General features: G+C 73.0%; 327 protein-coding genes and 2 riboswitches. Of the genes, 188 read left to right on the top strand and 139 right to left on the bottom strand.

Annotated elements, in window-relative coordinates:
• Nucleotides 1-2,986, bottom strand: a 2,986-nt coding sequence (locus tag ACSBPG_RS05955; protein ID WP_435536206.1) for a DUF4347 domain-containing protein, incomplete at its 3' end; no start/stop codon positions are given.
• A gap of 962 nt (nucleotides 2,987-3,948) precedes the next feature.
• Here ACSBPG_RS05955 and ACSBPG_RS05950 point away from each other — a divergent pair.
• The 3 genes from ACSBPG_RS05950 (at nucleotide 3,949) to ACSBPG_RS05940 (ending at nucleotide 7,366) form a co-directional block, all read left to right on the top strand.
• The gene (locus ACSBPG_RS05950) at nucleotides 3,949-4,848 is read left to right on the top strand and encodes an RNA polymerase factor sigma-32 (protein ID WP_435536205.1); all 900 of its coding nucleotides are present in this window, start codon (nucleotides 3,949-3,951) and stop codon (nucleotides 4,846-4,848) included.
• Between the two features lie 23 nt (nucleotides 4,849-4,871).
• Nucleotides 4,872-6,245 (top strand): GTPase HflX, encoded by a 1,374-nt coding sequence (gene hflX, locus ACSBPG_RS05945; RefSeq protein WP_435536204.1) that lies wholly within the window; start codon nucleotides 4,872-4,874, stop codon nucleotides 6,243-6,245.
• A gap of 200 nt (nucleotides 6,246-6,445) precedes the next feature.
• A complete protein-coding gene (locus ACSBPG_RS05940; protein ID WP_435536203.1) occupies nucleotides 6,446-7,366 on the top strand; it encodes a DUF389 domain-containing protein in 921 nt (306 codons plus the stop codon).
• 22 nt (nucleotides 7,367-7,388) lie between these two features.
• On the opposite strand, the gene ACSBPG_RS05935 is transcribed toward ACSBPG_RS05940, so the two are convergent.
• The 3 genes from ACSBPG_RS05935 to ACSBPG_RS05925 form a co-directional block, all read right to left on the bottom strand.
• The gene (locus ACSBPG_RS05935; protein WP_435536202.1) at nucleotides 7,389-8,750 is read right to left on the bottom strand and encodes a class-II fumarase/aspartase family protein; all 1,362 of its coding nucleotides are present in this window, start codon (nucleotides 8,748-8,750) and stop codon (nucleotides 7,389-7,391) included.
• 15 nt (nucleotides 8,751-8,765) lie between these two features.
• Nucleotides 8,766-9,758, bottom strand: a complete 993-nt coding sequence (locus ACSBPG_RS05930; protein ID WP_435536201.1) for a TAXI family TRAP transporter solute-binding subunit — start codon at nucleotides 9,756-9,758, stop codon at nucleotides 8,766-8,768.
• A gap of 65 nt (nucleotides 9,759-9,823) precedes the next feature.
• Nucleotides 9,824-11,929 carry a TRAP transporter permease gene (locus tag ACSBPG_RS05925; protein WP_435536200.1) on the bottom strand — a complete coding sequence of 702 codons (2,106 nt, stop codon included), beginning with the start codon at nucleotides 11,927-11,929 and terminating at the stop codon, nucleotides 9,824-9,826.
• A gap of 143 nt (nucleotides 11,930-12,072) precedes the next feature.
• Between ACSBPG_RS05925 and ACSBPG_RS05920 the strand changes: the two genes are divergently transcribed.
• The 7 genes from ACSBPG_RS05920 (at nucleotide 12,073) to ACSBPG_RS05890 (ending at nucleotide 21,495) form a co-directional block, all read left to right on the top strand.
• The gene (locus ACSBPG_RS05920) at nucleotides 12,073-12,852 is read left to right on the top strand and encodes a GntR family transcriptional regulator (protein WP_435536199.1); all 780 of its coding nucleotides are present in this window, start codon (nucleotides 12,073-12,075) and stop codon (nucleotides 12,850-12,852) included.
• A gap of 40 nt (nucleotides 12,853-12,892) precedes the next feature.
• Nucleotides 12,893-13,104: riboswitch (cobalamin riboswitch) on the top strand.
• A 120-nt stretch (nucleotides 13,105-13,224) separates the two neighbouring features.
• Nucleotides 13,225-16,878 (top strand): cobaltochelatase subunit CobN, encoded by a 3,654-nt coding sequence (gene cobN, locus ACSBPG_RS05915; RefSeq protein WP_435536198.1) that lies wholly within the window; start codon nucleotides 13,225-13,227, stop codon nucleotides 16,876-16,878.
• Between the two features lie 74 nt (nucleotides 16,879-16,952).
• A riboswitch (cobalamin riboswitch) is annotated at nucleotides 16,953-17,165 on the top strand.
• A 145-nt stretch (nucleotides 17,166-17,310) separates the two neighbouring features.
• A complete protein-coding gene (locus ACSBPG_RS05910) occupies nucleotides 17,311-17,529 on the top strand; it encodes a CbtB domain-containing protein (RefSeq protein ID WP_435536197.1) in 219 nt (72 codons plus the stop codon).
• A gap of 10 nt (nucleotides 17,530-17,539) precedes the next feature.
• Nucleotides 17,540-18,250 carry a CbtA family protein gene (locus tag ACSBPG_RS05905; RefSeq protein WP_435536196.1) on the top strand — a complete coding sequence of 237 codons (711 nt, stop codon included), beginning with the start codon at nucleotides 17,540-17,542 and terminating at the stop codon, nucleotides 18,248-18,250.
• Between the two features lie 215 nt (nucleotides 18,251-18,465).
• Complete coding sequence (locus ACSBPG_RS05900; RefSeq protein WP_435536195.1) at nucleotides 18,466-19,431, top strand: tripartite tricarboxylate transporter substrate binding protein; 966 nt, start codon at nucleotides 18,466-18,468, stop codon at nucleotides 19,429-19,431.
• Between the two features lie 79 nt (nucleotides 19,432-19,510).
• On the top strand, nucleotides 19,511-19,996 hold the full coding sequence (locus ACSBPG_RS05895) for a tripartite tricarboxylate transporter TctB family protein (protein WP_435536194.1): 486 nt from the start codon (nucleotides 19,511-19,513) through the stop codon (nucleotides 19,994-19,996).
• A complete protein-coding gene (locus tag ACSBPG_RS05890) occupies nucleotides 19,990-21,495 on the top strand; it encodes a tripartite tricarboxylate transporter permease (protein ID WP_435536193.1) in 1,506 nt (501 codons plus the stop codon). The genes ACSBPG_RS05895 and ACSBPG_RS05890 overlap by 7 nt, the downstream gene beginning before the upstream one ends.
• Before the next feature lie 109 nt (nucleotides 21,496-21,604).
• Here ACSBPG_RS05890 and ACSBPG_RS05885 read toward each other — a convergent pair whose 3' ends face one another.
• Nucleotides 21,605-22,438, bottom strand: coding sequence for an IclR family transcriptional regulator (locus tag ACSBPG_RS05885; RefSeq protein WP_435536192.1), 834 nt, complete (start codon nucleotides 22,436-22,438; stop codon nucleotides 21,605-21,607).
• A gap of 162 nt (nucleotides 22,439-22,600) precedes the next feature.
• Nucleotides 22,601-23,518, bottom strand: coding sequence for a dihydrodipicolinate synthase family protein (locus ACSBPG_RS05880; RefSeq protein ID WP_435536191.1), 918 nt, complete (start codon nucleotides 23,516-23,518; stop codon nucleotides 22,601-22,603).
• A gap of 198 nt (nucleotides 23,519-23,716) precedes the next feature.
• Between ACSBPG_RS05880 and ACSBPG_RS05875 the strand changes: the two genes are divergently transcribed.
• From ACSBPG_RS05875 to ACSBPG_RS05840, 8 genes are all read left to right on the top strand, one after another.
• Nucleotides 23,717-24,706: a tripartite tricarboxylate transporter substrate binding protein gene (locus ACSBPG_RS05875; RefSeq protein ID WP_435536190.1), complete on the top strand. Its 990-nt coding sequence runs from the start codon at nucleotides 23,717-23,719 to the stop codon at nucleotides 24,704-24,706.
• Nucleotides 24,703-25,743, top strand: a complete 1,041-nt coding sequence (locus ACSBPG_RS05870) for a dihydroxyacetone kinase subunit DhaK (RefSeq protein WP_435536189.1) — start codon at nucleotides 24,703-24,705, stop codon at nucleotides 25,741-25,743. Before ACSBPG_RS05875 ends, ACSBPG_RS05870 begins: the two co-directional genes overlap by 4 nt.
• A gap of 4 nt (nucleotides 25,744-25,747) precedes the next feature.
• Complete coding sequence (locus ACSBPG_RS05865; RefSeq protein WP_435536188.1) at nucleotides 25,748-26,362, top strand: DAK2 domain-containing protein; 615 nt, start codon at nucleotides 25,748-25,750, stop codon at nucleotides 26,360-26,362.
• A gap of 76 nt (nucleotides 26,363-26,438) precedes the next feature.
• Entirely contained in the window at nucleotides 26,439-28,019 is a 1,581-nt protein-coding gene (locus ACSBPG_RS05860) for an aldehyde dehydrogenase (NADP(+)) (protein WP_435536187.1), read from the top strand.
• 83 nt (nucleotides 28,020-28,102) lie between these two features.
• Complete coding sequence (locus ACSBPG_RS05855) at nucleotides 28,103-29,122, top strand: TRAP transporter substrate-binding protein (protein WP_435536186.1); 1,020 nt, start codon at nucleotides 28,103-28,105, stop codon at nucleotides 29,120-29,122.
• Nucleotides 29,123-29,187: 65 nt separating this feature from the next.
• Nucleotides 29,188-29,697: a TRAP transporter small permease gene (locus tag ACSBPG_RS05850; protein WP_435536185.1), complete on the top strand. Its 510-nt coding sequence runs from the start codon at nucleotides 29,188-29,190 to the stop codon at nucleotides 29,695-29,697.
• A complete protein-coding gene (locus ACSBPG_RS05845; protein ID WP_435536184.1) occupies nucleotides 29,697-30,986 on the top strand; it encodes a TRAP transporter large permease in 1,290 nt (429 codons plus the stop codon). The genes ACSBPG_RS05850 and ACSBPG_RS05845 overlap by 1 nt, the downstream gene beginning before the upstream one ends.
• Before the next feature lie 26 nt (nucleotides 30,987-31,012).
• Nucleotides 31,013-32,419: an FAD-binding oxidoreductase gene (locus ACSBPG_RS05840; RefSeq protein ID WP_435536183.1), complete on the top strand. Its 1,407-nt coding sequence runs from the start codon at nucleotides 31,013-31,015 to the stop codon at nucleotides 32,417-32,419.
• A gap of 113 nt (nucleotides 32,420-32,532) precedes the next feature.
• Here ACSBPG_RS05840 and ACSBPG_RS05835 read toward each other — a convergent pair whose 3' ends face one another.
• The 7 genes from ACSBPG_RS05835 to ACSBPG_RS05805 form a co-directional block, all read right to left on the bottom strand.
• The gene (locus ACSBPG_RS05835) at nucleotides 32,533-34,026 is read right to left on the bottom strand and encodes an NAD-dependent succinate-semialdehyde dehydrogenase (protein ID WP_435536182.1); all 1,494 of its coding nucleotides are present in this window, start codon (nucleotides 34,024-34,026) and stop codon (nucleotides 32,533-32,535) included.
• Nucleotides 34,023-35,282 (bottom strand): MFS transporter, encoded by a 1,260-nt coding sequence (locus ACSBPG_RS05830; protein WP_435536181.1) that lies wholly within the window; start codon nucleotides 35,280-35,282, stop codon nucleotides 34,023-34,025. Before ACSBPG_RS05830 ends, ACSBPG_RS05835 begins: the two co-directional genes overlap by 4 nt.
• A 97-nt stretch (nucleotides 35,283-35,379) precedes the next feature.
• Nucleotides 35,380-36,201 carry a CoA-transferase gene (locus ACSBPG_RS05825; RefSeq protein ID WP_435536180.1) on the bottom strand — a complete coding sequence of 274 codons (822 nt, stop codon included), beginning with the start codon at nucleotides 36,199-36,201 and terminating at the stop codon, nucleotides 35,380-35,382.
• Nucleotides 36,198-37,100, bottom strand: a complete 903-nt coding sequence (locus ACSBPG_RS05820) for a CoA transferase subunit A (RefSeq protein WP_435536179.1) — start codon at nucleotides 37,098-37,100, stop codon at nucleotides 36,198-36,200. The genes ACSBPG_RS05825 and ACSBPG_RS05820 overlap by 4 nt, the downstream gene beginning before the upstream one ends.
• A gap of 58 nt (nucleotides 37,101-37,158) precedes the next feature.
• Nucleotides 37,159-38,160 carry an ABC transporter permease gene (locus tag ACSBPG_RS05815; protein WP_435536178.1) on the bottom strand — a complete coding sequence of 334 codons (1,002 nt, stop codon included), beginning with the start codon at nucleotides 38,158-38,160 and terminating at the stop codon, nucleotides 37,159-37,161.
• 70 nt (nucleotides 38,161-38,230) lie between these two features.
• Complete coding sequence (locus tag ACSBPG_RS05810; RefSeq protein WP_435536177.1) at nucleotides 38,231-39,202, bottom strand: sugar ABC transporter substrate-binding protein; 972 nt, start codon at nucleotides 39,200-39,202, stop codon at nucleotides 38,231-38,233.
• 234 nt (nucleotides 39,203-39,436) lie between these two features.
• Complete coding sequence (locus ACSBPG_RS05805) at nucleotides 39,437-40,966, bottom strand: xylulokinase (RefSeq protein WP_435536176.1); 1,530 nt, start codon at nucleotides 40,964-40,966, stop codon at nucleotides 39,437-39,439.
• 219 nt (nucleotides 40,967-41,185) lie between these two features.
• On the opposite strand from ACSBPG_RS05805, the gene ACSBPG_RS05800 reads away from it, so the two are divergent.
• Complete coding sequence (locus ACSBPG_RS05800) at nucleotides 41,186-42,871, top strand: thiamine pyrophosphate-binding protein (RefSeq protein WP_435536175.1); 1,686 nt, start codon at nucleotides 41,186-41,188, stop codon at nucleotides 42,869-42,871.
• Nucleotides 42,872-42,931: 60 nt separating this feature from the next.
• On the opposite strand, the gene ACSBPG_RS05795 is transcribed toward ACSBPG_RS05800, so the two are convergent.
• On the bottom strand, nucleotides 42,932-43,987 hold the full coding sequence (locus ACSBPG_RS05795) for a LacI family DNA-binding transcriptional regulator (RefSeq protein ID WP_435536174.1): 1,056 nt from the start codon (nucleotides 43,985-43,987) through the stop codon (nucleotides 42,932-42,934).
• Between the two features lie 307 nt (nucleotides 43,988-44,294).
• Between ACSBPG_RS05795 and ACSBPG_RS05790 the strand changes: the two genes are divergently transcribed.
• From ACSBPG_RS05790 to ACSBPG_RS05765, 6 genes are all read left to right on the top strand, one after another.
• A complete protein-coding gene (locus ACSBPG_RS05790) occupies nucleotides 44,295-45,059 on the top strand; it encodes an ATP-binding cassette domain-containing protein (protein ID WP_435536173.1) in 765 nt (254 codons plus the stop codon).
• 62 nt (nucleotides 45,060-45,121) lie between these two features.
• Entirely contained in the window at nucleotides 45,122-46,054 is a 933-nt protein-coding gene (locus ACSBPG_RS05785) for a CoA transferase subunit A (protein WP_435536172.1), read from the top strand.
• Entirely contained in the window at nucleotides 46,047-46,826 is a 780-nt protein-coding gene (locus ACSBPG_RS05780; protein ID WP_435536171.1) for a CoA-transferase subunit beta, read from the top strand. The genes ACSBPG_RS05785 and ACSBPG_RS05780 overlap by 8 nt, the downstream gene beginning before the upstream one ends.
• Nucleotides 46,827-46,866: 40 nt before the next feature.
• On the top strand, nucleotides 46,867-47,772 hold the full coding sequence (locus ACSBPG_RS05775) for a CoA transferase subunit A (protein WP_435536170.1): 906 nt from the start codon (nucleotides 46,867-46,869) through the stop codon (nucleotides 47,770-47,772).
• Entirely contained in the window at nucleotides 47,769-48,578 is an 810-nt protein-coding gene (locus ACSBPG_RS05770; RefSeq protein ID WP_435536169.1) for a CoA-transferase subunit beta, read from the top strand. Before ACSBPG_RS05775 ends, ACSBPG_RS05770 begins: the two co-directional genes overlap by 4 nt.
• 60 nt (nucleotides 48,579-48,638) lie before the next feature.
• Complete coding sequence (locus ACSBPG_RS05765) at nucleotides 48,639-49,829, top strand: CaiB/BaiF CoA transferase family protein (protein ID WP_435536168.1); 1,191 nt, start codon at nucleotides 48,639-48,641, stop codon at nucleotides 49,827-49,829.
• Between the two features lie 63 nt (nucleotides 49,830-49,892).
• Here the strand turns inward: ACSBPG_RS05765 and ACSBPG_RS05760 are convergent, their stop codons facing one another.
• Nucleotides 49,893-51,836, bottom strand: coding sequence for a TRAP transporter permease (locus tag ACSBPG_RS05760; RefSeq protein WP_435536167.1), 1,944 nt, complete (start codon nucleotides 51,834-51,836; stop codon nucleotides 49,893-49,895).
• A gap of 25 nt (nucleotides 51,837-51,861) precedes the next feature.
• A complete protein-coding gene (locus tag ACSBPG_RS05755; RefSeq protein ID WP_435536208.1) occupies nucleotides 51,862-52,806 on the bottom strand; it encodes a TAXI family TRAP transporter solute-binding subunit in 945 nt (314 codons plus the stop codon).
• 252 nt (nucleotides 52,807-53,058) lie between these two features.
• Here ACSBPG_RS05755 and ACSBPG_RS05750 point away from each other — a divergent pair, with 252 nt between their 5' ends.
• Entirely contained in the window at nucleotides 53,059-54,054 is a 996-nt protein-coding gene (locus ACSBPG_RS05750) for a LysR family transcriptional regulator (protein WP_435536166.1), read from the top strand.
• On the opposite strand, the gene ACSBPG_RS05745 is transcribed toward ACSBPG_RS05750, so the two are convergent.
• Together ACSBPG_RS05745 and ACSBPG_RS05740 are read right to left on the bottom strand one after the other, a co-directional pair.
• The gene (locus ACSBPG_RS05745; protein WP_435536165.1) at nucleotides 54,015-55,757 is read right to left on the bottom strand and encodes a thiamine pyrophosphate-binding protein; all 1,743 of its coding nucleotides are present in this window, start codon (nucleotides 55,755-55,757) and stop codon (nucleotides 54,015-54,017) included. The two genes, ACSBPG_RS05750 and ACSBPG_RS05745, sit on opposite strands and share 40 nt — an antisense overlap.
• A 10-nt stretch (nucleotides 55,758-55,767) precedes the next feature.
• Complete coding sequence (locus tag ACSBPG_RS05740) at nucleotides 55,768-57,222, bottom strand: aldehyde dehydrogenase family protein (RefSeq protein WP_435536164.1); 1,455 nt, start codon at nucleotides 57,220-57,222, stop codon at nucleotides 55,768-55,770.
• Between the two features lie 283 nt (nucleotides 57,223-57,505).
• Between ACSBPG_RS05740 and ACSBPG_RS05735 the strand changes: the two genes are divergently transcribed.
• From ACSBPG_RS05735 to ACSBPG_RS05705, 7 genes are all read left to right on the top strand, one after another.
• Nucleotides 57,506-58,471 (top strand): TAXI family TRAP transporter solute-binding subunit, encoded by a 966-nt coding sequence (locus ACSBPG_RS05735; RefSeq protein WP_435536163.1) that lies wholly within the window; start codon nucleotides 57,506-57,508, stop codon nucleotides 58,469-58,471.
• A 46-nt stretch (nucleotides 58,472-58,517) separates the two neighbouring features.
• Nucleotides 58,518-60,458: a TRAP transporter permease gene (locus ACSBPG_RS05730; protein WP_435536162.1), complete on the top strand. Its 1,941-nt coding sequence runs from the start codon at nucleotides 58,518-58,520 to the stop codon at nucleotides 60,456-60,458.
• Entirely contained in the window at nucleotides 60,436-61,224 is a 789-nt protein-coding gene (locus ACSBPG_RS05725; RefSeq protein ID WP_435536161.1) for an IclR family transcriptional regulator, read from the top strand. Before ACSBPG_RS05730 ends, ACSBPG_RS05725 begins: the two co-directional genes overlap by 23 nt.
• A gap of 89 nt (nucleotides 61,225-61,313) precedes the next feature.
• Nucleotides 61,314-62,417, top strand: a complete 1,104-nt coding sequence (locus ACSBPG_RS05720; RefSeq protein ID WP_435536160.1) for a mandelate racemase/muconate lactonizing enzyme family protein — start codon at nucleotides 61,314-61,316, stop codon at nucleotides 62,415-62,417.
• Nucleotides 62,414-63,946 (top strand): acyl-CoA synthetase, encoded by a 1,533-nt coding sequence (locus tag ACSBPG_RS05715; protein ID WP_435536159.1) that lies wholly within the window; start codon nucleotides 62,414-62,416, stop codon nucleotides 63,944-63,946. Before ACSBPG_RS05720 ends, ACSBPG_RS05715 begins: the two co-directional genes overlap by 4 nt.
• Nucleotides 63,947-63,957: 11 nt before the next feature.
• A complete protein-coding gene (locus tag ACSBPG_RS05710; protein ID WP_435536158.1) occupies nucleotides 63,958-64,788 on the top strand; it encodes a p-hydroxycinnamoyl CoA hydratase/lyase in 831 nt (276 codons plus the stop codon).
• Complete coding sequence (locus ACSBPG_RS05705) at nucleotides 64,781-65,257, top strand: MaoC/PaaZ C-terminal domain-containing protein (RefSeq protein WP_435536157.1); 477 nt, start codon at nucleotides 64,781-64,783, stop codon at nucleotides 65,255-65,257. Before ACSBPG_RS05710 ends, ACSBPG_RS05705 begins: the two co-directional genes overlap by 8 nt.
• 46 nt (nucleotides 65,258-65,303) lie before the next feature.
• Here the strand turns inward: ACSBPG_RS05705 and ACSBPG_RS05700 are convergent, their stop codons facing one another.
• Complete coding sequence (locus ACSBPG_RS05700; protein ID WP_435536156.1) at nucleotides 65,304-66,005, bottom strand: GntR family transcriptional regulator; 702 nt, start codon at nucleotides 66,003-66,005, stop codon at nucleotides 65,304-65,306.
• A gap of 143 nt (nucleotides 66,006-66,148) precedes the next feature.
• Here ACSBPG_RS05700 and ACSBPG_RS05695 point away from each other — a divergent pair, with 143 nt between their 5' ends.
• The 6 genes from ACSBPG_RS05695 (at nucleotide 66,149) to ACSBPG_RS05670 (ending at nucleotide 72,586) form a co-directional block, all read left to right on the top strand.
• A complete protein-coding gene (locus tag ACSBPG_RS05695) occupies nucleotides 66,149-66,970 on the top strand; it encodes an ABC transporter permease (protein ID WP_435536155.1) in 822 nt (273 codons plus the stop codon).
• 53 nt (nucleotides 66,971-67,023) lie between these two features.
• Nucleotides 67,024-68,028: an ABC transporter substrate-binding protein gene (locus ACSBPG_RS05690; RefSeq protein WP_435536154.1), complete on the top strand. Its 1,005-nt coding sequence runs from the start codon at nucleotides 67,024-67,026 to the stop codon at nucleotides 68,026-68,028.
• Nucleotides 68,029-68,143: 115 nt separating this feature from the next.
• Entirely contained in the window at nucleotides 68,144-68,914 is a 771-nt protein-coding gene (locus ACSBPG_RS05685) for an ABC transporter ATP-binding protein (protein ID WP_435536153.1), read from the top strand.
• Between the two features lie 29 nt (nucleotides 68,915-68,943).
• Nucleotides 68,944-69,783 (top strand): alpha/beta hydrolase, encoded by an 840-nt coding sequence (locus ACSBPG_RS05680; RefSeq protein WP_435536152.1) that lies wholly within the window; start codon nucleotides 68,944-68,946, stop codon nucleotides 69,781-69,783.
• Nucleotides 69,780-70,754, top strand: coding sequence for an ornithine cyclodeaminase family protein (locus ACSBPG_RS05675; RefSeq protein WP_435536151.1), 975 nt, complete (start codon nucleotides 69,780-69,782; stop codon nucleotides 70,752-70,754). The genes ACSBPG_RS05680 and ACSBPG_RS05675 overlap by 4 nt, the downstream gene beginning before the upstream one ends.
• A 137-nt stretch (nucleotides 70,755-70,891) precedes the next feature.
• A complete protein-coding gene (locus ACSBPG_RS05670) occupies nucleotides 70,892-72,586 on the top strand; it encodes a methyl-accepting chemotaxis protein (RefSeq protein ID WP_435536150.1) in 1,695 nt (564 codons plus the stop codon).
• A 77-nt stretch (nucleotides 72,587-72,663) separates the two neighbouring features.
• Here the strand turns inward: ACSBPG_RS05670 and ACSBPG_RS05665 are convergent, their stop codons facing one another.
• Nucleotides 72,664-73,926: an MFS transporter gene (locus ACSBPG_RS05665; RefSeq protein ID WP_435536149.1), complete on the bottom strand. Its 1,263-nt coding sequence runs from the start codon at nucleotides 73,924-73,926 to the stop codon at nucleotides 72,664-72,666.
• Between the two features lie 227 nt (nucleotides 73,927-74,153).
• On the opposite strand from ACSBPG_RS05665, the gene cyoA reads away from it, so the two are divergent.
• The 7 genes from cyoA to ACSBPG_RS05630 all read left to right on the top strand — a co-directional run bounded on the left by cyoA (nucleotide 74,154) and on the right by ACSBPG_RS05630 (nucleotide 80,924).
• A complete protein-coding gene (gene cyoA, locus ACSBPG_RS05660; RefSeq protein WP_435536148.1) occupies nucleotides 74,154-75,188 on the top strand; it encodes a ubiquinol oxidase subunit II in 1,035 nt (344 codons plus the stop codon).
• Between the two features lie 23 nt (nucleotides 75,189-75,211).
• A complete protein-coding gene (cyoB, locus tag ACSBPG_RS05655) occupies nucleotides 75,212-77,206 on the top strand; it encodes a cytochrome o ubiquinol oxidase subunit I (protein ID WP_435536147.1) in 1,995 nt (664 codons plus the stop codon).
• A 4-nt stretch (nucleotides 77,207-77,210) separates the two neighbouring features.
• Nucleotides 77,211-77,894, top strand: coding sequence for a cytochrome o ubiquinol oxidase subunit III (gene cyoC, locus ACSBPG_RS05650; protein WP_435536146.1), 684 nt, complete (start codon nucleotides 77,211-77,213; stop codon nucleotides 77,892-77,894).
• Nucleotides 77,891-78,271: a cytochrome o ubiquinol oxidase subunit IV gene (cyoD, locus tag ACSBPG_RS05645; protein ID WP_435536145.1), complete on the top strand. Its 381-nt coding sequence runs from the start codon at nucleotides 77,891-77,893 to the stop codon at nucleotides 78,269-78,271. The genes cyoC and cyoD overlap by 4 nt, the downstream gene beginning before the upstream one ends.
• 5 nt (nucleotides 78,272-78,276) lie before the next feature.
• On the top strand, nucleotides 78,277-79,029 hold the full coding sequence (locus ACSBPG_RS05640; protein WP_435536144.1) for an SURF1 family protein: 753 nt from the start codon (nucleotides 78,277-78,279) through the stop codon (nucleotides 79,027-79,029).
• A gap of 85 nt (nucleotides 79,030-79,114) precedes the next feature.
• Nucleotides 79,115-80,401 (top strand): ATP-binding protein, encoded by a 1,287-nt coding sequence (locus tag ACSBPG_RS05635; RefSeq protein ID WP_435536143.1) that lies wholly within the window; start codon nucleotides 79,115-79,117, stop codon nucleotides 80,399-80,401.
• Nucleotides 80,391-80,924, top strand: a complete 534-nt coding sequence (locus tag ACSBPG_RS05630; RefSeq protein ID WP_435536142.1) for a response regulator transcription factor — start codon at nucleotides 80,391-80,393, stop codon at nucleotides 80,922-80,924. The genes ACSBPG_RS05635 and ACSBPG_RS05630 overlap by 11 nt, the downstream gene beginning before the upstream one ends.
• A 19-nt stretch (nucleotides 80,925-80,943) precedes the next feature.
• Here the strand turns inward: ACSBPG_RS05630 and ACSBPG_RS05625 are convergent, their stop codons facing one another.
• Both ACSBPG_RS05625 and ACSBPG_RS05620 read right to left on the bottom strand, forming a co-directional pair.
• Nucleotides 80,944-81,270, bottom strand: a complete 327-nt coding sequence (locus ACSBPG_RS05625; RefSeq protein ID WP_435536141.1) for an I78 family peptidase inhibitor — start codon at nucleotides 81,268-81,270, stop codon at nucleotides 80,944-80,946.
• Between the two features lie 103 nt (nucleotides 81,271-81,373).
• Nucleotides 81,374-82,084, bottom strand: coding sequence for a GntR family transcriptional regulator (locus ACSBPG_RS05620; RefSeq protein ID WP_435536140.1), 711 nt, complete (start codon nucleotides 82,082-82,084; stop codon nucleotides 81,374-81,376).
• A 210-nt stretch (nucleotides 82,085-82,294) separates the two neighbouring features.
• On the opposite strand from ACSBPG_RS05620, the gene ACSBPG_RS05615 reads away from it, so the two are divergent.
• The 10 genes from ACSBPG_RS05615 (at nucleotide 82,295) to ACSBPG_RS05570 (ending at nucleotide 93,403) form a co-directional block, all read left to right on the top strand.
• Complete coding sequence (locus tag ACSBPG_RS05615) at nucleotides 82,295-83,239, top strand: ABC transporter permease (RefSeq protein ID WP_435536139.1); 945 nt, start codon at nucleotides 82,295-82,297, stop codon at nucleotides 83,237-83,239.
• A gap of 2 nt (nucleotides 83,240-83,241) precedes the next feature.
• On the top strand, nucleotides 83,242-84,138 hold the full coding sequence (locus ACSBPG_RS05610; protein WP_435536138.1) for an ABC transporter permease: 897 nt from the start codon (nucleotides 83,242-83,244) through the stop codon (nucleotides 84,136-84,138).
• Nucleotides 84,139-84,140: 2 nt separating this feature from the next.
• On the top strand, nucleotides 84,141-85,106 hold the full coding sequence (locus ACSBPG_RS05605) for an ABC transporter ATP-binding protein (RefSeq protein ID WP_435536137.1): 966 nt from the start codon (nucleotides 84,141-84,143) through the stop codon (nucleotides 85,104-85,106).
• Complete coding sequence (locus ACSBPG_RS05600; protein WP_435536136.1) at nucleotides 85,103-86,119, top strand: ABC transporter ATP-binding protein; 1,017 nt, start codon at nucleotides 85,103-85,105, stop codon at nucleotides 86,117-86,119. The genes ACSBPG_RS05605 and ACSBPG_RS05600 overlap by 4 nt, the downstream gene beginning before the upstream one ends.
• A complete protein-coding gene (locus ACSBPG_RS05595) occupies nucleotides 86,116-87,675 on the top strand; it encodes an ABC transporter substrate-binding protein (RefSeq protein ID WP_435536135.1) in 1,560 nt (519 codons plus the stop codon). Before ACSBPG_RS05600 ends, ACSBPG_RS05595 begins: the two co-directional genes overlap by 4 nt.
• 85 nt (nucleotides 87,676-87,760) lie before the next feature.
• The gene (locus ACSBPG_RS05590) at nucleotides 87,761-89,071 is read left to right on the top strand and encodes an MFS transporter (protein WP_435536134.1); all 1,311 of its coding nucleotides are present in this window, start codon (nucleotides 87,761-87,763) and stop codon (nucleotides 89,069-89,071) included.
• 10 nt (nucleotides 89,072-89,081) lie between these two features.
• Entirely contained in the window at nucleotides 89,082-91,067 is a 1,986-nt protein-coding gene (locus tag ACSBPG_RS05585; RefSeq protein WP_435536133.1) for a CocE/NonD family hydrolase, read from the top strand.
• Between the two features lie 41 nt (nucleotides 91,068-91,108).
• Nucleotides 91,109-91,741: a DUF1989 domain-containing protein gene (locus ACSBPG_RS05580; RefSeq protein ID WP_435536132.1), complete on the top strand. Its 633-nt coding sequence runs from the start codon at nucleotides 91,109-91,111 to the stop codon at nucleotides 91,739-91,741.
• The gene (locus tag ACSBPG_RS05575) at nucleotides 91,738-92,526 is read left to right on the top strand and encodes a nitrilase-related carbon-nitrogen hydrolase (protein ID WP_435536131.1); all 789 of its coding nucleotides are present in this window, start codon (nucleotides 91,738-91,740) and stop codon (nucleotides 92,524-92,526) included. The genes ACSBPG_RS05580 and ACSBPG_RS05575 overlap by 4 nt, the downstream gene beginning before the upstream one ends.
• A 97-nt stretch (nucleotides 92,527-92,623) precedes the next feature.
• Nucleotides 92,624-93,403, top strand: a complete 780-nt coding sequence (locus ACSBPG_RS05570; RefSeq protein ID WP_435536130.1) for an enoyl-CoA hydratase/isomerase family protein — start codon at nucleotides 92,624-92,626, stop codon at nucleotides 93,401-93,403.
• On the opposite strand, the gene ACSBPG_RS05565 is transcribed toward ACSBPG_RS05570, so the two are convergent.
• Nucleotides 93,328-94,308 (bottom strand): LysR family transcriptional regulator, encoded by a 981-nt coding sequence (locus ACSBPG_RS05565; RefSeq protein WP_435536129.1) that lies wholly within the window; start codon nucleotides 94,306-94,308, stop codon nucleotides 93,328-93,330. The genes ACSBPG_RS05570 and ACSBPG_RS05565 overlap by 76 nt on opposite strands.
• Before the next feature lie 165 nt (nucleotides 94,309-94,473).
• Complete coding sequence (locus ACSBPG_RS05560) at nucleotides 94,474-94,626, bottom strand: hypothetical protein (protein ID WP_435536128.1); 153 nt, start codon at nucleotides 94,624-94,626, stop codon at nucleotides 94,474-94,476.
• A gap of 126 nt (nucleotides 94,627-94,752) precedes the next feature.
• On the opposite strand from ACSBPG_RS05560, the gene ACSBPG_RS05555 reads away from it, so the two are divergent.
• Nucleotides 94,753-95,136, top strand: coding sequence for a hypothetical protein (locus tag ACSBPG_RS05555; protein WP_435536127.1), 384 nt, complete (start codon nucleotides 94,753-94,755; stop codon nucleotides 95,134-95,136).
• A 16-nt stretch (nucleotides 95,137-95,152) separates the two neighbouring features.
• On the opposite strand, the gene ACSBPG_RS05550 is transcribed toward ACSBPG_RS05555, so the two are convergent.
• The 8 genes from ACSBPG_RS05550 to ACSBPG_RS05515 all read right to left on the bottom strand — a co-directional run bounded on the left by ACSBPG_RS05550 (nucleotide 95,153) and on the right by ACSBPG_RS05515 (nucleotide 102,003).
• Nucleotides 95,153-96,310, bottom strand: a complete 1,158-nt coding sequence (locus tag ACSBPG_RS05550) for a patatin-like phospholipase family protein (RefSeq protein ID WP_435536126.1) — start codon at nucleotides 96,308-96,310, stop codon at nucleotides 95,153-95,155.
• 15 nt (nucleotides 96,311-96,325) lie between these two features.
• Nucleotides 96,326-96,961: a hypothetical protein gene (locus tag ACSBPG_RS05545; protein WP_435536125.1), complete on the bottom strand. Its 636-nt coding sequence runs from the start codon at nucleotides 96,959-96,961 to the stop codon at nucleotides 96,326-96,328.
• A 110-nt stretch (nucleotides 96,962-97,071) separates the two neighbouring features.
• Nucleotides 97,072-97,311 (bottom strand): hypothetical protein, encoded by a 240-nt coding sequence (locus ACSBPG_RS05540; RefSeq protein ID WP_435536124.1) that lies wholly within the window; start codon nucleotides 97,309-97,311, stop codon nucleotides 97,072-97,074.
• A gap of 50 nt (nucleotides 97,312-97,361) precedes the next feature.
• Nucleotides 97,362-97,745, bottom strand: a complete 384-nt coding sequence (locus ACSBPG_RS05535) for an SDR family NAD(P)-dependent oxidoreductase (RefSeq protein ID WP_435536123.1) — start codon at nucleotides 97,743-97,745, stop codon at nucleotides 97,362-97,364.
• 107 nt (nucleotides 97,746-97,852) lie between these two features.
• Nucleotides 97,853-98,629 (bottom strand): succinate dehydrogenase iron-sulfur subunit, encoded by a 777-nt coding sequence (locus ACSBPG_RS05530; protein WP_435536122.1) that lies wholly within the window; start codon nucleotides 98,627-98,629, stop codon nucleotides 97,853-97,855.
• A 273-nt stretch (nucleotides 98,630-98,902) separates the two neighbouring features.
• A complete protein-coding gene (locus tag ACSBPG_RS05525; RefSeq protein WP_435536121.1) occupies nucleotides 98,903-99,292 on the bottom strand; it encodes a response regulator in 390 nt (129 codons plus the stop codon).
• Entirely contained in the window at nucleotides 99,289-100,857 is a 1,569-nt protein-coding gene (locus tag ACSBPG_RS05520) for a sensor histidine kinase (protein WP_435536120.1), read from the bottom strand. Before ACSBPG_RS05520 ends, ACSBPG_RS05525 begins: the two co-directional genes overlap by 4 nt.
• A gap of 291 nt (nucleotides 100,858-101,148) precedes the next feature.
• Nucleotides 101,149-102,003 carry a YihY/virulence factor BrkB family protein gene (locus ACSBPG_RS05515; RefSeq protein ID WP_435536119.1) on the bottom strand — a complete coding sequence of 285 codons (855 nt, stop codon included), beginning with the start codon at nucleotides 102,001-102,003 and terminating at the stop codon, nucleotides 101,149-101,151.
• A 204-nt stretch (nucleotides 102,004-102,207) separates the two neighbouring features.
• Here ACSBPG_RS05515 and ACSBPG_RS05510 point away from each other — a divergent pair, with 204 nt between their 5' ends.
• The 7 genes from ACSBPG_RS05510 to ACSBPG_RS05480 all read left to right on the top strand — a co-directional run bounded on the left by ACSBPG_RS05510 (nucleotide 102,208) and on the right by ACSBPG_RS05480 (nucleotide 109,205).
• Nucleotides 102,208-103,311 carry an ABC transporter substrate-binding protein gene (locus ACSBPG_RS05510; RefSeq protein ID WP_435536118.1) on the top strand — a complete coding sequence of 368 codons (1,104 nt, stop codon included), beginning with the start codon at nucleotides 102,208-102,210 and terminating at the stop codon, nucleotides 103,309-103,311.
• Nucleotides 103,312-103,455: 144 nt separating this feature from the next.
• A complete protein-coding gene (locus ACSBPG_RS05505) occupies nucleotides 103,456-104,535 on the top strand; it encodes an ABC transporter ATP-binding protein (RefSeq protein ID WP_435536117.1) in 1,080 nt (359 codons plus the stop codon).
• Entirely contained in the window at nucleotides 104,532-105,386 is an 855-nt protein-coding gene (locus tag ACSBPG_RS05500; protein WP_435536116.1) for an ABC transporter permease, read from the top strand. Before ACSBPG_RS05505 ends, ACSBPG_RS05500 begins: the two co-directional genes overlap by 4 nt.
• Nucleotides 105,386-106,183 (top strand): ABC transporter permease, encoded by a 798-nt coding sequence (locus tag ACSBPG_RS05495; RefSeq protein ID WP_435536115.1) that lies wholly within the window; start codon nucleotides 105,386-105,388, stop codon nucleotides 106,181-106,183. The genes ACSBPG_RS05500 and ACSBPG_RS05495 overlap by 1 nt, the downstream gene beginning before the upstream one ends.
• Nucleotides 106,184-106,209: 26 nt before the next feature.
• On the top strand, nucleotides 106,210-107,274 hold the full coding sequence (gene speB, locus ACSBPG_RS05490) for an agmatinase (protein ID WP_435536114.1): 1,065 nt from the start codon (nucleotides 106,210-106,212) through the stop codon (nucleotides 107,272-107,274).
• A complete protein-coding gene (locus tag ACSBPG_RS05485; protein ID WP_435536113.1) occupies nucleotides 107,271-108,074 on the top strand; it encodes a carbon-nitrogen hydrolase family protein in 804 nt (267 codons plus the stop codon). Before speB ends, ACSBPG_RS05485 begins: the two co-directional genes overlap by 4 nt.
• Nucleotides 108,075-108,149: 75 nt before the next feature.
• Nucleotides 108,150-109,205, top strand: coding sequence for a DUF808 domain-containing protein (locus ACSBPG_RS05480; RefSeq protein ID WP_435536112.1), 1,056 nt, complete (start codon nucleotides 108,150-108,152; stop codon nucleotides 109,203-109,205).
• Nucleotides 109,206-109,239: 34 nt separating this feature from the next.
• On the opposite strand, the gene ACSBPG_RS05475 is transcribed toward ACSBPG_RS05480, so the two are convergent.
• The gene (locus ACSBPG_RS05475; protein ID WP_435536111.1) at nucleotides 109,240-110,076 is read right to left on the bottom strand and encodes an FAS1-like dehydratase domain-containing protein; all 837 of its coding nucleotides are present in this window, start codon (nucleotides 110,074-110,076) and stop codon (nucleotides 109,240-109,242) included.
• A gap of 277 nt (nucleotides 110,077-110,353) precedes the next feature.
• Here ACSBPG_RS05475 and ACSBPG_RS05470 point away from each other — a divergent pair, with 277 nt between their 5' ends.
• Entirely contained in the window at nucleotides 110,354-111,349 is a 996-nt protein-coding gene (locus ACSBPG_RS05470) for an AAA family ATPase (RefSeq protein WP_435536110.1), read from the top strand.
• Nucleotides 111,339-112,190, top strand: a complete 852-nt coding sequence (locus ACSBPG_RS05465) for a ParB/RepB/Spo0J family partition protein (RefSeq protein WP_435536109.1) — start codon at nucleotides 111,339-111,341, stop codon at nucleotides 112,188-112,190. The genes ACSBPG_RS05470 and ACSBPG_RS05465 overlap by 11 nt, the downstream gene beginning before the upstream one ends.
• Before the next feature lie 107 nt (nucleotides 112,191-112,297).
• Here ACSBPG_RS05465 and ACSBPG_RS05460 read toward each other — a convergent pair whose 3' ends face one another.
• Complete coding sequence (locus ACSBPG_RS05460; protein ID WP_435536108.1) at nucleotides 112,298-113,053, bottom strand: sulfite exporter TauE/SafE family protein; 756 nt, start codon at nucleotides 113,051-113,053, stop codon at nucleotides 112,298-112,300.
• A gap of 211 nt (nucleotides 113,054-113,264) precedes the next feature.
• On the opposite strand from ACSBPG_RS05460, the gene ACSBPG_RS05455 reads away from it, so the two are divergent.
• The 6 genes from ACSBPG_RS05455 to ACSBPG_RS05430 all read left to right on the top strand — a co-directional run bounded on the left by ACSBPG_RS05455 (nucleotide 113,265) and on the right by ACSBPG_RS05430 (nucleotide 118,785).
• Nucleotides 113,265-113,954, top strand: a complete 690-nt coding sequence (locus tag ACSBPG_RS05455; protein ID WP_435536107.1) for a response regulator — start codon at nucleotides 113,265-113,267, stop codon at nucleotides 113,952-113,954.
• Nucleotides 113,955-114,097: 143 nt separating this feature from the next.
• Complete coding sequence (locus ACSBPG_RS05450) at nucleotides 114,098-115,240, top strand: ABC transporter substrate-binding protein (RefSeq protein WP_435536106.1); 1,143 nt, start codon at nucleotides 114,098-114,100, stop codon at nucleotides 115,238-115,240.
• Nucleotides 115,241-115,369: 129 nt separating this feature from the next.
• Nucleotides 115,370-116,245, top strand: a complete 876-nt coding sequence (locus ACSBPG_RS05445) for a branched-chain amino acid ABC transporter permease (RefSeq protein ID WP_435536105.1) — start codon at nucleotides 115,370-115,372, stop codon at nucleotides 116,243-116,245.
• Entirely contained in the window at nucleotides 116,242-117,258 is a 1,017-nt protein-coding gene (locus ACSBPG_RS05440; protein ID WP_435536104.1) for a branched-chain amino acid ABC transporter permease, read from the top strand. Before ACSBPG_RS05445 ends, ACSBPG_RS05440 begins: the two co-directional genes overlap by 4 nt.
• Nucleotides 117,258-118,001, top strand: coding sequence for an ABC transporter ATP-binding protein (locus ACSBPG_RS05435; protein ID WP_435536103.1), 744 nt, complete (start codon nucleotides 117,258-117,260; stop codon nucleotides 117,999-118,001). The genes ACSBPG_RS05440 and ACSBPG_RS05435 overlap by 1 nt, the downstream gene beginning before the upstream one ends.
• A gap of 25 nt (nucleotides 118,002-118,026) precedes the next feature.
• Nucleotides 118,027-118,785: an ABC transporter ATP-binding protein gene (locus tag ACSBPG_RS05430; RefSeq protein ID WP_435536102.1), complete on the top strand. Its 759-nt coding sequence runs from the start codon at nucleotides 118,027-118,029 to the stop codon at nucleotides 118,783-118,785.
• A gap of 12 nt (nucleotides 118,786-118,797) precedes the next feature.
• Here ACSBPG_RS05430 and ACSBPG_RS05425 read toward each other — a convergent pair whose 3' ends face one another.
• On the bottom strand, nucleotides 118,798-120,687 hold the full coding sequence (locus ACSBPG_RS05425; RefSeq protein ID WP_435536101.1) for a histidine kinase: 1,890 nt from the start codon (nucleotides 120,685-120,687) through the stop codon (nucleotides 118,798-118,800).
• Nucleotides 120,688-120,773: 86 nt separating this feature from the next.
• Here ACSBPG_RS05425 and ACSBPG_RS05420 point away from each other — a divergent pair, with 86 nt between their 5' ends.
• From ACSBPG_RS05420 to ACSBPG_RS05410, 3 genes are all read left to right on the top strand, one after another.
• Nucleotides 120,774-121,730 carry an AEC family transporter gene (locus tag ACSBPG_RS05420; RefSeq protein ID WP_435536100.1) on the top strand — a complete coding sequence of 319 codons (957 nt, stop codon included), beginning with the start codon at nucleotides 120,774-120,776 and terminating at the stop codon, nucleotides 121,728-121,730.
• 174 nt (nucleotides 121,731-121,904) lie between these two features.
• Complete coding sequence (locus tag ACSBPG_RS05415; protein WP_435536099.1) at nucleotides 121,905-122,822, top strand: dihydrodipicolinate synthase family protein; 918 nt, start codon at nucleotides 121,905-121,907, stop codon at nucleotides 122,820-122,822.
• Nucleotides 122,823-122,836: 14 nt separating this feature from the next.
• Nucleotides 122,837-124,417 carry an aldehyde dehydrogenase (NADP(+)) gene (locus ACSBPG_RS05410; RefSeq protein ID WP_435536098.1) on the top strand — a complete coding sequence of 527 codons (1,581 nt, stop codon included), beginning with the start codon at nucleotides 122,837-122,839 and terminating at the stop codon, nucleotides 124,415-124,417.
• Between the two features lie 279 nt (nucleotides 124,418-124,696).
• Here the strand turns inward: ACSBPG_RS05410 and ACSBPG_RS05405 are convergent, their stop codons facing one another.
• From ACSBPG_RS05405 to ACSBPG_RS05385, 5 genes are all read right to left on the bottom strand, one after another.
• A complete protein-coding gene (locus ACSBPG_RS05405; RefSeq protein ID WP_435536097.1) occupies nucleotides 124,697-124,951 on the bottom strand; it encodes a type II toxin-antitoxin system Phd/YefM family antitoxin in 255 nt (84 codons plus the stop codon).
• Nucleotides 124,952-125,073: 122 nt separating this feature from the next.
• Nucleotides 125,074-126,219: an ABC transporter substrate-binding protein gene (locus ACSBPG_RS05400; RefSeq protein WP_435536096.1), complete on the bottom strand. Its 1,146-nt coding sequence runs from the start codon at nucleotides 126,217-126,219 to the stop codon at nucleotides 125,074-125,076.
• 46 nt (nucleotides 126,220-126,265) lie between these two features.
• Nucleotides 126,266-127,243, bottom strand: coding sequence for an isopenicillin N synthase family dioxygenase (locus tag ACSBPG_RS05395; protein ID WP_435536095.1), 978 nt, complete (start codon nucleotides 127,241-127,243; stop codon nucleotides 126,266-126,268).
• Between the two features lie 24 nt (nucleotides 127,244-127,267).
• Nucleotides 127,268-128,023, bottom strand: a complete 756-nt coding sequence (locus ACSBPG_RS05390) for an SDR family NAD(P)-dependent oxidoreductase (protein WP_435536094.1) — start codon at nucleotides 128,021-128,023, stop codon at nucleotides 127,268-127,270.
• Nucleotides 128,024-128,168: 145 nt separating this feature from the next.
• Complete coding sequence (locus ACSBPG_RS05385) at nucleotides 128,169-129,440, bottom strand: amidohydrolase/deacetylase family metallohydrolase (protein ID WP_435536093.1); 1,272 nt, start codon at nucleotides 129,438-129,440, stop codon at nucleotides 128,169-128,171.
• A 535-nt stretch (nucleotides 129,441-129,975) separates the two neighbouring features.
• On the opposite strand from ACSBPG_RS05385, the gene ACSBPG_RS05380 reads away from it, so the two are divergent.
• From ACSBPG_RS05380 to ACSBPG_RS05325, 12 genes are all read left to right on the top strand, one after another.
• Nucleotides 129,976-130,848, top strand: a complete 873-nt coding sequence (locus ACSBPG_RS05380; RefSeq protein ID WP_435536092.1) for a branched-chain amino acid ABC transporter permease — start codon at nucleotides 129,976-129,978, stop codon at nucleotides 130,846-130,848.
• Complete coding sequence (locus tag ACSBPG_RS05375) at nucleotides 130,845-131,891, top strand: branched-chain amino acid ABC transporter permease (protein WP_435536091.1); 1,047 nt, start codon at nucleotides 130,845-130,847, stop codon at nucleotides 131,889-131,891. The genes ACSBPG_RS05380 and ACSBPG_RS05375 overlap by 4 nt, the downstream gene beginning before the upstream one ends.
• Nucleotides 131,888-132,712: an ABC transporter ATP-binding protein gene (locus ACSBPG_RS05370; protein WP_435536090.1), complete on the top strand. Its 825-nt coding sequence runs from the start codon at nucleotides 131,888-131,890 to the stop codon at nucleotides 132,710-132,712. The genes ACSBPG_RS05375 and ACSBPG_RS05370 overlap by 4 nt, the downstream gene beginning before the upstream one ends.
• Nucleotides 132,699-133,403: an ABC transporter ATP-binding protein gene (locus tag ACSBPG_RS05365; protein WP_435536089.1), complete on the top strand. Its 705-nt coding sequence runs from the start codon at nucleotides 132,699-132,701 to the stop codon at nucleotides 133,401-133,403. The genes ACSBPG_RS05370 and ACSBPG_RS05365 overlap by 14 nt, the downstream gene beginning before the upstream one ends.
• Before the next feature lie 16 nt (nucleotides 133,404-133,419).
• Nucleotides 133,420-135,789 (top strand): xanthine dehydrogenase family protein molybdopterin-binding subunit, encoded by a 2,370-nt coding sequence (locus tag ACSBPG_RS05360; protein WP_435536088.1) that lies wholly within the window; start codon nucleotides 133,420-133,422, stop codon nucleotides 135,787-135,789.
• Entirely contained in the window at nucleotides 135,786-136,601 is an 816-nt protein-coding gene (locus tag ACSBPG_RS05355) for an FAD binding domain-containing protein (RefSeq protein WP_435536087.1), read from the top strand. Before ACSBPG_RS05360 ends, ACSBPG_RS05355 begins: the two co-directional genes overlap by 4 nt.
• Entirely contained in the window at nucleotides 136,598-137,086 is a 489-nt protein-coding gene (locus ACSBPG_RS05350; RefSeq protein ID WP_435536086.1) for a (2Fe-2S)-binding protein, read from the top strand. Before ACSBPG_RS05355 ends, ACSBPG_RS05350 begins: the two co-directional genes overlap by 4 nt.
• Before the next feature lie 4 nt (nucleotides 137,087-137,090).
• Nucleotides 137,091-137,693: an SRPBCC family protein gene (locus ACSBPG_RS05345; RefSeq protein WP_435536085.1), complete on the top strand. Its 603-nt coding sequence runs from the start codon at nucleotides 137,091-137,093 to the stop codon at nucleotides 137,691-137,693.
• Between the two features lie 135 nt (nucleotides 137,694-137,828).
• Nucleotides 137,829-139,007 carry an amidase gene (locus ACSBPG_RS05340; RefSeq protein ID WP_435536084.1) on the top strand — a complete coding sequence of 393 codons (1,179 nt, stop codon included), beginning with the start codon at nucleotides 137,829-137,831 and terminating at the stop codon, nucleotides 139,005-139,007.
• Nucleotides 139,004-139,384: an oxalurate catabolism protein HpxZ gene (gene hpxZ / locus ACSBPG_RS05335; RefSeq protein WP_435536083.1), complete on the top strand. Its 381-nt coding sequence runs from the start codon at nucleotides 139,004-139,006 to the stop codon at nucleotides 139,382-139,384. Before ACSBPG_RS05340 ends, hpxZ begins: the two co-directional genes overlap by 4 nt.
• Nucleotides 139,385-139,401: 17 nt before the next feature.
• The gene (locus tag ACSBPG_RS05330; protein WP_435536082.1) at nucleotides 139,402-139,902 is read left to right on the top strand and encodes a MarR family winged helix-turn-helix transcriptional regulator; all 501 of its coding nucleotides are present in this window, start codon (nucleotides 139,402-139,404) and stop codon (nucleotides 139,900-139,902) included.
• A 217-nt stretch (nucleotides 139,903-140,119) separates the two neighbouring features.
• Nucleotides 140,120-141,304: a DUF1116 domain-containing protein gene (locus ACSBPG_RS05325; RefSeq protein WP_435536081.1), complete on the top strand. Its 1,185-nt coding sequence runs from the start codon at nucleotides 140,120-140,122 to the stop codon at nucleotides 141,302-141,304.
• On the opposite strand, the gene ACSBPG_RS05320 is transcribed toward ACSBPG_RS05325, so the two are convergent.
• The 4 genes from ACSBPG_RS05320 to dctP all read right to left on the bottom strand — a co-directional run bounded on the left by ACSBPG_RS05320 (nucleotide 141,285) and on the right by dctP (nucleotide 145,700).
• A complete protein-coding gene (locus tag ACSBPG_RS05320) occupies nucleotides 141,285-142,559 on the bottom strand; it encodes a hydroxymethylglutaryl-CoA reductase, degradative (RefSeq protein WP_435536080.1) in 1,275 nt (424 codons plus the stop codon). The genes ACSBPG_RS05325 and ACSBPG_RS05320 overlap by 20 nt on opposite strands.
• Before the next feature lie 73 nt (nucleotides 142,560-142,632).
• Nucleotides 142,633-143,946, bottom strand: coding sequence for a TRAP transporter large permease (locus ACSBPG_RS05315; protein WP_435536079.1), 1,314 nt, complete (start codon nucleotides 143,944-143,946; stop codon nucleotides 142,633-142,635).
• The gene (locus ACSBPG_RS05310; RefSeq protein WP_435536078.1) at nucleotides 143,943-144,503 is read right to left on the bottom strand and encodes a TRAP transporter small permease subunit; all 561 of its coding nucleotides are present in this window, start codon (nucleotides 144,501-144,503) and stop codon (nucleotides 143,943-143,945) included. Before ACSBPG_RS05310 ends, ACSBPG_RS05315 begins: the two co-directional genes overlap by 4 nt.
• 156 nt (nucleotides 144,504-144,659) lie before the next feature.
• Nucleotides 144,660-145,700, bottom strand: coding sequence for a TRAP transporter substrate-binding protein DctP (gene dctP, locus ACSBPG_RS05305; RefSeq protein WP_435536077.1), 1,041 nt, complete (start codon nucleotides 145,698-145,700; stop codon nucleotides 144,660-144,662).
• Nucleotides 145,701-145,879: 179 nt separating this feature from the next.
• Between dctP and ACSBPG_RS05300 the strand changes: the two genes are divergently transcribed.
• Nucleotides 145,880-147,265, top strand: coding sequence for a PLP-dependent aminotransferase family protein (locus tag ACSBPG_RS05300; protein ID WP_435536076.1), 1,386 nt, complete (start codon nucleotides 145,880-145,882; stop codon nucleotides 147,263-147,265).
• On the opposite strand, the gene ACSBPG_RS05295 is transcribed toward ACSBPG_RS05300, so the two are convergent.
• The gene (locus tag ACSBPG_RS05295) at nucleotides 147,225-148,370 is read right to left on the bottom strand and encodes a cysteine desulfurase family protein (protein ID WP_435536075.1); all 1,146 of its coding nucleotides are present in this window, start codon (nucleotides 148,368-148,370) and stop codon (nucleotides 147,225-147,227) included. The genes ACSBPG_RS05300 and ACSBPG_RS05295 overlap by 41 nt on opposite strands.
• A 2-nt stretch (nucleotides 148,371-148,372) precedes the next feature.
• Nucleotides 148,373-149,230 carry a sterol desaturase family protein gene (locus ACSBPG_RS05290; protein ID WP_435536074.1) on the bottom strand — a complete coding sequence of 286 codons (858 nt, stop codon included), beginning with the start codon at nucleotides 149,228-149,230 and terminating at the stop codon, nucleotides 148,373-148,375.
• Nucleotides 149,231-149,322: 92 nt separating this feature from the next.
• On the opposite strand from ACSBPG_RS05290, the gene ACSBPG_RS05285 reads away from it, so the two are divergent.
• Nucleotides 149,323-149,988 (top strand): ArsR/SmtB family transcription factor, encoded by a 666-nt coding sequence (locus ACSBPG_RS05285; protein WP_435536073.1) that lies wholly within the window; start codon nucleotides 149,323-149,325, stop codon nucleotides 149,986-149,988.
• Nucleotides 149,989-150,095: 107 nt separating this feature from the next.
• Here the strand turns inward: ACSBPG_RS05285 and ACSBPG_RS05280 are convergent, their stop codons facing one another.
• Nucleotides 150,096-150,803 carry a TetR/AcrR family transcriptional regulator gene (locus tag ACSBPG_RS05280; protein ID WP_435536072.1) on the bottom strand — a complete coding sequence of 236 codons (708 nt, stop codon included), beginning with the start codon at nucleotides 150,801-150,803 and terminating at the stop codon, nucleotides 150,096-150,098.
• A gap of 186 nt (nucleotides 150,804-150,989) precedes the next feature.
• Here ACSBPG_RS05280 and ACSBPG_RS05275 point away from each other — a divergent pair, with 186 nt between their 5' ends.
• From ACSBPG_RS05275 to ACSBPG_RS05135, 29 genes are all read left to right on the top strand, one after another.
• Nucleotides 150,990-152,012, top strand: coding sequence for a Bug family tripartite tricarboxylate transporter substrate binding protein (locus ACSBPG_RS05275; protein WP_435536071.1), 1,023 nt, complete (start codon nucleotides 150,990-150,992; stop codon nucleotides 152,010-152,012).
• A 29-nt stretch (nucleotides 152,013-152,041) separates the two neighbouring features.
• Nucleotides 152,042-152,557, top strand: coding sequence for a tripartite tricarboxylate transporter TctB family protein (locus ACSBPG_RS05270; protein ID WP_435536070.1), 516 nt, complete (start codon nucleotides 152,042-152,044; stop codon nucleotides 152,555-152,557).
• A 6-nt stretch (nucleotides 152,558-152,563) separates the two neighbouring features.
• Nucleotides 152,564-154,075 (top strand): tripartite tricarboxylate transporter permease, encoded by a 1,512-nt coding sequence (locus ACSBPG_RS05265; protein WP_435536069.1) that lies wholly within the window; start codon nucleotides 152,564-152,566, stop codon nucleotides 154,073-154,075.
• A gap of 7 nt (nucleotides 154,076-154,082) precedes the next feature.
• Nucleotides 154,083-154,928, top strand: a complete 846-nt coding sequence (locus ACSBPG_RS05260; RefSeq protein WP_435536068.1) for a sugar phosphate isomerase/epimerase family protein — start codon at nucleotides 154,083-154,085, stop codon at nucleotides 154,926-154,928.
• Nucleotides 154,925-156,433, top strand: a complete 1,509-nt coding sequence (locus tag ACSBPG_RS05255; protein WP_435536067.1) for an enolase C-terminal domain-like protein — start codon at nucleotides 154,925-154,927, stop codon at nucleotides 156,431-156,433. The genes ACSBPG_RS05260 and ACSBPG_RS05255 overlap by 4 nt, the downstream gene beginning before the upstream one ends.
• Before the next feature lie 106 nt (nucleotides 156,434-156,539).
• A complete protein-coding gene (locus ACSBPG_RS05250; protein ID WP_435536066.1) occupies nucleotides 156,540-157,691 on the top strand; it encodes a Gfo/Idh/MocA family protein in 1,152 nt (383 codons plus the stop codon).
• A gap of 17 nt (nucleotides 157,692-157,708) precedes the next feature.
• Entirely contained in the window at nucleotides 157,709-158,878 is a 1,170-nt protein-coding gene (locus tag ACSBPG_RS05245) for a dihydrodipicolinate synthase family protein (RefSeq protein ID WP_435536065.1), read from the top strand.
• Between the two features lie 10 nt (nucleotides 158,879-158,888).
• Entirely contained in the window at nucleotides 158,889-159,752 is an 864-nt protein-coding gene (locus tag ACSBPG_RS05240; RefSeq protein ID WP_435536064.1) for a sugar phosphate isomerase/epimerase family protein, read from the top strand.
• A gap of 105 nt (nucleotides 159,753-159,857) precedes the next feature.
• A complete protein-coding gene (locus ACSBPG_RS05235; protein WP_435536063.1) occupies nucleotides 159,858-160,922 on the top strand; it encodes a PDDEXK nuclease domain-containing protein in 1,065 nt (354 codons plus the stop codon).
• Nucleotides 160,919-161,758, top strand: coding sequence for an aldo/keto reductase (locus ACSBPG_RS05230; RefSeq protein ID WP_435536062.1), 840 nt, complete (start codon nucleotides 160,919-160,921; stop codon nucleotides 161,756-161,758). Before ACSBPG_RS05235 ends, ACSBPG_RS05230 begins: the two co-directional genes overlap by 4 nt.
• Nucleotides 161,759-161,840: 82 nt before the next feature.
• Nucleotides 161,841-162,095, top strand: coding sequence for a type II toxin-antitoxin system CcdA family antitoxin (locus ACSBPG_RS05225; protein WP_435536061.1), 255 nt, complete (start codon nucleotides 161,841-161,843; stop codon nucleotides 162,093-162,095).
• On the top strand, nucleotides 162,095-162,391 hold the full coding sequence (locus ACSBPG_RS05220; RefSeq protein ID WP_435536060.1) for a CcdB family protein: 297 nt from the start codon (nucleotides 162,095-162,097) through the stop codon (nucleotides 162,389-162,391). Before ACSBPG_RS05225 ends, ACSBPG_RS05220 begins: the two co-directional genes overlap by 1 nt.
• A 345-nt stretch (nucleotides 162,392-162,736) precedes the next feature.
• Entirely contained in the window at nucleotides 162,737-164,617 is a 1,881-nt protein-coding gene (locus ACSBPG_RS05215; RefSeq protein ID WP_435536059.1) for a TssA family type VI secretion system protein, read from the top strand.
• 92 nt (nucleotides 164,618-164,709) lie between these two features.
• Entirely contained in the window at nucleotides 164,710-165,201 is a 492-nt protein-coding gene (gene tssB / locus ACSBPG_RS05210) for a type VI secretion system contractile sheath small subunit (RefSeq protein ID WP_435536058.1), read from the top strand.
• 46 nt (nucleotides 165,202-165,247) lie between these two features.
• Nucleotides 165,248-166,732 carry a type VI secretion system contractile sheath large subunit gene (gene tssC, locus ACSBPG_RS05205; RefSeq protein ID WP_435536057.1) on the top strand — a complete coding sequence of 495 codons (1,485 nt, stop codon included), beginning with the start codon at nucleotides 165,248-165,250 and terminating at the stop codon, nucleotides 166,730-166,732.
• Between the two features lie 142 nt (nucleotides 166,733-166,874).
• On the top strand, nucleotides 166,875-168,689 hold the full coding sequence (locus tag ACSBPG_RS05200; RefSeq protein WP_435536056.1) for a type VI secretion system contractile sheath domain-containing protein: 1,815 nt from the start codon (nucleotides 166,875-166,877) through the stop codon (nucleotides 168,687-168,689).
• Nucleotides 168,690-168,703: 14 nt separating this feature from the next.
• Entirely contained in the window at nucleotides 168,704-169,111 is a 408-nt protein-coding gene (gene tssE / locus ACSBPG_RS05195) for a type VI secretion system baseplate subunit TssE (RefSeq protein ID WP_435536055.1), read from the top strand.
• Nucleotides 169,112-169,127: 16 nt separating this feature from the next.
• Nucleotides 169,128-170,867 (top strand): type VI secretion system baseplate subunit TssF, encoded by a 1,740-nt coding sequence (gene tssF, locus ACSBPG_RS05190; protein WP_435536054.1) that lies wholly within the window; start codon nucleotides 169,128-169,130, stop codon nucleotides 170,865-170,867.
• Nucleotides 170,831-171,883, top strand: a complete 1,053-nt coding sequence (gene tssG, locus ACSBPG_RS05185; RefSeq protein ID WP_435536053.1) for a type VI secretion system baseplate subunit TssG — start codon at nucleotides 170,831-170,833, stop codon at nucleotides 171,881-171,883. Before tssF ends, tssG begins: the two co-directional genes overlap by 37 nt.
• A gap of 26 nt (nucleotides 171,884-171,909) precedes the next feature.
• Nucleotides 171,910-174,603 carry a type VI secretion system ATPase TssH gene (tssH, locus tag ACSBPG_RS05180; RefSeq protein ID WP_435536052.1) on the top strand — a complete coding sequence of 898 codons (2,694 nt, stop codon included), beginning with the start codon at nucleotides 171,910-171,912 and terminating at the stop codon, nucleotides 174,601-174,603.
• A gap of 55 nt (nucleotides 174,604-174,658) precedes the next feature.
• The gene (locus ACSBPG_RS05175; RefSeq protein WP_435536051.1) at nucleotides 174,659-176,233 is read left to right on the top strand and encodes a sigma 54-interacting transcriptional regulator; all 1,575 of its coding nucleotides are present in this window, start codon (nucleotides 174,659-174,661) and stop codon (nucleotides 176,231-176,233) included.
• Between the two features lie 5 nt (nucleotides 176,234-176,238).
• The gene (locus ACSBPG_RS05170) at nucleotides 176,239-176,733 is read left to right on the top strand and encodes a hypothetical protein (RefSeq protein WP_435536050.1); all 495 of its coding nucleotides are present in this window, start codon (nucleotides 176,239-176,241) and stop codon (nucleotides 176,731-176,733) included.
• A 16-nt stretch (nucleotides 176,734-176,749) separates the two neighbouring features.
• Nucleotides 176,750-178,003, top strand: coding sequence for a DUF2169 family type VI secretion system accessory protein (locus ACSBPG_RS05165; RefSeq protein WP_435536049.1), 1,254 nt, complete (start codon nucleotides 176,750-176,752; stop codon nucleotides 178,001-178,003).
• 52 nt (nucleotides 178,004-178,055) lie between these two features.
• Entirely contained in the window at nucleotides 178,056-181,925 is a 3,870-nt protein-coding gene (tssI, locus tag ACSBPG_RS05160) for a type VI secretion system tip protein TssI/VgrG (protein WP_435536048.1), read from the top strand.
• Nucleotides 181,926-181,980: 55 nt separating this feature from the next.
• Complete coding sequence (locus ACSBPG_RS05155; RefSeq protein WP_435536047.1) at nucleotides 181,981-182,385, top strand: hypothetical protein; 405 nt, start codon at nucleotides 181,981-181,983, stop codon at nucleotides 182,383-182,385.
• Nucleotides 182,386-182,414: 29 nt separating this feature from the next.
• Nucleotides 182,415-182,696, top strand: coding sequence for a hypothetical protein (locus ACSBPG_RS05150; RefSeq protein WP_435536046.1), 282 nt, complete (start codon nucleotides 182,415-182,417; stop codon nucleotides 182,694-182,696).
• Nucleotides 182,697-182,727: 31 nt separating this feature from the next.
• Nucleotides 182,728-184,119: a DUF2169 family type VI secretion system accessory protein gene (locus ACSBPG_RS05145; RefSeq protein ID WP_435536045.1), complete on the top strand. Its 1,392-nt coding sequence runs from the start codon at nucleotides 182,728-182,730 to the stop codon at nucleotides 184,117-184,119.
• The gene (locus tag ACSBPG_RS05140) at nucleotides 184,116-185,030 is read left to right on the top strand and encodes a class I SAM-dependent methyltransferase (protein ID WP_435536044.1); all 915 of its coding nucleotides are present in this window, start codon (nucleotides 184,116-184,118) and stop codon (nucleotides 185,028-185,030) included. The genes ACSBPG_RS05145 and ACSBPG_RS05140 overlap by 4 nt, the downstream gene beginning before the upstream one ends.
• A 20-nt stretch (nucleotides 185,031-185,050) precedes the next feature.
• The gene (locus tag ACSBPG_RS05135) at nucleotides 185,051-185,830 is read left to right on the top strand and encodes a transglutaminase family protein (RefSeq protein WP_435536043.1); all 780 of its coding nucleotides are present in this window, start codon (nucleotides 185,051-185,053) and stop codon (nucleotides 185,828-185,830) included.
• A 17-nt stretch (nucleotides 185,831-185,847) separates the two neighbouring features.
• On the opposite strand, the gene ACSBPG_RS05130 is transcribed toward ACSBPG_RS05135, so the two are convergent.
• Nucleotides 185,848-186,054, bottom strand: coding sequence for a hypothetical protein (locus ACSBPG_RS05130; RefSeq protein WP_435536042.1), 207 nt, complete (start codon nucleotides 186,052-186,054; stop codon nucleotides 185,848-185,850).
• Nucleotides 186,055-186,395: 341 nt separating this feature from the next.
• Here ACSBPG_RS05130 and ACSBPG_RS05125 point away from each other — a divergent pair, with 341 nt between their 5' ends.
• The 13 genes from ACSBPG_RS05125 (at nucleotide 186,396) to ACSBPG_RS05065 (ending at nucleotide 200,743) form a co-directional block, all read left to right on the top strand.
• Nucleotides 186,396-187,133, top strand: a complete 738-nt coding sequence (locus ACSBPG_RS05125; protein WP_435536041.1) for a type VI secretion system-associated FHA domain protein — start codon at nucleotides 186,396-186,398, stop codon at nucleotides 187,131-187,133.
• Nucleotides 187,130-187,642: a type VI secretion system lipoprotein TssJ gene (gene tssJ / locus ACSBPG_RS05120; protein WP_435536040.1), complete on the top strand. Its 513-nt coding sequence runs from the start codon at nucleotides 187,130-187,132 to the stop codon at nucleotides 187,640-187,642. The genes ACSBPG_RS05125 and tssJ overlap by 4 nt, the downstream gene beginning before the upstream one ends.
• An 85-nt stretch (nucleotides 187,643-187,727) precedes the next feature.
• Complete coding sequence (gene tssK / locus ACSBPG_RS05115; RefSeq protein WP_435536039.1) at nucleotides 187,728-189,071, top strand: type VI secretion system baseplate subunit TssK; 1,344 nt, start codon at nucleotides 187,728-187,730, stop codon at nucleotides 189,069-189,071.
• A 22-nt stretch (nucleotides 189,072-189,093) separates the two neighbouring features.
• Entirely contained in the window at nucleotides 189,094-190,074 is a 981-nt protein-coding gene (gene icmH / locus ACSBPG_RS05110) for a type IVB secretion system protein IcmH/DotU (protein WP_435536038.1), read from the top strand.
• 42 nt (nucleotides 190,075-190,116) lie between these two features.
• On the top strand, nucleotides 190,117-193,773 hold the full coding sequence (tssM, locus tag ACSBPG_RS05105; RefSeq protein ID WP_435536037.1) for a type VI secretion system membrane subunit TssM: 3,657 nt from the start codon (nucleotides 190,117-190,119) through the stop codon (nucleotides 193,771-193,773).
• Nucleotides 193,774-193,784: 11 nt separating this feature from the next.
• Complete coding sequence (gene tagF, locus ACSBPG_RS05100) at nucleotides 193,785-194,567, top strand: type VI secretion system-associated protein TagF (protein ID WP_435536036.1); 783 nt, start codon at nucleotides 193,785-193,787, stop codon at nucleotides 194,565-194,567.
• The gene (locus tag ACSBPG_RS05095; protein WP_435536035.1) at nucleotides 194,551-196,245 is read left to right on the top strand and encodes a serine/threonine-protein kinase; all 1,695 of its coding nucleotides are present in this window, start codon (nucleotides 194,551-194,553) and stop codon (nucleotides 196,243-196,245) included. The genes tagF and ACSBPG_RS05095 overlap by 17 nt, the downstream gene beginning before the upstream one ends.
• Nucleotides 196,246-196,395: 150 nt before the next feature.
• Complete coding sequence (locus ACSBPG_RS05090; protein ID WP_435536034.1) at nucleotides 196,396-196,911, top strand: Hcp family type VI secretion system effector; 516 nt, start codon at nucleotides 196,396-196,398, stop codon at nucleotides 196,909-196,911.
• 135 nt (nucleotides 196,912-197,046) lie between these two features.
• Nucleotides 197,047-197,460: a tautomerase family protein gene (locus tag ACSBPG_RS05085; RefSeq protein WP_435536033.1), complete on the top strand. Its 414-nt coding sequence runs from the start codon at nucleotides 197,047-197,049 to the stop codon at nucleotides 197,458-197,460.
• 198 nt (nucleotides 197,461-197,658) lie between these two features.
• Nucleotides 197,659-198,444 carry a DeoR/GlpR family DNA-binding transcription regulator gene (locus ACSBPG_RS05080; RefSeq protein ID WP_435536032.1) on the top strand — a complete coding sequence of 262 codons (786 nt, stop codon included), beginning with the start codon at nucleotides 197,659-197,661 and terminating at the stop codon, nucleotides 198,442-198,444.
• 3 nt (nucleotides 198,445-198,447) lie between these two features.
• Entirely contained in the window at nucleotides 198,448-198,828 is a 381-nt protein-coding gene (locus tag ACSBPG_RS05075; protein WP_435536031.1) for a VOC family protein, read from the top strand.
• Complete coding sequence (locus tag ACSBPG_RS05070; RefSeq protein ID WP_435536030.1) at nucleotides 198,825-199,979, top strand: MFS transporter; 1,155 nt, start codon at nucleotides 198,825-198,827, stop codon at nucleotides 199,977-199,979. Before ACSBPG_RS05075 ends, ACSBPG_RS05070 begins: the two co-directional genes overlap by 4 nt.
• Nucleotides 199,980-200,155: 176 nt before the next feature.
• Nucleotides 200,156-200,743 (top strand): lysostaphin resistance A-like protein, encoded by a 588-nt coding sequence (locus tag ACSBPG_RS05065; RefSeq protein ID WP_435536029.1) that lies wholly within the window; start codon nucleotides 200,156-200,158, stop codon nucleotides 200,741-200,743.
• Between the two features lie 33 nt (nucleotides 200,744-200,776).
• Here ACSBPG_RS05065 and ACSBPG_RS05060 read toward each other — a convergent pair whose 3' ends face one another.
• The 13 genes from ACSBPG_RS05060 to ACSBPG_RS05000 form a co-directional block, all read right to left on the bottom strand.
• Nucleotides 200,777-202,726 carry an NAD-dependent epimerase/dehydratase family protein gene (locus ACSBPG_RS05060; RefSeq protein ID WP_435536028.1) on the bottom strand — a complete coding sequence of 650 codons (1,950 nt, stop codon included), beginning with the start codon at nucleotides 202,724-202,726 and terminating at the stop codon, nucleotides 200,777-200,779.
• A gap of 26 nt (nucleotides 202,727-202,752) precedes the next feature.
• Nucleotides 202,753-203,658, bottom strand: coding sequence for an SDR family oxidoreductase (locus ACSBPG_RS05055; RefSeq protein WP_435536027.1), 906 nt, complete (start codon nucleotides 203,656-203,658; stop codon nucleotides 202,753-202,755).
• Nucleotides 203,655-204,020, bottom strand: coding sequence for a nuclear transport factor 2 family protein (locus ACSBPG_RS05050; RefSeq protein ID WP_435536026.1), 366 nt, complete (start codon nucleotides 204,018-204,020; stop codon nucleotides 203,655-203,657). Before ACSBPG_RS05050 ends, ACSBPG_RS05055 begins: the two co-directional genes overlap by 4 nt.
• Before the next feature lie 62 nt (nucleotides 204,021-204,082).
• Nucleotides 204,083-204,844, bottom strand: coding sequence for a TfuA-like protein (locus tag ACSBPG_RS05045; protein WP_435536025.1), 762 nt, complete (start codon nucleotides 204,842-204,844; stop codon nucleotides 204,083-204,085).
• Complete coding sequence (locus tag ACSBPG_RS05040; RefSeq protein WP_435536024.1) at nucleotides 204,841-206,154, bottom strand: YcaO-like family protein; 1,314 nt, start codon at nucleotides 206,152-206,154, stop codon at nucleotides 204,841-204,843. Before ACSBPG_RS05040 ends, ACSBPG_RS05045 begins: the two co-directional genes overlap by 4 nt.
• 4 nt (nucleotides 206,155-206,158) lie before the next feature.
• Nucleotides 206,159-208,330, bottom strand: a complete 2,172-nt coding sequence (locus ACSBPG_RS05035) for an aminotransferase class III-fold pyridoxal phosphate-dependent enzyme (RefSeq protein WP_435536023.1) — start codon at nucleotides 208,328-208,330, stop codon at nucleotides 206,159-206,161.
• Nucleotides 208,327-209,322, bottom strand: a complete 996-nt coding sequence (locus tag ACSBPG_RS05030; protein WP_435536022.1) for a thiopeptide-type bacteriocin biosynthesis protein — start codon at nucleotides 209,320-209,322, stop codon at nucleotides 208,327-208,329. The genes ACSBPG_RS05035 and ACSBPG_RS05030 overlap by 4 nt, the downstream gene beginning before the upstream one ends.
• Nucleotides 209,319-212,036, bottom strand: coding sequence for a lantibiotic dehydratase (locus ACSBPG_RS05025; protein WP_435536021.1), 2,718 nt, complete (start codon nucleotides 212,034-212,036; stop codon nucleotides 209,319-209,321). Before ACSBPG_RS05025 ends, ACSBPG_RS05030 begins: the two co-directional genes overlap by 4 nt.
• Nucleotides 212,023-213,885, bottom strand: coding sequence for a RiPP maturation radical SAM C-methyltransferase (locus ACSBPG_RS05020; protein WP_435536020.1), 1,863 nt, complete (start codon nucleotides 213,883-213,885; stop codon nucleotides 212,023-212,025). The genes ACSBPG_RS05025 and ACSBPG_RS05020 overlap by 14 nt, the downstream gene beginning before the upstream one ends.
• Nucleotides 213,885-214,634 carry a DUF5825 family protein gene (locus ACSBPG_RS05015; protein ID WP_435536019.1) on the bottom strand — a complete coding sequence of 250 codons (750 nt, stop codon included), beginning with the start codon at nucleotides 214,632-214,634 and terminating at the stop codon, nucleotides 213,885-213,887. The genes ACSBPG_RS05020 and ACSBPG_RS05015 overlap by 1 nt, the downstream gene beginning before the upstream one ends.
• Nucleotides 214,631-216,562 carry a RiPP maturation radical SAM C-methyltransferase gene (locus ACSBPG_RS05010; RefSeq protein WP_435536018.1) on the bottom strand — a complete coding sequence of 644 codons (1,932 nt, stop codon included), beginning with the start codon at nucleotides 216,560-216,562 and terminating at the stop codon, nucleotides 214,631-214,633. The genes ACSBPG_RS05015 and ACSBPG_RS05010 overlap by 4 nt, the downstream gene beginning before the upstream one ends.
• 27 nt (nucleotides 216,563-216,589) lie before the next feature.
• Nucleotides 216,590-216,826 carry a hypothetical protein gene (locus ACSBPG_RS05005; RefSeq protein ID WP_435536017.1) on the bottom strand — a complete coding sequence of 79 codons (237 nt, stop codon included), beginning with the start codon at nucleotides 216,824-216,826 and terminating at the stop codon, nucleotides 216,590-216,592.
• A gap of 91 nt (nucleotides 216,827-216,917) precedes the next feature.
• Nucleotides 216,918-217,136, bottom strand: a complete 219-nt coding sequence (locus ACSBPG_RS05000) for a hypothetical protein (RefSeq protein ID WP_435536016.1) — start codon at nucleotides 217,134-217,136, stop codon at nucleotides 216,918-216,920.
• Nucleotides 217,137-217,469: 333 nt separating this feature from the next.
• Between ACSBPG_RS05000 and ACSBPG_RS04995 the strand changes: the two genes are divergently transcribed.
• Nucleotides 217,470-219,053 (top strand): S8 family serine peptidase, encoded by a 1,584-nt coding sequence (locus tag ACSBPG_RS04995; protein ID WP_435536015.1) that lies wholly within the window; start codon nucleotides 217,470-217,472, stop codon nucleotides 219,051-219,053.
• A 22-nt stretch (nucleotides 219,054-219,075) separates the two neighbouring features.
• Here ACSBPG_RS04995 and ACSBPG_RS04990 read toward each other — a convergent pair whose 3' ends face one another.
• The 8 genes from ACSBPG_RS04990 to ACSBPG_RS04955 all read right to left on the bottom strand — a co-directional run bounded on the left by ACSBPG_RS04990 (nucleotide 219,076) and on the right by ACSBPG_RS04955 (nucleotide 225,185).
• Nucleotides 219,076-219,297: a hypothetical protein gene (locus ACSBPG_RS04990; RefSeq protein WP_435536014.1), complete on the bottom strand. Its 222-nt coding sequence runs from the start codon at nucleotides 219,295-219,297 to the stop codon at nucleotides 219,076-219,078.
• 26 nt (nucleotides 219,298-219,323) lie between these two features.
• Complete coding sequence (locus ACSBPG_RS04985) at nucleotides 219,324-221,276, bottom strand: trypsin-like peptidase domain-containing protein (RefSeq protein ID WP_435536013.1); 1,953 nt, start codon at nucleotides 221,274-221,276, stop codon at nucleotides 219,324-219,326.
• A 285-nt stretch (nucleotides 221,277-221,561) separates the two neighbouring features.
• Complete coding sequence (locus ACSBPG_RS04980; RefSeq protein ID WP_435536012.1) at nucleotides 221,562-222,467, bottom strand: SDR family oxidoreductase; 906 nt, start codon at nucleotides 222,465-222,467, stop codon at nucleotides 221,562-221,564.
• A 12-nt stretch (nucleotides 222,468-222,479) separates the two neighbouring features.
• Complete coding sequence (locus tag ACSBPG_RS04975) at nucleotides 222,480-223,220, bottom strand: SDR family oxidoreductase (RefSeq protein WP_435536011.1); 741 nt, start codon at nucleotides 223,218-223,220, stop codon at nucleotides 222,480-222,482.
• A gap of 75 nt (nucleotides 223,221-223,295) precedes the next feature.
• Entirely contained in the window at nucleotides 223,296-223,520 is a 225-nt protein-coding gene (locus ACSBPG_RS04970) for a tautomerase family protein (RefSeq protein WP_435536010.1), read from the bottom strand.
• A gap of 34 nt (nucleotides 223,521-223,554) precedes the next feature.
• Nucleotides 223,555-224,139, bottom strand: coding sequence for an intradiol ring-cleavage dioxygenase (locus ACSBPG_RS04965; protein WP_435536009.1), 585 nt, complete (start codon nucleotides 224,137-224,139; stop codon nucleotides 223,555-223,557).
• Nucleotides 224,140-224,150: 11 nt separating this feature from the next.
• A complete protein-coding gene (locus ACSBPG_RS04960) occupies nucleotides 224,151-224,648 on the bottom strand; it encodes a DUF1097 domain-containing protein (RefSeq protein WP_435536008.1) in 498 nt (165 codons plus the stop codon).
• 33 nt (nucleotides 224,649-224,681) lie between these two features.
• Complete coding sequence (locus tag ACSBPG_RS04955; protein ID WP_435536007.1) at nucleotides 224,682-225,185, bottom strand: DoxX family protein; 504 nt, start codon at nucleotides 225,183-225,185, stop codon at nucleotides 224,682-224,684.
• Nucleotides 225,186-225,413: 228 nt separating this feature from the next.
• On the opposite strand from ACSBPG_RS04955, the gene ACSBPG_RS04950 reads away from it, so the two are divergent.
• Nucleotides 225,414-226,316 (top strand): LysR family transcriptional regulator, encoded by a 903-nt coding sequence (locus tag ACSBPG_RS04950; protein WP_435536006.1) that lies wholly within the window; start codon nucleotides 225,414-225,416, stop codon nucleotides 226,314-226,316.
• A gap of 143 nt (nucleotides 226,317-226,459) precedes the next feature.
• Here ACSBPG_RS04950 and ACSBPG_RS04945 read toward each other — a convergent pair whose 3' ends face one another.
• The 11 genes from ACSBPG_RS04945 to ACSBPG_RS04895 all read right to left on the bottom strand — a co-directional run bounded on the left by ACSBPG_RS04945 (nucleotide 226,460) and on the right by ACSBPG_RS04895 (nucleotide 239,069).
• Entirely contained in the window at nucleotides 226,460-227,632 is a 1,173-nt protein-coding gene (locus ACSBPG_RS04945; protein WP_435536005.1) for an SRPBCC domain-containing protein, read from the bottom strand.
• Nucleotides 227,629-229,317, bottom strand: a complete 1,689-nt coding sequence (locus ACSBPG_RS04940; RefSeq protein WP_435536004.1) for an MFS transporter — start codon at nucleotides 229,315-229,317, stop codon at nucleotides 227,629-227,631. The genes ACSBPG_RS04945 and ACSBPG_RS04940 overlap by 4 nt, the downstream gene beginning before the upstream one ends.
• Before the next feature lie 83 nt (nucleotides 229,318-229,400).
• Nucleotides 229,401-229,748 carry an ArsR/SmtB family transcription factor gene (locus ACSBPG_RS04935; RefSeq protein WP_435536003.1) on the bottom strand — a complete coding sequence of 116 codons (348 nt, stop codon included), beginning with the start codon at nucleotides 229,746-229,748 and terminating at the stop codon, nucleotides 229,401-229,403.
• A 429-nt stretch (nucleotides 229,749-230,177) separates the two neighbouring features.
• The gene (locus ACSBPG_RS04930) at nucleotides 230,178-231,164 is read right to left on the bottom strand and encodes an ABC transporter ATP-binding protein (protein ID WP_435536002.1); all 987 of its coding nucleotides are present in this window, start codon (nucleotides 231,162-231,164) and stop codon (nucleotides 230,178-230,180) included.
• Nucleotides 231,164-232,174, bottom strand: a complete 1,011-nt coding sequence (locus ACSBPG_RS04925) for an ABC transporter ATP-binding protein (RefSeq protein ID WP_435536001.1) — start codon at nucleotides 232,172-232,174, stop codon at nucleotides 231,164-231,166. The genes ACSBPG_RS04930 and ACSBPG_RS04925 overlap by 1 nt, the downstream gene beginning before the upstream one ends.
• A gap of 17 nt (nucleotides 232,175-232,191) precedes the next feature.
• Nucleotides 232,192-233,250 (bottom strand): D-TA family PLP-dependent enzyme, encoded by a 1,059-nt coding sequence (locus ACSBPG_RS04920; RefSeq protein WP_435536000.1) that lies wholly within the window; start codon nucleotides 233,248-233,250, stop codon nucleotides 232,192-232,194.
• A gap of 204 nt (nucleotides 233,251-233,454) precedes the next feature.
• Nucleotides 233,455-233,850 carry a RidA family protein gene (locus tag ACSBPG_RS04915; RefSeq protein ID WP_435535999.1) on the bottom strand — a complete coding sequence of 132 codons (396 nt, stop codon included), beginning with the start codon at nucleotides 233,848-233,850 and terminating at the stop codon, nucleotides 233,455-233,457.
• Nucleotides 233,847-235,463, bottom strand: a complete 1,617-nt coding sequence (locus tag ACSBPG_RS04910) for an N-acyl-D-amino-acid deacylase family protein (protein WP_435535998.1) — start codon at nucleotides 235,461-235,463, stop codon at nucleotides 233,847-233,849. Before ACSBPG_RS04910 ends, ACSBPG_RS04915 begins: the two co-directional genes overlap by 4 nt.
• Nucleotides 235,463-236,374 carry an ABC transporter permease gene (locus ACSBPG_RS04905; protein ID WP_435535997.1) on the bottom strand — a complete coding sequence of 304 codons (912 nt, stop codon included), beginning with the start codon at nucleotides 236,372-236,374 and terminating at the stop codon, nucleotides 235,463-235,465. The genes ACSBPG_RS04910 and ACSBPG_RS04905 overlap by 1 nt, the downstream gene beginning before the upstream one ends.
• 14 nt (nucleotides 236,375-236,388) lie before the next feature.
• Nucleotides 236,389-237,330 (bottom strand): ABC transporter permease, encoded by a 942-nt coding sequence (locus ACSBPG_RS04900; RefSeq protein WP_435535996.1) that lies wholly within the window; start codon nucleotides 237,328-237,330, stop codon nucleotides 236,389-236,391.
• 179 nt (nucleotides 237,331-237,509) lie between these two features.
• Nucleotides 237,510-239,069, bottom strand: coding sequence for an ABC transporter substrate-binding protein (locus ACSBPG_RS04895; protein WP_435535995.1), 1,560 nt, complete (start codon nucleotides 239,067-239,069; stop codon nucleotides 237,510-237,512).
• 149 nt (nucleotides 239,070-239,218) lie between these two features.
• On the opposite strand from ACSBPG_RS04895, the gene ACSBPG_RS04890 reads away from it, so the two are divergent.
• Complete coding sequence (locus ACSBPG_RS04890; protein WP_435535994.1) at nucleotides 239,219-239,974, top strand: IclR family transcriptional regulator; 756 nt, start codon at nucleotides 239,219-239,221, stop codon at nucleotides 239,972-239,974.
• 15 nt (nucleotides 239,975-239,989) lie between these two features.
• Here the strand turns inward: ACSBPG_RS04890 and ACSBPG_RS04885 are convergent, their stop codons facing one another.
• Complete coding sequence (locus ACSBPG_RS04885; protein ID WP_435535993.1) at nucleotides 239,990-240,586, bottom strand: TetR/AcrR family transcriptional regulator; 597 nt, start codon at nucleotides 240,584-240,586, stop codon at nucleotides 239,990-239,992.
• A gap of 114 nt (nucleotides 240,587-240,700) precedes the next feature.
• Between ACSBPG_RS04885 and ACSBPG_RS04880 the strand changes: the two genes are divergently transcribed.
• From ACSBPG_RS04880 to ACSBPG_RS04870, 3 genes are all read left to right on the top strand, one after another.
• Nucleotides 240,701-241,441: an SDR family oxidoreductase gene (locus ACSBPG_RS04880; protein ID WP_435535992.1), complete on the top strand. Its 741-nt coding sequence runs from the start codon at nucleotides 240,701-240,703 to the stop codon at nucleotides 241,439-241,441.
• 502 nt (nucleotides 241,442-241,943) lie between these two features.
• A complete protein-coding gene (locus ACSBPG_RS04875; protein WP_435535991.1) occupies nucleotides 241,944-243,023 on the top strand; it encodes an efflux RND transporter periplasmic adaptor subunit in 1,080 nt (359 codons plus the stop codon).
• A 3-nt stretch (nucleotides 243,024-243,026) separates the two neighbouring features.
• Nucleotides 243,027-246,092 (top strand): efflux RND transporter permease subunit, encoded by a 3,066-nt coding sequence (locus tag ACSBPG_RS04870; protein ID WP_435535990.1) that lies wholly within the window; start codon nucleotides 243,027-243,029, stop codon nucleotides 246,090-246,092.
• 438 nt (nucleotides 246,093-246,530) lie between these two features.
• Here ACSBPG_RS04870 and ACSBPG_RS04865 read toward each other — a convergent pair whose 3' ends face one another.
• From ACSBPG_RS04865 to ACSBPG_RS04845, 5 genes are all read right to left on the bottom strand, one after another.
• Entirely contained in the window at nucleotides 246,531-248,150 is a 1,620-nt protein-coding gene (locus ACSBPG_RS04865; protein ID WP_435535989.1) for an ABC-F family ATP-binding cassette domain-containing protein, read from the bottom strand.
• A 33-nt stretch (nucleotides 248,151-248,183) separates the two neighbouring features.
• Nucleotides 248,184-248,684 (bottom strand): GNAT family N-acetyltransferase, encoded by a 501-nt coding sequence (locus ACSBPG_RS04860; RefSeq protein ID WP_435536207.1) that lies wholly within the window; start codon nucleotides 248,682-248,684, stop codon nucleotides 248,184-248,186.
• A 68-nt stretch (nucleotides 248,685-248,752) separates the two neighbouring features.
• The gene (locus tag ACSBPG_RS04855; RefSeq protein WP_435535988.1) at nucleotides 248,753-249,271 is read right to left on the bottom strand and encodes a hypothetical protein; all 519 of its coding nucleotides are present in this window, start codon (nucleotides 249,269-249,271) and stop codon (nucleotides 248,753-248,755) included.
• A 29-nt stretch (nucleotides 249,272-249,300) separates the two neighbouring features.
• Entirely contained in the window at nucleotides 249,301-249,681 is a 381-nt protein-coding gene (locus ACSBPG_RS04850) for a helix-turn-helix domain-containing protein (RefSeq protein ID WP_435535987.1), read from the bottom strand.
• Nucleotides 249,678-249,929 carry a type II toxin-antitoxin system RelE family toxin gene (locus ACSBPG_RS04845; protein ID WP_435535986.1) on the bottom strand — a complete coding sequence of 84 codons (252 nt, stop codon included), beginning with the start codon at nucleotides 249,927-249,929 and terminating at the stop codon, nucleotides 249,678-249,680. Before ACSBPG_RS04845 ends, ACSBPG_RS04850 begins: the two co-directional genes overlap by 4 nt.
• A 393-nt stretch (nucleotides 249,930-250,322) precedes the next feature.
• On the opposite strand from ACSBPG_RS04845, the gene ACSBPG_RS04840 reads away from it, so the two are divergent.
• Complete coding sequence (locus tag ACSBPG_RS04840; RefSeq protein ID WP_435535985.1) at nucleotides 250,323-250,460, top strand: hypothetical protein; 138 nt, start codon at nucleotides 250,323-250,325, stop codon at nucleotides 250,458-250,460.
• A 250-nt stretch (nucleotides 250,461-250,710) separates the two neighbouring features.
• On the opposite strand, the gene vapC is transcribed toward ACSBPG_RS04840, so the two are convergent.
• On the bottom strand, nucleotides 250,711-251,118 hold the full coding sequence (vapC, locus tag ACSBPG_RS04835) for a tRNA(fMet)-specific endonuclease VapC (protein ID WP_435535984.1): 408 nt from the start codon (nucleotides 251,116-251,118) through the stop codon (nucleotides 250,711-250,713).
• Nucleotides 251,118-251,342 (bottom strand): type II toxin-antitoxin system VapB family antitoxin, encoded by a 225-nt coding sequence (vapB, locus tag ACSBPG_RS04830; protein ID WP_200775179.1) that lies wholly within the window; start codon nucleotides 251,340-251,342, stop codon nucleotides 251,118-251,120. Before vapB ends, vapC begins: the two co-directional genes overlap by 1 nt.
• Nucleotides 251,343-251,393: 51 nt before the next feature.
• Here vapB and ACSBPG_RS04825 point away from each other — a divergent pair, with 51 nt between their 5' ends.
• From ACSBPG_RS04825 to ACSBPG_RS04805, 5 genes are all read left to right on the top strand, one after another.
• A complete protein-coding gene (locus ACSBPG_RS04825) occupies nucleotides 251,394-251,600 on the top strand; it encodes a DUF1348 family protein (RefSeq protein ID WP_435535983.1) in 207 nt (68 codons plus the stop codon).
• A 122-nt stretch (nucleotides 251,601-251,722) separates the two neighbouring features.
• On the top strand, nucleotides 251,723-251,980 hold the full coding sequence (locus ACSBPG_RS04820; RefSeq protein ID WP_435535982.1) for a type II toxin-antitoxin system Phd/YefM family antitoxin: 258 nt from the start codon (nucleotides 251,723-251,725) through the stop codon (nucleotides 251,978-251,980).
• Entirely contained in the window at nucleotides 251,980-252,396 is a 417-nt protein-coding gene (locus ACSBPG_RS04815) for a type II toxin-antitoxin system VapC family toxin (protein WP_435535981.1), read from the top strand. The genes ACSBPG_RS04820 and ACSBPG_RS04815 overlap by 1 nt, the downstream gene beginning before the upstream one ends.
• A 341-nt stretch (nucleotides 252,397-252,737) precedes the next feature.
• Nucleotides 252,738-253,202, top strand: coding sequence for a DUF1348 family protein (locus ACSBPG_RS04810; RefSeq protein ID WP_435535980.1), 465 nt, complete (start codon nucleotides 252,738-252,740; stop codon nucleotides 253,200-253,202).
• Between the two features lie 6 nt (nucleotides 253,203-253,208).
• On the top strand, nucleotides 253,209-253,787 hold the full coding sequence (locus ACSBPG_RS04805) for a TetR/AcrR family transcriptional regulator (protein WP_435535979.1): 579 nt from the start codon (nucleotides 253,209-253,211) through the stop codon (nucleotides 253,785-253,787).
• A gap of 277 nt (nucleotides 253,788-254,064) precedes the next feature.
• Here the strand turns inward: ACSBPG_RS04805 and ACSBPG_RS04800 are convergent, their stop codons facing one another.
• The 8 genes from ACSBPG_RS04800 to ACSBPG_RS04765 form a co-directional block, all read right to left on the bottom strand.
• Nucleotides 254,065-254,934 carry an SMP-30/gluconolactonase/LRE family protein gene (locus ACSBPG_RS04800; protein ID WP_435535978.1) on the bottom strand — a complete coding sequence of 290 codons (870 nt, stop codon included), beginning with the start codon at nucleotides 254,932-254,934 and terminating at the stop codon, nucleotides 254,065-254,067.
• Entirely contained in the window at nucleotides 254,931-255,689 is a 759-nt protein-coding gene (locus ACSBPG_RS04795) for a FadR/GntR family transcriptional regulator (protein ID WP_435535977.1), read from the bottom strand. The genes ACSBPG_RS04800 and ACSBPG_RS04795 overlap by 4 nt, the downstream gene beginning before the upstream one ends.
• A gap of 28 nt (nucleotides 255,690-255,717) precedes the next feature.
• Nucleotides 255,718-256,695, bottom strand: coding sequence for a galactofuranose ABC transporter, permease protein YjfF (gene yjfF / locus ACSBPG_RS04790; protein ID WP_435535976.1), 978 nt, complete (start codon nucleotides 256,693-256,695; stop codon nucleotides 255,718-255,720).
• A gap of 3 nt (nucleotides 256,696-256,698) precedes the next feature.
• Nucleotides 256,699-257,706, bottom strand: coding sequence for an ABC transporter permease (locus ACSBPG_RS04785; protein WP_435535975.1), 1,008 nt, complete (start codon nucleotides 257,704-257,706; stop codon nucleotides 256,699-256,701).
• Nucleotides 257,706-259,229 (bottom strand): sugar ABC transporter ATP-binding protein, encoded by a 1,524-nt coding sequence (locus tag ACSBPG_RS04780; RefSeq protein ID WP_435535974.1) that lies wholly within the window; start codon nucleotides 259,227-259,229, stop codon nucleotides 257,706-257,708. The genes ACSBPG_RS04785 and ACSBPG_RS04780 overlap by 1 nt, the downstream gene beginning before the upstream one ends.
• 206 nt (nucleotides 259,230-259,435) lie before the next feature.
• Nucleotides 259,436-260,398 (bottom strand): galactofuranose ABC transporter, galactofuranose-binding protein YtfQ, encoded by a 963-nt coding sequence (gene ytfQ / locus ACSBPG_RS04775; protein ID WP_435535973.1) that lies wholly within the window; start codon nucleotides 260,396-260,398, stop codon nucleotides 259,436-259,438.
• Between the two features lie 187 nt (nucleotides 260,399-260,585).
• Nucleotides 260,586-261,314, bottom strand: a complete 729-nt coding sequence (locus tag ACSBPG_RS04770) for a hypothetical protein (protein ID WP_435535972.1) — start codon at nucleotides 261,312-261,314, stop codon at nucleotides 260,586-260,588.
• 124 nt (nucleotides 261,315-261,438) lie between these two features.
• Entirely contained in the window at nucleotides 261,439-262,410 is a 972-nt protein-coding gene (locus ACSBPG_RS04765; protein WP_435535971.1) for a ribokinase, read from the bottom strand.
• A gap of 91 nt (nucleotides 262,411-262,501) precedes the next feature.
• Between ACSBPG_RS04765 and ACSBPG_RS04760 the strand changes: the two genes are divergently transcribed.
• From ACSBPG_RS04760 to ACSBPG_RS04750, 3 genes are all read left to right on the top strand, one after another.
• Nucleotides 262,502-263,293 carry a GntR family transcriptional regulator gene (locus ACSBPG_RS04760; protein WP_435535970.1) on the top strand — a complete coding sequence of 264 codons (792 nt, stop codon included), beginning with the start codon at nucleotides 262,502-262,504 and terminating at the stop codon, nucleotides 263,291-263,293.
• A gap of 307 nt (nucleotides 263,294-263,600) precedes the next feature.
• Nucleotides 263,601-263,942 (top strand): hypothetical protein, encoded by a 342-nt coding sequence (locus tag ACSBPG_RS04755; RefSeq protein WP_435535969.1) that lies wholly within the window; start codon nucleotides 263,601-263,603, stop codon nucleotides 263,940-263,942.
• A gap of 72 nt (nucleotides 263,943-264,014) precedes the next feature.
• On the top strand, nucleotides 264,015-264,620 hold the full coding sequence (locus ACSBPG_RS04750) for a LysE family translocator (protein WP_435535968.1): 606 nt from the start codon (nucleotides 264,015-264,017) through the stop codon (nucleotides 264,618-264,620).
• Nucleotides 264,621-264,638: 18 nt separating this feature from the next.
• Here the strand turns inward: ACSBPG_RS04750 and ACSBPG_RS04745 are convergent, their stop codons facing one another.
• On the bottom strand, nucleotides 264,639-265,637 hold the full coding sequence (locus tag ACSBPG_RS04745; RefSeq protein ID WP_435535967.1) for a LysR family transcriptional regulator: 999 nt from the start codon (nucleotides 265,635-265,637) through the stop codon (nucleotides 264,639-264,641).
• A gap of 195 nt (nucleotides 265,638-265,832) precedes the next feature.
• Here ACSBPG_RS04745 and chvE point away from each other — a divergent pair, with 195 nt between their 5' ends.
• From chvE to ACSBPG_RS04705, 8 genes are all read left to right on the top strand, one after another.
• Complete coding sequence (gene chvE / locus ACSBPG_RS04740) at nucleotides 265,833-266,900, top strand: multiple monosaccharide ABC transporter substrate-binding protein (protein WP_435535966.1); 1,068 nt, start codon at nucleotides 265,833-265,835, stop codon at nucleotides 266,898-266,900.
• 68 nt (nucleotides 266,901-266,968) lie between these two features.
• Nucleotides 266,969-268,522 carry a multiple monosaccharide ABC transporter ATP-binding protein gene (gene mmsA, locus ACSBPG_RS04735; protein ID WP_435535965.1) on the top strand — a complete coding sequence of 518 codons (1,554 nt, stop codon included), beginning with the start codon at nucleotides 266,969-266,971 and terminating at the stop codon, nucleotides 268,520-268,522.
• Nucleotides 268,523-268,526: 4 nt separating this feature from the next.
• Nucleotides 268,527-269,729 (top strand): multiple monosaccharide ABC transporter permease, encoded by a 1,203-nt coding sequence (gene mmsB, locus ACSBPG_RS04730; protein WP_435535964.1) that lies wholly within the window; start codon nucleotides 268,527-268,529, stop codon nucleotides 269,727-269,729.
• 11 nt (nucleotides 269,730-269,740) lie between these two features.
• Entirely contained in the window at nucleotides 269,741-270,439 is a 699-nt protein-coding gene (locus ACSBPG_RS04725; protein WP_435535963.1) for a hypothetical protein, read from the top strand.
• Between the two features lie 13 nt (nucleotides 270,440-270,452).
• Entirely contained in the window at nucleotides 270,453-272,195 is a 1,743-nt protein-coding gene (gene araD / locus ACSBPG_RS04720) for an L-arabinonate dehydratase (RefSeq protein ID WP_435535962.1), read from the top strand.
• A gap of 15 nt (nucleotides 272,196-272,210) precedes the next feature.
• Nucleotides 272,211-273,158, top strand: coding sequence for a Gfo/Idh/MocA family protein (locus ACSBPG_RS04715; RefSeq protein ID WP_435535961.1), 948 nt, complete (start codon nucleotides 272,211-272,213; stop codon nucleotides 273,156-273,158).
• A gap of 726 nt (nucleotides 273,159-273,884) precedes the next feature.
• Nucleotides 273,885-277,559, top strand: coding sequence for a beta strand repeat-containing protein (locus tag ACSBPG_RS04710; protein WP_435535960.1), 3,675 nt, complete (start codon nucleotides 273,885-273,887; stop codon nucleotides 277,557-277,559).
• Nucleotides 277,560-277,819: 260 nt separating this feature from the next.
• Entirely contained in the window at nucleotides 277,820-287,914 is a 10,095-nt protein-coding gene (locus ACSBPG_RS04705; protein ID WP_435535959.1) for a Calx-beta domain-containing protein, read from the top strand.
• 11 nt (nucleotides 287,915-287,925) lie between these two features.
• Here ACSBPG_RS04705 and ACSBPG_RS04700 read toward each other — a convergent pair whose 3' ends face one another.
• Complete coding sequence (locus ACSBPG_RS04700) at nucleotides 287,926-290,316, bottom strand: ATP-binding protein (protein ID WP_435535958.1); 2,391 nt, start codon at nucleotides 290,314-290,316, stop codon at nucleotides 287,926-287,928.
• A 145-nt stretch (nucleotides 290,317-290,461) separates the two neighbouring features.
• Here ACSBPG_RS04700 and ACSBPG_RS04695 point away from each other — a divergent pair, with 145 nt between their 5' ends.
• Nucleotides 290,462-291,145, top strand: a complete 684-nt coding sequence (locus tag ACSBPG_RS04695; protein ID WP_435535957.1) for a response regulator transcription factor — start codon at nucleotides 290,462-290,464, stop codon at nucleotides 291,143-291,145.
• Between the two features lie 48 nt (nucleotides 291,146-291,193).
• On the opposite strand, the gene ACSBPG_RS04690 is transcribed toward ACSBPG_RS04695, so the two are convergent.
• The 16 genes from ACSBPG_RS04690 to ACSBPG_RS04615 form a co-directional block, all read right to left on the bottom strand.
• Nucleotides 291,194-292,108, bottom strand: a complete 915-nt coding sequence (locus ACSBPG_RS04690; RefSeq protein WP_435535956.1) for a dihydrodipicolinate synthase family protein — start codon at nucleotides 292,106-292,108, stop codon at nucleotides 291,194-291,196.
• Nucleotides 292,109-292,228: 120 nt separating this feature from the next.
• Nucleotides 292,229-292,861, bottom strand: a complete 633-nt coding sequence (locus tag ACSBPG_RS04685) for a response regulator transcription factor (protein WP_435535955.1) — start codon at nucleotides 292,859-292,861, stop codon at nucleotides 292,229-292,231.
• Nucleotides 292,858-293,409 carry a HupE/UreJ family protein gene (locus ACSBPG_RS04680; protein WP_435535954.1) on the bottom strand — a complete coding sequence of 184 codons (552 nt, stop codon included), beginning with the start codon at nucleotides 293,407-293,409 and terminating at the stop codon, nucleotides 292,858-292,860. The genes ACSBPG_RS04685 and ACSBPG_RS04680 overlap by 4 nt, the downstream gene beginning before the upstream one ends.
• A 31-nt stretch (nucleotides 293,410-293,440) precedes the next feature.
• On the bottom strand, nucleotides 293,441-294,496 hold the full coding sequence (hypE, locus tag ACSBPG_RS04675; protein ID WP_435535953.1) for a hydrogenase expression/formation protein HypE: 1,056 nt from the start codon (nucleotides 294,494-294,496) through the stop codon (nucleotides 293,441-293,443).
• The gene (hypD, locus tag ACSBPG_RS04670; RefSeq protein ID WP_435535952.1) at nucleotides 294,493-295,614 is read right to left on the bottom strand and encodes a hydrogenase formation protein HypD; all 1,122 of its coding nucleotides are present in this window, start codon (nucleotides 295,612-295,614) and stop codon (nucleotides 294,493-294,495) included. The genes hypE and hypD overlap by 4 nt, the downstream gene beginning before the upstream one ends.
• Complete coding sequence (gene hypC, locus ACSBPG_RS04665; RefSeq protein WP_435535951.1) at nucleotides 295,611-295,904, bottom strand: HypC/HybG/HupF family hydrogenase formation chaperone; 294 nt, start codon at nucleotides 295,902-295,904, stop codon at nucleotides 295,611-295,613. The genes hypD and hypC overlap by 4 nt, the downstream gene beginning before the upstream one ends.
• Before the next feature lie 215 nt (nucleotides 295,905-296,119).
• Nucleotides 296,120-297,613, bottom strand: coding sequence for a sigma-54-dependent transcriptional regulator (locus tag ACSBPG_RS04660; RefSeq protein WP_435535950.1), 1,494 nt, complete (start codon nucleotides 297,611-297,613; stop codon nucleotides 296,120-296,122).
• A gap of 70 nt (nucleotides 297,614-297,683) precedes the next feature.
• On the bottom strand, nucleotides 297,684-298,025 hold the full coding sequence (gene hypA, locus ACSBPG_RS04655; protein ID WP_435535949.1) for a hydrogenase maturation nickel metallochaperone HypA: 342 nt from the start codon (nucleotides 298,023-298,025) through the stop codon (nucleotides 297,684-297,686).
• Nucleotides 298,018-298,848, bottom strand: a complete 831-nt coding sequence (gene hybE / locus ACSBPG_RS04650; protein ID WP_435535948.1) for a [NiFe]-hydrogenase assembly chaperone HybE — start codon at nucleotides 298,846-298,848, stop codon at nucleotides 298,018-298,020. The genes hypA and hybE overlap by 8 nt, the downstream gene beginning before the upstream one ends.
• 10 nt (nucleotides 298,849-298,858) lie before the next feature.
• A complete protein-coding gene (locus tag ACSBPG_RS04645; RefSeq protein WP_435535947.1) occupies nucleotides 298,859-299,707 on the bottom strand; it encodes a hydrogenase expression/formation protein in 849 nt (282 codons plus the stop codon).
• An 8-nt stretch (nucleotides 299,708-299,715) separates the two neighbouring features.
• Nucleotides 299,716-300,084 (bottom strand): hydrogenase, encoded by a 369-nt coding sequence (locus ACSBPG_RS04640; RefSeq protein WP_435535946.1) that lies wholly within the window; start codon nucleotides 300,082-300,084, stop codon nucleotides 299,716-299,718.
• Nucleotide 300,085: 1 nt separating this feature from the next.
• Nucleotides 300,086-300,391, bottom strand: a complete 306-nt coding sequence (locus ACSBPG_RS04635; RefSeq protein WP_435535945.1) for a HypC/HybG/HupF family hydrogenase formation chaperone — start codon at nucleotides 300,389-300,391, stop codon at nucleotides 300,086-300,088.
• A gap of 8 nt (nucleotides 300,392-300,399) precedes the next feature.
• The gene (locus tag ACSBPG_RS04630; protein ID WP_435535944.1) at nucleotides 300,400-301,017 is read right to left on the bottom strand and encodes a HyaD/HybD family hydrogenase maturation endopeptidase; all 618 of its coding nucleotides are present in this window, start codon (nucleotides 301,015-301,017) and stop codon (nucleotides 300,400-300,402) included.
• 304 nt (nucleotides 301,018-301,321) lie between these two features.
• Nucleotides 301,322-302,116 (bottom strand): Ni/Fe-hydrogenase, b-type cytochrome subunit, encoded by a 795-nt coding sequence (cybH, locus tag ACSBPG_RS04625; RefSeq protein ID WP_435535943.1) that lies wholly within the window; start codon nucleotides 302,114-302,116, stop codon nucleotides 301,322-301,324.
• Nucleotides 302,117-302,140: 24 nt separating this feature from the next.
• Nucleotides 302,141-303,964 carry a nickel-dependent hydrogenase large subunit gene (locus tag ACSBPG_RS04620; protein WP_435535942.1) on the bottom strand — a complete coding sequence of 608 codons (1,824 nt, stop codon included), beginning with the start codon at nucleotides 303,962-303,964 and terminating at the stop codon, nucleotides 302,141-302,143.
• Nucleotides 303,964-305,037, bottom strand: coding sequence for a hydrogenase small subunit (locus ACSBPG_RS04615; RefSeq protein ID WP_435535941.1), 1,074 nt, complete (start codon nucleotides 305,035-305,037; stop codon nucleotides 303,964-303,966). The genes ACSBPG_RS04620 and ACSBPG_RS04615 overlap by 1 nt, the downstream gene beginning before the upstream one ends.
• 280 nt (nucleotides 305,038-305,317) lie before the next feature.
• Here ACSBPG_RS04615 and ACSBPG_RS04610 point away from each other — a divergent pair, with 280 nt between their 5' ends.
• Together ACSBPG_RS04610 and ACSBPG_RS04605 are read left to right on the top strand one after the other, a co-directional pair.
• Nucleotides 305,318-305,527, top strand: a complete 210-nt coding sequence (locus ACSBPG_RS04610) for an addiction module protein (RefSeq protein ID WP_435535940.1) — start codon at nucleotides 305,318-305,320, stop codon at nucleotides 305,525-305,527.
• Entirely contained in the window at nucleotides 305,527-305,817 is a 291-nt protein-coding gene (locus ACSBPG_RS04605; RefSeq protein ID WP_435535939.1) for a type II toxin-antitoxin system RelE/ParE family toxin, read from the top strand. The genes ACSBPG_RS04610 and ACSBPG_RS04605 overlap by 1 nt, the downstream gene beginning before the upstream one ends.
• Before the next feature lie 31 nt (nucleotides 305,818-305,848).
• On the opposite strand, the gene ACSBPG_RS04600 is transcribed toward ACSBPG_RS04605, so the two are convergent.
• Together ACSBPG_RS04600 and ACSBPG_RS04595 are read right to left on the bottom strand one after the other, a co-directional pair.
• Nucleotides 305,849-306,544: an RES family NAD+ phosphorylase gene (locus tag ACSBPG_RS04600; RefSeq protein WP_435535938.1), complete on the bottom strand. Its 696-nt coding sequence runs from the start codon at nucleotides 306,542-306,544 to the stop codon at nucleotides 305,849-305,851.
• Nucleotides 306,541-306,936, bottom strand: coding sequence for an MbcA/ParS/Xre antitoxin family protein (locus ACSBPG_RS04595; protein WP_435535937.1), 396 nt, complete (start codon nucleotides 306,934-306,936; stop codon nucleotides 306,541-306,543). The genes ACSBPG_RS04600 and ACSBPG_RS04595 overlap by 4 nt, the downstream gene beginning before the upstream one ends.
• 163 nt (nucleotides 306,937-307,099) lie before the next feature.
• Between ACSBPG_RS04595 and ACSBPG_RS04590 the strand changes: the two genes are divergently transcribed.
• Genes ACSBPG_RS04590 through ACSBPG_RS04580 form a run of 3 tightly spaced genes read left to right on the top strand, consistent with a single transcriptional unit; the run spans nucleotide 307,100 to nucleotide 310,992 of the window.
• Entirely contained in the window at nucleotides 307,100-308,494 is a 1,395-nt protein-coding gene (locus ACSBPG_RS04590; protein ID WP_435535936.1) for a sensor histidine kinase, read from the top strand.
• A complete protein-coding gene (locus ACSBPG_RS04585; protein WP_435535935.1) occupies nucleotides 308,491-309,501 on the top strand; it encodes a HupU protein in 1,011 nt (336 codons plus the stop codon). The genes ACSBPG_RS04590 and ACSBPG_RS04585 overlap by 4 nt, the downstream gene beginning before the upstream one ends.
• A 6-nt stretch (nucleotides 309,502-309,507) precedes the next feature.
• Nucleotides 309,508-310,992, top strand: coding sequence for a nickel-dependent hydrogenase large subunit (locus ACSBPG_RS04580; RefSeq protein ID WP_435535934.1), 1,485 nt, complete (start codon nucleotides 309,508-309,510; stop codon nucleotides 310,990-310,992).
• Between the two features lie 702 nt (nucleotides 310,993-311,694).
• Here ACSBPG_RS04580 and ACSBPG_RS04575 read toward each other — a convergent pair.
• From ACSBPG_RS04575 to ACSBPG_RS04550, 6 genes are all read right to left on the bottom strand, one after another.
• A complete protein-coding gene (locus ACSBPG_RS04575; protein ID WP_435535933.1) occupies nucleotides 311,695-312,189 on the bottom strand; it encodes an OsmC family protein in 495 nt (164 codons plus the stop codon).
• 27 nt (nucleotides 312,190-312,216) lie between these two features.
• Nucleotides 312,217-313,008: a crotonase/enoyl-CoA hydratase family protein gene (locus tag ACSBPG_RS04570; protein ID WP_435535932.1), complete on the bottom strand. Its 792-nt coding sequence runs from the start codon at nucleotides 313,006-313,008 to the stop codon at nucleotides 312,217-312,219.
• Between the two features lie 25 nt (nucleotides 313,009-313,033).
• Nucleotides 313,034-313,987 (bottom strand): transcriptional regulator GcvA, encoded by a 954-nt coding sequence (gene gcvA / locus ACSBPG_RS04565; protein ID WP_435535931.1) that lies wholly within the window; start codon nucleotides 313,985-313,987, stop codon nucleotides 313,034-313,036.
• Between the two features lie 8 nt (nucleotides 313,988-313,995).
• Entirely contained in the window at nucleotides 313,996-314,622 is a 627-nt protein-coding gene (locus ACSBPG_RS04560) for an FMN-binding negative transcriptional regulator (protein ID WP_435535930.1), read from the bottom strand.
• A gap of 92 nt (nucleotides 314,623-314,714) precedes the next feature.
• A complete protein-coding gene (locus tag ACSBPG_RS04555; protein WP_435535929.1) occupies nucleotides 314,715-315,176 on the bottom strand; it encodes a PaaI family thioesterase in 462 nt (153 codons plus the stop codon).
• Between the two features lie 114 nt (nucleotides 315,177-315,290).
• On the bottom strand, nucleotides 315,291-316,163 hold the full coding sequence (locus tag ACSBPG_RS04550) for a LysR family transcriptional regulator (protein WP_435535928.1): 873 nt from the start codon (nucleotides 316,161-316,163) through the stop codon (nucleotides 315,291-315,293).
• Between the two features lie 93 nt (nucleotides 316,164-316,256).
• On the opposite strand from ACSBPG_RS04550, the gene ACSBPG_RS04545 reads away from it, so the two are divergent.
• Nucleotides 316,257-317,012 carry an enoyl-CoA hydratase-related protein gene (locus ACSBPG_RS04545; protein ID WP_435535927.1) on the top strand — a complete coding sequence of 252 codons (756 nt, stop codon included), beginning with the start codon at nucleotides 316,257-316,259 and terminating at the stop codon, nucleotides 317,010-317,012.
• Nucleotides 317,013-317,015: 3 nt separating this feature from the next.
• Here ACSBPG_RS04545 and ACSBPG_RS04540 read toward each other — a convergent pair whose 3' ends face one another.
• The 7 genes from ACSBPG_RS04540 to ACSBPG_RS04510 all read right to left on the bottom strand — a co-directional run bounded on the left by ACSBPG_RS04540 (nucleotide 317,016) and on the right by ACSBPG_RS04510 (nucleotide 324,311).
• Nucleotides 317,016-317,720: an extensin-like domain-containing protein gene (locus ACSBPG_RS04540; RefSeq protein ID WP_435535926.1), complete on the bottom strand. Its 705-nt coding sequence runs from the start codon at nucleotides 317,718-317,720 to the stop codon at nucleotides 317,016-317,018.
• A 90-nt stretch (nucleotides 317,721-317,810) separates the two neighbouring features.
• Nucleotides 317,811-318,719: an alpha/beta fold hydrolase gene (locus tag ACSBPG_RS04535; RefSeq protein WP_435535925.1), complete on the bottom strand. Its 909-nt coding sequence runs from the start codon at nucleotides 318,717-318,719 to the stop codon at nucleotides 317,811-317,813.
• Nucleotides 318,712-319,149, bottom strand: a complete 438-nt coding sequence (locus tag ACSBPG_RS04530; protein WP_435535924.1) for a thioesterase family protein — start codon at nucleotides 319,147-319,149, stop codon at nucleotides 318,712-318,714. The genes ACSBPG_RS04535 and ACSBPG_RS04530 overlap by 8 nt, the downstream gene beginning before the upstream one ends.
• The gene (locus ACSBPG_RS04525) at nucleotides 319,146-319,901 is read right to left on the bottom strand and encodes a class I SAM-dependent methyltransferase (protein ID WP_435535923.1); all 756 of its coding nucleotides are present in this window, start codon (nucleotides 319,899-319,901) and stop codon (nucleotides 319,146-319,148) included. Before ACSBPG_RS04525 ends, ACSBPG_RS04530 begins: the two co-directional genes overlap by 4 nt.
• Nucleotides 319,891-320,385: a MarR family winged helix-turn-helix transcriptional regulator gene (locus tag ACSBPG_RS04520; protein ID WP_435535922.1), complete on the bottom strand. Its 495-nt coding sequence runs from the start codon at nucleotides 320,383-320,385 to the stop codon at nucleotides 319,891-319,893. The genes ACSBPG_RS04525 and ACSBPG_RS04520 overlap by 11 nt, the downstream gene beginning before the upstream one ends.
• Before the next feature lie 72 nt (nucleotides 320,386-320,457).
• Nucleotides 320,458-322,122: an alpha/beta hydrolase-fold protein gene (locus ACSBPG_RS04515; protein WP_435535921.1), complete on the bottom strand. Its 1,665-nt coding sequence runs from the start codon at nucleotides 322,120-322,122 to the stop codon at nucleotides 320,458-320,460.
• A 5-nt stretch (nucleotides 322,123-322,127) separates the two neighbouring features.
• Nucleotides 322,128-324,311, bottom strand: a complete 2,184-nt coding sequence (locus ACSBPG_RS04510) for a TonB-dependent siderophore receptor (protein ID WP_435535920.1) — start codon at nucleotides 324,309-324,311, stop codon at nucleotides 322,128-322,130.
• A 246-nt stretch (nucleotides 324,312-324,557) separates the two neighbouring features.
• Between ACSBPG_RS04510 and ACSBPG_RS04505 the strand changes: the two genes are divergently transcribed.
• Nucleotides 324,558-325,544 (top strand): helix-turn-helix transcriptional regulator, encoded by a 987-nt coding sequence (locus ACSBPG_RS04505; RefSeq protein WP_435535919.1) that lies wholly within the window; start codon nucleotides 324,558-324,560, stop codon nucleotides 325,542-325,544.
• A gap of 7 nt (nucleotides 325,545-325,551) precedes the next feature.
• On the opposite strand, the gene ACSBPG_RS04500 is transcribed toward ACSBPG_RS04505, so the two are convergent.
• The gene (locus ACSBPG_RS04500; protein WP_435535918.1) at nucleotides 325,552-326,958 is read right to left on the bottom strand and encodes a hypothetical protein; all 1,407 of its coding nucleotides are present in this window, start codon (nucleotides 326,956-326,958) and stop codon (nucleotides 325,552-325,554) included.
• Between the two features lie 393 nt (nucleotides 326,959-327,351).
• On the opposite strand from ACSBPG_RS04500, the gene ACSBPG_RS04495 reads away from it, so the two are divergent.
• Nucleotides 327,352-328,392, top strand: coding sequence for a cupin domain-containing protein (locus tag ACSBPG_RS04495; protein ID WP_435535917.1), 1,041 nt, complete (start codon nucleotides 327,352-327,354; stop codon nucleotides 328,390-328,392).
• 84 nt (nucleotides 328,393-328,476) lie between these two features.
• Nucleotides 328,477-329,682 carry a 3-hydroxybenzoate 6-monooxygenase gene (locus tag ACSBPG_RS04490; RefSeq protein WP_435535916.1) on the top strand — a complete coding sequence of 402 codons (1,206 nt, stop codon included), beginning with the start codon at nucleotides 328,477-328,479 and terminating at the stop codon, nucleotides 329,680-329,682.
• A gap of 81 nt (nucleotides 329,683-329,763) precedes the next feature.
• On the opposite strand, the gene ACSBPG_RS04485 is transcribed toward ACSBPG_RS04490, so the two are convergent.
• On the bottom strand, nucleotides 329,764-330,105 hold the full coding sequence (locus ACSBPG_RS04485; RefSeq protein WP_435535915.1) for a putative toxin-antitoxin system toxin component, PIN family: 342 nt from the start codon (nucleotides 330,103-330,105) through the stop codon (nucleotides 329,764-329,766).
• Between the two features lie 78 nt (nucleotides 330,106-330,183).
• Nucleotides 330,184-330,360, bottom strand: a complete 177-nt coding sequence (locus ACSBPG_RS04480) for a hypothetical protein (RefSeq protein WP_435535914.1) — start codon at nucleotides 330,358-330,360, stop codon at nucleotides 330,184-330,186.
• A gap of 242 nt (nucleotides 330,361-330,602) precedes the next feature.
• Between ACSBPG_RS04480 and ACSBPG_RS04475 the strand changes: the two genes are divergently transcribed.
• From ACSBPG_RS04475 to ACSBPG_RS04440, 8 genes are all read left to right on the top strand, one after another.
• Nucleotides 330,603-331,766 (top strand): ABC transporter substrate-binding protein, encoded by a 1,164-nt coding sequence (locus tag ACSBPG_RS04475; protein WP_435535913.1) that lies wholly within the window; start codon nucleotides 330,603-330,605, stop codon nucleotides 331,764-331,766.
• Between the two features lie 66 nt (nucleotides 331,767-331,832).
• A complete protein-coding gene (locus tag ACSBPG_RS04470) occupies nucleotides 331,833-332,870 on the top strand; it encodes a branched-chain amino acid ABC transporter permease (protein ID WP_435535912.1) in 1,038 nt (345 codons plus the stop codon).
• A complete protein-coding gene (locus ACSBPG_RS04465; protein WP_435535911.1) occupies nucleotides 332,867-334,654 on the top strand; it encodes a branched-chain amino acid ABC transporter ATP-binding protein/permease in 1,788 nt (595 codons plus the stop codon). Before ACSBPG_RS04470 ends, ACSBPG_RS04465 begins: the two co-directional genes overlap by 4 nt.
• Nucleotides 334,651-335,379: an ABC transporter ATP-binding protein gene (locus ACSBPG_RS04460; RefSeq protein WP_435535910.1), complete on the top strand. Its 729-nt coding sequence runs from the start codon at nucleotides 334,651-334,653 to the stop codon at nucleotides 335,377-335,379. The genes ACSBPG_RS04465 and ACSBPG_RS04460 overlap by 4 nt, the downstream gene beginning before the upstream one ends.
• Before the next feature lie 154 nt (nucleotides 335,380-335,533).
• The gene (locus ACSBPG_RS04455; protein ID WP_435535909.1) at nucleotides 335,534-336,346 is read left to right on the top strand and encodes a universal stress protein; all 813 of its coding nucleotides are present in this window, start codon (nucleotides 335,534-335,536) and stop codon (nucleotides 336,344-336,346) included.
• Between the two features lie 110 nt (nucleotides 336,347-336,456).
• Nucleotides 336,457-337,227: a crotonase/enoyl-CoA hydratase family protein gene (locus tag ACSBPG_RS04450; protein WP_435535908.1), complete on the top strand. Its 771-nt coding sequence runs from the start codon at nucleotides 336,457-336,459 to the stop codon at nucleotides 337,225-337,227.
• Between the two features lie 96 nt (nucleotides 337,228-337,323).
• Nucleotides 337,324-339,201, top strand: coding sequence for a feruloyl-CoA synthase (locus ACSBPG_RS04445; RefSeq protein ID WP_435535907.1), 1,878 nt, complete (start codon nucleotides 337,324-337,326; stop codon nucleotides 339,199-339,201).
• A gap of 68 nt (nucleotides 339,202-339,269) precedes the next feature.
• Entirely contained in the window at nucleotides 339,270-340,031 is a 762-nt protein-coding gene (locus tag ACSBPG_RS04440) for an SDR family NAD(P)-dependent oxidoreductase (protein ID WP_435535906.1), read from the top strand.
• On the opposite strand, the gene ACSBPG_RS04435 is transcribed toward ACSBPG_RS04440, so the two are convergent.
• Entirely contained in the window at nucleotides 339,978-340,571 is a 594-nt protein-coding gene (locus ACSBPG_RS04435; protein WP_435535905.1) for a MarR family winged helix-turn-helix transcriptional regulator, read from the bottom strand. The two genes, ACSBPG_RS04440 and ACSBPG_RS04435, sit on opposite strands and share 54 nt — an antisense overlap.
• Before the next feature lie 147 nt (nucleotides 340,572-340,718).
• On the opposite strand from ACSBPG_RS04435, the gene ACSBPG_RS04430 reads away from it, so the two are divergent.
• Complete coding sequence (locus ACSBPG_RS04430) at nucleotides 340,719-342,503, top strand: acyl-CoA dehydrogenase (protein ID WP_435535904.1); 1,785 nt, start codon at nucleotides 340,719-340,721, stop codon at nucleotides 342,501-342,503.
• Between the two features lie 5 nt (nucleotides 342,504-342,508).
• Nucleotides 342,509-343,378 carry an amidohydrolase family protein gene (locus tag ACSBPG_RS04425; RefSeq protein ID WP_435535903.1) on the top strand — a complete coding sequence of 290 codons (870 nt, stop codon included), beginning with the start codon at nucleotides 342,509-342,511 and terminating at the stop codon, nucleotides 343,376-343,378.
• 294 nt (nucleotides 343,379-343,672) lie between these two features.
• Here ACSBPG_RS04425 and ACSBPG_RS04420 read toward each other — a convergent pair whose 3' ends face one another.
• Nucleotides 343,673-344,671 carry a GntR family transcriptional regulator gene (locus ACSBPG_RS04420; RefSeq protein WP_435535902.1) on the bottom strand — a complete coding sequence of 333 codons (999 nt, stop codon included), beginning with the start codon at nucleotides 344,669-344,671 and terminating at the stop codon, nucleotides 343,673-343,675.
• A gap of 80 nt (nucleotides 344,672-344,751) precedes the next feature.
• The gene (locus ACSBPG_RS04415; protein WP_435535901.1) at nucleotides 344,752-345,453 is read right to left on the bottom strand and encodes an outer membrane protein; all 702 of its coding nucleotides are present in this window, start codon (nucleotides 345,451-345,453) and stop codon (nucleotides 344,752-344,754) included.
• Between the two features lie 296 nt (nucleotides 345,454-345,749).
• Here ACSBPG_RS04415 and ACSBPG_RS04410 point away from each other — a divergent pair, with 296 nt between their 5' ends.
• Entirely contained in the window at nucleotides 345,750-347,474 is a 1,725-nt protein-coding gene (locus ACSBPG_RS04410; RefSeq protein WP_435535900.1) for an alkaline phosphatase D family protein, read from the top strand.
• A 141-nt stretch (nucleotides 347,475-347,615) separates the two neighbouring features.
• Here the strand turns inward: ACSBPG_RS04410 and ACSBPG_RS04405 are convergent, their stop codons facing one another.
• Complete coding sequence (locus ACSBPG_RS04405) at nucleotides 347,616-349,661, bottom strand: PhoX family protein (RefSeq protein ID WP_435535899.1); 2,046 nt, start codon at nucleotides 349,659-349,661, stop codon at nucleotides 347,616-347,618.
• 257 nt (nucleotides 349,662-349,918) lie between these two features.
• Between ACSBPG_RS04405 and ACSBPG_RS04400 the strand changes: the two genes are divergently transcribed.
• The 13 genes from ACSBPG_RS04400 (at nucleotide 349,919) to ACSBPG_RS04340 (ending at nucleotide 361,453) form a co-directional block, all read left to right on the top strand.
• A complete protein-coding gene (locus tag ACSBPG_RS04400) occupies nucleotides 349,919-350,593 on the top strand; it encodes an outer membrane protein (protein ID WP_435535898.1) in 675 nt (224 codons plus the stop codon).
• Nucleotides 350,571-351,038 carry a type II secretion system major pseudopilin GspG gene (gene gspG, locus ACSBPG_RS04395; RefSeq protein ID WP_435535897.1) on the top strand — a complete coding sequence of 156 codons (468 nt, stop codon included), beginning with the start codon at nucleotides 350,571-350,573 and terminating at the stop codon, nucleotides 351,036-351,038. Before ACSBPG_RS04400 ends, gspG begins: the two co-directional genes overlap by 23 nt.
• Complete coding sequence (locus ACSBPG_RS04390; RefSeq protein WP_435535896.1) at nucleotides 351,022-351,441, top strand: type II secretion system protein; 420 nt, start codon at nucleotides 351,022-351,024, stop codon at nucleotides 351,439-351,441. Before gspG ends, ACSBPG_RS04390 begins: the two co-directional genes overlap by 17 nt.
• Nucleotides 351,431-351,826 (top strand): prepilin-type N-terminal cleavage/methylation domain-containing protein, encoded by a 396-nt coding sequence (locus tag ACSBPG_RS04385; protein ID WP_435535895.1) that lies wholly within the window; start codon nucleotides 351,431-351,433, stop codon nucleotides 351,824-351,826. The genes ACSBPG_RS04390 and ACSBPG_RS04385 overlap by 11 nt, the downstream gene beginning before the upstream one ends.
• A complete protein-coding gene (locus ACSBPG_RS04380; protein ID WP_435535894.1) occupies nucleotides 351,823-352,413 on the top strand; it encodes a prepilin-type N-terminal cleavage/methylation domain-containing protein in 591 nt (196 codons plus the stop codon). Before ACSBPG_RS04385 ends, ACSBPG_RS04380 begins: the two co-directional genes overlap by 4 nt.
• A 3-nt stretch (nucleotides 352,414-352,416) precedes the next feature.
• Nucleotides 352,417-353,394 (top strand): PilN domain-containing protein, encoded by a 978-nt coding sequence (locus ACSBPG_RS04375; RefSeq protein WP_435535893.1) that lies wholly within the window; start codon nucleotides 352,417-352,419, stop codon nucleotides 353,392-353,394.
• Nucleotides 353,391-354,005, top strand: a complete 615-nt coding sequence (gene gspM / locus ACSBPG_RS04370) for a type II secretion system protein GspM (protein ID WP_435535892.1) — start codon at nucleotides 353,391-353,393, stop codon at nucleotides 354,003-354,005. The genes ACSBPG_RS04375 and gspM overlap by 4 nt, the downstream gene beginning before the upstream one ends.
• A complete protein-coding gene (locus ACSBPG_RS04365; RefSeq protein WP_435535891.1) occupies nucleotides 354,002-354,589 on the top strand; it encodes a hypothetical protein in 588 nt (195 codons plus the stop codon). Before gspM ends, ACSBPG_RS04365 begins: the two co-directional genes overlap by 4 nt.
• An 82-nt stretch (nucleotides 354,590-354,671) precedes the next feature.
• Nucleotides 354,672-356,918, top strand: coding sequence for a type II secretion system secretin GspD (gene gspD, locus ACSBPG_RS04360; RefSeq protein WP_435535890.1), 2,247 nt, complete (start codon nucleotides 354,672-354,674; stop codon nucleotides 356,916-356,918).
• The gene (locus tag ACSBPG_RS04355; protein WP_435535889.1) at nucleotides 356,915-357,778 is read left to right on the top strand and encodes a hypothetical protein; all 864 of its coding nucleotides are present in this window, start codon (nucleotides 356,915-356,917) and stop codon (nucleotides 357,776-357,778) included. The genes gspD and ACSBPG_RS04355 overlap by 4 nt, the downstream gene beginning before the upstream one ends.
• Nucleotides 357,775-358,563, top strand: a complete 789-nt coding sequence (locus tag ACSBPG_RS04350) for a prepilin peptidase (protein WP_435535888.1) — start codon at nucleotides 357,775-357,777, stop codon at nucleotides 358,561-358,563. The genes ACSBPG_RS04355 and ACSBPG_RS04350 overlap by 4 nt, the downstream gene beginning before the upstream one ends.
• Complete coding sequence (locus tag ACSBPG_RS04345) at nucleotides 358,557-360,233, top strand: GspE/PulE family protein (RefSeq protein WP_435535887.1); 1,677 nt, start codon at nucleotides 358,557-358,559, stop codon at nucleotides 360,231-360,233. The genes ACSBPG_RS04350 and ACSBPG_RS04345 overlap by 7 nt, the downstream gene beginning before the upstream one ends.
• Nucleotides 360,233-361,453 carry a type II secretion system F family protein gene (locus ACSBPG_RS04340; RefSeq protein ID WP_435535886.1) on the top strand — a complete coding sequence of 407 codons (1,221 nt, stop codon included), beginning with the start codon at nucleotides 360,233-360,235 and terminating at the stop codon, nucleotides 361,451-361,453. The genes ACSBPG_RS04345 and ACSBPG_RS04340 overlap by 1 nt, the downstream gene beginning before the upstream one ends.
• A 6-nt stretch (nucleotides 361,454-361,459) precedes the next feature.
• On the opposite strand, the gene ACSBPG_RS04335 is transcribed toward ACSBPG_RS04340, so the two are convergent.
• From ACSBPG_RS04335 to ACSBPG_RS04325, 3 genes are read right to left on the bottom strand one after another with little or no spacing between them, the layout of a single operon-like run.
• Nucleotides 361,460-362,746 (bottom strand): TRAP transporter large permease, encoded by a 1,287-nt coding sequence (locus ACSBPG_RS04335; RefSeq protein WP_435535885.1) that lies wholly within the window; start codon nucleotides 362,744-362,746, stop codon nucleotides 361,460-361,462.
• A complete protein-coding gene (locus ACSBPG_RS04330) occupies nucleotides 362,740-363,204 on the bottom strand; it encodes a TRAP transporter small permease (RefSeq protein ID WP_435535884.1) in 465 nt (154 codons plus the stop codon). The genes ACSBPG_RS04335 and ACSBPG_RS04330 overlap by 7 nt, the downstream gene beginning before the upstream one ends.
• Before the next feature lie 42 nt (nucleotides 363,205-363,246).
• On the bottom strand, nucleotides 363,247-364,239 hold the full coding sequence (locus tag ACSBPG_RS04325; RefSeq protein WP_435535883.1) for a C4-dicarboxylate TRAP transporter substrate-binding protein: 993 nt from the start codon (nucleotides 364,237-364,239) through the stop codon (nucleotides 363,247-363,249).
• Nucleotides 364,240-364,358 lie beyond the last annotated feature (119 nt).

Below are 364,358 nucleotides of genomic sequence, written 5' to 3'. Positions count from 1 at the left end.
CGTCGTCGGCCCCCAGCACGATGTACTGCGCCGACCCGTCGCCCGTCACCACCTGGCTGCCCGCCCCGCCGGTCACCTGCACCGCGCCGACCACCGCGGCGAACGCCACGTCGTCCAGCTCGATCACCGTCCCCGACGGCAGGCCCGTGGCGTCGATCACCAGCGCCTCGCGGGCGCTGCCGCCGGTCGGCGTGCCGCCGGTGATGCGCAGGGTCCCGGCCACGGTGGCGGTGCCGTCGGCCACCGTCGGCACGATGGTGCGCACCACCAGCGCCGTGTCGGCCGGCAGCCCGGCGAGGAAGCCCTCGCCCACCCCGCTCATCGCCGCCTCGTCGCCGGCGTCCGCGGTGCGCGCCTGGATCGCCTGGATCAGGCCGGCCAGCGCGTCGGCCGGCGTCTGCGCCGCGGCCACCCCCTCCACCCGCAGGCCGACGCCGGTCGGCACGCTGGCCTGCAGCACCGTCTGCCCGGTGGTGGTGTCGCGCACCAGCGGGATGTCGGCCGCCGGGGTGGCGGCGTCCTCCTCCACGCGGCCGGCGGTGACGATCGGCACCTCGACGATGTCGATCACCGCACCGGTCGAGGTGGTGAGGCGCTGCTCCTGCACCGTCACGCCGTCCACCGTCGTGTTGGTGGTGGTCCGGTCGGTGACGGTCACCGGCGTCCCCAGCACCGGCGTCGTCACCGTCGTCGGCCCGCCGCCGCCCGGCGATGGCGGGGGCGGAGGCGAAGCCGTGGTGAAGTTCAGTTGCGTGCCGCCGTCGAGTCCGGCGTACCCGTTGTCGGCCATGTCGACGATGGCGCCGGAGTCGATCTCCAGATAATAGGCGGTGGCGTGGGCCAGGTCGGCGGTCGGGTCGACGGTGACCTGATTGCCGGAGACGGTGACGCGCCCGCTGGAGCCGACCGTGAAGGTCTCGACCACGGAATTGTCGGACACCCGCTTGAGCACGATGCTGCCGGTGCCGGCCTGCACGGATTCCGAGAAGGTCAGCACGATGTCGGCGGCGGTCGCCACGCCGGTGGCGTCGTCCGCGGGGGACGAGACGGACAGGGTCGGCGCGGTCGCGTCGATGGAATCGGCGGTCTGGCTGATGGGGGTGGTGTAAGCGACGTTGGCGTTGTTGGAGCTGTCGGACAGCACGAGGTCGACCGGGATGTCGGCGCCGGCCGCCACATCGGTGCCGCCGGCGGAGACCGTGAAGGTGGCGGTGTAGGTGGTGTCGGTGACCTTGGTGAGATTGCCCAGCGTGAAGCCCGCGATGGTGCCGGATTGCAGCGTGTAGGTGTCGCTGTCCGATGCGACGGTGATGGTGGCGGTGATCACGTCGCCGATCTTCGCCGCGCTGTCGGGGATCGTCACGCCGGTGATGGTCGGGGGCGACGTGTCGAGCGCCTGCGTGCGCGTGGACGTCGCGGTCTGCGTCGAGCTGCCGTTGCTGTCGTTGGCGGTGACCACGACGCGGACGTACTTCGTCTGGTCGGCCTGGGTGAGCGTGTAGCTGCTGGTGGTGGCGCCGCTGATCGCCACCTCGTTGCCGCCGACGGTGTCGTCGGCGCGGTACCACTGGTAGGTGTAGGTCAGCGTGTCGCCGTCGGCGTCGCTCCAGGTGCCGTTGGTTGCGCTCAGGGTGCTGCCGACGCCGGCCGTGCCGGTGATCGTCGGCGCCACGCTGTTGGCCGGCGCCGAGTTCGTGATCTGCGCGAACTGTGAGGACGCGGTCTGCGTGCCGCCGTTGCCGTCGTTGGCCGTGACCACCACGCGCAGGTATTGGTGGGCGTCGGCGGTGGTTAAGGTGTAGGTGGAAGCCGTGGCGCCGCTGATCAGGGTGGTGTCGGTTCCCGCGCTGTCGCTGGCGCGGTACCATCGGTAGGTGAAGGTGCGGCCGTCGCCGTCGGCGTCGCTCCAGGTGCCGTTGGTCGCGGTCAGCGCGTTGCCGACGGTCGCCGTGCCGCTGACCGACGGCACCACGCTGTTGACCGGCGCCGAATTGGTGATCGCCGTGTACGTCGAGGACGCGGTCTGCGTGCCGCCGTTGCCGTCGTCGGCGGTGACGACAACGCGCAGGAACTTGTGGGCGTCCGCGGTGGTCAGCGTGTAGGTGGAGGCCGTGGCGCCGCTGATCGCGGTTTCGCCGTTGCCCGTGCTGTCGCTGGCGCGATACCACTGATAGGTGTGGTCCAGCGAGTCGCCGTCTTCGTCGCTCCACGTGCCCTTGGTCGCGCTCAGCGCGTTGCCGACGGTCGCCGTGCCGGAGACGCTGGGCACCACGCTGTTGGTCGGTGCGGCCAGCAGATGGCCGAACCGACTCTCGGTTCCGGCTGCCAGCACGCCGGCCGACTCGACAACGCCCACCGTCGTTTCCAGCACCCAGTCGCCCCCCAGGATCGAGGCGCCCGTGGGATTGCTGGATGCCGCCACGTCCGCATCCGTCGCGGCGGCGAGGGCGATCACGAAGGCTTCACCGTCAACGCCGGCGGCCGTGTCGCAGGAGTAGATCAAAAGGTCGCCGCGATCGCTCAATGCTCCGCGAATGGCGCCGAGTTCCTGCTCGTACTGGCCGAGAGCCGCCGGATCAAGGCGTGCCGTGCCCAGTGCCAGGCGGCCCGACGATCCGTGGCTCAACACATGGACGGCGTCAACGCCGTCGTGCCGCGCGAGATACCCGGCGATCTGCGTCATCCCGTCGCCGGAGTCGGACAGCAGCACGACCTCGACACCGGGCCGGACACCCTCGACGAGGGCAGGCCACCCGGCGACCGCGGGATCGATGAAGGCGATCTCGAACCGGCCGTCGTTCGCCGCGGGGTCGGCGGCCCGCAGCGTGACCGGCCCGGGAAGCGTGGTCTGCGAGGCCGGGAGCGCCGCTTCCGCGGAGCCTGCGAGGTCAGGTGCGCGGCCGGAGGGAAAGGCGGCGTTCGCCCCGGCGGATTCATCTCCACCCCCGGCCAGCCTGTTGCGCCACTCCGCGAAGGGCCCCGCCATCGTCTACCCCGTTTGAGAGAGTCGTGCCTGCCGCAATAGCGAAGCGGACGGAATGGCCGCAAGCGCGGAATTGGGACTAATCTGTACTGTTTCATGTTTTGTTCCTATGGCCGCACGGAAGCGGCCTCATGGCGACGGCTCTGAACGGCTCCCTCGGCCGGGGATGCCGGCGATTTGTGTCCGAGCGAGGAACCACGCGGCGGCCAGGAGGCGCTCGGGATCGTCGGCGGGGGAAACGCGGCGAGGATCCGGCCGAACCGTGCGGCCGCGACGCCACTGGGTGGGACCACACCGCCGGCCTGGTGCTCGGGCACCCACAGCCCGATCGCCATCAGCAATCGAGCCGGATCCGAACGGCGTGTCGAGCGACGCCACCGGCGGTCCATGCAGGAAGCGCTTGCGGTTTGCCCGGGCCAGGGCACGGCCCTCGATGCTGCCACTGGACGCTCTCGTCCACGGCGCCGTTCACGGTCGCTTGACGAGCCTTGACCGCCTGCCCGATGGGATCATCGCCAATACACGGCTGCGGCGGGCTGCATGGGTCGCGGTGGGGCGAAACGTCTGGCCCGCTGCGTGCCGGTGGTCGGCGGCGCTCTTGAAACCGGGCGCCGGGGCCCCATATGGGACGTCATGACGTAGCACGACGTGTCCGATGACTCCCCCGATCGCCGGGGTCGAGCCGACCGGACCCCCCAGCCGGACGACCGAGCCCACCCCCGCCTCCCGACCGGAGGCGCGGCCACGGGCCTCGGGTCCGGCCCTTTCCATGTCTCGACATCATCGGATCGGCGGCCGCGCGGCTGTCCGTCCCGACCTCTGCCGGCCGTGCCGGCCGCCCGGACCCGGGCGCCGCCCGCGCCGCAGGGGAGCCCCTCCGCATCGCGCGCGATGCACGCCCGCCGGCCGCGTCGAAGGCCGGCCGACACGACCCGCAGACCAACGCACGGCAGGGAGGCCGGCCCATGAACACGCACACGATCGTCACCGAACCGCTGCAGCTTTACCTGCAGGAGGCCCGGCACTACGCCTACCTCACCGCCGAGCAGGAGCGCGACCTGGCGTCGCGCTGGTGCCGCGGGCAGGACGCGGCCGCGCTCGACGCGCTGGTCGGCGCCCACCTGCGCCTGGTCGTCAAGATGGCCAAGGGCTTCCAGGGCTACGGCCTGCCGCTCGCCGACCTGGTGGCCGAGGGCAACGTCGGCCTGATGCAGGCGGCGCAGAAGTTCGACCCGGACAAGGGATTCCGCTTCGCCACCTACGCCACCTGGTGGATCCGCGCGGCGATCCAGGAATACGTCCTGCACAACTGGTCGCTGGTGAAGATCGGCACCACGGCGGCGCAGAAGAAGCTGTTCTTCAGCCTGCGCCGGCTCAAGGCCCGCATGGAGGAGCTGGACGGCGGCGACCTGACGCCCGAGGCGGCGGCGTCGATCGCCACCGAGTTGGGCGTGCTGCCGGACGAGGTGGTGGAGATGAACCGCCGGCTCTCGGCCGACGCCTCGCTGAACGCGCCGGTCGGCGTGGAGGGCGACCACGAGCACCTGGACCTGCTGGCCGACGAGCGCGCCAGCCAGGAGAGCACCGTCGCCGACGCCGAGGAGCGCCGGCAGCGCCTCGACTTCCTCAAGCTCGGCCTCGACGCGCTGAACGACCGCGAACGGGCGATCCTCGTCGCCCGCCGGCTGACCGACCGGCCGCGGACGCTGGAGGAGCTGGGCGAACGCTTCCAGGTGTCGCGCGAGCGCATCCGGCAGATCGAGGTCCGCGCCTTCGAGAAGGTGCAGAAGGCGGTCATGGCCCGCGCCCGGGCCCAGCAGATCACCGCGGCGGCCGACACCGGCCGCGCCATGGCCCGCGCCTGACGCGCCGGCCCGGAAAGGAACACATGCACGACCACACATCCAACGACGCGCGAGCCCGCTCCAACGACGCGCGAGCCCGCGCGGGCAACGCCGCGCCGGTCCGCACGGGCCGCGCCCTCGTCCTCCACCCCGTCCTGCGCGGCGGCGCCGCCGCCCGCAGCCCGCAGGCCTCCCTCGACGAGGCCGTCGGCCTCGCCGCGGCGATCGAGCTGGAGGTGGCGCACGCCGCCGTCGTCAAGGTCGGCCAGCCGCGTCCCGCCACCCTGCTGGGCGGCGGGGCCGTGGCGACCTACGCCACCCTCCTGGAGGAGGCCCGCGCGGCGGGCACCGCCATCGACCTCGTCGTCGTCGACCACGCGCTGTCGCCGGTGCAGCAGCGCAACCTGGAAACCGCGTTCCGGGCCAAGGTGATCGACCGCACCGGCCTGATCCTGGAGATCTTCGGCGAGCGCGCCCGCACCCACGAGGGCAAGCTGCAGGTCGAGCTGGCGGCGCTGAGCTACCAGCGCTCCCGCCTGGTGCGGTCGTGGACCCACCTGGAGCGCCAGCGCGGCGGCTTCGGCTTCCTCGGCGGCCCCGGCGAATCGCAGCTCGAGATGGACCGCCGCCTGATCGGCGACCGCATCGTCAAGATCAGGAAGGAGCTGGAGGAGGTGCGGCGCACCCGCGGCCTGCACCGCACGGCGCGCGCCAAGGTGCCCTACCCCGTGGTGGCGCTGGTCGGCTACACCAACGCCGGCAAGTCGACCCTGTTCAACCGGATGGCCGGCGCCGACGTGGTCGCCAAGGACCTGCTGTTCGCCACCCTCGATCCGACCATGCGGGCGATCGCCCTGCCGACCGGCCGCAAGGTCATCCTGTCGGACACGGTGGGCTTCATCTCCGACCTGCCGACCCACCTGGTGGCCGCCTTCCGCGCCACCCTGGAGGAGGTGCAGGCGGCCGACGTGATCCTGCACGTGCGCGACGTCTCCCACCCCGACAGCGAGGCCCAGAAGGCCGACGTGGACGGCATCCTGCGCGGCCTCGGCATCGATCCGGAGCATGATCCGCGCGTCATCGAGGTCGCCAACAAGATCGACCGCCTGGACGCGGGGGAGCGTGCGGCCGCCCTCGCCCGCACCCGGGACGCGGGCGACGCCTGCGCCGTCTCGGCGGCGACGGGCGAGGGCCTGGACCGGCTGTTCGCCCTGCTCGACCGGCGGATGACGGCCGGCCGTACGGTGGTCGACCTGGACGTCGCCCACGGCGACGGCGCCACGCTCGCCTGGCTCTACGCCCACGGCGAGGTGGTCGGCCGGCGCGACGACGCGGAGCACGCCCACCTCCAGGTCGCCATCGAGCCGGCGCTGCTCGCCCGCCTGGGCGGCCGGCGCGGCGAGCGGGCGGCGGCCTGAGCGGGCGCTCCCGGCGGCGGACCGCGGCAGGACGGTCGGGGCGGCGCCGCGCCACGGGCGGGGTGAACCGTGCCGGCGCGGCGCGAGGCCACGGACGGGGCATGCCGGTCGTGCAGGGGTGGGAACCCGGGGCGGCCGCCGTGCGTCGTGGTGGATGACCGTCCATCCGCAGGGGAAGGCCGGGAGGGCAAGGAGGGACCATGGCGCGGATCATCCAAGCCGCCATGTCGGCGCAGCAGCGGGCGCGGTTCCTGGAGCGCCTGGAGGGAACCGCGGGAGTCGTCGGCGTGTCGGTCCTGCCCGGCGCCTCGCTCGCGCCGCCGGGGGACATCGTCACCGTCCAGGTCAGCAACGACGCCGCACGGGTCGTGCTGCAGCGGCTGGGCGAGCTGGGCGTGCTCGACGACGGATCGGCGGCGATCAGCGAGCCGACGGCGCTGCTCGCCCCGGCCGACCAGGAGCTCGTCGACCGCGAGAGCAACGAGGCCGTCTGGGAGGAGATCGCCGCGCTGTTCCGGCGGGACACCAACGTCGGCCCCAACTTCCTCATCCTGATGGCGGTCGCCGGAGCCGTCGCCGCGGTCGGCATCGTCGAGGGCACGATGCACATCGTCGTCGGCGCCATGCTTCTCGCCCCCGGGTTCGAGCCGATCCTGCGCGTCGTCTTCGGCGCCATGACCGGCGGACGGGGCACTGGCGCGGCCAGCGGCGTCCGCTCCACGCTGGCCGGATACGCCGCGCTGGCGGCGGGAGCGGCCGGCGGCGCGCTGGTCGTGCAGGCCCTCGGGCGCATGCCGCCCGGCCGCCTGGCCGACCTCGAGCTGGTCGCCTATTGGACCGGGGTCGGGTCCACCGGCCTGCTCGTCGCGACCCTCGCCGGCATCGCCGGCGCGGCCATCCTCACCTCCCGCCGCACGGTGTTCGCCGCCGGGGTGATGGTGGCCCTGGCGCTGGTGCCGGGAGCGGCGATCGGCGGCATGGGGCTGGCGCTGGGCGAACCCGCGACGGCGGCCGACGGCCTGCTGCGCTGGCTGGCCGACGCCGCCTGCGTCGTCGTGGCGGGCGGCGCAACCCTCGCCGTCAAGCGCCGGGTGACGCACGCCCGTCGCGTCGAGGACTGATGCGGAGCCAGCACCACTCTGCTCAGGAACCGGCCGCCGGGCGCGGGCGGTCGGCCAGCAGGCGGTCCACCATCTCCCGCGCCGCCCCCAGGTAGTTGGCGGGATCGGTCAGCCGCGCCAGCCGGTCCGCACCGAGCCGCTCCACGACCTCCGCATCCTCGGCCAGGACGGCGTGCAGGGTGCGCCTCCCGGCACGGGCCTTGCGGCAGGCCTCGTACACCAGGTCGTGGGCGCGGCCGCGGCCGAGCTGCGGGGCCAGCCCCATCATGACCGCCTCGGCGGCGATCAGCCCGTCGGTCAGGGCGAGGTTGGCCGCCATGCGGCGTTCGTCCACCTCCAGCCCCTCCAGCATCAGGCGGGCGTGGTGCAGGGCGGCGGCCGTCAGCGCGAAGCTCTCGGGCAGGGCGAGCGCCTCCGCCGGCCAGGGACCGGTCGCCCGCTCCAGGTCCTGGACCATCGCGTCGAGCATCAGGCCGGCGTGCTGGCGGACGATCCTGGCGACGCCGAGGATGACCTCGCAGGCGATCGGGTTGCGCTTCTGCGGCATGGTCGAACTGGCACCACGGCCGGGCAGGTAGGGCTCGAACACCTCGCCGGTCTCCGTTCCCATCAGCAGCATCACGTCGCAGGCGATCTTGCCCAGCGAGCCGGCGATCAGCGCCAGCACCTGGACCGTCTCGGCCGGCCCGTCGCGCACGACGTGCCAGGCGATCGCCGGCTCCCCCAGCCCCAGCTCCAGCATCAGCGCACGGTGGACGGCGACCCCGTCCGCCCCCAGCGACGCCAGCGTGCCGACCGCCCCGCCGAACTGCCCGACCAGCACGCGCGGCCGCAGCTCGGCCAGCCGGTCGGCGTGGCGGTCGAGCGCCGACAGCCACACCGCCGCCTTGTAGCCGAAGGTGACCGGCAGCGCCTGCTGGAGATGGCTGCGCCCGGCCATCGGCGTGTCGCGGTAGCGCCGGGCCAGCCCGGCCAGGGCGGCGCGGACCCGCTCGAGGTCGGCCTCGATCAGGTGCAGGGCGTCGCGCACCTGCAGGACGACGGCGGTGTCCATGACGTCCTGGGTGGTGGCGCCCCAGTGGAGGTAGTGCCCGGCCTCCCCGCACAGCGCCGACAGCTGGTGGACGAGGGGCAGGATCGGGTAGCCGACGACGCCGGTCTCGCGCGCCAGCTCCGTCCGGTCGAGGGCCTCGGGCCGGGCCCGTTCGGCGATGGCCGCCGCCGCCGCGGCCGGGATGACGCCCAGCCGCGCCTGGGCGCGGGCGAGCGCCACCTCGACCTCGACGAAGCGGGCGATCAGCGCGTCCTCGGAGAAGACCGAGCGCATGGCGTCGGTCCCGAACAGGCTTCGGAACAGGTGGGAATCGACGAGGCTGATGGCCATGGCGCGGCTGCCCGCTCAGCTCTTCATGTCGGGCGGCAGCAGGGCCGCGGGGATGTCGATCCCCTGCTCGCGGTAGTAGCGGACGGCACCCGGATGGAACCAGATGAACTTGTTGTGCGCGACGTTCTCCGGCAGCGTCTCCGCCGCCACGGCGTGGACCTGCAGGAGGCGGGGATGGTTGGCGTGGACCGCCTTCACCACCTCGTACACCAGGTCCTCGGGCAGGTCCTTGTGGGCGATGAAGAAGTTCCACATCGCCACGGTCGGCAGGGGCTTGGCCAGGGACTTGTAGGTGCCGGCCGGGATCTCGTAGGGGCTGAGATAGTCGCTGGTCGGCAGGATCTTGGCGATCTCCTCCGTGCCGAGGGAGAAGACGACGACGTCGTTCTGCGCCTCCAGCTCGACGAAGGTGGGGTGCGGCGCGCCGCCGGCGGTGACGATGGCGTCGAGGCGACCGTCGCCGAGCTGCGAGCCCTGGTCGCCGATGGGACCGCTGCGCTCGGTCACGTCGATGCCGACCGCCTCGAACCAGCGCGGCCAGTAGGTGCCGCCCGTCCCCGCCTTGGGGCCGACCCCGACCACCTTGCCGTCGAGGTCCTTCAGGCCGGCGATGCCCGAACGCGCCAGGGCGATCGCCTGGAACGGCGTCTGGTACATCGGGAACAGCGCGCGCACGTTGCGGTGCTCGACGCCGGGGTTCAGCTCGAGCTTGCCGTTCCAGGCCTCGTGGGCCGGCCCCATGGTCGTCATGCCGAAGTCGGTGCGGCGGGCGTCGACCAGCAGCATGTTCTGGTTCGGCCCCTGCGTCTGCTGGGTCGAGGTCGGCACCTGGACGACGTCGCTGATCAGCGAGGCGACGCCCTGGCCGTAGATCGCGAACGGCCCGCCGGGGGAGGCGGTGGCGATGGTCAGGGATTGCGGCCAGCCGTCGCGCCCCTCGGCCGCCGCGGCGCCGCCGGCCGCCAGGGCGGCCAGAACGGTGGAAAGGACCAGTCCTGCGTGTCGCATAGCGTCGTCTCCTCTGGTGTGTGTCGTGGTCGGGAAAGGCCCTGCCGGCCGGCCGCCGCCGGCGCTCAGCCCCGGGTCTGCACCGCCCGCGCCGGCCGCGTGGCGAGGCGCCACAGGACCATCAGGCCGGCGAGGCCGAAGCCCGCCGCGTCGGTGACGGCGCCGCCGTCGATGAGCAGGAAGGCGGCCGCCGCCAGCAGGACGCGCGGCAGCGGCCCGAGGACGCCGAACAGCCAGCCTTCGCTGGCGAAGGCCAGCAGCAGCACGCCCAAGGTGGCGGTCAGGCCGACCTGCAGGATGGCGAGGCCGTCGCCCCGGAACAGGATCTCGGGATGGTAGAAGAACAGGAACGGCACGATGAACGCCGCCAGCCCGTAGCGCACCGAGCGGAAGGCGGTCACCCACGGATTGCTCTGCGCCAGGGCCGCCGCGGCGAAGGAGGCGAGCGCCACCGGCGGGGTGATCGCGGAGATGACGGCGAAGTAGAAGATGAACATGTGCGCCGCCAGGGGGTCGACGCCGACACGCTGCAGCCCCGGTGCCACCACCGACGCGGCGATGGCGTAGGCGGCGGTCGTCGGCATCCCCATGCCGAGGACGAGGGCGATGACCATGGCGAAGGCGAGCGCCAGCAGCTGGCTGTCGCCGGCGACCGCCAGGATCAGGGCGGAGAAGCGTCCGCCCAGGCCGGTCAGCCCGAGCACGCCGACGATGATGCCGGCGCAGGCGCACACGGCGACGAGTTGGAAGGACTGCCGGGCCGTGCGGTCGAGCGCGTCGAGCACGTCGCCGGCCATCCCGCGCAGGGCCGGCCCGAGCGCCGCCGTGCCGGCCCGCGCCGCCGCCGCGCCGAGCAGCAGCGCCGCGCCGCCGCCGAGCGACAGCCCTGCCACCGCGTTGACCGGCAGGCCGGCGGCGCACAGGGCGGCGAGGAGGGCGAGCGGGGCCGCCAGGAGGTTCGGGTGCAGGTCCAGGCGCGACAGCAGCATCACCAGGACGGACGCGGCGATGCCCCAGGTGCCGGCCGCCACCACCGAGTAGCCGGCGACCAGCAGGACCAGGAGGACCGCCAGCGGGAACAGCAGCAGCGTCCGGCGCAGCAGCGGCCGCAACGCCGGCAGCTCGGCGCGCGGCAGGCCGCGGATGCCGTGGCGCAGCGCCTCCAGGTCGACATGGGCGAAGTTGGCGACGTAGAACAGCAGGCAGGGAAGGACCGCGGCGAGCGCGATGTCGGCGTAGGGGATGCCGGTGACCTCGGCCATGATGAAGGCGCCGGCCCCCATGATCGGCGGCGTGATCTGGCCGCCGGTCGACGAGGTGGCCTCGATCGCCGCGGCCGAGGCGCGGGGATAGCCGACCCGCCGCATCATCGGGATGGTGAAGGCGCCGCTGGCGACCACGTTGGCCACCGAACTGCCGCTGACGGTCCCGAACAGGACGCCGGAGACGACGGCCACCTTCGCCGGCCCGCCGCGCATCCAGCCGAACAGGGCGAAGGACAGGTCCATGAAGTAGGCGCCGGCCCCGGACAGCTGCAGGAACACCGCGAAGGCGACGAACAGCACGATGTACTGCGAGGACGCCGCCGTGGTGATGCCGAAGATCCCTTCCTGGCTGTAGATGAAGGAGAAGAAATGGCTGGCCTCGAAGCCCCTGTGATGGAGCACCCCGGGCATGACGGGGCCGGCGAAGGCGTAGGCGATGAAGACCGCCGCCAGGAGCGGCAGCACCAGCCCGGCGGTGCGCCGCGCGAACTCGATCGTCAGCAGGGTGCCGACGAAGCCGACCGCGAAGTCGGCCGGCGTGGTGATCACGCCGGTGCGCATGATCAGCGCGTCGAGCTCGACCGCGATGTAGGCGGTGCAGCCCAGCGCCGCCAGCGCCGCCAGCCCGTCCCGCGCCGGGATGCCGCGGCGGCGTTCGCCGCTCCAGGTGGCGTAGAGCAGGAAGGCGATGCCGGCGCCGGCGTTGACATGGACGGCCCGGAACAGCCATTCGTCGAGTGCTACGAAGTTCAGCACCACCAGGTGGAACACGGTGTAGGCGATGGCGCACCAGAACAGCCCGACCCGCTGCCAGACCGCGAGATCGCGCACGCGCGCACCGAAATCGAAACGGTCGGCGCTGTCGGCCGCCTCGTGCGCAGCGGTGTCGGAGTGGCTTCCGGACATCTCTTCCCTCCCGGTGGGCGGCTCCGGCCCCGGCGCCGCCAGTTGTCCGTACAACTTCACTTGTTCGGACAATTAGGGGGACGTATGATGGGCTTGTCAAGCATGTTTTCCATGGCGTGGACCGGCGATGGCGGGGTGTTGGGATGAAGACTCGGTATGCGGCGCTAGCCCAGGTGCTGGTTCAGGCCATCCGCTCCGGCCAGTGGCCGGTCGGCTCGCTGCTGCCCGGCGAGGTGGAGCTGGCGCAGCAGCACGGGGTCAGCCGGGCGACGGTGCGGGCGGCCCTCGACCATCTCGAGGAACTGGGCCTCGTGTCCCGCCACCGCGGTCTCGGCACCCGGGTGGAGGCGGTGCGCGCCGGCACCCATTTCCGGCAGACGGTGACCCCCATCGACGACATCATGCAGTTCGCCGGCGACGCGAGGCGCGCCGTCGAGCGGATCGAGGACGTGGTGGCCGACGAGGCGCTGGCGGCCCGCCTGGACGGGCGCCCCGGCCGTCATTGGCTGCACATCGCGCAGCGCCGCCTGGAGCCGGCGACCGACCTGGCGGTCTGCTGGACCGACGTGTACGTCGACAGCGCCTACGCCGACATCCGCCGGGTCGTCCGGCGCTATCCCGGGCTGGTCTGCGACCTGATCGAGGAGCGCTTCGGCGTCTGCGTCGAGGAGATCCGGCAGGAGATCCGGGCGGTCGGCGTGCCCGCCGCCGTCGCCGCCCATCTCGGCGTCGAGCCGGGGGCGCGGGGCCTGGAGCTGACCAGGCGCTACCTGGACCCGCAGGAGCGGGTGATCGAGATCGCCATCAGCGTGCTGCCGGCGGACCGTTTCACCTACACCGTGCGGCTGCGGCGCTCCCCGGGTCCCGGCGCGGCATCGCCCGCCGCAAGCGGCGGCGGCGGGGACGGCGATCCGCCGCCCTGAGGAGGGCGGCGCCGGCGCGCTTGCAATTCGCCGGGGGTGCGGCATAGATGGCGGCGATGGTGCCTGCGGACCGGCCGGTCCGGAGGAACAGGGAACGCGGTGAGGTCGGCCCGACCGAATCCGCGGCTGCCCCCGCAACTGTGAGCGGCGAGCCCCCCTCTCGACGACGCCACTGGCCGGAAGCGGCCGGGAAGGCCGGAGGGCGGGCGACGACCCGCGAGCCAGGAAACCTGCCATCGCCGATCGATCCAGCCCGCCGGGTGTGGCGGAGACAAGGAGCCCGCGATGCCGCCCGCCGCCGATCCGTCGGCCGTTCCCCCGGCCGTTCCCCCGGCCGTCCCGAACCCCCCCGCCAGCGCCGCCGGCTGAGCCATGCATCTGCTCGCCGCGCGCCAGGAGGACCTGGACGCCGGGCCGCAGGCCGTCGATCTCGGCCACGCGCCGGCGGACCTGGTGGTCCTCTCGTTCTCCGACAGCGACCTCGGCGCCCTGGCCGCGGCCTGGACCGCCGGGCGCGACCGGCTGCCCTCGCTGCGCCTCGCCAACCTGGGGGAGCTCGGCCATCCCCTGTCGGTCGACCTCTACGTCGACCGGGTGATCCGCGCGGCCCGGCTGGTGGTGCTGCGCCTGATGGGCGGCGCCGGCTACTGGCGCTACGGCCTGGAGGCGGTCGCCGCCGCCTGCCGCGAGGCCGGGGTGCCGCTGGCCGTGCTGCCCGGCGACGCCCGGCCCGACCCCGGCCTGGAGGGCTACGGCACCCTGCCCGCCGCCGAGTCCCGGCGCCTCCACCGCTACTTCGCCGAGGGCGGGCCGGCCAACATGGCCGGCCTGCTGGCCTGCGCCGCCACCCTGGCCGGCCGCCCGCTGGCCTTCGCGGAGCCGGCGCCGGTGCCGCGCTTCGGCGCCTACGACGGCTGGCGCGGCGCCGTCGACGCGGCGGCGCCGGCGGCGGCGCTGGTGTGCTACCGGGCCTATCTCCAGGCCGGCGACCTCGCCCCCCTGCACGCCCTGGCCGACGCGCTCGCCGCGCGCGGCCTGGCCCCCCGTCTCTTCCACGTGTCCAGCCTGAAGGAGCCGGACGCCGCCGCCTGGATGCGCCGCACCCTGCGGGCGCTGGCGCCGGCGGTGGTGGTGAACGCCACCGGCTTCTCGGCCCGGCTGCCGGAGCAGGACGGCTCGCCTCTCGACGCCGCCGGGGTGCCCGTCCTGCAGGTGGTGCTGTCCACCGGCGGCGAGGAGGCGTGGCGCGCCTCCTCCCGCGGCCTCGGCCCGGCCGACCTCGCCATGAACGTCGTGCTGCCGGAGATGGACGGCCGCATCCTCGCCGGCGCCGTCGCCTTCAAGGCCCCGCGGACCGCGGACCCGGCGCTGCAGTACGCCGAGATCGCCAGCCGCCCGGTGGCGGACCGCGTCGCCGCGGCGGCCGACCGCGCCGCCGCCTGGGTGCGCCTGGGACGGACGCCGCGCGCGGAACGGCGGGTGGCGCTGGTCCTCTCCGACTATCCCAGCGGCGGCCTGGGCGGCGGCGGTGTCGGCCGGGCGGTCGGCCTCGACACGCCGGAGAGCGTGCTCGCCATCCTCGGCGCGCTGGCGGGGGCGGGCTACGCCGTCGACGCCGTCCCGGCGGACGGCGCGTCGCTGATGCGCGCGCTCACCGGGGCGCCGCCCGCCGCGGCGCTGAGCCTCGTCGACTACCGGCGGCTGGCCCCGGCCGCGGTGCGGGCGCGCATCGCCGCCGCCTGGGGAGCGGAGGAGGCCGACCCGCTCGCCGCCGCCGGCGCCTTCCGCTTCCGGCTGGTGCGGTGCGGCGCCGCGCTGGTGGCGGTGCAGCCGAGCCGCGGCCACGGCCCGCTCACCACGGCCCAGCACCACGACCCGGCGACGCCGCCCAGCCACGCGTACCTCGCCTTCTACCTCTGGCTTCGCCACGGGGCGGAGGTCCACGCCCTCGTCCAGGTCGGCGCCCACGGCACGCTCGAATGGCTGCCCGGCAAGGCGGTCGCCCTGTCGGCCGAGTGCTGGCCGGAGATCGTCGGCGGCCCGCTGCCCTGCCTCTATCCCTTCATCGTCAACAACCCCGGCGAGGGGGTGCAGGCGCGCCGCCGCGGCGGCGCCGTCCTGATCGGCCACCTGACGCCGCCGCCCGTCCAGGCCGGGCTGTACGGCCCGCTGGCCGAGCTGGAGCAGGCGGTCGACGAGTACGCCCAGGCCGACGGGCTCGACCCGCGCCGCCTGGGGGTGCTGCGCGAGACCATCCTCGACCTCGCCTGGCGCTCCGGCGTCGCCGCCGACTGCCGCCTGCGGCCGGACGACGACGCCGACACGGTGCTCAGCCGGCTCGACGCCCATCTCTGCGACGTCAAGGAGATGCAGATCCGCGACGGCCTGCACGTGTTCGGCGCGACGCCGCCGGCGGCGGCGCGGGCCCGCCTGCTGGCCTCGGTCGCCCGCTTCCCGCGCCGGCGCGGCGAGGGCGGCGACGCCGCGCTGCCGCGGGCCCTGGCCGGCGACCTCGGCCTGCCGACGCAGACCCTGTTCACGGCCGATCCCGGCGCGCGCTGGGACGGCCCGCCGGTTCCCGGCGCGCGCAGCCGCACGGTCGGCGACGTGCGGGCCGCGCTCGACGGCATCGCCGCCGGGCTGGTCGCCGGCGCCCGCCCCTGCCCGCCGGACTGGACCGGCACGGCGGCCGTCCTCGCCGCCCTGGCCGGCGAGCTCGCCCCCGCCGTCGACGCCTGCGGCCCGGCCGAGATGGCGGCGCTGCTCGACGGGCTGGACGGCCGCTTCGTGCGGCCCGGCCCCGGCGGGTCGCCGGCGCGCGGGCGCGCCGACACCCTGCCGACCGGCCGCAACCTGTTCGCCCTCGACCCCCGCGCCGTGCCGACGCCGGCCGCCTGGACGCTGGGCTGGCAGGCGGCCGGCGCCCTGCTCGCCCGCCACCTGCAGGACCAGGGCGACTGGCCGCGGCGGCTGGTGGTGGACTGCTGGGGCACGCCCGCCCTGCGCACCGGCGGCGACGAGCTGGCGCAGGCGCTGGCGCTGCTGGGCGTGCGCCCGGTGTGGGAGGGCGGATCGGGCCGCGTCACCGGCTTCGAGACCATGCCGGCCGGGGTGCTGGGCCGCCCGCGGGTCGACGTCACCCTGCGCATCTCCGGCCTGTTCCGCGACGTCTTCCCGCAGCAGATCGCCCTGTTCGACCAGGCGGTCCGCGCCGTCGCCGCCCTCGACGAAGGGGACGACGTCAACCCGCTGGCCGCCGCGGCGCGGCGCGACGCGGCCGACCTCGCGACCGCCGGGCTGGACGCCGGCACGGCCCGGCGCCGGGCCACCGCGCGGGTCTTCGGCGCGCCGCCCGGCGGCTACGGCACCGCGCTGTCGGACATGGTCGCGCGGGGCGACTGGAGCGACCGCGCCTCCTTCGGCACGGCCTACCTGGAGGGCGGCTGCCACGCCTACGGTCCCGGGCTCGACGGCGTGGCCCTGCCGGGCCTGTTCCGCCGCCGGGTCGGCGCCGCCGACGCCCTCGTCCACCACCAGGACCAGCGCGAGAACGACGTGCTGTCGCAGGACGACTACTACCAGTTCGAGGGCGGCTTCGCGGCGGCGGCCGCGCTCGACGGCGCCGACCCCGCGCTCTACCACCTCGACAGCGCCGAGCCGGAGCGGGTCGCCGTGCGCACCCTGGGCGAGGAGATCGCCCGCACCCTGCGCGGCCGCGCCGCCAACCCGCGCTGGATCGCCGGCATGATGCGCCACGGCCACCGCGGCGCCGCCGAGATGGCGGTGACCGTGGACACCCTGTTCGCCTTCGCGGCGACGACGCGGGCGGTGCGCGACCACCATTTCGACCTGCTGCACGGCGCCTACGTCGCCGACCCCGCGGTGTGGCGCTTCCTCGCCGAGGCCAACCCGGCGGCCGCCCGCCACATCCTCGACCGGCTGGACGAGGCGCGGGAGCGCGGCCTGTGGCACCCGCGGCGCAACGCCGTCCCGGCGGAGCTGCGCGAACGGCGCGGGACGCTGTAGCCGGGCGCGGCGGCGGCCCGGCAGGCACCGGCAACGCCCCGTCCGTCGCGCGTTGACGCGCTCCGCGGCCACGCTTACAGTCGGCGGCGATGGTTCCCCGACGCCGTCTGGCCAGGGGATTAATAGGGAACACGGTGCGGCCCGAGCGCGAGGGGCCAAGTCCGTGGCTGCCCCCGCAACTGTGAGCGGTGAGCCTGTCGCCACATCACGACCACTGGGCAACCGGGAAGGTCGGCGACCGGCGGCGACCCGCGAGCCAGGAGACCTGCCATCGTTTGTTCGAACCGGCACGCAGGGCGGGGTGTCCCAACGGCGGTGATCGACAGGGCGCGCCGGCGGCACCGCGTCACGCGACGCACCGCGAGCCGGACGCCACCGATCCGCACGGGTTTCCCGTCTTCGTCCTGATCCATTCTGACGGAGGCGACTTCCATGCAGACCCAATCCATTCCCGGCACGGCACCGCACGCTTCGGCGGCCCACGCTTCGGCGACCCATGCTTCAGCGGCCGGGCGCGGCGCCCTCCTTCCCGCGGCGGCGGCGGCCGGTCTCGGGCTGCTCCTGCTGTGGGGCGTGGGGTTCTCGCACATCGACGCGGTCCACAACGCGGCCCACGACACGCGTCACGCCAACGCGTTCCCCTGCCATTGAGGAGCCGGTCATGAGCCAGTTCCGAAAGCTCTTCTTCGTGGCGCTGTGCGCCGGCGTCCTGTCCGGCCTGCTGGTCACGGCGGCCCACCAGGTCGGCGCGGTTCCCATCATCCTGGAAGCCGAAACCTTCGAAGCGGCGGCCGAGGCGGCCGGGCCCGCCGCCCACGAGCACGCCGCCGGGGCCCCCGCGCACGACCACGGCGGCGAGGCCTGGGAACCGGCGGACGGCGTCGAGCGGACGGCGTTCACCGGTCTGGCCAACGTCCTGACCGGCGTCGCCTTCGCCCTGCTCCTGGTGGCGGGCTATGCCGTCGCCGGCGGCGCCGTGACCTGGCGCAGCGGCGCGTTCTGGGGCCTCGCCGGCTTCGCCACCTTCACGCTCGCCCCGGGGCTCGGCCTGCCGCCCGAGGTGCCCGGCACCGCGGCCGCGCCGCTCCTCGACCGTCAGGTCTGGTGGTGCGCCACCGCCCTCCTGACCGGTGGCGGCCTGTGGCTGCTGGCCTTCGCCCGCCGCCCCCTGTGGGCGGCCGTCGCCGTGGCGGCGATCGTCCTGCCCCACCTGGTCGGCGCCCCGCAGCCGGCGGAGCATGCGACCGTGGCGCCGGCGGCGCTCGTCCACCGCTTCATCGTCACCGCGACCGTCACCAGCCTGCTGTTCTGGCTGTGCCTCGGCGTCTCCACCGGCGCCCTCTACCGCCGCTGGGTCCGACACCCGGCGTGATCCGCCGGCCGGCCGCCCGTCCGCGGGCGGCCGGCCTCGCGTCGTGCCCGATCCCCTCCGTTCGGCGTTCTGTACCACAATGCGGGATTGAATTGACTTGCTTCATGTCGGTAGAGCCGCCATTCGTGCGCCAAACGCGACCGCATCGTGGGATTGACATTTCGGCGCGCAGCCGATAGTCCAATGTCGGGAAAGCTGAAAAGGCGGAGGAAACCATGCCCATCCGATCGACGATCCTGGCCACCCTTGCGGGCCTGCTGCTGGCGCCGGCCGCGGCGGACGCGGCGTTCCCGGAGCGGCCGCTGACGATCATCGTCCCGGCCGCCGCCGGCGGCGGCGGCGACACCACGACGCGCATCCTCGCCCGCGAGGTGGAGAAGGCGTTCGGCCAGCCCGTCACCATCGTCAACCAGGGCCAGGGCGGCGGGGTGGTCGGCCTGACGTCCATCCGCCGCGCCGAGCCGGACGGCTACACGGTCGGCCTGCTGTTCCCCTACGCCGGCTACAAGGCGATGGGGCTGGCGGACTTCACCCGCCAGGACTTCACGCCGATCGCCAACTTCAACGGCGATTCCTCCGCCCTCCTGGTCGGTGCCGACTCGCCCTTCCGCGACCTCGCGTCGGCGCTCGACGCGGTCAAGGCGGATCCCGGCCGCTACAAGGTCCATTGCAGCGGCGGCTGCGGCAGCGTCTGGGACGTTCCGGTCGCCGGCATGATGCTCGACTACGGCATCGCCGTGGACAAGGTGGCGTGGATTCCCGGCCAGGGCGCGGCGACCGGGCTGACCGAGCTGGCGTCCGGCGGCGTCGACTTCCAGACCGCCTCGCTGCCGGAGGCGGCGGCGCTCATCAAGGCCGGGCGCGTGCGCCCGCTGGCGGTGCTCAGCCCGACGCCGGTGCCGGGATTCGAGGACGTGCCGACGACGACGGAGGCCATCGGCAGGACGATCGACGGCGGCACGTGGCGCGCCATCGGCGGCCCGGCCGGCCTGCCCGACGACGCCCGGGCGGCCTGGGAGGAGGCGATCCGCAAGGCGGTGGCCAGCGACGGCTTCCGCGAGGCGATGCGCAAGGCGAACTTCGGCGTGAAATGGCTGGACGGCGCACGGCTCGACGCGCTCATGCGCCAGCACGAGACGGACACCGACCGCGTCATGAAGGCGCTCGGCTACGGCAAGTGAGCCGGCCCGGACGCGCCTGCGCCACGGCAAAACCGCGTCGGCCGCCGCGCGCGGCCGATGCCCAGAACGAGTGCCCTTCATGAAAGTCCACGACGTCTTCGTCGGCCTTTTCTTCCTCGCGGCCGGCGCCTTCGTCGCCGCCTACGCCGCGACGCTGACGCCGCCGCGCCATCTCGCATACGGCCCCGGGTTCGTTCCGTCGCTGATCGGCACCGCCATGATGCTCGTCGGCGGCGGCATCGTCCTGACCGCGCTCAGGACGGTGCGCACGGCGCCGCTGTGGCAATGGCCGGACTGGGCGGCCAACCCGCGCGGGCGGTGGCGCTTCGCGGCGCTGCTCGCCGCCATCGCCGCCTACGTCCTGCTGGTCGACGCGCTGGGCTTCCTGCTGACGGCGACGCTGATCCTGCTCGCCCTGTTCGTCGTCGCCGGCATGCGGCCGCCGGCCGCCCTGGCGGTCGGCGTGGCGTCGGCCGCCGCGCTGACCGTCGTCTTCGCCTCGGTCCTCCACGTGCCCCTGCCGTGGGGGCCCCTCCAGAGCGTGTCGGGATGGCTGATATGGTGATCGTCCAGGACGTGATCGGCCGGCTGGCCGACCTCAACCTCTTCCTCGTCATCGCCGGGGCGGCGCTGTACGGCCTGGTGCTCGGCGCCATTCCGGGGCTGACCGCGCTGATGGCGTCGGCGCTGCTGGTGCCGATCGTCATCTTCATGGAGCCGATCCCGGCGGTGGCCTCGATCATCACCGCGTCGGCCATGGCGATCTTCGCCGGCGACATTCCCGGCGCCCTGATGCGGATGCCCGGCACCCCGGCGTCGGCGGCCTACACCGACGACGCCTACGGCCTCACCCGCTCCGGCGACGCGGCGCTCGCCCTGGGGGCGGGCCTGTTCGCGTCGGCCCTGGGCGGCCTGATCAGCGCCGCCGTCCTGGTGCTGGCCGCCCCCTGGCTGGCTGACATCGCGCTGTCCTTCAGCAGCGTGGAGTATTTCTGGCTGGCGGTGCTCGGCCTGAGCTGCGCCACCTTCGTCGCCGGCCCGTCGCTCCTCAAGGGGCTGGCGTCGCTGCTGCTCGGCCTGGCGTTCGCCATGGTCGGCATGGACCCGGTGTCGGGCGCGCCGCGCTTCACCTTCGGCATCACCAACCTGCTGGGCGGGCTCGGCCTCATCCCGGTGCTGATCGGCATGTTCGCGATCTCCGAGCTGCTGCGCGGCGCGCTGGCCGATCCCCACGCCGATCCGGCCCCCTCGACGATCGGGCCGATCACCCGCAGCACCGTCCCGCACCTGTGGCGGCACCGGCTGGGGGTGCTGCGGGGCAGCGGCATCGGCACGCTGGTCGGGGCGCTGCCCGGAGCGGGCTCCGACATCGCCGCCTGGATCTCCTACGCCATCGCGCGGCGCGCCTCGCGGAGCGGCCGCGCCGACGACCGCGACGGGGCCGTCGAGCGCATCGTCTCGGCCAGCGCGGCCAACAACGCCAGCCTGGGCGGCGCCTACATCCCCGCCACGGTGTTCGGCATTCCCGGCGACGCCATCACGGCGATCGTCATCAGCGTCATGTTCCTCAAGGGCATCGCCCCCGGGCCGACGCTGTTCCTCAACAACCCCGGCGTCATCTACACGGTGTTCGCGATCTTCTTCATCGCCAACATCCTGATGGTGCCGCTCGGCATCCTGAGCATCCGCGCCTTCGGGGTGATCCTGCGTCTGCCGGCCGCCTACGTCTCGCCGCTGATCCTGATGTTCTGCATCCTCGGCGCGTTCTCGGTGGAGAACACGCTGTTCGCCGTCGGCATCGTCGGGGCGGTCGGCGTCCTCGGCTACCTCATGGAGGCCAACGGCGTGCCGGTGGCGCCGGCCATTCTCGGCCTGATCCTCGGACCGCTGATCGAGCAGACCTTCATGACCACCATGCTGAAGTCGAACGGCGACCTCGCCATCTTCTTCGACCGCCCGGTCGGCGGCACCATCGGCGCGCTGACCATCCTGGCCTGGCTGGTCATCATGGGGCTGCGGCTCCTGCCGTCGCGGCGCCCGGACGGGGAGCCGGCGCTGCGCTGACCCCGGCGCCACGGACGAACGCCCCCGCCCGGCCGCGCCCGGGCGGGGGCGTTCCCGTGCCGGCGCGTCCGGCCGCCGCCGTCGGGGGATCTTGCCCGGGGAAGCTTGCTCAGGCGATCTTGCGGGCGTCGAGCGGCGCGTCGCCGTCGCCGCTCGGCGCCGCCGCGGCGTCCGCCGCGCCCGCCCTGAAGCCGAGGCGCTGGGAAATGGAATCGGCGTGGCTGACGATGATCGGGGCGATCTGCTCCAGCTGCGCGGCGCGCAGGCGCGTCGCCGGCCCGCTGACGGAGATCGCCGCGAAGACCTGGCCGCCGGTGTTGCGGATGGGGGCGGCGACGCAGTTGCGGTTGAGCTCGATCTCGCCGAAGTCGAGGGCGTAGCCGCGGGCGCGGGTGTCCGCGAGCTCCGTCTTGAGGCGCGCCGGATCGGTGATGGTGTTGCCGGTGAAGGCCGGCAGGCCGAGGCCGATCACCCGCTCGATCACCGCCTCGGGCTGGAAGGCGAGCGCCGCCTTGCCGACGCCGGTGCAGTGGCAGGCCGTCGTCTCCATGGTGATGGTGGCGTTGTTCTGGCCCGTCCGGCCGCCGGTCGTCTTCTCGACGAACACCATGCGCGAGCCGTCGAAGATGCAGAGATGGACCGCCTCGCGCGTCAGGCTCGCCAGCGCCTCCACGAAGGGCCGCGCCTCGCGCTGCAGATCCATGTTGGACAGCACGATCGAGCCGAGCTCGAACAGCTTCATGCCGAGGCGGTACTCGTCCCGCGAGCGGTCCTGTTCGAGGAAGCCGATCTCCTTGAGCGCCAGGATGAGGCGGTGCGCCGTGCTGCGCGGCAGCTTGGTGCGGCGCGCGATCTCGGTGACCGAAAGGCGGCGGTCGAGGATCGAAAAGCAGTCGAGCACGGCAAGCAGCTTGCCGGCGGATTTCACGTTCTTGGTCTGCAAGAGGCTGGTTCCTCTGTCCCGATCCGTCCGATCCTACCACCGTCGCTGCCCGCGGGTCACGGCTCCGCTCGCCTGCCGGGGAACGCCGCAAAAAAAGGCAGGCGGCAAGCACGCTTGCCGCCTGGAGGTTCGCCGGGGAGGACCGACCGCGACGAAGGTGGATCACGCCACCGCGGCGGAACGCTCGACGGTGGTGTCGTACTGCAGCACGCGGCGCAGCGCCGCGTCGATCGCCGCCTTGCGCGCCGCGTCGGGGGCCGGCATCGGCGCCCGCGGCAGGCCGCCGGGGCAGCCCTGCTGGCTCAGCGCGTGCTTGACGCAGGCCGGCAGGTTGTCGCCGTTGATGGTGTTCCAGAACGCCAGCAGCGCCTTGTGGATGGCGAGCGCGCGCGTGTGGTCGCCGGCCTGGACCGCGTTCCACAAGGCCACCGTGACGCCGGGGACCGCCGCCGGGTTGGCGGCGATGGTGCCGTGCGCGCCGAGCGCGAAGGACGGGTAGAGCAGCGCGTCGACCGCGGTGTAGACGGACTTGCCCGGAAGCTCGGCGTTCAGCAGATCGGCCATCAGCTTGAGGTCGCCGGCGCTCTGCTTGACGCCGACGACGCCGTCGATCCCCTTCATGATGCGGATCAGCAGCGGCGGCGGCAGGTAGTTCCAGGGCACCACGTTGTAGATGATGATCGGCGTCGTCGTGGCCGCCGCCAGTGCCTCGAAGTGGGCGTAGGTGGCGTCCTCGTCGGGCTTGAACACGTAGTGGACGGGCGTGACCTGCAGGGCGGCGACCGGCAGGTGCGCCATCGCCCGGGCCTTGGCGACCGCGTCGCGGGTGCTGTTGACGATGATGCCGGCCACCACCGGAACGGCGCCCTTCACCTCCTCGATGCACACGGCGACGAGACGGACGAGCTCCTCGGTGGACAGGGTGTGCCCCTCGCCGGTGCTGCCGCCCACGCAGAGGCCGTGAACCCCCTTGCTCAGCATGAAGCGGACTTCGGCGCGGTAGGCGGCCTCGTCGATCTCGCCGTCGGCGGTGAAGGGGGTGACGAGCGGGGGGATGATCCCGGTCGGGGCTGCGGACATGGGGTGCGATCTCCAGTTTTATCCCACAATGCGGGTTTCAATGTATCCCACAATGCGGGCTATATCCTGGCGGACGGCCGGTGTCAAGACGCTCAGTCCGCGGAAAATCCGCTTTACAGCTTTCCCGCTTTGTGGGACGGTCCGCTCGTTCATCCCGCAGTATGGGATTTCAAGCTCGAGAAGAAGGGGGAGGAGAAGATGAGCCGTTTGACCCAGCGTCCCCGCCGGGCGGCCCTGTGGGGCGTTGCCGTCCTGGCCCTCGCCGCCGGTGCGCCGGCGGCGGCCGAGGCGCAATGGCCGGAGCGGCCGGTGACGCTGATCGTCATCGCCGGCGCGGGCGGGGGCAGCGACTACACCATGCGGCTGCTGGCCCGCGAGCTCGAGGAGCGGACCGGCCAGCCCTTCAGCGTGGTCAACCAGGCCCAGGGCGGCGGCGTGGTCGGCATGACGACCTACGTCAACGCCAAGCCCGACGGCTACACGCTGGGCCAGCTCTCCCCCTTCGCCCAGTACCGGCTGCTCGGCCAGGCCGACTTCACGACCGCCAGCTACACGCCGGTCGGCCAGTTCAACGCCGACCCCGCGGCGGTCCACGTCGCCAAGGACGCCCCCTTCAAGAGCGTGTCGGAGATCGTCGCCGCCCTGAAGGCCGATCCCGCCAGCCTGAAGATCTCCTGCGGCGGCACCTGCAACGCGAGCTGGGACATCCCCTTCGTGTCGCTGCTGCTGGATCAGGGCGTCGACGTCTCGAAGATCAGCCTGATCCCGGCGGCGGGGTCGGCCGCCGGCCTGCAGGAGCTGGTGTCGGGCGGCGTCGACGTGGTGCTGTGCTCGCTGCCGGAGACGGACGCGCTGGCCGCCGCGGGGCGCGTGCGCAGCGTCGGCGTGATGAGCGGCGAGCGCCTGGAGCGCTACCCCGACGTGCCGACGGTGGCCGAGCAGGTCGGCAAGGCCTACGAGGGCGGCACCTGGCGCGCGGTGGCCGGACCGGCCGGCATGGACGCGGCGCTGGTCGCCACCATCGAGGCGGCGGTCAAGGCGGCCTACGAGAGCGAGCGCTTCCAGGCCGGCATGAAGGAGCGCGGCTTCGGCACGCAGTGGCGCGGCCATGACGAGCTCGTCGCCTTCATGAAGGAGCACGAGGCCATGACCGAGCGCGTCATCGACGCCATCGGCTACGGCAAGTGACCGGCGCCGTCCTCCACGCCCGCCAGGACGACAAGACGACCATGAAGAAGCTGATCAACGATCCCTCGCGCTACGTCGACGATTCGCTCGACGGGCTGTGCTCCGCCTTTCCGACCTTCGCCCGCGCCGGGCGCCAGGGCCGCGTCGTCGTGCGGCGCGCCGGCGCCGGGCCCGGCAAGGTCGGGGTGGTGACCGGCGGCGGCTTCGGCCACCTCCCCGTCTTCGCCGGCTACGTCGGTTCCGGCCTGCTGACCGCGTGCGCCGTCGGCGAGGTGTTCGCCGGGCCGCCGGCCGACGTCTGCGCCGACACCATCCGGGTCGCCGACGGCGGCGCCGGCGTGGTGTGCGTGCTCGGCAACTACGGCGGCGACCGCATGAGCTTCGGCCTCGCCTGCGACGAGGTCGAGTTCGACGGCGTCGCCACCCGGACGGTGATCGTCGCCGACGACGTGGCCAGCGCCCCCGCCGCCGAGGCGCACAAGCGGCGCGGCATCGCCGGCATGGTGTTCGCCTTCAAGGCGGCCGGCGCCATGGCGGAGTCCGGCGCGCCGCTGGACGAGGTGGCGCGGGTGGCCGAGGCCGCGGCGTCGCGCACCCGCTCGATCGGCGTGGCGCTGGGGGCTTGCCGCATCCCCGGCGCCGCCGCCCCCGGCTTCGCCCTCGGGCCGGACGAGATGGAGATCGGCATGGGCATCCACGGCGAGCCCGGCATCGACCGCCGCGCCCTGGAGCCGGCCGACGCGGTGACCGACGCCATGCTGGAGCACCTGCTGAACGACGCGCCGGCCGCCGCCGGGGGCCGCGTCGCCGTGCTGGTCAACAGCCTCGGGGCGACGCCGCTGGAGGAGCTGCTGATCGTCCATCGCCGCGTGCGGAGCCGCCTCGAGGGGGCCGGGCTGGCGATCGCGCGGAGCCACGTCGGGCACTACGTCACCTCGATGGAGATGGCGGGCTGCTCGATCTCGCTGCTGCACTGCGACGACGAGCTGGAGCGGCTGCTCGCCGCGCCGACCGACTGCCCGTTCTGGCGGAGCTGAGACGATGCTGACGAGTTCCACGCTCGCCCGGGCTCTCGCCGGCATGAACGCGCGCGCGGCCGAGGTCCGGGACCGTCTCAACGCGGCCGACTCCCGGCTCGGCGACGGCGACACCGGCATGACGGTGGCGCGGATCGTCGAGGCGATGCACGCCGCCGTCGCCGAACCGCCGGCGGACGTCGGCCTGGTGCTGGCGGCGTGCAGCCGCGCCTGCTCGCAGGCGAGCGGGTCGAGCCTGGCGTCGGTCGTCGCCATCGGGCTGATGGCCGCCGCCAAGGCGGCGCGCGGCCGGGAGGCGGTGGACCGCCCCGGGGTGGCGCAGCTTCTCCAGGCGGCGGTCGAGGCGATCGCCGCACGCTCCGGCGCTGCGCCGGGCGACAAGAGCGTGCTCGACTCCGTGGTGGCGGTGCAGGCCGCCCTGGCGTCGGAGGCCGGCGCCGGAGCGCCGCTGGCGGTGGCGGCCGCGGCGGCCGGGAGCGCCCTCGACGCCTTCCGGGACCGCGAATCCCGTCTCGGCCGGGCGCGCGTCTACGGCGCGAAGTCGGTCGGCCACGACGATCCCGGCATGCTCGCCGCCTGCCTCCTGCTGGCGGCGGCGCAGGAACCGCCGGAGGCGTGAGCGGCACACCCGGCCGCCCCCGTCCCCGCCCCAGCCTCACGTCCGCAGTTCCATCCGCAGTCCAAGGAGACCCGTTGTGTCCATCACCGGCGAGATGCTGATCGGGGCCGCGGCGGTGCGCGGCGGCGCGGGGGATTTCCGCGCCGTGAACCCGGCGACCGGGGAGGCGCTGGAGCCGGCCTTCGGCGGCGCCGGCGCGGGCGAGGTGGCGGGCGCCTGCGCGCTCGCCCAGGCCGCCTTCGACGCCTACCGGGAGACCGGCCTGGCGGCCCGCGCCGCCTTCCTGGAGGCGGTCGCCGAGGGCATCCTCGGCCTCGGCGACGCGCTGGTGGACCGGGCGGTGGCCGAGAGCGGCCTGCCGCGCCCCCGCATCGAGGGCGAGCGCGCCCGCACCGTCGGCCAGCTCCGCCTGTTCGCCCGCACCGTGCGCGAGGGGAGCTGGATCGGCGCCCGCATCGACCCGGCGCTGCCCGGCCGCACGCCGCTGCCGCGCCCCGACCTGCGCCTGCGCCACGTCGCCCTCGGCCCGGTCGCCGTGTTCGGCGCCAGCAACTTCCCGCTGGCCTTCTCGGTGGCCGGCGGCGACACCGCCTCGGCGCTGGCCGCCGGCTGCCCGGTGGTGGTCAAGGGCCACCCCGCCCACCCCGGCACGTCGGAGCTGGTCGGCCGCGCCGTGCGGGCGGCGGTGGCCGCCTGCGGCCTGCCCGAGGGGGTGTTCTCGCTGCTGCAGGGCGCCGGCACCGCGCTGGGCGCGGCGCTGGTCGCCGACCCGCGCATCAAGGCGGTGGGCTTCACCGGCTCGCGCCGCGGCGGCCTGGCGCTCATGCAGGTGGCGGCGGCGCGGCCCGAGCCGATCCCGGTCTACGCCGAGATGAGCAGCATCAACCCGATCTTCCTGCTGCCCGGCGCGCTGGCCGAACGGGCCGCCGACCTGGGCGCCGCCTTCGTCGCCTCGCTGACCCTGGGGGCCGGGCAGTTCTGCACCAACCCCGGCCTGGTGCTGGCGGTCGACGGGCCGGACCTGGAGCGCTTCCTTGAGGCCGCGGCGGCGGCGGTCGGCGGCGGTGTGGCGGCGACCATGCTGACGCCGGGCATCCACGCCGCCTACGACGAGGGCGTGCGGCGCCTCGCCGCCGACCCGCGGGTGCGCGAGGTGGCGCGCGGCCAGGCCTGCGCCGGGCCGCACCAGTGCCGGGCGGCGCTGTTCGCCACCGACGCCGCGGCGGTGCTGGCGGATGCGGCGCTGCAGGAGGAGGTGTTCGGCGCCTCCTCGCTGGTGATCCGCTGTGCCGACGTGGCGGCCATGGCGGAGGTGGCCGAGCGGCTGGAGGGCCAGCTCACGGCCACCGTTCACGCGGGCGGCGGCGACCTGGAGGCGGCACGCCGGCTGCTGCCGGTGCTCGAGCGCCGGGCCGGGCGGGTGCTGTTCAATGGCTGGCCGACGGGGGTGGAGGTGGGCGAGGCCATGGTGCACGGCGGCCCGTTCCCGGCGACCTCGGACGGCCGGACGACGTCGGTCGGCACCCTGGCGATCCACCGCTTCCTGCGCCCGGTCTGCTACCAGGACGTGCCCGCGGAGCTGCTGCCGGAGGCCCTGCGCGACGGCAACCCGCTCGGCCTGTGGCGCCGCGTCGACGGCGACCTCGGCCGGCACTGACGCGCCGGGCGGCCCCGGCGGACGAGAAATCCCAAACGAAGCGCCACGACCGGTGGCGCCGAACATCCCTCGGGAGGCAATCCATGAAGTCGTTTGTCGCAGGTGTCGTCCTTTCCCTCGCGCTCGCCGCCGCGCCGCCGGCCGAGGCGCAGGAGTACCGGGTCAAGTACTCGTTCGCCGATGTCGACCAGCCCGGCGAGAACGCTGCGGCGGCGCACGCGTACGTGTTCAAGGATGCGCTGGAACGGCTGAGCGGCGGGCGCATCGCCGTCGATCTCTTCCCCAACGGTCAGCTCGGCGATGCGAAGTCCATGGCGCAACAGATCCGCCGCGGCACGCTCGGCGTCGCCAGCTTCTCCTCCGGCGTGTTCGCCTCGCTCTACTACCCGAAGCTCGGCATCATCGACCTGCCGTTCCTGTACACGACCCGCGCCGACATGGTCGAGGCGCTGTCCACCAAGTCCCCCTACATCGCCTCGCTGGTCGACACGATCGCCGAGGAAACCGGTGTACGCATCCTTGGTTTCGAGCCGTACGGGTTCCGGAACTTCACTGCGGCGGCCCAGGCGATCCGCGAGCCGGCCGACCTGAAGGGTCTGAAGATGCGCACCCAGGAGATCGTGCCGCACCAGGAGATGATGCGGGCGCTGGGCGCCACGCCGACGCCGATCCCCTTCATGGAGCTCTACGCCGCGCTGCAGTCCGGCGTGGTCGACGGGCAGGAGAACCCGCTGGCGACGATCCTGCAGCAGAAATTCTACCAGGTTCAGAAGAACCTGACCCTGTCCGGCCACCTGATGACCATCGCCGCCATCTTCGTGAACGAAAAATGGTACCAGGGGCTGCCGGCCGACCTGAAGCAGGCGGTCCGCGCCGCGCACGCGGAGGCGTCGCTCGCCTATGCCGGTGTCGGCGCGGTCCAGGACGTGCTCGCCCTGAAGACGCTGAAGGACGAGGGCATGGCGGTGTACGCACCGACGCCGCAGCAGCTCGATGCCTTCCGCAAGGCCACCACCGCCTCCGTGCGCGCCTGGGCGGAGAAGGAATACGGCAAGGAGTTCGTCGACGGCTTCTTCGCCCACGTCGCCGACGTCTCGCACTGACCGCCACGCAGGAAGCCGGGCGCCGGCGCACTCGCGTCGGCGCCGCGGCCGGGAGAAGTACCGAGATGACGAGGTTGAATTCGCTGTATCGGGTTGCCGACCGCATCGTGTTCTGGACCACGGCGGTGCTGACCGGCGGTGTGCTCCTGTCGATGTCCGTCCTGGTCGTCTGGATGGTGGTGGCGCGCTATGCCCTCGACGCCCCGATCTTCTGGGGCGAGGAGACCGCGCGGCTCATGATGTTCTTCCTGGTGTTGATCGGCGGCGCGCTGGCGCTTCGCCTCGATCATCACCCGCGCCTGACGTTGTTCGCCGACATGCTGCCGCGCGCCGCGCGGCAGGCCCTGCGGTTCGCCGTGGACGTGCTGGTGTTCGGCACGCTGGTCGTGCTGCTCGTCCATGGCGCGGCGCTGGCCTTCGACGAGGCGATCATGCGTACACCCTCGCTGCGCATCTCCTACTTCTGGATCTATCTGGCCTATCCCCTGGGCGCCGTCCTGGCGCTGTTCCAGGTGGTGGGACGCCGCGCCGGCGCCGAACTGCCGGCCGGCTTCGACCACGAGGGCGACGCGTGATGTCCGCCCCCCTCGCCATCCTGCTCGTCAGTTTCGCCGCCATGATGCTCGCCGGCATGCCGCTGTCCTTCGCGATGCTGGCCAGCACCGTCGTCTATTTCGTTGTCGACGGCCAGCCGCTGTACCTCGTCGTCCAGCAGTTCTTCATCGGCATCGACAGCTTCACCCTGCTCGCCATCCCCTTCTTCATGCTGGCCGGCGACCTGATGGTGGTGTCCGGCACGGCGGAGAAGATGCTGGCCTTCTCCAACGTCGTCGTCGGCCGCTTCCGCGGCGGCGTGGGCTACGTCACCATCGTCTCCAGCATGCTGTTCGGCGGCTGTTCGGGCTCGGCGATCTCGGAGATCGCCGGACTCGGGCGGATGCAGGTGCGCATGATGGAGGGCGGCGGCTTCTCCCGGCCGTTCAGCACCGCGCTGGCGGTGGCCGCCTCCATCAAGGGGGCGATCATCCCGCCCAGCATTCCCATGGTGCTGGTCGGCGCCATCACCGGCACCTCGATCGGCGGTCTGCTCGTCGGCGGCGCGGTCCCGGGGGTGTTGGTGGCCATCGCCATGGCCGTCGTCATCTTCCTGACCGCGCGGCGCATGGAGCCGGCCCGCCGGGAGCCGCTCGGCCTGCGCGCGCTGGCGCGCATCATGATGGAGTCGGTGCCGTTTCTCGCCATGCCCTTCATCATTCTCGGCGGCATCCTGTCCGGCGTCTTCACGCCGACCGAGGCCTCCGCCGCCGCGGTCGGCTACGGAATCGTGCTCCTGCTGGTCAGCCGACGCGGCCGGCTCGACCTGGGCATGCTCGCCCGTCTGCTGATCCGCAGCGGGACGCTGGCGGCGGCGGTGCTTCTGCTGTCGGGCGCCTCCAGCGTCTTCTCCTGGGTGCTGGCGGCCGAGAAGGTTCCCGACCTCGTCGCCGCGGCGATCTTCGGCATCACCGACAACCGCTACGTCATCCTGCTCATCATCAACGTCTTCCTGCTGGCCTGGGGGCTGGTCATGGACATGCTTCCGGCGATCTTCATCATCGTGCCGATGCTGATGCCGCTGGTGGTGAAGCTCGGTGTCGACCCCATCCATTTCGGCGTGGTGGTGGTCTTCAATCTGGTGATCGGCCTGATCACGCCGCCCTACGGCGCCGCGCTGTTCACCGGCTCCATCGTCACCGGCGTGCCGCTGGAGCGCATCGTGCGCAGCATGGGGCCCTTCATGCTGGCCGCGGTCGCCGTGCTGCTGATCATCACCTACATTCCGGCAACCGTGCTTACCCTGCCACGGCTGTTCGGCCTCCACTGACCCCGCCGGTACGAGCGAGCCCCCCGATGCCCCAGTCCCACCAGTCATCCCGCCCCTCCGCCCTCGCCCCCGAGACGGCGCGCCGCCTGCACGACATCGTCGGCGGCCGGGTCTCGACCAAGCCGGCGGACCTTATCGTGCACGGCCAGGGCGAGTGCTACCACCCGTCGCGGCCGCCCGACGTCGTCTGCTTCCCGGAGACCACCGCCGAGGTGGCGGCGGTGGTCCGGCTGGCGCGCGAGACGAACACGCCGGTCGTCCCTTTCGGTGCCGGAACGTCGCTCGAGGGTCACACCGCCGCCCTGCGCGGCGGCATCTGCATCGATCTCGGCCGCATGAACGCGGTTCTCGAGGTCCGGCCCGAGGACATGGACGCGACCGTGCAGGCGGGCGTGACGCGCAAGCAGTTGAACAGCTACGTCCGCGACACCGGTCTGTTCTTTCCCGTCGACCCCGGGGCCGACGCCACCATCGGTGGCATGGCGGCGACGCGAGCCTCGGGAACGAACGCGGTGCGCTACGGCACCATGCGCGAGAACGTCCTGGCGCTGACCGTGGTGCTGCCGGACGGATCGGTGGTGAAGACCGCGAACCGCGCCCGCAAGTCGGCGGCCGGCTATGACCTGACGCGCCTGTTCGTCGGCTCCGAAGGGACCCTGGGCGTCATCACCGAGGTGACGCTGCGCCTGCACGGCGTGCCGGAGGCGGTGACGGCGGCGGTCTGCTCCTTTCCCGACGCCGCAAGCGCGGTGACGACGGCCATCCAAGTCATCCAGACGGGCATTCCCGTCGCCCGTGTGGAATTCGTCGACGAGGTCGGCATGGCCGCCGTGAACCGTTTCGCCGGTCTCGACTACCCGCCCTCCCCCGCCCTGTTCTTCGAGTTCCACGGCTCCGACGAAGGCGTCAAGGAACAGGCCCGGCGCACCGGCGAGGTGGCGCTGGAGAACGGCGGGTCCGCCTTCTCCTGGGCGACCAGCACCGAGGACCGGAACCGGCTCTGGCAGGCGCGGCACGACTTCCACTACGCCCTGATGGCGCTGCGCCCCGGCGGCAAGATCTGGGGCACCGACGTGTGCGTTCCCATATCGAGGCTGGTCGAGTGCATCGACCTGGCCAAGCGCGATGCGGCGCAGGCGCCGTTCCCGGCGGCCGCGTTGGGCCACGTCGGTGATGGCAACTTCCACATGGGCTACGTCATCGACCCCGACGACGCAGACGAGCGCCGCCTCGCCGAGGATCTCTCGACCCGGCTCGGGCTGCACGCCATCGCGCTCGGCGGAACCTGCACCGGCGAACACGGCGTCGGCTACGGCAAGGTCAAGTTCATGGTCCCCGAATTCGGCGAGGAGGCGGTGGCCCTGATGCGGACGCTCAAGGCGGCGATCGACCCGGCCGGACTGTTCAATCCGGGCAAGATCCTGCCGTCCTGACCGGCCATGGCCCCGCGGGTCACGGTCTCCGTGTCCGACGGCACGACCCGCGGGGAGAAGACGTGGAGCGCCGAACGAGCCCGGTATGCGGCTCCAGAGGGTGGGCCGCGCGGTCAGGGAGTGACGTCGGCCGCGGCCATGCAGACGTACTTCAGCTCGAGGTAGTCGTCGGCGCCGTACCGGGAGCCTTCGCGCCCGAGGCCCGACTGCTTGATGCCGCCGAACGGGGCGACCTCGGTGGAGATCAGGCCGGTGTTGACGCCGACCATCCCGAACTCCAGGGCCTCGGCCACCGCCCACACCTTGTCGAGGTCGCGCGCGTAGAAGTAGGCGGCGAGGCCGTACTCCGTGGCGTTGGCCATGGCGACGACCTCGTCGACCCGGTCGAAGCGCAGCAGCGGCGCCACGGGACCGAAGATCTCCTCGCGGGCCACCGCCATGTCCATGGTGACGCCGGTCAGCACGGTGGGCTCGACGAACAGCCCGCCCCGCCGGTGGGCGCCGCCGCCGACCGCCACCCGGGCGCCGCGGGCGCGGGCGTCGGCGACGTGGCCCAGCACCTTGGCGACCGCCCGCTCGTCGATCAGCGGGCCGACCACGGTGCCCTCGTCGAAGCCGTCGCCCACCGTCAGCCCCGCCACCCGCTCCGCCAGCCTGGCGGCGAAGGCGTCGTGGATGCCGGACTGCACGTAGATCCGGTTGGCGCAGACGCAGGTCTGGCCGGCGTTGCGGTACTTCGAGACGATGGCGCCCTCCACCGCGGCGTCGAGGTCGGCGTCGTCGAAGACGATGAAGGGGGCGTTGCCGCCGAGCTCCAGGCCGAGCTTCATCACCCGGTCGGCGGCCTGCCGCATCAGCCGGCGCCCGACCGGCGTCGAGCCGGTGAAGGTCAGCTTGCGGACCTTGGGGTTGCGGCACACCTCCTCGCCGAAGCCCTGGGCGTCGCGGGTCGGGACGACGCTCAGCAGCCCCGCCGGCAGGCCGGCCCGCTCGGCGAGGACGGCCAGGGCGAGCGCCGACAGGGGCGTCTCCGCCGCCGGCTTGGCCACGACGGCGCAGCCGGTCGCCAGCGCCGGCGCCAGCTTGCGCGCCAGCATCGAGTTGGGGAAGTTCCACGGCGTGATGGCGGCGACGACGCCGACCGGCTGCTTCAGCACGATCAGGCGGTGGCCGCGCCGGTCGCCGGGAACGACGTCGCCGTAGATGCGCTTGGCCTCCTCCGCGTACCACTCCACGTAGGACGCGCCGTAGAGGATCTCCCCCCGGGCCTCGGCCAGCGGCTTGCCCATCTCGGCCGTCAGGATGGCGGCGAGGTCGTCGCGGTGGGCGACCATCAGGTCGTGCCAGCGCCGCAGCACGGCGCCGCGCTCCTTGCCCGTGCGCGCCGCCCACGCCTTCTGCGCGGCGTGCGCGGCGTCGACGGCGGCCCTGGTCTCGTCGGCGCCCATGTCGGGCAGGACGGCGAGGGCGGCGCCGGTCGACGGGTTCGTCACGGCAAAGGCGTCGCCGCCGCCGGCGCGGGCGCGCCAGGCGCCGCCGACGAAGCCGGCCTCGCGCACCAGGGTCCTGTCCGTCAGCCGGGACAGCAGCGTGTCGCACACGGTCATGGGCACTCCTTTGGGGTGTGGGCGCCGGCGCCGGCCACCGCCGCCGGCCGGCCGCATCGGGCGTCCCGCCGGGGCCGCGTCCGGCAGGCCTGCGCGACGATCGACGCCGCCGCGACGCCGACGATGCCGGTGAAACCCAGCAGGGCGGTGAACAGGCCGAGGGCGTCGGCGGCCGCGCCGAACGCCATCACCGGCAGCAGGTTCGCGAGATAGCCGAAGAGGTAGAAGAGCGACATGGCGGTCGCCCGCCGGTCGTCGGGCGCGGCGGCGCTGGCGATCCCGGCGGCCCCGACGAAGGTGATGCCGTAGGCGAAGCCGGCGGCCAGGGTGGCGGCGCAGAACAGCGCCGTGGCGCCCAGCCCGGCGGCGGCCGTGACGACGGCCAGCGCGGCCGCCAGGACCGTCGCGCCGAGCGCCAGGGCGCGGCGGGACTCCCAGGCGCGCGCCCAGATCTGGCTGACGCCGCCCAGCAACTGGAAGGCGGCGACGGTGAGGCCGGGCGCGGCGGCGCCCTGCATGCCGAGGACCTGGTGCGCGATCGTCGTCCCCAGCGCCATGAACACGGCGCCGACGCACCAGGACAGCAACAGGCCGGCCGCCGCCAGCCGGAACCCCGGCAGGAGGAGGATCGCCGTCCGCCGGCCCGGCGCCGCCGCCGGCGGCGCCGCGGCGCGGCACGGCGGCGGCCAGCGCATTCCGGCGATGGCGGCGGCACCGGCGACCGCGGCGGCGGCGATGACGGCGAAGGGGACGGCCGGCGGCCAGGCGCCGGCCTGCAGCGCGACGACGCTGAGCACCGGCCCGAAGGTGCAGCCGGCGGTGAGCGCCACCGCGCCGATCACCGCCGCCCGCCGTTCGTCGTGCGCCGGATCGAGCTCGGCCAGCGCGGCGTTCGCCGCCCCGGTGAGGGTCCCGGTGCCGATCCCGGCGAGCAGCCGGCCGCACAGCAGCCAGGCCACGCCGTCGGCGGCGGCGAACACCAGCGCGCCGACGGCGACGACGAGGAGGCCGGGAACGATCACCCGGCGCCGGTCGCCGATGCGGTCGGAGAGGCGCCCGAGCACCAGCAGGGCGCCGAGCGTCCCCAGCGAATAGACGGCGAACACCGCCGTCAGGGTCAGGGCGTCGATCCCCCAGGCGTCGCGGTACAGGGGATAGAGCGGCGACGGCGCCGTGCTGTTGAGCAGGGCCGTGGCGATGGCGAGCGCGACCAGGATGCGGGCGCCGCCGTGGCGCGCGCCCTCGGTGTGGCTCATTCGGCTGTCTCTCGGGCGGGGGCGTGCGGCGTCCGCCCTCGCCCACGCGCGCGGGGCGGGGAGGATCGCGGCGGGGGCGGAGCGCGCGGCGTCGGGCCTAACGGTCGCGCGGCAGGAGGATGCGGCGGGGGTCGACCTGCTCGCGCAGGATGCGCAGCTCGCCGTCGGTCGGCAGCGGCGTCTCGGGCACGCCGGCGAGATCCCCCAGGTCGAAGCCGGTGGCGTCCTGCAGCGCCCGGCGCGACACCCCGGGATGGATCGAGCGGACCGTCATCGCGCCCGAGGCGCGGTCGAAGCCGAAGATGCACTTGGGGGTGACGACCAGCGCCGGGCCGCCGGCCTCGATGCCGAGCGCCCGCCGGCCCTCGCGGCCGCCGGGATAGCCGACGCCGGACACGAAGTCGACCTTCTCCACGAAGTTGCGGCGTTCGTGGTGCGGCATCATCACGTACTCGCGCCCGAACAGCGTCATGTGCTCGGGCTGCAGGATCGGCCCGACCAGCCGCACCTTGGGGCGGTCGTGGGGGCCGACGCAGACGCTGTTGATGTTGCCCACCCGGTCGACCTGGACGGCGCTGCTGAAGCCGAAGTCGATGTCGCCGCGCTTGAGGGCCCATTGGCCGGGATAGTTCACCATCTGCGACTCGCACGGCAGGTCGCGCAGGACGGCGTCGTGCTCGGAGTCCGGCAGGGCGTCGAGGGCGCCGAGGTCGGGGTTGTGGTAGCAGCCGGCGAGCAGGATCGTCAGGCCGGGCGCGTGCGTCCGCTTGGCCAGCTCCATCGCCGCCAGCGGGACCCCGGTCCCGAACACCGCGGCCATCGGACCGGTGAGCAGCCCGGTGAAGCCGACCTCGTCGTCCTGGAAGTCGCGCGCCAGCGCGACGGCGAGGATCTCGTAGAGTGTTGCCTGCGTGTTCATGCCAGGGAGTCCATGTCCTGCAGCCGAGCCAGCCGCTCGGAGCCGATGAGGTCGAGGTAGGCGAACAGGTCGGCGGGCCCGAAGACGTAGCGGTCGAGGTAGGCGGCGAAGCCGTCCTCCGAGGCCGAGGCCGCGACGTAGGCGGCGACGTGCTCGTCGTCGGCGAAGTAGCGGCCGAGGACCGGCGTGGGATGGGCGCCCCACGGCGCCTCGACCACCGCCGTGGTGCGGTAGGACGGGATCTCCACCAGCCGCGCGTGCCGCCGGATGAAGGACTTCGGCACGATCTTCTCGACCGTCACGATCACCGTGTCGCAGGACCGGGCGAGCAGGACGTCGCCGCTCTGCGGCAGCAGGCGGCGGGCGGGGACGACGACGTTGCCCTGCTCGTCGGCGGCGACGGCGTGGATCACCACGACGTCGGGGTCGGCGGCCGGCAGCGCCTGCATCGGGCGCCCGGTGATCGGGCAGGGGAAGGCGCGGATGTCCTTGTTGTGGGTGAGGACGTCGTTTCCGCCGAGGAAGCCGACGGGCCAGAAGGCGAGCCCCTCCTGGTTGGCGCGGAAGCGGTCCCAGCTCGCCATCTCGGGATAGTCGACGACCTCGAGGCGGCCGCCCTCGACCATCCGGCGGAAGTTGCGCGCCAGGCCGTGCTTCTCGAAGCCGACGTACGAGGTCTCGACCCGCGCCAGGCATCCCGCCCCGGCGAGCAGGTCGATGTCGTAGGCGTTGGCGGTGCCGACGATGGTCAGGCCGCGGCGGCGCTGGCGGACCAGTTCGCGCACGAACGCCATCGGCTTCTGGTAGACGGCGAACCCGCCGAGCGCGACGCGGGCGCCTTCGGGGACGAGGCGGGCCGCCGCCTCCAGGGAAACGACCTTCGATTTCAGTTGCGTCACGGTAGGGCTCCGACGTGCTGCAGGGAAGACGGGGCGCCGGCGGGCGGAGGCCGCCCGCTCAGGCGGAGCCCCAGGGCCGGCGGTTGCGCAGCATGCTCCACCAGACGGCGACGATGATCACGATGCCCTGGGCGATGAGGAAGATCACCGGGTCGATGCCGTTCAGCACCATGCCGTTGCGCAGCACCGCGACGAAGAACACGCCGAGCACCGTGCCGACGATGCGGCCGACGCCGCCGTTCAGGCTGGTGCCGCCGACGATCACCGCGGCGATCACGTCCAGCTCCATCAGCTCGCCGACGGTGGGGCTGCCGGCGTTGAGACGGCCGACCAGCATCACCCCGCCGACGGCGGCGAGCATCTGCACGACCACCAGGACCGTGACGCGCAGCGCGCTGACCCGCACGCCGTAGCGCGCGGCGGTCAGGGCGTTGCCGCCGAGGGCGTAGAGGTGCCGGCCGAAGCGCATCTGCGACAGCACCAGCCAGCCCCCGGCGATCGTCGCCGCCATGATCCAGATCGGCACCGGCAGGCCGGCGATCTCGCCGTACCAGACGTACTCCAGCGAGGTCGGCAGCGGCCCGATGGTCAGGCCGTCGCTGATGAAGAAGGCGGTGCCGCGCAGCGCCGACAGGAGGCCGAGCGTGGTGATGAACGAGGGAATGGCCCAGAACACCCGCAGCAGCCCGGTGACGCAGCCGACGCCGGCGGCGGCCGCGACGACGATCAGGAAGGCGACCCCCATCGGCAGGCCGGTCTGCACCACCAGCAGGGCGAACAGCGTTCCGGACAGGCCGACCGTGGCGCCGACCGAGAGGTCGATCTCGCCGGCGATGATCACCATGGTCATGCCGACGGCGATGATCGCGACGACCGAGGTCTGCTGGAGCAGGGTGACGAAGTTTTCGGGCGTCAGGAAGTTGGGCGCCGTCAGCCCGAACAGGACGATGAGCGCGACGAGGGCCAGCCCCACGCCGATTTCCGCCCGCCAGGTGCTGAGATCCGCTTTCCAGCGGCCGGTGCCGACCGCGGCCGCGTTGTGCTGAATGGTTCCGTCCATGATCTTGCGTCCAGGGGTTGGGGAGCGGGGCGGCCGGCGGCCGGTGACGGCCGGCCGCCCGCGGCGACCGTCAGTGGGCGAGCGACTTGACGAGCTCCAGATACTCGTTGACGCCGGCGGGGTCGCGCTTGGTGTACAGGCGGACCGGCACGGTGACGTTGCGCGGCTGCGGCTCGCCGCGCAGGCTCTTGACGGCGGTTTCGACGGCGGTGAAGCCGATCCGGTAGGGCTGCTGGTCGGACACCGCCTGGAGGTTGCTGGCGGGGTCGAGCAGCATCTCGGCGAGCTCCTGGCTCATGTCGATGCCGTACAGCTTGGCCGCCGCGTTGGAGCGCCGCGCCGCGGCGGCGGCGCCGGCCAGCGAGCCCGAGTTCGACGCCCAGATCACCTGGGTCGCCGGGTCGCGCTGCAGGATGTTCTCGAAGGCGTTGGCCCCCTGCTCCGGCGTCGCCGCCGCCACCTCGGCGACGACCTTGAAGTCGCTGCCCTCGATGCCGGAGAGCAGGCCGGAGCGGCGGGCCTGCATGTTGGGGTTGGTCGGCGGCAGGGTGATCAGCCCGATGGTCGCGGCGCCGGACAGCTCCTTGTCGACGTGGCTCCTGATCTCCCGTCCGACGGTCGCGGCGAGCTCGTGGCTGTCCACGCCGATGGTGTGGCTGGCGATGCCGTCGTCGGCCAGCGGCGCGTCGTAGTCGACGATCATCGTGCCGCGCTCCTTGGCGCGGCGGGCCGCCGCCACCGAGGCCTGCCGGTCCAGCGGCGGCATGACGATGACGTCGACGCCGCGGGTCACGAAGTCCTCGACGACCTGGCCTTCCGTCGCGAGCTGGCGGCGGTTGAGGCCGACCTGGAGATCGGCCCCGTACTTCTCGGCCGCGTCCTGCATGCCGCGCTCGATCTGCTGCCAGAACTGCGAATCGCGGGCGTAGATGATGCCGCCGACGGAAACGCGGTCGTCGGCGTGCGCCGCCCCCACGGCGGCGGTGGCGCCCATCGCCAGGGCGATCAGGGAAACGGTGATGGTCTTCCAACGCACGTTCATGCTTTCCTCCCCTTGTCGTGCTGAGCCGTGCCACGTCCTCCGGGGTGCCGGGACGGCCGTCCCCCGGCCGTGGCGGAGCCGATCGCCGGCCGGCCGCGGCCGGTGGAGCGCGGCGAGGGCGCCGAGGCGATTCGTCCTGAAGCGATTCGTCCTGAAGCGATTCGTCCTGAAACGATTTCCGAAAACGTTTCTGCAGTTACCCTCGCACAGCGCCGGCATCCCGTCAATGTTCGATCATGCACCAATCCGTCGGAGCATCGGTGTGCCCGGAGCCGGCGCGCCGCCGGCGGCCTCGGCCGGCGGCGGCGGGTGTCCGACGCTGCGGGCGTGCTGCCGCCGCAGCTCGGCGTAGAGCCCGGCGAGCTCGGGGTCCGGCTCGATCCGGCGGGCGATGCGCACCATGCCGTCGGTGGCCGCGGCGAGGTCGGGATAGAGGCCGACGCCGACGGCGGCCAGCACCGCGGCGCCCAGGGACGACGCCTCGACCACCTCGGGGATGACGATCGGCCGGTCCAGCACGGCGGCGCGGACCGCCATCCACAGCGCGTTGCGCGTGCCGCCGCCGACCCCCCGCACCTCGTCGATGGCCAGGCCGCGGCCGGCCAGCGCGTCGAAGACGTCGGCCACGGCGTAGGCGCAGCCCTCCAGGGTCGCCCGGAACAGGTGCGCCGGGCCGTGCTCGAAGCCGAGCCCGGCGACGCTGGCGCGCTCCCCGGCGTTCCAGCGCGGCGTCCGCGTGCCGGCGAAGGCGGGCGAGACGGTCACCCCGGCGGCGCCGGGCGGGACGCCGCGGGCCGCCTCGGTCAGGCGCTCGACGTCGCCGCCGAGCAGCGCCGCCACGTGGGCCACGGCGCCGCCGGTCGCCGCCATCGGCCCGCCCACCATCCACGCGGTGCCGACGGGAAAGCGGTTGAGGACGAGCCGCCCCGCCGCGTCGGGCACCGGCACGGGGGTGTAGGCGAAGACCACGTCGGTGGTGCCGATGACGTCGATGGCGCGGCCCCGCCGGACCGAGCCGCCGCCGATCCCGGCGACGGTGCCGTCGGGGGCGCCGACCACCACCGGCGTCCCGTCGAGCAGGCCGGTCCGCGCGGCGGCCGCGGCGGTCACCGTGCCGGCGATCTGTTCGGCGCCGCGGACCGGCGGGAACAGGCCGGGCCGCAGGCCGAGGCCGGCGATCAGGTCGTCGCGCCAGGTGCCGGCCACCACGTCGAAGGCCAGGGTGTAGGAGGCGCTGCTCGGGTCGGTCACCGCCTCGCCGGTGAGGTGGAACACCAGCCAGTCCTTGACGGACAGGGCGTGGGCCGCGCGGGCCAGCGGCTGCGGCTGGTGGCGGGCGAACCACAGCAGCTTCGGCACCGTCAGCTCGGGATCGCTGCGCCGGCCCGTCGCCGCGTGGATCGCGTCGGCGCCGAGGCGGGCGCGGAGATCCTCGGCCTCGGCGACGGCGCGACGGTCCTGCCAGGTGACGATCGGGGCGAGCGCCCTGCCCTCGCCGTCGCACAGGACGGTGCCGAGGGCGGCGGTGACGCCGACCGCGGCGACGCGCGCGGCGGCGGCGGGGTCGGCGGCGAGGACGTCGCCCAGGACGGCGAGCGTCGACCGCAGCAGGGCCTCCGGATCGCATTCGCACAGCGCGCCTTGGACGGTCGACGCCACCGGCCGCGACGCCTGCCGGCGGCACCGCCCGTCGGCGTCGAACAGGCCGGCGCGGACGCTGCTGCTGCCCGCGTCGATCGCCAGGAGAAGGTCTCGGACCGGCATCGCGTCACGCCTCCCCGGCGAAGGGGGACGGCCGCCGCGCGCCGCGGGCGCCGAGCCGCTTGGAAGGGATACCCATCATGGAAGCAGGCCATTGTTCTGCATCGGGAATGTCAGAAGAACACAAAAAACGATTTCCGAAAACGTTTTTATCGGGTAAGCCTGTTTGCGACGGCGCGGCCCCACCGGCGGGCCGCCGCAGACGCCCAGGAGGGAATTGCCATGACAGTCACGCCCACGCCGCAGGCCGCAAGCCGAACCCTGAAGAGCGCCCAGGCGCTGGTGGAATGCCTCAAGCTCGAAGGCGTGGAGTTCATATTCGGCGTCCCCGGCGGACAGACGCTGGCGATCATGGACGCCCTGTACGACGAGCCCGGCATCCGCTTCATCACCACCCGCGACGAGCGCGCCGCCGCCCACATGGCCGACGCCTATGGCCGCCTGACCGGCCGGCCCGGCGTCTGCCTGGCGACCACCGGCCCGGGCGCCACCAACCTGATCACCGCGGTCGGCGGCGCGCACCGCGACTCCAGCCCGGTCATCGTCATCACCTGCAACAACCGCCGCCGCCACATCGGCCAGGACGACAACCAGGACGCCGATCACATCAGCCTGTTCCGCCAGTTCACCAAGCTGAGCCGCTTCGTGCCGGACAGCGAAGGAATTCCCCAGGCGGTGCGCGAGGCGTTCCGCGTCGCCACCACCGGCAATCCCGGCCCGGTGCTGCTGGACTTCGCCCGCGACGCGGTGGAGGGCGGCGAGGTCGCCTTCGAGAGCATCCCGCCGGAGCGCTACCGCTTCACCGACTGTCCGCAGGCCCCCGCGGCGGCGATCGCCGCCGCCGTCGAGCGGCTGAAGGCGGCGCGCAAGCCGGTGATCTGGGCCGGCCGCGGCGTCGTCATCGCCGGGGCCACCGCGGCGGTGCTGGCCGCCGCCGAGGCGCTCGGCGCGCCGATCGTCACCACCTTCAACGGCATCTCCGCCGTGCCGGGCTCCCACGACCTCGTCTTCGGGCCGCGCAGCCGCTTCGGCACCAAGGTCTCCAAGGAGCTGCTCGCCGGCGCCGACTGCGTGCTGGCGGTGGGCAACAGCTTCAACGCCGCCTCGACCTCGCGCTGGACCTTCCCGCTGACGCGCAACATCGTCCACGTCGACCTCGACCCGACCGTCATCGGCCGCAACTATCCGGTCGCCGTCGGCGTCGTCGGCGACGCGGCCGACGCCATGGCGCGGATCGCCGCGGCGCTGCGGGACGAGCCGCGCGACCCGGCGCGGGCCGACTGGCTGGCCGGCGCCAAGGCGCTGCGCGCCGGCTGGGCCGCCGAGGTGTTCGCCGAGTCCATGGGGGCGAGCACGCCGATCAAGCCGCAATGGGTCATGAAGGTGCTGGGCGAGGCGATCGACGAGAACACCGTCACGGTCGCCGACGCCGGCAACCCGGGCGTGTGGACCCACCTCCTGCCGATCCGCACGCCCGGCTCCTACATGAAGCCGGTCGGCTTCGGCAACATGGCGTTCGGCCTGCCGGCGGCCATCGCCGCCAAGCTGGCGGCGCCCGGCAAGGACGTGGTCGCCGTCGTCGGCGACGGCTCGCTCGGCATGTGCCTCGGCGAGATCGAGACGGCGGTGCGCGAGAAGGCGCCGCTGACGCTGGTCGTCATGAACGACCTCGCCTACGGCAACATCAAGCAGGAGGAGCTGCACTTCCACGGGCAGCGCTACATCGGCGTCGACTTCGGCGACGTCGACTACGCCGGGCTGGCGAAGTGCATGGGCGGCGACGGCGTCAAGGTGACCGATCCGGCGCGGCTCGCCGAGGCGATCGCCGCCGGCAAGCGCTCGGACCGGCTGTTCCTGATCGACGTGCGCATCGACGGGTCGGAGAACGTCTGGAAGGACCCGATCTGACGGCGGCCGGCGCCGGCCGGGGCGGCCCGACCCGTCCCGGCCGGCGGGCCGGCACCCCGGTCAGGAGCGGGCCCTGGCGGCCTCGCGCTTGGTCGTCTCGCGCTTGGTCGTCTCGCGCTTGGCCGTCTCGGGCTTGGTTGGCGGGGCGGTGGTCCCGCGCACGACCAGGCGGGTCGGGAAGATCTGCTCGCGCGGCGGCAGCCCGGGCTCGCGGATGCGCTCGATCAGCAGGTCGGCGGCGGCGGCGCCCATGGCGCGCTTCTGGAGATGGACCGTCGTCAGGTTGATGGCCCGGAAGCCGGCCAGGGCGATGTCGTCGAGCCCGACCACCGAGAGCTGCCCCGGCACCGCCAGGCCGGATTCCAGCGCCGCCTCGATCAGGCCGAGGGCGTTGATGTCGCTGCTGCCGAGCACCGCCGTCGGCGGCCGGCGCAGGCGCAGGAAATGGCGGCCGGCGCTGATGCCGCTCTCGAAGCCGTAGTCGCCGCGGTACACCAGGTCGTCGTCGACCTTCAGCCGCAGGCCGGCGGCTTCGGCCAGGAAGGTCTCCAGCCGCTCGCGGGCCGAGCTGGAATCGGCGGGGCCGCGCACGAAGCCGATGCGCCGGTGCCCCAGGGCGTGCAGGTGGTGGATCGCCTCGCTCAGCCCGGTCACGTTGTCCGACCCGACATAGTCCTCCGGCACCTCGGGGTTGCGCCGCTGCACCAGCACGTACGGCGTGCCCGAGGCGAGCAGCGCGCGCACCGCCGGCGACGCGACGTGCTGGGAGATCATCACCATGCCGTCGACCTGGCGGTCGAGGAGCGTGCGCATGTGCCAGAGCTGCTTCTCCTCGTCGCCGTCGGTGTTGCACAGCAGCAGCGTGCACTTCTCGCGCACCGCCACGTCCTCCACGCCGCGCACGAAGTCCGGCGAGGACGGGTTGGCGACGTCGGCGACCAGCACGCCGATGGTGAAGCTGCGCTGCATGCGCAGCGCGCGCGCCACCGCCGACGCCCGGTAGCCGAGCCGTTCCGTCGCCTGCTGCACCAGCGCCCGCGTCTCCTCGCTCACGTGCTGCTTGCCCGCGAGGGCGTTCGACACCGTGGACAGGGCGAGCCCGGTCTCCCGCGCCACATCGCGTATCGTGACACGCCTGCGTTCGGCCATGTGCGTTCCTTCAGAAGTACGGGTTGCTGACTGTGCGGGCTCTGCAATGCAGGCGCTCGGACAATTCGGCATTGACATGCCGCGGGAGCCATGGCTAGCCTGCCAAACAAGAAACGTTTTTGGGAAATCGTTTTTTTGGCCGTCGTCCCGCACCCCGCCCGGCCGGGCCCGGGCGCGGACCCAACGCTGCATGGAGGAGACGCTTGCCCCAACCGCTCCGCTCCCGACCCGTCGCGCGCCGCGCCACGCGTCCGTCCCGCGAGGAGGCCCTGGCATGACCTCCCACGTCCTGCTCGAGGCCAAGGGCATCCGCAAGAGCTACGGCGCGGTCCAGGCCCTGCGCGGCATCGACCTCAAGATCCGCCGCGGCGAGACGATCGCCCTGGTCGGCGACAACGGCGCCGGCAAGAGCACGCTCGTCAAGATCCTCTCCGGCGCCGTGCAACCGACCAAGGGCGACATCGCCTTCGACGGCCGCCAGGTCCGCATGAGCTCGACCGACGTCGCCCGTTCGCTGGGGATCGAGACGGTCTACCAGGACCTCGGCCTGTGCAACAACATGAACGTCGCCGAGAACATCTTCCTCGGCCGCGAAAGGCGCCGCCGTCTCGGCTTCCTCAACCTGCTGGACAAGCGGGCGATGCGGCGCGAGGCCGAGGCGGCCCTGAAGGGCCTCTCCATCAACGCGCCGCACCCCGACGCCAACGTCGCCGGCCTGAGCGGCGGCCAGCGCCAGGCGGTCGCCCTGGCGCGGACCAAGCTGTGGCACAGCTCGCTGGTCCTGCTCGACGAGCCGACCGCCGCGCTCGGCGTGCAGGAGACCAAGCGCGCCATGGACGCCGTGCGCAAGCTCCAGGACGAGGGGGTCGCCATCGTCCTGATCACGCACAGCATGCCCATGGTGATGGAGATGAGCCAGCGCGTCGTCGTGCTGCGGCACGGCCACAAGGTGGGCGACGTGCCGACCGCGTCGCTGTGCGGCGACGACGTCGTGGCGCTGATCACCGGCGCCCGCCAGAACCGCATCGAGGCCGCCTGAGGCCGCCCGGGCCGCCCGGGCGCTCTCCGCCCCCTCCGCAACCGTTCATCGCCGGTGTCGCCATGCCACTGCACTCCAAGCTCGTTCCGCTGGACGAGGCGGTCAGCGCCGTCGCCGACGGCGCCTCTCTCACCGGGGGAGGCTTCGCCCACTCCCACCAGCCGCTCGCCTTCACCCGCGCCCTGATCCGGGCCGGCCGCCGCGACCTGTCGCTGATGGGCGTGGCGGAGTGCTGGGTCGCCGAGTTCCTGGCCGCCGCCGGCATGCTGCGGCGGGCCCACTTCTCGAACTTCATGTTCGAGGGCTTCGGCCGCTGCCGCCGCTTCTCCGAGGGCGTCGAATCCGGCGCGATCGCGGTCGAGGACCACAGCCACTTCGGCATGGTCATGCGCCTGATGGCGGGCGGCCTGGCCCTGCCCTTCATGCCGCTGTCCGCGATGAGCGGGACCGACATCCTGGCGCAGCCCGGCTTCGAGCCGCCGGAGGCCAAGGCGGCCCGGCTGGCCTCGCCGTTCGGCAACGGCACCGCCACCGTCGTCTCGCCGCTGCGCCCCGACGTCGCCGTCATCCACGCCGCCCGGGCCGACCGCCTCGGCAACGTCCAGCTCTTCGGCACCAGCTCGGTCGTCGAGGAGCAGGCGCGCGCCGCCCGCACCGTCATCGTCACGGTCGAGGAGATCGTCGACACCGACGTCATCCGCCGCCAGCCCGAGCTGACCCTGCTGCCCGGGCTGATGGTCGACATGGTCGTGCACCTGCCCTACGGCGCCCACCCCACCGGCGTCTACGGCTACTACGACCACGACGCGCCGCATCTGGCCGACTACTACGCCGCCTCCCGCACCGCCGAGGACGCCGCGCGCTGGCTGGACCGCTGGGTGCACGGCCTGCCCGACCACTTCGCCTATCTCGACGCGGTCGGCGCGTCCCGCCTGCTGAAGCTGCGGGTGGACCCGGCCCTCGGCTATCTCCGCACGGAGTCCGTCCATGCCTGACATCAGCCGCGATGAGTACATGGCGGTCGCCGCGTCGCTGGAGATCGGCGACGGCGAGACCGCCTTCATCGGCACCGGGCTGCCGATGGTGGCCGCCTATCTGGCCAAGGCGACCCACGCCCCCCGGGTGAACCTCGTCTTCGAGTCCGGGATCATCGATCCCCGGCCGGTCGAGCTGGCGACCGGCGTCGGCGACTACCGCCTGGTCCACGGCTCGACCAAGGTGGCCGGCACCTTCTACGCCCTGAGCCTGCTGCAGCAGGGCAAGGTCGACATCGGCTTCCTCGGCACCGCCGAGATCGACCCCTACGGCAACCTCAACTCCACGGTGATCGGCCCGTACCGCTCCCCCAGCGTCCGCCTGCCGGGCAGCGGCGGCGCCAACGACATCGCCAGCATGGCCCGCCGCTTCGTGGTGATCTGCCGGCTCGGCCGCCGCCGCTTCGTCGAGCGGCTCAATTACCTGACGACGCCCGGCTTCCTCACCGGCCCCGGGGCGCGCGAGGCGGCGGGGCTGCCGGGGGCCGGCCCGGTGCGGGTCATCACCGACCTCGGCATCCTCGGCTTCGATCCCGACACCAAGCGCATGCGCATCGAACAGCTCTTCCCCGGCGTCGCCGTCGACGACGTCCGCCGCGAGGTCGCCTTCGAGATCGGCGTGTCCGAGCGGCTTGGCGAGGCGCCCGTGCCGAGCGCGGAGCAGCTCCGTCTGCTGCGGACCGCCATCGACCCCGACGGCGTCTACGTCGGCCGGGCGGCCCCGCAACTCTGACCCCCCGCCCGGTCCGCCGGGCGAAACGGAAGACAGGATCATGGCTCAGGGAAAGTCCAAGGTCGCGTCCATCGAACAGGCGGTGGCCCTCATCCGCGACGGCGACGTCGTCGCCATCGGCGGGCACACCGCCCGCCGCCATCCCATGGCGCTGGTGCGCGAGATTGTCCGCCAGGGCCGCAGGCGGCTCCACGTTGTCGGCTGGAACAACGGCATCGACATGGACATGCTGATCGGCGCCGGCTGCGTCGCCACGGCGGAGACCTCCTACATCGGCATCGGCAGCCTCGGCCTGGCGTTGAACTACCGCCGGGCGGCCGAGGCCGGCGGCATCCGCGTCATCGAGCATTCCGAAACCACCGCCATGGACCGCTTCCGGGCGACCGCCATCGGCGTCCCCTACATCCCGACCAAGACCGGCATCGGCACGGACCTGCCGCGGACCAACCCGCACCTCAAGCCGATCACCGACGTCTTCACCGGCGAGCCCTGGCTCGCCGTCGAGGCGATCCGGCCGGACGTCGCCATCATCCACGCCCACGCGGCCGACGCCGCCGGCAACGTCCAGCTCGACGCCGAGCGCTGGCACGACACCTCGCCGGACGTGATGATCGCCAAGTCGGCGCGCACGGTCATCGTCTCGGTCGAGCAGATCGTCAGCGAGGAGACGGTGCGCAGCCGGCCCATCGACACCATCCTGCCGCGGGTCGACGTGACCTGCGTCGTCGAGGCGCCCTACGGCGCGCATCCCTGCTGCTGCGACGCGCGCTACGACTACGACCTCGAGCATCTGCGCGCCTACCACGAGGCCTCCGCCACCGCCGAAGGCTTCCAGGCCTGGCTCGACACCTACGTCCACGCCCCGGCGGACAACTGGGCCTATCTCGACACGATCGGCATGGCGTCGCTGATGGGCATCAGCATGAAGAGGACGGCCCGCCCATGACCACCCCCTCCCACACCCTCGCCGAGCTCCTCACGGTCTGCGTCGCCCGCGAGCTCGAGGACGGCGGCCACGGCTTCATCGGCCTCGGCACCGGCGGGCGCGCCTTCACCCTGGCGGTCGGCGTCCCCTCCGTCGGGGCGGAGCTCGCCCGCCGCCTGCGCGGCATCGACTTCGTCACCCAGTACGGCGTCGCCTTCGAGCCCGACCTGACGCGGACGCCGCGGAACTTCGCCGATCCCTACCTGCTCGCCTGGCCGAGCAAGGCGCACGTCCGGGTCGAGGAGTGCCTGGAGTTCTTCCGGCGCGGCAAGATGACGGTCGGCTTCACCTCGGGCGCGCAGATCGACCCCCGCGGCAACCTCAACACCGTCTGCATCGGTGCCCACGACCGGCCGAAGGTCCGCCTCGTCGGCCCCATCGCCCAGAGCGACCACTGCACCTACGCCCGCTACACCTTCGTCATGATGGTGCAGGAGAAGCGCAGCTTCGTGGAGCGCCTCGACTTCCGCTCGGCGCTCGGCCACGGCGACGCCCCGGGCGACCGCCGGCGCCTGGGCGTTCCCGGCGGCGGCCCGCGCAAGGTGTTCACCGACCGCGCGGTGTGGGGCTTCGACGCCGACGGCTTCATGCAGGTCGAGAGCCTGCATCCCGGCGTCACCCGCGCGGCGCTGGAGGAGACGGTCGGCTTTCCCGTGCGCTACGCCGACGGCCTGACCGAGACGCCGCCGCCGAGCGCCGAGGAGCTGCGCCTGATCCGCGAGGAGATCGACCCCGAGGGCCTGTTCCTCGAGGCGCGGATCGCGTAACACTGGCGCCGCCGGGCCCCCGCCGCCGCGGGGGCCCGGGCCGCAGCAGAGGAGACCCGAGTGGCCGGTGCTTTGAATGGTCTGAAAGTCCTCGATCTCTCCCGCTTCATCGCCGGCCCCCACTGCAGCATGGTCCTGGGCGATCTCGGCGCCGACGTCGTCAAGGTCGAACGGCCCGGCCGCGGCGACGACACGCGGATACTCCCCCCGGAGGTCGGCGGCGAGACCCTCTACTACATGGTCTTCAACCGCAACAAGCGCGGCATCACGCTCAACCTGCGCGACCCGCGCGGCCAGGCGCTGCTGCGCGACCTCGCCGCGCGGGCGGACGTCCTCGTCGAGAACTTCCGGCCGGGCACCATGGAGCGCATGGGCTGCGGCTGGGAGGACCTGCGCGCGCGCAACCCGCGCCTGATCATGGCGCGCATCTCCGGCTACGGCCAGACCGGCGCGAAGGCGCAGGAGCCGTGCTTCGACGTCATCGCCCAGGCGGCGTCGGGCCTGATGGAGATCACCGGCGCGGCCGACGGGCCGCCGACCATGGCCGGCACCTACGTCGTCGACTACACCACGGCGCTCTACGCGGCGATCGGCATCATGGCCGCCGTGGAGCGGCGCCACCACACCGGCGAGGGCCAGATGCTGGACATCAGCCTCATCGGCAGCGCCACCTCCCTGCTGATGACGGCGATCCCCGAGCAGGCGCTGTTCGGCCGCGCCATGACGCGCATGGGGAACCGCGACCGCTACGCGGCCCCCGCCGGCACCTTCCGCACGCGCGACGGCGCCTGGGTCCACCTGATCGGCGGCAACAGCAACCACTTCCCGCGGCTCGTCCGGATGCTGGAGCGGCCCGACCTGCTGAGCGACCCGCGCTTCGCCACCGGCGCCGACCGCATGCGCCACGCCGACGCCCTGGAGGGCATCGTCGCCGCCTGGGTGGCCCGGCACGCCGCCGACGAGGTCCTCGCCGCGGCCCGGCGCGCCGAGGTCCCGGCCACCCGGGTCGCCACCGTCGCCGACGTCGCCGCCGACCCCGACCTGCGCGCGCAGGGTCACATCGTCGAGGTCGAGCACCCCACGGCCGGGCGGGTCCCCATGCAGGGCATCCCCGTCCGCCTGTCCGAATCGCCCGCCGCCGTCGAGCGGCCGCCGCCCCGGCTCGGCGAACACACCAGCGAGATCCTCGGGGAATGGCTCGGCCTGTCGGCCGCCGAGGTCGACGGGCTGCGGCGCGCCGACGTCCTGTGACCCCGGCGCGCCCGCCCTCCCCGCGGCACGGCCGCGAGGGCGGCGGGCGGCCGCGCCGTCCGGCTACCGGTCGCTGCCGGCCGAGCGCAGGGGCCCGAGGTCCGCGGCCCGCCCGGCCGGCGGGGCCTCGCGGCGGCGCGACCGCCGGAGCTGGACGGCGACGAGGACGGCCAGCAGCGCCAGCCCGGCCACGTCGCTCCAGATGGCGCCCTCGAAGAGACCGGCGGGGATGAGCGAGAGGATGCCGCCGCCGGCGGCGGCGGCGCGCATCGCCGGGCCGATCGGGCCCATGAGGAAGCCGACGGCGCCGGCGGTGGTCATGTAGATGCCGGCCACCGCGGTGACCAGCGCCCAGGCGACCTGCAGCGCGTCGCCCTGGAGGATCAGCGAGGGCGCGAACAAGAAGAGGAACGGCACGACGTACGCCGGCCAGCACAGCTTCATGGCCTCGACGCTGGTGGCGATCGGACCGGTCCCGGCGATGTTCGCCGCCGCGAAGGAGGCGAGCGCCACCGGCGGCGTGACCATCGACAGCAGCCCGAAGTAGAAGACGAAGAGGTGGGCGGCGACCACCGGTATGCCGACCTCGACCAGCGCCGGGGCCACCAGCGTGGCGAGCAGGATGTAGACCCCGACCGTCGGCATCCCCATCCCCAGCACGATCGAGATCAGCGCGGTGATGACCGCCAGCACGATTGCGCTGTTGCCGCTGGCGTTGATGATGTGGAGCGTCAGGTTGAAGGCGAGCCCGGAGATGTTGAGCACGCCGATGATGATGCCGGCCGCCGCGCAGACCACCAGCAGGTCGAGGGAGGCGCGGCCCGCCCCGCCGATCACCGGCCAGAGGTCGGCGAGCCGCAGGCGCCGCCCCTTGTAGCGGAAGAGGAAGCTGCCGGCCAGCAGCACCAGCACCGACAGGATCGCCGAGCGCTCCGGGCGCATGTTCATGGCGAACAGCGTGTAGAACAGGACGACGAAGGGGATCACGAAGTGCCAGCCGGCGCGCAGCGCCGCCCCGGCGCGCGGGATCTCGGCCGCCGCCAGGGGGCGGATGCCGCGCTTGCCGGCCGACAGGTCGACGTTGATGAAGATCGCGAGATAGTAGAGGAAGGCCGACGGCAGCGCCGCGAGCATGACGTCGACGTAGTCGATGCCGATCATGTCGGCCATGATGAAGGCGGCCGCCCCCATCACCGGCGGCACGAGCTGGCCGCCGGTCGAGGCGACCGCCTCGACCGCGCCGGCGTAGGCCGGCGGGAAGCCGGCGCGCTTCATCATCGGGATGGTCACCACGCCGGTGCCGACGACGTTGCCGACGGCGCTGCCCGAGATCGAGCCGAACAGCGCCGAAGCGGCGACCGCCACCTTCGCCGGCCCGCCGCGGAACCGGCCCATGCCGGCGAGCGCCAGGTCGTTGAAGAAGTCGGCCGCCCCGCAGGTCGCCAGGAGCTGGCCGAACAGCAGGTACGGCACGACGATCACCACGGCGACCTTCAGCGCCGTGCCGAGCATGCCGTTGGCGTCGATGGCGAGATAGACCACCAGCTCCTCGGGCGTGGTCAGCCGGCTGCCGAGCTCGCCGGGGATGAGATGGCCGAGCAGGCCGTAGGCCAGGAAGACCAGGACGACGGCGAGGATGCCGAGGCCGGCGGCGGGGCGCAGGTTCAGCATCAGCGCCCCGAAGAGCACGGCGGAGAGCGCCACCAGCCAGCCCGGCAGGAAGGGCGCCTCCATGGAGATGGCGACGTACGCCGCCGCGACGTAGGCGCCGACCGCCAGGGTCAGCGCCGCCGCCGCCAGCGCCGCCGCGCGCCGCCACGCCGCGGCGGTGCGCGCCATCGCCAGGAACCCGGCCGCCAGGGCGAGCGACAGGCCGGCGACGAGCAACTGGGCGTCGTACACCGACAGCCCGAGGTAGCGCGGCAGGTCGGCCGCATAGGCGGCCGACAGCAGCACGATCAACACCCCGGCCAGACTTTCGAGCCGGCCGATCACACGGTCCGTCATCCGATCCCCCAACCCGACCGTCGCGTCACTTCGTCAGCCCGATGGACCGGTAGTAGTCCACGGCACCGGGGTGGTAGGTCAGCCCCTCGAACCGCGGCGCCATCCGCTCCGGCGTGAAGTCGGCGAACGTCTTGACGATGCCCCGCACCTTCTCGGGGTGGTCGTGCAGCAGGGTCACGACCCGCTTGACCAGGTCGTCCGGCACGTGCGCCCCGGCCGTCAGCACGTAGTCGTAGCCCATCATCGGCGTCGGCCCCTCGATCCCCGGTGCCGCCCCGGGCTGCACCACCTCGACGTAGGAGGTGGGGACGAACTTCTTCATGGCGGCGTCGGCCTCGGGGGTGTTGGGAACGGCCAGCCAGCGGATGCCGACGGCGGCGTCGGCCTCGCGCGTCTTGCCGCCCTGCAGGGCGAAGAAGGCGACGTCGGCGTTGCCGGCGATGAAGTCGTCGACCCCGTTCGGCACCGACGGCACGTTGACCGGCTGCATGTCCTCGATCGTCAGCCCGCCGGCGGCGAGCAGCCCATCGACCTGGAAGCGCAGGGTCGGCTGGGCGGTGTAGCCGTAGGTGACGGTCAGGCCCTTGATGTCCGACACGGTCTTGTAGGGCGAAGCCTTGCGCACCATCAGCCCGTAGGCCGAGGAGCTGAGCGAGGCGACGGCGCGCAGGTTCTTCAGCGCCCGGCCCTCGAACGGCTCCTGCCCCAGCACGGCGGCCGAGAAGTCCGGGCTCGGCACGAGCTGCAGGTCGAGCCGCCCGGCGTTGATCAGCGGCATCGACTGGCCCGAGCCGCCGTAGGACTGCACCCGCACGTCGAGGCCCAGCTCGTCGGACAGGAACTTGGCCAATCCGGCGTTCACGGCGTAGTTCTGCGACCCCTGGGTGCCGGCGCCGATGCCGACCGACTGGGCGGCGGCGCCCGACGTGGCCGCGAGGACGGCCATGCAGGCCGCGGCGAGGGTTCTCATGATCACGACGCTCTCCTCCCATGCTTGGTTGCGCGCGCGGTCCGTCCGGCGCGTCCGGCCCGTCGCGGGCCGATGCCGCCATCCGGCGGATGGCCGGCGTTGCCGAAGGGCGGGAACGCCGCCGTGGCGGCCATCGTCGATCGCCCCCGCCGCGCCGGCCCCGCCCGTTCCGTTCTGCGGAAAGGGTAAATTGTCTAATTCCAGATTATCCAATATATAAACTGCATGCACCTATAGCCTGGACCCTATGACATGCGCTCCGTCGTCTCGCAGATCTCCATCCACAAGCTCGAGGTGTTCTGCCTCGCCGCCGAGCTGAACAGCCTGTCGCGCGCGGCCGAGCGGCTGGGCATCGCCCAGCCGGTCGTCTCGGCGCACATCAAGGCGCTGTCCGACAAGCTCGGCGCGCCGCTCACCGCCCGCAACGGACGGCGCATCACGCTGACCGAGGAGGGCCGGCGGGTCTACCGCTGGGCGCGCGAGATGGTGAGCCGCACCCGCGAGCTCGAACGCGAGATGGCGGAGAGCCAGCGCGGCGTCGTCGGCAAGGCGACGGTCGGCGCGTCGATGACGATCGGCTCCTACGTCCTGCCCGGGCCGATCAGCGCCTTCCGGCGCCGCGTCCCGAAGGGCGAGATCTCGGTGCGGATCACCTCGCCGATGCTGGCGACCGAGGCGATCCACGCCGGCGACTGCGACTTCGCCTTCACCATCCTCGATCCCCGCCACGAGACGGCGGGGCTGGTGGTCGAGCCGGTCGTCGACGAGCGGCTCATCCTCGTCGCCGCCGACCCCGGGCCGGCGGGGAACGGCAGCCTCGACCGCGAGGGGTTCGCCGCCCTGCCCTTCGTCACCGCCCAGACCGGCACGCCGCGGCGGGAGATCGAGGAGGCCGCCCTGGCCCGCTTCGGCGTCCGGCGGAGCCGCATCGAGATGGAGTTCGGCCACGCCGAGGCCATCAAGCAGGCGGTCCGCGCGGGCGCCGGCGTCGCCTTCCTGTTCCGCTCCTCGGTGCGGGACGAGCTGGCCGCGGGAGCGCTGACGGAGATCGCGACGCCGGGCATCGAGCTGCTGGTGCCGGTCTACCAGGTGCGCCGGCGGGGCAAGAAGCTGTCGCGCTTCCAGGTCGCCCTGATGCGGCACCTCGCCCAGGCGCTGCGCGATCAGGCCCCCGCCGATCAGGCCCCCACCGATCAGGCCCCCACCGATCAGGCCTTGCGCAGCGCCGCGGCCATCGAGGGGGCGTAGCCCTTCGCCGTCTCCACCTCCAGCACCGCGGTGCCGCCGCCGGCGACGACGTCGCGCGCCTGCGCCAGCGCCTCGCGCAGGGCGGCGGCGCCGCTGAGCAGCCCGGGGCTCCAGGCGCCGAAGCCGCGGGCGACGGCGCTGACGTCGACCGGCGGCCGGTCGATGGCGATGCCGACGGTCTTGTTCTCGGGCGGCCGGCCGCGGTGCCGGGCGACCGTCTCCTGGTGGACCTCGTCGTTGTAGAACGAGCGGTTGTTGAGGACGACGACCAGCAGCGGCACCCCGGCGGCGACGCCGGTCCACAGCGCCGACGCGTTCATCAGGAAGTCGCCGTCGCCGAGCACGGCGAGCGGCAGGAGGCCGGAGCCGGCGTCGCGCAGCGCCAGCGCCGCGCCGACCGCCATGCCGCAGCCCGAACCGATGCCGCCGCCGCCGTCGTAGCCGAGCGCGCCCAGGGGGTGGGTCGACGGCCAGTCGGCGCCGGTCCAGCTCAGCGGCGCGCGGATGAGGCAGGTGGCGGCGGGGTCGATGGCGCGGCGGACGACCGCCGCGACGTCCTGCGGCGAGAGCGCGGCGCCCTCCGCCACCTCGGCCGGCGGCGCCGGGTCCGGCACCGCCGCGGCGGGCCCGGCGCCCAGCGCCTCGGCCAGCGCGGCGACGACGGCGTCGGGTTCGTTGAGGAACGCCACGTCCGCCGGATAGGGGGCGCCGCCGTCCTTCGACCAGCCGCGGTGGGCGTGGCTGTCGAGCGAGGCGGAGACGATCCGCGCCGGCACCGGGCCGGCGTCGAACACCGAGCGCAGGGTGCCGCCGAAGTCGAGCCAGTCGAAGTTCAGGATGACGTCCGCCGCGGCGATCGCCGCCTTGGCCTCGGCGTCGGGGAAGTAGCCGGCGCGTCCGGCGGTGGCGGGATGGGCGGTCGGGAAGGTGGCGCCGGTCTTGAAGTCGGTGATCACCCTGGCGCCCAGGCGCTCGACCAGGGCGACGCGGCGCGCCCAGTCGGCGGGGTCGCGCGACATCCGCCCCATCAGGGCGACGACGGAGCGGGCGCCGTCGAGCAGGCGCACCGCCCGCGCCACCAACTCGGCCGAGGGCGCCGGGGAGGGCGGCGCGCCGCGGCGCGCGATGTCCGGGTCGGGCAGCGCCGTCGCCAGCCGCTCCTCCTGCAGGGCCGCGTCGATGTTGACGTAGACCGGTCCGCGCGGCGCCGTGCCGGCGATCGCCGCACCCTGGATCAGGGCGTCGCGGGCGGCGGCGACGCTACCCGGCTGGTCGTCCCACTTGACGAAGTCCCGCACCAGGGCGCCCTGGTCCTGGGCGGTGTGGATCCACTCGATCCACGGCCGCCGCCGCGCCGCGTCGAGCGGCCCGGTGGCGCCGACGACGACCATCGGCACGCGGTCGCAGAAGGCGTTGAAGATGCCCATCGAGCCGTGCATCAGCCCGACGTTGGAATGGAGGGCGACCGCCATCGGCCGGCCGGTGACCTTGGCCCAGCCGTGGGCGATCGCCACCGCGGCCTCCTCATGGATGCACAGCAGGATCTCCGGGTCGCCGCCGGTGAGGTTCACCAGGCTGTCGTGGAGCCCGCGGTAGCTGGCGCCGGGATTGAGCGCGATGTAGCGCAGCCCGAGGTCGCGGAGCGTTTCGGCGACGACGTCCGAGCCCCATTCGGCGGGGGCGTTGTGCGGGGTCTGGTTCATCGTTCGTCCGTCACAGCATGATGTTGATGGTCTTGGCTTCGGTGTAGCTGTAGAGCTCCTCGCGGCCCTCCTCGCGGCCGACCCCGCTCGACCCCATGCCGCCGAACGGCACGCCGAGGAAGTGCTGGCTGGAGCCGTTCACCCAGAGATGGCCGGAGCGCACCCGGCGCGCCATGCGCAGCGCCTGGGTGATGTCGTTCGTCCAGATCGCCCCGGTCAGGCCGTACTCGGTGGAGTTCGCCATGGCGACCGCCTCCTCGACGTCGCGCCAGCGGCCGACCGCGAGCACCGGGCCGAACACCTCCTGCTGCCACAGGCGCAGGTTCGGCGTGACGTCGGCGTAGACCGTCGGGGCGACCCAGTAGCCGCGCTGGAACGCCGCGCCCTCGGGCCGGCCGCCGCCCAGCATGCGCCGCGCGCCGTCGGCGTCGGCGTTGGCGCAGTGGGCGAGGATGCGGTTCATGTGGGCCTCGGAGTTGACCGGGCCGACGTCGGTGTCCTCGCTCAGCGGGTCGCCCAGCCGGAGCGCCGCCACCCGCTCGACCAGCGCCTTCAGCACGCGGTCGTGGATGTCCTCGTGCAGCAGCAGGCGCGACAGCGACCCGCAGGACTGGCCCTGCCAGGAGAAGTTCATCCCCTGCACCGCCGCCGCGGCGACCCGGTCGGGGTCGCAGTCGGGGAAGACGATCATCGGGTTCTTGCCGCCGAGCTCCAGGGTGACGTGCTTGACCGCCACCTCGGCCGCCGCCCGCTGGATCGCCCGGCCGGTGACCGGCGAGCCGATGAAGGCGATGCGCTTGATGCGGGGATGGCGGACGATGGCGTCGCCGGCCCCGGGGCCGTCGCCGGTGACGATGTTGAAGACGCCCGGCGGCAGCGCGTCGCGGGCGATCTCGGCCAGGATCATCGACGACAGCGGCGAGGTCTCCGGCGGCTTCACGATCACCGCGTTGCCGGCGGCCAGCGCCGCGGCGGTGCGGGCGACCGCGAACATGACGGGGTGGTTGAAGGGGGCGATGCGGGCGACCACGCCGTAGGGCTCGTGCACGGTCAGGTGCAGGTGGTCCCGGGTCGCCGGGATCGTCTCGCCGCGCAGGTCGGGGGCGAGCCCGGCGTAGTAGCGCAGCGATTCCACCGCGGTCGGCACGTCGATGACGCGCATCGGCCGGATCGTGTTGCCGGTGTCGGTCACCTCGACCCGCAGGATCTCGTCGGCGCGGGCGGCGACGGCGTCGGCGAAGCGGTTCATCGCCGCCGCCCGCTGCATCGGCGTCAGCGCCGCCCACTCCGGCCAGGCGGCCTCGGCGGCGGCGACGGCGCGGTCGACGTCGGCGGCGGTGCCCGCCGGCACCCGGCCGATCGGCTCGCCGGTCGCCGGGTTGACGGAAACCGACCATTCGCCGCCGAGGCTCTCCACCAGTTCGCCGCCGATGAGCATCCGTTCGGCTTCGGTGACCCGTTCCATGTCTCGCTCCTCCCGTTGGTCGGTCAGCACCGGGATGGCCCGTCGCGGTACCCATCGTCAAATATATAAATCCGCATCACGGATAGCTCGTGCGCTATGAAGTCCGTCCCGCCCCGCGCCCGCCGGCCGTCCCACAACCCATCACGTATGTGATGCATCGTGTGTCCAACAATCGATCGCTGGACCCGGACGGGCCCTTTCAACGACCCTGTCGCGGTCGGCCTTCGGGCCCCGGCGCCGTCCGTCGGCCGCCGGCGCCCGCGCGGTGGATAGGGAGGAGACCATGAAAAGAACGCTGTGCGCGCTCGCGCTCGCCGCCTGTCTCGGCGCCGCCCCGGCGGCCCCGGCGGCGGCGGCGGTCCGGCAGATCACCATCGGCACCAACCCCGCCGGCACCATCGCCAACGTCGTCGGCGCGGGCGTCGCCAAGCTGCTGCAGGAGAAGCTCGGCATCCGCTCGGCGGTGGAGCCGCACGGCGGAACCTCCTCCTACCTGCCGCTGCTCGACTCCGGCGAGCTGACGCTCGGCGTCTTCATCGGCGTCGACCTCGGCCTCGCCGCCCGGGGCGAAGCGCCCTACTCCGCCCCGGCGCGGAACATCCGGCCGGTCGCGCGGATGATGCGCCTCGACTACGGCTACGTCGCGCGCACGGATTCCGGCCTGACCTCGGTCGCCGACCTGAAGGGCAAGCGGGTGGTCGTCGGCATCAAGTCGAACATCGTGCTGGAGAAGGTGAACGAGGCGGCCCTGGCGACGGCCGGGCTGACGCGGGCCGACGTCCAGACCGTCAGCGCCGGCGGGCTGGAACAGGGCCTCGCCGACGTCGTGGAGGGCCGGGCCGACGCCTCCGCCCTGGCGCTCGGCATCCCCATCCTGCGCGAGGCCCACGCATCGGTGCCGGGCGGCATGACGGTGCTGGCGCTCGGCGAGCGGGCGACCGACGCGGTCGTCGACGCCATCGCCGCCGGCGCGCGGATCGGCCGCACCGTGCCCTCGCCGACCAACGTCGGCGTCGGCGCGCCGATGCCGTCCATGGCCCTGGAGCTGTACCTGGTCGCCGGCCCCACCGTCGACGAGGAGACCGGCTACCGGATCGCCCGGACCATCCACGAGAACTGGGACAGGCTGCAGGCGGAGGTGCCGGCCCTGAAGCGGTTCGCCCGGGAGGACCTGGCGACCAAGACCTCGCCCGTGCCCTACGCCGACGGCGCGGCGCGGTTCTACGCCGAAGTCGGCGCCGGCCAGTAGCCGCGCCCGTCTGGACAGGCCGCCACGGCCCCGGGGACCGATCCCGATGACCACCGCCACCCTTCTCTACCGCCTCACCACCGGCCTGCTGCCGCTCGTCGGGCTGGCCTTCGTCTTCTCGGTGCCGAACCGGATCGGCTGGCCGGTGGTTATGGAGGAGTATCTCGGCGCCATGCTCGGCCTGGCCACCTGCGCCGTGCTGCTGCGCCACCCCGTGCGCGCCAAGGCCGGGTGGGCCGACGTCGCCCTCGGCCTGGCGTCGCTCGCCCTGTGGCTCTACATGGCGGCGCGCTACGAGGACTGGATCGTCGACGCCGCCAACCGGCCGTTCTCGAAATGGGGCGCCGCGGCGGCGGCGATCGCCCTGCTGCTGTGGGCGACCTGGCGGAGCTGCGGCAGGTCCATCGCCATCCTCTTCGCCGGCTTCATCCTCTACGGCGTCTTCGGCCATCTCATCCCGGGCCCGCTGCAGGCCTTCCACCAGCCGCCGGAGAAGCTCGCCATCTATCTCTTCGCGGATTCCAACGGCATCCCGGGCTCGGTGCTGCGCGTCATCTGCACGGTGGTGCTGGTCTTCGTGATCTTCGGCCAGCTCCTCGACAGCTCGGGCGCGTCGAAGGCGCTGACCGACCTCTCCATGTCCCTGCTCGGCGGGCGCCGCGGCGGGCCGGCGAAGGTGGCGATCCTCGCCTCGGCCGCGTTCGGCTCGATCAACGGCACCACCGTCGGCAACATCATCTCCACCGGCGTGGTGACGATCCCGCTGATGAAGCGCAACGGCTTCCGGCCCGAGCAGGCGGGCGCCATCGAGGCGGTGGCCTCCAACGGCGGGCAGCTGGCGCCGCCCATCATGGGCACCACGGCGTTCCTGATCGCCGACTTCCTGCAGATCGACTACGCCGCCGTGGTGGTGGCGGCGCTCATCCCGGCGATCCTCTACTTCCTCGGGCTCTACCTGCAGGTGGACGCCATCGCGCTGCGGCGCGGGCTGCACGGGCTGAAGCGGTCGGAGCTGCCGGCGCTCGGCCCGGTGGCGCGCGCCGGCTGGATCCATCTCGTGCCCATCGCGCTGCTGGTGTGGCTGATGATCGGCCGCGGCTACCAGCCGACGACCGCCGGGATCTACGCCTCGCTGGCCCTCCTCGCCCTGACCCTGGCCCGCGTCCGCCGCGCGCCCGGCCTGCGGCAGATCGCCGACGCCCTGTCGGGCAGCGGCGAGAGCCTGCTCACCCTGGTCGTCATCGGCGGCGGGGCCGGCATCGCCATCGGCGTGCTGACCCTGTCGGGCCTCGGCTTCCAGCTCGCCGCCGCGCTCGCCGCGCTGACGCAGGAGGCCGGGCTGTTCGCCACCCTGGTGGTGACGGCGGTGGTGTGCATCATCCTCGGCATGGGGATGCCGACCTCGGCGGTCTACATCGTGCTGTCGATCATCCTGGCGCCGTCGATCGTCGAGGCCGGCGTCGATCCCCTGGCCGCCCACCTCTTCCTGTTCTACTTCGGCATGCTGTCGATGGTGACGCCGCCGGTGGCGGTCGCCAGCTACGTCGCCGCCTCGATGGCGCAGGCGTCGATGTGGGCGACCAGCGTGACCGCGTTGCGCCTGTCGGCGGTCGGCTTCTTCGTGCCCTTCCTGTGGGTCTTCAACCCGGCGCTCATCGCGCACGGCACCTGGGGCGAGATCGCCCTGGCGGTCGCCTCGGTCACCGCCGGGACGCTGCTGATCGCGCTGGCCCTGTCGAAGCTGGGCACGACGGCGGCGGGGCACCTGGCGGCCGGCCTGCCGCTCGGCCTGGCCGGCCTCGGCGTCGGCACGGCGACCCTCTGGCTGGGGCCCGACGCCCCGTCGGCCGGCGTCGTCGCCCTCGCCGGCTTCGCCCTGGCGTGGTACATCCGGGGCCTGATGCTCAGGCGCCACGGCGCCGCGCCGGGCCTCGCCACCGACCGCCGACCGGGAGAGCGGACCGATGCCCGCCATTCCGCCCTATGAGGCCCGCTCCGGGATCAAGTCCGCCGAGCGGGCGCTGCGGGTCTTCGAGGTCTTCTACGAGCGGCGCTGCCCGCTGAAGGTGACCGAGATCGCCCGCGCGCTGGAGATGCCGCAGTCCTCGACGTCGCTGCTGCTGAAGGCGCTGGCCGACCAGGGCTACCTGATCTACCACGCCGAGACGCGCCGCTACTTCCCCTCGGTCCGCCTGTCGATGATCAGCGGCTGGATCGCCGACACCCGGTTCCCCGACTCCGGCGTCTACCGGCAGATGCTGGAGCTGTCGGAGCGCTTCGGGCAGACCGTGGCGCTGTGCGTGCGCAAGGACCTCTGTTACGAGACCCTGTCGGTCGTCCCGGCGCGGACCGACCTGCGCTACGAGATGAAGCCGCGCGAGCTGCGGCCGCTGTCGCGCACGACCATCGGCCACCTCCTGCTGTCGGCCCACGACGACGGCTATGTCGGGCGCCTGCTGCGGCGGACCAACAGCCTGGAAACCGACCGCGGCCGGCAGGTGGTGGTCGAGGAGGCGCTGGCGTCGATCCGCCACTGGCGGGCGACGGGCCTGGCCCGTTCCGAGAGCCACGCCGTCGAGGGGGTGAGCGTGCTGGCGGTGCTGCTGCCGCAGCCGCGGGTCGAGGAGAACCTCGCCCTGGCGCTGGTCGGGCCGATCGAGCAGCTGCGCCGCGTCGCCGACGACGCGGCGGCGGCGCTCCTGGCGGCGCGCGACCGCCTCTGCCCGGCCGCCGCCACGCAATCACGTATGTGATGGATGGGCGCGGCCGGCGACGGCCGCGAGCCAACCCCGGCCGAGGCGGGTAGGATGCGGACGACACGGCTGAGGGATGCCAACGGACCATGGAACGGCCGATCGGACGAACCGGTGCTGCGGTGCGCGAGGTCGCGCTTCACCGCTACGCGCTCCCCTACCGCCGCCCGGTGCGCTGGCAGGGCGGCGTCGAGGACCACGCGGAATTCCTGCTGCTGCGCCTGACCGACGAGGACGGCCGCGAGGGGGTGGCCGAGGTCGTCGCCAAGCCGACCTGGAACGGCTTCGACGGCGCGACCATGGCGCTCGCGTTCGAGCGGCTCGTCCTGCCGACCCTGTCCCTCGCCGCCGGGGAGCGCGCCGCCGCGCTGTCGCGGCTGGTCGAGATGCACGCCCCGAAGGCGCTGCTCGAGAACGCCCTGGCCGACCTGGCGTCGGCCGGCACGCGCCCGCCGGTGCCGGTGTCGCTGACGCTGACCCGCGCCAGCCCGGCGGCCATGGCGGCGGAGGCCGCCGAGCGGGTGGGCCGGCACGGCTTCACGGTGCTGAAGGTCAAGGGCGGCCAGGGAACCGAGACCGACATGACGGCGGTCGAGGCGGTGCGCCGGGCCGCCGGGGGCGAGGTCGCGGTCTACGTCGACGTGAACGGCGTCCTGCCCTACGACGAGGCGGCCGACTACCTGCGCGCGATGGCCGGGCTCGGCGTCCTCGCCGTGGAGGATCCCTACAACCTGAAGCCCGATCCCCGGCTGACGGCGCTCCAGGCCGGCGCCGACCTCCCCGTCATCGCCGACTTCGCGCTGGACGGGGTCTCCGCGGCCGCCGCCTTCCTCGCCCTCGGCGTGCGCGGGCTGAGCGTCAAGGTCTCGCGCTTCGGCATGCGCAAGGCGCTCGAGATTGGCCGGCTGGCCGCCCGGGCGGGGGCGCTGACGGTGGCCGGCCTGTTCGGCGAGAGCCAGGCCGGCGCGGTCCACGTCCTCGACCTCCACGCCGCCCTGCCGGCGGACCGGATCGGCCTGCCGGCCGAGGCGACCGCCTTCCTGCTGATGGCCGAGCACGTCCTGAAGGAGCCGCTCGCCCTGGCGGACGGGCGGCTGACCGTGCCGCCCGGCAACCTCGCGGCGATGATCGACTGGACGCGCGCGGCGCGCTTCGCGGTGGCGCCGGCGCAGCGCTGGACGGTCCCGGCATGACGACGCTCGCCGAGATCCACGCCCGCGGCGCCCGCTGCTTCCCGGACCATCCGGCCCTCGTCTGGGACGGCGGCGCGCTGACGTTCCGGGCGCTCCACCGGCGCCTATCCGGGCTGGCCGGCCGCCTGCTGGCGGGCGGCGCGGCGCCCGGCGACCGGGTGGCGGTGCTGGCGAAGAACGGCCCGGTGCAGGTCACCGCCTTCGGCGCCTGCGAGGCGTCCGGCCTGGTCGGCGTCGCCGTCAACTGGCGCCTCGCCCCGCCGGAGGTCGCCCACGTCCTCGCCGACAGCGGCGCCTCCTGCCTCGTCTTCGAGCCGGAGTTCGCGGCGACCGTCGCGGCGGTCCGCCACCGCCTGCCCGGCGGCCTGCGCCTGATCTGCCCGGCCGGCGGCCCCGACTGGGCCGAGCCGCTGGAGCCGCTCCTCGAACCGGCGCCGCCGCCGCCGCCGCCCGCCCCCGCGGACCTCGCCTACCTGATCTACACCTCCGGGACCACCGGCCGGCCCAAGGGGGTGATGCTCGACCACGCCAGCCAGGTGGCGCTCGCCGAGGAGGTGGTGACGGCCGGCGGCGTGCGCCAGGACGACAGCGTCCTGCTGGCGATGCCGCTCTTCCACATCGGCGCCAAGTCGAAGCAGCTCGGCTACGCGCTGGCGGGGGCGACCTGCCACCTGCTCCGCCAGTTCGATCCCCGCCAGGCGCTGGACCTGATCGCCGCGCGCCGGATCACCGGCACCCATCTCGCCCCGATCATGGTGCAGATGATGCTCGACGAGCAGGCGGCGCGGCCGGTGGACCTGTCCTCGCTGCGGGCCGTCTACTACGCCTCGGCGCCCATGCCGGTGCCGGTCCTGCGGCGCGCCCTCGCCGCCTTCGGCCCGGTGCTCGTCCAGTTCTACGGCATGACCGAGACCGGCGTGTCGACCGTGCTGCAGGCCCACCAGCACGTGCTCGATGGACCGCCGCACCGGGTGGCCCGGCTGGCGTCGGCGGGGCAGCCGACGTTCCGCTCGCGCGTCCGCATCGTCGGCGCCGACGGCCGCGACGCGCCGCCGGGAACGCCCGGCGAGGTCTGGCTGTCCGGCCCGACGACGATGCGCGGCTACTGGCGGCGGCCCGAGGCGACGGCGGAGACGCTGGTCGACGGCTGGGTGCGTTCGGGCGACGTCGGGCGCCTCGACGACGAGCAGTTCCTGACCATCGTCGACCGCATGAAGGACGTGATCATCAGCGGCGGCGAGAACGTCTATCCGCGCGAGGTGGAGGAGGCGCTGCTCGCCCATCCCGCGGTGGACCAGGCGGCGGTCGTCGGCGCGCCCGACCCGCGCTGGGGCGAGGCGGTCGTCGCCTTCGTCGTGCCGCGCCCGGGCGGTGCGGCCGAGGAGGAGCTGATCGCGTTCTGCCGCACGCGCATCGCCAGCTACAAGAAGCCGCGGCGCGTCCGCATGGTCGCCGAGCTGCCGCGGCTGGCCAACGGCAAGGTGGACAAGACGGCGCTCCGGGCCTCGCTCCGGCCCGCCGCCGATTGACGGAGAACGACATGACCGAGACCTACGAGACGCTGCTGGTGGACATCGCCGGCAAGGTGGCGACCGTCACCTTCAACCGGCCCGAGAAGCGCAACGCGATGAGCCCGCAGCTCCACGCCGACGCCGTCGCCGTTCTCGAACGGCTGCGCTGGGATCCGGAGGTGAACGTCGTCGTGTTCACCGGCGCCGGCAGCGCGTTCTGCGCCGGCATGGACCTCAAGCAGTACTTCATCGAGACCAGGGACGACGCCACCGCCTTCGAGCGCGTCTACCGCGACGCCGTGGAATGGCGCGGCCGCACCCTGCGCTACTATCCCAAGGTCACCATCGCCATGGTCAACGGCGACTGCTTCGGCGGCGCCTTCTCGATCGTCGAGGGCTGCGACCTCGCCTTCGCCGCCGACGAGGCGCGGTTCGGCCTGTCGGAGATCAACTTCAAGCTCTTCCCCGGCGGCTCCGTCTCGAAGACGCTGGCGAACCTGCTGAGCCCGCGCGACGCCCTGTTCTACGCGCTGACCGGCCGTCCCTTCGACGGCCGCGAGGCGGCGCGCATCGGCTTCGTCAACGCCGCGGTGCCGGCGGCGGAGCTGACCGCCCACGTGATGGGCATCGCCGCGGAGATCGCCGCCAAGGACCCGGCGGCGGCGCGGGCGACCAAGGACGGCTTCCGCCTCGCCCTGGAGATGAGCTGGGAAGCGTCGATGGACTACTGCCTGGCCAAGCAGGACCAGCTGACCCACCGCCAGAAGGGCGGCTGGCAGGACCAGGGGATCGGCGACTTCCTCGGCAAGCAGTACAAGCCGGGTCTCGGCGGCCACGAGCGGATCGGCGGGAATGGCTGAGGCCGGCCTCCCGAGCTTCGCCGCGCTGGCGCCCGGCCGGCGCTTCGAGAGCCCGGCCCGCACGGTGACCGAGACCGACCTGGCGATGAGCGCCATGCTCTCCGGCGACTGGTCGGCGATCCACGCCGACGCGCCGTTCGCCGCCGGCACGCCGGCCGGCCGCACCGTGCTGCACGGGTCCTTCGGGGTGATGCTGGCCCTGGGGTTCGCGGCCCGGGTGCTGCGCCTGCGCGAACCGGTGCTGGCGCTCCTCGGGCTGAAGGAGTGGCGCTTCGCGGCGCCGCTCGTCCCCGGCGACACCGTGCGCCTGGAGGTCGAGGTCGTGTCGACCCGGGTGACCGGGTCGGGCGACCGCGGCGTCCTCGAATCCCGGCTGACGCTGCGCCGCCAGGACGGCGCCGTCGTGCAGGAGGGGCTGCATGCGCTGCTGCTCGGGCTCGCCGCGGCGCCGGCTCCGCCGCCGGGGTGAGCGCCGGGCGCGGCGGCGGTGCCGGGGGCGGCGCGCTCCGGCCGCGTCAGGGGGCGCGGCGCCGTCCGTGCGGCGGGGCCGCCTTCGCCAGGGACAGCATGGTCACCCGCGCCGCGTTGGCGATGTGCTCGTCGTAGGCCTGGCGCGTCCGCACGGCGTCGCGGGCGCACAGCGCCTCGTAGATGGCGCGGATCTCCCGGATGGTGTTGGGGAGGCGGCCGGGCTCGGCCAGGGACACGCCGCGCAGCAGCTGGATGCGGTTGTGCATCGCCTTGAGGATCTGCGCCATCGTCGGGTTGCCGCAGCCGGCGATCAGCACGTCGTAGAACGTCGTCTTCGCCGCCTGGATGCGCGACGGCACCCCTTCGTCGGCCGCCGCCTCGAAGGCGTCCATGGCGTCGGCCAGCTCCCGCCACTGGGCCTCGCTCGCGTGGGTGACGAACTCGGCCGCCGCCAGGCTCTCCAGCGCCCCGCGCACCTGGTAGATCTGCCGGACGTCCTCGGCCGAGAGGGTCACGACCTCCAGGCCGCGCTGCGGGACGTTGCGCACCAGCCCCTCGGCCTCCAATTGACGCAACGCCTCGCGCAGGATCGGCCGGCTCACCTGCAGCGCCTCGCACAGCTCGCGCTCGACCAGACGTTCTCCCGGGGAATAGCGCCCGTCGCCGATCGCGGCGCGCAGCAGGTCGATCACCTGCTGGCGCAGCGGCGCCGCGACCCGGACGATGCTCAATGATGGACTTGGCATAAAATTTCCCAATCTGTCAGACAGTATGATGAGCTGCTTGCATCAGCATACCACTTCCGTTTAGGCTGTACACCAACGGCCGCCGGAGAACCCGGCCACGCCATCCGGCCGATCATCCATCATCTCGCACACAGGAGGCAGGCGTGCAGCGGAGTGCACAGGCGAGCACGTTGTCGAAGAGCACCGAAAGTCCGGCCTCCGAGCCCGGCCCCGGCCGGCAGAAGCGGCGCGAACGGCTTCTCCAGGTCGGCACGCTCGTCGTCCTGCTCGCCGTCTGGGAATTCGCCGCGCGCGACGCCAACAAGCTGCTCGTCGCGCTGCCCAGCGACATCGCCGTGGCCACCTGGGAGCTGCTGCTCAGCGGCGAGCTGGTGTGGGCCACCGTCGACAGCATGTCGACCTTCGTCCTCGGCTTCGCGATCGCATCGGTCCTGGGGATCGTCATCGGCTTCGCCATGGGCACGAACCGGACGCTCGAGGTGATCCTCGATCCCTACATCAACGCCCTCTACGCCATGCCCCTGGTCGCCCTGATCCCGATCCTCATGCTGTGGGTCGGCATCGGCTTCCTGGCCAAGATCACGATCATCGTCCTGTTCGCCGTGTTCCCCGTCATCATCAACACGGTCACCGGCGTCAAGAACGTCGACCAGCACTACCTGGACATCGGCAAGGCCTTCATGGCCTCGCGGGCGATGGTGTACCGCAAGATCATCGCCCCCTACGCCCTGCCCTTCGTGGCGAGCGGCCTGCGCATCGCGCTCGGCCGCGGCATCATCGCCATGATCGTCGCCGAGTTCCTCACCTCCATCTCCGGGCTGGGCGGCCTCATCATCAACTACACCAACGCCTTCGAGACGGCCAAGGCGTTCGCGCCCGTCCTGGTCGTCGCCCTGCTCGCCAACGCCCTCACCCTGCTCGTCCAGAAGGTCGAGGAGCGGTTCGGCGGCTGGCGCCGCCGTTGAGCGGCCCCGCACCGGTCACACCCATCACGACGTCACTAGAAGGAAGAGGGATCATGAACATGGTTTCCCGGTCGCTCAAGGCTGTCCTGCTGGCGGGCGCCTTTACCGCCGCCCTGAGCTCCGCCGCGCTCGCCGCCGACGCGCTGAAGATCGGCATGCCGGCCAAGATGTTCCTGAACCTGGTCGAGTTCGTCGCCCAGGACAAAGGCTTCTACGAGAAGAACGGGCTGTCGGTCGAGCTGGTGCACATCGCCGACAGCTCGATCCCCGTGCGCTCGCTGATCGCCGGCGAGCTTGACCTCAGCCAGGCCGGCATGTCGGAGTCCCTGGCGGCGATCGACAAGGGCGCCGAGCTGAAGACGATCGGCGGCGTCCACACCGGCCTGCACTACGCGTTCTACGTGAACGCCGGATCCGGCATCAAGGGCGTCACCGACCTGCCGGGCAAGAAGGTCGGCATCTCCTCGCCGGGGTCGCTGCCCCACGTCGTGATCACCGCGCTGATGCGGCAGGCCGGCATGAGCGAGGACCAGATCAAGTCGGTGCAGTGGGTCTCCCTCAAGGGATCGTCGGCCCGCATCAACGGCATCCTGTCCGGCACCATCGACGCCACCGTGTCGGGCTACGACCCCAAGGCGGCGCACGACGAGAACGCCGAGATCCTGTTCGTCGTCTCCAAGAAGCTGCCCGACTACGTGATGACGCCGTGGGACGTCCGCAGCGAGACCATCGCCGACAAGCGCGACGTCCTCAAGCGCTTCGTCAAGGCCGAGCTGGAGGCGACGCGCTGGATCTTCGACAACGAGAAGGACGCGCTCGACGTCGCGAAGAAGCACTTCTCCTACAACGACGACCAGCTGACCGAGTTCTACGAGTTCTACAAGGAAGGCGGCATCTGGAACCCGAACGGTCTGGTGACCGCGGAGCAGGCCAAGTACATGCAGGAGCTGAACGTCGAAGGCAAGCTGCAGAAGGCCGTGCACCCGGCGGACCAGGTGCTCGACACGAGCATCGTCCAGGACGTCCTGGCCGAGATCGGTCAGTACAAGCAGCCGTAACCTCGTCGGGGCCGGCCCGTGCGGCCGGCCCGCCCGCCAAGCCGGGTTTCCCGACGCCGCCCGCCCGCCGGCCGGCTCGGAGACCCTGCGACCCTGCCCAGGTGGATGCCGTTCCATGCCAAAGCTCTCCGTGCGCGACCTCACCAAGCGTTTCCCGGTGTCCGACGGGCCGTCCATGCTGGCGCTCGACGGCGTCGACCTGGACGTCGAGGAGGGCGAGTTCGTCGCCTTCGTGGGGCCGAGCGGATGCGGCAAGACCACGTTGCTGCGCATCATCCAGGGCCTGGAGACGGCGACCAGCGGGCAGATCCTGATCGACGGCACGCCGGTGCGCGGGCCGGGCCACGACCGCGGCTTCGTGTTCCAGCAGTACGGCCTGCTCCCCTGGCTCACCGCCACCCAGAACATCGGCTTCGCCCTCGAGGCGAAGGGGGTGCCGGCGCGCCGGCACGGCGAGATCGCCGAACGGGTGCTGGGCACCGTCGGGCTGGCGGGGTTCGGCGACCGCTACCCGCACCAGCTCTCGGGCGGCATGCAGCAGCGGGTCGGGATCGCGCGCTCGCTGGCGATCGAGCCGGACATCATGCTGCTGGACGAGCCGTTCGGCGCGCTCGACGCGCTGACCCGCGAGATCCTGCAGAACGAGATGCTCGCGCTGACCGAGCGCATGGGCAAGACGATCCTGTTCGTCACCCACAGCGTCGACGAGGCGGTCTGCCTGGCCGACCGGGTGGTGGTCATGTCGCCGCGCCCCGGGCGCATCCGCGAGATCGTGCCCATCGACATCCCGCGGCCGCGCGCCAGCCTCGGCGAGGATCTGCGCGACACGCCGGAGTACTCGGCCAAGCGCCACCTCTTGTGGAACCAGTTGATGGAACTGGTCTGATCCCTTTCCCAGAACGATGGAGGCCCGTCGTGTCAGTCGTCCGTGACGATCACGAGTGGCAGTACAACCCGCGCGAGTCCGTGCCCGACTTCGCGCGCTACGCCGAGCGCGCCGGCGAGCTGAGCCGCGCCGCCCGGGAGCGTCGCGCCGGGCGCTACGACATCGCCTACGGCGACACCGGGCTCTCGACCCTGGACGTGTTCCCCGCCGCCGCCGCCGACTCCCCCGTCCACGTGTTCCTCCACGGCGGCTACTGGCGGGGCCGGGACAAGGCCGACTACAGCTACGTCGCCGACGCGCTGGTGCCGCGCGGCGTCACGACCGTCGTCATGAACTACGACCTGTGTCCCGGCGCCGCGCTGCCGGACATCGTCGCGCGGACGCGGGGCGGGCTGCGCTGGGTGCAGCGGCACGCGGCGGAGCTGGGCGGGGACCCCGGGCGGGTGACCGCGTCGGGCCATTCCGCCGGCGCCCATCTGCTCGCCATGGCCTTGGCGGCGGAGGCCGGAGCGTCGCCGGCGCCGATCCGCGGCGCCGTCCTGATCAGCGGCATCTACGAGCTGGAGCCGGTGCTGGGGATCACCGTCAACGACGAGATCCGGCTGCGCCCGGAGATGGTGGACGGGCTGAGCCCGATGCGGCACCCGCCGGACCCCGCCGTCCCGCTGGAGGTCGTCGTCGGCGCCGCCGAGACGCCGGCCTGGGTCGGGCAGTCGCGCGACTTCGCGGCGCTCTGCCGGTCGCGGGGGACGGCCTGCGGCTATCACGAGATCGCCGGGCACGACCATTTCTCCATCATGACGCTGATGGAGACGCCCGACGGGCCGCTGTCGCGGCTGGTCCTGGCGCTGGCGGGTGCCGCCGCATGATCGTCATCGACGAGGCGGCCGCCCGCCGCCTGGTGTCGCCGCGCGACGCGATCGACGCCATGGATCTCGCCCTGCGCGAGGTCGCCCAGGACCGCGCCAGCAACTACCCGGTGGTCCGCGAGCGTCTGCTGCCCGGCCCCGACGTCTACGGCATCAAGTCGGGCGCCGATCTCGCCATCGGCCTGCTGGGGCTCAAGATCGGCGGCTACTGGACGGGCAACCGCCGGCGCGGCCTCGCCAACCATCAGTCGACCACGGTGCTGACCGACCCGGAGACCGGCTGCCCCTCGGCGCTGGTCAGCTCCAACTACCTGACCGGCGTGCGCACGGCCGCCGCCTGCGCCATCGGCATCCGCGAACTGGCCCGTCCGGACGCCCGGGTGCTGGCGGTCGTCGGCACCGGCGGACAGGCGCGCTTCCACGTCGACGCGGCGCTGCTCGTGCGCGACTTCGACCGCGTCCTGGTGGCGAACCGCGACCGCGAGCGCGCCCTGGCGTTCGCCCGCCAGTTCGACGGCGCGGCGGCGATCGAGGTCGTCGGCGTCGAGGAGGCGGCCCGCCGCGCCGACGCGCTGATCACCTTGACGACGGCGCGGCAGCCGGTCGTCCGCGCCGCCTGGGTGCGCCCGGGCACGCACGTCTGCGCCATGGGCGCCGACACCGCCGGCAAGCAGGAACTCGAGGCGGAGCTGATGCTGAGCGCCTCGGTCTGGGTCGACGACTGGACCCAGGCCTCCACCATCGGCGAGTGCCAGCACGCGGCCAAGCGGGGACTGACCCGCGAGCGCATCCGCGGCACCCTGTGCGACGTGCTCGACGGCAAGGCGGCCGGCCGCACCGGCGACGACGAGATCACCGTGTTCGATTCCACCGGGATGGCGATCCAGGACCTCGCCATCGCCGCCTGGGCGGTCCGGGCGGCCGAATCCGCCGGGGACGGCGCCGCCCACCGTGTCGACCTCGCGCGTTAGCGCGGGATCGCTCCGGGTGGAATCGCCTGGAGCGATCCCGCTCGAAATTTGAATGTCTGGAGCGGGATTCACGCTTTCGGCCGGATCGGCCGAAAGCGGTCTCGCTCTTGGGCGCGGCAATCCGGTCGGAGGCTTCCATGCAACTGAAGAATGTGCGCATCGCCGGGAAGATCCTCGGCATCGTCATGATCCTCGGCGCCGTGTCGGTGCTGATCGCCCTGGTGGGCGGCTACGGCCTGTCGATGCTCGGGGCCGAGCTGGGGCGGGTCGAGCACGCCGGCCGGGAATCGGCCCAGGGCGCGCGGCTCAACCGCTATCTGGTCGAGCTGAGCCGCGCCGAGTACCAGCTGGGCGCCGACCCGACCGAGGTGGAGACCATCGCCGCGGTGATCGCCACCCGCACGGCGGAGATCCGCGAGCACCTGGACCGCGCCCGGGACAGCGCCGACGGCGACCAGCGGGCGATGCTGGAGGAGATCGAGCGGGGCTACGGCGCCTACGCCCAGTTCGTCGACAAGACCGTCGAAGCGGCCAAGCAGCACGCCGACCGCGGCGCCACCCTCGCCCGGCGCTCGGTGCTGACCAACGTCGCCGGCAGCCAGGAGCTGGTGGAGACGCTGATCGCGGCGGTCCAGCGGTACAACGAGTACACGATGGACAAGACGGCGCGGATCTCCGCTGAGGCCTCGGCCGCGGGAACCCGGCTGACGTGGCTGACCGGGGGCGTGGCCCTGCTCGGCATCCTCGCCAGCGTGGCGATCGGGCGCACGTTGTCCGCCCGCGGGATCGTCACCCCGATCGCCCAGACGGTGGCCTGCCTGCGCCGTCTCGCCGACGGCGACCTGTCGGTGGACATCGCCGGCGCCGACCGCAGGGACGAGGTCGGCGACATCGCGCGGGCCATGGCGGTGTTCAAGGAGAGCGCCCTCGACCGCCGGCGCATCCAGGCCGAGCAGGAGGCCGACGCGCAGCGCCGGCTGGCCCGCGCCGAGACGGTCGGCGCGGTGGTCCGCCGCTTCAACCACGAGGTCGGCGAGGCGCTGCGCGCCATGGGCACCGCCTCGGCGGCGCTTGAGGAGACCGCCCATTCCCTCTCCACCTCGGCCGAGCACGCGTCGGGACAGGTCGCCGTCGTCGACGGCGCCGTGGAGCGGACCGCCGCGAACGTGCAGACGGTCGCCTCGGCGACCGAGGAGCTGACCTCGACCGTCCGGGAGGTGTCGCGGCAGATCAACGAGGCGCGCGACTGCGCCGACGAGGCGTCGCGCCAGGCCGAGCGGGCACAGGGCGAGGTCCGGGTGCTGACCGAGGCCGGCCAGCGGATCGACGAGGTGGTCGACCTCATCGCCTCCATCGCCAGCCAGACCAACCTGCTCGCCCTGAACGCGACGATCGAGGCGGCGCGGGCCGGCGAGGCCGGCAAGGGCTTCGCCGTGGTGGCGTCCGAGGTCAAGCAGCTCGCCACCCAGACCGCCCGGGCGACCGACGAGATCCGCGGCCAGGTCGGCGCCATGCAGGAGACGATCGGCGGGGCGGTCACCGCCATCCAGTCGATCGCGACGGTGAACCACCGCCTGAACGAGATGGCGGCCATGGTGGCCGCCGCCGTCGAGCAGCAGGGGGCGGCCACCGCCGAGATCGGCCGCAGCGCCGGCCAGGCCGCGCAGGACACGGCCGACGTGACCGGCAGCATTCCCGGCCTCCGCGACGCCGCCCGGTCGACGTCCACGGGGTCCGCCCAGGTCCTGCAGTCGGCGCGGCAGGTGGCGGAGCGGACCCAGGCCCTGAAGGACAGCATCGACGCCTTCGTCGCCGACGTGCAGGCGGCGTAGGCGCGCCGTTCCGGCGCCCGGGCGGTGCGGCCGCCCGGGCCTTGCCGTCGCGCCCCCGCGGCCGCCGAGGGGGATGCCTACGCCAGCCGCTTGTTGAGCAGCAGGGCGACCAGGGTGCCGAGCGCGCCCGACAGGAGGTAGCCGCCCGACGAGACCAGCCCCAGGTTGCTCGACAGGACCAGCGCCACCAGCGGCGCGAAGCCGGCGCCGAACAGCCAGGCGAGGTCGGAGGTCAGGGCCGAGCCGGTGTAGCGGTGGCGCCGCGAGAAGCTGGAGGCGACGGCGCCCGACGACTGGCCGAAGGACAGGCCCAGCAGCACGAAGCCGAGGATCATGAAGACCGCCTCGCCGACCGGGCCGGCGTCGAGCAGCTCGGGCGCGAAGCCGCTGAACACGGCGATCGCCGCGGCCGAGCCGGCGAGCAGGGTGCGCCGGCCGATGCGGTCGGCGATCAGGCCGGACGCCACGATCGCGGCGATGCCGAAGACGGCGGCGACCGCCTCGATCACCAGGAAGGACACCGGGTCCTCCGGGGTGAACAGGAAGATCCACGACAGCGGGAACACCGTCACCATGTGGAACAGCGCGAAGCTGGCCAGGGGCGCGAAGGCGCCCACCACGATCTTCATGCCGTCGGCGCGCAGCGTCTCGACCACCGGCGCCGGCTGCAGCTCGCGGCTCTCGAACAGCCGGGTGAACTCCGGCGTCACGACGATGCGCAGCCGGGCGAACAGGGCGACGACGTTGATGGCGAAGGCCACGAAGAACGGATAGCGCCAGCCCCAGCCGAAGAAGTCCTCCGCCGGCAGGTTGCCGGCGAAGTAGGCGAACAGGCCGCTCGCCATGATCAGGCCGATAGGGGCGCCGAGCTGCGGGATCATCGCGTACCAGCCGCGCCGGTGCTCGGGCGCGTTGAGCGCCAGCAGCGAGGCCAGCCCGTCCCAGGTGCCGCCCAGCGCCAGCCCCTGGCCGATGCGGAACAGCGCCAGCAGCCAGGCCGAGGTGGCGCCGATCCGCTCGTGCCCCGGCAGGAAGGCCAGCGCCACCGTCGACGTCCCCAGGAGGAACAGGGCGATGGTCAGCTTGGCGCCGCGCCCGTGGGCGCGGTCGATCGCCATGAAGAGCACGCTGCCGATCGGCCGCGCCACGAAGGCCAGGGCGAAGATGGCGAAGGACCACAGGGTCCCGGTCAGCGGGTCGGCGTAGGGGAACACCAGCTTCGGGAAGACGATCACCGAAGCGATGGCGTAGACGAAGAAGTCGAAGAATTCGGAAGTCCGGCCGATGATGACGCCGATGGCGATCTCGCCCGGGTTGACCCCGTGATGGCGAGCGTTCACCAGCCTCGCGTCGCGTTCGGCCGCCGCAGTCGATAGCCCCATGATCTCCGCACCGGTTGGGCAGTTTCCGTGTCGAGCGAGCGCCGACGCCGCGGGCAGCCGCGCCGGCCGCCCCACATGTGTCGCGCACACGCCGCCGGCGGCATTGGACAAATTGTCCAATGTCCTCGCCGCGGTGCGGTGACTAGCTCTTGGCGCAAAGCAATCCCCCGCTGACAGGTCCTGCCTTGAGCCGTTATCGCGTCCTTGCCGTGCTGCCCCTGATGGCGGCGCTGAGTGGCTGCAACCTCGTCGTCCTGAACCCCTCCGGCGATGTGGCGAGCCAGCAGGCCGACCTCGTGGTCATCTCCACCCTGCTGATGCTGCTCATCATCGTGCCGGTCATGGCGCTCACCGTGCTGTTCGCATGGCGCTACCGGAAGTCCAATACCACGGCCCGCTACGAGCCGGACTGGGACCATTCGACGCAGCTCGAGCTGGTCATCTGGGCGGCACCCCTGCTCATCATCATCTGCCTCGGCGCGCTGACGTGGATGGCGACCCACCTCCTCGACCCCTACCGGCCGATCGACCGCATCGCCGCCGACCGCCCGGTGCCCGCCGGCACCCGCGCGCTCGACGTGCAGGTGGTGGCGCTCGACTGGAAGTGGCTGTTCATCTACCCCGAGTACGGCATCGCCTCGGTCAACGAGATGGCGGCGCCGGTCGACCGGCCGCTCCGCTTCAGCATCACCGCGTCGACGATGATGAACTCCTTCTACGTCCCGGCGCTGGCCGGCCAGATCTACGCCATGGCCGGCATGGAGACCAAGCTGCACGCCGTCATCAACGCGCCCGGCACCTACAAGGGCTTCTCCGCCAACTACAGCGGCGCCGGCTTCTCGCACATGCGCTTCGACTTCCACGGCCTCGACGACGCCGGCTTCGACCGCTGGGTCGCCTCCGTCAAGGCGGACGGCGGCGCGCTCGACCGCGCCACCTACCGGCAGCTCGAGCGGCCCAGCGAGAACGATCCGGTGCGCCACTACGCCAGCGTCGACCCCGACCTCTTCAAGGCCGTCGTCGCCATGTGCGTCGACCCGGCCAAGCCCTGCGCCGACGCCATGCACGGCGGCGGCACCCACCATGAGGCCGGGCACGGGGCCGGGCACGAGCCGGCGCCGGCGCGCGCCGCCGAGCCGGCGCCCCACGCCCACCCCGCCTTCACGCCGACCGGCGCGCCGACGGCCCTTCCGGCCGGCCCCCGGCCGTCCAACTCCTGATCCGGCAAACCGGCATGCTTGATATGTCCTCCCCCTCCTCGCTGGTCTTCGGGCGCCTGAGCCTGGAGTCCCTCCCCCTCCACGAGCCCATCGTCGTCGCGACCTTCGTCGCCGTGGCGCTGGGCGGCGCCGCGCTGGTCGGGGCGCTGACCTATTTCCGCCTGTGGGGCTATCTCTGGCGCGAGTGGTTCACCACCGTCGACCACAAGCGCATCGGCATCATGTACATGGTGCTGGGGCTCGTCATGCTGCTGCGCGGCTTCGCCGACGCCATCATGATGCGCCTGCAGCAGGCCATGGCGTTCGGCGGCAGCGAGGGCTACCTCAACGCCCATCACTACGACCAGATCTTCACCGCCCACGGCGTGATCATGATCTTCTTCGTGGCGATGCCGCTGGTCACCGGGCTGATGAACTACGTCGTGCCGCTGCAGATCGGCGCGCGCGACGTCTCCTTCCCCTTCCTCAACAACTTCAGCTTCTGGATGACCGCCGGCGGCGCCGTGCTGGTCATGATGTCGCTGTTCGTCGGCGAGTTCGCGCGCACCGGCTGGCTCGCCTACCCGCCGCTGTCGGGCATCCTCGGCAGCCCCGACGTCGGCGTCGACTACTACGTCTGGGCCCTGCAGATCGCCGGCGTCGGCACCCTGCTGTCGGGCATCAACCTGGTGTGCACCATCGTCAAGATGCGCGCCCCCGGCATGACCATGATGAAGATGCCGGTCTTCACCTGGACGTCGCTGTGCACCAACGTGCTGATCGTCGCCGCCTTCCCGGTGCTGACGGCGGTGCTGGCGCTGCTCTCCCTCGACCGCTACGTCGGGACCAACTTCTTCACGAACGAACTCGGGGGCAACCCGATGATGTACGTGAACCTGATCTGGATCTGGGGCCACCCCGAGGTCTACATCCTGATCCTGCCGGCCTTCGGCATCTTCTCGGAGGTGACCTCGACCTTCTCCGGCAAGCGCCTGTTCGGCTACACCTCGATGGTCTACGCCACGGTGGTGATCACCATCCTGTCCTACCTGGTGTGGCTGCACCACTTCTTCACCATGGGCTCGGGCGCCAGCGTGAACTCGTTCTTCGGGATCACGACGATGATCATCTCGATCCCGACCGGGGCGAAGATCTTCAACTGGCTGTTCACCATGTACCGCGGCCGCATCCGCTTCGAGCTGCCGATGATGTGGACGGTCGCCTTCATGCTGACCTTCGTCATCGGCGGCATGACGGGCGTGCTGCTGGCGGTGCCGCCGGCCGACTTCGTCCTGCACAACAGCCTGTTCCTGATCGCCCACTTCCACAACGTCATCATCGGCGGCGTGCTGTTCGGCCTGTTCGCCGGCATCAGCTACTGGTTCCCCAAGGCCTTCGGCTTCCGCCTCGACCCGTTCTGGGGCAAGCTGTCCTTCTGGTTCTGGGTGGTCGGCTTCTACGTCGCCTTCATGCCGCTCTACGTGCTGGGGCTGATGGGCGTGACCCGCCGGCTGCGGGTGTTCGACGACCCGTCGCTGCAGGTGTGGTTCGTCGTCGCCGCGGCGGGCGCCGTCCTGATCCTGCTGGGCATCGCCGCCTTCCTCGTGCAGATCTACGTCAGCGTGCGCGACCGCGCGGCGCTGCGCGAGACGACGGGCGACCCGTGGGACGGCCGCACCCTGGAATGGGCGACCTCGTCGCCGCCGCCGGCCTACAACTTCGCCTTCACGCCGGTGGTCCACGACAACGACGCGTGGTGGGACATGAAGGCGCGCGGCTACACGCGGCCGCTCGGCGGCTTCCGGGCCATCCACATGCCCAGCAACACCGGGGCCGGCGTGGTGCTGGCGGGGCTGAGCGTCGTGCTGGGCTTCGCGCTGATCTGGCACATCTGGTGGCTGGCCGCGGCGAGCTTCGTCGGCCTGCTGGCCACCGCGATCGGCCACACCTTCAACTACCACCGCGACGTCCACATCCCCGCCGACGAGGTGGTGCGGACCGAGAACGAGCGGACCCTCCTGCTCTCCGGACAGGTGTAAGACCATGACGACGACCATGAACGCCGCGGCCGCCACGGCCGCACGGGCCCCGGCGGCCGCGCGGGCGGCGGACGGCCCCGTCTTCTACGAGGTGCCCGTCTTCTACGAGGTGGACGAGCACGCCCATCCCGAAGGGGCGAGCACCCTGCTCGGGTTCTGGATCTACCTGATGAGCGACTGCCTCATCTTCGCGGTCCTGTTCGCCACCTACGGGGTGCTCGGCGCCAGCTACGCCGGCGGCCCGACCCCGCGGGAGCTGTTCGACCTGCCCCTGGTGGCGCTGAACACCGCCATGCTGCTGTTCTCCTCCATCACCTACGGCTTCGCCATGCTGGCGATGGAGCGCGGGCGGGTGGCGCCGACGCAGGCCTGGCTCGCCGTCACCGCACTGTTCGGCCTGGCCTTCCTCGGCATCGAGCTGTACGAGTTCGCCCACCTCGTCCACGAGGGGGCGACGCCCCAGCGCAGCGCCTTCCTGTCGTCCTTCTTCACCCTGGTCGGCACCCACGGCCTGCACGTGACCTTCGGCCTGGTGTGGCTGGGCACCCTGATGGTGCAGGTGGCCCGCCGCGGCCTGATCGAGGCCAACCGGCGGCGGCTGATGTGCCTCAGCATGTTCTGGCACTTCCTCGACGTCGTCTGGATCGGCGTCTTCACCTTCGTCTATCTCATGGGAATGCTGCGATGACCTCCCACGCGCACGCCGGCGCCGACGGCCACGGCGACGGGCACGCCCACGGCACGCTGGGCAGCTATCTCACCGGCTTCGGCCTGTCGGTGGTGCTGACGGCGATCCCCTTCTGGCTGGTGATGAGCGGGGCGCTCGACCCGGCCCGGACGGCGGTCGCCATCCTCGGGTTGGGGGCGGTGCAGATCATCGTCCACATGGTCTATTTCCTGCACATGAACAGCCGCTCCGAGGGCGGCTGGACGATGCTGGCGCTGATCTTCACCCTGATCCTCGTCGTCATCACCCTGGCCGGCTCGCTGTGGGTGATGCACCACCTCAACACCAACATGATGCCCGGCATGATGGCGCCCCCCGTCGCCAGCCCGGGGCCGTGACGGCGGTGGCCGTCGACGGCCGCGGACCCGGCGCCGGCCGGCCGCTGCGCACGCTGGTCCTGTGGGGCCTGCTGGCGCTGGCCGCCGCCGCCGGCTTCGGTGCGCTCGGCGTCTGGCAGCTGCAGCGGCGGGCGTGGAAGCACGACCTGATCGCCCGGGTCGAGGAGCGGGTCGGCGCCGCCCCCGTCCCGGCGCCCGGGCCGGCCGCCTGGCCCGCCGTCGACGCGGCGCGCGACGAGTACCGCCGGGTGCGGACGGCCGGGCGCTTCCGGCACGAGGACGAGACCCTGGTGCGGGCGGTCACCGACCTCGGCGGCGGCTTCTGGGTGCTCACCCCGTTCCGCACGGACCGGGGTTTCACGGTGCTGGTCAACCGCGGCTTCGTGCCGCCGGAGCGGCGCGATCCGGCGAGCCGGGCGGCCGGCCAGATCGCCGGCGAGACCACGGTCACCGGCCTCCTGCGCGTGAGCGAGCCGGGCGGCGGCTTCCTGCGCGCCAACGATCCCGCCGCCGGCCGCTGGTACTCCCGCGACGTGGCGGCGATCGCCGCGGCGCGCGGGCTGGGCGAGGTCGCCCCCTACTTCATCGACGCCGACGCCACGGCCAACCCCGGTGGCCTGCCGGCCGGCGGGCTGACCGTCGTCGCCTTCTCGGACCATCATCTGGTCTACGCGCTGACCTGGTTCGCCCTCGCCCTGCTGCCGGCCGTCGGTGTCGCCGCCGCCCTGCGCGGCGACCGCCGGCGCCGGCAGGGCTGACCCGCGCCCGCGCGGTCAGGGCTGCCAACCCGCCCTCCCCCGCCTATATCACTGCGGAAACGGACGGAAGATCCCGGCGAACGGCATGACGATCTCGGTCGACGACACCACCGACAAGAAGAATCTCCACCTGCTCGTCCAGCTCCGTTGGCTCGCCGTCCTCGGGCAGGTACTGACGATACTGATCGTCCATTTCCAGTTCGACATCGCGTTGCCGCTGCCGGCGATGGGAGCGGTCATCCTGTTCCTGGTAGGCCTGAATCTCGTCAGCCTGGTGCAGCTGCGGCGGGCGACGGCGGTCCCCCGCGGCCAGCTCTTCCTGGAGCTGCTGATGGACGTGGCCGCCCTGACCGCCCAGCTCTATCTCAGCGGCGGCGCCTCCAACCCCTTCGTCTCGCTCTACCTGCTCCAGGTCACGCTCGGCGCCGTGCTGCTCGACGTGTGGGCGACCTGGGCGCTGGTCTTCGTGGCGGCGCTGTGCTTCACCTGGCTCACCGGCTCCTACCGCCCGCTGGCGCTGCCGCCGGGCCACGAGCACGACCTGCTGACCCTGCACGTGCAGGGGATGTTCGTCTGCTTCGTCCTGACGGCGACCCTGCTGGTCCCCTTCATCACCCGGATCAACGGCAACCTGCGCGCCCGCGACGCCCGCCTGGCCGACCTGCGCCAGCGCTCGGTGGAGGAGAACCACATCGTCCGCATGGGCCTCCTGGCGTCGGGCGCCGCCCACGAGCTGGGGACGCCGCTCGCCACCCTGTCGGTCATCCTCGGCGACTGGCGGCGCATGCCGGCGCTGCGGGCCGACCCCGACCTGGCCGAGGAGATCGAGGAGATGCAGAGCCAGATCGACCGCTGCAAGGCGATCGTCTCCGGCGTCCTGATGTCGGCCGGCGCGGCCCGCGGCGAGGGAACGGTGCGCACGACGGCGGGCGCCTTCCTCGACGAGGTGGTGGCGGAATGGCGCGCCGGCCGGTCGCCGGCCCGGTTCGACTACGCCAACCGCGTCGGGCCGGACACGCCGATCGTCTCCGACCTCGCCCTCCGGCAGGTCATCGTCAACGTGCTCGACAACGCGCTGGAGGCCTCGCCGGACTGGGTCGGCATCGCCGCCGAGCGGCGCGACGACCGGCTGGTGGTGACGGTGGAGGACGCCGGCCCCGGCTTCGCCGACGCCATGCTGGCCGAGTTCGGCAAGCCCTACCGCTCGACCAAGGCGCGGCCGGGCAGCGGCCTCGGCCTGTTCCTGGTGGTCAACGTCGTGCGCACGCTGGGCGGCACGGTCGCCGCCGCCAACCGCGACGCGGGCGGCGCCGCGGTGACCCTGACCCTGCCGCTGGCGGCCCTCACCCCGGGAGGCGGCGATGGAGGCTAGGCGCCCGCTGCTGATCGTCGAGGACGACGCCTCCTTCGCCAAGGCGCTGGGGCGCTCCTTCAAGCGCCGCGGCTACGAGGTGCATTGGTGCCAGGGGGCGGACGACCTGCGCGCGCTGCTGGAGACCGTCCGCCCGGGCTACGCCGTCGTCGACCTGAAGCTCGCCGGCGGCTCCGGCCTGGAATGCGTCAAGCTCCTGCACGACCAGGACCCGGACATGAAGATCGTCGTGCTGACCGGCTTCGCCAGCATCGCCACCGCCGTCGAGGCCATCAAGCTCGGCGCCTGCCACTATCTGCCCAAGCCCGCCAACACCGACGACATCGAGACCGCGTTCGAGCGCACCGAGGGCGACGCCTCCATCGCCGTGGCCGGGCGGCCGACCTCGCTCAAGACCCTGGAGTGGGAGCGCATCCACGAGACGCTGGTGGACACCAACTTCAACATCTCCGAGACGGCGCGCCGCCTCGGCATGCACCGGCGCACCCTGGCGCGCAAGCTGGAGAAGCGGCGCGTGACGTGAGCGGCGCCGCTCCCGGCGCTCACTTGCACGCCTTCTCCTCGATGCGGCCGCCGTCGTCGACCCGCACCGTCAGGCGCTGCGGGTTGAAGTCCATGGTGACCGCCTCCCCCGGGCGGACCACCCGGTCGACCAGCGGGCAGTGCCGGGGGGCGAGCGGCGCGCCGGCGTCCGGCAGGGCCGCCAGCCGGTCGGCGCAGGACGGCCGGTCGGCCGCCGCCGCCGCCGGCGCTTCGCACCGCACCGCGGCGGGCCGGTCCGGCGGCGACGCGCAGGCGGCGGCGGCAAGCGACAGCAGGATGGCGGGAATCGTCGGGCGCCGTCGGCGGGGGCTGCGGGGCCGGTTCATCGGGTGGTTTCCTCCATTGGCCGCGCGGCCGGCCTCCGCCGGCCGCGGGCGCCATCCTACACCGGCACGCTCCCGCGCGGTCCGCACGATCGTCCCTGCCCCGTCACAGCAGCAGCGGGAGGCGGCGGTTGGCGTCGAACACGGACGCCAGCAGCACCCGGCGCGTCCCTTCGATGTGGTCGACCATGGCGTCGCCGGCGGCCGCCGCTTCGCCCCGTCTCATCGCCTCGACGATGTCGCGGTGGGTGGCGTAGGCCTCCGTCCGCGGCTGCGGCGCCTGCGCCTCGATGTGGAAGAAGCGTTCCATCTCCTTGAGCAGCTGGGCGAGGGTGCGGTGCAGGCGCTCGTTCCGTGACGCGAGGGCGATGCCCTCGTGGAAGGCGTCGTTGACGTCGCGGGCGCGTTCGGCGTCGGCGTGGTAGCGCTCGTACGGAATCGCCGCGGCCAGTTCCGCGAGCCGGTCCAGCTCCTCCGGGTCGGCCCGCGCCACCGCCAGCTCGGTGGCTCCCCGCTCGAGGATCACCCGCAGGTCGAAGATGTCGTTGATGTGCGAGACCTTGATCGGTTCGACGACGTAGCCGCGCCGCGGGTACGCCTTCACGAGGCCGTCGAACTGCAGCCGCATCAAGGCCTCCCGCACCGGCGTCTTGCTCATGGCGAGGCGGGCGGCGACGTCCATCTCGGTGAAGGCGTCGCCCGGCTTGAGGGTCCAGGAGACGATGTCCCTGCGGATGATGGCGTAGGCCCGATCCGCCAGGGACCCCCTGGCGCGGTGCCCCGGGTCCTCCGGGACGCTGGTGGTCGGTCTGATCATTCCTGTCTTCTCTCCCATACCGGCTTTTTTGTCGCCCGCCGCCGGAGGCCGTCGCCGGGCGAATGATGGTGCGCCGCAAAAAAACGGCTTGCGCACCGTAGTGCATCCAGTGATATCTTTCGTAGAATATCACGGCCGGGCCGGCTTGTCGCGGATGACGCGGCGGGCTCGCGGCGGACCTCCTGGGGTGCGGCAAGGCGGAGGAGTGGCGTGACCGGATACGTTCTGAGGCAGATGGCCCTGTCGGTCGGCGTGCTGCTGACGGCCCTGCTGATCCTGTTCTGTCTCATCTACCTCGTGCCCGGCGACCCGGCGACGATCGCGCTGGGGCCGCGCGCCAGCGAGGAGCAGAAGGAGGTCTTCCGCCAGGCGATGGGGCTCGACCGCTCGATCGCCGTGCAGGCGTTCCACTTCCTGGCCAATCTGGCGCGGGGCGATCTCGGGACCGACCTGCTGACCCGCCAGCCCGTCCTGGTGCTGGTGGCCGCCTCGCTGCCCAAGACGGTGACGCTGGCGCTCGCCGGGCTCGGCTGGGCGGTGCTGTGCGGCGTGCCGCTGGGCACCGTGTCGGCGCTCCGGCCCAACGGCTGGATCGACGGGCTGATCGGCGTCTTCTCCACCGCCGTCATCGCGCTGCCGTCCTTCCTGCTGGCGATCTACGCGCTCATCCTCTTCGCCGTGACGCTGGGCTGGTTTCCCGCCATGGGGGCCGGGGAGTCCGGCGACCTCGGCGACCAGCTTCTCCATCTCGCGCTGCCGGCCTTCGCCGTCGGCATCGGCTGGGTCGGCTACATCGCCCGCCTCGTGCGCGCCTCGCTTCTGGAGACGCTGCACGAGAACCATGTCCGGACCTACCGGGCCTTCGGGGTGTCCGACGCCCGGATCGCCCTGCGCTTCGGCCTGCCGATCGCCATGATCCCGGTGGTCGCGGTGATCGGCGTCGGCCTCGGCAACCTGCTGTCGGGGGCGGTGCTGGTCGAGGTGGTGTTCTCGCGGCCCGGCCTCGGCTCGCTGGCGTACGACGCGGTGACCTCCCGCAACTTCCCGGTGCTGCTCGGCACGGTCGTCGTGACGACGCTGCTCTACGTCGTCGCCAACCTGGCGACCGACGTCCTCGCCGCCTTCCTCGACCCGCGCATCCGCAAGGAGGCCTGACGATGGCGCTCGCCCAGGAGACGTCGCCGCCGCTGGCGTGGCGGGTGCGCGGCAGCGCCGCCCTGGCCGCCGGCCGGCGCCGCCTGTCCGCCAGGCCGGTGGGCGCCGCCGCGCTGCTGGTCGTCGTCGCCCTCGTCCTGTGCGCCGTCCTCGCGCCCTGGATCGCGCCCTACGATCCCGTCCGGATCGCCCCGCGCGCCCGCTTCCAGGGCCCATCGTGGGAGCACTGGCTGGGCACCGACCAGCTCGGCCGCGACGTCCTCTCCCGGGTGATCTTCGGCACCGGCATCGCCCTCAAGGTGGCGCTGACCGGAACCCTGGCGGCGCTCGGGCTGGGCGCCGCGCTGGGCATCCTGGCCGGGCTCGGCGGGCGCTGGCTCGACGGCCTGCTGGTCCTGCTGTGCGACGCCATGCGGGCGCTGCCGATGATCCTCTTCGCGCTGGCGATCGTCGCCGTCTACGGCCCCAGCCTCGCCACGCTGGTCGCCGTCATCTCCTTCGCCATGGCGCCCGGCTATTTCCGCATCGTCCGCAACCAGGTGCTGGTGCTGCGCCGCATGGACTTCGTGACGGCGGCCCAGGTCATGGGCGCCTCGTCCCTGCGGATCGCCGTCACCCATCTCGTGCCCAACCTTCTGGGTCCGATCGTCGTGCTGATCGCCATGGACATCCCGGCGGTGATCGGCATCGAGTCCGGGCTGTCCTTCCTCGGCCAGGGAATCCAGCCGCCGGAGCCGAGCTGGGGCACGATGCTCAGCGACGGCTACAGCTTCCTGCGCCAGGCCCCGCACATCGCCGTCGCGGCGGGGGTGCCGGTGGTCGTCTCCACCGTCGCCTTCACCTTCCTCGGCGAGGCGTTGCGCGACGTCCTCGATCCCAAGAGCGCGGGGCGGCGCTGACCATGGACGCCATCGTCGACATCCGCGGCTTCTCGATCACCTACGCCGGGGACGCGGCCCCGGTGCCGGCCGTGCGGGACGTCACCCTGTCGCTCGGCCGCGGCCGCATCCTCGGCCTGGTGGGCGAGAGCGGCTCGGGCAAGTCGAGCATGGTCGGCGCCATGCTGGCGCTGCTGCCGCGCTCGGCGCGGATCGGCGGGACGATCCTCATCGACGGGAAGGACCTCTACCGCATGGGCGAGCGGGAGCGGCGCAGCCTGCGGGGCCGCGACGTCGCCACGGTGTCGCAGGACCCGTTCACCGCGCTCAACCCGGTGACGACGATCGGCACCCAGCTCGTCGAGTTCCAGCACCGGCTCGACGGCCTGTCGCGGGCCGACAAGCGGGCGCGGGCGGCCGACATGCTGCGCCGCGTCGGCGTGTCCGATCCCGAGGCGCGGCTCGGCCAGTACCCGCACCAGCTCTCCGGCGGCCTGCGCCAGCGCGTGGCGATCGCCGCGGCGCTGCTCGTCCGCCCCAAGCTGCTGATCGCCGACGAGCCGACCACCGCGCTGGACGCCACCACCGAGGCCGAGGTCATCGAGATCATCCGCGAGATGCGCGGCCTCGTCGAAGGCTCGATCGTCTTCGTCACCCACGACATGGGAGTCGTGCGCCGGCTGTGCGACGACGTCGCCGTCCTGTACGCCGGCGAGCTGGTCGAGAGCGGGCCGGTCGCCGCGGTGCTGGACCGGCCGCGGCATCCCTACACGCGGGCGCTGCTCGCCTGCGACCCGGCGCGGATCGCCACCCCGTCGCGCCACCTGCCGACGATTCCCGGGACCGTTCCCAGCCCGACCGCGCTGCCGCCGGGCTGCGTCTTCTCCACCCGCTGCGCCGAGGCGGGCGAGCGCTGCCGGCGGGACAGGCCGCCGCCGCACCTCGTCGACGGCTCCCGCGTGTCCTGCCACCTGGTGACCGGCCCATGATCCCGCTGCTCGAGGTGAACGATCTGGTCGTGCGCTATCCCGCCGGGTCGCTGGTCGACGCGCTGCGGGGCGAACCGCGGGAGGTCGTCGTCCTCGACCGGGTCAGCCTGTCGGTCGGCGAGGGCGAGACGCTGGGGCTCGTCGGCGAGAGCGGCAGCGGCAAGACGACGCTGGGCCGGGCGATCGGCGGCCTGACGCCGATCGCCGCCGGCTCGGTCGCCGTCGCCGGCGCCGTCGTCACCGGCCGCAAGGACGCCGCCTGGCGGGAGATCCGCCGCAACATCGGCTTCATGTTCCAGGACCCGGTGGCGGCGCTCGACCCGCGGATGCGGCTCGCCGCCTCCATCACCGAGCCCCTGGCGATCCAGGGCGTCGGCGGCGCGGAACGGCGCCGGCGCGCCGTCGAGCTGCTGGTCGAGGTCGGTCTGTCGCCGGACTTCGCCGAACGCTTTCCCCACCAGGTCTCCGGCGGCCAGGCCCGCCGCGTCACCGTCGCCCGGGCGCTGGCGCTCCGGCCCAAACTGGTGATCGCCGACGAGCCCACGGCCGGGCTGGACCTGTCGGTCCAGGGCGAACTGCTCAACCTGCTGGCCGCCATCCAGGCGGCGGCGTCGGTCAGCTTCCTCTTCATCACCCACAATCTGGCGGTCGCCCGCCACGTCACCGACCGCGTCGCCGTGATGTATCTCGGGCGGATCGTCGAGAGCGCGCGCACGGCCGACCTGTTCGCCCGCCCCGCCCACCCCTACACCCGCGCGCTCCTGGGCGCCCACGGCGGCTCCGGCGGCGGGCCGCCGCTGCGCGGCGAGGTGCCGAGCCTGCGGCGCCGCCCCCGGGGGTGCGAGTTCCACACCCGCTGCCCGGTCGCCCGGGAGCTCTGCCGGCGCGAGGCGCCCGCGGAGCGGCCGCTCGGCGGGCAGCACCAGGTGCGATGCCATTTCCCGCTGGACCGAGCCGGTCCCGGCGATGAGCCCGCGGCGCCCACCCCCACAACCGCATGGAGCCCCTCATGATTTCGCCCCTCCTCCATCGCCGGCAGATGCTGAAGGCGCTGAGCGCCGCCACCCTCGGCGCGGCCGGTCCGAGCCTGCTCGGCGGCCGCGCCGCCTTCGCCGTCGAGGGCCGGACGCTGAAGATCCGCAACGACGGCGACATCCGCAACCTCGACCCGGCGACGCGCGGCGGCTGGTACGACGAGACCGTGATGTTCGCGATCTTCTCCGGCCTCGTCCGGTACAAGGCGGGCGACGAGTGGGGCTGGCAGCCCGACGCGGCGGAGAGCATCGATGCCGCGGACCCGCTCGCCATTCCCTTCCGGCTGCGGCCCGGGATGACCTGGTCGAACGGCTTCGGCGCGGTGACGGCCGAGGACGTCAAGTACTCCTACGAGCGCTTCGCCGATCCCAAGGTCAACGCGGTGTACGCCTCGGACTGGGCGGCGCTCGACGGCGTCGAGGTGACCGGGCCGCAGTCGGGCATCATCCACCTGAAGAAGCCGTTCGCGCCGCTGTTCACAAGCACCCTGCCGCACGCGTCGGGCCTGATCGTCTGCAAGGCCGCGGTCGAGAAGAACGGCGGGACCATCGGCACCGATCCGCTGGCCACCTCCGGCCCCTACCGGCTGTCCCGGTGGCAGCCGGCGGAGCGCATCACCCTGACGCGCAACCCGGACTGGAGCGGGCCGCAGCCCTACTTCGACGAGATCCAGCTCTACCCGGTCGCCGACAGGACGGCGGCGGAGACGGCCTTCGACGCGGGCGACCTCGACGTCACGCAGATCGCCATCAGCTCTATCGAGCAGCGCCAGGGCGGCAAGGCGGACCTGACGGTGAAGCCGGCGCTGGCCTACACCTGGATGGGCATGAACATCGAGAACCCGAAGCTGGCCGACGTCCGCGTCCGCCGCGCCATCCAGCGGGCGATCAACGTGCCCGAGGTGATCGACGCGACCTTCGGCGGGGCCGTGCAGCCGGCCCACGGCATCATCCCCCCGCCCCTGCTGGGGGCGCGCGACGCGCTTCTCTACCCCTACGACGCCGGGGCGGCGAAGGCCCTGCTCGCCGAGGCCGGGGTCGACGGGCTGCGCCTCAAGCTGGAGTTCGGCACCGACGCCGACCTGCTGGTCGCCGCCCAGGTCATCCAGGTGCAGCTCGCCCAGGTCGGCATCACCCTGGACGTGCGGCAGATGGACGACGCCACGCTGACCGCCCAGCAGCAGGACAAGGAGGGCGGCACCTGGAAGGAGATCGAGCTCTTCTTCATCACCTTCACCACCGCCCCCGACCCGAGCTGGGTCACCGAATGGTTCAAGTGCGACCAGGTCGGCGTCTGGAACTTCCAGCGGACCTGCGACGCCGCCTGGGACGAGGCGAACGCCAAGGCGGCGGAGGAGGCCGATCCCGCCAAGCGTGCCGCCATGTACGTCGATCTCCAGAACGAGCTGGAGGAGACCGGCGCCTATGTCTTCCTCTACCACGGCGTCAACGCCTGGCTGTCGCCCAAGGGCCTGAAGGGGGCGTGGACCCCGGACGGCCAGTGGGCGCTCCTCAGGGAGTTCGCGGCGGCATGATCCCCCGTCCGAACCCGGGGGCGCTCCCGGGTTTGCCCCGGCGTCCTGGCCGTGGCGGACGCCGCCCGGCCCCGGGGGCCGGCCGATGACCGTGGCGACCCCGGAGCCGGCGCCCGCGCGGTGGCGGCAACGCGCCGCGCGCGCCTTGCGCAATCCGCTCTACCGCCGCTACTTCCTGGCCCAGACGCCGCTGGTGGTGGGGTCCTGGATCCATTCGCTGGCCATCGGCTGGCTGATGTGGCGGCTCAGCGCCTCGCCCTGGCTGCTCGGCCTGCTGGCGCTGTGCGACCTCGGCCCGACCTTCGTTCTGGGGCCGGTGGCCGGCACCGTGTGCGACCGCATGGACCGCCGCCGCCTGCTGGTGGTGACCCAGACGGCCTTCGTCGTGCTGGTCGCGGTGCTCGCCGGGCTGACCCTCTCCGGCCGGGTGACGGTGGCGGTCGTGCTCGGCATGACCCTGGCGATCGGCGTGGTGACGGCCTTCGACAGCCCGGCGCGCCAGGCTTTCGTCGCCGAGCTGGTCGGGCTGGACGACCTGCGCAACGCCATCGCCCTCAACTCCATGCTGTTCAACGCCGCCCGGCTGGTCGGTCCGGCGGTGGGCGGGGCGATCGTCGCGACGTTCGGCGAGGGCTGGTGCTTCGTCCTGAAGGCGCTGGCCTATCTCCCGATGCTGCGCGTCCTGGCGACCTTGCGCGGCGTTCCCCTCGAGGCGCGGGCGCCGGGCGGCGGGTTCCTCACGGAGATGCGCAGGGGGCTCGCCTTCGTGCGCGGCGACGCCGCCGCCACGCGCATCCTGTTCCTGGTCGGGGTGTGCAGCTTCACCAGCGTGCCCTACTTCTCCTTCCTGCCGGCGCTGACCAACCAGATGCTGCATGCCGACGCCGGCGTCGCCGGCATGCTGATGAGCATCACCGGCGTCGGCGCCGTCGCCGCCGCCGTCGCGCTGACGCTCTTCGACAATCTGGCGGTGCTGCGCCTCTACCCCGTGTGGTCGAGCCTGCTGCTCGGCCTGGTGCAGGTCGGCATCGGCGCCTCGGACGACCTCGCGCTCACCGCGGTCCTGGCGCTGCCCATGGGCTTCGCCATCCTGTCGCAGAACCTCGCCTCCAACACCCTGCTCCAGCATTTCGCCCCGCCGGCGTTCCGCGGCCGCGTCATGGCGATGTACTCGATGATGATGCTCGGCACCGTGCCCCTGGGCTCCGTCGTCGTCGGCGCGCTCGGCGACTGGCTCGGCATGCCCTTCACCTTCATCGCCGGCGGCCTGCTGTGCGCCGCCTCGGCGCTCGCCGTGCGCAGCCTGCCGGCCCATCCCGAATCCGTTCCCGCCACATCCGACCGTCCCAAACCGGCGCGGCCCGCCGTCCCCGGCCTCCCGCCGCAAGAAACCTGAAGGAGCGAAGATGGAGAACAGCCACCTCGGCGACCGGCCGGCCCCCTTCCGGCAGATCACCATTCCGATGTCCGACGGCGTCGTCCTGACGGGGCGCCTGTGGCTGCCCGAGACGCCGGCCGCCGCCAAGGTGCCGGTCGTCCTGGAGTGGATCCCCTACCGCCAGTCGGACAACACGGCGGTCGGCGACTCCATGGTCCACGGCTACTTCGCCATGAACGGGATCGCCTCGGTCCGCGTCGACCTGCGCGGCAGCGGCAATTCCGAGGGGCTGCTGCACGACGAATACCTCCGGCAGGAGCAGGACGACGCCTGCGAGGTCATCGCCTGGCTGGCCGGGCAGGACTGGTGCAACGGCAAGGTCGGCATCATCGGCATCTCGTGGGGCGGTTTCGCCGGCCTGCAGATCGCCGCCCGCCGCCCGCCCGCCCTCAAGGCCATCGTCACCTGCTGCTCCACCGACGACCGCTACAGCGACGACGTCCACTTCATGGGCGGTGGCCTGCTGATCGACGGCATGCAGTGGGGCTCCGGCCTGTTCGCCCAGCTTGGCCGGCCGGCCGATCCCGCCCACGTCGGCGAGCGGTGGCGCGACCTCTGGATGAACCGTCTGGAGCACCTGGAGCCGCCGCTGCGGCGCTGGTTCGCGCACATGGAGCGCGACGCGTTCTGGAAGCACGGCTCGGTCTGCGAGAACTACGGCGACATCGAATGCGCGGTCTACGCGGTGACGGGCTGGACCGACGGCTATTCGGACCCGGTGCTGCGGCTGATGGAGAACCTGAAGGGGCCGCGCAAGGGGCTGATCGGGCCGTGGACCCACATGTATCCCAACTGGGGCGTGCCCGGGCCGAAGATCGGCTTCCTCGAGGAGTGCATGCGCTGGTGGCGCCACTGGCTGCTGGACGAGGAGACCGGCATCATGGACGAGCCGATGCTGCGCCTGTGGGTCGGCCGGGACCTCAAGCCGCACCCGCGCCATCCCGCGATCGACGGGCGCTGGATCGCCGTTCCCGGCTGGCCGTGCGAGGGTCCGGCGGCGGCGTTCCATCTCGACGACCGCGCGCTCACGCCGACGTCGCCGGCCGCGGCGGCGCCGGTGCGCGTCGACACGCCGCAGCATCTCGGCGCCTTCGCCGGCGAATGGTGCCCGCTCGACGGCGGCGGCGACGGTCCGGAGTTCCAGGGCGACAACCGACAGGACGACGGCCTGTCCGTCTGCTTCGACACCGCGGTGCTCGACCGCCCCGTCGAGGTGGTGGGCATCCCCCGGCTGGCGCTCGACCTCGCCATGGACGGCGAGACGGCGACGGTGATCGTGCGCCTGAACGAGGTGGCGGCCGACGGCACCTCGGCCCGCGTCACCTTCGCGGTCCGGCGCATCCGCCGCCCCGCCGGCGTCGCCGCCGGGGAGCGCTTCTCCGCCGAGATCCCGCTGAAGGGCGTGGCCTACGCGTTCGCCGCGGGCAGCCGCATCCGCCTGGCGCTGTCGACCACCTACTGGCCGTTCGTCTGGCCGGAGCATGGCCGCGGCGCCATCACCCTCCATCCCGACGCCGCCGTGTTCCGCCTGCCGGGCATGCCGGCCGAGGCGGTCCACAGCCTCCCTCCGTTCGGCCCTCCGGTGTCGGCGCCGCCCATCCCCTGCGAGACGGTCGACCCCGGCGACGTGGTCCGCACCGTCGCCTGGGACGCCACGACGGGGCGGTCCGAACTGACGTCGCGGACGCGGCGCCCGACGGTCCGGCTCGGCGACCTCACCCTGGGTGGGCACGGCGGGCACGGCTACTCGATCCTGCCCGCGGACCCGACCTCCGCCCGCGCCCATTTCGAGAGCGTGCAGCGCTACGAACGCCCGGGGTGGGCGGTCCGCCTGGAAAGCCGCAGCGACGTCTTCTGGGAGGACGGCAAGCTGGTGCTCGAAGCGGCCTACGACGCCTTCGAGGACGACCGGCCGGTCTTCTCCCGGCGCTGGCGCGACCGCTTCGACTACTGAGCCGCCACTGAGCCGCCGTCCGGCCGGCGGGAAGGAGGACCATGCCCGAGACCGTGATCCCGGTGCCGGCACGCGGCGCGCGTGCCGTTCCCCTGAAGGCGGGGGACCGCGTCGCCGTCGTCAACGTCCACGGCGGCCAGGTGGTGGACACCTGGGCGTTCCCCCGGCCGGCCGTCGGCGGGTGCGAGTACCTGTCGATGGAGCACACGCGCGTCCATCACCACCGCCTGATGTTCCGCCCGGGCGACGTGCTGGTCACCAACCGCCTGCGGCCGATCCTGCGCTTCGTGGAGGACCGGTCGCCCGGCGTCCACGACACCCTGTGCCCGGCCTGCTGCGCGGAGAGCTATCGCCTCTACTACGGGTTCGACGGCCACCACGCCAACTGCTCCGACAATCTGCGCGCCGTCCTGACGGCGGCGGGGCACATCCTGCCGGACGGCGTCGTCCCCACGCCGTGGAACCTCTTCATGCACACGGTCGTCGAAGGCGACCGCGAGCTCAGGGACCATCCCGGCGGGGCGGCCCCCGGCGACTTCGTGGCGCTGGTCGCCGAGACGGACTGCCTGTTCGCCGTGTCGGCCTGCCCGCAGGACCTCATCGTCATCAACGGCGCCGACGGGCGGCCGCGCGGCGTCGAACTGCGCGTGTCCCCGGCGGGCGGCCCGTCGTGACCCCGGGCCGTCTCGACGTCCGGGTCGCCCAGCCCGACGGGCCGCCGGCCGGCCACGATGCGGCGCTGGACATGGTCGCCCGCACCCTGCGCGCGGCTGCCGGGGCCGATCTGCTGGTGCTGCCGGAACTCGCCCTGTGCGGGTACGGCGACGCGGAGCGGGTGCGCCGTCTGGCGGTCGGCCGGGACTCCGACGTCGTCGGCCGGCTGCGCTCGCTGGCCGCCGCCGCCGGCACGGGGCTGGTCGCCGGCTTCGCCGAACGGGACGGCGCGACGCTCTACAACGCCGCCGTCGCCATCGCCGGGGACGGCGCGCTCGCCGGGGTCTACCGCAAGCTCAACCTGTGGGGCGACCACGAGCGGGCGCTGTTCGCGCCGGGCGCCCCGTCGCCGGTCCTGCCGTGGAACGGCTTCGCCCTCGGCTTCCTGATCTGCCACGACCTCGACGGGCCGGAGACGGCGCGCGACCTGGTGCGTCGGGGGGCCGACACGCTGTTGGCGCTGAGCGCCACCAACGACGGCTACGCCGTGATCCCCGACGCGCTGGTCCGTGCGCGGGCGTACGAGAACGTGAGCTACCTCGTGTACGCCGACGCCGCCGGCCGCGACGGCGACTTCGTCTTCCGCGGCCACAGCCGCATCGTCGCCCCCGACGGCACGGTGCTGGCGGCGCTCGACGGGACGCGCCCGGCTCTCGCCGGAGCCCGCTTGACGGCGGCGGCGCTGGCCGGGTGGCGCCGCCGCCACCCCTACCTCCGCACCGCGGGGGCGGCGGCCGCCTCCTGAAACCCCTGACCAAGGCCATGGCCTTGGTCAGGGGCGCCCTTTGCGGCATGCTGGCGGTCCGGCGCCGGTGCCGGCACAGGGAGGGAGCCCGCAAGGCATGGACGACGAGATCCTCTACGCGGTGCAGGACGGCATCGCCCGCCTCACCCTGAACCGCCCGCAGGCGCGCAACGCCCTGACGTTCGGCATGTACGAGCGCCTGGCGGAGCTCTGCGCGGCGATCGACGCCGACGATTCGGTCAAGGTGCTGGTGATCACCGGCGCCGGCGACAAGGCGTTCGCCGCCGGCACCGACATCGCCCAGTTCCGCGCCTTCGCCACGGCCGACGACGCGCTGGCCTACGAGGCGCGCATCGACCGCGTGCTGGGCGCGCTGGAGCGCTGCCGCGCCCCCACCGTGGCCGCCGTCGCCGGCGCCTGCACCGGCGGCGGCGCCGGCATCACGGCGGCCTGCGACCTGCGCATCGCCACCGCCGATGCCCGCTTCGGCTTCCCCATCGCCCGCACGCTCGGCAACTGCCTGTCGCTCGCCAACCACGCCCGCCTCGCCGCGCTGATCGGCCCGGCGCGGGTCAAGGAGATGATCTTCACCGCCCGCCTGCTCGACGCCGCCGAGGCGCAGGCGGCCGGCCTAGTGTCCGAGGTGGTGGCCGACCACGCCGCCCTGACGGCGCGGGCCGACGAGCTCGCCCGCACCATCGCCGGGCACGCGCCGCTCACCCTGCGGACCACCAAGGAGGCGCTGCGCCGCCTGCGCGACGAGGGGCCGGGCGCCGACGACCGCGACCTGATCGTCGCCTGCTACACCAGCGACGACTTCCGCGAGGGGGTCGACGCCTTCCTCGCCAAGCGTCCGCCGGTCTGGCGCGGCCGGTGACCGGCGGGGCGCGGCGGCACCTCCTCCCCCAGCAGGGTCAGGAAGAGCTGGACCGCCGGGTTGTCGGCGCGGCCCGGATCGTCGACCGCCTGGAACGGGGCGCGGTAGGACAGCAGCGACGGGCGCAGCGCCCGCAGCCGCCCCTCGGCGACGTAGGGGGCGGCGTAGTGGTCGGGCAGGTAGCCGATGTAGGCGCCGGACAGGATCAGGCGCGCCGCACTCTCCATGTCGCTGACCGTGGCGTGCGGCGTGGCGATGGCGAAGATCTTCAGGTCGCGCGACCCCCAGTAGCTGCGGGCGACCAGGCGGTGGCGGCGCACGTCGTCGATCTCCACCGCCGCCTCGTCCGCCGCGAACAGCGGGTGGCCGCGCCCGCAGTAGAAGTGGTTCGTCTCGTCGTAGAGGTCGCGGTAGGAAAGCCCCGGGACGATGCGCGGGAAGCTGCCGATGGCGATCTGCAGCTGGCCGCCGATGACGTCGCGCAGCAGCTCGTTGGGCGGGCGCACGTTGACCACCAGGCGCACCTCCGGTGCCGCCTCGGCGAAGCGGGCGAACACCCGCTCCAGCGGCGCCCGGGGATCGCTGATGGTGTTGTCGACCAGGCCGACGGCGAGCGTGCCCGTCAGGCGGTCGCGCAGGCCGCGGACGTGCGAGGCGAAGCGGTCGAGCGTGTCGAAGACGCGCCGCAGCTCGTCGTAGACCGCCTGCCCCTCGGGCGTCAGCCGGAAACCGGCGCGGCCGCGCCGGCACAGCCGCACGCCGAGCCGCGTCTCCAGCTCGGCGAAGTGGGTGGAGATGGTGGAGAGCGACAGGTTCAGCTCGCCCTGGGCCGCGGTGAAGCCGCCGGAATCGACGACCGTCATGAACAGGCGCAGCAATCTCAGATCGACCGCGTCGATGGACATGCCGCGCCCCTCCCTCACGTCGACCGGGACAGGGGGCAGGCTACGGCACTTCGTCGCTGTTCCGCAACGGCGCGGCGGAGCGGTTCACGCCTCGCCTCAAAGGGGAGTTGCAGCGGACGGGGCGGGTCTCGGCGCTTCCGGGGACCCGCCGTGGAAGGCGCGCGCTTAGCGTGCCGGCGGTTGGCCCCGCTTCGGGATGGGTGCATCGGGCACGGCCGGGATGATCGTGGCGAACGCGGCGGCCCCCGCGTGGGTGAAGATCACCGTCGGCTCGGCGACCGCCTTGGCGTCGCCAATCGTCTTGTCCCTCGTCTCCATGGGTACTCCATCGGTTTGGCTTCTACATGGATGGCAACAGCCCGCCGTGAGGTTTGTTGCAGGAGGAGGGACCGCCGAAGTCGCGGAATCCCTTGCATCACGCCATGAAACAGGAACATGCCTCCCATGACGAAGCGCCACCCTCGCGCCGGGGTTCTCGTCGCGCTGACGACCACGTTGGTGGCCGGCGCATGCAGCGGTCTTCAGCCGCCGGCAAGGGCGACGCCTGATCCGGGAGCCACCGCCGCCTTGAACCGGCTCGCCCCGCACCGCTGCACCGGGACGACCGCCTCGACCCTGGCCGGCGCGCGGATCCCCACGGCACGGGTCCAGTCGATCAACTACGTCGCGCACCTTGATGGATACAGCGAGCGCGTTCTCGGCTACTCCGCCTGGGTCCGCCTCACCGACCAGCCGGGATTCGTCGTCGTGTCCCTGGATGCGAATTGCGCGCCGCGGCAGATCTACACGCGGGGAGGCGCCCACGTGCCGTCCCTGGCCCAATGGTGACGGCGCGAAGCATCGCTCAGCCGGAAGCGGTCGCGTGATCCGCGCTGCCGGCACCGCCGTCCCGGCATTGCGTCATTTCCGGCCCGTCGCCCATGCCGGCGGCGTGGACGATGAATTCACCGGACCCGGCCCGGCGAGTCCCCAACGTCCCGAGGCTGTGCGCCATCTCAGCGCGGCCGGCGTGCCAGCGCTCGGCCAGCACAGGGCGGGAAAAATCGAAAGCCCGCATCTCGACGTCGTGAGCAACGGGCCGGTGGCTCAGCAGGAGCAGCGTGATGCCGCCGTCGGCCCCCGTCGCCGCGTCCGCCATCGCGGCGACCACCTCGGCGTCCGCCCGGCGCGCGGCCGGCAGCCGCTCAGCCAGTGTCCGCAGATGCCGGCGCAGCGCGTGGGTGCGACGCAGCGCGTCGACCGCCGCCCAGGTCTGGGCGGTGAGCAGCAGTTCGAGCTGCCGATCCGTCGCCTGCCCGACCGTTCGCGGACGCTCGCCGCGCCGACAGAACAGGTCGATGGCGATGCACAGGCGATCCTCCTCGGACCGGTCCTCCAAGGCCGCCGCGATCGGCAGGTTTGCGCCCATGCCGCCGTCGCACAGCAGCCGCCCTCCGATCCCGACCGGCGGGAAGAACGGTGGAAAGCTGCTGCTCGCCACCAGGTGATCCGCCCCGATCGGCGCCTCGCGCGTGTCGAAGCGCACCTCCTCGCCGGTCATCAGGTCCACGGCCACGACCGTCAGATGTGGATCGCCGGCGTTCAGGCGCCCGAAATCGATCACCCGCTCCAGGGTGGCGCGCAGGGGGGTCAGATCGTACAGGCTGGCGTCCCCAGGCATGCCGGGCAGCATCGACAGGGCGCCGGGAAGGCGCGGCCGGAAGATGGTCGGGCTGCCGAACAGGATGGAGTGAAACACACGGGCCCGGTCGTCACCCCAGACGGAGGCCCCCATGGCCCAGGGCGGGTCGTGGCGTGCGGCCTCGTCCCAGAAGCGACGCAGATTCTCGACGCGTCGCTCCGGCGGATTGCCGGCGATGATGGCCGCGTTCACAGCGCCGGCGGAGGCCGCGACGATGCGGTGCGGCTCAACGCCGGCACTGGAGAGAGCTTCATACGCGCCGGCCTGATAGGCGCCGAGGGCGTTTCCGCCGGACAGCACGAGGATGGTCTTTTCCACCATGGCGACGTTCCCGCTTCATGTCATGGCATCGCGCTCGCCGGGGCCGCGCGACGCCTGATCGGCGACGCCCCGTACGACCCGGGAGGTCGCCTCGACCTGGCTGGGCACCATGGCCAGCCAGCCGCGCAGAGCCATGTCCGTCTGCTCCGCGATCATGTGCGTCTGGACGACCATGGCCTCCTGGGGCGAGCGGCACAGGGCGGGCCGTTCCATGGCGGCGATCTGGCGCCGGATCATCCGCCGCATGAGGGCGTGCCAGTCCCGGGTCGTGGTGCACGCGCCCTCCGTGGGGATGCCGCTGGCGTCCAGCAGGGCATCGGCGTTCGACATCGCGCGGCGGAGCAGGCGCCGGGCGTCCTGCCGGTCGGGCTGCGGGATCCCGGCGGTGCCGGCAACCAGATCCGGCGCTGCCGCCTGCCCAAGGTCGGGAGAATCCCCCGGTTCGTCGGCCGATCCGGCGTTGCTCCGCACGGCGAGCGCGGCCAGGGCTGCCGCCGCCCCGCCGGCCACCAGCATCTTGCCCAGGTTCCGCTGAAGGAATCCGCCCTGCTCGCCCGGCGCCTCGCCGTCTGGCAGAGATGGCCGTTGCGGTGCCGTTCGATCGGACGGCGGCGGGCCCACCGGCTCGGACGTGTGGTTGTTGTTCTCCATCGGCACCTCCTCTTCCGTCAGGCGCCGCCGGACCGGGCGGCGCGGCCAGCCGCAAGCGCCGCGGCGCCCATGGACGGCAAGCCCATGGCCACGCTTTCGCCGCCACGCCGTCAGGCACGGCTCTGCTCCATGCGCAGGCGCAACCGGCTCCACGCCATCAGTCCCAGCGGCAGACCGATCAGCACCACCATCGCGAGCGGCACGCCGCCATTGCTGGGTCCCGTGCGCCAGTTGCCGCGCACCCGCAGCTCGTCGTGCATCGGCGCGAACGCCGCACCCGTGGTTTCCGGACTGGGCTCGTCGGCGAGAAAGCCGTTATGGAGAGCCCGTCCGTTCATCCGCGTCATCAAGGATGGCGCCATCCGTTTCGCAAGCGCGCCGACCCTTCCGGCACCGCCGATCACGATGCCGCCTTGGCGCCGTGGACGTAACCGAAGAGATTGGTCTCGATCACGCGGTGCCAGACCGTGGTGGGAAGGTCCTCGAGGCGTCCGAAGACGCCGATCCCGGCGTTGTTGAACCACACGTCGATGCGGCCGAACCGGGCCAGCGCGCTGCGCGCCAGCCGTTCGGCCGCGTGCTCGTCCGTCACATCGGTCGGCACGGCCACGGCCACGCCGCCGAGGTCCCGGCATTCCCGTTCGACCTCGTGCAGCATGTCCGTCCGCCATGCCGCCAGCACGACGAACGCGCCGCGCCGGGCGGGCGCGTGCGCCGTCGCGCGGCCGATGCCGCTGGATGCCCCCGTGACGACGCCGACCATGCTCTCGAAGGAGCGGCTCATGATGGTCTCCCGCTTTCGTGCTGCACTGCAACAGCAGCGGGCCGCTGCGCGCGTCACGCGTCGCAAGCGGTACGTCCGACGGCCAGCAGGCGGGAGTCCGCGCGCGATCAGCGCCGCCTGAGCATGAGCTTCTTGATCTCGGCAATGGCCTTGGCCGGGTTGAGGCCCTTGGGGCATGCCTTGGTGCAGTTCATGATGGTGTGGCAGCGGTAGAGGCGGAACGGGTCCTCGAGATTGTCGAGGCGCTCGCCGGTCATCTCGTCGCGGCTGTCGACGATCCAGCGGTAGGCCCACAGGAGGACGGCCGGGCTCAGGAAACGGTCGCTGTTCCACCAGTAGCTGGGGCACGCGGTCGAGCAGCAGAAGCACAGGATGCACTCGTAGAGGCCGTTCAGCTTGGCGCGGTCTTCCGGCGACTGCAGGCGTTCGCGGCTCGGCGCGGGGCTCTGGGTTTGCAGCCATGGCTTGATCGAGGCATGCTGCGCCAGAACGTGGGTCAGGTCGGGCACGAGGTCCTTGATCACGGGCATGTGCGGCAGGGGGTAGATCCTGACGTCGCCCTTCACGTCTTCGATGGCCTTCAGGCAGGCGACCGTGTTCGTGCCATCGATGTTCATCGCGCAACTGCCGCAGATGCCCTCGCGGCAGCTGCGCCGGAAGGTCAGGGTGCTGTCGATCTCGTTCTTGATGTGGATGAGCGCGTCCAGGACCATGGGGCCGAACTTGGATGTGTCGACGACGTAGGTGTCCAGCCTCGGATTCTGCCGGTCGTCCGGATTCCAGCGATAGATGCGGAAGGCTCGCGGCCTCCGCGCTCCGGACGCCGCATCGATCCGCCGTCCTTCGCTGATGCGCGAGTGTGTCGGAAGCCTGAACTGCACCATACGGTCTCGTTTCCCTTCCCAGGCGAGCACCCGCCGGCAGGCCCGCGACGACATCGGCAACCGCCGATGGGCAAGGCGAGTCCCGGAACGCCGAAGCCATACGCCGGAAGGGGCGCATGGCCCGGGAACGCAAAAGGGGCTGCCGTCTCCGCCAGCCCCTACATAAACCGGCTGAACGTGAAAGGCCGCCAATGGGCGGCCCTTCTTGCTTTCGCCGATCGAGGCGTTGGCCGATTGCGAGCGGCTCCGGGCCAGCCGCCAACGACGCTGGGTTCAGGGATCAACGGACCTGCTGAAGAGCGCCTTGTCGATCTCGGCCTTCAGGTCATTGGGCATGATGGGTTTGAACAGGACCCCCGCGGGGTGATCCTGGTGGATGCGCTTCACGGTTTCGGGGTCCCGCGACCCGGTGATGAAGATGATGGACGGGCCGAGTGTCTGACGGATTTCGAGCGCAGCGTCCACGCCGTCGGCCTGCCCCTTCAGCCGGACGTCCATCAGCACCAGGGAAGGGCGGTGCATCCGCGCCAGTTCCACGGCCTTCGCCGCGGTGGCGGCGGTTCCGCAGACCCGAAGGCCCATTTCTCGGAGGGTGAGGGTCAAGGCGAGAGCGATCAACTGCTCGTCATCGACGATCAAGACGCAGATGTGCTCATCCGTCATGGCGCGATTTCGGGTGGCGGCATCCGAATTTCGATCTTGGTTCCGCCAATGTTCGACACGGCTATCTCCCCTTCCAATTGGACAACCAGGGCCTCCACAATGCTCAGATCCAACCCGTCATTCGTCCCCAGGGTTCCACCACTTGCTTCGTACCCGTTGCCGTTGTCGGATACGGACAGCAGCAGAGTGTCGTCCGCGCATCGCCGAAGATGAACCAGCACCGCGCCGCCACGGCCTTCGGGAAAGGCGTGCCTCAAGGCGTTCAACACCAGTTCCGTCACGAGCAGGCCGAGTGGAATGGCGAAGTCGAGGTTGACCGTCAGGGCGTCGGCTTCCGCGGAGATGCTGATGGTGCGCCGCTCGTTGCCGCTCGAAGCCATCAGGTTGCGCCCGAGTTCTGCGAGGAAGGAGCGGACATCGAAGGTCGCCAAATCGTCCGACGTCATCAACTGCTGGTGGACGAGGCCAAGAGCGTTGATGCGGCGACGCAGATCGTTCAAGACATCGTTGGGAGGGGGGCCGCTCAGGCCGGACGCCTCAATGGCGATTATGCTGTCAATGACTTGAAGGTTGTTCTTGACCCGGTGGTAGACCTCGCGCAGCAGAAGGCTCCGCTCGTCGAGCGCCTTCCGCAGCCGCTGGTTCGACGTTTCGAGGTCGGCCGTGCGGTCGGCGACGCGGCGTTCGAGGGTCTCGTTGGCCTCGCGCAGCGAGCGGTGAAGCCTGGCGAACTGGCCGAGGAAGAACACCAGCAGCAGGATGGCGGAGATGAAGCCGCTGACCCGGCTCAGATCCCACCCGACGGTGTATCGCGCACCGCCCGCGATCGCGAGCGCGTTGAAGGCGGCGAAGGCGACCAGGGCGACGCCGAGCCAGCCGAACAGGACGTTGCGGCCGCGCGTGACCAGCCAGAGCAGCAGGAAGGCGGCCGTCGAGAGCGCGATGGATGTCCATGACACGGCGTGTGCCCAAGCAGCGAAGACATTGCCCTGGAGTTCCGGCGGCAACCAGCCCTGTCCTGTCATTGCGACCAGCGCAAGCAGGACCACCAACGCCAGCACGGCCGCCATGGCGGCGCCGATGACGCCGCCGGTGCGCTCGGGGGCGATCCTCCATTCGCCGCGGCAGGCCTCGGCGAGGATGGCGGCGAGGACGAGGAGCGGAAACCCGAGGATCCAGACGACGAACAGCCATCCGACCGATTGGGGGGTGCCGATCAGCGGGCGGTCAGGAATCCACGCCCCGGGGAAGCTGAGCACGTGCAGGAGCGCCATCGCCGCGCTGTAGAAGTAGGCGGCGGCCAGCAGGAGCAGCGATGCGGAGCGGACGGCGCGGAACTGGACGAGCAGCAGGTAGCCAGTGCAGAGGTCCGCGATCAGCACGCCGGCGCCGAAGGTGGTGGTGACGGCCGGGATGACCGGACCGGGCTTGGCCGCGAACGGAAGAACCGCGAGCGTCGCGAGGACGTAGGCGACGCACAGGGCGCCAATGGTCCGCCTTGTCGTCGGCGTCGCGCTCTCGCTGATGAAGGTGCCGAGTTGTTCGCGTCCCGAACTCGCCTCCATCTCCGCCCCCTGCAAGCTGCTGGCGAAGATAACGGCTGGGTTATGACTCCGTTTCGGCCTCCCGGCGCAACAATCTCTCGACAGCCTCGCACAGGGCGTCGCCGAGGCCGAGGCGCGCTACTATGCTCAAACCGAGGACGTCGCCATGGCGGCGTGACTCAAGCAAAATCGCCTCCGGCAAACCCGGTGCGGTTCAATGCGGACATATCCCCGTTCGCGCGCTTTCTGCGGCGTGTCCCAGGCAGAAGCACCCGGGGTGGCGGCGAGCCTGCCCGCGCCGAGCGGCCGCCGTCACCGCGCCGAACGGCTGCCGGCGTGTTCGGAATAGGCGCGCGTGATCTCCGCCCCGAACAGGAAGATCGTGCTGGAGTAATAGACCCAGATCAGGATCAGCACGAAGGAACCGGCCGCCCCGTACGCCGACGCGATGCCGCTGGTCCCGAGATAGAGCCCGATGAGCAGCTTGCCGACAAGGAAGAGCAGCGCGGTCACCGCCGCTCCCAGCCAGATGTCGAGCCAGGAAATGCGCGCATTCGGCAGGATGCGGTAGATCAGCGCGAACATCAGCGTGAACGCGATCCAGGACGACAGGCTGTCCAGACCCCACGCCAAGGTGGCAAGCGCGGACACCTGCCCTTTGATCCAGGTGCCGAAGGCCGACAGGGCGGCGCTCACGAAGAGCGAGGCGATGAGAAGGAAGCCGAAGGCGGCGACGAGCGCCAGCCCCTTCAGGCGGACCCTCACGATCCAGGACAGGGTCGACTCCTGCGACGGCGCCACCTCCCAGATCCGGTCGAGCGCCGCCTGCAACTCGGCCAGCACCGTGGTGGCGCCGACGAGAAGCGTCACGATGCTCAGACCGCCGGCCAGGAGGCCGGCCTGCGTGGTCCCGGCGCTTGCGACGAGGCCCTGGATGGCGCGCGCCACCTCCGGATCGACCATTTCGGAAAGCTGGCCGTAGAGGGCGCCCTGCGCCGCCTCGTCGCCGAACACCGCGCCGGCGGTGGCGGTCACCAGGACGACCAGAGGCGTCAGCGAGAACACGGTGTAGAAGGCGATCGAGGCGCCCATGCTCATGGCGTTGTGCGCGACCCATCCCTGAACGGCGCCGACGAGCACCTGTCGTATCGTCCCGATCACGTCCATCCTCCCGTTCCGCATCCGCCGCGGTCCCGCTGGCAGCGACAGCAGCTCCAACAGACGGAAGCGGGCCGGAGATGCCCCAGCGACAGCGGTTCCGGACGCCGGCCCGATCACTTCGACGGGGATCCAAGTGAGCTACGGCACATCGTCATTTTTCCGCGACGGTTGTCGGGCGCTCAATGACACGAACGCAAGGGGGGCGGGACCATGACGACCAAGGGAACGGGACGTTTCGGACGGATCGGCCGGCGCACGCTGCTGGCCGGCGCGGGCACGCTGGCGGCGGCCGCCGCCCTCGGCCGTCCCGCCGTCGTGCGGGCCGGTGACAAGACGCTGAAGGTCGGCGTTTACGGCGGCTACTTCAAGGAATCCTTCGACAAGCACATCTTCCCGGAGTTCACCAGGGCCTCCGGCATCACCGTGGAGGGCATCGCCGAGCCGACCGGCGAGGCCTGGCTGGTGCAGCTCGAGCAGGCGGCGCGCGCCGGCCAGGCGCCGGCCGACGTCTCCATGATGTCGCAGACCACCATGCTGAAGGGCATGACCACCGACCTGTGGGCGCCGCTCGACCCCAAGCGGCTGCCCAACGCCGACAAGGTCGCCGCCCACCTGCGCAACACCTATCCCGACGGCCGCCTCGCCGGGGTCGGCGCGGTGTCCTGGTACGTCACCCTGGTCTCCAACACCCAGGCCTACCCGACGGCGCCGGACTCCTGGGCCGTCCTGTGGGACCCCGCCAACAAGGACCGGCTCGGCCTGCTGGCGCTGGTCAGCAACTCCTTCCTCCTGGAGGTCACGGCGGCCACCTTCTTCGGCGGCACCGGCCACCTCGACAGCGAGGCCGGCCAGCTCGACTGCTTCGCGAAGCTGACCGAGCTGAAGGACAACGTCCGCCTCTGGTACCGCGACGAGGCGCAGTTCGAGGCGGCGCTGAAGTCGGGCGAGATCCCCATGGGCCAGTACTATCACGACGTCACCGGCCTGGCGGCGGCCGACGGCCACCCCGTGCGCTCGACCTTCCCCAAGGAGGGCGGCATCAACGACAGCGGCAGCTGGGCGGTGTCGCGGGCGTCCAAGGCGCTCGACCTCGCCCACGTCTTCATCGACTACATGGCGCAGCCGTCGGTGCAGGCGCTGCTGTCGCGCAAGGTCGGCACCGCGCCGACGGTGCCGCGCGCCCTGACCGACCTGAGCGACGCCGAGTTCGCCGCGGTGTCCTCCGACATCCCGCCGATCGTCCCGCGCTACGACCTCTACCAGAGCAAGTCCGACTGGCTGAACCAGAAATGGACGGAGATGATCGTGGGGTGACGGGGATGGTCGCGGCGGACCCCCACCCTCCCCTCCCCCACTGACGCGGGGGAGGGTCTTTCTCCTCCCCCCGCGTCAGTGGGGGGAGGCCGGGAGGGGGGACCGACGCGACGCCCCCCTCCCCTCCCCGCACGAGAGGTCTTCATGTCGGCGCTCGTCCTCGATGGGCTGACCAAGCGGTTCGGGTCGGTGGTGGCGGTGCACGGGGCCACCCTGCGCATCCCGCACGGCACCTTCGTCTGCCTGCTCGGCCCCTCGGGCTGCGGCAAGACCACGCTGCTGCGCATGATCGCCGGGCTGGAGGAGCCGTCGGGCGGCCGCCTGCTGCTCGACGGGCGCGACATCACCGGCGAGCCGGCGCACCGCCGCGACTTCGGCATGGTGTTCCAGTCGCTGGCCCTGTTCCCCCACCTCAGCGCCGGCGACAACGTCGCCTACCCCTTGCGCATCCGCGGCGTCGCCGCCGCCGAGGCGCGGGGGCGCGTGGCGGGCCTGCTGGAGCTGGTGCGCCTGCCCGGCCTCGCCGACCGGCCGGTGGCGAAGCTGTCGGGCGGCCAGCGCCAGCGCGTCGCCATCGCCCGGGCGCTCGCCCTGTCGCCGCGGCTGTTCCTGCTGGACGAGCCGCTGTCGGCGCTGGACGCCAAGCTGCGCGAGGCCATGCAGATCGAGCTGAAGCAGCTCCAGCAGCGCCTCGGCGTCACCACCATCGTCGTCACCCACGACCAGCGCGAGGCGATGACCATGGCCGACCTGGTGGTGGTCATGTCGCACGGCCGCATCCACCAGGCGGCGGCCCCCGTCGAGGTCTACCGCCGCCCGGCCGACGCCTTCGTCGCCGACTTCATCGGCATGACCAACCTGCTGCGCGGCACGGTCGACGGCGCCGGCACCCTGGCGGTGCCGGGCGGCCGCCTCCAGCTGTCCGGGCTGCCGCCGGCCGGCGAGGTGCTGCTGTCGGTGCGCCCGGAGGAGGTGGCGGTGCGCGGCGACGGCGACGGGCCGAACCGGCTGGCCGGCCGGCTGAGCTTCGTGCGCGACCTCGGCGCCCAGGTCGAGCTGCGGGTCGAGGCTGGCGGGCAGGAGCTGGTCGCCGTGGTGCGGCCGCAGGACCGCCCGGCCGTCGCCCCCGGGGCGCCGCTGTGGCTGGAGCTGCCGGCCCCGGCCTGCGTCGTGCTGCCGCCGGCGGCCGGCGCCGCGGCGCCGGCGGCGGAGGCGGCGGCATGATCCGCCGCGCCCCCCGCACGCTCGCCGAGCACGCGCCGATCCTGTTCCCGGCGCTGATGCTGCTGGTCTTCTTCGTCGTGCCGTTCGGGCTGATGGTCGGCGTCAGCGTGGCCCGGCGCATCCAGGGCGGCTTCTACGAGCCGGACCTGGTGTTCGCCAACTACGAGCGCTTCCTCTCCGCCTTCTTCGGCGGCGTGCTGGGCTTCTCGCTGCTGCTGGCCGGGCTGGTCGCCGTCCTGGCGCTGGCGCTGGCCTTCCCCTTCACCCACCGTCTGGTGCGCCTGCCGCGCCGGGCGCAGGTGCGCTGGCTGGTCTTCCTCCTGTCGATCCTGTCGCTGTCGGAGGTGATCATCGGCTTCGCCTGGTCGACCCTGCTGTCGCGCACGGCGGGGGTCACCAACCTGCTGGCCGCCCTCGGGCTGATGGCGGCGCCCACCGCCCTGGCGCCGGGCTTCGGCGCGCTGCTGGCCGGCCTCACCTACCAGGCCTTTCCCTACGCGGTGCTGGTGCTCTACCCGGCGCTGGCCCGCTTCGATCCCGGCCTGGTGGAGGCGGCGCGCACGCTCGGCGCCTCGCCGCCCAGGGCCTTCTTCACGGTGGTGGTGCCGGCCCTGCGCAACACCATCGTCTCGACCGGCATCATGGTGTTCGTCTTCGCGCTCGGCTCCTACCTGCTGCCGCAGCTCCTCGGCCGGCCGCAGCACTGGACCCTGTCGGTGCTGATCACCGACCAGGCGGTCTACCAGTCGAACATGCCCTTCGCCGCCGCCATGGCGGTGTTCCTGGTGCTGGTGTGCCTGGCCCTGGTCGGCCTCGCCCTCTACGCCGGCCGGCGCGCGGAGGCGGGATGATGGCGCGGCTGCCCGGACGCCTGATGGCGGCGCTGGTGGCGCTGGTGCTGGCCTCGCCCCTGCTGGTGGTCGCCGGCGTCTCGGTCAACGCCCGGAAGTCGCTCGACTTCCCGCCGCACGGCCTGTCGCTCGCCTGGTACGGCGCGGTGTTCACCGACGCCGGCTGGCGCGGCGCGCTGGTCAACAGCCTGGCGCTGGCCACCCTGTCGGCGGCGCTGGCGGTGCTGGTCGCCTTCCCGCTGGCCTGGTTCCTGTGGCGCTGGCGCGCCCCCTGGGCGCGCGCCGTCGAGGTGCTGGGGCTCGCCCCGTTCATCCTGCCGCCGGTGATCACGGCGCTGGGATTCCTCAGCTTCTGGGCGACGCTGGGGGTCTACGGCCAGCCCTGGACGGCGGTGGTGAGCCACGCCGTGTTCTTCGTGACCCTGCCCCTGGTCACCCTGTCGCTCGGCTTCGCCGCCATCGACCGCAGCCACGTCGAGGCGGCGGCGACCATGGGGGCCGACGACCGCACGGTGCTGCGCACCGTCGTGCTGCCGATGGTGGCGCCCTACGTCGTCTCCGGCTTCGCCTTCGCCTTCGTCCTGTCCCTCAACGAGTACATCGTCGCCTACATGACCGTGGGGTTCACCATGGAGACCCTGCCCATCAAGATCTTCAACGCGCTGCGCTACGGCTACACGCCGACCATGGCGGCGGTGGCGGTGCTGTTCGTGGCGCTGACCGGCGTGGTGTTCGGCCTGATCGCCCGCTTCGGCGACCTGCCGCGCCTGCTCGGCGCGTGGACCCGTCACGACTGACCCCCTTCCTATCCCGAGTGCCCGCCATGATCGATCCCGAGACGCTCGCCCGCCTGCGCGCCCGCTACGGCGAGGCGGCCGGCAACGCCTTCCACGACCCGGAGTTCGCCCGCATCGCCGCCCTGCAGTTCACCGACGGCGACCGCCGCACCTGGCCGTTCGCCGGTGTCGCCACCCTGCTTGACGCGCCGTTCCGGCCCGACGCCCCGGAGCGGCCGGACTTCGGCGGGCTCGACGTGGCGCTGGTGGGCGTGCCCATGGACCTCGGCGTCACCAACCGCGCCGGCGCCCGCCTGGGCCCGCGCGCGGTGCGCGCGGTGGAGCGCATCGGCCCCTACGAGCACGCCCTGCGCATGGTGCCGTCGGCCGGGCTGGCGGTCGCCGACGTCGGCGACGTGCCGATGGACAGCCGCTTCGACCTGGCGGCCTGCCACGCCGGCATCGCCGCCTTCTTCCACCGCGTCATGGACGCCGGCGTGGTGCCGCTGGCGGTGGGCGGCGACCATTCCATCAGCCAGTCGATCCTCAAGGCGGTGGGGCGCGCAGGGCCGGTCGGGATGATCCATCTCGACGCCCATTGCGACACCTCGGGCCCCTACGAGGGGGCGAAGTTCCACCATGGCGGCCCGTTCCGCCAGGCGGTGCTCGACGGCGTGCTGGACCCCACCCGCACCGTCCAGATCGGCATCCGCGGCGCCGCCGAGTACCTCTGGGAGTTCTCCTACGAGAGCGGCATGACGGTGATCCACGCCGAGGAGGTGCCGGAGATGGGCGTCGCCGCGGTGGTCGAGCGCGCCCGCGCCGTGGTCGGCGACGGGCCGGTCTACGTCTCGTTCGACGTCGACTGCCTCGACCCCGCCTTCGCGCCGGGCACCGGCACGCCGGAGGTGGGCGGCCTGACCAGCCGCGAGGCGCTGGCCATCCTGCGCGGCCTGGTCGGCGTCGACGTCGTCGGCGGCGACGTGGTGGAGGTGGCGCCGCAGTACGACCCCACCACCAACACCGCCCAGGCCGGCGCCCAGATGCTGTTCGAGCTGCTCTGCCTGGCCGCCCACGCGCTCGCCCGGCGCAAGGCGGCGACCCGGCCGTGAGCGCCCCGCGCGTCGCCCTGTGGCAGACCGCCGACGGCGGCCTCGACCGGCTGGAGCGCGCGGCGGCGGCCGCCGCCCGCCGGGGCGCCGGGCTGCTGGTGGCGCCGGAGATGGCGCTGACCGGCTACGCCATCGGCGCCGACGCGGTGCGGCGCCTGGCCGAGCCGCGCGACGGGCCGGCGGCGGCGCGCGCCGCCGCCATCGCCCGGCGCAGCGGCGTGGCGCTGCTCTACGGCTACCCGGAGCGGGGCGCGGACGGGGCGGTGTACAACGCCGTGCGGCTGGTCGACGCCGACGGCACGGCGCGCCTCGACCACCGCAAGACCCACCTCTACGGCGATCTCGACCGCGCCGCCTTCGCGCCCGGCGACCGGCTCGCCCCGGTGGTCGCGGTGGCCGGCCTGCGGGTCGGCGTGCTGATCTGCTACGAGGTGGAGTTCCCGGAACTGGCCCGCCGCCTCGCCCGCGACGGCGCCGAGCTGATCGCCGTGCCGACCGCGCTGATGGCGCCCTACGACGTCGTCGCCCGCACCGTCGTGCCGGCGCGCGCCTGGGAGAACCAGCTCTTCGTCGCCTACGCCAACCGCTGCGGCGGCGAGGGAACGCTCACCTACTGCGGGCTCAGCGCCGTCGTCGGCCCCGACGCGCGCGACCGCGCCCGGGCCGACCGCGGCGAGGAACTGCTGGTCGCCGCCGTCGACCGCGCCGCCATCGCCGCCGGCCGGCGGGACAGCCCCTACCTCGCCGACCTGCGGCCCGAGGTGGCGGCGCCGGACGGCCCGCCCGATCGCCGGGCTTGAACGGGGCCGTGGGAACGCCCTATGGATGCGGGTGTTCTCGCGTCGCATGACGCCTGGCCTGGTGGAGCCCGCCCCGTGAGCACCGGATTGATCGCCCTGATCGATGACGTCGTCGGCCTGGCGAAGGTCGCCGCCGCATCCCTCGACGACACCGCCGGGCAGGCGGCGCGGGCCGGCGCCAAGGCCGCCGGCGTGGTCGTCGACGACACCGCGGTGGCGCCGCGCTACGTCGTCGGCTTCGCGGCGGAGCGCGAGCTGCCGATCGTCGGCCGGATCGCCGTCGGCTCGCTCAAGAACAAGCTGCTGTACCTGCTGCCGGCGGCCCTGCTGCTGAGCGCCTTCGCCCCCTGGGCCATCGCGCCGCTGCTCATGCTGGGCGGCGCCTTCCTGTGCTACGAGGGGGCGGAGAAGGTCTACGAGGCGCTGTGGCCGCACGCCGGCCATCACGGCACCGGCGGCGTCGTCCCGCCGGCGGCGGCCGGCGCCCGCCAGCTCGAGGAGGAGAAGGTCAGCGGGGCCATCCAGACCGACCTGATCCTCTCCGCCGAGATCATGGCGATCACCCTGTCGACCGTCGCCGAGGAGACCGCGTCGGTGTGGAGCCAGGCGCTGATCCTCGCGGTGGTCGGGGTCGGCATCACCGTCGGCGTCTACGGGGCGGTGGCGCTGATCGTCAAGGCGGACGACGCCGGCCTGTCGCTCGCCGGCAACGACCGCCCCGCCTCCACCCTGCTCGGCCTGCGCCGGCGCGGCGACGGCGAGCCCAGTGCCGCCGAACCCGGTGCCGCCGACCGGGTTCTGCGCCCGCTGACCCGCGGGCTCGGCCGCGGCCTGGTCCGCGGCATGCCCTATTTCCTCAAGGCGCTCGGCGCCGTCGGCACCGCCGCCATGCTGTGGGTGGGCGGCGGCATCATCGTCCACGGGCTCGAAGGCTACGGGATGACCGCCATCGGCCACGCCATCCACGCCGCCGCCGCGGCCGCCGGACACGCCGTGCCGGGCGTCGCCGCGGCGGTCGAATGGCTGGTCGGCGCGGCCGGGTCCGGCCTGTTCGGGCTGGCCGTCGGCGCGCTGCTGATCCCGCTGGTCCACCGCGTCGTCCAGCCGCTGCTGGCCCGCCGCAAGGGCTGAGCGGCCGCCGCCGGGCGCCCCGCCGGGGCGCCGTTCAGGCGGCCTCCAACTCGGCCGTCATGGCGACCTGCCCCGCGTGGTCGAGCGCCCACAGGGCGGCGCCGCCGGTGCTCGGGGCGCCGCACAGCGTGAAGGGGTGGACGTCGAACAGCGGCCGGCGGGCGCGGAAGCGGAACGCCGTGACCCGGGTCCCCGGGTTCTCCCGCAGGAACAGGTCGACCAGCAGGGTCGCCGTCAGCGGCCCGTGCACCACCAGCCCGGGATAGCCCTCCACCGACTCGCAGTAGGCGCGGTCGTAGTGGATGCGGTGGCCGTTGAAGGTGAGGGCCGAGAAGCGGAACAGCAGCACCGGGTCCGGCGTCACCGGGCGCCGCCACGCCGCCGCCGGCGCCGGATCGGCGGGCGGCGGCGTCTCGCCCGGCCGCGGCGCCTCGCGGTAGACGATGTCGTGCGCCTCGCGCACCGCCAGGCCCGCCTCGGTGAAGATCTCGTGCAGCACGGTCACGAACACCATGGCGCCCGACCGGCCGCTCTTGGGCTCGACGCTGGCGATGGTGGAGCGGCGGCGCAGCGCCTCGCCGGCGCGGATCGGCGCGGCGAAGTCGAGCCGCCCGCCCGCCCACATGCGGCGCGGCAGCGGCACCGGCGGCAGGAAGCCGCCGCGGTGGGGGTGGCCGTCGGCGGCGATCTCGCCCTGCGCCGCCCGCGGCAGGAAATAGAGCCAGTGGCCGAGCGGCGGCACCTCGCCGGCCCGCCAGGGCGGATCGCGGTGGTCGAGGGTGGCGGCCAGCCCGGCCAGCGGGGCGGCGGTGGCGACGTCGAGGTGCTCCTCCGCGCGGCCGATCCAGTCCTTCAGCGTGTCGAGGCTCATCGGGCGGTCTCCTGGGGTGAACGCGTGCGCGGGACCCATCCTATGCGGCTTTGCCCGGTCGGTCACGGTCGCCCCGCCCTCCCCCGCTCCCCGTCCGCGGCTGTGCGAATTCTCACACCCCGCCCTGCCCTCGTGGCGCCACGGCTGCAGCGCCGCCGCTGTAGCGCCAACGCCACACCCGCCGCCGCGCCACCGGTGCGGCGCCGTCAACTCGTTGACCGGAGTTTCGTCAACTCCTACAGTCGGCGGCGACGGTCGGGCCGGGGAGGATGGGCGGATGCGCGGCGAGACGATGAAGGCGTTCCGGGAGCGCCGCGGCCTGAACCAGGCGGCCTTCGCGGCGTGGCTCAACGAACGGCTGCAGCGGCGCTACGACAACCGCCGCGTCAGCCGCTGGGAGAGCGGCGCCGAGGCGATCCCGCAGCCGGTGCAGGCGCTGCTGCGCCAGGAGGCCAAGGGCGTGGAGCTCGGCGGCGGGCCGGCGCTCACCGTCGCCATCGCCAACCAGAAGGGCGGGGTGGGGAAGACGGTGACGGCCGTCAACCTGGCGACCCTGCTGGCGCGGCGCGCCTCGGTGCTGCTGGTCGACCTGGACCCGCAGGCCAACGCCACCCTGCACGTCGGCGTCAACGCCATGGACCTGCAGGACCGTCGCCGCACCCTGACCAACGTCATCCGCGGCGAGGTGGCGCTGACCGACGTCGTCCTCACCCTCGACAGCGGCCTGCAGATCGTGCCCTCCAGCATCAGCCTGAGCGAGGTCGAGGCGGAGCTGATGTCGGAGCCGCTGGGGGCGCTCACTATGCGCGAGCTGCTGGCCGACGCCCAGAAGCTGTTCGACTACATCATCGTCGACACCGCCCCCAACCTCGGCATGCTGACGGTCAACGGCATCTCGGCGGCCGACTGCGTGGCGATCCCCTGCCAGCCGGAGATGCCGGCGATCATCGGCATCGAGTATCTGCTGCGCACCATCAACAAGGTGCAGCGCCGCACCAACGCCACCCTCTCGGTGCTCGGCATCCTGCCCAGCATGTACAGCGCCCGCCTCACCAGCGACCGCGCCATGCTGGAGGCCATGCAGAGCCGCTACGACTCGTTCCGCATCTTCGACCCGATCCCGCGCTCGACGACCTTCTCCCAGGCCAACGCCGCGGCCCTGCCGACGGTGCTGGCCGCCGCCGAGTTCCCCGGGCGCGAGGTCTACGACGCCGTCGTCGAGGCCATCGTCGCCGAGCGCGCCAAGCGCCTGGAGGCCGTCCATGCCGCCTAAGATCAAGCCCAACACCGCCTTCCTCAAGACCGTCGGCGACAGCGTCGATCCCCTCTTCCGGGCCTCGCGCAACGGCCCGCAGATCGTCGAGGCCGACGTCGAGCGGATCGTCGCCAACCCCGACCAGCCGCGCCGCCACTTCGACGAGGCGGAGCTGCGGGCGCTGGCCGACTCCATCGACCGCCACGGCCTGCAGCAGCCGGTCGGCCTGAAGCAGCTCGAGCCGGGGCGCTGGCAACTCGTCTACGGCGAGCGCCGCCTGCGCGCCGTCCGCCTGCTCGGCCGGCGGACCATCTTCGGCACCGTGGTGACCACCGGCGACGCCGACGAGATCGCGCTCATCGAGAACCTGCACCGCGCCGACCTCTCGCCGGTCGAGGAGGCGGCGGCCTTCCGCGGGCTGATGGAGCGGCACGGCTATTCGCAAGGGGCGCTCGCCGCCATCGTCGGCCGCGACCGCGCCGACGTGAACCGCACGCTCAAGCTGCTCGACCTCCCCGAGGCGATCCGCAGCGCCCTGCCCGAGGTCCGGCCGGCGCCGGCGCGCTACCGCCTCTACCGGCTGGCCGCCGAGAAGGACCCGGCGCGCCAGGCGGCCCTGTGGGAGGCGATCCGCCGCGAGGCCCTGCCCGCCCCCGACGGGTCCGGCGCGCCGTCGCCGCGCCGGCCGCGCGGCGGCGCCGCGGCGGCGCTCGACGCCCTGCTGCGCACCGCCCGCACCGTGGCCAAGGACCCGGCGGCGCTGGCGGCGCTGCGCGGCCAGGCCGTGTCGACGGCCGACCGCGACCGCCTGCGCCGCCTGCGCGCCGCCATCGACGCGGTGCTCGGCGACGAGGCCTGACCGGGCGCGGACGCGGCGCCTGTGCGAATTCTCACAGTCCGGGCGCGGCGCGCCGGACCCGCCGGGGGCGGGGCAGGGTGGGGGCAGCGGTGCGTCGGGGGCGGCGCCTACAGGGCCGCCGCGCCGTCCCACAGCAGCTTGAGGCCGAGCCCGATCAGCAGCAGATAGACGACGATGTAGAAGGCCTTACCGTCGACCCGGCGGACGAGGTGCACCCCGGCCCGGGTCGAGACGACCGCCAGCGGCATGAGGACGGCGGCGGTCAGCAGGGTGTCCGCCGTGAACTGCCCGAGGGCGGCGTAGGCCGGCACCTTGATCCAGTTGACCAGGGCGAAGAAGACGACGCTGGTGCCGATGAAGACGTCGCGCGGCAGGCGCTGCGGCATGACGTAGACCTGGAAGGGCGGGCCGCCGGCGTGGGCGATCATGCTGGTGAAGCCGGCGACGGCGCCCCAGAACCAGCCGGCCGCCGTCCCCGCGGCCGCCGGCGCCACCGGCGCCGAGCCGGCCTCCAGCAGCAGCCGCTGCGCACCGAAGACGACGGCGATCACGCCGAGCGCCAGCTCGACCGCCGAGCCCGGCACCCGCGCCGCCAGCCCGTAGCCGGCGAGGATGCCGAGCGCCGCCGAGGGCACGAGGATCGCCATGTTGCGGCGGTCCCAGGTGCGCCGGTAGGACCACACCGCCACGGCGTCCTGCACCAGCAGGATCGGCAGCATGATGGCGGCGGCGCGCACGGGGTCGACGGCGAGCGCCATGAGGGGCAGGGCCAGCGCGCCGAGACCGGAAAAGCCGCCCTTGGACAGCCCGACCAGGATCACCGCCGGCACCGCCGCCAGATAGAACAGGGGATCGTCGATCATCGGCCCGTCACCGCCCCGCCGCCCGCCGTCCGCCGTCCGCCATCCGCCGTCGCATCGCCGTCCGCTCCCGCACAATTCCCGTCGGGGGAAGGGACGCCAACCCGCCGGCGTGCGCAAGGGATTTGGGCGCGCTCATGGCCGGCATGCCGAAACCCTTGATCCCGACGGCCGCGGCCACGACACTCGGCGTCCGTCCGCCGCCGGAGCCGCCATGGCACTGACCGACCCGACCGAGCCCGCCGCGGGTGACCGCATCCGCATCGTCATCGCCGAGGACCAGCAGCTGATCCGCCGGGCCTTCGCCAGCCTGCTGTCGCTGGAGCCCGACCTCGAGATCGTCGGGCTGGCGGCCGACGGCGCCGAGGCGGTGGACCTGTGCCGGCGCCACCGCCCCGACGTCGTGCTGATGGACATCCAGATGCCGCGCCTCGGCGGCATCGCCGCCATGACGCAGATCCTCGGCGAGTTTCCCGCCACCCGCATCGTCGTGCTGACCACCTTCGACACCGACGACCTGCTGTTCGGCGCCATCTCCGCGGGGGCCGCCGCCTATCTCCTGAAGGACGCGTCCGAGGACGACATCCTCGACACCATCCGCGGCGTCATGCGCGGCGAGGCGCGGATCTCCCCGCCGGTCACCCGCAAGCTGTTCGAGGCGCTGCGCCGCTCCCGCCCGGCCGAGCCGCCGGAGCCGGACCGCCTGCCCGAGCTCACCGAGCGCGAGAACGCCATCCTCGACCTCGTCGCCCGCGGCCAGAGCAACAAGCAGATCGCGGGATCGCTGTGCCTGGCCGAGGGGACGGTGAAGAACTACGTCAGCCGCATCATGGAGAAGCTCGGCGTGCAGTCCCGCACCGAACTGGCGGTGAAGGCGGTGCGCGCGCCGCGGCACGGTCGCTGACCCGGATCGTCCACGGGCGTGACTTTCGTCACGCGGCGATGTGACCCTTGTCAGCTTTTGCGGCGTCGGCGGCATGACGATACTCCGCGGTCGAGATGAGGGCGAACGCCCCGCCTCGCTCTGGACAGGGAGGGAACACAGAGATGAAGAGCAAGACGATCGCGGCCGGCCTCGCGCTGGCGGCGGCGCTCGTGGCCGGCCCGGCGCTGGCCGCCGACCCGGTGAAGCTGGTCGACGTGATCGAGCTGTCGGGCCCCGGCGCCCCCGCCGGCACCAACTGGAAAAACGGGACCGAGCTGGCCGTCGCGGAGATCAACGCCAAGGGCGGCATTCTCGGCCGCCCGATCGAGCTGGTCCACTACGACAGCCAGACCAACCCCGGCAGCACGCGCGCCGCGGTGCAGCGGGCGATCGACGAGGAGGCCTACGTCATCCTCGGGCCGATCTTCTCCGGGCCGATCGGCGCATCGATGCAGATCTCGCAGCGCGCCGAGGTGCCGCAGATCGTCGGCGGCGAGGCCGCCGCCTTCACCCGCCAGGGCAACCCCTACATCTTCCGCACCTCGCTCAACCAGGCCGACGCCATGCCCAAGCTGGCCAACTACCTGCGCGACGAGATCAAGGCGAAGTCGGTGGCGATCGTCTGGATCAACAACGACTTCGGCAAGGGCGGGCGGGATTCCATGATCCCCGAGCTGCAGAAGCGCGGCATCCAGATCGCCGCCGACATCGCCACGGAGTCCGGGCAGGCCGATTTCGCGGCCGACGCCATCAAGGTCAAGAACGCCGGCGCCGACGCCGTCTTCGTCTACCTGAACGAGGAGGAGAGCGCGCGCTTCCTGCGCGCCGCCCGCCAGCAGGGCATCGACAAGCCGATCATCGGCGAGACGACCCTGCTCGGCGCCAAGGTGGTCGAGCTGGCCGGCGAGGCGGCCAACGGCGTGAAGGGCCATGTCGGGCTGCTCGTCGACGAGCGCAACCCGCGCCTGGCGGAGTTCGGCAAGAAGTACCGCGAGCGCTACGGCTTCGAATCCGACCACAACGGCATCAAGGGCTACACCGCCGTCTACACCGTCAAGACGATCACCGAGCGCGTCGGCACGTTCGACCGCCAGGCCTTCGCCGAGGCGCTGCACGGCGCCCGCATCGACGTCGCGCAGGAGCCCAACATCCTGCTCGACACCAAGTGGACCGACACCGGCGACGTCGACCGGGAGAGCTTCCTGGTGGAGATCGTCGGCGGCAAGCCGGTGGTCAAGGCGACGCTGCCGATGATCAACCCGTGATCGGCCGCTCGTTGACCCGGCGGTAGGGCCCCGACCGGGGGCCTGCCACACTCCGGGCCGGCCGTCGATCGGGCGGGGCCGGCCCTTCTTCTCCCCGTCGCGGGCGCACGCCCGCCCGGAAAGGCCGACATGGACCAGTTCCTGCAGCTCGTCGTCGCCGGCCTGGCGACCGGCGCCATCTACGCGCTGGCCGCCATCGGCTTCACGCTGGTCTGGCAGACCTCGCAGACCATCAATTTCGCCCAGGGCGAGTTCGTCATGCTGCCCGCCATCCTGGTGTTGGCCGGGGCGCACGCGGGGCTGCCCTTCTGGGCGGCGGTGGTCGTCGGGTCGCTCGCGTTCGTGCTGCTGTTCGGCTTCGGCTTCAAGCGCTTCCTGGTCCAGCCGATGCAGCGCTTCGGCGTGCTGCCGCTCGCCATGGCGACCATGGCGCTGGCCGTGCTGATGAAGGAATCGGCCAAGAACGGCTTCTCCGCCGAGGCCCAGCCCTTCCCCTCCCTGGTGCCCGAGGGCACCCTGTCGCTGCTGGGGGCCGCCGTCTCGACCCGCGACGTCGCCATCGTCGTGGTGGCGGTGGCGGTGATCGCCGGCCTGCAGGCCTTCATCACCCGCACCCGCACCGGGCGCACCATGCAGGCCACCGCGCAGAACCCGACGGTGGCGCGCATCCTCGGCGTGCCGGTGGAGCGCATGATCCTGCTGACCTTCCTCATCAACGCCGTGCTGGCGCTGATCGCCTCCTACCTCATCTCGCCGGTCTACCTCGCCAAGTTCTCCAACGGCGAGACCATCGGGCTGGCCGCCTTCATCGCCGCCATCGTCGGCGGCTTCAACCAGATCCGCGGGGCGCTGGCCGGCGGCTTCCTGATCGGCCTGGTCGACAACCTGGCCGCCGCCTACGTCTCCAGCGCCTACCGCACCGCGGTGCCGCTGGTGGTGCTGGTCGCCGTCATCCTGGTCAAGCCCGAAGGGCTGCTCGGCCGCAAGGAGGAGCGCACGGTATGAGCCCGATCTCGCTCGCCCGGCGCGCCGACGCCACGGTGCTGGCGATCCTCGTCGCCGCCCCGATCCTGTGGTTCGCGCCGGCGGGGCTGAAGAGCTACGGCCTCTACGTGGCGTCGCTGTGGCTGGTGATGTCGGTCGCCGCCATGGGCCTCAACCTGACCCTGGGGTACGCCGGCCTGACCTCGCTGGCCCAGGGCGCCTTCCTCGGGATCGGCGCCTACACGAGCGCGCTCCTGACCGCGAAGGCGGGCTGGCCGCTGCCCGCCGCCTTCGCGGCGGCGGGCGGGCTGACGTTCCTGGTCGGCCTGGTGCTGGGCTTCCCGGCGCTGCGGGTCAAGCACCACTATCTGGCCTTCGTGACCCTGGCCTTCGCGACCCTGGTCTACCTCGTGGCCCGCAACGAGGAATGGCTGACGGGCGGCGTCTACGGCTTGGCCAACATCCCGCGCCCGGTGCTGTTCGGCGCCGATCTCCGCGGCGGCTTGGCGTTCTACCGCCTGGTCCTGGCGGTGACGGTGGCGCTGGCGCTCGCCATGTGGTGGCTGCTGCGCTCGCCTTGGGGGCGCGCCTTCCAGGCGATCCGCGAGAACCCGGTGCGGGCGGCCAGCCTCGGCGTCGACATCCGCGCCTACACGCTGCTGGCCTTCGCCATCGGTTCCGCCTACGGCGGCGCCGCCGGGGCGCTCTACGCGCCGCTGGTCGAGTTCATCGACCCCAGCCCCTTCGCCCTGTCGGCCTCCTTCGTGCTGGTGCTGACCGTGGTCGCCGGCGGCGCCGGCTCCTTCTTCGGGCCGTTCGTCGGCGCCTTCTTCTCCTACATGCTGCCGGAGCTGCTGCGGGCCACCGGCGGCTGGTACCTGATCATCTACGCCGCGGTGGTGCTGGGCCTCCTCATGGTCAGCCCGACCGGCCTGCTCGGGCTGGTGGAGCGCTGGTTCGACCACCGCTCGCAAGGCCGCGCCGCCGCCGCCCGCGCCGCCGCCCGCCCCGTCCTCCGGCAGGAATCCCCGTGATGGCCCGCGTTCTCGAGGTCGACGGCCTGAAGAAGCACTTCGGCGGCGTGACGGCGGTGGACGGCGTCTCGTTCCACGTCGAGGAGGGCGAGGTGCTGGGCCTGATCGGCCCCAACGGCTGCGGCAAGTCCACCCTGTTCAACTGCATCCTCGGCCAGTTGAGCCCGGACGAGGGCGAGGTGCGCCTGGACGGCCGGGTCATCACCGGCCTCGACCCGTCGCGGCTCAACCGGCTGGGGGTGTCGCGCACCTTCCAGCTGCTGCAGGTCTTTCCCAACCTGTCGGTGCGCGAGAACCTGATCCTGGCGGGGCAGGAGCACAAGGCAACGATGATGCGCCGCCTGTTCGGCCGGCGCGACGCCGGCCTCGGCGACGAGGCGGAGCGGATGATCGCCTTCTTCAAGCTGGAGCACCTCGCCGACCAGAAGGCGGGCGGCCTGTCCTATGGCCAGCAGAAGCTGCTGGACGCCGCCATGGCCTTCATGGCCGGTCCCCGGCTGGTGCTGCTGGACGAGCCGGCCGGCGGGGTGAACCTGACCATGCTCGCCACCCTCAAGGAGCGGCTGGAGGCGATCAACCGCGAGCTCGGCGCCACCTTCGTCGTCATCGAGCACAACATGGACTTCGTGATGAGCCTGTGCTCGCGCGTCGTCGTCATGGCCGAAGGCCGGGTGCTGGCCGAGGGCACGCCCGACGCGGTGCGCGCCGATCCGGCGGTGATCGACGCCTATCTCGGCCATTGAGGAGGGCCCTCCGCTGAACGACCAGATGAACGACCGGATGAATGGCCAGCCCATCCTGACCCTCGACGGCGTCGTCGCCGGCTACGGCAAGATGACGATCCTCAACGGCACCAGCTTCGCCGTGCCGCGCGGCTCCATCACCACGGTGATCGGTCCCAACGGGGCCGGCAAGTCGACCGTGTTCAAGACCGTCTTCGGCCTCCTGCCGGCGCGCCGCGGCACCGTCACCCTGGACGGCCGCGACATCACCAACCGCACCCCGCGCGCGCTGCTGGAGGCCGGCATCTGCTATGTCCCGCAGGGCCGCAACATCTTTCCCGAGCTGTCGGTGCGCCACAACGTCGAGCTCGGGGCGGTCGCCGCCGGGCGCCGCATCACCGACGTCCCCGCCCGCATCGAGGCGGCGCTGGACCGCTTCCCCGCCCTGCGCGACAAGGCCGACCGCCAGGCCTCGACCCTGTCGGGCGGCCAGCAGAAGCAGCTGGAGATCGTCCGCGGTCTGCTGCTCGACCCGACGCTGATCCTGATCGACGAGCCCTCGATCGGCCTGTCGCCGATGATGGTGGAGGAGACCTTCCGTCTCCTGCGCGAGCAGCGCGACCGCGGCGTCACCGTGCTGATGATCGAGCAGAACGCCCGTTCGGCCCTCGCCGTGTCGGACTACGGGCTGGTGCTGGAGCTGGGGCAGACGCGGATGTTCGACACCGCCCCGGCGATCCTCGCCGATCCCCGGGTCGGCCACCTGTTCCTCGGCGGCAGCCTGGAGGAGGGCGCCGCGGCGTGACCGCCGGCCGGCTCAGCCGGACCCGGGGGAGGGCGCCTGCGCCACGGCGACGCGGACGGTGACGCGGGTGCCCTGGCCGGGCGCGCTGGCGATGGTCAGCCGGGCGCCGATCAGCTCCGCCTGCTCGCGCAGGCCGACCAGGCCGAAATGGTCGGGCCGGCCGGCGTCGGGGTCGAAGCCGGCGCCGTCGTCGCGCACCGCGGCGTGCAGCACCAGCGCCCCGCAGCCGCTCCGCTCCACGCCGGCCTCGACGGCGATGCGCGTGGCGTCGGCGTGGCGGACGGCGTTGCGCAGCGCCTCCTCGACCATGCGGTAGACGGTCTCGGCGGGCTGGCCGGACAGGCCCTGCGCGGGCTCGTCCACCGCCAAGGTGATCCGCGCCGGCGAGCGGTCCTGGGCGTCGTCCGCCAGCCGGCGCAGGGCCGGCCCGAAGCCGTCGTCGCGCACCGGGGTGTAGCGGAGCTGCGCCACCGCGTTGCGGGCGTGGGCGAGGCCGTCGCGCGCCGCCTCCTCGGCCCGGTCGATCTCCTCGGGCAGGCGCGCCGGATCGACGCCCGCCAGCCGGCGGATCAGGCGGATCTGCGTCAGCAGCGCCAGCAGCGTGTGGGCCACCGTGTCGTGCAGGTCGCGCGAGATGCGCAGCCGCTCCCGGACGATGGCGGCGAGCTGGGCCTCGCGGCCCAGCCGCTCGATCTCGCGGGTGCGCTCGGCGACGCGGGCGTCCAGGGCCTCGTTCACCGCGGAGAGCGTGGCGTTGGCGCGCTGCAAGGTGCCGACCAGCGAGGCGATGGAGCGGCCGATCCGTCCCGCCTCGTCGGCCCCGCTCGGCGCCTCGAACACGGTGCTGCGGCCGCTGCGCAGATCGTCGGCGGCTTCGGCCATGGCGGCGAGGCGGCGCATGATGCGGCTGGTGATCCAGGCGCCGGCGAGGGCCGCGACGAGTCCGCCCAGCGCGATGGCGACGAAGATCGAGGCCGAGGCGCGGTCCGCCGTGCGGAAGGCGGTCGCCACCGGCTCGCGCACCATGACGCTCCATCCCAGGCCGGGAAACGCGCCGAAGCCGCCGGAGCGGGCGATGCCGCTCAACATGCCGTCGCCGACGCTGTGGGCGGTGCCGAAGGGGTAGTGGGCGAGGTCGATGCGCGCGCCGCGCGGTGTGCGCGGCGAGCCGAACAGCACCGTGCCGTCGATGCCCAGCAGCAGCACCTCGGCGCCGGGCCGGCCCTTCATGGTGGCCAGCGCGCCGCGCTGCAAGGCCTCGATCCACGACCAGCCCAGGGTCACCGCGAGCACGCCGCGGATGGTGCCGGCCCGGTCGAGGATCGGCGCGGAGAGGTCGACGAAACGCCGCGGCTCGCCGTTGCTGAGGGGCGGCAGCAGGCGGTCGAGCAGCAGCTCGCGGTGGACGTCGCCGACGTAGGGCCCGAGGAAGGCGCCGGTGAACCACGGCCGCAGGCCGACGGCGTGGCCGACCAGGATGCCGTCGGTGCCGGCGGTCACCCGGCCGTAGAGGTCGATGATGCCCGCCCATTCGATGTCGCCCAGCGCCGCCTTGAGGTCCTGCAGCGCCCGCTCGGCGTCGGGGCCGGCGAGACCCCCGTCTTGCCCGCCGTCTTGCCCGCCGTCCCGGCCGCCGATCAGGGCGGCCGAGGCCGCCACCCATTCCCGGCGGCCGGCCAGGTTGGTGTCGATGGTGTCGATCAGGCGTTGGGCGTGCGCGGCGTAGAGCAGGCCGATCTCGCGCTCCAGCGCCTGGCGGGCGTCGCGCATCGTCCAGGACCCGACGGCCAGGGCGACGGCCAGGGACACCAGCGCGGTCGACCAGCCGACCGCGGCGGCCAGCCGGCGCCGCGGGTCGACCGCGGAGCCCAGCCGGGCGAGCGCCGCGGTGACCTTCGTCATTCCCCGCCCATGCCGTTCCTCACTACCGGCGGCCGCGGCCATGGGGCACGCTCGCCGCCGCCGGCACCGCACCCAGTGGACCCCCCATGCTCGACATCCTCACGATCACCGGCCCGATCTTCCTCCTCATCGCGGCCGGCTACGGCGCCGTCCGCCTGGGGGCGCTGAGCAAGCCCGACGTGCGGGTGCTCGGCAAGCTGGTGGTCGGCTTCGCCCTGCCGGCGCTGCTGTTCCGCTCGCTGTCCCAGCGGCCGCTGGCGGAGATCATGAACACCGGCTACCTGCTTGTCTACGCCGTCAGCTGCCTCACCGTGATGGCGCTGGGCGTCGCCGTCGCCCGCTTCGGCAAGGGGCGCAGCCTGCAGGCCAGCGCCCTCTACGGCATGGGCATGTCCTTCCCCAACAGCGGCTTCGTCGGCTATCCCGTCCTCCTGCAGGTGCTGGGGCCGCCCGCCGCCGTCGTCCTGGCCCTGAACATGCTGGTGGAGAACGTCATCCTGCTGCCCCTGACCATCGCCCTGGCGGAGGGCGGGCGGCAGGGCGGGGGATCGGCCGCCGCGGTCCTCCGGAGCTCGGCCGGACGGCTGCTGCGCAACCCGATGATCCTGGCGATCGCCGCGGGCTGCGCCGTGTCGGCGCTCGGCGTCGTGCCGCCGGCGCCGGTCGCCCGCGCGGTCGACATGCTGGCCTCGGCGTCGGGAGCGGTGTCGCTGTTCGCCATCGGCGGCGCCCTGGTCGGGCTGGAGGTGCGCGGCCTCGCCGGCGAGATCGCCCAGATCGCCGCGGGCAAGCTCCTGCTGCATCCGCTGGTGACGGTGCTCGCCCTGGCGCTGCTGCCGCCCCTGGAACCGGCCCTCCAGGTCGCCCTGATCGTCGGCACCGGCGTGCCGATGCTCAGCATCTATCCCATCCTCGGCCAGGCCTACGGGCGGGAGGGGGCGTGCGCCGCCGCCCTGATGGCGACCACCGCGGCGTCGTTCGTCACCTTGAACGCCCTTCTGCTGGCGATGGACGCCGGCGGCCTGCTGGCCGGAGCTCCATAAGCGGCTCTGCCTGGCCTGCGCCAACGCCACTCCGCTTCGGGCAAGATACCAATTCCGTTATGATCGTGTGCCGAACAAGCATTGGACGCCCGCCTCCGCCGTGACCTAGGGTGACGCGCAAAGACCGGCGCCGGGACGAACCCGCGCCGCGCCGAAAGGGCAGGGGAGGAGCCGATGCCGCGTCCGTACCGGGGGGTGTTTCCCGTCGTCCCGACGATCTTCACCGAGAGCGGGGCGCTGGATTTCGAGGGCCAGCGCCGGGCCGTCGACTTCATGATCGACGCCGGCTCCGACGGGCTGTGCATCCTCGCCAACTTCTCCGAGCAGTTCGTCCTGACCGACGAGGAGCGCACCCGGCTGATGGAGGCCATCCTCGGCCACGTCGCCGGCCGCGTGCCGGTGATCGTCACGACGACGCACTTCAGCACCCGGGCCTGCGCCGAGCGCAGCCGCCAGGCGCAGGACGCCGGCGCCGCCATGGTGATGATCATGCCGCCCTACCACGGCGCGACGATCCGCGTGTCCGAGAAGGGCATCGAGGAGTTCTTCCGCACCGTCTCCGACGCCATCGACATCCCGATCATGATCCAGGACGCACCGGTCAGCGGCACCACCTTGCCGGCGCCGTTCCTGGCGCGGCTCGCCCGCGAGGTCGCCAACGTCGCCTACTTCAAGGTCGAGGTGCCGGGGGCGGCCGCCAAGCTGCGCGAGCTGATCGCGCTCGGCGGCGACGCCGTCGAAGGGCCGTGGGACGGCGAGGAGGGGATCACGCTGCTGGCCGATCTCGACGCCGGCGCCACCGGCGCCATGACCGGCGGCGGCTTCCCCGACGGCATCCGCCGGATCGTCGATCCCCACCGCGAGGGGCGGCGCGAGGAGGCGGTGGAGGCCTACGGCCGCTGGCTTCCCCTCATCAATTACGAGAACCGCCAGTGCGGGCTGAGCGCCGCCAAGGCGCTGATGAAGGAGGGCGGGGTGATCGCCTCCGACGCGGTGCGCCACCCCCTGGCGCCGCTCCACCCGCAGGTCCGCGCCGGCCTGCTCGACGCGGCGCGGCGCCTCGACCCGCTGGTGCTGCGCTGGGCGCGGTGACGCAGGAGGACACGATGGCCATCACCGGCGAGATGCTGATCGGGGCCGCGGCGGTGCGCGGCGGCGCGGGGGATTTCCGCGCCGTGAACCCGGCGACCGGGGAGGCGCTGGAGCCGGCCTTCGGCGGCGCCGGCGCGGGCGAGGTGGCGGGCGCCTGCGCGCTCGCCCAGGCCGCCTTCGACGCCTACCGGGAGACCGGCCTGGCGGCCCGCGCCGCCTTCCTGGAGGCGGTCGCCGAGGGCATCCTCGGCCTCGGCGACGCGCTGGTGGACCGGGCGGTGGCCGAGAGCGGCCTGCCGCGCCCCCGCATCGAGGGCGAGCGCGCCCGCACCGTCGGCCAGCTCCGCCTGTTCGCCCGCACCGTGCGCGAGGGGAGCTGGATCGGCGCCCGCATCGACCCGGCGCTGCCCGGCCGCACGCCGCTGCCGCGCCCCGACCTGCGCCTGCGCCACGTCGCCCTCGGCCCGGTCGCCGTGTTCGGCGCCAGCAACTTCCCGCTGGCCTTCTCGGTGGCCGGCGGCGACACCGCCTCGGCGCTGGCCGCCGGCTGCCCGGTGGTGGTCAAGGGCCACCCCGCCCACCCCGGCACGTCGGAGCTGGTCGGCCGCGCCGTGCGGGCGGCGGTGGCCGCCTGCGGCCTGCCCGAGGGGGTGTTCTCGCTGCTGCAGGGCGCCGGCACCGCGCTGGGCGCGGCGCTGGTCGCCGACCCGCGCATCAAGGCGGTGGGCTTCACCGGCTCGCGCCGCGGCGGCCTGGCGCTCATGCAGGTGGCGGCGGCGCGGCCCGAGCCGATCCCGGTCTACGCCGAGATGAGCAGCATCAACCCGATCTTCCTGCTGCCCGGCGCGCTGGCCGAACGGGCCGCCGACCTGGGCGCCGCCTTCGTCGCCTCGCTGACCCTGGGGGCCGGGCAGTTCTGCACCAACCCCGGCCTGGTGCTGGCGGTCGACGGGCCGGACCTGGAGCGCTTCCTTGAGGCCGCGGCGGCGGCGGTCGGCGGCGGTGTGGCGGCGACCATGCTGACGCCGGGCATCCACGCCGCCTACGACGAGGGCGTGCGGCGCCTCGCCGCCGACCCGCGGGTGCGCGAGGTGGCGCGCGGCCAGGCCTGCGCCGGGCCGCACCAGTGCCGGGCGGCGCTGTTCGCCACCGACGCCGCGGCGGTGCTGGCGGATGCGGCGCTGCAGGAGGAGGTGTTCGGCGCCTCCTCGCTGGTGATCCGCTGTGCCGACGTGGCGGCCATGGCGGAGGTGGCCGAGCGGCTGGAGGGCCAGCTCACGGCCACCGTTCACGCGGGCGGCGGCGACCTGGAGGCGGCACGCCGGCTGCTGCCGGTGCTCGAGCGCCGGGCCGGGCGGGTGCTGTTCAATGGCTGGCCGACGGGGGTGGAGGTGGGCGAGGCCATGGTGCACGGCGGCCCGTTCCCGGCGACCTCGGACGGCCGGACGACGTCGGTCGGCACCCTGGCGATCCACCGCTTCCTGCGCCCGGTCTGCTACCAGGACGTGCCCGCGGAGCTGCTGCCGGAGGCCCTGCGCGACGGCAACCCGCTCGGCCTGTGGCGCCGCGTCGACGGCGACCTCGGCCGGCACTGACGCGCCGGGCGGCTCCGACCGCCGAGCACTACCCTGCGCGGAACGCCCACGGATTGATCGTGGACACTCCCGTCGCGTCGACGTCCCGCAGGTTGGGGGGCACCACTGTGAGCCGGTGGACGAGGGCCTTCCGTTGCACGCCGATGTCGAGTTCCAACGCCGTAATGACGGAGAGGCGAAGCTCGGCGCTGGACACCGAGTCCGCCCACGCCACCACCGCCGGGTTCGCCAGCCGGCGTCGGCGCAGTTCCGAAAGGACGTTCGTGTCCAGCAGAGATATCAGCGTTCGTCGAACGCAGCCGGATGCACCGTCAACCCGAGTGGCGGCGGGTCGAAGTCCAGGTCTTCCGTGTCCGGATCGTCCAAGGCGTCGGCAATGCTGATGTCGCCCCCTGCCATCCGCCGGAAGTCCTCGTAGCGCAGCAATACATGGGTCGGGCGGCCGCGGTCGGTGACGATGACCGGCCCGTGCTCCGCAGCCTGCTTGGCCGCCGCCAGGTTCTGGTGGAACTCGCGGCTCGGGATCGTCTGCACGTTGCCCTCCTGTGATGACGCAACGTTGCAACAACCGACGCGGCGGTGCCATGGCACCGTCGCGCCGTCCAGGACGACCCCGAGGGCCGAAGCGGCGCCACCCGCTCCGGCCCCCGCACCGGTCAGGGCATCGACACCTTGCCGTCCTTCAGGTGGACGACGTAGACGTTGGGCTCGTTCTGGCCGCTCTCCTTGCCCTCCGGGCCGTCCTTGACGAAGGCGACGTCGCCGTTGACGCCCTTCACCTTGGTCTTCCACAGGGCGTCGCGGATCGCCTCCGGCTCGGCCTTGCCGGCGAGGCGGATCGCCTCCACCGCCGTCAGCACGGCGTCGTAGCCGCGGAAGCCCTCGGTCAGGCCGGCGAACTCGTAGCCCTTCGTCTTCCACGCCTCGACGAAGCCCTTGGCGACCTCGGGGTTGGCCGCCTTCTCCGGGAACCAGGGCGGGAAGAACAGCAGGTGGTAGCTGCCGTTGCCGGGGGCGCCGGGCTGCATCAGCTCGCCGGGGAAGGAGCCGCCGGTGGAGAGGATGCGGGCGCTCACACCCTGCTCGGCCGCCTGCTTCACCGCCAGCGTGATCTGCTCGACACCGGAGGTGACGATGATGGTGTCGCCGCCGGACTGCTTGATGTTGGTGAGCTGGGCCGACAGGTCGGTGGCCTCCGGCGCCATCGTCTCGACCACGCCGACCTTGATGCCCTTGGCTTCCAGCTCCTCGCGGAAGGCCTTCGCCGCACCCAGGCCGAAGTCGTTGTTGACCGACAGGAAGTCGACCTTCTTGATGGGCGGGTCGAAGTGGTCGAGGATCTTCGTGAAGGCCTTCGCCTCCATGGTCGAGGTCGGCGCGATGCGGAAGATCCAGGGGTTGCCCTGCGTCGTGATCTTGCCCGACGACGAGGTCTCGACGACCATCGGCACCCCGTACTCCATCAGCTTGGGCATGACGGCCAGGGTGAAGGTGGAGCTCCAGGCGCCGATCAGCACCGGCACCTTGTCGCGCAGGATCAGCTTCTCGGCGGTGGTGACCGCCTCCTTGGGGTTGCTCTTGTTGTCCTCGATGACGAGCTCGATCTTCTTGCCGAGCACGCCGCCCTGGGCGTTGATCACCCCTTCGGCGATGCGCGCGCCGTCGGTGACGTAGTTGCCCGACGCCGCGACCGCGCCGGTCAGCGGCTCGGTCACGCCGATCTTGATGGTCTCCTGGGCCAGTGCCGTCCCCGCAAAGAGCGCGGTCAGCAGCGCCGTCGTCGCAACGGTCTTTCCGATCATCCGAAGTCTCCTTTGCCCCCTGTTGGTCTGGTTTCCGGGACGCCCGTCACGCGGCGGAGACGCGCGTCTGCCGGTATTTGAGGTCGCGGTAGTCGCCCGAGCGCACCGGCGGGTGCTTGGCGCCGCCCGGCGGGGCGACGCACTCCACCAGGGCGTCGTAGTTGGGGTGGTGGAAGAAGGCGATGGACATGCGCTCGGCCGCCGCCGCCTCGGCCGGCGGGTTCACCACCCGGTGGGTGTTGGAGACCCAGCGGTCGTTGGTCCACCGCATGAGGAGGTCGCCGATGTTGATCACGAAGGTCCCGGGATCCGTCTCGACGTCCACCCACGCGCCGCCGCGGGTCAGCACCTGCAGCCCGCCCGGCACGTTCTCCCCGTTGAGGATGGTCAGGAGCCCGTAATCGGTGTGGGCCCCCGCCCGCAACTGCCCGGGTGCGGGCGGGACCGCCTGCGCCGGGTAGAAGTTGATCCGCATCGCCGTGATGTGGCGGTCGATCTTGTCGTCGAAGAAACGCTCGTCGATCCCCAGCGCCAGCGCCGTCAGGCGCATCATGAAGCCGGTCAGGCGCTCCATCTCGACGTAGTAGCGCTCGGCCGCCGCGGCGAAGCCGGCCGGCCGCTCCGGCCACAGGTTGGGGATGAAGTAGCGCTGCCCCTCGGCCGAGCCGTAGTAGGGCTCGTCCGGCCAGCGCTCGCGGCCGAAATGATAGTATTCCTTGAGGTCCGGCGGCGTGTCGGCGCCGTTGCCCGCCGCCAGCGCCTCGATGCCGAGCGCCCGGTAGCCGCGCGGCGTGCCGGCCACGGGATGGACGGCGCGCCGCTTCTCCTCCAGCGGCAGGTGGAAGAAGTCGTAGGCCGCGCTGCGCAGGTCGTCCATGACGGCGGTGGGCACGCCGTGGCCGGCGATGGTGAAGAAGCCGATCTCGGTGCAGGTCCGGTCGATCGCGCGGGCGACGCGCAACCGGTCTTCCAGGCCGCCGGACAGGGCCGGCGCGATGTCGATGACGGGGATGCCAGGGGTCATGCCGCCTCCGTTGGTGTGCGGGCGCTAGTGGAAATAGGCGCCGCCGTCGACCACCAGCGTCTGGCCGGTGATGAAGGCGGAGTCGGGGCCGGCGAAGAAGCAGGCCGCCCCCACGAGGTCGGCGGGCAGCATGTCGCGGGCGAGCACGCGGGTGCGCAGCGACGGTTCCTTGACGCCCTGGACGAGGACGGGGTTGCCCTGCACGCCGTCGCTGAGCGTGAAGCCCGGGGCGACGCTGTTGACGAGGATGCCGTGGCGGCCGAGCTCGGTCGCCAGCGCGCGGGTCAGCGACACCACCGCCCCCTTGCTGGCGACGTAGTGGGCCATGAAGGGGTTGCCCTTGAAGGCCACCCCCGAGGAGATGTTGATCACCCGCCCGCCGCCGCGCCGGCGCATCGGCTCCAGCGCCGCGCGGCAGCACAGGAAGGGGCCCAGGGTGTTGACCTCCATGACCCGGCGCCATTCCGCCGGGTCGATCTCCTCGAAGGGCTTGGGCGTCAGCGCGGAGTAGATGCCGGCGTTGTTGACCAGGATGTCGAGGCCGCCGAACGCCGCCTCGGCCTTGGCCGCCATGGCGGCGGTGTCGGCCTCGGACGACACGTCGGCGGCGACGCCGACCGCCTCGTGCCCGTGCCCGCACAGCCGGGCCGCCGCGTCGTCGGCGCCGGCGCGGTCGGCGACGACGATGCGCGCACCGCGTTCCGCCAGCCCGCGGGCGATGGCGAAGCCGATCCCCTGCGCCCCGCCGGTGACCACGGCGACCTTGTCGGTGAGTTGCATGCGTTTGGCCTCGTGCCAAAGAGGGCGGCGGGTTTGCCCCCACCCCGACCCTCCCCCGCTTCGCAGGGGAGGGAGTTTGGTTGGCCCTCCCCTGCGGAGCGGGGGAGGGAGGGAACCCGCGGCAGCGCCGCGGGGAGGGTGGGGGCTACGCCGCCGCCGGGATGGGGGCGGGGAGGAGGGGGCTGTCGACCTCCTCCAGTGCGCCGGCGCGCAGGGAGAAGAGCGGCACGACCATGGTGTCGGCCACCACCGTCTCGCCGCTGTTGTCGCTGAGCTGCCAGCGTCCGGGCTTGAGGTCGAGCACGGCGACGTCGGCCGCCATGCCCGGCGTCAGCGCGCCGATCTCGTCGCTCATGCCCAGCATTTGGGCGGGGTTGCTGGTGACCGTCTTCAGCACCTCCGGCAGCGGCACGCCCAAGGTCAGCAGCTCGGTCATGGCGTGGGTCAGGCTGAAGGGGGCGACGCCGAAGAAGGGGTTGGCGGCGCGGTCGGCGTCGGCGCCGGCGGCCGGCACCTTGACGTTGTAGCCGTGCAGGTCGGCGCCGAGCGTGTAGGGCAGGATGCCGGCGGCCAGCGTGCGCCGCGCCATCTCGAAGCTGAAGTGGGAGCCGTGGCCGACGTCGACCTTGAGGCCGAGCGCCAGCGCCTCGTGGATGATCGGGTGCACCTCGCCGGTGCGGGTGGAGATGAAGCCGCCGGGGTGGCGGGTGAAGGGGTGGGCCAGGATGTCGCCGGGCTCCAGGATCGGGATCAGCTCCTCGACCAGCAGGTCGGGATCGACCGAGGGGACGCCCTCGGCGTCCGGCCACAGCCGGCCGAGGTGGACGTAGAGCGGCACGCCGATGCCGCTGGCGATCCTCTTCGCCAGCTTCATCACCTCCAGGCCCCAGCGCGAGGCGCCGCCCATCTCGCAATGGGCCTTGATGCCCTTGACGATGTCGCGGTTGGCGAGGCCGACGCGGATGGTCGCCTCGACGTCGACGCAGTCCGGCCGGTAGAGCTGCGGGTAGTAGTGCCCCTCCAGCCCGCCGACCAGATAGGCCGACAGGAAGCAGAGCGTGCGCGAGCGGGCGGGCTCGGCGACGAAGCGGCGGAAGGCGGGCAGGGTCATCAGGCTGGGGCCGCCCTGGTCGACCAGGGTGGCGACGCCGGAGCGCACGCCCACCATGTCGGGGTTCAGCCCGAAGCGGCCGGTGACGTTCTCGAAGACGTGGGCGTGGGTGTCGATGAGGCCGGGCACGACGAGCTTGCCCGACACGTCGGACACGCGCGCCGCCGCCTCGGCCGGCAGCCGCGGCGCCACCGCGGCGATGCGCCCGTTCGCCACGGCGAGGTCGCCGACCATGTCGACGCCGTTGGCGGGATCGATGATCCGCCCGCCGCGGAGGAGGAGGTCGAAGCTGTGCTGCGCGGACATGGGCTTCCCTTGCTGCGCGGTGATGGAGATCTGCCCCGGGGCATCGCAAGCGGCGTGCCATGTTCCTCAGTGCGCTGAAGACCGCGGCGGCGGGGACGGGGCTCGCGCCGGGCCGCTGGCCAGGCCGCAATGTGCATGGTTTCTCAACGGGTTGATCGTATCGCGACGGCGGGCTGGACGGGCCTCCCCATGCCTCCCATGCCGCGCCCGTCGCGGCGCCGACTCCTCAGTGTGCTGACGAACGGCGATTCCTTGGGCATCGCCTGCACACATCCGCACCGCCCGGATTCGCGCGGGAATCACGCCGTAAATTGATGTGGATCAATGAAAAACGCCGGATTGACCCCAACCCGGTTCGGGATACCCGAGTGGTTTGGTTGCCTATTTCGTCAGCACGCTGAGAAGATCGGTCGAGGCCGGTCGGCACGGGAATCCAGCAAATCCGCACTCCGGCCGGCTTGGCACAACCGTTGCGTAGGGTGGGCGGAGACCGGCGGCGTGGTCGCCGCAACCACCTCCAGGGAGACGCGCAGACATGGCGGAATTCCTCCAGCATTGCGCCAACGCCATGATCCTCGGCGGGACGTACGCGCTGCTGGGCATCGGCTTGACCTTGATCTTCGGCATCATGCGCGTGGTCAACTTCACCCACGGCGAGCTCTACACCTTCGGCGCCTACATGATCTTCATGCTGACGGCGCTGCTCGGCCTCGACTTCTTCGCCTCGCTGGTGCTGGCGGCGGTGCTCGGCGTGGCGCTGGGTGCGGTGATCGAGCGGGTGCTGCTGCGGCCGCTGAAGGGGGCCGACATCGACACCACCATGCTGGTGATGATCGGCGCCGGCATCGCCATGCAGGCGAGCGAGCAGCTCGCCTGGGGCGGCGTCGCCAAGTCGGTGCCCAACCCCTTCCCCAGCGACCCCATCCTGCTGGGACTGATCTCGCTGAGCCCGATCCGCCTGTTCGTGCTGGGCGTGGCGGTGCTGCTGCTGATCGGCTTCTACGGCCTGATCAACCGCACCCGTCTCGGCGTCGCCATGCGCGCCACCTTCCAGGACCCCGACACGGCGGCGCTGATGGGCGTCAACAACGGCTGGATGTACACCCTCACCTTCGCGCTGGGCTCCGGCCTCGCCGCGGTGGCGGGCGCGCTGCTCGGGCCGATCTTCCTGGTGCAGCCGACGATGGGCGACCTGGTGTCGCTGAAGGCCTTCGCCATCGTCATCCTCGGCGGTCTCGGCAACATCGTCGGCGCCAGCATCGGCGGCTTCGTCCTGGCCTTCGCCGAGGAGTTCGGCGCCGGCTACGTGTCGTCGGGCTACCGCGACGCCATGGGCTTCCTGCTGATCATCGCCGTCCTCCTGATCCGCCCGCAGGGCCTCTTCGCCGCACGGGAGCGCATCGGATGAGCAAGCACCTCCTGCCCTGGGGCTTCGTCGCGGCGATGGCGACCCTGCCCCTGTGGATGACCGACCTCTACATCCTCTACATCCTCACCTCGACCGGCATCTTCATCATCGGGGCGATGAGCCTCAACCTGCTGCTGGGCTACACCGGCCAGCTCAGCCTCGGCCACATCGCCTTCTTCGGCATCGGCGCCTACACCAGCGCGCTCCTGTCGCTGGGCTTCGACCTCGACCTCGGCGGAGCGGCGCCGTTCGTGCTGGCGCCGCAGCCGGTGTGGGTGGCGTTCGCCGGCGGCGTCGCCGTGGCGGCGCTGTGCGGCGGCCTGATCGGCAAGCTCGCCTTCCGGGTGCGCGGCGCCTACTTCGTCATCGTCACCATCAGCTTCGCGCAGGTCATGCGCATGGTGGCGCTGAACTGGGTCGACCTGACCGAAGGCCCGATGGCGCTCACCTCCATTCCGCCGCTGTCGGTCTGGCTGCCCGGCGAGGGCGTGGTGGCGCTCTACTCGAAGGTGCCGAACTACTACGTCGTCCTGGCGGTCGGGGTGCTGTGCTTCCTCGTCGTGCAGCGCCTCGTCCGCTCCCGCGTCGGGCGGGCCATGGTGGCGCTGCGCGAGAACGAGTCGCTGGCCCGCTCCGTCGGCATCGACGTCACCCGCTACCTCGTGGTGGCGACGGTGATCGCCGCCGGCATGGCGGGGGCGGCGGGCTGCCTCTACGCCCACTACGTCCGCATCGTCGACCCCGACGTCTTCCTCTTCATCTACACCGTGACGATGGTGATCATGGTGATCACCGGCGGCAAGGGCACGCTCGCCGGCCCGGTCGTCGGCGGCCTGCTGTTCGGCGCCCTGCCCGAGGTGCTGCGCGAGGTGGCGCAGCCCGAGGTGCAGTGGATCGTCTACGGCGTCGCCATGATCGTCGTCGTCTTCTTCCTGCCGCAGGGGATCGTCCCCGCCGTCACCGGCCTGTTCGCCCGCCTGCGCCGCCGCCCGGCCGCCACCGTGCGCGCGGCGCTGCGCCTCGGCAAGGAGACCTCGGCATGACCGCCGCCCCCGCCGTCCTCGACACGGCCGCCCCGGCGACGGCGCCGAACGCGCTCGAGGTGCGCGACGTCGCCGTGCACTTCAGCGGCCTGATCGCCATCGCCCGCATGAGCTTCCAGGTGCCGGAAGGCAAGATCGTCAGCCTGATCGGCCCCAATGGGGCGGGCAAGACGACCGCCTTCAACGTCATCACCGGCTTCCTCAAGCCGACCGGCGGCTCGGTGCTGTTCCACGGCACCGACCTCACCCGCCTGCCGCCCGAGCGCATCGCCGCGCTCGGCGTCGTGCGCACCTTCCAGCGCACCAGCATCTTCGCCGGCTGCACCGTCTTCGAGAACGTGCTGACCGGCCTGCACCGCCGCGGCCGCACCGAGACCTGGGCGGCGCTGCTGCGCCTGCCGCGGGTGCGGGCGGAGGAGGCGCGCCTGCGCGACGCGGTGGCGGAGATCCTCGACTTCGTCGGCCTGTCGCAGCGCGCCGGCGATCCCGCCGGCGGCCTCTCCTACGGCGAGCAGCGGCTGCTCGGCATCGCCATCGCGCTGGCCGCCGACCCGCGCCTCCTGCTGCTGGACGAGCCGGCGGCCGGCCTCAACCCGTCGGAGACGGAAGCCTTCATGGGCGTCGTCCAGCGCATCCGCCGGCGCGGCGTCACCGTGCTGCTGGTGGAGCACGACATGCGCATGGTGATGACGATCTCCGACCTGGTGGTGGTGCTGAACCACGGCCGCATCATCGCCGAGGGGCCGCCCGACGCCATCCGCAACGACCCGGAGGTGATCCGCGCCTATCTCGGCCAGGGGGTGAAGCATGCTCAGGCTTGACGGCATCACCGTGTGCTACGGCCAGATCCCGGCGCTGCGGCGGGTCTCGCTGGAGGTCGAGGAGGGCGAGCTGGTCACCCTGATCGGCGCCAACGGTGCCGGCAAGACCACCACGTTGCGCGCCATCAGCGGCCTGCTGCCGCTGGCGTCGGGGCGCATCACCTTCGACGGGCGGGAGATCGGCAACGCGGCACCGCGCACCGTGCTGGCGCTGGGCGTCGCCCACTGCCCGGAGGGGCGGCGCGTCTTCCCCCAGCTCAGCGTGCGCGAGAACCTGGAGATGGGGGCGTACCTGCGCCGCGACCGCGCCGGCATCGCCGCCGACATGGAGCGCATGTTCGAGCGCTTCCCCCGCCTGAAGGAGCGCATCGACCAGGCCGCCGGCACCATGTCGGGCGGCGAGCAGCAGATGCTGGCGATCGCCCGGGCGCTGATGTCGCGCCCCAAGCTGGTGCTGTTCGACGAGCCGTCGCTCGGCTTGGCGCCCAACCTGGTGGAGCAGACCTTCGCCATCATCCGCGACATCCGCGCCGAGGGGACGACGGTGCTGATGGTCGAGCAGAACGCCTACGCCGCCCTCGACATGTGCGACCGCGCCTACCTGCTGGAGGGCGGCGAGGTGATGGAGCACGGCAGCGGCCAGGCCATGCTCGCCAACGACCACATCCAGAAAGCCTATCTCGGCGGCTGAGGGGAGAGCCAACGCCATGGACACCACAACCACCGCCGGCTCCAGGGTCGGCTCCGGGGTCGGCGCCCCGGTCCGCCGCAAGGAGGACGAGCGCCTGCTGCGCGGCCGCGGCCGCTTCGTCGGCGACGTGGCGCTGCCGGGGATGCTGGAGCTGGCCTTCGTGCGCAGCCCGGTCGCCCACGCCCGGCTCGGCGCCGTCGAGGTGCCGGAGGAGCACCGGCACGCCGTCTTCACCTGGGCTGACTTCGCGGCCGCCGGCGTCAAGCCGATCCGCGCCGCCTCGGGCCTGCCCGGCTTCAAGGTGTCGGACCAGCCGCCGCTGGCCGACGGCAAGGTGCGCTTCGTCGGCGAGCCCGTCGCCGTCTGCGTCGCCGCCAGCCGCGCCGAGGCCGAGGACATCGCGGCCGCCGTCTTCGTCGAGTACGAGGAGCTGCCGGTCAATTCCGAGATGCTGCAGGCCGTCAAGCCCGGCGCGCCCCGGGTGCACGAGCACTGGGCCGACAACGTCTTCCTGGAGACCAACGTCGGCGGCCCGTTCGCCGAGATCGCCGCGACGGCACCGGTCAAGGTCTCGCGCACCATCCGCACGGCGCGCCAGTGCATGGTGCCGATGGAGGGCAAGGGCGTCGTGGCGAGCTGGGACCGCCACACCGAGCAGCTCGTCCTCACCACCTCGACGCAGATGCCGCACATCGTGCGCGCCGGCCTGTCGGAGTGCCTGGGCCTCGACCAGGGGCTGATCCGGGTGATCGCCCCCGACGTCGGCGGCGGCTTCGGCTGGAAGGGCCTGCTGCAGCCCGAGGAGGTGGTGGCCGCCTGGCTCGCCATGCGGCTCGACCGACCGATCCGCTGGACCGAGGACCGGCGCGAGCATCTGGTGGCCGCCGCCAACGCGCGCGAGCACCATTACGAGATCACCGCCTACGCCGACGGCAAGGGGCGCCTGCTGGGGCTGGAGGCCGACGCCTGGGTCGACGCCGGCGCCTACTCCGTCTATCCCTTCACCGCCTGCCTGGAGGCGGCGCAGATCGGCTCCATCCTGCCCGGCCCCTACGACTTCAAGCATTACCGCTGCCGCACCCGCTCGGTCGCCACCAACAAGCCGCCGCTGGTGCCCTTCCGCGGCGTGGCGCGCACCGGCGTCTGCTTCGCCATGGAGCAGATGATCGACGCCATCGCCAACGCGGTCGGGCGCGAGCCCTGGGAGGTGCGCCTGGAGAACCTGGTGCGGCCCGAGCAGATGCCCTTCGACAACGTGACGAAGAAGCATTTCGACAGCGGCGACTATCCCGAATCCGTGCGCCAGGCGGTCGCCGCCATCGGCCTGGAGGCGGTGCGGGCGCGCCAGATCCGCGGCGAGGCGGACGGGCGGCGCATCGGCGTCGGCTTCGCCACCTACTGCGAGCAGTCGGCCCACGGCACCGCCGTCTACCATGGCTGGGGCATTCCCATGGTGCCGGGGCACGAGCAGGTGCAGGCCCGCATCACCCCCGACGGCGGGCTGGAGCTGCGCACCGGCGTGCAGTCGCACGGCCAGAGCATGGAGACGACCTTCGCGCAGGTGGCGCACGAGGTGCTCGGCATCCCGCTCGACAAGATCAAGCTGGTGCACGGCGACACGGCGCTTACCCCCTATTCCACCGGCACCTGGGGCTCGCGCAGCATGGTGATGGCGGGGGGCGCCGTCGCCACCGCCTGCCGCCAGCTCGCCGAGCGGGTGCGGCGCATCGGCGCCCACCTCCTGCAGGTCAAGCCCGACGACACCGCGCTCGCCGGCGGTGCGGTCTGCGCCGGTCCCGCCAGCGTCACCATCCGCGAGGTGGCGCACACCTGGTACCGCGCCCCCCAGCTCCTCCCCGCCGACGTCGACCGCGGCGGGCTGGAGGTCACCGCGGGCTACAAGCCCAAGAGCGACCACGGCACCTTCTCCTACGCCACCCACGCCGCCGTCGTCGCGGTCGACCCCGAGCTCGGCACCATCGAGATCCTCGACTACGTCGTCGTCGAGGACGCCGGGACCATGGTCAACCCGATGGTCGTCGAGGGCCAGATCTACGGCGGCGTCGCCCAGGGCATCGGCACCGCGCTCTACGAGCAGATGCGCTACGACGCCGAGGGCCAGCCGCTCGCCTCGACCTTCATGGACTATCTGGTCCCCGGCTTCACCGAGGTCCCGCACGTGAGGATCGTCCACATGCACACCCCCTCGCCCTACACCGAGTTCGGCGTGAAGGGCATCGGCGAGGGCGGCGCCATCGCCCCGCCGGCGGCCCTCTGCAACGCCGTCAACGACGCCCTGGCGCCGCTCGGCGTCACCGTCACCGACGTGCCGATGACGCCCGAGGTGATCCTGACGGCGCTGGCCGGCGCCGGGGGGCGGGCATGAAGGCGGCCGACTTCGACTACGCCGCCCCCGACACGCTCGACGGCGTGCTGGCGCTGCTGGCCCGCGACGACCTGACGGTGCGGCCGGTGGCCGGCTCGCAGTCGCTGGGGCCGATGCTGAACCTGCGCCTCGCCCAGCCCGACCTGCTGGTGGACATCACCCGGGTGCCCGAGCTGGCGACCATCGCCGCCGAGGGCGACACCCTGGCGGTCGGCGCCTGCGTCACCCACGCGCGGCTGGAGGACGGCGACTACCCCGACCTCACCCGCGGCGTGCTGCCCCGGGTGGCGGCCGGCATCGCCTACCGCGCCGTGCGCACCCGCGGCACCATCGGCGGCAGCCTCGCCCACGCCGACCCCGCCGCCGACTGGGTGGCGGTGCTGACCGCGCTGGGCGCCGACGTGGTGGTGGCGGGCCCGCGCGGGCGCCGCACCGTGGCGATGGCGGACTTCATCGTCGGCGTCTTCGAGACCGACCTCGGGGCCGGCGAGCTGCTGGTGCAGGTCCGCGTTCCCGCACTCTCGGAGCGGGCGCGCTGGGGCTACTACAAGGTCTGCCGCAAGACGGGGGAGTTCTCCCACGCCACCGGTGCCGTGCTGCTGGACCCCGGGCGCGGGGTGGCGCGCTGCGTCGTCGCCGCGGCGTCGGGCAAGCCCATCGTCATCGACGACCCGGCCGTCGTCGCCGACCCCGACCGGCTCGACGCCGCGGCGGCGGCGCGGCTGGCCGACGGCCCGATCGGCGGCAACCCGGCCGACATCCGCTCCCACCTCGTCGCGCTGCGGCGCGCCGTCGCACAGGTCTCGCCATGAGCGCTCACGCCCGCACCATCTCCCTCACCGTCAACGGCAAGCCGGTGACGGCGGAGGTCGCCCCGCGCACCCACCTCGCCGACTTCCTGCGCGAACGCCAGCTCCTCACCGGCACGCACCTGGGGTGCGAGCACGGGGTGTGCGGCGCCTGCACCATCCTGATCGACGGGCAGCCCGCGCGCTCCTGCATCACCTACGCCGTCGCCTGCGAGGGGCGCAGCGTGACCACGGTGGAGGGCCTCGACGACGACCCCGTGGCGGCGCAGCTGCGCGACGCCTTCTCGACCGAGCACGGGCTGCAGTGCGGCTTCTGTACGCCCGGCATGCTGGTGGCGGCGCGCGACGTCGTGCTGCGCCGGCCCGACGCCGACGACGCGGACGTCCGCGTGGCGATGAGCGGCAACCTGTGCCGCTGCACCGGCTATGTCGGCATCGTCAACGCCATCCGCCGCGTCCTCGACGACCGCAAGGCCATTTCGGACTAAGGACATGCCCCAGATCACCCAGAGCTTCACCGTCGCCTTCCCGCGCGCCCGCGTCTGGCCGCTGCTCGGCGACGTCGCCCAGGTCGTCCCCTGCATGCCCGGCGCCTCGCTGACGGCCCCGGTCGAGGACGGCGCCTTCGCCGGGCAGATGCGGGTCAAGCTCGGCCCGATCGCCGCCGCCTTCGCCGGCCAGGGCACCCTGACCCTGGACGAGGCCGGCCACAGCGGCACCATCCAGGGCCAGGGCACCGACGCCAAAAGCAACTCCCGCGCCAAGGGCACGGTGACCTTCACCGTCGCCGAGGCCGAGGAGGGCCGGGCGACCCGGGTCGACCTCGCCGTCGACTTCACCCTGAGCGGCATGCTGGCCCAGTTCAGCCGCGGCGCCATCGTCCAGGAGATCGCCCAGCGCCTGACCGCCGAGTTCGCCCGGAACCTGGAGGCCACCCTGGCCGCGGTGACGCCGGACGCGACGCCGGACGCGACGCCGGCGGCCGCGGCCGCACCCGTGCGAGAATTGAACGGCGGCGCGCTGCTGTGGGCTATGCTGCGCGACTGGATCAAGGGCCTGCTGGCCGGCGCCAGGCGGCGGGCGCCGCTTGGCTGAGGACGTGGCTGCGTCGGTCCCCCACCCAACCCTCCCCCACTGCGCGGGGGAGGGCTTGATTCCTCCCCCCGCGCAGTGGGGGGAGGTCAGGAGGGGGGATGGGGCGAGCACGCTTCGCGGATGGAAAGGACGGGAATGGACGAGGATCGACTGGGTGCGTTCTGCGGGCACGGCCGCGTCGCCATCGCGGGGGCCGCGGACGGGCCGCTCGCCGGGCTGACGTTCGCCGCCAAGGACCTGTTCGACGTGGCCGGCGTGCCGACCGGCGCCGGCAACCCCGACTGGCTGCGCACCCATGACGCGCCGACCCGCACCGCCCCGGCGGTGCAGGCGCTGCTCGACGCCGGCGCCCGGCTGGTCGGCAAGACCCACACCGACGAGCTGGCGTGGAGCCTGAACGGCGAGAACGCCCATTACGGCACGCCGGTCAATCCCCGCGCCCCCGGGCGCATCCCCGGCGGCTCCTCCAGCGGCTCGGCCTCGGCGGTCGCCGGCGGGGCGGCGGACACCGCGCTCGGCACCGACACCGGCGGCTCGGTGCGGCTGCCGGCCAGCTACTGCGGCCTCTACGGGCTGCGGCCGACCCATGGGCGCATCGCGCTGGACGGCGTGGTGCCGCTCGCCCGCAGCCTCGACACGGTGGGCTGGTTCGCCCGCGACGCCGCCACCCTGGCCCGCGTCGGCGCCGTGCTGCTGCCGGGAGAGGCCGGCCCGGCGCCCGTGCGCCTGCTGGTCGCCGAGGACGCCTTCGCCGCCGCCGGCATCCCGGTCGGGGCGGCGCTCGCCCCGGCGGTGGCGCGGGTGGCGGCGCTGTTCGGGCGGTCGGCGCCGGTGACCCTGGCCCCCGACGGGCTCGACGCCTGGCGTCCCATCTTCCAGACCCTGCAGGCGGCCGAGGCCTGGGCGGCGCACGGCGCCTGGATCGAGGCCGTGCGGCCCGCCTTCGGCCCCGGCGTGCGCGACCGCTTCGCCGCCGCCGCCCGGCTCGACCCGGCGGCGGTCGCCCCGGCGGCGACGGCCCGCGCCGAGGTGCGCGCCCGTCTCGACGACCTGTTGGCCGGCGACGCCGTCGTCCTGCTGCCCACCGCGGCGGGCCCGGCGCCGCTGTGCGGGGCGAGCGGCCCGGCCCTCGACGCCGTCCGCAACCGGGCCCTGTCCCTGCTCTGCCCGGCCGGGCTGGCCGGGCTGCCGCAGATCGCGATGCCCGCCGGGCTCGTCGACGGCTGCCCCGTCGGCCTGTCGCTGATCGCCCCGCGCGGCGCCGACCGCGCCCTGCTCGACCTCGCCCTTCGCCTCGGAGACCTGACCGCATGAGCCTGGAGATCGATCGCCCCGACGTGCTGGAGGAGGTCGCCGCGGCCTTCGCGCGTTACGAGGAGGCGCTGGTCGGCAATGACGTCGCCGTCCTCGACGAGCTGTTCTGGAACGACCCGCGCACCCTGCGCTACGGCGCCGGAGAGAACCTCTACGGCTACGACGCCATCGCCGCCTTCCGCAAGGCGCGGCCGGCGGCCGGGCTGGACCGCACCCTGCGCAACACGGTGATCACCACCTTCGGGACCGATGTCGCGACGGCCTGCACCGAGTTCGTGCGGCCGGGCAGCGACCGGGTCGGGCGGCAGACGCAGACCTGGGTGCGCCGGCCCGAGGGCTGGCGTATCGTGGCCGCCCACGTCTCGCTGATGGGTTGAAGGTGGCCGCGCATCCGATGACCAGTCTTTCCCTGGAGCCGGCGCCCGAGGACGGAGTCGACCGCTCCCTCGCCCAGCGCCCTGGTTTCCTCATCCGCCGCCTGCACCAGATCCACACCGCCATGTTCGTGGAGGAGTGCGCCGAGTTCAACGTGACGCCGGTGCAGTACAGCGTGCTGACGGTGCTGGGCTCGCACGGCGAGCTCGACCAGGCGACCCTGGCGACCCTGGTGGGGATCGACCGCACCACCACGACCGGCGTGCTGGCGCGCCTGGCCGAGCGCGGCGTGGTCGAGCGGCGGCCCAGCCCCGACGACCGGCGCATGCGCCTGGCGGCGCTCACCGCCGACGGGCGCAAGCTGCTCCGCCGCATGGACAAGAAGGCGCAGCTCGCGCACGACCGCACCATCGCCGCCCTGCCGCGGGAGGAGCGCGCCCTCTTCATGCGCTGCCTCGCCCACCTGGTGGAGGCCAACAACAGCTACGGCCGCACGCCCCTGGTGCTGCCGGGGGTGTGAGGACGCAGCAGCACACCTCCCCCGGCCCCGCCGCGGGAGGGAGGGGCCCAGCCGGAGGCTGGGAGGGTGGGGGCTCGGTCGTCCGGACCGAGCCGGCGCCCCCGCCTGTGCACCGATTGACGTTCGGCGTTCCTGCCGGACCTTGCCCCCACCCGGCGCCTGTGGCGCCACCCTCCCCCGGCGGTGCCGGGGGAGGGTTGCTTGCAAGGAGTCCCCGATGACCGACGACGCCACCCTCGTTGCCGCGCGCCGGATGGCGGCGGTGCGGCCGCGCTGGAGCGCGGTCGAGACCGCCGGCGCGCGGCTCGGCCTCGACGCCGCCACCCTGCTGCACGCCGGGCCGCCCTTCGCGAGCCCGGCCGAGGTCTGCCCGCCGATCCTCAACGCCGCCGCCGCGGCGCTGATCTTCGAGGGGCTGGCGGCGGACGCCGACACGGCCCGCGTCCTGGTGCGCGATGGCAGGGTGGCGCTGCGCCCGGCGCAGGATTTCGGCGTGGTGACGCCGCTGGCCGCCGTGGTGTCGCGCTCCACCTGGCTGCAGGTGGTGGAGGACGGCGGCATCTCCGCCTGCGCGCCGCTCAACGAGGGGGGCGGGCCGGCGCTGCGCTTCGGCCTCGTCAACGCCGACGTGGTCGAGCGGCTGCGCCTGCTGCGCGACGTCGTCGGGCCGGGGCTGCGCGATGCCCTGGCCGATCCCGTCGACCTCGTCGCCATCGCCGCCGCGGCGCTGGGGGAGGGCGACGACCTGCACGGCTGCACCACCGCCTCCTCGCGCCGGCTGGCCGGCCTGCTGGCGCCGCGCCTCGGTGCCGGCGGGGCGGCCGCCTTCCTGGAGGGGGCGGGGCAGTTCTTCCTCAATCTCTGGATGGCGGCCTGCAAGGCGATGATGCTGGCCGGCGACGGCGTGCCCGGGGCGGCGCTCGTCACCGCCGCCGGCGGCAACGGCGTGGCCATGGGCGTCCGCCTGTCCGGCACGCCCGACGGCGTGTGGTTCGCCGCCCCGGCGGAGCCGCCCACCGGCGGCCCGGACGTCGGGCCCTCGCGGCGGCGCCTGCCGGCGATCGGCGACAGCGCCGTGGTCGACGCCGTCGGCTTCGGCGCCTTCGCCCTCGACGCCGCCCCCGACTTCGCCCGCGATTTGCGGCCGGCCCTGGAGGCGCTGCCGGCCGACCTGGCCGACCGGCTGCTGGCCGTCGAGCACCCGGCGTTCGGCCGCCGGATCGGGCTCGACGCGCGCGCGGTGGTGCGCAGCCGGCTGACGCCGCCGGTCTGCCTCGGCGCGGTCGACGCGGCGGGGGAGGCGGGCATCGTCGGGCGCGGCATCGCCCGCCACCCGCTCGCCGCCCACGCCGCCGCGGTGGCCGCCCTGGACGGTGCGGCGGTCAGCCCCGCAGGCGCTTGAGCTCGGCCTCGGCGACGTCCATGCGCACGGTGCCGCGCTCGACCATGACGCGGGCGACGGCATCGATCTCCTCGCCGACGGCGCCCGCCATCATGGCGATGTTCTGGGCGTGCAGCGCCATGTGGCCCTTCTGGATGCCGGTGGTGGCCAGCGCCTTGAGGGCGGAGAAGTTCTGCGCCAGCCCGACCGCGGCGATGATGCGGGCGAGCCGGTCGGCCGAGGTGGCGCCGAGGATCTTCAGGCAGGCCCGCGCCGTCGGGTGCAGCTTGGTGGCGCCGCCGATCAGGCCGACCGCCATCGGCACCTCGATGGTGCCGGCGAGGTGGCCCTCGGCCGTCACCTCCCAGCGGGTCAGGCTGGAATAGCGGCCGTCCTTGGCGGCGTAGGCGTGGGCGCCGGCCTCCACCGCGCGGGTGTCGTTGCCGGTCGCCAGCACCACGGCCGAGATGCCGTTCATGATGCCCTTGTTGTGGGTCGCCGCCCGGTAGGGGTCGGCCTCGGCGAACTGGTAGGCGCTGACGATGCCGTCGCGCACCGCGGCGCCGCCGATCGCCTCGCAGGTCCAGGTGGCGCGGGCGCGGGCCAGCCGGCGGTCGGCGTAGTTGGAGAGGATGCGCAGATAGACCCGGCCGCCGGTCCAGCGGGCGATGTGCGGGGCGAGCGCCTCGGCCATCGAGTTGACGGCGTTGGCGCCCATGGCGTCGCGGGTGTCGACGATGAGGTGCGTCACCACCATCGGCCCGCCGAGGGAATCGACGATCCGCACCTCCAGGTCGCGGAAGCCGCCGCCGAGGCGCACCAGCACGGGGTCGCAGGCGTCGCACAGCTCCTTGATCTCGTCCTTGCGCTCGAGGATGGCGATGCGGGCGTGGAAGGGATCGCCGACCCCGACGAGCTGGACCTGGGCGATCATCAGCGAGCCCGACATGGAGGTGGTGAAGCCGCCGCTGTCGTAGCACTGGCGCGCCGCGTTGCAGACCGCGGCGACCACCGAGGATTCCTCGGTCGCCATGGGGATCAGCGCGTCCTCGCCATCGATCCGCATGTTGGTGGCGATACCGACCGGCACGTTCATGGTGCCGATCACGTTCTCGATGAGGTGGTCGGCCAGGTGCGGGTCGAGGTTGCCCATGTCGGCGAGGTGGTCGACGGTCTCCGCGTCGAGGCCGGCGAACGCGGCGACGAAGTCGAGGCGCTCGCGCGGGCTCTTCTTGTGGAAGCCGGAGACGCGGGAAGTCTTTGCCTGCGTGGTCACAGTCGTAGCTCCGATGCCGGGAAGATGCGGCGTGAGCCGCTTTTGGGAAGGGGAGGGGGCCGGCCCCCGGTCGTCAGCCGCCGACCATCAGCCGGGGCAGCCAGGTCACCAGGCCGGGGAAGGCGGCGCAGATCAGCAGGCCGAGCACCTGCAGCACGAAGAAGGGGATGATGCCGCGGTAGACGACGTCCATGCCGAGGTGCGGTGGCAGCGGCCCCTTGATGTAGAAGAGCGTGTAGCCGAAGGGCGGGCTGATGTAGCCCATCTGGATCGTCAGCGCGAACAGCACGCCGAACCACACCTCGTCGAAGCCGAGGAAGCGGACGATCGGCAGGAACACCGGCACGGTCAGCAGGATGATGCCGATCTCGTCGAGCACGGTGCCGAGGAACACCAGCACCGCCATCATCACCGCCAGGATCAGGTAGGGGTGCACGTCGAGGCCGCGGATGAAGCCCATCAGCGTGTCGGCGCCGCCCAGCCCCGTGAAGATCGCCACGTAGGCCTTGGCGCCGATGGTGATCCACAGGATCATCGCCGTCGCCTTCAGGGTCTCCACCGACGACGCGGTCAGCGCGTCGACGGTGAGGCGCCGGCGCAGGGCCGCCGACACGGCGGCGCCGAGCACGCCGACCGCCGCCGCCTCGGTCGGCGTGGCGACGCCGAAGAAGATCGCGCCGAGGATCATCAGGATCAGCAGCGCCGGCAGCACCAGCGCGCGCAGGCTGCGCAGCTTGACCGCCAGCGGCACCCGCTCCGCCGAGCCCGGCGGCACCATGCCCGGCCGCAGGTAGGACACGGCGACGATGTAGGCGATGTAGAGGACCGCCAGCAGCACGCCGGGGACGATGCCGGCGATCAGCATCTTGCCGATGGAGATCTGCGCCGTCACCGCGTAGACGATGGTCAGCACCGAGGGCGGGATGAGGATGCCGAGCGTGCCCGAGGCGCAGATCGTGCCGGTGGCGAGCCGCGGGTCGTAGCCGCGCCGCAGCATCTCCGGCAGGGCCAGCACGCCCATGGCGGTGACCGCGGCCCCCACCACGCCGGTCATCGCCGCCATGACGACGCAGATGACCACCGTGCCGATGGCGAGCCCGCCGCGCACCCGGCCGAACCACAGCTCCATGGCCTGGTACAGCTCCTCGATGACGCCGGAGCGCTGCAGGATGCTGGCCATCAGGATGTAGAGGGGAATCCCGAGCAGCGCTTCCGAGCGCATGGTGTCGAAGATCTGCAGCACCAGGATGACGACGGCGTCGGCGTTCCACAGGGCGACCGTGAACAGCAGCGACAGCCCGCCCAGCACGAAGGCGATGGGCAGCCCGCTCAGCATGAACAGGGTCAGGCCGCCGAACATGGTCAGCAGGATGGCGGTGGAGCTCATGCCGCACCTCCGATCCCGGCGTCGGCGGTCTCGGCCGCCAGCGGGTCGTGGACGATCGCCGCGGGGTCGCGGAAGAGGACGCGCAGGAATTCGGCCGAGCTCTGCGCCGCCAGCAGCACCACCGCCGCCGGGACGGCGAACTTGACCGGCCAGATCGGCGGGTTCCAGGCGGAGAAGGAGGTCTCGCCGAACTCCCAGGACTGCACGGCCAGCGGCCAGGAATAGTAGAGGAGGATGGCGCAGAACAGGATGATCACGGGGTGGTTCGCCAGTTCGAACAGGCGGTCCCAGCGCGGCGGCATGGCGCGGCGCACCAGGTCCAGGTTGACGTGGCCGTGCAGGTGCAGCAGGTACGGACCGCCCAGCAGGAAGTACGGCCCGAACAGCAGGGTCGCCAGTTCCATGCCCCAGGTCGTCGGCGCGTCGAACAGGTAACGGCTCACCACCTCGTACAGCATGACGGGGACGATGACCGCCATGAGCGCCGCGGCGAGGCGGAAGAGCAGCCGGTTGAAGGCGGTGACGGCCTGCACGTACAGGCGGATGGCGGTCGGCATGGGCGCGCACTCGGATGGCGGGGAAACACGGCCCTCTCCCGCCCCGGGAGAGGGAGGGGACCCGCGGCGTCAGCCGCGGGGAGGGCGAGGGCCTTCGTCGCCGGCACCCTCGCCCTTCCCACGCAAAGCGCGGGAAGGGCGAGGGACGACGAACGATCAGCCGAGCAGGCCGAGGCGCTTCATGAAGGCGACCTGGCCGTCGAGGATCTTGGTGGCGAGCGCGTCGCCCTTGGTGGCGGTCTTCCACGCCTCCTGCGCCAGGGTGCGGCCCTTCAGCATCTCCGCCGGATCGAGCGACGTGACCTCGACGCCCTTGGCCTTGAAGGCTTCGATGGCCTTGCCGTCGGCGACCAGGATGTGCTGGCGCAGCGCCGCCGAGATCTCGCGGGCGGCGACGGCCAGCGCGGCCTTGAACTCCTCGGGCAGCTTCTCGTAGGCGCCGCGGTTGGCGACGTAGCTGGTGGCGGTGGTCGGCTGGTGGGGGCCGGGCTGGACGATGTATTTCGCCACCTCGGCCAGGCCCGCCTCGAAGTTGGCGGTGAGGTCGCCGCGGTCGGCGAAGTCGATCAGTCCCTTGTCGAGGGCCGAGTACACCTCGGCGGTGGGCAGCGGCGTGACCGACACGCCGAGTGCCGCCATGACGGTGGAGGCGAGGCCGACGAAGCGGCCCTTCTTGCCGCTCATGTCGGCGATGGTGCGGATCGGGAACTTGGCGTGGATCGGCTCGGGGCCGTAGACGGTGGGGGCGATGTAGAACAGGCCGGCCGGCGCGTACGCCTGGCGGGCCTGGTCGAGGCCGCCCAGCTCGTAGAACCACGCCTCGTACTGGTCGGACTCGGGGAAGCCGAAGGGGACGGTGCTGGTGAAGGCCAGCGCCGGGATCTTGCCGGCCTCGTAGCCGTCGAAGGTCTTCATCATCTGGAAGGCGCCGCCGCGCACCGCGTCGAAGGCCTGGGCGGCCGGGACGATCTGGCCGGCTGAGAACAGCTCGATCTTGAAGCGGCCACCGGTCAGCTCGCCGACCCGCTTGACGAAGCGCTCCTCGAAGCTCTGCGGGGTGGTGCCGCCGTCCCACAGGGACTGCATGCGCCAGGTGACGCCGTCCTGGGCGATGGCGGGGGCGGCGAGGCCGGACGCGGCGCCGACGGCGCCGAGGCCGGCGGCCTTGAGGGCGGTGCGGCGGTTGATGGTGGACATGGCGATCTCCCTCCAGTCGATTGTCCGCGTCCCCGTCGGGGTGGCGGTTGGGTCGTTGTCGGCCCAATAATCCGTGTTATAAAGGGACAGTGCAAGTGACAGTTCGCCGGATTATCCGCCATACTGTCCCAGTAAAATAACTGGGACAATCAGCCTGGACCGTGCCAAGGGGGCGCACCGTGACGCGTGTGGGCGGCATCGTCGACAAGATCGTCGGCCTGATCGAGGGGGGATTGCTGAAACCGGGGGAGCGGCTGCTGTCGGTGCGCGCCGGCGCCCAGGAGTACGGCGTCTCCAAGAACACCATGGCCGAGGCGTACGACCGTCTGGTGGCGCTCGGTCATCTCGAGGCCAAGCAGGGGTCTGGCTACTACGTCGCCCGGCTGCGCCGTCCGTCGGTCGAGCGGCCGTCCTCCCACGTGGCGGAGGCGGTGGACCTGGTGTCGCTGCTGCGCGAGCAGCTCGTGCAGAGCTACGCCGTACGGATCGGCGACGGGCGGCCGCCGCCGTCGTGGATGGAGCGCTTCGAGATCGGCGGCCACGGCCGGCTGGCCAAGGCCGTCCACGGCGCCGACGGCGGCCACGGCTACGGCAATCCCTGGGGCTACCTCCCCTTGCGCGAGCGCATCGCTCTGGCGCTCGGCGAGCGCTCGATCAAGGCGGCCCCCGACCAGATCCTGCTGACCCACGGCGCCAACCATGCCCTCGACCTGGTGGCGCGGCAGATCCTCGAGCCCGGCGACACCGTGCTGGTCGACAGCCCCGGCTACTATCCGCTGTTCGGCAAGCTGAAGCTCGCCAAGGTGAACATCGTCGGCGTGCGCCGCCTCGCCGACGGCCCCGACCTCGACGAGCTGGCGGCCAAGGCGGCGGCCCACAAGCCCAAGGTGTTCTTCACCCAGCCGCTGGCCCACAACCCGACGGGCGGGATGATCACCCCGGCGGTGGCGCACCGCGTGCTGCAGATCGCCGAGCAGGCCGACCTCCACATCGTCGAGGACGACCCCTTCGCCGACATCCTGCCGGCGGCCGCACCGCGCCTGGCCGCCCTCGACCAGCTCGACCGGGTGATCTACGTCGGCACCTTCTCCAAGACCCTGTCGGCCAGCGTGCGGGTCGGCTACGTCGCCGGCAAGCACCCGCTGATCGGCATGCTCTGCGACCTCAAGATGCTGACCGTCGTCAGCACCTCCGACTACGTCGAGCGGATCGTCTACGGCGTCATCGCCAGCGGCCAGTACCTGCGCTCCCTGCGCCGTCTCAAGGGCCGCATCGAGGCGGCGACGGAGGAGGCGCTGGCGAGCCTCGAAGCGATCGGCATCCCCATCCTGGCGCCGCCCAACGGCGGGCTCTACGTCTGGGGGCTGCTGCCGGCCGGGATGGACGAGCTCGCCCTGACCCGGGCGGCCGCGGCCGAGGGCATCTTCCTCGCCCCCGGCTCGGTGTTCGCGGCGGAGCGGACGGAGCAGCCGCCGGCGCTGCGGATCAACGTCGCCTACGCCGCCGACCCGCGCTTCGTCGCCTTCATGACGGGCTGCCTGCAGCGCCGTGGATGCTCGCCGTGAGCCGCTGCACCACACGGTCGATCTCGTCCGGCGTGGTCCCCCGGCCCAGGCTGAACCGCACGGCGCCCTTGCCGATCTCCGGGTCGACGCCCATGGCCCGCAGCACCGGCGACAGGGTGACGCTGCCGGCGTGGCAGGCCGAGCCGGTGGAGGCGGCCACGCCGTCCAGGCGGGCGAGGAGGTCGGCGCCGACCCAGCCGACGAACGAGACGTTGAGCGTGTTCGGCAGCCGGTGCTCGGGATGGCCGTTGAGGACGACCCGGTCGCCGAAGCGCGCCCGCAGCGCCGCCCAGAAGCGGTCGCGCAGCGCCCGCACGGCGTCAGCCGCCGGCAGGTCGCGGGCGAGCGCGCAGGCCGCGCCGAGGCCGGCGGCCAGCAGCGCGCTCTCGGTGCCCGCCCGGCGTCCCCGCTCGTGCCCGGCGCCGTGGACGAGCGGCTCCAGCTCCACGCCGCGACGCACGTACAGGGCGCCGACGCCCTTGGGCGCGCAGAGCTTGTGCCCGGCCACCGTCAGCAGGTCGACGCCGAGCTCGGCGACGCGGGTCGGGATCTTGCCGACGGACTGGGCGGCGTCGGTGTGCAGCAGGACGCCGCGCGCCCGCGCGACCTGGGCGATGTCGGCGACGGGCTGGACCGTGCCGACCTCGTTGTTGGCGTGCATGACGCTGACCAGGATGGTGCGCGGCGTGATCGCCGCGGCGACCGCCGCGGGATCGACGCGGCCGGTGCCGTCGACCGGCAGGACCGTCACCCGGGCGCCGAGCGTCTCCAGGAAGCGCAGCGGTGTCAGGACGGCCGGGTGCTCGACGGCCGTCGTGACGATGTGGTCGCCGCGGTCCCGCCGGGCGAAGAAGACGCCCTTGAGGGCGAGGTTGTTGGCCTCGCTGCCGCCGCTGGTGAAGACCACCTCGTCGTCGGCGCAGCCGAGCAGGCCGGCCACCTGGCCGCGGGCGCGATCCAGGGCGGCCTTCGCCGGGGAGCCGGCCCAGTGGGGGCTCGACGGGTTGCCGAAGGCGTCCTCGATCAGCGGGCGCATCGCCGCCGCCACCCGCGGGTCCACCGGCGTGCTGGCGTTGTGGTCGAGATAGATCGTGTCGGCGGGCATGGTCACTCCGGGGTCCGGGCGTGCGGCGCCGGCCCGGCCGCGCCGTGCCGGTCTTCGTCGCCGTGGAACGGCTGCAGCAGCATGCGGTCGAGCCGGAGGTCGCCGGCCGTGCGGAACCGCTCGATGCCGATCGTCATGCCGTCGTGCCCGGCGGCGGGCTGGTCCCGGTAGGTCCCGAACAGCCGGTCCCACCAGGGAAGGTTGAAGCCGTAGTTGCTGTTGGTTTCGGCGACCACCACCGAATGATGCACGCGGTGCATGTCCGGCGTCACGAGGACCCGGCGCAGCGCGCGGTCCGCCGAGGGCGGAAGCCGCAGGTTCGCATGGTTGAACATCGCCGTGGCGTTGAGCAGCACCTCGAAGGCCAGCACCGCCACCGCGGGCGCCCCGAGCGCCGTTACGACGGCCGCTTTGATGACCATCGACAGCACGATCTCGGCGGGATGGAAGCGCAGACCGGTGGTCACGTCGATGTCGAGGTCGGCGTGGTGCATGCGGTGCAGCCGCCACAGCACCGGCACCGCGTGGAACAGGACGTGTTGCAGATAGATGGCGAGGTCGAGCAGCAGGACCGACACGGGCACGGCGATCCAGACCGGTGCGGCGACGGCGTTCAGCAGCCCCCAGCCCCGTTGCTCGGCCAGCAGCGCCATGCCGACGGCCGCCGTCGGGAAGAGGATGCGCACCACCACCGTGTCGATCACGACGATGCCCAGGTTGCCGGGCCAGCGCCGGCGGCGGCCATAGGTCGGCACGCGCCGGGGCGCGACGGCTTCCCACAGCGCCACGACGGCGAACACGCCGAGGAAGGCGCCGAGGCGGATCGCCGCCGGTCCGTTCGCCAGAAGGGTGTCGCCCATGGCCGTCGCCCCTCGGATGTTCCTTGACCGGCCCGGCCGGACGCGTGACAATCAATCAATTCGTTGAATGATGTAACGAGATCCCCGACGTCATGTCAAGCGAGAGCCCGAAGCGCAGGCTGTGCGCCGCGTTCGCCGCCGTCGCCCGGGCCGTCGGCCACGAGCACCGGCTGGACCTGCTGGAGCACCTCGGGCAGGGCGAGCGGAGCGTCGAGGCGCTGGCCGAACGGGTCGGCCTGTCGGTGGCCAACGCGTCGCAGCATCTCCAGCATCTGCGCCGGGCCGGGCTGGTGGCGTCGCGGCGCGACGGCAGATACGTCCTGTACCGGCTGGCCGACGACCTCGTCGTGGACCTGCTGGCCGCGGTGCGGCGCGTGGCGGAACGCACCGTCGCCGAGGTGGACCGGCTGCGGTCGGGCTATTTCCGCCACCGCGACGCCCTCGAGCCCGTCAGCCGGGCCGCCCTCCTCGAGCGGATGCGCGACGGTCTGGTGACGGTGCTGGACGTCCGCCCCGAAGACGAATTCTCGCAGGGGCATCTGCCCGGGGCCGTGAACATCCCGCTGGGCGATCTCGAGCGGCGGCTCGCCGACCTGCCGCCGGACCAAGAGGTGGTCGCCTATTGCCGCGGCCCCTACTGCGTGCTGTCCTTCGAGGCGGTCGCCGAGCTCCGCCGGCGGGGCTACCGCGTGCGCCGCCTCGAGGACGGCTATCCCGAATGGAAGGCCGCCGGCCTGCCCGTCGAAACCCCCGCCTGAGCACCGGCTCCGGTCGCGCGGTGCGGCCATCCCGGACCGGCCTGCGGACCCTGTGATCTGGCGGGATTTCCGAGCCCGCCCATGGGGGCGGAGGTCGGAACACCTGCTCAGGGCCGGGGTGCCGGGCGCAGATAGTCCATGATCAGCCCGACCACGTGGGCGCGCCGCTCGGCCAGCGCGTCCGGCGCTTCCAGGGCGTGGCCGGTGACCAGCGACAGGGTGTGGATGTTCGAGAAGTAGAAGTAGCTGAGGCCGACGATGGAGATCCACAGCTGGGTCGGGTCGACGTCGGTGCGGAACGCCCCCTCCGCCGCGCCGCGCCGCAGGATGTCGGAGATCATGCCGAACAGCGGCGAGTGCATGGCCTGCACCGCGTCCGAGCGGGCGAGGTAGCGCGCGCCCAGCATGTTCTCGGTGTTGAGGAGCTGGATGAAGGAGCGGTCCTCGACGAAGCTGTCGAAGGTGAAGGCGACCAGCCGCTGCATCGCCGCGTCGGGGCTGAGGCGGCCCAGGTCGAGCTGGCGCTCGGCCGAGCGGGCGCGGTCGTAGGCCATCTCCAGGACCGCGACGTAGAGCCCCTCCTTGTCGCCGAAGTAGTGGTAGATCATCCGCTTGTTGGCTTGCGCCGTCTCGGCGATGACGTCGATGCGGGCCCCCTCGAAGCCCTTCGTCGCGAACTCCCGGTGCGCCGCCTCGAGGATGCGCGCCCGCGTGCCCTCGGCCGAGCGGCGGTGGCGCGCCGGCCGGGGCGCCGCCGGAGCGTCCGCCTTCTCCACCGGGGGCGGGGTCGTCGCTGCTGCTCGCGTCGCGCGCATGTCGGTCGCCTTTCCTCGTTCCGGTCCCTCTATGGCGGGGACGCCGCCCGACCGCAAGCCCGCGATCGCCATGCCTGCAGAACTAACCAGTTATTTACTTATTGACGCCGGGTCAAGGCCGCGGGCATGATGCGCGGGCAAAACAATTCGGCCGCCCACCGGATTCGGCCGAGGGAGGATAAGGACATGCTGAAACGATCCCTGCTCGCCGTCGGCGCCGTCCTCGGGTTCGGCGCCCTGTCGCTGGCGTCCGGCGCGTCCCCGGCGCGGGCCGCGGACTGGAAGCCGGAAAAGCCGGTCACCATCGTTGTTCCCTGGGGGGCCGGCGGCTCGACCGACCAGATCGTCCGCCTCGTCGCCGCCGAGCTGGAGAAGGAGCTGGGCCAGACCTTCGTGGTGGTGAACCAGCCCGGCGCCCAGGGCGCCATCGGCACCAAGTCCGTGCTCGACGCGCCGCGCGACGGCTACACCTGGGCGTCGGGTGCGGCCAAGGACGTCGGCACCTACGGCGTCAGCGGCCTGGTCGACACCAAGCTGGCGGACTGGCATCCGTTCCTGGCCGTGGTCAACACCTCGGTCCTCAGCGTCAACGCCGACACGCCGTACAAGACCGCCAAGGACCTGGTCGAGGCGATGAAGGCCAAGCCCGGCAAGATCACGGTGGCGACGGCCGGCATCAACTCCTCGGGCGGGGCCGCGGTGGCGGCGCTCAGCAACGCCCTCGACGTCGAGGTCAAGCAGGTCACCTACGACGGCGGCAACCCGGCGACCATCGCCACCGCCGGCGGCGAGACCGTCGCCACGACCCAGCTCGCCGCCGACCAGGCGGAGATGATCCGCGCCGGCAAGATCCGGCCGCTGGCGGTGCTCGGCGGGCGGGCGCTGACCATGGACGGCGTCGGCGAGATCCCGTCGATCACCACGTTCTTCCCCAGCTACCCCGTGGCCGACGACTATTTCGGCGTCTTCATCCCCAAGGGCGTGCCGCAGGAGGTGGTCGACACGGTCGAGCGGATCTGGGCGCAGACCATCACCAACTCCGAGAAGCTGCGCACGTACGGTGCGCAGAAGGGGGCGATCCCGGCCGTGGTGATGGGCGAGGAGGCCTACAAGGCGGCCATGCCGTCGATCCAGAAGATGGCCTACGGCATGGTCGAGCGCGGCCAGGCCAAGGCCGACCCGGCGACCTACGGCATCCCCAAGCCGTGACCGGCTGACCAGCGTCGGGAGGCGCCGCCATGGCGACGATGACACCGGCCCGCGCCGACCGCATCACCGGCGTGGTCCTGACCGGCCTCGGCCTCGCCGTGACGGTGGGCGCCCTGCTCATGGACCGGCTGCCCGAACGCGGCATCGACCCCTGGACCGCGCCGGGGGTGGTGCCGGGGGCGCTGGGGGCGGTGCTGACCCTGCTTGGCCTGGTCCTCGCCCTGCGGCCGGCGCATGGGGCGGCATCCACCGCGGCGCCGGCCGCCGCCCGGCCCGAGGACGAGGAGGAGCGGCGGGGCCGCCGGCTGATGCCGCTGGGGCTCGCCCTCTGCCTCCTCTACGCGGTCGGGCTGGTGGGGCATCTGCCCTTCTGGCTGGCGACGGCCCTGTTCGTCTTCACCTTCACCGCCGTGCTGGAGCGCGACCCGGCCGACCCGACGGCGGCGCGGGTGCGCAAGCTGGCCGCCGCCGCCGTGCTGGCGGTGGCGACCGGCGTCGGCGTCCATGTCCTGTTCCAGGATCTCTTCCTCGTCCGCATGCCGTGAGGCCCCGTGTTCGAGAACCTCGTCCCCCTGGGCAACGCCTTCGTCTCCCTGGCCACGCCGGCGAGCGTGGTCAACGTGGCGCTGGCGACCCTGTTCGGCATCGTCATCGGCGCGCTGCCCGGCCTCACCGCCACCATGGGCATCGCGCTCCTGACCACCTTGACCTACACGCTGGACGCCGACCAGGCGATCCTGGTGCTGATCGGCTGCTACGTCGGCTCCATCTACGGCGGCAGCCGCACCGCCATCCTGCTCAACATCCCCGGCACCCCGGCCAACGCGGCGACGACCCTGGACGGCTTTCCGCTGGCCCGCTCGGGGCGCGGCGGCGAGGCCATGGGGATGGCGACCATGTCCTCGGTGATCGGCACGCTCCTGGGCGTGCTGGCGCTGGCGGTGGTGGCGCCGGTCCTCGCCGAGTTCGCGCTCGGCTTCGGCTCCTACGAGTATTTCTGGCTGGCCATCTTCGGCATCGTCATCGCCGGCAAGATGACCGCCTTCGACGACCCGCTGAAGGGCTGGATCGCCGGCGTCCTCGGCCTGCTGGTCGCCATGGTCGGCCAGGACGGCATCCACGCCCACGCCCGCTTCACCTTCGGCAGCACCGAGCTGGCCGGCGGCATCGCCCTCATCCCGGCGCTGGTCGGCGCCTTCGGCTTCGCCGAGGTGCTGTCGGTGCTGCGCGAGCGCCGCGCCGAGCTGGCGACCAGCACGGTGGGCCGCGTCCTGCCGAGCCTGAGCAAGCTGTGGAGCTACCGGCGCACCATCGCCCGCTCCGGCGTGATCGGCACCGGTGTCGGCATCATCCCCGGCGTCGGCGAGGACATCGGCGCCTGGGTCTCCTACGCCGCGGCGCGGCGCAAGAGCGCCGAGAAGGCGCAGTTCGGCAAGGGCGCCCTGGAAGGGCTGGTGGCGGCGGAGACCGGCAACAACGCCGCCATCCCCGGCGCGCTGATCCCGGCGCTCACCCTGGCGGTGCCGGGCTCGGCGCCGGCCGCGGTGCTGCTGGCGGCGATGTTCCTGCACGGCATCCGGCCGGGGCCGACCATCATGATCGAGCAGCCGGAGTTCGTGTACGGCGTGGTGTGGATGGTGGTGTTCGCCACCGTCGCCATGGGCGTCTTCGGGCTGCTGCTGACCCGGCCGCTCCTGCTGGTCCTGCGCATCCCGCGCGAGCGGCTGATGCCGGTGGTGTTCACGCTCTGCGTGATCGGCCCCTACGCCATCACCCAGCGCCTCTTCGACGTGTGGGTGATGCTGGCCTTCGGGGTGATCGGCTACGTCATGCGCCGCATGGACTATCCCATGGCGCCGCTGGTCCTGGGCATCATCCTCGGCGACCTGCTGGACAAGAACCTGCGCCGGGCGCTGACGCTGGCCGACGGCGACCTCACGCCCTTCCTGACCCGGCCGGTGTCCATGGTGCTGTGGGTGACGACGCTCGCCATGCTGCTGATCGGCCTGGCGCCGGTACGGCGCGGGGCGAGCCGGCTCGCCAGCCTGGCCTTCGGCCGCTGAGGGGCGCATGAGGATCAACCTGTGCAACGAGGTGCTGCGGCACCTGCCGTTCGAGGCCCAGGCGGCGCGGGCGGCCGAGCTCGGCTACGACGGGCTGGAGGTCGCCCCCTTCACGCTCGGGCCGGAGCCGCACCGGCTGCCGCCGGCGGAGCGGCAGCGGCTGCGCCGCACGGTGGAGGCGGCGGGCCTGTCGGTGGTCGGCCTGCACTGGCTGCTGGTGACGCCGGAAGGCCTGTCCATCACCGACCCGGATCCGGAGTTGCGCCGGCGCACCGCGGCGGTGCTGGAGGGGCTGGTCGATCTCTGTGCCGACCTCGGCGGGCGGGTGATGGTGCACGGCTCGCCCGGGCAGCGCCGCCTGCCGCCGGGCGAGGACCCGGCGGCGGCGCGGCGGCGGGCCTGCGACCTGCTGGCCGGCGTGGCCGAGCGGGCGGGGCGCCTCGGCGTCACCTACTGCCTGGAGCCGCTGGGCCGCCACGAGGACGGCTTCGCCAACACGGTGGCCGAGGCGGCGGCGCTGGTCGAGGCGACCGGGGTGCCGGCGCTGCGCACCATGATCGACACCAGCGCCGCCGGCCTGAGCGAGGACGAGCCGCCCGACGCCCTGGTGCGGCGCTGGGTGCCGCGCGGCGTCGTCGGTCACGTCCAGCTCAACGACCGCAACCGCCGCGGCCCCGGCGAGGGGGCCGACCGCTTCGCCCCGGTGCTGCGGGCCCTGCGCGCCGTCGGCTACGCCGGCGAGATCAGCGTCGAGCCCTTCGTCTACCGCCCCGACGGCGAGGCGGTGGCGGCGCGCGCCATCGGCTATCTGCGCGGCATCCTCGACGCCCTGGAGACGGAGACGGCCCGATGACGGAAAGCCGTACGAGCGCCCCGCGATTCCGCATCACCGCCATCGCCCTGTACGAACGGCCGGTGCGCCTGCGCATCCCCTTCCGCTTCGGCGTGGCGACCCTGACCGAGACGGCCCAGGCCTTCGTGCGCCTGCGCGTCCGCCTGGAGGACGGGCGCGAGGCGGAGGGCATGGCGGCCGAGCTGATGGTGCCGAAATGGTTCGACAAGGACCCGGCGCTCAGCAGCGCCGACACCGTCGACCAGCTCCGCCACGCGCTGTGGCGGGCGCGCGAGGCGTACGGCGACGGCGAGCCGCGCACCGCCTTCGGGCACGCCCTGGCGCACCGCCTCGCCTTGCCCGGCGTGCCGCCGCTGGCCGCCGGCTTCGGCCCGGCGCTGCTCGACAAGGCGGCGCTCGACGCCCTCGGCCGGGCGCTCGGCCTGTCCTTCGCCGAGCTGGTGCGCGGCAACCGGGTCGGGCTCACCGCCGAGGCGGCGCCGGACCTCGCCGGCTTCGACCTCGCCCGCTTCCTGGCCGGCCTGGAGCCGGCCGCCGCCATCGCCGCCCGCCACACCGTCGGCCTGGTCGACCCCGTCACCGCCGACGAGATCGCCGCCGACCAGGCGGTCGCCGACGGGCTGCCGCACAGCCTCGACCAGGTGGTCGCCGCCTACGGGCACCGGCACTTCAAGATCAAGGTGGCCGGCGACGTCGCCGCCGACCTGGACCGCCTGCGCCGCATCGCCGCCGTGCTCGACACCATCGCCGAGCCGATCCTCGTCACCCTCGACGGCAACGAGCAGTACGCCACGGCCGACGGCATCCTCGACTTGTGGCGGCGGGTCGGCGAGGACCCGCGGCTCGCCCGCTTCGCCGCGGCCACCGCCTTCGTCGAGCAGCCCGTCGCCCGTGCCCGCACCTTCGACGAGCCGGTGCACGCCCTGGCGGCGCATCTCCCCGTCATCATCGACGAGGCCGACGGCACCCTGGACGCGTTTCCGCTGGCCCGCCGGCTCGGCTATTCGGGGGTCTCCAGCAAGGCCTGCAAGGGGCTCTACAAGTCGCTGCTCAACGCGGCGCGCTGCGCCCGCTGGAACGCCGGGGAGGGGGGGCGCTTCTTCCTGTCGGCCGAGGACCTGACGACCCAGGCCGGGCTCGGCGTGCAGCAGGACCTGGCGCTGGTCGGCCTGCTCGGCCTCGCCCACGTCGAGCGCAACGGCCACCATTACGTGGACGGCTTCGGCACCGCGCCCGAGGCCGAGGCGCAGGCCTTCCTCGACGCGCACCCCGACCTCTACCGCCGCCAGGGCGGCCGCGTCCGCCTGCGCATCGACGGCGGGCGGATCGCCCTCGGCTCGCTCTGGGGACCGGGCTTCGCCGCCGGCGCCCATCCCACGGTGGAGGCGCTGCGGGACATGGCGTTCGTCCCTCTCCCAGGGCGGGAGAGGGACGGGGCCCACGCGGAGCGTGGGAAGGGTGCGGGCTCCGCCGGCGGGCGACACCCTCACCCTCCCCACGGCTGACGCCGCGGGTCCCCTCCCTCTCCCGGGGCGGGAGAGGGCTGTTGACGACGACTGAACACTTCATGTAACTAACAAGTTACTTACTTAGAAATCGGAGGGTGGAACCATGGCTCAGCGTCGACTCGGGATCATCATGCACGGCGTCACCGGGCGCATGGGCATGAACCAGCACCTCATCCGCTCGATCCTGGCGATCCGCGCCCAGGGCGGGGTGACGCTCTCCGACGGGTCGCGGGTCGTGCCCGATCCGATCCTGGTGGGGCGCAACGCCGAGAAGGTGCGCGAGCTGGCGCAACACCATGGGGTGGAGCGCTGGAGCGACGACCTGGAGGCGGCGCTCGCCAACCCCGACGACACGATCTTCTTCGACGCCGGGACCACCCAGATGCGCCCGACCTTGCTGGAGATGGCGATCCGCGCGGGCAAGCACGTCTACTGCGAGAAGCCGATCGCCACCAATCTGGAGGCGGCGATGCGCATCGTCCGCCTCGCCCGGGAGGCCGGGGTGAAGAACGGCACGGTACAGGACAAGCTGTTCCTGCCCGGCCTGCAGAAGCTGCGCATGCTGCGCGACAGCGGCTTCTTCGGCCGCATGCTGTCGGTGCGCGGCGAGTTCGGCTACTGGGTGTTCGAGGGCGACTGGCAGGCGGCGCAGCGGCCGTCCTGGAACTACCGCGGCGAGGACGGCGGCGGCATCATCCTCGACATGATCTGCCACTGGCGCTACGTGCTCGACAACGTCTTCGCCCCGGTCAAGAGCCTGTCCTGCCTCGGTGCCACCCACATACCGCAGCGCTGGGACGAGCAGGGCCGGCGCTATGAGGCGACCGCCGACGACGCCGCCTACGCCACTTTCGAACTGGAGGGCGGGGTGATCGCCCAGGTCAATTCCTCCTGGGCCACCCGGGTCTACCGTGACGACCTCGTCACCTTCCACGTCGACGGCACCCTCGGCTCGGCGGTGGCCGGCCTGACCGACTGCGTGATCCAGCCGCGCCAGGGCACGCCGCGCCCGGTGTGGAACCCGGACGTGAAGCAGACCATCGACTTCTACGAGACCTGGCAGCCGGTGCCCGACAACCAGGTCTTCGACAACGGCTTCAAGGTGCAGTGGGAGATGTTCATCCGCCACGTGGTGGAGGACGCCCCCTACGCCCACGGCCTGATCGAGGGCGCCAAGGGCGTCCAGCTCGTCGAATGCGCGCTGGAGAGCTGGCGCGAGCGGCGCTGGGTCGACGTCCCGGCGCTGACCGCCTGACCCGGAGGGTGTGCCCCATGGAACCGACGATCCTCCTGCCGCGCGCCGACCGCACCCTGGAGACCTACCGGCTGGCGCCGGCGCGGGGCTTTCCCGCGCGCGCCGGCGGTCCGCTCAACCGGGTGGCCTTCGCCGCCGCCCACACCGTCGCCGACCCGCTGGCCGAGGTCGACCCCTGGCTGACCCCCGCCATCGACTGGGACCGCACCATCGCGTTCCGCGAGCACCTGTGGGACCTCGGCTTCGGCGTCGCCGAGGCGATGGACACCGCCCAGCGCGGCATGGGGCTGGACTGGGCCGCCTCGCTCGAGCTGATCCGCCGCTCGCTGGCGGCGGCCAAGCCGCGCGGCGGCGTCGTCGCCAGCGGCGCCGGCACCGACCACCTGGCGCCCGAGGACGCGCGCACGGTCGACGACGTCATCCGCGCCTACGAGGAGCAGGTCGGCGCGGTCGAGGCGCTGGGCGGGCGCATCATCCTGATGGCGTCGCGCGCGCTGGCCCGCGTCGCCAGGGGGCCGGACGACTATGTCCGGGTCTATTCCCGCATCCTCTCCCAGGTGCGCGAGCCGGTGATCCTCCACTGGCTCGGCGACATGTTCGACCCGGCGCTGGCCGGCTACTGGGGCACCGCCGACCTCGACGCGGCGATGGACGTGGCGGTGTCGGTCATCAACGACTTCGCGGCCAAGGTGGACGGGGTGAAGGTCTCCCTCCTCGACAAGGAGAAGGAGATCGTCATGCGCCGGCGCCTGGCGCCCGGCGTGCGCATGTACACCGGCGACGACTTCAACTACGCCGAGCTGATCGCCGGCGACGGGGCGCACCATTCCGACGCCCTGCTCGGCATCTTCGACGCTATCGCCCCGGCCGCCGCCGCGGCGCTGGCCGACCTGGCGGCGGGCCGGGCGGACTCCTTCCACGCCATCCTCGCCCCGACGGTGCCGCTGTCGCGCCACATCTTCAAAGCACCCACCCGCTTCTACAAGACGGGGGTGGTGTTCATGGCCTACCTCAACGGCCACCAGGACCACTTCACCATGATCGGTGGCCAGGAGAGCGCGCGCTCGACCCTGCACCTGGCCGAGCTGTTCCGGCTGGCCGACGCCGCCGGCCTGCTGCGCGACCCGGCGATGGCGGCGGCCCGCATGCGCGCCGTGCTCGCCGTGCGCGGCGTCGACGCGGGCTGAGGGGGCGGCGATGCGCGACTTCGCGGGCGACCACCGCTGGCTCTCCGTCAACACCGCCACCGTGCGCCGGCAGGGCGACTTCGTGCGCATCGCCGAGGCCTGCGCGCGCCACGGCATCCGCGCCGTCTCCCCGTGGCGCGACCAGATCGCGGCGGTCGGGCTGGAAAGCGCGGTGCGGGCGGTCCGCGACAGCGGCCTGGCGCTGTCGGGCTACTGCCGCGGCGGCATGTTCCCGGCCGATCCCGGCCGCCGCGCCGAGGTGCGCGACGACAACCGCCGCGCGGTCGACGAGGCGGCGGCTCTGGGGGCTCCCTGCCTGGTGCTGGTGGTCGGCGGCCTGCCGCAGTTCTCGCGGCCGGGCAGCGTGCCGTCGAAGGACCTGGCCGGCGCGCAGGCCCAGGTGGCCGACGGCATCGCCGAACTGCTGGCGTACGCCCGCGAGGTCGGCATGCCGCTGGCGATCGAGCCGCTGCACCCGATGTACGCCGCCGACCGGGCCTGCGTGAACACCCTGCGCCATGCCCTCGACCTCTGCGACCGGCTCGACCCGGAGGGCGGCGGCGCGCTGGGCGTGGCGGTGGACGTCTACCACGTGTGGTGGGACGCCGAGTTGGAGGCGCAGATCCGCCGCGCCGGCGCGCGGCGCCTGCTCGCCTTCCACGTCTGCGACTGGCTGGTGCCGACCGCCGACCTGCTGAACGACCGCGGCATGATGGGCGACGGCGTGATCGACCTGCCGCGCATCCGCGGCTGGGTCGAGGAGGCCGGCTTCGCCGGCTTCTCCGAGGTCGAGATCTTCTCCGAGCGCTGGTGGTCGCGCCCCATGGACGAGGTGCTGGCGACCTGCATCGAGCGCCACCGCTGCGCGGTGTAGGGGCCGCGTGCCACAGGATGCCGCGGGAACGGGCGGCTGACCTTGGCTTGCCCATGCGTTGTGCTTCGGATAGCTTGGCCGCCGACCGAAGCAGGGCGAGCGTTCATGGTGCAGCACCGTCCCGCTCCCGCGGGTTACGCGGAGTGGCTGTCCGACCTGAAGGACCGCATCCGGCAGACGCAGCAGCGGGCGGCGCTTGCGGCCAATGCGGAACTGATCCTGCTGTACTGGCGCATCGGTTCGGACATCCTGAACCGGCAGCGGGAGCAGGGCTGGGGTGCCAGGATCGTCGACCGACTCGCCGCCGACTTGCGTGCGGAGTTCCCGGACCAGAAGGGATTTTCGCCGCGGAATCTGCGGTACATGCGGGATTTTGCGGCGGCCTGGACGGACCCCGGAATCTTGCAACAGGTTGTTGCCAGATTGCCCTGGGGGCATAACGTCCGGCTTCTGGAGGCGGTCCGCCAACCGGACCGGCGGCTCTGGTACGCGCGCGCCGCACTCGAAAATGGCTGGAGCCGCTCCGTACTTGCCCTGCAAATCGAAACTGGGTTGCATGCGCGCCAGGGTGCCGCGGTCACCAACTTCAGCCAAACCCTCCCCGCCGGAGAGTCTGATCTGGCGCGCCAGTTGGTCAAGGATCCCTATGTCTTTGACTTCCTGACGCTCACCCCTCGGGCGCATGAGCGACAGCTGGAAGCCGCTCTCGTTGAGCACCTCAAGACATTCCTGATCGAGCTTGGGATCGGCTTCGCCTTCGTCGGCAGCCAGTACCCCCTCGAGGTCGGTGGACAAGACTACTGTCTGGACTTGCTCTTCTTCCATCTCAAGCTGCGTCGCTATGTCGTCATCGACTTGAAGATGGACGAGTTCGCGCCGGAGTATGCCGGCAAGATGCAGTTCTATCTGACGGCGCTGGACGATCTGAAGCGGGAACCGTACATGGAGCCGAGCATCGGGCTGATCCTGTGCAAGTCCCGCAATCGTGTCGTTGTCGAATACGCATTGCGCGACATCGCCAAGCCGATTGGCGTGTCTTCGTACACCGTGCGTGTCACCGAGACCCTGCCATCGGATCTCGCGGGAGAACTGCCGACCGCGGAGCAGTTCGAGCGCATCCTTCACACGAATGCAGACGAGACGACGACCCGAGGAGGAGACGCTCAATGACAGAGGCGACGATCCGGCTGCCCGGTGGCGACGAGGTTCCGGTGCTCGGCCAGGGCACCTGGTTCATGGGCGAGGACGCGCGCAGCCGCGCCGGCGAGGTGGCGGCGCTGCGCCTCGGCCTCGATCTCGGCATGACCCTCATCGACACCGCCGAGATGTACGGCGACGGCGGTGCCGAGGAGGTGGTGGGCGAGGCGATCGCCGGGCGGCGCGACGCGGTGTTCCTGGTCTCCAAGGTGCTGCCGCAGAACGCCACCCGCCGCGGCACGATCGCCGCCTGCGAGCGCAGCCTGCGCCGGCTCGGCACCGACCGCATCGATCTCTACCTGCTGCACTGGCGCGGCCGCCCGCCCTTCGCCGAGACGATCGAGGCCTTCGAGACCCTGATGCGCGACGGCAAGATCCGCCGCTGGGGCGTCAGCAACCTCGACCCCGACGACATGGCGGAGCTCGTCGGGCTGCCCGGCGGCACCGCGGTGCAGACCGACCAGGTGCTCTACAACCTGACCCGCCGCGGCATCGAGCACGACCTGCTGCCCTGGTGCCGCCGGCGCGGCGTTCCCGTGATGGCCTACTCGCCGATCGAGCAGGGCCGGCTGCTGGGCGAACCGGCCCTGCGCCGGGTGGCGCAGCGCCACGGCGTCACCCCGGCCCAGGTGGCCCTGGCCTGGACCCTGCGCGACGGCGGGGTCATCGCCGTCCCCAAGGCGGCGACGCCGGCGCACGTCCGCGACAACCGCGCCGCCCTCGACCTGCGTCTCGACGGGCAAGACCTTGCCGAGCTGGACCGCGCCTTTCCGCCGCCCGACGGGCCGCAGCCGCTGGAGATGCTGTAGGCGTTGAGCCCCACGCCGAGCCCGACCCTTGACCGGCCCATGGTTGTGCGCATACTCAATGCGCATGGCCATGGAGAGTTCGATGCCTATCCCGCGCTCCGCGTTCGACGCCTCCGCCCCGAAACGGGCCACCAACGTCAGCCTCAACAGCGACCTGCTGGAGCAGGCGAAGGCCCTCGGCATCAACGTGTCGCGTGCGTGTGAGCGCGGTCTGGCGGACCAGATCGCCGAATTGCGCGACAAGCGCTGGCTGGAGGAGAACCGCGAAGCCCTGGAATCGTCCAACACCTATGTCGAGGCGTACGGACTTCCTCTGGCCAAGCATCGTCCCTATTGATGGCGCGCTTCGACGTTCACCGCCGCCTTGACGGTCCTGGCTACCTGCTCGACCTGCAGGCCAACATCCTGCGCGATCTCAACACCCGCATCGTCGCGCCGTTGCTGCCGCCGGACGCGGCGCCACGGCCCGCTGTCCGGCTCAATCCCGTCTTCACCATCGAGGGCCGGCCGCACGTCATGGTCACCCAGTTTGCCGGTGCGGTTCGGGTCTCGGAACTCGGCCCCTGCGTCGGCAGCCTCCTTTCGGAGGACACCGCCATCGTTGCGGCCCTGGATCTGCTGACCGGGGCCTGACGCGCGGTTCTGGGACCGCGTCGTCCCGGCGTCGCGAACCCCTTCGCCTCCGCGCTGCGGCGGACGAAGCGCCACGACCATCTTCCATTGCGGTGACAAGACTTTTCACACCAAGCGCCGGCACGGCTTTAACGTTTATTCAATGCCTGCGGTTTCGCCTTATGTCGGCCACCTCGCCGCTGCAGCGGTTACAATCTTGAAACCCCTCCCCAACCGTATGACGAAAAGAAAATGTTCGTCTAATTACACGAGTTTAATACCACGAGTGGGTTGCCGACTACCCTGTTGTGCGGTAATTTGCTCTCATATGAATAACCCGCACGGGCTAGAAGGCGAATTCCGGTCATGGACAGCCTCGAAAGGACGATGACCGTCGGCCGGACGCCGATCTCCCCGGAGGCGCCGGCCGGCGCCGACGCCAAGTACGAGCCGGGCTACGACCTCATCGTCGACGAGGTCAAGAAGATGGAGCAGGACGGGCCCGGCGCCGTCGACTGGGCGCTCGTGGTCGACGGCGGCTCCGACGTGCTGGCCAACCGCTCCAAGGACCTGCTGATCGCGGCGTACGTCGCGTACGGCCTGTACCGCCGCTCCGGCCTCGACGGGCTGGAATCCGGGCTGACCGTCGTGCGCGACATCGTCGCCACCTTCTGGGACGGCTTCTTCCCGCTGCCCCGGCGCATGCGCGGCCGCGTCGCGGCGCTGGAGTGGCTGTGCGAGAAGCTCGGCCCCGACATCGCCGTCCGCCTCGGTCCGGCGGCCGCGCAGGAGATGCGCTCGCCCCTGGTCGCCCGCTTCGGCGAGGGCGGCTCGGCGATCTTCGACCGCCTCGTCGACGAGGCCGCCGCGGCGCCGCCGTTGTCCGCCGGCGAGGCCGCCGCCGCCCGCCGCTGCCTGGAGCTGCTGCAGGAGGTCGCCACCCTGTGGGGGGAACGCGCCCCGCCCGACGGCCAGCCGTCGGTCCGCATGCTGCGCGCTCCGCTGGCCGCCTTCGACGCCGCAGCCGCCGAGGAGGAGCGCAAGGCCAAGGCCGCGGCGGAGCGTGCCGCCCGCGAGGCCGCCGCCAAGACGGCCGCCGAGAGCGCCCCGCCGCCGGCCGCCGCTCCCGCCGCTCCCCTTGCCGCTCCCCCTGCCGGGCCACCCCCCGCGGCGGCGCCCCAGGCCGTGGCCGCCAGCCCGGCTCCGGTCCCGGCTCCGGCGGCGGCCCCGGCTGCAATGGTGGCGGTGCCCGCGGTCGCCCCGGTGGCGGTGGCCGCCGGCGCGTCGGGCGAGCAGATCGACAGCGCGCTCGGCACCGTCGCCGGCAGCCTCAAGGCGCTCGCCAAGGTGCTGCTGGAGCAGCGCCTGTCGGACCCGCGCCCCTACCAGATGCTGCGCTTCGCGAGCTGGATCGTGCTGACCCAGCCGCCGCCCAGCCAGGGCGGCAAGACCCCGCTGATGAGCCCGCCGGCCGACCGCATCAAGCAGCTCCAGGACATGGTGCAGGCCGGCAATCCCCGCGACGCCGTCCCGGAGATCGAGAAGAGCTTCGGCAACGCGCTGTTCTGGCTGGATGCCCACCGCCTGACGGCGACGGCGCTGGCGGCGCTCGGGCCCGAGTTCGCGGCGGCGCGGGGCGCCGTGGTCGGCTCGCTGGGCGACCTGCTGCGCCGCTTCCCCACGCTGCCGGAGCTCAGCTTCGCCAACGGCGTCCCCTTCGCCGACCCGATGACCCGGAGCTGGATCCAGAGCGAGGTGCTGGCCGGCGGCGGCGGTGCCGGGGGCGGCGCCGAGCGGCCGGAATGGGAGGCGGCGCTCGCCGAGGCGCGCACGCTGGCGGCCGGCGGCAAGACGGCCGACGCCGCGGCGCTGCTGGCCGACGGCCGCCGCCGGGCCGACGGCGAGCGGGCGCGCTGCCACTGGGACCTGGCGCAGGCCCTGTTCTGCATCGAGCTCGGCCGCCACGCCGTCGCCACCGCCATCCTGGAGCATCTCGACGACGCCATCGACGCCCACGACCTCGAGCGCTGGGAGCCGCAGATGGTGGTCGACGCGGCCAGGCACCTGCTGGCCTGCTACGCCAAGACCGGCCCGGCCGCCGCGGCACCCGTCAACCCGAACCTGCCGCCCCCGCCGGCGGCGGCGCCGCGGCCCGAGGACGTGGCGCGGCGCGCCCGCGTCGCCAAGCTCACCGCGCGACTGGCGCGCCTCGACGTGGCGGAGGCCCTGTCGATTGCCGCCGCCTGACCCCGTTCCGCTCCGCCCCCATCCGGGCGGCGCCGTGATCCCTTTCCGTCCATCCGGCCCGTGCCGCCAACCACCAGGGAGTCCCCTCGGCCATGTCCAGTGAAAGCTCGGTCGCTCCGAAGGAGCGCGTCAACATCCGCTACCGCCCGGCCACCGGCGACGCCAAGGAGGAGGTCGAGCTGCCGCTCAAGCTGCTGATGCTGGGCGACTACACGCTGCGGCCGGACGACACCCCGCTGGAGGAGCGCCAGCGCATCAACGTCGACAAGGACAACTTCACCGACGTCATGCGCAGCCAGAACCTGGCGGTGACGACCTCGGTCAAGAACACGCTGGCCGGCGACGACAGCAACCTCTCGGTCTCGCTCAAGTTCGAGTCCCTGAAGGACTTCGAGCCGGAGCAGGTGGCCGAGCAGGTGCCCGAGCTGAAGACGCTCCTGGAGCTGCGCGAGGCGCTCAACGCGCTGCGCGGCCCGCTCGGCAACGTCCCCGCCTTCCGCAAGAAGATCGAGGCGCTGCTCGGCGACGAGGCGGCCCGCAGCAAGCTCCTCGACGAGCTGAAGCTGGCCACCGAGCCGAAATAACACGCGCCGCGCGCGGCCACCGAAGATACAGGACAGGGAAACGGTTATGTCCGACACCGAAGCGCTGCAGGCCGGCAATGCCGCCACCGCCGTCGAGGAAACCTCGCTGCTGGACGACATCCTGGCGGAGACCAAGCTCGCCCCGAAGGACGACGCCTACGGCGTCGCCAAGCGCGGCATCGAGGCCTTCCTGGGCGAGCTGCTGAAGAGCCCGAACAAGGGCGAGAAGGTCCACAAGGACCTGGTCGACGTGATGATCGCCGAGCTGGACAAGAAGATCGGCGACCAGCTCGACCAGATCCTCCACGACGAGCAGGTGCAGAAGCTGGAGTCCGCCTGGCGCGGCCTCAAGCTGGTGGTGGACCGCACCGACTTCCGCCAGAACATCAAGGTCGAGCTGCTCAACGTCTCGAAGGAGTCCCTGCTGGAGGACTTCGAGGACGCGCCCGAGGTGGTGAAGTCCGGCCTCTACCGGCACGTCTACACCGACGAGTTCGGCCAGTTCGGCGGCCAGCCCTTCGCCGCCATGATCGGCAACTACGACTTCGGCCCCGGCGCCCAGGACGTCAAGCTGCTGCAGTACGTGGCCAGCGTCGGCGCCATGAGTCACGCGCCCTTCATCGGCGCCACCGCGCCGGAGATGTTCGGCTGCAAGAGCTACGAGGAGCTGCCGCAGCTCAAGGACCTGTCCTCCATCTTCGACGGCCCGCAGTACGCCAAGTGGAAGTCCTTCCGCGAGTCCGACGACAGCCGCTACGTCGGCCTGACGGCGCCGCGCTTCCTGCTGCGCCTCCCCTACGGGGAGAAGTCGAACCCGGTCAAGTCCTTCAACTACAATGAAACCGTCGTCGGCAAGCACCAGTCCTACCTGTGGGGCAACACGGCCTTCGCCTTCGCCAGCAAGCTGACCGACAGCTTCGCCAAGTACCGCTGGTGCCCGAACGTCATCGGCCCGCAGTCGGGCGGCGCGGTGGAGGACCTGCCGCTCTACCAGTACGAGTCCATGGGGCAGATCGAGACCAAGTGCCCGACCGAGGTGATGGTCTCCGACCGCCGCGAGTACGAGATGGCCGAGCAGGGCTTCATCGCGCTGACCATGCGCAAGGGCTCCGACAACGCCGCCTTCTTCTCCGCCAACTCGGTGCAGAAGCCGAAGTTCTTCGGCAACTCGGCCGAGGGCAAGGAGGCCGAGCTGAACTACAAGCTCGGCACGCAGCTGCCCTACATGTTCATCATCAACCGCCTGGCCCACTACATCAAGGTCCTGCAGCGCGAGAACATCGGCAGCTGGAAGTCGGCGCCGGAGCTCCAGACCGAGCTGAACAACTGGATCAAGCAGTACGTCTCGGACCAGGAGAACCCGTCGGCCGACGTGCGCAGCCGGCGCCCGCTGCGCCAGGCCCTCATCGAGGTGTCCGACGTCGAGGGCGAGCCCGGCTGGTACCGCGTGAACATGGCCGTGCGTCCGCACTTCAAGTACATGGGCGCCGACTTCACGCTGACCCTGAAGGGCAAGCTCGACAAGGCGTGATCCCGCGGTCCGGCCGCCGAGGTTTCGGCGGCGTCCGGACCGGTCGCTCCGGGACGGCCGGCGGTGCCCCCGCGCCGGCCGTCCCGCACCCCTCCGTCGCGCCCGCGCCGCGCCGGCCGCCTTCCAGTGCAGGACCACCACCATGGCAGAGAACACCAGCGCCGGCAGCATCGGCCTGTCCTTCGGCCTGCGGCGCGACGACGCTTCCGACGCCGCGCCCGAGCTGCGGCCGGGGGTGGCCGGCAAGCCGACGCGGCTGGTCGCCCTGGCGGACTTCGGCGCGGGCCGTCCGTCCGAGGCCGCGCTCCCCGTCGACAAGGAGGGCTTCGCCGCCGCCTTCGCGACCCTCGACGTCCGCCTCACCCTGGCGGTGCCGGACCGCCTGTCCGGCGCGGCCGGCGGGGTGACGGTGGTCGAGGCGCCGGTGCGCGAGCTCGCCGATTTCCGCGCCGACCGCATCGCCGTCCGGGTGCCGGAGATCGCCGCCGCCGTCGCCCTGCGCGATGCCCTGACGGCGCTGTGCGGCGGCACCGGCACGCCCGCCGCGGTGGACGCGGCGGCCGGGGCGGTGGCCGGGCTCGCCGCCCTGGCGCCGGCGGTCGCCGCCTGGCGCGCCGCCGGGGCCGCACCGCCGGCGGCGTCCGCCGCGGCACCGTCGCCGGCCGCCCCGCCCCGGGGCGGCGACGCCCCGCCGGGCGGCGACGACCTGGATTCCCTGCTTTCCATGGTCGACACGCCGGCCGCGGCGCCCGTGCCGCAGCAGGCGCGCGCGGCGCTCGACGCCCTGGTGGGCGGGCTGGTGGGCGGCGGGCGCGCCGGCGCCGTGCCCGACGCCGCGCCGGCCCTCGCCCGCGTCGAGGCGGCGTTGGAGGAGCAGGTCGCCGCCGTCGCCGCCCTGCCGCGGCTGGCCGAGGTGGAGGCGGCGTGGCGCGGCCTGAAGCTGCTGGTGGACCGCGCCGACGCGCGCGCCGGGGTGCGCGTCGCCGTCGCCTCGGCGCCCAGGGAGGAGGTGGTCGACGCCTTCCGCCGCGTCGTCCGCCGGCCGGAGGAGAGCGGGCTGGTCGAGCCGCCGCTGACCCTGGCGGTTCTCGCCTACGAGTTCGACGGCTCGACCGCCGACCTCGACCGGCTGCAGGCGATCGCCGACGACGCCGACGCCATCCAGACCCCGGTCGTCGTCGGCGTCGGGCCGGCGCTGTTCGGCCTGTCCTCCATGGCCGATCTGGCGAGCCTGCGCGATCCCTTCTCGCGCCTCGACGGCAACGACCGCTGGAACGCCCTGCGCGCGCACGACGGCGCGCGCTGGCTGGTCGCCGCCCTCAACCGCATCCGCGTGCCGGCGCGCAGCCGCGACCGTCTGCCCGACCGTCTCGGCAGCCCGGCCTGGGCGCTGGCCGTGCTGGTCGCCCGCAGCGCCGCCGCCACCGGCTGGCCGACCGAGATCGCCGGCCCGCGGCACGCGCTCGAGGACCTTCCCGTCGGGCCGTCGGCCGGTGGCGGCGGCGTGGTGAGCGGCCTGGAGGTCCCGCTGTCGATCGCCCAGGCCGAGGGTTTCGCCGAGGCGGGTGTGCTGGCGCTGGCCGGCGGCCTCAACGAGGACCGGGCCGTCGTGGTCCGGGCGCCCACCGTGCACCGGCCGGTCCACGTCACGGGTGGGGACGCGGCGGAGGCGCGCATGCTGAGCAGCCTGCCCTACCAGCTTCTCGCCGCGGAGGTCGCCAAGTGGCTGTCCGGCCGGCTCGGCGAGGCGCTGGCCGGCGACGACGACACGGCGCGCGAGGAGCGGCTGGGCCGATTGCTCGCCCGACTGGTCGCCGACAGCGGGCCGGGGGCGGGCGTCGCCGCGCGGATCGTCGACGATCCCGACGCGCCCGGCGCCAAGCTGGCCCACATCGTCGTGCGCACCGGCGCCGCCGTGCTCGGCGGCCAGCGGCTCACCTTCGACGTGCCGGCCTGAGGGGGGAGGCGGCGATGGCGCGCGAATACGGGCTGCTGGAGCGGCTCGCCCGTCCCGAGCTGGCGGGGCGGCAGAGCCTGAAGACCGACGCCGGGGCGCTGACGGCGTCGGTGATGGAGAACCTGCGCAACCTGCTCAACACCCGGCGCGGCAGCTCGGCGATGCTGCCGGACTACGGCATGCCCGACTTCAACGACCTGGCGCTGCAGTTCCCCGACGCCATCGACGTCATCGCCCGCGAGCTCAAGGCGACGATCCGCGCCTACGAGCCGCGCCTGAAGAACCCCAAGATCAGCCACCTGCCGGACCCCGACAACCCGCTGGCGCTGTGCTACCGCATCGCCGCCGAGCTGACCGAGGACGGCCAGACCATGACCTTCGAGACCGTCCTCGGCGACGACGGCTTCGTGCGGCTGCGGTGAACGGGGGCGGCCGGCGATGACCTTCAACCGCTACTTCCAGGACGAGCTGTTCTACCTGCGCAGCCTCGGCGCGGAGTTCGCCCGGGAGAACCCCAACCTGGCGCCGTTCCTGGCGCGCGAGAGCAACGACCCCGACGTCGAGCGGCTGCTGGAGGGCTTCGCCTTCCTGTCCGGCCGGCTGCGCCAGAAGCTCGACGACGAGCTGCCGGAGGTCGCCCACTCCTTCGTCGACATGCTGTGGCCGCACCACCTGCGCCCGGTGCCGGCCATGTCGATCGTCCAGTTCACCCCGGTGCCCGGCGCCGTCTCGGGGGGCGAGACGATCGCCCGCGGCACCTATCTCGACGCCGCCCCCATCGACGGCACCGCCTGCCGCTTCCGCACCGTCTACCCCGTGCGGCTGATGCCGCTGTCGGTGGGCGAGCTGTCGATCTCCAGCACGGCGACGGCGTCGGAGCTGCACCTGCGCCTCGACCTGATGGAGGGGATGACCTGGGCGGCCGCCGGCGCCGACCGGCTGCGCCTCTACATCGACGCCGAGCGCGACCCGCTGATCGGCCGCACCCTCTACCTCTGGCTCAACCGGCAGGTGGCCGGGCTTCAGGCCGAGGTCGGCGGCACCACGGTCGCTCTGCCGCGCGGCCGGGTGGAGCCGGTGGGGCTCGCCGCCGACGACCTGCTGCTGCCGCAGGGCGCCACCTCGTTCCCCGGCTTCTCCCTGCTGCAGGACTATTTCGCCTTCCCCGGCAAGCTGATGTTCGTCGAGCTGGCGGGGCTGGAGCCGCTGGCCCGGGCGGGCGGGCGGTCGGCGGTGCTGCGGATCCGCTTCAACCGGCCGATGCCGGCGGAGGTGCGCACCCACCGCGGCCTGCTCGCCCCCAACTGCACGCCGGTGGTCAACCTGTTCGCCCGCGACGCCGACCCCATCCGCCTGGACGACACCAAGGTGGAGCACCGCCTGCGCGTCTCCGGCGCCGACCCGCGCCACTACGAGGTGTTCTCCATCGACCGGGTCGAGGGGCTGGCGCGCGGGCGCGGCGAGCGCATCCCCTATCCCGCCTTCGAGAGCCTGGCCGCCCACGCCGGCGGGCGCACCTACCACCGCCGCCGGCTGCGCGCCTCGACCACCGACCGCCAGGTCGACACCTGGATCAGCTTCGTCGATTCCGGCGACCGGCCGGCGACGCCGGACGCCGAGGTGGTGGCGGTCGCCGTCACCTGCTCCAACGGCGCGCTCGGCGCGCTGGTGCCGGTCGGCGGCATCAGCCGGCCGACCAGCAGCGCGCCGACCTACGCCACCTTCCGCAACATCGCACCCTGCACCCAGAGCTATCCGCCGCCGGTGGAGCGGGGCCTGCTGTGGCGGCTGATCTCGGCGGTGTCGCTCAACCACCTGTCGCTGACCCGCATCGACGCCCTGCGCGCGGTGCTGGCGATCCACGACCGGCCGGCGATCTTCGACGCCCGCGCCCGCGACCGCCAGGAGCTGATGCTGGGCGGCATCCAGGCGGTGACGGCGGAGCCGCGCCACTGGCTGGTGCGCGGCATCCCGGTCCGCCTCGTCGACGTCACCCTGACGGTGGCCGAGAGCCGCTTCGGCGGGCTCGGCGAGGTCTTCCTGTTCGGCTCGGTCTACGACCGCTTCCTCACCGAGTACGCCAGCATCAACGCCATGCACCGCCTGACGGTGCGGGCCGTCGAGAGCAACACGGAGTTCCAATGGACGCCGACGTCCGGACAGCACCCGATGCTCTGACGGCCGCGGCGGCGCCCGCCGCCCTGGCCGAGGAGCCCGAGCGCTTCGCCTTCTTCCAGGCGGTGCGCCTGCTGGAGCGCGCCCTGCCCGCGGCGGCGCCGGTCGGCGGGCTGGGTCCGGCCGAGGAGGAGGGCGTGCGCTTCCGCGCCGCCGCCACCCTGGGCTTTCCCACCGCCGACGTGCTGGCGCTGGAGGCGGGCCGCCACGCCGGCGGCGACGACCCGCTGTGGCGCATGACGGTCAGCTTCCTCGGCCTCTACGGGCCGGCGTCGCCGCTGCCGCCGCACTACACCGAGAACCTGCTGCGCGGCGGCGAGGACGAGGCGCAGAACGTCCTCGACTTCCTCGACCTCTTCAACCACCGCTTCGTCGCGCTGTTCTACCGCGCCTGGCTGAAGTACCGCCACGCCCTGCGCTACGAGCCGGGGGCGACCGACGAGCCGTCGCGCCAGCTCCTGGCGCTCGCCGGCCTGGGCGATCCGGCGGTGCGCGCCGACGACGGCCTGGACTGGCCGCGGCTGCTGCCGCTGGTCGGGCTGCTGGCGCTGCGGCGGCGCTCCGCCGCCACCGCCGAGCGCATCCTCGCCGCCTATTTCGAGGGCGTGCCGGTGCGCATCGAGCAGTGGGTGCCGCGGCGCGCCCCGGTGCTGCGCGAGCAGCAGGCCTGCCTCGGCCGGCACGCCTGCACGCTCGGCGCCGACACGGTCGCCGGGCGCAGCGTGCGCGATCTCTGCGGCCGCTTCCGCGTGGTGCTGGGGCCGCTCGACCGCGCCACCTTCGACTCCTTCCTGCCGGGCACGCCGCGCCACGGCGCGCTGTGCCGCCTGATCCGCCTCGTCGCCGACGACCACCTCACCGCCGACGTCGCCCTGGTGCTCGACCGCGGGGAGGCGCCGGAGGCGCGCCTCGGCAGCCGCGTCAACGGGCGGCTCGGCCTCGGCACCTGGCTCGGCCCGCCCGGCGCCGACCCGACCGTCGTCGTCTCCGGCGACGACGCCCCGCCCCGATCCCACTGAAGACCCAGCGCACCAGCGAGGATGGCATGATCAACGTCGAACTGAAGCCGCTTCTCGGCCGTCTCAACCGTCCGTCCAAGCAGGCGCTGGAAGGGGCCGCCGGGGCGTGCGTGTCGCGCGGTCATTACGAGGTGACCATCGAGCACATGCTCGCCCGCCTGGTCGAGGACCCCCAGGGCGACGTCGCCCTGATCCTGCGCCACTTCGGCGCCGACCCCGCGCGCTTCCAGCGCAGCGTCGAGGCGGGCCTGGAGCGGCTGAAGGCCGGCAACGGCGGCAAGCCGGTGTTCTCGCCGCTGCTGGTGGAGTGGTTCGCCGACGCCTGGCTGCTCGCCTCCATCGAGCTGCGCCTGGCCGAGCTGCGTTCGGGCGTGCTGCTGCTGGCGCTGCTCGCCAACCCGCGCTACGGCAGCGGCCCGCACATGGACGAGCTGGCGGGGATCGCGCCGGCCGACCTGAAGAAGGCCTTCTTCGACGCCACCGCCGGCTCGCGCGAGGAGACGGTGGTGATGACCGGGGAGCGCCAGGGCCCGGCCGCCGGCGCCGCGGCGGCCGGGCCGGCGGCGGATTCCGCGCTCGCCCGCTTCACCATCAACTTCACCGAGCGCGCCCGCAAGGGCGAGATCGACCCGGTGTTCTGCCGCGACGCCGAGATCCGCCAGATCGTCGACATCCTCGGCCGGCGCCGCAAGAACAACCCGATCGCCGTCGGCGAGCCCGGCGTCGGCAAGACCGCGGTGGTCGAGGGGCTGGCCCTCAAGATCGTCGAGGGCGACGTGCCCGACTTCCTCAAGGGGGTCGAGCTGCTCAGCCTCGACATGGGCCTGCTGCAGGCCGGCGCCGGCGTGAAGGGCGAGTTCGAGAACCGCCTGAAGGGGGTGATCGACGAGATCAAGGGCTCGCCCAAGCCGCTCGTCATCTTCATCGACGAGGCGCACACCCTGATCGGCGCCGGCGGCCAGGCCGGCGGCAGCGACGCCGCCAACCTGCTGAAGCCGGCGCTGGCGCGCGGCGAGCTGCGCACGGTCGCCGCCACCACCTGGTCGGAGTACAAGAAGTACTTCGAGAAGGACCCGGCGCTGGCCCGGCGCTTCCAGCTCGTCAAGCTGGACGAGCCGTCGCCCGACCAGGCCGTCACCATCATCCGCGGCCTGCGCGACAGCTTCGAGAAGGCGCACGGCGTGCTGATCCGCGACGACGCCGTGGTGGCGGCGGCGCGCCTGGCGGCCCGCTACATCACCGGCCGCCAGCTTCCCGACAAGGCGGTCGACGTGCTCGACACCGCGGCGGCGCGGGTCAAGCTGGCGCTCAGCAACAAGCCCGCCCCCATCGACGACCGCGAGCGCCGCATCCGCGAGCTCCGCCGCGAGCTCGACGCCATCGCCCGCGACGTGGCGGCCGGCACCGCCGTGGAGGATCTGGCGACCCGCAGCGCCGAGCTGGAGGGCAACATCGCCGGCCTGGAGCGGGAGCTGGCCGACCTCAATGTCCGCTGGGAGAACGAGAAGGCGGCCGTCGCCCGCATCCTCGAGCTGCGCCGCAAGCTCGGTCTCGACGTCGCGGCCAAGAAGGCCGCCGCCGGACCGGCCGCCGCCGAACCGGCCGCCGAGGCGGCGGCGGAGGACACGCCGGAGGCGCTGCAGGCGGCGCTCAATGAGGCCAAGGCGGAGCTGGCGCGGGTGCAGGACCGCCACGGCCTGATCGACTACGAGGTGACGCCGGTCGCCGTCTCCAAGGTGATCGCCGACTGGACCGGCATCCCGGTCGGCAGCATGGTCAAGGACGAGGCCCAGACCGTCCTCGGCTTCAAGGACCACATGCTGGCCAACGTCAAGGGCCAGGACCACGCCATCGAGGTGATCGACCAGGGGCTGCGCGCCGCCAAGGCCGGCCTCAACACCCCGACGGCGCCGATGGGCGTGTTCCTGCTGGTCGGCCCGTCCGGCGTCGGCAAGACCGAGACGGCGACCCGGGTGGCCGAGCTGATGTTCGGCGGCGAGCGCTTCATGGTCACCGTCAACATGTCGGAGTTCCAGGAGAAGGCCTCGGTCAGCCGCCTCATCGGTTCGGCGCCGGGCTACGTCGGCTACGGCGAGGGCGGCCAGCTCACCGAGGCGGTGCGCCAGCGGCCCTATTCGGTGGTCCTGCTCGACGAGTGCGAGAAGGCCGACCTGGAGGTGATGAACCTCTTCTACCAGGTCTTCGACAAGGGCACCCTCAACGACGGCGAAGGCCGCGAGATCGACTTCAAGAACACCATCATGTTCCTGACCTCGAACCTGGCGACCGAGGCGATCACCGAGCTCGGCCTGCGCGAGCCGCGCCCCACCGCCGACGAGATCGCCGAGGCGGTGCGGCCGATCCTGTCGCGCCACTTCAAGCCGGCGCTGCTCGCCCGCATGTCGATCGTCCCCTACTTCCCGCTGCGCGGCGCGGCGCTGGGCGGCATCGTCCGCCTGAAGCTCGACAAGCTGGGCAAGCGGCTGGCCTCGGCGCACCGCATCGCCTTCAGCTACTCCGGCGCGGTGGTCCAGCAGGTCGTCGACCGCTGCACCGAGGTCGAGACGGGGGCCCGCAACATCGACTTCATCATCAACCGCACGCTGCTGCCGCAGGTGTCGACGGCGCTGCTGGAGCGCCTGTCGGAGGAGCGGCTGCCCTCGGCCCTGGAGCTGGAGCTCGACGCCTCCGGCGGCTTCCAGTTCGTCTTCCGTGACTGAGGCCGCGGGCGGGGCCGAGACGGCGGGACGGCGCGTCATGAACGGGACGGGGACGATGGCGACGTTGAATGCCCTTCTGGAGGTGGGTTCGACCTTGTCGCAGGAGCAGAGCCTGCCGGAGCTGCTCCACCGCGTCGTCGGCACCTTGTGCCGGCTGACCGACGGGGCGGCCGGCATCGTCTACCTGCTCGACCGCATGAAGCAGCACCTCGTGCCCAAGGCCGCCGTCGTCGACGGCGAGCCGCACACCACCGTGCCCTTCGCCCCGATCCCGCTCTACCTCGGCGACCAGCGCAACGACGCCCAGGTCGCCGCCCACACGGTGTTCCTCGGCCGGGCGGTGACCCTGGGCGACGTCTCGGCCTACACCGGCTTCCGCCTCGAGCCGATCCCGCTGCTCGGCCGGCTGGCGGGGGAGCGGGGGGTGCCGCTGCTGGCGGTGCCGCTGCTCGGCCGGCAGGGCCAGTCGGTCGGCGCCATGGTGCTGTTCGGCGAGCCGGGCGGCGCCGGCGCCTTCGGCGAGGAGCGCCAGCTCCTCGCCCGGGCGCTGGCCGGGCAGGCGGCGCTCGCCGTCGACAACGCCCAGCTCCTGGCCGACAAGCAGAGCCTGGTCAGCGCGCTGAGCCGCTCCAACGAGGAGCTGGAGCAGGAGAACCGCCGGCTGCGCCGCGTCGCCGAGCGCAGCGTCAGCATCCGCACCCTGATCGCCGCCAGCCCGCAGATGCGCGAGGTGATGGCGCTGGTCGACCGCCTGCGCGACGCCGACGTCACCGTGCTGATCCAGGGCGAGACCGGCACCGGCAAGGAGGTGGTGGCCAACGCGCTGCACCGCTCCGGCCACCGCCACGACCGGCCGTTCATCGTGCAGAACTGCGCGGCGATGCCCGAACACCTCTTGGAGAGCGAGTTCTTCGGCCACAAGCGCGGCGCCTTCACCGGCGCCACCGAGAACAAGGTCGGCCTGTTCGAGGCGGCCAACGGCGGCACCCTGTTCCTCGACGAGATCGGCGACATGCCGCTGGGCCTGCAGTCGAAGATCCTGCGCGTCCTGCAGGAGCGCGAGGTGCGCCCGCTCGGCTCGCTGGAGAGCCGCCGGATCGACGTGCGGGTGATCGCCGCCACCAACTGCGACCTGCGCGGCATGATCGGCGACGGCCGCTTCCGCGAGGACCTCTACTACCGGCTCTCCGTCTTCCCGATCCGCATCCCGCCGCTGCGCGAACGGCCCGAGGACGTGCCGGACCTGCTGTTCCACTTCCTCAAGGTGTTCTCCGGGCGCTACCAGAAGAGCGTCGCCGGCTTCGCGCCGCCGGCCTACGAGGCGCTGCTGCGCTACCGCTTCCCCGGCAACGTCCGCGAGCTCTGCAACATCGTCGAGCGCGCCGTGCTGCTGGCCGATCCCACCGGCATGATCGGTCCGGCGCACCTGCCGGCCGACCTGCTGGACGGGGTGGCGCCGGTGCTGCCCGTGGCGGCCGGCCAGTCCTTGAAGGAGCAGGTGCAGCGCTACGAGGCGGCGCTGATCGCCCAGCGCCTCAACGAGCTGGGAGGCAACCAGAGCCGCACCGCCCGCGAGCTCGGCATCTCGCGCCGGGCGCTGATCGACAAAGTCTCCCGCTACAACCTGTGACCGCCATGACCGTCCGCACGCCGCATCCCGCCACGGCCGACGTCCTGAACCGGCTGATCGACCAGCAGCCGGCCTACACGCGGCTGCACAAGGAGAAGAAGATCACCTTCGCCGACGGCTCGCAGATCGACCTGCTGATCGCCGCCGACCGCACCGCGCTGGCCGAGATGCTGGGCCGGATGGCGGGCCGGCTGTGCGCCGGCGGGCTGGAGGCCAACACGCCGGACAATCTGGCGCAGCGGCTCTCCCGCCTCGACCGCGGGGCGACCCAGCTGCTCGGCACCACGCCGGTGGAGCGCCTCGCCCTCTTCGTGCTGACGGGCTGGACCATGGCGGAGATCGTGCTGACCGAGGTGCGCGCCGGCGACGCCCGCATGGCCGACTTCTTCGAGCGCACGTGCCGCGCCCTGACGGGGCTGGTGCGCGACGTGCTGCCCGGCGGCAAGCCCGTGTGGTTCGCCGCCTATCTGCCGAACCTGGCCCGGGCGACGGCCGGCTGACGGGGAGACCACGGACATGCAGACCTTCAACGAGACCCGTTTCGCCGTCGCCACCCTGCCGGCGTCGATCCGCGCCCCCGACGACGCCGTGGCGGTGATCGTCAAGGCGTCCGTCGGCCTGGTGCCGGAGGGCGCGGCGCGGCCGCTGCCGGCCGCCCTGCAGGGCGCGCCCGGCCCCGATGCGCCCTATCCCGACGGCGCCGCCAAGAGTCTGCGCTATCCCTCGGACCTGGTGCCGTTCAAGCCGCGCGCCGACGTGATCGTCGTCGGCCAGTGCTGGGCGCCGGCGGGGCGGACCGTCACGGCGGCGCCGGTCGCCGTGACGGTGGGGGGGCGCAGCAAGCGCCTCGCCGTGTTCGGCGACCGCGAGTGGGTGCTGGGCGACGACGGCCGGCTCGCCCTGTCACCGCCGGCCCCCTTCGAGCGGATGCCGATCCGCTGGGAGACCGCGTTCGGCGGCCCCGACTATCTGCGCAACCCCTTCGGCAAGGGCCGCGCCGAGGAGATGGACGCCGAGGGCCGGCTGCGCTTCCCGCTGCCCAACGTCGAGGATCCGGACAACCTGATCGGCCATCCCGACGCCGAGCCGGTGCCGGTGGGCTTCGCGGCGCTGCCCGCCACCTCCCTGTTCCGCGCCCAGAAGCAGGGGACGCGCGACAAGGCCTGGGCGCGCCGCCGCGCGCCGCTGCCGCCGGCCGACTTCGACTGGTCCTTCCACAACGCCGCCCCCGACGACCAGCAGATCGACGGCTACCTGCGCGGCGACGAGGTCCTGGTGTTCGAGGGCATGCACCCGGTGCTCCGGCCCTACCGCACCCAGCTCCCCGGCCTGGCGGTCCGCTGCTTCGCCGACGCGAACGAGCGGGGCGACGGCCTGACCGCGCTGTCCATGGCGCTCGACACCCTGTGGGTCGACGTCGACGCCGAGGAGGCGGTGCTGGTGTGGCGCGGCCTGGCGCCGCCGCAGGTGGCCGAGGGCGGCCTGCTGGTGACCGCCGGGCCACTGGCCGGGCCGGCGCCGACGCTGGCCGAGGCGGCCGAACGGATGCGCACCCTGCGGGCCGCGGACGGTGTCCTGATGCCGGGCCTCGACGCCGTCGCCGAGGCGGCGCTGGCCAGGGCCAGGGCGGCGCTGCCGGCGCTCGGCCTCGACCCGGCCGCCGCCGCCGCGCTGGCCCGGACGAGCGATCCCGCGGCCTTCGCCGAGGCTCTCGCGGGGGCGGTGAACGCCAAGCTCAACCCCGACGGCGTCACGCCGCCCAGACGGTGACGATGATGCGTTCCGGCCCCCTCCCCCTTGCGACGATTGAAGGTTTGGCGCGATGACCTACCAGATCGATTTCGACTTCTTCGTCGAGGGCCTGCCCAGGAACACCTTCCGCGTGACACGGCTCGACGGCGTCGAGGCGATCTCGCGGCCCTACCGCTTCGACCTGGAGCTGGTCAGCGCCGACCCCGACATCGACTTCGACGCCGTGCTCAGCCAGCCGGCGACGCTGGTGCTGCGCCGCTACGGGGACGAGCGCACGATCACTGGCGTGGTCGCCGACTTCGTCGACGGGCCGGCGCGGCCCAACGCCTCCTACGTCTACCGGGCGGCGCTGGTGCCGCGGCTGTGGCTGCTGTCGCTGTCGCGGACCAACCAGATCTACGGCGGCGGCGAGCCGATCGCCTTTCCCGACATCGCCTTCGCCAAGATCGCCGGCGCCGCCGACGTCGGCCTCGGCGCCGACTACATGGAATCGGCGCTGTACGCGGACTACCCCGCGCGCGACCACGTGGCGCAGTACGAGGAGAGCGACCTCGACTTCGTGTCGCGCCTCTTGGAGCACGTCGGCATCTTCTACGTCTTCCGCCAGGACGCGGGACGGGAGACCATGGTGGTCGGCGATTCCAACCTGTCCTTCCCGCCGCTCAGCCCCGACGCGGTGCTGTCCTTCCGCCCCGACGGCGGCCTGTCGGCGGGCGACGGCACGGCCGTGGTCCGCTTCGAGCGCGTGGTGCGGCGCATGCCGCGCACGGTCCTGCTCAAGGACTACAACTACCGCATGCCGCACGTGCCGCTGCTGGCCGAAGCGGAGGTCGACCCCCGGGGCGTCGGCCGGGTGACCGAGTACAACGACCATTTCCGCACGCCCGAGGAGGGCGACTTCCTCGCCCGCATCCGCGCCCAGGAGCTGCTGGCGCGCAAGGTCCTGTTCCACGGCGACGGCTTCGACATCTTCCTCACCGCCGGCTACGGCTTCCGCCTGGCCGACCATTTCCGCGACCGCTTCAACCGGACCTATCTGGTGACCGAGGTGCGCCACACCGGCGCCGCCCCGGCCGAGGCGGAAGGGACGGCGGGCGGCGGCGTGGCGCCGTGGACCGGCTACCGCAACAGCTTCACCTGCATGCCCGCCGACGTCGTCTTCCGGCCGGAGCGGCTGACCCCGCGCCCGCGCATCACCGGCATCATGCACTCGCACGTCGACGGCCAGGGCGGCGGCGAGCGCGCCGAGATCGACGAGGAGGGCCGCTACAAGGTCCAGGTGCCGTTCGACGTCTCCGGCCTCGGGCCGTTCCAGGGCTCGCAGTTCATGCGCATGGCGCAGCCCTACGCCGGCCGGCAGCAGGGCATGCACTTCCCGCTGCGCAAGGACGCCGAGGTGGTGTGGTCGTGCATCGACGGCAACCCCGACCGGCCGATCATCCTCGGCGCCGTGCCCAACGCCCTGTCCCGCAGCCCGGTGACGGCGCGCAACCACACCTCCAACCTGGTCCACACCGCCAGCGGCATCCGCATGGAGATGTTCGACGGCCCCGGCGCCGCTGACGACGCGGCCGACGACGGTGCCGGTCCGGGTCTCGGCGCCCAGCGCCCCATGCAGGGGCCGGCGGCCGGTGCCGGGTGGCGCGCCGTGGTCGACGAGCTGCGGGCGTCCCTGCCGGCGCAACGTCCGCTCTTCGGCACTGAAGAGGAGGGCGACGACGGCGAGGACGACGAGGACGACGGCGGGTCGGACGAGGACGAGCGCGCGCCCAGCTATCACATCTACGTCCCCGACGAGGGCGACGGCACCGCCGACTACCTGCGCATGGGCACGGTGGAGGCGGACGAGGACGTCCCGGCTCCCTACACGGCGGTCGAGCAGACCATCGCCACCTACATGGCGGCGTCGGTGGCCTCCTACCTCGGCATCATCGACATGTCGGAGTCCAAGGAAGGCAAGGAGATCACGGAGTCCACGGGGTGGGTCGAATACACCTCCGACACCCGGATGCGCCGCACCGACGGCTACAGCATCGACAGCGTGGAGAAGGCTTTCGTCGTCAACGCCGACACCGTGTACCTCCAGGCCCGCGGCGATGCCGAATCGCCCGGTTCGGGCGACGCCGTCATCAAGACCAAGGGGAACCTGTACACGGTCGTCGACGGGCAGGAGGTCGTCAAGATCATCCCCAACGACGACCATTCCACCTATTTCGAGATGTGCTGGTCGGACAGCGACGGCAACAGCTACGTCGCCGAGTACAACAACGGCACGAGCATCGACCTGAAGGTCGGCACCGTCGTCGACGTGGCCCAGGCGCTGAGCGTCGGCGTCTTCGAGGGCACGAAGATGGAGACCAACGCGTCCGGCACCATCGAGCTGAACGCCGGCTTCCAGTCCGGCCACTTCTACGGCGATGCCACCGAGTTCACCTTCGGCACCAAGTTCGAGGCCACCTTCGGCCCGTCGATCGAGATCGCCGGCGACAAGTTCACCCTCTACGAGGGGGGGCAGGCGCACATCAACACGCCGCTGGGCAAGGCCATCACCTACTCCGCCATGGTGCTGCACGCCGCGGCCTTCGCCTGCTACGTCACCATCCAGTACAAGGCCTGCGCCAACCTCGAGGACGAGGAGGCGATCCAGAAGCGGATCGGCCCGCTGCTGGGACACCTCGACGAGAATGCCAAGACCCAGTTCGAGACGGGCCTGGACGACGAGCACAAGAGCTTCGAATCCATGATGGAGCTCCTCGATCCCATGTCGACGTCCATCAGCATCGCCGAAGCCGTGTTCGCCATCGTCGCACCGATCGCCATCATGGCCGCTGCCACCAGCGGCGTCGGCTCCGGTCACATGACGTTCGGTGCGTCGGCGCCGCCCACCAACGCGGCGGAGGAGGAGGCCGAGAAGGCTGCCAAGAGCGCCGAGGAGGCGGAGAAGGCGGCCAAGGAAGCGGAAACCGCGAACGTCGCGGCCCGCCGCGCCAAGAACGCCGAGGAGGCCGGCGAGGAGGCGGAGAAGGCGGCCAAGGCCTCCGAGAACGCGGAGAAGGCGGCCAAGGAGGCGGAAGAGCACGCCGGGGAGGCGGAGAAGGCGGCCAAGGAGGCCGAGAACGCCAAGAAGGCCGCCGGCGACGCGAAGAAGCTCGGCGAGGACGCCGAAAAGGCGGAGAAGACGGCCAAAGAAGCGGAAGCGGCATCCAAGGACGCCGAGGAGGCCGCCACCAAGGCGAAGAGCGAGGCCGAAGACGCAGCCACGAAGGCCGAGGATGCCGGAAGGGAGGCCGAAGCCGCCGGCGACAAGGCGCGCAGTACCGCCAAGGACGCCGAGAAAGCCGGCAAGGAGGCGGAGGCCGCCACGAAGGATGCCGAGGAGGCCGCTGAAAAGGCGAAGGCCGCGCGCAAGGCGGCGGACGAGGGCAAGGGAACCGTCGAGGACGCCGAAAAGGCGGAACGGGAAGCGCAACAAGCCGAAGAGAGAGCCCAGCAGGCGAGAAGCAACGCCGAAGAGGCCGAGAAGAAGGCTCAGCAGGCGGAGGGCGACGCCGTCAAGGCCGGCGAAAAGGCCAACCAGGCCGACAAGGACGCCGCGGAGGCCGCGGAGAAGGCTGACGCGGCGAAGCAGGACGCCAAGGACGCCAAGGACACGGCGGATCAGGCGCGCCAGGAGGCCGACGAGGCCAAGGGCAAGGCGGACGACGCGAAGAAGGCGGAGGACGAGGCCAACAAGAGCCGCAAGGCCGCCGACGATGCCAAGAAGAACGCCAAGCACGCCAAGAAATCCGCCGAGGAATCCAAGGAGTCCGCCGACGATGCCAAGACCTGGCACGGCAGAAGCTGGTCGTCGGGCGCGGGAGCGGTCGGTGGGCACATCATCGCCGGGGGAACCGCGATCGCCACCGGCACGAAGAACGTAGACCGACTGATCGAAAGCTGAGCGGCTGGGGCAAGCGGCACGGACAGGGAGCCCGGGAGGCTCCAAGGAGCAGACGATGGAACCGATCAAGATTTTCTGTGGGCCGGAGACCTTCATCCTCCTCACCGAGGAGGGGATCACCATGGTGGCGCCCGTCATCGAGATCACCGCCCCCGAGGTCAACAGCGTGGGAAGCTGGACCCACGAGGGCGACAAGATCATCAACGGCGACCACCAGGTGAACGGCGAGCACGGCACCGCCGGCAACAAGACCATCGCCGGTGCGGAGGAGAGCGCCAACTCCACCACCGGCGCCAGCGAGGCCGGCGACAGCACCCAGGGCGCCAGCCAGTCCGGCGACAGCGCCTCGGGCGCCACCGAGACGGTGAACGAGACCGCCGCCGCGGTGGAGAACGCCGCCGGGGCCGGCGGCGTCGACGCGCGCGCCGCCAACGCCTCGGTCGATTGCCCGACCGTCTGACCCGCCCGCTGCTTCAAAGGACCACGCCGATGCCGAAAGTCGTCGATCACGAGGCGATCAAGCGCAAGCTCCTCGCCGTCAAGGAATACCACCGCTGGGTCGCCGGCAAGCGCCAGGCCGTGCTGCAGAACAAGTTCGGCGACCAGTGGCAGGACAAGGAGTTCGCCGGCCAGAAGCAGCACCAGGAGTTCCTCGACGCCGCCAAGGCGCAGGGCAAGACCCGCTTCGCCGGCGGCCGCGAGGAGATGATCAAGCAGCTCCTGCAGGCGGCGGCCAAGCAGGGGGCGGGCCACCTCGTCGGCAAGAAGTGACGGGGCTGCGGAGCGACATGCGAGACCGGCGATGAAGGTGTTCAACGAGACCCCGTTCCGCCACGCCTGGGCGCGCGGCACGGTCAGTTCCCCCAACGACGTCCTGACCCTGATCGTCAAGGGCACGTTCCGCGCCCGCCACAACCGGCGCGCCCTGCCGCTGGAGCGGCGCGACCAGGAGCACCCGCGCCTGCGCCGGCCCTACCACGACGGCGCCCACACCAGCAGCCACTACCCCGGCGACTTCGCCACCTTCAAGCCGGTCGGCGAGTCCATGGCCGTCGGCAGCTGCCACGCCCCCGACGGCATTCCCGTGCCGCGGGTCGACGTCGCCTTCACCATCGGCAACCACCGCAAGGTGCTGGCGGTGTTCGGCGACCGCTACTGGATCGAAGGCGAGGACGGCCGCTTCACCATGACCGAGCCGGAACCCTTCACCCGCATGCCCTTGCGCTACGAGAACGCCTTCGGCGGCGTCGACTACATCCACAACCCGCTCGGCAAGGGCCGCTACAACGTCTGGGACCTCTACCCCGACGGCCGCATCCCCGTGCCGAATGTGGAAGATCCCGAGCGCCTGATCCGCGACATCGAGGACGAGCCGCCCGTCGTCGGCTTCGCCCCCTTGAGCGAATGGTCGCCGCTGCGCCAGGAGAAGATGGGCGCCATGGGGGTCGACTGGATGCGCCGCGAGCGGCCGCGCAAGCCCGTCGACTTCGACTGGACCTCCTACAACGCGGCCCCCGAGGACCAGCAGGCCATGGGCTTCTACCGTGGCGACGAGGTGCTGACCTTCGAGAACATGCACCCCGACTTCAACCCGTTCCGGGTGCGCCTGGCCGAGGTGCGGGTGCGGCTCTTCGTGAACCGGCTGGAACCCGACGGCTCGCTGACGTTCTTCGAGCCGCCGATGAACCTCGACACGGTTTGGGTCGACGTCGACGCGGAGAAGCTGGTCCAGGTGTGGCGTGGCGTGGCGCGGGTGAGCTCCTTCGAGTACCGCAAGGAGCTGCCCCACGTCCTCATCGTGCAGGAGGATCTGGACGAGGAGCCGCTGCCGCTGGAGCACTACCGCGCCGTCATGGAGCGGCATGTCCATCCGCCCGAGACGGCGCAGGCCAGGGCGGTGCGCCAGCGGCTCGAGGGGGCCATGGCGCAGGCCAAGGAGATGATCGCCGGCCTCGGCCTGTCGGAGGGGGACCTGGCCGAGCTGCGGCGCATCGACGAGCCCACCCGCTTCCTCGACGCCATGGTCACCCACATCTACAAGAACATCGGCCTGCCCTATCCGCCGCCGGCGGACTGGGAGCTGCCGGCCGACCCGCGCGACCGCAGCGCCTGGAAGGACGAGACGAAGGAGAAGATCCTCAAGGCCCTGGAGGAAAGCTGGCGCCAGCGCAAGGGCGGGGAGGGCGGGTCGTGATCGCCGCCCGCCTGCCGGGTCTCAGCTTCAGCGCCCTCTTCATCTGCGGCGCGGTGGCGCTGGCGGCGCGCCATCCCGCCTACGCCGAGGTCTTCGCCGACCCCTTCGCCGAGCGCATTTTCCGCGCCGTGACCGTGAAGCCGGACAGCGTGCTGGGCGGCGCCGAGGACCCGGCCGTCGTCGCGGCGTGGTTCGCCCGGCACGAGGCGGTCTGCCCCGGCATGGCCAGCCACGTGGTCTACCGCAAGCGCTGGATCACCGACCGGGTGCGCGCCTTCCTGGAGGACGGCGGCCGGCGGGTGGTGGTGCTGGGGGCCGGCCTCGACACGCTGGCGCTGCGCCTGTCGGGGGACTACCCCGAGGCGCTGTTCGTCGAGATCGACCAGCCCTTGAGCCAGGGGCTGAAGCGCGGCCTCGCCGCCAACCTGGTGGGGCGGCGGCCCAACCTGCGCTTCATCGGCGGCGACCTGTCGCCGGCCCGGGCCGGGGAGTGGCTGGCCAAGGCCGTGCCGCCGACGCCGGCGCGCACCATCGTGGTGGCCGAGGGCGTGGCCGAGTACCTGCCGCCGGCCGCCGCCGACGCCCTGTTCGGCTACATGCGCCGGCTCTGCGCGCCCGACGGGCGCTGCCTCTTCACCTTCGTCTCGTCCAAGGTGACGCTGCCGTCGCTGAAGGTGGACCGCCTGCCCGACAACGTGCACAGCGATCCCTACCGTTTCCGCCTCGACCCCGACGGGCTCGACCGCTACCTGGCGCGCCGCGCGCTGCGCCGGGTCGCCCTGCTCGACCCGGCGACGGCGCGGCGCGCCTACCTTCCCGCCGTCGGCCTGCCCGAGGGGGAGGACCCGCCGATGCACCCGCTGGAATCCCTCCACCTCGTCGAGGCCGCCAGTGCCCTGCCCGTCGCATGACCGCCGGCCGCGGGCTGCGCGTGACCCACACCACCGTCTACACCTTCGACCGGCCGGTGGCGGCCTGCGGGGTGCGGGCGCTGCTGCGGCCGCGCGACGGCGGCGGCCAGCGCCTCGCCTTCGCCCAGGTCCTGACGGTTCCGCCGCCGGCCCGGCGCACCGCCCACCGCGACCGTTTCGGCAACGCGGTCGACCGGCTGCGCGTCGAGGGGCGCTTCCGCCGGCTGCAGGTCACCGGCACCAGCCTGGTCCGCCTGGCGGCGGGCGATCCGCCGCCGCCGGAGCCGCCGCACCCCGCGCTGGCCGCGGCCCCGCCGGCCTCACCGGCGCTGGCGTCCTGGGTGGCGCGCCTGCTGCCGCAGGCGGCCCCCGACCGGGCGGCGGTGGCGGCCTTCGCGGAGCGGCTCGGCGACGCGCTGACCTACGATCCCGCGGCGACCGACCTGGCCACCCCCCTGGAGACGGTGCTGGAGCGCCGGCGCGGCGTCTGCCTCGATTTCGCCCGCCTGGCGGTGGCCTGCCTGCGCGCCCGCGGCGTGGCGGCGCGCCTCGTCACCGGCTACGCGCTGCCGGCCGGCGGCGGCGCGGCGGCGTTCCACGCCTGGTTCGGCGCCTGGTTTCCCGGCTGCGGCTGGGTGGACTTCGACCCGACCCTGCGGCGCGATCCCGCCGGGCGCACGGTCACCCTGGCCTGGGGCGCCGGCTACGCGGCCATCCAGCCGGTGGCCGGCATCGTCGCCGGCCCGGCCCGGCCGCGCCTGTCGGTGGCGATCACGCTGACGCCGGAGCCGGCGTCATGAGCGGGGTGCTGCCGCCGTCAGCAGCACTTGCCGCCGGGCGCGCAGCAGGGGGCCTCGGCGGCCGCCGGCTCCGCCGCCTCGCCGGAGAAGGGCAGGGAGGGCGGCGGCTGGTAGACCACCCAGGTCTGCTCGATCTGCTTCTGGCGCAGGGTGGTCTGCACCTGCTCCAGCAGGGTGCGCAGCTCGGGGATCGACATGCGGTCGAGCAGCGTGGAGAAGTCCATGGCGGGGCCCTCGGCTCAGGCAGGGTCGGCGATGCCGCCGAGCGTGCCACAGGCGCGCACCGGCGGCAATGGAGCGCCGGGAGGTCGCCACGGTCATCGCATTTGGCTTCATTAGCCCCAGGGGGGAGAGGGAATCAAACGCGACCCCCGACGCCAATCCTCGCAAGACATGCCCCGTACGCGCCCGCTCGAACGCAGTCGAACGCGGCGCCGCCGACAGGCCAGCGGCCTGGTTTCCGCTTGGCCGGACAGACGCGTACGGCCGGCAGCATCGTAAACGAACCATTAAAACCTACCGTGTATTGGTAAACGTCCGCGGGACGGGGGAGCGGTCGAGGTTCATGAAGCTTCATCTATCGATCACGAGCTACCAGCGCGCCCTGCTCGGCGGCAACGCGACCAAGGTCTTCGGGCCGCAGGGCGGGACGATCGGCCGCGCCGTCGAGAACGACTGGGTGCTCGACGACACCACGCGCACCCTGTCGGGCCGCCACGCCGTCATCGCCTTCGAGGCCGGGCGGTTCCGCATCACCGACACCAGCACCAACGGCGTCTTCCTCAACGACGCCGACGAGCCGCTCGGCCGCGGCGCCTCGGCGCCGCTGAACAACGGCGACACGCTGCAGCTCGGCGACTACGCGCTCGCCGTCAAGGTGGACTACGAGGCGGCGGCGGACGCCGCCGGCATCCTGCCGCCGGTCAACCCGGCCGAGCTGCTCGGCCGGCCGGCGCCGGCGGCGCCGACCCTGATCCTGCCGGACGAATGGGATCCGGCGTCGCTGCTGGAGACGCCGCGGGCGCCCCTGGCGGCACCCCCGCCGCCCGCGTCGCCCCCGCCGGTGGCGCCGCCGGCCGCCGGCCCGGCCGTGGCGGTGCCGCGCGACCATCCCCTCGACCCGGTGCTGGCGCGCTTCTCGCCGGCGGCCCTGCGGCGGCGCTGGGGCACCGACGATCCGGCGGTCCTGTGGAATCGGTATGCGGCGAGCTACCTCGAACTGGTCAGGGAAGCGCGCTCGGTCTACAACGGCTCGCCGGGCCCGGGAGCCGGCTCTGACACCGCGGAGGATGTGGTCGCATGAAGACGCGAACCCTTGGGACGGCGGTGCGGGCCGCCGCGTTGGCCGGTGCGCTCGGCGCCGCGGCCGGGCTGGGGGCGTGCAGCAGCACGCCGGACCCCACCGCGGTCTCGATCTCGGTCACCGCCAGCGACCAGATCAACCCGAACTCGGCGGGCACGCCGTCGCCGGTGGTGGTGCGGATCTACGAGCTGTCGCAGCCCGACGTGTTCAAGACCGCCGATTTCTTCGACATCTACGACAATGACCAGCAGAGCCTGAAGGGCACCATGCTCGGCCGCACGGAGGTCGAGCTGCTGCCGGGCAAGACCAACAAGGTCGACCACGAGGTCAGCCCGACCACCCGCTACCTCGGCGTGCTGGCCGCCTTCCGCGAGCTGGACGGGGCGACCTGGCGGGCGCTGACCAACGTCGTGCCGGAGGCGACCAACCAGTACGTCGTCACCGTCGGCACGTCGTCGGTCAACATCCAGAACGGCGGCACCGGCGGCTGGCTCGACGGGCTGTTCTGACGTGGTCTGACATGGTCCGACGCGGGCGGGGCCGGGCCTCGCGCGGGGGGCCCGGAGAGGACGGGGTTGCAGGGGAGAGGGCGCCGTGGGACTCGATCGCAAGGTGGTGTGGCAGGAAGGGATCTTCCTGCGCCCGCAGCACTTCCAGCAGAACGAGCGGTACACCGAGTGGCTGGTGGAGGCGCGCGCCGGGGCGCTGCGACCCTACGCCTGGGGGATCGCCGACCTCGCCCTCGACCGCGCCGCCCTCAAGCTCGGCACGGTCGCCGTGGCGCGGGCGCGCCTGGTGCTGCCCGACGGCACGCCGGTCAGCGTCGAGGCGGGCGGGGGCGGGCCGGCGCCGCGGCGGATCCCCGCCGGGACGGCCGACCAGACCGTCTATCTCTGCCTGCCGTTGCGGCGCCCGGGCGCGGTGGACGCGGTGCTCGACGGCGCGCCGGCGGTGCCCTCGGGCGCACGCTTCGCGGCGCGCGCGCTGGAGGTCGGCGACTCCTCCGGCAGCACCGCCGATGCGGCGGTCATCGAGGTGGCCGAGCCGCGGCTGACCCTGCGCCTGGAGCGGGAGTCGCGCGACGACCACGTCGGCATCGGCATCGCCCGCATCCGCACGGTGACGCCGGCCGGCGAGGTGGCGCTCGACGAGCGCTACCTGCCGCCGGCGCTGGACTGTGCGGCCGACCCCGGACTCGCCGGCATCCCGAAGGAGCTGAGCGGCCTGCTGCGCAGCCGCGCCGCCTCGCTGGCCGGCCAGCTTCACCAGCCCGGCGCCGGCGGCCTGTCGGAGCTGAACGACTTCCTGATGCTGCAGGCGGTCAACCGGGCCAACGCCCTGTTCGCCCATCTGGCGACCCTGCCCGGCCTGCACCCCGAGGAGCTCTACCGCGCCATGGTGGCGCTGGCCGGGGAGCTGGCGACCTTCGTCGGCCAGGAGCGCCTCGCCCCCGACTTCCCGACCTACCGCCACGACGACCTCGCCGGCACCTTCCGGCCGGTGCTCGACACCTTGCGCCGCCAGCTCAGCGCCGTGCTGCAGCAGACCGCCATCCCGCTGCCGCTGCAGGAGGGCAAGTACGGCATCCACGTCTCGGCTCTGGCCGACCGCACGGTGCTGAAGAACCACCAGCTCATCCTGGCGGTGGCGGCCAACGTGCCGCCGGAGACGGTGCGCTCCGGCTTCCCGCTGCAGGTCAAGATCGGGCCGGTGGAGAACATCCGCGATCTGGTGAACCTGCAGCTTCCCGGCATCGCCCTGGCGCCGCTGCCGGTCGCCCCGCGGGAGCTGCCGTTCCACGCGGGCTTCACCTACTTCGAGCTCGATCGCGCGAGCGAGCTTTGGCAGAACCTGTTCGCCTCCGGCGGCTTCGCCTTCCACGTCGGCAGCCAGTTCCCCGGGCTGCGGATGGAGTTCTGGGCGATCAAGGCGACATGAGCGGCGGCTGGGAGACGGAACCATGAGCGGATCGCTGTTCAACCCGGACGGGATCGACGACCCGACCATCCCGCGCCTGCCGCGGCGGCGCGTCGACGCGGCCGGCCCGGTGGTGCCGAAGGTCGGCCCGGCCGTCGCCGGCCCGGCCGTGCCGCCGCCCGCCTTCCAGCCCCTCGACGACGCGGCGATCGCCGGCCGCGCCGCCCGGCCGGCCGCCCCGACGGTCAGCCCGGCGGCCGCGGCCGGCGCCCAGGGCACCGCCGCCCAGGGCTCGCGCCTGATGCGGGCGAGCCCGCTCGACGCGACGGGCTCCGGCAACCGGCTGCTGGGGCTCGCCGCCGCGCTGCTCGACCTGCTGGTCAGCCTGCAGCACGCGGCCGCGCCGCCCGACGTCGAGGCGCTGCAGCGCGCCGCCGAGGCGGCGATCCGCACCTTCGAGGAGCGCGCGCTCGCCGCCAAGCTGCCGATCGAGCAGGTGTCGGCGGCCCGCTACGCGCTGTGCTGCGCCATCGACGAGGCGGTGCTGCGCACGCCCTGGGGCGGCACCAGCGTGTGGAGCGCGCGCAGCCTGCTGCTGATCTTCCAGAACGAGACCTGGGGCGGCGAGCGCTTCTTCCAGATCCTCGACCTGCTGCGCAAGCAGCCGGAGAAGAACGCCGACGCCCTGGAGCTGTTCGCCATCCTTTTGGCGCTCGGCTTCGAGGGGCGCTACGGCGTCGTCAAGGACGGCGCCTACGGGCTGGACTCCCTGCGCCACGACCTCTACCGCACCCTGCGCCCGTTGCGCGGCGATTCCCGGGAGGAGCTGTCGCGGCGCTGGCGGCCGGTGGCGGTGCGCCGGCGCGTCGCCACCTACGTGCCGCTGTGGATGACGGCCGCCTTCACGGCGGTGGTGCTGGTCATCGCCTTCATGGGATTCAGCTGGCACCTCGACACCGAGAAGGAGCGGATCATGGAGCAGATCCTCGCCCTCGGCCGCACCTCCGCCGCCTCGGTCCGCTGACCGCCCGCCCCGCCGCCCGGACCGGAGCCGAACACCGCCGCCATGACACGCAAACGCTGGATACTCGAAGGGCTGCTCGTCGCGCTGATCGCCGCCGCGATCTGGCTGGCCGGCCCGATGCTGCGCTGGGACGAGTCGCACCCGCTGGTCGCCCCCGCCGTGCGCCAGGCGCTGGTCGGCGCGGTGGTCGGACTGTGGGTCGCCACCCTGGCGGTGCGCCGGCTGATGCGCTCGATCAAGGCGCGGCGCGCCAACCGGCGCATGCTCAACGAGCTCGCCCGCAACGAGGAGCTGCTGTCGCTGGCCTCGATCGGCTCCAACGAGGAGGTGTCGGAGCTGGCCGAGCGCTTCACCCAGGCGCTGGCCCTGCTCAGCTCGCGCGCCGGCGGGCGGCGCATGTCCGTCTACGAGATGCCGTGGTACGTGGTGATCGGCCCGCCCGGCACCGGCAAGTCGACCCTGGTCCGCAACTCCGGCCTGCGCTTCCCGCTGGCCAAGGAGATGGGCGTGGTGGCGCTGGAGGGCGTCGGCGGCACCCGCAACTGCGACTGGTGGTTCACCGACGGCGCGGTGCTGCTCGACACCGCCGGGCGCTACACCACGCACGAGAGCAACGAGAGCCTCGACCGCGCCGCCTGGGGCGGCTTCCTCGACCTGCTCAAGCAGCACCGGCCGCGCCGGCCCATCAACGGCGTGGTCGTCGCCCTGTCGCTCGCCGACCTGCTGACGCAGACGCCGGAGCAGCGCGCCTTCCACGGCCGCACCGTGCGGGCGCGCATCAACGAGCTGACCCAGCGCTTCGGCATCGCCATCCCGGTCTACGTCATGTTCACCAAGGCGGACATGATCGCCGGCTTCACCGAGTTCTTCGACGACATGCCGCAGGCCGAGCGCGAGCAGGTGTTCGGCACCACCTTCCCGCTGCAGACCGAGGGCAGCGGCACCGCCCTGCTGCTCGACGCGCGCGAGCAGTTCGACGCCCTGGTGCAGCGCCTCAACGCCTCGCTGCTGCGCCGCCTCGACGAGGAGCGCGACCCGGCGCGCCGCGCGCTGATCTTCTCGTTCCCGCAGACCTTCGCCCTGCTGCGCGAGCCGCTGATCGACACGCTGTCGGAGATCGCCCGTCCCAGCCGCTACGACGCCGCCTGCATCCTGCGCGGCGTCTACTTCAACAGCGCCACCCAGGAAGGCACGCCGATCGACGGCATCGCCCGCCTGTCCGGCCCCAGCTTCGGGCTGAACCGCACCCTGCCGGCGGCGGCCGGCGAGCCGCGCACCTTCTTCATCAAGCGGCTGCTGAGCGACGTGGTGTTCCGCGAGGCCGACCTCGCCACCGTCGACCAGAAGCTCGAGCGCAACCTGATGCTGCGCCAGTGGGGCGGGGTGGCGGCCGGTGTGGCCTGCGTGCTGGCGGCGGCGTCCCTGTGGTCGGTGAGCTACGCCACCAACCGCGCCGACCTCGACACCATCGAGGCGGAGGTCGGCCAGTTCAACGCGGCGATGCCGCCGCCGACCGAGCGGGCGGCGGGGGCGCTGGCGCCGGCGCTGCAGGCGCTGGACCGCGCGGACGACGTCTACGGGACGGACTACAGCATCGTCCCGCTGCTCTCCAGCTTCGGCCTCTACCGCGGCCTCAGCGTGGCGCCGGCCTTCGACGACGCGCGCCTGCGGCTGCTGCAGAGCCAACTCCTGCCGCGCATCACCGAACGCATCGGCAACCAGGTGGCGGAGAGCGGCGGCAACCTCGACCGGCTGAAGCAGGCCCTCGAGATCTACCTGATGCTCGGCTCGCCCGACAAGCTGGACCCCGACCGCCTGCGCGGCTGGATCGTCAGCGACTGGGAACAGACGTACGGCTACGACCCGCAGCGGCTCGCCACCCTGACCAAGGCGCTGGACGACCTGCTGGCGAACGCGCCGATGCCGCCGCAGCGCATCGACCCGGGCCTGGTCGCCCGCGCCCGCGGCGCGCTCAACCGCATCACCGTGCCGGAGCAGATCTACGCCCAGCTGAAGGCGGAGGCCGCCAACGCGGCGCTGCCGCCCTTCGACCTGATCGCCTCGCTGGGCCAGGGGGGCCAGCACAGCTTCTGGCCGCTGCACGGCAGCGCCGACCGGCTGACCATCCCCGGCCTCTACACGCGGCGTGGCCTGACCCAGTTCTTCGCCCCCCGCCTGCCGGCGCTGATGGGCATCCTGTCGGAGGACGAGTGGGTGCTCGGCCAGTCCGCCGCCGCCAACCCCGAGCAGCTCAAGGAGGTGACCCAGCAGGTCGTGACCCTCTACGTGCGCGACTACATCGCCCACTGGGAGGGCATGACCAAGGCGCTGGACGTCGCCGTCTTCGACGATTTCGAGACGGCGGCCGACCTGCTCGGCACCTTCGGCGGCAGCGCCTCGCCGCTGGTGACGGTCCTGCAGGCGATCAACGAGAACACCGACCTGGACTCGCCGTTCGCCGTGCCGGCCGCCGCGACCGCCACGGCGGCGGCCGGCGGCGCCGGCGCGTCGTCCGGCGCGGCTGCGGCGCCGGCGCCGGGCGGCGCCTCGGGCGCGCTCGGCCGGCTGGTCGGCGCGGCCGCCTCGGCCGCCGCCAAGGCGGAGCCGCAGCTCCTGCCGGAATGGCCGGGCACCGCCATCCGTCGGCATTTCGCCACGCTCAACACGCTGACCGCCGCCTCGGCCAGTGCCTCGCCGCCGGTCAACGGCATGGTGGCCGACATCGGCGCCGTCTATGGCCTGGTGGTGCAGATCCAGTCGTCGAGCAGCCCGAGCACCGCCGCCCTGCAGTACGTCACCCGCCAGGTCGGCAACGACGACGCGCTGGCCGCGCCGACGGGGCTGGGGGCCGCGCGGCCGGTCACCCTGGTGCGCTCGCTCGGCAGCGACCCCATCGCCTCCCTGCGCAAGACGGCGGCGCTGGCGCCGCAGCCGGTGCGGATGTGGCTCGACAACCTCGCCTCGAACACCTGGGAGGTGATGATGCGCGAGGCGTTGAGCGAGGTCGACACGCTCTACGGCCAGACCGTGCGGGCGTCGTGCCAGCAGACCATCGCCGGCCGCTATCCCTTCATGCGGACAGCCAGCGACGAGGTGACGCCGGAGGATTTCGGCGCCTTCTTCAAGCCGGGCGGCACCATCGACTCCTTCTTCGGCCAGGTGCTGGCGCCGTTCGTCAACACCAAGACCTCGCCCTGGACGGTGGCGCGGGCGGGCGGCCAGAACCTCGCCATCGACCCCGGCGCGCTGCGCGCCTTCCAGAGCGCGGCGCAGATCCGCGACCTCTATTTCCGCATGGGGCAGGCGACGCCCGGCGTCGAGTTCTCCCTGAATCCGGTGTTCCTCGACGCCGAGGTGACGGAGTTCACGCTGGAATACGGCAACACCCGCATCGTCAACCGGCACGACCCGCAGCGCAGCCGCAAGCTGGCGTGGCCGGCGACCGACGGGAGCAACTCCGTGAAGATCAGCTTCGTCACCGCCGACGGGCGGCGGGTGTCGCAGGCTACCGAGGGACGCTGGGCATGGTTCCGCATGCTCGACGGCCACGCGGTGACGCCGGCGCCCAGCGGCAACCGCTTCCGCATCGCCTTCCAGATCGACGGGCTGAAGGCGGTCTACGACATGACGGCGGCGAGCGCCGTCAACCCCTTCCTGTTCGACGGGCTGCGCGGCTTCGCCTGCCCGAACGCCCTGTGAGCGGCGGTCCGGTGAATGGCGGCCCCGCCAGCGCGGACCCCGTCGGCGCGGGGTTGGCGGACGAGGGCACGGCACCGCTCGGCCTGTGCGGCAAGCTGCCCGACCAGGGCGACTTCGTGCGCTACGGCCTGGACGGCGCGTTCTGCCGGCCGTGGGAGGCGTGGGTCGCCCGCTGGCTCGGCGCCGCGCGCGACGCGCGCGGCGAGCGGTTCGACGACCTCTGGCTGATGGCGCCGTCCTGGCGCTTCGCCGTGGCGGCCGGCGTCGCCGGCCCGGCGGCCATGGCCGGCGTCCTGGTCGCCAGCCGCGACCGGATCGGCCGGCCCTTCCCGCTGACCGTCGCCGCTCCGCTGTCCGCGGGAGCCGACCTGTCGGCGGTGCCCGCGGCGTGGGAGGGGCGTCTCGCCGCCGCCGAGGCGCTGGCCGCGGCGGCGCTCGCCGGCAAGCTGGCGAGCGATGCGCTGGTCGAGGCGGTGGCGGCGCTGGCCGCGCCGCCGCTGCCCGCGCCGCCGGCGGCGGCGGGGACGGCCGACGGGCTGCTGCGCCTCGACCTCGCGCCCGACGCACCGGTGGCGTCGGGCTACGGCGCCGCCCTGGCCATGGCCTTCGGCCGCCCCAGCCTGTGGTGGCGGGCGGGAGCCCTGGCGGCGCCGCCGGTTCTCGCCGTCGCCGCGGCGCTGCCGGCGCCGGATGCGGCGGCCGGCCTGTTCGTGCCGGCGCCCGGCGGGGCGGCGGTGCCGGACGGACCTGCCGCCGCCCCCGTGGTCCCGGACGCCGATGACGAGCCCGGTTGACCTGCACGCGCCGTCGGCCGCGCTCGCCGCCTTTCTCGCCGGCGGCACGCCGGCCGAGGCGCTGTGCGACGGGCTCGGCCGCTGGCTCGCCGCCGATGCGGCGCGGGCGGCGCCCTACCGCGGCTGGCTCGCCCGCCAGCGCGCCGCCGGGCGGCTGCCGCCGGCGCTCTACGCGCGCCTCGCGGCGCTCGCCGGCGACGCCGGGCCGGACCCCGTCGCCCGGGGCGCTCCGCCGCGGCTGCGGCCGGGGCTGCTGCTGGCCGAGCGCTGGGTGATCGAGGGGCTGCTCGCCGAGGGCGGCATCGCCGCGGTCTACGCCGCCCTCGACCTGACGCGGCCGCGCCGGGCCGAGGACGCGGTGGTCGCCCTGAAGGTGGTGCACCGCGGCGGCCGGGAGGAGGCGGCCCACCTGCTGGAGCACGAGGCCGGCGTCGTCCGCCGGCTGCGCCAGCGCGGCCTCGCCGGCAAGGCGGTGACCGCCATCGCCGGCGTGTCCTATCATGACGGCCTGCCCTTCCTGGTGATGGAACGCCTCAAGGGGGAGACCCTGCAGGCCCGCCTGCGGCGGCTCGCCGACGGCGTGCAGCCGCGGGATCCCGTGACCGGCGGGCTGCCGCTCGCCGAGGCCGCGGCGATCGTCGGCCGGGTCGCCGCGACCCTCGCCTTCGCCCACCGCGAGCGGATCGTCCACGGCGACGTCAAGCCGGCCAACGTCTTCCTCGGCCGCGATGGGGCGGTGACCCTGCTCGATTTCGGCGCGGCCCGCGACCATGGCGAGGACGGGCCGCTGTCGGGCGTCACCCAGGCCTACGCCAGCCCCCGGGTGCTCGCCGGCGCGGCGCCGGAGGCGGCCGACGACGTCTTCGCCCTGGCGGTCCTCGCCTGCGAGGTGCTGGCCGGCCGCCACCCCTTCGGCCGGCGCGACGCCGCCACGGCGCAGGCCGAGGGTCTCCGTCCGCCGTCGCTGCCCGGTCTGACGCGGCGGCAACGGGCGGTGCTGGCCCGCGCCCTCGCGCTCGGCGACGACGCACGCCGGCCCGACGCCGCCGCCCTGGCCCAGGCCTTCGCCCGGCGCCGGCCGGGGCGCGCCGCGGCGGCGGCGCTGCTGGCCGCCGGGCTGCTGGGGCTGGCGGCGTGGGGGTGGACCGGCTGGGCCGGCGTCACGCCGGACGCCGCCGCGGTCGCCGCCTGGAGCCGCTCCCTGCCCGAGCCGCTCGGCGGGCCACTGCGCGGATTCCTGCACGGTTCCCTGGAGGAGGCCACCGCCGCGGCCGTCGAGGAGGCCGTCGGCGGCGATGGCGGTCCCGATCTCGCGCGGGTCGGCGCCCTGGCGCAGCGGTTCGCCGACCTCTACCCGCAGTCGCCGCTGCCCGAGCGCTGGCGCCGGCAGGCCGCCGAGCGGGCCTTCCGGCAGCTCGTGCGCGACGCCACCGGCCCGGCGGCCGACGCCGTCGCCGTCGGCCACGCCCTGGAACGGCTGGATGGCTTCGTCGGCGGCGGCGCGGATTCCGCCCAGCGGCTCGCCAACGCCGTGGCGCTGGAGCTCGGCGCCGGCACCGATCCCGACCGGAAGGCGCGGCTGCGCGCGGTGGCGGCGGAGCTGTTTCCCGACGATCCGCGCTTCTCGCTGCCCCCTGTGCAGGAACCTGCACAGCCACCCCGACCGGGTGCCCCCTGAGGCGTGCGGATTGCTGCACAGCTTTCCCGCGGACCACCCCCCGCCAAGCATCGGAACGGCGCAATCGCCCGCTTTCCAAGCTCTGGCACGGTCATTGCTAAGTATGAGGCGGGCAGACACCCTTCACATCGGCAGAGAGGAGAGACTTCCATGGCTCTGAACGCTTATCTAGCCATCACCGGCGCCAAGCAGGGCAACATCACCAAGGGCGCCTCGACGGCCGACAGCATCGGCAATAGTTATCAGGAGGGACACGAAGACCAGTCGATGATCTTCGCGTTCAACACCAACATGACGGTGCCGCGCGACCCGCAGAGCGGCCAGCCGACCGGCGCGCGCGTGCACGAGCCGGTGCGCATCACCAAGCAGGTCGACAAGGCGTCGCCGCTGCTGTGCCAGGCGCTGGCCTCCGGCGAGACCCTGAGCGACATCACGCTGGAGGTGTTCCGCACCTCGGCGACCGGCCAGATCGAGAAGTTCTACACCGTGAAGTGGACCGACGCGATCCTGGTGCGCCACTCCTACGCCACCGAGCTGACCCTCAACGCCGAGACCAGCGCGCTCCCCAACCTGGAGGTGATCGAGTTCACCTACCGCAAGGTCGAGTGGACCCACGAGAAGGCCGGCACCTCGGGCTCCGACGACTGGCGCTCGCCGGCGAAGTGATGCCGGAGCTCCGGCGGGGCCGCCGCGCCGGCCCCGCCCGACGCTTCGGCAATGCTGAAGTGTAAGTGCAGAACTATTCGATTTTTCCGCATCGGCAATGTTGGCATCGTGGGTCATCCATCCACGGAGGACGCCATGCCGATCATCACCGTCTCGCTGACCGCCACCGCCGACCCGGCCCTGTCCGCGCGCATCGCCGAGACCGTCACCGGGTTGACGCAGCGCCACCTGCGCAAGGACCCCGCCGTCACCGCGGTGGCCATCCATTACCTCGACCCCGCCCACTGGTTCGCCGGCGGCCGGTCGCTCGCCGAGCAGGGGACGGCCACCGTCTGGCTCGACATCAAGGTGGTGGACGGGACCAACACCAAGACCGAGCTGGCCGACTATCTCGCCGCCGTCTTCGCCGCCTTCGACCGTCTCCTCGGCGGCATCCATCCCGAAAGCTACGTCCTCGTCCACGAGGTGCCGGCCGCGGCCTACGGCTACGGCGGCAAGACGCAGGAGTTCCGTTTCGTCAGCGGGCGGATGGAGCGCAACGCGGCGTGATCCACCTTGCCCTCCCCGCTTTGCGGTGGAGGGCAAGGCTTCCGCCCTTGCCGTCGGCGGACCGGAGATCCGCCCGTCACGCCAGCGCCTCCCGGAACCTGACGATGCCGGCCAAGCTTCCGGTGGGTGGCCGGCCACGGCACGATCCGTCTTGACGGCGCCGTCGTGGCTGTGCACGATCATGCGCGGAGGTGCATGATGATGCCTGTTCTTGCCGCCGACCGCCAGGCGCAGATCCTCGACCGGCTGAAGCGCGACGGACGGGTGCGCGCCGCCGAGCTGGCCGACGCCTTCGCCACGTCGGAGGACACGATCCGCCGCGACCTGCGCGACCTCGCGGCGCGCGGGCTGTGCCGGCGGGTGTACGGCGGCGCGCTGGCGACGTCCCCCGCCGGCATCCCGGCCCGCGACCGCGCCGGGCAGGCTCCGGGCCGCAAGAGCGCCCTGGGCGCCGCGCTGGCGGGGCTGGTGCGGCGCAACCAGCTCCTGTTCATCGACGCTGGCACGACCAACCTGGCCGCCGCCGCCCATCTGCCCGAAGGGCTGGGGCTGACGGTGGCGACCCACGATCCCGCCATCGCCGCCGCCCTGTCCGGGCGCGGGGACGTCGACCTCCTGCTGGTGGGCGGGCGGGTCGACCCGCACGTCGGCGCCGCGCTGGGCGCCGGCGCCGCCCGCGAGATCGCCGCCATGAGCCCGGACCTCCTGCTGCTCGGCGCCTGCGCCCTCGACGCCGGCGCCGGGCTCGCCGCGTTCCATTCGGAGGACGCCGCGATCAAGCGTCTGCTGGTGGAGCGCGCCGGCGCGGTGGCCGTCGCCGTCCTCAACGAGAAGCTGGGAACGGCGGCCCCCTTCACCGTCTGCGCCGCCGACCGGCTGGCCGACGTCGTCGTCGAGGCCGACGCGCCGGCGGCGGCGGCCGCGGCGCTCGCCGCCGCCGGACCGCGCCTCCACCGCGCTTCCCCCGCCAACGACCGGAGTTGACCGATGCGCCTGGCCCACGTCGCGCTGTGGACGCGCGACCTCGACAACTCGGCCCGCTTCTGGGCCGACCATTTCGGCGCCGAGATCGGCGCGCCGTACCGCAGCGCACGCCGCGAGGGGTTCGTGTCGCGCTTCGTCCGGCTGCCGGGCGGGGCGGCCATCGAGCTGATGACCGGCCCCTGGGTGGAGGAGCCGGACGCGGCCGAGCGGTCCGGCTGGGCCCACGTGGCGGTGGCGGTCGGCTCGGCGCCGGCGGTGGACGCGCTGGCGGCGCGGCTCGCCGCCGCCGGGCTGCTGGTGTCGCCGCCGCGCACCACGGGGGACGGCTTCTACGAGGCGGTCGCCCAGGCGCCGGACGGCGCGCTCGTCGAGATCACGGCATGAGCGGGAGCGCCGCCGCCGCTCCGGCGGCGCCCCGCCGCCCCTGGCCGGCCCGCCTCGCCACCACCGTCGTCTTCCTGATCAACGGCCTCGGCATCGGCGCCTGGGCGGCGGCGCTGCCGCGGTTCAAGGGGCAGCTCGGCCTCGGCGACGGCGACCTCGGCCTGGTCCTGGTGAGCTTCGCGGCGGGCGCCGTCGTCGCCATGCCGGCCGCCGGGATCGCGGGATCGCGCCTGCGCACGGGACCGGTGACGGGAGCCTGCGCGCTGGCCTTCGCCGCGCTGCTGGCGGTGCCGGCCTTCGCGCCGTCGCTGGCGTCGCTGTGCCTGGCCGCCGCCCTGGTCGGGCTGGCGAACGGCGCGGTGGACGTCCTGATGAACGCCCACGCCAGCGGCATCGAGCGCCGCTGGGGCCGCCCGATCATGTCGTCGTTCCACGCCGCCTTCAGCGCCGGCGGCGCCGTCGGCGCGCTGGCCGGCGGCTGGATCGGGGCGGTGCGGGCGGACGCCGGGCTGTGGGGGCCGGCCGTCGCCGGCGTGCTCCTCGTCCTCCTCGCGGGCCGCGCGCTGGGCCCCGGCGACCGGGCGGCGGGCGGCGCCCCGCTGGCGGTGCCCGGCCGGCCGCTCATGGCCCTGGCGGCGCTCGCCTTCCTGTGCATGATGATCGAGGGGGCGGTGGCCGACTGGAGCGGGGCCTATCTCGCCGGGGCCGGCGTGACGCCGGGGCTGGTCGCCGCCGGCTACGCCGCCTTCTCCCTGTGCATGCTCGCCGGGCGCCTCGTCGGCGACCGGGCGGTGGAGCGGCTGGGCGCCCGCCGGACGGTGCGGGGCGGCGGCGCGCTGGCCGCCGCCGGGCTGGCCCTCGCCGTCCTGGCGCCGGGCCTGGCGAGCGGGATCGTCGGCTTCGGCCTGGTCGGCATCGGCCTCGCCAACGTGGTGCCGGCCGTCTTCAGCCTGGCCGCCCGCGCCGCGGCGTCGGCGCCGGCCGGCGTCGCGGCCGCCGCGACGGCCGGCTATGCCGGCTTTCTCAGCGGCCCGGCGATCCTCGGCGGCGTCGCCGCCCTGGGCACCCTGCGCTGGTCCATCGCCCTGCTGGCGCTGGCCGCCCTCGCCCTCGCCCTGCTGGCGCCGCGGACGGCGCCGGCACCGCGCTGAGCGGACCGCGCGAAACGCCTTCCCCGGGGCGACCGGCGGGCTTTCGCACGCCGCGCCCCGGAGCCCGCCGGTCCGGCTGCTCGCGTTCCGTGACGGCGCGGCGTCGGGCGGTGTAGGATCGCCCGGGTGTCCCCGCGCGGATTCCCGTTCCGTCCCCCCTCCTTCCGGTTGCCCGGATGACCCGATCCAGTCCAGAGACGGCGGTGCCGATCCGCTTGAGCCGCGTCCAGGTGGTCGCCCTCTCCACGGCGGCGGCCGTGCTGTTCCTCGCGTTGACGGCCGGCGCGATGTACGCGGGCTGGGCGCCGCCCGCCGGCGACCTGCTGGCCGGGCCGCCGCTGGCGATCCAGGTGCTGGTCGGCGGCGGCGGCGGGCTCGTCCTCGGCGCGCTCGCCGGCGAGGCGTGCCTGCGCCTCGGCGCGCTGGAAGGGCTGCGCCGCTTCGTCCGGCAGATCCTCGCCGACACGCGGCCGCGCGCCGTGGACGCCGTGTACGTCTCGGTGGCGGCGGGGGTCAGCGAGGAGGCGCTGTTCCGCTTCGTGCTGCAGTCGCTGCTGGGGCTGCCGGGGGCGGCGCTGGTCTTCGCCCTGGTCCACGTCGGCTGGCCGAACAGCCGGGCCAAGCTGGCCTTCACCGCCTTCGTCTTCGCCATGGGCCTCCTGCTGGGGCTGCTGTACGCCTGGGTCGGCCTGGTCGCCGCGATCGCCGCCCACATCGTCTACGACGTCGTGGTCATGCTCCGGCTGATGGCGCGGCTGCGCTGATCCCGCTCTAAATTCAAATGTTTAGAGCAAGATTCACGCTTTTGGCCGGGTCGGCCAAAAGCGATCTTGCTGTAGGCCGTGCCGCTCCGCCTCGTCGATGCCCCGGCGCCACAGCGCGAGCGCCCGATCCGCCCCCAGGCCGAGGCCGCGGGCCAGCCGGTCGAGCCGTTCGGCGAGCGGCCGGTCGTCGGCCGCCGCCTCGACGACGGCGGCGAGCGCGCGGGGCAGCTCGAGCGCGCCGCCGCCGGGCGGCAGGGCGACGTAGCGGCCGTTGACGCGGAACAGGACGGGCGCGCCCGGCGCGGCGTTCCCGCCGTGCCGGGCCGGGGCGCACAGCAGGGGGCGGTCGGGGAAGGAGGGTTCCAGGACGACCGGCCCGCCGGGGCCGGCCAGGCCGGCCGTCAGCGCCACCCGGGTCCAGTCGAACACCGCGTCCCAGCGGGTCGCGGCGCCGGCGGTGCCGGCCAGGAAGATGCGCGCCGCGGCGCCCGCCCGCGGCCAACGTACGGCCCCCGCGTCCTCCCAGGCCCGCGTCCACGCCGCCCAGGTGCCGGCGTCGGCCGGCGTGGCGCGGAGCAGGAGCAGGCGTTCGCCGTCGGCCGGCTCCGGCAGGGGCCGCGGCGCCGCCGCGCAGGCGAGGAGGGCGACCCGCAGCGGCGCGTTGCCGTGGCCGTAGCCGCGGGCGCGGAGGGCTTGGTGGCGGCTGTAGAGGAGCGCGCCGCCGGCCCGCTCCGCGTCCGCTTCGAGGACGGCCTCGCAGGACGGCGGGTCGCCGGCAGCGGGCGGCGCCGGGGCGGCCGGCAGGCCGAGGCGGGCGGCGACGCTGTCCGCGACGAGGATGCGGGTGCCCGGCGCCCACCGGTAGCCCGGCGGCGCCGCGCCGTCGGCGGCGCCCTGGCGCCCGCCGGGCCGCAGGGCTTCCAGGAGGGTGTCGGGGTGCTCCGGCCGCGGCGGCGCCGTGCCGCCGCCGAAGGCGTCGCGCTCCATCGCCGCGGCGAGGATCTCGTGGGTGCCGGCGAGACGGCTCTGGGTGGTCCCGCGCCCCGGCCAAGACGGCCGCGTCCCCGGCGGCGCGTCGAGGCGGGCGAGGGCGCGGGGCAGCGCCTCGGCGTACGGCGTCGGCGAGAACCCGAGGGCGGCGCGGGCGCGGGCGCAGTCGAGCCATGCCGGCGTCCCCGGCGCGTACGGGAAGGCGAAGGGGCCGAGGCCGGCCGCGGCGAGTTCCTCCCGGTCGAGCCAGCGCACCCGTGCCGGCCGGCCACACAGCCGGGCGATCGCCGCGACGTGGCGCTCCAGGGTGACGTCCTCGCTCTGGGCCAGGTTGTAGGGGCCGGGCGGGACCTCCGGGCGCAGGGCGGCGACCAGGCACGCCACCAGGTCGCCGACCCAGAGGGCGCTCAGCCGGTCGGTCGGCGCCGCCGGAATCCGCACCGTCCGGCCCTCCAGGATGCGGCGCGCCACGAAGAATTCGCGGGACACCGGATCGTCCGGCCCCATCAGCGGTGCCACCCGCAGGGCCACCGGCGACAGCACGCCGTTCTCCGCCCGCCACAGCACCCGCTCGCACGCCGCCTTGGCGCCGCCGTAGTCGTGGCCGTCGTCCTCGCGCAGGAGCCCGCCCGCCTCGTCGACGCGTACGGTCGGCGCGCCGCGGTAGACGGCGGCCGTTCCGAGGTGGACGAGACGGCAGGGGCGCTCGCGCAGCAGCCCGGCCAGGAGCTCGGTGTCCCCGCCGCGGTAGGCGACCAGGTCGATCACGCCGGCGAACGGGCCCCGCGCCAGGGCGCGGCGCAGGTCGCCGGCGGCCCGGCGGTCGCCGCGCACCCCGCCGCGGCCGGCGCCGCGGTCGAAGACGACCGGCTGCCACCCGGCGGCGCGCAGCGCCGGGCACAGGCGCCGGCCGATGTAGCCCATGCCGCCGATGACGAGGACGCGGCCGCCGGCCCGCGTCATGGGACGGGACGCGCCGCTAGGGCGCGTCATGGGACGGGACGCGCCGCCGGGGCGCGTCATGGGACGAGGCGCGCCGCCAGGGCGCGGACATGGTCGTCGGGCGTGCGCAGGCGCAGGCCGAACCGGGCGGCGAAGCCGTCGCGCCCGATGCCGGCCGCGGCGTCGCCGACGGCCGCGTAGTAGTCGGCGTCCGGATCGGGGAGTGCTGCGAGGAACGCCTCCGCCTTGTCGCGGCGCAGGACGTTCTGCTCCGCCAGGATCGCGAACAGCGTGCGGTAGGAGACCGGGTGATGGTCGCAGGCGAAGGGCCGCCCGACGGCCTCGGCGAAGGTGCCGACCACGTCGGCCATGCTGCGCGGGACGGGCGCCACCACGTCGAACCGCCGGTTCCACGGCCGGTCGGCCGCGAGCAGGGTGGCCGCCGCGGCGCCGATGTCGGCGACGGAGGTCCAGTGGATCGGCGTGTGCGGCGCGGTCACGCTGACGATGCGTCCGGTGCGCAACGCCTCGGCCGTGACGTAGCGGTCGAGCGTCTCGACGAAGTAGCCGACCCGGGCGATCGTGTGGCCGATGCCGGCGGCGCGGATGAGGGCTTCGATGGCGCCCTTGGTGGCGCAGTGCGGGATCGGCGTGTCGGCGTAGACGACGCTCTGGAACAGGAGGTGGCGCACGCCGGCGGCGGCCGCGGCGGCGACGAACGCCCGCCCGGCGGCGATCTCCTCGTCGAAGCCGGCGGCCGGGGTGGTGACCAGGAAGGCCCGGTCGACGCCCGCGAAGGCGGGCGCCAGCGTGTCCGGACGCAGCATGTCGCCGCCGGCCACGGCGATGCCCTGCGCCCGCAGGGCGGCCGCCGCGGCGCCGTCGGGGCGGCGGGTGAGGGCGCGGACCGGCAGCCCCCGCCGGTGGAGGGCGACGGCCACGCCGCCGCCGCACTGGCCGGTGGCGCCGCTGACCAGGATCACGGGGCCGCCTCGGCCACCGCCGAGGTGTGCGTCGACACGATCCGCCACCCGGCGGGCCGGCGCACGAAGACGTCGGTGAAGCGGTAGCGGCGGACCGCCCGGCCGCCGGGATGGTCGACGCTCAGCCGGGTGAGGCCGACGGCGACCGCGGTGTCGCCGAAGCGGCGCAGCGACACGTCCTCCACCGTGACGGTCATGGCCGTCCCGGCGGGGATCGCCCGCATCGCCTCCAGCACGGCGTCACGGCGGTGGGCCGCCCCTTGCGGGTCGACGTGGACGAGCGACGGGTCCATCAGCCCGGCGAGCGTCGCCGTGTCGTTGCCGGCGAGCCCGTCCATCCACCGCCGCAGGACCGCCGCCACCTCGGCGTCGGCCGGGTGGTCGGCAGGGGGATCAGCGGTGGGATCAGCGGTCGGATCAGCGGTCAGATCGGCGGGCCGCTCGGTGCGGCGCTGCGCATCGGGTCGGAGCGTGGCGGATTCGGGGGGCATCGGTCACCTCGCGTTGCCTCTGGGGTGGCGGCGCCGCACGCCAGGGTCCGGAGCAGGCGGATCGCGTCGTCGCGCTTCAGGTCGCAGTCGCCGGACAGTAGGAAGTCCGACAGCCGCCGGTGCGCGGCCGCCGGCAGCCAGCGCCGCGCCCCGTCCAGCAGCGTCTCGTAGCGCCGCTCGGGGAAGTGCAGGCGGCGGGCCAGGCGCATCAGGCGCCGCCGCCCGGGCCCGTCGACGAGCCCGGCCCGCTCCGCCTCGGCCAGGGCGGCGCGGATGTTGACCAGCGGGACCGACAGCGCCCGGAGGTCGACGGGCGAGTAGGTCATGGCGACCTCGTCGTCGGCGTCGATGACGCCGCGGGCGTACCACTCGTACACCGTGCCGACGCCGACCATGCCGAAGCGGTCGAGCTCGGCCGCCCGCAACGCGCCCATGCTGCTGGCGCCGAAGACGGCTACGCCGGCCCGCAGCGCCGCCAGCACCTCCTTCGGCGACACCGACAGGCTCTGGAAGAAGCGCCCGTCGATGATGGCGACGGCGTCCGGCGGAGACTCGAGCAGGGCGGCGACGTCGCCGCGCCCGACCGGCGGGCGGATCTCGGCGCCGGGCAGCAGGTCGGCGACCCTGTCCCGCGCCAGGCTGGGGCCGACGAACACGACGGTCCGGCTGACGGTCCGGCTGACGGTCCGGCTCATGGCGCGGCCTCCGCGCGGCCGTCGGCCAGGACGCCGCCGGCGGCGCGCCACGCCCTGGCCGCCCGCCAGCCGAAGACGCCGTGGTCGGCCGCCCAGGATTCCGTGCCGGCCGCCAGCACCCGCACCACGGGCATGCCGACGTCCGGCCGCGTCAGGTCGACCATGACGATCCGCTCGACCCCCGCCCCGGCGAGCCGCCCGAGCAGCAGCCGGATGTCGTCGGCGACGTCGGTGTGGACGTGGCTCGGCACGTCGGCGAAGGCGATGCGGCGGCCGGACCGCGCCACGTACCAGTTGGACCGGTCGAGGCGCTCCTTGCGTCGGGCGTGGTGGGCGAAGGCGCCGCCGTCCTCGTCGGGCTGCGCGATGTCCTCGCGCACGCCCTGGATGTCGACGGCGCGGCACTGGGCGACCTCGGTCAGCGCGCGGCGCGCCGCGACCAGCGCGTCGGGGTGGGCGCCCAGCCCGAAATGCGCGAAGGCGTGGCCGGTCGGCGCGTCCTCCGAGACCGTGGCGAAGAACACCGGCACGCCGAGGTCGGAGGTGATGTCGCGCAGCACCACCGCCAGGCCGGCCCGCCGGAAGGCCCGCACCAGCCGGCGCAGCTCGGCCGGCAGGGTCGGCGGATCGACCTCGGGATAGCGGTCGAGATCGTCGGCCGCGCCGCCGCCGGCCCCCGCCGCCCGCGGCAGCAGGCGCGCCAGCAGCTCGGCGAGGCTCCAGGCGTCGCGTTCCACCAGCTCGCACAGCGCGTGGCAGACCGCCTCGGCCACCGTGTTGCCGGCTCCCAGCCCGTTGGTGGAGCCGTAGGTGTAGCAGGGCTGGCCGAACGCCGGGTCGTAGAGGCAGGCCACCGCCTGGGCCGGCACCAGGCAGGGCGCCCCGTCGAGCAGGTCCATCCCCTCCGCCCACGCCAGCGCGGTGTCGTCGCCGTAGTCCGGGTGGAGCCGCATGACGAGCGCCGACGGGTGCAGCACCCGCCGCGCCCGCGCCAGCGCGGCGTAGGAGCCGTGCACCAGCGCCAGCTCCGGCCGCAGCGCGCACAGCCGCTCCAGCGCCTCCATCAGGGCGCCGACCTTGGCGTCGGTCCGGGTCAGGCCCTTGCCGTTGTAGACGGACAGCACGTCGTCGGTGTCGGGCATGACGGCGCCGTAGACCGGCACGCCGATGCGGTCGAGCCCGGTGAGATCGGCCAGGCGCGTCACGCCGAGCCGGCGCATCACCGGGGCGATCCGGCGCAGGGTGACGGCCGGCGCCACCACCCGGTGGGCGCCGGTGCCGGCGTGCTTGGGGGAGGCGGGAAACAGCATGGCGTCAGTCCAGCGGCCAGTGGTGCGCGCCGCCGCCCTCACCGCTGGCGCCCTCACCGCTGCCGCCGTCGCCGATCCCGGCGAGGCTGCGGGCGAGTGCGGCGGCGATGCGGTCGAGCTCGCCGTCGGTGACCGTCAGCGCGGGAAAGAAGGAGAGCCCGTCGGCGAACCCGTAGGCGAGCACGCCGGCGTCGCGCATGCGGGCGTGCAGCGGGCCCGGCGGGGCGGCGGCCGGGTCGGTCTCCACCGCCCACATCAGGCCGAGGCCGCGCACGTCGACCACCCGCCGCCCGTCCCGCAGCGCCGCCAGCGCTGCGCCGAACCGCCGCCCCCTGGCCTCGGCGCGCTCCACCAGCCCCTCGCGATCGATGACGTCGATGCTGGCGAGCGCCGCGGCGCAGGCCACCGGGTGCCCGGCGGCGCTCGATCCGTGGTCGATGCCGCGTCCGGCGCGCAGCAGCGGCCGCGCCACGGCGTCGCTGAACAGGACGGCGCCGAGCGGCTGGTGGCCCGCGGTGATCCCCTTGGCCAGCAGCAGGATGTCCGGCCGCAGCCCGCTGTGCTCGCAGGCGAACCACCGGCCGGTGCGGCCGAAGCCGGTGGCGACCTCGTCCACCACCAGGAGGACGCCGTGCCGCCGGCACAGGCGGGCCGCCCCGCGCAGGAAGCGGTCGGGCAGGGCGATCACCCCCGCCGACCCGAGCACCGGTTCCAGCACCAGCGCCGCCACGCCGTCGCCGCGCGCGCTGAGGACGGCGGCGAGCGCGTCCAGCGCGCGCGCCGCCGGATCGCCGGCCGCCGCGCCGCCGCGCGGCGGTGGCACGGGCGTGGGCAGCGGCGTGAGGGCGCCGACGCCGGGCCCATAGGGTTCGGCGGGCATCAGCCCGCTCATCCCCATGCCGCCGAAGCAGGACCCGTGGTAGGAGCGGTCGAGGTACAGGATCTCGCGCCGCCGCGCGCCGGCGGCGTCGAAGTGCAGGCGGGCGAGCTTGATGGAAAGGTCGGCGGCCTCCGATCCCGTCGCCGTGAAGAAGACGTGCGCCAGGTCGCCGGGCGTCAGGTCGAGGAGGCGGCGGCCGAGCGCCAGGGCCGGCTCGTGGCTGACCATGCCGAACAGGCCGCCCGCCGGCAGCCGCCGCACCTGCGCCGCCATGGCCTCGGCGATGGCGGGGTGGCCGAGGCCGCAGTGCGCGCTCCACACGCCGCCGGCGGCGTCGATGAAGGTCCGCCCGCGCGTGTCGCGCACCGTGCGGCCCTCGCCGTCGCTCAGCACGACCAGCGCCGGGGCGGCCGCCGGCGGCGTGAAGGGGTGCCAGACCGGCACGGTGGTGCGGCGCCGCGGCTCGCACAGGTAGAGGGCGCGGCCGGCGGTGACGCGGGCGACCGTCTGCGGCTGGCGGCGCCGTTCGACCACCGCGAATCCGGCCTCGGCGAGCAGCCGGTCGAGCTCGCAGCCGTCGAGGCGGGCGAAGGTGGAGGCGCCGAGATGGCGGCTCGGCCGGCGGCCGGGCACGAAGAACTGGCAGTCGAAATTCCACCACCAGTGCCGGCGGTCCTCGGTGAACTTCGCGCCGTAGACCGTGAGCACGGTGGAATCGCCGAGCGGCAGCTCGACGACGTCGAGCGCGCCGTCCAGCGCCGCCACCTCGGCGTCGCCGAGGTCGAGGAAGTCGAAGGCCAGGGCGCCGGTCTCGGCGAGGTGGCGGCGGGCCCGCCCGAAGAAGGCGAGGCGGTCCTCGGCGGTCGGCAGGAAGGTGAAGGCGGAGCAGAGGATCAGGTCGAAGTGCCCGTCGAGGTCGAAGGAGGCGGCGTCGCCCTCCACCAGCCGCACCCGGGCCGCCGCCTCGGGCGGCAGCGCGGCGGCGTGGCGCTCCATGCGTCCCAGCATGTCGGCCGAGCGATCGAGGCCGACCACCTCGGCGCCGCGTTCGGCCAGCCGCAGGCCGACCCGCCCGGTGCCGCAGCCGACGTCGAGCACCCGCCGGCCGTAGGCGGCGGCCAGCGCCGCGTACTCGTCGAGGTCGCCCGCGTAGCCGTGGGTGACGACGTCGTAATAGGCGGCGAGGAAGCCGTCGTAGATGCTGTCGTGGCAGGTCACCTCGGCGTCGCTGGCGGCGATGCGGGCGAACGGGCCCCAGAAGCGCGGCGGGGCGGTGGTCGCATGGGGTCCACTCATGGCGCGGGCACTCCCTCGTGGGCGGCGCTCAGCAGGGCGGCGAGGTAGAGCTCCTCGCCGAGCGACAGGCCGAGCCGGTTGGCCAGCATGTGCAGGTGCCGCAGCAGGACGTCCTCCGGCGTTGCCCCGAGGCGCCCGTCCGCGTGCAGCGCCGTCAGCCGGGCCGCCGCGCCGCGCAGGGCGGCGATCCACGGGCTGCCGGCCCAGGCGCCGCGCACCAGCCCCGCCGCCTGGCGCAGCGTGTCCCGCGCCGGGTCGCGGCGCGCCCCGACGGGCGGCAGGCCCATCGCCGCGAAGGGGGCCGGCCCGAGGAACCGGTCCGCCTCGGCGGCCCAGCGGGCCGCCATGCGGGCCGACCCGATCCCCGGCGCGGCGCAGCCCAGCAGGGACGCCGCCAGCAGCAGCGCCGCCACGTCGAGCCGCGCCGCCGGCGCCTCCAGCCAGCGCGGGATCGCCGCCAGGGCGAGCCGGCTCGCCGTCTCGAACAGCCCGTGGGTCAGCGCGCGCGTCGCCGGGCCGCCGTACTCCTCCGACTCCCAGCGGTAGGGGCGCGTCTGCACGCACGGGGCGGAGACGTACGGCTCCGCCGCCTCGTCCTCGACGCCGGCCGCCGCGGCACGGGCGGCGATCGCCGCGGCCTGCGCGCGGTAGGCGTCGGCGTCCGCCGCCGCGGCGCCGGCGGGGCGGCGCAGGAACGCTTCCAGCGCGGCGCGCGCCCGGCGCTCGACGGCTGCGCGTTCCGCTCCGGCGGCGGGCCGGATGCGCAGCCGGACGTGCGGCCCGCCGTTCCAGTAACGGACGAAGAAGGCGCCGTCCGCCGCACCGGAGGCCGACAGCCGGGCGAGCAGCGGCCCCACCGCCTCCACCAGCAGGCGGTCGGCGTCGCCGCCGTGGAAGACGTGCAGGGACAGCCAGCGGCCGTCGTGGTCGTCGTGGTCGTCGCCGTCGTCGGCCGCGGCGGCGGTGGACGGGGCCGGCGGAAACGCCGTCATGGTGCGCCTCCCCAATAGGCTTCCAGCAGGACCTCGCTGGCGTGCCGTCCGCCGTCGCGCGCCAGGATCATCTCCTGCGGACCCGGCGCCATGGCGGTGACGGTGACGGGATGGTGCGACTGCGCCAGGAAGCGCTGGAGCAGCCGGCACGCGGTCGGATCGTCGAAGTCCACGTAGAAGGGCTTGTAGCGCCGCTTCAAGTTGGCGAGGCTGCCGAGCCCGGCGACCATGTCGCGGACCGACAGCGGCGTCACGAACACCCGGCGCGGCAGGTCGAGGCGGCGCGCCCAGCGGCGGATCGCCAGGAAGGCGTCGAGCGGCGGCCGCCGCCCGGCGACCGGCGGGAAGTCGGGGCCGGGCGGGATGCGCCAAGTCTCGCGCATCAGCACGAGGTCGCCGAGCCGCAGGGCCGGGAAGCGGCGCGCCCGCTCGCCGGCCGGCCCGGCACGGCTCTCCAGCAGGTCGACGAGGGTGAACTCGGGGATCACCCCGGGACCGAAGGTGGCGAGGATGCGGTAGAGCGACGGCGTCAGGTGCGGCGCCATCGGCCCGCTGCGCAGGAGCAGGACGCGCCGGCCGGTCGCGTCGTTGCGCAGGGTCGCACCGCCCGTTTCCGGATCGGCCGCCACCGACAGCGCCCGCCACGGCACGGCGGCGCCGTCGGGCGGCGCCACGGCCTCGCCCGGATAGACCAGCACCGACGCGGTCAGCGGCTCGGCCACCTGGACCGTCTCGCCGAACACCGCGGCGATCTGCACCAGCTCGGCGTCGGGGCACAGCGCCGCCAGCGCCCGCCCGGCCTGCCGGCGCAGCCGCGCGGTGTCGCCATCGAACAGCCGGCCGTCCAGGAACCGTCCGAAATAGGTGCCGTAGCCGGAGACGATCTGGTTCACCACCAGCCGGGCCGTCCCGCCGGCCCCGTTCGGGCGGGCGGCGCCGTCCGGCCGCAGGATCTGGCCGAAGCAGCCGATCCCCGGCGGGGCCGGGCACGACCAGTGCGCCATGCCCTGCGCCGCCGCCCGCTCGAACAGGGCCGGCGGGACCGTCACCGATCCGTCCGCCGCCGGCGCCAGGCCGAGCAGCGCGTCGACCAGCGCGGTCCGCGCCGCGACCACCGCCGCGCCCGCGTCGTCGGACGTCGCCGGCGCGCCCGCCCGCAGCGGGTCCCAGGGCACCGCCCGCATCCGCTCCAGGTGCGGGCGGTAGGCGTCGGCGTAGAAGGCGTGGAGGAACCGGGTCAGCGGCACCGGCGGCGCGGCGGCGCCGTAGCGTTCGCGGTGGAACGCGTCGACCAGCCGCCGCAGCGCGAGCCGGCCGTCGAACAGCGTCATCGCCCCGGCCAGCAGCGACAGCGCGTCGCGGCACCCGGCCAGCGCCGGCCGCGACAGCGCGAACGCGCCGGCGACGCCGACATCGTGGCGCACCGCGTGGAGCGGCCCGTCGGCGCCGGCGCAGGCTGCCGCGCCGGCCGCCGCCAGGGCGTGGTCGACGGCGGTCGTCACCGCCGCCAGGGTCGGCGCCGCATCCTCGGGCCGGCGGGCGGCGGCGAGCGCGCGGCAGCCGGCCTCGGCCTCCGCCGCCGCCGTGGCGAGGGCGCCGCCGGCCTTGCCCGCCGCGGCCAGGGCGCCGGCCAGCGCCGACAGGGCGTCCGGCCGGTCGGCGCCGACCGCCAGATGCGGCCCGAGCAGGCCGGTCGCCCGCAGCCGCCCGACGTACGCCAGCGCGTCGCCGGCCGGGACGCGGCCGCCGAGGGCGTCGGCCAGGGCCCGGGCGAGCTCCGCCGCGGCGAGCGGGCCGCGGTCCGCCAGCACGGCCATGACCGCCGCCACCGCCGGGCCGGAGGGGAGCCAGGAGAAGGCCTCGTCGACGAACGGGACGGCCCCGTCGGCCCCGTCTGATGCGTCGATGCGGTGGACGAAGAGGACGGTCTCGCCGTCGTCGTGCGCCGTCGCGTTGACGGCCAGGGGCAGGTCGGCGGCGGCGAGGGCTGCCGCACGCACCCGCTGGGCGATGCGCGCGGCGACCGACACCACGCCGTTGCCGGTGACGGTGCCGCCGCCGTCGAACCCCGCCCAGCCGTCGCCGAACGGCACCGCGGCCGTGCCGGTGAAGGTGCTGAACGGGCTCGTCTTGGTGGCCATGCGGTAGAGGTAGGCGGTGGCCGTGTCCTCGATGCGCCGCACCCGGCGCGTCCGCGTGCCCCCGTCGCCGAGCGCCTCGTCGAGATCGGCGTGCAGGGCGGGGTTGGTGAACAGCAGCCCGAGGCGGAAGTCGGCGCGCCGGAACAGCGCGCGCAGCCGGCGCGCGCTCGCCGCCTCGTGCCCGCTCCAGGCGCGCCCGAGCTCCGCGGCCAGCGCGTCGCGCCGGGCGAGTGCCGCCCGCCAGCGTTCCAGGGCGTCGGCCAGGGTCGGATCGGTGCGGAGATCGCCATCACCATCGCCGTCGCCGGTCACGGGGCGGTCGTTGAACACGGCGCGCTTGAGGCGGAGCAGCGCGTGGCGCCGGCGGTCGTCCGCAAGGCCGCCGATCCGGCGGTGCAGGCGCTCGCACAGCGGCGCGCGGGCGTCGGCCAGGGCCGCTTCCGCGGCGTCGAGGGCCGCCGCCGTCCGCGCCAGGGCGGGCGCGGCCAGGCCGTCCAGGGCGTCGAAGCGGCCCATGGCGACCCGCAGCAGGGCGCAGCCCAGGTCGGCCGGTCGGCGCTCAGGGCGCGGCATGGAGGGGCAGGCTCAGGTGACGGTCGGCGTCGTCGCGGTGGAGGATCCGCATGGCGGCGAGCCGGTCGAGGAAGGCGTCGATCTCCGCGGCGGCGGCCCGTCCGGCGAACGCGTGGTGGATCTCCCGGCGCGGGCGGGCGGCGTCGCAGAAGAGGAAGATGGCGGCCTGCAGGCCGGTCAGCGTCACCTCGATCCCGTCGCCGCCGCGCCGGTCGGCGATCACCACGGCGTCGGGGCCGCCGGTGCAGGTCAGCAGGTCGGGGCGGTGGGCGTCGCGCCAGGCGCCGACGGCGGCGATGAAGCGCTCGCGCGCCGCCGCCAGCGCCTGGTCGGCGTGCTGCGGGTGGTCGTAGTCGAAGAAGCAGGCGAGCGCGCCGAGGTCGGCGGCGGCGGTGGGGAACATGGCGTGATAGAGCGGCTGCGGGCGGATGTTGGCGATGCCGAACGCCGCCGGGTCGCGCCAGTAGACGCTGAAGCGCTGGAGCACCATCGGCCCGACCTCGGCCGCCATGGGCGGCGGCAGATGGTGCAGCGAGGGCAGCAGCGCGGTCATGCGCTCGTAGTGCTCGGCCCGCTCGCCGGGGATGGAATGGATGATGTTCCAGACCGCGTGGATGCGGTGCTCGGCCAAATAGCGCAGCGTCTGGATCTGCCGGATGGCGCTGACGCCCTTGGCCATCAGGCGCAGGATGTCGTCGTCGAAGCTCTCGATCCCGACCTGCACGGCGACCACGCCGGCCTCGGCCAGGATGCGGGCGTGGCGGCGCGTCAGGTTCGACTTGATCTCGTAGAACAGCGAGACGTCCGGCCCGCCGGCGCGCCGCAGCCGCGCCAACTCCGGCAGCAGCGTGTCGTAGTAGCGGTGGTCGAGGATGTTGTCGCTCATGTAGTAGTCGGCGAAGCCGTAGCGGCGGGCGGCCGACAGCATTTCCCGCAGTGCGCGCTCCGGCGACTTGCGCCGGTAGGCCATGGCCGGGATGCCGCAGAAGCGGCAGGCGTTCTTCTCGCCGTACCAGCACCCGCGCGACTGCTCGAGGTAGATGCGCGGCCGCACGCCGCGGTCGAGCAGGGGGGCCACGGCGGCGAAATACTCCCCGTAATCCGGCTCCGGGGTCGCGTCGAGGTCGGGCGTCAACGCCGGGGCGGCGCCGTCGACCCCGTCCGCCGTGCGGAACAGCAGCCCCGGCACGCCGGCCCGGCGGACCGCCTGCGGCCCCAGGCGGATGGCGCGCACCACGTCGGCGATGGTGCGGTCGGCCTCGCCGTCGACGACGTAGTCGAGTTCCGGGAACGCCCGCAGCATTTCCCGCCCCATCGGCCCTTCGCAGGACGCGCCGCCGAAGAGGATGGCGACGTCCGGCCGCACCGCCTTGATGCGCCGGGCGAGCGCCAGCGACGACAGCGTCTGCTGGAAGGTCAGCGAGAAGCCGACGATGTCGTAGCGCTGCCACGGCACGGTGTCGATCAGCCGGGCGAGGAAGCGGTCGGCCGCGTCGATCAGTCGCTCCCAGCCGTCCGTCCGGGTGCCGTCCGGCCCGCCCGGGGCGACCGCCTCGGCCAGCCGCGCGGCCGCCGCCGACCGGCCGGAGCCGAAATAGAGCGGCGAGAACACCAGCTCGCTCGCCTGGTCCACCGACAGCCGGTCGTAGACCGGGACGTCGCACAGGGGCCCGGCCGCGTGCAGGTTCGCGTGGAGCGTGTCGCAGGGCAGGCCGGCGCCGTCGAGCACCGCCTTGAGGAGCCCGAGCGCCATGCTCGGCAGGTTGAGGTTCGCCCAGGGCATCTGCACCAGCAGCACCCGGCGTCCCGGCGGCCCGCCGTCGCGGGCCTCTGCCGCGGCGTGGGCCATCACCCGCCCCCCGGCAGCTTGCGGTGCAGCGGCAGGGCGACGCAGCGGCCGTCCGGCGCGCGGTGGACGAGGTCGAGCCCGGCCAGCCGATCGAGGAAGCGGCCGAGCGCCGCCGGCTCGACGACGCCGGCGACGGCGCGCTCGACCTCCGCGGCCGTGCGCACCTCGTCGATGCAGCGGTAGATGCGCGCCTGGACGTCCGTCAGGGTGACGGTCCGCTCGCCGCCGCCGTGCCGCCGGTCGCGGATGCGGACGAAGCCCGGCCCGCCCGCATGGGTGAGGGTGGGCGGGGCGGCCGCCGGCGGCGCGCCCGGCGGGCGGTCCGGCGGCGGCAGGTGCGCGACGCGCAGGGGGTGCGCCCGGAGATCCGGGCCGGCGCTCCAGGCGACGCGGATGCGCTGCTCGGCGAGCCGGCGGACCGTCGCCAGGCGCTCCAGGTCGCGCCCGTCGCCGGGGTCGCCCGCCAGCGCCGCCGCGGCCACGCCGGCGCGCCGCAGGAGGGCCGCCTCGGCCGCACCCAGCGTGTCGCGGACGCCGACGCCGAGCGTCAGGTCGTACCCCTCGGCGGCGACCGTGTCGGCGAGGGGACCCAGCAGGCGGGCGCAGTCGCCGGCGTCGAGCGGCGGTCCGGTCAGGACGGCGGCGCACGTGCGCGCCGCCCGGCAGGCGCCGAGCACGGCGTCGCGCAGGGCCGGCCCCTCGGTCGCGGGGCCGTAGTCACACCACGCGGTGGCGGCCGGGGCGCTCATGCGTCGGTCCCCGCCGCGCCGAGGAAGCGTTCGCGCCGGTCCTTGAGCAGCGGCAGCGCCAGCAGGCGGCCGCGCCGGTCGCCGACGACGAGACCGCGCCCGCGCAGCTCGTCCAGGGTGCGCCGCACCGCCGCGGCGCCCGCGCGGTCCGCGAAGCCGGCGACGAGGCGGTCCTCGCCGACGACGGAGCCGCAGGCGGCGAGCAGGTCGGCGGCGAGACCGTCCAGCACGATCCGGTCCGGCGCGGCGCCGGCCGTGCCGCGCCGCCGCCCGTCGGGCAGCCAGACGCGGGCGTCGTGCACCTCGAGGAAGCCGGGTCCGCGCCGCTGGACCAGCGCGTCGGGAACGTGGCTGGCCCGCCAGGTGTCGAGCGCGTCCTCGACCGCGGCGTAGGCGGCGCGGAGCGCGTCGGTCTCCAGCGCGCGGCGGTCGTACTCGAAGAAGAACGCCAGCCGGTCCAGCGCGATGCCCGCGCGCGGGAAGATCTCGGCGTAGTACGGCTGCGGACGGATGCCGTCCAGGCCGAACCGCCCGGGGTCCTCGAAATACACGCTGTAGCGCTGGAGCAGCATCTGCACCGGCGCCGTGGCCGGCGGCGGCAGATGGTGCATGGCCCGCATGAGGTCGACCATCTCCTCGTAGTCCTCCGGCGCGTCGCCGGGGTTCATGATGATCAGGTTCCACACCGCCTCGATGTCGAACTCGGCCAGGAACTTGAGCGTCTGCACCTGCTGCAGGCCGGTGGCGCCCTTGTCCATGCGCCCCAGGATGGCGTCGCCGAAGCTCTCGATGCCGGGCTGGACCTGCACGACGCCGGCGTCGCGCAGCTTGGCGACCTTCTTGCGGGTGACGTTGGCCTTCAGCTCGAAGAAGAAGGTGAGGTCGTAGCCCTCCTCCTCGCGCAGCCGCTTCAGGCGCGGCAGCAGCGTGTCGTAGTAGCGGTTGTCGAGGATGTTGTCGGCGGTGAGGAAGGCGGTGCGGGCGTGCCGGCCGGCCAGCGTCACCAGCTCCTCCTCGATGCGGGTGGGCGACTTGCTGCGGAAGCGCATGGCGAGATCGGCGATGCCGCAGAAGGTGCAGTGGTGCTTCTCGCCCCACCAGCAGCCGCGGGAGTTCTCGACGTAGAGCCAGGGCTCGACATGCCGCAGGCCCAGGCGCTCGACCTGGTCGAAGTAGGGGCCGTAGTCGGGGACCGGCAGCTCGTCGAGGCGGCCGAAGGGCTCGGCGGCGCCGGTGCTCTCGGGGAGCCCGTCGGGGCCGCGCCGGAGGACGCCGGGAGGAAGCGGCGCCGCGTCCGACCGGATCGCCCGGACGAGCGGCCCGATGACCGCGTCGCCGTCGCCGGTGACGACGTAGTCGATCTCGGGAAAGCTGCGCAGGAGCTCGGGGCCCATCGGCTCGCCGCAGGACGGGCCGCCGAACACGACGGCCGTACCGGGCCGCACCGCCTTGATCCGCCGCGCCAGCGCCAGCGCCGCGAGGTTCTGCTGGAACATCAGCGAGAAGCCGACGACGTCGTAGGCGGACCAGTCGACGGCGGCCATCGCGTCGTCCAGGAACCGCGCGACGTGGTCGAGCAGGTCCGGCCACAGCGACGGACGGTCGCGCGCCGTGCCGTACAGCAGGTGGCCCACCCGGTGGCGCAGCAGGTTCGCCGCCGCCCCACGGTCGGTGTCGAAGTAGAAGGGGCTGAACGCCATCTCGGCGTGGGGCGTGCGGGCGAAGTCCTGCTCGAACAGCGGGTCGCCGCCGATCTCCTTCGACAGCAGCAGGTTGGCGTAGAACACGTCGCACGGGATGCCCTGCGACAGCAGGATGCTGCGCAGCAGGGCCACCGACAGCCCCGGGAACTCCGGGGCCGCCCAGGGCGGCAGGATCAGCAGCACCCGCGGGCCGGACGCCCCGGCGTCAGATGGGGGAAAGGCCATCGCACGTCCCCGCCTCGCCGCCGCCGCTCAGCGCTTCGACGCCGGCGGCGTGCCTCCCGCGCTCGCTGCCTTCTGCTGCGCCGCCGCCGCGTCGGCCAGCGCGCCGAGGTCCGGCACCTGGGGCGCCTGGGGAACCTGGCCCAGCATGGTGAGCGCCTGCAGGCCGTTCTGCCCCGACGGCGGGGCCATGGCCGAGACCGACTGCACCAGCCCGAAGACCTGGTTGATCAGGGACAGCGTCTGCGTGATGCCGTTTCCAAGCATAGCACTCTCCTGGATGTGCGGACTCCGGTGAGGATGGAGGGAGCCGCGCCGGCGGTGCGCCGCCGGCGCGATCCGGACCAGGGCACCCCGATCAGGTGGCCCAGGTCAGGGTGATGATCGTGACGATGCTCGCCTGCGCCTGCTCCGGGGCGATGCCCCCGACGTCCTCGCGGCCGATGTTGAGAGAGTTGACCTTCAGGTTCAGGAGTTCCTGATCGTCGTCGCCGTGACGCGTGACCTTGCCCTCGATGTGGTTGGAGCCCTTGGAGGTGAACTGAACGCTGGTGGGAGTCGAAGCGGAATCGGCCATGATTGCCTCCTGTGATTAGGTTTGGTCACCATATGCCATGTAACAATAAACGATATTCAAACAAACAATGGAGAGTCAATTGATTTGATGGTAAACGCCGCACAAATACAAACGTATTCACGGACATACATATTCCAATATGCAATGCATTCTCTTGTATGATCCGCCAGACTTGACGATGAATTCTTTATATTGACTCGAGGACTGCCCGGCGCAGAATGTCCCTTCCCTTGCGCGCTCCAAGCCGACGCCGCTCCGGGGGCCGGAGAGGCGCCGGCCCGTCCGCCGGCCCGTCCCCTTGCGCTCCACCCCCGCCACCGAAGGAGACCGCCGATGCCCACCGGGTCGACCCCGCCGAGAGCGAACGAGGCGCCGCGCCGCTGGATCGTGTCGCACCGCCTGGCCCATCACCCGACCCTGGCCGCCCGGCGGTCCGCCCGCGCCCGCTTCGACGAGGCCGTCGCGTCCGTGCTGACGCCGACCCTCGACCTGCTGGGGGACAACGGCGGCGAAGCCCGGCTCGACCGCCGCGTGCTGGTCTGCGTCGGGGATGCGGAGGACATCGACGCGGCCGTGAAGCGCCTGCCGCCCGACGCGGTCGCCGAGCCCGAGCGCAAGCGCGTCCTGGCGGTGGCCGATCCCCCGCCGGTGGCCGCGCTGAAGGCGCAGGCGGCGTCGTCGCCGGAGCTGGGCACGGGGAGCGTCCTGTCGCTCACCTTCGTCTGCGACGGAACCCCGCTCCTCGGCGCCGGCGTCACCGTCTATTTCGTGCGGCTCGTCGACGGCAAGCCGCCGGCCGGCGGGGCCGGCCCCTCCCAGGTCAGGCCGGCCGCGGCGGTGACGGACGCGCACGGCACGATCGCCATCCCGTTCGATGCGGCGGCGTGGTTCGCCGGCATGGCCGCGGTGGTTCCCGCCGGTCGCGCCTGGCAGATGGTGCTGCAGAACCCGGCGAACGGCGCCACCTGCGCCATCCCGGCCCTGCCGGAGACGGGGCCGCTGGGGTGGTGGCACCGGGCCGCCGGCGTGTCCGCGTTCGACGCCGCCGCCGGGCGGGGCGTGCGGATCGGCGTCGTCGACTCCGGCGTCGGCCCGCACCCGTACCTGTCCCACGTCACCGGCATCGGCGCCTTCATCGACGGCGGCTGGGACCGGCAGCCCGAGGCGACGCGGGACGTCACCGTGCACGGCACGCACGTCTGCGGCATCATCGGCGCCCGGCCGCCGGGCGGCTCCGGGGCGTTCGGCGGCTTCGCCCCCGGCGCGGCGATCGCCGTGGCCCGCGTCTTTCCGCCCGGCGGCGACGCCAACCAGGGCGACATCGCCAACGCGATCGACGTTCTCTCGACCGCGCACCGGGCCGATCTGATCAACATGAGCGTGGCCGGCGAGGCGTCGCAGATCGAGGCCGACGCCGTCACGGCCGCCTTCGGCCGGGGAACGCTGTGCGTCTGCGCCGCGGGGAACGATTACGGCCAGCCCGTGAGCTGTCCCGCGGCCTATCCCGACGCGGTCGCGATCACGGCGCTCGGGCGGGTGGACGCCTATCCCGAGGGCAGCGCCGCCATCGCCAGCCAGCCCGCGCAGCGCGCCCTGTTCGGCGCCGGCGGCCTGTACCTCGCGGCCTTCAGCAACGTCGGTCCGCAGGTCGCGGCGACGGCCGGCGGCAACGGCATCGTCTCGACGGTGCCGGCCCGCTTCGGCGAGCGCGCACCCTACGCGGACCTGAGCGGCACGTCGATGGCGGCGCCGGCGACCGTCGGGGCGCTCGCCGTGCTGCTGGCCCGGGATGCCGCCTACCGGTCGCTGCCGCGCACGGCGGACCGGGCGCAGCACGCCCGCGACACGCTGGCCCGCCACGCGGCCAGCGTGGATCTGGCGGCGCAGTACCAGGGCGCCGGCGTCTGCCAGGCGTGAGGTCTGCCAGGCGTGAGGCGCCTCAGGGCAGGCGGCGCGGCATCACCTCCTCGACGGTGAAGCCGTCGCCCAGCCCGCGCACGGCGGCGCGCACCCGATCCTCGGGCCCCTCGACCTGGACGCGCTGCGGCATGGCGCCCCGCACGGTGACGCCGGGCTGCCCGGCCAGCCGCTCCTGCCAGCCCTCGGGCGGCGTCGCCCCGGGGCGCGCCGAGACCACGAACCTCTTCGTCCGACCGGTCATCGCATCCTCGCTTCGCGCGCCCCGCGTCAGGGCTTGAGCGTCGTCAGCGCCTCGGCCAGGCCCGCGGGCAGCGGGGCCACGGATTCGCGTTCGCTGTCCGCCAGGCTGAGGCGCACGAGCACCGGCCGGTGGTCGGAGATCTGCTTGACGTAGTCGAGGTCCTTGCGGTCCCGCGCCACCACGAAACAGTCCTGCGCGCCGAAGCGCCGGGCCAGGTTCGGCGACAGGAAGATGTGGTCGATCAGCGACTTGGGACCCTTGATGTAGGAGAAGGCCCCGGCCTCCTCGTCGGCGGCGCCGAGCGGCGTCATGCCGGCGTCGGTGAGCGCCTTGAAGTCGCCCGAGGCCAGCTCGTCGTTGACGTCGCCGCCGATGATCCAGTCGCGGTCGGTGCCGTTCTTGACCATCTCGTTGACGGCCGCGGCGAGGATCCGGGAGGCCATCTGCCGGCGCAGGCTGCCCTCGTCCTTCGCCTTGAGGTGCAGCGGCACCAGGAAGAAGTCGAAGGGCGCCTCCTGGCCCGTCGCACGGGCCGTGCCGCGCCCCTTCGCCGCGAACCGGAACAGGCCGGGGTAACGGTCGAACACCTTGCCGTGCACGGCCTCCAGACGCAGGCCGTCGAACTGCTCGCTGCGCACCCCGAACCAGGCGGCGATCGTCCCGGGCCATTCGGCCGGCAGCCGCTCGATCGTCTCGGTGTTCCACAGGACGGTCGTCGACTGTTTGCGGCGCGGTGCCTCGGGCTCGGAAAAGGCACAGTCGAAGCTGTAGCCCCAGCGCTCCTTCATGTGCGCCACCAGCGCCCGGGCGGCCTCCGGCGACGATTCGGAGAGGGCCCAGATGTCGAGGTTCAGGTCGGCGATGACCTCGGCCACGGCGCCGAGCTTCTCCACGTAGCGGTCGGTGAGCCACTCGACGTTCCAGAAGCCGACGTCGACGTCCTTCGACTCGCCGCGGTAGTCCGTGACCACCCGCTCCGCCCCGCCGTACCCCGACGCCTCGCGGCTGCGGCCGAGGCTGCCGAAGTAGCCGGTCGCCGAATCGACGCCCCCGAACAGCTGGAGCGCGTGCCGGGCGTGCCCGTCGGCATCGCCGGCGAGGCGGCTTTCCAGGTCGAGCGCGATGGCGGCGAGACGGATGCCCTCGTTCAGCGTCCGCGGGATCTCCGGCGCGTCGAGCGGGTTCAGCCGGCCGGTGTTCTCCTCCGCCGCATGGTGCAGCGCGAGCAGGGTCCATTCGTTGGTGAACACGGCGCCGCCGGAACTGCCCCGCTCGGTGTCGGTGGTGTAATGGATCACCTGCTCGTGCACCGCGGCGACGCGGTTGTCCTGCAGCGACACGGACTTGGGCCGCCCGGCGGGGTGATGGATGATGTTGGCGCAGTCGCCGGGCCGCGCCAGGAAGGAGCCGCGCGACAGCGGAATGTGGCCGTAGAGGTCCCGCGCCGCCTCGTCCATGTCGACCCAGACGAAGGTGTAGTCCAGGCCCTTCCTGCCCGGCTCGAACTGGTAGGGGCTGGTGATGAACAGCCGGGCCGGATCGAGGCGGAAGCTGCGCGTCGGCATCGCCTTGCCGTGGGCGTCGGCCTGGAAGTCGAAGATGCACCGCGCGCTTTGCGCGACGTCGCGGGAGTTCACGACGTGATGGTTGGTCAGCAGGACGTTGGGGCCGACCAGGAAGCCGGTGCCCGACCAGGCGCCGAACGAGCCGTCGTGCGCCGTGCCGGATGCCTCGATCTTGCAGATCGCGCTGCCGGCGGCGCTCCCCTTCAAGAGGAAGTTGAAGGGGAGCTGGTTGTCGACGTCGATGATCGCCTCGAGCCCGGCGCGCGCACGGCGCGCCTCCCGGAACGCGTCGGTGAGCCGGGCGGAATCGGCGGTGGCTATGCCCGGCTGATCGGCGAAATGCGCGGTCCCTGCGGCCACCCCGCGGATGAATCCGACCGTCCCGTCGCGCGCGTCACCCTCGGCAATCGACATGATGCACCTCCCGGAATCTCGCCGCAGGGAAGAGGAGCAACGCCATGCCGCCGTCCGCGGACCCCGTCGGCCCAATGGCGGGCTGAGGCGATTGCATGGAGGAAAAGCATTACGGGAGACAACGTCAATTCGTCCACGCAAATTTTGTGACGGCTTTGTTGACGCCGACGCGATGCAAGTCTCGGGGCGCGCCGCTCTGCATATCAAAGTATTCAGCCGCGGGCCGGCGGCTCTCCCGACGGGCGGCGCGGCCGACGGCGAGCGCGTGCCGGGGCCGGCCGCCCCTCACCGCGTGGCGTGATCGGCCGGCCGCATCAGATCCGCGAAGCCGATGCGGTGCAGGAACTGCTCGCGCACGCGATCGATGACCGCGAACGCGACGGCGGCGCCGTCGCTGGCGGGGTCGACGACGACCCGGAAGGGCCGCCTGCCGAACGGCGCGTCGACGATCCTCACGACCGCCTCGGCGACGATCTCCGGTTCCGCGTCGTCCGGCACGGTCGAGGCGAGGGCCTGCGACATCCGCTCGGCGAAGCCTTGCGGAAGGCCAGCCTCGTAGCGGGCCGCACGCGCCGTATCGGACGGCGCGCCGGCGTGGGCGAAATGGTTCGTTCCCTTCGTGAAGGCGCCGGGGACGACGATCGACGTCTCGATGCCGAAGGGAGCGAGCTCCCGGGCGTAGCACACCGCCAGCGCGTCCATGCCGGCCTTGGCCGCGAAGTACGGCCCGAGCATCGGCGGTATCCCGCCGGCGACGCTGCTGCTGCCGATCCAGACGACCAGGCCGCGCCCGGCGTCGCGCATGTGCGGCAGCGCGGCACGGTTCACGCGCTGTGCGCCGAGCACGTTGACGTCGTAGAGATGGGCGAGGTCCGCGGCCGTGAAGGCTTCGCTCGGCCCCCAGACCATGTGCCCGGCGTTGTGGATGAGCACGTCGAGCCGCCCGTGCCCGGTGATGATCGCGTCCACCGCGGCGGCCACCGACTCGTCCGACTGGACGTCGAGCTCGAGCGTGCGAAGATCGACCTTGTGCTCCTGGGCGTAGGCGGCGACCGCGGCAACCTGTCCGGCGTTCCTGCCGCCCAGCCCGCGCATCGAGGCGTAGACGGTGTGACCGGACGCGGCCAGCGCGTTGGCCATCAGGCGGCCGAAGCCGCTCGATGCGCCGGTGACGAGTACGACCTGCTTCATGATTCCGCCTCCTCAGACCACGCCGCCGTTCGCGCGCACGGTCTGGCCGTTGATCCAGCCGCCGTCCGGGCCGACGAGGAGGGAGACGACGCGGGCGATGTCGTCGACCCCGCCCAGGCGGCCGAGCGGGATCGTCTGCGTGATGCGGTCGAGCGTCGCCCGGTCCTTGCCGCCGAGGAAAAGCTCGGTCGCCACCGGGCCGGGCGCCACCGCGTTGACCGTGATCCCCCGCGGTCCGAGCTCCTTGGCGAGGACGTGCGTCAGGGCTTCGACCGCCGCCTTGGTGGCCGCGTAGACGCCGTAGGTCGGCTGATAGAGACCAACGACGCTCGACGAGAAGTTCACGATGCGCCCGCCGTCGCGCAGACGCTTCGCGGCCTCGCGCATGCCGTTGAAGGTGCCCTTGAGGTTGACCGCGATGGTCCGGTCGAACGCCGCGTCGTCCGTCTGCGCCACCGGCGCCAGCGTCATGATGCCGGCGTTGTTCACCAGCACGTCGACGCCGCCGTAGGCCGTTTGCGCGGCATCGAACAGCCGCGTGACGGCCAGCGGGTCGCTGACGTCGGCCTGCACGGACATGGCCCGGCCGCCGGCTTTCCCGATCCCGTCGACGAGTTCGGCCGCGGCGTCGGCGCTGCCGGCGTAGTTGACGACGACCCTGAAGCCGTCGCCGGCCAGGCGCCGGGCGATGGCGGCGCCGATGCCGCGCGGCGCTCCGGTGACGATCGCGACCTTGTCGCTTGAGTTGGTCATGATGGTTGCTCCTGTGTGGTGCCGCGCCGTCGCGACGACGGCGCGGGGTTGCCGGGCGCGTTCAAGGGCGGCCGGTCAGTCCGGGGCCTGCCTCTGCATGGCCTGCATCTTGGCGATGGTGAGGGTCTCGTCGGCGCGACCCCACCCGCCGTCGACGACCTCGTCGACGAGCACCATGGTGTAGGGGCGGACGCCCTCGCCGAAGTACTCGACGAACATCGCCGTCGTCCGGTGGATGATCTCTTCCTTCTGCTCGGCGTTGAGGGCGCCTTCCGGGACTTTGAAGTTGGCGAACGGCATGGTCTTTGCTCCTTCTGGGTGATGGCTTGGGCGGTCAGACGATGAAATCGAAGCGCGCGAACCGGCCGTCGCCGGCATCGCCGACGGCCATCAGCAGGGCCTCGTCGAAGAGCCGGTCGCGCGCGTTCCGCGGCTCGCCGGGAAAGAACAGCTGTGTCGTCACGACCCTCCCGCCGGGGCGCTGGACCCTGAAATGGAAGTGGCGCGTGCGACCCGGGTACAGCGCCGGCACGACCGTGTTGAACCACCAGCGCCCGTGCCCGTCGGCGAACTGGTGGCCCCGCAGGCGGAAGCCGTCCCGGTCGTAGACGCCGTTCTCGTCGGCGTGCCAGATTTCCACGAGGCTCCCCGGCAGGGGTCGGCAGCGGGTGTCGGCGACGAGACCGGCGACGGTGATGCGCTCGCCTCCCGGCGCTTGCGGGAACAGGTCGCGCCTCAAGGGCGCGTTCGGCTTGAAGAACGGACCGGCCTCCCGCTCGAGGGTCGGGCCGTCCTGGTCGCCGCAGGCGCGGGTCGGCGGCAGGACCGGGGCCTCCTGTCCGAAGGCGGCGGCCCCCGGCACCGGGACGAGCGGTGCCGCGAGGAACGCCGAGAGAAGCGTGCGTCTGGTCGTGTCCATCGCGGCCTCCCTCACACCGGGTGGGTGGCCGCCGGCGCCGACAGCCGCGTCTGCAGGCGGTGCGCGAACCAGCCGGCGCCGCTGCCGAGGGCGGCCGCGAAGGCGAGCGTCAGCAGCGCCGACACCGACACCGGCTGGTGCGCCGCGAACCAGGCGACGAGGCCGAGGAAGAAGCCGAGCAGATTGTTGAAGACCGGCAGGAAGCGCAGCGACAGCACCACGAGAGCCACACCGAACACGACCGCGGCCAGCTCGATCACGCCGGGCGGACCGCCGAGCGACCCGAGGACGGACGCGGCGGCGAGCCCGAGCCCGAGCCCGATGACCACGCAACCGAAGTTGACGAGACCGTTCCTCAGATCGAGGCCGCGGGTGAAGTAGGCGATCCAGCCGACGAACATCGCCCAGATCGGCAGCTCGAAGAGGACGGCCGCGCTGGCGGCGCTCGCCGTGACGACCGCCTCGGCGACGGTCACCGTCAGATTTCCGGGTTCGAAGGCCTTTCTCATCGGTTCTCTCCATCCTCGAATGGCTGGGACGACTCAGAGTTCGCGGCCGATGCGCCGATCGACCGAGAAGGCGCCGCCGCCCCGGACGGCGATCAGCAGCGCCACGAAACCCAGCATCAGCGGGTACTCGATGCCGCGATCGATCCACGGGTAGGTCGGCGCCAGCGCCACGCTGATGGCGGCCATCTGCACGGCCAGCATCGGCGCGAAGAGCCGCGTGACCAGGCCGACGGCCACCGCGAGGCCGCCGAACGTCTCGAGCAGGGCGACGAACATGGCGAGCTGCGGCGCGAACGGGAGGTTCAGGACGTTGGTGATCAGGTTGATCGATCCGGCCATCGGGTCGGCCATCGACCCGTGCGCGCGTCCCAGGAGCTTCGGGACGCCATGGGTGACGATCGTCAGGCCGAAGGCCGCCCGGAGCAGGGCGTAGGCGAGCGGTTCGGTGCGCCCGTAGAATGGCGCCAGCGCCGGGAACAGGAGAGGCGTCCCGCCGTCGGGAATGGGCGTGGCGCTCCTTGCAGCGTGATCCGACATCTGAGGCTCCTTCCGTTGCCGTTCTGGTGAGGAAGGTAGCCATTTCGCTTTCCGGCGGTAGAAGGCCGATTTCAACATCACCGTTTCAAAAATCATAACGATCTGCTAGAGCAAGATCGCGTTTGGCCGATCCGGCCAAACGCGTGAATCTTGCTCTAGCCATTTGAATTCAGAGCGGGATCACTCCAGGTGATTCCACCTGGAGTGATCCCGCTCTAGGGAACGGCCATGGACCGCATCGACGTCATGCGCCTGTTCGTCCGGATCGTGGAGCGCGGGAGCTTCGCCCAGGCCGCGCGGGACCTGCAGGTGCCGCGCCCCACCGCGACCCACGCGATCCAGCGCCTGGAGGCGGACCTCGGCGTGCGTCTGCTGGAACGGACCACCCGGACCGTCCGGCCGACGCTCGACGGCGCGCTCTACCACGAGCGCTGCATCCGGCTGCTGGCGGACCTGGACGAGGTGGAGAACGTGTTCCGGAACGCCGAGCCCCGGGGGCCGCTCCGGGTCGACATGCAGGGGACCATCGCGCGCTTCTTCGTCCTGCCGGCGCTGCCCGGCTTCGGCGCGCGCTATCCCGGGATCGCGCTCACCCTGAGCGAGGGCGACCGCATGGTCGACCTCATCACGGAGGGCGTCGATTGCGTCGTCCGCGCCGGCGACCTCACGGACTCATCTTTGATCGGCCGCCGGATCGCGGTGTTCGAACAGGTCACCCTCGCCAGCCCCGCCTATCTCGAACGCCACGGCGTCCCGTCGGCGCCGGACGGGCTCGACGGTCACCGCATGGTGGCCTACGCCGCCTCGGCGACCGGCCAGCCCTATCCGCTGGAGTTCGCGAGGGACGGGCGCGTGTGGGAGGTCCCGCTGCCCTACGACGTCGTCGTCCGCGGGGCGGAAATCTACACCGCCTCGGGCGCCGCCGGGCTGGGGCTGATCCAGGTCCCGCGCTACCGGGTCGAGCACCAGATCGCGGCGGGGGACCTGGTGCCGGTGCTGGAGGCCTTCCCGCCGCCGCCGATGCCGGTGTCCGTGCTCTATCCCCAGAGCCGCCATCTGTCGGCGCGTCTCAGGGTCTTCATCGACTGGCTGTCCGACCTGTTCCGCTCCGACCAGACGCACCGCCGGTGACGCCGCGCCCGCCCACCGGCCGTGCTCCGTGGCCGGTGCCGCCTCTCGCCGGGGGGAGACCGTCACGACCAGCAGCGGGGCCGCCTTCCCTTCCGGAGCTGGATCCCGCCTGCGGGACCGCCGGACCATACCGGGCCGGGTCCTTACACATCCCCGTTCTTCAGGCGCTCCAGATACTCCTCCCGTGTCATCGGCTGCGCTCCGGACGCGTCGAGCCGGGCGCGGTCCCGGTCAGGGATCGCGTCGCGGACGAAGTCGAGGTTCTTCCACGGCGCCATCTCCGGCGGCCATCCCGCCGCCGGCACGAAGCGCGAGGTGGCGATCCGACGGTACCGGTGAACGTAGCGCGGGCAGTTGATGAAGGCCTCCATCACCTTGACGACGACCAGCAGCTCGGCGCCGGGGAACGGCTGCAGGGCGGCATCGTCGCGCACGAGCGTCGCCGTGCCGTGGATGCGCAGGCGATGGGGGGTCTCGAAGTCGATGAAGAGCAGGCCGACCTTCGGGTTGGCCGAGACGTTGCCGGCCGACAGGTACATGCCGTTTCCGTCGTAGCTCGGCAGGAGCAGCGTCCGGTCGTCGGCCACGCGCACGAAGCCCGGCGCGCCGCCCTTGTAGGAACAGGTGGGGAAGCCGCGGTGGTCGACGGTGGTCAGGAACGCCATGTCGCACGCCTCGATGAACGTCCGGTGATCGTCGCCGAGCGTGGACGCGACCGCGACCTTCCGCAGCCGGTTGGCGAGGCGGCGGGTGTCGAAGCGGTCCTGCAGCGCCCGATGGCGCTCGCCGTAGATGTCGGCCATTGCCCCGAAGGGCACGCGGAAGGCCGGGTCCGCCGGGTCCGGGTCCGCCGCCCACGCCAGGCGATCGAGGCAGATCGACCAGACCGTGCGATACAGTTCGGCCGCCTCGGTGCTGGTGAGTTCGGTGTGCGTGAGCGTGAGTTCGCAGGCGTCCTCGCCAAGCGGCCGCAGGTCGATCCGCACCTTCGAGGTCGGGCCGCCGAGGTCGGCGACGGCGCCGTCGTAGTTCCAGGTGGCGACGATCCGTTTGGCGTGCGCGATGTCCAGATACCGCCCCGAGATCTCGTAGGGCGTGCCGTCCGGGTCGATCCCGTCGAGCCGGTAGGCACCGCCGGGCCGGATGTCGACGGTGGCCGACCGCACGGCCCCGGCCCCGGGCGTCAGCCAGCGGGCCAGCCACTTCGGGTCGGTGCACGCCTCGAAGGCCAGCGCCACCGACGCGTCGAGCCGGCGGACCAGCGCGATCGACACCGTCGGATCGCCACGGCGCGGGGATCGGTCCTGCGGGCTCACGAGACGGACTCCAGGGAGCGGCCGCGCGTTTCCGGCAGGAACAGCGAGCCGATCACGAACGAGACGATGAGGACCGACGCCGCGTACCAGACGCCGGCGTACAGGTTTCCGGTCGCCGTGAAGGCGGCGAACGAGATGGTCGGCAGGAAGCCGCCGAACCAGCCGCCGATGTTGTAGGGGAGGGAGAAGGCGGTGCTGCGGATGCGGGTCGGGAACATCTCGATCAGCCAGGCCGCCAGCGGCGCCACGGCGAGCGCCACGAAGAGATTGAGGAGGGCGAGCAGCCCGATCAGCGCCGCAACATTGGTCTTTCCCGGATCGGCGCGGGCGGGATAGCCGCCGGCCGCCAACGCGGCGGCGATCTCCCTGTCGAAGGCGCGCGCGCGCTCGGCGAAGGCAGCCTTCTCCATGTCCCGTCCGTCGAACGCGGTGAGGCTCGTGGCGCCGATCTCGACCCGCGCGGGCGTGCCGGCCGGGGCGTCGCGGTCCGTGTAGGGGATGCCGAGCTTGGCGACGGCGCGCCGCGCGACGTCGCAGGAGGTGCGGAATTCGGCAAGACCGATCGGGTCGAACTGGCCGCTGCACCCGGCCGGATCGACGAGGACGGTGACCGGGCGCTCGGCGACGGCCCGTTCGAGGTCGGGATGAGCGAAGTGGGTGACCGCCTGGAACACCGGGTAGGCCGCGATCGCCGTGCCGAGGAAGCCGGCGAGGACGACCGGCTTGCGGCCGATGCGGTCGGAGAGCCAGCCGGCCAGGACGATGAAGGCGATGAAGAAGACGCTGTAGCCGAGGATGGTGTAATGGAGCAGGAAGGGATCGATCTTCAGGTTCAGCATCAGCAGATAGATCGGGTAGGCACCCGTGGCGGTGGCGACGGACTGACCGGCGATGGCGCCGAAGAGGGCGAGGATCGAGATCCGCAGATAGCGCCAGCGGCCGAACGCCTCCCGGACCGGCGCCGAGGACCCTTTCCCGGCGCGCTTCATCCTGAGGAACAGGGGTGATTCCTGCAGCCGCACCCGGATGTAGATCGAGATCGCCATCAGCACGGCGGAGAGCAGGAAGGGAATGCGCCACCCCCAGTCCTCGAACGCCTCCTTGCCGAGGGCGAACTCGCACGCGAGCACGACGAGGATCGCCAGCACGAGGCCGCCGGCCAGCGTCGTCGCGACGGCGCTGGTGGCGAGGCCCCGCCGCTCCGCCGGCACGTGCTCGGCGATGTACGTCACGGCGCCGCCGAACTCCCCGCCGAAGGCGAGGCCCTGGACGATGCGCAGCGCCATCAGCAGGAGCGGCGAGGCGATGCCGATCGTCGCATAGTTGGGGAGCAGACCGATGATCACCGTCGAGACGCCCATGATCACGATGGTGAGCAGGAAGGTGTACTTGCGGCCGACGAGGTCGCCGAGGCGGCCGAAGACGAGGCCGCCGAAGGGCCGCACCAGGTAGCTGACGGCGGCCGACAGCAGGGTGAAGATGTAGGCGTAGGCCGGGTCGAGGCCGGAGAAGAACTGTGCGGCGACGATCGCCGCCAGCGGCCCGTAGAGCACGAGGTCGTAGGCCTCGAAGATCGCACCGAGCGACGAGGCGACCACCACCCGGCGCATCCGCCCACGCTCGACCGTCACCGGGGCCGCCTCCGCCGCCTCCGTTCCCATGGCCGGTTCGATCCGGTCATCCATCGCAGCATCGTGTGTCACGCGTCTGCTCCCTGTTCGATTCCGGTGTTTCCGAACCCGGCGCTGCCGCGACCGGGGGCCGGCGGTCACGGCTTCCTGGTCTCCTCCTTCATCTCCTTGAGCACCTCTTCCAGGGTGTCGAGGCCCACGGTCCAGAAACGTTCGTAGGCGGCGAGCCAGAGGCTGGCCGTCTTCAGCGCCTCGGCGTCGAGCCGGCAGACGTGGTTCCGGCCGCGCACGTCGCGAACGACGATGCCCGCCCGTTCCAGCGTCTTGATGTGCTTGGAAACCGCCACGAAGGACATCGGGAACGCGGGGACCATCTCGCCGATGCTGAGTTCGCGCCGGGCCAGCATGCCGATGATCGCCCGGCGGGTCGGGTCGGCCAGCGCATGGAACACGGCGTCGAGCCGGTCATCGGGATATTTAACCATGTCGTTTAATATCGCGGCGACGGGGACGCATTGTCAATAGGGCTGATTGTTTGCCGCATGAGCGGGGCCGTGGCGGAGCGGTCGCACACCGGCTCCGCCCGGGCCGCCGCCGTCTGCCGAACTCAGCTCCACCCGCTGAACACCGGCCCGCCCGGTGGAACCGGGGAAGGGAATGACCGCCCCGGCCCCGGCCCTATGTGTGATATCGTCGAGCGGAATGGCTGACACACCTCCTGCCCCCACCCTCCCCACGGCTCCGCCGCGGGTCCCCTCCCTCCCCCGCTTCGCAGGGGAGGGCCTGTCTCCCTCCCCTGCGAAGCGGGGGAGGGTCGGGGTGGGGGTACTCGTGTGTCAGGGTTTCGGCTCGGGGGTGTGAATCCGCCAGCCCTTCCTGGAGAGGGCGAACCCAGGCGATGCCCCCGCCCGGCGTCAGCCGACGTCGTCGCGGATGCAGGACACCAGGTGCCCCGGCGCCACCTTGCGCGGCTGGCGGGCGGCCGGCTCGGCGCAGGCGGGCAGGGCGAAGCGGCAGCGGGTGCGGAAGACGCAGCCGGACGGCGGGTTCATCGGGCTCGGCACGTCGCCCTCCAGCAGGATGCGCTCGCGCCGCGCGTCGGGGTCCGGTTCGGGGGCGGCGGAGAGCAGGGCGAGCGTGTAGGGATGGCGCGGGTCGGCGTAGAGCCGCTCGGCCGGCGCCAGCTCCATGATCCGGCCGAGATACATCACCGCCACCCGGTCGCTGACGTAGCGCACCACCGCCAGGTCGTGGGCGATGAACAGGACCGCCAGGCCGAGTTCCCGCTGCAGGTCGCGCAGCAGGTTGACGACCTGGGCCTGCACCGACACGTCGAGGGCGGACACCGGCTCGTCGGCGACGATGAAGTCGGGCTCCACCGCGAGCGCGCGGGCGATGCCGATGCGCTGGCGCTGGCCGCCGGAGAACTCGTGCGGGAAGCGGTCCATCGCGTCGGCGCCGAGGCCGACCTTCTCCAGCAGCGCGGCCACCCGGTCGCGGCGGTCGGCGCGGCCGCCGATGCCGTGGATGACCAGCGCCTCGCCGACGATGGCGCCGACCCGCTGGCGCGGGTCGAGGCTGGCGTAGGGGTCCTGGAAGACGATCTGCATGCGCCGGCGCTGGGCGCGCATCTCCGCCTTCGACAGGGCCGTCACCTCGACCCCGTCGAAGCGGACCGAGCCGGACGTCGGCTCGATCAGGCGCAGCAGCGAGCGGCCGACCGTCGTCTTGCCCGATCCGGACTCGCCGACCAGCCCCAGCACCTCGCCGCGGCCGACGTCGAAGGACACGTCGTCGATCGCCTTGACCCAGCCGACCGGGCGCTGCAGCAACCCGCCCTTGACCGGGAAGTGCTTCACCAGGTTGCGGACCGCCAGCAGCGGGGCATGGGTCGCGCTCATCACAGGTCCCTCCAGCGGCGGCAGCGCACACCGTGGCCGTCGGCGACCGGCTCCAGGTCCGGCTCGGCCGCGGTGCAGGCGGGTTCGGCGAAGGCGCAGCGCGGCGCGAAGCTGCAGCCGGACGGCCGGGAGAAGGGGCTGGGCACGCTGCCGGGGATCGACTCCAGCCGGGTGCCGTCGCGCGCCTGGCCGAGGCGCGGCATCGAGGCCAGCAGGCCGCGGGTGTAGGGATGGCGCGGCGCCTTGAACAGCGAGCGCACGTCGGCCTCCTCGACGACCCGGCCGGCGTAGAGCACGGCGACGCGGTGGGCGATCTCCGCCACCACGCCCAAATTATGGGTGATGAACAGGATCGAGGTGCCGGTGTCGGCCTGGAGTTGGCGCATCAGGTCGAGGATCTGCGCCTGGATGGTGACGTCGAGCGCGGTCGTCGGCTCGTCGGCGATCAGCAGGGTGGGGCGGCAGGCCAGGGCGATGGCGATCATCACCCGCTGGCGCATGCCCCCCGACATCTGGTGCGGGTACTCGTCGAGGCGGCGCGCGGCGGCCGGGATGCCGACCTTCTCCAGCATGGCGAGGGCACCCTCGCGGGCGGCCCGGCGGTCGAGGCCGCGGTGGCGGCGCAGCACCTCGGCGATCTGCTCGCCGACGGTGTAGACCGGGTTCAGCGAGGTCATCGGCTCCTGGAAGATCATGCCGATCTCGTTGCCGCGGACGTGGCGCATCGCGCGCTCGCCCGCCCGCACCAGGTCGCGCACCGTGCCCTCGCGGTCGCGGAACAGGATGGCGCCGCCGGCGATGCGTCCGGCCGGGGCGGAGATGAGCCGCATCACCGACAGGCTGGTGACCGACTTGCCGCTGCCGGACTCGCCCACCACCGCCAGGGTCTCGCCGCGGCCGACCCGGAACGAGACGCCCTCGACCGCCCGCGCCACCCCGTCGTCGGTGGCGAAGTGGGTGTGCAGGTCGCGCACCTCCAGGGTGAGCGCCGGGTCCAACGCCGGCTCCATGGCGGCCATCGCTCCGCTCACCGGGTGCAGCCGCGCGCCGCCACCGGCCAGGTGTCGACCACCGTGCCGGCGCGGCTCACCACCACCGCGTCGTGCAGGTTGCTGACGACGCAGACATGGTTGGGCAGGATGCGGATGCGCTCGCCGATCGCCGGTTTGCGGTCGCAGGCGGAAAGGTCGACCACGCCGTGCTCTTCGTTGAGGCGGGTGATCACGGCGTCGGGGTATTCCAGGATGCGGCCGTAGCCGTCGCCGACCGACGGGGCGACGCGGTCGCTGGAGAGCGTCTTGGAGCCGCTGTCGATCACCGCCCGCGTCCCGGTCGGCCGGCTGACGACGGTGGCGTGGACGTGCAGCGCGCACTCCTCCGGCGAGGCGACGCCGACGCCGACGGTGGCGCGGTCGTGGTAGATGTAGGTGCCGACCCGCAGCTCGGTGGCGCCGGGCACCAGATGGGTGTCCCAGCAGCCGGGGGTGCCGCCCACCGACACGGTCTCCACCGGGATGCCGGCGGCGGCGAACAGCGGCCGCGCCGCCTCCAGGAAGGGGGCGGTGAGGGGGCCGCGGGGATAGGTCATGAAGCCGCGGAAGGCCAGCGGACCGTTGCCGTGGGCGCGCCGCGCCAGCTCCAGCGCCTCGTCCGGCGACTGCACGCCGCAGCGCCCGTCGCCGCTGTCGAACTCCACCAGCACGCCGATCTCGACCCCGGCGAGGCGCGCCGCCTGGGCCACCGTGTCGAGCGCCACCGGGTTGTCGAGCGCCACCGACAGCCGGGTCTTGCCGGCGAGGTCCGCCAGCGGCGCCACCTTGGTGGCGCCGACCACGGGGTAGGTCAGCAGGATGTCGTCGCAGCCGGCCTCGGCCATCACCAGCGCCTCGCCGATCTTCTGGCAGGTGATGCCGCAGGCCCCCAGCTCGATCTGCCGCCGGGCGAACTGCGGCAGCTTGTGGGTCTTGATGTGCGGCCGCAGCTTCAGGCCGTGGCGGTCGCAATAGGCCTGCATCTTCGCCAGGTTGTGCTCGACCCGGTCGAGGTCGATGACGGGGACCGGGGTGTCCAGCTCGTCGACGCGCATGGTGGTCTTCCTCTTCAACGGATCGGGCGATGGTTTCCCTCTCCCGCCCCGGGAGCGGGAAGGGGCCCATGCGCAGCATGGGAAGGGTGAGGGTCCACCCCTCGCCGAACCCCTCACCCTCCCCGCGGCGTCGCCGCGGGTCCCCTCCCTCTCCCGGGACGGGAGAGGGAAAAGGGGGCGGGGCATCGGCGACAGGTTACCCCGTCACGCCGCGGGCAGCACGGCGATGCAGTCGATCTCCACCTGGATGTTGTTCAGCAGGCAGCCGATCGTCGTGCGGGCCGGCGGCAGGTTCGGGAAGAACTCGGCGTAGATCCGGTTGTACTCCTGGAAGCGGCCGAGGTCGGTCAGGTAGGTGTTGACCTTCACCACCTGGGAGAGGTCGCTGCCCGCCGCCTTCAGGATGATCTCCAGGTTGCGCAGGGTCTGGCGGACCTCGCCGGCGAAGTCGGCCGGCATCTCGCCCGTCACGGGGTGGTGCGGGCCCTGCCCGGACACGAACACGAAGCCGTTGGCGACGATGGCGTGGCTGTACTGGCCGGCCGGCTTGACGGCGTTCTCGGCGAAGATCGCCGTGCGGTTGGACATGGTGTCTCTCATGGGTCGGTGGTTCCGTTGCGGGTCAGCACGCGCCCGGGGCGCGCGCCGGTCGGGGCCCCGGCGCGCAGCACGAAGGCGCCGGAGACGAGGACGTCGGTGATGCCGCGGGGCGGCAGCGTCGGCTGCTCGAAGGTGGCGCCGTCGGCGACGTCGTCGCCGAACAGCACGAGGTCGGCGACCATGCCCGGCCGCACCAGGCCGCGGTCGGCGAGGCCGAAGCGCTGCGCCGGCACGGCGGTCATGTGGCGCACCGCCTCCTCCAGGCCGGGGCCGCCGGGGGCCCGCGCCATGGCGAGGTAGCGGGGGAAGCTGCCGTAGGCCCGGGGGTGCGGCCGCCCGCCCTCGCGCGGCAGCCCGTCGGAGCCCAGCATGTGCAGCCGGTGCCCCAGCACCGTCCGGAGGTCGCCCTCGTCGAGCTGGAACATCACCACGTTGGTGCGGCCGCGGTCGGCGGCGACCAGCCAGGCCAGGGTGGCGAAGGGCGCCTCGCCGCGCCCGGCGGCGATCTCGGCGAGCGAGCGGCCCTCGGCGGCGGCCAGCGACGGATCGGCGACGCCGCCGATGCGCACGTTCTCCCAGCCGATCAGCCGCACCTTGGATTCCCAGCCGGGGTCGGCCGGGGCCTCGCCGTCCTCGACGGCGCGCCGCAGCGCCTCCCGCCCCGCGGGGTCGGCGAGGCGGGCCAGCAGCGCCTCGCTGCCGCCGGCCTGCGCCGACGGCGGGAGCAGCTGCAGGATGGTCGAGGACCCCGCGGGATAGGGATACATGTCGATGCCGACGTCGATGCCGTCGCGCCGCGCCGTCTCCAGCCGTTCGAGCGTGCGCGGCAGGCTGCCCCAGTAGGGCCGTCCCGCCGCCTGCAGGTGGGAGAGCAGCCCGCTCGGGCCGCCCGCCTTGAGGAGGTCGAGGAACTCCTCCACCGACGCCGCCAGGCCGCCCTCGTAGGAGCGGACGTGGGCCGCCAGCAGGGCGCCGTGCTCGGCCACCACCTCGGCGAGCCGCACCAGCTCGGCCCGGTCGGCCCAGGCGCTGGGCGGGTAGACGAGGCCGAGCGACAGGCCGTGCGCGCCCTGGCGGAGCTGCCGGGCCAGCAGGTCGGCCATCGCCTCGCGCTCGGCCGGCGTGGCGGCGCGGCGCTCCCAGCCCAGCACCGCCAGGCGCAGCCCGGCGTGGCCGACCAGGGAGACCAGGTTGATGGCGGCGCCGTCGGCGGCCGCCTTGTAGGCGCGGAAGTCGGCGAACACCTCGTCGTCGGCGACGGCGCCGAGCAGCGCGGCGAAATGGTCGCGCAACGGCGCGGCCGCGCGGCCGGCGTGGGGGTAGAGCGCGAAGGAGCAGTTGCCGACCACCACCGTGGTGACGCCCTGGGCGACCTTCTCCGGCCGTCCGCGCTGGCGCAGGAACACCAGGTCGTCGTGGGCGTGGGCGTCGATGAAGCCGGGGGCGAGGTAGCGCCCGGCCGCCTCCACCACCTCGGCGCCGGGCGGCGCCTCCAGGCGGGGGGCGACGGCGGCGATGCGGCCCCGGGCGACGGCGACGTCGGCGCGGAACCAGGGCGCGCCGGTGCCGTCGACGACGCGCGCGCCACGGATCAGGACGGGAGCGGCGGACATCAGGTCACCTTCTGCAGGCGGGGATCGAGGGCGTCGCGCAGGCCGTCGCCGACGACCTGGAGCGACAGCACGGTCAGCACGATGGCGATGCCGGGGGCCAGCATCAGCCAGTCGGCCTGGCGGAAATACTGCTGGGCGCCGGCGATCATGTTGCCCCAGGTGGGGGTGGTCGGCGGCACGCCGACGCCGAGGAAGGACAGCGCCGCCTCGGTCAGGATGGCGTAGGCGAAGATGAAGGTGGCCTGGACGATGATCGGCGACAGCAGGTTGGGCAGCACGTGCACCAGGACGATGCGCGGCGTGGTGGCGCCGAGCGCCGTCGCCGCCTCGACGAAGGGCAGCTCGCGCAGCACCAGCACGGCGGCGCGCACGACGCGGGCGACGCGCGGGGTGTAGACGATGCCGAGCGCCAGCACGACGTTGAACAGCGACGGCCCGAGCGCCGCCATGAAGGCGATCGCCAGCAGGATGTCGGGGAAGGCCATCAGCGCGTCGGTGAAGCGCATGAACAGCCCGTCGAGCCGGCGCACGTAGCCGCCGAGCAGGCCGATGGCGGTGCCCAGCAGCGTCGCCACCACCACCACCAGGCCGCCGACCAGCAGCGACAGGCGCGCCCCCAGCAGGATGCGGGACAGCACGTCGCGGCCGAACTCGTCGGACCCGAACCAGTGGGCGGCGCCGGGCGCCTGCAGGCGGTTCAGGATGTCCATCGCCATGGGGTCGTAGGGCGAGAGCCAGGGCGCCAGCAGCGCGCAGGCGACGATCGCCGCCAGCAGCCCGGCGGCCACCAGCACCAGGCGGCGGCGGAACAGCCGGCGCAGCAGCAGCGCCAGCGGCGAGCGGCCGCGCCGGCGCGCGGCGGCGGGCGGATCGCGGCGGGCCTCGTCGCCCATGGCCGGCAGGCTTGCCATCGCGGCGCCCTCCTTCAGTAGCGGATGCGCGGGTCGACCGCGGCGTAGAGCAGGTCGACGGCGAGGTTGATGAGGACGTAGATGCCGGACACCACCAGCAGCGCCCCCTGGATCACCGGGTAGTCGCGGCGCAGCACGGCGGAGACCACGAGGTTGCCGACCCCGGGCAGGCCGAACACCGTCTCGGTGACGATGGCGCCGGCGATCATCACGGCGGTGGTCAGGCCGATCACCGTCAGGATCGGGATCATGGCGTTGCGCAGGGCGTGCTTCAGCACCACCGTGCCCGGCGGCAGCCCCTTGGCGCGGGCGGTGCGGACGTAGTCGTCGCCCAGCACCTCCAGCATGCTGGTGCGGGTGAAGCGCAGGATGAGGGCGGAGTTGGGGATGCCCAGCGCCACCGCCGGCAGCACGAGATGGCGCAGCCGCTCGGCCAGCGAGGCGTCGGGCGGCCCGTAGCCCGACACCGGGAACCACGGCACGTCGACCGCCAGGTACTTCATCAGGGTGAGGCCGATCCAGAAGCTGGGCACGCTGGCCGCCAGCATGGCCAGGCCGACCGCCACCTGGTCCACCGCGCGGCCGCGCATGACGGCCGAGACGATGCCGATGGGCACGCCGATCAGCACGGCGATGCCGACCGCCATGACGGTGAGGAAGGAGGTCAGCTCGGCCCGCTCCGCCAGCGCCTGGGCGACCGGCCGGTCGAGGAAGATCGACTGGCCGAGGTCGAGGGTGACGATCTGCTTGAGATAGAGGACGAACTGCACCGCCAGCGGCTCGTCGAGGCCGAGCCGGGAGCGCAGCGCCGCGATGTCCTCCGGCGTCGCCGCGTTGCCGAGCATCACCGCGGCGGGATCGCCCGGCACGACGCGGGCGATGACGAACACCACGGCGGCGACGATCAGCATGACGGCCAGCATGCCGCCCAACCGGCGGACGACGTAGACGAGCATGGCGGATGGTCCTCGGATCAGATGGCCGATCGGCGGCACGGCGGCGGCGCGTGGTCGGGCCGGTCCCCCCTCCTGACCTCCCCCCACTTCGCGGGGGGAGGAACGAAGCCCTCCCCCGTCGAAGATGGGGGAGGGTTTGGGTGGGGGGCCGCCGCAACCACGTCCCGCCGGCCCCTATCCTACTTCGCCAGCTCGGCGTTCCAGAAGAACGGCCAGGGCATCGGCGTGTAGTTCTTCAGCGACTTGCTCGCGGCCGCCAGGTTGTAGAAGTCGCCGACCTTGATGGTGGGGACCTGCTCGTAGAACAGGGCCTGCAGGTCGGCCCAGCGGTCGTGCCGCTTGGCCGGGTCCATCTCGGTGTTGAAGGCGGCCAGCGCCTTCTGCTTCTCCGGCGTGTCCCACCAGCCGGGGTAGCTGGGGTTGACGAAGGTGATCAGCGACGGTTCCGGCACGAAGGTGTGGTAGGTGAAGAAGGCGTCCCACGCCTTCTCGTCGCCGCGCTTCTGGATCAAGGTCGCCCAGTCCAGCACCTGCAGGTCGACGTTGAAGCCCGCCTGCTGCAGCTGGGCCTGGGCCACCAGGCTCATCTTGTAGAGGAAGTCGTACTGGGTGGAGGTGAGGATGCGGATCGGCTCGCCGTTGTAGCCGGCCTTCTTCAGCATGTCCGCCGCCTTCTGCGGGTCGTGCTGGTTGTAGGCCTTGGCGCTGGCGGCGTCGTGGAAGGCGGTGCCGGGGGCGTAGATCGAGCCCTCCAGCGCGAAGAACGAGGGGTCGCCGAAGGCCGCCAGCATCATCTGCTGCGGCGCCAGCGCCGTCAGGACCGCCTGGCGCACCGCCTGGTTCTTGGTGGCGCCGGTCTTGGAGTTCATGATCATCAGCGGGAAGCCGAACGGCTTCACCATGATCGGCTGGACGTTCTCGCCCTGCTTCAGGCGGCTCAGCATCTCGGTGGGCAGGCTGTCGGCGAACTGGTACTGGCCGGCCATCGTGCCCTCGACCCGGGTCGTCCCGTTGGGCACCGGCACGAAGCGCACCTCGGATATCTTGGCCTCGCGGTGGCCGCCGTAGCCGTTGGCCGGGCCGGCCGGCGAGGTGTAGCCGTCGAAGCGGACCAGACGGATGTACTGGTCGGGCTTGTGCTCCAGCAGCTTGTAGGGACCGCTGCCGACCAGCGCCTTCAGCGGGTTGGCGCCGTCGATCACCTCCTCCGGCACGATGGCGGCGGCGCCGTTGTTCATCGCCAGGAGCGAGGTCAGCGGCGCGAACGGCTCCTTCAGGGTGATGACCACGGTGGCGTCGTCCTTGGCGGCGATCGATTCCACCATCGCCGCGGTGGTCTTGCCGCGCGGCGACACCTTGGTCCAGCGCTCCAGCGAGGCGACCACGTCGGCCGCCGTCATGGCGCTGCCGTCGTGGAAGGTGACGCCGGGGCGCAGCGGGATCGTGTAGACGCGGCCGTCCGGCGACAGGGTGGGCGCCGCCGCGGCCAGCAGCGGCGTCAGCTTCCACTCCGCGTCGAAGGTGTAGAGCGTCTCGAACATGTGCTGGGTGATGATGCTCACCAGGTCGGAGGTCACGCCGACCGGATCGAGGGTGGGCGGCTCGCCGATGGTGGCCACCGTGACGACGGAGGCCGCTGCGCCGGCCGGCGCCGTCTGCGCCAGGGCGGGCGAGAGTCCGAGGCCCAGCGCCGCCCCGGCGGCGGCGATGGAGAACGCGCGTCTGCTGATCGGGTTCATGATGTCCCCCTGTTCTGTGGGTCCGTCCGGTGCCATCGTATGTGTCCGAAATATCGGACGCGTTTCTTGTATCTCGGACATGTGAACGGTATACTGGACAAACGGTCGCGGCAAGGCGAAAAGAGCGGGCGCAGCCGAGGGGGAAAGCGTTGGGAATCGAGCAAGCCACCGGACGGGCGCGCGGCATCGACCGCGTCATCGCCATTCTCGACTATCTGCACCAGAGGCGCGGGCCCGTGCGCATCGGCGACATCGCCCGCGACACCGGCACGCCGCGCTCGACCATCTACGAGATCGTCAACCGGCTGGTGGAGGCGCACTGGCTGGAGCCGCGCGACGGCGACGGCACCGTGTTCTTCGGCCCGGCCATGCATTTCTACGGCAGCGCCTATCTCGAGGGCGGCGACCGCATCCGCAGCGCCCGCGCCGAGGTGAAGCGGCTGGTCGAGCACACCGGCGAGACGGCGCAGTACTGCGCGCTCGAGGGCGACAAGTACACGGTGGTGCTGAACGAGCCGGGCCGGCGCACCTTCCGCATCAGCTCCGACGTCGGCATCAAGGTGCCGATCCCGTGGACGGCCTCGGGGCGCCTGCTGGTCGACCACCTGACCCTGGAGGAGGTGCTGGCCTTCATCCCGGCCGAGGACTTCGTGCTGCCCGACGGCCGCCGCACCGTGCCGGAGGCGTTCGTGGCCGAGGTCGCCCGCGCCCGCGAGAACGGCTACGCCTGCACGACCGGCCTGGTCGACCGCTTCACCACCTGCCTCGCGGCGCCGGTGCGGGACGCCGCCGGCCTGTGTGTCGCGACGATCTGCCTGGTGATCCCCGCCGACACCGACGAGGGCCTGCTGGCCGGCATGATCGAGGCCCTGTGCGCCAGCGGCCGGCGGCTGTCGCTCGCCTGAGCGGCCGGCGCGCGCTCAGGCCGCCGGCCAGGCGGCCATGGCGGTGCGCGCCACCGCCTCCAGGGCGGGCCGGTCCGCGCCGTCGCGCGCCTGGATCGACATGCCCTGCTGGACGCTGACGTAGAACCGGGCGAGCGCCGCGACGTCGGTGCCGCCGGGCAGCTCGCCGTCGGCGACCCCGCGTCGCAGCCGCGCCTCCAGCCGTGCCAGCCCGTCGGCGCGGGCGGCGGCGACCGCCCGGCCGAGCGGCTCGCACCCCTCCGACCCCGCCGCCGACAGCGCCATCATGCAGCCGCCGGGCCGGCCCGGGGTCGCCGGGAGGTTGGCCGCCGACGCCATGAGGAAGCCCTCGATCGCCGCGCGCGCCGTCGCCCCGGCGTCGACCGGACCCCAGATCAACGGCCCGGCGGTCTCCGCGTAGCGCCGCAGCGCCTCCGCGTAGAGCGCCTCCTTGCTGCCGAAGGCCGCGTAGAGGCTGGGCGACCCGATCCCCATCGCCCCGCACAGCTCGGCGATCGAGGTGGCCGTGTAGCCCTTGCGCCAGAACAGCCGCATGGCCGCGGCCAGGGCCGCGTCGCGATCGAAGCTCCGGGGACGCCCGCGCACGCTCATTCCCTCTTTCTGTAATGCCCTCTTTTTATAATGATCGACATATAAATCGGTTGACAGCCCTCCGCAACCCGTCTACTGATTTCTGTGTCGATCATTATAGAATTGGAGGGGACGATGACGGATCTGGTCGGGCGGCGTGCGCTGGTCACGGGCGGCAGCCGGGGCATCGGGGCGGCGATCGCGCGCTCGCTGGCGGGCGCCGGCGCCGACGTCGCCATCACCTACGAACGCTCGGCGGAGCGGGCGGCCGAGGTGGTGCGCGACGTCGAGGCGCTGGGGCGGCGCGCCGTCGCCATCGCCGCCGACAGCGCGGACGCCGCGGCGGTCCAGCGCTCGGTGGAGGAGGCCGCGGCGGCGCTCGGCGGCCTCGACATCCTCGTCAACAACGCCGGGATCGCGCGCGGCGGCGCGCTGCAGGCGATGAGCCTGGAGGACATCGACGCGGTGCTGGCGGTGAACGTCCGGTCGGTCGTCCTCGCCACCCGGGCCGCCCTCGCCCACCTCGGCCGGGGCGGCCGCATCATCACCATCGGCAGCTGCCTGGCCGAGCGGGTGCCGATGCCGGGGATCTCGGTCTACGCCATGAGCAAGTCGGCCCTGATCGCCTTCACCAAGGGGCTCGCCCGCGACGTCGGACCCGCCGGCATCACCGCCAACATCGTCCACCCCGGCCCGACCGACACCGACATGAACCCGGCGGACGGCCCCCGGGCCGACGGGCAGCGCGGGCTGCTCGCCACCGGCCAGTACGGCACCGCCGCGGACGTCGCGGCGATGGTGACCTTCCTCGCCGGTCCCGGCAGCGGCCAGATCACCGGCGCGGGCTTCGCCGTCGACGGCGGGGCCAACGCCTGACCCACGGCGCACCCCGCCCGCCCTGGCCCGGAGGGGTTCGCGGAGTCACACATCTCCTTGAGGGCGAGCCGGTTTGACCCTCCCCCGGCAGGGCCGGGGGAGGGAAAGCACGCGGCCGAAATGGGTGCATACTCGACTCCGCCGGAGAGAGAGTGGCCGCGAAGAGGCCGGGCCGGGGAGGGCGGGGGCATCGGTGTGCCGACGGATCGGCCCGCCCGTCCGCGCCGCTCGTCCTCGCGACCGGCCACGCCGTCGTGGCCGTCCTCCCCGCGGTTACACTCTGTTACAGCGCCGGGCCTTTTCAGGGTGCGCCGCAAAACCTATACTCGTCTGCGGTCCGCGGACGGCAGGGATCAGGCCGTCGTCCGCGGGGACCATGCAATCCAGGCATTCCAAGAGATCGACACGGAGATCCTCGGTCGGCCGGTACGGGACGAGTGGTGCGGGCCGGCCGGATCGTGTCGTCACGGCTTCGCACCAGAGGCAGGGGACAGGCGAACGCATGAGGCGCACGCACTTCATCGGGCTGCTGCTGGCCGGCGGGCTCGCGCTCGGCGGCATCGGACATTGGCAGTTCGGCATCGGCCATGCCCAGCCGAAGCCCGCCGCGGCCCCGGCCGCCGCGCCCCGCCCGGCGGCGGTGGAGACGGCGCCGGTGCGGGTCGACACGGTGACGGTCCGCATCGACGCCATCGGCACCCTGCAGTCGCAGGAGTCCGTGGTGCTGTCGCCGGAGATCGACGGCGTCGTCGCCGACATCCTGTTCGACGAGGGCACGGCGGTGGAGGCCGGGGTGCCGCTGGTGCGGCTCGACGACGCCATCCTCAAGGCCGAGCTCGACCAGGCCAAGGCGGAGCTGACGCTCGCCCAGGCCAACTTCGAGCGCGCCGACACCCTGCTGCGCCAGAGCTCCGGCACACGGCGGGCGCTGGACGAGGCGATCGCCGCCCAGCAGTCGGCCCGGGCGCGCGTCAGGCTGGCCGAGACCCAGCTGGACAAGACGGTGATCCGCGCCCCCTTCTCCGGCGTGCTCGGCCTGCGCCCGGTCAGCCGCGGCGAATACGTCTCCCAGGGCGAGGCACTGATCGGGCTGCAGACGGTCGACCCGCTGCGCGTGGAGTTCCGCGTGCCGGAGACCTTCCTCACCAGCGTCAAGGTCGGGCTGCCGGTCGGGATCACCGCCGACGCCCTGCCCGGGCGCAGCTTCGAGGGGCGGATCACCGCCATCGACCCCCAGGTCGACGTCAACGGCCGGGCGCTGCGCATCCGCGCCGAGGTGCCCAACCCCGAGCGCGTCCTGCGCTCCGGCCTGTTCGTGCGGGTCGGCGTCACCGCCGCCAGCCGCGCCGACGCCCTGCTGGTGCCCGAGGGCGCCATCCTGCCGGAGGGGGACCTGCGCCTCGTCTACCGCATCGTCGACGGCAAGGCGCGGCGCACCACCGTCGTGCTGGGCGAGCGCAAGGCCGGCGAGGTCGAGGTGCTGAAGGGCCTGTCGGCCGGCGACGAGGTGGTCACCGCCGGGCAGCAGCGGCTGCGCGACGGCACGACGGTCGTGGTGGTGAACCCGCGCGAAGGCACCTGAGCCATGGGCATTTCCGAGATCTGCGTCCGGCGGCCCGTCTTCGCGACGGTGCTCAGCCTGGTCCTGCTGCTGCTCGGCGTCGTCAGCTACCAGCGGCTGACGGTGCGCGAATACCCCAACATCGACGAGCCCGTCGTCTCCATCGTCACCAACTATCCCGGCGCCAGCGCCGAGATCATCGAGACCCAGGTGACCCAGGTGCTGGAAGGCTCGATCGCCGGGATCGAGGGCATCGACACGCTGACCTCGGTCAGCCGCCCGGAATCGAGCCGCATCACGGTGACCTTCCGCCGCACCGTCGATCCCGACGTGGCGGCCAGCGACGTGCGCGACCGCGCCAGCCGCGTGCGCGGCCGCCTGCCCGACGAGATCGAGGAGCCGATCATCTCCAAGGTCGAGGCCGACGCCCAGCCGATCATCTACCTGCCCTTCGTCAGCGACCGCCTGTCGGCCCTGGAGATCACCGACTATCTCGACCGCTTCGTCGTCGACCGCTTCAAGAACCTGCCCGGCGTCGCCGACGTGCAGATCATGGGCGAGCGGCGCTACGCCATGCGCATCTGGGTCGACCGCGCCCGGCTCGCCGCCTACGGCCTGACCATCCAGGAGGTCGAGGACGCGCTGCGCGGCCAGAACGTGGAGATCCCGTCGGGCCGCATCGAGAGCCAGGACCGCGAGTTCACCGTGCTGTCGCGCACCGGCCTGACCACGCCGGCCGAGTTCGAGGACGTCGTGGTGCGCCAGGCCGACGGCATCCTGGTGCGCCTGCGCGACATTGCCTCGGTCGAGCTGGGCGCCGCCGACGAGCGGCGCGACAGCCGGTCCGACGGCAAGAACGCCATCTCCATCGGCATCATCAAGCAGGCCACGGCCAACCCGCTGGACGTCTCCAACGCCGTGCGCGAGATCCTGCCGCACCTCCTCCAGGACCTGCCGGAGGGCATGAGCGGCCGCGTCTCCTATGATTCCTCGGTCTTCATCGACCGCTCCATCGAGGCGGTGTTCCACACCATCCTGGAAGCGGTCGTGCTGGTCGTCGTCGTCGTGCTGTTCTTCCTGCGCACGCTGCGCGCCACCGTCATCCCGGTGGTGACGATCCCGGTGTCGCTGGTCACCACCTTCGCCATCATGTACGCGGTCGGCTTCTCCATCAACACGCTGACCCTGCTGGCCATGGTGCTGGCGATCGGCCTGGTGGTCGACGACGCCATCGTCGTGCTGGAGAACGTGCACCGGCACATCGAGGAGGGCAAGAAGCCGACGCTGGCCGCCATCGTCGGCACGCGCGAGATCGGCTTCGCCGTCGTCGCCATGACGATGACGCTCGCCGCCGTCTACGCGCCGGTGGCCTTCGCGCCGGGCCGCGTCGGCCGCCTGTTCCTGGAGTTCGCGCTGACCCTGGCGGGGGCGGTGATCGTCTCCGGCTTCGTCGCCCTGACCCTGACGCCGATGATGTGCTCGCGCATGCTGAAGGCGCACGAGAGCCACGGCCGTGTCTACCGCGCGCTGGAGCGCCTGTTCGAGGGCATGGCGGCGGCCTACCGGACGGTGCTGCGCGCCAGCCTGCGGGTGCGGCCGCTGATCGTGCTGTTGGCGATCGGCGTCGCCGGCGCCAGCGCCGTGCTCTTCACCAGCCTGAAGTCGGAGCTGGCGCCGGTGGAGGACCGCGGCCTGCTGCGGGTGAGCGGCACCGCCCCGGAGGGGGCGACCATCGACTACACCGCGCGCTACGCCCGCCAGGTGGAGCGCATCCTCACCGGCGTGCCGGAGGTGGAGAGCTACATCGTCATCGCCGGCTTCCCCGAGGTGACGCGCATGATCGCCATCGCCCAGCTCGAGGACTGGGCGGAACGCGACCGCAAGCAGCAGCAGATCGGCGCCGCCATCCAGCCGCAGCTCGGGCGCATCGCCGGCATGTCGGCCTTTCCCATCAACCAGGCGTCGTTCGGCCAGCGCGGCAACAGCCGGCCCATCGAGTTCGTGATCCAGACCTCGGGCACCTACGCCGACCTGCAGGGCTACGTCGACCGGATGATGGAGCGCATCCGCGCCTATCCCGGGCTGGTGGACGCCGACAGCGACCTCAAGCTCTCCAAGCCGCAGATCGAGGTGGCGATGAACCGCGACAAGGTGGCGGATTCCGGCATCCAGGTCGCGGTCGTCGGCCGCACCCTGGAGACCCTGCTGGGCGGCCGCCAGGTCACCCGCTTCGAGCGCGACGGCGAGCAGTACGACACGATCATCCGCCTGGCCGAGCAGGACCGCAGCACGCCGCGCGACCTCAGCCGCATCTACGTGCGCGGCGCCCAGGGGGAGATGGTGCAGCTCTCCAACCTCGTCACCGTCGAGGAGACGGTGGCGCCCAAGGAGCTGAACCGCTTCAACCAGCTGCGCTCCGCCACCATCGAGGCGAACCTGGCGCCCGGCGTCTCCCAGGGCGAGGCGCTGGCCTTCCTGGAGCGCACCGCGGCCGAGGTGCTGCCCCAGGGCACCCAGACCGACTACGCCGGCCAGAGCCGCGAGTTCCGCGAGGCGGGATCGAGCCTGGTCTTCGTCTTCGTGCTGGCGCTGGGCTTCATCTACCTGGTGCTGGCCGCCCAGTTCGAGAGCTTCGTCGACCCGCTGGTCATCATCCTGACCGTGCCGCTGTCGATGACGGGGGCCCTGCTGGCGCTCTACCTCACCGGCGGGACCTTGAACGTCTACAGCCAGATCGGCCTGATCACCCTGGTCGGGCTGATCACCAAGCACGGCATCCTGATCGTCGAGTTCGCCAACCAGCTGCAGGAGCAGGGCCGGTCCAAAATGGAGGCGGTGATGGAATCGGCGGTGCTGCGGCTGCGCCCGATCCTGATGACCACCGGCGCCATGGTGCTGGGTGCGGTGCCGCTGGCGCTCGCCACCGGCGCCGGGGCGGAGAGCCGCCAGCAGATCGGCTGGGTGATCGTCGGCGGCATGTCGCTGGGCACCGTGCTGACCCTGTTCGTCGTGCCGACCATGTACACGCTGCTGACCGCCAACCGCACCGCCCACGCCCCCGACGGCGCCGCCCCCGCCCCGGCGGAGTGACGGCGGGGTCTCCCTCTCCCGCCCCGGGAGAGGGAAGGGGCCCATGCCCAGCATGGGAAGGGTGAGGGTCCGCCCCTCGCCCAACCCCTCACCCTCCCCGCGGCTGGCGCCGCGGGTCCCCTCCCTCACCCGGGGCGGGCTAGAAGATTCACACGTCTTCCGACGCCGGGCGACCGACCCTCCCTCGGCCCCGCCGGGGGAGGGTGGCGTCCGAAGGACGCCGGGTGGGGGCTCGGTTTCGCAGCAGGGCCGAACCCCTGGCTGTGCAAAACGGGGGCGCCGGCTCGTCCCGCGAGACCCAGCCCCCACCCTCCCAGCCTCCGGCCGGGCCCCTCCCTCCCCCGGCGGGGCCGAGGGAGGGGTGTTCTGCGGTGCCGCATCAGATGTGTGAATACGTTAGCCCGGGGCGGGAGAGGGCGAGGGGAGCGCCGCCCCCGCTCAGCTCCGCAGGCCGGGCGCCTCGTGGCCGGTGCGGGCGACGTACTCGGTGTAGCCGCCGCCGTACTGGTGGATGCCGTCCGGTGTCAGCTCCAGCACCCGGTTCGACAGGGCCGCCAGGAAGTGCCGGTCGTGCGACACGAACAGCATGGTGCCCTCGTAGGCGCCGAGCGCCTTGATCAGCATCTGCTTGGTGTCGAGGTCGAGGTGGTTGGTCGGCTCGTCGAGCACCAGGAAGTTCGGCGGGTTGAACAGCATCTTCGCCATGACGAGCCGGGCCTTCTCGCCGCCCGACAGGACGCGGCACCGCTTCTCCACGTCGTCGCCGGAAAAGCCGAAGCAGCCGGCCAGCGCCCGCAGCGACCCCTGGCCGGCCAGCGGGAAGGCCGCCTCCAGCGACTCGAACACCGTGGCGTCGCCGTCCAGCAGCTCCATCGCGTGCTGGGAGAAATAGCCCATGCGGACGCTGCCGCCGACGGCGACGCTGCCGGCGTCCGGCTCGGTGGCGCCCGCCACCAGCTTCAGCAGGGTCGACTTGCCGGCGCCGTTGACGCCCATGACGCACCAGCGTTCCCTGCGGCGGATGGTGAAGTCGAACCCCTCGTAGATGGCGCGGCCGCCGTAGCCCTTGCGCACGTTCTTGAGGACCGCGACGTCCTCGCCCGAGCGGGGGGCCGGCGGGAAGTCGAACACCACGGTCTGGCGGCGGCGCGGCGGCTCGACCCGCTCGATCTTGTCGAGCTTCTTGACGCGGCTCTGCACCTGGCTGGCGTGCGAGGCGCGGGCCTTGAAGCGCTCGATGAACTTCAGCTCCTTCGCCAGCATGGCCTGCTGGCGTTCGAACTGGGCCTGCTGCTGCTGCTCGTTCAGCGCTCGCTGCTGCTCGTAGAAGGCGTAGTCGCCGGAGTAGCTGGTCAGCGAGCCGCCGTCGATCTCGATGATCTTGGTGACGATCCGGTTCATGAACTCGCGGTCGTGCGAGGTCATCAGCAGGGCGCCGTCGTAGCCCTTGAGGAACGACTCCAGCCAGATCAGGCTTTCGATGTCGAGATGGTTGCTCGGCTCGTCCAGCAGCATGGCGTCGGGCCGCATCAGCAGGATGCGGGCGAGCGCCACGCGCATCTTCCAGCCGCCCGACAGGTTGCCGACGTCGGCGTCCATCATCTCCTGGCTGAAGCTGAGGCCGGCCAGCACCTCGCGCGCCCGCCCCTCCAGCTCGTAGCCGCCCAGCTCCTCGAAGCGGGCCTGCACCTCGCCGTAGCGCTCGATGACCGCGTCCATGTCGGGGTGGTCGGGATCGGCCATGGCCGCTTCGAGGCCGGCCAGCTCGGCCGCCACGGCGCTGACCGGCCCGGCCCCGTCCATCACCTCGGCGACGGCGCTGCGGCCGGACATCTCGCCGACGTCCTGGTTGAAATAGCCGATGGTGACCTGCTTCTCGATCGCCACCTGGCCGGTGTCCGGCAGCTCCTCGCCGGTGATCATGCGGAACAGCGTCGTCTTGCCGGCGCCGTTGGGGCCGACGAGGCCGACCTTCTCGCCCCGGTTCAGGGCGGCGGACGCCTCGAGGAAGAGGATGCGGTGACCGGTGTGCTTGCTGATGCTGTCGAAGCGGATCATGGGCGGCAGGGGGTCCGTGACGTGGGCGGCCCCTTATGCCACAGGATGGGCGGCACGGAAGAGCGCTGATCGAGCGGGCGCGAAAGTGTCTCTGCGGCGTGGTGGGGGTGTGCGGTGGGACGAAAGGCGCCCGGAAGGGGCCTCCACAATTTTGGCTCCTTTTCTGGATGGACATGTGCTGGAGCGAGAGGATGCCTCATGCTTCGGAGTTCGGCCCGCTGGAATTGCGTAGCCGCTCCCAGGCGTCATGGGTAGCGCCCTCGCGTCAGCTGGGGTCGAGCCTTGCCTCACAAGCCAACATGCTTTGCTGTCCGGTGTGAGCTCCAATGAGGGGACACAGGGCTGTTCAAAGTGTCGGTCAGCACGGTCGTAAATATGCGTGGCCACTTGGCGGCGACGGTAATCAGGGTGCACCTCTATCCCTGTCGCAAACGGACTGCGCTCGCCGATCGTGAACGAGGCCCAGCCGACCTCGACACCGTCGTAAAACGCGACGAACGTGGCCACTGTCTCGGTGTTAAATCCTCGGCGCATTACCCTGATCGTCGCTTCTCGACTGCCGTATTTCTCACCTTCCATCTTCAGTCCTCCGAATATGGACTTTAGCAGCGGATGTTCAGTGTCTCACAGGCGCAGTCCGCAGCGACGCGATGGAAATACAGGATATTGAAGCCACTCACACTCCAGTTACCACGGCCAAGGCTTGGCGTATCACGGTAGTCTGCCAAATCCTGTGGGCTCAGGGTCCGAACGCGAGCGAAATCAAAGAGAACGAGAGCAGATGGCCCATCATGCTGCATGAGCTTGACGCACTCGTCAGTGTTCGCTGACCGCGTCAACTTACCCCGTGTTCCCTGCTCTGGCTGGACAGCGACCTCGACAGCCGTACGTCCTATCAGGAAATCGACCCGTCCATCGCCATGTTGAGCAAAGGCATGCCGCACCCAATATTCGGGAACCAGTTTATCGCCATAGGCCCCGAGCAGATAAAAGCGGATAAGGGGGAGGAGATCGCGCTCGTTCCACGTGTGGCATTTGTAAGTTAGGCAAAAATCTGGATTGCAAAGATTGCGAAAAAGATACTCGAAATCGCCTCTAATATCACGCAACGCTTCGCTCATAGGCCTTCGCTCCTTTTCTGGATGTTCGCTTACTGGCGCGCCAGCAGGTCCAGCGGGACCTTGAGCGCCTCGGCGATGCGTGCCATGGCATCGAAGCTGCCCGGCTTCTTGCCGTTCTCGATCTCGGACAGGTAGGACGGGGCGACGCCGGCCGCTTCCGCCAGGCCGCGCGCCGTGACGCCACGGTGCTCGCGAAACACGGTGACCGGATGGTCGCCGTCGAGGATACGCTCCGCGACCTCGAACGGATAGATCTCGGTCTCACCGCCCGACAGGCGGGCCTTCACCGCCTCGATGTCGGCCAGGTCCTGCGCGTCGGCCACCAGCTCGGCGAGGGCCTCGAAGTCGGCCCGGCTCAGCGTGACGCTGTCCGGCGTCTCGGCGATCGGCGTGATGGGCAGCGCGTTCATCGGTAGACCTCCTTGCGGTTCCCAACCTTCAGCACGGTGATCACCAGGGCGCCGCCGTCAATCTCATACACGGCCCGCCAGTCGCCGTGGCGGATGCGGCCCCGCCCGCCGCCGAAGGCTTTCGCCCAAGGATGTGGATCGTACGGGGCGGTGGCGAACGCCCTCAGCTTGGCCCGCAGCCCCGCCGCATCATCCTTCGGCATGCGGAGCAGCGCTTTCAACGCCGAGGCTTCGATCACCAGTTCCATGCACCCATAATCGCCGGTAGCGAATGGCCGATCAAGAGGAGATTCGCCATTGGCGAATCAGAGACGTGATGTCGGGGACGACTTATGTCATGGAGCCCGCAACGGCGTCCTTGCTGGACATTCAGAACGGCCGAGGCGGCTCTCACACCACCAATCCCACGATGACAGCCGCGCCACCGGGGGACGCCAGGGCACATAGATCTCGCCGTACCGCCGATCGCCCCAGCGGCGTTTCCAATTGATCGCCGGCTATCGGAACGGGATCCTCATGGTCCGGCTCGCGTTCTCTTACGGCGTTTTCGAGGTTCCGCCGAGCGCATCGGCCAGGCGCTCCAGAGACGCGGCCGTCCGCGGGTATGTGTATTTATAGCTGTTCACAGGATACGTTCTGCCATGGGCGGTAATGGCCGGGAAGGCATTGGCCGGAACCTTCAGTTCCGCCTCTCTACCACGCTCAACGACAAACTCGATGCCGTCGCTAACGATCTGGTGCCCGTGCGCATCCAGCCGCTTCCCGACCTCGTTGCTTGAGGCTCTTGACCACGCATGGTGACCTTAATCGTGTCGTGGTCGATCGCTTCAGCGAAGATAAGGCAGAACCACGGATAGAGGTTATGGTCCGCACCGCGATCACGGAGGCCCCGATCATCGACGATGAAGAGGTTGCTCCGGTCGATGTTCCTGATGCGCCGATCGGCAAAATGCCCATAGACGTCAAGCAGAGCCCTTTACAGTGTCCTTGTCGTTTCAATCGACATGGCGGCAATGCTCCTTTTCTGGATTATGCGCCGCTGAGCCAGTCTTCCGACCGCAAGCCATCCACACGTCGGAATTCACCCAGGCTGCCGGTAACGACGATCAGGCCCCGGCTGCGGGCGTGCCCGGCGATCATCAGGTCGTAAGGGTCGAAGACAGCTCCACGTCGCTCCAGATCGGCGCGGATTTCGCCGTAGTGCCCCGCCGCATCCTCGTCGAACCGCAGCACCTCCAACCGGCCCACCAGGCGCTCGACCTCCCGGCGCTGCTCCGCCGGCCGCGCCGATTTGGCAACGCCATGCAGCAGCTCGGCCAAGGTGACGGTGGAGATGCAGAGCGCGCCCGCTTCCGCGTTGAATCGCCCGCGCAGGCGGGGAGGCCGGTCACGCAGCACGCGGATGCACAGGTTGGTGTCCAGCATGTAGCGCAGCATCACAGCGCCTCGCGTTCCTGCATGGCCGGTTGATCACGGTCCGGAAAGGCGATGCCGGGGGAGTCGAAGAAATCGTCCCAGGCACGGTCGGCGGGGACGATGACGCGCCGGTCGCCCTCGCGGACGATCAGCACTTCACGGACGTCTCCGGGGAAGGCGACATCCTTCGGCAGGCGGACCGCCTGGGTCCGGTTGGACTGGAACAGGGTCGTGCGAACCGCCATCACACCCTCGCATTCTTCAGGATATCCTGAACGTATATCCCAGGGCTGTATATGTCAACGGTATATCCGTGGTGGCATGTTGAGGTCACCGCCGAGACCGCCGCCCAGAAGGCGCGGCTGGCCGAGGATGGCTGGAACAGCCGCGATCCCGGGCGGGTGGTGCTGGCCTGCACCCGAGGACAGCCGCTGGCGGAACCGCGCCGAGGTCGACCGGGCGCGCCGCGATCGTCGCCGTCCTGCGGAGCCGGTGGGGACTGACCTCGCCATTGCCGGTGGACCGTCTGCCCACCCCGCTTTGTAGGATTGTGCCTACATTCCGTGTGGCGAGCCTTGCTTTGATGTAGTATTGTAGGATCATCATAAAGGCTGGAGGGCAGATCATGCGCCGAACGATGTCCAGCAGAGAGTTCAACCAGAACCCAAGCGAGGCGAAGCGAGCGGCCGAGGATGGCCCGGTCATCGTCACCGATCGCGGCGAGCCGGCCTTCGTGCTTCTGCGTTACGACACCTATCGGCGCTTGTCGGGCGAACAGGGTGGCTCCATCGTCGAACTGCTGCGCCAGGACGACGCCGGGGCCGATTTCGACTTCGAGCCGCCGCGGCTCGGCGACGTCGCCCGGCCGGCGGTGCTGGACTGATGTTCCTGCTCGACACCACCGCCGTTTCCGAACTGCGGCGGCCGGCGCGGGCCAATCCCGGCCTTCTCGCCTGGGCGGGCGGCGTCGCACCGGCCGACCTGTTCATCTCCGCCATCACCCTGGTCGAGATCGAGCTGGGTGCGGGGCAGGTCGGCCGTAGGGACGTGGCGCACGGGGCGGTGCTGCGCACCTGGATCGACACCCAGGTGATGCCGGCCTTCAGGGGCCGTATCCTGCCGGTGGATGCGGAGGTGGCGCAGCGCTGCGCGGCGCTTCACGTCCCTCACCCTCGGCCACAGGGCGACAGCCTGATCGCGGCCACCGCGCTGGTTCATCGCTTGACCGTCGTGACCCGCACCGTGCGTGATTTCGAGCCGATGGGCGTTCCGGTGTTCAACCCCTGGAGCCGCGGCTGACACCCTCCAGCCTTTCCCGAAAGCGCCCGATTGTTTGGCGCTGTTTATACCGGCGAGCCGAAGCAGCAACACACCGGTGCCCCCACCCTAACCCTCCCCCGCTTCGCAGGGGAGGGAACTCCGCCGTCTTTCCCCGAAGCCCTCCCCTGCGCAGCGGGGGAGGGAGGGGGCCCGCGGCGAAGTCGTGGGGAGGGTGAGGGCAAGAGGTGTATCAGCCTTTCCGCTCGGCGGATTTGCACGGTCTTTGCCAGCCCTTGGCGCAAACCATTCCCTTGCGCGCCGCGCCCCTCTCCTGTACCGTTCGGTAAAGTCGCAACCATCCGGTACAGAGGAGCCCCGTCATGTCCCGTCCCCCGTTTCCCCCCTTCACCGCCGAGACCGCCGCGCAGAAGGCGCGGCTGGCCGAGGACGCCTGGAACAGCCGCGATCCCGAGCGGGTGGCGCTGGCCTACACCGAGGACAGCCGCTGGCGGAACCGCGCCGAGTTCGTCACCGGGCGGGCCGCGATCGTCGCCTTCCTGCAGCGCAAGTGGGCGCGCGAGCTGGACTACCGGCTGATCAAGGAGGTGTGGACCCACGCCGGCAACCGCATCGCCGTACGCTTCGCCTACGAGTGGCACGACGACAGCGGCCACTGGTTCCGCTCCTACGGCAACGAGAACTGGGAGTTCGACGAGGCCGGCCTGATGCGGCTGCGCCACGCCTCCATCAACGACCTGCCGATCGCCGAGTCCGAGCGCAAGTTCCACTGGCCGCTGGGCCGCCGCCCCGACGACCACCCCGGGCTCAGCGACCTCGGGCTCTAGGGCGCCATGCCGAGGATCGTCGCCGAGCGCGCGGACACCCTGCCGGCGCTCGCCGAGGTGTTCCGCGAGCACGGCTTCGAGGGGGCCAGCCTGTCGCTGCTGTCCAAGGCGACGGGCCTCGGCAAGGGCAGCCTCTACCACTTCTTCCCCGGCGGGAAGGAGGAGATGGCGGCCGCCGTGCTGGCCGAGATCGACGGCTGGTTCGAAGCCCACATGTTCCAGCCGCTGCGCGCGGCGGAGGACGTGGAGCGGGCGGTCGGGGAGATGGTCGGGACGACCGTCCGCTACTTCCGCTCGGGCCGGCGCGTCTGCCTCGTCGGGGCGTTGGCGCTCGGCGACTCGCGCGACCGCTTCGCCGCCGCCGTCAGCGGCTACTTCGCGCGCTGGGTCGAGGCGCTGGCCGGGGCGCTGGAGCGGGGCGGGCGGTCGCCGGCCGAGGCGGCGGCGCTCGCCGAGGAGACGGTCGCCGGCATCCAGGGCGCCATCGTGCTGGCGCGCGCCCTCGACCGGCCCGAGGTGTTCGAGCGCACGGTCGGGGCGCTGCGCGACCGGCTGCTGGCGCCGGCCGGGCGGCGGGAGGGCTGACGCGGGGCGGGCCGAGGGGGGCGGGGGCGGGTTCGCACATTTCCTTGGGTGATCCGACCTGACCCTCCCTCGGCTCCGCCGGGGGAGGGTGGCGCCGCAGGCGCCGGGTGGGGGCAGGGTTCCGCAAGACTACCTCAGGCCCACTTTGCAACACGGACGCGCTGGCGCCACCGTAATCACCTTGCCCCCACCCTCCCGCTCCGCGGGCCCCTCCCTCCCCCGGCGGGGCCGGGGGAGGGGAGAGGGCATCCATATCCTATGCGGTGCGGATCGCCCCTCACGCCGGGCGGAAGCGCGGCTCCGGCAGGCCGGGGACGTCGACCTCGGCGGCGAAGACGCCGCCGGCGTCGGGCTCGGCGCGGCGGCGGTCGGCGTCCAGGCCCTCCCAGGCGGTGGTGACGTAGAGGGTGCGCAGGTCCGGGCCGCCCAGCGCCGGGCAGGTCGGCTGCGAGACGGGCAGGGACAGCGAGCGCTCCTCGCTGCCGTCGGGGCGGTAGCGGGCGACCCGGCCGCCGCCCCACAGGGCGCACCACACATGGTCCTCGGCGTCGACCACGGCGCCGTCGGGGAATTCGCCGCGCCCGGACAGGTCGACGAACACCTCCGGCTCGCCGGCCGGGCGGCCGGTGGCGGGGTCGAGCGGCCAGCGCAGGATGCGGCCCGTCGGCGTGTCGGCGACGTAGCCGGTGCGGCCGTCGCCGGAGAAGCAGCAGGCGTTGGGGATCGACAGGCCGGCGCGCAGGCGCTCGACCGTGGCGCCGTCGTAGCGGTAGAGGGCGCCGAGCCCGCGCTCGCAGCGCCGCCCCATGGTGCCGACCCAGAAGGCGCCGCGGCGGTCGACCCGGCCGTCGTTGGAACGGGTGCGCGGGTTCTCGGCCTCCAGCGGCGGGCCGGGCACGGCGGTGCCGTCCTCCAGGTCGAACTCCAGGAAGCCGGTGGCGGTGGCGGCGATCACCCGGCGGCGGTCGATCCAGCCCAGCGCCGACACCGGCTCGGCGAAGCGCCACTGGCGCCGGTCGCCGCCGTCGCCGGCCATGGCGTGCAGTGTGCGGCCGGCGATGTCGACGAACAGCAGCTCGCCGCGCTCCGGGTGCCACAGCGCGCCCTCGCCCAGCTCGCAGGCGCAGTCGGCCACCAGCCTCATCATCGTCCCTCCCCCCCGTCGCTGTCGTCGGCGAGCGCGCCCGCCACCCGGTCGGCGCCGGAGCGGATGACCTGGCGCATGGCGGCGCGCGCGCCGTCCTCGTCGCCCGCCGCGATGGCGGCGGCGATGCGCCGGTGCTCCTCGGCCGAGGCCGCCAGCTTGGCCGGGTCGTCGGCCGGCGAGGAGATGCGGAAGGCGGCCGCCAGCGCCGCCTCGATCAGCGCGCTGATCGAGCGCATGAAGGGGTTGCCCGAGGCGCGCGCCACCACGAGGTGGAACTCCAGGTCGTGGTGGGCGAAGCTCGCCGCGGTGTTGGAGCGCGCCGCCATGCGCTCGGCCAGGCGGTGCAGCTCGGCGACGTCGTCGGCGCCGCGGCGGCGGGCGGCCAGCGCGGCGGCTTCCGGCTCCAGGGCCAGGCGGACCTCGGCCAGGCTGGCGAGGAAGCGGCGGTCGATGCCGCTCTGGATGTGCCAGGCCAGGGTGTCCGGGTCGAACAGGTTCCAGTGGGAGCGCTCCAGCACCCGCGTGCCGATGCGCGCCTTGGCCTGGATCAGCCCCTTGGCGGCCAGGGTCTTCATCGCCTCGCGCAGCACCGTGCGCGACACGCCGAAGCGGGCCAGCAGCACGGCGTCGCTGGGCAGTACGCTGCCGGCCGGGAAATGGCCGCCGATGATCTGCTGGCCGAGCTCGCGCACCACGTGGGCGTGGTGGGTGCGCGCCGCCGTCCGGCCCAGCGAGGCGATGGCGAAGGGGGTCATGTCAGGTCGCGCTCCCGGCGCTCGGTCATCACGTCGCGCCTCCGGCGCTCAGGCGGCGGGCCGACAGCCAGACCAGGCCCCGCTGCTGGACGATGAACGCGAAGAGCAGGGCGCCGATGACGATCTTGGTCCACCAGCTCGAGAGGGTTCCGTCGAAGACGATATAGGTCTGGATCAGCCCCTGCATCAACACGCCGATGAAGGTGCCGGCGACGAAGCCGGCGCCGCCGCTCAGCAGGGTGCCGCCGATCACCACGGCGGCGATGGCGTCGAGCTCCACCCCGACCGCCGCCAGGGGGTAGCCGGCCGAGGTGTAGAGCGAGAAGACGATGCCGGCGAGGCCGGCGGTGAAGCCCGACAGGGCGTAGACCGCGATCGTCGTGGCGCCGACCGGCACCCCCATCAGCTCGGCCGAGGCGCGGTTGCCGCCCAGCGCGTAGACGTTGGCGCCGAAGCGCGTGCGGTGGGCCAGCACGATGCCGGCCAAGGTCACCAGGATCATCGCCCCGGCGATCAGGGTGAACCGCCCGCCGCCGGGCAGGCGCCAATAGAGCTGGTGCAGGGTGTCGTAGAAGGGATGGGCGACCGGCAGCGAGTCGGTGGTGATGACGAAGGCGACGCCGCGGGCGAGGAACATGCCGGCCAGGGTGACGATGAAGGGCGGCATCTCCAGATGGTGGATCATCGCCCCCATGACCGCCCCGGCGGCGGTGGCGACGGCGAGCGCCAGGGCGAAGGCGGCCAGCGGGTGGATGCCCCATTGGCCGATGGCGACCGCCAGGAAGACGCCGGTGAAGGCGATCACCGAGCCGACCGACAGGTCGATGCCGCCGGACAGGATGACGAACGTCATGCCGACCGCGACGATGCCGAGGAAGGCGTTGTCGGTGAGCAGGTTGGCGACCACCCGGGTCGACAGCATGGCGGGGAACTGCAGGACGCAGAGCGCGTAGGCGAGGACGAAGATCGCCAGGGTGGCGAGCAGCGGCAAGGTGCGGGCGTTCATCGCTCAGCGCCTCCGGGCGCGCCAGCGGGCGGCCGCCGCCGTGGCGGCGCGGCCGGCCTGCGGCGACTGCAGGACGAGGATGGCGGCGACGATCGCCGCCTTGAGGATCAGGTTGAACTCCGGCTTGAAGCCGGAGATCAGGATGCCGGTGTTCATCGCCTGGATGATCAGGGCGCCGACGATCGACATGAGGATCGAGAAGCGGCCGCCGAACAGCGAGGTGCCGCCCAGCACCACCGCCAGGATGGCGTCCAGCTCCAGCCACAGGCCGGCGTTGTTGGCGTCGGCGCCGCGGATGTCGGCGGTGACGATCACCCCGGCCAGCGCCGCGCAGACGCCCGAGGCGACGTAGACGGCGACCAGCACGAGGCGGGCGTCGAGCCCGGCCTGCACGCTGGCGCGGCGGTTGACGCCGATCGCCTCGATGAAGACGCCCAGCGCCGTCCGGCGCACCAGCAGCACCGCGGCCGCCGTCAGGGCGGCGGCGATCACCACCGGCATGGGCAGGCCGGCGACGGCGCCCGAGCCGATGAAGGCCATGCCGTCGTCGACGAAGGTGACGATGGCCCCCTCGGTGACGAGCTGGGCGATGCCGCGGCCGGTCACCATCAGGATCAGCGTGGCGACGATCGGCTGGATGTCGAGGATGGCGACCAGCAGCCCGTTCCACAGGCCGCACGCCAGCCCGGCGCCGAGCGCGCCGGCCAGCGCCAGGGCCAGCGGCTGGCCGTCGGCGACCAGGGTCGCCGCCACCGCGCCGGCGACCGCCATCACCGCGCCGACCGACAGGTCGACGCCGCCCGACGCGATCACCAGGGTCATGCCGACGGCGAGGATCGCCACCGGGGCGCCGCGGTTCAGCACGTCGATCAGGCTGCCGTAGAGCCGGCCGTCGGCCACCGTGACGTCGAAGAATCCGGGGAAGGCCAGCCAGCTCGCCAGCAGGATGAGGGCGAGGGTGGCGACCTGCGGCAGGGCGCCGGTCCAGGCGCGCGACACGGTTCCGGGCATCACGCGGCCTCCGTTCCCGCGGCGTCGCCGCCGGCGATCATGCGCATGATCGCCGTCGTGCTGAGCGCGCCGCCCGGCAGTTCGCCGACGTGGCGGCGGTCGCGCAGCACGACGACGCGGCTGGAGTAGGCGACGAGCTCGTCGAACTCCGACGAGATCACCACCAGCGCCATGCCGGCGTCGCACAGCCGGTTGATCAGGCGGATGATCTCGGCGTGGGCGCCGACGTCGATGCCGCGGGTCGGCTCGTCGAGGATCAGCAGGCGCGGCTCGGTCGCCAGCCAGCGCGCCAGGATCACCTTCTGCTGGTTGCCGCCGGACAGCAGCTTGACCGGCTTCTCGATGTCGCCGGTGCGGATGTCGAGGGCGGCGACGAAGCGCTCGGCCAGCGCCGCCTGCTCGGCCCGCGGCAGCGGCCGCAGCCAGCCGCGCCGGGCCTGCAGCGCCAGCATGATGTTCTCGCGCACCGACAGGTCGCCGACGATGCCGTCGGTCTTGCGGTCCTCCGGGCAGAAGCCGAAGCCCAGCGCCACGGCGCGCCGCGGCGAGCCGATGCGGACCGTCCGCCCGTCGACCCGCGCGGTGCCGCGGTCGGGCGTGTCGAGGCCGAACAGCAGGCGCGCCGTCTCGGTGCGGCCGGAGCCGAGCAGGCCGGCGACGCCGATCACCTCGCCCGGCCGGATGGCGAGGTCGAAGGGCGCCACCGAGCGGCGCCGGCCGTAGCCTTCGAAGGCGATGGCGGGGGCGGCGCCGTCGCGCGGCGGCCGGCCGGCGCCGTGCTCGGCCGCCTCCAGCTCGCGGCCCAGCATCATCCGCACCACGGCCATGGGGTCGGTGTCGGCGACGGCCACCGTGTCGATGCGGCGGCCGTTGCGCAGCACGGTGACGCGGTCGGCCAGGGCGAAGACCTGGTCGAGGAAATGGGTGATGAAGACGATGCCGAGCCCGCGCGCCTTGAGGCGGCGGACCACCGCGAACAGGGTCTCCACCTCGGCGTGGTCGAGGCTGGCGGTGGGCTCGTCGAGGATCAGCACCTTGCCCGAGAGGTCGACGGCGCGGGCGATGGCGACGATCTGCTGGACCGCCACGGAGAAGCGGCCGAGCAGGGCCGAGACGTCGAGGTCGAGGCCGTAGCCGGCCAGCATCGCCCGCGCCCGCCGCTCCATGGCGCGGCGGTCGACCAGGCCGAAGCGGCGTGGCTGGCGGCCGAGGAAGATGTTCTCCGCCACCGACAGGTTGGGCAGCAGGTTGACCTCCTGGTAGACGGTGCCGATGCCCAGATCCTGCGCCTCGCCGGTGCCCTGCGGGGCGATCGCCGCGCCCTCCAGGTGGACGGTGCCGGCGTCGCTCCGGTGGACGCCGGTCAGCACCTTGATCAGGGTCGACTTGCCGGCCCCGTTCTCGCCGAGCAGCGCGTGCACCTCGCCGGCGCGCAGGGTGAAGTCGACGCCCTCCAGCGCCGTCTGGCCGAGGAAGCTCTTGGCGACGCCGGTCGCCTCGAGGAGGGGAGGGGAATGGGCCATGGCGGTTCCGTGGGGACGACCCTCCCCCGCCGCCGGCGGGGGAGGGTGGCCGCGACGCGGCCGGGTGGGGGCAAGGTGTTGCAAGAGCGCGGGCGTTCAGAGCGGGGAACGGGGGCGATCCCCGCCGGGACCCAGCCCCCACCCTTCCCATGCTGCGCATGGGCCCCTTCCCTCCCCCGCCGGGGGCGGGGGAGGGAGACGTCCGCTCAATACCCCATGCCCTTCTTCGCCTCGTAGACCTTCGCCGGGTCGTCGGCCTGGGTGTAGAGGCGCGATTCCGTCTGGATCCACTTCGGCGGCTCCTTGCCCGTCTCCTTGTAGGCGAGGATCGCGTCGAAGGCCGGGCCGGCCATGTTGGGGGTCAGCTCGACGGTGGCGTTGGCCTCGCCGTCGGCCATCGCCTTGAAGATGTCGGGCACCGCGTCGATCGACACCACCAGGATGTCCTTGCCGGGCTTCAGGCCGGCCTCCTTGATCGCCTGGATGGCGCCGACCGCCATGTCGTCGTTGTGGGCGTAGAGGGCGCAGATGCCGCGGCCGCCGTCCTCCGCCTTGAGGAAGCTCTCCATCACCTCCTTGCCCTTGGTGCGGGTGAAGTCGCCGGTCTGGCTGCGGGCGATGGTGATGTTGGGATGCTTGGCGACCACCTCGTCGAAGCCCTTCTTGCGGTTGATCGCCGGGCTGGAGCCGACGGTCCCCTGCAGCTCGACGACGCGGCACGGCTTGTCGCCGACCGTCTTGGCCAGCCATTCGCCGGCCACCCGGCCCTCGTGCACGGTGTCGGAGGTGACGGCGGTGAGGTACAGGCCCTTGTCGGCGTCGACGGTGCGGTCGAGCAGCACCACCGGGATCTCCGCCTCCTTGGCCTCCTGCAGCACCGTGTCCCAGCCGGTGGCGACCACCGGGGCGAGGAAGATGGCGTCGACCCCCTGGGCGACGAAGGAGCGGATCGCCTTGATCTGGTTCTCCTGCTTCTGCTGGGCGTCGGCGATCTTCAGGGTGATGCCGCGCTTCTCCGCCTCCGTCTTGGTGACCGAGGTCTCGGCGCTGCGCCAGCCCGATTCCGAGCCGATCTGCGAGAATCCGACCGTCAGGTCGGCCGCCTGGGCGGCCGAGACGACACAGACGCACGCCACCGCCAGCGGCGCCAGGCGCTTCATCGGGAACATCCGGTTTCCTCCCTCATGTTGGCCTAATGTTGGCCTCGCGTTGGGTGTGCCTCGGGGGCGCATGCGGGGCGCCGGGCCCGCTCCGGGCGGCTTTTTGTCGGCCGAGGTGGAAAAAGCATATTGTATGACTTTTTGAAACGCAAGACGGCAAACAGTCGGTGTTGGCAACGATGCGCGCGCGGGTCCCTCAGGGCGTGCGCAGCCCGTGACGGACGCTGAGCAGGGCGTGGACGAGCTCGGCCTGGCGGCCGGTCGCCGTCTTCTCGAAGACGTGCCGGAGATGGGTGCCGGCGGTGTTGCGGGAGACGCCCAGGCGGCGGGCGCACGCCGCCAGCCCGCCGCCGCCGATCAGCGCGACGGCGAGGGCGGCCTCGGCGGCGGTGAGGCGGAACTGACGCCGCAGTTGCGTCGCCGAGGGCGGCCCGAAGGTCGCGGGGTCGGCGACGAGCACCGCCGCCGCCGGGCCGGCGGACCGCTCCGCGGGCCCGCTCCCGGCGAGGCCGAGGCCGAGGACGGCGACGGCGAGCGGCGGGCCGCCCTCGGCCGTCGCCACGGGAAAGAACCGGTCGTCCGCCCCGGCGCCCGGCGCGCAGGCGGCGATGGCGTCCTTCAGCACCGCGCTGTCGCACGGCCGCGCGGCGTGCAGGACGCCGCCCTGCAGGCGCAGGCCCCGTTCCGCGGCGATCAGCTCGTCGGCCGCACGGTTGAGGAAGAGCACGCGCGCCGCGGCGTCGACCAGCACGATGCCCTGCTGCAGGCGGTCGAGCAGGGCGCCGAACGCCTCCGCCGGCAGGCCCGCCTCTCCGGTCGGGACAGGGGCCGGGACTGGGGCCGGGACGGGTGCCGCCGCCGCCGACCCGCGGGCGTGCCGCGGCGGCGGGCCGTGCCGCTCGTCCGCGGCGTTCCGACCAGGCATGGCGCTCTCCTCCGTGCCGCAGAAGGGAACGCCCAGCATAGGCGCGCCCGGAGCCTTGCGCCAGTCCAAAACAGATCCAATACCCATCCGATACCGCGCGGCCGCGGTCCCGCCGGCGGCGCTTTCAGGGGACGCCGGCGAGGAAGCCCTCCAGCTCCGCCCGGGTCGGCAGGGCGTCGAACACGCCGAGCCGCCGGGTGGTCAGCGCGCCGCAGGCGGCGGCCCGGCGCAGGCAGTCGGCCCACGGCCGCCCCTCGGCGAGGCCGACGGCCAGCCCGCTCGTGAAGGCGTCTCCCGCGCCGAGCGTGTCGAGCGTCGTCACCGGGAAGGCCGGCTGGTGGATGCGCGTGCCGTCGCGCCGGCACGCCACCGCCCCCTGCCGCCCCAGCGTGACGACGACCGTCTCCGGGCCGCGGCGCAGCAGCGCCCCGGCAACGGCCGCGGCTTCCTCCGGTCCGGCCCCCTCCGGTCCGGCCTCCTCCGGCCCGGCGGCATCGGCGATGCCGAGCAGCGCGGCGAGGTGCGCGGCCTCGACCCGGTTGAGCACCAGGATCGAGGTGTGCTCGAGGATGCCCGGGCCGAGCGGCCGCAGCGGCGACGGGTTGAGGAGCGTCGGCCGCCCGGCCGCCCGCGCCTGCGCGAAGGCTTCGGCGACCGGCGCGTCGGCGATCTCGAACTGCGCCAGCACCAGCGCGCTGCGCCGCAGGTTCGCCGCGGCCGCCCGCACGTCCGCCGCGGCGAGCGCCCCGTTGGCGCCGGGAAAGACGGCCAGGCAGTTCTCCCCGTCGGCGTCGATGAAGCCGATGCCGCTGCCCGTCGCCGTCGGGTAGCGCCGCAGGACGGCGGCGGGCAGGCCGCACCGGGCGACCGTCTCCTCGGCGATGCGCCCGAACGCGTCGCCGCCGATGGGCAGAAGCCCGTCCACCCCGGCGCCCAGGCGGTGCGCGCCCAGCATCAGGTTGAACCCCTTGCCCCCGGCCTCCAACGTAAAGGATTGAGCGCACAGGGATTCCCCTGGCCGGGGGAAGCGTGGTACCTTCGCCGAGCAGGCGGTGACGAAGCTTCCCAGGACGAACAGGGGAGCGGTCGACTCCATCCGGACCTCCACCATGTGAACCCCTATGGCACCGAGGCAGCGCCCTGTCGGAGAACGCGACGCGAGCGGCGGTCCCCCGTCGTCGGCCGGCGTGCCGTCGTCGTCGGCCGGCGTGCCGCCGTCGGGCGGCGGCTGGCCGTCGCTGCCGTCGCGCATCCACCTGCGGAACGACACGGCCAAGCCGCTCTACCAGCAGCTCGAGGAGCAGCTCCACGCGCTGATCCACAGCGGCACCCTGCCGGCCGGGACGACGCTGCCGGCGGAACGCCAGCTGGCGGAAAGCCTGGGCGTGAGCCGCGCCACGGTGCAGCGCGCCTATCATCGGCTGCGCCATCGCAAGCTGCTCAGCGCCCACGGCCGGCTGGGGTTCATCGTCCAGGGCGAGGGGCCGCGCCTGCACTCGGGCATGGACCGTCTGAAGGGGTTCACCGAGGAGATGCGCGAGCTGGGCCGGGTGCCGTCGGCCGACGTGCTGGAGAAGAGCGTCGTCCAGGACCGCTCGATCGCCTCGATCTTCGGGTTGCCGTCGACCGCCAGGCTCCTCAAGCTCGTCCGGGTGCGCCGCGGCGACGGCGTCCCGATGTCGCGGGAGACCGCCTGGTACCATCTCGACGCGGCGCCGGGCCTGGCGGACGCCGACCTGTCGCGGTCGGTCTACGCCTGCCTCGACGAGCGCTGCGGCGTCGCCCTCACCCACTGCGCGCAGACCGTCGAGGCGACGGCCCCCACGCCGGAGGAGTGCGCCATCTTCGGGTTCGCCGAACCGGTGCCCTGCCTGCTGATCAAGCGCCGCAGTTACGCCGCCGACCGCGGGATGATCGAGTACGTCGAGGGGCTGTTCCGCGGCGACATGTACACCTACCACCTCACGCTGAGCGTCTAGCCGCCGCCCGCGGCTCCCGCCGCCGCCGCCGCCGCCGCAGCGCCGCGCCGCCGGCGCCGCGGCGGGCGTCTTGGCGGCCGTACGAACCGGGACCCCCACCATGTCGACCGCAGCGCCCCCCGAACCGACGATCGGGGCAACGCTAAGCCGGCAATCGGCGGCGGGCCGCTGCGCAAAGGGGGGAGCGCCATCTCAGAAGGGGGTGCATCACGCGATCGCGCGATGCGCCGGGCCGGTTGCGATGGGCAGCTTTCGGCATCTTTTTGGAATGCCGCGGTGACGCGGCGGTGCCGGGAGGGAGATCGCGATGCGCACGCATGGGATGGAAAGAGAGGCCTGCCGGTCCGTCGCGGCCGCCGTCGTGGTCGCCGTCGGGGCCGCCGTCATGGCCCTGCTGGTCGCCGCGCCCGGCACCGTGGCCGCCGGCGAGGAGGCAGCCCCGCCGGCGCGGGCCGCGGCGTCGGGGCCGGCGGTGCGGCTCGGCGCGGCGACCGGGGATCCCGAGCGCGACACGGTGGCGCTGGCCGTCCGCCCGGCGCCCGCGGCGCCCCGGCCCGCCGACGCCGTTCGCGTCGGCCAGGGCCTGCGGCCGGACGGCACCGAGATCGGGCTGAACGAGGTGCCGCGCCCCTGGCTGATCCGCCAGTAGCCGCCGGGCGGGATCGGGACGGGCGGGACCGGGAAGGGCCGCCGGGAAGGACGGACGGTGCGGGCGGCCGACATGGACGACGTGTTCGCGGGCATGGTCCTGGGGTTGATGGTCGCCGCCCCGGTCGGGCCGACGGGAACGATGTGCATCCAGCGCGCGCTGGAGGGCGGCTTCCGCAGCGGCTTCGCGGCCGGGCTCGGGGCGGCCACCGTGCACGCCGCCTATGCGGCGCTGGCGGCCCTCGGCACCGTGCTGCTCGGTGCGCTGGCCCCGCCCCATTCCCGCGCCGTGGGCCTGGTCGCGGCGGCCCTTCTGCTCCTGTCCGGCTGCCGGACGCTGCGGCGCGGCGGGGTGCGGGCGGCGCCGGCGATGGCGCGGACGGCCCTGCTCGGCTGCTACTCCGCCGCCGCCGTCCTGACCCTGTGCAACCCGGTGACGGCGTCGCTCTTCGCGACGATGGTGCCGGCCCTGACCATGGACCCCGCCGCCCCGCGCGGCGCGGCGCCGCTGGCCGTCGGCATCTTCATCGGCTCGGCCCTGTGGTGGCTGGCCCTGAGCGCCGGCGTCAGCGTCGCGCGCCGGCGCTTCTCGGCGGCCGGGGTGCGCCGCATCAACGGCCTATGCGGCCTCTCGATGATCGGTTTCGCCCTGCTCCTGATCGGCCGGCAGGTGGGGTGACGGTCCCGGCCGGGCGCGTCACGGCGTCGCCGCGACGCGGTTCGCCGCGTCCGCCGTCCGGCGGCCTTGCGCGTCGAGCTGGCGCGACACCAGGTCGTGCAGGACCCGGGCGGCCGGGGTCAGCCGGCGGCCGGCGGCGAGCAGGAGGGCGTAGGGCTCGACCTCCAGGGACTCGCGCAGGCTCAGCGCCTGGATCGGGCTGCCCGGCGCCGCGAAGGAGCCGAAGAAGGCGGCGACCGAGCTGGCCATGGGCGCCACCGCGTTGGTCTGGTTGACCATCACCAGGGTCAGCAGGATCGACGAGGTGTTGAGCAGCTTGCGCGGCAGCGGGATGCCGGCGGCCACCAGCCGGGCCTCGATCGTCGTGCGCAGCAGCGTGCCCTCGAGCGGCAGCACCCAGTCGTAGTCCACGGTCTGCGCCAGCTCCAGCGGGCCGCGGCGCAGCAGCGGATGGCCGGTGCGCACGACCAGGCTGACCGGCTCCGGGGCCAGCACGCGTTCGCTGTAGAGGGCGGGGTCGTCGTGGCGCGGCCGCCGGGCGAGCGCGAAGTCGAGGGTGCCGTCGAGCAGCTTCGCCGTCAGCACGTCGCTGGTCGCCACCTCCATGTTGACGGCGATGCCGGGATGGGCGACGCGCGCCGTGCGGATCGCCGGCAGCATGTGCTCGACCGCCGGGCCGGTCACCGCGCCGATGTTGACGGTGCCGCCGTCGCCGGCGGCGATCTCCGCCAGCTCCCGCTCGGCCTGGCCGATCTCGTCCATCATGCGGCGGATGCGCTGGGCGAAGGCCTGGCCGCAGGCGGTGAGCGCGATGCCCCGGCTGGTGCGCTCGTAGAGCTTGACGCCGACGATCCGCTCGGCCTCGGCGGCCAGCCGCGACGCCGCCGGCTGGGAGATGCCGAGCGCCTCGGCGGCGGCGCTCATCTGCCCGGTCTGGGCCAGCGCCGCCAGCAGCCGCAGATGGCTGATCTTCAGGCCGCGGCGCAGGAAGCGGCTGTCGGCACCCGTCTCGTCCACCCCGATCCTCCCCCGGCGGTCGCCGCCGCCGCGTCATGATATAACATTCCGTGCATAGGAAGTTCAGATCTACTGATTTGACAGGCATAAGGCGCCGGGCCGATCCTGTCCAGCGAGCAAGGCACCGGGACCGGCGCCCGATGCATGCGGACGAGCCGCCGGACCAACGGCGCCAATTCCGATGGGGAGGATCACGTGAACATCGCCAAGACCGCCCTGGCCGCCCTGGCCATGGCCTCCATCCTCGTGTCCGGCGCGGCCGGCGCCGCGGACAAGGGGTACGTCGGCATCGCCATGCCGACCAAGTCGTCGGCCCGCTGGATCTCCGACGGCGAGAACATGGTCAAGTACTTCCAGGACGCCGGCTACGCCACCGACCTGCAGTACGCCGAGGACGACATCCCCAACCAGTTGGCGCAGATCGAGAACATGATCGTCAAGGGGGCCAACGTCCTGGTGATCGCCGCCATCGACGGCACCACCCTGTCGCAGGCGCTGCAGACGGCGGCCGACGCCGGCATCAAGGTGATCGCCTACGACCGCCTGATCCGCGACAGCGCCAACGTCGACTACTACGCCACCTTCGATAATTTCCAGGTCGGCGTGCAGCAGGCGGAGTCGCTGATGAAGGGCCTGCGCGGGCGCGGCCCCGGCCCCTACAACGTCGAGCTCTTCGGCGGCTCGCCCGACGACAACAACGCCTACTTCTTCTACAACGGCGCCCTGTCGGTGCTGCAGCCCCTCGTCGACAAGGGCGAGGTGGTCATCCCCTCGGGCCAGATGGGGATGGACAAGGTCGGCACGCTGCGCTGGGACGGCTCGGTCGCCCAGGCGCGCATGGACAACCTGCTGAGCGCCTACTACGGCGGCGGGCGCAAGCTGCACGGGGTGCTGTCGCCCTACGACGGCCTGTCCATCGGCATCCTGTCGTCGGTGAAGGGGGTCGGCTACGGCTCGGGCGACCTGGCGATGCCGATCATCACCGGCCAGGACGCCGAGGTCCCGTCGGTCAAGTCGATCCTCGCCGGCGAGCAGTACTCGACCATCTTCAAGGACACCCGCGAGCTCGCCAAGGTCACCGTCGGCATGGTCGACGCCCTGCTCAAGGGCGGCACGCCGGAGATCAACGACACCAAGACCTACGACAACGGCGTCAAGGTCGTGCCCTCCTACCTGCTGAAGCCGGTCCCGGTCGACGCCGCCAACTGGGAGAAGGTGCTGGTCGGCAGCGGCTACTACACCAAGGACCAGATCCAGAACTGAGGCGGGGTGCGCCGTGCCTCCCCCTCCCGTGCCGGGAGGGGGAGGCGGTCACCAGCCGGAGCCAAACCATGCAGCCCCTGCTCGAAATGCGCGGGATCACCAAGACGTTCCCCGGCGTGACGGCGCTCGCCGACGTCGCGCTGCGGGTCGATCCCGGGGAGATCCATGCGGTGGTCGGCGAGAACGGCGCCGGCAAGTCGACGCTGATGAAGATCCTCAGCGGCGTCTATCCCCACGGCTCCTACGACGGCACCATCGTCTTCGACGGCGCCGAGCGGCGCCTGCGCTCGATCCGCGAGTCGGAGCGGCTGGGGATCATCATCATCCACCAGGAGCTGGCGCTGATCCCGCTGCTCTCCATCGCCGAGAACATCTTCCTCGGCAACGAGCGCGCCACCGCCGGGATCATCGACTGGCACGAGACGCACACCCGCACCCGCGCCCTGCTGGAGCGGGTCGGCCTGCGGGAATCGCCGCGCACCCCGGCCGGCCGGCTCAGCACCGGCAAGCAGCAGCTCGTCGAGATCGCCAAGGCGCTGTCCAAGGAGGTGCGCCTGCTGATCCTCGACGAGCCGACCTCCAGCCTCAACGAGACCGACAGCGACGCGCTGCTGGAGCTGCTGCTGCAGCTCAAGGCGCGCGGCATCGCCGCGATCCTGATCTCCCACAAGCTGAACGAGGTGGCGCGGGTCGCCGACCGCATCACCGTGCTGCGCGACGGAACCGCCGTGCGCACGCTGGACTGCCGTGGCCGCGCCATCGCCGAGGCCGAGATCGTCCGCGACATGGTGGGCCGGCCGCTGACCGACCGTTTCCCGCCGCGCGCCGCGACGGTGGGCGAGCCGGTGCTGGAGGTCCGCGGCTGGACCGTCCGCCACCCCACGCAGGCGGACCGCCTGGCGGTCGACGGCGTCGACCTGACGGTGCGCCGCGGCGAGGTGGTCGGCATCGCCGGGCTGATGGGGGCCGGGCGGACCGAGCTGGCGATGAGCCTGTTCGGGCGCAGCTACGGCCGCTGGGCGGCGGGGGAGATGCGGATCGCCGGCCGGCCGGTCGACGCGCACAGCCCGCGCGCCGCCATCGACGCCGGGCTCTGCTACGTCACCGAGGACCGCAAGCACTATGGGCTGCTGCTGGACGAGACGGTGCGCCGCAACATCCCGCTGTCCAACCTGCAGGGCATCGCCCGCGGCCTGGTGGTGGACGACCACAAGGAGCTGGCGGTGGCCAACGGCTTCCGCCGGCGCATGGCGATCAAGACGCCGAGCGTCGAGCAGAAGGCCGGCAACCTGTCGGGCGGCAACCAGCAGAAGGTGGTGCTGTCGCGCGCCCTGTTCGCCGATCCCCAGGTGCTCATGCTCGACGAGCCGACGCGCGGCATCGACGTCGGCGCCAAGTACGAGATCTACCGGATCGTCAACGACCTCGCCGCCGCCGGCACCGGCGTCCTGATGATCTCATCGGAGATGCCGGAGCTGCTCGGCATGTGCGACCGCATCTACGTCATGAACGAGGGGCGCTTCGTCGGCGAGCTGCCGGCGGCCGAGGCGACGCAGGAGCGGATCATGCACATGATCATCGGCCGCAACGACATTCCACGCAACGGGCAACGGAACGGGTGATCCCATGGCCTCGGTTCAGGACAGCCGCCTGCCGGCGCGCTCGGGTGCCGCCTCCTACGTCGGCTTCATCCACGGGCACCTGCGCGAATACAGCATCCTGATCGCGCTGCTGGCGATCATGGCGTTCTTCCAGGTGGTGACCGACGGCATCCTCCTGAAGCCGATCAACCTCACCAACCTGGTGCTGCAGAACAGCTACATCGTCATCATGGCGCTCGGCATGCTGCTGGTCGTCGTGTCCGGCCACATCGACCTCTCCGTCGGCTCGGTGATGGGCTTCGTCGGTGCGCTGGCGGCGGTGCTGATGGTGCAGTTCGGGCTGCACTTCATCGTCGCCGGGGCGCTCTGCCTGCTGACCGGCTGCGCCATCGGCGCCGCCCAGGGCTACTGGGTCGCCTATTTCCGCATCCCCTCCTTCATCGTCACGCTCGCCGGCATGCTGGTGTTCAAGGGCCTGTCGCTGGCGCTGCTGCAGGGCCAGTCCGTGGGGCCGTTCCCGGAGGCGTTCCGGCTGCTCAGCTCCGGCTTCGTCCCCGACCTGTTCGGCATGGCCGGGTTCAACCTGCTCTGCCTGCTGGTCGGCGGCGCGCTGGCGGCGGCGATGGTGGTGATGGCGCTGCGCGACCGGGGGCGGGCGCGCCGGCACGGCGCCGCCGACGAGCCGCTGGCGGTCTTCGCGCTCAAGCACGGGCTGATCGCCGCCGCCATCGTCTATCTCGCCTGGCTGATGGCGGCCTTCAAGGGCCTGCCCAACGTGCTGATCGTCATGGCGCTGCTGATCGCCGTCTACAGCTTCGTCACCAGCCGCACCACGGTCGGCCGGCGCGTCTACGCCATCGGCGGCAACGAGAAGGCGGCGCGGCTGTCCGGCATCGACACCCGGCGGCTGGTCTTCCTCACCTTCGTCAACATGGGCTTCCTGGCGGCGCTGGCCGGGCTGGTGTTCGCCGCCCGCCTCAACACCGCCACCCCCAAGGCCGGCCTCGGCTTCGAGCTCGACGTGATCGCCGCGGTGTTCATCGGCGGCGCCTCGATGAGCGGCGGCGTCGGCACCATCATGGGGGCGGTGGTCGGCGCCTTCATCATGGGCGTCACCAACAACGGCATGTCGATCCTCGGCATCGGCATCGACTGGCAGCAGCTCATCAAGGGGCTGGTGCTGCTGGCCGCCGTCATCTTCGACGTCACCAGCAAGAACCGCGACTGAGGGCCGCCGCCATGCTGGTGTCGCAGATCCGCCACCGCGACGGCCGCACCCGGGTCGTCGTGCGCGACGGGCCCGAGGCCTACCTCGTGCGCAGTGTCGACGGCGTCGGCGCGCTGGCCCTGGCCGCCGCGGCGGCCGGGGAGACGCTGGCGCAGCGGGCCGGCGCGCTGGGCTTCGACGAGGCGGTCGACCTGCGCGAGGCGTTCGACCAGGGACGCGTGCTGGCGCCGCTGCGGCCGGTCGGACCGGCACCCGCGGCGGCGGTCGGCCTCCGGCCGGCGCTCGCCGGCCTGCGCGCGGTGGCGGCCGACGGAACGCCGGTGCCGATCGGCTGCGCCCTGGCCTTCGTGGCACCCGGCGACGCCGCGGCGCCCTGCGCCGTCGGCCCGGAAGTGCTGGCCGGCGGCCCGCCGGCCGGGCTCAGTGGCGCGGTGCGCCTCCTGCGGGGCGGCCGTGCGCTCTGGGAGCGGCCGTTCCGGCCGGACGCGGCGGACCGGCCCCGTGCCGCGGCCGACCGCCACCGTCTCCGGCCCGGCGACCTGCTCGTCCATCTGCTGGCGCTGGAGAAGGCGGCGCCGGCCGGCGGCGCGGACGCCGCGCCGGGGGATCTCTTCGAGTTCGAGGCGCCGGAGTTCGGCCTGCCGCTGCGCTGCCCGCCGGTCGGCGAGCCGCGGCGGGACGGCATGGCCGTCGCGGCCGGCGCGCTGTGAGGGAACGCCCATCATGAGCTTCACGAAGGCGGCGTGGCCGCGGCGGCTGCGGTCCGCGGAATGGTTCGGCGGCACCAGCCGCGACAACATCTATCATCGCTCCTGGATGAAGAACCAGGGCCTGCCGGCCGACCTGTTCGACGGCCGTCCGGTGATCGGCATCTGCAACACCTGGTCGGAGCTGACGCCGTGCAACGCCCACCTGCGCGACCTGGCCGAGCGGGTCAAGCGGGGCGTCTGGGAGGCCGGCGGGCTGCCCCTGGAGTTTCCGGTGTTCTCCACCGGCGAGAGCTCGCTGCGGCCCACCGCCATGATGTTCCGCAACCTCTGCGCCATGGACGTGGAGGAGGCGCTGCGCGGCAACCCGGTCGACGGCGTGGTGCTGCTGGTCGGCTGCGACAAGACCACGCCGGCCCTGCTGATGGGGGCGTGCAGCGTCGACCTGCCGGCCATCGTCGTCAGCGGCGGGCCGATGCTGAACGGCAAGTGGCGCGGCACCGACGTCGGCTCCGGCACGGCCCTGTGGCGGATGAGCGAGATGGTGAAGGCCGGCGAGATCACCAACGCCGACTTCCTGGAGGCGGAGCAGGCGATGTCCCGCTCGCCCGGCAGCTGCAACACCATGGGCACGGCGTCGAGCATGGCCTCGATGGCCGAGGCCTTGGGGATGACCCTGTCGGGCAACGCGGCGATCCCGGCGGTCGACAGCCGCCGGCGCATGCTGGCCCAGCTCTCCGGCCGGCGCATCGTCGACATGGTCAGGGACGATCTCAAGCCCTCCGACATCCTCACCGCCGCGGCCTTCGCCAACGCCATCCGCACCAACGGCGCGGTCGGCGGCTCCACCAACGCGGTGATCCACCTGCTCGCCGTCGCCGGGCGGGTCGGGGTGGAGCTGACCCTGGACGACTGGGACCGTCTCGGCCGCGACGTGCCGACCATCGTCGACCTGATGCCGTCCGGGCGGTTCCTGATGGAGGAGTTCTTCTACGCCGGCGGCCTGCCGGTGGTCCTCCGCGCGCTGCTCGACGCCGGGCTGGTCGACGGCGGCGCGCTCACCGTGTCGGGCCGCACGCTGGCCGAGGAGGTCGCCGGCGCCCGCAACTGGAACGCGGAGGTGATCCGCCCGCTCGACCGGCCGCTGACGCCCCAGGGCGGCATCGCCGTGCTGCGCGGCAACCTCGCCCCCAACGGCGCCGTGATCAAGCCCTCGGCCGCCTCGCCGGCGCTGATGCGCCACCGCGGGCGGGCGGTGGTGTTCGAGGACATCGACGACTACAAGGCGCGCATCGCCGACCCCGCCCTCGACATCGACGAGAGCTGCGTCATGGTGCTGAAGAACTGCGGGCCCCGGGGCTATCCCGGCATGGCCGAGGTCGGCAACATGGGGCTGCCGCCCAAGGTTCTGAAGAAGGGCATCACCGACATGGTGCGCATCTCCGACGCGCGGATGTCCGGCACCGCCTACGGCACCGTCGTGCTGCACACGGCGCCCGAGGCGGCGGTGGGCGGGCCGCTGGCGATCGTGCGCAGCGGCGACGCGATCGAGCTCGACGTGCCGGCCCGGCGCCTGCACCTGGACGTGCCCGACGCGGAGATCGCCGCCCGCCTGGCCGCCTGGCGCCCGCCCGCGCCGCCGCCGGGGGGCGGCTACGCCGGACTGTTCCACGCCCACGTCGAGGGCGCCGACACCGGCGCCGACTTCGACTTCCTCAAAGGCTGCCGCGGCCGCGCGGTCGGCCGCGATTCCCACTGAAGGACCGCGCGCGCCATGGTCTCGACACCGCACCGGATCGCCATCGTCGGCGTCGGCAAGATCGCCCGCGACCAGCACCGGCCGAGCATTGCCGGCAACCCCGCCTTCGCGCTGGCGGCGACGGTCAGCCGCCACGGCCGGCTGGACGGCGTCCCCGCCCACACCGAGCTGGACGCGTTGCTGCGCGACCGCCCGGACATCACCGCGGTGGCGCTCTGCACCCCGCCCCAGGTGCGCCACGCCCTGGCCGCCCGGGCCATCGCCGCCGGGCGCCACGTCCTGCTGGAGAAGCCGCCCGGCGCTACCCTGGGTGAGGTGGAGGACCTGGCGTGCCGTGCCGCCGCCGCCGGGGTCACCCTGTTCGCCACCTGGCATTCGCGCTTCGCCGCCGCGGTGCCGCAGGCGGCGGCGTGGCTGGCGGGCCGGACGGTGCGGCGGATCGCCGTAACCTGGAAGGAGGACGTGCGGCGCTGGCACCCCGGGCAGGACTGGATCTGGCGGGCCGGCGGGCTCGGCGTGTTCGATCCCGGCATCAACGCCCTGTCGATCCTCACCGCGATCGTGCCGTTCCCGCTCCATCTCGCCGGGGCGGTCCTGGAGTTCCCGGAGAACTGCGAGACGCCGATCGCGGCGCGGCTGGACTTCGCGGCCGGCGCGACCGCGGTGACCGCCGATTTCGACTGGCGCCAGGAGGGGCCGCCGACCTGGGAGATCCGGGCCGAGGCGGCGGACGGCGAGCTGCTGCTGTCGGGCGGCGGCCGCCGCCTCGCCATCGACGGGACGCCGGTGGTCGACGCGCCCGACACGGAGTACGCCGGCATCTACGCCCGTTTCGCCGAGCTGCTCGCCGCCGGCCGGTCAGACGTGGACCTGGCGCCGCTGCGCCTGGTGGCCGACGCCTTCCTCATCGGCCGGCGGGTGACCGTCGCCCCCTTCGTCGACGGTGCCGCGGCGGGACGGTGAGCGGACCGCGGGCGGATCGACGCCACGCCGCGGCACCGTCCGCCATCCCGCGCCGTGATGCCGGCCTCATTGCCCAGACGATCCGGGGCGCCGGCGACGCCTGGCCCGGACGCTCCCGATCGCGAGCGTGCCCATGGCGGGGTGTCCCGTCCACGACCGCCCCGTTGTCGCGCGCGATCACCTTCAACCCACGTTGATGCGCAAGCCCCTATTCTGAACGTGGGTTGAACGCGCCTCCTCACCCATTGTGTTAGCCCTGTCGGCACCGCACCACCTCCGGTTCGCCCACCCGGAGCCTTGGCCGGCGCCCCCTCTGCCGGGACGCCTGCCTCGTCCAGCAGGATTTCCCCCACGATCACCTGCGGATTGATCGGCCAAGGCGTCCGGCGTTGCTTCGGTGCCCATCGTGATTCAATAAATCTTGAACATAGAACAATTTTCGACGCGGTATTTTGCCGGGAGATCTGGAATGTAGCTCCACAATAACAGGCGATTGTCTTAGATCGATCATATCAATTTTGAATTTATCCATCGACATGGTGGATATGTGCTTAGGAGGGCCCTGATACAGCCATGCACTATTACGTCACCTCCACGGCCGACAGCGGCGTCGGCACGCTTCGTGACGCGATTTTGGCGGCGAATGCGACCGCAACCACGGACGGGCACACGATCACGATCGACGCATCGCTTGCCGGCAGCATTCGACTGCAGAGTCCGCTGCCGATGATCACAACCGATCTGGCCATCGTGGGCAGCGACAAGGTGGTGGATGCCCAGGGCAACGGGCGGGCCTTCTTCGTCCAGAGCGGCCGGGTCGTGATCATGAACCTGACCATCGACAACGCGGTGGCGCAGGGCGGGAACGGCGGCGACGGCAGCACGATGAGCGGCGGCGGCGGCGGCGGGTTGGGTGCGGGGGCCGCCGTCTTCGTCAACAGCGGCGCACAGGTCACGCTCGAGGGTGTGTCGGTCGGCGACGCATCGGCAATTGGCGGGGCCGGGGGTGATACGGGGGGGTCCGGGGCTGTCGGAATGGGCGGCGGCGGCGGCGGCGGTCTCGGCGGTGTCGGCGGTCCCGGAGGCGTCGCCGGTGGTGGCGGTGGCGGTGGCTATGCCGGTGCTGGCGGCGCCGGCGGCCATGCCGGCGGCGGCGGCGGCGGTGAGTTCGGGACCGGCGGCATCGGCGGCATCGGAGGAGGAGGAGGAGGAGGAGGGCAGCGGGGTGACGGTGGCCCCGGCGGCGGCGACGGCGGCATCGTCGGCTCCGGCGGCGGCGGCGGCGGCGGCGGGGCGACCATCGACGGCGGTCCTGGTACCGTTTGGGACGCGGGAACCGGCGGTGTGGGGGGCGGCAACGGCGGCTCGCCACAAAATCCAGGCAGTGCCGGCCTTCCGTTGGGCGGCGGCGGCGGTGGTGGCAATGCGGTGTCGTCTGGGTCCGGCGCGGGCGGGGCGGGCGGGCTCTCGGGCGGTGGCGGCGGCAGTGGTGCCAGCAACGCGGGCGCGCTTGGCGGGATGGGCGGTCGCGGCGGCGGCGGCGGCGGCGGTGAAGGCGGCGGCGGCAGCGGCGGTGAGTTCGGCGGTGGTGGCGGTGGCGCCCAGCACGGCCCCGGCGGGGCCGGTGCCTTCGGCGGTGGCGGTGGCGGCAGCAGCGTCTATCCGAGCTACAGCCAGAATGGCGGCGCGGGCGGCTTCGGGGCTGGCGGCGGCGGTGGCGGAACCGGCGGGGCTGCCGGCCCCTTCGGCGGTGCTGGCCGTGCCGGTGGCGGTGGCGGCGCGGCCCTCGGTGGCGCCGTCTTCGTGCGCGAGGGCGGCTCGCTCACGATCATCGACGGCGGCTTCACCGGTGCCTACAGCGTCACCGGGGGAGCGGGCGGCGCCGGCGCTCCCGTCGGCGGGGGCGGCGGCGCGGGCCAAGCCCGCGGCGCGGTCATGTACCTCCAAGAAGACACGACCGTCGCCTTCACCATTGCCGTCGGCAGCCGGACGATCGCCGGTCCCGACGCCATCGCCGGCGAGGGCGATCTGACGACGTCCGGCGCCGGCACGCTGGTGATCTCGGGCACCAATGCGAACTACTCCGGCACGACCACGATCAGCGACACCACGCTCGCCATCGGCGCGGCCGGTGCCCTCGGCACCGGCGGCATGGTCATGAACAGCAACGGCCGGTTGCGCACGGACGTCACGGGGCTGAACATCGGCAACGCCGTCACCCTCGGCACCGGCGGCGGTACGGTCGACACCAACGGCAACGACGCCACGCTGTCGAACGCCATCTCCGGCGCCGGCGGCCTGACCAAGGAGGGCAGCGGCACGCTGACGCTGTCGGGCGCCAACGGCTACGACGGCACGACGACCGTCAGCGCCGGTGTGGTCACCATTCAGAACGCCACGGCGCTCGGCAGCGCCACGGGCGGGACCTCCGTCGCCGCGGGCGCGGCGCTGGACATTCAGGGCGGTATCGCCGTGGGGGCCGAAGCGCTGACGCTGAGCGGCACCGGCGTGTCCGGCGGTGGTGCGCTGCGCAATCGATCCGGCGCCAACAGCTTCGGCGGCGCCATCACGCTCGGTTCGGACGCCCGCATCGCCGCCGACGCCGGCACGCTCACCCTGTCCGGCGCGATCGGCGGCGCCGGCGCCGCCCTGACCGTCGGCGGCGTCGGCGACGTCGCAATCAGCGGCGCCATCGGCACCGGCGCCGGCGGCCTGACCAAGGAGGGCAGCGGCACGCTGACGCTGTCGGGCGCCAACGGCTACACCGGCACGACGACCGTCAGCGCCGGCACGCTGCGGGTCGGCGCGGCGGGTGTCCTGGCCTCCACGACGCTCGTCCTGGCCGACGCGGCCGGAGTTGCCGTCGACCTCGATGGCTTCGACCAGTCCGTCGGCGCCCTGTCCGGCGGCGGCGCCACCGGCGGCACCGTCCTGCTCGGCGCCGCGACCCTGACGGTCGACCAGGGGACGGACACCACCTATGCCGGCGCCATCTCCGGCACTGGCGGCTTGACCAAGAACGGCAGCGGCACGCTGACGCTGTCGGGCGCCAGCCGCTATGACGGCACCACCACGGTGGGAGGCGGGCGGCTGCGGGTCGAGGGCTCCCTGGAGTCCGCCGTCGCGGTGCAGGCCGGCGGGACGCTGGCCGGGTCGGGCAGCGTCGCCGGCGCCGTGTCGGTCGCGAGCGGCGGCCGGCTCGCCGCCGGCAGCAGCCCGGGCACGCTGGCCACCGGCAACCTCTCGCTCGCCGCCGGTGCGGTGGTCGAGGAGGAGATCGACGGCGCAGCCGCGGGCCAGTACGACAGCGTCCGGGTGACCGGCACCGTCGACCTCGGCGGCGCCACCCTGGACATCCGGCTTGTCGACGCCTACCAGCCGGCGATCGGCACCAGCTTCGTCCTCGTCGAGAACGACGGCACGGACGCGGTGGCCGGCACCTTCGCCGGACTGGCGGACGGGGCGCTGCTCACGGCCGGCGACCGGCTGCTCCGCATCAGCTACCGGGGTGGCGCCGGCGGCAACGATGTCGTGCTGACGGCCGTGTCCCCGCCATCGCCGTCCTCGCCGTCCTCGCCGCCCCCGCCTCCGGCCGCCGGCGGGCCGACGGCGGGCGCGGACTGGCTGGTCGGGGTGGGCAGCGTCAGCGGGCTGGAGGGCGACGACACCATCGACGGCGGGCCGGGCTCCGACCTCGTCTACGGCAACCAGGGCGACGACCGGATCATCGTGTCCGGCGGCCGGGACACCGTCTTCGGCGGCCAGGGCAACGACACCGTGGATGCCGTGGCGGCGGTGCTGCCGCAGTGGATCTTCGGCAACATGGGCGCGGACAGCCTGGGCGGCGGCCAGGGCGACGACACGCTGGCCGGCGACGGCGACGGCGACGTGGTGCTCGGCGGGCTCGGGCTGGACGTGGTCTACGGCAACGCGGGCGACGACGTGCTGTTCGGCAACCCGGGTGCGGACACGCTGTTCGGTGGGCAGGCGAGCGACACGCTGCACGGCGGCCAGGACGGGGACCTGCTCCACGGCAACCTCGGCGACGACTGGCTCGACGGCAACCTGGGTGCCGACACGCTCTACGGCGGCCAGGGGGCGGACGTGTTCGTGATCCGCTCGCCGCAGGACGGAGGCGACGTGATCGCCGACTTCGAGGTGGGGGTGGACCGGATCGCGGTGTACAGCCCGAACTTCGGCGGCCTCACCACGGGGACCCTGTCGGCGGCGACCTTCGCGCTCGACAACCCGGCCGACGGCACGGCCGCGTTCGTTTTCAACACCGCGACCGGGGTGCTGTCCTTCGACGCCGACGGTACGGGCTCGGGCGCGGCGGTCACCATCGCCACACTCACCGCCCGCACCTTGAGCCATGCCGACATCACCGTGCTGGCGGGGTGACGACCGGAGCGACGGGGGAGCAGGGGTGAGACGCGGGCTTCGCCGCGGCCATGCCGCCGCGGCGTCGGCGTCCATTGGCGGAGGCGATCACCTTCAACCCACGTTGAACCGAAAGCCCCTATTCTGAACGTGGGTTGAACACGCCTCCTCGCCCATTGTGTTAGCCCTGCCGGCACCGCACCACCTCCGGTTCGTCCACCGGGAGCCTCGGCGGGCGCCCCCTCCTCCGGAACGCCTGCCTCGCCCAGCAGGAGTTCCCCATGACCGACTACACGCTGACCAGCGCCGCCGAAACCCTGACCGGCGGTTCCGGTGACACGTTCGTGACCACCGCGGCCAATCTCGCCGGCGACGTCATCAACGCCGGAGGCGGCCAGGTGCGACTTGTCGGGCCCGGGACGTTCGACCTGACGACCGTATCGAACCTCTCGCAAATCTGGCTGGCGAACAGTGGCTCCGACCGCATCGGGATCATCCTCGGCCCCAACTCATCGCAGGACGGGAGCCTGACCGGCCGGTTTCTCTTCATGAACGCCGTTGCGGTGACGCTGGACGGATCGGCCATGCAGAGGGGCTCGCTCCTCCTGCAATGCAACGTGTTGGACGATTCCATCATCGGTGGCGCCGGCGGTGACCAGATCAGCGCCGTCGGAGGGAACGACACGGTGCGGGGCGGCGGCGGGGACGACTACATCGACGGTGGTCCCGGCGCCGACGTCATCGCCTACGCCGCCTCCGGCAACGGCGTCGACACCGTGATCCTCGACACCGAAGACCGCATCGTCGTCGACGGCATCGACGCCTTCACGATCCTGGAGGCCACCGGGACCGGGGGAACCCTGCTGGCCGGGCAGGTGCAGGTCGGCTTCTACGACGGGTCCGCAACGAGGCTTTACATCGGCACCGACACGGTGCCCGGAGCCGACATCGAGATCGCCATCGAGGGCAATCTGCCGGCCGCCATGCTGACGGCCGCCGGTGGTGGCCTGATGCTCAGGAGCGCCCCGGTCACCGTCACCGGGCCGGGCGAGACCGTCGTCACCGGACCGGGCGATGACACCATCACGGGCGATGCCGGCTTCCTCGACAGCGCCACCATCGACGCCGGCGAAGGTGACGACGAGCTGGTGGTGACCGGCACGGGCATCGCCGACCTGACCGGCAACCTCACCGGCGTCGAGCGAATCCGGCTGGAGGACGACGCGGGCATCGTGCTGGCCAGCGGCACGGAACTGATGAGCGTCCAGGGCAGCAGCGGAAACAACGATGTGGCGCTCGCCGTCGTCGGCACGCTCGATGCGGGCGACGGCGACGATACCATCCGTGCGGTCCGCCCCGCCTGGATCGGTGCCGGCGACGAGGGGGTGGTCGACGGCACCTTCAAGGGCGGCGCCGGCACCGACACGCTGATGGTCGAGACCGACCGGTTCGCGGGAACGCTGCAGGACATCGAGTCGATCGTTCTCGCCGACGGCGGCGACCGCCGGGTGGACATCGAAACCGGCTTTCTCGACGGCACCCGGACGATCTCGGGCGGCGACGGCAACGACACGGTCGTGTTCGAAAACGGCGGCACCCTCGAACTCACCGGGATGACCGGGGTGGAGACGGTCGTGGGCCGGGGGGGCAGCTATGTCGTCGGGGCCGGCGGCGTGAACGGAGCCGGCCACGTCACCTACGACTTCGAGTCCACGAATCCCGGGAACGAGGCCGTCGTTTTCGACGGATCCGCCAGCCCCGGAGCGATGACGGTGCTGACCGACGACGGCGCGGACCGCCTGGTCGGCGGCGCCGGGGACGACACCTTCAACAGCGGCGACGGTTCCGACACCCTGACGGGCGGCGGCGGCAACGACACCTTCGTGATCGCCCCGCAAGATTCCTTCGCCGACTCCGTGTACCGGATCACCGATCTCGCGAACGGTGACCGGTTGCAGCTCGGTGCCGTGACGCTGCGCGACGGTGACGGCCTGGATGTCGAGGCCGGCGCCGTGGAGGTCCGCAGCGACGGCGGCATCACCCGCCTGTCCGTCGGCATCGACACGATTCCCGGCGGCGACGCCACCGTCGAGGTTACCGGCGTTGTCCGCGCCGAGAACCTCGTGTGGGACGGCAGCGCCTTCGTCGTGACCGGTCTTGCACCCAGCGTCTCGGTCGCGGTGGCGCCGTCCCGGGCCACGGAAGGGCAGAGCGGCGGCGACCGCTTCACCGTGACGGTGACGCGCGCCATGAACCTCTCCGGTGCCGCCAGCGTCGCCTACCGTGTCGTCCCCACCGGCGCCAACGCCGCGGGCAGCGACGATTTCGCCGCCGATGCGCCGCTCACGGGAACGATCACCTTCGCCGACGGCGAGGCGACGAAGACCGTGACCCTGGCGGTGGCCGACGACACCCGCCACGAGGGTGACGAGACCTTCGCGGTCGAGCTGCTGTCCCCGACAGGCGCCGTCATCGCCGTCGCGCGGGCCACCGCGACCATCGCCGACGACGACCCGGCGGGAACCACGCGCACCCTGACCGACGCGGCCGAAACGCTGAGCGGCGGCGCCGCGGACGTCTTCGTCGCCACGGCGGCGGCGCTCGCCGGCGACAGCATCGACGCCGGGGGCGGGGCCTTCTCGCTGCGGGGCGGCGGCACCTTCGATTTCGCCGGCGTGGCCAACGTCGGCTCCATCGGCGGTGACGGTGCGGCCCGCACCATCGTGCTGGGCGACGGCACCGTGGCGGACGGGGCGGAGTTGCAGGTGGTGGACATCGTCGGGCCGCTGCTGCTCGACGGCACGGCCGCCGCCGGCGCCCTGGCCGTGACGGCCGGAGCCGGGGCCGACTCCCTGGCGGGCGGAGCCGGCGCGGACACCCTGTCCGGCGGCGAGGGCGACGACACCCTGCGCGGCGGGGCCGGCAACGACACGCTGGACGGTGGCGGCGGGCGGGACGTCTACCGCTACGCGGCGTCGGGCAACGGGGTCGACCGGCTGGTCTTCGGCGGCGATCGGCTGGAGGTCGACGGGCTGAGCGCGCTCACCCTCAAGTCCGACACCGGGACCGGCGGGACGCTCGCCCGCGGCGAGGTGGAACTGGGCGTGAGCGACGGCGCGCGCACGCGGCTCTTCATCGGCACCGACGATTCCCCCGGTGCCGACATCATGATCGATCTGGCCGGCACCATCACGCCGGACCTTCTCGCCGTCGAGGACGGCGGCCTGGTGGCGAGGGGCGTCGCCATCGCCGTGACCGGGCCGGGTGCCGTGGTGTCGCCCACCGAGCGGACGGCCGCCACCGGCACGACGACCGCCGCGGACGACACGATCACCGGCAGCGCCGGCGATCTGGCCGACGCCGCCATCGACGCCTCGACCGGCGAGGACCGGCTGGTGGTGGCCGGCGGCGGCACCCTGACCCTCGGCGCGGCGATCGTCGGCGTCGAGGCGCTGGAGCTGGCGGCGGCAACGACCGTGACGGCCACCGGGATGGCCGGCCTGAAGACGGTCACCGGAAGCGACGGCGACGACGGGCTGACGGTGGGACCGCTGGTGGCGCTGGATGCCGGTGGGGGGGCGGACACCGTGCGCGTGGAGGGCGGCACCGTCACCGGCGCGTTCGACGGCGGCGAAGGGACGGACCGGCTGGTGGTGGCGGCGTCGGTGCTGTCGGCGGCACCGGTCGGTTTCGAGGTGATCGCGCTGGAGGACGGCGGCGATCATGCGCTCACCCTGACGGCGGAACAGGCGGCGACGCTCACCGCCCTCTCCGGCGGTGACGGGTTCGACGCCCTGACCCTGACGGGCGGCGGCACCTTCGACCTCGGCCACGCCACCGGGATCGAGCGGCTGCAGGTCACCGGCGCCGCCGCGACCGTCACCCTGGGGTCCGACGCCGACCCGGCGGCGGCGCCGCTGTCGGTGGCCGTCGCCACGGACACGGGGAGCACGGTCGACGGCTCGCGGTCGCGGCAGGCCCTGGTGATGGACTCCGACGGCGCGGCGGATCTTCTGGTGGGCGGCAGCGGCGACGACACGCTGACCGGCGACGCCGGCGACACGCTGCGGGGCGGCGCCGGGGCCGACCGGTTCGCCATCGGCCCGTCGGGGACGACGCGGATCGCCGATTTCTCCGTCGGCGACCAGATCCTGGCGACGGGCCTGACGTGGGTCGGCAACGGCGACGGCTCCGCGGTCGGGGCGGGGGAGGTCGAGGTCCGGGCGGACGGCGGCACGACGACGCTGTTTTTCGGGGCCACCGACGGCGGGCCCAACCGCACCGTCGTGCTGGACGGGACGTACGACGCCTCCTTCTTCGACACGACGGCCACCGGCCTGGCGATGGCTCGGACGCATTCCCTCTTTTCGGTGTCGGTCGCGCCCGACCGGCGGATCGAGGGAGACCCCACCAACACCGTCTCCCTGGTCTTTTCGCGCGCCGGCGACATCTCGCAACCCGGCAGCGTCACGTTCAACCTTTCCGGAATGCACAACTTCTCCGGCGTACGCATTCCCGACCTGGGCTACTTTGAAGGGGGCGGCGCGACGCTGTTCAACATGGTGGGGTTCAGCGCGGGGCAGAGCGAGGAAATCGTCACCCTGTACGTCGCCGACAACGCGGACAACGACGGTGACCGGTCCTTCATGGTCACGCTCGTCGACCCGTACGGCGGTGTTTTCGTCCGATCGCAGGCCTCCGGGACGATCGTCGAGGACGACCTTCCCCCGGTCATGGTGACGCTGACGGAGGGCGAGGACCGGCTGACCGGCAGTGTCGCCCACGTCTTCGTCGCGACGGCCCAGACCCTGACCGGCGATGTCATCGACGCGGACCACGGGCGCTTCCGGCTCCAGGGCGGGGGCACCTTCGACCTCGCCGGCGTCAGCAACGCCCACACCATCAGCAGCGACGGCGCCCCGGCGACGATCCGCCTCGGCGCCACCACGGTCATCGACGGCGCCACCCTGGATTTCAGCGGTCTCGACGGCTCCATGACCGTCGACGCGTCGGCGTCGCTGCGCAACCTGATCGTCTCCGGCGGGACCGGGGACGACACCCTCGTCGGCGGCCACGGCAACGACATCCTGGACGGTGGCGACGGCCGCGACGTCTACCGCTATGCGGCGTCGGGCAACGGGATCGACCTGGTCCACCTCGACCGCGGGGACCGGCTGGAGGTGGACGGCCTGGACACCTTCACGGTGCTGGCGCAGACGGGGGACGGCGCCGCGCTCGGTCGCGGCGAGGTCCGGATCGCCACCCCCGGGGCCGACCGGACGCGCGTCTTCATCGGCACCGACGACGTCGCCGGGGCCGACCTCGTGCTCGATCTGGCCGGCGGAATCATGCCGCAGGGGCTGGGGGTCGCCGACGGCGGGCTGGTGGTGCAGGGCGTGGCGATCACCGTGGCCGGGCCCGACGCCGCGATCACGCCGGACTGGTCGTCCTCCGCCGCCTTCACGAGCCCGTTCGACGACACCATCACCGGCAGCGCCGCCGATCTGGGCAGCGCCACCATCGACGGCGGCGACGGCAACGACACCTTGGTGGTCAGCGGCGGCGGGGCGGTCGATCTGGGAACCCGCGTCACCAACGTCGAGGCGCTCGTCCTGGCGCAGGCGGCAACGGTCTCGGCCGCCGGCATGGCCGGCCTGACCTCCGTCACCGGCAGCGCCGGCGACGACGCCCTGACCGTCGGAGCGCCGGCGGTCCTGGACGCCGGCGCGGGCGCGGACACGGTGCGCGCCGAAGGGGACGGCACCTCGGCCGCCTTCGACGGCGGCGACGGCAGCGACACGCTGGTGGTGGCCGGAACGGTCGCGCCGTTCGCCACCGGGTTCGAGACGATCATCCTCACCGACGGCAGCGACCATGCGCTCACCCTGGACGCAGCACAGGCGGCGGGCGTGACGGCGCTGTCCGGCGGCGACGGCGTCGATGCCCTGGTGCTCGACGGCGACGGGACCTTCGACCTCGGCCACGCCACGAGTCTCGACGGCATCCTGACCACCGGGCAGGACGTCACGCTGACCCTGGGCGCTGACGCCGCCTTCGCGGCCGTCCCGCTCACCGTCACCTTCGGCGGCGCGGGCCGGGGCGTCCTCGACGGGTCGGCGACGGCGCGGCCGCTGGACGTCGCGTCGGACGGTGCCGCCGTCCGGGTGACGGGCGGCAGCGGCGCCGACACCATCGACGCCGACGACGGCGACACCGTCGCCGCCGGTGCCGGCGACGACGAGGTCCACTTTCTCGGCGGCAGCGTCGTCGCGACGGGCGGCGCCGGCGCCGATACGTTCCTCCTCGCCGGGAACGGCACCCTGCGCATCGGCGACATCAGCAACGGCGACCGCATCCTCGGCGGGACGGTCGCCACCGTGCGCGCCGACGACGGCAGCCCCGTGGGCGCCGGCGAGCTGGTGGTGGGCACCTCCGGCCGGGACACGACGCTGCGTTTCGGGGCCAATCCGGACGCGACGGTCGTGCTGTCCGGCACCTACACCCTCGACAATTTCCAGGCTGGGCCGGAGGGGGTAACGGTCACCGGTCTGGGTGTCCGCTTCTCCATCGCCATCGATCCGGCGACCCCGACCGAAGGCGTGGCCGGCTCCGACCACTTCACCGTCACGGTGACGCGCAGCGGTGATCTCACCGGCTCCGCCTCCGTGTACTACAGCTTCATCCCCGGCGCGGCGACATCGCAGGACTTCACAGCCGGCACCCCCTTGGGGAACTACGTCTACTTCCAAGACGGGGAGACGACGAAGACCTTCACGTTCGGGCTGGTCGACGATCCCTGGCACGAGGAGCCCAAGCCCTTCGAGTTCATGCTCTCGCAGCCGGTGGGCGGCACGATCGTCGTCGACAAGGCCACCGCCACCATCCTCGACAACGATCCGGGGCCGGTCACCTACACCCTGACCGACGCTCCGGAGACGATCACGGCCCTGGCACAGGACCGCATCGTCACCACGGCGACGGCGCTGGCCGGCGACGTCATCGACGCCGGCGGCGCCAGCTTCTCGATCCAGGGCGGCGGCGACTTCGACTTTTCCGGCGTGACCAACGTCCGCAACATCAGCGGCGATTCGGGCGACCGCACCATCGTCCTCGGCGCCGGCACGGCGGGCGCGGACTTCTATGTCGAAGTCCGCGGTGGGCGCCTCGTGTTCGACGGCTCGGCCGCGGCAAGCGACATCTGGGTCTCGGGCGCGGAGGCCGCGGACTCCCTGAGGGGTGGCGACGGCGACGACCGGTTGCAGGCCGGCGGGGGGGATGACACCCTGCGCGGCGGAGCCGGCGACGACACCCTGGAGGGCGACGCCGGGCGCGACGTCTACCGCTTCGCCGCCAACGGCGACGGCCTGGACACCGTCCGGTTTGCCGACGACCGGATCGAGGTCGACGGCCTTGCCGATTTCGAGATCCTTGCGGAAACCGGAACGGGAGACACGCTGACCCGCGGCCAGGTGCAGCTCGGCACCTATGACGGGTCCAACACGCGGCTGTACATCGGCACCGACGGCATCGCCGGCGCCGACGTCACCATCGACCTCATGGGCCGGTTCCATCCGGCGATGCTCGCCGTGGACGACGGTGCCCTGGTGGCGCACGGCTCGGCGGTCACGGTCACCGGGCCGAACGCGGTCCTCTCGCCCGACACGCACACCGCCGCCACCGGCCCGACCACCGGGCTCGACGACACCATCACCGGCAGCGCCGCCGACCTGGGCAGTGCCACCATCAATGGTGGCAGCGGTACCGACGTGCTGGTCGTCACCGGCGGCGGCAGCGTCAGCCTCGAAAACCGGCTCCGCAGCGTGGAGGCGGTGACCCTCACCGAGGCCACGGATGTGACCGCCGCGGTCAACGTCCAGTCCCTGGTGTTCGTGGGCAGTGACGGGGCCGACCGGTTCACCGTGTCGTACACGCCGCATCTGGCCGCCGGTGACGGGGACGACACGGTGCGCATCGTCCCCGACCCTTACAACGGGTCCTACGGCGCCGGGACGATCGACGGCGGCGAAGGAACCGACACCCTGGTCCTGGATGCCGCGCCCTTCACCGGAGAGGTGACCGGGTTCGAGGCCATCGTCCTGGCCGACGGCGGTGACACCGCCTTCCACCTCCCGGCGGGGATCGACCTGGCGACGGTGTCGCTCACCGGCAGCAGCGGCGGTGACACGCTGTACCTGGACTCCGGCACGCACGATCTCGGCCGGGTCGTCGGCTTCGAGACGATCACCGGCGGCAGCGGCGAGGACTATCGGATCACCGGGTCCGCCGATGCCGTGGAGTACGCGTTCGCCGACGCCGCCTCCCTGGCGCTGGACGCTTCGTCGGCCACCGGCGCCATCTGGGTCTCCGCCACCGCCGGGGCGGACTCCATCATCGGCGGGGCGGGCAACGACGTCCTCGACCTGTACGACGGCGACGACACGGCGGACGGCGGTGCCGGGGACGACGTGTTCATGATCCGGCGGGGAGACATGGTGCTGTCCGGCGGCAGCGGGAACGACCATTTCGCCTTCACGTACTACGGACCGCCCGGCGGCACGTCGCGAATCACCGACCTCAACAACGGCGACGTGCTGCATCTCGGCGTCGACCGCATCGCCGACGGGGACGGTGCCACGGTCGGTGCATCGGAGGCCGAAATCAGCCACGCCGGCGGGGTGACGACGCTGCACGTCGGCTTCGACTCCACGCCCGGCAGCGACTTCACACTGGTCCTGGACGGCACCTTCACGCCCGACACCTTCACCGTGGACAACGGTGAGCTGACGGTGACCGGTCTGGTGCCGCACTTCGCCGTCGCCGTCGATCCCGCCAGCCGCGTCGAGGGTGAGGGCGGCGGTGCCACCTACACCGTCACGGTGACGCGGACCCGCGACCATGCGGGCACGGTGTCGGTCGACTACGCCATCGCCGGATCGGGCGCGCACCCGGCCGACGGCGGCGACTTCGCCGCGGGCACGGCGCTGGGCGGCACCCTCGTCTTCGCCGACGGCGAGGCCGCGAAGACGTTCACCCTCACCGTCGCCGACGACCTGGATCTGGAGGCGGACGAGGCGTTCACCATCACCCTGTCCAACCCGTCCGCCGGCGTCGTCGACACCGCGACGGCCGCCGCGACCATCGTCAACGACGACACCGGGCCGGCGCCCGGCACCGGTGGCGGCGGGGACGCGGGCGGCGGCGGCGGGACCGGGACCGGAGGCGGGCAGACGGTGCCGCTGGAGGGCGGCATGTCGGCGACGGTGCCGGCCGGCGTGACGCTGGGCGCCGGCGGGCCGCGGGATCCCCAATCGCCGGACGCGGCGGGAGCCGCGCTCTCGGAAGCCGTCTCCACCATCGTGCCCGAGGGAACGGAGCGCGACTCCTTCGTCGCCGCCATCGCCGCCTACACGGCGACGCGGAGCGGCGGGGCCGCGGTGACCGTGCGCACCGTCACGCCCACGGTCACGGGTGGAGCGCCGAACGCGCCCATCGTCATCGCCGGTCCGGCAAGCGGCGGCGATTCGGTCGCCCTCGTCATCGACGCGCGCAACCTGCCCCCCGGCACCGTCCTGCAGCTGGACCGGGTCGGCTTCGCGGTGGTGGCGGGCGCGGTGCGGGTGGTCGGCGGCGAGGGCTCGCAGATGGTCACGGGCGACGCCGCCGGGCAGTACATGGTGCTGGGAGCCGACGACGACACCTTGAACGGCGGCGCCGGCGACGACGTCGTCGGTTCCGAAGGCGGTGACGACGTGCTCTATGGGGACACCGGCTTCGACACCGTCACCGGCGGCGTCGGCGCCGACGTCCTCTACGGCAACCAGCAGGACGACGCGCTGTACGGCAACCAGGGAGCGGACACCCTGTTCGGCGGCCAGGACCGCGACACCGCCTTCGGCGGCCAGGACGGCGACCTCGTCTACGGCAACCGGGACGACGACGTGCTCTACGGCCAGCTCGGCGGCGACACCCTGTTCGGCGGGCAGGGGGACGACGTCCTGTTCGGCGGCCAGGGCGACGACGTCCTGGCCGGCAATCTCGGGACGGACACCCTGTACGGCGGGCTGGGCGCGGACCTGTTCGTCATCGGCGCGCCGGGCGCCGGGGTGGACGTGATCGCGGACTTCACCGCGGGCGAGGATCGCGTCGCCATCGTCGGCCCGAATTTCGGTGCCCTTCCGGCCGGTGCCGTGGCGGTCGGCAATTTCGCGCTGGACCGGCCGGGCGACGCCGACGACTGGTTCGTCTTCGACACGGCCAGCGGCGTTCTGTCGTTCGACGCGGACGGCAGCGGCGCCGGGGCGGCGGTCGCCATCGCGACCCTCGACGTGCGCACGCTGGCCGCCGCCGACATCCTCGTTCTCGGGACCGGGGGGTGATGCGCCGGCCGTCAGCCGGCGTCCTCCCGTCCGGCGACGGCGGCGAGCTCCCGCCGCACCGCGGCGGCGGCCTCGGCCAGGGCCGCCGGATCCGCCATTGGGGCGGCGTCCTCCAGCGCCGCCGCCGCCGCCGCCAGCGCGTCATGCCCGTAGGTGGCGGCGGACCCCCGCAGGCGGTGGGCGATGGCGGCCATCCGCCCGCGGTCGCCGTCGCCGAGGCCGGCCAGTTCCCGCGCCAGGGCGGCGGCCACCCCGGCGAACAGCGCGCTCATCGCCGGGGTCGGCGCCGACCAGGCGACGCCGACGCCGTTCGACGGGGCGTGGCGGGCGACGACCGCCTGGAGCGCCAGGGGATCGACGGGCTTGGTCAGCACCTCGTCCATGCCGGCGGCGGCGTAGACGTCGCGGTCGCCGGGATTGGCGTTGGCGGTCAGGGCGACGACGGGGGTGTGCGCGACGTCGACATCGGCCATGGCGCGGATGCGGCGGGTCACCTCGACCCCGTCCATGCCGCCGAGACGGATGTCCATCAGCACCAGGTCGAAGCGGCGCCGGGCCATGAGCCGCAAGGCCTCCTCGCCGCTCGAGGCGTGGACGATGCGGTGCCCGCCCGGCGTGAGGTAGCCGTCCACGACCATCCGGTTCTCCACGGCGTCGTCGACGACCAGGACGTCGAGCGCCGGCGACGGCGACGGGGCGGCAGGGCCGCCGGCCGACGCGGGGGCCAGCGGCGTCCGCTCCGCCGGGAATTCCGCCCGGAACAGGGCGCCGCCCAGCGTCCCCGCGGCGACGGCGACCCGTCCGCCCATGCCCTCGACGATCTGCCGGACGATCGCCAGGCCGAGGCCGGCACCGGAGGAGCCGCTGCGGCCGGCGCGGGCGTAGGGCTGGAAGATCGCCTCGCGCTGGGCCGGCGGCACGCCGGGGCCGGTGTCCTCGACCTCCAGCACCACGAGGTCGGCGGCACCGTTCCGGGGTTCGGTGCGCAGACGGACGCGGACCTGTCCGGCCGGGGTGAACTTGACGGCGTTGCCGACCAGGTTGAACAGGATCTGGCGGACCCGCAGGGGATCGACCCGGTGCCCGGCGTCCGCCCCCTCCCCGAGGACCAGCGACAGGCGCAGTCCCCTGACCCCGGCTTCGGGCTGGAGAAGCGCCACGACGTCGCCGGCGAGCCTTGCGAGGTCCGCCGGCTCCGGCCGCAGGTCCGCCGGGTCCGCTTCCAGGCGCGACAGCTCCAGCACGTTGTCGAGCACCTGGACGAGATGGCGCCCGGCGTTCTCGGCGATTCCCAGCCGCTGGTCCCAATCCCCGGCCGGCCCGTCGCGGCGCAGCAGGCGGATCATGCCGAGGACGGCGTTCATCGGCGTGCGCGCCTCGTGGCTGAGCCAAGCGAGGAACACGGCCTTGCGGTCGGCCGCCGCCGCCAGCTCCGCCGACTTGACCTCGAGCGCCCGGGTGCGCGTGGCGACCAGGCGTTCCAGCATCGTGCGCTGGTGCGCCAGTTCGTCCATCGCTCCGCCGACGACGTGGAACGCGACGCCGAGCACGACGGTCACCAGCGCGAATCCGAACACCGCCAGGTCCGGGCGGTCGACGGGGAAGGGACCCTGGCGCGCCATCATCGTGCCGACCGCGGCGAGCGTCAGCACCAGCATCGCCAGCACCGAGCCGGGAAGGCCGTGCCGCAGCGCCGCCAGCAGGGCCACGGCCATGGCCAGCACGGCGACGTGGGGGATGGTGACGGTCGAGGCGAGGATGGGCAGAGGCACGAGCGCCAGCAGGACGGCAAGCTCCCGCCACCGCCCGGCCAGCGTATGGCGGCGGCGCCAGACCACGGTGAGCGGTGCCAGCAGGAACAGGCCGATGGCGTTGCCGGTGACGACGACGAAGAGCGTGGTCAGGATGCCCGTTGCCGTGCCGTCGGCGCTGGGGCGGCCGATGCCCAGCAGCGGGTCCTTGAAGACGAGCAGGGTGCAGGTCACCAGCGGCGGCAGCACGCACACGTTCGCCAGGTAGGCGACGAGCCCGCCGTAGGGAACGCCGGCGCCCGGCTCGGGGAGGTCCCAGCGCCGGACGGCGCGGTTCGCCAGCCACACCTGCGTCACGTCGAGGAGCGCCGTGGTCGCCGACGCGGCCAGGGCCAGCGGCAGGGGATGGCCGGTGCGGACGCCGTAGTAGATCATCGACGTCAGCAGCGATGCCGACACCACGGACACCAGTCCCGCCGTCCCGAACGCGCGGACGCACAGCAGGCCGACGCCCGAGCTGAACCAGATCGCCGTCCAGTTGGACCCCGGCACCCGCGCCAAGTCGGCGCTCAGTCGAGCCGCGGCGTAGTACATCACGACGCAGAAGAGGCAAAGAACGATGGTTCGTGGGGCGAATCTTCTTCCGGCCATGGTCAATCGCTGCTGCCAACCGATCCGCTCTCTTGTCGCCCATTTCCGGCGGTTTGTTCAGGGAAAATCGCACGCTGGCGGGAGCGACGGGGCCCGTGTATGGTCGGCCGTTCTTGAGGACGACAGGGAAGCGGTCCGGGACGCGATGGCGGCGACGGTTCTCGTGGTGGAAGACGCGGTGGAACTGCGGCTGCTGTACGCCCACAGCCTGGAGGAGGCCGGACTGCGCGTGATGCAGGCGGCCGACGGTGCGGCGATGCAGGACCTGCTCGCCCGCGAACGGCCCGACGTCGTCCTCCTGGACATCAACCTGCCCGACGCCAACGGGATCGAGCTGGCCCGCCGCCTGGGCCTGCGCGACCGCGCCGCCCTGATCTTCGTGACGACGCGCAACGAGCCCGCCGACCGGGTCGAGGCGCTGGAGAGCGTGGGCGACGACTACGTGACCAAGCCCGTCGACCTGCGGGAACTCGTGGCGCGGGTGCGCAACCTCCTGCGCCGCGCCGGACCGGGCGACGCGCCGCTGCGCTTCGACGGCTGGACCCTCGACCTCGTGCGGCGCGAGCTGTTCCGTCCCGACGGCGCGTTCCTGCCGCTGACCACGGGGGAATTCAACATCCTCGCCGCCCTGGCCGCCTTCCGGCCACGGCCGGTGTCGCGCGAATACCTGCTGGACGTCATCAGCAACCGCGCTTCGGACGCGGTGAGCGAACACACGGTGGACACGCTGATGACCCGCCTGCGCCGCAAGATGCGCCAGGCCAGCGGGCGCGAGGCGCCGATCGTCACCGTGCGCGGCGTGGGCTACGCGCTGGCGGGCGACGGCTGAGGACGCGGGTTCCGGTGGAAGGTCCGCCGACGGATCGGCGTCGGACCGTCAGGCCGTCACCGCGACCCCGGCCCGTTGCAGCACCGCGACCAGCTCCGCCTTGGTCTCCGCCGACGGCACCAGCGCCGGCGGCAGGACGGCGGTCGAGACGGCCGAGCCGGTGAGGCGGATGGCTTCCTTGACCAGGCCGAAGAACGGCGTGTCCAGGGTGTAGAGGGCGCTGAGCGTCGCCAGCCGGCGCTGCAGCGCGACGATGCGTTCGAGGTCGCGCTCCTGGAACGCCCGGTAGAGGCCGCAGGCGATCTCCGGCGCGAAGTTGGCCGAGGCGGGGATGCCGCCGTCGCCGCCGAGGACGAGCACGTCGAGCAGATACTCGTCGTAGCCGGAATAGACCAGGAAGTCGGGACGCCGGGCCTTGACGTCGAGGATCACCTGCCGCGTGTGGCCGAGCGTGTCGACCGTGTCCTTGATGCCGGCGATGGTGTCGAAGGCGAGCGCCAGGTCGCGCACCAGCCCGACCTCCAGCTCCTGGCCGGTGAGGGCGGGAAAGTTGTAGAGGAAGACCGGCACGTCGAGGGCCTCGGCGACCGTCGCGTAGTGCCGGAACAGGCCGTCGCGGCTGAGCTTGGCGTAGAACGGATTGACCACCAGCACGCCGGCGACGCCGAGGGACTGCGCGTGCCGGCCGAAGTCGACGACCTCGCCGGTGCCGGGCGCGCCGATGCCGAGCAGGATGGGCAGGCGGCCCGCCGTGTGCGACACGGCGAACTCGGCCACCTCCTTGCGGAGTGCCGCCGGCATGTGGCAGAACTCGCCGCCGCTGCCGAGGATGAGCATGCCGTCCACCCCCGAGGCGACGACGCGGTCGATGAGCGCCGCCATGCCGGGGCGGTCCAGCCGTCCCTGATCGTCGACGATGGTCGGGACCGGGGGGATGATCCCGCGGATCGGTCGGGTCGCCATGGTCGGGTGTCTCCCGCGCGCCGTCGTTGCGAAGTCCGCTCGCCCGACGCAGCCTAGCCCCCCGGGTCCGCCGAGACAAGACCGTGCGCCGCGTCCGGCGGACCGCGGGGCGCGACCGTCTCAGCCGGCGCCGGGGCGTCCGTCGAGGGGGCGGCGCCGGCCCGACAGGGCCAGCGCCACCGCCTGCGCGCGGTTGGCGACCTGGAGCTTGTCGTAGAGGTTCTTCAGGTGGAACTTCACGGTGTGCACGGAGATGCCGAGGTCGCGGGCGAGTTGGGCGTTGGTGCGGCCGCTGGCCAGCGTATCGAGCAGGCCGCGCTCGCGCGCGGTGAGCTGGTCGCGCGGATCGCCCGACGGCTTCGACAGGTCGACGAAGGGAAAGGCCATGCGCCCCGCCGCGGCCGCCGCGCAGACGTCGAGCAGCCGCTCCGGCGGGTCCGCCTTGCTGCAGAAGCCGGCGGCGCCGAGCGCCAGCGCGGCGCGCACCACCGACGGGTCGGCGGTGCCGGTGTGGACGACCACGCGCGGCCGCTGCGCGGCGTGGCGCAGCCGCTCCAGCACCGCACGGCCGTCGCGGTGGGGCATCTCCCAGCCGATGACGCCGACGGCGAAGGAGAAGCGGGCGCAGGCGTCGAGGAACCGTTCCCCGTCCTGGGCGGTGGCGAGCAGGTTGAAGCGCTCGTCCTCCTCGAACAGGCGGACCAGGGCCCGCGTCACCAGCGGGCTCTTGTCGGCGACGACGACGTCGATCATCGGCCGTCCGACGCCGCCGGGCGGCCGAGGGCGCGCGGGAACAGGCGGCGCAGGCCGAGGCCGGCGGCGAGACCGGCGCCGTGCAGGGCGGCGGTCGCCAGCACGAAGCCCAGCGCGTAGCCCAGCGCCGCGGCGCCCTCCGGCATCTCGGCACCGTGGGCGTGGCCGTGGAACAGGCCGAACCAGGCGGCGAGCGCCGCCGTGACCGTCGCCGAGCGGCCCAGCGGCAGGACGCAGAGCAGCGCCAGGACCACCACCGAGGCGTAGATCATCGGCTCGACCAGGGGCAGCCCGATGCCCGCCATCCCGAGGGCGCCGCCCGCCAGCATCGCGCCGACGAAGGCCGCCGGCACCGTCCACAGGGCGCGGCCGCCGATCAGGGCGGCGCACAGGCCGACCGTCACCATCGCCAGCAGATGGTCGATCCCGTTCAGCGGGTGGGCGGCGCCGTCGGCGAAGCCGGCGCCGGAGAGATGGCCGGGATGGGCGAGCGCCGGCGTGGCGAGCAGGGCGAGGGCGGCGGCGGTCAGCAGGGTGCGGGTCTTCATGGCGGGTGTCCTCGGGGGGATGTTGTCGGGGTCAGCAGATGCGCGGCAGCGGGTCGCCGACGAGCAGGTCGATCAGGCGGGCGCCGCCGAAGGGCGTGTCCATCAGCACGCGGTGGCGCGGGTCCTCGGTGACGGTGCCGATCAGGGCGGCGGCTTCGCCCAGGGGATGGGCGCGCAGGGCGGCCAGGGCAGCGTCCGCCTCCGCGGGCGGCAGCACGGCGACGGCGACGCCCTCGTTGCCGAGATAGAGCGGGTCGAGGCCGAGGAGGTCGCACAGGCCGCGCACCTCGGGGCGCACCGGCACGGCCTCCTCGGCGACCCGCACGCCGACGGCGGAGGCCTCGGCCAGCTCGTTCAGCACGGCGGCGAGGCCGCCGCGGGTGGCGTCGCGGACGAGGCGCGTGCCGGGGGCGGCGTCGAGCAGGGCGGCGAGCAGGCCGTTCAGCGGCGCGCAGTCGCTGCCGACCGGCACCGACAGCGCCAGGTCGCCCCGCGCCGCCAGGATCGCCGCGCCGTGGTCGCCGAGCCGGCCGCTGACCAGCACCCGGTCGCCCGGCCGCGCCCGGCCGATGCCGAGGTCGAGGCCGGGGCGGATCGCGCCGATGCCGCTGGTGGTGATGAACAGCTTGTCGCAGGCGCCGCGGGCGACGACCTTGGTGTCGCCGGTCACCACCCGCACCCCGGCCTCGCGCGCCGTGGCGGCGATCGACGCGGCGACGCGGCGCAGGGTGTCGACCGGCAGCCCCTCCTCGATGACGACGGCGCAGGACAGCGCCAGCGGCACCGCCCCGCCGACGGCGAGGTCGTTGACGGTGCCGCACACCGCCAGCCGGCCGATGTCGCCGCCGGGAAAGAACAGGGGATCGACGACGAAGCTGTCGGTGGTGAAGGCCAGCCGGTCGCCGTGCACCGCGAGGTCGGCGAGGGGCAGGCGCGCCTGGTCCTCCAGCGGCGCGGCCCCGGCCCCGGCGCCCGCGGCGGCGAAGGCGCCGACGAAGACGTCCTCCACCAGGTCGCGCATGGCGCTGCCGCCGCCGCCGTGGGCCAGCGTCACCGTGGGGACCGACACGGTCCGCCGGGCGCTCATGCGGCCCCCCGCAGGCCGCCGTACTGGCGGTAGGCGGCGCACGCCCCCTCCGACGACACCATCAGCGCGCCGACCGGCGTCTCCGGCGTGCAGGCCGTGCCGAACAGGGTGCACTGCCAGGGCTTGAGGGTGCCCTTCAGCACCGCGCCGCACTGGCAGGCCGCCGGGTCGACGACGGTGGCGCCGCGCACGGCGAAGCGCCGCTCCGCGTCGAAGCGGGCGTAGCGCTCGCGGACGCGCACGCCGGACTCGTCGATGCTGCCGAGCCCCCGCCACTCGAAGGACGCGCGCGGCTCGAACACGGCGGCGATGGCGTCCAGCGCCGCCGGGTTGCCGTCCTCGGGCACGACGCGGGCGTACTGGTTCTCGATGGCGGCGCTGCCGCGCCCGATCTGCTCCAGCAGCATCCACACCGCCTGCAGCACGTCGAGCGGCTCGAACCCGGCGACCACCAGGGGGCGGCGGTAGCGTTCGGCGATGAAGCGGTAGGGGCTGAGGCCGATCACCATGCTGACGTGGCCCGGCCCGATGAAGCCGTCCACCAGCATGCCCGGGCTGTCGAGCACCGCCTTGATCGTCGGCACGACGGTGATGTGGTTGCAGAACAGCGAGAAGTTGGCGATCCCCTCGCGCTCGGCCCGCAGCACCGTGAGCGCCGTCGCGGGCATGGTGGTCTCGAAGCCGAGGCCGAAGAACACCACCTCGCGTTCGGGGTGGCGGCGCGCCAGCGCCAGCGCGTCGAGCGGCGAATAGACCATGCGGACGTCGGCGCCGTCGGCCTTGGCCTGCAGCAGCGTCTTGCGCGAGCCGGGGACGCGCATGGCGTCGCCGAAGGTGGTGAAGATGACCCGCGGGTCCTCGGCGATGGCGATGCAGTCGTCGATGCGGCCCATCGGCAGGACGCACACCGGGCAGCCCGGTCCGTGCAGGAACTCCACGCCGGGCGGCACCACCCCGGCCAGCCCGTGGCGGAAGATGGCGTGGGTGTGGCCGCCGCACACCTCCATCAGGCGCAGCGGGCGGTCGGCGTCGGCGCCGAGGCGGTCGAGCGTCGCGGCGATGCGGTCGAGCAGGCGGCGGCCGGTGTCGCGGTCGTGGAAGGGGGCGATCTGGTTCATGGCGCGGCTCCCGTTTCGGCCGAGGCGCGGATGGCGGCGATCTCGGCGTCGGCCTCGCCGATGGCGGCGAGCACGGCCAGGGTCGCCGCCGCCTCCGCCTCGTCGATCAGGCTCATGGCGAAGCCGACGTGGACGAGCGTCCAGCGCCCGACCAGCGCGGCGAGCGGCCGCCCCGGCTCGGCCACGCACTGCACGTCGACCGCCCGCCGCACGCCGGAGACGTCCACCGTCGCCAGCATGGCGTCGGCGTCGGCGATGGCGACGATGCGGCCGGGAATGCCCAGGCACATGGGTTGGGGTCCTCCCTTGATGGTGACCCTCCCTCGCTCCTAGCGGGGGAGGGTGGCGCCGAAGGCGCCGGGTGGGGGCAAGGTTTTGCGAGAATGCCGAACCCCCCATGCTGCGCGGGGCGGGTGGCCTGCGCCTCCGGCGACACCGAGCCCCCACCCTCCCGCTGGCGCGGGTCCCTCCCTCCCCCGGCGGAGCCGGGGGAGGGATACCGTCTTCAATGCGTCCGCTCCGTGCCGGTGCGTTCGATGCCGTAGCGTTCCAGCTTCGCCCGCAGGCCCATGCGGGACAGGCCCAGCTCGTCGGCGGCGCGGCTCTTGTTCCAGCGGCAGCGCACCAGGGTCTCCAGCAGGATGCCGGCCTCGATCCGCTCGATGCGCGCCTTGAGCGGCCCGCCCTCGGCCAGCGCCTCCCGGAGGGGGCCGCCGTCGCCGGTGCGGGAGCGGCGCTCGGTGGCGTTGGCCGCGGCCCCGCGCAGCACGCGCTCGGACAGCAGCGCGGCGTCCAGCGTGTCGCCCTCGCACAGCACGATCATGCGCATGATCTCGTTCTGCAGTTCGCGCACGTTGCCGGGCCAGTCGTAGGCGGCGAGGCAGGCCAGCGCGTCGGGGGCGAAGCCCTTCAGCGGCTTGCCGTGGACGTTGCCGAGCCGCTCCAGCAGGTGGCGGGCCAGCACGGGGACGTCGGCCGGGCGCTCGCGCAGGGCCGGCATGGTCAGCACCATGGTGCTGAGGCGGTAGTAGAGGTCCTCGCGGAAGCGGCCGGCCCGCACTTCGGCCAGCAGGTCGCGGTGGGTGGCGGCGATCACGCGCACGTCGACCGCCCGCGTCTCGTTGGCGCCGACCGGGCGGATCTCCCCCTCCTGGAGGAAGCGCAGCAGCTTGACCTGGAAGGCGGGGGAGATGTCGCCGATCTCGTCCAGCAGCACCGTGCCGCCGTCGGCCTGCTCCAGCAGGCCGGTGCGGTGGCTGTAGGCGCCGGTGAAGGCGCCCTTGCGGTGGCCGAACAGCTCGCTCTCCAGCAGCTCGTCGGGGATGGCGGCGCAGTTCTCGGCGAAGAAGGGGCGGTCGGCGCGCGGGCTGCCGTAATGGACGCCGCGGGCCAGCAGCTCCTTGCCCGTCCCGGTCTCGCCGAGGATCAGCACCGGCACGTTGAAGGCCGCGACCTGCGCCGCCTTGCGGCAGACGGCGTCGAGCGGGCTGCCGGGGGCGCGCACCATGGCGTCGAAGTCGTAATGGGCGCGCACCCGCTCGCGCCGCGCGGCGAGGCGGCTCTCGACCACCGGGGGCAGGGTCTTCAGCTCCAGCGACAGCCGCTCGTGCTCGCGCTGGAGCTGGTAGAGGCGCGCCCCGTTGCGCGCGGTCAGCAGCAGGTGTTCGGGGTGCCAGGGCTTGGTGATGAACTGGTGGATGCCGGCGGTGTTGATGGCGGCGATGATGTCCTCGGGGTCGATGTAGCCGGTGATGACGACGCGGATGACGTCGGGCCAGCGCTCGCGCACGCGGGTCAGGAACGCGACACCGCTCGTCTCCGGCATGCGCTGGTCGGAGAAGACGACCTGGACCGGCTCGCTCTCCAGGACGCGCAGGGCGTCGGCGGCGCTGAGCGCGGTGTGCACGTCGAACTCCTCGTCCAGCAGGCGGGCGATCACCTCCACCGAACGCGGCTCGTCGTCGACCACCAGGATCGCCGGGCGGGTCGGGGGCGCCATGGCGCTCACCCCTCCGCCCGCCGGCCGCGCCGGTGGCCCGTGACGCCCGAGCTACCGCACACCGTGTCCATCACTCCACCTCCAGGTCCTTGATCGTCATGTCGGTGCCGCCGTTGGCCAGCAGCCGTTCGCCGCCGCAGCGCGGGCAGGGGGCGAGGCGGTGGTCCAGCGGCACCGTCTCCTCGCAGGCGAAGCACCAGGCCTGCCCCGGCGTCTCCAGCACCACCAGCTCCGCCCCGTCGGCGAGGCTGCCGCGGGTCACCACGTCGAAGCCGAAGCGCAGCGCCTCGACCTCGACCCCGGCGAAGCGGCCGATCTCCAGCCGCACCCGGCGCACGCGGGTGAAGGCGTTGGCGCGCGCCGCCTCCTCCATGGCCTGCAGCAGGCTCTCGCACAGCGCCATCTCATGCATGGGGTGCCGTCTCCGTCCGGCCGCCCAGCAGCAGGCTGCGCCGCGACGGCCGGACCGGACCGGCCGTCGGCTCCGTCTTCGCCTCCCCCTGCGGCTCCCCCTGCGCCTCTTTTTGCGGAGGTGCCGGCGGGGCGTCCTCGCGCACCGCCGGGTCGAACAGGGCGACCAGCGCCGCCGCCGCGGTCTCGGTGGCCTGGAGCATGGTCCGGAACTCGAACATCGGCGAGAACAGGGAGCAGGCCTTGTAGGGGCCGACCTCCGGCCGCACGGCGTGGACGAACTCGTAGAGGCCGGAGGGGAACGCCACCAGCTCCTTGGTCCCCGCCGTCAGGCCGGACCAGTCGTCGCCGTCGCCGGGCAGCAGGACGAGGTTGAGGAACCACGGCGTCACCAGCGCCCCCAGCCAGCGCCCGTCCCACCGGCGGAACCCCACCGCCTTGACCGCCAGCGCCTCGTTGACGATGGGCACGCCACGCATCTGCGCGAGGTGGATCTCGCGGAACGCCGCCTCCAGCCGGATGCCCGGCGCCTGGACCGGCACCGGCGCCGACGGCGCGGCGGCGGGCGGCGGGGCCGGGGCGCCGGCGGCGGGATGGCCGGGGTCGAGCGTCATGAACTGGTGGCGCTCGCCGTCGCAGACCGGGCAGCGCCACTCCGCCGGCAGGGCGGCGAAGGGGGTGCCGGGCGGCACCTGCCACACCTCGCAGCCCTGCGCCGGGTCGTAGACGTGCCAGCAGATCTTGCATTCCATGCGCGCCGTGGCGGCGATGCGCGAGGCGTCGCCGAGGTAGGAGCCTTCGAAGCGGACGGTCGCGGTGCTCATGGGCGGCTCCTCACTCCAGCGCCGCCAGGATGTCGGCCAGGCGCTCGGCGCTGTCGGCGATGTCCTCGGGGGCGGCGCGGACGACGGCCGGCACGTCGGCCACCTCCACCGTGTCGAGGATCAGCGTGTCGACCGAGTTGTAGTAGCGCACCCACCACAGGTGCGGCGTCGCCGTGGCGGTGACCCGGCAGTTGCCGTAGCCGCGCGACAGGATGGTGGTGGCGCCGCGGCCCAGCCGCGCCTCCAGGAAGGCAAGGTCCTCCGGCGTGTGCGGCAGCAGGCTGAAGTTGACGGCGTGGGCGGGCGCCCCCGGCCGCCACGCGGCGCTGCGGTCCAGCAGCTCGGCCAGCACCGGCAGGGCGTTCATCAGCCCTTCCGCCGGGATGGCGGCGGGGCCGGCGGGGCCGGCAGCGAAGGCGCGGTTGACGGCGACGCGGGGGAAGGCGCCGATCAGCAGGGCGTGGCGCGGCGCCGCCGCGGCGTCGACGGCGCGCACGCGCCACACGCCGGCGAGCGTGGCCTCCTGGATCTCGATGCGGGAGTCCCGGCCCTCGACCAGCACCGACACCTCGCCCTCGCCCAGCGCCTCGTCGAGCGCCGCCAGCGTCGCCGCGTCGGCTCCGTCCAGCGGCACCCGCAGCTCCTCGCCGTCCCGCCAGCCGGCGAGCGCCTCCCGCATCGCGGCCAGCACCGCCCGCGCCGCGGCGTCGGCGAGGGTGGGGATGTGCGGCTCGTAGGTGCGCATGCCCGAGGGCATGGGCAGGTAGGCGAGGCCCTCCTCGCCCGCCTCGCCCTGGCTGCCGGGGCCGAAGCCGACGGGGGGACGGATCAGGCCGTGGATCGCGGCGGTCGTGCTCATGGCGGCTCTCACTGGACGATGGCGGCGATGCGGGCGCGGTAGTCGCTCCAGTCGCGCACGCGGGGGATGCTGCCCAGCACGGCGTCGCCGCGCAGGATCATCAGGGCCGGCAGGCCGAGGCCGCCGGCGCGCTCGACCAGCGCCCGCTCCGCCGCCGCGTCGGCGACCGCGGCGCGGACGCGGCGCGGGGCGGCGGCGACCAGTTCCGGCAGGATGACGGCGATGTCGGCGGTTTCGCCGCTGCCCTTGCCGTGGCCGGGCAGGAAGACGATCCAGGGGGCGTCGTCGTGGCGCCACGGCTCGGCCCCGCCGTCCAGCAGCGGGTAGCCGCGCTCGCGGACCAGCCGTTCGACCGCGGGGGGAAGGGGAGGGGTCACGTCAGGCCTCCGAACGTCCGGCGGCGCGGGCCGCCTCGAGGTGGGGGGGAAGGGCGGGTTCGCGGTCCGCCAGGTCGGCGAAGCCGCGGACCTCGCCGTGCATGGCGGCGGCGACGGCGTCGAGCGCCTCGCCGATGAGGCGGGCCTCCGCCTCGTCGAGGGCGCGCCGGGCGGTGCCGAGGAAGCCCAGCACCCAGTCGCCGGGCCGCGCCTCGGGCAGCAGCGACAGGTCGAGGACGGTGCCGTCCTCGCAGCGGCCGACGATGCCGTCGACGGCGCCGAGGCGCCGGGGGATGCCGATGCACATCGCCGGCCTCACCCGGCCAGCGCCGCGAGCACGCGGGCGTCGCCGATGCGGCAGGCCTCCTCGGCGCTCGGCCGGCCGCCCTCGTAGGCGTCGCGGGCCACCGGGTCGGCCGCCGCCGCCGACGGCGCCGGGCGCGGCGTCGCCGCGACGGCGAACTCCGCCGCCAGCAGGCTCAGCACCAGCTCGACCGCCGGGCCGACCTGCGCCGCCACCGGCGCGGTCAGGCCGCCGCCGTAGTCCTCCAGCGTCTGCGGCTGCACGCCGATCAGGACCAGCCGCTCCGGGCAGCGGCCCAGCAGGGCCGCGGTGGCCAGCACCTCCTGGAAGCCGGTCTGGTGCAGGCTCATCTTCTTGGCGCCGAGGAAGGCCGGCACGTCGCCGCCGCGGAACACCCGCAGGGTGCCCGGCTCCAGCCCGTAGTCGATGGCGTCCAGCACGATCAGGGCGTCCGCCGCCTCCAGGTAGGGCAGCAGGTAGAGCCCCTGCGTGCCGCCGTCGAGCAGCGTCACCCGCTCCGGCAGCGACCAGCCGTCGCCGAGCCGCTCCACCGCGCGGACGCCGAAGCCCTCGTCGGCCCACAGGATGTTGCCGATGCCGAGCACCAGAATGCGGTCGTCGCCTGCCATGCCGTCCTTCCCCTTGCCGGTGGGTCTGCTTCTTACAAGCGCCGTGCCAAACGGGTCGGGTCCGGCAAGGCGTTGGAAACGCTGGGTTCGTTATGGGAGTTCGCTGAGTCCGCAAGCAATTGTGGACATCAGCATTGCAGCGGAACGGCAACGAGCTTGCCAGAATGGCAGGTTGGTTGCCAGTCGCGGGGAGGTCGCGGCGGTCCCCCCACCCGGCCTCCCCCCACTGCGCGGGGGGAGGAGATGAGCCCTCCCCCGCGTCAGTGGGGGAGGGTTGGGTGGGGGACCGCCGCGACGGCCTCGCTCACCCCACCCGTTCCGGCACCGTCCCGCCGGCCCGCGCCGTCTCGTCGACGGTGATGCGGGGCGCCGTGGCGTGGTCCTCGTCGTCGGCCGGGGCCTCGGCGTCCTTGAAGGTGCGCACGCCGCTGATCATGGTGGAGATGATGGACTGGCGGGACATGATGTCCTCGCGCACCGCGGCGTAGACGTGGACCATCACGAACAGCACGATCGCCCACATGCCGAGATGGTGCCAGGTGTGGACGTCCTGGCTCTGGCCGAACAGCGGGATGACCCAGCCGAACAGCGCGTCCTGCCAGCTCCCCCGGCCCGCCCCCTCGCTGTAGAGGGCGAAGCCGGTGACGATCATGAAGGCGCTGCCGACGGCGATGCACCAGAACATGGCGAGCTGGGCCAGCGGGTTGTGGCCGACGTAGAGCTTGGGCCGGCGTTCCAGGAACAGGTACCAGCGCGCCTCCAGCCACACCTCCCGCCACCAGTGGCGGTTCCAGAAGGGGAAGCGGAAGAGCTGGCGGGCGTGGTGGTTGCCCACCAGCGCCCAGTAGAGCCGGCCGACGAAGCCGACGGCGAAGACGTAGGCCGCGGCGAAGTGGACGAAGCGGATGTAGCCCATGAGGAAGTTGGCGCTGGCCTCGCCCGGCACGCTGGGCGGCGGGCTGGCGATGAAGTAGCCGGTGACGGCCAGCACGGTGATGGACAGCGCGTTGATCCAGTGCCACAGCCGCACCGGCACCTCGTAGACGTAGACGGCCTTGAGGAAGCGCGGCGGACGGTGGACGTCGGAAGCCGGTGACATGGCGGAATCCTCCCTGCGGCGGGGTCAGCGCACGGTGACGCGGGCCAGCTCGGCGCCGTCGGGCGCCATCACGTGGGTCGAGCAGGCGAGGCACGGGTCGAAGCTGTGCAGGGTGCGCAGGATCTCCACCGGCTCGTCCGGGCGCTCCATCGGGGTGTTCATCAGCGACGCCTCGAAGGCGCCGATGTTGCCCTGGGGGTCGCGCGGGCTGCCATTCCAGGTCGTCGGCACGACGCACTGGTAGTTGTCGATCCGCCCGTCCTTGATCCGGATCCAGTGGCCGAGGCCGCCGCGGGGCGCTGCGACGGTGCCCACCCCCTTGGCCTCCTTGGGCCAGGTCGCGGGGTCCCACTTCTCGACGTTGGCGGTGGCGAGGTCGCCCGCCTTGATGTTGGCGATCAGCGCGTCGTAGTCGTCCAGCATCATCTTGGCGCAGTAGTGCGCCTCCAGCGCGCGGGCCAGGGTGCGGCCGATGGTGGTGGGCAGCGCCTGCTTGGCCGTCAGGTTGGTGCCGGCCAGCGCGTTGAAGCGGCCGAGCGCGTCGGCCACCTGGTCCTTGACGTAGCCCACACCCTGGGCGTGGGCGAGGATGTAGCGGGCCAGCGGCCCCACCTCGACGGCGTGGCCGCGCCAGCGCGGCGCCTTGATCCAGGAATATTTGGCGGCCTCGTCCAGCGCCTCGATGCGGGTGCGGCTGCCCTTGGCGTTGGGGCCCAGCTCGAACTTCGCCTGGGTGACCCCGTCCCAGGGGTGCAGGCCCTTGTTCTCGTTCGCCGCGTCGCCGTAGGTGTACCAGGAGTGGGCGACGAACTCCTGCACCTGGGCCGGGTCGCGGGGGTCGATGGGGTGCACCTCGTCCCAGTTGCCGCCGAGGATGACGCCGCCCGGCAGCCGGCAGGTGGAGTGGTCGTAGGGCACCGTCTCGTAGTCGCCGTAGTCCATGACGTTGGTCGCCGCCAGGCCGCCGCCGTGCAGCCAGCCCTTGTAGAAGCTGGCGACCGCCAGCACGTCGGGAATGTAGACGTTCTGCGAGAACTCGTACGCCTCCAGCAGGCGGGCGCGGATGAAGTTCAGCCGCTCCATGTTGAGCGGCGCGCCGGCGGACTGGTCGCCCTCCATGTTGATGGCGCAGGGGACGCCGCCCACCATGTAGTTGGGGTGCGGGTTCTTGCCGCCGAGGATGGTGTGGACCTTGACGATCTCCTTCTGGAAGTCGAGCGCCTCGAGATAGTGGGTCACCGCCATCAGGTCGGCCTCGGGCGGCAGCTTGTAGGCCGGGTTGTCCCAGTAGCCGTTCTTGAAGATGCCGAGCTGCCCCGATTCCACGAACTTCTTCAGCCGCATCTGCACGTCGCGGAAGTAGCCGGGGCTCGACTTGGCGTGGTTCGGCGACACCGTCTGCTGCAGGACCGAGGTCGCCTGCGGGTCGGCCTTCAGCGCGTTGACCGGGTTGACCCAGTCGAGCGCGTGCAGGTGGTAGAAGTGGACGACGTGGTCGTGCCACTGCAGCGTCTTCGCCATGATCTCGCGGATCAGGTGGGCGTTCTTGGGGATGCGGATGCCCAGCGCGTCCTCCACCGCCCGCACCGAGGTCAGCGCGTGGCAGCCGGTGCACACACCGCAGATGCGCTCGACGAAGGCCCAGGCGTCGCGGGGGTCGCGGCCCTTGAGGATGACCTCCAGGCCGCGCCACATGGTGCCGGTGGAGACGGCGTTGCGGATGACGTTGTCGGCGTCGACGTTCACCTCGCAGCGCATGTGCCCCTCGATTCGGGTGACGGGGTCGACGACGATGCGCCGGCCGCCGTTGTCGAGGGTGAAGCCGTTGGGGGTTTGCACGACGGCCATCAGACGTCTCCCTTGTGCTGGGCGCGCTTGAGCGCGCTGACCGCGGCGTGCACGGCGATCGCCCCGGCCACGCCGGCGGCGGCCACGGTGCCGACGCCGTCGGCGTTGGCTTCGATGCCGAACTGGTGGATGTCGGTGAGGCGGGCGTACCACGACCCCTTGTCCCAGAAGCCGTCCTCGGAACAGCCGATGCAGCCGTGCCCGGCCTGGATGGGGAAGGAGGTCCCCTCGTTCCAGCGGATGGTGGAGCAGGCGTTGTAGGTGGTCGGCCCCTTGCAGCCCATCTTGTAGAGACAGTGCCCCTTGCGCGCGGCCTCGTCGTCGAACGCCTCGACGAACTGGCCGGCGTCGAAGTGGGGCCGGCGGTAACACTTGTCGTGGATGCGCTGGCTGTAGAACATCTTCGGCCGGCCCTGGCGGTCGAGCTCGGGGATGCGGTCGAAGGTCAGCATGTAGGTGATGACGCCGGTCATCACCTCGGCGATGGGCGGGCAGCCCGGCACCTTGATGATCGGCTTGTCGGTGATGACCTCGTGCACCGGCGTGGCCCGCGTCGGGTTGGGCCGCGCCGCCTGGACGCAGCCGAAGGAGGCGCAGGAGCCCCAGGAGATGATCGCCTTGGCGTCGCGCGCGACGGTGCGGAGCTGGTCGACGAAGGGCCGGCCGCCGACGATGCAGAACATGCCGTCCTCGTTGAGCGGCGGGTTGCCCTCGACGGCGAGGATGTAGTTGCCCTTGTACTTCTCCATCACCTCGTCGAGGATCGCCTCGGCCTGGTGGCCGGCCGACGCCATGAGGGTGTCGTCGTAGTCCAGCGAGATCATCGACAGCACCACGTCCTTCACCAGCGGGTGCGCCGAGCGGATGAAGGATTCCGAGCAGCAGGTGCACTCCAGCCCGTGCAGCCACAGCACCGGCGTGCGCGGCTTGGTCTCCATCGCCTCGACGATCGTCGGCACCAGCTCCGGCCCCAGCCCGAGGGCGGCGGCGGTGAGCGAACAGTATTTCAGGAACGAGCGGCGCGTGATCCCCTGCCGCCGCATCACCTCGTAGAACGTTTCGAGCCTCGCCATCGGCGTTTCCTCTCCCACCTCGGCCGGAGCGGCGACCGCGCCGCCCCCCGCCTCGGCAGCACCAGGGGCAAGTTCCGTGCCGGACGGCGGATGGTTCGGGAGATCAACGGTTTCGCCGGGGTGGGGCGATGTGTCGCTGGCAAGCGGCTTGGCGGATGGACGGGCAGGGTGGCAGGAGGGTTGCCGGAGGTGGGAAAGCCGCCGGCTCCGACGAGAGCGCCTCGACATCCAGGTCCGACGCCTCCATATTTCCGGCACTTGCTTGCCGGAGCACGCCGACATGACCAGCATCGATTATCGGCGCTTGTCGCCGCAACAGCGCCTGGATCTCATCGGCGAGATCTGGGACAGCTTTGACGATGCCCCCACTCCATTGACGCCGGCGCAGACCGCCGAACTCGACCGTCGTCGAACGACGCTTGACGAAGACGCTCGAAACGCCCGGGAAGCGGACGTGGTCATTGCGGAGTTCCGGGCGCGCTACGGCTGATGCGCGTTGTCTTCACCTCCGCCGCGGAGGCCGACATCGCCGCCGCCCTGGACTGGTACGACCGTCGGGCTCCGGGCATCGGTCCTCGGTTTCTCGACGAGTTGGCAAACGTCACCCGCCGCATTGCTGCCAATCCCCACCAATTCCCCACGGTCGGCGGTGAGACACGTCGAGCTGCATTCCGCACATTTCCCTATGGCATCTTCTTCGAGATCCGGCGTTCGAATGTCGTGGTGTTCGCCTGCCTCCATGCGAGCCGCGACCCGGAGCGCTGGCGACGGCGGATATAGGGTGCGGGGCAACAAGGCGGCAAAGCCGCTTTCACAGTGGCAGCCACTCTTCCGTCTGGTAGTCGAAGACCTTGTCGATCCGCGTGCCGTTCCAGTGGTACTCCAGGTGCCGGGCCTGCACCGGGATGCCGACCGCCTTGGGGCGGAAGGCGGCGACGCAGGCCCCGCCGGGATTGCGCACGCTGGGATAGACGATGCCGTTGGAGCCGCCCGCGCGCACGGTGGCCGCCAGCGCCCGTCCGGCGCCGTAGTCGTCGGGGTCGAGCACGCGCACCCGCTCGGCCGCGGGCAACGTGTCGGCGTCGTGGAAAACCGCGTCGATGGTGCCGACGAGGACGCGCATCGGTTCGGAGCGGATCATGCCCCGGTCGGCGTCGGCGTAGAACCGCTCGCAGTGGTGGACGGTCTCGCGCAACGCGGTCGCGAACTCCCGGCCGGCGTAGTAGACGCCATAGCTCCCGTCGGAGAAGCGCGAGCCCTTCGGGTTGAGGTGGGTGAAGGCGGCCATGACGTGGCTGGCGCCGGGGCCGGAGACCCGCTCCTCCGGCGGCACCAGGGAAATGTCGCCCACCTCCTGGCGCAGGCGCGGGTTCACCAGGCTCTCCAGGGCGATGAAGGCGTCCCAGTCGCGCGGGTCGGCCGACAGGCGCTCGAACAGGTCGATCGGCGGGAAGCGCGAGGCGACGATGCGCGTCGCCGCCGGCCACGACACGCGACCCGGGGTCACGACCAGGCGCCGCGGTAGGCGTCGAGATACTGGTGGACGGCGGCGAGATCGGTCACGTCGCCGGCCGCCATGCGCTCCAGCGGGGTCTGCCCGCCGAAGGCCCGGTTGGGGCGCGACGGCCAGCCGTCGGCCTGCTCCGGGTTGGAGTAGACGATCTGCAACGCCTTGTAGATCCCCAGCACGTAGCCGAGGCGCCGCACCGTGTCGTGCGGCACCGCGCCGACCTTGCCGGCCTTCCAGGAGTAGAAGGTGCGCTCGGGCGGCGAGCCGAGGATGCGCCGGGCCTGCTCGTTTCCGGCCCCCCAGGCCTTGAGGATCGTGAACACCCCCGCCATGCCGCGGGCGAGCGTATCGCCGGTGATGCCGGCATCGTGACGGGCCAGGGCGACCATGCCGACCTCCGTGTGCCTGTGTGCATAATATGGAGCGCCGCTGCATGTGTGCAATCCCCGATCGCCGGCGTGCGGCTCCGTCCCGTCCCGGCCGCACCGTCGACCGCCGCCCCCGCCGCGTGCTAGTGTGTCCGACCGACGGTTGGCAGCGGAACGCGTGGGCATGGGCAGGAACGACCGGAGCGACCGCGGGGCGCCGCCCGCCGGGGATGCCGCGCCCCTGTCGCAGCCCTTCTCGATCCCCGGCGTGCTGGACGCCGACGCGGAGAGCGCGTGGATCGACGTCATCCGCAAGATGGACGAGACCTACGCCAACCTCGTCTCCCAGCAGGTGGAGCTGGAGCGCAAGAACGCCGAGCTGGAGGAGACCCAGGCCTTCGTCGCCAGCGTGCTCGGCGCCATGACCGACGTGCTGATCGCCTGCGACCGCGAGGGGCGGATCGAGCAGACCAACGCGGCGGCCGAGCGGGCGCTCGGCTACGCCGGGCGGGCGCTGGCGGGGCGCCCCTTGCGCGACTTCGTCGACCCCGCCTCGCACGCCGCCTTCGCCGCGCTGTGCGCCGCCGCCCTGCGGCGCGAGGGCGCCACCGACGCCGAGCTGAGCCTGCGCTCCCCCACCGGGCCGTTCCCGGTGTCGATCAACTCGACGGTGCGCTACGACCAGCGCGGCCGCGCCATCGGCATGGTGCTGGTGGGCCGTCCCATCGGCGAGCTGCGGCGCGCCTACCGCGACCTCGCCGCCGCGCACGAGGGGCTGAAGCAGACCCAGCAGCAGCTCGTCCATTCGGAGAAGATGGCGTCGCTCGGCCGCCTCGTCGCCGGCGTCGCGCACGAGCTGAACAACCCCATCTCCTTCGTCTACGGCAACGCCCACGCGCTGCGCCGCTACGTCGACCGGCTGACCGCCTATCTCGACCGCGTCCACGCCGGGGCCGGGCCGGGGGAGCTGGCGGCGCTGCGCGGCGAGCTGCGCATCGACCGCGCCCGCGCCGACCTGCCGGCGACGCTGGACGGCATGCTGGAGGGGACCGAGCGGGTGCGCGACATCGTCGCCGAGCTGCGCCGCTTCTCCTCGGAGCAGAAGCACGCGGCCGAACGCTTCGACCTCACCGCCCTGCTGCGCTCCGCCGTCAACTGGGTGGCGAAGGCGCAGATGGCCGACCTCGCCGTCGTCTTCGCCCTGCCGGACCGCCTGGAGGTCTCCGGCCATCCCGGCCACCTGCACCAGGTCGCCATGAACCTCGTCCAGAACGCCATCGACGCCATGCAGGAGGCGGCGCCCCGGCGCCTGGAACTGGCGGGCGAGCGGCAGGGGGTGTGCGTGGTGGTGACGATCCGCGACACCGGGCCGGGCATCGCCGCGGGCGTGCTGCCCCGCGTCTTCGACCCCTTCTTCACCACCAAGCCGGTGGGCAAGGGCACCGGGCTCGGCCTGTCCATCAGCTACCAGCTCGTGCGCGAGCACGGCGGCACGCTGGCCGCCGCCAACCATCCCGACGGCGGCGCCGTGTTCACCCTGACGCTGCCCGCCGCCGACGCCGGAGGAGACCGCCGATGAGGCAACGGCCCCTGTCGGTCCTGTGGCTGCAGTCGGGCGGCTGCGGCGGCTGCACCATGTCGATGCTGTGCGCCCAGTCGCCGGACCTGCTGACCCTGTTCGAGACGGCCGGCATCCGCCTGCTCTGGCACCCCAGCCTGTCCGAGGAGACGGGGGCGGAGGCGGTGGCGCTGTTCGACGCCGTGCGCGCCGGGGCCGAGCCGCTCGACGTGCTGTGCGTCGAGGGCTCCCTGCTGCGGGGGCCGGGCGGCAGCGGGCGCTTCCACGTGCTGGCGGGCACCGGGCGCCCGACCATCGACTGGGTGCGCGACCTCGCCGGCCGGGCGTGCCACGTCGTGGCGGTGGGCACCTGCGCCGCCTACGGCGGCATCACCGCGGCGGGCGCCAACGTCGCCGACGCCTGCGGCCTGCAGTACGAGGGGACGCGGCGCGGCGGCCTGCTGGCCGGCGACTTCCGGTCACGCTCCGGCCTGCCGGTGATCAACGTGGCGGGCTGCCCGACCCATCCCAACTGGGTGACCGAGACGCTGATGCTGCTGGCCGAGGACGCGCTGGGTGCCAGCGACCTCGACGCCTTCCAGCGCCCGCGCTTCTACGCCGACCACCTCGTCCACCACGGCTGCACCCGCAACGAGTACTACGAGTACAAGGCGAGCGCCGAGAAGCCCTCCGACCTCGGCTGCATGATGGAGCACATGGGCTGTCTCGGCACCCAGGCCCACGCCGACTGCAACACCCGCCTGTGGAACGGCGAGGGCTCGTGCACCCGCGGCGGCTACGCCTGCATCAACTGCACCGCCCCCGGCTTCGAGGAGCCCGGCCACGCCTTCGAGCGCACCCCGACCTTCGCCGGCATCCCCGTCGGTCTGCCCACCGACATGCCCAAGGCGTGGTTCGTGGCGCTGGCCTCGCTGGCCAAGGCGGCGACGCCGGAGCGGGTGCGCCGCAACGCCGCCGCCGACCGCATCGTCGTGCCGCCGTCGATCCGCCGCACCAACAAGGGCTGACCGGCCGTGCCACAGGACGACAAGGCCCCGACGCGGCCGGCCCCGACGCGGCTGATCGTCGGCCCGTTCAACCGGGTCGAGGGCGATCTCGAGGTGCGGCTGGAGGTGGCCGGCGGCGCCGTCGCCGCGGCCTACGTCAACGCGCCGCTGTTCCGCGGCTTCGAGCGCATCCTCGAAGGCCGCGACCCGGAGGACGCGCTGGTGGTGGCGCCGCGCATCTGCGGCATCTGCTCGGTCTCGCAGTCGCACGCCGCGGCGCTGGCGCTGGCGGCGGCGCAGGGGCTGGCGATGCCGGCCAACGGCGTGCTGGCGACCAACCTGATGACGGCCGCCGAGAACGTCGCCGACCACCTCACCCACTTCCACCTCTTCTTCATGCCCGACTTCACGCGGGCCCCCTACGCCGCCCGCCCCTGGTTCGCGGCGGCCGAGGCCCGCTTCAAGGCGGCGGCGGGGACCGCCGTGCGCGGGGCGCTGGCGGCGCGGGCCGAGCTGTTCCACGTGCTCGGCCTGATGGGCGGCAAGTGGCCGCACACCCTGACCCTGCGGCCGGGCGGCGTCGCCCGCGCGCTCGACGGCCGCGACCGGGTGCGCCTGCTGGCGATCCTCGCCGCCTTCCGCCGCTTCCTGGAGGCGTCGCTGTTCGGGGCGCGGCTGGAGGCGGTGCTGGAGCTCGCCGCCGCCGAGGACCTGGAGCGCTGGCGCGCCGCCGGGCCGGCCGGCGACTTCCGCCTGTTCCTGGAGATCGCCGAGGATCTCGGCCTCGCCGGGCTGGGCCGCGCCTACGACCGCTTCCTCAGCCACGGCGCCTATCCCCGGCCCGAGGGCGGCCACCTCTACGCCCGCGGCACCGTCGCCGACGGCCGCCCCGCGCCGTTCGACCCCGACGCGGTGGCCGAGCACCACCGCTTCAGCCGCATGGCCGGCCAGGACCGGCCGCACCCGCCGTTCGCCGGCTCCACCGTGCCGGACGGCGACGACGCCGAGGGCTACAGCTGGTGCAAGGCGCCGCGGCTGGCCGGCCTGCCCTACGAGACCGGCGCCGTCGCCCGGCAGATGGTGGACGGGCATCCGCTGGTGCGCGCCCTGGTCGCCCGCGACGGGGCGGGGGTCCGCGCCCGCGTCGTCGCCCGCCTGCTGGAGCTGGCGCGCACCACCGTGGCGATGGAGGGCTGGGCGCGGGCGCTGGAGCCCGCCGGCCCCTGGTGCGCCCACGGCACGATGCCCGACGGCGCCCGCGCCGTCGGCCTGACCGAGGCGGCCCGCGGGGCGCTCGGCCACTGGCTGCGGGTGGAGCACGGCCGCATCGCCGGCTACCAGATCGTCGCCCCGACGACGTGGAACTTCTCGCCCCGCGACCTCGACGGCGTTCCCGGCCCGCTGGAGGCGGCGCTGGTCGGCACGCCGGTGCGCGACGGCGAGACGACGCCGCTCGCCGTCCAGCACGTGGTCCGCTCGTTCGATCCCTGCATGGTGTGCACGGTGCACTGAAATTGAGATATTGACTTCTTTGTCAGAATATTCGTGCGTTCGAAAATTCCTGAAATCCGTCCGGGATGGGTTCCCCCAGGTCTTCCGCGCCGGAACGTGCGTGCCGATCCAACCCGCGCCATGCCGTCGTCAGTCTTCGGACTCCGGAGGAGGAACCTGGGTTCTCGTATAGTATTGCGACGCTGGCGGCTGTGGCTTTCCCGACAGGAGTGGTTGCTGGGCAGGCGAGGAGCCCGATGGTTTGGACTGCCCCGTCCCACCCGGCTGACCTGGTCCGCTCGACGACGGGGAGGATTCGTCGCTCATTTCCGAGGCTCCCTGCTTCCCTTCATCGCCGACTCATTCACCCACGGGAGGCGGGCCCCCTCGATCAGGTACTGGCTCGCTGGCGGCGGGGGCTTGCCCTGTTGGGGAGGCTTCTGGTGGCTTGGTTGGAGCTGCGTCGGAAGCGGTTGGCTCCGGTGCTGCGGCGGGTCGGACATCAGGGCCTCCAGGCGCGTGATCGACGTAGGCGGTTATCCGTCCATCCACGACTGTAACCACCGCCACCCCCACCGCCACCGCCACCGCGACAGCGAATCCACGTATTCCGCGGCCGTCATGCCCTTCCCGCTCAGATCCGAGGGAGGAGAACCGCCCAGCAATCCCGTTTATGGGTGCTTGTCATTCCGATCATCATCATCATGGCCCCCCTGACGCGTGTCAAATGCTGTCGGCGGCGTCCTCCGTGATGCGCGGTTCGTGGGCGACGGGGAAGGCGACGGAGTTGGCGATGAAGCAGCGGCGGTGGGCCTCGTGGTGCAGCGCCTCGGCGCGGGCGAGGTCGCTGCCCCGCGCCACCGTCACCGCCGGGCGCAGCACGACGCCGGTGAAGCGGCCGCCGCCGGTGTCGTCCTCGGCCATCGTGCCGGCGGCCTCGTCGGCGTAGGCGACGACGCGGATGCCGGCGGCGGCGCACAGGTGCAGGTACCACAGCATGTGGCAGGCCGACAGCGAGGCGACCAGCAGGTCCTCCGGGTTGTGGCGGGCGGGATCGCCGCGGAAGGCCGGGTCGGCGGAGCCGGCGATGAGCGGCTTGCCGGGCACGGCGATGTCGTGGTCGCGGCCGTAGGCGCGGTAGGCGGCGGTGCCCTCGCCGCGGTTGCCGGTCCAGGTGACCGTCGCCTGGTAGCGGTGGGTGCGGCCGGCGGCCGTCATGGCGGTTCCTCCCCTGTTGCTGGTCCCTCAGCGGCCGGCGAAGGCCGGCGGGCGCTTCTCGATGAAGGCGGCGATGCCCTCGCGGATGTCGGCGGTGGCGGCGGTGCGGGCGAAGCAGGCGGCCTCGACCGCCAGCCCCTCCTCGATCGGCAGGTTCAGCCCGCGCGTCACGCTGGCGAGACAGGCGGCGACCGCCAGCGGCGCCTGGGCGGCGACCCGCAGGGCCAGGGCGCGCGCCGCGTCCGGCAGGTCGGCGTGCGGCACCACCGCGTTGACGAGGCCGATGTCGCGGGCCTCCGCGGCGCCGATGGGATCGCCGGTCAGCAGCATGGCGAGCGCCCGCTTGCGGCCGATCAGGCGCGGCAGGCGCTGCGTCCCGCCGAAGGGCGGCGGGAAGCCGAGGCGGATCTCCGCCTTGGCGAAGCGGGCGCGGTCGCTGGCGATGGCCAGCGGCACCGCCTCGGTGATCTCGCAGCCGCCGCCGTAGGCGAGGCCGTTGACGGCGGCGATGACCGGCTTCGGGAAGGTCTCCAGGCGGGCGGTCAGGCGCTGGCCGCGGCGCACGAAGGTGCGCAGCGCCGTCTCCGGGCCGGCGGCGACCGCCGGCGCGAAGTCGTGGATGTCGGCGCCGGCGGAGAAGGCGCGGTCGCCGGCGCCGGTGAGGATGACGGCGCGCAGCCCCTCGTCGGCCTCGATGGCGTCGAGCCGCGCGTTCAGGCGGTCGATGGTGGCGCCGTCGATGGCGTTGAGCCGGTGCGGGCGGTTCAGCGTCAGGATCGCCACGGGTCCGTCGGCGTGGAAGAGAACCTGGTCGTCCATGGGGTGGCTCCGCGGTGCGTCGATGTCAGCGTCGACTGTGGCCGGGGCGGCCGGCGGCGGCAAACGAGTTGCCCGCATCCTCGGATGAGGCGGCGGCATCCGGCACGGCGAGCTCGCCGCGGAGCCAGTCGCGGAAGGCCCGCACCTCCGGCCGCGCCAGCGACGCCGCGGCGCACACCAGCCAGTAGGCGGCGGTCGAGCGCACCGGCGGCCCCAGCACCGCCACCAGCGTCCCGGAGTCGAGGTCGCGGTCGACCACCGGGTGCCGGCCCATGGCGACGCCCAGCCCCTGCGCGGCGGCGTCCAGGGCGTACTGGATGGTGTCGAAGCGCAGGCCGCGGGCGACGTCCAGGCCGGCGACGCCGCGCCGCGCCGCCCAGTGCGCCCAGTCCGTGGCGGTGCTGGTGACGTGCAGCAGGGTCTGGCCGGCGAGGTCGGCCGGGGTGGCGATCCGCTCCGCCAGGGCGGGGGCGCAGACCGGCACCAGCTCCTCCGTCACCAGGTGCAGGGCCTCCAGGCCCGGCCACGGGCCGGCGCCCATGCGGATGGCGACGTCGAAGCCGTCGCGCGGGAACTCCACCGGGCGGTGGGCCGTGTCGACGGTGAGGACGATGCCGGGATGGCGCGCCTGGAAGCGCCCCAGCCGCGGCACCAGCCAGCGCAGCCCGAAGGTCGGCGCGGCGCTGATCGCCAGCGTGCCGCGGGCGGTGCGGTCGGGGACCGCCTCGGTCGCCCGCGCCAGGAGGTCGAGCGCCGCGCGCACCTGCGGCACGTAGGCGGCGCCCGCCGCGGTCAGCGAGACGGTGCGGTTGCCGCGCGTGAACAGGGGCGTGCCGAGCCACTCCTCCAGCACCAGCACGCTGCGGCTGACGGCGCTCGGCGTCAGGCCCAGCTCCTCCGCCGCGTCCTTGAAGGAGAGGTGGCGTGCCGCCGCCTCGAAGACGCGCAGGGTCGAGAGCGGCGGCAGACGGTAGGCCATGGCCGCCCCTAGCGTCCGCCCATGATCTCCGCGACCCGGCGTTCGCCCTCGTCGCCGTCGGCCAGGCCGCGGATCACCCCGGCGACGTCGGCGGCGGGGCGGTTCTGGCTCATCTTCCACTTGCCCTCGAGGCGCTCGACGGTCAGGCGGAAGCCGACGATCCCCTTCAGCAGGGCCGCGACGAAACCGTCGGGGGCGTCGGCCACCGACCACGGCTCGGCCCGGCCGGCCTCGTGGCGGTCGGTCAGCGCGCCGACCAGCGCCAGCAGCGACTCCGCGTCGTCGAAGAAGGCGATCGGGCCGCGCGCCTCGACGGCGACGTAGTTCCAGGTCGGCACCACCTTGCCGGTCTCCGCCTTGGTGGCGTACCAGGACGGGCTGACATAGGCGTCCGGGCCGGCGAACAGGGCCAGCGCCGGCACGCCCGGGGCGGCGGTCCGCCATTGCGGGTTGGCGCGGGCGAGATGGCCGGTCAGGGTGCCGTAGGGGCCGGCGCCGGGGTCGAGCAGCATCGGCACCGGGGTCGCCTCCGGCCCCTCGGCGCCGACCGTGACCAGGGTCGCCAGGCCGCTCCGGCGGATGGCGTCGTGCAGGACGGGCGTGCGGTCTTCGCGGAAGGGGGCGGGGGCGTACACGGCGGCAGACTCCGTCGATGGTGGTGGCGCCCCACTCTGGCACCGCCGCGGGCGCCGCGGTAGTGCCGGATGCGCCGAGCCGGCGCGCGGGGTCAGCGGCCGCCGGCCGCCAGGTCGGAGGTGCCGTGCAGGCACATCATGGTGGCCAGCAGAGTGGCGATCGGGGTGGTGCCGCCGTCGCCGTGGCCGGTGACGTCGGCGCGCACCACCGTCAGGGTCCGGCCGGCCTTCTCCACCACGCCGCGCGCTTCCAGCCGCTCGCCCCGCGCCGGCGCCAGCAGGTTGATCTTGAGCTCCACCGTGAGCACCGAGGAGTCCGCCGGCATCAGCGAGAAGGCGGCATAGCCCGCGGCGGTGTCGGCCAGGGTCGTGGTGACTCCGGCGTGGATGTAGCCGTGCTGCTGGCACAGGTCCGGCCGGGCCGGCATGACGATGGTGCAGCGGCCCGGCGCCACCTCCGTCAGGGCTGCGCCGAGGGTCGCCAGAAAGGTCTGCCGGGAGAAGCTGTTCCGCACCCGCGCCGCGAAGTCCGGATCTCTCGCCTCGAACGTCATCGCCCTGTCCTCCCCTGGCCGTCGGCCGCCGCCGGCGGCGTTCCCGTCCCGCCATCGAAGCGTTCCGCGGCGGGCCGGACAAACGAGAATTCCTCGGTGTCGGATGAGGTGGACTCACCCGAACGCCCCAGTGGCGACGGCGGTGGCGGTGGCGATGGCGGCGGCCTCCTCCAGCCCGTCGGCCGGGCCGCCGTCGCCCCACAGCAGCGCCACCGTGCGCCGCAGGTCCAGGCCGTCGACGGTGACCGCGCACAGGCCGGGGCCGGCCAGGGAACGCGGGACGAGCGCCACGCCGGCGCCGCCCCGCACCAGGGCGAGCGCCGCGGCGTCGCTCTCGGCCACCGCCGCCACGGTCGTCGCCACGCCGCGGGCGCGGAACAGGGCGGCCGCCGCGGCGCGCCCCTCGCAGGCGGCCCGCGCCACCAGCGGCTCGCCCGCCAGATCGGCGAGCGCCACCGTTCCGGCGGCGGCGAAGCGGTGCCCGGGTGCCACGGCGCAGACGAAGGGCTCCGTCAGCAGCGCACGCCCCGCCCCGGCCGGCGGCGGTGCCTCCAGCGCGGTCAGCGCGGCCGCGACGCGGCCGTGCTTCAGCCACGCCGCCATCCGGGCGGCGGGGCCGACGCGGTAGAGCACGGGCGGCCCGGCCCGGCCCGCCAGCGCCGCCGCCAGCGCCGTGAGCACCCGGTCCGGCAGGCTGCTGGCGACGCCCAGGCGCAGCGCCGGCGGCCGTGCCTCGGTCCGCACCTCGGCGCGGGCGAGGTCGCACTGGCGCAGGATCTCCACCGCCCGCCGGTGGAGGCGCCGGCCGGCCGGCGTCGGCCGCAGGCGGCCGCCGTCGCGCTCGAACAGCGCGCAGCCCAGGTCGTCCTCCAGCGCCTTCAGGCCGGCCGACACGGCCGGCTGGGTCATGCGCAGCCGCTCGGCCGCGCGGGTGACGCCGCCATGGTCGACCGCCGCGACGAAGTAGCGGAGATGCTGGACCTTCATAAAGAACCTCTATTCCAGCCATTAGAACAATCGATTTTTCTTATTCTGCGGCGGTCGCTAGGGTGGGCGCAACAGGCTTCCGGGAGGACGGACATGGAGGAGACCCTGGTCACCGTGCGGGTGGCCGACAGCGGTGTCGGCACGGTGACGCTGAACCGCCCCGCCGCCCGCAACGCCCTGTCGCCGGCGCTGATCGACGCGCTGGCGGCGGCGCTGCGGGCGCTCGACGGCGACCCCGCCGTGCGGGTGCTGCTGCTGGCCGCCGCCGGCCCCCATTTCTGCGCCGGCGCCGACGTCCGGGCGATGGCGGCGATGGCCGTCGAGGACGCGGTGCACAGGGAATTTTCCGGCTGCTGCCACGCGCTCGCTGCGGTGACGAAGCCGGTGGTGGCGGCGGTGCAGGGGCGGGCGCTGGGCGGCGGCTGCGAGCTGGTGGAGATGGCCGACGTCGTCGTCGCCGCCGCCGACGCGGCGTTCGGCCACCCCGAGGTGGTGCTGGGCACCATGCCCGGGGCCGGCGGCACCCAGCGTCTGCCGCGCCTCGTCGGCCGCCACAAGGCGCTGGACCTGCTGCTGAGCGGCCGCACCATGGACGCGGCGGAGGCGGAGCGCGCCGGCCTGGTGTCGCGGGTGGTGCCGCCCGACCGCCTGCACGCCGAGGCGCAGGCCCTCGCCGAGCGGCTGGCCGGCCTGGCGCCGTCGGTGCTGCGGCTGATCAAGGAGGCGGTGCGGGCGGCCGAGGAGACGCCGCTGGCCGCCGGGCTGGCGCTGGAGCGCGCGCTGTTCCACCGCAGCCTGGCGGGGGAGGAGGCGCGCGCCGGCATGGCCGCCTTCCTGGCCGGGCGCTGACCCTCAGCGGCAGACCCGGGCGGGTCCCATGTCGAGGTGGAAGTGGTCGCGGTGGGCGGCGTTGTAGTCCGGGCCCAGCACCGTGTCGAAGAGGCCGCAGGCGCCGTCGCGCAGGTCGCGCAGGAACGCCGCCTTCACTTCCGCGCCGTCCCAGTCGGCCGCCAGGGTGACGGCGGTGCCGTCGGCCAGGGTGAAGCCGGCGACGTCGAGGGCGTTGGCGGTGGCGTGCTGGCTGCGCCGCCCGGCGGCGCGGCCGTAGAGGTTGCGGCAGGCGTAGCTGCCGAGGTGGCGCACCCGCACCACCGGCTGGCCGAAACGCCGGAGCGCCGCGGGCTGCAGCACGTGGGTCTCGAACAGGGCCCAGGCGGCGGCCAGCGGGCAGGTCGCGGTGAAGGCGCTGCCGAACCGGACGTCCGAGCCGGTGACGCGTACGGCGTCGCGGAAGCCGCAGCCCGGACCGGTGGCGCGGTCCGGCACGGGGGTGAAGGCGAGGGCGGTGGCCGCCAGCGCCGCCCGGCAGGCGGCGCCGTCGCCCGCCAGACGGTTCAGCTTGAAGCGGGTCAGCAGGTTGGGCCCGGCGGTGAGGTCGATGGGCGCCCACGGGTTCCAGCGCGGCGGCAGCACCGGGTGGCCCAGGCGGTGCGCCACCGCCGCGGCGAGCAGGGCCGCCAGCAGCAGGGCGATGGTCCAGCGGATGACGGCGGTCATGGCAGGGGAAACGCCGCCGGGGCCCGGGGGGTCCGGAAGGCGTCGCGGCCGCTCCGGGGGGCGGCGGCACCCACGCCGCCGGCGCGGTCTCTACCGCCGCGGCCCCGGATCGGATGCCGGCGCCGTGGACGCCAGAAAGTCCCCCAGCGTCCGGGCGACCGCCTCGGGGAACTGATCGACGAAGAAGTGCCCACCCGGCAGGGACGCGTCCTGGGGATCGCGGAACCGCTTGCGCCATTCCGCCGGAATATCGAAAAGGCCGGCCATCTGCCCGGCCGAGCCATGGAAGACGAGCGTCGGGCACGACACGCGCCGATCGATGTCGGCCTGGTCATGCTCGAGGTCGACGCTGGCCGCGGCGCGGTAATCCGAACACGACCCGTGGATCATCGCGGGATCGCGCCACGAGCTCCGGTAGTCGTCGAGCATCTCCCGATCGAAGTCGGCGAGCCTTGTCGCGCCCCATCCGACGAGGCACGTCTCGTAGAAGAAGTCGGGATCATTGCCGATGACGCGTTCGGGAAACGGCTCGGGCTGGGAGAGGAAATACCAGTGCCAATACGCGCCCGCGACCTTGCGGTTGGTGTCCATGAACATGGCGTAGGTCGGGACGATGTCCATCACCGTCAGGCTGAGGATGGCGTCCGGATGATCGAGCGCGAGGCGATGCCCGGTCCGGCCGCCGCGATCATGACCGACGACATGGAACCGGTCGAAGCCGAGTGCGCGCATGAGGCCGTGCTGGTCCCCCGCCATGGCCCGGAACGAATAATTCGAGCGGTCGGGCAGGCAGCGCGGCTTGGAAGAGTCGCCATATCCCCTCAGATCGGCACAGACCACGGTGTGGCGCTCGCCCAGCGCCGGCGCCACGCGGGCCCACATGGCCTTGTTCTGCGGAAACCCGTGCAGCAGCAGGACCGGCGGTCCCGATCCACCGACGACGCAGGCGATCTCCGCATCGCCGACGTCGATCGTCCGACGGACGAATCCTTCAAACATGGAACCTTTCCTTCTTGTCCAGGACGCGTTTCAGGAAGGTGCCGAGACCGACGATGGCTCTTTCATGCTCCCCTTCGCCGATGACGCCGGCCTCGTCCGAACACCGGACCCGGAAGCGGAGATGCCGTCCACGGACGGCGATCAGCTCGACCTCGGCCGTGACGGGCATGCCCACCGGGGTCGCCGCCACGTGGCTGACGTCGACATGCGTGCCGACCGTGCGTTGGTCGGCCGTGAGGCACGGGCGCAGCGCCTCGACGCAGGTCTGCTCGATGAAGGCGATCATCATGGCCGTGGCGAACACCGCAGGCATGTCTGCGAAGCCGGGCCACGCGGCATCGATCTCGGGGACCGTATGCCGGGGGGCGACGACGAGTTGCGCGCGGTGGCGCAGCCCCGTTTCCAGGGGGCGGAGGGAAGCGGTCCTCATACGCGGCCCAACCTCATGGCGACGGGCCACGTCACCGGCCGTCCGCAGTCCCCCCAGAGCCGGGCCAGATCGGCGGCGAAGGATTCCAGAATGTCGTCGCGGCCGGCTTCGACGGCGCGCCGCACCGCCGACCACGTCGACACGTAGCCGAGGAAGTCGCCCAAACCCCACGTGCGGCTCATGGAGATGGTGGGAGACGGAAGCTCGGCGAACGGAAAGGGGATTTCCGCATAGCCCGTGTCCACGAGCGTTCGCGCGGGCGGCCAATAGGTGCCGATCTCCTGCCGATAGAACCGCTTGAACCGCTCATCGAGTTCGCCGGGAGCGAGTTGCGGAACGCCGTAGCTGATCAAGGCGACCAGGGCGTTCTCGCGGCCGATCCGGCGCACCTCGTCATGGAAACGCGGCGCGTCGAACCAGTGGGCCGCCTGGGCGGCCGTCACCAGGTCCGCCGTGCGGTCGGGCAGGGGGATGGTCTCGGCGGCTGCGCGGACATAGCGGACGCGCTCATGGGCGGCGGCATTGGCGATCTGGTCGGCGCTCGGATCGAGACCGACCACCTCGTCGAAGTGGTCGGCCAGTCGCTGCGTGAGTTGTCCGTTGCCGCAGCCGACATCGACCGCCCGGTGGCGCGCAGGCGCCGTCTCGGCAAGGAAGCGGACGAGCGCCGGAGGATAGTCCGGCCTGAAGCGGGCATAAGCGCGTCCGCCCCGGTCGAACCAGTTTCTCGTGGGTGCCGTGTCAGCCGTCATCGACGGTCCCCTTGGCGTCTCGTCGCGCTCCGGCAGCCCTGAGGCGGGCCGCGAAGTCCTGCCGCTCGAGCGCCCGTGCGGTCTCCTCCAGGACGCGGAGCAGCGGGTAGCCGATTTCGTTCTCCAAAGCGTCGATGGCCGCGAAGGTCAGCCGCCAATGCGGTTCGAGCGTCTTCAGCAGTTCCTCTCCCCGAGGGGTGAGATGGACGCCGCTCTTGCGGCCGTCGTCGAGGCCGTGCCGCGCGACGATCCCGTCGGCCACCATCAGCCCGACGGTCTGGCTGATCGCTCCTTGCGTGAGATGGGTGCGCGCGGTGATGTCGGTGACGGTCTGCGCGCCGGCGCTGATCGCGCGGAGCACCGGCGTGTATCTGGCGCGATAATTCAGGCTCAGCGCGCGGTACTGCGCTTCCGCGCCCTGGTCGACGAGTTCGCCGACGTAGCGCAGCAATTCTCCCAAACCTGGCTTGAGGCGCGAGTCCATGCCGCAAATTTACATTAGCGCTAATGCTTCTGCAAGACGGAAACGGCGCCCGGCGGCACCGGGGCCGGCCGGTCACCGCCGGGCCGCCGGCGCCGGCGCGGCGGAGCCGAACAGCGCGATCAGGCCGTCGGCGAGGGCGCCGCGCCAGGCGAGATAGTCGTGCCCCGCCGCGTACTCGCGGTAGGACACCGCGTAGCCCTTGGCCTCGAGCACGTCGCGCAGATGGCGGGAGGTGTCGAGGATGCCGGCCGTCCCGCCGTGGCCGGTCTCGAACAGCCCGGCGCTCAGGTGGAAGCGCACCGGCACCCGCGGCCGCTCGACGACGATCCGGGCCACGTGCTCCGGCCGCTCCGCGGCACTTCCCGCGGGATGCCACCAGAAGGAGCCGGACAGGCTGAGGGCGTTGCCGAAGGCCTCGGGATGGGCGAGCGCGATGGTGGCCGCCGCCAGCCCGCCGTAGCTCGATCCCGCCAGCACCGTCCGCTCCGGCCGCGGCGTCAGGCCGGCCGCCCGTGCCACCGTGGGCAGCAGCTCCCCGGCCATGACGTCGGCGAAGACCGCGTTGCCGGGCAGCTCGCGCGCCCGCGCGTCCTGGTCCGGGTTGGCGACGAAGGCGGCGACCACCGGCGGCAGGCGGCCGTCGGTGATCAGCGCGTCGAGGATGGCCGGCGTGGGCACCCGCGTCGTGTAGGGACCGGCGTCGAACAGCACCAGCAGCACCGTGTCGGGCCGGGCCGGATCGAACGCCGCCGGCCGGTAGAGGATGATCTCCCGCTCGTTGCCGAGGCGGGCGCTGGCGAATCGCAGCCGGGTGAGGCTGCCGCGCGGGACGTCGCCGGGGGCGCCGCCGGGGGCCAAGCCCGGCTGCTCCGGCGCGTCCGGCAGTTCGACGGTCGACGAGCGGCCGAAGCGGTCGGGCGCGTCGGCCGGCCAGGGATGCCGGTTGAGGGGGTCCGCCTGCGCCGTCGCCAGAATGGCGACCCGCCGTTCGCGCGGCGGGCCGGGCAGTTCCGGCACGTCCGGGGCGATCTGGTAGGAGAGCCGGGTGGTCGCCGGCACGACGAAGCTGCGGTACCAGACGTCGGAGGTGCCGAGCCGCTCCAGCGCCTCGTGGTCGCCGCTCGGCGCGCCGAGCAGGCGGACGTTCCGCTCGGCCCCGCGCACGGCGAAGGTGAGGACGGCCTCGCCCTCGCCGTGCGGCTCGACCAGCGGCGTTCCCCGCTCCGCCAGCATCGCCCAGAAGGCGTCGGTGGTGCCGCCGGCGCGCACCTCCTCGGCCAGCCGGGCGACGGTCGGGCTGAGGGGAACGGGGACGGGCGTCTCCTGGCGCTCCGGCGGCACCCGCCGGGTCACCGTCAGGACGAAAGCGCCGCCGCCCTCCCGGGCGGTGACCCGCAGCGCCTGGCCGCCGTCGGTGACGAACTGGAAGAGGGCTTCGCCGGTGGCGCCGTCGAGCAGACGCCGCACCGGCCGGCCCTCGCGGTCCAGCAGCTCCAGGTCGTGGCGCCCCGCCGTCGTCGTCAGGGTGCCGCGGACATAGTCCCCGTCGCCGGCCGCCACCGCGAAGGTCGCCGTTCCGCCGGCCGTGCCGGCGGTCGCGGCGACCGGCTCGCCCTCGGCCAGGAGGGCGGCCCCGGTCGCCGGCGCCGCCCCGGCGGCCGCGAGCAGGCAGGCCAGCGCCAACGCCGCCGTCCTCGCCGCCGTCCTCACCGCCGTCCTCGCCGTGGCCCGTTCCATCGCGCTCACCAGCGGTACCGGAGGGAGGCCGTCACGGTGCGCGGCGCGCCGTACCAGCAGGCGTAGGCGCTGGCGCAGGAGGCGGTGTAGCGCTCGTCGGTGAGGTTGGCGGCGTTCACCTGCAGCTCGGCGCCGTCGAGCTGCGGGCTCAGCGCGCCGAGCCGGTAGCTGACCATGGCGTCGTAGAGGGTGGCCGAGGGCACCTTGACGGTGTTGCTGCCGTCGCCCCAGCTCTCGCCGACGTGGCGCACGCCGGCGCCGAGCGCGAGTCCGGCCAGCATGCCCTCGTCGAAGGCGTACCGGGCCCACAGGGAGGCCTGGCGCTGCGGGATGCGGGACGGCATCCTGCCCACCTCGGAGGTCTGGGCCGATTCGGTCACCTCGGAGTCGATGTAGCTGTAGCTGCCGACCAGCGACAGGTTGGCTGTGACCTGGGCGTGCGCCTCCAGCTCGAAGCCGCGGCTGCGGATCTCGCCGGTCTGGGTGGCGAGGCGGGTGACCGGGTCGGTCTTGATCACGTTGTTCTGGGTGATGGTGTAGACCGACGCGATGAGCTGGTAGTCGCCCGACCCCGGCGCGAACTTGACGCCCGCCTCCCATTGCTTGCCGGTCGTCGGCTCGAACCGCTGCTCGCCGGCCGGCGCCGCCTGGAGGACCGGCTCGAAGGAGGTGCTGTAGCTGACGTAGGGGGAGACGCCGCCGGGGAGGTTGTAGATGGCGCCGGCCCGCCATGAGAAGGCGCGGTCGTCGTAGTCCTCGGTGGTCGCGGTGAGATGCTCCTCGATCTCGGTGCTGGCCCAGTCGTGGCGGCCGCCCAGCGACAGGGTGAGGTCGCCGAGCGCGATCTGGTCCTGGAGGTAGGCGCCGAGCTGGCGCGCGGTCGTGTCGCTGTCCGAGGACGGCGTCAGGGTGACGTCGCCGATGCCGTAGCGCGGCGCCAGCCAGTCGATGGACGCCACCGGGGCGCGGCCCCAGTGGTAGTCGCGCCACGACGTCTTGTAGTCCAGCCCGGCCAGGGCGGTGTGGCGCAGCATCCCGGTCTGGAAGACGGCCTGGAGCTGGTTGTCGATGCCGACCTGGTCGAACACCTCGCCGCCGCCGCTGGCCGAGCGGCTGATGGTGCGGTCGTCGGCCTGCAGCGCCCCCCAGACGACGGTGTGGTGGGTGGAATCGATGCGGGCGAAGCGGGCGACCTGGCGGAAGGAGAAGACGTCGTCGAAGGCGTGGTCGAACTGGTAGCCGACCGCGGTCTGGGTGAGGCTGGCCTTCTCGAAATCGGGGTCGCTGACGAGGAAGTCGATGGGGATGTAGCCGTAGCGGGTGGGGTAGAGGGTTCCCTCGGCCTCGCGGAAGTTGCGGATACCGGCGTCCGGCGCGCGGTCGTACATCGCCGAGACGGTCAGCGCGGTGCGGTCGGTCGGCGTCCAGGTCAGCGACGGCAGGATGGCGACCGCCCGCTCGTCGATCGTGTCCTCGACGCCCTCGCCGCTGTGACCGGTGCCGACGACGCGGTAGGCCAGCTCGTCCGACAGGCGCCCGCCCACGTCGAAGCCACCCTCGTAGCGATTGCCGGTGCCGTAGCCGAGCGTCACCTCGCGGTGCGTCCCGCCGGTCGGGCGCTTGCTCACCAGATTGACGATGCCGCCGGGGTTGGCCTCGCCGTACAGCACCGACGAGGGGCCGCGCAGCACCTCGACCCGCTCGAGGAGGTAGGGGTTGACCTTGCCCAGCGAGCTCCAGCCGTAGGTCAGGCCGTCGAGGTAGCGGGGCACGTAGCTGAACCCGCGCAGGAACATCTCGTCGCTGAAGTTCGACGAGCCGCGGTACTCGGTGAAGATGCCCGCGGAGTAGCGCAGCGCCTCCGCCACGGAGTCGGCGTTCTGGTCCTCGATCTGCTCGCGCGGCACCACGGTGACCGATTGCGGCGTCTTCGACAGGGGCGTGTCCGTCTTGGTGCCGGCGCGGCTGCGCGTCGCGACGTAGCCGCCCACCGGACCGTCGCCCAGCTCCATCCTCTCCTCGACGGTGAGCGGGTCGAGCACCAGGGCGTCGGCGGCCGCCGGCTCGGCCTCCTGCGCATGGGCCGCGGCCACGGCCAGCAGGCTGGCGGTGGTGAGAAGCGTCGCACCGCCCGCCCGGCGGCGGGGCCCCTTCCGGCGCGGTCGCTGTGTCGCAGTCGCGTAAGGCACGGTCATCATCCCTTTCGAATCCATCGGCGCCGACGCCCGATAATGCAATTGCGTGTCATTCGCATCCAGTGCATAAGCGAAGGGCGGCAACACCCCGCCCGCCGCACCCGACGGGAAACGGCACCGGCGAACCTCCACGGTCGCGGCCATTGTCGTGGAGGTCGCGCCGGCGGTGCCATGGGCGGGGGCCGTGCGCGGCGGTCAAAGACCGGTGCGCGACGTGCACCGGTGTGCGGGAGAGACGCGATGACCCACCAGCAGCCCCATCCGCCGGGCGGCACCGCCGCCGGCACGGACGGGTCCGACCACCTGCAGACGTGCGTGACCGCCACCGCCGCGCGCTGCTCGATCGCCAGCGGCGCCTATCGCGGCGAATGCGGCCATGTCGCCCTGCGGACCGGGCTGCGCATGCACTACTGCGACGGCGTCGACCTGATCGACCTGACCTCCGAAGGGGAGATGCTGCCGGGGCTCGTCGTCTATTTCTTCCTGAAGGGCGTGCCCGAGGCCCATGTCGGCGGGCGGCCGCTGATGCCGGGGGGCGCCGGCGGCGACGGGCGGGCGCAGGCGCTGATGATGAACCGCACCCGGCCGGAGCTGCTGGAGCGGCACGGCCGCCGGGGCAACCACGTGCGCAAGGTGACCGTCGCCATGACGCAGGACTGGCTGGCCGATGCCGGGCTGGAGCTGCGCGGCGGCGACCTCGACATCGACCGCTTCACCCGGCACCACCTGACCCGCCGCGACTGGAGCCCGACCCCGCGCCTCGCCGCGCTCGCCGAGCAGCTGCTGCGGATCACCCCCTACACCGACCCCTGCCGCAAGCTGTTCCTGGAGAGCCGCGTCCTCGACCTCGTGGCGGAGACCTTCGCGGACCTCTCCGCCGGCGCCCCGCCCGCCGAGCGGCGGCGGGTGCGCGCCCTCGACCGCCAGCGCATGCGCCGGATCGAGGAGGCGCTGGCCGAGGAGGACCGGTCGGCCGTCTGCCTGGACCGGCTGGCGCGCGACGCCGGGGTCAGCGTCAGCACGCTGCAGCGCCTCTTCCACGCGGTCCACGGCGTGAGCGCCTTCGAGTTCATCCGCCGCCGCAGCCTGGAGCGCGCGCGGACCGCCCTGGACCATCAGGGCCTGTCCGTCAAGGAGGCCGCCTTCCTCGCCGGCTATTCCGATCCCGGAAACTTCTCCAAGGCCTATCTGCGCTATTTCGGCCGGACGCCGGGCCGGCCGGGCTGAGTGGCCTTCAGAACCGCCTCCGGTCGAGCCCCCGTGTGTAGTAGGAGGGGGGCGGAACCACGACGCCCTCTCCCGGCCTGCCCAGGGCAAGCCAGGCCTTGTAGACCTTCAGCAGCTCGATCGGCAGAACGGTGCAGCCATATCTCTTGGCCAGGGCGTTCGAGGCCGTGTACCAGCGGTCGAAGGGAACGAACACCACGTCGATGGTGTCGCCGGACGGCGACGATCCTCGTCTCGGGAAGCGGGCGCCGGGCAGCAGGACTTCGCCGACGACGTCGCTGGACGCTCCTTGGACCCTGGCCCCCACGGCGGCGTACACGACGGGGTATTCCCTGCTGATCATCTTCCGTTTGGTCCGGCTTTCCGCCGCCGCGGAACTGAGATCCACCGCTCTGTTGAAGGTCTCGACGAGCTCGACCACATAGGGCCGCATCGGCGAATCCAGCTTCAGGGACGTGTAGACCTCGTTTATGAACACGTTGAAATCGCCGATGGTGACGTTGATCGCCTCCTGATATTTGTCCGGATCGGCGAACAAGGTCAGCGACCACACCAGCCGGGACAGTTTTATGGTCGCCCCGCGAATCTGCTGGATGGGGATGCTTCTTATGTCCTTCATCGGGGCGTTGAGCAAGTTCTCGGACTTTATGGCGTTGGCTATGTCCTTCTTGCAGTCCTCGACGACCGTGATCAGATTGCGATAGAGGGTGCGCAGTCGCGTCCCGCCTTTGGAAACGTTGTCCGCCGAGGTGTAGAAAAGGGCACCCTCCAGGTTTTCCAGATCGACTCCGGATATGCCCTTCTTGTTGATCGACCAGGGGGACAGGGCGTTCCCGGATTCGCCGGACAGCGGCGCTATGCCTTCCGCCAGGAGGTCGCCGGCCGACTTCATCCTGCCGTCGGTCATCAGCGCCATGACGAGCGAGGTGGACGTGGTTCCGTGATACCAGTTGATCTGCGCGAGCTTGTCCTTGTACTTCTCGAGAAGGACGGTCAGGCTTTGCCGGTCCTGGGGCCTGACACCGGCCCTTCGGCATATTTCCTCCCAGTCATCCACCTCGATGTGGACGCACTGCACGACACGCGCCGCCGGCGGCGCCGGCCTCATCTGTGCCGGCGACACCGGCGACACCGGCGCCCGCGGCGGCGCTGTCGCGGCCGCCGGTGTCGGGGCGCCGGGCGGCAAGGGCGGCAGCCGCGCCGCCACGGTCGGCGCGCGGTGGACGAGCGGCGGCGCCGTCCGGCCGGCAGCGGAGCCGGGCGGCGACTTCGTCTGCACCGCCGGCCGGAGAAACGGTGCGGGCGGTGCCGCCGTCGGGGTCGGCACCGCCGGGCGCGGACCGGCCGGCGGGCGGGTGGCGTGCCAGGACGGGGCCGGGGCGGCCGCCCCGCCAGGGGTCGGCAACGGCTTCATCTGCGCCACCGGGGGCGGGGCGTGGACCGCTCCGCCCCCCGCCGGGCGGGGCGGGGACGGAACGGTGGGTCGGCGCGCCGGCGGCGGCGGGTGGGCGGCGGGTCGGTCCATTCGGCTCATAACAGTCCTTCCGCCAGCGTCGTCGGCGTCCCCCCGGCGTCCGTGCGTCGCGCCGCCAGCCGGTGCCGACCCTGACCGTCAGGGTACACCACATTCCACGCCGCGCGCCCCGTTGATTTCGCCCCCGCCGGGACGGCGAACGTCATCGACCGGTCGGGCCACAGACAATCAGTATACTGTTGATCAGTATTGTGATCGTCGCTAGGATGCGCGACGAACGGAGGCCGGGGCTGCCCGAACCTCCGCCACACGCCGCCATCCTGGAGGAACCCCATGGCCGCCCAACTGGGAACCCTGGCCGAGCTGCCCGCGGACTACGTGAACGAACTCGCGGCGATGAGCGTCACCCCGCTCTGGCCGTCGCTCCGCGCCGTGCTGCCCTACGGCATCCCGAGCCGCGCCACCCGCCCCTTCGCCTGGCGCTACGCCGACCTGCGCTCCCACCTGCTGCGGGCGGGCGAGCTGACGCCCATCGAGAAGGCGGAGCGGCGCGTGCTGGTGCTCGCCAACCCCGGTCTCGGGCTGGAGCGGATGATGGCGACGCCGACCATCTATCTCGGCCTGCAGCTCATCCTGCCCGGCGAGACCGCGCCCAACCACCGCCACTCGCCGAGCGCCGTGCGCTTCGTCGTCGAGGGGCAGGGCGGCTTCACCGCCGTCGACGGCGAGAAGTGCCCGATGGAGAAGGGCGACCTGATCCTGACGCCGTCGGGCCTGTGGCACGAGCACGGCCACGAGGGCAGCGGCCCGGTGGTGTGGCTCGACGCGCTCGACCTGCCGCTGGTCTACGCCATCGAGGCGTCCTACTGCATCGACGGCGAGAAGCAGACCATCCGCAACCAGGCCGACCGCTCCCAGACCACCTACCGCCGCGCCGGCCTGGTGCCGTACCCGGCGCTGAACCGGCCGCGCGCCAAGTATCCGCTGATCCGCTTTCCCTGGAGCGAGGTGCGGCAGAACCTGCGCGACCTCGCCACCGCGGTCGGTCCGGGCGAGCCGGTCCACCTCGCCTACGTCAACCCGGAAACCGGCGAGGAGTGCCTGCCCATCCTGGGGTTCTCGGCGCAGATGATCCGTGCCGGCGAGGAGGTGGCGCCGCGCCGCCGGTCCGCCAGCAGCGTGCTGCACGTCATCGAGGGACGCGGCGAGTCCGAGGTGGACGGCGTCACCCTGCGCTGGGAGGAGGGCGACACCATCGCCGTCCCGACCCACGCCGCCGTGCGCCACCGCGCCGACGGCGGCGGCCCGGCCTTCGTCTTCCACGTCGACGACGCGCCGCTGCACCGCAAGCTGGGATTCTACGAGGAATTCTGAGGCGGCACCCGGCTCCGCAGGGCGCCGGACCGGCCGTCCGGCGCAGCAATAAGCAGTATACTGATTAATTCTGGGGAGAGAAGCATGGCCAGCAAGGCACAATTGACCATGGTCGTCGCCGGCGGCGGCATCGGCGGGCTGGCGGCGGCCCTCGGCCTCGCCGGGAAGGGCTGCCGGGTGACGGTGCTCGAACAGGCGCCGCAGTTCGGCGAGATCGGCGCCGGCATCCAGATCGGCCCCAACGCGTTCCACGCCATGGACTATCTCGGCGTCGGCCCGGCCGGCCGGGAGAAGGCGGTCTACATCGACAAGCTGGTGATGATGGACGGCCTGTCCGGCGACCTCGTCGCCGAGATGCCGGTGGACGAGCCGTTCCGGCGGCGCTTCGGCAACCCCTACGCGGTGATCCACCGCGCCGACCTGCACGGGGTGCTGCTCGACGCCTGCCGGGCCCATGAGAACGTCACGCTGGTCAACGACCAGCGCGTGGTCGGCTACGCGACCGCCGGCGGCGGTGCGTCGGTGCGCACCGAGACCGGCGACGTTTTCGCCGGCGACGGCGTCGTCGGCGCCGACGGCGTGCGCTCGATGATCCGCCGGCAGCTCACCGGCGGCGACGAGCTGCGCCTGTCGGGCCATGTCGCCTACCGCGCCGTCCTGCCCATCGAGCTGATGCCCGAGGATCTGCGCTGGAACGCCGCCACCCTGTGGGCCGGGCCGAAGTGCCACATGGTGCATTACCCGCTCCAGGGCTGGAAGACCTTCAACCTGGTGGCAACGTTCCAGACCGACGTCTCCAACGTCGGCAGCAACGAGCCGGGCACGCGCGAGGAGATCCTCGGCCGCTTCGGCGCCATCGTGCCGAAGGCGCGCAAGCTCCTGGAGAAGCCGACGGAGTGGCGGCGCTGGGTGCTGGGCGACCGCGAGCCCATCGAGACCTGGACCGACGGCCGCGTCACCCTGCTGGGCGACGCCGCCCACCCGACCCACCAGTACTTCGCGCAAGGTGCGTGCATGGCGCTGGAGGACGCGGTGTGCCTGGCCGACATGGTGGAGCGGCACGACGGCGACCTCGCCGCCGCCTTCCTCGCCTACCAGGAGGAGCGCATCGTCCGCGCCTACCGGGTCGTGCTGTCGTCGCGCATGCTGGGCAAGCTCTACCACGCCGAGGGCGTCGAGCGGAAAATCCGCAACGCGGTGATGGGCGCCAAGACGCCGGAGGACTTCTACAACGGCCTGCAGTGGCTCTACGGCGGCACCGGGCTGTCGGCCTACGCGGCGGCGGCGTAGGGAAGCCGCCTCCCGGCGGGCGCCAGGCCGGCCCGCCGGGAGGCTAGGCCGCCACGTCGCGCCGCGACGGCGCCGGGCGGATCACCGCATCACGCTCTGCAGGAACTGCGCCGGGGTGTGGATCGGGATACCGCGGAACACCCCCATGTCCGTGAGATCGGCGTCTCCGGCAACGATGCAGTCCGCGTTGCCGGAGACGGCCAGGGACAGGAACACGTCGTCCCTCGGGTCGCGGCAGGCGACCACCCGCTCCGTCAATTGGACGCGCTCGCTCATCGCCTCGTATTGATCGAGGTACTCCAGAACCTCGTCCTCATGCGGGAAATATCCGCGGAATTTTTCGCGCACCAGAACGTCGGCACGTTCGGCCAGCGTTTCCTCGCAAACGAGGAAGTCGCCGCTCTCTGCACTGTATTCGAACATCCGCCGCAACGGCGGATTGGGGCGGATTGGGGCGGATGGCGAAGCTGACGAGCACGTTCGTGTCGACGACGACGCGCATCAGCGGTCGGTCTTGAGCGAACGGAGCAACACATCGTGCTCCGCCGGCGTCATGCCGGCTTGTTCGGCCGACCGCTTGGAGCCGACGACGATGGGGATCGGCTCGTCTTTCGGCAGCCCGAGCCGCCGGATCGCTTCGGCGGCATCCCCGGCAGTGGTTTCGATTACGGATTTCATCGGGTGTTCCTGTCGCTGGACGTGCAGGACATCACCTGAGGGTAGGCGTTTCCCGGGCGAAGTCAAAACAGCAGCGCTGCGTTCCCCGGATGGGGCCGGCACGGTCGGCTCGGCGACGGGTTTCCGTCCCGATCGGCCCTTTACCGCCCCCAACAGAACTGTTATAGAAAATAATAGTTGCCGCACTGAACGATGCGCCGCGGCCGCGTTCAACGAACCATACGAGCATCCTCGGAGGAACCATGCCCCACACCCGCTCCGCCGTGCGCCGTGGCCTGCGCCGGGCGCTGTTCGCCGCGACGGCGGCACTGCTGCTGCCGTGCGCGGCACTGGCCGACGTCACCATCGGGCTGATCGTGCCGGCCACCGGCTCGACGGCGGCGCTGGGCATCCCGGCCAAGAACGCCGCCGCCCTGTTCCCGCAGACGATCGGCGGGGAGGCGGTCAGGCTGATCGTGGTGGACGACACCTCCGACCCCACCATGGCGACCACCCAGGCGCGCCGCCTCGTCACCGAGGACAAGGTGGACGTGCTGATGGGCTCGGTGATGACCGGGGCGGCGATCGCGGTGGCCGGCGTCGCGCGCGAGGCGGAGGTGCCGCACCTCGCCCTGTCGCCCATCGACCTGCCGGCCGGCCAGGACAAGTGGACCTTCCGCCTGCCGCAGAACGTCACGCTGATGGCCAAGGCGGTGGTCGACCACATGAAGGCCAACGGTGTGAAGAGCGTCGGCTACATCGGCTTCTCCGACGCCTGGGGCGACTTCTGGGCGCGCGACCTCAAGACGCTGGCCGAGCCGGGCGGCTACAAGCTGGTGGCCGAGGAGCGCTACGCCCGCGCCGACACCTCGGTGACCGGCCAGGTGCTCAAGCTGGTGGCCGCCCGCCCCGACGCCGTCGTCGTCGGCGCGTCGGGCACCGCCGCCGCGCTGCCGCAGATCGCGCTGCGCCAGCGCGGCTACAAGGGGCCGATCTACCAGACCCACGGCGCCGTCACCCACGACTTCATCCGCATCGGCGGCGAGTCCGTGGAAGGGGCGATCCTGGCCTCGGGGCCGGTCATCGTCGCCGAGCAGCTCCCCGACGGCAGCCCGGTGCGCGCCAAGGCCCTGGAGTTCGTCACGGCCTACGAGGCGAAGTACGGCGCCAACACCCGCAACCAGTTCGCCGCCCACGCCGTCGACGCCATGACCGTGCTGGAGCGGGTCGTCCCCGTCGCCCTGAAGACGGCGAAGCCCGGCACGCCGGAGTTCCGGGCGGCGGTGCGCGACGCGCTGGAGAGCGAGAAGGAGATCGCCGCCTCGCAGGGTGTCTACAACTTCACCAAGGACGACCATTTCGGCCTCGACGACCGCGGCCACGTGCTGCTGACGGTCGAGAAGGGCGCCTGGAAGCTGGTGAAGTAGGCACGCGCCGGCGTCGCCCCTCTCCCGTCGCGGGAGAGGGGCGTGCCGACGCCTCGGGAGGCACCCTTGGATCCGACCATCGCCCTGTTCCTGGCGCAGGACGGCGTGACGAACGGCGCCATCTACGCGCTGCTCGCCCTGTCGCTGGTGCTGGTGTTCACCGTCACCCGCGTCATCTTCATCCCGCAAGGCGAGTTCGTCGCCTATGGCGCGCTCACCTTGGCGGCGTTCGAGCGCGGCGTCTTCCCGCAGACCGCCCTGCTGGCGCTGCTGCTGGGAGCGGCCGCCTTCGCCGCCGACCTGGCGCGCGACCGCGCCGCCCGCACGCGGCACCGCCTCGTCCGCGGCGCCGTCCTCGACCTCGGGGTTCCCGGCCTGCTGCTGCTGGCGGCGTGGCGCGTGGCGCCGCTGCAGCCGGGGCCGCTGGTGGCGGTGCCGCTGACCCTGGCGATCGTCGCCTCGCTCGGCCCCTCCGTCTACCGGCTGGTGTTCCGGCCGCTCGCCGAATCCTCGGTGCTGGTGCTGCTGATCGCCGCGGTCGGCGTGCATCTCGCCCTGGTCGGCCTCGGCCTCGTCTTCTTCGGCGCCGAGGGCTACCGCACGGCGCCGCTGGTCGACGCCATGTGGACGGTGGGCCCGACCATGGTGACCGGCCAGAGCCTCGTCGTGCTGGGGGTGACCGGCAGCCTGATCCTGGGGCTGTGGGCCTTCTTCGAGCACACCCTGACCGGCAAGGCGCTGCGCGCCACCGCGGTCAACCGCCTGGGCGCGCGGCTGGTCGGCATCCCCACGGCCACGGCCGGGGCGCTGGCGCTCGGGCTGGCGGCGCTGATCGGCGCGCTGTCGGGGGTGCTGATCGCGCCGGTCACCACCGTCTTCTACGACACCGGCTTCCTGACCGGGCTGAAGGGCTTCGTCGCCGCCATCATCGGCGGCCTGGTGTCCTACCCGCTGGGCGCCGCGGCGGCCATCCTGGTCGGCCTGGTGGAGGCCTTCGCCTCCTTCTTCGCCAGCACCTTCAAGGAGGTCATCGTCTTCACCATCATCATCCCGATGCTGCTGTGGCGCTCGCTGCGCTCCGGCCACGCGGAGGACGAGGAATGACCCGTTCCTCCCGCCTCCTCGCCCCGGCGCTGCTCGCCGCGGCGGCCGTGCTGCCGCTGGTGCCGGCGACGCCGGAGATCTGGATCACGCTCCTCAACTACATCGGCCTGGCGTCGCTGGTGGTGATGGGGCTGGTGGTGCTGACCGGCGTCGGCGGCATGACCTCCTTCGGCCAGGCGGCGTTCTGCGGCTTCGGCGCCTACACCACGGCGGTGCTGACCACCGCCTACGGCGTCTCGCCCTGGCTCAGCCTGCCCGCCGCCCTGGCGCTGACCGGCCTGGCGGCGCTGCTGCTGGGGCTGCTGACGGTGCGCCTGTCCGGCCACTACCTGCCGCTCGGCACGCTCGCCTGGGGCATCAGCCTGTTCTACCTCTTCGGCAACCTCGACACCCTGGGGCGCCACGACGGCATCTCCGGCATCCCGCCCCTCTCCGTCGCCGGCTGGGACCTCTACGACGGGCGCGCCGTCTACTACGTGATCTGGGCCTTCGTCCTCCTCGCCGCACTCGCCACCACCCGGCTGCTCGACAGCCGGACGGGCCGTGCCATCCGCGCCCTGCGCGGCGGCGTCACCGCGGCCGAGGCGTTCGGCGTCGACACCGGCCGGGCCAAGCTGACCGCCTTCGTCTACGCCGCCCTGCTGGCGGCGGTGTCGGGCTGGCTGTTCGCCCACGTGCAGCGCGCCGTCAACCCCACCCCCTTCGGCCTCAACGCCAGCATCGAGTACCTGTTCATGGCCGTCGTCGGCGGCGCCGGCCACGTCTGGGGGGCGGTGCTGGGGGCCGGGCTGGTGACGGTGCTGAAGGACCAGCTCCAGGCTGTGCTGCCCTGGCTGTTCGGCGGCTCCGGCAACTACGAGGCGATCGTCTTCGGGGCGGTGCTGGTGCTGCTGCTGCAATACGCCCGCGACGGTCTGTGGCCGCTGGCCGCCCGCCTGCTGCCGCAGCGGCCGCCGGCGCCGGCCGAGCGCGCCGCCCGCGCGCGCGCCGTCCCGGCGCTGCCGCGCCGGCCGTTCCCGCCGCGCGGCACGCCGCTGCTCGACGTCGCCGGGCTGCAGAAGAACTTCGGCGGCCTGGTCGCGGTCAAGGACGTGAGCTTCGCCGTGCGCGCCGGCGAGATCGTCGGCCTGATCGGCCCCAACGGTGCGGGCAAGAGCACGACCTTCAACCTGGTGACCGGCGTGCTGCGCCCGTCGTCCGGCGAGGTCCGGCTGCTCGGCGAGCGGATCGGCGGCTTGCCGTCGCGCGCCGTGGCGCGGCGCGGCGTCGCCCGCACCTTCCAGCACGTCAAGCTGCTGCCGGGGATGAGCGTGCTCGACAACGTCATGCTGGGCGCCCACCTGCGCGGCCGCGCCGGGGTGGTGGGCGCGGTGCTGCGCCTCGACCGCGCCGAGGAGGCGCGGCTGCGCGCCGAGGCGGTGCGCCAGCTCGAACGCTGCGGCCTCGGCGAGGCCCTGCACCGCCCGGCCGGCGCCCTGGCGCTCGGCCAGAGCCGCATCGTCGAGATTGCCCGGGCGCTCTGCCTCGATCCCATGCTGCTGCTGCTCGACGAGCCGGCCGCCGGCCTGCGCCACGCCGAGAAGCGGGAGCTCGCCGGCCTGCTCGACCGGCTGCGCGACGAGGGCACCACCGTCCTGCTGGTGGAGCACGACATGGACTTCGTGATGGGGCTGGTCGACCGCCTGGTGGTCATGGAGTTCGGCGTGAAGATCGCCGACGGGCTGCCGGCCGGGGTGCGCAACGACCCGGCGGTCCTGGAAGCCTATCTCGGGGGAATCGAATGAGCGGGCCGGTCTTCGAGCTGCGCGACGTCTCGGTCGCCTACGGCAAGATCGAGGCGGTGCGCGGCGTCTCCCTGGCGATCGAGGCAGGGCGCATCGTCACCGTGGTCGGCGCCAACGGCGCCGGCAAGACGACCCTGCTGAACGCCGCCATGGGCATCCTGCCGGCCGCCGGGCGCATCCTCTTCGAGGGCCGCGACGTCGGCGCCGACGGCATCGAGGCGCGGGTCGCCGCCGGCCTGTCCCTGGTCGCCGAAAAGCGCGAGCTGTTCGCCACCATGAGCGTCGAGGACAACCTGCGCCTGGGCGCCTACACCCGGCCGCGCGGCGAGCGCGCCGGCGACGCCCTGGAGCAGGTCTACACCCTCTTCCCGCGCCTGAAGGAGCGCCGCCGCCAGGCCGCCGGCACCCTGTCGGGCGGTGAGCGGCAGATGCTGGCGATGGGCCGGGCGCTGATGGCGAAGCCCAGGGTGCTGATGCTGGACGAGCCGAGCCTCGGCCTGGCGCCGCGCATCGTCAAGGAGATCCTGGAGCTGGTCTCCGAGCTGCGGGCGACCGGCGTGGCGATCCTGCTGGTCGAGCAGAACGCCCGCGCGGCGCTGCGCATCGCCGACCACGGCTACGTCATGGAGACCGGCGCGGTGACCCTGCAGGGCCCGGCGGCGGCCCTGGCGAGCGACCCCCGGGTGATCGAGAGCTACCTCGGCGCCCGGGAGAGCGCGGCGTAAACGACGGGTGCGGCGACGAGGGTGGCCGCGTCGGCCCCCCACCCAACCCTCCCCCACTGGCGCGGGGGGGCTCATCACCTCCCCCCGCGCAGTGGGGGGAGGCCGGGAGGGGGGACCGCGCGGCCACATTCCAACGGCGGATGGAGGCACTCCCATGTCCTTGAGGAACATTCTGGTCCATCTCGACGGCGGCGGGCGGGCGGCGGTGCGGCTGGCGCTGGCCGTCGACCTGGCGCGCCGCCACGACGGCCGGGTCACCGGCCTGTTCGGCCGGTGCGCCGCGCCGCAGAGCGTCGGCGTCGTCGCCCACTGGCCGAGCGATGCCTACAAGGAGGCGGCCGAAGCCAGCCGCGCCGCCTTCGCCGCGGCGACGCGCGGCGTGGCCGAGGCGGAGTGGCGCGACGCCAACCGCGGCAGCCCCCAGGAGGTCACCCACGCGCTGATCGAGGCGGCCCACCATTTCGACCTGGTGCTGATGGGCCAGGACGGCGGCGAGGACGGCGGCGCCGCCCCGCCGGGTCTGGCCGAGCAGGTGCTGCTGCACGCCGGCCGGCCCGGTCTGATCCTGCCCTACGCCGGGCCGGTGGAGAGCGTCGGCCGGCGGCCGCTGATCGCCTGGAACCACAGCCGGGAATCGGCGCGCGCCCTCAACGACGCCCTGCCGCTGATCGTCGGCTGCGGGCGCGCCACCGTCCTCAGCGTCGCCGCCCACCCCGACGAGGAGCGCGCCGCCGCCCGCGACTGCCGCCGCCATCTGGAGGCCCACGGCATCGCCGCCGACGTCGACGTCCTGGTCGCCGAGGGGATCGGGGTGATGGACATGATGCTGAACCGCGCCGCCGACATGGACGCCGACCTGCTGGTCATGGGCGCCCACGGCCACATCGGCTTCCCCTTCCTGCACCGCGGCGGCGGCACCCGGCACATCCTGGCGCACATGACGCTGCCCGTCCTGATGTCCCATTGACGGCGCCGCACAGAATGTTATAGTTCATAACAATCATGGGCGGGAACGGACGCGCCCAGCCACGGAAAGGTATGCCGATGCGTTCGGGCGAGAGAATCCTGGAACGGACGTTGCCCTCCTCCCTGCAGGCGGAACTGGCGGGCGAGATCGCGGTGCTGACGCTGAACCGGCCGGAGAAGCGCAACGCCCTCAACGACGAGACGGTGCTCGGCATCGAGGCGTTCTTCTCCGCCCTGCCGGCGGAGGCCAAGGCGGTGGTGCTGGCCTCGGCCGGCGAGAACTTCTCCGCCGGCCTCGACCTCTCCGAGATCACCGAGCGCAACACGGTGGAGGGGATCGCCCACTCCATGATGTGGCACCGCGCCTTCGAACGGATCGAGTTCGGCCGCGTGCCGGTGGTGGCGGTGCTCAAGGGCGCGGTGGTCGGCGGCGGGCTGGAGCTGGCGTGCGCCGCCCACGTCCGGGTCGCCGAGCGCGGCGCCTACTACGCCCTGCCGGAGGGCCAGCGCGGCATCTTCGTCGGCGGCGGCGCCTCGGTGCGGGTGCCGCGCCTGATCGGCACGGCGCGGATGGCCGACATGATGCTGACCGGCCGCGTCCACGACGCCGAGGCCGGCTACGCCATGGGGCTGTCGCAGTACCTGGTGGAGCCGGGCGAAGGGCTGGACAAGGCGATGGAGCTGGCCGGCCGCGTCGCCGCCAACGCCCCCATCACCAACTTCGCGGTCATCCACGCGCTGCCCCGCATCGCCGAGGCCGACCCGCGCCAGGGCTTCATGATGGAGGCGCTGATGGCCGCCGTCGCCCAGGGCAGCGACGAGGCCAAGGACCGCCTGCGCGCCTTCCTGGAGAAGCGGGCGAAGAAGGTGACCGAGTTCTGACCCGCCCGCCCGCCGGCGGGGCGGGCCAGGGCCTTCACGGATTGCACGAGCGGACCAGCCGGGGTCAACGCCGGCGCCGCCTGGGGAGGACGTCACATGACGAAGCCTATGCGCGAGGTGCGTCTGGGAGCGATCGGCGTGAGCGGCGGACGCCGCCCCGACGGCACATGGGTGCTGCGCGCCGACACGCCGCTGGAGGCGCACCCGGAGAAGCTGACCCTGTGCCTGGAGCGCTGGGCCGAGGCGGCGCCGGAACGGGTGTTCCTGGCCCAGCGCCATGCCGACGGCGGCTGGCGGGAGCTGACCTACGCCGAGACCCTGGACCGCGTGCGGCGCATCGCCGGCGCCCTGCTGGCGCGCGGCCTGTCGCGCGAGCGCGGCATCGCCATCCTGTCCGGCAACGACATCGAGCACGCGCTGCTCGGCCTGGCGGCGCAGTACGCCGGCATTCCCTACGCGCCGGTGTCGACCGCCTATTCCCTGGTCAGCACCGACTTCGGCAAGCTGCGCCACGTGCTCGGGCTGGTGACGCCGGGGCTGGTGTTCGCCGCCGACGGCCGCCGCTTCGAGCCCGCCCTCAAGGCCACCGTGCCGGAGGGGGTGGAGGTGGTGGTCACCCACGTGCCGCCCGACGGCATGGCGGCGACGGCCTTCGAGGCGCTGACGGCGGCCGCGCCGACGGCGGCGGTCGACGCCGCCCACGCCGCGGTCGGGCCCGACACGGTGGCCAAGCTGCTGTTCACCTCGGGCTCCACCGGCATGCCCAAGGGGGTGATCAACACCCAGCGCATGATGACCGCCAACCAGCAGATGCTGCGCCAGGTCTTCACCTTCCTGGCGGAGGAGCCGCCGGTGCTGGTGGACTGGCTGCCGTGGAACCACACCTTCGGCGGCAACCACAACTTCAACATGGCGCTCTACAACGGCGGCTCCTACTACATCGACGAGGGGCGGCCGGTGGCCGACGGGGTGCTGCCGACCATCGCCAACCTGCGCGAGGTGGCGCCCACCATGTACTTCAACGTGCCCAAGGGGTACGAGGCGCTGGTGCCGCACCTGCGCGCCGAGCCGGCGCTGCGCCAACGCTTCTACAGCCGCCTCAAGGCGCTGTTCTACGCCGGCGCCGGCCTGGCGCCGCACATCTGGGAGAGCCTGGAGGAGCTGGCGGTCGAGGCGTGCGGCGAGCGCGTCGTCTTCGTGACCTCGCTCGGCTCCACCGAGACGGCGCCGGCGGCGCTGATCTGCAACCGCCCGGTCGACCAGCCCGGCATCGTCGGCGTGCCGGCGCCGGGGGTGGAGATGAAGCTGGTGCCGGCGGCCGAGAAGCTGGAGCTGCGCCTGCGCGGTCCCAACATCACCCCCGGCTACTGGCGCCAGGAGGACATGAACGCCAAGGCCTTCGACGACGAGGGCTTCTACCGCATGGGCGACGCCCTGCGCTTCGTCGACGAGGCGCGCCCGGAGCTGGGCTTCGTCTTCGACGGCCGCATCTCCGAGGATTTCAAGCTGGCGACCGGCACCTGGGTCAGCGTCAGCCGCATGCGCGCCGCCGTGCTGAGCCACTTCGCGCCGCTGGTCAGCGACGTGGTGGTCGCCGGGCACGACCGCGACCACGTCGCCGTGCTGCTCGTCCCCGACGTGCCGTCGTGCCGCGACCATTGCCCCGACTTCGCCCGCTCCGCCGGCGACGTCGAGGTGCTGCGCCGGCCGGAGGTGCGGGCGCGCTTCCAGGCGATGCTGGACTCCCTGGCGCGCACCGCCACCGGCAGCTCCAACCGCATCGAGCGCGCCCTCGTCCTGGAGGAGCGCCCCTCCCTCGACGCCGGCGAGATCACCGACAAGGGCTCGCTCAACCAGCGCGCGGTCCTGGCCGTGCGGGCGGCGCTGGTGGAGGACCTCTACGCCGAGACGCCGGGGCCGCAGGTGCTGGTGGCGGCACCCATGGACCGTGGTCGCGCCGCTCCCCCCTCCTGACCTCCCCCGCGTCCGTGGGGGAGGGTCGGGTGGGGGGCGGCCGTGGCCGCGCAGAAGGAGACACGCACATGAACATCGACGGGATCGCCGCCATCGTCACCGGCGGCGGGTCGGGCTTGGGCGCGGCGACGGCGCGCCGTTTGGCGGCGGCCGGGGCACGGGTTGCCGTGGCCGACCTCGACGCCGATGCGGCGGCGGCGGTGGCGCGCGAGACCGGCGGCGTCGCCGTGCCGTGCGACGTCGCCGATGCCGCGGCGGCGGCGGCGGCGCTGGCGCGGGCCCGCGAGGCCCATGGCGCCGCGCGGATGCTGGTCAACTGCGCCGGCATCGGCACCGCCCGGCGCATCCTCGGCCGCGACGGGCCGCAGCCGCTGGAGGAGTTCGAGCGGGTGCTGCGGGTCAACTTGGTCGGCAGCTTCAACATGCTGCGCCTGGCGGCCGCCGACATGGCGGCCCTGGAGCCGCTGGAGGACGGCGAGCGCGGGGTGGTGGTGTCGACCGCCTCGGTCGCCGCCTACGAGGGCCAGGTGGGGCAGGCGGCCTACGCCGCCTCCAAGGGCGGCATCGTCGCGCTGACCCTGCCGGCGGCGCGCGAACTGGCCCAGTTCGGCATCCGCGTGCTCGCCATCGCGCCGGGGCTGTTCCTGACGCCGATGATGCGAACGCTGCCCGAAGAGGTGCAGGCGAGCCTCGGCCAATCCATTCCGTTCCCGAAACGGCTCGGCAATCCTGAAGAATTTTCCGATCTCGTAATGACCTGCGTGACCAACCGGGCCCTAAACGGGGAGGTCATCCGCCTTGACGGCGCGCTGCGGCTGCCGCCGCGCTGAGCGGGGCTTCGCCGGCGGCGGCGCCTCGGCGTCGGCCTCGTCCTCGCCGGGCGTGCCGAGATCGACGAGGCGGCCCAGCAGGTCGAACAGGCGGGCGCGGCCGTCCTCGCCGAGGCGCTCGCGCACCCGCGCCTCGTGCTGCTCCCACAGCGCCGTCAGGCGCGCCGTCAGGGCGCGCCCCTTGGGCGTCAGGTGCAGGGCGTAGGAGCGGCGGTCGCCGGCCGCCGGCTTGCGCTTGACGAGGCCGCGGGCCTCCAGGCTGTCCAGGAGCGGCACGAAGTTGGTGCGCTTGATCGACAGCACCTTCGACACCTGCGACTGCTTGAGGCCGGGGTTGCGCTCGATGACCACCAGCACGGAGAACTGGGCCGGCCTTATGTCCTCGGCGGCGAAGGCGCCGATGAAGTCGGCGAACACCGCCATCTGCGCCCGCTTCAGGAGGAAGCCCAGGGCGTTCCCGAGAAGGCCGATGTCGACGGCATCGTCGGTCGTCGGGGCGGCGGCGGTCCGCGGGGCGCCGGTCATCGGGGCATCGGTCATCGGGGCGGCTGCTCGTGCTGAAGGCGGCGGAAGGGTGTGCGAGCCTAGCAGAGGCGGGCTTTGCGTGGTACCCGGATTATTGTTATGGTGCATGACAGTGTTGGTGTGCGACAAAGAGCCGCCGACGGACGGGGAGGAGGAACGCCGATGAGTTACCGGGCACCGGTCGAGGACATCCTGTTCACCTTGGAGCACGTCGCCGGCCTGGGCGCGGTGCTGCGCGACGGGCTGTTTCCCGGCCTGGACGGGGAGCTGGTGCGCGCCCTGCTCGACCAGGCCGGGGCCTTCGGCGAGGGGGTGCTGGCGCCGCTGGACCGGCCGGGCGACCGCGAGGGGGTGCGCTTCGCCGACGGCGCGGTGATCAGCCCGGCCGGCTTCCGCGACGCCTACCGGCGGTGGGCCGAGGCCGGCTGGAACGGCGTCGCCGCCCCCGAGGCGTGGGGCGGCGCCGGGCTGCCGGTGATGCTGAACACCGCGGTGATGGAGATGCACACCAGCGCCTGCATGGCCTTCGGCCTGGGGCCGGTGCTGACGCAAGGGGCGGTCGACGCGCTGCTGGCCCACGCCGCGCCGGAGCTGCAGGAGCGCTACCTGCCGAAGCTGGTGTCGGGGGAGTGGACCGCCACCATGAACCTGACCGAGCCGCAGGCCGGCACCGACCTGGCGCTGCTGCGCACCCGCGCGGTGCCGGCCGGCGACGGCAGCTACCGGCTGTCCGGCCAGAAGATCTTCATCACCTGCGGCGAGCACGACTTGGCCGACAACATCGTCCACCTCGTGCTGGCGCGCCTGCCCGAGGCGCCGCCCGGCACCAAGGGGATCAGCCTGTTCCTGGTGCCCAAGCGGCTGGTCAACCCGGACGGCTCGCCGGGCGAGGCCAACGACGTGCGCTGCGCCGGGGTCGAGCACAAGCTGGGCCTGCACGCCAGCCCCACCTGCACCATGGTGTACGGCGAGCGGGGCGGCGCCATCGGCTGGCTGGTCGGCGAGGAGAACCGCGGCCTCGCCTGCATGTTCACGATGATGAACCGGGCGCGCCTGGCGACCGGCCTGCAGGGCGTGTCGATCGCCGAGCGCGCCACCCAGCAGGCGCTGGCCTACGCCCGCGAGCGCCGGCAGGGCCGGGCGCCGGGGGCCGCCGGCACCAGCGCCATCATCGAGCATCCCGACGTGCGGCGCATGCTGCTGACCATGCGGGCGCTGACGGCGGCCGGCCGCGCCATCGCCTACGTCACCGCCGAAGCCATCGACCGCGCCGAGCATGGCGGCGACGCCGCGGCGCAGGAGCGCGCCGACCTGCTGACGCCGGTGGCCAAGGCCTTCTGCACCGACGCCGGCATCGAGGCGGCGTCGCTCAACATCCAGGTGCACGGCGGCATGGGCTACGTCGAGGAGACCGGGGCGGCGCAGCTCTACCGCGACGTCCGCGTCACCGCCATCTACGAGGGCACCAACGGCGTCCAGGCCGTCGACCTCGCCACCCGCAAGCTGCCGCGCCGCGGCGGCGAGCCGGTGCGCGCCCTGATCGCCGAGTGGCGGGCCGTCGTCGCCGACCTGGTGCAGGCCGATCCGCCCGACGCCGGCGCCACGGCGCCGCGCCTGGCGGAGGCGTTCGACGCGCTGGCCGACACGACGGCGTGGCTGCTGGCCGAGGGGCGCGCCCAGGCGGACGTGCTGGCCGGGGCGACGCCCTACCTGCGCCTGTTCGCCCTGGCGGCCGGCGGCGCGCTGCTCGCCCGCGGCGCGCTGGCGGCGCACCGTCTGCGGGCCGGCGGCGACGGCGATCCGGCGCTCGGCGCCCGCATCGCCACGGCGCGCTTCTTCGCCGAAAACCTGGCGGTGGCCGCCCCCGGCCTCGCCCGCACCGTGACCGCGGGCGCCGGCACCCTGGGCGCCGGCGCCGACCCGTTTTCCCTTCAGGACCGAGGTTGACACCGATGAACGTCGACGAGCTGGTCGCCATCGACATCCACACCCACGCCGAGAAATCCTGCCGCGCCCCCCTCGTCGAGGAGGCGCTGGAATGGGAGAAGGCCAAGGCCCAGTACTTCAGGAACGACCTGGGCCAGCCGGGGATTCCCGAGATCGCCGAGTACTACCGCCAGCGCCGGATCGCCGCGGTGATCTTCCCGGTCGACGCCGAGTGCTGCACCGGCCTGCCGCGCGTGCCCAACGACGAGGTGGCGGAGCTGGTGGCGCAGAACCGCGACGTCATGATCCCCTTCGCCAGCATCGATCCCGCCCGCGGCAAGGTCGGCGTGCGCGAGGCGCGCCGCCTGATCGAGCAGCACGGGGTGCGCGGCTTCAAGTTCCACCCGACCATGCAGGGCTTCTTCCCCAACGACCGCATGGCCTACCCGCTCTACGAGGTGATCGCGGAACACAGGCTGCCGGCCCTCTTCCACACGGGCCAGACCGGCATCGGCGCGGGCATGCCGGGCGGCGCCGGGCTGCGGCTGAAATACTCCAACCCCATGCACCTGGACGACGTGGCGGCCGACTTCCCGGACATGCCGATCATCCTCGCCCACCCCTCCTTCCCCTGGCAGGAGGAGGCGCTGGCGGTGGCGACCCACAAGCCGAACGTCTACATCGACCTGTCCGGCTGGTCGCCCAAGTACTTCCCGGCGATCCTGGTGCAGTACGCCAACACCCTGCTGAAGCACAAGGTGCTGTTCGGCTCCGACTTCCCGCTGATCACGCCCGACCGCTGGCTCGCCGACTTCGCGAAGCTGCCCATCAAGGACGAAGTGCGGCCGCTGATCCTCAAGGAGAACGCGGCGCGGCTGCTGGGGCTGCGGGGGTAGGCACCGGTCAGCGCGTCCGGGCGGTGCCGGGATGGCGCGAGTCGAGGACGCCGAACGGACGGGCCGACACGCTCTGCCCCGACCTACCCCTCCCCTGGGGAGCGGGCGGCGGGCTGCACACTTCTTTCACCGCACGATGCCACGACCCCCGCCCCCGCTGGAGGCGAGGGAGGGGCGGTCTTGTCACCCGGCGGTGGATGCGCGCGCGCCGGAGGTGGAGCGAAGGAGGAGACCCGCGGCGAAGCCGTGGAGCGTGTGGGGCCCCCGGCGTTTCGGCTCATCCGTCGCTTGCCCTCAGTCGCCGGGCAGCCGGGTCAGGTAGGGCAGGGGTTCCAGCACCCCGCGTTCGACCATGCGGTCGAGGCGGCGCAGCGCGCGGCCGCCGGCGATGCGCAGATGCTCCTCCAGGTGTCCGGCGGCCTCGTCGGCGCGGCCGGCGTCGAGGGCGCGGACGATCGCCAGGTGCTCGGCGACGAAGGGGTCGGAGACGAAGGCGTTGCTGGTGGCCTCGTAGAGCACCGCGTTGGTGATCAGCAGCGCGTGGTAGTGCTGCAGGGTCTCCAGAAGCGTCGCGTTGTCGGCGAAGGACAGCAGCTCCACGTGCATCTGCTGCTCCAGCCGGTCCAGTTCCGCCGGCGGCACGCGCTCGGGGTGGTCGCTGGCGGCCTCCAGGTCGGCGCGCATGCGGGCCAGCAGGGTGCTGGGCGCGCGGGCCGCCGCCTGGCGCAGGGCGACCGGCTCGAGCAGCCGGCGCATCTCGTAGAGTTCGCCGACCCGCGCCGGCGTCAGCGCCGGCAGGTACCAGCGGGAGCGCTCGTCCTTGCGCAGGATGCCGACGTGCTCCAGGCGCGCCAGCACCTCGCGCGCCACGGTGCGGCTGACGCCGTGGTGGGCCGCCAGCTCGGTCTCGGTCAGGCGCCAGCGGCCGAAGGCGGCGCGCGCCGCCGCCTGGCGGGCCACCTCCTTGTAGATGCCCTCCCAGCTCGCCGCCGCCGTCAGCTTGCCCGGGCCCGCCGGGACCGGCGGGCGGGACGCCCGCGGGCGTCCCGCCGAGGGCGCCACCACATAGCTGCGCCGGTTCGCCGCCCGCGTCACCAGCCCGTCGCGTTCCAACCGCTGCAGCGCCGTGCGCACGGGCGCCCGGCTGACCCCGAACGTCGCCGCCAGCCCCACCTCGGAGAGGGGCGTCCCGGCCGCCAGCAGGCCGCCGGCGATCCGCCGCTCCAGCTCGGCGGCGACCTGTTCGGTGAGACGGGGCGCGCGTCCGGCGACGCCCGATCCGGTGCTGTCCATCGCTGTGCGCCCTGCGGCCCGTGGCGGAGCCGAACAGTAGCGCGTCCGGCACGCCGGCGCACCGGCTTTGCCGGCCCGCCTCAGAAGCGGTAGCGCAGGGTCGCCATCGCCTCGTGCAGGTGCAGGTCGCTCGACAGCGCCGCGGCGGTGGCGCCGTTCTCGAACCGGCCTGAGCTTTCCAGCTCGCCGGCGTCGAGGTAGCGGTAGCCGACGTCGAGGGTGACCGCCGTCGTCAGGTCGAACGAGGCGCCGGCCATCAGCGCCCAGGCGAAGGAGGTCTGGGTCTCGCCGGACTCGCGGGCGAGCGCCCCGCCGTTCAGGGAGTAGTCGACCGTGTCCAGCCGGTTGCGGGCGAAGCCGACGCCGACGCCGACGTAGGGCCGCACGGCGAACGCCACCGGCACCTCGTAGTAGAGGTTGACGAGCCCGGTCAGCACCGAGGCGTCCGCGCTCGCCGTCCCGCTGTTGCCGAAGGCGTCGGCGGCGTCGGCCTCGTAGTCGAGACCCGGACGGTAGTCCAGCGTGACGTCGGCGCGCAGGCCGTTGGCGAAGGCGTAGCCGACGCCGGCGCCGACGAGGAAGCCGTCGTCGAGGTCGCCGCCGAGGCGGCTGTCCGCTGGGTCCAGCCAGTTGCCGTCGTCGAGGCCGGCGGGAAACGCGCCGCCGACCTGGGCGCGCACGTAGACGCCGGAGTCGGCGGCCAGCGCCGGTTGGGCGGAGGCGATGGCGGCGACGACGGCGGCCGAAACGGCACCGGCGATGGCGATCCTGGCGAACGTCACGGCGGCGGGCTCCTGGAATGCTGGCCGGTGCGCCGACCGGCGATTGAAACGATACCGGACCCCGGCATAGGGCAAGTCCGTTACAGTTTTTTGATCGCGCCGTTGTGGTTTGTTGAAAACGACAGGGCCATCGCTTGGGGGTATAAGTAAACGAGTCGATCATTATTCAAGAAATCTTCATTTTCATTCCCCGACGGGTTGTGCTGTTCATGCCCCATCGGGAGACGGGGGTATGGAAGGGAATCATGGCGCACGATCCTGACAGCGTGACATCAGCCGCCGGACAGCCGGTCCGCATGGACCGTCGGTCCGTGATCCGCACGGCGCTCGCCACGGGCGCGGTCGGCATGGCCGGCGTCGTCGGCCCGCGCGACGCCGACGCGCGGGTCATCGGCACCGTCCGCTTCAGCCACGGCGTCGCCAGCGGCGATCCGACGGCGGACTCGGTGATCCTGTGGACGCGCGTCCTCAACGACTCCGGCGTCGATCTCGGCGTCGAGTGGAAGGTCTCCACGACGCCGGACATGGGCAGCGTCGTCCGTTCCGGCCTCGCCGAGGCGCGCGCCAGCCGCGACTTCACCGTCAAGGTCGACGCCACCGGGCTGGCCGCCGGGCAGACCTACTATTACCAGTTCGGCTTCCGCGACGCGCTGTCGCCGGTCGGCGTCACCCGCACCCTGCCGGTGGGCGCCACCGCCGAGGCCCGGTTCGCCGTGTTTTCCTGCGCCAACTACGAGCGCGGCTACTTCAACGTCTACACCGAGGTGGCCAAGCGCGACGACCTCACGGCGGTCATCCATCTCGGCGACTACATCTACGAGTACGGCCCCGGCGGCTACGGCCCGACGCCGGCGGAGATGCTGGGGCTGGTCCGGCCGGTGCGCGGTGCTGCGGTGCAGCCGCAGAAGGAGTGCACGACGCTGGCCGACTACCGCCAGCGCTACGCCACCTACCGCGGCGACCCGGCCCTGCAGGAGGTGCACCGCAAGAATCCGTGGATCGTCGTGTGGGACGACCACGAGGTGGCCAACGACGCCTGGCACAGCGGCGCCGAGAACCACGACCCCGAGGCCGGCGAAGGCGCCTGGGCCGACCGGGTGGCGGCGGCCGTGCAGGCCTACCACGAGTGGCTGCCGATCCGCGACCGGGCCGACGGCAACCTGCTGAAGATCTGGCGGTCCTTCGACTTCGGCGACCTCGCCCGCCTGGTGATGGTCGACACCCGCCTGATCGCCCGCGACCGGCAGCTCGCGGCGGAGCCCTACATCGGCAACTGGACGTCGGCCCTGCAGGGCGGCGGCTACCCCTACGACCGGCTCGCCGACGGCCAGACCCGCACCCTGCTGGGGGCGGAGCAGGAGGCCTACGTCGCCGAGCGGATGACCGGCGCGCCGCAGACCTGGCAGATCCTCGGCAACCAGGTGCTGGTGCACTACGAGGCCGCGGTCGACATCGCCGGCTCGCCCCGCCTCACCGACGCCCAGCGCGCCGAGTTGACCGGGCTGCTGGAGCAGCTCTTCCCCGGCCAGAGCCAGACCATCGTCCAGCTCGGCGCCGCCGGCCTGCCGCTGCCCGACACCTCCGACTGGTGGATCGGCTACCCGACGGCGCGCGACGCCCTCTACCGCATCCTCGCCGCCTCGAAGAACCCGGTGGTGCTGACCGGCGACACCCACAACGCCTGGGGCGTCAACCTGCGCGCGCCCACCGCCGCGGGGTTCGTCAACGTCGGCGTCGAACTGGCGACGCCGGCGGTGAGCTCGCCCGGCTACGAGGAGACGGTTCCGGTGGTGGCGCCGGCCACCGCGGCGGGGCTGATCGCCGACGCCAGCCAGATCCTGGACCAGATGGTCTACGCCAACACCCACCAGCGCGGCTGGATGGTGCTGGACGTCACCCACGAGCGGGTCCGCAACGAGTGGTACATGGTCAGCACCGTGTTCTCGGAGGCCTACACGGTGACGCTCGACCGCGTGGTCGAGGTGCCGCGCGGCGCCAAGGCGATCAGCACCATCGTCTGACCCGTCCGAACGGAAACGGCGCGCCATTCGAAACGGGTGGCGCGCCGTTCTGCGTTGGTGGCCGCGTCGGTCCCCCCTCCCGGCCCCCCCGCGTATGTGGGGAGGGCCGGGAGGGGGCCGGTCCGACCGGCCTACGCCACCTCAGCTCCCGATGCGACCGCCGTCGGTGCGGCGGACCGCCACCACCGCCGACGCCGGGTGGCCGCCGGTCGGCCAGGTGCTGGTGCGCACCGCCTCGGCCGTGCGGTCGACGATGGTGCCGTCCTCGCCCGGGTGCTGGATGGCGCAGAAGAAGGTCGAGTCGTCCGGCGCCACCAGCGGGCCGCAGATCTCGGCCTCCACCGGGCCGACCAGGAAGCGCTTCACCTGGCGCGGGAAGCCGCCGGTGGTCGGCGTCACCACGACCTGGTCGTTGCAGTCCGGCGTCGCCGAGCCGGTGCCGTCGGTGGCGATGAACAGGTTGCCGGTGCTGTCGAAGGCGATGTTGTCGGGCGAGCCGAAGGCGTCGCCCTCGAAGGTCGGCACCCCGGCCACCGACACGTTGATGTTGGAGCCGGCGGGCGCCGCCGGGTCGCCGGCCAGCAGGAAGATCGACCAGGCGAAGCTGGTCGCGGCGTGGTCGTTGCCGGCCTCGGTCAGCTCGATGATGTGGCCGGCGGCGTTGCTGGCGCGCGGGTTGGCGCCGTCGACCTGGGCGGCGGTCCGCCGGGTGTTGTTGGTGCACACCACGTAGACCTTGCCCGAACCGCGCCAGTTCCCGTCGCGCGGCGCCTCGATGTCCTCGGGGCGGTCCATCGGCGTGGCGCCGAGCACGTCGGCCGCCTCGCGGGCGTTGATCAGCACGTCGGCCTGGTTGCGGAACTGCCCCGGGGCCAGCGCGTTCACCGCCTCGTACGTCATCGGCAGCCACTGGCCGGTGCCGTCGTCGTTGAACCTGGCGACGTACAGCGTGCCTTCGTCCAGCAGCGCGGCGTTGGCGGCGCGGTTGCCGCGGTCGACCGTGCCGTCGGAGACGAACTTGTAGACGTACTCGAAGCGCTCGTCGTCGCCGGTGTAGACGGCGACGCGGTCGGCGGCGTTCAGCACCGTCTGCGCCGCCTCGTGCTTACAGCGGCCGAGCGCGGTGCGCTTCTTCGGGCGGGCCGACGGGTCGTAGGGATCGAACTCGACCACCCAGCCGAAGCGGAACGGCTCCCTGGCGCCGGCGTCGGTCGACAGGTCGAAGCGCGGGTCGTAGAGGTCCCAGAACAGCGTGTAGTCGCTGGCGTTGGCGACGGTCGCCTGCCTGTTGACGTTGCCGAGCCGGGTGTGGATCGCCTTCAGCGTGGCGTCCGTCATCAGGTCCAGGTTGTTGAAGTATCCGTCGAAATTCTCCTCGCAGCTGAGATAGGTGCCCCACGGCGTCTGGCCGCCGGCGCAGTTGGCGAAGGTGCCCTTGATCACCGTGCCCGCCGGATCGGCCGGCGTCTGCAGCAGCGTGTCGCCGCGGGCCGGGCCGGTGACGTCCATCAGCGTCGTCGCGGTGACGCGGCGGTTGTAGGGGGAATTGACGTTCGGCACCCAGGCGCCGTCGACCAGGTTGATCTCCACCACCGTGCAGCCGAGCGACTCCATCTGGGTCTCGACCTGGTTCCGGGTCGGCAGGCCGTTGGTCACCGTGCTGTCGCGGCTGGACAGGATGGGATAGTCGGGGAACTGCAGCACGCCCGTCGCGTACTCGTGGTTCACGCACATGAGGTAGCTGGTGTGCGGCAAGCGGCCGCCCAGCTTCGCCGGCGCGCCGTAGGGCAGCGGGAAGAGCGCCACCATGTCGTTGTTGAAGCCGAAGCGCTTGGCCTGGTCGGCGCCGGACTGGTTGTAGATGTCGAACGGCCCGACGTTGGGGAACAGGGCGTCGCCCCACTTGATGACGACCTGCGGGGCGTAGCCCGGCGGCACCGTGACGGTGTCGGCCTGCGTCTGGGCGAGCGACTGGAACGTCAGCGGCGCCGGCGCCGCCTTGGCCTCGCGGGCGCCGCCCACCAGCACGCCGGGAACGGCGGCGGCGGCGGCGGCCAGCACGCCGCCGCGCAGGATCGCCCGGCGCGCCAGGTGGCGCTCCAGCACGTTCTCGAACGTGTTCTCCGGGGAGATGCCGCGCGACGCCAGATCGGCGCGCGCGTTGGCTTCGATGTCATACGGCTTCATGCAAACAACCTCCCTTGCGCGGCCCCGTGTTGCGGCCGCGATGCGCTGGAATCGTTTCAGATGTGCCCGAGAGGTTTGTAAGTAATATTACAGCAATATGAAATTGCTTGAGGAATGGAACTTATCAATAGCGTTCATGTGACTGTCATAAAATCGAAATTCTCTTCCCCTAAAAGCTCAGCGATTTTGCCCCACGGGCGGACGACCGCCGAGCGGTGCCATTCCGGCGGAACGATTGAGCAATGAAGGGAAGGAACATGAAGACATTTTCACGCCCGGCCGCGGTGATTGTCGCGGCGATCGGGGTCACGTGCGCGACGGCCGACGGGGCGGCGGCGCAAGGCCTGTACCTGCGCGGCGACGTCGGCGCCTCGTTCGGCCGCGACGTCGGCGGCTCGGTCGTCGAAGGCACCGGGTTCGCGGGCGACCTCGGCGAATCGCTCCTCCTCGAGGCCGGCGTCGGCTACCAGCTTCCCTACAACCTGCGCACCGACGTGACGGTGGGCTACCGCCCCGGCTTCGCGATCGACTCCAGCGAGACCCTCGGCGGCCTGTCGGTGTCCGCCGACGCCGACGTCACGAGCTGGTCGATCATGGCCAACCTCTACTACGACGTTCCCACCGGCACGGCCTTCACCCCCTACGTCGGCGGCGGCCTCGGCGTCGCCTTCAACACCGTCGACGACATCGACTACGCCATCGGCGCCGGCCGCATCCGCGAGGAGGGCGACACCAAGACGAACTTCGCCTGGTCGCTGCAGGCCGGCGTCGCCTACGCCATGACGGAGAACGCCACCATCGACCTCGGCTACCGCTACGTCGACCTCGGCGAATTCGAGACCGGCGGCTCGTCCACGGTCGGCACGGTGGAGTCGGCCGACGGCGACGTGCGCGCCCACGAGGTGAAGATTGGCCTGCGCTACCGGTTCTGATCCGTTCCCCGGGGCGAACCGGCCGGGCGCGCGGGGGCGCGCCCGCGCCGGCTTCACGTTGCTGGAGCTGCTGGTCGTCCTCGCCATCCTCGGCCTGCTGGCCGTGGTGGCGACGCCCCAGGTGCTGAAGTATCTCGGCTCGGCCAGGCACGAGACGGCGCGGGTGCAGGTGCAGAACCTGGGCACCGCGCTCGACCTCTACCGTTTCGAGACCGGCCGCTACCCGACGACCCAGGAGGGGCTGCAGGCGCTCGTCGCCGCACCGCCCGGGGTGGCGCGCTGGGCCGGACCCTATCTGAAGACGAAGGAGTCGCTGGTCGATCCGTGGGGCCGGCCGTACCACTACCGCAGCCCCGGCGAGCACGGGCCCTACGACCTCGCCTCGCTGGGCGCGGACGGGCAGCCCGGCGGGGACGGCGAGGACCGCGATGAGACGAGCTGGTAGGCACGCCGCCGCCGGCTTCACCTTGCTGGAGCTGCTGGTGGTGCTGGCGATCCTCGGATTGCTGACGGCTCTCCTGGTGCCGGCGGTCGCCGACCGTCCGGCGGCGGCCGCCGCCGTCGCCGCGCGCGACCTGACCACCGCCCTGCGCGCCACGCGGGCGGCGGCCCTGGCTGCCGACCGCCCCGCCACCTTCGTGCTGGACCCCGCCTCCGGCCGCTTCGCCGTGCCCGGCCGGCCGCCGCAGCGGCTGGCACCCGGCGTGTCGGTGGCGGTGACGGACGGTGCGCCGGCCGTGACCTTCTATCCCGAGGGCGGCGCCACCGCCGCCCGGTTCGTGGTGCAGCCCGGCGGTCACGGGGTGTCCGTCGACTGGCTGACCGGGGCGGTCCGCCATGAGCGCTGAGCGCCCGGCGGCGGGCGGCTTCACCCTGATCGAGGTGGTGGTGGCGCTGGCGGTGCTGGCGCTGGCCACCGCCGCCGTGCTGCCGCAGTTCGGCGGCGCCCTGCGCCTGGGCGCGGCGGCGGCCGACGCCCGCACCGCGGAGCTGGTGGCCCGGTCGGTGCTGGCGCGGCTCGTCGCCGAGGCGGGACCGGGACCCGCGACGCTCGACGGGACGGCCGGCCCGGACCTCGCCTGGCGTGCCACGCTCGTCCCGCTGGCGATCCCCGGCGTCGCCGCCGACGCGCCGCTGGTCCTGCGGCCGCTGCAGGCGACGGTCACCGTCGGCGCGCCGGACGGGGCGCCGCTGGCGCGTCTCGCCACCGTCGTGCTGGGCCGGCCGCGATGAGGACGGCGGCCGGCTTCACCCTGCTGGAACTGCTGATCGCCGCCACCGTGCTGGGGCTGCTCATGGCCGTGCTGGCCGGCGGCCTCCATTTCGGCCTCGCCGCCTGGCGCGCGGGGGAGCGCCGCGCCGACGCCGTCGAGGCGCCGGCCGCCGTGCAGGCCCTGCTGCGCGAACGGATCGAGCGCGCCTATCCCCTGTCGCGCCGCCGCGGCGAGCCGGCGATCCTCTTCGAGGGCGGGCGCGAGCGGCTGCGCCTCGTCACCGTCCTGCCGGCGCGCCTGGGGGTGCCGGGTCTGGCCGACGTGACCCTGTTCCGCGGCGACGACGCCACCCTGCGCCTCGCCTGGCAGCCGCTCGGCGGCGACCAGCCGGCGGCCTCGGCCACCCTGCTGGAGGGGGTCTCCGACCTGGCCTTCGCCTACTACGGCGGCGACACCCGCGTCGCTCCGGCGCGCTGGCGCGACGACTGGCTGGAGGCGGGCTTCCTGCCCGGGCTGGTGCGCCTGTCGCTGCGGCTTGCCGACGGCCGCCCCTGGCCCGACCTGGTGGCGGCGCCCGCCGTGACCGTCGATTCCCTGCTGGAGTGAGCCATGGCCGACCTCGCCGCCCGGTTTCCCACCTTCGTCCGGATCGCCCGGCCGGTCGCCGCCGCGGCGCGCTGGTGGCTGGCGGAGATGGCGGCGTTGCTGGCCGGCGTCGCCGGCGGGCGCAGCATGCCGCTGGTGGCGCTGGCCGCCGACGGCGCCCTGCCGGCGGACCTGCCGCCGGCAGGGCGCGCCGTCGAGCTGCGGCTGCCGGCGGCCTGGGCGCTCGCCAAGACGGTGACGCTGCCGGCGGCGGCCGAGGCGAACCTGCGCGAGGTGCTGGCCTTCGAGATGGACCGCGAGACGCCGTTCCGCGCCGCCGACGTGCACGTCCACGCCCGCGTCGCCGGCCGCGCCGGCCGGCAGATCCGGGTGGCGCTGGTCGTGGTGCCGCGCGCCATGGCGGCGCGCGCCGTCGCCGCCGTGTCCGGGCGCGGCCTGGCGGTGGAGCGGCTGAGCGTGGAGGCGCCCGACGGGATCGCCGACCTGTCCGACCCGGCCGACCGTCCGCCCCGCCGCCGCGGCTCGCGCCTGCTGCCGCTGCTGGCCGGCGGCCTGGCGCTGGCGGTGCTGGCCGTCCCGCCGCTGCTCAACGTCTGGCGTGCCGGCCGGCTGGACGCGCGGATCGATGCGCTGGGCGAACGGGCGGCGCTGGCCCTGCGCCTGCAGGAGGAGCTGGAGCGCCGCCGCGGCGCCGCCTCGGATCTCGACGCCCGCAAGGCGGCGGCGCCGCTGGCGCTGGCGGTGGTGGCCGAGCTGTCGGCCCGGCTGCCGGACGGGGTGTGGCTCGACGAGCTGCGGCTGGCCGCGGGCGAGGCGCACCTCACCGGCTACGCCCCCGCCGCCGCCGAGCTGATCGCCCTGCTCGACGCCTCGCCGCTGCTGGAGGGGGTGCGCTTCGAGACCGCCGTGGTCCAGGACCCGGTCCGCCGGCGTGAGCGCTTCCGCATCGCCGCCGCCCTGACGGGCGGGGGTGCGCGGTGAGCGGCGCGGCCGAGGTGCAGCCGGCCGGGCGCCCCTTCGGGCGCCTGCCGCCGCGCGTCGCGGCGCTGCTGGTGACGGCTCTGCTGCTGCTCACCGGCTGGGCGGTTGCGGTCGAACCCTACCGGGCGCTGCTGGCGCGCCAGGCGGCCGGCCTGGAGGAGCGCCGCGACCGGCTGCGCCGGCTGGAGCGCATCGCCGCCGGCATTCCCGCCCTGACCGGGGCGCTGGAAGCCGCCGCCGCCCGGCCGGAGACCGGCGATCCCCACCTCGCGGGCGCCGGCGACTCCCTGGCCGCGGCGGCCCTGCACGGCCTGGTCGGGCGGCTGGCGGCGCAGGTCGGCGTCACGGTGACGACGGTGACCCCGGTGGCCGCCACCGCCACCGCCGGGGACGCGGCGCTGGGCGGCCGGGTGGTCCTGGCGGTCGGCGCCACCGGGTCGCTGCAGGCGGTGCAGCGCCTGCTCCACGCGATCGAGACCGGGCGCCCGCGGCTGTTCGTCGAGGAGCTCGAACTCGTCAACCCCTCCACCACCGCGACCCGGCTGGCCGCCGACGGCCAGCCCGTGGTCACCGTCCGCCTGCGCGTCGCCGGCTACCGGAGGGCGTCATGACCCGCGCCGACGCGGCCTTCGCCGTCCTGTCGCTGCTGCTGGCGGCGGCGCTGGCGCTTCTGCTCCGCGACGGGCCGGCGGAGGGCGGGGAGGCGCCGGCCGCGGCCGTGCCGGCAGCGCCCGCCGTCGAGCCGGCGTCCGGCTTCGCGCCGCCGCCGCTGGCCGCCTTCGCCGCGGTGGTCGAGCGGCCCTTGTTCGTGCCCGAGCGACGGCCGGCTCCCCCCGCCGCGGCGGCGACGGCGGCGGTCGGCCTGCGCCTGGTCGGCATCGTCGGAGTCGGCGGCCGCACCGCGGCGGTGCTGCGGAGCGACGACGGCCGCACCGTCACCGCCGCCCCCGGCGAGGGCGGCGAGGGCTGGAGGGTGCTGGAGGTCGGCGTCGACCGCGTCGTCCTCGACCACGGCGGGGCGCGGCGGGAGCTGGAGCTGACGGCCCGTCCCGATGGTGGCGGCCGTCCCGGTGCGGCGCGCACCCCGACCCCGGGCGGCACCGCCACGGCGGTGCGCCCGCCGCCCACCGACGGCCGGCCGCGCGCCGTGCACTACGGCGACGCTGCCGCCGACCCCGACGAGCGGCGGGATTGAGGCCGGCAATAGGCCACGTCACCCGTCGAGCTGTAACACTTCGTCCCTAAAAGGGACGCCGCCCAGTCATTGTCCGGTCGCCATGCTCCGCCTGTCCCTCGTCGCCCTCACCGCCGCGCTCCTCGCCCTGACCGCCTGCGCCGACCGCTCGGCGCACCCCGGCGCGGCCGCCACCGTCGACGACCTGGCGCCGGCGGGGCCGGCGCCGCCGCCCTCCCTCGGCCCCGCCGGCACGGCGGTGGCGGTGCCGCCGCGGCCGGCGGCGCTGATCGTTCCCGCGACCGACCGCCGGGCACCGGGCGCCGGTGCCTCGGCGCCGGGAGTCGTCAGCGATCCCGACGGGATCAGCCTCAACTTCGTCGACGCCGAGATCCCGTCGGTGGTCGCCTCGGTGCTGGGGGCGACCCTCGGCCTCGGCTACGCCGTCGATCCCGCGGTGCAGGGCCGCATCACCCTGCAGACCGCGGCGCCGCTGCCGCGCGACGCCGTGCTGGCGACCCTGGAGGACGTGCTGCGGCTCAACGGGGTCGCCCTCGTGCGCCGGGGCGCGGTGATTCAGGCGGTGCCGGCCGAGGCGGCCGGTCTCGGCCTCGCCGCCGCCGAGGCCGGGCGTGGCCGCGGGGCCGGCTGGCGCACCCAGATCGTGCCGCTGCGCCACGCCAGCGCCGCCGGCATCCAGAAGGCGCTGGAGGGCATGGCCGCCCCCGGCACCGTGGTGCGGGCCGAGCCCGCCTCCAACACGCTGATCGTCACCGGCAGCGGCGGCGAGATCGCCAGCCTGCTCGACGCGGTCGCCCTGTTCGACGTCGACGGCATGAGCGGCCAGTCGGTCGGGCTGTTCCGCCTGCAGCGCGCCGTGCCGACCGAGGTCGTCGACGAGCTCGACCTGCTGTTCCACGCCAACCCGCGCGAGGCGCTCAAGGACGTGCGCTTCATCCCGCTGGAGCGGCTGGGGGCGGTGCTGACGGTGGCGCGCCAGACCGACACCGTGCGCCGGGCCGGGGAATGGATCGCGCGGCTGGACCGCCCGGTCGACGGCAACGACGCCCAGCTCCACGTCTACAAGGTGGAGAGCGGGCGCGCCGCCTACCTCGCCGAGGTGCTGGCCAAGCTCTATCCCGAGCACGCGGTCGACCGGGTCGGCCGCGAGCGCACCCAGCCCGACGACGGCTCCGCGCCCGGCGGCGGGGGTGGTGCCGGAAACGGCGCCGGGAGCGGCGCGGGGAACGATGGCGGCCTGCGTTCGGCCGCGTTCGCGGGCGGAGCGGCGGACGCGTTCGCGGCCGATGCCGCCGCCGCGGCGGTTCCCGCCATGGGCGGCGCCAGCGCCACGACGCCGCCGGCCGCCGGCGACGCCGCCGCCCGGCCGGACGCGCTCGCCGGGGCGGCGGCGGAGCAGCGCCTCGCCACCGGCCCGGCGGAGCGCGGACGGGCCTCGAGCGGCGTGCGCATCGTCGCCGACACCGCCTCCAACGCGCTGCTGATCCTCGCCCGCCCCGCCGTGTTCGCGCAGATCGAGCAGACCCTGCGCAAGCTCGACGTGGTGCCGGCCCAGGTGCAGATCGAGGCGACCATCGCCGAGGTCCGCCTCAACGACCAGCTCCGCTTCGGCGTGCAGTACTTCATCGAGAGCGGCAACCACGGGGTGCGCTTCAGCAACAGCCTCACCGGTGCCGTCGCCCCGGGCGCGCCGGGGTTCTCCTACCTGTTCACCGGCGGCGACGCCACCGTGGTGATCGACGCGCTGAAGGCGATCACCGATGTCAACGTGCTGTCGACGCCGACCGTCATGGTGCTCGACAACCAGACGGCGCGCCTGCAGGTCGGCGAGCAGGTGCCCATCGTCACCCAGCAGTCGCAGAGCGTCACCGATTCCGACTCGCCGATCATCAACCAGATCCAGCTCAAGGACACCGGCGTCATCCTCGCCGTCACCCCGCGCATCACCGCCAGCGGCATCGTGCTGATCGACGTCTGGCAGGAGGTGAGCGACGTCGTGCAGACCACCACCTCCAACATCGATTCCCCGACCTTCCAGCGCCGGAGGGTGGAGAGCTCGGTCGCCGTCGGCAACGGCGAGACGGTGGCGCTGGGCGGGCTGGTCCGCCAGAACCGCGGCCGCGACAACAGCGGGGTGCCGGTGCTCTCGGAGCTGCCGGTGGTGGGCGCCCTGTTCGGCGTGCGCGGCGACGTCATCGACCGCACCGAGCTGCTGGTGCTGATCACGCCGCGCATCGTCCGCACCACCCGCGACGCCCGCGCCGTCACCGACGAACTGCGCCGGCGCCTCTCCGAGCGGCCGTTCCTGCGCCCGGCGGTGCTGCCGTGAGGCTCGGGCGGCGCCGCGGCTTCGCCCTCCTGGCCGTCCTGTGGGGCGTCGCCCTGCTGGCGCTGCTGGCGGTGGCTCTGGGCGCGACGGCGCGCACCGAGGCGCGGATCGCCCGCAACACCGCGGCCCGCACCGCCGCCCAGGCGCTGGCCGACGGCGGCGTGCGCTACGCGCTGGCGGCGCTGACGGCGCCCGGCGCCGGCCTGCGCCGCGACGGGGCGCCGTTCGCCGTGGCCATCGACGGCACGGCGGTGACGGTGACGGTGACCGAGGCGGGCGGGCTCGTCGACCTCAACGCCGCGCCGCCGCCCCTGCTGGCCGCCCTGTTCCGGGCCGCCGGCGCGGCGCCCGAACGGGCGGCGCGGCTCGCCGACGCGGTGATCGACTGGCGCGACGGCGACGACACGCCGCATCCGGCCGGGGCGGAAGCCTTCGACTACCAGGCGGCCGGCCGGCCGCCGCCGGCCAACCGCCGTTTCGAGGCGCTGGTCGAGCTGCGCCTGGTGCTCGGTGTCGACGATGCCCTCTACGCCCGGGCGCTGCCCTTCGCCACCCTGCAGTCGCGCCGCCCCGGCATCGACCCGCGCCTCGCCCCGCTGCCGCTGCTGTTCGCCCTGCCGGGCGTCGACCCGGCGGCGGCGGCGGCGCTGGCGGCGCGGCGTCCGCTGCCCCGCGACGCGGCGCTCGGCGACCTCGGCGCGCCGCCGGACCTGTTCGCCGCCTCGGTCGGCGACGCGCTGGAGGTGGAGGCGCGCGCCGCGCCGCCGGGCGGGCCGGAGGCGCGGCGGCGGGCCACCGTCCGCCTCACCGGCATGCTCGCCGATCCGGTGTGGCTGCACGCCTGGGAGGACGGCGCATGAGCCTGCCCGACATGACCTCGTCCGACATGGTGACGCTCGCCCAGCCGCTGTTCGCGCTGCTGGCGTCGCCCTTCGTCGGCAGCTTCGTCGGCTTGGTCGCCGACCGTCTGCCGCGCGGCGAGCCGGTGGCGTGGGGGCGCTCGCGCTGCCGCGCCTGCGGCCGCACGCTCGGCCCGGCGGAGCTGGTGCCGGTGCTGTCCTGGCTGTGGCAGCGCGGCCGCTGCGCCGGCTGCGGCGCCGCCATTCCACCCGCTCTGGCGGTCGTCGAGCTGGCCGCGGCGGCGCTGGCCCTGTGGGCCCTCGCCGTCGTGCCGGGCTGGCTGCTGTGGCCGACCCTCGGGCTCGGCTGGACCTTGCTGGCCCTGGCGGCGGTCGACGCCTGGACGGAATGGCTGCCGGACCGGCTGACCGTGCCGCTGGGCATCGGCGGCCTCGCCGTCAACGGCTGGCTCGCCGGCGGCGTGCCGGGGGAGGCGCTGCTCGGTGCGCTGCTCGGGTGGGGGGCCTTCGCCGTGGTGATCCTGGCCTACCGGCGGCTGCGCGGGCGCGACGGCCTGGGCTGGGGCGACGCCGCCCTGCTCGGCGCCGGCGGCGCCTGGGTGGGCTGGCCGGGGCTGCCGGCGGTGGTGCTGCTGGCGGCGCTGGCCGGCCTCGCCGCGGCGCTGGCGCTCGGCCTGCGCCGCGGCGAGGCGCGGCTGCCGTTCGGGCCGGCGCTGGCCCTCGCCATCTGGGTGGTGTGGCTGCATGGGCCGCTGCTGCCCGGCCCGGGGGCGGCGCCATGGTGACGCCGTTCGACCCGGCGGCGCTCGCCGCTTGGCTGCTGGGGCGCGGCCTGGTGGACGCCGAGTCCCTGCAGCGCGCCCGCCGGGTGGAGGCGGAAGCCGGCGAGCGGCTCGACCGGGCGCTCACCCGCCTCGGCCTGGTGCCGGAGCGGACGATGGCCGAGGCGCTGGCCGCCGTGCTCGGGCTGGCCGTCGCCGGCGCCGACGACTATCCCGACGGGCCGGTCGCCGGCGACCGGCTGCCGCCGCGCTTCCAGCGCGACCGCCAGGTGCTGGCGCTGGAGGACACGGCGGAGGGACTGCGGCTCGCCATGGCCGATCCCCTCGACGGCTTCGCGCGGGCGGCGGTGGAGATGGCGGCGGGGCGGCCGGTGCTGCCGGTGGTCGCCGTGCCCGCCGACCTGGAGGCGGCGCTGCAGCGCCTGCATCGCGGCGACGGCGAGCGCCCGGCCGTCGACGCCGTGGAGGTGGAGGGGGAGGGGCCCGACGACGTCGCGCGCCTGCGCGACATCGCGTCGGAAGCGCCGGTGGTGCGGCTGGTCGGCCAGCTCATCGCCCGCGCCGTCGACCAGCGCGCCTCCGACATCCACATCGAGCCGTTCGAGACGCGCCTCGCCGTGCGCTACCGCGTCGACGGCGTGCTGCACGAGCAGGAGGGGCCGCCGCGCCGGCTGGCCGCGGCCATCGTCTCGCGCATCAAGATCATGGCCCGCCTCGACATCGCCGAGCGGCGGCTGCCCCAGGACGGGCGGCTGAAGCTGGTGGTGCGCGGCAAGGAGGTCGACTTCCGCGTCGCCACCGCGCCGACCCTGCACGGCGAGAGCGTGGTGCTGCGCATCCTCGACTGGAGCGCCGTGCGGCTCGACTTCGCCTCCCTCGGCTTCGACGCCGGCCCGCCGCTGGAGCGCTTCCTGTGCCAGCTCGACCGGCCCAACGGCATCGTCCTGGTGACCGGCCCCACTGGCAGCGGCAAGACCACCACCCTCTACGCCGCGCTGGCCCGCCTCAACACGCCGCAACGCAAGGTCCTCACCGTGGAGGACCCGGTCGAATACCAGCTCGACGGCATCAACCAGATCCAGGTGAAGCCGGAGATCGGGCTCGACTTCGCCGGCGTCCTGCGCTCCTTCCTGCGCCACGACCCGGACGTGATGATGGTCGGCGAGATCCGCGACCTGGAGACCGCCCAGGTCGCCACCCAGGCGGCGCTGACCGGCCACCTCGTGCTGTCGACCCTGCACACCAACGGGGCGGCGGCCAGCATCAGCCGGCTGCTCGACATCGGCCTGGCCGACTACCTCGTGGTCTCGGCCCTGGCGGCGGTGGTGGCGCAGCGCCTGGTGCGGGTGCTGTGCCGCGACTGCCGCCAGCCCTACGACGCGCCGGACGAGCTGGCGGCGCGCCTCGGGCTGCCGGCGGGCACCACCCTGTGGCGGCCGGGCGGCTGCCCGGCCTGCGGCCACACCGGCTATGCCGGGCGGACCGGGGTCTACGAGGTGCTGGAGATGGACGAGCCGCTGCGCCGTGCCGTGCTGGCCCGCGCCGACGCGGTCGAGCTGCACCGGCTGGCGGTGGCCGGCGGCATGCGCACCCTGTTCGCCGACGGCGTGCGCAAGGCAGTGGCCGGCGTGACGGCGCCCGAGGAGGTGTGGCGGGTGACCCAGGAGGCGTGATGGCGGCCGGCGACACCCTGTTCCGCTACACCGCGGCGACCCGCGACGGCGAGCTGCGCCACGGCGAGCGGGCGGCCGCGGGCCGCGACGCGGTGGTCCGCTGGCTGCAGGAGCAGGGGCTGGTGCCGCTGACGGTGGAAGCCGGGGCCGCGCCGGCGGCGCCGGCCCGGCCGGGGCCGCCGCGGCGGCCGCTCAAGCCGGCCCGGCACCTGGCCCTGGTGCGCGAGCTGGCGACCCTGCTGGACGCCGAGCTGCCGCTGGAGGAGGCGCTGGCCCTGGTCGCCGGCCTCAGCGCCGACGCCCGCGAGAAGGCGCTGGTCGCCGGCGTGCTGGCGGCCCTGCGCGGCGGCCGGCCGCTGTCGGCGGCGCTGGCCGACAGCGGCGCCTTCCCGGCGGACCAGGTGGCGCTGGTCCGCGCCGGCGAGGCCAGCGGTGCGCTGGCCGCCGTCATGGGCAATCTGGCGCGCGCGCTGGAACGCGCCCACGCCCTGCGCGAGCGGGTGCGTTCGGCGCTGATCTACCCGACCATCCTGGCCGCCGCCGCCATCGGCTCGGTGGTGCTGCTGCTGACCGTCGTCGTGCCGTCCTTCGAACCGCTGTTCGCCGACACCGGCCGCGCCCTGCCGCCGGCGACCCGCCTGCTGCTCGACCTCTCCGCCGCCGTCGAGGCGGGGGCGCTGCCGGCCCTGGCGGCGCTGGCGCTGGCGGCGCTGGGGATCGCCCGGGCGCGCCGCGCGCCCGCCACGGCGGCGGCGCTCGACGGCTGGGCGCTGCGCCTGCCGCTGGTCGGCGGCCTCATCGGGCGGATCGAGGCGGCGCGCTTCGCCCGCACCCTCGGCACCCTGCTGGGCAACGGCGTGGCGCTGCTGCCGGCCTTGGAGCTGGCGGCGACCGCCGTCGCCAACCGCCACCTCGCCGCCGCGGTCGCCGCGGCGGCGGAGCACCTGCGCGGCGGCGGCCGCCTCGGCGAGCGGCTGCTGGCGACCCCCGGCTGGCCGCGGCTGGCCGGCGAGCTGGTGCGGGTCGGCGAGGAGACGGGGCGGCTGCCGGCCATGCTGCTGCGCGCCGCCGACCTCCTGGAGGAGGAGAGCGGGCGCACCATGGACCGCCTGGTGGCGCTGATCACCCCGGCGGTCACCCTGGTGCTGGGCGGCGTCGTCGCCGGCGTGGTGGTGGCGCTGCTGTCGGCCGTGCTGGCCGTCAACGAGGTGGCGCTGTAGCCGGCCTCAGAACCGCCCGAACAGCAGGTCCGGCACGAACAGCACGGCCTGCGGCAGGAAGACCAGCAGCAGGGTGACGCCCGACACGGCGAGGAAGAAGGGGATGGATTCCCGGGTGTAGGCGCCGAGCGGGCAGCGCAGGATCGAGCAGACCGCGTACATCGCCGCCCCCACCGGCGGGGTGAAGTTGCCGATGGTGGCGGCGACGATGAAGACGGCGCCGAAATGCACGGGGTCGCCGCCGAGGTCGCGCACCAGCGGCAGGAAGATCGGCGTCAGCATGATGACCAGCACCGTCCCGTCGATGACGAAGCCGGCGATCAGCGAGAACACGGCGATCAGCACCATCACCCCCGACAGGTCGTCGGTGATGCCGAGGATGGCGCCCGCCACCACCTCCGGCACCCGCTCCAGCACGATGCCGTAGGAGAAGATGGCGGACAGAGCGATCAGGAACATCACCGCGCCGACGTCGGCCAGGCTGCCCTCCAGGGCGTCGAGGGCGCTGGCGGCCTTCAGCTTGCGGTGGACGGCGACGCCGATGAAGACGGCGTAGACCACCGCGAAGGCGCCGATCTCCGAGGGCGTGAAGACCCCCATGCGCAGCCCCAGCAGCAGGAACACCGGGAACAGCAGGGCCCAGATGCCGCCGCGCAGCGCCTCCCGGCCGGCGCCGCGGGGCAGCGGCCCGGTCCGCTCCGGCCGGTAGCCGCGGGCGCGCGCGGTGAGCGTCACCGTCAGCGCCAGCGCCGCCCACAGCAGGAGCGCCGGGACGAAGCCGGCGGCGAACAGCCGGCCGATCGAGACCTGGCCGATCGAGCCGTAGAGGATCATGCCGATCCCCGGCGGGATGATCGGCGTCAGCACCGAGCCGAAGGCCAGCACGCCGGCGCTGAAGCCGCGGCTCATGCCCCGCTCGACCATGCCGCCGCCCAGCATGCGCGCCTGCATGGCGGCGTCGGCGATGGCCGAGCCCGACACGCCGCCCATCAGCGCCGAGAGCACCAGCGACACCTGCGCCAGCCCGCCCTTCCACCGCCCGGTGAGCACCGAGGCGAGCGTCAGCAGCCGCTCGGTGATTCCCGACTTGTTCATGAAGTTGCCGGCCATGATGAACAGCGGGATCGCCAGCAGCGCGAAGTTCTGCGTCTGCGAGACGGTCACCTGGACCGGGATGGTGAAGGGCAGCTCCGGGTGCTGCAGGAAGAACAGGGCGCCGGACAGGCCGATGGCGAAGGCCACCGGCATGCCCATCAGCACCAGCACGACGAAGGCGAGGGCGACGATCAGCATCGCGCCGCGCCCTGCAGCAGCCGCCGCAGCTTCAGCACCGTGGTCGCCAGCAGCAGCGACGCGCCGACCGGCAGGCTCATGGTCACCCAGGAATAGCTGACGCCGGGGATGCCCTGGAAGCTGCGGGCCCGGCTGACGTAGGACAGCCACAGCCCGGTGCCGATCAGGAAGACCAGGAACAGGGCGATGAGCGCATGGTTGACGCAGGCGATCCGCCGCCGTGCCGCGGGCGACACGCGTTCGGTCACCAAGTCGATGGCCATCAGCCCGTCGCGCCGCCAGGCGACGTCGGCGCACAGGAAGCAGGCCCAGGCGAACAGGCAGGTGGCGACGTCCATCGTCCAGTTGAGGGGATGGTGCATGAGGCGCGCCACCCCGCCGAGGAAGATCAGCATCACCATCAGCACGAGGAAGCTGCCGGCGACCACCGCCTCGGCCCGGCACAGCTGTCGGTACATGGTCTTCTCCTTCGGCGGCCGGGGTGTCGCGTCGAACCCCCGTCACCTCCCCATCTCGCGCTGCACCGCGTCCTTGGCGTCGGTCAGGTTCAGCGCCTGGTAGGCCTTCTCGCCGGCCTTGCGGAAGGCGGCGCGGTCGATGTCCGCGACCACCGTCATGCCGCGCTCGACCAGCAGGGCCTTGGCCTTGGCCTCCAGCTCCTCCAGGTTCCTGGTGGTCCGCACGCCGGCCGCCCGGCACTCCTCCACCAGGGCCGTCTGGTGGTCGGCCGGCAGCTTGGCGAAGAAGGCGGCGCTGACCACCTCGAAGTTCACCAGCAGGATGTGCGCGGTCTCGTTGGCGTATCGCAGCACCTCGTAGAAGCGGCCGCCGGGGATGTTGTTGTAGACCAGCTCAACCCCGTCGATGGCGCGCTGCTGCAGGGCCGGGTACATGTCGCCGAAGGCCATCGCCACCGGGGCGGCGCCGAGCGCGCGGATCGACTCCTGCCAGATCGGCGCCGGCGGCGTGCGGATGCGCAGGCCGCCGAGGTCGGCGGGCGTGCGCACCGGCTCGTTGGTGAAGAAGTGGCGGAAACCCTGCACCCAGTCGAAGCAGACCACCTTCAGCCCGTGCTTCTGCGCCAGCTCCTCCTGCCACTTGATCATGGTCGGCGCCTCGGCGAGGCGGGCGACGTCGGCCGCCGATTCGACGAAGTAGGGACCGTTGACCACGGCGATGCCGGGGACGTAGAGGCCGAGCCGGGCGGCGTCGGTGTTCTGGCCGACGTTGGCGCCCTGGCGCATCTGCTCGATGATGTCCTCCTCGATCCCGAGCTGGGCGCTGTGGAAGACCTCCATCTTGAGGCCGCCCTTGGTGCGCTCCTCCACCCGCTTGGCCCACTCCAGGAAGCCCTGGTGGAACGGCTCCTTGGGGCCGAGCACGTGGTTGAAGCGCAGGGTGTAGGTCTCCTGCGCCGCCGTGGCGCCGGTGGCGGCGGCCATCACGCCGAGCGCCGCGCAGACCGACGCCAGCGTCCTGCCGAGAGTACCCATGGTCCACTCCTTTCCAACGGCGCGCCCGCGGCGGCGGGCACGCTTGTATGACTTCCACTCATCGGGCGACCTCCTGATAGGATGGTTGGCCTGAAGGCCGGGAGAGGGTCGCCGCGTTC

Source organism: Azospirillum sp. ST 5-10, from assembly GCF_051225715.1.
GTDB lineage: Bacteria > Pseudomonadota > Alphaproteobacteria > Azospirillales > Azospirillaceae > Azospirillum.
The sequence above is the reverse complement of the archived record's forward strand: the minus strand, read 5'-3'. Positions and strand labels throughout refer to the sequence as shown.

Bases quoted from the DNA above. Each gene is read 5' to 3' on its own strand.
- ACSBPG_RS05950 (WP_435536205.1), top strand. From the start codon at position 3,949: ATGAACACGCACACGATCGTCACCGAACCGCTGCAGCTTTACCTGCAG.
- hflX (WP_435536204.1), top strand. From the start codon at position 4,872: ATGCACGACCACACATCCAACGACGCGCGAGCCCGCTCCAACGACGCG.
- ACSBPG_RS05940 (WP_435536203.1), top strand. From the start codon at position 6,446: ATGGCGCGGATCATCCAAGCCGCCATGTCGGCGCAGCAGCGGGCGCGG.
- ACSBPG_RS05935 (WP_435536202.1), bottom strand. From the start codon at position 8,750: ATGGCCATCAGCCTCGTCGATTCCCACCTGTTCCGAAGCCTGTTCGGG.
- ACSBPG_RS05930 (WP_435536201.1), bottom strand. From the start codon at position 9,758: ATGCGACACGCAGGACTGGTCCTTTCCACCGTTCTGGCCGCCCTGGCG.
- ACSBPG_RS05925 (WP_435536200.1), bottom strand. From the start codon at position 11,929: ATGTCCGGAAGCCACTCCGACACCGCTGCGCACGAGGCGGCCGACAGC.
- ACSBPG_RS05920 (WP_435536199.1), top strand. From the start codon at position 12,073: ATGAAGACTCGGTATGCGGCGCTAGCCCAGGTGCTGGTTCAGGCCATC.
- cobN (WP_435536198.1), top strand. From the start codon at position 13,225: ATGCATCTGCTCGCCGCGCGCCAGGAGGACCTGGACGCCGGGCCGCAG.
- ACSBPG_RS05910 (WP_435536197.1), top strand. From the start codon at position 17,311: ATGCAGACCCAATCCATTCCCGGCACGGCACCGCACGCTTCGGCGGCC.
- ACSBPG_RS05905 (WP_435536196.1), top strand. From the start codon at position 17,540: ATGAGCCAGTTCCGAAAGCTCTTCTTCGTGGCGCTGTGCGCCGGCGTC.
- ACSBPG_RS05900 (WP_435536195.1), top strand. From the start codon at position 18,466: ATGCCCATCCGATCGACGATCCTGGCCACCCTTGCGGGCCTGCTGCTG.
- ACSBPG_RS05895 (WP_435536194.1), top strand. From the start codon at position 19,511: ATGAAAGTCCACGACGTCTTCGTCGGCCTTTTCTTCCTCGCGGCCGGC.
- ACSBPG_RS05890 (WP_435536193.1), top strand. From the start codon at position 19,990: ATGGTGATCGTCCAGGACGTGATCGGCCGGCTGGCCGACCTCAACCTC.
- ACSBPG_RS05880 (WP_435536191.1), bottom strand. From the start codon at position 23,518: ATGTCCGCAGCCCCGACCGGGATCATCCCCCCGCTCGTCACCCCCTTC.
- ACSBPG_RS05875 (WP_435536190.1), top strand. From the start codon at position 23,717: ATGAGCCGTTTGACCCAGCGTCCCCGCCGGGCGGCCCTGTGGGGCGTT.
- ACSBPG_RS05865 (WP_435536188.1), top strand. From the start codon at position 25,748: ATGCTGACGAGTTCCACGCTCGCCCGGGCTCTCGCCGGCATGAACGCG.
- ACSBPG_RS05855 (WP_435536186.1), top strand. From the start codon at position 28,103: ATGAAGTCGTTTGTCGCAGGTGTCGTCCTTTCCCTCGCGCTCGCCGCC.
- ACSBPG_RS05850 (WP_435536185.1), top strand. From the start codon at position 29,188: ATGACGAGGTTGAATTCGCTGTATCGGGTTGCCGACCGCATCGTGTTC.
- ACSBPG_RS05845 (WP_435536184.1), top strand. From the start codon at position 29,697: ATGTCCGCCCCCCTCGCCATCCTGCTCGTCAGTTTCGCCGCCATGATG.
- ACSBPG_RS05840 (WP_435536183.1), top strand. From the start codon at position 31,013: ATGCCCCAGTCCCACCAGTCATCCCGCCCCTCCGCCCTCGCCCCCGAG.
- ACSBPG_RS05835 (WP_435536182.1), bottom strand. From the start codon at position 34,026: ATGACCGTGTGCGACACGCTGCTGTCCCGGCTGACGGACAGGACCCTG.
- ACSBPG_RS05830 (WP_435536181.1), bottom strand. From the start codon at position 35,282: ATGAGCCACACCGAGGGCGCGCGCCACGGCGGCGCCCGCATCCTGGTC.
- ACSBPG_RS05825 (WP_435536180.1), bottom strand. From the start codon at position 36,201: ATGAACACGCAGGCAACACTCTACGAGATCCTCGCCGTCGCGCTGGCG.
- ACSBPG_RS05815 (WP_435536178.1), bottom strand. From the start codon at position 38,160: ATGGACGGAACCATTCAGCACAACGCGGCCGCGGTCGGCACCGGCCGC.
- ACSBPG_RS05810 (WP_435536177.1), bottom strand. From the start codon at position 39,202: ATGAACGTGCGTTGGAAGACCATCACCGTTTCCCTGATCGCCCTGGCG.
- ACSBPG_RS05805 (WP_435536176.1), bottom strand. From the start codon at position 40,966: ATGCCGGTCCGAGACCTTCTCCTGGCGATCGACGCGGGCAGCAGCAGC.
- ACSBPG_RS05800 (WP_435536175.1), top strand. From the start codon at position 41,186: ATGACAGTCACGCCCACGCCGCAGGCCGCAAGCCGAACCCTGAAGAGC.
- ACSBPG_RS05790 (WP_435536173.1), top strand. From the start codon at position 44,295: ATGACCTCCCACGTCCTGCTCGAGGCCAAGGGCATCCGCAAGAGCTAC.
- ACSBPG_RS05785 (WP_435536172.1), top strand. From the start codon at position 45,122: ATGCCACTGCACTCCAAGCTCGTTCCGCTGGACGAGGCGGTCAGCGCC.
- ACSBPG_RS05780 (WP_435536171.1), top strand. From the start codon at position 46,047: ATGCCTGACATCAGCCGCGATGAGTACATGGCGGTCGCCGCGTCGCTG.
- ACSBPG_RS05775 (WP_435536170.1), top strand. From the start codon at position 46,867: ATGGCTCAGGGAAAGTCCAAGGTCGCGTCCATCGAACAGGCGGTGGCC.
- ACSBPG_RS05770 (WP_435536169.1), top strand. From the start codon at position 47,769: ATGACCACCCCCTCCCACACCCTCGCCGAGCTCCTCACGGTCTGCGTC.
- ACSBPG_RS05760 (WP_435536167.1), bottom strand. From the start codon at position 51,836: ATGACGGACCGTGTGATCGGCCGGCTCGAAAGTCTGGCCGGGGTGTTG.
- ACSBPG_RS05755 (WP_435536208.1), bottom strand. From the start codon at position 52,806: ATGAGAACCCTCGCCGCGGCCTGCATGGCCGTCCTCGCGGCCACGTCG.
- ACSBPG_RS05750 (WP_435536166.1), top strand. From the start codon at position 53,059: ATGCGCTCCGTCGTCTCGCAGATCTCCATCCACAAGCTCGAGGTGTTC.
- ACSBPG_RS05745 (WP_435536165.1), bottom strand. From the start codon at position 55,757: ATGAACCAGACCCCGCACAACGCCCCCGCCGAATGGGGCTCGGACGTC.
- ACSBPG_RS05740 (WP_435536164.1), bottom strand. From the start codon at position 57,222: ATGGAACGGGTCACCGAAGCCGAACGGATGCTCATCGGCGGCGAACTG.
- ACSBPG_RS05735 (WP_435536163.1), top strand. From the start codon at position 57,506: ATGAAAAGAACGCTGTGCGCGCTCGCGCTCGCCGCCTGTCTCGGCGCC.
- ACSBPG_RS05730 (WP_435536162.1), top strand. From the start codon at position 58,518: ATGACCACCGCCACCCTTCTCTACCGCCTCACCACCGGCCTGCTGCCG.
- ACSBPG_RS05725 (WP_435536161.1), top strand. From the start codon at position 60,436: ATGCCCGCCATTCCGCCCTATGAGGCCCGCTCCGGGATCAAGTCCGCC.
- ACSBPG_RS05720 (WP_435536160.1), top strand. From the start codon at position 61,314: ATGGAACGGCCGATCGGACGAACCGGTGCTGCGGTGCGCGAGGTCGCG.
- ACSBPG_RS05715 (WP_435536159.1), top strand. From the start codon at position 62,414: ATGACGACGCTCGCCGAGATCCACGCCCGCGGCGCCCGCTGCTTCCCG.
- ACSBPG_RS05710 (WP_435536158.1), top strand. From the start codon at position 63,958: ATGACCGAGACCTACGAGACGCTGCTGGTGGACATCGCCGGCAAGGTG.
- ACSBPG_RS05705 (WP_435536157.1), top strand. From the start codon at position 64,781: ATGGCTGAGGCCGGCCTCCCGAGCTTCGCCGCGCTGGCGCCCGGCCGG.
- ACSBPG_RS05700 (WP_435536156.1), bottom strand. From the start codon at position 66,005: ATGCCAAGTCCATCATTGAGCATCGTCCGGGTCGCGGCGCCGCTGCGC.
- ACSBPG_RS05690 (WP_435536154.1), top strand. From the start codon at position 67,024: ATGAACATGGTTTCCCGGTCGCTCAAGGCTGTCCTGCTGGCGGGCGCC.
- ACSBPG_RS05685 (WP_435536153.1), top strand. From the start codon at position 68,144: ATGCCAAAGCTCTCCGTGCGCGACCTCACCAAGCGTTTCCCGGTGTCC.
- ACSBPG_RS05675 (WP_435536151.1), top strand. From the start codon at position 69,780: ATGATCGTCATCGACGAGGCGGCCGCCCGCCGCCTGGTGTCGCCGCGC.
- ACSBPG_RS05670 (WP_435536150.1), top strand. From the start codon at position 70,892: ATGCAACTGAAGAATGTGCGCATCGCCGGGAAGATCCTCGGCATCGTC.
- cyoB (WP_435536147.1), top strand. From the start codon at position 75,212: ATGTCCTCCCCCTCCTCGCTGGTCTTCGGGCGCCTGAGCCTGGAGTCC.
- cyoC (WP_435536146.1), top strand. From the start codon at position 77,211: ATGACGACGACCATGAACGCCGCGGCCGCCACGGCCGCACGGGCCCCG.
- cyoD (WP_435536145.1), top strand. From the start codon at position 77,891: ATGACCTCCCACGCGCACGCCGGCGCCGACGGCCACGGCGACGGGCAC.
- ACSBPG_RS05635 (WP_435536143.1), top strand. From the start codon at position 79,115: ATGACGATCTCGGTCGACGACACCACCGACAAGAAGAATCTCCACCTG.
- ACSBPG_RS05630 (WP_435536142.1), top strand. From the start codon at position 80,391: ATGGAGGCTAGGCGCCCGCTGCTGATCGTCGAGGACGACGCCTCCTTC.
- ACSBPG_RS05625 (WP_435536141.1), bottom strand. From the start codon at position 81,270: ATGAACCGGCCCCGCAGCCCCCGCCGACGGCGCCCGACGATTCCCGCC.
- ACSBPG_RS05620 (WP_435536140.1), bottom strand. From the start codon at position 82,084: ATGATCAGACCGACCACCAGCGTCCCGGAGGACCCGGGGCACCGCGCC.
- ACSBPG_RS05610 (WP_435536138.1), top strand. From the start codon at position 83,242: ATGGCGCTCGCCCAGGAGACGTCGCCGCCGCTGGCGTGGCGGGTGCGC.
- ACSBPG_RS05605 (WP_435536137.1), top strand. From the start codon at position 84,141: ATGGACGCCATCGTCGACATCCGCGGCTTCTCGATCACCTACGCCGGG.
- ACSBPG_RS05600 (WP_435536136.1), top strand. From the start codon at position 85,103: ATGATCCCGCTGCTCGAGGTGAACGATCTGGTCGTGCGCTATCCCGCC.
- ACSBPG_RS05595 (WP_435536135.1), top strand. From the start codon at position 86,116: ATGATTTCGCCCCTCCTCCATCGCCGGCAGATGCTGAAGGCGCTGAGC.
- ACSBPG_RS05590 (WP_435536134.1), top strand. From the start codon at position 87,761: ATGACCGTGGCGACCCCGGAGCCGGCGCCCGCGCGGTGGCGGCAACGC.
- ACSBPG_RS05585 (WP_435536133.1), top strand. From the start codon at position 89,082: ATGGAGAACAGCCACCTCGGCGACCGGCCGGCCCCCTTCCGGCAGATC.
- ACSBPG_RS05580 (WP_435536132.1), top strand. From the start codon at position 91,109: ATGCCCGAGACCGTGATCCCGGTGCCGGCACGCGGCGCGCGTGCCGTT.
- ACSBPG_RS05570 (WP_435536130.1), top strand. From the start codon at position 92,624: ATGGACGACGAGATCCTCTACGCGGTGCAGGACGGCATCGCCCGCCTC.
- ACSBPG_RS05565 (WP_435536129.1), bottom strand. From the start codon at position 94,308: ATGTCCATCGACGCGGTCGATCTGAGATTGCTGCGCCTGTTCATGACG.
- ACSBPG_RS05560 (WP_435536128.1), bottom strand. From the start codon at position 94,626: ATGGAGACGAGGGACAAGACGATTGGCGACGCCAAGGCGGTCGCCGAG.
- ACSBPG_RS05555 (WP_435536127.1), top strand. From the start codon at position 94,753: ATGACGAAGCGCCACCCTCGCGCCGGGGTTCTCGTCGCGCTGACGACC.
- ACSBPG_RS05550 (WP_435536126.1), bottom strand. From the start codon at position 96,310: ATGGTGGAAAAGACCATCCTCGTGCTGTCCGGCGGAAACGCCCTCGGC.
- ACSBPG_RS05545 (WP_435536125.1), bottom strand. From the start codon at position 96,961: ATGGAGAACAACAACCACACGTCCGAGCCGGTGGGCCCGCCGCCGTCC.
- ACSBPG_RS05535 (WP_435536123.1), bottom strand. From the start codon at position 97,745: ATGAGCCGCTCCTTCGAGAGCATGGTCGGCGTCGTCACGGGGGCATCC.
- ACSBPG_RS05530 (WP_435536122.1), bottom strand. From the start codon at position 98,629: ATGGTGCAGTTCAGGCTTCCGACACACTCGCGCATCAGCGAAGGACGG.
- ACSBPG_RS05525 (WP_435536121.1), bottom strand. From the start codon at position 99,292: ATGACGGATGAGCACATCTGCGTCTTGATCGTCGATGACGAGCAGTTG.
- ACSBPG_RS05520 (WP_435536120.1), bottom strand. From the start codon at position 100,857: ATGGAGGCGAGTTCGGGACGCGAACAACTCGGCACCTTCATCAGCGAG.
- ACSBPG_RS05515 (WP_435536119.1), bottom strand. From the start codon at position 102,003: ATGGACGTGATCGGGACGATACGACAGGTGCTCGTCGGCGCCGTTCAG.
- ACSBPG_RS05510 (WP_435536118.1), top strand. From the start codon at position 102,208: ATGACGACCAAGGGAACGGGACGTTTCGGACGGATCGGCCGGCGCACG.
- ACSBPG_RS05505 (WP_435536117.1), top strand. From the start codon at position 103,456: ATGTCGGCGCTCGTCCTCGATGGGCTGACCAAGCGGTTCGGGTCGGTG.
- ACSBPG_RS05500 (WP_435536116.1), top strand. From the start codon at position 104,532: ATGATCCGCCGCGCCCCCCGCACGCTCGCCGAGCACGCGCCGATCCTG.
- ACSBPG_RS05495 (WP_435536115.1), top strand. From the start codon at position 105,386: ATGGCGCGGCTGCCCGGACGCCTGATGGCGGCGCTGGTGGCGCTGGTG.
- speB (WP_435536114.1), top strand. From the start codon at position 106,210: ATGATCGATCCCGAGACGCTCGCCCGCCTGCGCGCCCGCTACGGCGAG.
- ACSBPG_RS05475 (WP_435536111.1), bottom strand. From the start codon at position 110,076: ATGAGCCTCGACACGCTGAAGGACTGGATCGGCCGCGCGGAGGAGCAC.
- ACSBPG_RS05470 (WP_435536110.1), top strand. From the start codon at position 110,354: ATGCGCGGCGAGACGATGAAGGCGTTCCGGGAGCGCCGCGGCCTGAAC.
- ACSBPG_RS05465 (WP_435536109.1), top strand. From the start codon at position 111,339: ATGCCGCCTAAGATCAAGCCCAACACCGCCTTCCTCAAGACCGTCGGC.
- ACSBPG_RS05460 (WP_435536108.1), bottom strand. From the start codon at position 113,053: ATGATCGACGATCCCCTGTTCTATCTGGCGGCGGTGCCGGCGGTGATC.
- ACSBPG_RS05455 (WP_435536107.1), top strand. From the start codon at position 113,265: ATGGCACTGACCGACCCGACCGAGCCCGCCGCGGGTGACCGCATCCGC.
- ACSBPG_RS05450 (WP_435536106.1), top strand. From the start codon at position 114,098: ATGAAGAGCAAGACGATCGCGGCCGGCCTCGCGCTGGCGGCGGCGCTC.
- ACSBPG_RS05445 (WP_435536105.1), top strand. From the start codon at position 115,370: ATGGACCAGTTCCTGCAGCTCGTCGTCGCCGGCCTGGCGACCGGCGCC.
- ACSBPG_RS05440 (WP_435536104.1), top strand. From the start codon at position 116,242: ATGAGCCCGATCTCGCTCGCCCGGCGCGCCGACGCCACGGTGCTGGCG.
- ACSBPG_RS05435 (WP_435536103.1), top strand. From the start codon at position 117,258: ATGGCCCGCGTTCTCGAGGTCGACGGCCTGAAGAAGCACTTCGGCGGC.
- ACSBPG_RS05430 (WP_435536102.1), top strand. From the start codon at position 118,027: ATGAACGACCGGATGAATGGCCAGCCCATCCTGACCCTCGACGGCGTC.
- ACSBPG_RS05425 (WP_435536101.1), bottom strand. From the start codon at position 120,687: ATGACGAAGGTCACCGCGGCGCTCGCCCGGCTGGGCTCCGCGGTCGAC.
- ACSBPG_RS05420 (WP_435536100.1), top strand. From the start codon at position 120,774: ATGCTCGACATCCTCACGATCACCGGCCCGATCTTCCTCCTCATCGCG.
- ACSBPG_RS05415 (WP_435536099.1), top strand. From the start codon at position 121,905: ATGCCGCGTCCGTACCGGGGGGTGTTTCCCGTCGTCCCGACGATCTTC.
- ACSBPG_RS05410 (WP_435536098.1), top strand. From the start codon at position 122,837: ATGGCCATCACCGGCGAGATGCTGATCGGGGCCGCGGCGGTGCGCGGC.
- ACSBPG_RS05400 (WP_435536096.1), bottom strand. From the start codon at position 126,219: ATGATCGGAAAGACCGTTGCGACGACGGCGCTGCTGACCGCGCTCTTT.
- ACSBPG_RS05395 (WP_435536095.1), bottom strand. From the start codon at position 127,243: ATGACCCCTGGCATCCCCGTCATCGACATCGCGCCGGCCCTGTCCGGC.
- ACSBPG_RS05390 (WP_435536094.1), bottom strand. From the start codon at position 128,023: ATGCAACTCACCGACAAGGTCGCCGTGGTCACCGGCGGGGCGCAGGGG.
- ACSBPG_RS05385 (WP_435536093.1), bottom strand. From the start codon at position 129,440: ATGTCCGCGCAGCACAGCTTCGACCTCCTCCTCCGCGGCGGGCGGATC.
- ACSBPG_RS05380 (WP_435536092.1), top strand. From the start codon at position 129,976: ATGGCGGAATTCCTCCAGCATTGCGCCAACGCCATGATCCTCGGCGGG.
- ACSBPG_RS05375 (WP_435536091.1), top strand. From the start codon at position 130,845: ATGAGCAAGCACCTCCTGCCCTGGGGCTTCGTCGCGGCGATGGCGACC.
- ACSBPG_RS05370 (WP_435536090.1), top strand. From the start codon at position 131,888: ATGACCGCCGCCCCCGCCGTCCTCGACACGGCCGCCCCGGCGACGGCG.
- ACSBPG_RS05365 (WP_435536089.1), top strand. From the start codon at position 132,699: ATGCTCAGGCTTGACGGCATCACCGTGTGCTACGGCCAGATCCCGGCG.
- ACSBPG_RS05360 (WP_435536088.1), top strand. From the start codon at position 133,420: ATGGACACCACAACCACCGCCGGCTCCAGGGTCGGCTCCGGGGTCGGC.
- ACSBPG_RS05355 (WP_435536087.1), top strand. From the start codon at position 135,786: ATGAAGGCGGCCGACTTCGACTACGCCGCCCCCGACACGCTCGACGGC.
- ACSBPG_RS05350 (WP_435536086.1), top strand. From the start codon at position 136,598: ATGAGCGCTCACGCCCGCACCATCTCCCTCACCGTCAACGGCAAGCCG.
- ACSBPG_RS05345 (WP_435536085.1), top strand. From the start codon at position 137,091: ATGCCCCAGATCACCCAGAGCTTCACCGTCGCCTTCCCGCGCGCCCGC.
- ACSBPG_RS05340 (WP_435536084.1), top strand. From the start codon at position 137,829: ATGGACGAGGATCGACTGGGTGCGTTCTGCGGGCACGGCCGCGTCGCC.
- hpxZ (WP_435536083.1), top strand. From the start codon at position 139,004: ATGAGCCTGGAGATCGATCGCCCCGACGTGCTGGAGGAGGTCGCCGCG.
- ACSBPG_RS05330 (WP_435536082.1), top strand. From the start codon at position 139,402: ATGACCAGTCTTTCCCTGGAGCCGGCGCCCGAGGACGGAGTCGACCGC.
- ACSBPG_RS05325 (WP_435536081.1), top strand. From the start codon at position 140,120: ATGACCGACGACGCCACCCTCGTTGCCGCGCGCCGGATGGCGGCGGTG.
- ACSBPG_RS05315 (WP_435536079.1), bottom strand. From the start codon at position 143,946: ATGAGCTCCACCGCCATCCTGCTGACCATGTTCGGCGGCCTGACCCTG.
- ACSBPG_RS05310 (WP_435536078.1), bottom strand. From the start codon at position 144,503: ATGCCGACCGCCATCCGCCTGTACGTGCAGGCCGTCACCGCCTTCAAC.
- dctP (WP_435536077.1), bottom strand. From the start codon at position 145,700: ATGTCCACCATCAACCGCCGCACCGCCCTCAAGGCCGCCGGCCTCGGC.
- ACSBPG_RS05295 (WP_435536075.1), bottom strand. From the start codon at position 148,370: ATGCCCGCCGACACGATCTATCTCGACCACAACGCCAGCACGCCGGTG.
- ACSBPG_RS05290 (WP_435536074.1), bottom strand. From the start codon at position 149,230: ATGGGCGACACCCTTCTGGCGAACGGACCGGCGGCGATCCGCCTCGGC.
- ACSBPG_RS05285 (WP_435536073.1), top strand. From the start codon at position 149,323: ATGTCAAGCGAGAGCCCGAAGCGCAGGCTGTGCGCCGCGTTCGCCGCC.
- ACSBPG_RS05280 (WP_435536072.1), bottom strand. From the start codon at position 150,803: ATGCGCGCGACGCGAGCAGCAGCGACGACCCCGCCCCCGGTGGAGAAG.
- ACSBPG_RS05275 (WP_435536071.1), top strand. From the start codon at position 150,990: ATGCTGAAACGATCCCTGCTCGCCGTCGGCGCCGTCCTCGGGTTCGGC.
- ACSBPG_RS05270 (WP_435536070.1), top strand. From the start codon at position 152,042: ATGGCGACGATGACACCGGCCCGCGCCGACCGCATCACCGGCGTGGTC.
- ACSBPG_RS05260 (WP_435536068.1), top strand. From the start codon at position 154,083: ATGAGGATCAACCTGTGCAACGAGGTGCTGCGGCACCTGCCGTTCGAG.
- ACSBPG_RS05255 (WP_435536067.1), top strand. From the start codon at position 154,925: ATGACGGAAAGCCGTACGAGCGCCCCGCGATTCCGCATCACCGCCATC.
- ACSBPG_RS05250 (WP_435536066.1), top strand. From the start codon at position 156,540: ATGGCTCAGCGTCGACTCGGGATCATCATGCACGGCGTCACCGGGCGC.
- ACSBPG_RS05245 (WP_435536065.1), top strand. From the start codon at position 157,709: ATGGAACCGACGATCCTCCTGCCGCGCGCCGACCGCACCCTGGAGACC.
- ACSBPG_RS05240 (WP_435536064.1), top strand. From the start codon at position 158,889: ATGCGCGACTTCGCGGGCGACCACCGCTGGCTCTCCGTCAACACCGCC.
- ACSBPG_RS05235 (WP_435536063.1), top strand. From the start codon at position 159,858: ATGGTGCAGCACCGTCCCGCTCCCGCGGGTTACGCGGAGTGGCTGTCC.
- ACSBPG_RS05230 (WP_435536062.1), top strand. From the start codon at position 160,919: ATGACAGAGGCGACGATCCGGCTGCCCGGTGGCGACGAGGTTCCGGTG.
- ACSBPG_RS05225 (WP_435536061.1), top strand. From the start codon at position 161,841: ATGCCTATCCCGCGCTCCGCGTTCGACGCCTCCGCCCCGAAACGGGCC.
- ACSBPG_RS05220 (WP_435536060.1), top strand. From the start codon at position 162,095: ATGGCGCGCTTCGACGTTCACCGCCGCCTTGACGGTCCTGGCTACCTG.
- ACSBPG_RS05215 (WP_435536059.1), top strand. From the start codon at position 162,737: ATGGACAGCCTCGAAAGGACGATGACCGTCGGCCGGACGCCGATCTCC.
- tssB (WP_435536058.1), top strand. From the start codon at position 164,710: ATGTCCAGTGAAAGCTCGGTCGCTCCGAAGGAGCGCGTCAACATCCGC.
- tssC (WP_435536057.1), top strand. From the start codon at position 165,248: ATGTCCGACACCGAAGCGCTGCAGGCCGGCAATGCCGCCACCGCCGTC.
- ACSBPG_RS05200 (WP_435536056.1), top strand. From the start codon at position 166,875: ATGGCAGAGAACACCAGCGCCGGCAGCATCGGCCTGTCCTTCGGCCTG.
- tssE (WP_435536055.1), top strand. From the start codon at position 168,704: ATGGCGCGCGAATACGGGCTGCTGGAGCGGCTCGCCCGTCCCGAGCTG.
- tssF (WP_435536054.1), top strand. From the start codon at position 169,128: ATGACCTTCAACCGCTACTTCCAGGACGAGCTGTTCTACCTGCGCAGC.
- tssG (WP_435536053.1), top strand. From the start codon at position 170,831: ATGGACGCCGACGTCCGGACAGCACCCGATGCTCTGACGGCCGCGGCG.
- tssH (WP_435536052.1), top strand. From the start codon at position 171,910: ATGATCAACGTCGAACTGAAGCCGCTTCTCGGCCGTCTCAACCGTCCG.
- ACSBPG_RS05175 (WP_435536051.1), top strand. From the start codon at position 174,659: ATGGCGACGTTGAATGCCCTTCTGGAGGTGGGTTCGACCTTGTCGCAG.
- ACSBPG_RS05170 (WP_435536050.1), top strand. From the start codon at position 176,239: ATGACCGTCCGCACGCCGCATCCCGCCACGGCCGACGTCCTGAACCGG.
- ACSBPG_RS05165 (WP_435536049.1), top strand. From the start codon at position 176,750: ATGCAGACCTTCAACGAGACCCGTTTCGCCGTCGCCACCCTGCCGGCG.
- tssI (WP_435536048.1), top strand. From the start codon at position 178,056: ATGACCTACCAGATCGATTTCGACTTCTTCGTCGAGGGCCTGCCCAGG.
- ACSBPG_RS05155 (WP_435536047.1), top strand. From the start codon at position 181,981: ATGGAACCGATCAAGATTTTCTGTGGGCCGGAGACCTTCATCCTCCTC.
- ACSBPG_RS05150 (WP_435536046.1), top strand. From the start codon at position 182,415: ATGCCGAAAGTCGTCGATCACGAGGCGATCAAGCGCAAGCTCCTCGCC.
- ACSBPG_RS05145 (WP_435536045.1), top strand. From the start codon at position 182,728: ATGAAGGTGTTCAACGAGACCCCGTTCCGCCACGCCTGGGCGCGCGGC.
- ACSBPG_RS05130 (WP_435536042.1), bottom strand. From the start codon at position 186,054: ATGGACTTCTCCACGCTGCTCGACCGCATGTCGATCCCCGAGCTGCGC.
- ACSBPG_RS05125 (WP_435536041.1), top strand. From the start codon at position 186,396: ATGAAGCTTCATCTATCGATCACGAGCTACCAGCGCGCCCTGCTCGGC.
- tssJ (WP_435536040.1), top strand. From the start codon at position 187,130: ATGAAGACGCGAACCCTTGGGACGGCGGTGCGGGCCGCCGCGTTGGCC.
- icmH (WP_435536038.1), top strand. From the start codon at position 189,094: ATGAGCGGATCGCTGTTCAACCCGGACGGGATCGACGACCCGACCATC.
- tssM (WP_435536037.1), top strand. From the start codon at position 190,117: ATGACACGCAAACGCTGGATACTCGAAGGGCTGCTCGTCGCGCTGATC.
- ACSBPG_RS05095 (WP_435536035.1), top strand. From the start codon at position 194,551: ATGACGAGCCCGGTTGACCTGCACGCGCCGTCGGCCGCGCTCGCCGCC.
- ACSBPG_RS05090 (WP_435536034.1), top strand. From the start codon at position 196,396: ATGGCTCTGAACGCTTATCTAGCCATCACCGGCGCCAAGCAGGGCAAC.
- ACSBPG_RS05085 (WP_435536033.1), top strand. From the start codon at position 197,047: ATGCCGATCATCACCGTCTCGCTGACCGCCACCGCCGACCCGGCCCTG.
- ACSBPG_RS05080 (WP_435536032.1), top strand. From the start codon at position 197,659: ATGATGCCTGTTCTTGCCGCCGACCGCCAGGCGCAGATCCTCGACCGG.
- ACSBPG_RS05075 (WP_435536031.1), top strand. From the start codon at position 198,448: ATGCGCCTGGCCCACGTCGCGCTGTGGACGCGCGACCTCGACAACTCG.
- ACSBPG_RS05070 (WP_435536030.1), top strand. From the start codon at position 198,825: ATGAGCGGGAGCGCCGCCGCCGCTCCGGCGGCGCCCCGCCGCCCCTGG.
- ACSBPG_RS05065 (WP_435536029.1), top strand. From the start codon at position 200,156: ATGACCCGATCCAGTCCAGAGACGGCGGTGCCGATCCGCTTGAGCCGC.
- ACSBPG_RS05060 (WP_435536028.1), bottom strand. From the start codon at position 202,726: ATGACGCGCCCTAGCGGCGCGTCCCGTCCCATGACGCGGGCCGGCGGC.
- ACSBPG_RS05045 (WP_435536025.1), bottom strand. From the start codon at position 204,844: ATGAGCCGGACCGTCAGCCGGACCGTCAGCCGGACCGTCGTGTTCGTC.
- ACSBPG_RS05040 (WP_435536024.1), bottom strand. From the start codon at position 206,154: ATGCTGTTTCCCGCCTCCCCCAAGCACGCCGGCACCGGCGCCCACCGG.
- ACSBPG_RS05035 (WP_435536023.1), bottom strand. From the start codon at position 208,330: ATGAGTGGACCCCATGCGACCACCGCCCCGCCGCGCTTCTGGGGCCCG.
- ACSBPG_RS05030 (WP_435536022.1), bottom strand. From the start codon at position 209,322: ATGACGGCGTTTCCGCCGGCCCCGTCCACCGCCGCCGCGGCCGACGAC.
- ACSBPG_RS05025 (WP_435536021.1), bottom strand. From the start codon at position 212,036: ATGCCGCGCCCTGAGCGCCGACCGGCCGACCTGGGCTGCGCCCTGCTG.
- ACSBPG_RS05020 (WP_435536020.1), bottom strand. From the start codon at position 213,885: ATGGCCCACGCCGCGGCAGAGGCCCGCGACGGCGGGCCGCCGGGACGC.
- ACSBPG_RS05015 (WP_435536019.1), bottom strand. From the start codon at position 214,634: ATGAGCGCCCCGGCCGCCACCGCGTGGTGTGACTACGGCCCCGCGACC.
- ACSBPG_RS05010 (WP_435536018.1), bottom strand. From the start codon at position 216,562: ATGGCCTTTCCCCCATCTGACGCCGGGGCGTCCGGCCCGCGGGTGCTG.
- ACSBPG_RS05005 (WP_435536017.1), bottom strand. From the start codon at position 216,826: ATGCTTGGAAACGGCATCACGCAGACGCTGTCCCTGATCAACCAGGTC.
- ACSBPG_RS05000 (WP_435536016.1), bottom strand. From the start codon at position 217,136: ATGGCCGATTCCGCTTCGACTCCCACCAGCGTTCAGTTCACCTCCAAG.
- ACSBPG_RS04995 (WP_435536015.1), top strand. From the start codon at position 217,470: ATGCCCACCGGGTCGACCCCGCCGAGAGCGAACGAGGCGCCGCGCCGC.
- ACSBPG_RS04990 (WP_435536014.1), bottom strand. From the start codon at position 219,297: ATGACCGGTCGGACGAAGAGGTTCGTGGTCTCGGCGCGCCCCGGGGCG.
- ACSBPG_RS04985 (WP_435536013.1), bottom strand. From the start codon at position 221,276: ATGTCGATTGCCGAGGGTGACGCGCGCGACGGGACGGTCGGATTCATC.
- ACSBPG_RS04980 (WP_435536012.1), bottom strand. From the start codon at position 222,467: ATGAAGCAGGTCGTACTCGTCACCGGCGCATCGAGCGGCTTCGGCCGC.
- ACSBPG_RS04975 (WP_435536011.1), bottom strand. From the start codon at position 223,220: ATGACCAACTCAAGCGACAAGGTCGCGATCGTCACCGGAGCGCCGCGC.
- ACSBPG_RS04970 (WP_435536010.1), bottom strand. From the start codon at position 223,520: ATGCCGTTCGCCAACTTCAAAGTCCCGGAAGGCGCCCTCAACGCCGAG.
- ACSBPG_RS04965 (WP_435536009.1), bottom strand. From the start codon at position 224,139: ATGGACACGACCAGACGCACGCTTCTCTCGGCGTTCCTCGCGGCACCG.
- ACSBPG_RS04960 (WP_435536008.1), bottom strand. From the start codon at position 224,648: ATGAGAAAGGCCTTCGAACCCGGAAATCTGACGGTGACCGTCGCCGAG.
- ACSBPG_RS04955 (WP_435536007.1), bottom strand. From the start codon at position 225,185: ATGTCGGATCACGCTGCAAGGAGCGCCACGCCCATTCCCGACGGCGGG.
- ACSBPG_RS04950 (WP_435536006.1), top strand. From the start codon at position 225,414: ATGGACCGCATCGACGTCATGCGCCTGTTCGTCCGGATCGTGGAGCGC.
- ACSBPG_RS04940 (WP_435536004.1), bottom strand. From the start codon at position 229,317: ATGGATGACCGGATCGAACCGGCCATGGGAACGGAGGCGGCGGAGGCG.
- ACSBPG_RS04935 (WP_435536003.1), bottom strand. From the start codon at position 229,748: ATGGTTAAATATCCCGATGACCGGCTCGACGCCGTGTTCCATGCGCTG.
- ACSBPG_RS04930 (WP_435536002.1), bottom strand. From the start codon at position 231,164: ATGAGCGCGACCCATGCCCCGCTGCTGGCGGTCCGCAACCTGGTGAAG.
- ACSBPG_RS04925 (WP_435536001.1), bottom strand. From the start codon at position 232,174: ATGGAGCCGGCGTTGGACCCGGCGCTCACCCTGGAGGTGCGCGACCTG.
- ACSBPG_RS04920 (WP_435536000.1), bottom strand. From the start codon at position 233,250: ATGCGCGTCGACGAGCTGGACACCCCGGTCCCCGTCATCGACCTCGAC.
- ACSBPG_RS04915 (WP_435535999.1), bottom strand. From the start codon at position 233,850: ATGAGAGACACCATGTCCAACCGCACGGCGATCTTCGCCGAGAACGCC.
- ACSBPG_RS04910 (WP_435535998.1), bottom strand. From the start codon at position 235,463: ATGTCCGCCGCTCCCGTCCTGATCCGTGGCGCGCGCGTCGTCGACGGC.
- ACSBPG_RS04905 (WP_435535997.1), bottom strand. From the start codon at position 236,374: ATGGCAAGCCTGCCGGCCATGGGCGACGAGGCCCGCCGCGATCCGCCC.
- ACSBPG_RS04900 (WP_435535996.1), bottom strand. From the start codon at position 237,330: ATGCTCGTCTACGTCGTCCGCCGGTTGGGCGGCATGCTGGCCGTCATG.
- ACSBPG_RS04895 (WP_435535995.1), bottom strand. From the start codon at position 239,069: ATGAACCCGATCAGCAGACGCGCGTTCTCCATCGCCGCCGCCGGGGCG.
- ACSBPG_RS04885 (WP_435535993.1), bottom strand. From the start codon at position 240,586: ATGAGCGTGCGCGGGCGTCCCCGGAGCTTCGATCGCGACGCGGCCCTG.
- ACSBPG_RS04880 (WP_435535992.1), top strand. From the start codon at position 240,701: ATGACGGATCTGGTCGGGCGGCGTGCGCTGGTCACGGGCGGCAGCCGG.
- ACSBPG_RS04875 (WP_435535991.1), top strand. From the start codon at position 241,944: ATGAGGCGCACGCACTTCATCGGGCTGCTGCTGGCCGGCGGGCTCGCG.
- ACSBPG_RS04870 (WP_435535990.1), top strand. From the start codon at position 243,027: ATGGGCATTTCCGAGATCTGCGTCCGGCGGCCCGTCTTCGCGACGGTG.
- ACSBPG_RS04865 (WP_435535989.1), bottom strand. From the start codon at position 248,150: ATGATCCGCTTCGACAGCATCAGCAAGCACACCGGTCACCGCATCCTC.
- ACSBPG_RS04860 (WP_435536207.1), bottom strand. From the start codon at position 248,684: ATGCGCCGAGGATTTAACACCGAGACAGTGGCCACGTTCGTCGCGTTT.
- ACSBPG_RS04855 (WP_435535988.1), bottom strand. From the start codon at position 249,271: ATGAGCGAAGCGTTGCGTGATATTAGAGGCGATTTCGAGTATCTTTTT.
- ACSBPG_RS04850 (WP_435535987.1), bottom strand. From the start codon at position 249,681: ATGAACGCGCTGCCCATCACGCCGATCGCCGAGACGCCGGACAGCGTC.
- ACSBPG_RS04845 (WP_435535986.1), bottom strand. From the start codon at position 249,929: ATGGAACTGGTGATCGAAGCCTCGGCGTTGAAAGCGCTGCTCCGCATG.
- ACSBPG_RS04840 (WP_435535985.1), top strand. From the start codon at position 250,323: ATGGGCGGTAATGGCCGGGAAGGCATTGGCCGGAACCTTCAGTTCCGC.
- vapC (WP_435535984.1), bottom strand. From the start codon at position 251,118: ATGCTGCGCTACATGCTGGACACCAACCTGTGCATCCGCGTGCTGCGT.
- vapB (WP_200775179.1), bottom strand. From the start codon at position 251,342: ATGGCGGTTCGCACGACCCTGTTCCAGTCCAACCGGACCCAGGCGGTC.
- ACSBPG_RS04825 (WP_435535983.1), top strand. From the start codon at position 251,394: ATGTCAACGGTATATCCGTGGTGGCATGTTGAGGTCACCGCCGAGACC.
- ACSBPG_RS04820 (WP_435535982.1), top strand. From the start codon at position 251,723: ATGCGCCGAACGATGTCCAGCAGAGAGTTCAACCAGAACCCAAGCGAG.
- ACSBPG_RS04815 (WP_435535981.1), top strand. From the start codon at position 251,980: ATGTTCCTGCTCGACACCACCGCCGTTTCCGAACTGCGGCGGCCGGCG.
- ACSBPG_RS04810 (WP_435535980.1), top strand. From the start codon at position 252,738: ATGTCCCGTCCCCCGTTTCCCCCCTTCACCGCCGAGACCGCCGCGCAG.
- ACSBPG_RS04805 (WP_435535979.1), top strand. From the start codon at position 253,209: ATGCCGAGGATCGTCGCCGAGCGCGCGGACACCCTGCCGGCGCTCGCC.
- ACSBPG_RS04800 (WP_435535978.1), bottom strand. From the start codon at position 254,934: ATGATGAGGCTGGTGGCCGACTGCGCCTGCGAGCTGGGCGAGGGCGCG.
- ACSBPG_RS04795 (WP_435535977.1), bottom strand. From the start codon at position 255,689: ATGACCCCCTTCGCCATCGCCTCGCTGGGCCGGACGGCGGCGCGCACC.
- yjfF (WP_435535976.1), bottom strand. From the start codon at position 256,695: ATGAACGCCCGCACCTTGCCGCTGCTCGCCACCCTGGCGATCTTCGTC.
- ACSBPG_RS04785 (WP_435535975.1), bottom strand. From the start codon at position 257,706: ATGCCCGGAACCGTGTCGCGCGCCTGGACCGGCGCCCTGCCGCAGGTC.
- ACSBPG_RS04780 (WP_435535974.1), bottom strand. From the start codon at position 259,229: ATGGCCCATTCCCCTCCCCTCCTCGAGGCGACCGGCGTCGCCAAGAGC.
- ytfQ (WP_435535973.1), bottom strand. From the start codon at position 260,398: ATGTTCCCGATGAAGCGCCTGGCGCCGCTGGCGGTGGCGTGCGTCTGT.
- ACSBPG_RS04770 (WP_435535972.1), bottom strand. From the start codon at position 261,314: ATGCCTGGTCGGAACGCCGCGGACGAGCGGCACGGCCCGCCGCCGCGG.
- ACSBPG_RS04765 (WP_435535971.1), bottom strand. From the start codon at position 262,410: ATGGAGTCGACCGCTCCCCTGTTCGTCCTGGGAAGCTTCGTCACCGCC.
- ACSBPG_RS04755 (WP_435535969.1), top strand. From the start codon at position 263,601: ATGCGCACGCATGGGATGGAAAGAGAGGCCTGCCGGTCCGTCGCGGCC.
- ACSBPG_RS04750 (WP_435535968.1), top strand. From the start codon at position 264,015: ATGGACGACGTGTTCGCGGGCATGGTCCTGGGGTTGATGGTCGCCGCC.
- mmsA (WP_435535965.1), top strand. From the start codon at position 266,969: ATGCAGCCCCTGCTCGAAATGCGCGGGATCACCAAGACGTTCCCCGGC.
- mmsB (WP_435535964.1), top strand. From the start codon at position 268,527: ATGGCCTCGGTTCAGGACAGCCGCCTGCCGGCGCGCTCGGGTGCCGCC.
- ACSBPG_RS04725 (WP_435535963.1), top strand. From the start codon at position 269,741: ATGCTGGTGTCGCAGATCCGCCACCGCGACGGCCGCACCCGGGTCGTC.
- araD (WP_435535962.1), top strand. From the start codon at position 270,453: ATGAGCTTCACGAAGGCGGCGTGGCCGCGGCGGCTGCGGTCCGCGGAA.
- ACSBPG_RS04715 (WP_435535961.1), top strand. From the start codon at position 272,211: ATGGTCTCGACACCGCACCGGATCGCCATCGTCGGCGTCGGCAAGATC.
- ACSBPG_RS04710 (WP_435535960.1), top strand. From the start codon at position 273,885: ATGATCACAACCGATCTGGCCATCGTGGGCAGCGACAAGGTGGTGGAT.
- ACSBPG_RS04705 (WP_435535959.1), top strand. From the start codon at position 277,820: ATGACCGACTACACGCTGACCAGCGCCGCCGAAACCCTGACCGGCGGT.
- ACSBPG_RS04700 (WP_435535958.1), bottom strand. From the start codon at position 290,316: ATGGCCGGAAGAAGATTCGCCCCACGAACCATCGTTCTTTGCCTCTTC.
- ACSBPG_RS04695 (WP_435535957.1), top strand. From the start codon at position 290,462: ATGGCGGCGACGGTTCTCGTGGTGGAAGACGCGGTGGAACTGCGGCTG.
- ACSBPG_RS04690 (WP_435535956.1), bottom strand. From the start codon at position 292,108: ATGGCGACCCGACCGATCCGCGGGATCATCCCCCCGGTCCCGACCATC.
- ACSBPG_RS04685 (WP_435535955.1), bottom strand. From the start codon at position 292,861: ATGATCGACGTCGTCGTCGCCGACAAGAGCCCGCTGGTGACGCGGGCC.
- ACSBPG_RS04680 (WP_435535954.1), bottom strand. From the start codon at position 293,409: ATGAAGACCCGCACCCTGCTGACCGCCGCCGCCCTCGCCCTGCTCGCC.
- hypE (WP_435535953.1), bottom strand. From the start codon at position 294,496: ATGAGCGCCCGGCGGACCGTGTCGGTCCCCACGGTGACGCTGGCCCAC.
- hypD (WP_435535952.1), bottom strand. From the start codon at position 295,614: ATGAACCAGATCGCCCCCTTCCACGACCGCGACACCGGCCGCCGCCTG.
- hypC (WP_435535951.1), bottom strand. From the start codon at position 295,904: ATGTGCCTGGGCATTCCCGGCCGCATCGTCGCCATCGCCGACGCCGAC.
- ACSBPG_RS04660 (WP_435535950.1), bottom strand. From the start codon at position 297,613: ATGGCGCCCCCGACCCGCCCGGCGATCCTGGTGGTCGACGACGAGCCG.
- hypA (WP_435535949.1), bottom strand. From the start codon at position 298,025: ATGCATGAGATGGCGCTGTGCGAGAGCCTGCTGCAGGCCATGGAGGAG.
- hybE (WP_435535948.1), bottom strand. From the start codon at position 298,848: ATGAGCACCGCGACCGTCCGCTTCGAAGGCTCCTACCTCGGCGACGCC.
- ACSBPG_RS04645 (WP_435535947.1), bottom strand. From the start codon at position 299,707: ATGAGCACGACCGCCGCGATCCACGGCCTGATCCGTCCCCCCGTCGGC.
- ACSBPG_RS04635 (WP_435535945.1), bottom strand. From the start codon at position 300,391: ATGTGCATCGGCATCCCCCGGCGCCTCGGCGCCGTCGACGGCATCGTC.
- ACSBPG_RS04630 (WP_435535944.1), bottom strand. From the start codon at position 301,017: ATGGCAGGCGACGACCGCATTCTGGTGCTCGGCATCGGCAACATCCTG.
- cybH (WP_435535943.1), bottom strand. From the start codon at position 302,116: ATGTCACCGGCTTCCGACGTCCACCGTCCGCCGCGCTTCCTCAAGGCC.
- ACSBPG_RS04620 (WP_435535942.1), bottom strand. From the start codon at position 303,964: ATGGCCGTCGTGCAAACCCCCAACGGCTTCACCCTCGACAACGGCGGC.
- ACSBPG_RS04615 (WP_435535941.1), bottom strand. From the start codon at position 305,037: ATGGCGAGGCTCGAAACGTTCTACGAGGTGATGCGGCGGCAGGGGATC.
- ACSBPG_RS04610 (WP_435535940.1), top strand. From the start codon at position 305,318: ATGACCAGCATCGATTATCGGCGCTTGTCGCCGCAACAGCGCCTGGAT.
- ACSBPG_RS04605 (WP_435535939.1), top strand. From the start codon at position 305,527: ATGCGCGTTGTCTTCACCTCCGCCGCGGAGGCCGACATCGCCGCCGCC.
- ACSBPG_RS04595 (WP_435535937.1), bottom strand. From the start codon at position 306,936: ATGGTCGCCCTGGCCCGTCACGATGCCGGCATCACCGGCGATACGCTC.
- ACSBPG_RS04590 (WP_435535936.1), top strand. From the start codon at position 307,100: ATGGGCAGGAACGACCGGAGCGACCGCGGGGCGCCGCCCGCCGGGGAT.
- ACSBPG_RS04585 (WP_435535935.1), top strand. From the start codon at position 308,491: ATGAGGCAACGGCCCCTGTCGGTCCTGTGGCTGCAGTCGGGCGGCTGC.
- ACSBPG_RS04575 (WP_435535933.1), bottom strand. From the start codon at position 312,189: ATGACGGCCGCCGGCCGCACCCACCGCTACCAGGCGACGGTCACCTGG.
- ACSBPG_RS04570 (WP_435535932.1), bottom strand. From the start codon at position 313,008: ATGGACGACCAGGTTCTCTTCCACGCCGACGGACCCGTGGCGATCCTG.
- gcvA (WP_435535931.1), bottom strand. From the start codon at position 313,987: ATGGCCTACCGTCTGCCGCCGCTCTCGACCCTGCGCGTCTTCGAGGCG.
- ACSBPG_RS04555 (WP_435535929.1), bottom strand. From the start codon at position 315,176: ATGACGTTCGAGGCGAGAGATCCGGACTTCGCGGCGCGGGTGCGGAAC.
- ACSBPG_RS04550 (WP_435535928.1), bottom strand. From the start codon at position 316,163: ATGAAGGTCCAGCATCTCCGCTACTTCGTCGCGGCGGTCGACCATGGC.
- ACSBPG_RS04545 (WP_435535927.1), top strand. From the start codon at position 316,257: ATGGAGGAGACCCTGGTCACCGTGCGGGTGGCCGACAGCGGTGTCGGC.
- ACSBPG_RS04540 (WP_435535926.1), bottom strand. From the start codon at position 317,720: ATGACCGCCGTCATCCGCTGGACCATCGCCCTGCTGCTGGCGGCCCTG.
- ACSBPG_RS04535 (WP_435535925.1), bottom strand. From the start codon at position 318,719: ATGTTTGAAGGATTCGTCCGTCGGACGATCGACGTCGGCGATGCGGAG.
- ACSBPG_RS04530 (WP_435535924.1), bottom strand. From the start codon at position 319,149: ATGAGGACCGCTTCCCTCCGCCCCCTGGAAACGGGGCTGCGCCACCGC.
- ACSBPG_RS04525 (WP_435535923.1), bottom strand. From the start codon at position 319,901: ATGACGGCTGACACGGCACCCACGAGAAACTGGTTCGACCGGGGCGGA.
- ACSBPG_RS04520 (WP_435535922.1), bottom strand. From the start codon at position 320,385: ATGGACTCGCGCCTCAAGCCAGGTTTGGGAGAATTGCTGCGCTACGTC.
- ACSBPG_RS04515 (WP_435535921.1), bottom strand. From the start codon at position 322,122: ATGGAACGGGCCACGGCGAGGACGGCGGTGAGGACGGCGGCGAGGACG.
- ACSBPG_RS04505 (WP_435535919.1), top strand. From the start codon at position 324,558: ATGACCCACCAGCAGCCCCATCCGCCGGGCGGCACCGCCGCCGGCACG.
- ACSBPG_RS04500 (WP_435535918.1), bottom strand. From the start codon at position 326,958: ATGAAGCCGTTGCCGACCCCTGGCGGGGCGGCCGCCCCGGCCCCGTCC.
- ACSBPG_RS04495 (WP_435535917.1), top strand. From the start codon at position 327,352: ATGGCCGCCCAACTGGGAACCCTGGCCGAGCTGCCCGCGGACTACGTG.
- ACSBPG_RS04490 (WP_435535916.1), top strand. From the start codon at position 328,477: ATGGCCAGCAAGGCACAATTGACCATGGTCGTCGCCGGCGGCGGCATC.
- ACSBPG_RS04485 (WP_435535915.1), bottom strand. From the start codon at position 330,105: ATGTTCGAATACAGTGCAGAGAGCGGCGACTTCCTCGTTTGCGAGGAA.
- ACSBPG_RS04480 (WP_435535914.1), bottom strand. From the start codon at position 330,360: ATGAAATCCGTAATCGAAACCACTGCCGGGGATGCCGCCGAAGCGATC.
- ACSBPG_RS04475 (WP_435535913.1), top strand. From the start codon at position 330,603: ATGCCCCACACCCGCTCCGCCGTGCGCCGTGGCCTGCGCCGGGCGCTG.
- ACSBPG_RS04465 (WP_435535911.1), top strand. From the start codon at position 332,867: ATGACCCGTTCCTCCCGCCTCCTCGCCCCGGCGCTGCTCGCCGCGGCG.
- ACSBPG_RS04460 (WP_435535910.1), top strand. From the start codon at position 334,651: ATGAGCGGGCCGGTCTTCGAGCTGCGCGACGTCTCGGTCGCCTACGGC.
- ACSBPG_RS04455 (WP_435535909.1), top strand. From the start codon at position 335,534: ATGTCCTTGAGGAACATTCTGGTCCATCTCGACGGCGGCGGGCGGGCG.
- ACSBPG_RS04445 (WP_435535907.1), top strand. From the start codon at position 337,324: ATGACGAAGCCTATGCGCGAGGTGCGTCTGGGAGCGATCGGCGTGAGC.
- ACSBPG_RS04440 (WP_435535906.1), top strand. From the start codon at position 339,270: ATGAACATCGACGGGATCGCCGCCATCGTCACCGGCGGCGGGTCGGGC.
- ACSBPG_RS04435 (WP_435535905.1), bottom strand. From the start codon at position 340,571: ATGACCGATGCCCCGATGACCGGCGCCCCGCGGACCGCCGCCGCCCCG.
- ACSBPG_RS04430 (WP_435535904.1), top strand. From the start codon at position 340,719: ATGAGTTACCGGGCACCGGTCGAGGACATCCTGTTCACCTTGGAGCAC.
- ACSBPG_RS04425 (WP_435535903.1), top strand. From the start codon at position 342,509: ATGAACGTCGACGAGCTGGTCGCCATCGACATCCACACCCACGCCGAG.
- ACSBPG_RS04420 (WP_435535902.1), bottom strand. From the start codon at position 344,671: ATGGACAGCACCGGATCGGGCGTCGCCGGACGCGCGCCCCGTCTCACC.
- ACSBPG_RS04410 (WP_435535900.1), top strand. From the start codon at position 345,750: ATGGACCGTCGGTCCGTGATCCGCACGGCGCTCGCCACGGGCGCGGTC.
- ACSBPG_RS04405 (WP_435535899.1), bottom strand. From the start codon at position 349,661: ATGAAGCCGTATGACATCGAAGCCAACGCGCGCGCCGATCTGGCGTCG.
- ACSBPG_RS04400 (WP_435535898.1), top strand. From the start codon at position 349,919: ATGAAGACATTTTCACGCCCGGCCGCGGTGATTGTCGCGGCGATCGGG.
- ACSBPG_RS04390 (WP_435535896.1), top strand. From the start codon at position 351,022: ATGAGACGAGCTGGTAGGCACGCCGCCGCCGGCTTCACCTTGCTGGAG.
- ACSBPG_RS04385 (WP_435535895.1), top strand. From the start codon at position 351,431: ATGAGCGCTGAGCGCCCGGCGGCGGGCGGCTTCACCCTGATCGAGGTG.
- ACSBPG_RS04380 (WP_435535894.1), top strand. From the start codon at position 351,823: ATGAGGACGGCGGCCGGCTTCACCCTGCTGGAACTGCTGATCGCCGCC.
- ACSBPG_RS04375 (WP_435535893.1), top strand. From the start codon at position 352,417: ATGGCCGACCTCGCCGCCCGGTTTCCCACCTTCGTCCGGATCGCCCGG.
- ACSBPG_RS04365 (WP_435535891.1), top strand. From the start codon at position 354,002: ATGACCCGCGCCGACGCGGCCTTCGCCGTCCTGTCGCTGCTGCTGGCG.
- gspD (WP_435535890.1), top strand. From the start codon at position 354,672: ATGCTCCGCCTGTCCCTCGTCGCCCTCACCGCCGCGCTCCTCGCCCTG.
- ACSBPG_RS04350 (WP_435535888.1), top strand. From the start codon at position 357,775: ATGAGCCTGCCCGACATGACCTCGTCCGACATGGTGACGCTCGCCCAG.
- ACSBPG_RS04345 (WP_435535887.1), top strand. From the start codon at position 358,557: ATGGTGACGCCGTTCGACCCGGCGGCGCTCGCCGCTTGGCTGCTGGGG.
- ACSBPG_RS04340 (WP_435535886.1), top strand. From the start codon at position 360,233: ATGGCGGCCGGCGACACCCTGTTCCGCTACACCGCGGCGACCCGCGAC.
- ACSBPG_RS04335 (WP_435535885.1), bottom strand. From the start codon at position 362,746: ATGCTGATCGTCGCCCTCGCCTTCGTCGTGCTGGTGCTGATGGGCATG.
- ACSBPG_RS04330 (WP_435535884.1), bottom strand. From the start codon at position 363,204: ATGTACCGACAGCTGTGCCGGGCCGAGGCGGTGGTCGCCGGCAGCTTC.
- ACSBPG_RS04325 (WP_435535883.1), bottom strand. From the start codon at position 364,239: ATGGGTACTCTCGGCAGGACGCTGGCGTCGGTCTGCGCGGCGCTCGGC.